This window comes from Stenotrophomonas sp. X, from assembly GCF_055721025.1.
The window spans coordinates 2,228,104-2,678,811 of sequence record NZ_CM146756.1; the positions used below are offsets into that span (position 1 = coordinate 2,228,104).

Here is a 450,708-nt window from a genome sequence, read left to right on the forward strand (position 1 = left end):
TGGGCGGGCCTGGCACGAACAGGCCCAGCTGGAAACCGTCCTGGCCCGGGCTGCGGACCGTCAGCCATCGGTAGCTGCCATTGCGCACGTCGGTATGCACTTCGAAGCCGAGCTTGCCGACGTAGAACGCCAGCGCCTCATCCTGGTCGCGCACATACAGGCCGACCGTGTTCACAGTGTTCGTCATGGGACCTCCCTCAGGTGGGGTCCACGTTAGCAACCGCCGCGCGCCGGCGCTTCTCCAAAACTGCCATGTTCAGGTCCGGTCGCTGCGCGGCACGTGCGTGGCACTCCGGCACGCAGGCCGGCGTCGCCTGGCCGGCCCGCTCACGCTCGCGCACGTTGCCCGGGCTGTCGCCGGTGATGTCACGGAAGATGCGGCCGAAGGTGCCCAGGCTGCTCCAGCCGGTCTGCGCGGCGATCTCGGTGACCGGCAGATCGGTGTCACGCAACATCGCCACGGCCCGTTCAATCCGTCGGCTCAGCAGGTAGCGATGCGGTGGCAGCCCGAAGGCCTGCTTGAACGAACGCGCGAAATGCGCCGCGGATACGGCACTCACTTCGGCCAGGCGGGCCACCGGCCAGTCCTCGTGGCTGGCATGGTCCATCCGGTCCTTGGCACGCAGCAGGCGTCGCAGCAGTTCAGGGCTCTGGTTCATGCCGCCACCGTGCGCCCCAGATGATGTCGCGCCGCATGCCTGGCCTGCGCGGCCTGCTCGCCCAGCCAGTCACCGAATGCAATGACCTTGGCGCTCCGGCTGCGCGCCGTCGGTGCCACGAACCAGAAACCACGCCCGTCGCTGGCCACACCGGGATGTGCCTGCACCAGGCGCCCGCTGTCCAGTTCGGCCTGGAACAGGATTGGCGAAGCAATGGCGATGCCCTGCCCGGCAATGGCCGCGCCGACGTCCAGATGCTCTACCGCAAAGGGGCTGACCAGGCTCTCCTCGGCCGGCGGCGGAACCGCGCCATGTGCGGAAAACCACAGTGCCCACCAGTCGGGCCTGCCGAGCAGCGGAACCTCCAAGGCCCGGCGCCCGAGCCCGTCTGCCGCCGGCAGCAGCGCTGGCGCGCACAACGGGGTGAAAATGCTGGGGAACAGGGGCGTGGCCTGCAGCCCGGGCCACTCGCCATGCCCATTGCGGATGGCAGCATCAAAATGCCCGGCGGCCAGGTCCTGCGGCTCTGCCGACAGGTCCAGTTCCAGCACGATGCTCCGATGGCGGCCGCGGAAACTGCCCAGCCGCGGTGTCAACCAGCTGGTGCCCAGCGTGGGCAATACGGACAGGCGCAGTCGCGCCGCATCCATGTCAGCGGCGCGCATGAAACTGGCACGAAGCGCGTCGAAGGCCCGGGTGGCCTCCTGCGCGACGCTGGCACCCGCTGCCGTCAGTTCCACACGCTGTGCGTGGCGCAGGAACAGGCAGGTGCCGGTCTGGGCCTCCAGCCGGCGCACGTGGTAACTCACCGATGCCGCGCTCGTGTCGAGCTCCTCGGCGGCACGGGCAAAACTGCCCAGCCGCGCCGCCGCTTCGAAGGCGCGGATGGCGACAAGCGATGGAAGCTGGCGTTGGGTCACCATAAGTGTGGCTTAGCCTGAGCCCGGATATCTGCGTGGTCAATCCCCCTCGCACCCGCAACGATGGAGGCACTTCCGGCAAGGGGTCACGCACATGGATCGACGGCAGTTCCTGGCCACCTTGGCCGCAGTGGCAGCCTCAGGCGCCCTACCCTCGGGGCGGCCCCTGTCCAGCCACAGCGAAGACTGGAAATGGTTGCAGGGCAACTGGCGGGTCCGGCACCAACGCCTGAAGGAGCGCCTGGTGGGTGACACCCCGCTGGGAAGCCTTCACCGGCGCCAGCGCGGTCTGGCTCACCCTGGGCGGGCTCGGCACCATCGATGACAACGTCATGACGCTGCCTTCGGGTCCCTACAGGGGCCTGGGCGTGCGTGCTTTTGATCCGGTGTCTTCCACGTGGTCGATCTGGTGGATAGATGGGCGCAACCCTGCCCATATCGAAGCGCCCGTGCGCGGCGCCTTCGAAGGCGATGGCGGCAGCTTCCGTGGTCGTGATCACTTCAAGGGACGCCCCATCGACGTCTGGTTCCGCTGGCATGACATCCATGGCGAGGAGCCGTGGTGGGAGCAGGCGTTCTCCGACGACGCCGGCGCGCACTGGGAAGTGAACTGGCGCAACTGGTTCCGCCGCACTGCGGCGGTCCCCTCTCCGCTTCCGAAGCTGCCGGATGCACCGCGCGATTTTGATTTCCTGGTGGGCCATTGGAACGTGCGCCATCGTCGCCTGCGCGCTCGGCTGGCAGGCAGTGATGCGTGGGACGCGTTCAACGGCACCCTGCACAACTGGGCGGTACTGGGAGGATTCGGCAACGTAGGCGACAACCTGATGGACGTGCCGGGAGCACCGCTGCGCGGCATGGGTATCCGCGCCTGGAACGCCGCTGAGCGGCACTGGCTGAGCTGGTGGCTGGATGGCCGGGAGCCGACCCGGATCGGCGCGCCGCTGCGCGGTGGTTTCGAGGCCGGTGTCGGCCGCTTCTTCGGCGAAGACCAGCACGACGGACGGGCGATCCAGACGCGGGTGATCTGGTCACGCATTACCCCGCGCTCGGCGCGCTGGGAACAGGCGGCTTCGACCGATGGGGGACGCAGTTGGGAAACCAACTGGGTCAGCGACTTCGAGCGGCAGGCATGAAAGCGCGGCTGGCCGTGATGCTGCTGGTTGCTGCGTCGCCCCCCGCGACTCCCTCAAGCGTGCTGCAGATCGTCGGCTCCGCTGAACGCTTTGCGCCGGGCGTTGCATCCACGCAGTACGACGAGATTCGACTGACCCTGAGCCCGGACGGAAACACCGCGCTGTGGTTCAGCCGCAACCGTCCCGGCGGTCCGGGCGGGTATGACATCTGGGTCTCCCGCCACGACGGGCAGCGCTGGCGGCCGGCGACGCCGGTCTCGTTCAACACGCCGGGACGAGACTTCGATCCCGCCTTTTCTGCCGATGGCCGCACGGTGTATTTCTGTTCGGATCGAGCAGGCGGCCAGGGCGGCGACGATCTGTACCGGGTCAGCATTGGACGTGACGGTCGATTCGGCGAACCGGAGAATCTGGGCCCCGCGGTGAACAGCGCGGCCGACGAGTTCGCGCCGATGCTCTCGCCGGACGGTCGTACGTTGTTGTTCTCCAGCGATCGCGCGGGCGGTGCCGGCGGCCATGACCTCTATAGCGCCACGATGATCGGCGGCGTGGCGCAGCCGGCGCGGCCGCTGGTGGGTGGCATCAATACCGCCGCACAGGAGTTCGATGCCACGTTCCTGGGCGACGGCCAAACGGTGGTGTTTGCCCGCGCCTTGGACTTCGCCACTGCACCGGTCCGCCAGTTCATGGCCTACGAGCGTGGAGGCCGTTATGACGCGGGCCATGCATTGCCCTCCCCGGTGAACGAAGCCTCCGGCGACAGCTACGGTGCGATGCTGGATGGCTCGCAACCTGACACTTTGACCTATTCGGCGCGGCGCGCAGACGGTGCGGGGTTGGACCTGTACCGCATCCGCTACCGTTCGGGAGAACCATGATCCGCACTCAACGCTGCGCCGGCAGTTCCAGACGATGCTTGCGGCACAGCCGATACACGGTCACCCGCGAGATCTGCATCTGCCGTGCGCACTCGGAGACGTTGTAGCCGGTCTGGCGCAGGGTCTGCAGCAGCACATCGCGCTCGGCCTGGCCGCGGGCATCCTGCAGCATCGCGCCCGGCGGCGCATGCTCGGCCCCACCCAGTTCAAGGTCGCGCTCGCTGATCAGCTCGCCTTCGGCCATGATCGCCGCCCGCTGCACCCGGTTGAGCAGTTCACGCACGTTGCCGGGCCAACCGAAGCGCCGCATCGCATGCAGCGCAGCGGGCGCAAAGCCACGTGCACGCACGCTGTGGCGCAGGCGGAAGCAGCGCAGGAAGTGCTCGGCCAGCAGCTGCACATCGGCGCCACGCTCGCGCAAGGGCGGCATCAGCAGGCGCAGCACATTGAGGCGATAGTAAAGATCGCTGCGGAACCGCCCCTGCGCCACCGCGTGCTCCAGTTCGACGTGGGTGGCGGCGAGTACCCGCACATCCGCCCGCAGCGGCTGGCTGCTGCCGACACGCTCGAAGGTGCCTTCCTGCAGCACGCGCAGCAGGCTGGTCTGCGCCTCCGCCGGCAGGTCACCCACCTCGTCGAGGAACACGGTGCCGCCGTGTGCGGCTTCGAATACGCCTATCTGGCGCTTGTCGGCGCCGGTGAACGAGCCGCGCTCGTGGCCAAACAGCTCCGACTGCACCAGGTTGGCCGGAATGGCACCGCAGTTGACCGCGATGAACGGCTTGCCCGCACGGCCGGACAACGCATGCAACGCGTGAGCCGCCAGCTCCTTGCCGGTACCGGTTTCGCCGGTGACCAGCACCGGCAGTTCGACCGGCGCGAACTTGTGCAACACGGTGCGCACCGCATGCAACGCAGGACTCTCGCCGATCAGTGCGCGTGGCCCCTGGCCGCCGCATACCTCGCTGGCAGAAGGATCATCCGCGTCGAACTGTTGGCGCATCGCAGCCACCAGGTCCTGCAGGCCGAAAGGCAGCGTGAACCGCGAGATGCAACGCTGCAGCAAGGGCAGCCACGCTGCAGGCGTGGGCCCTGCGCCGGGTGGCAGCACCGCAAGCCAGGGCAGATGCACGTGCTGTTCGATCCATGGCGCCAGCAACTGCAGCGCGGGCGTATCCAGATGGCGAAGATCCAGCACAGCGAGCAGCCGATCACGCCCGCGCAGCCCGATCGCCATCGCAGGGTCGGGATGGATGCGGCGCACGTACCAGCCCGCGGCCGCCAGCGCGCTGCGCTCGTTCGCCAGCGGCTCGCCGAACCAGAGCACGCAACGTGATGTAGAAGCCTCCGGGACCGCCGCCATGCTTCCCCCAGCATCCGGACACCGTCGGCGGACTGTCAGGCAATCACCGGCGTGCCGCCCTCCGCCGGGACCTTCTACGGCCACCGCAGCGGCCTTTGATGGGCGGATCCTAGCGCTGCGCTAAACGGCGGCGCAATGAGCGCCGCGTCAAGAGACCACCGGCTGAAGCGGCATCGTTACAGTCCGCGACGGCACCTGTAACACCCGTGTGACAGTCGGGCGCCCACCTTGCCCTGCGGCGCTTCGTACAGCGCAATCCCAACATTTTTCGGACGCCGCTGTAACGGCGCGGCAGCAGCACCCTGCGCCGCCACCGCCCGGCGCCAGGGCAGCCAAGCCCTGCAGGGTTGGCACGGTTGATGCGTGCTTCCGCCGCACCCACCACGGGAGATCGGCATGGACGGCACCACCCCCATTCGCGGCCTGCTGGCAACGCTGGCCGTGGCCCTGCTGTCGGTTGGCGCGAGCGCCTCTGCCTCCGGTGCACGCCAGGGCGTGAAGGCTCAACCGGGCGAAATCGTCCTGTTGCGTGATGTGTCCGCACGCCCGGCCTATCGCATGGCGCCGCCCGGCATGGCGCTGATCGCCGACCCGAAACCCCAGCGCGAGATCGCGGCGGCCCTCGGTGCGGGTGCCCCGGCAAACGGGATGGACGAGCTGAGCGATGAGGACTACGCAGGCATGGGGGCAGGTCAGGCAGCCACAGCCACCGCACCCGCAGGCACCACGGTCGAACGTGTGACGCAGCAGGCATTGGGCGGTACGCTCGGCCGCAACGGTGACGGCATGGTCGGCAGCAGTCTCGGTGGCGCCATGAGCGGGCCGCTCGGCGCGGTCGGCAACAGTACCCGCGGCATCGGCGAGACCGTGCGCGGCGCGCTCGGCCAGTTCCCGCTGCAGGGCATGGCCCCGGCAGGTGGCAAGTGAGGCGGGCGCACTGGCTGCTGCTGATCCTGCCTGCCATGCCGTTGATCGCGCAGGCCGATGACTACAGCGGCATGCTCGCCTACCTCGACGTTGCCCGCATCGACGGCCATGCACTGGCCGGCGCGAACGGCGCCATCGCGGTCAACCAGGCGGCCGGCGACCTCAATCTGCAGGCCAACCTGCGCGGCATCGCCACGGGCGAACATGCCGACGTCTCGATCGCCAACCGACAACTGCGCGGTGGCAACCGCGTGCTGGGTGCACCGATGCACGCCACTGCCGTCATCGATGGCAAGGCGCTGGCCGGTGCCAGCGGCATCGCATCCATCAACCAGGCCAGCGGCATCGCCAACACGACGCTCAACGTCGTCAGCGCGACGCTGGCCCGACAGGGCATACGCGAAACCGACGATACGGCCTTGGCCGCCGAGGGTTCCGCGTTGGCAGGGGGGCGGGACGACGCCGGTCGCGGCGTCGCGACGGGCACCCGCAGCGCCGGTGTCACCAGCACCGCGCTGCGGGGATTCGACGGGGTCCTGCAACTCAATCAGATCGCGGGCAGCGGCAATGACACGGCCAATGTACTGGGCCTGGTCGTGCAGGACCGCCCGTGACAACCACCCAACCGATGCACCACCTGATGAGAGAGAGGGCACCATGAAAGCGACCGTCAAACGGACCATGCTCGCCATGGCGATTGCCACTGCCTCGACCGCCGCTGCGGCCAATGGCTGGGACAACCAGAACGCCAACGCGAACATCAACCACACCCACACCGTCAGCGAAACCCGCAACGAGACGCACAACCACACCGACAACGACGTGCGCAACCGCACCGTCAACGTCAATGTGCAGAAGCACAGCACCATCCAGGCCGACGAACGCAAGGAGAAGAACAACCACGGCGTCGACGTGAACCTGGAGAAGGACCTGCGACTGAGCACTGACATCAATTTCTCCGGCGACCCGAACATCACCGGCGACATCGACCTCGACTCGGCGGCCATCGCCGTGATCGACAACCGCCAGTCGATCAGCAACAACGCCACCAGCAACAGCCTGGTCACCAACAGTGCCTCCATCGGTGACAGCGTGGGCGCAGGTGCCTCCGGCAACCTCGGCTTCAACGTGGTATCAGGCGACAACAACGCCCAGGACAACGCCGCGTCATTGTCCGCCGCCGACGCGTCCTTCAGCTTCGGCATGGCCGATGCCGAGGTGTTCGTCAACCAGGCCGGCTTCGGCAACGCGACCATGAACTCCGGCGTCACCAATGCCGCAGGTCTCGGTGGCAATGCCTTCGGCGGTGCGTCAGGCAACATCGGCGTCAACATTGCTTCGGGCAACAACAACGAGCAGAAGAACGCGCTGGCGGCGTCGGTCGCGACCACCGCGGTGGCGCAGTCGAGCATCAGCTCCAACCAGGTCTCCACCGGCAACACGGTCAGCAACGCCGGTTTCGTGCAGTCCTACACCGATACCGTGCAGGTCGGCATGCGTGGCGGCGTCAGCGGCCTGACCCTGGCCTATGGCGCCGGCACCTACCGCGGTACCGGCAACGCCTACCAGATGGCCAACTACTATCTGGATACCTGGAGTGGCGAGCTGCCGCACCCGGGTGGCAACAGCACCGGCCATATCGATCTGGACAACCAGATCCAGAACGCCACGATGAACCCCAACCGGCCGGGGGTGGGTGGCCTGGGCTTCGATACGCGTGAGAGTGGCACCAGCCAGTTCGTCGAGCTGGGCGTGGCCGACCTGTATGCCAGCCTCAGCGGCACGGTCAGCACCACGCGCTGGGTGAACGTCAACGCGACCAACACCTCGGCCTTGTCGGGCAGCGCCTTCTCCGGCGCCTCGGGCAACATCGGCGTGAACGTGGCCGCGGGCACCGGCAACCTGCAGGCCAACAGCCTGGCCCTGGCAGTCGCCCAGCCCAGCACCGGCGGCGGTGGTGGCAGCGGCGAGTAAGCGCAACACCCCGGCCGTCCGCCAATGGCCGGCTTCCCGGGAGCTCCTGTTCCTCCTCCCCCTTGGGACAGGGGCTCCCCCTTGCTGCCGGAGAATGCGATGTTCGGCCACCGTCTCTCGATACGCCTACTGGCCTGCCTGCTGTTGCTGGGCGGCGCGTCCGCGCGGGCGGGCGACGTCGGCTTCGCCGGCGTACTGCCCAATGGTGCGCTGCTGCAGCAGAAGGTGGAGAGCATGCAGGAACGGCGCTACCGCAACGTGGTACGCCAGCACACCGATTACAGCTGCGGAGCGGCCGCACTGGCGACCATCCTGCGCCATGCCTACCACCTGGACACCGACGAGGCGACGGTGATCGAAGGGATGATGGGGGTGTCCGACTCGGCGCTGGTAGCCGAGCGTGGCTTTTCGCTGCTCGACATCAAGCGCTACGTGGAATCGCTGGGCATGCGCGGGCGCGGCTATCGCATCGATGAGGCACGCCTGCGCACGCTTCGGGTTCCGGGTCTTGTGCTGATGGACGTGCGCGGCTTCCGCCACTTCGTGGTGCTCAAGCAGGTGCGCGGCGGTGTGGTCGAGGTGGCTGATCCCATCCTTGGCAACCGCAGCCTGGCGCTGCCTGAATTCCTCGCTGCGTGGCCATCGCGTGCCGTATTCGTGGTGATCGGCAGTGATTTCGATCGCAACACAGTCCTGCTGCAACCCAGCGAACGGCCCAGTGCCCGCGCGCTCTACGCGCGACAGGGGCCGATCACCGATGCCGAACTGGTCGATTTCGGCTTCAGCCACGCCGACCTGTTCTGAAGGAGGTTCCGCCATGTTCCGCCACCGTCTGTTGATGCTCCTGCTGCTGGCGAGCTCCGCCCTGCCCCTGCAGGCGGCGGATGCTGCGCCGGGACGCGGCCTGAAGGAAATTCCGGATCCCGAACTGAACCTGATGCGCGGCCGCTACACCGTGGGCGGCAATACCGTCGCGTGGTTCGGGGTGACGATGGTCTCGCAGTGGCAGGCCGGCAACGGAAACGTATTGCAGGGTGCGTTGACCCTGGGCATGGACTTCCGCGGCGGCGGCAGCCCGAAACTGAGCTTCCAGCCCAGCGTGCACGTGACTGCCGCAGATGCGCCGCTGCCGGACACGCAGGGCCGCCATATCGACAGCACCGGCCTGGCCAACGCCAATGGCCTGGTGCAGAGCGTGCAGGTGGCCGGCGATGGCAACGTCGCCCGCAATGCGACCACGCTGGTGGTGCGCAACGGCACGGTGCCGGGCCTTTCCGATGACGGTGCCCATTCGCTCAGTGCGCAGGGTGCAGGCGTCTCGGCCTCCGCAGTGCTGGACGGCAACCACGCACGCCTGCAACTGCAGGTGGAGGGCCAGGGCATGGTCCAGCAATGGATACGCAACGGCAGCGTCGGCCAGGGCATCGCCCTGGCCGGTGACGGGCAGATCGCCAGCAACCAGCTGCAGCTGGAACTGGTGCGGGATACCGCGGGCGGCAACCTGCCGTTGAGCCAGAACGTGGCCCAGGCGATTGCGATGAACCGCGGCATGGGGCCGGGCCGATAGCACCACGGCACGGCGTTGGGGGAAGCGTTCCACAACGCAGGACACGAACATGCACACCTTGATGAGGATCACCCCGTTGGCGCTGGCGGCGCTGGCGGGCACCGCCTTCGCCGCACCGCCAGCGGCGGACGATGGCGCCGACGTACAGGCACTGGCCAACCAGCTGGAGCAGCTCAAATCCAACTACGCGCAGGAAGTGCGGCGGCTGCGCGAGCTGGACATGCAGGTGCAGGCGATGCAGGCGCGATTGAGTGGACGCACCGGGCCCACCGGGCCGGGAACGGCGGCGGCAACGGGCGCCGCAGTCGAGCATGGCTCGACGCTACAGACGTCGCAGGGTAGCGAGGGCTACGCCAGCACGGCGGCCGAGGCACAGCAGGCGAAGCAGGAATCGCGGCGCAGCGTGGATGATGTGAAACAACAGCAGTCGGCCCTCTTCTCGCGCCGCTTCACTGTCGAGAACAGCCTCACCTACGCCCGCTACGACCGCAAGCAGCTCACCCTCAATGGTTTCCTGGCGCTGGACGCGATCTTCCTCGGCAACATCGCCATCGAGAACGTTGAATCCGATTCGCTCACCTACAACCTGGCCGCACGTTGGGGTGTCAGCCCGAACCTGACGCTCAACCTGGACGTGCCTTACCTGGCGCGGCGCACCGTCTACCAGAAGGGCGGCGCCGGCGGCGCGGCGGCCGCGATCGCGCAGGAAGAAACCAATGGCAACGGGCTGGGCGATATCGGTTTGAGTGCGAACTACCGCTTGTTCGGCGAACGCGGCTGGCGCCCGGAAACGGTGCTCACCGCCGGAGTCACCGCCCCTACCGGGCGCGCACCCTACGGCCTGGACTGGAAGGTGATCGAGCGCGACGACGATGACTACATCCGCTTCGCCGTTCCCAGGGAACAGCCCACCGGCAATGGCGTGTGGCAGGCCAACGTGGGCCTGTCGATGGTCAAGACCGCCGATCCGGCAATCCTGTTCGCCAACGTTGGCTATGTGCATTCGTTCCCGCGTGGTTTCAGTGATATCGACAGCAACCCCGACACGGTCAACCCGGGTGACGTGAAGCTCGGCGGCGCGGTCTACTTCGGCGCTGGCGTGGCCTTTGCGTTCAACGAGCGCACCAGCCTCAGCCTGTCCTTCAGCGACCGCATCAGCGCCCGCGCTTCCACCCGTTTCCAAGGCGGGAAGTGGATGAAAGTGATCGGCAGCGACGCCAACGCGGCATCACTGAATCTGGGCGTGACCTACGCGCTCAACCAGCACACCACACTGGTGACCCTGCTCGGCATCGGGCTGACCCCGGATGCACCGGACTTCACTCTCGCCTTCAAGATCCCGTACATGTTGTAGAGACAGCGCCAGGCACGGTCCTGCGCCCCGGCAGGGCCTGGATTCATCTCCCGGCACCACAGCGGTCCCTGCCCGCTGCTATATTCAGCCCAGCTCGGCAGGCATGGTGCCTGCCCTCGAATCACAGGGAGTTGGACATGGGTCTGGTACAGGCGGTGAAGGGTGCGGTCGGTGGTGTGCTGGCCGACCAGTGGAAGGACTTCTACACCGTGCCCACGGGCCTGCCCTCGACGGCGGCCCTGTTCGCGGCGGTGCCGCGCGGCACCAACGCCGGCCGCGGCTCCAACACCAGCGGCTCGTCCAACATCATCACCAACGGCTCGAAGATCATCGTGCCGGAGGGCTACGGCCTGCTGCTGTTCCAGGACGGCGCGATCACCGCGTTCGTTGCCGAACCGGGCGGCTACGAGTGGCGTTCGGACGACCTGAACTCGCAATCGATCTTCGCCGGTGACGGCCTGGTCAGCACCTTCATCAAGCAGAGCTGGGAACGCTTCAAGTTCGGCGGCCAGCCCGGTTCGCAGCAGGCGGCTTATTTCGTCTCGCTGAAGGAGCTGCCGGACAACCGCTTCGGGACCCAGTCGGAAATCTACTGGGACGACGGCTTCCTCAATACCCAGGTGGGCGCGGTCACGCGCGGTTCGTACACGCTGAAGATCGTCGACCCGATCCTGTTCGTGAAGAACTTCGTGCCGGCCAGTTACCTGCAGCCGGGCCAGGTGTTCGACTTCACCGACCTGGACAACGCCGCCGCCAGCCAGCTGTTCAATGAAGTGGTCGGTTCGCTGGCGCCGGCTTTCAGCCTGTACACGAACGATCCGGGCAAGGGCAACCGCATCACCAGGCTGCAGCAGGACTCGCTGGGCTTTGCACAGAGCCTGTCGGCCGCCGTCGAGCAGGGCTACCAGTGGAAGTCCGAACGCGGCCTGGCCATCGTCAAGACCGCCATTGTCTCGATCGAGTACGACGCCAACACCCGCGAACTGCTGAAGACCGTGCAGCGCGCAGATGCACTGTCCGGCTCGCGCGGTAATTCCAACCTGCAGGCGAGCGTCGCCCAGGGCATCCAGTCGGCCGGCGAGAACGGCGGTGCGGCAGGCCTGGTCGGTGTCGGCATGGCCTCGGGCATGTTCGGTGTCGGTGGCATGCAGCAGCCGGTCACACCGGCTGCCGACGATCCGGTGGCCAAGCTGAAGAAGGCCAAGGAAATGCTGGACCTCGGCCTGATCACCCAGGGCGACTATGACGCCCTGAAAGCCAAGGCACTGGGCCTGTAACAGCAGGACGCACAACCCACATGTCCGATCCCAGAAACGGCCCACCGCCGCTGCCCGGATCCGTGCCCGCGACGCCGCCGCCCTTGCCGGCGGCGTCGTTGGATGGGCCCGGTTCGCCGCAGGACGTCCCTCCCCTGCCCGGCAGCTTCCCGCTGGACACCTCGAAACTGCCACAGGCCATCCGCGATGAAGTGGAAGCGCCCGATCCTGTGGCCATCGATACCTCGGCCAGCGAGCTGAAGGACGGCCTCAACCGCTGCCCGAAGTGCGGCGCCACCGACATCCGGCCCAAGGCCGGCACCGATATCCTCGTCTGCCTGTACTGCCGTCACGAATGGCATGGCGCGCGGGTCGAGGAGGAATTCGGGCTGGGCGAGGCCATCGACCAGCTGCGCGGCACGGTCATCGCTTCCGGTGCACGCAACATCGATGCCGACACCTCGGCGTTGATGACGTTCAAGTGCACGGGCTGCGGCGCCGAAGTCACGGTCAACACCGAAAGCACGATGACGGCGCGCTGCCACTGGTGCCGCCACGTCTTCGGCGTCAACGAACAGATCAGCAATGGTGCGGTGCCCGATGCGGTGCTGCCCTTCCACATCAAGAAGGAAGATGCGGTCGCGCGCATCCGCCAGTTCGTCGACAAGCGCCGCATGTTCGCGCTGAAAGCGTTCAAGGAGCAGTTCACCCCGGAAAACGTGGTGGGCGTGTTCCTGCCCTACATGATCGTGGACAGCAACGTCAGCGCGGCCGTGGCCGGCAAGGGCGAGATCCAGACCCGGCAATACACGGTCGGCAGCGAGAAGAACAAGCGCACCCTGTACGACGCCGATGTCTACCAGGTCGAACGCCAGGTGGATTTCACGGTTGATGACCTGCCTCTGGAATCCTCGGCCGAGCGCGGCAATCTGGATACCCGCGCCAACACCAACAACATCATCAACACCATCCTGCCGTTCGACACCAAGAACGCGGTGAAATGGAACGCCTCATACCTGGCTGGCTTCACCTCCGAGAAGCGCAACCTGGATGTGGAGAAGCTGCGGCCGCGGCTGGAAGACCAGCTGCTGTCGATCGCCCGCGCGCAGGTGGAAGGGTCGGTGAGGCGCTACAACCGTGGCGTGCGTTGGGAACAGGAACAGCTGGAGGTGCATGGAACGCGCTGGGTGTCGATGTACCTGCCGGTGTGGTTGTACTCGTATCACCAGCCCGGAAAGAACGGCGGCATGCTGCACTACATCGCGGTGAACGGCCGTACCGGCGAAACCATGGGCAGTGTGCCCGTGCAGCAATGGAAGATGCTGCTGGCGGCCCTGGCCACCGGCACCGTCATTGAAGCCCTCGCAATTGCCTTCCTGGTGGCATCGACATGAGCGACGACAGTGGCCTCTGGCTGTTGGCGGCAGGTCCGGCCGGCGCAACCGCGCTGTACTGGGCGCTGTACCGCTATTACCGCAACACCGACAAATCGCACTCCTTCGAGCACGAGACCGCCATCGAGGCCAAGCCGGTCACCGGCTCGGACCAGCAGGTCGGCCGGGTCACCGGCACCGAGGAAAAGCGCATCCGCGGTGACAATGTGTATGAGTACCGGAAACGGGTGGCAAGGGTGAAGCCGGATCAGTAGCGCCAGGCCATGCCTGGCTGCGGGTCATGCCGGCCGATGGCCGGCATCCCTTCGGTATCTGCACGTCAACCGGCCAACAGCCGGCACGACCTATCAGCCGGCCTGACCCAGCCGCACCTTCAACTGCTGGATCTCCTGCTCGCTGACCCCGATCGACTTCAGGTACCCTTCCGCACCACCGTACTGACTGTGCAGCGCCGCCAGGAACTGCTCCATGTTGTCCGGCGCAGTACCGGCCATGCCCGCCAACTTGCGGCCGATCTCCGGGTTCTGCCTGACCAGCGCCATGATCTGCGCGTTCATCGCGCTATCCTTCGGCTGCCCTTCCAGGTAATGCGCGGAGATCGCGTAGTTGTGCACGATCTCGGCCTTCGGCACGCCGGCCAGGTCCAGCAGCAGGCCGGCGATGATGCCGGTGCGGTCCTTGCCGGCCGTGCAATGGAACAGCACCGCACCGTCCTGCTGCGCGGCAATGCGCTGGAACACCTGCTTGAACTGCGGCTGGCTGTGGCCCAGCCACTGCACATAGGCTTCGCCCAGCGAATCGGGGAAGCTGGTCATCATCTTCTGCAGGTCCATCTTCTCGGTGCCCATCAGGGAGATGCGCTGATAATCGAAACGATCATCGCGGGCCAGCAGGTCCGGCGACTGTGCCTCCTCATCGGCGGTGCGCAGATCGATGTCCAGCTTCACACCGGCGGCGACCAGGGCATCACGGTCGGCTTCGGTCAGGCGGCCGAGATCGGCGGTGCGCACGAATGCATCGGCCGGAATCGGACCGTGGCGGCCCTGGAGGCCGGCGAAGGTACGTACATTCCAGGCACCCTGCAGCGGGATCACGCGCTGCGCGTCGGCAACGACCGGCTTCACATTGGCAGAGGCCACGGCCTTCGTGGCAAGGGCCTGCGGTGCGTCGGCTGCAAGTGCACTTGCAGCCAGCGGCAGGCTCAGTATCAGGGCCAGGGCAAGGTCGGTGTGGCGGGTTTTCATGCGGTTCTCCGTTCGAATCAGAAGTTGACGGCCACTTCAAGGCCAAAAGTGCGAGGGTCGTTGAAGATGCCGCTCTGGCCCAGCGGCGCGCTGTTGATCTTGTAGAACAGGTGCTGCTCGTCCAGCAGGTTGCGTGCCCACAGCGAGAACGACACCGTGGTGCCGGTGCTGTTGACCGGAACGTCCACCAGCGCCACCCGTGCGTTCACCACAAACGAGCTGTCGGTCAGCATCTGGTCGTACTCGCTGGTGTAGTAGCCATCGGACCAGTTGCCGTCCACGTGGAATTTCAGCGCCGAGAAATCGGCGAATGGCACCAGATAGTCGACCGACAGGCTGCCTGCGTTCTTCGGCGCCAGCAGCGGCTGCACGGTCACCTGCACCCCTGCGCCGAACGGGTCTGTCGCGGCCTGCGCATCGATCTTCGTGTAGGCGTAGTTCAGGCCGAAAGTCAGGTTGTCCACCGGCACCACGTTGAACTCCAACTCCGCACCGCGCGACTTTCCATCGCTCGGCGCATTGGTGGTGACCATGGTGGTGCGGGTTTCACCGCTGTTCGGATCGAACGGCAGCGAGAAGTCCATCTGCTTGTGCGCGATGGTTGAATCGAACACCGCCAGGTTCAGGCGCGCACGGTTGTCCCAGAACTGCGATTTGAAGCCCAGCTCGTAGGCCGTCACCTCTTCCGGGCCGAACGCGCTGTAGTTGGTGGAGCGCGAGTTGGCGCCACCCGCCTTGAAGCCGGTGCTGTACTTGGCATAGACCATGGCGTGTTCGCCAAGGTCGTAGGCAATGTTGACCATCGGGTCGAAGCGGCTCCAGCGGTCCTTGAACGCAAGGTTGGTGGCGGCACCGTTGACGATGTACAGGTTGCCCTTCTTGTCATCACGGGTGTAGCGACCGCCGGCGGTCAAGTGCAGGCGCTGCAGTGCTTCCGGTGTCCACGTGGCCTGGCCGAACACGCCCAGGCTGTCGGTCCACGCCTTGCTGGCACGGTCGATACGCACCCGGGAAAGATCCAGCGGATTGGTCGCGGGGTTCACCGTGTAGCTGTTGCCACCCGGCCCCCACACCAGCATGTTCGGGGTCTGTGCATTGTCGCCAGCGGTCTCGTGGTAGTAGAACGCACCGCCAAGGAACTGCACCTGCGAGGTGTTACCGATCAGCTGGAATTCCTGGCTGTACTGGTGCTGGTAGACCTGGGCCAGGCTGTAGCGGCCGAACGGCGTGCCGGCGCCACCATAGGCCGAGATCGCATCGACCAGGCCCATGTCGAACTGGCCCTGGGTCAGCTCGCGGTAGGAACTGATCGACTTCAGCTCAAGGTTGTCATTCAATGCCCACGACAGGTTCAACAGATGGCCGCTGGTGCGGCCGATATTGTCTTCCTGCGGCCCGCCCAGGATGGCGCTGTCGCGGCGGTCCTGGCTGGCACCTGCCTTCTGCAGCGGGCTGAGGTAGGCGCCTGGCACCAGCACCTGGGTGTGATACGGCGTGGTGGCATCGTAGGAGCGGTCGAGGGCGTACAGCAGCGAAAAGTCATCGCTCGGCTGCCACAGCGCGCTCAGGCGTGCGCCGCGCTTGTCGTAGCTGTTGAAGTCGCGCTCGCCGCGCATGGGATTTTCGGTGGTGCCGCCGCGCTTGGCCTGTACGGCGTCGATCTTGAAGCTGACATCGCCCACCTTGGGCAGGTCCAGGTGCAGCGCACTGTTGTACCCACTGAAGTTGGACACCCCGGCGCTGACGCTGCCGCCAAACTCGCCGGTCGGCGCCTTGGTCACGATGCTCACCGCGCCGCCTTCGGTATTGCGGCCGAACAGCGTCCCCTGCGGGCCCTTCAGCACTTCGATGCGCTCCACGTCGTAGAGCATGCTGCCCAGGCCCTGCGCGCGGCCCATGAACACGCCATCGACGTAGATGCCGACGCCGGCATCACGCGCAGGCTGGTTGGCGTCGCCGGAGGCGCCGATGCCACGGATGCCGATGTTGAGCGCCGAACTGCGGGTAGCGAATGGCGTGACCCGCAGCGACGGAATGGAGCCATCGGAAAGGCTGCCCAGCGAAATCGCGCTGCGGTCCTTCAGCGCTTCGGCATCGACTACCGATACCGAGATCGGGGTTTCCTGCAGGTTGGTGGCGCGTTTCTGGGCGGTCACCATTATCTGGTCGAGGGCGACCACGGTGCGAGCCGCATCGGCGGATGCGCCGGCGTCGGCGCCAGGGCTGTCTTCGGCATGGGCCAGCGGCGGCAGAGCGGCGGCGATGGCGAGGGTGAGCAACGGGCAGTGCAGCGTGGCGTGGCGCATCGGACTCATTCGCGGGAGGAGAAGACCGGCGCAGTCTGGGAGGCGGGAATTACAAATGAATGACCGTTCATTCACACCTTCTGTGACGTACTATCCCGCCTCTGGATGCCCCGACTTCACCCAATGACGCCGAAAACCGCCGTAGCAGTAGCCGCTGACGCCCCAGCCGCCGCCCATGCCGAGGCACAGCGACGGCGCATTCTGGACGCCGCCCAGAAGTGCTTCATCACTCGTGGATTTCACGCCGGGTCCATCGGCGATATCGCCGCCGAGGCGGAGATCAGCCAAGGCTTGATGTACCGCTATTTCGCCAACAAGCGCGCCCTGATCCTGGCGCTGATCGAGCGCCAACTGCGTCACGACCAGGCCTCGATCAGCGAGATGCCGGCGGCGTCGGATCTGGTCGATGGCCTGCTCGCGTGCTATCAGCAATGGGCGCGCGGTGAAGTGCTGCCGATCCACGGCAATGCGATTGCAAGCGTTGCGCTGTACGCGGAAATCAATGCCGAAGCCCATCGCGACCCGGTGCTGGCCGGGGTGCTGCGCACCCATGACAAGCAGACCAGTGCCGCGATCCATGCCTGGCTGCGCCAGCGTGATGTCGATCAGGGCCGGAGCGTGGACGAAGAGCAGATTGCCGGACGCACCCTGCTGCTGCGGCTGCTGGTGGAAGGCCTGGCGATGCGTGCGGTACGCGACCCGGACCTGCCGCCGGAACGGGTACGCGCCCTGCTGGCCGATGCCATTGGGCGGGTGATGGCCGATTGAGGGGCGTTGAGGCGCGCCCTCACACCGCCTCCCGCCCTACCGGTTCGATACTCGCGCGATCCAACCTGCCGAGGATGCTGCAATGGCCGCCGTGCTCCCCCGTACCTGCCTGCTCGCGCTGTGCTGCCTGGCGCTGCCCGCCCTCGCCCAGGAGGCCTCGTTCGGCTTCGGCCAGCAGACCGCCCGCGCCGACCAGACCACCCATTCGAGCAGTACCGAGATCCAGAACAGTGGCTCGATGACCATGCAGACCACCAGCAGTGGCAGCTCGCAATCCGAATCGCGCAGCGAAAGCAAAGGCATCGACGTGGACTTCGGCGTCCATGACAACAACGACGACTGGCGCGATGACCGCGATACACGCGACAGCGACCTGGTCGGCAGCTGGACACTGGGCCAGGAGAACGGCAGCACCTGCACCATCGAGCTGAAGAACATCGAGTGGTTCGGCGGCTACAGTGCCTATGTGCCTGCCGGCTGCCCGGATGGCTTCTTCTCGGCCAACCGCTGGGTGCTGTCGGGCAACCAGCTGCTGCTGACTGACACCAGCAACACCGTATTCGGGCGCTTCCGCGCGTCGGGCGGCGGACGCTGGACGGGGTACCGTGAATCGGATGGCGCGCGCTTGTATCTCAATCCCAAGGGCCGCTGATCGCACCGTGCACGCAGTGGGCACGCGCTGATCGGGAAGATCAGGCATCCACCCCGCCCCGCCGCCGAAATGTCCGTTCCCACCGGCTCCCGTCTCGTCATCTATGCGGCCCTTGCAGGCAATCTGGCCATTGCCGTGGCCAAGTTCATCGCAGCCGGCATCTCCGGCAGCTCGGCCATGCTCAGCGAAGGCGTGCATTCGCTGGTCGACACCCTTAATGAACTGCTGTTGCTTTATGGGCTGCGTCGTGCAGGCAAGGCCCCTGACCCGGTACATCCCTTCGGCTATGGCCGCGAGCTGTACTTCTGGAGCTTCATCGTCGCCCTGCTGGTGTTCGCGGCCGGTGCCGGCGTTTCGGCCTACGAGGGCATCCAGCACATCCGCAGGCCGGAGCCGGCCACCAACCATGCGTTGAGCTACAGCGTGCTGGGCATTTCCATCCTGTTCGAGGGTGGCTCCTGGTGGGTGGCGCTGCGCGAGTTCCGGCGTACCAAAGGCAAACTTGGCTACTTCGAAGCCTTCCGCCGCAGCAAGGATCCTTCCACCTTCACCGTACTGCTGGAAGACAGCGCTGCGTTGCTCGGGCTGGGCTTCGCACTGATCGGCCTGGTGGCCGCCCAGGTGCTGGACATGCCGGTGCTTGATGGCGTTGCGTCACTGTGCATCGCCGGCGTGCTGGCCGCCACCGCCTTCCTCCTGGCCCGTGAGACCAAGGGCCTGCTGGTCGGAGAACCTGCCCATCCCGCAGTGGCCGAGCGGATCATGGCGGTGGCCGAAACCGATCCGGACCTGCGTCGCGCCAACGGCGTGACCACCATGCAGATGGGGCCGGAACAGGTGGTGGCCATGCTCAGCGCCGAGTTCGAGGATGACCGCCGGACCCCGCAGATCGAAGCCTGCATCACCCGCATCGAAACGGCGGTGAAGCGCGAGTATCCGGAGCTGGTGGCACTGTTCATCAAGCCGCAGACGCCGGAGGTGTATGCCGCCCGGCGCGCTGCATTGGCCGCACCGCCTGCGCCGGAATGACGCGGCGTCTGCGCCCGTTTCACCTGATCGATGCCACAGTGCCACGGTCTTTCACCCGAGCCTGCCACCACCGTGCCGGATTGGTTGCCCGCCTCCCTGCAGATCCTGCCGCGCCGCTTCTACCGGCGTCCATCGACCGACGTTGCGCCGGAGTTGCTCAACAAGCTGCTGGTGCGCGACGATGGTCGCGCTGGCCGCATCGTCGAGGTTGAAGCCTATGCCGGCAGCGACGATCCCGCCGCGCACTCCTATCGCGGGCCAACGCCGCGCACGGCCAGCATGTTCGGTGAGGCCGGCCACCTCTATGTCTACTTCACGTACGGCATGCACTGGGGCAGCAACGTGGTCTGCGGAGAGGTCGGTGAAGGCGTGGCGGTGCTGCTGCGGGCCGTCGAGCCGCTGGCGGGCCTGGAGCGCATGCACGAGCTGCGTCCCGCCGCGCGCCGCGACCACGATCTGGCCAGCGGCCCCGGCAAGCTCTCGCAGGCCTTCGGGCTGGACCGCAGCTTCGACGGCGCCGATCTGGTAACAGGCAGCCATGGCATCGTGATCGCCAGCGATGGCACCCCGCCTCCGTCCGACCCGGAAGTTGGTCCACGCATCGGCATCACCCGAGCCGTCGATTTCCCCTGGCGATGGCACGTCCGTGACCACCGTCACGTATCGGTGCGGCGACGCCGCATCTCCGCCCCCGCAAGGAAACGTTGATGACACCTCTCGACAAGCCGTTGCGACGCGAACTGGAGATCGATGGCCAGCCCTACACCCTGACTGTGGACCCTGAAGGCCTGAAGCTGGCGGAGAAGGGGCGACGCAAGGGCATTGCGTTGCGCTGGCAGGATCTGGTGTCCGGGGACGCGGCGCTGGCAACCGCATTGCAGGCGTCGCTGCGCGAGCACTGAACCGGCGCACCCAGCTCACGTCGGCATCACCCAGCCATGGCGATACATAACGCCGCACCTACTACGTTAGTCCCAGACAGCCGCCGCAACCGCCCTCGCCACCCAGCCCTGAAAAGCGCCATGGACGAAGCCGAACGACTGCTCGAAATCGAACGACTGCACCTGTTGGATACGCCGCCGGAGCCGGTGTTCGATGCCATCGTCGCCGCCGCCCGCGCCGCAACTGGCATGACCATGGGCCTGATCAGCGTGGTGGCCGAAGACCGCCAGTGGTTCAAGGCCAACATCGGCCTTGAAGGCGTCAGCGAAACGGCCCGCGAAATTTCCTTCTGCACCCATGCCATACGCCAGGACGAGCTGTTCGAGATACCCGATGCGCGCCAGGACCCACGTTTCTCCACCAATCCCCTGGTGACGGGTGGGCCGCGTATCCGCCACTACGCTGGCATCCCTCTGGGCTCGGCGCACGGCGCACGTATCGGCACGCTGTGCCTGCTCGACCCGATGCCCGGTGTGCTGTCCCCCTCCCAGCGCGAACTGATGGTGCATCTGGCGCGGGTCACCACCCAGGTGCTGGAACAGCGCAGCACCCTGATGGCGCAGGTGGGCCAGGCCAAGGCGCTGCATCGCGAGCTGAAACGCAGCGAGGACTTCCTGGAGCGTACCAACCGTGCCGCACGGGTAGGCGGCTGGGAGATGGACCTGCTGACCAACGAGGTGCGCTGGACACGGGAAACCAAGCAGTTGCATGGCGTACGCAGCAACTTCGAGCCTACGTTGGAGACCGCACTCTCGTTCTATCGCGAAGACAGCCGCAACATCATCCGGGCAGCAGTGCAGCGTTGCATCGACGAAGGCACGTCCTGGGAGGTGCAGCTGCCAATGACCACCGCCGACGGGCGCGCGATCTGGACCCGGGTGGTCGGCAGCCGGCAACAGGTCGACGGCCATCCGCGCCTGGTCGGGGCGATCCAGGACATCACGGACGAGCGAGCCGCGCTCGACGCGCTGGAAGCGAGCGAAACCCGCTACCGGCGGTTGTTCCACTATAGCCTGGGCCTGATCTGCACCCACACGCTGGACGGCACATTGACCTCGGTGAATCCCGCGGCGGTGCAGTCGCTGGGCTTCGAGGAAAGCCAGATGATCGGGCGCAGCCTGTGTGACCTGATGCCGCCGGAAAAACGCGAGGGCTTCAAGGCCTACCTCGCTCGGATCCGGGCAAATCACACCGACGCTGGCGTGATCGAGCTGATTGCCGCCGACGGTACGCGCCACTACTGGGCGTACCACAACGTGCTCGACAGCGAGGCCAGCCCGCCCTACGTGCTGGGACATGCACAGGACGTCACCGCGCTGCGGATGCAGGAGCAGCAGCTGCGCGAAATGTCCTTCAAGGATCCGCTCACCCAGTGCTACAACCGGCGCTACCTGCACCGGCTGGATGAACTGATTGACGAGCGCTGGGCCTGCGTGATGTTCGACCTGGACCACTTCAAGCACATCAACGACACCCAAGGCCACCGGCGTGGCGACGCCGTCCTGATCGAGTTCGCCACGTTCCTGCGCTCACCGCTGGGCAAGGATGAGACAGTGGTGCGACTGGGCGGCGACGAATTCATGGTGGTACTGGTCGCGCCTGCGGACGGCCGGTTGAGCGAACTGGAGCATTGGTACCAGGACCACGCCGCGCTCTCGCCCAGCGCGTTCTCGATGGGTGCGGCCATCAACACGCCCGGCGAGCCGGTGGCCGACACCATCCAGAAAGCGGACAGCCGCCTGTATCGCACCCGCGCACGGGTACGCCGCGAGCGACGCGAGGACCCAACCGCGCGTTGATCACGCGCTTACCGTCACCCACGCCGGCGCGTGGTCGCTGGCCTTTGCCTGCAGGCGTACCCAGCGGTCGACGCCAGCGTCCTTCAGTCGCTCCGCCAGTACGGGGTTCAACAGCAGATGATCGATGCGCAACCCACGGTCGCGCTCGGCATGCTGGCGGAAATAATCCCAGAAGGTGTAGATCGTGGCGTTGCCGTGCACCTTCCGCAACGCATCGGTCCAGCCCTGCGCCAGCAGCCGTTCAAAGGCCTCGCGCACCTCGGGCTGGAACAGCGCATCGCGGCGCCATGCCTTGGGGTCGTAGACGTCGGCTTCGGTGGGAATCACGTTGAAATCACCCAGCAGCAGCGCCGGGTGCGGCAGCTCGACCAGGCTGCGCGCATGCCGGATCAGGCGCGCCATCCAGCGCAGCTTGTAGTCGAACCTGGGCCCGGGCTGCGGATTGCCGTTGGGCAGGTAGAGGGCACCCACGATGACCCCGTGCGCCGCCGCCTCCAGGTAGCGGCTCTGGGTGTCCTTGGGCTCGCCCGGCAATCGGCGGCGGCTCTCGACCGGCGTGGTCCCTCGTGCCAGCAGCGCCACGCCGTTCCACCGCGCCTCGCCCTGCCAGAGCGCGCCGTAGCCCGCCTCTTCCAATACTGAAGCCGGAAACGCGGCGTCGGTCGCCTTCAGTTCCTGCAGGGCAACCACATCCGGCGATTCCCTGTGCAACCAGTCCAACAGCTGCGGCAAGCGTGTGCCGATGCCGTTGACGTTGAACGTGGCAATGCGAAGCGTTTTACGTCGGGCCATGCAGGAAGCCTCCTCGGCGCCGGGAATGAGCATTCACTGTGCGCGCCCGCGCATGCAGAGTCCGTGGATGCCATGTCATGACAGGGTGCCATCCGTTTCACGAACCGCTGCCACGGGCGACAGCAGGCTGGTCACCCGTGGCCAGTGACGGAGAAGCCCCATGGCGGTGCGCCCGCTGCGCGCGATCTACCAGGTCGACCCCTACCTGTTCCGCGACAGCAATGGGCGCGGCTGGGGCACCCTGGATGGCATCACCGAAAAGCTGGACTACCTGCAGTGGCTCGGTGTCAGCCACCTGTGGCTGCTGCCGTTCTACTGCAACGCCGGCCGTGACGGTGGCTACGATGTCACCGATCACTACCGCATCGATACACGCCTGGGTGACGAGGCGGCGTTCCAGCGCCTGGTCGATGCTGCCGACGCACGCGGTATCGGCATCATCATCGAGCTGGTGATGCAGCACACTGCCAGCGCCCACCCATGGTTCGTCGCGGCGCAGCGAGGCGACCCGGCATGGCGCCGCTGGTACCTGTGGAGCGACCACGTGCCCGCCGACGGCCTGCAGCCGATGTTCCCGCCGATCGAGGCGTCTGCCTGGACATGGGACGCCGAGGCCGGCGCGTTCAACCGTCACATGTTCTACCGGCACGAGCCAGACCTGGAGCTGGCCCATGCGCCAGTACGCGACGAACTACTGCGGGTGATGACGTTCTGGATGCAGCGCGGCGTGGCCGGCTTCCGCGTGGATGCGGTCCCGTACATGGTCGAGCGCGCCCGCCACGCCGACCCGCGCGACGACGGGTTGTGGTTGCTGGAGGAAATGCGCACCACGGCAGATGCACAGCAGCCAGGGCTTCCGTTGATCGGCGAAGCGGATGTCCGCGCGTCCCGCTACGGTGACTTCCTGTGCCAGGGGCGGCGGCTTTCGCACCTGCTCGACTTCCATCTGAACAATCATTTCTTCCTGGGCCTGGCGCGCGGCGACGCCAGCGAAGTGGCCCGGGTCATGGCCGAATACGGATCGCAGGCGCCGCCGCACACCCGCATCGCCTGGCTGCGCAACAATGATGAGCTTGACCTGGAGCAGCTGCGGCCCGACGAACGCGAAGCGGTGATGGAGTGCTTCGCGCCCGAACCTGGCATGCGCATCTATGGCCGCGGCATCCGCCGCCGGCTGGCGCCGATGCTGGACGGCGACACCGCGTGGCAGGCCATGGCCTGGGCCGCACTGCTGTCGCTGGGTCAGGTGCCGGTGATCCGGTATGGCGAGGAAATCGGCCTGGGCGACTGCCTGGAACTGCCCGAGCGCAACGCCGTGCGGATGCCGATGCACTGGCACGACCGCCCAGGGACGGGGTTTACCGATCAGCCACGGCATGCGTGGCGCGCGCCTCCGGCAGACGGCGCTTACGGTTACCGGACGGTGAATGTCGAGGCGCAACGGGCGACGCCCGGCTCGCTGCTGCGGCGTGTGCGCGAGCTGCTGCAGCAACGCAATGCCCATCCCGTGCTGCAGCAGGGGCCACACACGCTCGATCCACCCTCACCCGCGCTGCTGATGCTCCGCTACGGCGATTCACCCCGCCAGGCGCTTGCACTGATCAACTTCGGCGACAACCCGGTTGAGGTAGAGGTGCCCCTGCACGGCCCGCTGCGTACGCTGGTGGGCCACGGCACCACCATGCAGGATAACCGCTGCTTCCTGCAGGGCCACGGCTACGCGTGGCTGGCCGCCGAGGGCGCCTGAGTGCGCAGTGCGGGCAGCACGTGTTCGGCGAAGTCGTCGATGAAGCGGTCCTGCTCGCGGTTCACGTTGTGCAGGTAGATGCGATCGAAGCCCAGTGAGTGCAGTTCCTGCAGCCAGGCCCGGTGTTGGCCAAGATCCGCCGAGACATGCACGTGCTGGCGCAGCACCTCGGCACTGACCGACCGGGCCTGTGCCTCGAACTGCTCGGGCTGGTCCAGGCCTTCGGCCAGTTCCGGTGGCAGCACATTGGCGCTCCACTGCTCCATCGCGCCTTCCAGTGCCGCCTGTTCGGCACGCGCGTAGGAGAGCTTGGCCTGCAGATACATCGGCTTGCCCCTGCCACCGCCCTGTTCGAACGCCGCCACCACACGCCGCAACTGCGCCAGTGGCTGGCTGATGGTGATCAGGCCATCGGCCCAGCCCCCCATCCAGCGTGCGGTTTCCTCAGTGACGGCCGCCCCCAGTAGCGGCAAGGGCAGCGCCGGGCGACTGTAGAGCCGTGCCTGGCGCACCTGGAAGCCACCGTCGTGGTCGACCCGCTCGCCGCCCCACAGCCGCCGCATCACCTCGGCAGCATCGCGCAGCGCCTTCTGCCGCTCGCGCTTGGCTGGCCACGGCTGGCCGGTGATGCGCTCGTTCAGGGCCTCGCCGGTGCCCAGCGCCAGCTAGATCCGGCCCGGCGCCAGCTGCTCCAGCGTCGCCGCTGCCTGTGCCACCAGGGCCGGGTGCTGGCGCAGCATCGGGCAGGTCACCATGCCCAGGGTCAACGCGCTCTGCATCGCCAGCGCGCCGGCCCACACCCAGCTGTGGCCCGACTGCCCTTGTGCGGTCGTCCAGGGGTGGAAATGGTCGGAGCACATCAGGGCCTCGAATCCCGCCTGTTCGGCGCGCAGCGCCAGGCCCAGCAAGGTGGCGGGCGGGAACTGCTCATGCGATGCGTGGTAGCCGATGGTCATCACGGATTCCGTGCGGGGACTGGACACGATGGCAACACCCCTCCAGCTAAAACGGCGTCATGGAAACGAACACTCCCTGCATCGGGCATCGACGCTGGGCTATCGCCGAGGGCTACATTCCGGCCTGGAGCAACGGCCCGTCACCGGAGATGCAGAGTCACGAAACATGCTGCGTCCTCAATGCCGGCAACGAGGACGCACATGTCACCCTGACCCTCTACTTCGAGGACCGCGATCCGGTGGGCCCCTACCGGATCACGGTGCCGGCGCGACGCACCTGCCATCTGCGCTTCAACGATCTGCAGGATCCGGCACCTGTGCCGCGCGGCACGGGCTTCGCCACCCTCGTCGAATCCAACCAGCCGATCATCGTGCAGCACACGCGGCTGGATTCAAGGCAACCGGCCAACAGCATCATGACCACCATCGCGCATCCAGTGTGAAGCCGCGCGCGCAGGCGTCCACGCTGCAACGACACCGCGCCCTCCAGCCGTTTACCCGCTTGCAGGGAGACTGGCGCCGGTTTCCTTTCGGAGAGTGACGATGGCCCTGCCCGACTACCCACGCCCGCCCTTCCCGGCCCAGCAGCAATCCTTCCCCGGCAAGACTGCGCAGATGCAGCCCCGGCCGGACCACGGCGAGGACAGTTATCGCGGGCATGGCCTGCTGCAGGGCAAGAAGGCACTGATCACCGGCGGTGACAGCGGTATCGGCGCGGCGGTGGCGATCGCTTTCGCGCGCGAAGGCGCCGACGTTGCCATCGCATTCCTCGATGGCGAGCAGGACGACGCCCGCCATGTGCAGCAGCAGATCGAACAGGCCGGGCGCAAGGCCGTGCTGGTGCCCTGTGACATCAGCGACCCGGCGCAGGCGCGATCGCTCGTAGACCGCGTGGCCAGCGAACTGGACGGTCTCGACATCCTGGTCAACAACGCGGCCTACCAGCGCTACTACGAGCACTTCGACGACATCACCCTGGATGACTGGAAGCGGACGTTCGATACCAACGTGCATGCCGTGTTCAATCTGACCCGGCTGTGCGTGCCACACCTGCGCGGTGGTGGTGCGATCATCAACACCGCATCGGTCAATTCCAAACGACCGACGCCGAACATCCTTCCCTATTCTGCAACCAAAGGTGCCGTCGCCAACCTGACGCTGGGGCTGGCCGGCCTGCTCGCCGAGCATCAGATCCGCGTCAATGCCGTGCTGCCCGGCCCGATCTGGACGCCGTTCATTCCCGCAGGCATGGCCGCCGAAGAGGTCGAACAGTTCGGCGCACAGACGCCGTTCGGCCGCCCCGGACAGCCGGCCGAGCTGGCCTCGGCCTATGTGATGCTGGCTTCGGACAGCGCCAGCTACACCTCCGGTGCGCTGCTGACCATCTCCGGCGGCGCGGCAACACTGTGACCCCTCATGGCCGGACTGCCCGCCTGGATCGAGGACTGGCTGACCGTCGTTGTGCCGGTGGCCGAGGTGCTGGCCATCCTCGGCGTCGCATGGGTGATGGTGCATGCCCTGGCGTGGCTGCTGGTGCAGGCGCGGCAGCGCGGCAGGCTGGCACCAGAGCTTCATGTGGGCCTGCGCCGCGGCGGTGCCTTGCTGCTGTATCTGGCGGCCGCGCTGCTGATACTGGAGCGACTGGGCGTGTCGCGCTCGGTGCTGTGGACCGCGCTGACCGGGTTCATGGCGGTCGGTGCGGTGGCGTTCTGCGCCGCATGGAGCGTGTTGTCCAACCTGTTCTGTTCGTTCCTGATCGTCGCCACGCGCCCGTTCCGCATCAATGACGCCATCGAAGTGCTGGAAAGCGTGGACAAGCCGGGCTTGTGCGGTCAGGTGGTTGATATCAACCTGATCTACACCACGCTGAGTGATCGTGGCGACGGCGCGCGCGGTTGCCTGCTGCGCGTGCCGAACTCGCTGTTCTTCCAGCGCATCACCCGGCACTGGGGTGACGGCGGCTATTCCCAGCTGCCAGGAAGCGTGCCAATCAAAGGCAAGGTGCGCTGAGTAGCTGTAGAGCCGAGCCCATGCTCGGCTTGCTGCGCGCAGCGCTCGGTACAGCGCGACCTGAACGGAGTGCAGCCGAGCGCGGGCTCGGCTCTACAGGTGCCATAGCGGGCGGCCCTATTCCGCCGCCAGTGCCTGGATAGGGTCCAGCTGTGCAGCACTGCGTGCCGGGAAGCAGCCGAAGCCCAGCCCGATCACAGACGAACACACCAACGCGGCCAGCACCAGATAGGTACCCATGCGCCGCTTGGCGCTACAGGAACTCCGCCATGCGCTGCAACTCGTCGTCCAGCGCGCCACGAAATGCCTTGTCGCGGGCCAGCGACTTGCCGGCATAACCCACGCTCGACACCAACTCACTGTCGCGCATGCTCAGGTTGGCCCAGCCCACTACCTGGTCGTGCCACAGCACCGGCAGTGCGTAGTAGCCGTACTGGCGTTTCGGCGCAGGCGTGTACGCTTCGAACTTGTAGACCCAATTCCACAACAGCTCGAAACGGCGGCGGTCCCATACCACCGGGTCGAACGGCGCCAGCAGGCGCACCTGCTCGTCTGGCGCGTGCTTGCGCGAGCGTGGATTCTCGTCTGCCGGCCAGTACCATGTGGTGCCCTCCAGCGTGCAGCTGGCCAGCTGCTGCTTGGCCAGCGCCAATGCCTTGCGGGTCTGCTCGGCCAGATGCGGTGCACCATAGCCCAGCAGGCGCACCAGATAGGTCAGGCTGGCCGATGGCAGCGGCGCGTACTTGCGCACCACCAGATCAATCAGGGCAGCGGCGCGTTCGATCTGTGCCTGCTCGCTGGCATCCGGCTCGGCATGCTCGGCTACTGCATAGATGCGGGTGCCACTGTCGCGCCGCTGTACGCGCAGCAGGCCGCGGTAGTGCATGCCGTCCAGCAGGTGCGTGCTGGCATTGCTGGTGCCGCCCCAGTAGTTGGTCACCCGCCCATGCGCAAACGCCTGGTCGACCTCGCGGGGGTGTACGCTGCCGCGCTCGCGCACGAACGCCAGCACCTCGGCCGCGCGGCGATGGGTCTCGGCGTCCCACTCGCGCTTGGACACGCGCGGGTGCATCAGCGCCAGATGCTCGCGCGGCAGGAAGCCGTAGTTCACCAGGCAGTCCTCTTCCACCGGCAAGCGCGCATAACGACGTTCAAGATCACCCGCGCGATAGTCCTTCACCCGGTGCCGCAGGGTCAGATCCTGCGCGCGTGCCGGTGCCCGGATCGGGTCGGCCTGCACGAAGCCCAGCTTCCGGATCGCGGTCAGCAGCGTGGTCGGCTTGAACAGGGTGCGCGCCACCGCATAGCGGCGCAGATCTTCAAGGGTGGGCGTGGCTGGCATGGCCGCATTGTAGATCCACGCCATGCGTGGATGGCATCACGGTGATCCGTCCGCGTCCTCCGCATCCAACAACTGCAACGACCCGATCACCAGCGCCCGCATGCCCTGCTTGAACTCGGTGATCACCTGGCCTTCTTCGTCGTCCGCAATCGCGTAGATGGTGTCGGCACCGGCGATGCAATAGAACGCGATCGTGGCCAGCAGCCAGCGTGCCTTGTCCATCGGCAGGCCGAACACTTCGGCCACATGCGCCTGGTGCGAGGCAATCTTTTCCAGCATCGGCGCGGTCGCCACCGTGCGCCGCAGCAGGTATGGCGGCAACCCGGGATGCGCCTTCACCACCTCGCACAACGATGCCACGAACACCATCAGATAGCCCTGCAGACCGCCCGCCGCATCGGCCGACGCGCGCGGGATCTGCCAGCGCTGGAACACTGCCTCCGCCACCAGCCGCTTCAACGCCTCCAAACTGGCCACGCGCTTGTACAGCGCGGGCTGGGTCACCGCCAGTTCGGCGGCCACGTTGGCCATGGTCAGGTTGGGCAGACCCAGGCGGATGCCGATGTCGGCCAGGCGCTCGGGGGTGATGGTCGGTGGACGGCCGCGAGGCGGCACCGTGGTTTCGCGTTGCGTGTTCATACCCTGCCGAGGGTGCCAGCAAAGGGACCCTCTTGTCCGCTTCGGTCTCTTTAGTTTAATTTACTCAACTAATTCGGAATGCGTCTGGTTCGCAATCATGGCGCCGTCCGGATCGAGCCCGTGGCTCACTTCCCGCCAGGTCCCCACCCAGCCGACAACCCCGCGCTGCGCCCTCCCCCGTGCTTGCCGATGGCCGCGCGCCAGGCGCGCTCGCCCTCGCGATTCACAGGACCCTGGCATGACCGTATCCCCCTTCTACTCTTCACAGAACCATGCTGCCGCCGTGTCCTGCAGCCAGCCACTTCCACACGGGCTGGCCCGGCGCTACCGCGCATCGGCGCTCGCGCTTGGCCTGATGGCATCGTGTGCCGCGCTGGCCGAAACCGCGCCGTCCACCCTGCCCTCGGTGCAGGTACAGGAACAGCGCCGCGTGACCGGCGACTATGCCGGCGGCCAGGTGGCCGCCGGCGGCCGTATCGGCCTGCTCGGCGACAAGGACTTCATGGATACGCCGTTCAGTACGGTCAGCTACACCGAGTCCTTCATCCGCGACCGCCAGGCCAAGGACCTGACCGACGTCATCGCCGCCACCGACCCCACGGTGTTCAGCAACGGCGTCACCGGTTCCTGGAGCGAGAACTACGCAATCCGCGGCTTCGCCTCCAGCACCAGCGACACCACCTTCAACGGGCTGAGTGGCATGGCGCCCTACTACCGCACCTCGCCGGAAATGTTCGAACGCATCGAGGTACTGAAGGGCCCCTCCGCGCTGCTTAACGGCATGCCGCCGGGTGGTTCGGTCGGCGGCAGCGTCAACCTGGTGCCCAAGCGCGCTGGCGAGCAGCCGCTGTTGCGGCTCAGCGCCAACTTCGCCTCCGACGCGCAGTTCGGCACCCATGTGGACATGGGCCGTCGGCTCGGCGCGGACAAGCAGTTCGGCGTCCGCTTCAACGGCGCGTACCGTGATGGCGATGGCGCCGTGGGCAAGCAGCGCAAGAAGGTCCAGCTCGGTTCGCTGGCACTGGACTGGCGCGGCGAACGTGCGCGGCTGTCGGCCGACCTGTACAGCGCCGATGACCGTGTTGACGGCCCCGCACGTGGCGTCGGCCTGGCACCCGGCGTCGCCATTCCGCGGCCGCCGCGTGGCGATACGCTGATCAATCCGGACTGGGCCTACGTGGACAGCCAGGACAAGGGCGCGATGCTGCGCGGCGAACTGGATATCAGCGATACCCTGATGGCCTACCTGGCCTACGGCACCAGCAGGACCGATTACCGCTACAACGGTTCGATCAGCGCGCAGATCCTCAATCCGGCCAGCGACTTCACCACGGTGATCGGCCAGCTCGCCTTCGATATCAGGAAGCAGTCCGCAGATGCCGGCCTGCGCGGTTCGTTCCACACCGGCAGCGTCGGCCACCAGTGGGCTGCCAACGTGACCCACTACCAGCACACCCAGAACGACTACGGCCGCCGCAGCGTGCCGGGCTGGGACTGGACCACCAACCTGTACAACCCGGTTTGGGGCCCGGCCGCGCCGTTCGTGGCGCCACACATCTCGCATACCGAACTGCAGCTGGACAGCCTCGGCGTTGCCGATACCCTGTCCTTCGCCGATGAGCGCGTGCAGTTGACCCTGGGCGTGCGCCGCCAGCAGGTGGTCAGTGAGACCTTCAACGTCGCCACGGGTGCACGCACCTCGCGCTACGACGAGAGCGCCACCACCCCGGCAGCGGCGCTGCTGGTGAAGGCCACCGACACGATCTCCCTCTACACCAACTACATCGAAGGCCTCAGCCAGGGCGCCACCGCGCCGATGACCGCCGCCAATGCCGGCGATGTATTCGCGCCGTTCCGCACCAGGCAGAAAGAGCTGGGCCTGAAGCTGGACCTGGGCCGCTTCGCGCACACCTTCAGCGTGTACGAGATCAAGCGGCCCAGCAGCTACACCGACCCGGTCACGAATATCTTCTCGTTCGGCGGCGAACAGCGGAACCGCGGCGTGGAATGGGGCTTCTTCGGTGCGCCACTGGACGGCGTGCGCCTGCTGGGCGGCGTGGCCTACGTGCAGCCGAAGCTGACCCGCACGGCGGGCGGCGTGAATGAAGGACGCATGGCCACGGCAATTGCGCAGCGGCAGGCCAAACTCGGTGTGGAATGGGATGTGCCCGCGCTGGAAGGCCTGACCCTCACCGGCAACGCCACGGCGATGTCGAAGCAGTACATCAGTGCCGACAACCGCCTGTCGGTACCGGGGCGCACGTTATTCGACGTGGGGGCGCGCTACAGCACCACACTGGCCGGCAGGCCGCTGGCGCTGCGCGCCACGGTGAACAACGTGACCAACAAGGCGTATTGGGGCATGCCGTTGCTTTCCAGCCTGGCGCTGGGGGCACCGAGAACGGCTTTGTTCTCGGCAACCATGGATTTTTGAGAAGTTATCCACGCATGGCGTGGATCTGCTGTGGAGCCGAGCATAGACTCGGCTCTCCAGCAGCAGCCGGGGTCAGATCCCCTTGCCTTGGCAAGGGGATCTGACTCCGATGCAGGCTCACTTACCAGGCCATGCGCAAACCCACTTCGCCGCCCACGTTGCGATAGCCGCGGTCACCGCGCTGCACGCTCAGGCCGCCCCACGCCCCCCAGCGCTGGCCCAGCTTCAGCTCGGCACCGGCCTGCACTTCGTAGCGGTTGCGCGGCACGTCCGCCCCCAGTGTGTCACCGTTGAACTGCAACGTACTGGTGCCGCTGCCACGCAGCCAGTTCACGCCCAGGTACGGCTGCACGGTGTTGCCGGCGGCAGTGCCATGACCGAACACGCGCACGCCCAGGCGCCCGCTCAGGCCACCGGCATCGGCGTGGTCGATCACCGTGCCATTGCTCTCCACGTGGCGATCGGCGCGGAAGTCAACATGACTCAGCTGCAGCTGCGGCTGCACATACAGTGCGCTTGCGGCACCCTGCCACACGTTGAAGGTGTAGCCGGTCTCCAGCGACGCACTGGCCATGCGCGAATCGTAGTGCTCCGGCGCCAGGCCGATGCCCTGCACCCGGTTGTCGAATCGGCCGTATTGCAGGGTCGCATCCACATACGCGCCTCGCGTGCCATCGGCCTCCTGCAACCAGGTGCCGTACACGCCCACCGCGCTGCCACGCACCCGACCCTTGGCACTGTAGCCAGTCAGATCAGACACTGCGCTGCTGTCGGCGCGACCACTGCCCAGCATCACCCCGGCAGCCGCGTTGCCACGCCGCAGCAGGTCAGTACCGATCTGCAGCACCGAGGTGTTGCCGTTGGCCAACAGCTGGCCACCCACCACGGTGAAGTTGGCCTGACCATGCCCGAACCGTGCCCAGGCATTGCGTGCATCACCTCCATCCAGGCTGCCCAGCCGATCACTCAGCCGGTGGCTGAACATGCCCAGCGCAGCGATTTGATTGGCCAGGTAGACACCGGCCTCCGGGCGCAGCACAGACGGCGGAGTGACCGGGTCAACCGGGTCAACCGGCTCGATCGGCTCGATCGGCGCACAGCCCGGCGCCAACGGATCGACCTGGCACGGATCGGGCGTCGTCGGCAATTCGGAACGCAGGTACCAGTTGCCTTCACCGCCGGCCACACCACCCTTGTGCAGGAAATACTCGTTGGTGCCGGCAACGGTACGCCCAGCAAGCGTATAGCTCGCATCCGACCTGCCATCGACCTGGATCACGGTGATGCCTTCAAGCGTCGCTGCACCCACACCGCCGACGTTGGACACGTAGACGCGCGCATCGCCATGGGTGTCACCCACCACATGCAGGCGATCCACGGCCGAGTCATCGCCTTCCAGCGCCCCACGGAAGTAGAGGTGCGCATCCTCCGTATGCAGATCACCCTCAACCGTCAGCGAGTTGAAGCGCGCTCCCTCGGAAAGATGCAGCGCACTGCTGCGGACATCAAGCGATCCGACACGCGAATCTCCACTCAACGCCCAGGTACTACCATTCTCCAGCCACAACGAACGCACGGCGTCCGAACGTCCCGTCCACGTTGACGCACCGGACAGCCGCACGTGCAGATCCGCCGCCGCGCCGACAGGGCTCGACGTAACGCCCGGTGCCGAAACAATATCGCCGCGGATTTCCGAGCCTCCGCTCAGCACGACATCGACGCGTCCGGTAGCTGCTGGATCCCGGGATACCGCTGTGCCATTCCCGCCATACAGGAATGCGCCGTTGGACAGTTCAATACGGGTGTCGCCGCTACCTTCAATGCGCACTGCGCCATGCTTTTCACTGAAAACCACCGTGCCATCCAGCTGCAGCTGGCTGGCATCGCGCAGTACCGCGCCCCACGCGCCTGCCCCCAGAGCCATCACATCAGTGCGTTGCAACTGGACGTGGCTGCCTCCTGTGGCGACGATACCGTGTGCCGCATTTCCCGAGGTCTGCACTGTCGCCTGCGACAACGCGAGCTGCGCGTTGTCCAGGTCGACACCCCTTGCGGCGTCACCGCGGGTTTCAATGGCGATCTGCGTTCCATCGAACCCCGCCGCCACTGCCGCAATACCCGCCGCGCCATGACCCGTGGTCAGAATGCTGCTGGAGCGACCCAGGAACACGGCGCTGCCCGCTCCCTCCACGCGCACGCCGGCAGCTTTCTCACCCTGGGTTGACAAGTGGATACCGTCGTCGCCGAAGATCATGCCGCCATTAAGTGCATGGAAGGCGTGCTGGGCAGGATCAGTGGTGACATAGTCACCCGCTGCAGGCATTTTGAAGTCCTCACCCGCGATGCTGCCATCAGCGACAACATGCTGTGCCATGGCCAGCGGGATGTGAAACAGGATGCCGGCCAATGAGGCGGCAAGGAGATGACGAGGTGGCGCCGAACGCATCGATGCTTCTACTTGTTGTGTATCCGGAGAAAAGGCGGATTTCAGAAGCGGCCACTGTGTCAGTTCACCCAGAGCATCTGAATACAACTTGTTTCAAAGTTGATCACGACAAACTATGGCGATCTACGCCATTCATTGTCAGCTACCGCTGATTCATCGCACCCAGACAGACATCACCAGGCCATGCGCAAACCCACTTGGCCGCCCACGTTGCGATAGCCACGGTCACTGCGCTGCACGCTCAGGCCGCCCCACGGCCCCCCAGCGCTGGCCCAGCTTCAGCTCGGCGCCGGCCTGCACTTCGTAGGCGGTGTGGTCGTATTCGCCTTGGCGATAAGACCTGACGCGTCCGGCGAAATGTTGCCTGCGTACAAACCCGTCGAAGCCTCGCCGGAGGTCCGCAGGTGCGACCGGCCGATCCTTGCGCCGTCCACATGGTTGCTGGCCATCACCACGGCGTCGGACATCATCCCTCTAGTCTCGACCGGGCTGTCGTCCATCACCAGATAGCCATGGTGATGATGTCCATCTCCACGCCAGGCCAGCGATCGCGACTGCCGATCACGGTGGCGTCGTAGACCTCCAGCGACCGATCGAACCAGAGACCGTGTGCGGCAATCTCAACGCCGCACAGGTAGGACACCTCTACAGCCGGATCACCCGGATCTGCCGGGCGCGGAATGCTCGGGCAAGGCACGCCGGGAGGAGCGGCGGCCACCGATGCTGCGGGCAGAACCAGGGCCAGCACCAGTGCTGCCGCCAGAGGCTGTCGGGTGAGGTTGTTCATGGCGTCCAGGAATCGAAAGGTGTTATGCCCGGAAACTTTCGCGCCGTACGCCACCGAATGCCATGCAACTTGCTGCAAATCCATCCGCACTACGAACGCTGCAGCCAGCTAAACAAGACATGCCCCATCGCGATTGTCTTTTCTCGCAGTACGCCCGCACAACGCGGTTGCTGTAGCGCTGAGCCATGCAAGGCTCCGTCTGGTCCGGTGAGCCGAGCGCGGGCACGGCTCGACGGATCGTCAGGCAATTCGCGAACGCCATCCACGCATGGCGTGGATCTACAAAAGTGCACTATCGGATTCGTACGAATCCGATAGTGCCCTTCCCGGCCGTACTCCACCATCGGCGTGACCCTCCCCACGCGGTGGTGCCATGCGCCTTCCAGCCTTTCCCTCGTTCACCACGTCGTTGCGACATGTGCTGCTCGCAACACTCCTGCTCGTACCCCCGCTGGCAACCGCCGCCTCGGTCTGCGTCATGCGCTCGGGTGAGCGCCTGCTGCTGGTGCAGGATGTCACCTCGCGCTGGCAGCTGCCTGGCGGAACGGCAGAACACGGTGAATTGCCGCAACAGACCGCCGCCCGCGAAGCGCTGGAAGAAGCTGGGTTTGCCGTCGCCACCACCGACCTGCTGGACGACAGGGCGGGTGTGCATGTGTTCGCCTGCCGTGCCCTCGAACCCGTCCAGGTGCACGGCAATGCGGTGAATGTGCTGGATGCGCCCCACCTCGGGCGGGAGATCATTCAGGCGCGCTGGGTCAGCCGTGACGAAGCCCGCCAGCTGCCCACGCGCTTCCCGCAGCAGCTGGAGCACGCGTATCAGCGCCTGCACGCAGTAGCCGAGAGTGAAGTACGCCCCGTCGCGCGCTTCGGGGCCGCCTCGGCCTTCCGCCAAGCGGAGCTGGATCGCGTGCACCGCACCCAGCAGTGGCCGGTGCGCGGGCTGGCGATGATCGGCAACGTCCTGGGCGAATTCTGGTTCTATCTGCTGGCAATGCCCGTGTTGTGGGTTGCGTTCGGCGCGCAGGCATCCCGCCTGATGCTGATGGCGTTGATGGTGGTCACGCTGGCCGTGCAGAGCATCAAGGTCTTCGCACCGGTGCCACGCCCCTTCAGCTTCGACGCCACGCTCAGCCCGGCCGGTGCCGCCGGCCCTTCCCTGCCCAGCGGGCACACCACCAGCGCCACCTGCTTCTTCGTGCTGGTCGCGCTGTAGTTGTTGGCACGCCAACACATCACCGGAAGGTTCAAACGCTCGGCAGTGCTGGGTATCGCGCTGCTGGCCGGGGTGATCGCCGGAATGGCCCGGGTCTGGCTGGGGGTTCACTATTGGAGCGATGTTGCTGCAGGGTTGCTGTTGGGTAGTGCGATCGCGGCTGGAATCCATGCGCTGAGGACATCGCTGGCACGCCACGAACACCCGGCGGTGCGCGAGCGGATCTGCTGGGCTGCCATTGCCTGCGTCAGCCTGGCCGTGGGTGTGGCCTGGCAGGCCATGCCGCTGCTATTGCCGTTCTGCGTAGCAGCCGCCTGCACGGTGCTGCCGCGTGCAACCCGGGAGCGAGCGTCGATGCGCTCGGCAGCATGGCTGCTGGCCGGCCTGCTGGTGCTGGGTGGCGTGTGCCTGCCGATGGCACAGCGCGCCGAACCGTTCGTGCTTGCGGCCGGCCTGCAGGCGCTGGTCTACGCGGGGCTGGGCGCGTGGGTGGCGTGGGGTGCCAGTGCGGCTGCCGCGTGGTGGCCGATGAGGCACCCGCGGTAGCGGCCACGCATGGCGCCCAGCCATGCTCGGCTGCGTTTTGTCCGGCTCTACATGAACGGCATCCACGCATGGCGTGGATCTACTCGGGATGCAGGCGGTAGATGGCGTGGCTGGTCAGCGCCAGCGCGGCCAGCTTCAGACCTTCCATCACGCGGTCGCCCACGTAGTGCTCCGGGCCGCCGTTCTGGCGGGCGCGCTCGGCGGCCAGCAGGATCTCGTTGATGATGCGCAGGCCGGCCAGGGCGCCATCGCTGTCGGCCAGCGCCAGGCAACGGCCCGGCAGCTGGTGACGCTCGGGCCAAGGCTGGCCGTCCGCGGCCACGCCGCGGCCGATCTGGTGCAGCAGCGCGATCAGGTTGTTGGGGTCGGGCGTTGCGCGCTGCTCTTCGCTCTCATCGGCGTTGGCCGGGGCATGCTGGGTGCGCAGAGGGGGAATGTCCGAAGGGTTCATGGCAGGTCTCCGTACAAGGCTACGGTGCCACCGCCCTTAACAAAGGCGGCGGACGGTACGTGGCTGGAAATCCGGCGGTCGCGTAAGCACTAACCGGCAGGTGGGCTATCGCCCACCTCCACGCACCGCCCGCCATAAAGCACGGGCGAATTGCCAGCCGGCACCGCACAAAGCGGCGCCGGCTGGCGTGCGCAAACTACACGCGACCAACGGGGTTTCCAGGCCCCGGCCACCCTTTTCTGGCGGCACCCCATCATGTGCACAACGGGGTGGCAGGCGCCAACAACCCACGTGCAAAGACAGCAACGTTCACGCAGTGGCAGCATTGTCGCATATCGACAATCGAGCCGAAGATTCAACAACTTGCACCATGCCGATGGCGGCATGCTTCACCCGCATCGGCACCGCGCATTCCTTGACCGCATCCGGCATTCAAGACAGGCGACGCGCCAGTTGCGACATTACGCAAGCAGATAGGCAATCAACGCCAGCACCGCCAGATGTCCCACGTAGTACCCGTAGAACACCCACCGCCAGCGCGGCAGTGGCCAATTCACCCGCGCGGCCAGCAGCACCACCGGTATCGCCAGCAGCGCCCAGCCGTTGTGGTTCGCCCAGCACACCGCTGCGAGCCCGGCCAGCAACAGCCACCGCGCGCGATGCCGGAACGCGATCCAACCCACCAGCACGCAGCCGACACCCGCCCACTGGTAATCCACGAACATCGGCAGCACGCCGGCAGCCAGCAACAGCAGAACGGGCCGATGGTTCGCCAGCGCATGAACGGCCACGGCCGCCAGCGTGAAGGTAAGCAGGATGTTGAGCGGCAGCCAGGAACCAAACGCGAATGCGTGCACTGGCTGGGCGATCAGCCCCCAAAGCACGAGCCGGCGTATCGATTTGCGCAGGTCGGCCCCGGGCTGGGCCAGGTTGCAGGCCATCACCAGCGCGAACAGCGGGAAGGCAATACGCCCCAGTTCGCTGACCACCGGCACGTAGCCGCCGAAGGCCACCTTGGCCACGTGATCACCCGTCATGGCCAGCAGTGCGACCCACTTCAGCAGCTCGCGCGCGCCGCTGCCAAGGGTGAAGTTGAAGGTTGACGTCCCTGTCGTGGTCGCTTGCATCGCGGAAGCTTATGCGCATCGGCCAGCCCATTTCCAGCGCCGCGCAGGAGCCCGTCGCTGCAGCCCGCAGGTGGCGGCGCTATGCTGGCCGCCCCAGCTTGTGAGACACCCGCCATGCGCACCCTGTACCCCGCCATCGAACCCTACCGCGAGTTCACCCTGAAGGTGAGCGATCTGCACACGCTGCATGTCGAAGAGTGCGGCACACCGGGCGGCATTCCGGTGGTGTACCTGCACGGCGGCCCAGGCGCGGGCATTTCACCCACCCATCGCCGCTTCTTCGATCCGGCACGCTACCGCATCGTGTTGATCGACCAGCGCGGCAGTGGCCGTTCCACGCCGTTCGGCGAGCTGCGCCACAACACCACGCAGGACCTGGTGGCCGACATCGAGAAAGTGCGTGAGCACCTGGGCATCGAGCGTTGGCTGGTCTATGGCGGCTCCTGGGGGTCGACCCTGTCACTGGCCTACGCACAAGCGCATCCCGAGCGCGCCACCGGCCTGATCGTGCGCGGCGTATTCCTCGGACGCGAAATGGAGAATCGCTGGTTCGCCGAGGCCGATGGCGGTGCGCGCTGGATCTTTCCGGAGCGCTGGGACCGCTACGAGGCCTACATCCCGGAAGCCGAGCGCGGCGACATGATTGCGGCCTACTGGAGCCGCATGGACGGCCCGGATGAGGCGACCCGCATCGAGGCCGCGCAGGCCTGGCTGGGCTGGGAAGACAACGCGGCAACCCTGCAGCACGACGTCGACGCCCAATCCACTGATGATCCGCTGGATACCTTGGCCAAGGCCCGCATCGAGGCGCACTACTTCCGCAACGGCATCTTCCTGGAGCCGGACCAACTGCTGCGCGATATCGATCGCATCCGTCACCTGCCGGGCGTGATCGTGCAGGGGCGCTACGACATCATCTGCCCACCGCGCAGTGCGTGGGACCTGGCCCAGGCCTGGCCGGAAGCGCGGCTGGAGATGGTGACCTCCGGCCACAGTGCCAACGAGCCGGCCACGGTGGATGCGCTGGTGCAAGCCACGGACGCCTTTGCAGACCGCTTCTGAAGCAGACGGGAGTGCCTGCCGCTGGCCGGCTTCCTGCCGTTCGAGGGTAGAGTGGACTGTTAGTCGACTGCTCTTGGCAGGAAGCTGAAGGCCCCGCGCTGCGCGCGATAGTCGACCAGCACACGACGCTACCGAGCCATCTCCGTCGAGCCACCTCCCCCAAGGCGTCCGCGCACAGTCGCTGCTGCGCGGCCCGGTGAATGGCGGCCCACCGGCAATGGTCGACGGACCCCATTCTTCGCAGCCCACTTACAGGCCCGCGCAGAAGATCCTGCCGTGACCACCGCACCGGTCGTCCGCCTTTTCTTCAGGAGCACGCCATGATCGCTTGTCGCTACCTTCCCATTGCACTCTCGCTTTGTGCGGCCCTGCTGCTGGGCGCCTGTTCCAGGACCCAGGAGGCGAGCAGGGTCACCGCCGCCGAGGACGTCACCGAAGTGAAGCTGATACCGCCGTATGAATCGTTGGACAAGGACAAGGACGGCATCGTCACCCTGGCGGAAGTCGATGCGGTGGCACCGGACTGGGCCGAGCGCCTGCATGCCTGCGATACCGACCGTGACAAGACGCTGAGCCATGGCGAGTACGACGTGTGCAAGCAGACCAGCGCTCCGCATTGATCCATCACTGAACCCTCGATTGGCGCTGTGCATGCCCGGCTATACCAAGGTATAGCCGGGCTAACCCACCGGCCTCTAGGCCTGCCCCGTTCAGGGGCGGACAATATCGACACTGGCCAGGGCAATCCTGGCCGGCCCCCTCCCCTCATGGAGACGCAGATGGACCCCGACCCTTCCGGGCGCACCGCGACCCGTATGCCTGATTGCTGCCTGTTCCTGGCGCCTGCCCGCCGGTCCCTGCCTGCTTGAGTGACGGGGGGCCGCCAGGCGCCGCCTGCCTGGAGATCGCCCCCATGTCCTACAAGATCCTTTACATCACGCTGCGCCGCCTGATCGGCGAGCGCGATGTCGCCGCCCTGCGCAGCCAGCTGCTGCAACACGGCCCCGTGATGTTCGCCCGTTCGCTGTCGCTCGGTTCGCCACGCGTGGTGGCCGACGCGCTGTCGCTGCTGCCGATCAGCGAACGCATCAACGTGCTGCGGCACCTGCCCTATCCCCTGCGCGACGCGATGAAGCCACTGTGCATCGGTGGCAGCCAGCGCCTGCGCATGCAGCCGTGGTCGCCGGCGGTGCTGGCCATGCGCCACGCCTGATCTGTCTCACCCATTCCGTTCGTGTTCCGGCTGCGGCCGGCTCTGACATTCGAGGAGCGTCCCATGAGCCTGCTCAACGCCTGGTTCAACGCCTTCCTGCGCAGCCGCCGCGCAGGCAACCTGTTCCGCCGCCGTGCGATGCCCGAAGCCGGCTTCGGCCCTGGCAGCGCCGAGGCCGCGCCGTTCGCTCTCACCACCGGCCTGGTCACCCTCGCCCAGCAGGACGAAGCCGAGCTGCTGACCACGCTGGAATCACATGCCGATGGCCTCAGCCCGCATGAGGCCGAGGAGCGACTGGCCACGCTCGGCCCCAACGAGGTGGATCACGAGAAGCCGCTGCCGTGGTGGCGCCACCTGTGGCAGTGCTACCGCAATCCGTTCAACCTGCTGCTGACCGTGCTGGCGGCGGTGTCCTGGCTGACCGAGGACATCAAGGCGACGATCGTCATCGGTGCGATGGTGCTGCTGTCCACGCTGATCCGCTTCGTGCAGGAGGGTCGTTCAAATCGCGCAGCCGAGCGGCTGAAGGCACTGGTCGGCAACACTGCGCGCGTTCTGCGCCGCAATCCCGGCACCGAGGCTGCGGATGTGGCCGACCAGTACTTCGGCGCGCACCTGCACAGCCGCCGCCCGGCACGCCTGCTGGACCTGCCTATCCGTGAACTGGTACCCGGCGACCACATTGTGCTGTCGGCCGGCGACATGATTCCGGCCGACTGCCGCGTGCTGACCGCCAAGGACCTGTTCGTGGCGCAGGCGGCGATGACCGGCGAGTCGCTGCCGGTGGAGAAGTTCGCGCACCCGGGCGATGGTCTGGCCGGCCTGCTCGAACAGCACAACCTGCTGTTCATGGGTACCAACGTGGTGTCCGGTACGGCCACTGCCATCGTGCTGGCCACGGGCAACCGCACCTACTTCGGCACGCTGGCCCAGCGCAGCACCGCCACCGACCGTGCGCCCACCGCGTTCCAGGCCGGCGTCAACAGTGTCAGCTGGCTGCTGATCCGCTTCGCGCTGGTGATGGTGCCATTCGTGCTGCTGATCAACGGCTGGACCAAGGGCGACTGGACCGAGGCGTTCCTGTTCGCGCTGTCGGTGGCGGTGGGCCTGACGCCGGAAATGCTGCCGATGATCGTCACTTCCACCCTGGCCAAGGGCGCGGTGCTGCTGTCGCGGCGCAAGGTGATCGTCAAGCGCCTGGATGCCATCCAGAACTTCGGCGCGATGGAAGTGCTGTGCACCGACAAGACCGGCACCCTCACCCAGGACAGGATCGCGCTGGAGCGCCATACCGATGTGTTCGGCCACGATTCGGAAGACGTACTGAAGTTCGCTTACCTCAACAGTCACTTCCAGACCGGCCTGATCAACCTGCTCGACCGTGCGGTACTGGAACACGTGGAGCTGCAGAGTTCGCTGCGGCTGTCGCAGGACTACCACAAGGTGGATGAGATCCCGTTCGACTTCGAGCGCCGCCGCATGTCGGTGGTGGTCTCCGAGCGCGAGGATCACCACGAGCTGATCTGCAAGGGGGCGGTAGAAGAGATGCTGGCGGTGTGCAGCACCGTGCGCGAGAACGGCCAGGACATGCCGCTGGACGAGCGCCGCCTGGCGCGGGTGCGGCAGACCACCGAGGAACTGAACGAACAGGGCCTGCGTGTGGTGGCGGTGGCGATGAAAGAAACCGCAGCCAGCCAGACCGCCTACTCGCAGGCGGATGAGTGCGGGTTGACCCTGGTCGGCTACGTGGCCTTCCTGGACCCGCCGAAGGAATCGGCTGCGCAGGCGCTGCAGGCGCTGGCCGCACACGGCGTCGAGGTCAAGGTCTTCACTGGCGACAACGAACTGGTGACCGCCCGTGTGTGCGCACAGGTGGGACTGGATGCCGACACCATCCTGACCGGGCCGCAGATCGAGCGCATGGATGACGGCGCGCTGTCGCGGGCGCTGCACCACCATCGCGTGTTCGCCCGGCTGACGCCGCTGCACAAGGAGCGCCTGGTGCGCGAACTGCGCGCACAGGGCAAGGTGGTCGGCTTCCTCGGCGACGGCATCAACGATTCACCGGCGCTGCGCGCGGCCGATATCGGCATCAGCGTGGACAGTGCGGTAGACATCGCCAAGGAGGCCGCCGACATCATCCTGCTGGAGAAGAACCTGATGGTGCTGGAGGAAGGCGTCATCCAGGGCCGGCGCACGTTCAACAACATGCTGAAGTACATCCGCATGACCGCCAGCTCCAACTTCGGCAATGTGTTCTCGGTGCTGGTGGCCTCCGCGTTCCTGCCGTTCCTGCCGATGCTGCCGCTGCAGCTGCTGGTGCAGAACCTGCTGTACGACATCTCGCAGATCGCCATCCCGTTCGACAATGTGGACGAGGAGCTGGTGCGCAGGCCGCTGAAGTGGAACCCGGCGGACATCGGCCGCTTCATGGTGTTCTTCGGGCCGATCAGCTCGATCTTCGACCTGACCTGCTTCGCGCTGATGTGGTACGTGTTCGATGCACGCACGCCGGCCGACCAGGGTCTGTTCCAGTCCGGTTGGTTCGTGGTCGGCCTGCTGACCCAGACCCTGATCGTGCACATGATCCGCACGCCGAAGGTGCCGTTCCTGCAGAGCATCGCCGCGCCGCCACTGCTGCTGATGACCGGCCTGATCATGGCGATTGGCGTGGCCCTGCCGATGAGCCCGCTGGCCGGCTACTTCAAGCTGCAGGCGCTGCCGGCCGGCTACTGGCCTTTCCTGGTGGCCATCCTGTTCGGCTACGCGGTGCTGACCACTGCGCTGAAGCGGTTCTACATCCGTCGTTACGGCTGGCAGTAAGCGCCCGCCGCTTGTCCAGGGAGAAACACAATGGACATCAATCCGAACCTGCCGGCGTTCAACGCCGGCGCCACGCTCAGCTCGCTGATCAGCCTGTCGGTGGCGTTCGTGCTGGGCACGATCATCGGCCTGGAACGGCAGCTGCGGCAACGCACCGCCGGCCTGCGTACCAACACGCTGGTGGCGGTGGGTGCGGCGGTGTTCGTCGATCTGGCGGTGCGCTTCCATGACCTGTACGGCGGCCCACCGTCACCGCTGCATGTGGTGGCCTATGTGATCTCCGGCGTCGGCTTCCTTGGTGCCGGCGCGATCATGAAGGACGGCGCGCAGGTGTCCGGCCTGAACACCGCCGCCACCCTGTGGGGATCGGCGGCGGTGGGAGCATGTGCCGGTATCAAGCTGCTGCCCGAAGCAGTGCTCGCAGCGGTGTTCGTGCTGGCCGCCAACACCCTGCTGCGGCCGGTGGTAAACCGCATCCATCGGCAGCCGCTGCCGGAAGCGTTCAGCGAGGCAACCTATGCGATCAACGTGGTCTGCCAGCGCGAGCAGCAGGCCGAGGTACTGGACCAGCTGTTGCTGCTGCTTGAACAGGCGCAGTACCCGGTGCGCGCGGTCGACCAGCGCCCGTTTGGCGAGCGCGACGTGGAGATCGAAGCGGTGCTGTATGCCACCACCGTCGATGCCGGCGAGCTCGATGCGGTATTGGCCACGCTGGCGACCACGCCCGGCGTCCTGCAGGGGTTCTGGAACGCCAGCCTGGAGGAGTAGTGGCGGCCGCTGGCCGACGACCTGATGATCTCCGGACGCCCCTTGCATCGCCTCGGCATGCCCACCACTGCGGTAGTGCCGGCCGCTGGCCGGCAACCTCATGATCTCCGGAAGCACCCTGCAGATGCCGGCCAGCGGCCGGCACTACCAGGCATCGCTTTGACCGGTGCCGAACAGGGTCGGCATCCACCGATGGCGGCTTTGCTATCCTTTCCGCCCACGCCAGGGAGCTTCCCCGATGCCATCGCTGTCGCCCCGCCGCCCACTGGTGCTGCTGGTCCTGATCGTCGTGATGGCGGCGATCTTCCTGATCGACACCGTCACCGATTACGCGGTTGCCGCTGCCTGCTTCTACGCGGCGGTCATCCTGGCCGCATCGCGCGTGCTGGGCGCACGCGGGTTGATCACGCTTGCCCTGGCCTGCATCGCGCTGACCGGGGTGAGCTTCTTCCTGACCCGCTTCGGCACCTACCGCATCGGCCTGGTCAATTCGGTCATCGGCATGCTGGTGATCGGCATCACAACCTACCTTGCCCTGAACATGGAAGCGGCCAAGGCCGCCGTGCAGGAAGCACAGGGCCGCCTGCTGCGGGTAGCGCGCGCCTCCACCGTGGGCGAGCTCACCACCTCCATCGCGCATGAAGTGAACCAGCCGCTGGCGGCCATCGCCAGCAGCGCCGAAGCCTGCCAGCGTTGGCTCGCGCAGGACCCACCGAACGTGGACAAGGCCCGCCAGACCGTGGCCCGCATCCTCGCCGATGCACACCGCGCAGGCGACGTGATCGCCCGCATCCGTGGCCTGACCCAGGGCGCGGCACCGCAGCGACGCGCCTTCGATCTGAACCAGGCGGTGGAGGAAATGCTGGCGCTGTCGCGCAGCGAGCTGGACCGGCATGGCGTGGCCGTGGCGCTGCTGCTGGACGCCGAGCTGCCACCGGTGCAGGCCGACCGCGTGCAGGTACAGCAGGTGATCGGCAACCTGATCCTCAATGCGGTGGACGCGATGGAGACCGTGCCCACCGCCGACCGCCGCTTGTCCCTGCTGACCCGGCGCGACGGCCAGCGGGTCAGCCTCAGTGTGCGTGACCGCGGCGTCGGCCTGCCCGCCGACCATCCCGAACGCGTCTTCGATGCCTTCTGGACCACCAAGTCGCACGGTCTGGGGCTGGGTCTCAGCCTGAGCCGCTCGATGATCGAAGCCAACGACGGCCAGATCCGTGCCGAACGACCGGCAGGCGGCGGTGCCTGCTTTGTGTTCGACCTGCCCATTGCCACGGACGCCCACCATGCGTAAGCCGACTGCCGCCAACCCCGATCCGGCACCCATCGTCTATGTGGTCGACGACGATCCGTCGGTGCGCGCGGCACTGGAAGACCTGCTGGCCTCGATGGGCCTGCAGGTGCGGGCCTTCGCCTCCACCCAGGCCTTCCTCGAACACGCGCTGGAAGACGCACCGGCATGTCTCGTGCTGGACGTGCGCATGCCCGGCCAGAGCGGTCTTGAATTCCATCGCACGATGGGCAACCACGGCCTGCAGCTTCCGGTGGTGTTCATCACCGGCCACGGCGACATCGCGATGGGCGTCAACGCGATCAAGGACGGCGCCATCGAATTCCTCACCAAGCCCTTCCGTGACCAGGAACTGCTTGATGCCATCCACAAGGGCATCGAGATCGACCGCCAGCGCCGCCGCGAGGACGAGGCGCTCGGCGCGCTACAGCTGCGTTGGCACACCCTCAATGCCGGCGAGCGCGAGGTGGTCGATGGCGTGGTGCGCGGCCGCCTCAACAAGCAGATTGCCGGCGATCTGGGCGTCAGCGAGATCACGGTGAAGGTGCGCCGTGCGCAGGTGATGCGCAAGATGGGCGCACGCACCCTGGTTGACCTGGTGCGCATGTACGACCGCCTGCAGGCGGGTACGCCATGAACGTCCACGTCGCGCTGCTGCGCGCGGTCAACGTCGGCGGCACCGGCAGGCTGCCGATGCGCGAACTGGTGGCAATGTGCGAGGACGCAGGCTTCGCCGATGTCCGCACGTACATCGCCAGCGGCAACGTGGTGTTGCGCAGCTCGCTCGACGAAACAGGCGTGCGCCAGGCCCTCGGCCAGCGGCTCCAGGCCTATGCCGGCAAGCCGGTGGGCGTGCTGGTGCGCTCGGCCAACGAGATTGCCGGTGTGGTGGCACGCAACCCGTTTGCGCAGGCGGCCGGCAACCGTGTGGTCGCCCTGTTCCTCGACGGCAGGCTGCCTGCCGATCCGCTGGACGGCGTGACCGGCCGGCGCGACGAACAGCTTGCACTCGGCACGCGCGAGATCTTCATCCACTACGGTGCCGGCATGGCCGACTCGCGCTTGCGGGTGCCCTATGCCCAGCACGGCACCGCCCGCAATATGAACACAATCGGCAAGCTTGCAGTGATGGCCGCAGCGCTTACCTGGCCTGCCAGCAATCCGCGTGCTGGCCGGAGGCGGTAGCGTCGACCCTCAGGCACTGCGCCGCGCTCGCGCTCCGTGAAGGCTGAAGCAGTGGGCGGACCCAACGGATCACGCCCGCAGCAAGCGGCGCTTCAATCGCGTATCCAGCAGCCCCACGCCCAGCAGCACCAGGCTGGTCAGCCATCCGGCGGCCAGCAGGTGCACGTGCGGTAGCATCAGCCCCAGCACCAGCAGCGCCACCGCGCCCAGCAGATGCGAGCGCGGCGCGTGCCCATAGACCACGCGTTTGTACAGGGCACTGCCCAGCAGATAGATCAGCGGGCCTGCCACCATCACGCTGGCGTAAACCGTGGTGGCGGCCACCCCCGGATGGTCCATGACCAGATCATTGCCCACCGCCGTGGCGATGATGCCGGCGATCAGCAATGCATGCACGTAGTGGAAGTTGGCGCCCATCCTTCCGGGGTCTTCGGCGTGGGTGATGGCCTCAGTGGCATCGTGGCTGGAGATGCCGAAGTACAGCCACCACATGGCAATCGTGCCGGCGAAGGTGGCCAGCACCGCTGAAACCACTTCCAGGCTCCAATGCTCGACGTTGCTGAGCACGCCACCGGTGGCCAGCAGCGTCTCACCCAGCGCGACGATGACGAACAGCTGGCAGCGTTCGGCCAGGTGCCCCCCCTCGATGGTCCAGTCGCGGGTGTGCGAACGACCCATGCCCGGGAAGGCGAAGCCGAACATCGGCGAGATGTATTCGCAGGCAACTGCCACCGCCCACAGTGCCAGCCGCAGATTGCCCTCGGCCGCTGCGCCGGCCAGCCAGAAGCAGGCCGAGACGCTGACCCAGGCCAGCATGCGACGGAAGTTCGGCGCCAACGGATGGTTGCGGCCGACCTCGAACAGCACGAACGCTGTGCGTCCGACCTGCATCGTGACGTACGCTCCGGCGAAGATCCACGCACGCTCGGCAAACGCCTCGGGGATGGACGAGGACATCAACAACGCCAACAGCATTGTGGTGAACAGCAAGCCGCGGATGCGCGGCGCCTGCGGGTCGAACCAGTTGCTGACCCAGCACGCGTACTGCCAGCCGAGCCAGACCGCGAACCACAGCACCAGGGTCTGCAGCACGCCAGCCAGGTCCAGGTGGTGCAACAGGTGGTGACTGAGCTGGGTGACCGCGAATACGTAGACCAGATCGAAGAACAGTTCTTCGTAGGTCACGCGGGCATGGTGGCCGTCGCGGTGGCGCAGCGCGGGCAGGCGCAGTCGGGTACTCATGCAACTCCTTCAGCGCGCCAGGCGCCAGTACAGCAACCCGGCCAGCAGCGCCGGCACGGCGAACACCAGCAACAGGATCGGCAGCTCCTCGCGTACCGTATAACCGGCCTTGCTGACCCCCACCCACATGTTGGCGACGGCCACCAGCAGCCAGGTGGCGATGAAGGCGATCAGCGCCGTGCGCAGCTGCGAGGTGCCCACGCTCCAGAGTTGGCCAAACAGCAGGAACACCCCCAGCAGGAGCACGCCACCGAGCATCACCATGAGCACATGCATGGTCCACCTCCTTGAGCCTGAGAACAGGCTAGCCCCGGCCGATTCTTCGCTCCAGCCCGTGTACATGGATTCACAGTCCAGATCGGCCGAACAATCCGCTGCCGATACCGAGGTCGCCCTTATCGGAGTCATGAGTTATTCGCGAAACTGCGCGCCGCCAGGTGCGTGTTAACTTCATCCTCCTCCCTTTCGACCTTCTTTCCATCATGCGCCTTCGACTCTCGTCGCTCGCCCTGGCCGCCACGCTCATCACCTTCGACGGCGTCGCCGCCGACGCACCGCTACCACAGCTGCAGGCTTACACGGTGGACCCTTCCTGGCTGCAAACGATGGCGCCGTTGCAGATTGCCGATCACACCTGGCAGATCGGCACCCATGACCTGACGGCGCTGCTGGTCCAGACGGCTGATGGCCTCGTCCTGATCGATGGTGGCATGCCGCAAATGGCCTCTTACCTGCTGACCAACATGAAGGCCAGCGGAACCAATACCGGTCCCCTGCGCATGGTCCTGCTCAGCCACGCGCACACCGACCACGCCGGCCCTGTGGCCGAGATCAAGCGCCGCACGGGGGCGCAGGTGATCGTGAATGCCGAAACCGCAGTGCTGCTGGCCCGAGGCGGCAGCGACGACCTTCATTTCGGCGACGAAATCACGTTTCCACCGGTCAATGCAGACCGCATCGTCATGGATCGGGAGGTCGTTAAGCTGGGCGGCATCGCGTTCACCGCCCACTTCATGCCCGGGCACACCCCGGGCAGCACCGCCTGGACCTGGACCGATACGCGCGATGGCAAGCCGGTGCGCATCGCCTATGCCGACAGCCTGAGCGCGCCGGGCTACCAGCTGCAGGGCAATGCCCGCTATCCCCGCCTGGTCGAGGACTACCGACGCAGCTTCGCTACGGTGCGCGGCCTGCCCTGCGACCTGTTGCTGACCCCGCATCCGGGCGCCAGCAACTGGAACTATGCTGCTGGCAGCAACGCCAGCGAGAAGGTACTGAGCTGCAAAGCCTACGCGGATGCGGCCGAGAAGAAGTTCGACGCGCAGCTGGCCAAGGAAACGGCCACGGCACGCTGATTCTGCAGATCCTGTAGAGCCGAGCCCATGCTCGTCTTGCCGGCCGACAACAGCCGAGCGTGGGCTCGGCTCTACACAGGACGCGTCGAAGTGTGCCGGTCAGGACGACCGGCACCCGCCGTCCATCAGCCACCCTGTCCGTGCTGGGCGAACGGCTCGGTGCTGCCGTCGGTGCGCACCAGCTCGACGGTATACGGCTGCACGTAGCCATCCGGCATTTCCATGCCCGGCGAACCGGCCGGCATGCCGGGCAGCACCAGCCCGCGCGCGGCCGGGCGTTCGGCCAGCAGGCGCTTGATGTCCTCGGCCGGGATGTGGCCCCCGACCACATACCCGCCGATCTCGGCGGTATGGCAGGAGGCCTTGCCGACCGGCACGCCCAGGCGAACCTTGATCGGATTCATGTCATCGGTGTCGCGCACCTCGACCTGGAAGCCCGCGGCCTTCAGGTGGTCGACCCAGATGCCGCAGCAACCACAGCTGGCGGTCTTGTGCACGATGGCCACCGGCAAGGCCGGATCGACCTTGGCCGGGCTGGCCTGGATCGGTGCCACCGATGCTGCGCTGGCGATCGGTGCGGCGGCGGATTCTTCGGCGGCACGTGCACAGGCGGTCGTGGCAAACACGGTGCCCAGCAGCAGGCCGAGGGAGAGAGTACGGTGCATAGGGAGTGATTCCTTTGCAGAGTCGGGCAACGCAGCCCGCCGCCCGCGCATCGAAGTCGCAGGCAGAGTCGAGAAAAAGTCGAACAGTCATGGCAGGCGCTTGAGCGCCTGCAGGAAATCACGCAATGGGGGGACGCAACGGGTCAGGCATCGGCGGCGATGCCCGTTGCGGGGAACTGGCGGCTGCCGGCGCCTCGCGCCACGGCGAGGCTGGCGTTCCATTCAACGTGGCCAGCATGCCAAGGCGGGTCGGCGGGAGGAACGCTACAACGAACGGCACGACGCCGGCGGGCGGTCGTTTCGGCTGCGCAGCAAGCCCCACAGTCAAGCACGGCCCACGCCGCTTCGCCAGAGGGCACTGGCTGTTTTCAGCACAACCTGCCAGGGCAACGGTTACAGCCGCGTCTGTACGCGACCACTGCGCTATCCTCGAAACCGCAGGCGGTGGCCCGCCCGCGTTTCCCCCTTGCCCGGACGCGCTGCATGCCTTATTCGATCCCGCCGCACATCCCGCCTGCCGGCACCGCCCAGCGCCCCTTGCAGCGCTGGCGCGGCGGCAGGCAAGAGCAGCAGGTCGACATGGTGGCCGAAGAAGTGCCGGTGGCGCTGCGTTACAACGATGCCCCCTTTGCAGTGATGATGGCCACCCCGTGCGACCTGGAAGACTTCGCGCTCGGGTTCTCGCTCAGCGAGGGCCTGATCGACACGCCCTCGCAGCTGCTGTCGATCGAGATCCGCCCGCAGCTGGAAGGCATCGAATTACAGATGACCGTGGCCGAGGAGGCATCCGGTGCCGACCTGGACCCGGCCAATGGACGCCTGCTGCCCGGCCGTGGTGGCTGTGGCCTGTGCGGCACGCGCCAGCTGGAGGAAGTGCTGCGCCCACTGCCGCAGGTCCGCGAACGACGCAGCTATGCCGCCGCCGCTCTGCAGCGCGCGGTTGCCACGCTGGCGCAGCACCAGCCGATGAATGCGGTGAGCGGCTCCATCCACGCCGCCGCCTGGGCCGATGCCAGTGGGCGCATCGGCTGGGTCCGCGAGGACGTCGGCCGCCACAACGCGCTGGACAAGCTGATCGGCGCGCTGCACCACAACGAACACACCATTGAAGGCGGCCTGCTGGTGATTTCCAGCCGGGCCAGCTACGAAATGGTCAGCAAGGCGGTGCGCGCCGGTGCCAGCGTGCTGGCTGCAGTCTCGGCACCGACCGCATTGGCGATCGACCTGGCCCGCAGCGCCGGCCTGTGCCTGGTCGGGTTCGCGCGGGAGAGCGGGTTCAATGTATATACCCATCCGGAGCGGCTGCAGGCGGACGACGGCCACGCCCGCTGAAGATGGCCGGGAGCACAGCGCCCCCGGCCCGGTAGACCTCAGCGCAGCGCGACCTTCGGGAAGTCCACCGGCACGTCGAACGCGACGTTGACGTAGTTGGTGAACAGGTTGAGCGCCACATGCGCGAGGATCTCCACGATCTGCTCATCATCGAAGCCAGCCGCGCGCAGCGCCTGCACGTCGCCATCGGCGATCTGCGCACGCTGCTCGACCACCTTCAGCGCGAAGTCCAGGGCAGCGGCGGTCGCCGGGTCACTGGACTGGCCGATCTGCGCGGCAGCCATCCGCTCGCTGCTGGCGCCGGCCTTGCGGCCCAGTGCCGTGTGCGCGGCCAGGCAGTACTCGCAGGCATTGCGGTTGGCAATGGCCACGGCGATCTGCTCGCCCAGCAGCGGCGACAGGCGAGCGCCACCGAGTGCGCCGAACGAACCCCACATGCTCTTCAGCGCGGCCGGCGAATTGGCTACGGCGCGGAACATGGCCGGGGTGGCGCCAAAGGCGGCGTTGACCTGGCCCAGCAGGGCCTGGCGTTCGGCGGTGGTGTTGGCGGCATCGATCAGGGGGACACGGGACATGGTGGATCTCCTTGGGAAAGCGCCCGGGATTGGACGACCCGCTCATCCTAGGGAGACTCTCCGGACGCATCAGTCGTAATTCGCCACACATGTTGTCCATACGTCCATGAGCATGCCCGCCCCCCCTGCGCCAGATCGCCTCTCCTCCCTGCTGGAACGCTTCCGGGTGCAGGCGGCGCTGTTCCACAGTGGCCCGCTGTGCGGGCAGCATGTCTTCGAGCCGCAGCCCGGTCGTGCGTTCCTGCACATCCTGCGCCAGGGTGAAATGGAAGTCCGCCATCCCGACGGCGATATCGCGCTGCCCCGGCTGAAGATCGACACACCCAGCCTGCTGCTGTACCCGCAGCCGCTGCACCATGTGTTCTTCAACGCGCCGCTGGATGGCCCGGATTTCACCTGCGCCACGCTGGATTTCGATGGCGGTGCGCGCAATCCGATCGTGCAGTCGCTGCCACCGGTGATGGTGGTGCCGCTGGCGGCCATCGGCGAACTGGATGACACCCTGCAGCTGCTGTTTGCCGAGGCCGATCGCCAGCGCTGCGGTTCACGGCTGCTGACCAACCGCCTGTTCGAGGTCGCGCTGATCCAGATCCTGCGCTGGGTGGTCGATCATCCGGATGCAGCGGGCGTCAGCCATGGGCTGATGCGGGGGCTGTCCGATGCGCGGCTGGCTCGTACGCTGGTGGCGATGCACCAGGCGCCGCAGGACGAATGGACGTTGCCTCGCATGGCCGCGACTGCCGGCATGTCGCGCAGCGCGTTCGCGGCCGTGTTCAAGGACGTGATGCAGGCGACGCCGGCCGCTTATCTGCTGGACTGGCGGCTGAGCCTGGCCTGCGCGCAGCTGCGGGCCGGCGTGGCGGTCAAGCAGGTGGCGATCGAGGTGGGGTTTGCCGATACCGCGTCACTGTCGAAGGCGTTCCGCAAGCGGCTGGGGGCATCGCCCAGGGCGTGGCTGGCCGCGAGCGCCACGCAGGCTCGGTAATTGCGTCAGGGTAGGGTCGGCCGCTGGCCGACCATCGCGCAAAGCGCGGGGTTTTCATGGCTTGGCCGCAGAGCAGCCGACCCGCGGTCGGCTCTACCACGGGCGATGTCTGCGCGCCGGCCGGCCGCTCAACTGGACGTGCCGTCAGACTTTGCCAGCAGCCCGGCGATGCGCTCGGCCACCTGGGCACGTACGCCTTCATCCAGCTGCCCTTCGTACATCGCCTCGTAGATCCACAGGCCGTCGGCGGCCAGGCGTGCCACGAAATTGTCGAGCGTCGTCGGATCCACATTCCCGGCCTCCGGCGCGGACGGTGCCCAGCGCTGAACCGCCGGGCCCCACGGACGCTCGCCCGCCTCCGGGTCGGCCGATTCGAGCATGAACATCAGTTCGGCACGGGTGGCGCTCTGGGCCGACACGCGCACGAAGGTCTGGTAACGCTCCAGCGCCGAGGCTTCGTCCGCACGCTTGCCCAGCAGCGTTTCCATGGACGCCTCCCAGGCCTGCGCCAGGTACTCGTCGATCCCGCGCAGCAGCGCCTCGCGCGAGGGAAAGTGGTACAGCAGGCCGCCGCGGGTCAGCTTGGCCTCGGCCGCCACCGACTCGAAGGTCACCGCACGCACGCCGTCACGATTGATCACGTTGACGGCAGCGTCGAGGATGCGGTCGCGCTTGCTGGTTCTCATGGCGTCATTTTACGCGATCGGCGGCGCCCTCACGGCTGCCGGCCCGGCCACGCAGCAGGTGCGCCAGGATCGTCGCGCCCAGCGCCAGTACCGCCGTGATCACCAGCAGCACGCTCTGGTAGCCACGGTCATATGCCGCCGCAGCCAGTGCGAACCAATCACCCTGCCCGCTCTCGCGCGCGGCATGCAGCGCCTGGGTGAAACCCTCGCGGGCAAGCGCGGGCATATCGGCCGAGACCGGCAGGAACGCGCTGTACATCGCTGCGCTCAGGCTGCCCAGCATCGCCACCGCCAGCAGGCCACCCAACTCGTAGGACACTTCTTCCACGGAAGACGCCATGCCCGCACGGTGCGTCGGCACGTTGTTGAGGATGGCCGTGGACGCCACCGAGATGGCCGCGCCCATACCGAAGCCGGTGATGGCCATACCGGCGACCACCCAGCCAAGGCCGTGCGGGAAGCCGAACGCCACCACGCCGACGCCCAGCGCGCCCGCAGCCAGGCCACCGCAGATCAATGGGCGCAGGCCCACCCGGTGCAGGATGCTGCCGCCCAGCAGCGCACTGGGCAGGCTGCCCAGCGCGGCCACCGACACCAGCAGGCCCGCCTGCAGCGGCGAAAAGCCTGCCACCAGCTGGAAGCGCTGGGTGGTGACCAGCTGCAGGCCGGCCATCGCGAACAGGGTGAACACCGCCGACAGCGTGCCGGCCAGGAACGCCGGATTACGGAAGATCGCGAAGTCCAGCAGCGGGTACGGCAGCTGCTGCTGGCGGCGTGCGAACGCCGCACCACTGATGACGGCCAGCAGCAGCGCGCCTGCGCCCAGCGCATACGACGGCGGCGTCGCGATCAGCGACTTGATCGCCAGCACCAGGCCGGACAGTGCCGCCAATGCCAGCACCGACGAAACCAGGTCCCACGGTCGCGAGGTGTCGCGCTGGCCTTCCGGTGCCAGCAGCAGCGTGGCCACGAACGCGACCACGACCACCGGCACGTTGATCAGGAACACCGAGCCCCACCAGAAATGCTGCAGCAGCCAGCCACCGATGATCGGGCCGAGCGCCGCACCGACGATGGCCACCGAACCCCAAATGGCGATGGCGATGTTGCGTTCGCGCTCTTCGTGGAAGCTCAGGCCGATCAGCGCCAGCGTGGCCGGCATCATCGCGGCCGCGCCGACGGCCAGCAACGCGCGTGCGGCAATCAGCTGCGCTGCGCTGGCTGCGAACGCCGCTGCCAGCGACGCCACGCCGAACACCACCAGGCCGATCAGGAACATGCGGCGGTGGCCGATGCGGTCGCCCAGCGTGCCCGCCCCCAGCAGCAGGCCGGCCATCACCAGTGGATAGGCATTGATGATCCACAGCGCCTGGCCGGCGCTGGCCGAGAGTTCCCCAGTCAGTGTGGGCAGTGCGGTGTAGAGCACCGAGTTATCCAGCGTGACCAGCAGCAGGCCGGCGGCGACGGTGAACAACAGTGCCCAGCGACGGGCACGCGACAGGGCCGGAGCGCCGGCCAAGGGCTGGGACAGAGCCATGGGAGAACCTGATGGGATGAAGTACCACCAGAACTATACAGGATATCCGGTATAGTTATGGAGACAGTACCACCGGTTCAGATTGGGGTCCGGCCAATGTTCATGTTGCCGCGCCGCTCCTGCCGAGTGTGGCCGGTGTCAGGGATCATCACCGGCAGTCTTCCGGCAGCGCGGCGATGGTTGATACCACGGTCGCCTGCATGCCCTGCCCTACGGCCATGTCCAGCTCCCCACCTGTATTCCCATGCTGGCGCCGCAGTTCGTCCTCGCACAGCCCGCGCGCCCGCGCCCGGGCATTGGCGCGCAGGCTGCTGCACCGCCAATCGGTGCCACCCAACGGCAACACCGAATACACCACGCTGTTGCAGGCATTGCCGGTCCGCTGCTGCAACGACACCCCATCAAAATCCCGTGGTTCGCTGCTGCGCTGCGGGTCGAAGTAGCTGTCCGGGAACGTGCGTGCGTACTGTTCGATGTCCACGGCCATGCTGCGCCCACCGGCCAGCGGCATCTGCAGCGGCTGGCCGCACGGCGTCGCATCAGCGCGATGCTGGATGTACTGGTAGATCGGCCGGTCCAGCGATGGGTCCTGCTGGGTCACCGCACTCACCGCCTCCAGCACCGGCAGCGATGCACGATTGGCCATGCGCGCCAGCAGCCCGGCCTGCGCCGGCTGGCAGCGGTCGCGCACTGTTGCCGCGAGCAGGAACAGCACGTCGTTGCGAAACGCGTGGTCATCGCCCAGGCGCTGTTCGATGCGCTGGCGGGCATCGGAAGAAGGCGCCGGAAATGCGACCGACGGCGGCGCGGTGGGGGCGCGCTGCCACCACACCAGCAGCACGAGTGCGCCCAGCAGCATCCCCGCAGCAATGATCCAGCGCCGGCGCATCAGTTGTGGATCGCCGTCAGCGTGGCCGCGGCAGCATCGTAGGAGGCGCTGGCGATGTCCGCGTCGAAGCGCTTCACCTGCAGGCGGCCGACAAGCCGGTAGGGATCCCACAGATCGCCCAGCGTGATCGGCGTCGCCAGGGTCACGTGGATGATCTGGTTCGGCGGCGGTGGCGGCACGTGGATGCAGGCACCGTAGAACGGTACGAACAGCAGTTCATCCACCAGGCCGGCATCGTTGGTGCCGAGCGGTACCACGTAGCCATCCAGGTCCACCGCGCGGCCATCGGCAGCATCGACCACGCGCGAGGAGCCGAACTGCTTGGCGCGATCGGGGCTGGAATGGTCGATCTCCAGCCCCGGTGGCGTGCCGGAGCCGGTGTCGTCGATCAGCCCGCCCACCCCGTCCATGCCATTGCGTGACAGGCCGATCTGCGGTGGCGGGCGCTGGTAGGCCACTTCGTCGGGCCGTAACATGTCCCAACGGTCGATGGGGGCTTCGGCCGTGGCCGAGCGCGCCGGCTTGTCCTGCGGCACGACCGCCACGGCATCGCCGCCCGGCGACGTACAGCCCGCCAGCCACAGGCATCCCAGCATGAGAAAAAGGGGGCTACGGTTCATACGGCCTCAGCTCCGCATCGCGCATGGTGTAGGCCGAGCCGGCCAGATCGTCATCCAGCCGTTCGGCACGCAGGGTGCCGGCCAGGAAGAATGGCGAGTACATGTCCGGCATCTCGATCGGGCGCGGCAGCACCACGTGCACGATCTGGTTCGGCGGCGGCGGCGGCACGTGGATGCAGGCGCCGTAGTACGGCACGAACAGGAATTCGGTCAGCCGCCCGTCCTGCGCATTGGCTAGAGGTACCACGTAGCCTGGCAGGCGCACCGGTCGCTGCAGGACCGTGTCCACCGTGCGGAAGGTGCCGAACTGCGGCATGCGCCGGTTGCCGTTGTGCTCGACCTCCGGGCCCTCGCCCCGCTCCAGCGCGGCCAGTTCGTCCTCGGGCATCATCTGCAACCAGTCCAGCTCCTGCTCTGCCGCAACCGAAGCGTCAGCGCGGTCGACAACCGGCGCAGGTGGCAAGGCCTGCACACCGGTATCCACCGGCCGCTCACAGGCGGCCAGCGCCAGCACCATCGGCACTACCCGCATCCATCGCATGCTCAGCCTCCCGCTGAAAGGCCATCGGCCAAGGTGCGCCGGTAAGCCAGCAATGCCGGCACCAGCCCGGCCACTGTGCTGATCAGCAGCACCCCCGCCACCCATCCCAGCTCGCGGCCATCCGGCCACACATGGCTGATCGACAAACCGAAGGTGGCCAGTACCCAGCCGCGCCCGGCAATGCTGGCGACCACCAGCAGCGACAGGGCCAGCACGCAGGCCACCGCACTGGTCGCCACCGCTTCCACCACGAGCAGGCCAGCGATGTAACCCGGCCGTGCCCCGGTGGCACGCAGGATCGCCATCTCGCGCCGCCGCTCCTGCAGGGTCGAGACCAGCAGCGCCACCAGCGAGACCATGCCCAGTGCCACCACCATCGCGCTGATCAGCCGCAGCGCCCGCTCGGCGGTGCCCAGCGACTGCCATAGCTGCTGCAGCGTGACGCCGGGCAGGATCGCCAGCATCGCCTCGTCCGGATACTCGTTGATCCTGCGCTGTACCGAGAACGTGGCAATGCGCGAATTCAAGCCCAGCATGAAAGCGGTGATGCTGGTCGGGGTCAGGTCCAGATGACGCGCCTGCTCGGCGCTCACACTCTGGCTGCGCAGCTGCACGCCCGAGCGCCAGTCGACATGGATCGCCTCGATGGCCGGCAGCGAGACCAGCAGCGACGAATCCACTGGCGTGCCGGTGCGCTGCAGGATGCCGGCGACACGGAATGGCTTGTCGGCATGCGTGGCCAGGCTGACCGCGCCGGTGCCGTGCGCCAGCACGATCTCATCGCCGAGGACGACCTTCTGTGCCTGCGCCACCTCGGCACCGATCACCACGTCATACAGGTCATCGAACGGCCGTCCGCTCGCGAACGCAAGCAGGTGCCCGGCGCCGTAGCGGTAGTGCTCGAAATAGGCATCGCTGGTACCGACCACGCGGTAGCCACGCCAGGAATCGCCCAGCGAAAGCGGCACCGCCCACTTCACCTGCGGCATTGCGGACAGCGCCTGGTAGGACTGCCAGGACACGTTATTGGTCGGGTCGCCGATATGGAACACCGAGTACAGCAGCAGGTTCACCGGCCCCGAACGCGCACCGACGATCAGGTCGGTACCGGACACGGTGCTGGCGAAGCCTTCGTGTGCTTGCGTGCGCACGCGCTCGACGCCCAGCAACAGCACCACGCTGAAGGTGATGACCAGCACGGTCAGGCCCACGCTCAACGCACGGCTGCGCAGGCTGGCCCAGGCAAGCTCAAGCATGGCCGGCACCTGCCTGGTTGATCTGAGACAGGGCAATCGTGCGGTCGAACAACCGCTCCAGGCTGTCGTCATGGCTGACCACCAGCACCGTGGTGCCGGCCGCCTGGCACTGCGCGGACATCAGCTGCAGGAAGGCGCTCGCCGCTTCGCGGTCGAGCGCCGAGGTGGGCTCATCGGCCAGCAGCAACGCCGGCCGGCCGATCAGGGCGCGCGCTGCCGCCACGCGTTGTTGCTGGCCAACGCTGAGTGTGCCTGCGCGCCGCTGCATCAGCGCCGGGTCCAGCTGCAGGGCCTGCAACAGGCGGGTGATCTCGGCATCCACCGGGCCGCTGATGCGCGCGCTGCGCACGCGCGAGAAGCGCAGGCCCAGTGCGATGTTGTCGCGCACGCTCAGAAACGGCAGCAGGTTGAACTGCTGGAAGATCACGCCCAGGTGGTCGGCACGGAAGCGGTCGCGTGCGGCGCCACGCATCGCCTGCAGTGCGTGGCCGGCGACCTCCACGCTGCCCTTGCCGGGCAGCAACACGCCCGCCAGCAGGCCCAGCAGCGTGCTCTTCCCGCCACCGCTGATCCCGCGCAGCAGCACGCTGCTGCCCTGCTCGATCCACAGCCGCGGCACATCCAGCACCAGGCGCCGGCCATAGCCGAACTGCACGCCATCCAGCGCGATCACCGGTCGCAGGCTCACGGTGCCAGCACCACGCGCAGATTGTCCGCAGTCAACACGCTGCGGTTCTGGCCACGTCCGGTGGCGCTGTTGACGATCACTTCGTGCAGGCCCGGGAACAGTGCGGGCAGGCGCACGACCATGGCCCGCAGCTCGGCCGGCCTGGCGCAGTGGTACTGCAGCGTTGCGCTGAACCCCGCGTGCCGGTGCCTGCCTGACGGCGGCGCGGCAGCCGACGCATCGAAGCCCTCGGCCCTGGCATCGTTGCCGGAAAGACGGCAGCCCGCCGCGGTTGGCAGGGTGACCCAGCTGCCGCTCTGCAGCAGCGCAGTCGCACGCGCCAGCGCGGCCTGCTCGGCTGCGTTGGCCGGCGGCCGCTCGAAATCAAGGATGCCGATGCCGGGGGCCTGCAGGGCGAACTCCAGCGTCTGCTGGTCAAGCGCAACATCGACGGTGGCCTGGCCGTGCACATGCGCACCCAACTGGCGGACGTCATGGGCCTGCGCGGTGCTGGCCGCCAGCAGCAGGAAAAGAGCAGCAGAAGACTTCATGGGGGATGCTCCAATTGTTACTATGTAACATTATGGACCACATCCCCACGACGCCCGCAAGGGCCTTGGCCCAGCCGCCACGTTCGGCACGCTGGCACCCCCGCTTCGATCTTGCCGGGGCCTGGCTGTCCCTGGCCTGCGCCGCCCACTGCATCGCCCTGCCCCTGCTGCTGGCCTTCGTGCCGGCCGCGATGATGGCGCTGCGCTCGTTCCAGCATCCCGGCCATGGCGCAATGACATGGCTGCTGATGATGTCGCGCTGGGAGTGGCTGTTCTCGTTGCTGGCCTCGTCGCTGGCCTTGGTGAGTACCTCGGCCGGGGCGCATCGGCATCGGTACTGGCGCCCCCTGCGGTTGGCGTGCGTCGGCGCCATCCTGCTGTTGTCGGCCTCGCTGTACCTGCCGTTGAAGGAATCGCTGCTCTGGCACGGCGTGGCGACAGCCAGCGGTGGCGTGCTGCTGGCATGCGCGCATATCGGAAACCGGCGCGCGCTGCACAACCGCCGGTAGTGCCGGTCGCTGGCCGGCAGCGGCGGTGATCCGGCAGATGGGGAAGCCGGCCAGCGGCCGGCTCTACCGATCTTTATTCATCGAACGGGCGCTGGCCGAGCGTCTGCGTGACGTGGTCGACGAAGCAGATGATGCGCGCGGCCAGCGCGGTGTTGCGGTAGTACACCGCATTGATCGGCTGCCGCACGTCCTGCGTCTGTTTGCCGAACAGCTGCACCAGTCGGCCCTCGCGCCGGTCCTGGCGGGTCAGGAAGTCGGACAGGCAGGCGATGCCCAACCCGGCCACCGCCATCTGCCGCAGTGTCTCGCCACTGGATGAAGCGATGGCCGGCGCGATCACGAAAGGCCCGCCATCGGCATCCTGCAGCGGCCATTCGTTCAAGGAGCTGGGCTGGGTGAAGCCCAGCAGGTCGTGCTCGCGCAGCTGCTCCACGCGCGTGGGCGTGCCGTGCCGTCGCAGGTATTCGGGGCTGGCCACCACGCGGATGCGACTGTGGCCGATCGGCCGCGCATGCAGGGTCGAATCGCGCAGCACGCCGATGCGGAACGCCACATCGGTGCGCTTTTCGATCAGGTCGGTGATGCCCTCGTTGGAATTCAACTCCAGCTCTACCTGCGGGTAGCGCTCGCGGAAGCCCTCCAGCAGCGGCACGATCACGTGCAGCATGAACGGCGTGGCGGCGTCCACGCGCAGGCGCCCGACCGGCTGCAGCCGCCGCGCCGCCATCTGTTCCTCGGCCTCGTCCACCGTGGCCAGGATCGTGCGCGCGTACTCCAGGAACGCCGCGCCCTCCTCGGTCAGTTCCAGCCGGCGCGTGGTCCGCCGCAGCAGCGTGGTCTGCAGCTTGTCCTCCAACCGCGCCAAGGTGCGGCTGGTGGCCGAGATGGTCAGCTCCAGCGCCTCGGCCGCCGCCGTGATCGAGCCGCCATCGACCACCGCCACGAAGGCCTTCAGCTCATCCAGGGTGGTTTTCATTATTTACCTCGTTGCAAAAGCATTTCCCGTATACACGGCTTAATCAACAAATGTAAAGCGCCCACACTTCGCCCTGTCCCGAGCCCGCCGGCTCTCAACGAAGTCCCTGGAGTCCCTCATGAGCGTTCCTTCCTTTGGCGTCGGCACCTTCCGCCTGACCGGCCAGACCGTCATCGACTCGGTGCGCAACGCCCTCGACGTCGGCTACCGTGCGATCGATACGGCGCAGATCTACGGCAACGAAGCCGAGGTCGGCCAGGCCATCGCCGAATCCGGCATCCCGCGCGACCAGCTGTTCCTGACCACCAAGATCTGGGTCGACAACTACGCCGCCGACAAGCTGATCCCGAGCCTGCGCGACAGCCTGGCCAAGTTGCGCACCGACTACGTCGACCTGCTGCTGATCCACTGGCCGGCGCCGGGCAATGGCGTTGAACTGCGCGAGTACATGACCGCGCTGGCCGAAACCAAGACGCTGGGCCTGACCCGCCAGATCGGTGTGTCCAACTTCAACATCGAACTGACCCGGCAGGCCATCGAGGTGGTCGGCGTTGGCGAGATCGCCACCAACCAGATCGAACTGAGCCCCTACCTGCAGAATCCGGCACTGACTGCTTTCCTGCAGGACCAGGGCATCACCGTCACCTCCTACATGACCCTGGCCTATGGCAAGGTGCTGAAGGACCCGGTACTGGCCGCCGTCGCCGACAAGCACCAGGCCACCGTAGCCCAGGTCGCGCTGGCGTGGGCGCTGCAACTGGGCTACGCGGTCATCCCGTCGTCGACCAAGCGCGAGAACCTGGCCAGCAACCTGCTCGCCCAGGACCTGCGCCTGGATGCCGACGACATGGCCGCGATCGCCGCGCTTGACCGCAACGGCCGCGAAGTCGATCCGCCGGGCCTGGCCCCGGCCTGGGACTGAGGAGCTTCGCCATGGGCAGTGCGTTGGCGCGGCTGCAGGCCGGGGGTTTCAGCATCGGCATCGAAGCACCGCTGGACAATGACTGGACGCCGCTGGGCGAACAGGCGCGACGCGCCGCGCGACGCCTGCCCGGCGAACCGGACCTGCAGCGCCATGCGGAGCTGGCACGGCTGGCCGACCGTCTCGGCTTCCGTGCGCTGTGGGTACGCGACGTGCCGGTGTACGACCCGGCCTTCGGCGATGCGGCGCAGGTGTTCGAGGTGTTCAGTTACCTCGGCTACCTGGCCGGCATCACCGAGCACATCCTGCTGGGTACCGGTGCGGTGGTGCTGCCGATCCGCGAGCCGTTGTTGACCCTGAAGTCGGCGCGCAGCGTGCAGCGGCTCAGCGGCGGCCGCCTGCTGCTGGGCGTGGCCAGCGGCGACCGCCCGGTGGAGTACCCGCTGTTCGGCCGTGACTTCGACAGCCGTGGCAGCCGCTTCCGCGAGCAGATCGCACTGTTGCGCGAAGGCGCCGCCGCGCACCTGCCGCAGGGCCTGGATGTGCTGCCCGCGGATGGCCCGGCCCTGCCGTTGTTCGTGGCCGGCCTTGCCCAGCAGCAACCGGCGTGGATCGGCCAGCACATGGACGGTTGCCTGGCCTACCCGGGCAGGCCACAGGACCATGCGCAACGTGTAGCGGCCTGGCGCGCCGTGGCCGGCAACAAGCCCTATGCGAGCTTCATCCACCTGGACCTGGTGGCCGATGCCAATGCCCCCCTGCAGCGCTGGCGCTTCGGCCTGCGCGGCGGCCGCAACGCCCTGCTGGCCGAACTGCGCGCCATGCAGGCGGCCGGTGTCGACCACATCGGCCTGCAGTTCCGCCGCAACGAACGGCCCCTGGCCGAAACCTTCCACGAAATCGCCGAGTACGTGCTGCCGCACTTCCCGGCCCATGCCGGCGCCGCCGCGGCGGCCTGACAGCTACCGGAGCTTTGCCATGAAGATGAAGACCCTGGCCGCGCTTGCGCTGGCCACCCTGCCGTTGTCCTTCCAGGCCACTGCCGAGGATTGGCATCCCTCTGCCTACGGCGCCAACGACGAGATTGGCGCGGCCAACCTGCTGACCGCGGACGTGGTCAAGCACGCGGTCTCGCTGGTCAGGACCGGCAAGACCTATCCGCTGGCGGTGCCGGTGGACAAGAACCTGCCCGCGTTCCGCCACCGCAGCTTCCGCCTGTACAACGTGCAGGTCGGCCAGCAGGCCGGCACGTCGCTGGGCCCCAACAAGTTCACCTTCAACGATGAACTGGTGAACGCCTGGACCGGCGTTGGCACCCAGCTCAATGGCATCGGCCATATCGGCATCGACAACGTCTACTACAACGGCAACAGGGCCGCCGACTTCGTCACCGTGGACGGCGTGCGCAAGCTCGGCGTCGAGAAGGTGCCGCCGATGGTCACCCGCGGCGTGGTGCTGGACATGACCGCGTACTACGGCAAGGCGATCGTGCCCGGCGGCACCGAGTTCACCGTGGCCGACATCCAGGCCGTGCTGAAGAAGCAGGGACTGAGCCTGCGCAAGGGCGACGTGGTGCTGTTCAACACCGGTTGGCTGGAACTGATCGGCAAGGACAACACGCAATTCCTGGCAGTGGAACCGGGTATCGGCATGGAGGCCGCGAAGTGGCTGGCCGACCAGGGCATCGTCGCCTTCGGTGGCGACACCTGGGCCTCGGAGGTCTACCCGAACCCGAACGGTGCCGAGGAATTTCCGGTCAACCAGTACATGCTGGCCAAGCGCGGCATCTACAACCTGGAGCTGATCGACAGCCGTGAGCTGGTGCGCGACAAGGCCTGGGAGTTCCTGTTCGTGCTCGGCCATCCGCTGTATGTCGGCTCGACCCAGGTCAACATCAACCCGGTGGCGATCCGATGAACACCGCCGCCGACCTGCCCGTGTTCGCTGGCCGCCGTTTCCGCGTCCGCTATGACGGCCTGGCCGCCGACAATGCCTACAGCGCCGATGGTCGCCACGTGCAGTACGCCATCGTCTCCGGCGCCTATGCCGGTGCACGTGGCGAAGCCGCCTGCGAGTGGCAGCAGATCAGCGACGGGATCTATGCCATTTCGTGGCAGGAAGCCGACGGCGCCACGGTGGTGCATGTCGACGACTTCGCGGGTGGGCGTTCGCTGGCCTGGTTCACCGCCCCCGATGGCAGTTTCCATCGCATGCAAGGGCCGTTGGCAGCGCTGTGATGCCGGCCAGCGGCCGGCACTATCCCCTCCGGTCGGACAGCTTCGCGTGCTGCGTCGGTAGTGCCGGCCGCTGGCCGGCAACCCCGGCCTGGTCGAACACCCCAGCCACCCAGTCGATGAACACCCGCAACCGCGGCGACGGCGTGCGGTTGCGCGGGTAGACCAGGCTCAACGGGCTAGGCGTCGGCGGCGCCTCAGGCAACAGCTCGACCAGCTGCCCGCGCGCGATGTACGGGTCCATCCGGTAGCGCGGTGCCTGGATGATGCCCAGGCCTGCCAGCGCGGCACCAAGGAAGGCGTCTGCACCGGACACACGCAACCGCGCCGGCAGCGGCACGTAGTGCACCTGCCCTCGCTGCTGGAACTCCAGCGGAATCAGCTGGCCGCTGGCGCTGGAGCGGTAGCCAACCATTTCATGCCCGTCCAGCAGTGACTCGATGCTGCCTGGGACGCCCCTGGCCTGCACGTAGCCCGGCGAGGCAACCGTGACCTCGCGCAGCATCGTCAACCGGCGCGCCGCCAGATCGCTGTCGGCCAGCGTCCCCACCCGCAACGCCGCATCCACGCCTTCGCGCAGCAGATCGACATAGCGGTCGCCTTCGCTGACGTCCAGTTCGATCTCCGGGTAGCGCTGCAGGAATTCCGGCAGGTGCGGAAACAGCAGGTGCCGGCCCAGCGTGCCGTGCACTTCAATGCGCAACGGGCCGCGTGGCGGCGTGTCACGGAACGCAGCCTCGGCATCGTCCATGTCGGCGATCAGGCGCAGGCAACGGCCGTAGAAGGTTTCGCCTTCCAGCGTCGGCACCACCACCCGCGTGCTCCGGTTCAGCAGGCGCACGCCCAGCCGCTGTTCGAGCGCCTTGATCGCGTCGGTCACCGTGGCCCGCGGCAGGCCGAGGTCCTCGGAGGCCCGGCTGAAGCTGCGGCGCTCGACGATACGGACGAAGGCGCGCATGGCCGTGAAGCGATCCATTGTTCGGCTATCCGGATGATGTTGGCGGATTATGCAGGATTATCCGAACGGGCAATGGCGCGAAGATGGCCCTGCGCCACTCCGGCGTGCCCACTGGAAACCACCATGACCCCCTCCCCCGTCCGCTCTGTCGCCCTGGTTACCGGCGGCTCCCGTGGCATCGGCGCCGCCATTTCCCGCCGGCTCGCCGCCGGCGGCCACGCGGTCGCGATCAACTATGCGGGCCGCCGCGGCGACGCCGAAGCCTTGGTGGCCGAACTCAACGCAGCCGGCGCGCAGGCCATCGCATTGCAGGCCGATGTCGCCGATCCGCAGGCGGTGCGGCAGCTGTTCGACGCCATCGAAGTCCGCTTCGGCGGGATCGACGTGGTGGTCAACAGCGCGGGCGTACTGCAGCTGGCACCATTGGCCGACACCGACGATGCCTTGTTCGAGCGGCTGATCGGCATCAACCTCAAGGGCGCCTTCAATGTGCTGCGCGAAAGTGCGCGCCGGGTGCGCGACGGTGGCCGCATCATCACCCTGTCCACCAGCGTGGTCGGCACCCGGCTGGAGAACTACAGCGTGTACGCCGCCAGCAAGGCAGCGGTGGAGACGATGGGCGCAATCCTCAGCAAGGAGCTGCGCGGGCGCGACATCACCGTGAACGCCGTGGCGCCGGGCCCGACCGCTACCGACCTGTTCCTGGACGGCAAGTCACCGGAACTGATCGAGCGGCTGGCGAAGATGAACCCGCTGGAGCGGCTGGGTACACCAGAGGACATCGCCGGTGCGGTGGCGTTCCTGGCCGGTGCCGATGGCGGATGGATCAACGGCCAGGTGCTGCGCGCCAACGGTGGGATGGTGTAGATCGCGCGGACGGCATCCACGCATGGCGCGGATCGCATCTGCGCGTGGCGCGGGGATTCGGTAGCGCCGAGCCTACGCTCGGCTGCTCTTCGCGCGAAGGCCAGACGCAGCCGAGCGTGGGCTCGGCTCTACAGTTAGGTCAGGCGCTACGGTCCTCGCGGCGCCGGTGTACCCAGTAGTACAGCGTCGGCAGTACCAGCAGGGTCAGAAGCATCGCCAACAGCATGCCGCCGATCACCAGCACCGCCAGCGGCTTCTGGGTTTCGGCACCGATCGCGTGCGAGGTGACCATCGGCAGCAGGCCGAACATCGCCAGCAGTGCGGTCATCAGCACCGTGCGCAGGCGCTGCAGTGAGTCCTGCACCAGCGACGGCAGCAGATCCATGTGCACAGGAGGGCGGCCAACACGGCCACAAGACAAGGGGAGAAATTCATGCGCGTCACGGTAAGGTGACGCACTTGCGCCAATCTTGCCCCAACCTTGCACGAAGCTTGCAATGCGAATCCTGCTGATCGAAGACGACGCCGCCCTGGCCGATGGACTGATCCGTGCCCTGCAGGGCACGGGTCATCTGTGCGACCACCTCTCGCGCGGACTGCATGCACCCGCTGCACTGGCCAGCGCGCCATATGACGTGATGGTGCTCGACCTTTCATTGCCCGACGTCGATGGCCTCGACCTGCTCTCGCGCCTGCGCAACGACGGTGTGACCCTGCCGGTGCTGATCCTCACTGCGCGCGACGGTGTAGAAGACCGTATCCTCGGCCTCGACCGGGGTGGCGACGACTATCTCGCCAAGCCGTTCGCGCTGGGAGAGCTGGAAGCACGCCTGCGTGCGCTGTCACGCCGCCGCAGCGACGCGCCTGCGCAGAAGCGGTTGGGTCGCCTGTGCTTCGACAGCATCCGCAATGAAGTGCAGGTGGACGGCCAGCGCATCGAACTGACCGCCCGCGAGCTGTCGCTGGTCGAGGCCCTGATGCAGCATCCTGGCCGCACCGTCACCAAGCAGCGCCTGTTCGACGCGCTGTACAGCTGGGACCACGAGGCCAGCCTGTCGGTGATCGAAGTGCATGTCAGCCGCCTGCGCCGCAAGCTGGAACAGGCGCGTGCCGGCGTCGGCATCCGCATGCTGCGTGGGCTTGGATACCGCTTGGAGGCCGTGGGTGACTGAGCGCGTGCACAGCCTGCGTGGCCTGCTGCTGAGACGCCTGTGGCTGCCACTGCTGGTGCTGCTGCTGTGCAGCGCGGTGGGTTCGTTCGCGCTGGCCCGCTTCTACGCCGGCCAGGTCTACGACCGCTGGCTGCTGGACTCGGCGATGTCGCTGTCCGAGCTGGTGACAGTGCAGGATGGCCGCGCTTCGATCGAGATCACCCCGGCCGTATCGCGCATGTTCACCTGGGACACCGCCGACGAAGTGCATGGCGAGGTGGTCGACGCTGCAGGCGGGCGCCTGTATGGCGACCTGCCCGAAGCACTGCCGCGCCCGGGGAGCGCTGCCGCCGATGAGGGCGCAGTCTACTACGATGCGCGCCTGCGTGGGCAGCCAGTGCGCATGGTCGAAGTCGTGGTCAGCGCCGGGCCGGGCCATGACATCCGGCTGCGCGTGGCCGAGACGCTGCGCAAGCGCCACCGGCTGGAACGCAAGCTGCTGCTGACCAGCATCCCGTTCCAGGCCGCGATCCTGGCACTGGCGGCGTGGCTGGCGTGGTCGGGCACCGGAGCCGCCGCACGCCACGCCAACCTGGTCGCACGGAAGCTGGCCAGCCCGCGGCCGGATCCATTGGCACCGCTGGACCCGGCGCAGGAAGCTCCACGCGAGCTGTGGCCGGCGGTGCAGGCGTACAACGCACTATTGCAGCGACTGGATGCGATGCAGGCGGCGCAACGGCGCTTCGTCAGCAACGCCGCGCACCAGCTGCGCACGCCGCTTGCTGCGATGCAGGTGGAGCTGGAGAGTTCCTTGCGCCAGCATGATCCGCAGGCGCAGCAGCTGGCGCTGTCGGGCACGCTGGCCGGGTTGGCGCGGCTGCAGCATCTGGTCAACCAGCTGCTGATGCTCAGCCGGTCCGAAGATCCCCATGGCAGCGCGCTGCCGCTGCGGCCGCTGGACCTGGCCGCGCTGGCGCGTGGCGTGGTCGAGCGTTACGCCGATCGTGCGTTGGCTGCAGGCGTGGACCTGGGTTACGACGGACCCGACGACAGCGTGCAGGTACAGGGCGATCCACAGCTGCTGCGCGAGGCGCTGGGCAACCTGCTGGACAACGCGCTGCGCTATGGCGCCGCGCCCGGAGTGATCACCCTCGGCGTTCGGCAGGAGACCGACGGCGTGCAGGTGTGGGTGGACGATGACGGCGCCGGCATCGCCGAAGCCGAGCGCGCGCGCGTCACGGAACGCTTCTACCGGTCCAGCAGCGAGGGCGACGGCTGCGGGCTGGGCCTGGCGATCGTGGCCGAGATCGCGCAACGGCATGGTGCGATGTTGAAGATCGAAACGGCGCCGCTCGGTGGCGCGCGCGTGGGGCTGCGGTTCCGCTGAGCGTTGCTGAATTGCCCTTGTAGAGCCGAGCCCATGCTCGGCTGCTCCTGGCACGATGCCTGAGCCGAGCATGGGCTCGGCTCTACAGGTTCCTGGTCACCCGTGAAGCGTGCCGACCAAGGTTGGCACCTACCGAGTGCGCGTCATCGGCTCATCGAATACGGCGCCTGCGCGCCCTGCCCCGGCCAGTCCTTGTTCGGCTCGGCCTGCATGCTGAAGCGCAGTTCGCCACCGGCCAGGATCTCGTCGTGGCGCAGGAAGGTACGCTGCAGCGGCGTGCCGTTCAACGTCACGCTGCCCACGTACGTGTGCGCGTCATCCAGCCCCTCGGCCACGATGGTGAACGTCTTGCCGTTGGGCAGGCGCATTGCGGTCTTCGGTAGGAACGGACGGCCAAGAATGTACTCGCCCGAACCCGGTGCAACCGGGTAGAAGCCCAGCGCGGTGAACACATACCACGCCGACATCTGGCCGACGTCATCATTGCCGGCCAGGCCATCGGGGCGGTCCGCATACTGGGTATCCATGATCTGCTTCAGGCGCGCCTGCGTGCGCCACGGCTGGCCGGCATACGAATACAGGTAGGCCACGTGGTGGCTGGGCTCGTTGCCATGTGCGTACCAGCCGATCAGGCCGGTGATGTCTTCCATGTGCTCGAAGATCGATGGATCCACCTTGGCGTTGAACACCTCGTCCAGGCGCGCGAGCAGCTTGTCGCTGCCACCGTGCGCGGCCGCCAACCCGGCGACGTCCTGCGGTACGTACCACGAATACTGCCAGGCATTGCCTTCTGTGTAGTCGGTGCCGTAGCCGCTGGCGCTGGGGTCGAAGGGCGTGCGGAAACTGCCATCGCGCTTGCGTGCGCGCATGAAGCCGGTGTCCTTGTCGAAGGCATTGCGCCAGTTGCCTGCGCGCTTGTCGAAGGTCGCTGCGATATCGGCCTTGCCCATGGCCTGCGCCATGCGTGCGATGGTCCAGTCGTCGAAGGCGTATTCCAGCGTCTTGCTGGCTGCTTCGCCCTCCTCGTCGATCGGCACGTAGCCCAGCTCGCGGTACTGCGCGATGCCGTCATAGGGACCGTAATTGGCGGTCTCGACCATTGCCTTCAGCGCCTTGTCGGCGTCGAAGCCACGAATGCCCTTCACGTAGGCATCGGCGATCACCGGCACGGCGTGGTAGCCGATCATGCACCAGTCTTCCAGGCCATGGAACGACCATACCGGCAGCATGCCGTACGGGCTGTGCTCATGGTGGGCAAGCATGGAATTGACGAAGTCGCTGTTGCGCTTCTCCGGCTGCACCAGCGTCAGCAACGGGTGCAGCGCACGGTAGGTGTCCCACAGCGACAACGTGGAATAGTGCGTGAAGCCGTCGGCCTTGTGCACTGCGTTGTCCGAACCGCGGTACTGGCCATCGGCATCCATGAACAGCGTCGGCCCCAGCATCGTGTGATACAGCGCGGTATAGGCACTGCGACGGGCATGCTCCGGCGCGTCGATGTCCAGCACGGACAGTGCCTGCGTCCACTCCTGCTTCGCCTGTGCACGCACGCGATCGAAATCGAAGTCGGCCACTTCCGCGTCGAGGTTGGCGATGGCGCCGGCTTCGCTGACCGGCGAGATCGCCACCTTCACCACCAGCGGTGCATCCAGCTTGCCGAATGCGAACGTGCCGACCAGCTGTCGGCCTTCGATCTGGGCGCGCTGCGCGGGATCCTTCTCACCCGGCGGCGGGAAGCCCTTGTAGACGATGTCCTGCTCGGTGTTGTGCAGCTCGTGCCCGGCCAGCGGGCGCGAGAAACGCATCGCGAAATACAGCTGGCGGCCCGGCGCCCAGCCGCGCGTCTCGCGGAAGCCGGTCACCGTACCGTCGGCGCGCACCCGTACCCGCGACCACAGCACCTTGCCCGGGTAGTCATACATGCTGGTACGCATGTCCAGCAGCACCTTGGCGTCGGTGCCCTTGGGGAAGGCATAGCGGTGCACGCCCACGCGGGTACTGGTGGTCAGTTCGGCGCGTACCTTGTAGTCATCCAGGGTGACCGCGTAGTAGCCCGGCTCGGCCTTTTCATCGTCATGACGGAAGCGCGATGCATAGCCGCTGCGCGGCTTCTCCGGATCGCCGCGCTCCAGGCCCGGATTGCCGGTGAACGGCATCAGCAGGATGTCGCCCAGATCGGAATGGCCAGTGCCGGAGAAGTGCGTATGCGAGAAGCCGACGATGCTGCTGTCGTCGTAGCGGTAGCCTGCGGCCCAGCCGTAGGCCTTTTCGCGCGGCTGGATGCGCGTGTCCGGGCTGAGCTGGACCATGCCGAACGGCACTGTGGCCCCCGGGTAGGTGTGGCCTTCGCCACCGGTGCCGATGAACGGGTCGACCGAGGCATAGGCGCGTTCGGCGGCGGATTTCGACGGGGCCGCCAAGGCGGTACCGGTGACAAGCATGGCGGTGGCAGCGAAGGCGATCAGGAGGCGACGGTCCAGCGTGGGCATCGGCATTTGGATCGATTCAGGTGGTAGTCGGATCCTAGCACCGGGCCTGTCTTGTCGCATGCTGCAGTGCGGCCGCCGGAACCGGCACGATGATTTGCACGTAATTGCATGGCCGGACGACGAGTCGCCTCATAGCCTTGCGGTCTCCCGCCTCCCGATCGGTGCCGATACGCCAATGGATGTCCACACATGCACCTCTGAAAGACCGCGCCTTCGAAACGGGAGAAAGCGAGACGAACCATCAATTGGTATGCAGCGCCTCGATCTGCCCAGGATGGCACCGCAGCGCAAACGCCGCTGCCGGGATTGGAACCCCGTTTTGAGCTTTGGGATCTGCTTGCCGTAACTACGGCGGGCGGTGCGCGGCGGCCGAATGGCCCTCCGGCTTTTCCCAAAGCTCAGCCGAAGTTCCAACCTCGCATCGCCCGCCACCCTTGCGGTGGCCTTCGCTTCCCAAGGAGTTCCCGCATGACCCAACGTCCGCTCAGCCCGGCCATGGAATCGCTGTTCCAGCGCATCGAACACGCCCTCAACAGTGCCGAAGGCATGGCCATCCTCATCGGCGAGCAGTACGGCCCCGAGCCGAAGCCACCCGCACCGATGGGCTACAACGCCAAAGAAATCGCCAACGCGATGGTCCTGCTGAGCCAGCATGGTCGGTCGTTGCTGCAGAAGCTGCGCGCGGAAGCGGAAAGGGTGACCTATCACTAGCCCGCGATGCAGCCGAGCCTGCCCGGCCGTGCGGACCACACGCAATGATTGCTGCTCTCAACCCGGCAATGCGCCCTGCAACGTGGCGAGGTCGGCGCTGTCGACCGGCCTCACCACCCGCGCCACTTCCTGGCCGGCATGCAGCAGCACCACTGTCGGCCACAGTTTTACCTTGAAAGCACGCCCCAGTGGCTTTCCCTTGCCATCTTCGATCTTCCAATGCACCAGATCATGGGCGTCGACAAACGCCTGGAGTGTGGGCTGCGCGGCCTGGCAATGGCCACACCAGGGTGCACCGAACTCGAGCAGCAGCCAGCCCGCCTGAGCTTCCACGTCCGCGCCGGCGGGCTCCGCCGCCGGGTAGTCACGCATGAACGGCATGCTCGTTACCCCGCCAAGGCCTTCTGGATGTCCTCCACCGGTGAATTGGTCAGGTCCTTGGCAATATCGCCCAGCAGGCGCGCCTGGACCTCCTTGTGCAGCAGCGGGCGGATACGGCCCAGCGTGGTCGGGTCTGCCACCAGTACCAGGTGTGCATAGCGATTATTCAAGGCATCTTCGTTGAGCTGCTCAGCCACCTGCTTGGCGAACGTCGCCTCGTTGAGCTGGGAAATGGACATGTCCTTCGGCACCGCACCGGCCGGCCCCTGACCTGAGATACCCTGCTCGCTGATGTCCTGCAGGCGCAGCTCACCTTCCTGCTTCAACGCAAGCTGATGTTCGCTGCCCACGTTGGTGAACACGCGGGCCGAACCACCATCGGCAACGACGATCAGGGTGCCTTCGGGAATGCGACGGGTCATGCGATGCTCCTTATCGATTGCGTTCGGCACTACCGTAGACAGCACTGCGTGAGGGCTGCGGCCAAGGTTCGTTCAACGCGTGTCATCGCATGCATTGCGGATGAACAGGCGCAATGGAACACAGCGTGCAGATCAGCCCGCTTCTCCGCATGCTCACACCGATGCCGTTATCATGAACCGATGATCGACACGACCCACTACGTGACGGGCGCACCTGTTACGTGGGAAGCACTGCCGACCGGCGCTTCGCTTGCCACGATGGCTCCCGCCCTGCCCTTCCATCGCCTCGCGCTGGATCCCGGCGGATGACGCCCGCAGGCGCTCTGCCTGCATTCCCACGCTGACGTGACCGCTGGCCGCTGATTGCGCGGCTGCAGTGGTCCTGTTTCCGAATGTCTACCGTTACGGCGGTGCGTTGTGGTGCGCGTGGCGCCGTGCGTGCGCACTTTCTCCCTCCCCTCGATGCCCCTGCGCCACCTGCGCCTGCATCGCCGTTTCCGTTTCTCGGGACACACCACACCGTCTGTTCCGCACCGTATTTACCCAACAAGGAGTCCCCATGCAGGACACCCCCGATGCACACGCCCACTTTGGCTGGTTCAAGCGCCGCCGCCACCTGAAGGTCGATGAGATCACGGTGGTCGACAAGCCCATGCTCAAGCGCGCCGTTGGCGCGGCCGCACTCGGCAATGCCATGGAGTGGTTCGACTTCGGTGTCTACGGCTATCTGGCGGTCACCATCGGCCAGGTGTTCTTCCCGTCCAGCAATCCCACCGCGCAGGTGATCGCCGCGTTCGCCACTTTCACCGTGGCGTTCCTGGTACGGCCGCTGGGCGGCCTGGTGTTCGGACCGCTGGGTGATCGCTACGGCCGCCAGAAAGTGCTGGCGTTCACCATGGTCCTGATGGCGCTGGGCACCTTTTCGATCGGCCTGATCCCCGCCTACGAGCGCATCGGTATCTGGGCACCGGTGCTGTTGCTGCTCGCACGCGTGGTGCAGGGCTTTTCCACCGGCGGTGAATATGGCGGCGCGGCGACCTTCATCGCCGAGTATTCCACCGACCGCAACCGCGGCCTGATGGGCAGCTGGCTGGAGTTCGGCACGCTGGGCGGCTACATCGCCGGCGCCGGTACCGTGACCGCGCTGCACATGCTGTTGAGCAGCGAGCAGATGCTGGACTGGGGCTGGCGCATTCCGTTCCTGGTGGCCGGCCCGCTGGGCCTGCTCGGCCTGTACATGCGCATGAAGCTGGAGGAAACCCCGGCGTTCCGCGCCTTCGCCGAGGAAGCCGAGAAGCGCGAACACGACCGGCCGGGGCTGCGCGCGCTGTTCCAGGTGCATGGCCGCCAGCTGCTGGTGTGCATGGGCCTGGTGCTGGTGTTCAACGTCACCGATTACATGCTGTTGACCTACATGCCCAGCTACCTCAGCGTCACCATGGGCTACGCCGAGAGCAAGGGCCTGCTGCTGATCATCATCGTGATGCTGGTGATGATGCCGCTGAACATCGTCGGCGGCGTGTTCAGTGACAAGCTGGGCCGCCGCCCGATGATCATCGGTGCCTGCATCGCGCTGCTGGTGCTGGCCATTCCGTGCCTGCTGCTGGTCGGCAGCGGCCATGACGGGCTGATCTTCCTCGGCCTGATGCTGCTGGGCCTGGCGCTGGTGTGCTTCACCAGTTCGATGCCGTCCACGCTGCCGGCGCTGTTCTACACCCCGGTGCGCTACAGCGCGCTGTCGATCGCCTTCAATGTGTCGGTGTCGCTGTTCGGTGGCACCACGCCGCTGGTGACCGCGTGGCTGGTGGAACGCACCGGCGACCCGCTGGTGCCGGCCTATTACCTGATGGGCGCGGCGGTGATCGGGCTGGTGACCATGCTGTTCGTGAAGGAAACCGCTGGCCTGCCGCTGCGCGGCTCACCGCCGGCGGTCGGCTGCGAACGGGAGGCGGCTGCGCTGTTGAAGAGCGATGTGCCGGTGACGGTGGACCCGACCCTGCCGCCGCTGCCGGATGTTGCCGAGCCCGAGCAGGTGAAGCCTGCGTTGTAGAGCAGAGCCCGCGCTCGGCTGCCCTTCGGGGAGTCAGCCGAGCATGGGCTCGGCTCTACAACGCACGCGCCCTCAATCGCGCGGGCTGTTCAATTCCATCGCACGCATCACGATGGGCTTGGCCCAGCCGGGCGTGTGCAGCAGGTCGGCTACCGCAATGGGGTATTGCAGTTCGCCTGCAGCCATGGCCAGTACCGGCAGCGGCACCACGCAGCCCTGTGCGTCGGCCGGTGCGCTGTTGTCGTAGACGTGCAGCTCGGCCAGGTGTGGCAGCAGCTCCAGCAGGTTCGCGCGCGCGGAATCGAAACGCGCGCGGATCCTCTCCACCGGAATATCGTGGCCGCCTGCGGCCACCCGCGCGGCAACACGGGCGATGTGCAGCTCGACATCGGCCAGCCCACAGAACCAGATCGCCACCTGATGCCGTTCGCAGGCCTCGAGCAGCAGGCGCGGAATGGTGTTGCCGCCGAGCGTCGTCTCGAAGGCGAAGTCGGTGCCATCGGCCATGGCCTGGCGCAGGCGGCGGGTGCCTTCCTGCCATGCCTCGGCGTTGGCCTCCGGCAGCGGCCAGCCGGCGTCGACCAGGCGACGGGTGAACGAGTCCGGGTTGAACCAGCTCAGCCCTTCGGCGTCCAGCCAGGTGCCCAGCAGCGAACTCTTGCCGGCGCCATTGACGCCGGCCAGCGCCAGGATGCGTCCCATCGATCAGAGCGGGCGGCCGAGGGTGACCTTGCGGCCGCGCCGGATCGGCTGGCCCAGCACCTTGCCCAGCCCCTCCCCGCGCTGCAGCCCGGCCAGCTTCTGGTCGAATTCGCTGCGCAGGCGCAGCAGCTCTTCGTTGCGCTCACCGGCATCGCCGCCCGCAGCCTTGGCCAGCAGTTCCTGGTAGGTGCGGATGTCCACGATCACCGCTTCCGGGTGATTGTGGTTGGTGATGACCAGCGCCTGCTTTTCGCGCACGGTGCGCATCAGGCTCGGCCAGCCCCGGGTCTTCACCGACGAGGCCGGGGCTTTTTCAAGGCCAGGCAGATCCAGCGGCAGGGTCATGGCACGGCTCCAGACAGGGTGGATGACAGCCACTATACCCAATTTGGCCAAATTGGGGATAAATCCCTTTTCACCCCGGCGCCCCAGCGTCCGGGGCGTCGGTCTGAAGCAGGCTGTCACGCTCGCGCAGCGGGAAGCGGATCCAGGCATCCAGGCCTTGCGGGGCAAAGCGCAGCTCGCCGCTGCCGGCCAGTTCATAGGGCACCCGCTGCTCGATCAGGACCCGACCCAGGCCACGCTGGCGTGGCATCTCCCACCCCTCCACCTCGGCATGGCGCTCGCACCAGTGCAGGCCCAGCCACGGCTGCCCATCCTGCACCTGCAGGTGCCAGCAGACATCGATCCGCCCGTCCTCGTGGGCCAGCGCGCCATACCGCAACGCATTGGTGGCCAGCTCATGGATGGCCAGCGACAGTACTTCGGCCGCCTTCGGTGGCAACAGCACATCCTCACCCTGCAGGTGATAGGCGGCGGCGGCCGGTGTCTGCGCCGCGATCTCCTGCTCGAGCATGCCGCGCAGGCAGACCCCTACATTGGCGCCACGGGTCAACAGGCTCTGCGTGCGCGCCAGTGACATCAGCCGCGCGCACAGGCGCTCGGCATACTCGTCCACGCTGCCGACCGATGCGCGGGTCCGCCAGGCAAGGGCATGGATGGTCGACATGATGTTGCGCACGCGATGCTGCAGTTCGGCCAGCAGCACCGATTGGCGCTCGGTGGCACGCTTGAGGTCGTCGATGTCCACGGCGATCGCGAACACGCCACTCACCCCGCCATCGGCATCACGCAGCGGTGCGGCGGCGACACGCGTCCAGCGCGCGCGCCCATCGTCATGGATGAACTGGAACTCCAGGCCTGGGACCATCGTCTCCCCCCGCAGGGCGCGGGCGATGGCGAAATCGTGGGGTTCGATGCGCGAGCCATCGGGATGCGTACCCTGCCACCGGTAGTGGTTGGGGCGATCCGTGGAGGGCACCTTGCCGGTGGGAAGATAGGTCCGCATCTGGTCGTTGGACAGTTGCAGGTTGCCGTCGGCATCGACAATGCAGACACCCACCGGCAGCACCTTGAAGGCCAGCGCCAACCGGCGGTCGCTCTCACGGCGCTTCTGTTCCTCGCGTTCGCGGGCCGCCTGCGCAACGTGCGCGGCCGTCGTTTCGAACATGGTCACCAGCACGCCGTTGATGCACCCGTCCTCTCCGCGTATGGGGCTGTAGGTGATGGTGAACCAGACATCCTCCAAGCGCCCCCGCCGCGCCAGCGGATAGAGCTTGTCCTCATAGGTGATGGTCTCGCCCTGCCACACACGCTGGTAGATCGGGCCGTTGATGTGCCAGACCTCGGGCCAGCACTCGCGCGTCGGCTGGCCCAGTCCGCCAGGATGCTTGTCAGCCAGGATCTCGGCATAGCCATCGTTGTAGAGCTGCACCAGCTGCTCGCCCCACAGCACGATCATCGGAAAGCCGTGCGCAAGCATCAGGTCGACGGTGGCGCGCAGGTGCGGCGGCCATTGCTCGATCGCACCCAGGGGCGTGCCTGACCAGTCGTGCCGGGCAATACGGGCGGCCATGCCGTCATGGCGCGCATCCGCCTGCAGCGACGGCGGCATGCCCGCCGGGCGCTCAACGGCCCGGAGGCCTTCGGTGTGGCGCGACATGCCGCGCAATCAGGCGATGCCCGCAGGGGCCTGCGGCGTCGCCACCAGTCCCGCCAGCTGCTGGACCAGGGCCTCGATGTGATAGGGCTTGGTGCAGCGGGGCGCATCCGCGAAGCGGCTGGGCAGGTTGTCATCGTAGCCAGAGGTCAGCATGAACGGCGTACCCGCTTCGGCCAACCGGTCGGCCAGCGGGTACACCTGTTCACCGCCCAGGTTGATGTCCAGCAGGGCCACATCGATGGGGTTGTCATCCAGCAGCCGGCCGAGTGCCTGCAGGTCCCCGGCCGGCCCCACCACCTGCGCGCCCTTCAACTCCAGGTAGTCCACCAGGAACATCGCGATGGCGAATTCATCTTCCGCCACCAGTACTCTCAACCCTTTCAGGCCTTCTGGTTTGTTGCCCGCTTCCAGCACGACCGGCGCTCCTCGATACACGCGGCCCACCTCCGCCGCAACGGTCGTAGGATGCGCGAACCGGGCTACAAGGGCGCGTGATGATCGATGAAGATCGCAGCCGCGGCGCATTCACTCCGGCCTTGCAGCGGTGCGTTCAGAACGCACGCTCCCATTTCAGGCTGAGCAGGCCGCGGTCATGGCTGTACAGCCAACCGACGTTGCTGTCGATACGGGCGTAGCGCAGGCTCAGGCTGGGCACCAGCCCGCCCACCGCCAGCCGCTCGCTGCGCACGATGGCGATCAGGTTCTGTTCGTCGTCCTGCCTGCGCGCCTCCAGCAACGGACTCCAGGCGTCATAGTCACGGTGACGCAACGACACGAACACCGTGGCCGTGGTGCCACTCCACTGGCGCGCCGCGCCCAGCCGCAGGCCGCGCTGGCGGTAGCCGTTGACCGGGTCGGCAGCGCTGCTGTCGCTCAGGTCCATGCCCGCGAACAGGGTCCAGCGCGGATTGAGCGCGCGGAACCAGGTGGCATACAGCGCTGCCAGATCGCCATCGTAGTTGTCAGCCAGGCCCGACCGCCGGTAGTGCTGGCGCTTCCAGTCGGCCTCCAGCTTGAGCAGGCTGCGCCCGTCCAGGGCGTACTGCCACTCGCCGTGTACGCCGCTGCCGCCCTGCAGAGCGTGGTTGCCCAGCGCCTGGAAGTCATAGCTCGGCGCCAGCTGCAGGGTGTGCCGTGCACTGCGCCAGCTGTAACCGGCCTGCACGCTGGCGTTGAGCTCGTTGTATGCACTGTACCCGCGCCATGCCTGACCGAAAGCGAGACCGCGCACGTAAAGTCCATGATGGCCGGCCAACGCCCAGCGCCGTTCCAGGTTGGCGTCGTAGTCCAGGCCGGTGGCGCGCTGCGCTTCGGGCAGCGTGCGTTCGATGAGGCAGGTGTCGCCGACGACGAACAGGCAGGTGCGGCTGGCCGAACTGCGGTTGATGTTGTCGCTCCATGCAGGCCCAGCGGCGACCGCCGCCTTCCAGCGCCTGCGTGCCTGCAACGCGTCCAGATAGCTGTCCACGCGAGCGCGGACACCCGCGGTGGCCGGATCGTTGCTGTCGATACCGGCCTTGATTGCACCGAACAATGCCACCGCCTCGCGGTCGCGCTGGTCTTCGGCATAGACGCGTGCCAGTTCAAGGCGGGCGGGCAGGAAGTCCGGCTGCGCTGCCAGCAGCGCTTCGTACTCCTGTGCAGCGCGCGGATGGTCACCGGCCACGCGGGCCAACGCACCCTGCGCGTAGTGGCGCAGCAGCGGATCGTGCCCCGGAAGCTCGATGTATTCGGCCAGGAACGCCGCGGCGGCCGGCCACTGCTGGTGCTGCAACGACAGGTAGAGGGCCTGGCCGAGATCATCGACGGTGCGCTCCACCCGCACGGTCTTGCCATCGATGGTGAGCGTCGGCCGCTGTGATTCGGCTTGCTGCAGGCGCTGCTGGTCCTGCTGCTGGTGGCGCAGTTCGCTGCCCTGTTCGAGCACGCGGCGCAGATCGTCCTGCTGGGCGCACACGTCGGCGGCAACCAGCAGCAGGAACACAAGGAAAATGGGGTGGCGCATGGGCGATCCGTGGCGGTGCATGCAGCGGGCCGAAGCAGGGACTGGCGGATCGCGGCTTGTCCCTGCCCTGCCCCGTCAGGGGCGTGGCAATCAGTTCTTGCTGCCGCCGAAGGCGGTGTCGTACTGGCTGTTGCCGGCGAACGTAGCGATACCGGCCAGGGTGGCGGCGTTGGCGCCGAAGAACTGGCCCTGGCTGTTGCCGGTGACCGAACCGTTGGCCACAGCGGTGCCGGCGAAGGACGCATCAGCGCTGTTGATGTTGGCGTTGATCGCCAGCGTCTGGCCACCACCGGTCAGGCCGCCGGTCAGCTTGCCGGTACCGAAGTTCGCGGCGAAAGTGCCGCTGAGCAGGTTGCTGCCGTTGAATTTGTTCAGGCCGGCCACCGCGTACGTGGCGGTGCCGCTGGGCAACGTGGTGCCCGCACGGTCGCCAGCGAAGTACACCTGGCGGTTGTTGAAGCCACCCGCGGCGCCATCCTTGGACCATTCACCGAACCACACATCGCCACTGCCCACCTTGACGAAGTTGAAGTGGCCCATGCCGGCATGGTTGCCCGGGGTGCCGGTGATCGGCATGGCCAGCGTGCGCACGGTCACGTTGCCCAAGGTGGTGGGGGCCGAGTATGCGGCCAGACCCTGGAAATCGACCGGCTTGGCGTTGGAGACGGTGCCGACACCGATGCCGGCCTTGCCGGCACTGTGCGGGCCGCCGTTGACTTCGGAAGCACCGACCTTGACGTACAGCTGCGAATCGGTGGCCGGGCTGGCCGCACCGACGATGTCGGCAGCCTGGGCAGCACCGGCCAGGGCAAAGGTGGCGGTCACGGCCAGTACGGAACGGGAGATCATCTTCATGGAACTACTCCTTGGGTTGAGGGAACTACGGGTACAGCAACGGAACAGGTCATCAGAAGCGCGCGGTGACACCAAGCTTCAGCGTGCGCCCTGGCGCCGGCAGCGTGGAGCGAGTGGCCGGGTCGACGTAGTAGCGGTTGCCGAGGTTGGTGCCGACCAGCTCGACGCTGGCATGGTCGTTGATGCGCCAGCGCGCGTAGGCATCGACGGTGGTGATGTTTCCCCAGGTGAACGGCACGTTCTGCCAGATCAGGCCACCACTGCCGGCGTACAGGCGGTCACGGTAGGCCTGCAGGTCCGGGTTCTGGTGGCGCTGGTAGTGCACGATGCGGCTGCCCAGCTCCAGGCGCTCATCGAACAGCCGGGTGCCCAGCGACGCGTTCACCGACAAGCGGGGAATGGCCTGGGTCAGCAGGTAGCCACTGACGAAGCCGTCCTGCACGCAGTTGGGCACCTTGCCGGCGAGTGCATCGAGCTGCACCGCCATGCTTTCGTCACAGACCTTGTTTTCCAGCGTGCGGGTGATGCCCAGGTCGGTGAAGAAGCGGCGGTTGTCGAACCGCGCCTGCAGCTCCACGCCGCGGATGCGCTGCTTGTCCAGGTTGTCGAACAGGAGATTGCCGTCGCGCTCGATGACGTTGCGGGTCTTGTGCACGTAGTAGGCCAACTTCACGTCGGCATCCGCGGTGTTGCCGAACAGCGCCGACAGGTTGTGCACGTAGCCCACTTCGTAGTTGTAGGCGTGCTCGGGCTTGAGCGGGTACAGCGGGTTCAGGCTGCTGGAGAACGCGATGGTGCTCTCGAACATGCTGGGGAAGCGCACCGCCTCGCTGTAGCGGACGTAGGCGCGCGCATTGGGCGAGAAATGCGCGGTGGCCGAGAAGGTCGGCAGCCAGGCATGGTCGCGCCTGCGCTCATTGCGCCCGGACACCGTCTGCGGCCGCCCGCTCTGGATGCTGCACAGGATCTGCGCACCCTGCACCGGCAACAGCCCGGGAATGGCCGCCACCTGGCCATTCAGGCAGGGGTTGCTGGCACGGCTGTAGTTGCCGTCCGCATCCGGCAGCCACGGAATGGTGTGGTCCACCGCGACCGGCGTCTCATACCTGCTCAGCAGGCCCTTCAGCAGATCATCAACGATGAAGCCCATGCCGATGCTGTCCCAGAACGCGCGCTGCGACTCGATGGCATCGATCTCGCCCTGCAGGCTGGCCGGGCGTTCGGGCAGTTCGTTGACGCGGTAGCGGGCCTCCTTGGGGAACACCGAGGTGGTCATCAGCTCCGGGTGGTCCTGCAGGAAATCATCAAAGGCCCAATAGCGCGCGTAGCGCACACCGGCACTCAGGGAGAGGAAATCCACCGGCCGCCAGTCCAGCACCAGGTAGCCTTCGCCTTCCTGGCGGCGCCCCGCGCGCGGGTACATGCGCCAGCCATCGCTGACGCCGAAGTACGGGTCCGCCGAGCGCAGTTTCTCGAACTGCCAGTTGCCGCCCACGGTCAGGTCCAGGGTGGAATGCAACGCGAAGCGGTTGCTCAGGGTCAGGCCGGTGCGGTCGTTGCGGGCATTGGCCAGCGCGGTATTGCGCAGGATCGGGCTGCTGCCGGGGTTCCAGTCGGGGTTGCTGGCAAAATTTGGGAAGCCGCCAGCGGTGTACGTATCGCTGGTGGTTTCGGTGCGCCACAGGTTGGCACGCAGGTCCAGCCAGCGGCTGCCGGCGGGCTGCCAGTGGTATTCCAGGTTCCAGGCATCGGCATCGACGCGGCTGAGCGGCCACTGGATGCGACCGTAGTCGGGCGCGGACAGGATGCGCGAGGGCATGATCTCGCCGTAGTGCGAGAGCGTGCGCCGCCAGGTCGCGCGCAGCTGCTGGTCGTCGTTGATCTGCCAGGTCGCTTTCAGCAGCCACGATTCCTGCTCGCTGGAGGTATTGGGCACCTCGTCGCCGGGCTTGAAGTAGCGCGCCAGCGTGGTGATGTAGTCCAGGCCCTTGTACTCGAACTGCTCGCGCGGATCCTGGTCGTAGTACGCCGCGCCCCGGGTGCCGGAAAAGTAGTTGCCGCGCTTGCGCCAGGCATAGGCCGCCATCAGGTCCACGTGTTCGCCACGCAGGCCCAGCGCCAGCCGCCAGGCCTGGTCTTCCCCGGCGAACACATTGGTTTCAGAACCGCGCGACTTCACCGGCACCAGCAGCGTGCTGTCGGCATACGGTGCGGAGGGTGAGCCCTGCGGGAACCCGGGCACCGTGCGGTAGTCCTCGCCGGTATGCAGCCGCGGCAGGCGTGGCGCCACCGTATTGCTGCTGCCTTCGATCTTCAGCTCCCCGCCGAAGCGCTCGCCGGCAGCAACAATGTCGTCAACATCGATGGTCTTGATCACCAGCGCGCCACCGATCCCGCTGTGCACATCGCGCACCAGCCCTGGCCCCTTGATGACCTGGATGCCACCGATCAGGTTGGGATCGATGTAGTTGCGGTTGCTGACGCCGTTGTAGCCGCGCCAGACCGTGAGCGCCTGCTCGCCACCGTCGATGCTGACCGGCACCCGCCCCGGCCCCTGGATGCCGCGGATGTTGATGTCCAGCGCGCCGCTGTTGCGCGCATCACCGCTGAACACACCGACCAGATCCTTGACCACGTCGGCCGGGTTGGAGCCGCGATAGCGCTCCACACGGTCGCGCCCCGAGTACGCCGTGGTCAGATCCAGCGCGAACACATCATCGTAGCCGCGCCGATCACGCGCCTCGCCCCCGTCCGACTGCAGGCGACCGGCCACGTCCAGTGTTTCGGTCACCCGTACCCCTTCCCCGTCCCCTTCCCCCGCCTCCGCTGCGGCGCGCAGGCTCCAGGTGCCATCCATGCCGCGCTGGGCACGCACCCCACTGCCGCGCAGCAGCTGCTGCAGGGCCTGCATCTGGCTGTACTCGCCGCTCACCGCGCTGGATCGACGGCCCTCCACCAGGTCACTGCGGAAGACCACCTGCACATCGGCCTGGCGGCCAAAGCTGCGCACGGCATCGGCCAACGGTTGTTCCGGAATGGCGTAAGTGCGCAGCGGTGCGGCCAGTGTGGCTTGCGCCTGCACCACCGGCACCCAGGCCAGCGGCAGCAATGCGGTGGAGATGGCCAGGGCCAGGACGGTAGCGCGACGATGACAGGCGGATGCCGTGGACGGCATGGACAGGAACTCCTCAAGCGGGGCGGGACCACGGGCACGTCCGGTGCCCGGTGGTGTGTCTGGCTTGAGAAGAAACGCGGTTTCGCTCTGGCTATACCTCTATAGACAGCGGGGTACGACGACTGCCCACGGTTTTTTCATGTTTTTTCATGCAGCCGGTTCATGCGTGCTCGGCGGGCGCTTCACCACACCAGCAACGCACCACCGGGCAAGCGCTGCACCCGCAGTCCCGCCTGCACGGCCACGGCGTCGATGGCCGTGTCCGGCTGCTGCAGATGGAACAGGCCACTGACCCGCACGCGTGCGCCCTGCCCGCCCACCACCCAGACCGGGGCACGCCGGTAGCGGCCGAGATCGGCGATGGCCTGAGCGGCAGGCAGACCGTCGATGACCACCTCACCGCGACGCCACGGCGCCATCGCCTCCGGCGCGGCCTGTTGCAGCGGCTGCAGCCAGCGCCCGTCACGGAACGCACGCACCTGCCCGGCGCGCAGGCGCTGCACGCTGCCATCGCCCGGGCGCACATCGACCACGCCCTCGCTGACTTCGGTGGTGATGGTGGCGCCCTGCATCGACACGCTGAACGCCGTACCGATATCGCGGATCTGGCCACCGCCGGCCTCGACCTGGAACGGTCGCTGCTCATGCGCCACCTGGAACCAGGCCTGCCCGCGCAGCAGCTGCACGCGCCGCTGCTGGCCATCGAACGTGAATGCCAGTGCGGTGCCGGCATCGAGTACCGCCGTGCTGCCGTCGTCCAGCCGCACCACGCGCGGCGCATCACTGCTGCGCACATCGCTGCGCGCCAGCAGCAACGCGTGCGGTGCGGCCGCGACCATCAGCACTGCGGCCGCAGCACTGGCGAGCAGCCAGGGCAGACGGCGGCGCGGTGCGATCGGGCGCAGTCCCTGCTGATCTGCGGTCAGCTCGGGCAGCGCGGCCAGCACCTCGGGCCCGGCAGCGTCCAACCGCTGCCAGAAGGCCTGCTGCTGGCGCCAGGCCCGCGCGTGGCGGGGATCGGCCTGCAGCCAGCGCTGCAGGGCTCGTTGCTGGCGTTCCGGCAGGGGGCCTGCACTGCGCCGTATCACCCAGCGCAACGCCTGCCTGGCCTGACGCGGCGAGGGTTCGGAGGTGGTCATGATTGTGGCCTGCCGCACCACGAACAGGTGCGCTTTCCTGTTGTGACAACGGCGGGCGCGATCTGCCCACGGTAATCGCCGCTCATCGACGCATTCCCTGCTGCTGTTGTTGGATCAGCAGCGCTGCGCGCAGCACATGCTTGCCAACCAGGCTCTTGGAGATTCCCAGGCGCGCGGCGATTTCGCGCTCGCTCAGGCCCAGGTAGCGGTTGAGCACGAAGCACTCGCGCACCTGGGCCGGCAGGGCGAGGATGGTCTGGGTGATCTCGCGCAGCTGCGCCTGGTCCAGCGCCTGCGCCTCGCCATCATGCCCTGCATCGCCCATGTCGACGGCGTACTCGGCCATCGCTCGCCGCTCGCGGGCGTCGGCCTGGCTGCGGTTGAGCGCGTGATGGTAGGCCATCCGGTACAGATAGCCGCGCGGCTCCAGGATGGGCGGATCGCCGGGCACGCTGCTGGCCTTCAGGTACAGGTTCTGCAGGGTGTCCTCAGTACTGGCCGGGTCGAGATAGCGTGCGATGAAGCGGGACAACGCACGGCGCTCGCGGATCAGCAGCTCGACCAGCGCCAGGGCATTGGGAGACATAGGTGCCAAGGCCGGACCGGGGAATGATGGGCGTGATGGCGACGGTCCGGACGTGGATTGTGGGCTGCGCGGCCGCAGGCGGCAAGCCGCGGGCTCGTTCATCCACGCATGGCAGGTGCTCTGCGAACTGCAGCGCGACTGGGCCCGCTCGGCAACGGTCCCGGATTTCATGAACCTCTTCATCGCAACCGGTGGTACCGCGGGCATCCAGTTCTCGTACGATCGTACCGAGTGATGGGGTGGCGGCCCCGGTCCTGGCTGGGGCCGCCCTTTTTGGCGCAGTCGAGCGTGGCTCGACGCCACAGACAGATGGAGAACGTGATGGCCTACGCACGCATTGTTTCGACCGCCGACAACTATCTGCACCACATCAGCAACGGCAGCTTTGATGTGGATGCGGACGAGCCTGCCTCGCTGGGTGGCCAGGGCAAGGGCTTTGCGCCGTTCGACCTGTACCTGGCCTCGCTGGCGGCGTGTACCGCCATCACCCTGCGCATGTATGCGCAGCGCAAGGGCTGGGAGCTGGGCGAGTTCCATGCCGAGCTGCGCTCGGAACGTGACGAGGATGGGCGTTTCCACGTGCACCGCGTGCTGCATGCCAGCGCCGAGCTGAGTGATGCGCAGTGGCAGCGGTTGCTGGAGGTGGTGGAGAAGACCCCGGTGACCCTGGTGATGCGCGAGGGTGCACGCATCACCAGTGAGCGCGGGGGTGCTGCGTAACCCCATCCACGCATGGCGTGGATCTACAGACGACGCTCGCCGGGCCATGCCCGGCGGCCACTCAGCGCCGTGAATGCAGTACGGTGCGCTGGCGCATCGCGTTGAATTCCTGCTCCACCTGCTGGATATCCTCGGCCTGGAACCCGGCCGCGTCCAGCAGCTGGTCGGCGGCGGCGGCGGCCAGCGGATCATCGTCACGCTGGCGCCAGCAGCGCGCTGGCAGGAAGTAACCCACTTCGCTGCGCCCGCGCATGATCACCACCGGCCGGCCTGCATACAGCAGGAACTCCGCCAGGTGCTGGCGCAGCCCCTCCACCGAGACATAGGCCGGGCCGATGCCCAGCGATCGGCTGGACGGTTCGGAACTCTCGAACAGCTTGCGACGGCTCATCCACTCCTCCTTATGTGCAGCGCGTGGTCTCCTTTCCCTAGACGGGCGCATCGCTGCGCCCCCGCCACGCACTACGTGATCCACATCACGCCGTCACTCAGAACCCGGTATTGAACTCCAGCTGGAACACGTCGATCGACAGTGGAGCACCGGACACTTCCTTGGCCGCCATCCACTTGCCGCTGATCCAGCTGCGCGCGTCCAGCCCGTAGGCGCCGCCCACGTAGTAGCCGCGGGCGTTGGTGCCTCCGAGGTGGAAGTTCGGGTCGTTGTAGGCGTCCGGCAGCGCATCGGCCTCGATGCGCTTGTAGCCCAGCAGCGCCTGCCACTGCCCCTTCTCCTTCAGGTCGGTGGCACCGAAGGTGGCCTGCACCATCCAGGCGGTGTCGCCGCTGCGGAACGTATCGGTGCTGGCGGTGCCACCGGCACCGTAGTTGTTGACGATGCCATTGTTGGCGCGGCTGAACATCGCCTGCTTGTCGTAGGCCAGGTTGCGGATGTAGTCGCCATCCAGGCGCAGGCCGATGCCCTGGGCCAGCTGCGTATCCCAGCGCAGGTTCAGCGTGGCCAGGCGGAATGCCGAGGCCAGGCCGACGTACTGCGGGGTGGGCGTGTTGGCTGGATCCAGCGGGTTGCGTGCGATGTCGCGGATCAGCATCAGGGTGTTGCCCTTCTGCATGAAGGCCGGGCGCGACCAGTCGGTGTCGCAGCCGACCGCGCCTGCGTACAGCGCGCACGGCGAGGACAGGCGGCCACTGATGTTCTTGAAATCGTAGTAGCCCAACGCGGCGCGCAGCGCGTTGTCGTCGTTGAAGCGCCAGTTCACGCCCACCTGTGCGCCGGACAGCCACTTGTTCTCGTTCGGGGTCTTGGCCCGGCTCTGACTGGGCGCGCTGTCGGAGGTGTACTCCAGCGGTACCACTGCCAGGTTGGCGAACAGGCCGAGGTCACCGCCGTCGAAATCGTACTGCAGGTTGGCGGCCAGGCCGTCGAAGTTCAGGTCGTTGGAGAACAGCGTATCGCTGGTCCAGAACGGATTGCCGAAGCGGCCGCCGCGCACCGTCACCCAATCGGCCGGACTGTAGGCCAGCCAGGCCTGGTCCAGCCACACGTCCTTCTTGCTCAGGCCACCGCCCAGCTGCTCGGTGGTCGACACCGGGCCATTGCTGCTGCCGCTGGCCAGGCGCACGCCGGCCGTGGTGTGCTGGCCGATGGTCGCCTCGATGCCGAGGCGAGCGCGGATGCGCCAGAGGTTGCGGCGGTCCTGGCGGGTGTTCAGCAGCGGCGGCAGCTGCAGGTTGGTGTTGGTGTTGGTGTCGAAGCCGTTGCCGGAATTGATCGACGACCAGTTGCTGACGATGTCGCTGTTGCGTTCGGAGAAGAAGCGCGACTCGCTGCGCACGCGCATGTCACCGGTAACCTTGATGCGCTTGGTCCACTCAGCCACTTCGTTCGGCGCCGCCCAGCCCTCGGACCTGGCCTGCGCCATCACCTCCTGGCGCACTTCGTCACGAATGCCGTCGCGCACGCTCTGCGGTACGTACGGCACGCGCACGTCACCGGCCTCCAGGGCCACGCCACCACTGGCGGCCGGTGTCCCGGCGGCCGCGGTGTGCTGCAATGCCTCTGCTTCGGCCTGCGCCTGCACCAGCAATGCCTGGCCGTCTTCGGGTTTCAGTGCACCGCTGGCGATCAGCCCCTTGATCAGCTTGACCATGGTGGTTTCGGCGGCCATCGCGCCGGCCGGGGCGGCCAGGCTGAGCAGCACGGCGCAGCACAGCAGCGCCCGTCGGGCCGGCCGCGGGCGGCGGGAATCGGTTCGTGCGCGGACGTGGTCGTTCATCACGGTTCTCATCGAATGAAGGGAAATCATGGAGGTCGGGGAATCAGGCCCCGGGCCGGCGGCCCTGGATCAGGACGCGGGCGGGGAAATCAAGCGACGGCGGCGGTGCCTGGTCGACCTTGCCGATGCGACGCAGTGCATCGAGCACGGCCGCGTCGGCCTCCTCGTTGCCACTGCCACGCACCAGCTCGACCTTTTCCAGGCGACCATCGCTGGCCAGCCACACATTCACCTGCAACTGGAACGCCAGACGCTTGACCTTGTCGTCGCGCGAGATCGCCTGCTGCATCAGGTAGCCGAGGTAGCGCCCATAGGTGGCGTTGCCGGCACCGCCACGACCGACACCGGACGAACCGCCACCACTGCCGGACTGGATGCCGAAGTTGTCGCCACCGGCCTGCGCGTCGGCATTCATCGTCACCGGATCGCTGTTGTCCGGGGTCGGCGTCGGCTCTTCGGCCGGCGTCGGCTGATCCAGCGGCTCCGGTTCGGGCATCGCCTCTTCCGGCGGCGTTTCCGGTTCCGGCGGTTTCTCCGGCGGCGGCGGGGGTGGCGGAGGCGGTGGCGGCAACGCCAGCATCGGCGGCTGCACCACCGGCCGGCGGGTGCTTGCGGTGTCCTTGAACAACAGCCACCACAGCGCGACGCCAAGCACCAGCAACGCGACCAGCACCAGCGCGACGGTCACCAGCAACGGGCGACCACGCATGCCGGGCTCCGGCCGAGGGGGTTGATGGGCGGTCATGCCTCAGCCCTGCGCCTTGCCGGTGACCAGGCCGACCTGGGCCAGCTCCAGGCGCCGCAGCAGGTCCAGCACCTCGACCACACGGGCGTACTGCACCTGCGCATCACCCCGCACGATCACCGGAAAATCCGGCGTGGTCGCGCGCTCGGTGCGCAGCCGGTCTTCCAGCTCGGCCATCGTCACCGGGTAGGCATCCAGGAACACCTGGCCGCTGGGGTCGATGGTGATCGCCTTGGTCTTTGGTTTCTCCAGCGCTACGGCGTTGCTGGCCTTCGGCAGGTTGACCTCGATGCCGGGGATGGAGGCGTTGCTGGTCAGGATGAAGATCACCAGCACCACCAGCAGCACGTCGACGAAGGGCGTCACGTTGATGCCCTTCTCGCGCTTCTTGATGCCGAACTTCGCCTTCTGGCCCATGGCGCGCCCCTCAGCCCTGGACCGCGGCCGGGCCGCGCCCGTCCTGCTCTTCGGCCAGGCGTGCGGCGAACTCGTCGATGAACACTGCCATGTCCGCACCGATCGCTTCGGCACGCGCGCCCAGGTAGTTGTAGCCGAACAGTGCCGGGATCGCGACGCCGAGGCCGGCCGCCGTACACAGCAACGCTGCGGCCATGCCGGGTGCCACCGAGTTGATGTCGACCGCGCCGGCCATCGCCGCCACCACGAACACCAGCATGATGCCGATCACGGTGCCGAACAGGCCCACATACGGGGCTCCCTCGATGGTGGTCGACAACCAGTTCATGCGTCGTGCCATTGCCTCCTGCTCACGCACCATCACCGCATCCATCGACGCGCGGATCGCCGCGATGGTGGCGCCACTGAGGTAGCCACTGTTGCCGTCGCGCTGATGGCGCTGCTGCATTTCATCGATGGCCACCTGGTAGATGCGCCACAACGAACCGTCGTGCATCGCGGTGGGGGCCTTGCCCTGGCGGTCCATGTCGGACAGGGTGCGCAGCGGCACACCGGACAGCTTGCCGAAGCTCTCGGTGAACACTGCATTGGCCTTGCTGGTACGGCCGAAGTGCCGCCCCTTGGCGATCATGATCGCCCACGACAGCAGCATCATCAGGCCGAGGATCGCGACCACCACCCAGGCGTCGAACGGCATCGCCTTGAGGATGAAGGCGAAGTGGCTCTGGCCGGTGGACTGCTCGTCCGCGCCGTAGCTGATCAGCCGCGAATCGGCACCCTGTGCGGTGGCATCGGCCAGCAGCAGCGCGGCCGGCCGTGCCACGCGCGAGATGCGCAGTTCATCCAGCGCACCTTCGAAGTTGGCCAGTGGCTGCACCGCGCCCGGCGCATCGGCACCCACCACCGGAGCCGTGCCCAGCGCCGGCAGCGCACCGCTCAGCTGGGCAACGACGCGCCCGTTGAGGTACAGCTGCAACGCGCCCTTCTCTGCCGTCAGTGCAACGTGTGCCCACTGTCCTTCCGGAACCGGCTGCGCAGGCGTGCTGCGCTGGCCATTGAGCTGCACGAACGGCACGCGGTTCTCGATGCCCAGCACCAGTTCGGACGCGCCATCTCGGCGGGCGTAGATGGCCTGCGCAGCGGTGTTGCTGCCGGGCTTGATCCAGGCCGAGACGGTCAGCGGTGCACCCGCTTCCTGTGCCAGCGAGGCGCTGGCCGGCAGCGGCAGCGGCGCGGTGCCCAGCTGAACGCCGCGACCGATCACCGAGCCTTCCGCCGGCGGTGCCACGGCACCGGCGTTGTTGCCGTAGGCGGTGGTATCACGCGCCGGGGCGTTGGCCTCGGCAAAGTGGTAGACCAGCGTATAGTCCGGATCGAACACCTGCTGGCCGTTGCCGCTGGCCGGGGCCTTTTCATTGCCGTAGTACATCCAGATCGTCTGCGGCGCGGCGGCACTGACCGCCGGCACGTCCACCCAGACCAGGGCCAGGCCCATCTGGGGATCGAACTGTTCGATCTGGTGGGCCAGCACGGTACGGCCATCACCCGAGACGAAGCGCAGGTCGTTGCCCGCCTCCTGGGTGCCGTCGAAGCCGAAGTTGCCGGTATGCAGGCGCAGCAGCAGCGGCGTGCGGCCCGGATCACCGGCCAGGCCCGCGCCCTGCGGTCCGGCGTCGATGGTGATCGGCTTGCGGTACTTCCATTCGGCCTGCCACCAATTGGCATCGGCCGCAGCCGCCGGCAGCGCAACCAGCGCGGCCAGCAGCAACAACACTCGGGAAAGCAAACGGTCCATGCGAAGGGTCTCCGGAGAACGCATGTTCAAGGGAAGGGTCAGTAACTGGTGCTGATGTTGAAATGCAGGCGCGGGTCGTCCTTGCGCGTGACCGGGCCATCGGCGTAGGGCCAGGCGTAGTCCAGGCGCAGTTGCAGGTGTTCACCCAGGCGCAGCTGCGCGCCCAGGCCGACCGAGGCCAGGTTGTACTTGTCGCGCTGTTCGGGCAGCGGCTGGCGCAGGCGCAGGTAGGCCGCGTCGGCAAAGCTGTAGACGCGCAGGTCGGTGCCGCGCCACAGTGACCACGCAGGCGTGCGCCATTCCAGGCTGGCCAGGCCGCCGTAATCGCCGATCGCCTCGGCCGACAGGTAGCCGCGCACGGTGTACATGCCACCTGCGGCGAACTGCTCGGCCGACACCAGTGGCGCATCGGTTACCTGCAGCGAGCCGCGCGCATACCATTGCCAGTCGCTGCCGAAGGTATGCGTGTTGGCCACGTCGGCCTTGAACGCCACGAAACTCGGGTCGGCCCAGTAGCGCTTCTGCCCGAACGCAGTGGCGTCGCTGCCGTAACCGAACAGGCGGCGGGTACCGGCCACCAGCTGGGTGTTGATGCTCAGCTGATCGTGCTCGCCCTGGCGCACGCCGACGAAGGCCAGGGTGATCGGCGCGTACTTCAGCGGCGTCTTCAGGCTGTCCTTGCCCATCTGCGTGTCCTCCTCGGTGTCCTTGAAATCCACGCCGAGGCTGAGCTGGCGCCACCACTGGCTGCTGCCCGGCAGGCGGTAGTTGAGCTTGAGGCCGATCGAATGGCCGTTGCCGATCACATTGGTGCCGGTGCCGGTGCCGACCTGCCCACCTGCATTCAACACGCGGCTGTCGGATCTGTAGCCGGAGGCTTCCAGGCTCCACGGCGTGCCTTCGAACGGTATTGTGTACGAGGCCGAGAACACCTTGGCCTGCTTCGTGTCTTCCGGCGCCAGATACACGCCAAGGTTGGCGCTGTGCCCACGTTTCCAGAGATTGTCGTAGGCCAGCGAAGCACTCAGGCGCAGCTTCTCGGTGTCGGCGCTATGGTCGTTGTTGAGTGACGCACTGGCACGCCACGGCGACTTCTCCTCGACCTGAAGGTCCACATCCATCGTGCCCGGCACCTGGCCTTCGCGCACCAGTGGCATCACCTGCCGACGCCCGCCTTCGTTCAGTGCGGTCAGTTCCATCTGGGCCTGGTCGAAGTCGGGAACCTTGCCTTCCGCCAATGCCGGCACGCGTTCACGAATGCGTTCGGGCGATTCGTGGCGGGTACCGACCACGCGCAGCTGGCCGATCGGCGTCTGCTGCACCTTCAGCAGCACCACGCCACCGCTGACCTGCTGCTCGGGCAACTCGACGTAGACCGACTGGTAGCCGGCCTGCTGGTAGAGCGCATGGACGGCATCGCGCGCCTTCTCCACATCGGCCAGGGTCTTGCCCGGGCCGAGGAACGGTTCCACCGCGCGTTCAATCTCCCGCGGATCGAGCACCGTGTTGCCGCGCACGATGAATTCGTTGATGTTCACGCTGGGCGCGGGTGCTGCCTCCTGCGCAAGCAGCGGCAGCGGCAGCGCTGCCAGCGCCAGCATCAACGGATGCAGGCGCAACGGAAGGCGAACGGCTCGGCACGGAACAGGAGTCATCGAAGGCATCGCGTCGTATCGAAGGGAGGGGCCAGGGAGCGGCGCGTGGATCTACCAACAAGACGTGTACATCGCGTCAAAACCGCCAACAGTTTTGTGACAGCGCTGTCATCTTTTGATAGCGCCGCAACGCACGCAGGCGGACCCAGCCTTGGCTACCCGTCTTCATTGCAGAACATCGATTGCTGCGGGAGATTCGAGATGTGTGTATCGCTGATGCCGCGCCTGCGCGCTGCTCTCACCCTCGCCCTGCTGCTGGCGCTGCCATCGGGTCGCGCCGACGAGGCGAAGAAGCAGCAAGAAGCTGCGCCCTGCATCGAAGTGCAGGTCAACGGCGAGCGGATTCCGGCCTGGGACTGCCTGCAACGCAAGCTGGCGCCTGCGACAAGGCCGGCGAAGTCGCCGGCGCTCCCCGAAGCCGAACGCCTGATGCGGCAGCCCGGCAACCAGCTGATGCAGTACAACCTGGAAGGCACGCGGCAGCGTATGGGCGATGCGTTCGGTCGCTCGGTGGTGCCGCAGCGACCTGCGCGCTGAGCCTGCGCCTCTGTAGCGCCGAGCCCCTGCTCGGCTGTCTTTGTATCCGTCGACGAGGCCAAGCAGAAGCAGCCGAGCGCAGGCTCGGCTCTACAGGGCGGCCGGCACGATGCCATCGCTCGGCACCGGTGGCAGCGTGGGAACCGCCAGGCTGCGCGACTGCCCTGCCTGGTTCAGCTCCACCGTGTTGGCACTGATGCTGGCCAGCACCGTGCAGGGCCCCAACCGCTGGCCCGGCGCGTAGGCCTCGGCAGGACGCCCATCCACCGAGAGCAGCGCAAGCGGTGCGTGGTCGCCGGCCATCACGCCCAGCACCACCACCTCGGTCTGCACTGCGCCGGGAGACAACAGGCGCACCAGCGGCAGGCTTGCCACCGCATCGAACATCGGCCGCACCGCCGCCTCGGTCTTCGCTTCGCTGGCGGCCGCCACGGGCGCTACCGCAGACAGAGTGACGCCCCAGTAGGCCACCACGGCCAGCAGCAACGTTGCCGCCAGCAGGGTCAGTATGCAATTGCGATCCAAGCGCCTGCCATCCATGTTCCGCACCGTCGCCACGTTCGTCCCTGCCCACGCTAGCAGCTGCGGCTGACGCTTTTGTTTCATCATGCGGGCCTAGGCTGGTAGGCATCGGCCAGCACAGGAGGCAACGTCGATGCAGCGCATGCCGCGTGGTTTCACCCTGCTGGAACTGATGGTGGTGCTGGTGATCATCGGTATCTGCACGGCGGGCATCGGGCTGGGCCTGGGCAGCCTGCTCGACCCGGGCCGGCAGCTGCGACAGGAAGCCGAACGGTTGGCCCAGCGACTGCAGGTGGCGCGCGACGAGGCGCGTATCGATGGCCGCCCCCTGCGCTGGCAGGCCGACGCCGCCGGCTACCGCTTCAGCCGCCGCGAAGGCAGCCGCTGGGTGGACGTTCAGCGCGACGACCTGCTGCGTCAGCAGCAATGGCAACCGGCGGGCATCGCGGTGCAGCCGAGCACGCCGATTGAACTGAGCCCCGAATGGATTGGCGTGGCGTGGGAGGTGACGCTGTCGTTGCAGGGCCGCCAGCTGCGTCTTCGTGATGATGGCAGCGGACAGTTGCAGGTCGTGCAGTGAAGCGGAACAGGCACGGGTTCACCCTGATCGAAGTGCTGATCGCATTGGCGATCGTTTCAATCGCACTGGCGGCGGTGATGCGTTCGGTGGCGGTGGCCACCGACGATCAGTCGCGCCTGCGCGATCGTCGGCTGGCACTGATGTGTGCGCAGGACCGCTGGCAGGAGCTGCGCCTGGCCGGGCAGCCGCCGCAGGATGCACGGCAGCGCTGCGTGCAGGGGCGCAGCACGTTCCTGGTGCTGCAACATCTCGGCACGGGAAGTGACGGACAGCCGCAACTGGATCTCAGCGTGGTGGCCGAAGAGGCACCGCGGCAGTCGCTGGCGCGGATGCAGCTGCCGTGGACAGCAGCGCCATGAAGCACGCCGCACGTGGCTTCACCCTGATCGAGGTGATGATCGCGATCACCATCATGGGTGTGCTGGCGCTGATCTGCTGGCGTGCGCTGGACAGCGTGGCCAGCAGCGACCAGCGCCTGCGCCGGGCCGATGCCGAGACCACGACAGCTCTGCGCGTACTGCAGCAGTTCCAGCGTGATATCGAAATGCGCGCGGACGACGCGCTGATGAATGGTGCAGTGCGTCCGGCCGATCAACCGCAGCGGCTGCTGCCTCCGTCCCTGGTAAGCGAACGGCACCCGGATGGCAGCTTTGCGCTGGAGATCACCCGCAGTGTCGGCAGTGATGGACTACGCTGGCAGCGGGTGCGCTGGTGGCGGCAGGGCACTACGCTGTGGCGGGCCAGTGGCGCGGCGACGGATCGATACCCCCTGCCCGCGCCTGAGCCGTCGAAAGGCATTGCGGTGGCCAGGGATGTGCAGCGGTTCGAGGTACGCGCCTGGCAGCCGGGCGCTGGGTGGGCGCTGTTGCCGAGCGAAGGCGAGGTGCTGCCGGCCACCGGGCTGGAACTGCGGTTGGGACTGCGCGATGTGCGTGGGCCGCTGAGCTACCGGCGGGTGCTGGAGCTTTAGGATTCCTCCCAGGCAAAGCATCCACGCATGGCGTGGATCTACTGCCGAGCGGCTTCTACTGCCCGGCCTGCCCTGGTGGGTGCCGACCGTTGGTCGGCACTGATGCTGGCCCAGCCATCCACGCATGGCGTGGATCTACTGCCGAGCCTGCCGCCGGGTGCCTTCCTGCGCCCGGCGGCGCCGCTTCGGTGGTCCTCACCGCCGATGGCCGCTCCCTGCCCTCCGTGCCGTCCTGGCTGGGGCCGCCACCGTTCCCTGGCGGCTGGCCCGATGCTGTCCGTTCCGGCGGTGCAGCTGCATCCACGCATGGCGTGGAACTGCTGGCGACCAAGGTCGGCACCTACCGGGATCGCTCGATGCCTACCGGCGCTGCGTGCCGTCGTCGCGGCTGGCCTGCGGGAACTGGAACGCGCTGTCGGCGTCGTAGCCGCTGTTGGCGGTAGTGCCACGGGCCGGCGGCGCTACGCTGCTCGTGCCGCTGCCGAAGCCCAGAATCTGCACGCTGATCACCGACGGCTGGTTGCGCCGTGCATCGTCCTGGCTCTTGCGCATCACGTCCTGTGCCGCCTGGCTGGCGCTGTTGGCTGCGGCACTGGCCGCGGCCAGCGCATTGACGTTGACCGATGCCAGCACCGGCAGGCCCTTGCTCTCGCCCTGCACCTGGATGTTGGCCGCGTTGAGCACCTGCAGTGCGGCCAGGTTGATGTTGCCGGAGACGCGGATACCGGCCTCGCCCGCATCGATGGTGCCCAGCGGAGCGATCAGGTCGACGTCGCCCGGCGGTACTTCGGCGATGGGGTTCAACGTCGCGATGCCAGCACCGCTGGCCGGGGCCTGCGGCGACAGGATCACATTGCCCCAGCCGTCATAGACGCGGCGCGGTGGCGTGTACAGCAAGGTCGTGCGCGAACCACGACCGGCATTGATGTCACCCTGCTCCGACCACGCCAGGATGTCGCCGCCGAAGGTGGTCATCACCCGCGACAGGCCCAGCAGCACACTGTCCTGGCTGAACAGACGGACGTCGCCTTGCCCTTGGGTCACCAGTCCGGCACTGGCCGGGGGCACCACGCCCTGCACACCGATCACGATCTGCCCACCCGGCGCCATCAGCTCGATGTTGCCACCCGCTTCGGTGCGCACGCCGGAGCCACCGTACATCACGATATCGCCGGTACGGTCGATCGTCGCGCCGGTCGCAGCCTTGTCTGGCTTCAGCGTGGCGATGGCCTCGCGCCCACGCAGGTAGGAGCCGAAGCGGGGCCCTTCTGCATCGGTATATTCCCGTCCACCTTCGCGCAGCTCGGCGTAATAGACCTGGCGCAGGAAGATGTGCTGCTGTTCCTGCGGAAGCGCATCGAAGGCAGCCAGCGCCCCGTCGCCGTCAGCAGCCACGCCGAAGCGCTGCTGCAGCCACTGCTTCAGCTCCTGGTCGTACACCTTGACTGCCTTGCCCGGCTGCGACGCCAGCGATTGCGCCGGATCGGCGAGGTTGGCGGGATCCAGATAGCGTGCACGCAGGGCCGCGAAATCGATCTGCTGGTTGCCGGCCGTCAGCGCGATGCTGGCGCCGGCACGGGTGTCGCCCTGCACGATACCGCCGAGGCTGACGATGCTGCCCGCATCCTCCTGGCGCAGCTGGCGGCCGGCACTGATCTCGGTGTTGCCGGGGCCGGCGATGGTCGCGTTCAGATGCACGATGTCGCGGCCCGCCGCCGCCACCGTGATGTCGGTGGGCGCGGTGTTCAACGCGGTCATCGACACCCCGAGGATGTCCCGGCCTGCCCGCAGTTGCACGGCGCCGGCGGCCTCGAACCAGTTCAGCTGCGTGCGCTGCCCCACGTTGGGATTCAGCGTGCGCTGCCCGCCGCTGGCCAGACCAATGATGTCGCCCTGCACCGCGTAGAAGCGGCTCGGCGCCAGTGCCGCAGACACAGTGGACAGCGGAGTATTGGGACCGAATGCGAACAGCGGAAGCGACGCTTCTGGCGAGGCGGTATTGCCATCGACCGAAAGGTTGTGCCGCGAGCGGGTCACATTGCCGCCGGAATCCCCCTGCTGGGCCAGGAATGCGGGATCGAAGGGTCCCGGCAGCCGCGCGTCCGCACCCGAGCGCGCGATCTGGGTCGCGCCACGCTGGGCGAAGATGCTGCCACCGGCCAGGACGTCCAACCGTCCTGTTGCCGAGGGTGCCAGCAGGATCACATCCTGCGTCCCCGGCGTGGCGCTGATCCGGTCCAGCTTGATGTCGCCCTGCGCAGCAATGGCGCTGAAGCGCGAAGGATAGAGCCAGTAATTCAGCAGATCATCACCACCACGCACAACAAGCTGGACCTGCTCGCGCCACAGATTGCTGCCGGTCACGTTATCCGGCCCGGCGAGGCCTGGCGCGAGGTCACCACCGGCACTGAACAGATCCACGGCCGTGCTGGCGGTCCACAGGGAAAACCACGTGCTGCCTGCAGCGCGCGCGCCATCATCCTGCAGCACCGCGCTGTAGTTGGCCAGCGGCACCCGGCCTGCATCGGCGACCCCGCCGAGCACCACATCGCCCCGTGCCTGCAGCTGCGCGACCGCATCGCCCAGCACCAGCACCGGTCCGCCCATCGCGCGGGCGGCGTCGGGTGCAAACAGGTCTGCGGCGCGCTGCTGACGCAGCGTCGCGTAGTTTTCCAGGGTGACGCCCATTGCACCGATGCGCCCGGCATCGAGCTGCAGGCTGCCACGCAGATTGCTGAAGGTACCGTTGAGGTCGAGATTCTGTCCCGCCCTGGAGGGATTGAGGCTGGAGATCGTCGCCTGCAGATTCGGATTCAGTGCGCCACCGATGCGCAACCGCAGGTCGCCGCCGCCGGTCAGGTGCAGCTGGCCATCGCTGACCCGGCCGGTCGATCCCACCGCCGCGATGATCGCGCCCGAGCGCGGTGCGCTCAGCGAGCCCAGCGCGTCGCCCATCGGATCGCGGACGCCGGCATTGCGCCCAGCCTCAAGCGTCAGGTCGCCGCCGCCCAAGGTGCCGAAGCCGGTGAAGCCGACCATCCGTGGAGAGGCGCCAGCGGCAGCGGAGACGTTGGTGTAGGTGCCAAAGTTCACCCACCAGCTGGTCGGCACCGGCTCCACGCCGGTGGTGCTGCCGGTTCCCTGCCGCCACAGCCAATTGCCGACCGAGGCACTGGAGTACAGCGCCCAGTCGCGCTCGCTGGTGCCCGACTCCGCGCGCGCGGTCCAGGCGTCGCCGACGATATCGCGCCCGGCTTCGACCCGCAGGTTGCCACCATGATCGGGATACCAGGCCTGGTAGCCTGCGATCGCTGCGTCATAGCTGCCCGGCACCAGGTTCGGCCCCAGCAGTGCGGTGTTCCAGGGAGCCGCTGCGCGGGGCGAATTGAAGGCAGCGTCGCGGCCCCCACCCAGCGCGGTGGGAGTGCCGGCGGTGTAGACACCGAAGCCTGACTTCATCACGACGTCACCGGCAGCGAGCAGCTCCATGTCACCCTTGCCGGTGCGCAGTACGCTCCACGCCGGCGTGCCCGCACGCTTGCCGTAAGTGGTCACTTCGGTCTGCGTGCCGCCGCCGGCGCAGTAGCTGGGCGCGGTACTGCAGAACTCGTCTTCGGTCATGCCGAACATCGCGGCGAAGTCCTTCGCAGGGGTGCCCACGTAGGACTCGTCACCCCAGTAATCCAGCGAGCCCTGCGCGGCCACCTGGCGGGGTGCCGGGCCGCAGTAGTCGGCCGACATCGCGCAGAACTCATCTTCGGTGAAGCCGAACATGTCGGCCAGCTCCGCGATCGGACGGCCCGCATAGGACGTGTCGCCGATCCAGTCCAGCGATGCCCGCTCGGTCAACGCACGATCACCCACCCAGATGATCTCGGTCTTGACCGTGCCGATCGAGCCCTGGTGGGTATCGGCCAGCACCACGCTGCCTTCGCTGCCCCAGCGGCGGCTGCGTGGATCGGCCGCCCCGGCATCGGCACCGGCAACCACGGTCAGGTCCCAGGAGCTGGTGCCCTCGGCGAGCATCGGCGCCAGCGCCCAGTTGCGCCCCTGGTTGCCGTTGGCATCGGTCGGCCGCAGATTCACCGGCGCGTCGCCGGGCAGCTCCACCTTGGTCAACGAGGGAATGTACGCGCCCACCTTGAGCGCGACTTCCCGTGCCAGGCGCAGCGCAACCGGCAGCACCGCGCCGGCGGGCCACTCCTGTGCCGCCACCTGTACCGCACTGCGCAGGCGGAAGCCGGCTCCCAGCCGCGCACCTGCCGCCAGCACCAGCGGCTCCTGCAGCACGGTGCCCGCGGCCAGCGTCTGCCCGGAGTCGGTGGTCACCGCCGCACCCAGTACGGTGCCCGCTGGCAGGCGCAGGGTCTGCGAGATGACCATCGGCGCGGGCAGCACGGTACCAACCGGAAGCGTTACCGATTCGACCGGCACGTCGTAGTTCAGGCGGGTGCCGGCCTGGAACTCGGTGCCGGGCTGCAGCTTCACTCCGTCCACCGGCACCACCAGACCGCTGCCGAAGGGGGTGTGCCCCGCGCTGCCATTGCGACCCTCATACAGCTGCCAGCCGCCCTCATCCGGCGTGGACGGTGGCGGTGCGAAGCCATCGTTGATGCTGCCGTAGACGTTGATGTTGCCTTCGGCCCGCAGCACCAGCGAGGCCGATTCGCCGAAGCCACGCCGCGATGGATCGGCGCGGTTGGCTTCGGGCCCGTAGCGGTAGCCGGACAGATCGATGTCGCCGGCAATGGTCAGGTCGCCGTCCGGGTTGGCGTCGCTGCGCCGCGCCACCACCTGCACGCCGGGACGAAGGCGGACATCACCCAGCGCGCGCGTGCGCTGCTGCAGGTCCGGGTTGCCCAGCGCACCATCGATCCACGCCACGCTGTGCGGATCGACCACCTGGTCCAGCCACTGCTGGGTGACCAGCTGCGCGCGGTTGCCGCGCACATCGGCGGTGCCGGCCAGGGGCGCATCGTCGTAACGGCGAACGCCATTGAGCTGGATGTCGGCCGCGCCATCGATGCGCAGGCCATTGGCCGCGGCAATCGCCGCGTCGTTGCTGCCCACCCGCGGCACATCGATCTTCAGCGAGCCGCGCGGCATGCCGTCGTTCTGCCCAGGGCCGTCGCCGACGGCAACGTCGCTGCCGGCACGCAGGTCCAGGTGCGCCGCGCTGCCCAGACCCACGGCGCCTTCGGCGCTGCCCAGGGTGATGGTGGCCCGGTTCGGACTGTGGATGATCTTGCCATGGCTGTCCACGCGCAGGCCGGTACCGTGCGCGTCCAGCGTGCCATCCACCTGCAGCTGGTCGCGGGCGTACAGGCGGATGCTGCCGACCTGCTCGCCGCTGGCATCGATGCGGCCGGCCACGGTCAGGCTGCCCGCGTCGACACTGATGTCGACCCGGCGCGCCTTCACTTCGTCGCCAATCCGCAGATCGCCTTCACCGATCTGGAAGCTGCGGCCGCCGACGACACCGCCGGTGGTCAATCGCTGGTTGAGGCCGGTGAAGTCCTGCACCTGGCGTGCCCGCACCACAAGTTCACCACCGTCGTAGGGCACCAGCGTGCCACCGGCATCGTAGCGGCCACTTGCGGCGCCCTGCAGATCGCCGGCCAGATCGGCTCGGCCAGCCATTGCGGTGACCGTCATGCGCCCGGCGCGGTTGTTGCGGGCGGAAACATCGATGCGGGAGGCCGCATCGGCGCGGATGTCACCCGTGTCGCTGGACAGCAGGACATCGCCGCCCCAGCTGAACTTGTCCACGTCGTACAGCGGGACCTTGCGCCCGGCCAGATCCAGCGCCGCCCGGCTACCAAGCGCGATGCCCTCACGCGCGTTCGCAGACAGCCGTCCTGACGCCAGCGCGATCGTGCTGTCCAGCGCGATCCGGTTGGCGTCGATGCTCAGCTCACTGCCCAGTGCATCGCCACCCGCCTTGCCGGTGCCCCCCCGCAGGCGGAAGTCGCCGCCAGTGCGCACGCGCAGCTGCGCGGCGGGATCGGCGGTCAACAGCGGGGTATCGATGCCGAGGCTGCCTCCGCTGTACTGCCAGCCCTTGTCGGCCAGATAGTCGCCGCGCTGCTGGAACACGTCCAGCGTGCCCTGCGCGGAGAACGACAGCTGCTCCGAAGCACTCAGGTTCAGCGCACCGAATCCGAGCACCTGCCGGTTCGCAGGTACTTCAGAGCTGGGACGGCTGAATGGCGCCCGCCCGAGCTGCAGCTGGCGGGTGACGAGGTCCAGCTGCCCGGCACCGAGCCGGTCCACCATCGGATCGGCCGGCGGCACCGACGCGTCGCTGCCCGGCGCCTGGCTCGCCGCCAATGCGCCGTCCCAGACCAGCGTGTCCACCAGGATGCGCGCACGGTCGGTCGCCGCGCCGTAGCCGCGGATGGCCTGCGCACCCAGCACAAGCGTCTGCAGGCCACTGCGGCCGGTGGCACTGTCGCGCGCGTCCAGGTCGACGCTGCCGAACACGTTGACAGACTCCCGCGCGACCAGGCTCAGCGTGTCCAGCGCCGGCGCGCCGGTGGCATCATTGCCGCGCAGCAGTTGCTGCAGCACGGACTGGTTCATGGTCATGCCACTGGGCAGCGCCCCTGCCGCAGCGGCCTGCGCGATCGCTTCGGCACTGCCGAGGTTCAGCGCCGCCATGCTCAGGCCCAGCTGGCGGGTGCCATAGCTGACCGAGTCGCGCATCTGCAGCGTGCCATCGGTCGCTACCGCGATGCTGCCATCGGAAACCAGCCGGGCCTGGCCGTCGCACGCCGCTTGGCAGCCCCCGATGTCGATCGCCACCGGACCGGCCTCCACGCCCGTGGTGCCGGTGATCAGGTTCAGGCGCTGGTTGGACACTGCAAGCAGACCGCCGGAGACCTGGTAAGGCAGCGTCGCGCTGGCACCCGCGTTGGCGGTTGCGAACGGCAGTGTATCGAGGGTCGCACCGGCCTCGACCAGCACGCCGCTGCCACCGGAGGCCGCTGCCACCAGCACTTCCGGTGCGTTCAAGGTGACGCCGGAACGGATCGCCACACTGCGCGCCTGGCCGGTCACCGCCACCTGCGAGGCCTCCTGGCTGAACTGCCCGCCGATGATCATCCGTGCCGGCAGGAAGGCATTGAGCGCGTCGTCGCTGAAGGTGGCGCCGCGATCACGCGCCTGCGATTGCGCGCTACCGTCAACGATCTCCAGTGAACCGACCGCCGGGCTCGCCAACGTGGCTGCCAGCGTGCCGCCGCGCCCCTTGTCGGTGGCGGCGCCGAACCGCGCGGTGCCGGCGAAGCGGATGGCAGGCGTGTCTGCACGACCTGCACCTTCGCCCAGCGCAAGGGTCAACCCGAGCGCATCGATGGTCTGCCAGCCACGCGACTCGCCGCGGCGGTCGGCCACCGACTGCGCGAAGCTGTTGTAGGAGGTTTCGTTGTAGCCCGAGTGCCGGCGTACCACTGCGGCGGGCGTCAGCAGGATGTCGGTGAGCAACGGCGAGAATGCCGCGCCCAGCGCCGTGCGCTGCTGCCCGGACACACGCCATGTGCCGGTGCCGGTCGCAATCGGTTGCACGATGCCGGAGGTGCCGGTAGCGCCCAGCTCCACCCGGAATGCACCGGGCTGCAGCGCATAGCTTGCCGGCATCAGCGTGTAGGTACCGGCCGCCAGGCCGGGCACGCCAGCCGGCACGGTGATCTGCTGGCCCACCGCCGGAGCTGAGAATCCTTCTTCGCCGCTGGGGGCGAACGCCTCGGCGCGTCCCGGTACGATCGCGTACACCGGGTTGCCCGACGCACTGAACGCGTAGCGCGGATTGGCGTCGGCCAACGCGGTGCGCAGCACGTCGACGGAGCCGCCGCGCCCGGACACGAAGGCGGCACCGGTCAACTCACCACCGCCGGACATGTCCAGCAGTGCCCCCGGCGCCACCTCGATCGCGTTGGCCTTCAGGGTCACCCCCATCGAGGAGATGCCGGCCGGCGTCAGCGAGCTCAGGCTGCGCGTGCCTACCCGCCAGTCGACACCATCGACGGTGCCACCATAGGGCAGCGACAGGCCGGCACCGCTGGTGGAGGTAACGCTGCCTGGCAGCAGTTCCACCCGGCTGCCGATGGTTCCGCTCTGGATCAGGCCGCCCAGCTGCAGCGTGCCCATCGGCGCCTGCACGTTGCCGCCCTGCTGCACCGTGGCAGCCACCAGGCGAAGCGTGCCCAGCGCCGATTCCGGCGCCGGCTGCGTGGCCGCACCTGTGCCGTGGATTCGCAGCACGGCAGCTGGATCGGCCCAGTAATCAGCGGTCTGCACGGTCTGCGCCGAAGCGCCGGCCACCAGCGCGCCGACCGCGCCTGCGGTGGGGTACAGGCGGGCGGCGGTCACGTCCATCGAACCGGCCGTCATCAACGCGCTGGTGTTGCCACTGCTGGCAATGCCGTTGGTCAGGCGCACGTCACTGCGGCTTTCCAGCGCCACGTGGTCGAACCCGGGCAGCCAGGTGACGTCGCGGATGTCGATCAGCGCGGCCTGCACCGCCAGCGCGTGATCGTCCGGCCCGGCCGAAGCGACCGCCACGGTACCCTGCAGGTTCTCGCCCGCCAGCTGGCCCCAGCGCGCCTGCGCCAGGCGGACGTAGGGCGCACTCAGCCGCAACGCCGACGACGGCCCGGCATCCACGGCCATGCCCAGGCTCGAAGTGCCCTGGCCATGGATGCGCAGGCTCTGGGCCAGGCGCAGGTCGACATCGCCGACGGCGCGGATGTCACCGAACACGGACAGGTTGTCGAAGCCGCCCGCCTGCAGCTGCTCGACCGACAACGCGGCGTGGCCATACTCCAGTGCGGCCGGCAGTGGCTGCACCGGTGCGCTGTGCTGGCTGAGGGTGATCGCACGTGCGCGCAGTACCTCCTCGCTGGCGCCACGTGCATGGATGCTGCCGCCGAAGGCCAGCCCAAGCGTGCCGCCGCGTGCGCCGGCACCACCGGCGGCCGCGTCCATCCCGCCCTCCAGATACAGCGCATTGGCCGAGCGCAGCACGATCTGCCCGCCGTCGCTGTCCACGCGTACACGGCCCTGACCGTCGATATCCAGCTCGGCCGACGTACCCCGTGCCTGCAGGCGCGCACCGCGTTCGACCACCACGAAGGCTTCCGGTGGTCGGTTGTCGACGAATGCTGTGGTTTCCCAGTCCAGCGCCCCGCCGATCTCGATGCGTCCACCCGCGCGCACCTGCCCGCGCAGGCGGCCGCTGGGATCGGGCAGCGAGATCGCGTCTGCATCGGCATCCAGCAGCGCGCCTTCGGCGAAACGCCAGGTGCGTTCGGTGCGCTGCCCGGCGTACAGCGCATTCTGCGGACGCACATCGTCGATCACGATGCGGCCGCCCTTCGCACGCAGTGTGCCTTCAACATCGATGTTGCCTGCACCCAGCAGCGAGATCGTCTGCCCTGGATCGACCGCCACCAGTGCATCCTTGCCGACCCGCAGGTCACCGCCCACGCTGTTGCGGTCCGAACGCAGGCTGATGCTCGCACCGGCGCGCTGGCTGACGCGCCCGTTCGACGGATCGGCGCTGTACAGCGGCGCATCCCATGCCGCCAGTGCGGACGCCCGATCGGTTGCCGTCTGCGCGTCCTGGGTCATGCGCAGGCCTGGCAGGGCAGCGACCAGCCGCGCGCCGTCGGCCACCTCCACGCCTTGGTGGCCGTTGATGTCGTACTGTGCGAAGCCACTGCCGAACAGGCCGGGGTCCAGACGCAGCGACGCGCCCGCCAGGTCCGCATCGCCCACCCGAACGTGGCCACCTGTTCCCAGCGAGAAGGCACCACTGCCCTGTCCTCGGCCACTGAACCGGCTACCCTCGCCCAGTTGCACCCGGCCACTGCCGTCGGTCGTAACCGTGCTGCTGTTGGCCTGCAGGCTGACGCTGCCCCCTTTGCCGATGCGGCCTTCACCGCGCAGGTCCAGCGCGGCGCCGGCCTCGACGTCCACCGTTGCCTCGGCGCCCACGATCACGTCATGACTGTTGCTCAGGCTCATGCGGCCGCCATCCGTCCAGGCACCGCTGGCGTCGAGCGGCATCGCCAGTGACGCGTTGCTCCATTCACCGGAGAGATCGATCCGCGTGCCGTCGGCAATGGCGGTGCGGGCGCGGCCATCGTGCAGCAGCGCCGTCGGCCGGCCCTGGACATCCAGCAGGTTGCCCGCCGACAGCTGTCCGCCGGCAATGCCGATGTCGCCTGCCAGTTCCACCTCGCTGCCGGTCAGGTTGAGCTGTCCGCCTGCCTGAAGCCGAAGGCTGCCGTCGACGCGGATGCGATCGGCGGTCGCCAGGTCGATCCGTCCCCACTGCTGGGCACTCAGCGCTGCGATATCCAGCCACACGGTGTCACGCCGCTCCTCGTCGACCGGAGCCAGCAGCGACCACGCCGCCTTCGTCGGAGCCTTGTCATCCAGGCGCACATCCGAGCCGAACACACCGCTGCGGCCCTGGCCGTCGTAGCGCCCCAGGTACAGCTGCGCATTGCGCGCCACCGCCGTCTGCGCCTGCGCATAGCCATCCAGTGCGGCCCCCGGCCTGCGGTTCTGCTGCGCGCCCTGGAAGGTGGCCGTCTCAACCTTCCCATCCAGCACCGCGGTCGGTGCGGAGACGATCAGCCGTCCTGCATCGCGGCCGACCGTGTACCCGTTGTCGACACGCTGCGCCGCGAATACGATCGGATCACGGAAGGTCTCGGTGATGCCCCAGCGTTCCTGCTTCACTTCATGGCCGCTGTACAGGCCATCGAACAGCATCTCCGCCGGCGCCTCATCAAGGCGGTAGACCTGGCCGTCGACGCCGCGCACCCAGCTCTGCCGGACCACGCCGCTCTGCACATCCAGGCTGCCGCCGGCAAGGTTGATGCGTGAGCCACCGTTCGTGATCACTTCCCTGCCGCCCAGCAGGACGGTACCTCCCTGCGCGGCCCATTCGCCGATCGAGTGCCCCTGGTTGTCGAGGTAGCCCCCCACTTCCAGCAGGCCGCCAGCAGCGTACCAGCGCTCCCCCTCGTAGCCCCCGGTACCGGCCGGAACGTGGACCAGCCTGCGGCGGTCGACCCAGACTTCACTGCTGGTCAGCTTGCCGCTGTCGCGGTTGTCCAGGGCGTCGCGCAGTTCGTTGCCCTGCACCTTGACCTGGACATTGTTGCTCTCCATCGACACCTGCACGCCCACTGCGCCGGATACGTCCACGCGCGCGGCGTCGTCCACGTAGCTGCGGGCCGCCGCATCGGCGATGATCTGGCCGCCCGTGGCGACCGTCAGCGAATCCCTGCTGAAATGGATGTTGCCACCCGAGACGATCTCCACCCGCGACTGGTCCCGGCGATCATTGTGCTGGGACAGATTGTCGAAGGTGGCCGAGCGCGCGCCAGCGCGGATCGCGTCCTGCTCTGCCGACTCCTTGATGAGGCTGTCGCGCTGTGTATCCAGCGCCGTGGCCTTGCCGTCGTCCTCGATCAGCACCGCCGTGGTGGCTCCATCGGCGAGCGTGACGCTGCTGCCGGCATCGCTGGCCGAGGCCAGAAGATGCACGGTGCCGCGCTGTGCGAGCGTGGTGCTGGCCACGGCCACACCGGCCTGCTCGACGCTGCGCCCGGCGAGGGTCACGTCACCCTCGAGCGCGCGCAGCAGGCCGGTGTTGCGCACGCCGCCAGCCGTGCTGCCAGCGATGAAGCGCGGCGCGATCTCATTGCCCCGGGTGGTGGAGCTGGTGTTGGTGGCCGTACCCACGCCACGCCGGATCACGAAACTGTCACCCGCAGCGAGCTGCACCTGGCCCTTGCGCGCCTCGATATGGCCAGCATTCTCCACGCTGTGCCCGGCCAGCAGTACGTAGCCACCGCCGCGCGTCGCACTGGTCGGCTCATGGGTCGCGATGCGGGCGCCCTGCTCCACCGTCACCTTGCCGAATGCATCGCTGAGCGCGCTGCTGCTGGCGTCGGGGCTGTACAGGCCATTGTCGCGGAACTGCGCATCGCTGATCCGTGCTGCAGCCGCCAGCAGATTGCGTACATTGACCTGGCTGTTGTTGCCGAACACCACGCCGTTGCGGTTGGCCACGAACACCGTGCCATTGGCCTTCAGCTGGCCCAGGATCTGGCTGGGCCGCGCCTGCGGATCGTTGACGCGGTTCAGTACTGCCCAGTCAGGGCTCTGCAGGAAGTTCAGCGTAGTGTTGCCGCCGATGTTGAAGGTCTCCCAGTTCAGGATCGCCTTGTCCGCGGTCTGCTCGACCGTGACCTGCACCCGCCCGTCGCTGCCCTGCGACTGGATCGCCTCGCGCGCATTGAGCCAGCCGCGGGTCAGCGGGTTCTGGTCGACGCTCAGGCCGTCCTTGCCGAGGCCATCGGCAACAATGAGGCCAGCCTCGCGGCGCGCCTGCCGCGCCTGTTCCTGCAGGCGCTGCTGCAGGGCGATCGCCTGCGCCGCCGTGCCAAGATTGTCGATCGACTGCTGCAGCTTCTGCCGTGCTGCATCCTGCTGCTGGGCCGGCAACTGGAACTGGATCGGCACGCCGTTGGGCATGCGGCCACTCTGTGCCGCGCTGCCCTGGGCCGCGCCCCGTTCGGCGAACCAGCCCGGACTGAACGCCTGCTGCGCCTGGCTGGCCGGGGCCACCATGCTCCCCAGTGCGACTGCGATGGCCCACGCCATCGGATGATTGCGGCGCATCAACGCGGCCGGACGAACAACGGACGGGAGCGGGTGCGACATCGGAACCTCATCAACCTGGTGGGCCGCGGCTGCGGCGACGATCGGGGAGGCACGCGCAACGCATGCCCTGCCACTGATAGACGGTTCACGTGACACGAAGCCGACAGTGAAACACTGCGGCGGCGGCACCATCACGGAAATGGCGACGCCGGCCCAGAGGCCGGCGTCGCGTCAAGCAGGATTCAACCGGTACTGCGGATTACAGCGGACGACCGATGCCGGCGCAGGTGCTGGGGTTGTTCAGGCCGGCGGTGCTGCTGGCCAGCACGAAGCGGTTGCGGATCGCATCGCGCCACGCCTTGGTCAGCGGGATGAAGCCGTGGTCGGTGATCGACTTCTCATACGCGACGGTGTAGGTCGCCGGATAGTGGCGGGCCAGGAAGCCGCGCAGGCTGGTGGCGACGCTCGAATCCTTGTAGCACTGGCCGATCACCAGGTTGGTGTAGCCGGCGATCGGATAGCCAGCCGACGGGTTGCCGAACACCGGCACCCAGTTGGCGGGGTTCTCAGCATCGGTGCCGGTCGGCGGAGCAACGGTGTCCAGGGTGGCCTGCACGCTCACCTGGTCCGGCGAGAAACCCTTGACCTTGGCGACCTTGGTCGCATCGGTCAGGCTCGGGATCACGTCCGGGCCGACGTAGCCGATACGGCCTTCAGCTGCGTAGACCGTGTTGTACAGCGAGGTGCCACCGGTGGCCGGGGCGGCCACCAGGAACGCCGGAAGGTTGCCGTTGGCATCGCGCTTGTACAGGTCGGCGAAGGTCGACTTGATGGCGAACTTGCCGCCCACCAGCTTCGAGGTTTCAGCGTTCTCAGCGGCACAGGCCGCGGTCAGGAAGCGGCTGAACATTTCGCTGGTACCGCTGCTTTCCGGGCGGTACACCACCTGGATCGGGCCACTGCGGTTGGCATCGATGGTCGACCAGTCGCTGATCGCACCCGAGAACACGCCGCAGATCTGCGCCACGCTCAGGTCCACCGCCGAACCGGCCTTGTTGAACGGAATGGTGACCGAGGTGGCCACAGACGGCACCTGGATCAGCGCGCCGTAGCGGTTGGCGTTGGTCGCCTGGTTGAAGTTGGTGGTGTAGTTGCTCAGCTCGGTGCTGCTCAGCACCGAATCGCTGCCGGCGAAATGCACGGTGCCGGTGGTCGAGAACAGCGCCGAGTTGTTTTCCAGGAAGGCCTTCTTGCCGGTGCCCGAACCGGTCACGGCGTAGGTGAAGTTCGCCGGCAGGATGCTGTCGGCCGAACCCTTGTAGAGGTCGGCCGGCAGCGAGGCACCGCCGCCGGTAACGGTCTGCGCCGAGGCGGCGCCCACGGTAGCGAGCAGCGCGGTGGCAACCAGCGCGGCCAGGGTCTTGTACTTGGTCATGATCTTCTCCTGAAGGGTTTACTGCGAAGGGAAACGCCAAGGGAGGAACGGTCACTACACGCCTGCTGCCGCCGAGGGCCTCCCAGCCCACTCTGCGGCGACGGGTCCATGCTGGTCCGCGCCGATGACAGGCCGCTTAAGAAACCTGTGGAAGATCGGGAAAAGGTGTGGAGGATTGTGTGGAGAAATCCAGGCACCCGTAGATCCACGCTGTGCGTGGATGGATCGCGCGACGCGCGTCCTGTCCGGTGCATCCACGCATGGCGTGGATCTACTGCACCAGCTGGTTCATTTCCATGATCGGCATCAGCACCGCCAGCACGATCGTCAGCACCACGCCGCCCATCACCAGGATCATGGTCGGCTCCAGCAACGCAGTCAGCGCCATCGCGCGACGCTCGATCTCGCGCGAGATGGTCTGTGCGGCGCGGTCCAGCAGTGGCGCCAGCGAACCGGTCTTCTCGCCGCTGGCCACCAGGTGCACCAGGATTGGCGGATACACCTTCTGCACCTTCAGCGCAGAACCAAGCGCGGCACCTTCGCGCACACGCGCGGACACGTCATCGGCACAGCGCGCCAGCAACGCATTGCCCAGGGTCTGCCGGGCAGCTTCAAGCGCACGCAGCAGCGGCACACCCGCATCCAGCAGGATCGCCAATGTCGAGGCGAAGCGCGCACTGTTCACACCCAGCACGAAACGCCCGACCATCGGCACCCGCAGCAGCATCGCGTCCCAGCGCAGGCGCAACCCGGGCTTGCGCAGGGCCAACCACCAGGCCACCAGCAGCGCAGCGATGCCGAGCCCCACCCACATGCCCCAGCTGCGCACGAACGCGCTGGCGGCCAGCATCACCTGGGTCAGCATCGGCAGCGTCTGCCGCGCCTGCACGAACGCGGTCACCACCTGCGGCACCACGTAGCTGAGCAGGAAGATCACGATCGCCACCGACACCAGGCTGATCGCCGCCGGGTAGATGAAGGCGGTCAGTACCTTGGCCTGCAGCGCATTGCGTTCCTCGATGTAGTCGGCCAGGCGCTCCATCACCCGCGCCAGATCGCCGGAATCCTCACCTGCACCCACCAGCGCCCGATAGATCGGCGGGAAATCGCGTGGCCGCGCTGCCAGCGCCACGGTCAGGCGCTGGCCGGCACGCACGTCGGCGCGTACTGCGGTGAGCGCCTGGGCAACGTGCGGGCGTTCGGCCTGCTCGATCACCGCACTCAATGCAGCTTCCAACGGCAGGCTGGCCGCCAGCAGGCTGGCCAGCTGGCGCGTGGCCCAGGCCAGCTCGCTGGCCGACAGGCGGCGAGCGCCCCAGCCACTGCCGGCACTGCGCGCCGCGCTGACCTGCACGGGTGTCAGCCCGCGCCCACGCAGTAGCTGGCGCGCACCGCGCGGGCTATCGGCGTCCAATTGACCCTTCTCGATGCGGCCCTGCGCGTTGGCAGCCTGGTAATCGAAGAGCGCCATGCAAGCCTCAGTCGTCGCCAGTAACGCGCAGAATCTCTTCCAGCGTGGTCACCCCACTGTCGACCCAACGCTGGCCATCCTGACGCAAGGTCCGCATGCCGGCCCGCAGCGCCGCCTCGCGCAGTGCAGGTTCACCCTGCCCTTCATGGATCAACGCGCGCGCGCGGTCGTCCACCACGAACAACTCATGGATGCCGGTGCGTCCCCGGTAGCCGCTATTGGCACAGGCCGTGCAACCCACTGCGCGCCATACGGTCCGGCCTTCGCCGTCCACCTCGGCACGCCGGCACTGCGTACACAATCGCCGCACCAGTCGCTGCGCCAGCACACCACGCAACGACGAGGCCAGCAGGAAGGGCTCCACGCCCATGTCGGCCAGGCGGGTCACCGCCGAGATCGCATCGTTGGTGTGCAGCGAAGCCAGCACACCGTGCCCGGTCAGCGACGACTGCACCGCGATCTGTGCGGTCTCCAGGTCACGTATCTCGCCGATCATGATGGTGTCCGGGTCCTGGCGCAGGATCGCGCGCAGCGCGGTGCCGAAGCTCATGCCGATGCGCGCGTTGACCTGGATCTGGCCAATGCCGGCAAAGTCGTACTCCACCGGATCTTCCACGGTGAGGATATTGCTGGTGCTGCTGTCGAGCTGGCCCAGCGCGGCGTACAGCGACGTGGTCTTGCCGCTGCCGGTCGGCCCGGTCACCAGCACGATCCCGTGCGGCTGCCGGATCAATCCGGTGAACGTGGCCAGGGTGTCATCGGCCATGCCCAGGCGCTGCAGCTGCAGGCGGCCGGCATCCTTTTCGAGCAATCGCAGCACGGCGCGCTCGCCATGCCCGGTCGGTACCGTGGAAACACGGATGTCCAGCGGCCGCCCGCCCACGCGGATCGCGATGCGCCCATCCTGTGGCAGGCGCTTCTCGGCAATGTCCAGGTGGGCCATGATCTTGATGCGCGACACCAGCGCTGCGTGCAGTGCGCGCCGAGGCTGCACCATGTCGCGCAGCGTGCCGTCCACCCGGTAGCGCACCACCGAATGGGTCTCGAACGGCTCGATATGCAGATCGCTGGCACCGTCGCGTGCAGCCTGTGCCAGCAGCGCGTTGATCATGCGGATCACCGGCGCATCATCCTGCGCATCCAGCAGGTCGGTGACCTCCGGCATGTCCTGCATCAGCCGGTCCAGATCGACTTCACTTTCGGCGGCACCGACCACGGCCGCGGCATCACCACCGTCACGGTACTGCTCACCCAACCGCTGCTGCCAGGTCGCCGCATCCAGGGCCTGGAACGGAAGCGGGCCATGCCGGCGGCGCAGCTCGGCCACGGCCCACGCCGCCGTGTCGGCCGTGCCGAGCAGCACCGGTTCGCCACCGGCTTCGGACAGCATCACGCCGTGGCTGCGCACCCAAGCGTATGGCAGCGGCACAACGGCGCTCACGGCCCGATCACCAGTTCCGGCGTGTAGCCCAGCCCGCGCAGCTGCTGCAATGCCGGATCCAACTTCGCCGGATCACGCGGCAGCCGCACGCGCAGGCGTTGCCCACCCTCGCCCGGCGTCGCCTCCGCGTAGGCCTGCAGGCCCAGCGCCCGCACCTGCGCCACGCCCTTGCTGGCACGGCTCGGCTCCAGCCCCTGTGCGAACTGCACCAGCTGCGCATCGCCGTCACCGGCCGGATACAACGCTGCCAGGCTGGTGTTCTGCAACGGCTGGCCGTGGCCATCGCGCGCATTGCCCTGGCCGAGTACCGACAGGTCCTGCGGTGGCAGCTGCGGCGCCGACAGCGCGGGCAAGGCCCAGCTCTGTACGGGCTGCGCGCCGGCCTGCGCATTGCGCATGTAGTCGTAGCGGTCGCGGGTCAGGCGCTGTCCGGCGGCCGGGTCGCGTACCACGTGCGGGCGCAGGAACACCATCAGGTTGGTCTTGGCGCGCTTGCGCGTGTCGCTGCGGAACAAGGCGCCCAGCACCGGGATCTTCCCCAGCCCCGGCACCGCATCACGGCCATGGCTGACGCTGTCTTCCAGCAGGCCACCGAGCACCATGATCTGGCCATCGTCCAGCAGCACGCTGGTATCGAGTGCGCGCTTGTTGGTGATGATGCCGGCCGTGCTGTTCGCGCTCTGCGCGTCGATGCTGCTGACTTCCTGGTAGATGTCCAGCTTCACCGTACCGCCCTCGGAAATCTGTGGGCGCACCCGCAGCTTCAGGCCCACGTCTTCGCGCACGATGGTCTGGAACGGGTTGTTGCTGCCGCCGCCACCGTCGGTCACGTAGCGGCCACTGACGAACGGCACGGTCTGGCCGACCATGATGCTGGCTGCCTCGTTGTCCAGCGTCATCAGGTTCGGTGTCGACAGGATGTTGGCGCCGCCCTTGCTCTGCAGCGCAGTGGCCAGCGCCTTCATGTTGAGGATCTGGCCGACACCGGGCAGGTTGATGGTGCCGTCGATCACGCCGATCTTCAGGCCATCCTTGGGCAGCACGTCCAGCGTGGTACGCGCACCGGTATTGAGCCCGCTACCGCCGGTGGCGCCACCGAAGTGGGTGCCGCCAAAGGTACGGCCATTGCCCAGCATCCACTGCACGCCCAGCTCGGCCGCGTCGGTCTGGTTGACCTCCACGATCAGGCTTTCCACCAGCACCTGCGCACGGCGCTGGTCGAGCTGGTCGATCACCCGCCGAAGGTTGCGGTACACCGGCTCCGGCGCCGAAATCAGCAGGGTGTTGGTGGCCACGTCCGCCTGTACCGAAATGCCGTTATGGCTGAAGCCGGTGCTGCCGGCGTCGATCGGGTCGCGGCGGTTCGGGTCCAGCCGCTGCGATTCCAGCGCATTGCCACCGGTCTTGGCCTGCTGCGCCTGCAACGGCTGCGCCGGCGTGGCGCGGTTGGCGTCGCCGGGCAGTGGCGTGATGCCTTCGTTGCTGCCCATTGCCGGTGCATCGCTCTGCCCGGCCACCACGCCGCGCAGCACACCGGCCAGCTGGTTGGCCTGGGCGTTGCGCAGGTAGACCACATGCAGGTTGCCGGACTCGTCCTGCGCGCGGTCCAGCTTCTCCACCAGCTGCCGCGCCAGGCGGGTGCGACCGGGGCTGCCCGAGCGCAGCAGCACGCTGTTGCTGCGCGGGTCGGCCATCACCACCACCTTCTGGCCCGGCTCGGCGCCCTGCGCATCCAGCAGCGGCGCGACCATTGCCGCTACATCAACGGCAATGCCCTGCTGCAGCTTCACCACATCGGTGTCCATGCCGGCCGGCGTGTCGACGCTGGCGATCACCCGCGCGATGCGCTCCAGGTTGTCGGCGTAGTCAGTGATCACCAGGGTGTTGTTGCCTGGATTGGCGGTGATCGGATTGTCCGGGCTGATCATTGGCCGCAGCACAGCCACCAGCGCCGCCGCATTCTCATAGCGCAGCGCAAACGTACGCGTGGCGATCTCGCCCCCTGCACCACCACTACCCACCCGGCCACCGAGCAGCTTGGCATCGGCCTGCGGCACCACCCGGCTGACGCCGCCGTTCTCGACCACGGCGAAGCCTCTCATGCGCAGTGCGCCCAGCAGCAGCTGGTAGGCCTGGGTACGACTGACCGGGCCATCGGAAACCACCGTCATCTTGCCGGTCACGCGTGGGTCGACCAGGAACTGGCGTCCGGTGAAGCGCGCCGCCATGCGCAGCACACCACCGATATCGGTATCCACCAGGTTCAGCTGCACCGGCTCATCGCCTGTGTCCTGCGCCGCCACCGCCGCCGGCACGTGGGCCATGCCCACGATCAGTGCCAATGCGGCACTGCAGGCAAGGCTGCGCATCGCCCTCATGGATGGGCACCCGCAGGAGCCACCATCACGATGTTTCCGGAAATCCTTGCCGCCGGCATGTTCGCATCCCCTGTGCGTGTCAATTGCAACTGCTGCAACTCGATGGCCGGGTCGGCCAGCAGCGGCAGCAGCCAGTTCCATAGCGCATCGGCGGGTACAGCCCGTACCTGCAGGTGCCAGCACCCGTCGCGCGCTTCGATATGCAGGCCGCCAGCCAGACCGGCGGACTTGATCTGGTCACGCAGCCCGGCGAGGGTCGGATGCTGGCCCTGCGCCAGCTGCTGGCGCTCACGGGCGCGCAGCAGCGGTGCCAGTGCGCGATGCTGCGCCTGCAGCCGTGGCAGTTCGGCCTGCCAGTGCGTGCGCTGCTTCAGCAGGGGCTCCAGCCACAGCGACCACAGGCCCGCCACCAGCAGCGCCACCACCATCACCCACAGCATCAGCCGGTCGCGCGGTGGCAGGCGTTGCCAGCGCTGCTGCAGGCCCGCCAGCCCCTCGCCCAGCCGCAGGGTTCGGGTCGTCACTGTCCCGCTCCGCTCACCCGCAGGCGTCCACCGGCGTCGCGCGCCAGCTGCAGCCCCTGCGCCTGCATCGCTTGCTGCCAGTGCTCAAGCCGCTGTGGATCGTCGGCCAATGCCTGGGCATCGGCGTCCAGCTCCAGGTACACCTGCCCGGGTTGGTAGTGCAGGCTGTGCACCTGACCCGCCAGCTCCGGAACCGCATGCAGCGTGCTGGCGACCTGACGCTGCAGCGCCGGCAACGGCGGCGCTGGCGGCGGAACCGCCAGCGCTCGCCTTGCCTGCAACACCGGGTCCACCACGTCGGTGATCTCCGGAAAGCGTGCGCTGAACTGCCGTGCCATGTCCTGCTGCAGCGCCTCACCCTTGACCCGCCAACGCGAGACCTGCCACTGCAGGCCAAGTGCAGCCAGCAGCACCGCCGCCAGTGCCAGGCCGATCGCCAGTCGCGGCGCTTGACGGCCTGCGCCGGGCAGCGGCAATGACCACCCCGGCAAAGGGCCACAGGCCTGCTGCTCATGCGCGACTGCGGTGCCCGGCAGGCTGTCCGGCCACGCCGGCGGTACGCTGTCGATCCATTGCACGGCCCGCACGCCGGCCTGTTGCAGGCGGGTGGCCAACGCCTGCATCACCGCAGACGCGTCACGTCCGCCATACCATTGGACAAGTCCCCGATCGCGCCCGCTGCGCACCAGCAGATGCTCGCCGCTGACCTGCAGCGTGGCGTGGCCGTCCTGCCAAGGCAGCAGCAGTGGCGTCGGATACAACGCCTGCAGCTGCAGCGCACACGAGGCCAGCAGCTGCTGCGCCTGCGCGATGGCCTGCTGGCCGAGCCAGGCCACCGGAACCGTACCGTCTGCCGCCTGCGCACCGTGGGCCAGCGCCACCTCCTGCAGGTCATCCAGCAGCATGGCCTCCACCTCGCCCTGCAACGCCGCCTGCAGGCGGCGCCCGGACAGCGGCGGCAGCTGCAGTTCCAGCAGGATCAGGTCGTTCGGATCAAGGCAGGCATGCACCGTGGCCCGCGGATGCCGCAGACCCAGCGCGGCCAGCGTGTCGCGGCCGTGTGCCACTACCTCGTCCTTGTGAAGCTGCGCCCAGTCCACCGCGCTGTCGGCGCGCAGGTGCGCCAACGGCGGCAGGCGCACCCGAAGCTGCACAGTCATGCGCCGATCCTCGTCCACACCCGTTGTACACGTACCCCGTCGTCGCGGTACTCGCGCCAGAGCAGCGCGCGAAAATCAACCGCGCTGCCGTCAGCCTGCACCCGGCCCACGGCCAGGAACCACTCGCTATGGATACCCAGCGGAAGCACGGCCATCTGTTCGTTGCTCAGTTCGAGTCGGTTGGCGATGTCACCGCGGTTGAGCAGCCAGTGGCCGGCGTCGCGCTCAGCGAGCAGCGCCTGCAGCCTTGCCGGCTCCACCGAAGGCGCCACCGCCTGCAGGACGCTCAGGTCGCAGGTGTTGGCGTTGACCAGGGTCTGCGCCGGCAACACCACGGTGCGCCGCGCCAGCGCCTGCAACGCCACCGGGTCGGCGCCGGCCAGCGCCTGTTCGATCAGTGATTCGCGCGGCAGCGGCGCCTGCGCCGGCATATCGCCGTCGCGCAGGCGGGCCTGGATGTGGTCCACCGCGGATGCGCAGGTGCCCTGGCCCAGCCCCTGCCCGGCACACAACGCGACGAACGCGCCCCGCGCCTCGGGGTCCGGCCTGCCCTGTGCCAGCAGGTTGCGCAGGTTGAACATCGACTGCGCATCGACCAGTTGCAGCTGCACCGGCAACGGCGCCTGCAGTTGCAACGGGCGCGCCCAGCGCCCGCTGCGCACCGTGGTCAGCTGTTCCTGGACATCCTCACGCAGCTGCTGCGCCGCACGCTCCAGCGTGGCATCCACCGCCATGCGTACCTGTGCGCGCAACTGGTCGCCGCGCAGCGCGCGCAGCTGGGCCGACTGCCGGGTCAGCAACGCAGTGGCAATCACGGCCACCAATGCCACCACCAGCAAGGCGACGATCACCGCCACGCCACGCTGGTGGATGCACGAAACCGAACGCGTCGGGGCTGCCATCAGCACGCCTCACAGCTGCCAGGAGCCGATGTCTGCGTTCCCGGCGTCGCCACCGGGCTTGCTGTCCGCACCCAGCGAGAACACATCGATGTCGCCATGAGTGCCTGGAACCTGGTACTGGTACGGATGGCCCCACGGGTCATTCGGCAGGCGATCCAGGTACGGCGTCACCGGCAACGCACCACTGCCCTGCGGCGGCTTCACCAGCGCCTGCAGGCCCTGTTCGGCACTGGGATATCGCCCATTGTCCAGCTTGAACAACTTCAGCGCCTGCATCAGCGCCGCGATGTCCTGGCGCGCCGCCACCACGCGCGCCTGGTCCGGACGGTCCATCAACCGCGGCACGATCAGCGCGGCAAGGATGCCGATGATCACCACCACCACCATGATCTCGATCAGGCTGAAGCCCTGCTGCCGAGCCCTGCGACCACCTGCCTGCCTTGCCATTGTTCCGCCCTCGTCATCCTGGAAGCGACCGCTGCACCATGGTCAGCGGTGCATGTGTCAGTACGATAAACATCCGCCTGCGATTCGCTGCGCGGTTGCCTGTACGGGCGCACGTGCAGCCGGCACGCGTGCCGCCTCGAGCAGGTGCGGCGGCACGCTGGCCAGTGTTTGGTCGATGCACTCGCGCAGCAACGGATGCACGCACGCCTGCAGCAGGCGCACGCACTGTGTCGGCGACCACGCGGTGCCGTGGTCGAGGCCGATGAACATGCGGTAGGCCTGGTGGTAGCGCAGGTCGTCGTACACACGCTGCGCACTGTTGAGGTCACGCACGATCACCAGCAGGGCCGCACGTTGCAGCAGTCGCGCATCGGCTGCGCCAAGCGGCAGCGCGCTCATGGCCGCGTCGGGCCAGGGCGACAGCCGCAGGTCGAGGGCCTTTCGAAGTGCCGCCAGTGGATGCGCACTGCTGTCCAGTGCCGCCCAGCGTGCCGCATCCGCCCAGGCGTCACTGGACAGCACCCAGACCCACGAGCGCCCGTAGCGCTGTACGTTCAGTGGCGTGTGCCGTGCCTGCTCCAGCGACTGGCTCAGGTGGCGGTCCAGCTCCAGCATGCTGATCCTGCGACTGTCTTCCATCTGCGCCGCTCGTGTTCCGCGACGCATGGTGCGTCGTACTCTGGAGAAGACGTCAGCAAGGCAGGTGAAGCGACACCGCGAATGCAGTTCTGTGCACGGGGTGGCGCTTCATCGACAACGTCATCGCAGCGTCATCCGCCTGCAGGCTTCGCGCTGCAGCCGCGGCGCGTCACCCCCACAACGCCGGGCCAGTACCGCCACGTCGCTGCGGGCAGCGAATGCGACCAGTGCATCGGTCATGTCCACGTCATCGCACCATGACGCCAGCGCGACGCGCAGCGCGGGCAGCTGCCACCCGTCCATCACCCCATGGGCGCCCGCCACGAACCAGTGCCAGAGCCGATGATGCAGTACCTGCTCATGCAGCTGCGTGAGATCGTCAATGCCATGGATGTCCGCCAACAGCAGTGCGCGTGCGAGCGCCGCAGGCGGCAGCGCACCGGATTCAACCAAGGGCATCTCCTGCTGCTGCAGCCGCAGCAGCATCGCCAGTGGGTGTGACTGCGGATTGAAGTCCAGCAGCACCGCCTGCTGCTGCCACTGCGCGTCAGACACCACGCACACCCAGGGCGAACCATAACGATGCACCATCAGGGGCCTTCGCTGGGTGGTTTCCAGCAATGCAGACAGATTGCGACGCAGATCGAGCACACCGATGGTCTCGTTGCGCATCCTTGGCCTCTCCTCGCTTGCAACAGCCTGGCTGCGGTGCGCACGGCCAGCGCCTTCATCTATCCAAGGACGGCGATGCCACCCGGAAAGCGACGCAGATCCAGCGACATCGTCAGTCGCAGCTGCTCCAGCGCCGCATCCGGATCATCGATGCGGAAGCGGCCACTGACCGGCGCGCGCGCCAATGCCGATTCACCCAGCAGTACCTTGCCCCGCCGGTAACGGTTGATCTCGTCCACCACCTCGCGCAGCGGTGCACGGCGGAAGACCAGCATGCCTTCGGTCCAGGCACTCACTTCCGAAGCCACGGCCTCGGCCACGACGCCACTGAGGCGCTCGTCGAACCGGGTCTGCTGGCCGGCCTGCAGCTGCAGGCGGCCCTGCGGGTGCTCGATACGGGCGCTACCCTGCAGGCAGGTCACCCGTACCTGGCCGTGGGTGTTGCGCACGTCCAGGCGCACCGCACCTTCATCGGCAATCACGCAACCCGGGCCCGCGAACAGTGCCAGGCGCAGGCCAGCACCGGTTTCGATCGCGGCCTGGCCCTGCACCAGCTCGAAGCCTTCGCCCTGCGCGTGCGCGCGGCGGCGCAGGCTGCTCTGCGTATCCAGTTCGATCTTGAGCTGCGGCGAGGGCGCGATCTGTAGTCGTTCACCGGTGCCGGTGTGGAAATCGGCCGCCATCGCCGTCACCGACGGCCACAATCCCAGCGGCGGGCGGAGCGCCGCCACCACCACCAGACTGGCCGGCGCCGCCACCGCAGCGCCCAGGAAGGCGCGCCGGCTCCAGCGCTGGGCCGGCGTCGGCGCGACCGGTTGGCGCGCGGCGGCGGGCAGTCGCTCGCCGGCCAGCCGCACCTGCTCCCACTGCCGGCGCGCACGGCCAAACGCTTCACGATGACGCGGGTCGGACTCGCACCATGCACGGAACCGGCGCCCATCGGCAGCGGTCGCCTCGCCCGAGGTCAGCCGCACCACCCACGCGTGGGCCTGACGCTCAACGGCATCCAGCGGGCGTTGCGGGCGGTCGTCAGGATCCATGGGAGCTCATGCCGGACCCGCACGCTGCGGGGTTCTGCTCGGCGTCAAAGTGTAGACGGATGCCGTCGCTCAGAACCGCACCTGGCGCCCCTGCCCACTGCGTTCGGCCAGGTAGTCCTGGGCTGCCTTCAGCTCCCGCTGCACCAACCGCAGCGACACACCGAGGTGGTCGGCCACGTCACGCTGCTGCAGGCCATCGACGCGGATCGCCAGCAGGATGCGGCGACGACGCTCGGGCATGCGCTGCAGCAGGCCGACCATGTCTTCCAGCGCGAAGTCGAGCTCAGCCGCCTGTGCCGGCCCCGGCCCCGGGTCGGCCATGTCCATCAGCGTATCCACCTCCTCCAGGCTCAGCAGGCGGTGGTCTGCCCGTTGGCGGTCGATCACGGTGTTCATCGCCATGCGCAGCAGGTAGGCCGCAGGGTTCTGCACCGCGTCCAGGCGGTCACGTCGCGCACTCAGGCGCATCCACGTGTCCTGCAGCGCGTCGCCGGCCAGCTCTTCCGATCCGAGCTTGCGCACCAACCGGCGTTTCAGCTCGTCGTAGGCACCCAGAAGGTGGTCCATCAGATCAACCGCCCCAGCCGTACCGTTGTTCATGTTCGAATCCTTGAAGTCATGGAAGGGGCGCGCGCCGGCCGCAGTCGTGGTCGGTGCCGGAAGGACGGATCTGCAGCGTCACCGGCTGTGGCAGCGCGGCGGCCTCGGCCGCCAGCACCAGGCCGTGCAGCGCCTGCAGCAGGCGTGCGTCGCGGCGATCACTGCCACTGCCGGACAGCAGCTCGGGCTCGCTCACCTGGCCCGCGCCGTCGATGCGGAAGCGCAGCGTTGCGGCATAGCGGCCGGGCGCAATCTCCGGGTCGTCACAGAACGCCGCACGCAGCCGCTGCTGCAACCCGCCGTAGCGACGCCGGCGTTCGGCCTCGGGAAGCCCCGCGCCAACATCGGGTTCCGCGGCCGAGGGCTTGCCCCGGCGCAGCACCACACGCTGCTCGCCGATCACCTCGGCCTCGATCCCGGTGTCCTGCAGCAGCGACTCCAGCGCCACAAGCGGCGCCAGGCTCCCGCGCAGCGCATGGCTGCTGCGGCCCGAAGCAAGGTCGCCGGGGTACATCACCGACCACCCACTGATGACGCTGAAGCGCTCGACCGCCTGTTCCAGCGGCTGCGCAGGGATGTCGTAGGCATGAACCGCGTCCTGTGCGGCAGCGGCAAAGGACAGCAGCAGCCATGCGGCGATGGCCACCTTCCAAGTTCTGACCGCGTGGTGTCCATTCAGCCCCCTGACGTAGAACACATGACCCTCGGCAGCGACAGCAGCTGCAGTGGACGCGCACCACGACCGGAACCCCGGCCCGCGCGCGACCCGCAAGCGGGCTCAAACCGTACCGGGGGCACATGTCATTGCGATGACCGCCGCCCACGGGCGACGTGGAGCCAGGCTCCGTGAACCCAGTCACCCATCAGGAATCAATGAATCGAACAGACCATGCTATCTATGCACGGGGGTCAGAGCCCGTTGCGAAGCAACGGGATCCGACCCCGTACCGACCCAAACGTGTCGACCAAGGTCGACACCCACCAGGAGCAGCTCATGCCGTTGCGGCAGATCATGGAAATCTGTCGAAGGCGGGGTGGGTCCGGTTGCGGGGGCGTGAGCCGCATGGATGCGGCGACCGAGCTTACATGGACGTACTTGCAGCGTCCCCCGCAACCGGACCCACCCCGCCATCCCTCAGCAGGCCCGCTGTTGCTGTTGCTCCTGAGGTTGCCGGCCAGCGGCCGGCACTACCCGCGGGTGCCGGGTGCAACCCGGCCGCAAACCCCATCCCTCAAAGCGGCAACTGGGTCGTCTGCTTGATCCGCTGCATCGGAATCTCGGTCTTCGTGTTCTGCACCCCGGCGATCCGGTTCAGGTGCTGCATCTGGAACTGCCGGTAGGCATCAAGATCAGCCACCGCCACCCGCAACAGGAAATCGCAGTCGCCCGCCATCAGATGGCATTCAAGCACTTCCGGGAAAGACTTGATGCTGTTGATGAAGTGATTGGTGGTGTCCTCATCCTGCCCGCGCAGCCACACCCGCACGAACACCGTGAAGCCCCGCCCCACCTTGGCCTCGTTCAACAAAGCCACGTAGCGGTCGATGTAGCCGCCCTCCTCCAGCAGCCGCACCCGGCGCAGGCACGCCGACGGCGACAGCCCGACCAGACGGGCCAGCTCCAGATTCTGCAGTCGGCCGTCGCGCTGCAGGGCGGCGAGGATGCGGCGATCCAGGTTGTCGAGCTGGTACTGCATGAAATTTCGTCCTGGTCGACTCTGGCCGCATGGAATATCAATCATTCCGAATCCAGTGGCATCAACGCAACCCGATTTCGCGATCGGACCGCTAGCATGGGCCACCCCCATCTCGTTGTGCCGTTCCATGGACGCCCGTACCACCCTCCCCCTGCCCGACGCCTGCGACACGGCCCCGCGTGCCGAATTCCTGCGCGGCCTGCGTGCCGCCGTGCCGGTGATGATCGGCTTCATTCCGTTCGCCCTGGTGCTCGGCGCGCAGGCGGCCCAGAAGGGCCTGAGCGCACTGGAAGTGCCGCTGATGACCGGCCTCAACTTCGCTGGCGGCTCGGAGTTCGCCGCCGTCGAACTGTGGACCTCGCCACCGCACATCGCACTGATTGTGGCCATCACCGCACTGGTCAACAGCCGCCACCTGCTGATGGGCGCCAGCCTGGCCCCACTGCTGCAGCACCTGCCGCGCCGTCGTGTGCTGCCGGCGCTGTTCTTCATGTGCGACGAGAGCTGGGCGCTGGGTGTGGCCGACGCGCGTCGCCGCGCACTCGGCTTCAGCCTGGCCTACTACCTGGGCGTTTCGGCAGGGCTGTACACGGTCTGGGTGGCCTGCACGGCACTGGGCGCGATCGTCGGGCCGATGCTGGGCGACATCCACGCCTATGGCTTCGACATGGCCTTCCCCGCCGTATTCCTGGTGCTGCTGCGCGGCATGTGGCAAGGCATGAAAGCGGCGCGGCCGTGGCTGGTGAGCCTGGTGGTGGCCGCTGCCACCTACCTGCTGATTCCGGGCGCGTGGTACGTGGCCAGCGGCGCCCTGGCCGGCCTGGCGGCTGCCTGGCTGCTGGCGGAGGACGCAGCATGATCTTCAACGGACTGATCCACTGGACCTCGGTGCTGACCATCGTGCTGATGGCCGCCGCCACCTACCTGACCCGCATCGTCGGCTTCCTCGCCCTGCGCAACCGCACGCTGAGCAAGCGCGCAGTGACGGTGATGGAAGCCGCACCAGGCTGCGTGCTGATCTCGGTGATCGCCCCGGACTTCGTCGCCGACAAGCCCGCCGACCTGGCCGCGCTGGCGATCACCCTGCTGGCCGCCACGCGGCTGTCGATGCTGCCGACGGTGCTGATCGGCGTGGTCTCGGCGGGTGTGCTGCGCTATTCGATGGGCTGACGCGCCCGCGACTTCCCCACATGATGTGACTGGAGGCGCAAGTGTCGCCATTGGCGCGACCTGCGCATGTCTCTGGCGCATCGAATGTGGCCCGGAGCCAACTACTGCAAGTGTTTGAAACAATTCCGATTGTCTGATCGAGCCAGAGTCGATACGCATTGACTACCGAGCCAGCGGGTTGAGCTGATCGGTCAATCGACGTCAAACCTGGAGCGTACCAATGAGCAATCTACGAGCAATCGTGGCGGCAATCGGTATCACCTTCATCTCTGCTGGCGTGCTGCTCCCCTGATGCAGCGCCGTCAGCCCAAGCGTACCCAACCGGGCTCCGCCCTCGCGCTCTATGCTGGGCTGACGGCAATCCTTCTGGCCACAAGTGCGTGCCAATCCATCCAACTGCCTCCCCGGGACCTGGTCAGTCCCGATGGAGGGTATGCCACCCTGCTGCGAGGCCCATCCTCACATCTGAAGATCAGCACAGTGTCGGTGCTACCCGGCCCGGAAAGCTCGGAGTATCCCAATCGGTCCATCGAGTGCGGGTGGTCATCCGTCGCAACTCGACTTCTCTGGGCAGATGGAGCGCTTTCGGCCATGCAAGCATCACAGCTCTGCGAGGCCGCTGCACGATCCGCTGGACTGCCGCTCCAAGCCAATGGGCAGGAACGGACGCCTGTGCATTATCAGCTCACGATCGTAAGTGACGGAGGCGGCATCTGGCGACAACTGCCAGGACCAGAGCGGCCGGGCCAGGTGGTCAGCTTCTGGTTTCCCTCCAGCCCGGACGCTGATTCGCTGCGCAGGCGCGTGATCGCCACCACCGCGCATGAGTTCCAGCATATCGCCACCGCATTGTCAGGCCAGCCTCGGCGCGGCCGGCAACGGGAACCAGACGCCTATCTGGCTGGCGCATGTGCGCAGCTATTGATCGAAGGCACCCTTGCGCGCGCGAACCTCCCGGGCGGACACGATCCGCGAGCTGATCCGTTCCTGCCATCTGCTGCCAGACGCTCCGCGCACGCGGGCAGTACGACCGGGGCAGCACTGCTGCGGTTCTTCGGTGACGCAGACACCTTGCACATCAAAGAGGGAGGTCGCCACCTCGTGCAGCATTGCCACGAGACGATCGGCTTTCCCCTGCAGCAGTGAACGCTCCCTGCGACACCCGGTCGCAGCCTGCCGAACCACCCGCTTGACCAATGTCAAACCGCCCGCTGCCACGCGGGCGTATTCCTATGCAGAACCCGAACACGCCGGCACTGCCGGCCTCTACAAGGACCCTGCGATGAGCTACTCCCCCGACAACGCCCAGCTTGTGAATGCGCTGCAGAACGTCATGGTGATCTCCACCACCGACCTGCAGGGCAACATCACCTACGCCAATGACCTGTTCTGCACGCTCACCGGCTTCGCCCGCGAGGAAATGATCGGCCAGCCGCACAGCATCGTGCGCCACCCGGACGTGCCCAAGGCGGTCTACAAGGACATGTGGGACACCATCAAGGCCGGCAAGACCTGGACCGGCATCGTGCCCAACCTCGGCAAGGGCGGCGTGCTCTACGTAGTCGACACCACCGTGCAACCGCTGTTCGACGGCGACGGCAACATCACCTCCTACATCAGCATCCGCCGCGTGGTGAACGACCTGATGCAGAACTACGACCTGGTCGAGTTCAGCAAGGAAAAGTTCGACGACTTCTACGAGGCCGCGTGAACGCCCTCCCGACCAGTACGCCCTTCAGCCGCCTGCTGGTGGGTTTCGCGTCCGAGTCGGGCAATGCCCGCGCCCTGGCCCAGCGCCTGGGCGCGGGCCTGCAGCCGCACGGGCCGCAGGTGCTCCCGTTCAACGACATCGACGTGGCCAGTCTCGGCCACGGCGATGTGCTGCTGGCGATTTCCAGCTCGTTCGGCGATGGCGAACCGCCAGCCAACGGCGAACAGTTCTTCGAAACACTGCGCCAGACCCCGACGCTGGCTGGCCTGCGCTATGCGGTGTTCGGCCTGGGTGACACCGGCTACCCCAACTTCTGTGGCTTCACCAAGGCGCTGGATGCTGCGCTGAGCGAGCGCCAGGCGCAGCCGCTGCTGCATCGGGTGGACGCCGACCTGGGTTACGAGCAGTTCTTCCAGCAATGGCAGCCGGTACTGGGCCAGGTGCTGGAGGGCGACCTAAACGCTGGCCACGACCTGCACCTGCAGGTCACCGCCTATGGCGAAGACAATGCCTTTGCCGCCCGCATTCTCGAACGTCGCCGCTTGAACAGCAGCGACCCCGCTGCCTGGCACCTGCAGCTGGACATTGCCGGCAGTGGCATGGCCTACCGCGCGGGTGACACCCTGCACGTGGTGCCCGAGAACGATCCCGCCCTGCTGCAGGCATTGGCTGCCTGGTATGGCGACACCGCCGCCGTGGCCGCCCTGCACGACCGCGAGCTGCGCCTGCTGAGCAAGGGCGTGCTGCGCGAACTGGCCAGGCTCAGCGGCAGCGAGGGATTGAAGCGCCTGTTGAAGGTCAGCCAGAAGTGCGAGCTGGACGCCTACCTGCATGGCCTGGACCTGCTGGACGTGCTGCAGGACCACGCCACGCCGGACAGCGTGCCGCTCGCCCGGCTGCGCCAGCTGCTGTCACCGCGGCTGCCGCGCGCCTATTCCATCGCCTCGCACCCGTGCGACGACCAGCTGAGCCTGTGCGTGCGCGAAGTGCGCTACACCCTGCGCGGCCGCGAGCGCTTCGGCACTGCCACCGGCAGCCTGCTGCATGGCGGCGACCACGCCCGGGTGTACTGCCGTTCCAACCCTGGCTTCCACCTGCCCGATACCGGCCAGGCACCGCTGCTGCTGGTCGGCACCGGCACCGGCATCGCACCGTTGATGGGCCTGCTGCAGGAACTGCAGGCCAACGGCTGCGCACGCGAGGTGCACCTGGTGTTGGGCGAGAAGCACAGCAAGCACGACTACCTGTACCGCGACCAGCTGCAGGACTGGCATACCCGGGGCGTTCTGGCTGGCCTGCATACCGCGTTCTCGCGCGATGGCGTCGAAAAGGTCTATGTGCAGCATGTGCTGCAGCAGCGTGCCGCCGAAGTGCGCGACGTATTGGCCCGGGGCGGGCATCTGTACCTGTGCGGCAACAAGCGCCACCTGGAAGGCGCGGTGCGCGAGGCCATCGATGCCATCGGTGGCGAAGGGCGCTGGGACGCGTTGCGGGGCGAAGGCCGCACGCACTGCGAGCTGTATTGATCCGTAGATCCTGTAGAGCCGAGCCCACGCTCGGCTGCTTTTCGCAACACCGCCAACAGCAGCCGAGCATGGGCTCGGCTCTACAGGTGCAGGTCAATCGCAGACGATACGCCCGTCCACCACGCGCGCCACCTGCTGGCCGAACATGGCCACGTCCTGCGGGTCGTGGCTGATCAACAACAACGGGATCCCGGTCTTGTCCAGCACTGCCTCCAGCTCCTGGCGCAGGTGCTGGCGAAGGTCATGATCCAGTGCGGAGAACGGTTCATCCAGCAGCAGCGCCTGCGGTTGCGTCACCAGCGCCCGCGCCAGTGCGGTGCGCTGGCGCTGCCCGCCGGAAATCTGCGAGGGCAGCAGATCACCCACGGTGTCGATGCGGAAGGCCTGCAACCACTGCTCCACCGCATCGAAGCGCTGGCCCACGCGCGGATTCAACCACCCCTTCTCCAGCCCGAACGCCACGTTCTGGCGCACGCTCAGGTGCGGGAACAACGCGTAATCCTGGAACACATAGCCCAGCTGGCGGCGCTGCGGCGGCAGATCCACACCGGTGGCCGCATCGAACAGGGTCTGCCCCTGCACGCGCACATGACCCTGGCCCGGCCGCAGCAGCCCGGCCACCGCCTTCAAGGTCAGGCTCTTGCCCGCGCCCGAAGGCCCGAACAGCACCACCTGGCGCTGCGTGCACTGCAGCGATACATCCAGCACGAATGCCTGGCCGGCCGCCTGCAGGCGGCGCTGTACCTGCAGGTCAAGCCACATCGCGCAGCTCCCGGCGACGCCCGCCCACCAGCCGCGCGGCCAGCAACAGGATCACGATGCAGACCACCGAGGTCAGGATCACCAGCGCATTGGCCTTGCCGTCCTGGCCGGCCTGTACCGCCTCGTAGATGGCGATCGACAACGTCTGCGTCCGGCCCGGAATGCTGCCGGCCACCATCAGCGTCGCGCCGAATTCGCCCATCGCGCGCGCAAACGCCAGCAGCAGGCCGGCGAGGATGCCGCGCCACGCCAGTGGCAGCGTGATGCGGAAGAATACAGCCGCTTCGGACACACCCAGCGTGCGTGCGGCCTGCTCCAACTGCCCGTCCACTTCCTCGAACGCCGCGCGTGCCGGCTTGAACACCAGCGGCAACGAGGCCACCGCCGCAGCGATCACCGCGGCCTGCCAGGTGAACACCAGATTGATGCCGAACCATGATTGCAGCCACGCACCGATCGGACCGTTGCGACCGATCAGCACCAGCAGGTAATAACCCAGCACCGTCGGCGGCAGCACCATCGGCAGGGTCAGCAGCGAATCCAGCAGCTCGCGCCCGGGGAAACGACGGCGGGCCAGCAACGCGCCCAGCGCCACACCCAGCACCAGATTGATCGCGGTGGCCCAGCCGGCCACCTTCAGCGACAGCCCCAGCGCGCTCCAGTCCAGATCCATGCGTCAGGGCTTGCCGAATCCGTGCCTGGCCAGGATCGCCTGACCCTGCGGCGAACGCACGAAGGCAGCGAAGCGCCTGGCTTCCGCCGGCTGCGTACTGGCCTTGGTCACCGCCAGCGGATAGGCAATGCGCCCTGCCACCGGCACCGCGAAGGCACGGCGCACGCGGTTGGGCATCGCCTGCGCATCGGTGGCATAGACGAAGCCGGCATCCACTTCACCGCGTGCCACGTAGTCCAACGACTGGCGCACGTTCTGCGTGGTGATGGCCTTGCCCTGCACCGACGGCCACAGGCCCGCCGCTTCCAGCGCGCCCTTGGCATAGCGGCCGACCGGCACGCTGTCCGGGTTGCCCAGTGCGATGCGCTGCACACCGGCACCGGCCAGGTCCTTCAAGGTACGCGGCGCGGCCTTGGCCTGCGGTGGCACCACCACCCACAGCGCATTCACCGCGAACACCTCGCGGGTACCGGCCGCCAGCAGGTCCTGCTGCTGGGCCTGGTCCATCGTGGTTTCGTCGGCCGAGGCGAACACATCCACCGGCGCGCCGCGGCTGATCTGCTGCAGCAGCACGCCGGAGGCGGCGAAGTTGAAATCCACCTTGGTTCCCGGGTGTGCCTTCTCATAGGCGGTGCCCAGTTCGCGGAAGCTCTCGGTCAGGCTCGATGCCGCCGACACCGTCAGCTCAGCCGCCCAGGCCGGCACCGTGGCCAGCAGGCCCAGCAACAACAGTCCAGCTCGCTTCATCGTCGGCTCCCGGCCAGGTTCAGTTCGGATCGGATTCGTCGGCCACCGCCAGCGCGGCCAGGCGCTCGGGCTGCAGCAGCAGGATCTCACGCTGCTTCACCGCGATGATCCCATCATCGCTCAGGCGGCGCAGCACGCGGCTGGCGGTTTCCGGCGCCATCCGCAGGTAGTTGGCGATCTCGGTACGCGCCATCGTCAGGTTGAAGCGCGTGGCAGAAAAACCGCGCCGCGCGTAGCGCTCGGACATGTCCAGCAGGAATGCGGCCATGCGCTCTTCGGTACGGTGGTTGGCGGCCAGCGTGGCGACCTTGCCGATCTCCGCACTGAGCAGGCTGAACAGCTTGGCCTGCAGCCCGGGCATGCGCGTGGCCAGCGAGCTCAGCTTTGGGAACGAGATGCGGCACAGATGCACCGTATCCAGCGCCACCGCATTGCAGGGGAAGCGCGAACCGTGGATCGCATTCAGGCCGATCACTTCGCCCGGCAGGCTGAAGCCCAGCACCTGCTCGTTGCCCTGGCTGTCGTCGACGAAGGTCTTGACCATGCCGGCGCGCACCGCAGCAATCGAATCAAACGACTCGCCAGCGCGGAAGATGTAGTCACCCGCATGGAACGGACCGACGTGGTCGACCAGCACGTGCAGATCGCCCAGTGCGGTCTTGTCGTAGCCCTGCGACATGCATGCGTCGGAGAACGCACAGGTGCTGCAGAAGTGCAGTGCGTCGCCATCATCGGCGGCGGCGGGGTTGGGTGTGGCCCGGCCGAGACGGCCCTGCGAAGGCGGAATTGAAGACATCGGGGCAAGACTCAAGCGATGGCGGCCGCCGGCCGGAAGCATGCGGCCATCATACGCCACAGCAGGCGCCCTTCTTCGGCCAGGCGCAGTACGCGCGCATCCCACTGCGCCCAGCCGCGTGCCAGCAACGGCGACAACGCGGGCAGCTGTTCGGCAAAACACTCCTCGAACGGTTCATCGTTGCGCCACTCGAAGGCAGCCGCATCGAGGGCGTGGTCACAGGCGATGCTCTGCGCCACTTCGGCCACCAACCGCTCGTCCTCGGACAGGATCAACCCGGCAGACACGCCCATGTGCCCGGCCTGCAGCCGCGCACGCCATTCGCCCAGTTCGTCCTCCAGCCGGTAGAACACCTCGCCGATCTGGCTGCAGGCGGACAGCCCAAGCCCGATGAAATCGCTGCGGTCGCGGCGTGGCACGCCGGCCAGGTCACAATGACGCTGGCCATCGCCCGGGCCATGCGGGATCGGCAGGTCGCCGCGCTGGTAGTGGTCACCACCGATCGGTTCGTAGCCGGCTGCGCGCAGCAGGCGCCAACTCTGCAGCCATCGTGCCGCCGAGGGATGCTCTGGCAGCGCGCAAGGCGCCGGCAGCAGGATGCGCTCGGGCGCTTCGGCCAGCACCTCATGCAGTCGTTCGATGAAGCCGGTATCCGCGCTGCCGGGCACCCGCAACTGGTAGTATCGCGCGGTAAAGCCCACCTGTCGCGCATGCGCCAGCAGCGTCGGCCCGGGTGCATCGGCGCGATCAATCACGTTCAGGCGGGTGCAGCCCACCGCACGCAGTTGTGCCGGCGCCAGCGCGCTGCCCGCGTCCAGCCGCACCTCCACCTGTGGCCGCGCCACGGTGCGCAAGTACTGCGGCACGGCATCCAGCAGCTGGCCCAGCTGTGGTGGCGGCAGCGTCTCGGCCAGCCCCAACTGCAGCACCATTGCCACCACCTCGCGATCTTCAGCCAGCGCGCCGGCCTGCAGGCGCAGCGCCAGCAGCAGGGTGTCCAGATACGCCTGCGGTGGCACGTCGCGCCCGCCACGACCCGCCTGGAAGCCGAGCGTCAAACCACGCGGGATCAGGTGCTCGTTGCTGGCGCGCACGGCGGCGCGCCACCCGCTTTCGCCAAAGCCGGTACTGAACTGGTCAGCCGGCGGAAACAGCACGTGCCGTGGCTGCCGCAGCAATGCCGCCTGCAGCGCAGTGTCCTCGCTCTCGTCAACGTGGAAGCTCATGGCAGACATCTTCGGGCGTTCCTCTTCGCGTGGCCCTGATTGAAATCAAGCGTGGCGCATCTGATGGTTCCTGCCGGCCAGCGGCCGATACTACCCTTTCACCCACCACTCGGTCGTGCCGGCCGCTGGTCGGCATCACCCCTTCACCCGCCGCGTATCGTCCTGGTAGTGCCGGCCGCTGGCCGGCAGCACCCTTCACCCGCCGCGCACCCGCTCGGCGGCGGCCGCGTCGATGGCTTCGGGCAGGTCGGTTTCGCGGTCGATCTGCGGGAAGTGGCGACGTTCCATGCGGCGGATCGCGAAATGCATCCACGCCAGTGCAGCCGCCACCAGCACGAACAGCAGCATGAAGCAGCTGCTCCAGATGCCCACCGCATCGTTCAACGCGCCAAACACGATCGGCAGGACGAAGCCACCCAGGCCGCCGATCATGCCGACCACGCCGCCCACCGCGCCCACATGCCTGGGGTAATACACCGGAATGTGCTTGTAGACCGCGGCCTTGCCCAGCGACATGAAGAAGCCCAGCACGAACACCAGCACGGTGAACATCACCACGCCGATGGCCAGATGGAGATGGAGCGGCCCGTGGATACCCTTCACCACATACTCGGTATCCGGGTAGGCCAGCAGGAAGGTGCAGATGGCCGACACGCCGAAGGTCCAGTACATCACCCGGCGCGCGCCCATCCGGTCCGACATCCAGCCACCGACCACGCGGAACAGGCTGGCCGGGATCGAATAGCACGCCGCCAGCATGCCGGCGTGGCCCACGTCCATGCCATAGGCGCCAACCAGGTAGTGCGGCAGCCACAACGCCAGCGCCACGAAGCCGCCGAAGACGAAGAAGTAGTACAGCGAGAACCGCCATACCTGCAGGTTCTTCAGTGGTGCCATCTGCTCGGCGAACGGCACCGGCTTCACGCCTTCGCGGCGGCGCTGTTCCAGAGACGGGTCTTCCTTGCTGAAGAGGAAGAACAGCACCGCAGTGACCGCCAGCGCGACGGCCCAGACCTTGGCAACCATGGTCCAGCCGGCCGCCACCATCACCAGCGGCGCCAGCAGCTTGGTCACCGCCGAACCGATGTTGCCGGCACCGAAGATGCCCAGCGCAGTGCCCTGCTTGCTGGCCGGGAACCACTTCGAGACGTAGGCCACGCCCACCGAGAAGTTGCCGCCGGCGATACCCACGCACAGCGCGGCAACCAGGAACTGGCTGTAGGTCTGTGCGTAGGTCAGCATCCAGGTAGCGACTGCACCACACAGCATCACCAGCACCATCACCTTGCGGCCACCGAACTGGTCGGACCAGATGCCGAGGAAGACGCGGCTGACCGAGCCGGTCAGCACCGGCGTGGCGATCAACAGACCGAACTGGGTGTCATTCAAACCGAGCTGTTGACTGATCTGGATACCAATGATCGAGAAGATCATCCACACCGCAAAGCACACGGTGAAGGCGAACGTGCTCAGCCACAGCGCACGTTGCTGCTGCCCGGCACTGGCGGGGGCAAGGGCCTGGTTCATGAATTTTCCTCGTTCAAAGGGGTTCAGCCGATATCCGCTTCGGCTTCGATCTCATCCAGCCCGCGCACCGGGTAGCGTTCCTGCAACTGCAGCAGGTAGGCCTGCACCTCGCGCTGCCGCACCTGCAACTCCAGGTAGTCACGCAGCTGCGGCAGCACGGCCTCGAACGGCTGCGGCTGGCCTTCCTCGCGGGCATCGACGCAGACCACGTGGTAGCCCCAGCGCGATTCCACCGGGAAACCGGCCAGGCCTTCGCGCAGGCGGAACACCTGTCGGTCGAACTCCGGCGTGGTCTGCCCACGCTGCAGCCAGCCCAGGTCACCGCCTTCGCTGCTGGACGGGCAGCGTGAATGACGCAGGGCGAAATCGGCGAACAGGTGCGGCGACTCCTTCAGCAGTCCGAGCAGCCGCTCGCCCTCGGTGCGTGCAGCGAAGCGCCCGGCCACGTCGTCGGCCGGTGCGGCCAGCAGGATATGGCGCAGGCGCACACGGTCGGGGGAGCGGAAGCGCTCCGGGTTCTGCTCGAAGTAGCGCCGGCAGTCTTCATCGGTCGGCACGCGGTCTTCGATCGCGTCTTCCAGCAGCTGCTGGATCAGCACTTCCTCGTCACTTACCCGGTTACCCTCCGGCGCCTGCAGGCCCAGCCGCTGCGCTTCCAGGCGCAGCAGTTCGCGCACCACCAGTGCGCGTGCCGCTTCGGCACGTGACTGTTGCGGGCGCATCGCCCGGTGGTGCTGCATCTCGCGGGCGATGTCGGCCTCGCTGATCGCGGTCTCGTCCACGAACAGCCGGCACGGTGCCGGCTGCCCGAGCGAACGCGGCCCCTGCGCCGCCGCGTCATGGTGGTGCGAATGCGCCTCGGCGGGAACCGGTGCGGCGGAGTCGATCACGGTAATCGGCAGGAATTTCGGCAGGCTGCGCATGGTTTACTCCCGCGGCCCATAGCGCAGCGTGGCCTGACGGCGGCGCACCACCTGGTAGGGCCGCCACAGGTAACTGATCGGAATGCTCCATACATGCACCAGGCGGGTGAACGGCGCGATCAGGAACAGGGTCAGGCCCAGGAAGATATGCATCTTGTAGACCCAGCTGACGCCCTCGATGTAATCAGCGGCTCCGGCACGGAAGGTCACGATGTGCTGCGCCCACTCGGCCAGCTGCACCATCACCCCACCGTCCAGGTGACCGGACGAGACGCGGATGCTGTACAGGCCCAGGCACAGCTGCGCGAACAGCAGCACCAGCACCAGGGTGTCACCGAAGCTGCCGGTAGCCCGAACACGCGCATTGAACAGGCGGCGTACCAGCAGGATGCTGATGCCGATGAAGCACAGTGCGCCGAACACACCACCGACCACCATCGCCAGCATCTGCTTCTGCGAGGAGGTGATGAAGTGCTCGTACACCGCGTGCGGCGTCAGCAGCCCGACCAGGTGGCCGCCGAGGATGGCCAGGATGCCGATGTGGAAGCAGTTGCTGCCGAGCCGCATGCCCTTGTCCGACAGCATCTGACTGGAGCCGGTGCGCCAGGTGTACATGGCCTTGTCATAGCGGGCCCAGCTGCCGATCAGCAGCACTGCCACGGCGATGTACGGGTAGTACTGGAAGGCGAATTGATGCAGGGAGTAACTCATGGCTGGACCTCACGATGCGAAGGACGGGCCGGCGAACGCACGGGCGGCTTGCAGTCTTCGGCAGGGGCTTCGGCGCCGAAGCGCACCGCCTCCTCCTCCCACAAGCGGTCCATGGCCTCGGCGGTATCGTCGCGGACTTCCTCGCTGGCACGCTGGCGCAGCGCCTGCAGATCGGCCTTGCCGTCACCGGCTTCGACCAGGATCTCGAACAGCACCCGGTGCGGCAGCTCACGCTCGGCGGCACGCGCGGCCAGCATGCCGGCGATATGGCCGATGTGGTGCAGCCACTCGCGGGCCTCGCTACCGGGGCGGTGGGCCAGGAACTCCAGCAGCAACGGCAGGTAATCCGGCAGCTCGCGGGCATCCAGTTCGAAGCCGTTGCGGCGGTAGGTTTCGACCAGATCGACCATGGCCTGGCCGCGGTCGCGCGACTCGCCATGGATGTGTTCGAAAAGCAACAGGCTCATCGAACGGCCGCGGTCGAAACTGGCCAGCCACGCCGCCTGTGCATCCAGCGCATCGGTGGCCAGCAGCTGCTGCACGAAGCTGCGCAGCTGCTGGCGGCGGGCGGGGTTCAGCGCCGGGTCGTCACAGGCGGCGAGCAGCTCCTCGCCGTGCTCCCACAGTTCCTCGCGGGGGTAGTCCAGCAACACCCCGACCAGCTTGAGCACGCTCATCACACCACCTCCTTGCGGCGCTGGTTCGGGCCTTTGTCCACCACGAAGGTGGTGGTCTTGCGCTGCCCGAACAGGTCCGCCGGGCTGTCACCATTGCAGCCGTTTCCGAAGCTGAAGCCGCAGCCGCCGCGCTCACCGAAGGCGTCGTTGGCGTACTCGCGGTGGCCGGTCGGAATCACGAAACGGTCCTCGTAGTTGGCAATGGCCAGATAGCGGTACATCTCTTCCACCTGGGCGATGCTCAGCCCGGTCTGTTCCAGCACGGCGGTGTCTTCCACGCCGTCCACGTTCTTGGCCCGGCGCCAGGCACGCATCGCCATCAGCCGCTCCAGCGCGCGTACCACCGGCGCCTCGTCACCGGCCGTCAGCAGGTTGGCCAAATAGCGCATCGGGATGCGCAGCGACGCCACGTCCGGCAGCTCGCCGCTCATGCCCACGCGGCCACGCTCGGCGGCGGACTGGATCGGCGACAGCGGCGGCACATACCAGACCATCGGCAGCGTGCGGTATTCCGGGTGCAGCGGCAGCGCCAGCTTCCAGTCGATCGCCAGCTTGTACACCGGCGACTGCTTGGCCGCATCCAGCCAGCTGTCCGGGATGCCTTCCTTGCGCGCGGCGGCGATCACAGCCGGATCGTTCGGGTCCAGGAAGATGTCCAGGTGGGCCTGGTACAGGTCCTTCTCGGCGGCTACCGAAGCGGCCTCGGCGATGCGGTCGGCGTCGTACAGCATCACGCCCAGGTAGCGGATGCGGCCCACGCAGGTTTCCGAGCACACGGTTGGCTCACCCATCTCGATGCGCGGGTAGCAGAAGATGCACTTCTCCGACTTGCCGCTCTTCCAGTTGTAGTAGATCTTCTTGTACGGGCACGCCGACACGCACATGCGCCAGCCGCGGCACTTGTCCTGGTCGATCAGCACGATGCCGTCTTCCTCGCGCTTGTAGATCGCGCCCGAGGGGCACGCCGAGACGCACGCCGGGTTCAGGCAGTGCTCGCACAGGCGCGGCAGGTACATCATGAAGGTCTTTTCGAAGGCGCCGTAGATCTCCTTCTGCACCTGGTCGAAGTTGTAGTCGCGTGAGCGCTTGCTGAACTCCGAACCGAGGATCTCCTCCCAGTTCGGGCCCCACTCGATCTTCTGCATGCGCTCGCCACTGATCAGCGAACGCGGGCGTGCGGTGGGCTGGTGCTGGCTGTCCTTGGCGGTGTGCAGGTTCTGGTAGTCGAAATCGAACGGCTCGTAGTAGTCGTCGATCTGCGGCAGGTCCGGGTTGGCGAAGATCTTGGCCAGCATGCGCCAGCGGCCACCTGCGCGTGGCACCAGCTTGCCGGCGCGGCTGCGCACCCAGCCGCCGTTCCACTTGTCCTGGTTCTCCCATTCCTTCGGGTAGCCGATGCCCGGCTTGGTTTCCACGTTGTTGAACCAGGCGTACTCGACGCCCTCGCGCGAGGTCCAGACGTTCTTGCAGGTGATCGAGCAGGTATGGCAGCCGATGCACTTGTCCAGGTTCAGCACCATCGCGATCTGTGCACGGACCTTCATCACACCACCTCCTTTACAGCTGCAGGTACTGCCTCATCGTCCAGCCAATCGATCTTGTCCATCTTTCGCACGATCACGAACTCGTCGCGGTTGGTTCCGCAGGTGCCGTAGTAGTTGAAGCCATAGGCCAGCTGCGCGTAGCCGCCGATCATGTGGGTCGGCTTGAGCACGATGCGGGTCACCGAGTTGTGGATGCCGCCGCGGGTGCCGGAAATCTCCGAGCCCGGCACGTTGATGATGCGTTCCTGCGCGTGGTACATCATCGCCATGCCCGGCATCACGCGCTGGCTGACCACCGCACGCGCGGCGATCGCACCGTTGACGTTGAACAGCTCGATCCAGTCGTTGTCGACGATGCCGGCACTGCGCGCGTCGTCCTCGCTGATCCACACGATCGGACCACCGCGCGACAGCGTCTGCATGATCAGGTTGTCGCTGTAGGTGCTGTGGATGCCCCACTTCTGGTGCGGGGTGATCCAGTTCAGCACGATCTCCTTGTTGCCGTTCGGGCGCTGGTTCAGCAGCGGCTCCACCGTGCGCGTGTTGACGGGCGGGCGATAGCTCATGAAGGCCTCGCCGAAGTCGATCATCCATTCGTGGTCCTGGTAGAACTGCTGGCGACCGGTCACCGTGCGCCACGGAATCAGCTCGTGCACGTTGGTATAGCCGGCGTTGTAGCTGACGTTGTCGTCTTCCAGTCCCGACCAGATCGGCGAAGAGATGATCTTGCGCGGCTGCGCCTGGATGTCACGGAAGCGGATCGCCTCGTGCTCCTTGCCCACCGCCAGATGCGTATGCTCGCGACCGGTGAAGGCGCCCAGCGATTCCCAGGCCTTCACCGCCACGTGGCCGTTGGTTTCCGGCGCCAGGTGCAGGATTACTTCGGCCGCGTCGATCGCGGTCGAGATGGCCGGGCGCCCCTGGCTTATGCCTTCTTCGTGCACGGTGTGGTTCAACTTGCCGAGGAACTCGACCTCGTGCTTCGTGTCCCAGCTCATGCCCTTGCCGCCGTTGCCCTGCTTGTCCAGCAGTGGGCCGAGCGAGGTGAACTTGCGGTACAGGTTCGGGTAGTCACGCTCCACCACCGTCATCGACGGCATGGTCTGGCCCGGAATGGCCTCGCACTCGCCCTTCTTCCAGTCGGCTACGCCGAACGGCATGCCCAGCTCGTTGGGGGTGTCGTGCAGGGTCGGCACCAGCACCAGGTCCTTCTCCACGCCCAGCACGCCCGGCGCCATCTCGCTCACGGTGCGGGCCACCTCCTTGAAGATGTCCCAGTCGCTGCGCGATTCCCACGCAGGGTCCACCGCCTTGGACAGCGGGTGGATGAACGGGTGCATGTCCGAGGTGTTGAGGTCGTCCTTCTCGTACCAGGTTGCCGTCGGCAGCACGATGTCCGAGTACAGCGCGGTGGTGCACATGCGGAAGTCGAGCGTGACCAGCAGGTCCAGCTTGCCTTCCGGCGCCTCGTCGCGCCACTTCACCTCCTGCGGCTTCACTGCGCCCATTTCGCCCAGGTCCTTGCCCTGCAGCCCGTGGCGCGTACCCAGCAGGTGCCGCAGCATGTACTCGTGGCCCTTGCCCGAGGAACCGAGCAGGTTCGAGCGCCAGATGAACATCATGCGCGGGTGGTTCTGACTGGCGTCCGGGTCGGCGAAGGCGAAGTCCAGCGAGCCATCCTTGAACTTGCCCAGCGCGTAGTCCGCCGGGGCCACGCCGGCCGCTTCGGCCTCGCGCACCAACTGCAGCGGGTTGCGGTCCAGCTGCGGGGTGCTCGGCAGCCAGCCCATGCGCACCGCGCGCAGGTTCAGGTCAGCCAGGCTGCCGCTGTACTTGCGGGCATCGGCCAGCGGCGACAGCAGCTCGTCCACCTGCAGCTTCTCGTAACGCCACTGCCCGGTGTTGAAATAGAAGAACGAGGTGCCGTTCATGTGGCGCGGCGGCTTGCTCCAGTCCAGGCCGAACGCGAGCGGCTGCCAGCCGGTCTGCGGGCGCAGCTTCTCCTGGCCCACGTAATGCGCCCAGCCGCCGCCGGTCTGGCCCACGCAACCACACATGATCAGCATGTTGATCAGGCCGCGGTAGTTCATGTCGTTGTGGAACCAGTGGTTCATGCCCGCGCCGACGATGATCATCGAGCGGCCGTGGGTCTTGTCGGCGGTACGCGCGAACTCGCGGGCGATCTCGATCACCTCGGCGCGCGACACGCCGGTGATGCGCTCCTGCCACGCCGGCGTGCCCGGCACCCTGTCATCGAAGCTCGATGCCACGTTGCCGCCGCCAAAGCCACGGTCCACGCCGTACTGGGCCAGCAGCAGATCGTAGACCGTGGCCACCAGCGTCTCGCCGCCGTCGACCGTGGCCAGGCGGCGCACCGGAATGTTGCGGTCCAGTACGTCTTCGGCCGGTGCGGCGGTCCAGCCGTCGCTTTCAAGGCCACCGAAGTACGGGAAGCTCACCGCCTCGATGCCGTCGTTGGCGTCGGACAAGCTCAGGCGCAGGCGCGTGTCGGCGCCATTGCTGGCCTTCTCTTCGATGTTCCAGCGGCCCTTTTCACCCCAGCGGAAACCGATCGAGCCATTGGGCACCACGATCTGGCCGCTGTTCTCGTCGTAGGCCAGGGTCTTCCAGTCCGGGTTGTTGGCTTCACCCAGCCCGCCCAGCTCACTGGCGCGCAGGAAGCGGCCCGCCACCAGGCGGCCATCGTCGCGGCGCTCCAGGCGCACCAGCATCGGCATGTCCGAGTACTGGCGGCAGTAGTCCTGGAAATACTGCGAGGGCGAATCGACATGGAACTCACGCAGGATCACATGGCCGAACGCAAACGCCAGCGCCGCGTCGGTGCCCTGCTTGGGGTGCAGCCAGTGGTCGGTCAGCTTGGCCAGCTCGGAATAGTCCGGGCAGATCGCCACCGTCTTGGTGCCGTTGTAGCGCGCCTCGGTGAAGAAGTGCGCATCGGGCGTACGCGTCTGCGGCACGTTCGAGCCCCAGGCGATGATGTAGCGGCTGTTGTACCAGTCGGCCGATTCGGGCACGTCGGTCTGCTCGCCCCAGATCTGCGGCGAGGCCGGCGGCAGATCGCAGTACCAGTCGTAGAACGACAGGCAGGCGCCGCCCAGCAGCGACAGGTAACGCGCGCCGGCGGCGTAGGACACCATCGACATCGCCGGAATCGGCGAGAAGCCGACCACGCGGTCCGGGCCGTACTGCTTCACCGTGTACAGATTGGAAGCGGCGATGATCTCGTTGGCCTCTTCCCACTGCAGCCGCACGAAGCCGCCCATGCCGCGGCGGGTCTTGTACGAACGCGCCTTCTCCTTGTCTTCAACAATGCTGGCCCAGGCATCGACCGGGGCCTTGCTCCTGCGCGCTTCGCGCCACAGGCGCAGCAGCGTGCCGCGGATCAGCGGGTACTTCAGCCGGTTGGCGCTGTACAGGTACCAGGAGTAGCTGGCGCCACGCGGGCAGCCACGCGGTTCATGGTTGGGCAGGTCCGGACGCGTGCGCGGGTAATCGGTCTGCTGGGTTTCCCAGGTGACCAGGCCGTTCTTGACGTAGATCTTCCAGCTGCAGGAGCCGGTGCAGTTCACCCCATGGGTGGACCGCACGATCTTGTCGTACTGCCAGCGGGCGCGGTAACTGTTTTCCCAGTCGCGGCCCTCGCTCTTGGCAAATCCATGGCCATCGGCAAAGGTCTGGGGGTCACGCTTGAAGAACTGCAAGCGATCGAGGAAATAACTCATCGGGGATCTCCCTTTGCGGACATCGGCATCGTGGCTGTGTGTGTCATCTGGCTGCGGTGCGTTTTCATGTCGTCAGCAGGGTGTCTCGGCACCGCGCCGGTAGTACCACCACCAGGTCACGGCCAGGCAGGTGACATAGAAAACAACGAATCCGTACAGCGCCATGTCGGGGCTGCCGGTCAACGTAATGGACGAGCCGTAGCTCTTGGGAATGAAGAAACCGCCGTAGGCGCCGATCGCACCGGAAAAGCCGACCACCGCAGCCGACTCGATGCTGGCCTGGTGCGCGGCGGTAGCCTTGCCCTCGGCGTTGTCGTTGGCCGACCAGCGCTCATGCAGCGTGCGGAAGATCACCGGGATCATGCGGAAGGTCGTGCCGTTGCCGATGCCACTGAGCACGAACAGCGCCATGAAGCTGAGCAGGAAGCCATGGAAGTTGCCGCCCTGGCCATCGCTGGGCAGGAAGTGCAACACACCGAACACCGCGGCGATCATCAGCGCGAACACCCAGAAGGTCAGGCGTGCGCCACCCCAGCGGTCGGCCATGCTGCCACCCACCGAGCGCATCAGTGCGCCCAGCAGCGGGCCGATGAAGGCGTAGGCCAGCGGGTTCACGTCCGGGAACTGGCTCTTCACCAGCATCGGGAAGCCGGCCGAGAAACCGATGTAGGAACCGAAGGTACCGATGTACAACCAGCACATCAGCCAGTTGTGCTTGCGGCGGAAGATCACCGCCTGCTCGGAGAACGACGAGCGGGCGCTGGTCAGGTCGTTCATGCCGAACCAGGCCGCGATGGCGCACAGCGCGATGGCCGGCACCCAGATGAAGCCGGCGTTCTGCAGGAACAGCGGTGCCCCACCCTCCACCGTGGGCTGCGGTGCACCACCCAGCGCACCGAACACGCCTACAGTGATGACCAGCGGGATCACCGCCTGCGCCACCGACACGCCCACATTGCCCAGGCCAGCGTTCAGGCCCAGCGCCAGGCCCTGCTTCTGCTTGGGATAGAAGAAGGAGATGTTGGACATCGACGATGAGAAGTTCGCGCCACCGAAGCCGCACAGGATCGCGATGGCCACGAACACCCAGTACGGCGTGGCCGGGTCCTGCACCGCAAAGCCGAGCCAGAGCGTCGGCGCCAGCAGCGAGGCGGTCGACAGCGCGGTCCAGCGGCGGCCGCCGAAGATCGGGATCACGAACGAATAGAAGATGCGCAGGGTCGCGCCGGACAGGCTGGGCAGCGCCACCAGCCAGAACAGCTGGTCGGTGCTGAAGTTGAAGCCGATCTTCGGCAGGCTGATCGACACCGCCGAGAACAGCACCCAGACCGAGAAGGCCAGCAGCAGCGAGGGGATCGAGATGACCAGGTTGCGGGTGGCAACCCGCTTGCCGGTGCGCTCCCAATAGCCGGGGTCCTCCGGCGTCCAGTCGCTGATGACGCGACCCGGACGGGCGGTGCTGCGGACAACAGGATCGCTACCGACGGTCATACATGGCTCCAAGGCTGTGGAATGACGTGGGTATTGCTTTCAAGTTGTGACCCGTCGTCGTGCAGCCATTAGGCCGTGCGGCAACTACGACGGGGTTGATCTGGATCAATCAGGGGCCGGTTTTCACCCTGCCCCTGACAAATGTCAAACCGATGAAGCGGTATTGCGGCGCGTGACTCCGCGCTGGCGCACGCTGTCGCGCACGTCCACATCGAACTGCAGCTGAAGCCGGCTGCCATCTTCCAGGGCAATGTCGAATGGCAGGCCATCCCGGCACGGCAGCCGCGCCGCCAAGGCCTCAACCGCCGGGCGCGGCAGCACCAGGCGGCAGAAGGTGCCACCATCGAGCAGCACCGGCCGCTCGCCGCCATGCAGCGACACCGCCATGCCCCAGCCCTCGATACCGCCGAAGCGGGTGATGTTCTCGACCGATTCACCGGCCAGCAGGCGCGCCAGTTCGGCCTCGTCCAGGCGAAGCCGTACCGATTGGTCCTGCAACTGCACTTTCATGACGCAACATCCTCCCATTGTTCGGGGGTATTGCAGTTGACCAGCCCGGCCTCGTCAACCGGCGCCAGGGCCACGGAATTCACGCCAAGACGGCGCTGCAGGGCCTGCAGCGAGCGCGGGCCGTCCGGGTCACCCAGCATCGATTCAAGTGCGTTGCGACAAGCATCGTCTATATCCACCAGCATGGGCAGGGGGTGGCCCGCAAAGATCGTGCATGGACCGCGATGGCCGTCACGCAATTGCTGCAGCAGTCGTGGTGGCAGCAGCGGCGTATCCACCGGCACCACCCAGGCCGGGCCATCGGGCATGCGCATCGCCACGCTGTAGAGCCCGCCCAGCGGCCCACAACGTGCCACGCGGTCCGGCACGCCGCCGAACGCCGGGTAATTTCCGCTGACCCAGACCTCGCGTGCGCCAGCCTGCATCAACAGACCCCGCATGTGTTCCAGCAGCGTGCGGCCCTGCCACGGCAGCAGCGCCTTGTCGCGACCCATCCGGGTGGACAGGCCACCGGCAAGCACGATGCCGTTGATGCTCATCGCAGTAGAGCCACGCCATGCGTGGCTGCGCCGGCCGGATGCGCGGGAAAGGGCTCATCCACGCATGGCGTGGATCTACTGAACCCCGCACCCCCCTGAAGGGCGGGGTCAATGCTGGTGATCGTGCGCATGGTCATGGGCATGAGCGGGTTCGCTGTCCGCATGGCACAGGCTGCAACCCTCGCTCCACTCGCTGTCGCCGTCCTCGTAATGCTCCTGCTTCCAGATCGGGCACTGGTGTTTCACCACCTCGATCAACTGCCGGCAGGCGCGGAACGCTTCGTCGCGGTGCGGGCTGCCGGCGGCCACCACCACCGCCACATCGCCGATGCCCAACCGGCCCTTGGCGTGGGCCACATACAGCTTCAGCTTCGGACCGAACGTCGCCTCGACCTCGGCGGCCAGGCGCTTGAACTCGTTCAGCACCAGCGGCTCGAACAGGTCGTAGGTGATCCCGGTCACCGGCCGGCCGATGTTGACGTCACGCACCTTGCCGATGAACACGTCGATGCCGCCGAAGCCCGGATCGGAGACCGCGGCGATGCCCTCGGCCGGATCGATCGCCGCCTGCGCGCGATCCACCACCTTGGCGATGATCTTCTCGCTCATCGCTCAGCCCCCGCTCACCGGCGGCAGGATCGCCACCCGGCCATCGTCGGGCAGCGCCTCGTGGTCGCGCAGCACGCGTTGCTGGTCGGCGAACGCCGAGTAGTCCAGCAGGCCGGCGCGGAAACCCGGCCAACGCAGCGGCAGCAGTTCGCGCAGCGCCTGGCGCAGATCGGCCACGGTGTCACCGGCCACATCCACGGCAATCTCACGGCTGGCATCCAGGTCGGAAAACGCACCGAACAACTGCAGATTCACTTGTTTCATCATGACTCCTGGCTCACCAGCTGCACCGGTTCGTGGTGACCCCAGCCCTGCACGCGCACGTAGGTGCCAGCGCTGGCCAGGTCTCCCTCGGCCTCCAGCACCACCCAGGCGTTGGCCTGCAGCATGGACATCAAACGGAACGACTCCTGCCCGGACAGCACGCGCGCACTCAGGCGGCCCTGCGCGTCCACTTCCACCCGGGCCCGCGCATGAAAGCGCAGGCCCGGCGGCGTGCGCACGTCGGCCTGCAGCGGCAACATCAGCACCGGCTCCGGTGCCAGCCCCAGCAGGCGGCGCAGCACCGGCTCGACAAAGAAGCGCTGGCCCACGGCAGCCGACACCGGGTTGCCCGGCAGGCCGAAGTACAGCGCGCCATTGGGCAGCACCGCGAACAGCAACGGCTTGCCGGGGCGGATCGCCACCTTGTGGAACACGATGCGCGCACCTCGGCCACGCAGCGCGTCGGGAATGAAATCGTAGCGGCCGGCCGACACTGCGCCGGTGCTGATCAACAGCTGCGCACCCGCGGCCAGCGCTGCATCCAGCACCGCATTGAATGCGGCCACCTCATCGCCCACCGTGCCCTGCCAGACCACCTCGGCACCGGCGGCCTGCAGGCGGCCCACCAGGTACGGCCGGTTGCTGTCACGGATCTGCCCGGATTCCAGCGCCTGCGCCGCCTCGGTCACCAGTTCCTTGCCGGTGGCGATCACCGCTGCCTTTGGCCGCGCCACCACCGCCACCTCGCCCACGCCGATCGCATGCAGCAGAGTGCGCGCGTTGATGTCCAGCACCTGCCCGGCCTGCAGCACGCGCTCGCCGTCGCTAACGTCTTCGCCGCGCAGGCGCACGTTCTGGCCTGGCTTCACCGTGCCCTTCAGGGCAATGCGGGTCGGGCGGCCGTCCTCGCTGGCGAGGATCTCCACGTTCTCGACCGGTACCACCGTATCCAGCCCGGCCGGCATGCGCGCACCGGTCATGATTTCCCAGGCCCCCTCGCCGCCTTCGGCGCCGGCATCGCCGGCTGCCTGCCAGCCCTGCACCGCGAATTCGGTACCGGCTTCGAACGTCGCGCCGTTGGCGCGCAGCGCGAAGCCGTCCATCGCCGAATTGTCGAACGGCGGCAGCGACTGCGCGCTGTGGATGTCACTGGCCAGGGTACGGCCGCCGGCCTCATGCAGCGGCAGATGCTCGGCCGGCAGCGGCTTGGCCGCGTCCAGCAGGTGCTGCAAGGCATCGCTGTAGGCAATCATCAGTGGCCATCCCCCTCGACCATCGCCAGGGCATGGCCCAGTACCGGCGCCAGGATATCCAGGCACTGCGCCGCCGCCTTCGGGCTGCCGGGCAATGCGAACACCAGCATGTTGCCCAGCTGTACCACCTCGGCGCGGCTCAGCCAGGCCATCGGCGTGTGCTGCGCACTCAGGGCCCGCACCATCTGCGCCAGGCCATGCACGGGCCTCGCGTTCAAGGAACGCAGCGCCTCCGGGGTCAGGTCACGCGGGCCCAGCCCGGTACCACCGGTACACAGGCACAGGCGCACGCCCTCGGCAGCCAAGGCCTGCAGGCGGCCCGCCAACGGCTCGATGCCATCGGGCAGCACTTCGGCGGCCACTACGTCGCCACCCAGCTTTCTCAGGCCGGTCACCAGGGTCGGGCCGGACACATCCTCATAAGTGCCTTCGCTGGCGCGATCGCTCAGCGTAATCACCGCGCAGGCCGCACCCTCCAACCCCTTAGGTGCACGTGGGTTGAAACGCACGCGCTCGGCCTCGTCCATGCCATCCGGGTGCAGCCAGACCCCGCGCTTGCCGCCTTCCTTGAACAGCAGGCGGATGCCTTCGATGCGCAGTGCCGGTTCCACTGGCTTGCTCAGGTCGTACAGGGTCAGCAACGCCGCGTTGACACCAGCCAGCGCCTCCATCTCGACGCCGGTGCGTGCCTCGCTGGCGCACTCGCACCACACGCGGATCGCCTGCCGCTCCGGCACCGGTGCGCAGAACACCTGCACCAGTTCCAGCGGCAGCGGATGGCACAGCGGCATCAGCATCGACGCCATCTTGGCGCCCTGCAGGCCGGCAATCTCGGCCATCACCAGCGCATCGCCTTTGGGCAGGCGGCGCTCGACGATCAGCGGATAGGCCACTGGACCGGCATGCAGCTCGCCCACCGCCACCGCACGGCGGCGGCTGATGCGCTTGTTACGGACATCGGCCATATGGAAGGCCGCGTTCAATTCCCCACTCATCGTGTTGCTCATCCTCCGATGGAGGCCAGGTGCGGGGTCAGCCCGGTCTGGCCCTGGTGCAGTCCATGCCCGGCCGCTTTCAGGCCAAGCTGTGTGGTGATGCGTGCCAGCAGCGCGTCATGGTCCTCATCGCGCTGCAGCAGCGGGCGCAGCGGTACGCCGAACTCGCCGAACAGGCACAGCCGCAGGTCGCCCTTGGCGGTCACCCGCAGGCGGTTGCAGCCCTTGCAGAAGTCACGCGAATACGGGGCAATGATGCCGATGCTGCCGCGATGGTCGGGGTGGCCGAACTCGCGCGCCGGGCCGGCGTCGGCGGCGCGCGGACGCTCGTGCCAGCCAGCGGCCAGCAGCTGCTCGATCACCACGTCGGCGCGCAGGTGGTGGCGCTGGAAATAGGCTTCGTTGTCGCCGGTGCGCATCAGTTCGATGAAGCGCACGTTGAAGGGGCGGCCACGCAGGTAGTCCATCCACTGCGGCAACTCGTCATCGTTCAGGCCACGCAGCAGCACCGCGTTGAGCTTGATCGCCGGCAGGCCCAGCGCCTGCGCCAGCGCCAGGCCCTGCTGGATCTCCGGCAGGCGGTCGTGCCCGGTGATGGTCTTGAAGCGTTCGCGCTGCAGGCTGTCCATGCTCACGTTCAGCGCAGTCAGGCCCGCCCGGTGCCAGCCCGGCAGGCGCCGCGGCAGCAGCGTGCCGTTGGTGGTGATGGCCACCTTGCGGATGCCCGGCACCGCCGCAACCGTGGCGATGATCTCGTCCAGGTCCTTGCGCAGGCTGGGCTCACCGCCGGTCAGGCGGATCTTGCTCATGCCCAGCGCGGCAAACGCACGCACCAGGCGCGAGATTTCATCCACCTGCAGGAAGCGCGGGCGGCCATCGGCCTGGTAACCGTCGGGCAGGCAGTAGCTGCAACGGAAGTTGCAGGCTTCGGTCAACGACAGGCGCAGGTACGGAAAGCTGCGTCCGAAACCGTCGGTGAGTTGGCTCATGGCTGGTCCACCTTGTTGCTCCACCGTCTTGCCTGTGCCCGGAACGGCCCGGATACCCTCGCCTGCTGGAACGATTGCCAGAGTACGCGGCCTTCAGTTCCATCGGCATGACTTAAATCAATCGCGTTCGGCCCCGCGCGGCAGGCGTTGTGGCAGCATGCGGCTTTCCGTGCAGCGGGCGTGTGACAACCCTCATGATGATGAACGATTTCCAGCAACTGCTGCACGCCGCCGGCGAGCAGGCTGAACCGCAACGCCTGCTGTTCGTATTCGTGCGCGCCGAGCTGCCCGAATCGCCCACCAGCGACCAGCGCGACCGTCATGACCGCCGCGAGGGCGGCACCCTGTCGCCGGTGCTGTGCGTGGACAAGCTGCCGGCCGAGGTGCCCAGCTTCCAGGCGCTGGCGGCCGAATCGACCACCACCGGCATCGACTGGGACCTGGTGTTCGTAGCGGCGCTGGATGGCCGTGGCGGTTTCGCGCCGAACAGCGACGAAGCCGCGCGCCCGTTGCAGCTGATGGTCAACGCCATCCATGACGGTCAGATCGGCCGCTTCGCCGCCTTCGACCGTGGCGGCGAGCCCGTTCAGTTCTATTGAGCCACCAGCTGCAGGGTCAGGAAGAAGATCACCAGCACGGTGTTCAGCCCCCAGGCCACGGTCAGCCCGCGCGCCGCCACGCCCAGGTTGGGGTTGTGCGCGGTGGGCGCCGCCCGCCAGACCGCCGGGATGATCCAGCCGGTATAGAGCAGCAGCACGGCAAATACCCCCAGCAGCAGCGGGGTGCGCTGGTTGGCCAGCGCCCAGAGGGCCACCGCCCACAGAATGTTGCTGGGAATGACGCCCTGCAGCCAGAACACACTCCACAGGCGGGAACGGCCTTGGGTGTCGGGGGTGGGGTGCAGCGAAGCGGTGGCGGTCATAAGTCTCCTTCTGTTTAGGAAACGTGCTGAACAAGCCTGCGCTTGGTGGCTGGGAACGTCAACCCGAGTCGCACGTCACGCTTTGGCGCCTGTAGACGCGGGCCATGCTCGACACAGGTCGCTCCCCGCAGAGCCTGTCGTCATCGCCCCTCCCCCTTTGTTCCCTAACGCCCCCCAACCTCGACATCTGTCGCAGATTGCACGGTGCGGGCGGACCGCCGCGCCAGCCAGCGCTGGCAGTGCTTAACAGCATGGGAGAATGCCGAAAGCGTCTCCAATCGAGTGATGTTTGCAACTCTTCTGATTGGCATTGCACAGCGCCAGGGGCTCAGATGGCGTGCCACCGGAAAAGGGTGGCCGGGTTTCGAATCCCGAGTTGGTCCTGAGTGATTGCGCTTGCCAGTCGGCGTCCACATTCCGTGGCGCCGGCTGGCAATCCGTCTGCCGGCTATGGCGGGCGGTGCGTGGGGGCGTTCGCGCCCACCGGCTTGGGACCAACCCGGATTCGAACCACGTACCGCCCGCCACTTTTATGGGTGGCGGCTACCGATTGCCCTGCACGGAGCCTTGCCATGAACGAGTCGGACTTCCCGCATCTGCACGCCTACTGCAGCACCGCCGGCGACGACGGTTCGCCACAAGCCGCGCCGCCAGTGGACAGGAACACCTTCATTGCCAACCTCCACCGCATCGGCTCCGGTGCGGCGGCCGACGGGCAACCCTGGCCGGAGCGTCACCAGCTGCCCGGGCGCTGCCTGGCCCTCGCCGATGCCGATTGCGCGCTGAGCGGGTTGCGGGTGGTGCTGGAAATGCTGCTGGCGGCGGAGCGCACCCGGCAGAACGGCGAACCCGGGCAGTACGTGGGCGACCGGGTGATGGAGGGGTTGGTCATGGCTTGCCAGTCGCTGTGCGCCCAGGCGGTGGGGCGGTTGCAGCCCGAAGGGTGAATGTCATGTGCAACGCCCTTCAGCGAGAACCGCCTTCCACCCGACATGCCAGCGGCGTAGCGCCCTTCGCCGAGGGAATCGCGAGTACATTCCAGCGCTCGGCCAAGGTGCGTTCGACGCGGAAAGAAAATGACCGTGCCTCGGCGGGCATCTTCCCTTCAGAGAAGCCGATGGCTATCTCGAAGCGATCCAATCCGAAGTTCCCCGCCTCCAGTCCAGAGCCATCTTCCCGCTTCACTCCGACGTAGACGACAGGGCGCTTCACGTCCACCTTTGCTCTGGCAAGCTGGCGATCCAATTCAGCGCTGCCATCGAAGTACTGCATTCCTTCGTCGTTGGCGATAGAGCTGAGGGTCTGCTTGAACCGATTCACGCCCTCTTGGTCATGCACGCAGAACTGGATCATCTTGAAGGGCCGCTTTCCTACAGCCCATGCGCCGCCAGAGAATCCAAGTCCGACTCCAATCAGAAGTAGTGCTGTCAGGATCCTCACCATCATCAAGGCCCCAGTTTGCAGAGTGTGGCGGACAACGTCGCCGCAGGGCCAAAAATCATGACCCCAAACACATCTCCGCTCGGTCTTCTCAGGCCGCTTCCCTTGGATGAGGGAGACCTTGTCGGGGGTGAGGAATCTTGGCACGGAATGTCCTTCAGGGCACTGCACCCGCCATCGGCAGATGCTCGATCCGCCATGTCCTGGCGTAGATGAGAATGACGCTTCCGGTCGAGGTGGTCTCGATACGGAAACACTTCAGGCCGGACAACGGATAGCCGACCGCCTTCCAACGATCAAGAAGATGAGCAAGCCCCGGCTCGTCGTCCTCGACCCTGGCGAACTCTATTCCCTCCTCCCCCAGTACGCCGAAGTTCATGAGCGCCGAGCACCCGTAGGCTTCCGAGAAGCAGACGGTTGCCTGCCGGCCGTCCGGCCAGCGCACGTGGACCTTTACCTCGTCGCATACGCCAGGTTTGCTCCTATCAATGTTGATGGCCAGCAACGTGGCGTCACACCATTCGAGAGAGTTGAAATCTTGGTTCATCTACTGGAATCCACCAGATGCATACCACGGTGGTGCGACCTCGTCCGCCCCTTCCTCTCTCTCACCACTCCTGAAGCTCCCCAAGGTTGAGATCCCGAGCATAGGAGCGCCGACTACTGATCAGCACCGGCTTGGATGCGAACCTCCGGCCGTCCGAGCATTCAACGGCGAATTGGTAGCTCTGGGGTTCCGGCCCTGCAACGACCATAATGGGCACCGCGAATGTGCTTCCAACCGGTTTCGACGAAACTACACCTTCGCCCTCCCCGAGCATGCTCAGCTCACAATCGAGAGCGCGAACGTCACCCTGACCAGGCGGCACGCTTCCCGAGACGCGCACGATCATATCGCCACCCAATGTTGCACAGCCGGCCAGAACCAGACCGGCCATGACAGCTGCGGCACACCTCACCTTTGGCATCCTCGGATCCTCAGTACGCACTGCGACGTCTCACGCATACAACCATTCAGGTACGCATCAACCTCATCAATAGATACCCGCCATGATACGAATGTAGTCGTCGAGCGAATCCACCCGCCGATTGACTGCAATACCCCGTTCTTTCGCGAGCGATTGAAGCTCGAATATTAAAACTCCATACCCCGAGTCCCAGCCATCAGCTTCACCAGGCGACAGTTCCTTCGAAAATCGATCTCCAGGACGGAGCTTCCCGGAGGGCAAACGAAGCTCGTCTGCAACATGCTCCAGCAGCTCCACTACGGTTTCCTGATCCAGGCCACTGTCCGCATAGTATTGGTCATAGAAGCCAGTTGGCGACAGCGCCTCTCTTTCTCTCATTTTTTCTTTCATTTCCATTCGCCTCCATCCACCGCCTGCGCTGCAGCCGCAATAGAGCATGGAGCCGACATCCCAGAACCCCTCCCATACAGTCGTCACCACGGCCACGCGCCCCAAAAGTCTTCCTGCCGAACTCCACGACGCTTGGACTGGACCGAATCAGCGTCCGTTTGCCGCCTGCTGCATCGCCTGCCCGGCCTGGGAACCCGCAGCATGCTGCCACGTCGTGGCATGGGGAGCGGCGCTGATGCCCGAGCCAGTGCTTCCAACTGCAGAATTGGCAGCAGCATTTGCCACCCGTGCGCCGGATGCGACTTCACCAGTTGTCGACGTACTTTCCGGCCCGCTAGCGCCAAGCCTGACCCAGTCCCACCGCCTCTCCGAAACGCAGTCGGCGAAGGTTGCCTGAAGCCTATGCGGATCATCTAGGGAAATCGGCATCGATCCAACATAGGCATAGGTGTTTACTCCACCTTCCAGCCCGATTGGATCACTCTGCGAGTACCGGCCCACCGCCGGGTCGTACTCGCGCTGGTAGTTGTAGAACAACCCACTCGCATCCGTGGCCTGCTGGCCCGGGAAGCGCAGCGCGAAGTCGACTACCACACCATCCCCGTCCGGGTCGGCACTCGGAATCTGGTTGCCGAACACTTCGCTCTTTCTGCTCCAAGCCGGGACATCGGGCGACCGAGCGATTGCCACGCGCGGCCAACCCGGATGACATCGAGTGAGCGCAACTTCGGCTTAGCTGACCTATTGCGCAGACGCGCTGGCCCGATGCGTGAGCATCGGAGGCAGCGCCGACATCAAGGGAGGTCCGTACTGACGGAAACAGAGCCGTCTTCCCTCAGCCAGACGTTCACGTAGGCATCTGGGGGAGGTATCCGATCGATCGACGCTCCTGCAGGAAGGATCTCCCAGCTGGTGATCGAGCCGCAAACTGTTTTATGGATCAACCTGCGACTGTCCAACCCCCGTCTGGCCAGTTCGGTAACAACCACTTCGGGAGGCTGGCGATCAAAGCCTTTGTAGGCAGTGCAACTCTTTCCCGTCTGACCCATGGGGTACGTTGAACTCTCAACCTCATCCCGGCACCCCACCTGGCCCAGAACGAGCCAGAGGATGGCTAGTATCCGAATGCATCGCATTGCCTGTTGCTCCTTTCCTTTACTGCCCTGCTGTAGGCCTTGTCTACTGCGGCGCCTCCGAGTCCTCCATCGCGCAGCCGAGTTGCACAGATCATCTGCTCTTGATATGCACGACACTCAAGCTCATTGGCGAGCTGCCGATGCTCGATCCCATCATATTCCCAGTCCTTTGGGAATGGGCTTGCACCTTTAGGCCTACCCACGCAGGCATTAGGAACCCTCTTATCCAATAACGCCTTATGGTTTCGCTCATGCATAACGGTGCATATCTTGTCGCAACCTGAATTGCAGACACTGACCAGGAATCCTCCATTGCCATCACAAGTAACCATTCCCAGCTGTCCGCCGCACGTACTTGTATCGAACACGGGCTCAAGCCCAAGTGGGTCAGCCGCGAGAAGCGGAGAGGCATTCGAATACCCGTACGCGGAAATGCCACCGGACAAGCCTATGGGATCCGCTTGCGTATAGCGTCCTGTCGCAGCGTCTTATTCGCGCTGGTAGTTGTAGAACAACCCACTCGCCTCCGTCGCCTGCTGGCCCGGGAAGCGCAACGCCAGCTCGAACACCACACCATCGCCATCCGGATCGGCACTCGGAATCTGGCTGCCGAACACCTCGCTCTTGTTGCTCCACTCCCAGATCGCGACATCACGCGCTGGATCGATCACGACACGCGGCGTGCCCAGATGATCCGGCTGCACGTAGGCCAGCTCCGGCACGCCGGTAGCCGGCACATTGATCAACGCCACCGGGTAGTTGTCCAGCCAGATGGCCAGCTGCTCCGCCTGGCCGGTGGCCGAGTAGTTGCCCAGCCACTGCCCTGCTTCGTCGTACAGGGTGATCTGCGCTACGCCACTACCCGAGGTAGGCAGCACGCGCACGCCGCGATGGTTGTAACCGTAGCTCTCAATTGTGGCGTCACCCAACTTCACCGAGCTCATGCGGTTGGCATCGTTGCAGGTGAAAGAGAAGCCCCGCGTGAGCGGGGCTTCGGATATGCAGCTCACTTAAATTCCTCCTGCACCAAGAAACAGGAGCATCAGCAGAGTAAATAATTGCAGCGCCGCAACGATGATGGCTAACCATTTCGGAATCCTGCTCGCGAACAAAAACATGATCACGTTAAGCCCTACAAACATAGCCGGCATTACAACGTAAAATGTCGCGTCTCCAAGATACGGATATGGGAAGCCACTCACAGCGCCCGGGTAGCCAGGAGCATCTCGTCCTGCGACAGCAATGAATCCCAAAATAGATTTTACGAACCATAGGAGCAGAAACAGAGCGAACACCAATCGGCGCCTTGAGCCCTTATTTAGCACATTATTCATGACCCCAAAGACCTCGCGGCGCGGGAACCGAGATACTCAAAATTCATCGGCCCCATAAGCTGATTCATGATCGGATTCGGCCCGATAACAGTTCCAACGATATGCGCACCCGCCACACCGCTCCTCTGTTGAATTGAAACAGTGACCGATCCGCCAAATTGGCGACCTGGCAAAGCCACATTCTTGATGGTTCTCTCGCAAGGATCAACGATCTGATTGATCGGATTTCCTTTTATCAGACCTGGCAGCACAAGGTAGCGGCTTCCGTCTTGCTGGCCCGGGAAGCGCAACGCCAGTTCGAACGCCACACCATCACCATCCGGATCGGCACTCGGAATCTGGTTGCCGAATACCTCGCTCTTGTTGCTCCACTCCCAGATCGCCACATCGCGCACCGGATCGATCACCACGTGCGGTGTGCCCAGATGATCCGGCTGGACGTAGGCCAGCAACGGCACGCCGGTACCCGGCATGTTGATCAACGCCACAGGTGCGCCTGACCCGTGGCCGAGTAGTTGCCCAGCCACTGCCCTGCTTCGTCATACAGCGTGATCTGGGCAGTTCCACCGGCAGGGGTACGCAGCACGCGCTCGCCGCGATGGTTGTAGGCGTTGCTTTCCTGCACGGCATTACCCTGCTTCACCGCGTTCATGCGGTTGGTATCGCTGCAGGTAAACGATCTGCTGTCAGAGCGTGGTATTCCCTGCTGCATTGGGGCTGCGTGCAGCGCGACGATTCGCTACCGTCCGCTGCCCCAGGAGCTGCCGCCCACTAATCGATCCGTCTGAACAGACCACGCATCCAAAAGATGCTGCGCGCCCGATTCACCGCCATTCTTCAGCACAGAAAGAATCGCATCTAATCTACTTTTAATAGCATTGGACATTGGCAACTTCAAAAGCGTCTTCAGCGTCGCGTCCGCCGCCACGAAATCGCCCAGCCGGATGGCGGATATGTACTTTACCCATTCTGAATAGTCGCTTGTGAAGTCAAGACTGTCGACATAGAGCAACAAGTCTGCCGCCGTTCTCACTGCCTCAAGCTTTTTGATATGCGCCTCATGCATTCCACGAAAAAAAACTTTATCCACTTCCGCGCTTGCAATCCTCTGACCTAGAGACATGTGCAGGTAGGGCAAATCATCATATGTCGGAATTACGAAGGTCCATATGTAGGTAGAGGATGGCGCAGGATCCAATGTGAAGCCTGAGATAACATCGCGCGTATGTAACGCGATCAAAAAATTGCCAACGACTCGCAGACCGCTCCTCTTGGCCTCGCGCTTCATTCTCCAAAGTGCAATGGATCTCATGCTAGGGCACCGACCTTTCCAGAACACCGCAAAGTATAGTTCCCTTGGGCAGGTGTGTGTAGTAATTGCGAATTTCTGCCGCGGTCAGACCAGCCGCTCCCGACTTCAACTCGACCACATACTTTGGGTACGCCCTGGATCCATATACACCGTCGGCGCGAACTGATCCTGGAGTTCCATAATCTACAACGATGCCGTTCAAGTAAGAAACTTCGGAATCGTACGGGCCACCAAGGGCCTTTACATTAAATGCAAACTGTACATGAATTCGCGTTCCACGCAGCACACTGAAAGGCCATATTTTGTCGAGGGGAGAGGACGGATTCGCCAAGTAAGCAGCTCGCGCAGCCTCGCTAAATCCTGACATGCCAGGTAGCGCTCGACAAACCGATGTCTGCTCGCAAAGGCCTAGTGAATCCAAGCCAATAAGAGGGTTGCCTCCCACATAGGAATAGGTGCCAATTCCTCCCAGCAACCCAATCGGATCACTCTGAGAGTAGCGCCCCACGGATGGGTCGTACTCGCGCTGGTAGTTGTAGAACAACCCGCTTGCATCCATCGCCTGCTGGCCCGGGAAGCGCAGCGCCAGCTCGAACACCACACCATCGCCATCCGGGTCAGCACTCGGAATCTGGTTGCCGAATACCTCGCTCTTGTTGCTCCACTCCCAGATCGCGACATCGCGCGCCGGGTCGATCACCACGCGCGGGGTGCCCAGGTGATCTGGTTGGACGTAGGCCAGTTCCGGCACGCCGGTACTCGGCACGTTGATCAGCGCCACCGGATAATTGTCCAGCCAGATGGCCTGCTGCTGCGCCTGGCCCGTGGCCGAGTAGTTGCCCAGCCATTGCCCCGTCTCGTCATACAGGGTGATCTGAGCAGCGCCACCAGCCGGAGTACGCAGCACGCGCTCGCCACGATGGTTGTACGCGTAGCTCTCCAGTGTGGCGTTACCCTGCTTCACCGCGTTCATGCGGTTGGCATCGTTGTAGGTGAAGGTCTTGCTGCCGATTCGGGTGGTGTTGCCCACAGCGTCATGGTTGCGCGCTTCGCCATCCACTGCGGTCAGCCGGTGGCTGGTTGCGGGATAGGTGTAGCTGGCGGTGCCTGCCGAGGTGGTCAGCGCGGTGCGATTGCCGGTGGCGTCATAGGCATAGGTTTCGATCGGGGTGCCGGTCGTGCCGTCCTGGGTCTGGGTCAGGCGACCCAGCGCGTCATAGGCATACTTGGCCAGCACCGTTGAGCCTCTGCCGTTCTTCAGCTCGGTGATCGAACCGACGGGATCGTAGCCATAGCCCAGCGACAGGCCGCCCGCGGCCGGGTCATGCACCGCCTGCGGGCGGTAATCCAGATCCAGCGGACGCTGCAGCTGGCGGCCGTTGCCGTAGGTCCAGCCGGTCGCCGGGCCGAAGGCCGCATAGGTCACGTTGTTCACCACGATCTGGCGCGCCTGGCCGGGGCGGGTCAGACCGATCTGGCTGATGCGCCCTTGGGTATCGCGCACGTAGTCGGCCACGCTGCCGTCGGGGTAGGTCAACGCGGTCAGGCGGCCCGACTTGCTATAGGCGTAGCGCAGCGTGCTGGCAACGCCGTTGACGGTCTGTACCTTGCGGGTGACCTGGCCGAAACGGTCATAGCAGTACTGGGTACTGCCATTGGCGTGCAGCACCTGCCCCAGGCGCCCCTTGGCGAAGCGCTCGTCGGCGGCACAGGCGGCCGGCGCCACGTCATAGCTGTAGCCCACGTCGAGATTGGGGTCCGGATAGGCGATGCCGATCAGGCGGTTGAGTGCGTCGTACTGATAGGTGGCGGTGACGCCACGCGCATCGGTAGCCGTCTTGCGATTGCCGGCCGCGTCCACGGTGAAGCTGCTGGCGCCACTGTCCGGGCTGACTTGCCCGGTCAGATCACCGAAACCGTTATAGGCATAAGTGGTGTGCAGGCCTTTCGGGTCGGTGACCTGGGTGACCTGGTCCAGCGCGTTGTACTGGCTGCGGATCTCCGCCGCGACGCCGCCCACATCCTGCAGGGTCTGCGCCAGGCGGTTCAACGGGTCGTACTGCTGGCTGGTCACGCGCTGCAGAGCGTCGGTCACGGTCTGCCGGTTACCGTTGGCATCGTAGGCAAAGCCGGTGGCGTGATTGCCTGCGTCCTTCAGTGCGGTCAGCTGGCCGAGTGTGTTGAACGTCCGCGCCAGGGTACGGCGCAGGGTACCGCCTGCATCGAGCGTGTCTTCCTTGAGGCGATTGCCGGCATTGTCCAGCGTGTAGTGAATCGTGTTGCCCGCGTTGTCCTCGATATCGGTCAAGCGCAGCGCCGCATCGTAGACATAGGAAACGCTGCTGCCGTCGGGCTCGGTGATCTGTTGCACCTGGCCGGTCGGCCAGTAGCTGATCTGGGTGACCCGATTCTCGGCAGTGGTCGCGCCACGCGCGGTGACCGAGGTTGGCCAACCGCGAGCATGGTAGGTGTAGTCGGTGACCACGCCGTTGGCATCCTTGACCGACAACGGCCGCCCGAACGCGTCGTAGGCCAGAGTCTCGACCGTCTGGCCCAGCGCATTGGTCACGCTGCGCAGGTCGCCCTTGCGATAGGTGCAGGCACCTCCGATCGCGCACCCTGCATCATCCGCCGAGTAATAGGCATAGGTAACGACATCGGCCACATCCGTGCGCGGGCCATCCACACTCTTCAGCAGCCCCTCCACCGGGCAGCTGCCTGCCGCTGCCACATCAGCGGCTTCGCAGTACGTGTAGCTGGTGATGCGCGTCTGACCGGAAGCGGTGTCGGTCACCGTGTTGGCCGTCGGCTGGCGTCGGGAATTGAAGGCCGTGCGGGTTTCGCGGCTACCGATCCGGGTGGTCAGTACCGCATTGGTTTCGACGTCGCGCGCGGTGGTCACAACACGCTGCTCGGGCAAGCCGACCGCTTCGGTCAAGGTATGGATGCTGACGGCACGACCGCTTACCGGATCGGTGCCCTGCGCATAGGTGTGCTTGGTCTGGATGCCGCGGCGATCGGTGTAGGTATCCAGGCGCCGGCGGAAGTCGACACTCTGGTCGTAGTAGGTTCGGCTGACGGTTCCCTGCGAATCCGTCAGGCCGGTCACCTTGCGCGACGGCGCGGTGTCGCCGCCGGGTGTCAGGGTGTAGTCGGTCTGCCGCCCCAGCGCGTCGGTCACCACCGCACCACCATTGGGGCTGTAGGCCAGTGTCACGCCATCGGCACCGCCGGCATGCTGACTGGAGATCACACGACCGATGGAATCGTAGGTAAAGGTGCTGTAGCGGCGACCGTCCTCGGCGGTGATGCCGGTCAGGTGCTGGGGGAAGTCCTGGTTCTCGTAGTGATATGTCCGCACACCACCACCCGCATAGGTCACCGTGGCGACCTGGTTCTGCGGCGTGTAGGTATAGGTGGCGAGCGCAATGCCTTCGACCAGCACCGAACTGATCAGCGCCTCATAGTCGTTGGACTGGTAAACGAACTCCAGTGTGCGGCCACTGCTGTGCGTGACCGCCGCAAGGCGGTCGCTGTCGTCGTAGATGTAGGTCAGCGACGTGCCATCCGGGAAGCGCTTGGCGGCAAGACGCCCGTCCGCGCCGAAGGTCGAGATGGAGCCCGCCGAGTACAGTGTCCAGTTGCCGTTCTGGACCAGACGGTCACCACTGTCGTCGTCCGCCTCATAGGCTTGGCCGATCTTCTTGAATGCACGCTGGAAACCGGTGCTTTCAATGATGCCCACACTGTCAACGCCGTCCAGTGCCAGGTGGGCGCCCAGCGAGTGGGTCCAGCCATAGCCGAAGCCACCGGATGAGGTGGAGATGCCGGAGTGATAGAAGCGCGTCAGCGCGATCCAGCCCAGATCGAAGTCCGGCGCGATCTCGTACTTCTCGCCCGTTTTGACATCACATGGGTTGCCGACATTGCCGTCGCAGGTACCGCCGTTGGAGGCCGGGTCCTTGTCGGGAATCGGACTCATGTTCGCCGCTGTATCGTTGCGGGACATGGGGCAGCTGCCGTTGCCGCCGTCCTTGTCGCACTTCTGCGACTTCGAGGTGATGGTCGCAACGAAGTCCTCGTTGACGCAGGCGTTGTGCTTGTTGGACCACTGCGTAAGCGGAACAGGGCAATCAAGGCGGCGCTTGCGGCCGAAGGCCGCCTGACTCACGTGGGGTGTGCAGGGCGATTCGGCTGTGTTCTGCCCAATCATACGCGTGATCTGATAGTACCTGGACTCGACCACGCCCTCCATTTCGGGCACACCCGAGAACCAGTCTCCATTTGGAGTTACAGCAGCACCCGGACAGACAGGATTGGCGGCCTGGACGCCCGCGAGATAGCTCGCGACCATGGCCTCTTCACTGGTAAATTCCGCTGTGCTCAGATAGGTCCAGTCTGGATCCGAGGGTTGCGCTTTTCCCATCCAGTAGGTGATCGACGTATTGCCGTTCAAGTCCACGACTTTCGACTTGATCTTGTCGACAGATTGCCAGCCGAACTGGAACTCGGGCGGGAACGGGCTGGGTGCGGGCAGGCTCTTGATCGCCTGCACTGCCGCCTGCTGGGTCTTGTACTGCGTCGAATTGCCGCCGGGCTGCGAAATACGCCACGTGATCTTGCTTTCCTGCGCCTGGGCCACTGCAGGGCCGAAGCAGCCAACGGCGATGATCGCCAGCACGGCACACGAAATGGTTTTCAGTCGTTCCAACATCCCTGTTCTCCTTCCTGGACGAACACAGCGCCGGCGGGAACGAGAACGCGGAGCTGTGCCCCGCGTCATGCTTCGGATCGTCCCTGGTCCGGAATGCGGCAGTGCCACATGCCGCCTTTATCGTCGAGGACGCTTGCACATTCAAGTGTGGAGTCGCGTAACCGGTCACAGATTCAAGCATCCGTGGCCATTCAGCGGCCTACGCCGGGCTCCCATGACTTCCTCTACAGGGAGTCCGTGTTCATAGCTCACAAAACTACCAGCACAATCTCCCACACACGCCCTGCTCTTCCCGGGCTTCACGCGCGGCTCGCACCGCTACCTGGCAACCGGCCACACCCTCCAGCGCGAGGAACCCGCTGCGGTGGTGGCCGCGATTCAATCGGTCTCCGACACCTCGAAGTAGCCGTTCCAGGCAACGGCTTCGCCCGTTGTTCCCCGCTACCGCCCACGCAAGCGCACCGCGAAGTACCGCGCCGGGGAAAGGCCAAGCGCCTTCTTGAACATCGTAATGAAGGCCGTCACCGACTCATAGCCCAGCGTCTCGGAAACGCGTTGTACGGGTGCACCCGCGGCAAGTTCACGAATGGCGATGAGCAGGTGCAGCTGCTGCCGCCAGCGCCCGAAGGTCAATCCCGTTTCCCGTTCGATGAGCCGGGTCAACGTCCGCTCGCCCAGGGCCAGGCGCACGGCCCACTGGCCGATGGTGCTGCGATCTGCCGGATCCGCCGACAGCGCCGCCGCCAACGCCCGCACCTTCGGGTGAGGGCTGACCGGCAACGACAGGTGCTCGGCCGGCATCTGTACCAGCTCGTCCAGCAACACCCGCGCCAGCCGATCGGTGTGGCTGCCATGCGGATAGTCCAGCGGCGCGTCGGCCAGGTGCAGGATCATCTCGCGCAGCATCGGGGAGATCGCCAGCGTCACGCACTGCGCCGGCAGGTCGACGACGCCGGGCTCGACGAACAGGTAGCACAGGCGCGCGTTGGCGGTGGCGCGATTGCTGTGCGGCATGCCGCCCGGGATCCAGACGCCACACTGGGGCGGCACGATCCACAACGCATTGGCCACTTCGCAGGTCACCGCGCCATGCAGAGCAAGAATGAGCTGGCCCTTGCGGTGCTCATGCACGGGAATTTCCGCGTCGTGCTCAGCCACCTGCAGGCGGCTGGCGACCGCCGGGCGATCGGTCTCGTCCGGGTCCAGGTCAAAGCCGGGGAGCGAAATGCGAGCCATTCTCACATTGACAGGTTTTAGCGATTGGTTGTCATTGTAGCGAAATTCGCCAGTGCGGCCGATCACTAGCATGAGCCGCATGCACTCTCCCACCCCTGCCCGTCCCCGCGTGTTCCAGGCATTCGCCAGGTTGAAAAGCCCTACCCTCAGGACCGATCAGGAGGCGGTGCTGTTCTCGCTCAAATGCCTGCTCGCAGCGTCGCTCGGGCTGTATGTCTCTCTAAGGATCGGTCTGAATCGCCCGTTCTGGGTGATCGGCACGGTCTATCTGGTATCGCAGCCCCTGTCCGGGGCGACCCTCAGCCGCGGCCTGTTCCGCCTGCTGGGTACCGTGGGCGGGGCCGTCGCCACCGTCGTGCTGGTGCCACGTTTCGTCAATGCGCCCCTGGTGCTGAGCGCCGCGCTCGCCACGTGGATGGCGCTGTGCCTGTATCTGGCGATGCTCGACCGCACGCCACGTGCCTATGCGTTCCTGCTGGCCGGCTATACCACCAGCCTGATCGGGTTTCCGGCGGTGATGGTGCCGGCAGACGTGTTCACCATCGCCATCACGCGGGTGCAGGAAATCGCCATCGGCATCCTGGCGGCTACGCTGGTACATGGGCTGGTGCTGCCGCGCCGGGTTTCGTCGCGCGTGCACGCACGGGTTGCTGCCGTGCTGGATGACGCGGAACGATGGACACGGGACATGCGCGCCGGTGCATCGGACACGGTACTGGCGACGGACCGCTCGAAAGTGGCCGCCGACCTGCTCGAGCTGCATGTGCTGTCGATCCACCTGCCCTTCGACAGCGCCCACGGCGTGGCCCAGGTGCAGATCCTGCGTGCCGTGCATGACCGGATGCTGGACGTCCTGCTGCTGTCCAGCGCGGTGGAAGATTCCATCGCACGGCTGCGCTCATCACAGGCCAGCGCCATGGATTCGCCTGGCTGGCGCGATCTGCTGCAGGCCGGCCTCGCCGCGCAACAGACCGAGCTCGACCTCGCCCACGCCGACTGCCGCGTGCTGCAGGCGCAACTGCACACTGCCCGTTCCGACTCGCGTCGGCATGTGCCTGCCCGCCTTGCGCGACATGTGCAGGGTGCGGTACTTCACCGGGAACATCGGCTTGCCCTGCGCAGCGCGCTGGGCGCGTTCGCCGGCATCCTGCTGAGCTGCGTTCTGTGGATCGTCACCGGCTGGTCGGAGGGCGCCACGGCGGTATCCATCATCGGCACGGCGTGCGTGCTGTTCGGCACGATCGAAGCGCCGGCACCGCATGTCATGCGCTACCTGGTGGGATCGTGCATCGGCGTGGCCGTCGGCCTGCTCTACGGTCTGCTGATCTTCCCCGCGTTGTCCGATATCACCGGCCTGATTGCCGCGCTCGCGCCGGTGCTGCTGCTGTGCGGATCGTTCCTGGCCCGGCCGCCATTCACCATGGCTGCCCTGGGCGTGGTGCTGACGTTTCCGCTCATCGCCGGCCTGGGCGCGACCAATACGGTCAACATCGTCGGCGCACTCAACAACAGCGTTGCGTTGTTCATCGGTACGACGGTGGCACTGTGCAGCATGCAGCTGTTCCAGACCGCCGACGCGGGCCGCAACCGCGCTCGGTTGGAGCGTTCGATCCGTCGGGACATCGCACGACACGCCGCCGGACAAGGTGATGTGACCCGGGCCTGGCTCAGCCGCATGCTGGATCGAATCGGGCTGCTCGCTCCCAGGCTGCAGGGCCGTTCCAGCGCGGCACACGACCTGCGGGCATTGTTTGCGGAGGTTCGTGCGGCACGTGCATCCAGCCAACTCCGCGCACTGGGCAGGCGCATGGACGATCCGCGCACCCAGTCGCTTCACGCCGCGCTGGTCGAGCGCATCGCCGCACATTTCAGGATGCGCACTCGCGCGCCAAGCAGTGGCGACACCCATCTTCTGGAACTGCTGGACCGAATGCGCGACGCAGTGGTGACCAGCAGCGGGGCTGATCGGGAGCAGCTGTCGCACCTGCTCTGCGGGTTGCGCCGCGACCTTCTCGTATCTCCGCTCACTCATCGGCGCTGAGCTCATGCTTCCTGACCTTTCGATAGATGGCGTGGTGATTCCTGGCCTGCTTGCGGTGGCCGTCGCCGCGCTGGCGCTGTCGGTACTGACCTCACGTTTCCTCGCCAGCCTCGGTCTGTACCGGTTATTCGCCGCGCGGCCACTGGTGGGCCTGTCCCTGTTCGTGATCCTGGCGGAGCTGATGATCCGGCTCGCGCCCCTGTTCGAGAAATGAGATGAAACACACGCTTGCTGTCATTGGGCGCTGGAGCGCAACCCTGGTGGTGTTCGCAATTGCCGTCGTCGCTGCACTGGCCATCTGGCATCGCTACGAAACACGCCCGTGGACGCGCGATGGACGGGTGCGTGCCGACGTGGTGCGCGTTGCATCAGACATGGGGGGGCTGGTCACCCAGGTGCTGGTGCACGATAACCAGCGGGTGAGCGCCGGACAGCTGCTGCTGGTGCTGGACCAGCCGCGCTTCGCTGCCGCACTTGAGAAGGCCGACGCAGCGGCAAGCAGCGCACGCGCCACGCTGGCGCTGGCCCGCCGCGAATCGACGCGGGACAACGCACTGGGCAACCTGGTCGCTTCGGAAACCCGCGAACGCAATGCCGCCAAGGTCGATACCGAGCTGGCCGCCCTGGCGCAGGCGCGGGCCGAACAGCGCGTTGCCCGGCTCAATGTGCAACGCACCGAGGTGCGCGCGACCACCGATGGCATCGTCACCAACCTGGACCTGCACGCGGGCGACTACCTGCAGCCGGGGGCACAGGCGCTGGCGCTGATCGACACCCGCAGCCTGCGCATCGAGGGCTATTTCGAGGAAACCAAGCTGGGCTGCATCACCGAGGGCGATGCCGCCGTGGCCCGGCTGATGGGCGACGACCACGACGTGCGCGGGCACGTGGATACCATCGCCGCCGGCATTGCCGACGATCAGCGCTCAAGCACGCACAACCTGCTCCCCGCTGTGGCGCCGACGTACACCTGGGTGAGGCTGGCACAGCGGATCCCGGTACGCATCCGCATTGACGATGCGCCGCCGGATACCCGCCTGATCGTCGGTCGCACTGCGAGTGTGACCATCACGCCATCGGCACAGGGAACCTGCAAGTGAGCCTGCGAACACTACGCGGTGGGCTGCTTGCCCTGCTGCTGCCGATGACGGCCTGCGTCTCCGGCCCCGACTATCACCTGCCTGCGAATGCCGTCGCTGCCTCCACACGCGCGGCGCAGGCGTTCGTCTCGGGCAAAGAGGCATCGTTCAGCCACGACGCGCCACCGGGTCGGTGGTGGGAACTGTATGGCGACCCCCAGCTTGACGGCTACGTGCGCGAAGCACTGGCGGCCAACGCCGACCTGCGCGCCGCTGATGCCAATCTTCGGCGCGCCAGCGCTACCGTGCTGGAGTACCGCGCGCGCGGTGCCGTGCAGGCCGAGGTGGATGCATCGGGCACGCTCACCCATGCCGGTGGTTACACCCGGGCGTCGGCCGCGCCGCAGTCCTATGCGCTGGGCCTTCACCTCTCCTATCCACTGGATCTTGCAGGCGGCATCCGCCGCGGCATCGAAGCCGCCAACGCCGACGCGGAGGCCGTCGCTGCGGCACGCGACCAGGTCCGCGTGGTCGTCGCTGCTGCTGTCACCCGTGCCTATCTCCAGATCTGCACAAGCAATCACACGCTCGCTGCGACCCGGCAGGTGCTGGCGATACAGCGCGCCACGCTGGAGGCAACCCGTCGCCTGGCCGCGGGCGGGCGCGGAACGGACTTCGATGTCAGCCGTGCCGGCGCAGCGGTCAACCGCAGCGCGGCCGGGATACCGCACCTGCTGGCGAAGCGCCAGGCCGCACTGTTCGAACTGGCCGCACTGATGGGCAGGGTCCCGGCAGACTATCCCAGGGAGGCCGAAGCCTGCCCCCAGCCCCCTGAGCTGGAGCAGGCGCTGCCGGTCGGTGACGGCTGGCAGCTGCTCCAGCGGCGCCCCGACATACGTGCCGCCGAGCGGAGCCTTGCCGCGGCCACGGCGATGATCGGCGTAGAGACCGCGGAACTCTATCCGCAGGTTACCCTGGGCGCGTCCCTGGGCACAGCGGGCATGCGAGGGCAGCTGCTTTCCGCCGACAGTTTCGGGGCGAGCGTCGGGCCGCTGCTGTCATGGCACTGGCCCAACCGCCGCGCCACCAAGGCCCGCATCGCAGCGGCCGGTGCCAATGCAGATACCGCTCTTGCTTCCTTTGACGGCGCGGTGCTGCAGGCACTGCGCCAGACCGAGACTGCGCTTTCTGCCTGCACGCAGGAGCTTGAACGCGAGCGCAGCCTGGCACAGGCGCGTGGGGACGCAGCGCGGGCCGCGGGGCAGGCGCAGCAGCTCTACCGTTTCGGCAGGATCGATTTTCTCGATGTGCTTTCGGCCCAGGCCGCACTGGCAGATGCGGAGTCCGCATTGGCCGCATCGCGCGCGGACCGGGTCGATCGCCAGATGGATCTGTTCCTGTCACTGGGCGGTGGTTGGGGCGCAACGGATCCGGCCCGGGACGGGACCCGTTGATCCGTTCCGGGGCGGCGACTGCACGTCACGCCGTGTGTTCAGGAAAGTGCCGGGCACACCCGTATTCATTCACGCTGCCTGCCCTATATTCCCGCCACAGCGCCGCATGCCGCGGCCATGACGAAGGCATCTCCATGAAGACCACACGTTTGCTTGCCATCGCCTTGACCACCGCCACCGCGTTGGCTGCGGCCCCCGCCTTCGCCGATCCGCCGCACCACGCCCGCGGCAACGGTCCGCCGCCGCATGCAGGCGGCCCGCACAACCGCGATGCGCCGCCGCCGGGCTGGCAGAAGAAGGCCTGGCGTCGTGGCGACCGCCTGCCCTGGGCCGAAGTGGACCGCCGCTACTGGGTAGACGACTACGCGCGCTATGACCTGCGCAATCCGGGTCGCGGCCAGCGCTGGGTGCGCCAGTCCGACACCGAGTACCTGTTGGTGGAGATCGCGACCGGCTTGATCATCGACGCGCTGCATCGCTGAATGTGGAGGGCGGCGGGGTCCTGCTGTGGGCCCCTCCGCGCTCCCTCCATGCCGCGGCCGACGTGAATGATGCGAACCACTGGGTTCCAGAGTGCGCTGCTCGCTGCTTGGCTCATCGCAGGCCTCTTTTCGGTAATCCATTCGATACGCGATTCACGCAGCCCCGCTAATTGAACGGAATCGGGTGCGGACCAGTCGCACCCACGATTCATTCAGCCAAGGCATTGGCATCCGGCCATCGATCGGGCAGAGTTCGGCCACGCGCAAGGACGCATGCCATGACCCGCCTGCTGATCATCGAAGACAACCCCGAGCTGGTTGCCAACCTGTATTCCTTCTTTGAACCGCTGGGCTACGTCCTGGACGACGCCCGCGACGGTGCCAGCGGACTGCGCCGGGCCACGCAACACGACTACGACGCCATCCTGCTGGACCTGATGCTGCCGCGCCTGGACGGGATGGCGCTGTGCCGGAAGCTGCGCCAGGAGTTCCAGAATCCGGTGCCGATCCTGATGCTGACCGCGCGCGATCCAGTCGAAGACCGCGTGCAGGGCCTGGCACTGGGCGCGGATGACTATCTGGTCAAACCGTTCTCGCTGACGGAACTGGATGCACGGATCAAGGCCCTGATACGAAGGGCACAGGGGCGCCAGGTCCAGAGCGTGCTGGCGTGGAAGGACCTGCAGGTGGACACGCGCTCGCCACAGGCCTGGCGGCAAGGCCGCTGCATCGCGCTGACGCCCACGTCGCACAAGCTGCTGATGTGCCTGGTGCGTGCGGCTCCCGCGGTGGTGCGAAAGCAGGAAATGGAATACCTGGTCTGGGGCGACGAGCCACCGGACAGCGGCGCGCTGCGAACCCACATCCATGAGCTGCGCCTGCAGGTGGACCGCAGCTTCGACACCGCACTGATCACCACGGTGCACAGCGTCGGCTGGCGCATGCAGGCGTGAGCCCTGCCTCCCTCTACCGCCGCCTGAGCCTGCGCACCCGCATCACGATCTCGTTCGTGCTGTTGATGGCCGGTGCCATGGGCTTCATCGTACTGGCCGAACAGGTCGACTACGACCAGGTCCGGGCTGCTGTCGTCGCACGGACCCAGCACGGCGAAGTGCAAAGGCTGCAGGCCGCGCTGGATCGTGGCCAACACCCCGCCCTGCCACCAGGGACCCAGCTGTTCGATGCCCAGGACGTGCCTGTCGTGCTGCGCCAATACGGCCCGGGCTACCACGGCGAAGAGGCGCCCAACGAGTGGCACCTGCGTGTGTTCGACAGTCGTGGCCAACGTTACTACCTGCTGCAGGACGCTGCACCCTATGGTTATCTGGAACACCTGATCAATGCCTTTGCGGCACTGGTCATTTCGGTCTGCGTACTCGGCGCCTTCCTGATCGGCCGCAAGGTCGCTACCCACGTCATCGCGCCCATCACACGATTGGCCGATGCGGTGCAGGACGGCCACAAGCCCTTTCCCTACCAGGACGCACGCGACGAGATCGGCGTTCTGGCCCGCGCCTTTGCCCGGCATAGTGATGAACTGGAGCGTTTCCTGCACCGCGAGCAATGCTTCAGCGGCGATGCCAGCCATGAGCTGCGTACGCCGCTGGCCATCATCGGCGGTGCTGCGGAAACCCTTGCCTGCCAGCTTCCTCCTGACAGCCACCTGGTTCCCAGCGCGGAGCGCATCCTGCGTACCACCCAGGAGATGCAGCGCCAGTTGTCCTGCCTGCTGTTGCTCTCACGTTCCCCCGGCTCAGTCCCGCGTAGCGAGGTGGCTTTGCGTCCGTTGATCGAGTCCTGCGTGGAGCGCTGCCAGCCCTGGCTGGCCGGCAAGCCGGTCGGAATCACCGTCGATCCCGGTCGAGAGGTGACGATGCACGCCAATCCGGACCTGGTACACAGCGTGATCTGGAACCTGACGCGCAACGCCTGCCAATACACCGAACAGGGAAAGGTCCGGATCACCCTGGACACCACCACACTGATCATCGTAGACACCGGCCCCGGCCTGCCCTCCAGCATCGACCCGCAGCAGTTCCAACGATTCGTGCCCGGGGCACCGCTCAGCGGTGAAGGATTGGGACTGTCCATCGTGCAGCGCATCGTCGAACACCTTGGCTGGACGATGACAGTACAGTCCTCGAAGCACGGCTGCCGGTTCGCCCTGCACTGGCCTGCGGCCCGCATCTGACGTATTCCTGACAGCGGCGTGCACATGCTCGGGGTTGCCCCCGACTTTGAAAGCGCCATGCAGCATCCCAAACACAGCGGCAAGTATCCGCACGGCAAGACCGGCCTGAGCCGCATCTTCCACACCCTGATCCATTCGCGCGATGGCTTCATCGCGACCTTCCGCGGCGAGGCCGCCTTTCGCCAGCTCCTGCTCCTGCACGCGCTGTTGATCACTGCAGCTTTCCTGCTGGACATCAGCACGACCGAGCGCGCACTGGTGCTGGCGGTCTGCTTCATCAGCCTGCTGGTGGAACTGCTCAACTCGGCAATCGAGGCCGTGGTTGATCGCATCTCGCTGGAGCAGCATCCGCTGTCCAAGAACGCCAAGGACATGGGCAGCGCCGCGCAGACCACCGCATTGTTGATGGTCGGCGCGGTGTGGGGCGTGATCCTGCTGGGCTAGCCCGGCCAGGCTGACAACTTCCTGATAAAGCCGTTTCGATACTGCGCGCACTCCTGTTCCGCGGAACCTGCTCGTGCGCCAATGCCTCCGTTTTCCACGGTCCCATCCAATCGTTCTGGTCTGGGCCGCCGCACTGTTCTTCGCCACGATTGGAAACATCGCCCTCTGGAAGACGCTGTGGGGGCTGATTGATCTCAACGGTGTGCGCAGCATCCTGTTCCTGGCCACCCTGCCGCTGCTGCTGTTCTGCCTGTTCAATCTGATGCTGACGCCACTGCTGGCGCTACCCTTCGTTCGCAAGCCGCTGCTGGTGCTGCTGGTTGTCGTCAGCGCCGGCTGCAGCTACTTCATGCTGCACTACAACGTGCTGATCGACCGCAGCATGGTGCAGAACGTGTTCGAGACCAACCAGGCCGAACTGAACGCCTATCTGTCGCTGCCGCTGCTGCTCACGCTGCTGGCGCTGGGCGTGCTGCCCGCTGCCGGGCTCGCCCTGGTGCGCACCACCAGCGGGGCCGGTTCGATACGTTCCCTGCTGGTGTGGCCGGCCAACGTCCTGGCGTCGCTGGTGATGCTGCTGGTGATCGGCTTTGCGTTCTACAAGGACTACTCCTCACTGCTGCGCAATAACCGCTACATCCGCGACCAGGTGCTGCCGTTGAACGTGATGCGCCATACCCACGGTTACCTGAAAAGCCTCTACAGCACCCGCCAGCAACCGTTGCGCCCGATCGGCACGGACGCGCGGCGCATTCCGGGCCCGCGCCCGAAGCTGGTGGTCATGGTCGTCGGCGAGACCGCGCGGTCACAGAACTTCCAGCTCAACGGCTACCCACGCGCGACCAATCCCCGGCTCTCGCGCAAGGAAGGCGTCATCAGCTTCAGTGATGTTTCCTCATGCGGAACCGCAACAGCGATCTCGGTGCCGTGCATGTTCTCGCAGATGACCCGCCAGCAATACGACGACGTCCGCGCGGCGACCGAGGAGAACGTGCTCGATATCCTGCAGCGTAGCGGCGTCAGCGTGCTCTGGCGCAACAACAACAATGGCGGCTGCAAGGGCGTGTGCGAGCGCGTGCCTACCGAGGACATGCCCGCACTCAAGGTGGCCGGCCAGTGCGTCAACACCGACGGCACCTGCTACGACGACGTGCTGCTGCATCAGCTCGGCGAACGCATCGACGCCATCCACGGCGATGCCCTGGTCGTGCTGCATCAACTCGGCAGCCATGGGCCGACCTACTTTGAACGGTATCCCGCAGCGTCGCGGGCCTTCAGCCCGACCTGCGACAGCAATCAGATCCAGCACTGCAGCAACGAGGCGCTGGTCAACACCTATGACAACACCCTGGTGCATACCGACCGGGTGCTGGCGGAGACCATCGACCTGCTGCAGGGTTATTCGGACCAGCGCGATGTCGCGCTGATCTATGTGTCCGACCATGGCGAGTCGCTCGGCGAACGCGGCATGTACCTTCACGGTACGCCTTACTTCATCGCGCCGCGCGAGCAGACCCAGGTGCCGATGGTGATGTGGTTCTCACCGGACTTCGGCCGCAACGCGGGCCTGGACACGGCCTGCCTGCGTGGGAATGCCCTGCACCGGGCGCACAGCCACGACAACGTCTTCCACTCGCTGCTGGGCCTGTTTGGCGTCAGCAGCGTCGTGTACGAACGCGATCTGGATGTGTTTGCCGGATGCCGCGCGTCGGGTTCGCCGGCTGTGGCCGCCGCGCCGCTGAAGAAGCGGCACCGGCTGATGCCGGTCACCGCCCGCAACGTGGCGCGTTACTGCGCCGACAGGGCGAAATCCAGACCCGCGCAGACCGCCGCCACCTGGGCGTCGTTGCATTCCTGCGGGTTGGTGCGCGGGCTGTCCGGGTAGACCTCGGTGGTGGTGGCAAAGCGTGCGTCGGTGAAGCCGGCGCAGGCGCCGATCGAACGCGACTCGCCCCAGACCACGCCCGGCGACTGCAGCGGCAGGCCGACCAGGTTGCCGTCGGCATCGGCCGGGGCGATGTGGGTGATGGGCGCCACTGCGGCGATCAGGGCCTTCTGGAACTCGGCCTGCGGGTCTTCGCTGTTGCCGATCACATAGAAGCCATCGGGAATGGTGTCGCGCTCGAACGGCTTGCCGTCGCGGGCGCAACGCGCCGGATCGAACTCGTGCAGGTCGCTGTCGGTGGTTTCGTGCAGGTCCAGGTGCACCAGCAGGTTCGGCTTGCGCTCGGCCACCCAGCGCATCAGGGCCGCCGCTTCCTCGATCTGGCCGCCTTCACGGAAGCTGCGGTTCGGATCGATCGCATCCGGGTTCCAGCGCTGGATGCGCTCGTAGCCCCACGGGCTGACGCACGGCGCCACGATCAGGTTCAGCCGACCCAGGTAACGCTCGGCCTGCTGTTCCAGGAACTGCAGGGCGCCGTGCACGCCGCTGGTCTCGTAGCCATGTACGCCGCCGGTGATCAGCGCGGTCGGCAGCGCCGGGTTCCAGTCGTGGTTGACCACCGCGAACAGCGGGTAATGGTCCGGTGCATAGTCCAGCTGGCCGTACTGGATCACGTCGAAAACGCTGTCGTCCAGACGTTCGAGGGCGGCCACCACGTCATCGTGGTAGCTGCGCTGGCGCTGCTGGCGGGCCCGCCACTGTGCGCGTTCCACGTCGCCCCAGGGCTGTCCGGGGGTGCCGATCGGGTAGAACTGCGCAACAGTCATGGGGGTACTCCAGGGGTCGAACGGGTGGATGCAGCCGGACATTCTAAGCCTTGTCGCGCCTGCGGGTACCGCCACCCAGGCCCCGCCTTCATCCAGTCGGGGTCATCTGGCTGTAAAATCAGCGGTTTTTGGCCCCTCACCCCTTGATGGCGAACGCAGCGCAGCCGGTCCTGGGTGGACCGGAGTTCCTCCGCCTGCTCGCCCGTCTCAGCGACGGCGCGATGCCGGCCAGCAGTCCCGTCCTGACCGATCGCCTCGGCCAGTGGGTGGACTGGAGCCGCGCCGTGGCCCTGTCCGGCGCGTTGGGCGGACGCCTGCCCGAGCCTGGCGAAGCTACCGAGCGGGCCGAGGATGTACTGGCCGACTGCGCCCAGGCCCATGCCAGCCTGCTGGCCTCAATCCGCGAGGACGCCGAGGCCGAGCGCCTGCTGGACCTGGCCGAGGCGACTGCCGCACCCGACTTCGCTTCACTGCGCCAGCGCTACCGGGTGCTGCAGCAGGCCATCCAGACCGCCACCGGGCGCCTGCGCGGCCGCCTGCGCGACCAGCTGGTACAAGTCTCGCCGGAGCTGGCGCGCCTGGCCGAGGTTGATGCGGTGATGGAACAGACCCTCACCCCGCGCGAGCACAGCCTGCTGGCCACCGCGCCGGCGGTGCTCGGCGCCCGTTTTGAGCGCGTGCATGGCCAGCCCGGCTGGCGCGCGGCCTTCCGCCATGACATGCGCACGCTGCTGCTCGCCGAGCTGCAGCTGCGCTTCCACCCGATCGAAGGGCTGCAAGACGCCCTGCGCTCCCACTGACCGGAACACCATGTCCAGAACTGCTCTCCATGTCGTTGTTTTCCTTGTCGGCCTGCTGGCCGTGTGCTGGATCGGCATTGGCTACGTTTCGGTGCATCCGCTGGGTGCAGCGGTGGCGGCAATCATCGCGGCCTGCTACATCGCCGGCGGCGTGGAGCTGTACCGCTACCGCCAGGCCAGCAACGGCCTGCGCGCCGCACTGAACGACCTGTCCAGCGCGAAGGAAAGCCTCGCCCCCTGGCTGGAACGCGTGCCGATGGGCCTGCGCAACGCCGTGCGCCTGCGCGTGGAAGGCGAGCGCACTGCCCTGCCCGCGCCGGTGCTGACCCCGTACCTGGTCGGCCTGCTGGTGCTGCTCGGCATGCTCGGCACCCTGCTGGGCATGATGGATACCCTCCGCGGTACTGGGCTGGCCCTGCAGAGCGCGACCGACATGACCGCGATCCGCGGCTCGCTGGCCTCGCCGGTGCAGGGCTTGGCGGTGGCCTTCGGTACCTCGATCGCCGGCGTGGCCAGCTCGGCGATGCTCGGCCTGTTGGCCGCGCTGCTGCGCCGCGACCGCCTGCAGGCCGTGCAGCAGCTGGACCGCGCCATTGCCGGCGACCTGCACCCGTATTCGCAGGCCTGGCAGCGCGCCGAATCGCTGCGCCTGCTGCAGGCACAGTCCGCCGCGCTGCCGGCGCTGGTCGACCGCCTGCAGGCGATGACCAGCACCTTTGAACAGCACAGTGCGACCGCCAATGAGCGCCTGCTGGCAGGCCAGGCCGAGTTCCTGACGCAGAGCCAGGCGCTGCAGGAACGCCTGGCCCTGTCGCTGCAGCAGTCGCTGCGCGAAGGTGCCGAAGCCAGTGCCGCGGCCATCGGTGGCGCGCTGCAGCCGATGGCCGAGACCACCCTGGCCGGTCTGGCTCACCATGGCGAAGCGTTGCATGCCCGTGTCGAGCGGGCCGTGCAACAGCAGCTGGCGGGCCTGAGCGACGGTTTCGAACGCAGCCGGGTCGCCACCGAAGCCAGCTGGGCCAAGGTGGTGAGTGAACAGTCCCAGGCGCAGCAGGCGCTGGTGAGTGATCTGCGCCAGCACCTGCAGGCCTTCAGCGATGGCCAGGGCACGCACGCCGAAGCACTCGTCGCGCGTATCGGCGAGCGCCTGCAGGCCGATGCCAACGGCAACGCCGAGGCCTGGCGCGCCGCCATCGAGCAGCAGCAGGCACTGAACAGCGCGCTGATCGAGCGCCAGCAGCAGGCGCTGCTGGCGGCCAGCCAGCAGCTGGACGAGCACGCGCAGGCACTGCTGCAGGCACTGGAACAGCGCCACAGCGCCAGCCAGTCGCTGCTGCAGGACCACGAACAGCAGCGCTCGCAGCAGTGGCAAGCCGCCCAGGCCGCCGCCGCGACTGCGCATGCCCAACTGCAGGCCAGCCTGGACAGCCGCGAGCAGCAGCGCCAGGCACGCTGGGACGCGGTCAGCGCCGAGTTGCAGCAGGCCCACGCCGCCCTGCAGGCGCAACTGCAGGCCGGTGACGAACAGCGCCTGCAGCGCTGGAGCGATGCCCTGCAGCACGTTTCCACCGAGCTGGCCGAGCGCCTGCAGGCCAATGGCGAACGCCTGGCTGCACAGCAGCAACAGGTCTGCGACGCGCTGGCGGCCACCGCACAGCAGATCGGCGAGAACGGTCGCGCGCAGGCCAGTGCCACGCTGGCCGAAGTGTCCACCCTGCTGCAGACCGCCGCGGCCGCGCCGAAGGCTGCGGCCGACGTCATCAACGAGCTGCGCAGTACGCTGTCCGAAAGCCTGGTGCGCGACAACGCGATGCTGGAAGAGCGCGGCCGCCTGCTGGCCACCGTGCAGACTCTGCTCGATGCGATCAACCACGCATCGCACGAACAGCGCGCCGCGGTGGACGCACTGGTTGGCGGTTCGGCCGAGCTGCTGGAGCGTGTCGGCAACCGCTTTACCGATCATATCGCCGCCGAGACCGGCAAGCTGGATGGCATTGCGGCAGCACTCACCGGCAGCGCGGGTGACGTCGGCCAGCTGGCCGGCGCCTTCGGTGAAGCGGTCGCGCAGTTCGGCAGTGCCGCCACCGAGCTTTCCGGCCGCCTGGAACAGATCGGTGGCGCCCTGGATGCCTCGCTGGCCCGTAGCGATGAGCAGCTGGCTTACTACGTGGCGCAGGCGCGCGAGGTGGTCGACCTCAGCCTGCTGTCGCAGAAACAGGTGATGGAAGAGCTGCAGCAGCTGGCCGCCCGCCGCGGCAAGGCCGGTAGCGCATGAGCGACGAGCTGGAGGTCGATGGCGGCTCGCACGCACCGATCTGGGCCGCCTTCGGCGACCTGATGTCGGTGCTGCTGGGTGCGTTCGTGCTGATCCTGGTGGGTGTGGTCGCGGTGCAGCTGGAGCTGTCGCAGCGACTGGAGCAGGAAGTGAAGCAGCGCCAGGCCGAGGCCAAGCGCCTGCAGACCCTCGAACAGGCGCTGGCTGGCCCGCTGGCTGCCGGTCGCGTGACGCTGGTCGATGGCCGCATCGGCATCAGCGGCAGCGTGCTGTTCGCGCTCAACTCCGACCAGCTGCAGCCGGAAGGCCAGGAGCTGCTGCGCAGTCTGGCCGCACCGCTGGCCGCCTATCTGGGCAGCCGCGAAGAGATCCTGATGGTCAGCGGCTTCACCGATGATGCGCCGGTGCGCGAAGGCAACCGCCGCTTCGCCGACAACTGGGAGCTGTCCGCGCAGCGCTCGCTGACCGTGACCCGCACCCTGATTGCCGACGGCGTACCCGCAGATGCCGTGTTCGCCGCCGCGTTCGGCAGCGAGCAGCCGGTCAGTTCCAATGCCAATGAGGAAGGCCGCGCGCGCAACCGTCGCGTGGAGATCGCGCCGATTCCCAAGCCCAAGGCCCCGGATGCCAAGTAAGCCGCCCGCGCTGGAAGGCCTGCGCGCATTGGTGCGTGACCTCAATGCGGGGTCGCGCTCGCTGCCGTATTACCCGCAAGTGCCGATGCTGCAGCAGGTGCAGCGCGAATGGTCGGAGCTGCGCAGCGAACTGCAGGTGCGCCGCTCGCTGCGCGCCGAAGCCCCGGCCGATGGCGGCCCGCTGAACTCGGCGGTGCTGGTGCAACGCATGCTCGACACGATGCAGGCCACCAGCCCCGGCTACCTGCGCCACTTCATCGACTATGTGGACACGTTGTCCTGGCTGCAGGCGCTGCAGGACAGCGCCGCCAGCGGCGGTGATACCACAAAGCCAAAGCGTACGCGCAAGCCGCGCTGAACACTGAATGGTAGTGCCGGTCGCCGGCCGGCAGCTACGCATCTCTGCGCGGGTCATGCGGTTGCCGGCCAGCGGCCGGCACTACCATCGAGGGTGCTCTGTGCGCCGGAACGCGATCTGCGCTGCGCGTCGGTTCTGCTGTGGTAGTGCCGGCCGCTGGCCGGCATCACCCCCACGCCGACCACGCATAGGGATACTCGCCAATCTGCCCAACGAGACCGGCGCGTACCGGATTCCCCAGGATGTACAACGCCTGCCGCGCCAGCGACTCTTCGGTCCTCGATGCATGATCGAAGTAGCCGGGCTGCCACACCGTGCTTCGACGGCCCGCCAGGCGATTCAGGGCAAGCGCGCTCGACGACTTCATCCGGCGCGCGATGTCGGGAAGGTCAGCTGCACGTAGCTCGAACATCCAGTGGACGTGATCCGGCATGACGACCCATGCGTGTGACCGTACGAGCCCGCGCTGTTCGATGTAATCGAACTGATCGATTACACATGCTGCCGAAGCATTGCTTTCAAAGAGCCTGCGGCGCTGATGCGTGGTGGTGGTCAGAATATAGGCCTGGCCAATGATCGAGCGACGGCCCAGGCGGAGGCGATGGCTGCTCATGCGCCATGGTGGGTCGATCATTGGGCGCTGGCTGTCGGGCCAAGCCTCGATGGGGGCTGGGAGATGTCTGAAGCTGAATGAGGTTGCCGGCCAGCGGCCGGCACTACCGGGGGCTATGGACTACCGGCCAGCGGCCGGCACTACCGTTGCCGGGCAGCGGCGGTCGGGGCTCAGGCGCGCAGAGTGGCGCCGCCGTCGACGTACAGGTCGCTCATTGCCACATGCCCGGCCTGCTCGGAGAGCAGGAACATCACCGAGTGCGCGATGTCTTCCGGCGTGGCGAGTTTGCGCAGCGGAATGCCGGCCTTGTAGGTCTCCAGGTTGCCGGCGATCACCCGCTCGGCGCCGTGCTCGTCCTGCCACATGCCGGTCTGCATCGGGGTCAGCGTCGAGCCCGGGGCGACGATGTTGCAGCGGATGCCCAACGGCGCCAGCTCCAGCCCGAGGCAGCGTGTGAACATCGTGGCGGCGGCCTTGGACGCGGCATACGCCGCCATGCCGTGCCGCGGCACGCCAGCCGCATTCGAGCTGACGGTAACGATTGCGCCCTGCCGGCGCGGCGACATCACCCGCGCCAGCGCGCGACCGACATGGAACACGCCATCGGCATTGACCGCGAACACCCGGCGCCAGTCGTCATCGCCGGTCTCGGTCACGCCGCCCACATGCAGCACACCGGCCACGCTGGCGCCCAGCATGATCGGCCCGATGCTGGACTCGACCTGATCCACCAAGCCGTCCACGGCGGCACTGTCGGTCACGTCGAGTGCGAAGGTATGCACACGCACATCTGCCGTAACAGGCGCCTCGCGATCGGTCGCCACCACGGTGCAACCGGCCTCGGCCAGTAACCGTACCAGTGCCTCGCCGATGCCGCCGGCAGCGCCGGTGACCAGCGCCACGCGGCCTTCAAAGCCGGTCAACTGCATGTTGCGATCTCCTGTTGCTCGTCCCATTGGCGCAACCGCGCCGACAACCACGGCGCCAGCTGCGCCACCGCATCGCGGCCGGTCAGTTCTGCATGCAGGAACGGCAGTTCCAACGACTGCACCCTACGCGCGTGTGTCCGCCACAACGCCGACTGCAACTGTGGCCGCGCCTGGTGATCCCGGCCGGCACGCACATGCACCAGCGTGCCATCGAACGGCCGGTGGATATGTTCACGGATCAGTCGATTGGTGCCGGTCACGGCGCGCACCACGCCATCCAGCACGACATCCGGCAGGCTACCCAGCGCACTGCCACCACGACGCAGGAACGCGAGAATGCGCTCCCGGCTGTCCAGTTCCGGATGCGCATCCGGGTCATGCCCGGCAATCGCCAGCAGTGCCCGCAATGCGGCGATGGCATCGGGTTCCGGCTCGGCCCGCCAGCACTCGCTGGGATAGGCATCCAGCAGTACCAGTTCGCCGACCTCGCGGCCGATCTCATGCAGGCGCACCGCCATCGCCTGGGCGAGGATGCCCCCCACCGACCAGCCCAGCAGGTGCACCGGCCCCTTTGGCTGCAATGCAACCACGCGCTGTACGTAGTCGCTGGCCATCGCCTCGATGCTGCTCGGCAGCGGCTGCCGCGCGTCCAGTGCCGGCGACTGCAGGCCATACACCGGGCGTGCCGGCCGCAGTGCGCGGGCCAGGGTGCGGTAGTTCCAGGCGATGCCGCCGGCCGGGTGCAGCACGAACAGCGGCGTAGGCCCGGCAGCGTCGGTCGCGGCCAGCGCGATCACCGGCCCCAGTGCGTGATCGGCCAGCGCGGGTGGCTCGGCAATGCGAACCGCCAGCGCGGCCACGGTGGGCTGGGCAAACAAGGCCCCCAGACCGAGATCGCAGCGCCAGCGCTGTTCGATCGCCAGCAGCAGGTGCACCGCCGACAGCGAGTCACCGCCGAGACTGAAAAAGTCCGCATCCACCGCCACCGGCGCTTCTCGCCCGAGTGCCTGGGCAAACAGCGACGCCAGCTCCTGTTCCAACGGCGTGCGCGGCGCCAATCCGGCGACCTCATGTTGTGGTGGTTTCGGCAACGCGTTGCGGTCGAGCTTGCCGTTGGCGGTCACCGGCCAGTGGTCCACGCCGACAAACGCCGAGGGCACCATGTAGTCCGGCACGCGCGTGGCCAGATGGCTGCGCAGCATCACGGCGTCGGCAAGCGCAGTCGGCACATACGCCACCAGACGCGCGTCGCCGGGCGCATCCTGGCGCAGCAGCACTTCCACCCGCTCCATGCCCGGCAGTTCGCGCAAAGCCGCCTCGATCTCACCCAACTCGATGCGCAGGCCGCGCAGTTTCACCTGATGGTCGCTGCGGCCCAGGTACTCCACCGCGCCATCGCTGCGCCAGCGCGCTATGTCGCCGGTGCGGTAGATGCGCTCGCCCGCCAGGAAAGGATCGGCAAGGAAGCGTTCGGCAGTCAGGTCCTCGCGACCGAGATAGCCGCGCGCCAGTTGCACACCGCCCAGATAAAGGTCACCGGCCACGCCGACCGGCACCGGCTGCATCCGCGCGTCCAGCACGTAAAGTCGGGTATTCCAGACCGGGAAGCCGATCGGTACCGGCCGCGATCGATCCTGCGCCGACGCCGGCCAGTAGCTGACGTCCACCGCGGCTTCGGTCGGGCCATACAGGTTGTGCAGCTCGGCGTGCATGCGCGCGTGGAAGCGGTCGCGCAACGCGGCGTCCAGCGCCTCGCCACTGGTGAATACCCGTCGCAGCTGCAGGCCTTCGGAGGCCGGTGCAGCGAGGAAGGCATCGAGCATCGACGGCACGAAATGCGCCGTGGTGATGCCATGGCCACGGATCAAGCGGGCCAGTTCAGTGGGGTCGCGATGCGCATCGGGCCCGGCAATCACCAGCGTTGCCCCGCACAGCAACGGCAGGAAGAACTCCCAGACCGACACGTCGAAGGTGGCCGGGGTTTTCTGCAGCACGCGGTCATCGGCGCGGATGCCGTAGTGCTCGCGCATCCACAGCAGGCGGTTGACGATGGCACGGTGTTCGACGACCACGCCCTTCGGTTCCCCGGTCGAACCGGAGGTATAGATCACATAGGCCGCATCGCTGGGCGCCGGATCGGCCCAGGGCGCAGCGAAGCTCAGCGCGGCCCACTGCGACGGCGCGAGCACCGGTACGCCGGCCGTGCGCGCCGAAATCTCCGCCGCAGCCAGAACGCACACCGGCTGCGCCGAGGCGAAGATGCGCGCCAGCCGCTCGTCGGGATGGGCAAGGTCCAACGGAAGATAGGCCGCGCCTGCACGCAGCACCGCGAGCAGCGCGATCACCAGCTCCAGCGAGCGCGGCAATGCCACCGCCACCACGCTGCCCGGGCCGACATCCATTGCCCGCAGCTGTGCCGCCAGCGCGAAACTGCGCGCTTCCAGCGTCGCGTAATCCAGCGTCGCATCGCCGAACACCAGCGCAGGCGTGTGCGGGTCCCGATCCATGCCCTGCTGCAGCAATTCAACCAAGGTGGTCTCAGGAAGCGCGTGCGCGGTGGCGTTGAAACCCTGCAGCAGCTGCTGCGCCTCCGCGGGCGTCGCCAGGGGCACGGCGGCGATATCGTCAGCCTGCAGCGCCGCCGACACGAAATGCAGCAATCGCGCCGCGTGCGCCTGGATATCCTCGCGACTGTACAGCGCGGGATTGGCCTCGATCTCCAGATCCAGCAGGTGCTGGCCATCGCCACGGAAACCCAGCGCCAGGTCATCCACCGGTCCGGTGCACAGCACCTCCAGCGCCGCCTGCACGCCAGTCAGCGCCAGCGGCCTGTAGAACGGCTGCACATTCACCAGCGGGCCGTGCAGGCGCTGCTGCGTGCCGACCAGGCCCAGGTCCCGGCGCAGCTGCTCGCCCCGGTAGCGGCCGTGCCTGCGGCCTTGACTGAGCTGGCGACCCAGGCCCCGGGCAAAGGCCTCGACGCTGCCCTCGCCGGCCGCCACGCGCAGCGGCAACACATTCATCACCATCGCCGGCACCCGCGCCGACGCGTTGCCCAACCGCCCCATGTAGGGCACGCCCAGCACCACTTCATCGGCGCCACTCATCCGCCGCAGGTACTCGGCCGCCAGCGCGACCAGCACATCCGGCCAAGGCTGCAGCCAACGCACCGAAGCCTGCAGCAACAGCTCACGGAAGGCCGCATCGAGCGGCTGCACCCAGCGCAGCGCGTCGTCACTGGCCGCGAGCGTGCCGGCCAGGCCTGCGCCTGCCGGTGCGCCCTGCATGTGCTCACGCCACCACTGCCCGGCCTGCACGCGGCGCGGATCGGCACGGTAGGCGGCATCATCGGCCAGCACGCCCGCCAGCCCCGGCAGTGACTCACCGGTACGACCGGCATACAACGCGCACACCCGATCAGTGAACAGCGCCATGCCGTAGCCATCGGCCGCCAGATGATGCACGCGCAGGTACCAGACCCAGCGCAGGCCACCCAGATCGAACAGTACCTGCTGGCTGATCCGGTCCCTGGTGGGATCGACCGGGCTCAGCCGGTCGGCGTGCATCAGGTTGCGTGCCGCAGCGGCGGGATCCGCCTCGGTAGAAACATCGCGCACCGAAAGCAACGGCACGTGTGCCGTGTCATGCCACTGCAGCGGCTGGCCATCGGCCCCTTCGGCAAAGCGCAATGCGACAGCCTCAGCCTCGCGCGCAGCCTGGTCTGCGGCTGCGACGAACGCGGCCACGTCCAGCGGGCCGTCGATCCATACCGCGTGCGCGGTATTGAATGACGGATTGTCCGGTGCCAGCCGCTGTGCGAACCACAGCCCCGCCTGGGCCTCGGTCAACGCCACCGGCGTGGCCAGCGCTGCGGCGTTCATGCGTTCTGCGCGGCCTGCAGTTGTTGCACCACACCCCACCACTGGCGCAGCGTGGTGTGCTCGGCCAACTGCGAGAACTCCAGCGGAAGGCCAGTGTTGCCCCAGGCCAGGACCAGGCCGAGCATGCGCATCGAGTCCAGGTCCAGGTCGATCAGGTTGTCGTCGTCCCCGATCTCGGCTGGCGTGCACTCCAGCACGCGCGCCACGTCGGCACGCATCCGCTCCAGAGCCAGCGCCTCACCCATGGCAGCCATCACAGCACCTCCAGCAGCTGATCGGTGGTCATCGGCACACCACAGGTGCGCGCGATCCAGTGCAGCGCCTGATCGTGATCGGCGCGCGAGAAGTCCGCCACCGCATCTGCGGCGATGAAGGCCTCGATGTCACGCTGGAAGGCCTCGACGACGGTTACGGTACAGCCGATATGGGCGTACACGCCGGTCACCAGCAGCTGATCACGCCCACGTACCCGCATCAGCGTCTCCAGGTTGCTGCGCTGGAAGGCGCTATAGCGATGCTTGACCAGCACATGCTCGCCCGGCTGCGGTGCCAGCGCCTCGATGATCGGCTCATGATCGGCGCTGCGACGCATGCCCGGTCCCCACAGGTCGGCCTGCAGGCCACGATCACGCCGGTCCTGGTCGCCATGCTGGGCGGTGTAGAACACCGGAATGCCCTGCGCGCGGCAGTGCGCCAGCAGGCGTGCGATGTTGTCCACGGCCGGCCGCAGCGGTGCATTGCCGGCGTCGAATGCGGCCAGGAAATAACGCTGCATGTCGTGCACCAGCAGCGCGACACGATCGCGCTGCGGGCGCCACGGGCCACGCGCCTGCGGTAGTTCGGCGGCGCTCGGCAAGGGGTAATCAGTGATACGGGGCAGCGCCATCAGCGCGTTCCTCCTGTCTGTTGCAGATGACGCGCACGCAGTTGCGCGCGCAGTTCGCGGCGGCTGATCTTGCCGACCGCGGTGGTATCGAAACTGTCGACGAACACGACCTGATCGGGCACCTTGAACGCCGCCAGGCCACGACCGCGCATCCAGGACTTCAGCGCCGGCGCCTTGAACGGTTCGCCCTGCGGAATCACGAAGGCGCAGCTGCGCTCGCCCAGGTACTCATCGGGAATGGAGACCACGGCCGCATCGAACACACCCGGATGTGCCAGCAAGTGGTCTTCGATCTCCTCGGCGGAGATCTTTTCGCCGGCACGGTTGATGTGGTCACCGGCGCGGCCCTGCACCACCAGGTAGCCTCCGGGCAGCTGCTGCACGCGGTCGCCGGTGCGATAGAAGCCATCGTCGGTGAACGAACGCGCATTGGCCACCGCATCGTTGTGGTAGCCGCGGATGGTGTACGGGCCACGGGTGAGCAGATGCCCCACCTCACCTTCGGCCACCGGCTGGTCATGGTCATCGACCACGCGCACTTCGTCGTCCGGACTGATCGGCCGGCCCTGGCAAGCCACGATCAGGTCCTCCGGATCGTCCAGGCGGGTGTAGTTGACCAGGCCTTCGGCCATGCCGAATACCTGCTGCAAGGTACAGCCGAGGCCGTCGATCACCCGCCGCGCGGCTTCCGGGACCAGTTTGGCGCCGCCCACCTGCAGTACCCGCAGGCTCGACAGGTCATGCTTGCTGGTGGCGGCCGCCTGCGCCCACAGCAGCGCCAGCGGCGGCACCAGGCCGCAGCAGGTCACCTTTTCGCGGGCGATCAGCGGGAAGGCCGCATCCGGACCGGGGCCGGGACTGAGCACCACGCGGGCGCCGGCGTACAACGCGCCGAAGAAGCCGGGCGAGCTCATCGGGAAATTGTGCGCGGCCGGCAGCGCGACCAGGTAGACGCTGTCGCGGTCGATGCCGCAGATTTCATTGCTGGCACGGAACGAATAGATGTAGTCGTCGTGGGTACGCGGAATCAGCTTGGACAGCCCGGTGCTCCCACCGGAAATCTGCAGGAACGCCACCGACTGCGGGTCCGGATCGGGCGGCAGCTGGCTGCGGTCACCCTGCAGCGCCTCCAGCGCGATGAACTCCGCCGCATCGCCGTCGATCACCACATGGCGCACTGCCGGGGCCTCGGCCTGTAGTGCCCGCGCCAGCCCGCGATGATCGAAGCCATCGTGCAGTGCCGTGGTGATGTAGGCACTGGCTTCGGCCTTGTTGGCGAAGTGCGCCAGCTCGGTGATGCGGTGCGCCGGCAGCGCGTACACCGGCACCAGGCCGGCCCGGAACAGGCCGCAGACCGTGGTGATGAAGCCTGCGGTGTTGCCCAGCTGCACCAGCACCCGTTCGCCAGGCTGCAGGCCCAGCGCCAGCAGGCCGGCGCCGACGCGTCCGGCCTCGTGCCACAGCTGCGCATAGCTCAGGCGCACGTCGCCGGCGACCACCGCGATGTCATCGGCATAGCGTTCTGCACGTTCGCGCAGGAACGCCGGAAAGGTCTCGCCACGCCAATGACCGGCCTCGCGATAGCGCGCGATCAGGTCATCCGGCCACACCTGCTGCAGTGGCAGGCGGGAAAAGTCAGTGGAGGTACTCATGCGGCAGGCTCGATGGCGGGCGCGGATTCATGGACACCCAGCGCGTTCAACAGGGCAGCGAACTTCGCTGCGGTTTCGGCCACCTCGGCCTTGGGTTCCGACTCGGCGACGATGCCGGCACCGGCATACAGGCGCAGCTGCGTGCCCTGCAGGCGCGCGCAGCGGATCGCCACGTACCAGTCGCCATCACCCTGCGCGTCCAACCAGCCCACGGCGCCGGCATAGAAGCCGCGCGGCACCGGCTCCAGTTCGCGGATGCGCTGCAGCGCCGCCAACCGCGGCGTACCACAGACCGCCGGCGTGGGGTGCAGCTGCGCCAGCAGTTCGGCGGCAGACGTCTGCGGATCCTTCAGCGTGGCGTGGATGCGGGTGCCCAGATGCCACATGCTGGCGGTGGCATGCAGCACCGGCCGCGGCTGCGCATCGATGTGGCTGCAGTACGGTGCCAGCCCCCCGACGATGGCTTCGACCACGTGGCGGTGCTCGTCGTGGTCCTTGGTCGAGGCCAGCAGCGCCTGCGCCGCACGCTCGTCCTCGGCGGCATCGGCGCTGCGCCGCGCGGAGCCCGCCAGCGGGTGCGACAACAGCTCGGCGCCACGCTTGCGCAGCAGCAGTTCCGGCGTCGCGCCCACCAGCCAGGCGGGCGCCTGCCCCGGCGCCACCGGCAACGGCACCGCGTAGGTCGCCACCGAAGGATCCGCGCCCAGGCGGGCCAGCAGAACCTCCGGGGAAAGTGACTGCCGCGTGCGTGCCAGCAGGCTGCGCGCCAGCACCACCTTCTGCAGGTCCAGTCCGGGCGCGCGCAGTACCTGCACCGCAGCCGCCACCGACGCCGCGTATGCCTCGGGCGCGGGCTCGGCCTGCAGGGCACCCTCCAGCGCCGGCGCGGCCTGCGGCGGCAACGGCAGGGCTGGCAGCAGGCGCTCGGGCTGGTACAACGCGTCGTCCGCACGCGGTTCGAACGGCACCGCCCCCACCAGCAGGCCCGGGCCGCCACGCTGCTGGGCAAAGAACGCCGCAACGCGCTCTGCCAAGGTCGCCAGTGCACCGGCCGGCAGCGTGGCGCGGCAACCGCGTGCGTGCACGTGCTGGCCGGCGTGCTGCAGCAGGAACAGCGACGCGTCGTCGGTGCCTTCCTGCGGCGCTGGCGCAGCCTCCGGCCACGCGCTCTGCTTCAGGGAATCGTTCATGGGGCCTCCTTCATCCGATGCGCTGCAGCCAGCGCGCACAGCAACAGCAGCAACGCGCCGACCAACAGGTATGGCAGGCTGGGCCCGCCGCGATACAACAGCGTGCCGAGCATCGGCCCGGCCACCATGCCCAGGCCCTGCGCTGCCGCGACGGTGCCTGCTGCGGCACCCTGCTCGTGCGCTTCCACCGCGTCGGCGGCCAGCGCCTGGAACGAGGGGAATACAAAGCCCATGCCGAACGCTGCCAGCGCATACGCCGCCGGCAACTGCCAGCCCTGCTGCACGCCCGCCACCGAAGCAAAGCCAATGCCAGAAATCAGCGCGCCGAGGACGATCCAGCGGCGTGGATGGACCTCCAGCTTCATCACCAGTGCCTGCGCCAGGATCAGGCCGACGCCAACGGCGGTGAGTGCAATGCCGGCCATGCGTGCGCCCGCAGCCGCATCCAGGCCCAGGCGATCAATCGCGAAGAAGCCGACCGTGACCTGCGCGATGGTCACCGAGACCATCGCGATGAACGCCGCCAGCTGCGGCAGGCGCAGGCGCGTGTCGAGGCGACTCACCGGCGTGCGGCGTTGTGAGGACGCACCCACCACGGGCGGCGTGGCCGGCAGCCGCCAGGCCAGCAATGCCAGTGCCAGCAACGGCAGCAACGCGGCCACGTACAGCGCCAGCGAAAGGTTGGTATAGGCAAGCCAGCCGGCAGCGGCGGGGCCGAGCACCATGCCCAGCGCATTGGCGCTGCCCAGGCGGGCGAGGAATTTCGCACGTTGGCCGGTCGGTGCCTTGTCGGCGATCAGTGCCGCTGCGGTAGGCGGCACCGCCGCGTAGAACAGGCCGATCAGGCCGCGCGCACCGACCAGCACCAGCACTGACACCAGTACCGGCGGCACTGCCTGCAGGGCCACGTCGATGAACACCGCCAGCGCGATGTAGACCACGGTGTAGGCACTCATCGCCAGCATCAGCACACGCTTGCGGCCGATGCGGTCGCTGAGCTGGCCCCAGGGGCGCGCGGCCAGCATCCACAACACGCCCGCGGCGGTGACCGACAGTCCGGCATGCCACTCGGACAAGCCGAGCATGCGGACCACCGGACCGATCACCGCGACGAAGGACATCATCGCCATGGTGCCGATCAGGGCAGCCAACACCAGCGCCGGCAAGCCGGGAACGACGGGACGTGCGTGCATGAAACACCAGCCGTAACAGGGAAGGATTGGCCGGACGCGCCTGCGCGCCCCGCCCGGCATCCGCCCCGCTCAGGACCGGACGCCATCCTCAAATGATAACGGCTCGTATTTGCGTTTGATACCCATTCTCTTGAATGGGCATGCAACAGTCGGTTCAGCGCATCGGACGCAGGCCCAGCAGGCCACGGCGCTTGAACCACCATTCCAGCGGCAACGTCACCAGCGGTGGGATCGCCGCCAACAGGGCCAGTGCACTGGCCCACCACGGCCAGCGCAGGCGCACAGCCGCAAACAGGGTGACTGCCACATAGGCCAGGAAGGCCACGCCGTGCAGCGGCCCGAACAGCTTCACCAGCGCCACGCTGGCCATCGGGCCGTACTTCATCCACATGCCGATGAGCAGGCCGGCCCAGGTCACGGCCTCGATGAAGGCCACCGCGGCGAACAGGCGTCCGGTCGGGTGCATGGGGGAAGGTTGGGTCACGTGGGGCTCCGGCATCGGGGTATCAAATGCGAATGATACGCAGATGCGAATCCCATGTAGAGTCGAGCCGTGCTCGACTGCTGGAGCGTGTCCACCAAGGTAGACACCTACCCGAGCATATGCGGCAGAACCTGCTCCCCGATCTCACGCAGCACCGCGTCCATCGGCCGCCCATTGTCGACCAGATTGAACATCACATGCGCCACGCCCTGCCCATGCACGCGCAGCAGATAGTCACGCAGGCCATCGCGGCCGACCTTCAGGCCCAGCGGCAGCGACTCGGCTGGCGCCTGCGGATCGGCCTGCAGGTCCAGCAGCATCGACTGCACGAACGGCTTGCCTGGCCCACCGCGCTGCATCAGCGCCTGTTGCCACAGACCGATGCGCCCTTCCTGCGCGGCTTCCTCGCGATGATAGGTGGCCCAGCCCTCGGCCTCACGCGCGATCCACTGCAGGCTCTGCCGCGCGGTACCCACCACCAGCATCGGAATGCGCGCCGCCGGCGCCGGCAGCACGTCGAAGCCACCCGTGGCCTGCAGTACGGCGCTCCGCTCATCGGCCGCCGGTGACAGCGCCGCGCGCAGCAGCGACCAGCGCTCACGGAAGGTCGCCGCCCTGCCCTCCAGATCCTCGCCGAACGCAGCGAATTCTTCCGGGCGATCACCCGAACCCAGCCCCAGCACGAAGCGTCCGTCGCTGATCCGGTCCAGGCTCAGGGCCGACTTCGCCACCTGCAGCGGCTGGCGCAATGGCAGCACGATGGCCGCGCTGCCGATCACGATGCGCTCGGTCGCAGCGGCCAGCATGCCCAGCCACAGGAACGGGTCATCCAGCGCGCTCGCTACCGCGTCCGGACCCTGCGGCACCATCAATGGCACATCACGCGTCCACAACGCGGCAAAGCCCAGGTCATCGGCCAGCCGTGCGATGCGCCTGGCGTCATGCGGATCGGCCAGCCCATGCGCGGCGACAGGCGTCATCAGGCCCAGGCTCAGCCCCTGTTGCGGAAACAACGCAGCGTAAGCGGGATTGAAATCACTCATGCCGGCAGCTTAGCGTGTAGTCATGCGGCGACGATGACGCGCCGCCCACTACCGGAAGAACACTGCATGCCGATGATCCGCCCTGCCCATGTCGATGACCTGCCCGCGATCAGCGCGGTGTGCCTGGCCGCGTTCACTGCGGCGGTGGCGCCCTCGCTCAGCGCAGCCGGCATCGCCACGTTCGGCAATGTCGCCGCCGCCGATGCGTTCGGTGAACGCCTCGGCGGCGACAACCACATCCTGGTGGCCGAGCAGGACGGCCGCGTCGTCGGCGTGGTCGAGCTGAAGGAAGGCCGGCACTTGGCGATGCTGTTCGTCGATCCCGGCTGCCAGGGCCAGGGTATCGGTCATGCCCTCTTCGAGGCGGTGCTGCCACAGGTGCGCGAGCCGGTCCTGACCGTGCGCGCATCGCTCAATGCTGTGCCGACCTATCTGCGCTATGGCTTCGTGGTTGACGGTGAGGCCGGCGAGTTCAACGGACTGGTCTACCAGCAGATGGTGCGGGCGGCCGCCTGAAGGCAGCGGGTGTCATGCCCAGCTGCCCAGCCGATATAAGCAAACTGAATCAGCACACTCCCCGGCCATTCCTACAATGGACTGTCCCCCTTCGAGATGCCGCCGATGCGCGTCGCGCTTTCCGTGTTGCTGCTGGCTTCGGCGCTGAGCGCCTGCACCCCGGCCCCGGTTTCCACCGCCAACTCCGCCGAGGCACCTGCGCCGGCCAAGGGAATCGCGTGGCGCCAGGGCGACGTCGATGATGCCTTCGCCGAAGCCGCAGAGAGCGGCAAGCCGGTGCTGCTGTACTGGGGCGCGGTCTGGTGCCCGCCGTGCAACCAGCTCAAGGCCGGCCTGTTCAAGGACCCGGCCTTCATCGCGTTGACCGGCAAATTCGTTCCTGTCTATCTGGATGGCGACGAGGAAGGTGCGCAGGCCTGGGGCGAACGCTTCGGGGTGCGCGGCTACCCGACCCTGATCGTACTGGACCCACAGCGCAATGAAATCACCCGCGTGGCCGGTGGCAACGACGCCGCCGAACTGACCCGGGCGTTGACCGTCGCCGCCGGGCGCCGCAGTGCAATCGCTGCCACCCTGGCTATTGCCCTGGCCACGCCGGAGAAGTTGGCTGCCGAAGACTGGCAGGTGCTGGGCGACTACGGCTGGGAAGTCGACGCCAACCGCCTGGCCGGCGAGCGCAGGAGCCAGGATGTACTGCGGCAGCTGTCCAAGGCGGCACCGGATGCCGCCCTGCAGCGCCGCTTCGCCCTGCTTGCCCTGGCCACCGCCGACACGCCCGCCAGCTCGCCTACCGAAGTACGCGAGCTGCTGCAGGCCGTGCTGGCGCAGCCGGCCGAAGTCCGCCGCAACCGTGAGTTGCTGGGCTATGCAGGCGCACAGCTGGTCACGCAGGCCAGTACTGGGCCGGCCACCCGCAACACGCTGGGCCAGCAGCTGCTGGTCGCGCTGGAACGCGCAGATGCCGAGCGCGGCGACCGCGCCGACGACGCATTGTCGCGGGCGCTGATCGAAGTATCGCTTGCCCGCCAGCAGCAGCCGAAGGGCGCACTGCCCCCGGCCCTGGTTGAGCGGGTCAAGCAGCGCGTGGCCGCTGCCGATGCCGCCGCCACCGATGCGCACGCGCGCCAGGCAACGATCAGCAGCGCGGCGTACGCATTGCGCCAGGTCGGTGACGACGCCGGTGCCGAGGCGTTGTTGCTGGCGGAGCTGAAGCGCAGCGAGCAGCCCTACTACTACATGCCCGAGCTGGCCGAACTGGCCGAGCAGCGCGGCGACACCGCCGGGGCGCTGGAGTGGTTGAAGCGTGCCTACGACGGTGCGCAGGGCCCGGCCACCCGCGTGCAATGGGGCGTGCTGTACGTGGAAGGGTTGCTGAAGCTGGCGCCGAACGACACGCCGCGCATCGAGCAGGCCACCGCCTCGCTGATCGCCGAACTGGAGGCGCAGCCGTCGGGCTACCATCAGCGCACCCGCCAGCGCTTCGAACGCCTTGCCGGGCAGTTGAAAGCGTGGAGCGGCAAGCACCAGGGTGCGGAGACGCTGGCGCGACTGCAGCAGCGGATGCAGCAGGCGTGCGGTGAACAGGTGGATGGCGCGTGCAAGCAGTGGTTGAGTTGAGTTGATGAAAACGCGGGCGGCTGGTTCGCCTGCCGGCGCTTTTGTTGATACGTGTGGGAGGGGGCGGGGGCCGCTGGCCAGGACACGCAAAAGCCCCTCCATGGTGCTCGATGGCGCCATCCTTGGCGCCAACGGTCCTGTCCAGCGGCCCCCGCCCCCTCCTGACAGTTTCTGCGAGCGCGGGCAGCACATCAGCGCGCCGGTGAGGTTCGAAAAGCGGGGTCTGGTAGTGCCGGCCGCGGGCCGGCAACCCGACCTTCGCTGATTGCCGGCCCGCGGCCGGCACTACCATGCCGCTCTTGCTCCCTTTCACGCATTTCACCCCCCCGCCCCTTGACCTCAACCAATGTTGAGGTGCGATAACGATCTCCCCCACGGCCAGCCCTCTGGCCTTCCCCACGGAGATTGCTTCGATGTCGTACTCGCTTCCCCCGCTCCCCTACGCCTATGACGCCCTCGAGCCGCACTTCGATGCGCGCACGATGGAGATCCACCACAGCAAGCACCACCAGAACTACGTCAACAACCTCAATGCCGCCATCGAGCAGGCCGGCATCGCCGAGCAACCGGTCGAGGCGCTGATCGCCAACCTCGATGCCGTGCCCGAGGCGCAGCGTGGCGCGGTGCGCAACAACGGCGGTGGCCACGCCAACCACAGCCTGTTCTGGACCGTGCTCAGCCCCAACGGTGGTGCACCCGATGATGAACTGGCCGCCGCCATCGACCGTGACCTTGGCGGCTTCGATGCCTTCAAGGATGCGTTCAGCAAGGCCGCGCAGACCCGCTTCGGCAGTGGCTGGGCCTGGCTGACCATCGATCGCGATGGTCGTCTGCAGGTGGAAAGCAGCGCCAACCAGGACAGCCCGCTGATGGGCGCAACGGTCGGCTTGTCCGGCAATACCCCGATCCTGGCGCTTGACGTCTGGGAACACGCCTACTACCTGCACTACCAGAACCGCCGCCCGGACTACATCGGCGCCTTCTTCAACATCATCAACTGGGCCGAGGTCGGCCGGCGCTACCGCCAGGCCCGGGCCTCATGAGCGGCGGGACACTGCCGTACGCCGGGCCGTGGGCAGGGGTGTTCCCCGCCCCGGCCCCGGTGCCATCGGTCGAGATGCCGCCGCGTGCCCTGCGGCGGCTGCTCGGCCATTTCCCGACCGGCGTGGCCATCGTCTGCGCGCGCGATGCTCAGGGCAAGCCGGTCGGCCTGACCATCAACTCGTTCGTACCGGTCTCACTGCAGCCCCCCTTGGTGCTGTGGAACCTGGCGCTGCACGCACAGAGCCTGTCCACCTTCCAGCGCGCCACACGCTTTGCGCTCAGCGTGCTGGCGGCCGACCAGGAAGCACTGGCCCGGCGCTTCGCCGATCCGCAGGTGCGCAACCGCTTCGACGGCCTGGCATTGCTGGATGACGACGAGGACGCCCCGCCGCGCATCGCCGGTGCGGTCGCCCATCTCACCTGTACCCGCCACGCGCAGTGGCCGGTAGGCGATCACCTGCTGCTGGCCGGCCGCATCATCGAAGTGCACGAGAACGGCGGCGCGCCGCTGCTGTTCCATCGCGGCCGCTTCCAGCCCGGCCCGGCCGAACTGCTGGTGGAGGTGCGCGGATGAACATCGAAGCTCTGGAATGCATGCTTGCCGCAGGCAAGGACGGCGCGCTGCTGCGCTTCGGCCTGGGCAAGGGCTGGCTGGATGCCGGCAACCCGGTACGCGCGGCAACCCACCTGGGCCGCTGCGTGGTGCTTGATCCGCAGTACTCGGCAGCCTGGAAGCTGCTGGGCAAAGCCTGGCTGGCCAGTGGCCAGCCACAGGCGGCGCGTGAGGCATGGCAGCGCGGCTTGAGCGTGGCCGGCAGCAAGGGCGACCAGCAGGCATGCAAGGAAATGCAGGTGTTCCTGCGACGCCTCGACCGCGAGCAGGCCGCCCCGGCGAAGGCGGGCTGAGTCGATCAGCCCGCGTTGGCCGATGCCGGTGCGGACATGATGTCCGGCATCGGCAGGCGGCGCGGCTTGCTCGGGAATGCGTGGCGCAGGATGCGCCAGACCACCTGGCCGAACTGGCGCGGCAGCGAGCCGTTGTTGTAGTGCTGGCCGTAGCGGCGGCAGATGTCCTTCACTTCCGTGGCGATGGCCGCATAGCGGTTGGCCGGCAGATCCGGGTAGAAATGGTGCTCGATCTGGTGGCTGAGGTTGCCCGACAGCACGTTGATCAGGAAGCCACCGCTGATGTTGGACGAACCGCGCAGCTGGCGCAGGTACCAGTGGCCGCGCGACTCATTGCGCAGGCACTCCTTGGGGAAGGTTTCCGATTCGGCGGTGAAGTGCCCGCAGAAGATGATCACGTAGGTCCAGATGTTGCGCAGGCCGTTGGCGACCAGGTTGCCCAGCATCACGGTGAGGAAGAACGGACCCGCCAGCAGCGGGAAGAACACGTAGTCCTTCAGCACCTGGCGCAGCATCTTGCGCGCCACCGGGCGGGTCTGCAGCCACATCGCACGGGCACTCATGCGGCCCTTCAGCCAGCGGCCAAGGCGAAGGTCCTGCGCGGCCACACCCCACTGGAACAGCAGTGCGAAGATCGGCGCGATGATCGGCTGCAGCAGGTAGAACGGCTTCCAGCGCTGTTCCGGGAAGATGCGCAGCAGGCCGTAGCCGATGTCATCGTCCATGCCACGCACATTGGTGTAGGTGTGGTGGCGGAAATTGTGGGTCTTGCGCCAGTTGTCGGCGGTGGCAACGATGTCCCACTCGTAGGTGTTGCCATTGAGCTTGGGATCACCGGTCCAGTCGAACTGGCCGTGCATCACGTTGTGGCCCAGCTCCATGTTCTCCAGGATCTTCGACAGCGCCAGCAGCAGCGTGCCGGTGATCGCGGCCGGCCACAGCAGCGGCATCCAGAACAGCGGCGAAAACGCCGCCAGGAACAGCAGGCCACGGCCACCCACGCCGAACCAGCGCACGGCGGCGGCCACGCGGCGGATGTAGCGGGTATCGGAGGCGCCGAGGCTGCCGATCACACGGTCGCGGATCGCGTCGAGTTCCTCGCCGAAGGCATGCATCTCGGCAGTACTCAGGGCACGGTCGGTGGCGCGGGTCATGGCAGGCGTCCTCAGAGATCCAGGGTCAGGTCGGTGGTCGGTGCGCTCACGCAGATCCGTACCGGCTGTGCCGACTCGGACTGCAGGTCGCCGGTGCGCAGGTGGCGGGTGGCGCCACTGACGCGGTCACAGCTGCAGGTGTTGCAGATGCCCATGCGGCAGCCATGCTTGGGCTTGATGCCATGGGCTTCGAGGCTTTCCAGCAACGAGCGGCCGCGCGGCACGCTCAGCTGGCGGCCACTGCGGGCAAGGGTCAGCGACACTTCGCCTTCGCTGCTGGCATCACGCAACGGCGCCGGCGGAGTGAATGCTTCCGCCTGGAAACCCGCGACCTGGTGCGCCAGGCGTTCGCGCGCAGCGGCAACGAATCCATCCGGGCCACAGGCCAGAACGTGGCGCTGCGCCAACGGGGTGTCATCGCCGGCCACCTGCAGATCGTGGGAATCGATGCGTGCGGCAGGTACATCACCTTCGCGGGTGGTCAGCAGGTGCACACGCAGGTTCGGCTGGCGCGCGGCCAGTGCCTGCAGCTCATCACGGAACTGCAGCTGGGCGGCACTGCGCTCCCAGTAGAACAGGTCCACCGGCGCGGCCAGCGGGCGCTGGCAGGCTTCGCGCAGCAGGCTGCGCATCGGCGTGATGCCACTACCGGCCGCCAGCAGCAATACCGGAGCCGCGGCCGGCAGCTGGAATTCTCCGAACGCAGCCTCCAGGCGGAACAGCTCGCCCGGCTGCGCATGGTTGACCAGATGCTGGCTGACTCGGCCGCCCTCGACCGCCTTGACGGTGATCGCCAGTTCGCGCGGTCCCAGCGCAGTGGGGCTGTAGCTGCGCTGCCACAGGCGTCCTTCAATCTCCACGCCCAGGGTGACGTGCTGGCCCGCGCGCATGCCGGCCCAGTGCCGGTTGGTGCGCAGGACCAGGGTCGCCGCGCCCTCGCCGGCCGGCTCGCGCCGGACGAGGCGGGCCACCGTTTCACGCAGGGTCCACAGGGGATTGAGCTGGCCCGCCCAGAAATCGAACAGCGACGGCGAGACCCAGCGGTACGGAGAGAACAGGGATGGACGGACGACAGCGCTCATAGGCGCACTATACGGGCGCACATACACCTGTGTATACATGTGTATATTGAACCGGATTGGGTATGATTCAGCCTCGCCCCACCGGAACCGCCATGGCCGCCGCCACCGTCTTGTCGACGCCTGAAGATGCCAACAGCCCGGCCCGCCGTACGGTGAGCCGCGAGGATCTGCTGGCCGCCGCCCTGAAACTGATCGGGCCGCACCGCAGCCTGTCCACGCTCAGCCTGCGCGAAGTGGCACGCGAGGCCGGCATCGCGCCGAACAGCTTCTACCGGCAGTTCCGCGACATGGACGAACTGGCCGTAGCGCTGATCGACGCGGCCGGCCGCTCGCTGCGCACCATCATCGGCGAGGCCCGCCAACGCGCCACCTCCACCGCCACCAGCGTGGTGCGGGTCTCGGTGGAGACCTTCATGGAGCAGCTGCGCGCCGACGACAAGCTGCTGCACGTACTGCTGCGCGAAGGCGCGGTCGGCTCGGACGACTTCAAGCACTCGGTCGAACGCGAGCTGCATTATTTCGAGGAAGAGCTGCAGCACGACCTGGTGCGCCTGGCCGCACTGGATGGCGCCGTACTGCATGCCCCCGAACTGGTGGCCAAGGCCATCACCCGGCTGGTGTTCGCGATGGGTGCCACCGCCATGGACCTGCCGCCGGAGAAGGATCCGGAACTGGTCGATCAGATCTCCACGATGATCCGCATGATCATCGTCGGCGCACGTACCCCTGCCGCCTTCCGCCGCGGCTGACGATCCGCTCCCGGGGCGGATCCCTTTCCAAAGGAAAGGGCTCTGGCCCCGTCCCCACTGCCCCCACGACTATTCCATCCTCCGCCTATGACCACCGGCAGGGTGGTCGTTACCAGATGTGATGTTATAACGATTGTATGATCTGACTCGGCCGGCGCTCCGCCCGAAATTGCTGCGGCTTCGTTATATAGCACTTGCTATATTCATAAGTCATTGCTTTCATATGCGTCAGCCAGGTCGCCCTCGCCGCCTTTCTTCCTACAAGGACGACGCCCTCATGCACTCTATCCCCCACCGCTTCCGACGGTTGCCGCTGGCCGCCGCCATTGTCCTGACCCTGCCGCTGCCTGCAGTGGCCGACACTCCGAAACCGACCGAACTGGACCGTGTGCAGGTCAAGGTCAGCACCGCCACGCGCAGCGAACGCCTGCTGTCGGACGTGCCGATCCGCACCGAAGTGCTGCGCAAGGAAGACATCGCGCTGCGCGCGGCCACCGACTTCTCGCGCGCCGCCGAGCTGATCAACGGCCTGCGCGTGGAAAGCAACTGCCAGAACTGCAACACCAGCGAAGTGCAGCTGCTGGGCCTGCCCGGTGCCTACAACCAGCTGTTGTTCGATGGCATCCCGCTGTTGTCCACGCTGGGCAGCGTGTACGGCCTGGAACAGATCCCGGCCGGGTTCGTCGACCGCATCGAAGTGGTCAAGGGCGGCGGCTCGGCGCTGTACGGCCCGGGTGCGGTGGCCGGTGTGATCAACCTGATTCCGCCGCTGCCGGCGCGCAGCGGTGGCCATGTGCAGGCCGGCGTGGATGTCCTGAAGGGCACACCGCAGAAGAATGCCGACGTGCGCCTGGACCTGGTGGCGAAAGATGCCGACGCCGGGCTTTCAGTGATCGCCCAGCGCAACTGGAACAGCGGCATCGACTACAACGGTGACGGCTACACCGAGATCACCCGCAAGAACCTCAAGGTCGGCGGGCTGCAGGCCTGGTACGCGCCCACGCCGGGCACGCGGCTGCGCCTGGACCTGCAGGTGACCGATGAAACCCGGCGTGGCGGCAATCGACTGGATCAGCCCGAATACCTGGCCAACATCGCCGAATCGCTGGATACGAAATACCGGCGCGGCAGCGTGTCGTGGGATCAGGAAATCAATGCCGACGCCGATTTCCGCCTGGCCTACGCCTTCGCCGACATCGACCGCGACAGTTTCTATGGCGGCCTGGGCGATGTGGTCACCGATCCCTCGGCGCCCGGCTATGACCCGTTGCAGCTGGACCGCAACGTGGCCGGCAGCGCGGCCTCGCGTTCGTGGCGCCAGTACGGCCGCACCCACAACCCGCTGCACTACATCGACAGCCAGTTGAACTGGCGCCGCGGCGCGCATGCGCTGGCCTTCGGTGTGCAGTACAAGCACGAGGCGCTGCGCGACGACAACCGCACCGGTGACGGGCAACGTCTCGCGCTGCTGGAGGATGCGACCTTCCACAACCTGGGCGCCTTCATCCAGGACGAGTGGAGCCTGCGCGACAACGTCGACCTGGTGCTGGGCGCACGCGTGGACAAGAGCTCGGAGCTGGACAACGCGGTGTTCTCGCCGCGCATCGCGCTGGCCTGGCAGGCTACTCCGAACCTGAAATGGCGCGCCGGCATCGCCACCGGCTTCCGTGCGCCGGAGATCTTCGTCGAGGATGTGCACGTCGATACGCTGGGCGGCGAACAGGTGCGCGTGCGCAACACGGACGGTCTGAAAGAAGAGCGCGCGTTGACCACCCTGTTCGGTTTTGACTGGCGCTCGGACCCGGCCACTCCGGTGTGGAGTTGGGATGCCACCGCCTCCTATGCACGCATCCGCGACACCTTCGCGCTGGGCGAGATCCAGCGCGGCGATGACGGACAACTGAGCCAGCTGCGCTACAACGCCTCCGGCTCCAACGTATTGGGTGCGGAAACCAACCTCGGCTGGCAACCGTCGCCGCAATGGCGCCTGACCGCCGGTGCCTCGTGGTACCGCTCGCGCTTCCGCGAACCGCAGCGCATCTTCGACGACACTGGCGACGGTGGCGATACCATCATCGAAAGCCGCGACTACCTGAAGACACCGCGCTGGACCGGCTTGGCGCAGCTCAGCTGGATGCCTGCCGAACCGTGGGAAACCTTCGTCGCGCTGCGCCATACCGGGCCGATGTCGGTGCTGAACAACCGGCTGGGCGAGCTGCACCGCACACGTTCTTTCCTGGTCACCGATCTTGGTGCGCGCTGGCACCGCCATCTGGGCACGCAGGCGCAGCAGGAAGTGTCGGTAGCCGCTGGCGTCAAGAACGTGTTCGATCAGCGCCAGAAGGATCTGGAAGTGGGCGCGCTGCGTGACAGCGACTATGTCTACGGGCCGCGCTTTGCACGTTCGTGGTACGTCAACCTGCGCTATCCGTTCTGAAGCTCTGCGAGCGTTGTTGCTGGCCTGTGCCATGCTGCTGGCCGCACCGGCGATGGCTGGGGACCTGCACGCGCAGGTTTCGGCCTCGCTGATGCGGCCGGAGCAGCGATCGCTACGGCCGATGCAGTGGTCGTCGCCGCCGAAACTGGTGGCGCTGTACTTCGGCGCCGACTGGTGTGCACCGTGCCATGCCTTCGTACCCACGCTGCGCAGCGTGCGTGATGCCCTGCGCCAAGCCGGCGCCGATACCGAAGTGGTGTACGTCAGCCAGGATGAGAGCGAGAGCGCGCTTCGCCGCTACATGCACGCGCAGGACATGCCGTGGCCGGTACTGGACCCGCGCCGCGCCGCGCGCATGCCGGCCCTGCAGACATTGGCCGGGCTGGCACCGCCGAATCTGGTACTGATCGATGCCGACGGCACGGTGCTGGCCAATGGCTGGCAAGGCCGGCGTTACCAAGGCCTGCAGCCGGTGTTGAAGGAATGGACGAAACGGGCGTGCGCGCAGGAACAGGCCCGCTGCCCGCCTGACCTGTAGCGTCGAGCCATGCTCGACGCATTCCATCACCGTGCAAACGGCAGCCGAGCATGGCTCGGCTCTACAAAAACCGGGATCGCGCGAACGGCCGCCGGGCATGGCCCGGCGCTACCGTTACGGCGCCTCGCCCTCGGCCTTGCGCACGAACGCCTCGAACAGCGCCAGCGTCTGCTCGCTCACATGGTGCTCGATACCCTCCGCATCACGCCGTGCCGTATCAGGGTCCACGCCCAGCGCCAGCAGGAAACGCTCCACGGTCTGGTGCCGCTGGCGGCTGGCATGGGCCAGCGCCTCGCCTTCCGGGGTCAGGAACACGCCGCGGTACGGCCGCTGCACCACCCAGCCATCGCGGGCCAGGCGCCGCAGCATCTTCGCCACGGTGGGCTGGGCCACGCCCAGGCGGGTGGCGATGTCGACCTGGCGGGCCTCGCCGCCGTCGGCCAGCAGGTCCGAGATCAGCTCGACATAGTCCTCCACCAGCTCCATCCGGTGCGCTTCGCGCACTTGCCGGAAGCTCTCGACCTGGCGCTCAGCCTCGATCAAGGGGGTGCTTTTCAGCGATGTCGAATCGTCGGTCTTGCCCACGCCTGCGCCTGTCCTTCCGGTCTACTCCGGGTTTGAAACTGAATTCTGGACCAGTAACGCGATAAAGACGATTGTTTCACATTGCTAATGACTATAGCAGGAGCTATATTCGGACCCATGAACACCCTGGCGCCCCACGACCCTTCGGCCTCCACCCCGGCCAGCCTGGGCGCGCTCAACGCCTCGGTCGCCGTTCCCGACACGGGCCATTGGTGGTTCCGCCTGCTGGCCTTCCTCGGCCCGGGCTACATGATCTCGGTCGGCTACATGGACCCAGGCAACTGGGCCACCGACCTCGCCGGCGGTTCGCGCTTCGGCTACCTGCTGCTGTCGGTCATCCTCATCTCCAACCTGATGGCGGTGATCCTGCAGGCGCTGTCGGCACGGCTGGGCATCGCCACCGGCATGGACCTGGCGCAAGCCTGCCGCGCGCGGTACCCGAAGCCGGTGAACCTGGCGCTGTGGGCGCTGTGCGAGGCAGCGATCATCGCCTGCGACCTGGCCGAGGTGATCGGCACCGCGATCGCATTGAAGCTGCTGTTCGACCTGCCGCTGCTGTGGGGTGCGGTGATCACTGCGCTGGACACGCTGCTGGTCCTGCTGCTGATGAACCGCGGCTTCCGGGCGCTGGAAGCGTTCGTGATCGCGCTGCTGATGGTGATCTTCGGCTGCTTCATGGTGCAGATCGCGCTGGCCGCACCGCCGGTGATGGACGTGCTGGGCGGATTCATTCCGCGCGCGCAGGTAGTGACTGATCCGCACGCGCTGTACATCGCCATCGGCATCATTGGTGCCACGGTTATGCCGCATAACCTGTACCTGCATTCTTCCATCGTGCAGACCCGCGCCTATCCGCGCACCGACGAGGGCCGTCGCAGCGCGCTGCGCTGGGCGGTGACCGACAGCACCCTCGCGCTGACGCTGGCACTGTTCATCAACGCCAGCATCCTGATCCTGGCGGCGGCGGTGTTCCATGCCAATGGCCGTTTCGATGTGGAAGACATCGAGCAGGCGCACCAGCTGCTGGCGCCGATGCTGGGCGTGGGCGCGGCGGCGACACTGTTTGCGATTGCCCTGCTGGCCTCGGGCCTGAATTCGACAGTGACCGCCACGCTGGCCGGCCAGATCGTGATGGAAGGCTTCCTGCACCTGCGCCTGCCGCCGTGGCTGCGTCGGCTGATCACGCGCGCACTGGCGATCATTCCGGTGGTGGTGGTGATCATGCTGTTCGGCGACCAGGGCGCGGTGAAGCTGCTGGTGCTGAGCCAGGTGGTGCTGTCGATGCAGCTGCCGTTTGCGATCATTCCCCTGGTGCGGATCGTGACCGACAAAGTGACGATGGGCGCGCTGGTGGCACCACGCTGGCTGGGCGCGATTGCCTGGGTGATCGCGCTGGTGATCGTGGTGTTGAACGTGAAGCTGCTGGTGGATACCTTCAGCGGAGCCTGACGCCGAACCACGGACCCTGCCCCGGTAGATCCACGCCATGCGTGGATGCCCTTGTAGAGTCGGGCCATGCTCGACTCATCGCTCACCGCGCGAACGGCAGCCGAGCATGGGCTCGGCTCTACAGATGCAACGCGATCGCGGCCTCGATCTGCTCCGGTGACTGGAACCCTGCCAGGCGCGTGCGCTCATCACCGTCACGGAACAGGGACAACGTCGGGGTCTGCCGCAGTCCCAGCTCCCTGAAGAACGCCTCACCCAGCACCTCCAGCTGCACGCGCAGCAAGGTCGTGCCCTGCCCCGCCACGCTGTTGGCCACCCGGTGCAACGACATCTCCAGCATCCGGCAGCCCGGGCACTGGTCCTTGTGGAAATCCACCAGCACCCGCGGGTGCTCGGCCAGCAGCTGCTGGAACTGCTCAGGCGTGGTGGCGTCGATGATCTGCATCGCTGTTTCTCCAGTAGTGGGCCAGGACCGCATCGGTCCAGGCGTCGATGGCTTCGGCATGACGCTCGCCATGCGGCATCTGTTCGATCTCCAGCGGCGGGTAGTCGCTGCGGAAATAGCGGATCAGCCGGTGCACGGCGCCGCAGTAGTACGCCTGCCCCCACTGCGTTTCACCGGTGCCGAACACCGCCAGCTGCCGTGGCCGCTCGCCGCGCTCGGCGATGCCGGCCACCCATGCCTTCATCTCCGCCGGCGTGCGGCCGGCGTTGTCGGTCCAGCAGCCCAGCAGGACCAGATCGGCCTCGCCGGCAGCCAGCGGCGGCGCCTGCCGCAGGTCGTCGGCCTCGTACCAGTGCACGGCATGCCCCACGGCACGGTAGCGCTCGGCGATCTGCCGGCCGAGTTCGCGGGTGTTGCCGCTCAAGGAGGCGACCACCATCAGGATGCTCAGCGCGGCGCCAGGCTCAGAGATCGTCGAAGCCGTTGTCGACGTTGGTCTTCTTGTAACTTGCATTGCGCATCTCGAAGAAGTCGGTCTTGGTCTCGGTGAAGTTGTCGGCGTAGGCCTTGATCCACGGCATCACGTTGTCGGTGGTGTCGCTGTACAGGCGCTCGATGCCGAGCATGCCGGCCATCTTGTTGGCGCGGTACTTCACGTAGCGCACCATCTCGTCCACGTCGATGCCATCGATGCCATCCAGCACCTCCGACGACCACTGCGTCTCAAGCTCGATGGCATGTTCGAATGACTGGTGCACGTAGGCGGTCAACTCATTGGTCTGCAGCTCGGGGTTTTCACCGATGATGGCGCGGATCAGCTCGCTGATGAACTTGGTATGGGCCAGCTCGTCGCGATTGATGAAGCTGATGATCTTGCCGGTGCCGTTCATGCGGTTCTGCCGCACCATGTTGTAGAAGTAGGCGAAACCGGAATAGAAGTTGATGCCTTCCAGGATCGAGGACTGGATCAGCGACTTGAGCAGGGTCTCGGCGGTCTTCTCGCGCATGAAGTCGTCATACGCGCCCATGATCGGGGCATTGCGCTTGATGATGGTCGGGTGGGTGCGGGCGATCTCGAAGATGCGGTTCTGGTTCGGCAGGTCGGTGATCGAGGCCAGTACGTAGCTGTAGCTCTCGTTATGGATCACTTCCTGCTGGCCGATGATCGCCGCATTGGCATGCGCGGCCGGGTCAGTGATGTACTCGGCGACGTTGTAGATGAAACGGGTCTGCGGTGAGTCGAGCGTGGCCAGCAGGCCGATGATCGAATCGTAGGCGTTCTTTTCGCGTGCGTTGAGCTCGCCGTACTGGCGGGCATCGAGCTTCATGTCGACCTCGTCGGGAATCCAGAAGTTGGTCGACAGCTCCTTGTAGGCCCGATAGAACGACGGGTAAGGGATGTCGTTCCAGTTGAGGATGCCGCTGGTGCGGCCGTTGATGATGCCGGTGCTGCGGTTGGGATGGCGCGGTTCGAGGATCTTGATGCGATCGAGGGGGGTTGCCATGGTCGTCTGCCTTCGTGTTACGTGCGTTGCGGATGTAGAGCCGAGCCCGCGCTCGGCTGCTCTTCGCGTCTGAGCCGAGCGCGGGCTCGGCTCTACAGCGGTCGCAGCGGTCAGCTTGAACACCACTCGCATTCGCTGATGTCGATGTCGTTGGAGCGCACGTAGTAGGTGGTCTTCAGGCCTTCGCGCCAGGCGCTCAGGTGCAGCTCCAGCAGGGTGCTCGCGCGGATCGTGCTCGGCACATACAGGTTGAAGCTGATCGACTGGTCGACATGGCGCTGGCGGCGGGCGTTCTGGCGCACGCTGGCGAACTGGTCGACCTTGTAGGCACCCTTCTCATAGTACGGCCAGGTTTCCAGCGACAGGCCCGGCGCCGCCACCGGCCGCCGGAAGTCCTTCTTTTCCTCGTAGTAGAACGCGCTGTAGATCGGGTCGATCGACGCGGTGGAACCGGCAATCTGCGCGGTGCTCATGTTCGGCGCGACGGCCAGCAGCCAGCCGTTACGCAGGCCGTGCGTGGCGACCTCGCGGGCCAGGCTGTCCCACGCGGCGCCGCTGTAGTCGCGGTCACGGAAGTAACGCCCGTTGTGCCAGTCGCTGCCCGCGAACATCGGGTAGCTGCCCTTCTCCTTCGCCAGCTGCGCGCTGGCCTGGATGGTCAGGAAGTTGATGCGCTCGTAGAGACGGTCGGCCAGATCCTCGGCATCCGGTGATTCCCACTGGATCGCCTGTTGCGCCAGCAGGTGGTGCCAACCGAACGTGCCCAGGCCGATGGCGCGGTACTTGCGGTTGGTGATGGTGGCCTGCGGCACCGGCAGCGCGTTGAGGTCAATCACGTTGTCGAGCATGCGCACCTGGATCGGGATCAGGCGCTCCAGCACGTCGGTGGCCAGCAGGTCATCCGGCGCCCTGATTGCCCGGCCGAGGTTGATCGAGGACAGGTTGCAGACCACGAAGTCACCGGCGCGGCGCGTGGTGACGATCTGGTCGCCGCTGACGATCTCCTGGATCATCCGCGTCGGGCTCATGTTCTGCAGGATCTCGGTGCACAGGTTGCTGGAATAGATCATGCCCGCGTGCTTGTTCGGGTTCCGGCGGTTGACCTCGTCGCGGTAGAACAGGAACGGATTGCCGGTCTCCAACTGGCTGAGCATGATCCGCTTGAACAGATCGATCGCCTTCACCGTGCGGCGGCTGATGCGCTCGTCGGCCACCAGTTCGGCATAGCGGTCGCGGAAGCTGCCCGCACCGCGCGTCTCATCGTAGAAGTCCTGCAGGTACCAGCCCTTGGCCTGCTTCACCTCGTGCGGGTCGAACAGGTACCAGTCGGCGCGGCGCTCGACCGCTTCCATGAACAGGTCGGGCACGCACACCGAAGTGAACACATCGTGCGCGCGCAGGCGCTGGTCGCCGTTGTTGAGGCGCAGGTCCATGAACGCTTCGATGTCGCGGTGCCAGATGTCCAGGTACACCGCCACCGCGCCCTTGCGCTGGCCAAGCTGGTCGACCGACACCGCGGTGTTGTTGAGCTGCTTGATCCACGGCACCACGCCACCGGAGGAATTGGCCACGCCCCGGATCGGCGCGCCGCTGCTGCGCACATAGCCCAGGTAGGCGCCGACGCCGCCACCGTGCTTGGACACGCGGGCGATATCGGTGTTGGAGTCATAGATGCCCTGCAGGCTGTCGTCCACCGTGTCGATGAAGCAGCTGGACAGCTGCCCACCCACCTTGCCGGCATTGGCCAGGGTCGGTGTGGCGACGGTCATGTACAGGTTGGACAGCGCCCAGTACGCCTCGCCGACCAGCTGCATGCGCCGCTCGCGCGGCTTTTCCTCCTGCATCAGGTACAGCGCGATGGTCAGCCAGCGCTCCTGCGGCAGTTCGTAGACCTCGCGGCTGCGGTCGCTGGCCAGATAGCGCGTGGCCAGCAGGTACAGGCCATTGTAGGCGAACAGGCGGTCGCGCTCCGGGTCGATCATCTCGCCGGCCTGCTGCAGCTCTTCCTTCGAATAGCAGCGCAGGATGTCGTTGCTGTAGATGCCGCGGTCAGCCAGGCTTTCCTGCAGGCCCACATACGAACCGTACTTCAGGCCGACGTCGTAGAAGCGGTTGCGGCTGGCGCGCTTGTACAGGCGGCGCAGGTAGATGCGCGCGGCAAACTGTTCCCACTCGGGTGCAACCAGGTCCACCCGCGATTCGGCCTCACGGATCAGCAGATCGACCAGGTCGTCGGCGCTGATGCTCGGTTTGCGCTCGACCATCGCCTGCACCACGCGGCGATAGTCGCTCACGTCCAGCTGCGGGAACTCGGCATGCACGGCGTCGATGCTGCGCTGCAGGCGCTCGGCCTCGAACGGCAGGCGGCGGTTGCCGGCCTCCTTGGTGATCCAGGTCGGCACGCGCTCGCCACCGGCGCGCAAGGCGTCGCCAGCGCCGGCCAGATCGGCCACGCGGAAGGTACTGTCGGTCATGGTGGTGAAACTCCAGGCTCGCACGCGCTTTGGCGGTCGATGCCATGGCGGCCCTGAACGCGATACCGGCGCACGGGGCGAACGGGTGGATTGCCAGGGCACGGGAACGTAGGTCGTCGGCATCTGCCTGCGCCTGCGGCCGGTATCCGGGCCGTGGGGGCGACCTGCGTCCGCACGATGGCGGCCGCGTCGACACGGCAAGCCTTCAGGGGCGGGCCGCGGGACGTTTGCTGCATGTCCGGCGGCGGCGGCTGACCGGGAGTGACGGCCACAACATAGTGGGGATATCCCGAACCGTCAACACAAGATGCGGTAATCAGCACATGTCGCGACGATCAGTCGCAGGATGCCGTGTTGCAGCTGCGGCGCCTTGTCGACAACGCCTGCGTCCCCAGTTCGGTACAACATCCACTTTCCCCGGAACACCGCCCATGCGCGCTGCCCAGTACCCCTCCTTCGGCAACCCGGCCGACGTCCTTGCCATTGCCGATGCGCCGCTGCCCGAGCCCGGCCCCGGCGAGGTGCGCATCCGCACCGTGCTGGCCTCGATCCACAACCACGACCTGCTGACCGTGCGTGGCCTCTACGGGTACAAGCCGACACTGCCTGCGATCGGTGGCAGTGAAGCACTGGGCGTGGTCGACGCACTGGGCGACGGCGTCGACGGCCTGCAGATCGGCCAGCGGGTTGCCGCCGCCTCGGTGCACGGTACCTGGGCCGAAGCGTTCATTGCACCGGCACGCATGGTGATTCCGATGCCGGAGGCGATCCCGGACGAGATGGCCGCACAGCTGATCGCCATGCCGCTGAGCGCGCTGATGCTGCTGGAGTTCCTGCACGTCGAAGCAGGCCAGTGGATCGTGCAGAACACCGCCAACGGCGCGGTCGGCAAGTCGCTGGCGATGTTGGCAAAGGCGCGTGGCGTGCATGTGGCCAACCTGGTGCGCAACGCCGCTGCCGTGGCGCAGTTGCAGGCGCTGGGCATTGATCATGTGTTCGACACCTCGTTGGACGGCTGGAAGGATCGCGTGCGTGAAGCGACCGGCGAAGCACAGGCCGCGGCCGCGGTGGATTCCATCGGCGGCGACGCCAGTGGCGATCTGGTCGACCTGCTCGGCCACCACGGCACGCTGGTGTCGTTCGGTGTGATGAGTGGCGAACCGATGCACATTCCTGCCGGCGGCCTGATCTACAAGGAGGCCACGGTGAAGGGTTTCTGGGGCAGCAAGGTCAGCCAGGCGATGGCGGTGGAGGACAAGCGTCGGCTGGTGGGCGAACTGCTGAAGCGTGCTGCTGGCGGCGAGCTGACGCTGCCGGTGGAGCGGATCTTCGCGCTGGACGACATCGCCCAGGCAGCGAAGGTCGCAGGAGGCTCGGGCCGCAACGGCAAAGTGCTGCTGCGGCCGTGATGGGCTGGCATTGCCTTCTGTAGAGCCGAGCCATGCTCGGCTGCTTTCCGGTCAGTGTGCGCAGCCGAGCGTAGGCTCGGCTCTACAGGAGCGTGCGGACCAAATGCTCCGCACTCCTCGCTCCGTTCATTAAGAACCTGTGCTGTATAACTGAATGCGCTTTCGTCATTGGAAGGCGCATGTACCTGCGTGCGGTACTGACGGCTCCTCCCCCGTTTGGCGTTGTCGCTTCCATGTACCGCACCACCCTGAACCTGCTAGCCGGCGCCATTGCGCTGAGCCTCACCGCCGGCGCTGCCGGCGCCGCTGAATCGGCCGATACCGGCAAGGACAGCACCACTCTCGGCACCGTGCTGGTGACCGGCTCCAACATCAAGCGCAGTGATACCGCCGGGCCGAACCCGGTGCAGATCGTCAGCCGCGAACAGATCGAGCAGACCGGCCGCTCCACCCTTACCGACGTGCTGCGCAACCTGTCGGCCAATGCCGGCAACAGTTTCGATGAGCAGTACACCGGCAGCTTCGCCGCCGGCTCTGCATCGATCGGCCTGCGTGGCCTGTCGCCGAAGAACACGCTGGTGCTGGTCAACGGCTACCGCGTGTCCAACTTCGGCTTCGCGCTCAATACCCAGGACACCTTCGTCGACCTCAACGCGCTGCCGATCAGCGCAGTCGAGCGCATCGAAGTGCTCAAGGATGGTGCTTCGGCGGTGTATGGCTCCGATGCCATCGCAGGTGTCATCAACATCATCCTGCGCAAGAACTTCCAGGGCGTGGAAGTGGGTGGCGGCTTCGGTACCGCCACCCAGGGCGGCCTGAACGAACGCAAGGCCAACCTGCTGGCCGGCTTCGGCGACCTCGAACAGCAGGGCTGGAACGTGCTGTTCGGGCTGGACCTGCTCAAGCGCGACCGCCTGGATGCCGACCAGCGCGCCTACACCCGCAGCGGCGATTTCCGCGACAAGCCTGGTGGCCGCCTGACCGGCTGGTCCACCGCCGGTGGCAACTGGCTGTCCAATCCACGCGCGCCGCAGCCGTTCGCCAACTGCCCGGAGGGCAGTCAGCTACGTCCCTACAGCGATTTCGGCAGCACCCTGCCCGGCCAGGCCTGCGCCTTCAATGCGCAGCCGTTCAAGACCCTGCAGCCCGGCGCCGAGCGCCTGCAGGCCTCGTTGAGTGCAACCTACCGCTTCAATGACAGCGTCGAAGCGTTCGCCGATGTGCTGTACAGCCACAACAAGGCCGACCAGATCTTCAGCGCGCCGCTGACCGTCGGCCCCGGCCTGCGTGCGTACAACCCGGCCACCGGCACGCTGATCGACGTGCCGGCGGTGCTGCCGGTCGGCCACCCGAACAACCCGGGCAGCACGCCGCTGCCGTTCGAGTACACCTTCTTCGATCTCGGCCCGCGCCTGAAGGACAACACGCAGGTGTTCTACCGTGCATTGGCCGGCGTGCGCGGTAGTGGGGAGCGCTGGGACTGGGAAGTGGCGGCGCTGACCTCGCAAAGCGCTCAGCGCGAATACGTCGACAACTTCGTCAACCGCTACGCGTTCGAGCAGATCCTGCGCGACGGCAGCTACAACTTCCTCGATCCGTCCAGCACGCCGGGCGCGCTGGATGCCCTGCGCCTGCAGACCAAGCGTCCGGGCTGGTACAAGCTGCATTCGTTGAACCTGAAGGCCTCGACCTCGCTGTGGGAGCTGCCGGCCGGTGCGGTCGGCTTCGCCTGGGGTGCAGAGTTCCGCAAGGAATCACTGGACGCGCGCACCAGCGCGCAGGTGCTGTCGGGCACCGAACTGCGCCCGGCCATCAACGTGGTGAACGGCGAGCGCCAGGTCAGTGCCGCCTACGCCGAACTGAGCGTGCCGCTGCATCGCACGTTGGAACTGCAGGTTGCGGGCCGCGGCGACCACTACGATGACTTCGGCAAGGCGTTCTCGCCGAAGGTGGCGTTGCGCTGGCAGCCGCTGGACAGCCTGCTGCTGCGTGGTTCGTTCTCGCGTGGCTTCCGCGCCCCCTCGCTGCCGGAGATCGCGCCGGGCCAGACCGTCAGCTACGGCTCGGTGATCGATCCGCTGGATCCGCTGCAGCCCGGCGGCAGCCGTGGCATCACCAACATCCGCACCGGCAACCCGGACCTGAAGGCCGAACGCTCGCGCAACTTCAACGTGGGTGCGGTGTGGTCGCCGGATGGCGATACCAGCATCGGCCTGGACTGGTACCGCATCGAGCAGGACAACCTGGTCAAGCCGGACAGCGCGCAGTTCATCGTCGACAACCCGACCCTGTTCCCGGGCCGCGTGCAACGTGATGCGCAGGGACGCATCCAGTTCATCACCAACCAGTACGCCAACCAGGGCGAGTTGACCACCTCGGGGCTGGACCTGGACGCCAGCCGTACCTTCCGTACCGACGGCTGGGGCACCTTCACCGTGGCCGGCAGCTGGACCCACCTGCTCAGCTTCAAGCAACCGCTGGTGGCCGGCCAGGCACCGTATGACGGCGCCGGCAACAACCGCCACGGCGCGCTGCCTCGCACCCGCGGCACCACCTCATTGAACTGGGCGGTGGGCGACTGGAGCAGCACGCTGAGCCTGCAGTACGTGAGCGGTTACGACCAGCGCGTGGCGACGGCGACCAGCAACCCGGGGCTGCGTGACCGCGTCAAGCCCTATCACCAGCTGGACCTGTATGTGGCGTACGAAGGGATTCCCAACACCACGCTGTCGCTGTCGGTGCTGAACCTGACCGACAAGGACCCGCCGTTCGACCCGGCTGGCGGTTCCAACGGTTTCGACATCAGCCAGTACAACCTGCGCGGGCAGTTCGTCTCGCTGGGCGCGCGCTACCGGTTCTGACAGGCCACCTGTAGAGCCGAGCCCATGCTCGGCTGCTCGTCGGCAACAGGAAGCCGAGCATGGGCTCGGCTCTACAGGGGTGTGCGGACCAACGGTCCGCACCCACCGCATCACCGGCTCAGGTGCAGGAACTGCAGGTGCCGTTCGTACTGGCTGATGATGTCGTTGATGATCTGCTTGCGGCTGTAGCCCACCAGATCGTAATCCTGGCTGCCTTCGAACAGATGCACCTCGGCGCGGTAGTAGCGTTGGTTGCGCAGCTGCTGGGCGGCGAACGACGGGGTCAGGTAGCCACTCAGGATCACCCGGTACAGGAAGTCCTGCTGCTCGCCGTGGTTCACCGTCAACTCCATGTCGCCGGCCTCAAAGCGCGTGGCCACGTCCCAGCCCTGCCCGCGCAGCTGCTCGGCCACCGCCTCCATCGCCGGCTTCACCGTGTCATCCATGAAACGGTAGACCTGGTCGCGCACCGGGAAGTGCATGGCCTGGCTCAGGCGCTGGCGCCAGCCCTGGTGGTGGCGATCGTCTCCGATCAACGGCGACGGCCGGTATTGCAGCGCGCGCTTGCGGTGCGACTCGTCACTGAAGGCGCGGGTCAGCCCCCACATCATCAGCAACAGGATCGCCGAGAACGGCAGCGATGCCAGCACCACCGCCGATTTCAATGCATCGATGCTGCCGGCCAGCAACAACCCCGCAGTCAGCACCGCGATCACCGTGCCCCAGAACACGCGCAGCCAGCGCGGACCATCGTCTTCGGGTGATCCACCATGCGACGACAGCGTGGACAACACCACCGCCCCCGAATCAGCGGAGGTCACGAAGAAGATGAAGCTCACCAGCACCGTCACCGCGATCACCGTGCGGCTCCACGGGTAGCCATCCAGCAGTGCATACAACACGGTCGGTGGGTCATCTACCGCCAGCTGCGCCAGTTGCTGCTGGCCGTGGTGCAGCACCTGGTCCAGCGCGCTGTTGCCGAAGATCGACAGCCAGGCCAGGGTGAAGCCGAGCGGGATCAGCAGCACCCCGAATACGAATTCGCGGATGGTGCGGCCACGTGAGATGCGCGCGATGAACAGGCCGACGAACGGTGCCCAGCCGATCCACCAGGCCCAGTAGAACACCGTCCAGCCGCCCAGCCATTCCGGTCGGCCGCCATAGGCGTACACATCGAAACTCTTGCCGACCACGCTGCCCAGGTAGTCGCCGAGGTTCTGCATCAAGGTACTGAACAGGTACTGCGTCGGGCCGGCAAACAGCATGAACAGCACCAGCGCGATCGCCAGCAGCATGTTGATGTTGGCCATCCAGCGCACGCCCTTCTCGACGCCGGACACGGCCACGGCCACCGCCGCGCCCATCATGCTGACCACCAGGATGATCTGCACCAGGTTGGAGTGCGGAATGTCGAACAGGTGCGACAGGCCGGCATTGAGGTGCAGCACGCCGAAGCCCATGTCGGCGCCGATGCCGAATACGGTGGCGACGATGCCCAGCGCATCCACGGTGTAGCCGATCGGGCCGTTGATGCGCTTGCCGATCAGCGGGTACAGCGCCGAGCGCAGGGCCAGTGGCAGGTTGTGGCGATAGGCGAAGTAGGCCATCGCCATCGCCGCCAGCGCGAACACGCCCCAGCCGTGCAGGCCCCAGTGCAGGAACAGCAGCTGCATGGCCTGGCGCGCGCCAGCCTCGCCTGCGGCCGGATCACCCTGCGGCGGCTGCAGGTAGTGGGTCAGCGGTTCGGACACGCAGAAGAAGAACAGGGTGATGCTGATGCCGGCGGCGAACAGCATGCCGGCCCAGGAGAGGTAGCTGAACTCCGGCTCGTCATGGTCGGCACCCAGCTTGATACCACCGTACTTGGACAGCGCCACGCCCACCACGAACACCAGGTACAGGGTCATGGCCAGCAGGTAGTACCAGCCGACGTTGAGGGCGGCCCAGTCCTGTGCCTTGAGCAGAAGGCGACCCGCGCCGAGCGGGTACAGGCTGACGAACAGCGCGAACGCCACGACAACGATCGCCGCGAAGGCGAACACAGGCCGAAGGGTGCGCACCGGGGATTGTTGCGGCTCCAGTACTTCCATGGGGCGGCGTTCTCCGGTAGATCAAGGGGTTAGCCGACCGATTCTGGCTGAACCGCAGTGGACAGAGCATGAAGTCGCGGCCTGCGGTCGCAGGCCCGTCCGCTCATTCCGTGGTATCACGCGCGCGCTGCGACGCACCCTTGCTTGCACGGGCCGCGCGCACCGCCTGCGGCGCGGCCACGCGCATCCTGTCCGATCACGACATTACATGCACCGCACACAGCTTGTTGCCATCCGGGTCACGCAGATAGGCCAGGAACACCTGCCGACCGGACATGTTGCGGACGCCGGGCGGATCTTCGATGGCGGTACCACCGTGAGCCACTCCAGCTTCCTGCCAGGCACGCACGGCCTCTGCACTGCCCAGACTGAAACCGATGGTGCCACCGTTGGCATGGCACGCTGGCTGCCCATCGATCGGCGCGGTTACACCGAACATCCGTCCATCCTTGAAGTACAGCAGCCGTCCCTTCTCGTCGAATACGCCCGCACGCGCGGCCATCGCAGCGAACAGGGCGTCGTAGAAGCGACGCGCGGCATCCATGTCGTTCGTTCCTACGGTGATGTGGCTGAACATGCGGGCACTCCATGTGGAAAACCGCAGTGTCGATGAGCGCGGGCGACTTCGCAAATCGCTGCATCATCGCCGCCCCACTCGCGACCGGGCGTGCTGCTACTTGGCGGTGCTGAGCAGCAGTACCGCCGCCGTGACCAGGGCGATGCCAACCCAGCCGATCGGCCGCAGGCGGTTACCGAACAACAGGCGGCCGCAGGTGGCGGTGCCGATCACGCCGATCGCCCCCCACATCGCATAGGCCGTGGCCAGATCCAGGTAGCGTACGGCCTGGCCCAGCAGGGCGAAGGCGATCCAGACCAGGACGATCGCACCGACGCCCCAGCGCCAACGACGGAAACCTTCCGACTTTGCCACCATCATGTTGGCGGCGACGTCGATCAGCGCCGAGCAGATCACGAAAAACAGGGCCAGGGTATTCATCAGTGCGCCTCCCCGAGGGTGACGCAGACGATGCCGACCACCGCCAGCGCGAGGCCGGCCAGCTGCTGCAGCGACAGGCTCTCGCCAAACACGGTGAGGCCGACCACGGTCAGCAGGGTCAGGCCAAGGCCTTCCCACACCGCGTAGGCCACGCCCACGGCGATGCGGCGCACCGACTGCGCCAGGAAGAAGTAGGACAGCGCCAGTGCGCCGGCCATGATCAGGTAGCCGCTCCAGCCGCCGTCGCGGGCGGCATGGGCCATGAACGAGGTGCCGACCACCTCGGCGATGATCGCCACGGTCAGGCAGACCCAGGCGGCCAGCGCGCCACGGGCGGGAACAGTACGGGACATGTGAAGCTCCTTGCAGGGCGGGGACCGCGCCGCCTCTTCAATGGGTCCACGGCATGCGTGGAGGGTCCGGAACGCCCCGCAGACAGGGGCGACGGCGGCCAGTATCATCGCCTTTTACTGTGGTATCAAAATGGATTCCATCGACAGGAGCGATGGTTCAATGCCCTATTCCCCCGAATCCCTGCAGGCCTTCGTCGAAGCCGCCGCGCTGGGCTCGTTCTCGGCGGCGGCGCGCCGCCTGCGCAAGACGCAGTCAACGGTCAGTACCGCCATTGCCCATCTGGAGGCCGACCTGGGCGTGAGCCTGTTCGACCGCAGCGGGCGCTACCCCCGGTTGACCGAGGCCGGGCACCAGGTGCTTGGCCATGCCCAGGAAATCCTCGCCGCCGATGCCCGACTGCAGCAGTTGAGTGTGCGCCTGGCCGCGCCGGTCGAAGCGCGGCTGACCGTGGTGTTCTCCGACGTGTACCAGCTCGATCCGGAGCAGCACGTGCTGCAGCGCTTCGCCGAAGCATTCCCGGAGATCGAACTGGAATGGCTGGATGCCGAAGGCGATGACGTGCTGGAGCTGGTCGGCAGCGGCCGCGCCGCGCTGGGCCTGCTGCCGCGACAGGAAAGCTATCCGGATGGCCTGATGGCCCGGCCGTTGGCCCATCACAGCGAACTGTCGGTATACGTGGCGCGCGAGCACCCACTGGCCAGCGCCGGCCGCCGCAGCGCCGCACAGCTGCGGCGGCACCGGCAGGTGCGATTGAGTGCGGAGGTCGATCAATCCCACATCGTCACCGGCCTGGCCTGGACCGCCACCGACTATCTGATGGTGATGGAGATGGCCGAGGACGGCATCGGCTGGGCCGAACTGCCCCGCGCACTGGTGCAGCGTTACGACCGCGGGCGACTGGTGGAACTGACGCTGCCCGGCTGGCCGCGGCGCATCCACAGCGACCTGCTCTGGCGCCGCGACGCGCCGCCGGGACCGGCCGCACTGTGGTGGGCCGACGCGTTGGGATGACACAAAAAAAGGGGACGGAGGGGATCAAGTCGTTTGTGGCACAAACGACTTGATCCCCTCCGTCCCCTTTTTCAGTTGCCGGCCAGCGGCCGGCACTACCGGTCAACGATGGGCGAGCGCGTAATCCAGCGCCGCGCACACCGCGGCCACCTGCGCGTCGTTGCACTGCTGCGGGGTCGCCCGGGGGCTGTCCGGGTAGACCTCGGTGGTGGTAGTGAACTTCGCACCGGTGATGCCCGCGCACAGTCCGAGCTTCACCAGCGGATACTCGATCACGCCGTGGGCCACCACCGGCGAGCCGATGATCTCGCCCTTGTCGTCGGCCGGGGCGATGTGGGTCACCTTTTCCACCGCAGCGATCACCGCCTGCTGGAAGGCCGGCTGCGGGTTCTCGCTGTCATCCACCAGGTAGAAGCCATCGGGGATCAGGCCCGGCTCGAACGGCTTGCCGTCACGTGCGGCCAGCGCTGGGCGGAACTCGCTCTCGTCGCTGTCGGTGGTCTCGTGCAGGTCGATGTGCAGCACGAACTGGCCCTTGTACGGCGCGATCAGCTCGATCACCGCAGTTGATTCACGCGCCGGGCCATCGGCGCGGAAGTTGCGGTTCGGGTCGATCGCATCGAAGTTCCAGCGGTTGATGCGCTCGAAACCCCACGGGTTCACGCATGGCGCCACCAGCAGGTTGGCCTTGCCGGCGTAGTCGGCGGCGTGCTTCTCAAGGAATTCCAGCGCGCCCATCACGCCGCTGGTTTCGTAGCCGTGCACGCCACCGGTAACCAGGGCAGCCGGCAGCGCCGGGTTCCAGTCGCGGCTGCGCAGGGCGAACAGGGTGTAGGTCTCGCCAGCGTAGTCGAGCTGGCCATAGGCCACCTTGTCGAAGCGCGAGCCCAGCGACTCGATCCGCGGCAGCACCTCCTCGTCATAGCGACGCAGGCGCTGCTGGCGGCCACGCCACAGCTCCCGTTCCGCCGCTCCCCACGGCTGGCCAGGGGTTCCGACGGGGTAGAAGGCGGCTTGGGACATGGCGGATCTCGGCGAGTCAGGAAGCAATCGCCCACTCTATCACCGGGGGCACAGGCATGAACCGGGGGCGCATTCCAATGGCGAATAGAATCAGCAATAATTCTCATTTACGACCTCCCACAACCCGCACCGATGCCCATCCACGCCCTGCAACCGGCCCGCCTGCCCCTGGCCGCTGCCCTCACCCTGTGCCTGCTTCCGGCCACCCGCGCCTTTGCCCAGGACAGCGCCACTACGCTGGACAGCATCCAGGTCTCGGGCAGCTGGCTCGGCACCGGCCTGCATGACAGCGTCAAGCGCTTTGCCGGCGCACGCACGGTGGTCGACCGCCAGCGCATCGAGGCAAGCGGCGCGGCCAGCATCGGCGATGCCATGCGCCGCATCCCCGGCGTACAGGTCACCGAAAACTCCGGCACCGCCGGCAGTTCCGTGTCGCTGAACATCGGCGTTCGTGGCCTGACCGGGCGCTACTCGCCGCGTTCGACGGTACTGCTGGACGGCGTGCCGCTGGCGGTAGCGCCGTATGGGCAGCCGCAGCTGTCGTTCGCGCCGACCAGCCTGTCCAACATCGAATCGATCGACGTGGTGCGCGGCGGCGGTGCAGTGCGCTACGGCCCGCAGAACGTGGGCGGCATCATCAACTTCAGCACTCGTGCCATTCCCACCAGCGCCGGCCTGCACGGCGAAGCCGGCGTGCGCTACACCGCCTACGACCATGGCGGTGGCGACAGCACCCAGTACAACGCCTTCCTCGGTGGCACCGGCAACAATGGCCTGGGCGCAGCCCTGCTGTACTCCGGCCAGGACGGGCGTGGCTGGCGCCAGGGCAGCGATGACCGCTTCAACGACCTGGCGCTGAAGTTCGCCTATGCCATCGACGAACAACAGGAACTGCGCGCCAAGCTGTCCTACTACGATGTGCGCTCGCTGACCCCGGGCGGCCTGACTCGCGCCCAGTACGAGGCCGACCCGTTCCAGAACACCCGCCCCACCGATTTCTGGAAGGGCCATCGCACCGGCATCGACCTGGGCTACACCAACACGCTCTCGGCCAACAGCGAGTTCGAGGTGCTGGCCTATTACAACGAGAGCACCCGTGCCAGCTCGCTGATCAACGCCGCCAACACCCAGTTGACCGTGCAGCCGCGCGACTACCGCGTGCTCGGCATCGAGCCGCGCTACACCCAACGCCTGCACTGGGGCAGCACGGTGCATGACATCACCGCCGGCTACCGCTTCCTGCGCGAGCGTGGCAACGACCGCAGCTACACCGTCACCCGCCGCACCGGCGTGGCCAGCGCCACCAACCGCTTCGACAACGCCACAGACGCCCACGCGTTCTACATCGACGACCGCATCGCGATCGGCCAGTGGCGGATCACCCCGGGCGTGCGCATGGAGTGGATCGACATGGACCGCCGCCAGGCCGGTGGCGCAGCGACCTTCAGCAGCCGCAACGACAAGGCCCTGCCCTCGCTCAACATCGCTTATCTGCTGACTCCGCAGCTGACCGTGTTCGGCAACTACACCACCTCGTTCGGGCCGGTGCAGAACATCCAGCTCAATTCGCAGACCGCCAGCAATCCGCTGAACCCGGAGGTGGCAAAGACCGCCGAACTGGGCGCGCGCTGGCAGGACGGTGCACTGCGCGCGGAAATGACCGTGTTCAAGATGCGCTTCGACAACCAGATCCTGCAGGTGCCGGGGATCACCCCGCCGACCTTCCAGAACATCGGCGCCACCGACCACAAGGGCGTGGAGAGCGCGGTGGAGTACCACTTCGCCGAGGACAGTGCGCTGGCCGGGTTGGAGCTGTACGCCAACTACACCTGGACCAAGGCGATCCAGCAGTCCGGTGACAACCGTGGCCTGGACGTGCCGTTCTACTCGCGCGACACCGACAGCGTCGGCGCCCGCTACGCGCTGGCCGGCTGGACCTTCAATGTCTCCAGCACCCACCAGAGCGGCCAGTTCTCCGACGCCGCCAACACCTGGGCCGAGAGCGCTGACGCGCGCGTGGGCCGCGTGCCGGGCGTGCGCCTGTGGAACGCGCAGGTGGCCTGGCAGGTGCCGGGCCTGGGTGACAGCGAGATCGCGCTGGGCGTGAACAACCTGGCCGACACGCGCTGGTACACCCGCAACGTCGATGGCAACGCCGGCCGCATGGTGGCCGCACCGCGCACCTTCTACGTGCAGGGCCGCTACCGCTTCTGAAGCGGTAGCCGCCCGATGCAGTGACGGTGGCGATCACGGTGGCGGCGTATCATGCCGCCACCATGTCACTGCCTGTTTCGCCATCGCGCCTGCATTCGGCCTTCCAGGGTCTGCGCCTGCGGCTGCGCGGCAGCGACCTGTGGTTCATCGCACTTGCCCTGCTGGTCGGCCTGCTTGCCGGCTACCTGACCCTGCTGCAGTCCGGCATCGCACGCTGGCTGCAGGGCACGCTGTACGGGCTGGATGAAGGGATGCGCCTGAGCTCCCTGCCCTCGATGACCTGGACCGCGCTGCTGGTGCTGCCGCTGGGTGGCCTGCTGGTGGGCCTGGTCAGTTTGGCGGCAACGCGACTCAAGCGGCCCCTGCTCGATGCGGTGGAAGCCAATGCCCTGCACGGCGGCCGCATGTCGATGCGCGACAACCTGATCGTGCTGACCCAGACCCTGCTGTCCAATGGTTGCGGTGCCTCGGTCGGGCTGGAAGCTTCGTATACGCAGATGGGGGCCGGCACTGGTTCGCAGCTGGGCCGGGTGATGCGGCTGCGCCGCAACGACGTGCGCATCCTGGTCGGCGCCGGTGCCGCCGGTGCCATCGCCGCCGCCTTCGGTGCGCCGCTGGCGGGCGCGTTCTATGCGTTCGAGATCGTCATCGGCGCCTACACCCCCGCTGCGCTGGCACCGGTGGCGGTCGCCGCGCTGGCCGGCGCCTTCGTGGCCGACCAGGCCGGCATCGAGGCCTACCTGCTGCCTGCCGCTTCGACCATCGACGTGCGCGCCGCCGACTACGCCATCTACGGCCTGCTCGGCTGCTGCTGCGCGATGGTCGGCATTGTCATCATGCGGCTGATCGCCTCGATCGAGGGCACGGTCAAGCGCAGCCCGCTGCCTGCCTGGGGTCGGCCGGTGGTGGGCGGCCTGCTGCTGATTCCGCTGGCCCTGGCCAGCCCGCAGGTACTGTCGTCCGGCCATGGCGCCCTGCACCTGGACCTGACCACGCATCTGCCGCTGATCTGGATCGGCGGCCTGCTGACCCTGAAGTGCCTGGCCTCGGGCATCTCGCTGGGATTCGGCTTCCGCGGCGGCCTGTTCTTCGCCTCTCTGTTCATGGGCACGCTGGTGGGCGCGCTGTTCGCCGGCCTGCTGGCCATGGCCACCGGCGTGCCGGTAGTCGACGCCACCTCGGCCGCGCTGGCCGGCATGGCCGCGCTGGCCGCCGCCGTGGTTGGCGCGCCGATGACCATGGCCATGCTGGTGCTGGAAGGCACCCACGACTTCCTGCTGACCAGCGTGGTGATGAGTGCGGTGCTGGTCTCCAGCACGCTGGTACGGCAGTGGTTCGGCTACTCGTTCTCGACCTGGCGCATGCACCTGCGCGGGGAGACCATCAAGAGTGCCCGCGACGTGGGCTGGGTACAGAACCTCAACGCCGGCCGGCTGATGCGCAAGGGCGTGGCCACCGCCCCGGGTGATATCGATGCCGCCGCGTTCCGCCAGCGCTTCCCACTGGGCTCGGGCAGCCGGGTGATCCTGATCGACAGCGAGGGTCACTACGCCGGGATCGTGCAGATCCCGCGCGTCTACGGCGACGGCGTGAAGCCGGAGACCGTGATCGGCGAGCTGGCCGAGAACCGGGACGTATCGCTGTCGCCGTCTGCGGACGTGGTCAGCGTGATGCAGCGCTTCGACCAGACCCAGGCCGATGAACTGGCCGTGGTCGGCGCCGACGGCCAGGTGCTGGGCGTGGTGTCCGAAGCCTTCGTACGCAAGCGCTATGCCGAGGAACTGGACAAGCGCCAGCGCGAACTGATGGGCGAGCGCGTCGACGACACCGACTGACCCGGCAAAAAGGGGACGGAGGGGATTAAGTCGTTTCTGGCACTTCCGGGTATCCACGCATGGCGTGGATCTACTGTCACTTCGACCGGGTAGACTCCGGCCATGCGCTTCATTGAGACCTTCCAGGCCGGTCCTTTCGCCGACACCGTGGTCAGCCTGCTGGCCGCCTTCGTGCTGGGTACGTTGATCGGTGCCGAGCGCCAGTACCGGCAACGCACCGCCGGCCTGCGCACCAACGTGCTGGTGGCAGTCGGCGCCGCCGCCTTCGTCGACCTGGGCATGCGCATCGCCGGCAGCGCCGAGGCGGTGCGGGTGATCTCCTACGTGGTCTCCGGCGTCGGCTTCCTCGGCGCCGGCGTGATCATGAAGGAAGGCATGAACGTGCGTGGCCTGAACACCGCCGCCACCCTGTGGTGCTCTGCAGCGGTCGGCAGCTGCACCGGCGCGGACATGCTGGCCGAGGGCGTGCTGCTGACCGTGCTGATCATCGCCGGCAACACCCTGCTGCGGCCGTTGGTGAATGCCATCAACCGCATTCCGATCAACGAGGCAGCGACCGAAGCCACCTACGAGGTGCGCCTGAGCGTGGATGCCGACGCCGTGCCGCGGGTGCGCGAGCGCCTGGTCGATGCGCTGGAAGCGGCGCAGTATCCGGTGGGCGATGTGCAGGTGGTCGAGCATGCCGACGCGCCTACCGATGTGATCGCGGTGCTGGTCAGTACGGCGGTGAGTGCCGATGAACTGGACGTGGTGCTGGCACGGATGGAGCAGGTGCCGGGCGTGCTGCATGCCACCTGGGAAGTCAGCACCCGCGATTGATGATCCACGCGGGGCGTGGAGGCTCTTCTCTCATGCCCTCATCCGCTGCTGCGCGCGCAACAGTTTCCGGAACGAACTGCACGACCGGGCATCCTCCGCCAGCGGGCATGCCGCCGCGCGTTGCAGCTGACGGCGCACCCGCTGCAACCGGGTGATCTGCCGCTGCAGCACGTCGGCCTGCGCCAGCAGTGCCTCGCGGTCCAGTGAGATGCGTCCATGCTGCGACGGCAGTGATGCACCAATCTGCTGCAGCGAAAGGCCGGCCGCCTGGCCAAGGCCGATCAAGGCCAGCCGTTCCAGCACCTGCTCGTCGTACTGCCGGCGCAGGCCGCGGCGCCCCAGCGCATGCAACAACCCCAGCTGTTCGTAGTAGCGCAGGGTCGAGGCCGGCACGCCACTGCGCTTGACCACCTCGCCGATATCCAGTTCACGCACAGGCTTGACCTCAAGTGACCTTCAAGCACCAAGCTATGGGCAACTACCCCGCGAGGCAAGGCCATGGCCAGCACATCTTCCATTGATCAGAACGCCCTGTGGAACGGCCCTGGCGGCCAGGCGTGGGTTGCGCAACAGGCTGTTCTTGACGGCCTGTTCCAGCCGATGGCTGACCTGCTGGTCACCGAACTTCCTGAGACCGTTACCGAACTGCTCGACATCGGCTGCGGCACCGGCGCCAGCCTGCTGGCCGCGGCCGCAGCGCGCCCTGCGACACATTGCACCGGCCTGGACATCTCCGCGCCGATGCTGGCGCTGGCCCGCCAGCGCGCCGAGGCTGCGGGACTGGACGCGGACTTCATCGTGGCAGACGCGCAGCGCCATCCGCTGCCGCCCGCGCACTTCGACTGGATCCAGTCGCGGCTGGGCGTCATGTTCTTCGAGGACAGCCAGGCCGCGTTCGCCAACCTGCATCGTGCCACGACACCCGGCGCTGGGCTGCGCTTCATCGCCTGGCGCAGTGCCGACGAAAATCCATTCATGACCACGGCCGAGCGCGCGATCGGCGATGTACTGGATCTCCCGCCCCGCGTACCCGGCGCACCGGGACAGTTCGCTTTTGCCGATGGCGAGCGCGTGCAGCGCCTGTTGCAGGCCGCCGGCTGGAATGACGTGGAAGTGGTTGCGGTGGACCTGCCCTGTTCGCTCGCCCGCGAAGACCTGCCGATCTATGTCGGCCACCTGGGACCGTTGGGACTGGCCCTGCGATCGATGCCGGAAGCCCGCGCCACAATGCTTCGCGAAAAAGCATTGGCCGCATTCGCGCCGTTCATCGAAGGTGACCGCGTTCGTGTGGATGCCGCCTGTTGGTTGATCCGCGCCCGCGCTTGAAAAAAGGGGACGGAGGGGATCAAGTCGCATATGCCTCGGCTGTGCCGGAAACGACTTAATCCCCTCCGTCCCTTTTTTTGCTAGAGGGCCTCGCCGGCGTCGGCCAGGCGCGATTCGATCAGGGCGTACCACTGCTGCAGCACGTCGATCAGCATGTCCAGCTCGGCGTCGGCGCGCTGTGCGCGACCGCTGCGCAGGCAGGCCTGGGCTTCCTGCAACTGGGCCAGGAATCCGGCCACGGTGTCGGCCTGCAGGATCAGGCCCGGCAGGCGCCGCCCGGGGATGCGCACCACGGCATGATTGCCGAGCTGGCCGTACACGCTGAGCGTAGCTTCCGTCTTCATGGAGAGTGGCAGGAATTGGGCATTCATCGCGTGCACCGTTTGAAAACCTGAGCCGCAGGCAGGCGTGGACGACGGGGGAGACGTTGCCACGCCTGCCGGCGGTCAGGGGGGACTCGGAATGCCGGGGCACCGCCCCGGCGCAGGAAGGTCAATGTGGCTGTGCCATCCCGGCGATCTGCACGCGCCGGTTCGGTGCCAGGCAGGCAATCAGCTCGCGCCGGTTGCGCTGCTCGCACTGCACGATCGGCTCGGCCGCGCCGCGTCCCTCGGCACTGATGCTGGCTGCAGGCACGCCCCCCTGCACCAGCGCGTTGCGCACGGCGTCGGCGCGGCGCTGCGACAGCGCCTGGTTGTAGCTGGCGCTGCCAATGCGGTCGGTGTAGCCGGTTACCTTGATCGACTGCACCTGCGCGGCCTCGCGTACCTGCACCAGGATGCCCTGCACCGCCTGCTGGCCTTCGGCGCTGAGTACCGCGCTGTCGAATCCGAACAGCGCGTCGGCCGACAGCCGCAGGGGCTGCTCCGGCAGCGGTGCCGGTGCCAGCGGCGCCGGTGGCCGCGGTGGTTCGAGCACGGCCGCGCACGACTCCGGCTTCCAATACCCGCCCTGCGCGATGCCCTTGCTGTCGAAGCGCACCTGGAACTGGCAGGTGAAGTATTCCGCGCCCTGCGCGGTGCGGAAATTGAACAGGTAGTTCCACTTGCGCACGCCCCACATACCCTCATTGAAGTGCGGCGTGCCCAGCAGCGTGTACAGCTGCCGCTTGCTCATGCCCGGCGCGAAGCGGCGCAGGTCGGCGACGTCGGGATAGATGCCTTCCTTCAGCGAGGCCTTGGAGGCCTCCGGGAAGTGCACGGCGGTGGCGTCGGCAGGACCGTCGGCGGCCGGCGCATGGCTGCGGCAGGCGGCCAGCAGGCCCATCCCCAGGATCAGGCCCAGCGTGGCGGCACATTGGCCGGCGCGGGCGATGCGATGCTGTTTCATGTCGTTCCCCCTGTAGACGTTTCCGCGATGCCGGGCCGCGGGTGCGGCCCGGCGGCGGGGATTACCACTGGATGCCGGCACCGACGGCCACACCGGCCTCGCCACGGCTGTTGGTCGAACCGCTGAACTTGTAGATCCAGCGGCCGCCTTCGGAGACACCGGAGATACCGACCGCCACGCCCGATTCGCCGTTGTAGCTGCCAGCCGCGATCGAGGCCATGCTGCGGCCCGCCTCGCTCGGCTGCGGCAGCGCTGCGGTGGCCATCGCCGACGCGATACCGGCCGAAGCACGATTGTCGGTCTTGCGCAGGTCGCGCTCGAAGCCGCCCATGCGCTCGTCGGTGTAGGCCTTGGACCAGTCCAGGGTCTGCGCCATGCCCGACTTCAGCTGGTCGACGTTGACGGCATCGGTGCCAGCAGTACCGGCGGCGACGTTGCGCACCGTAGTCGGGCCGCTGCTGGTGCTGCCCAGGGTGACACTGTTGTAGTTGGTCGCGCCGTTCACCGTGGTGTCGTAGCGGATCGTGCCCTGCTGCGAAGCCTGCAGCTGGCGCACGTTGACCGCATCGGTGGCCTGCGAGCCGTCTGCCACGTTGACCACCTGGCGTTCGGCACCGGCGGCACCGACAGAGACCGTGTTGGCCCGGTTCGCCACCGAACCCGCACCCAATGCCACCGAGTTGTCGGCCTGCGCCTGCGAACCATTGCCCAGCGCGGTCGAGTTGGCACCGGCGGCAGTGGAGCCTGCACCACCGGCGGCCGAGTTGGCGCCGCTGGCGGACGGATCGGCCAGGTTGTTGGTGTTGTTGGCGCGGAAGCTGCCCGCCACGTTGGTGATGTTCTGGATCTTCTGGTCGGTGTACTTCTTCGACTCGTCGATGGCGTAGTTCACGCCGTTCTTCAGTTGGCCGACATTGGTCGCGTCGTAGGTGTCCGAGCCGTCGGCAACGTGGGTGATCTTGCGCTCGCTGCCGGTGCTGCCGACCGAGACCTCACCGGCCGAGTTGCTGGCACCGGTCTGCCCGTAGGCGCCGGTGTAGCCGCTCTGTGCACCGACGCTGGCGACCGAACCGGCGCCCAGCGCCACGCTGTTGCCGGCACTGCTGCTGGCACCGTTGCCGACCGCCACGCTGTTGGCACCGGCTGCACTGGCCTGCGGACCGACCGCCACGGCTTCCGCACCGGCTGCAGTGGCTGCGGCCGCCGTTGAGTTGACCGCCAGGTATGCGCTGCCACCACCGCCATTGGTGATGCGTTGGTTGAGGACCTTCAGCGAGCCGTCGACAGCGGTGAAGGCAGCGGTGACGTTGTTGTAATCGCCGCTGGTGAAGGTGCCATCGGTGGCGATGCTGGAGATGCTGAACGTCGGCGCGGTCCACACGTTGGTGGTGCCGTTGTAGGCGGTGGTGCCACCGAAGTAGGTGGCGATGGTGCTGTTCGTGCTGAACAGCTGGTCGCCGGTGATGGCATCACTGCTGCCGGCCAGGATGCTGCCGGCGGCGACGTTGGTGATCTTCACCGCGCCGGTGCCGGTACCCGTCAGCGTCACGCTGTTGAGCACGTTGCCACTGCCATCGACGTCGTACTTCACGGCCAGCTTGTCGATCTCGCCGGTCTGGTCGGCAACGTTGGCCAGCGAGTTGCTGACCGCATCGAACGCGGTGCCGACATCGTTGTAGCTGCCCTTGGTCACGGTGCCGTTGGCGGCGACGTTGTTGATCGAGTAGGTCGGTGCGGTCAGTACGCCGTTGGCATCGACCGCGGCACCACCGCCCAGATGGGTGGCCACCGCCTGGTTGGCGGCAAACAGCTGGGCACCATTGATGGCCTCACTGCTGGTGGCACTGACCTGGCCCGGGCCAAGGTTGCGCAGCGTGGTTGCCGTGCCGGTCTGGCCCAGCGTGGCGCTGGCGTAATTGACACTGCCATCGGCGTTGAGGTCGTAGCGCAGGGCGCCCTGCTCCGAGGCCTGCAGCTGGCCCACGTTGACCGCATCGGTCGCTGCGGTACCGGCCGCCACGTGGGTGACCTGGCGCTCGGCACCGGCAGCGCCGATCGACACCGAGTTGGCACGATCGGCCAGGCTGCCGGCACCCACCGCGATGCTGTTGTCCGCCGTCGCCCGCGCATTGGTGCCCACCGCGATCGAATCGGTGCCACTGGCCACCGCCTCAGTGCCGGTCGAGTTCACCCGCAGGTACTTGGTGCCACCGTTGCGGATGTCGGTGATCTGCGTGTTGAGGTTGACCAGCGAGCCATCGACCGCGGCGAAGGCATCGGTGGCATTCTCATACAGGCCCTTGGCGATGGCACCACCAGTGGAGATCGTGCTGATCTCGAACAACGGTGCAGTAAAGATGCCGCTGGCCGGATCGAAAGCCGCACGGCCACCGAAGAAGCTGGCGATGGCACTGTTGGTCGCCGCCAGCTGGCCACCGTTGACCGCCTCCAGGCTGCCGGCGGTGACCGCGCCAGCGGCAAGATTGCCGATGGTGGTGGTGCCGGTGCCTGCGCCGAGCGTGACCCGGCGATAGTCCGGGTTGCCCGAGCCGTCCAGGTCATAGGTGACCGCTGCGGAGGCCACATCGTCGATCAGACTGATGGCGCCCTTCAGCTGGGCCACGTTGACAGCATCGGTATTGGCGCTGCCCGCGGCAAGATTGGTGATCTGGCGCTCGCCACCACCGGCCGTGCCCACCGACACTTCGCCGGCCGAAACCTGCGGTGCGGTGAGGCCGTAGGCGCTGTAGCTGGCCTGAGCGCCGCGCAGTGCAGCGGAGCGGTAACCCAGCGCGACCGAGTTGGCCTGGTTTGAAGTGGCTTCGGCACCCAGCAGGGTCTGTCCGTTGGCGGTGCCCACGGCACTGTCACCGACGACAACCGAGTGGCCCATGCGGGCGGCATAGTCGGCCGTCGGCACGCCGGTCGGATTGCTGGGATCGTTCACGCCATCGCCGGGGAAGGCGACATTGGCATCGACCTTCGGCAGTTCATGGCGTGCATTGGCACCGATCACCACTTCCTTCGAACCGTTGGCGAAGGCGCCATCGCCCATCAACACCTGGTAGTCCTGCGCGGCGTTGACCGCCCAGCAGGAAATATCGGCCAGCGCGATGTCCAGGCACTTGGCCGCCCACGCCGGCGAATCCTTCGGCAGCAGCAGGCCGAGCAGGCCACCCGGGTTGCCGTTGTTGATGTTGTAGATGTAACTGTCGGAGGTGACGCCACCGATCAGCGTCAGGTGCGAGCTGCCGCCGGTGACCGCACCGCCCAGGCCATTGAGCGTGCTGCCGACCGGCGACAGGTTCACCACCGGCAGACCCAGCACGTTGACCGTCGAATAGGTCTGCATCACGTTGGCGTTGCTGAGCTTGAGATTGCCGTTGCTCAGGTAGCCGTTGCCGCCGAACAGGCTGGTGGTGGTCGGCCCGATCAGCTGGCCGACGTTGCCGACCAGACCGCCGGTGCCGATGATCAGGCCCGCATGCGGATCCGCCGGAGCCGGCGCCTTCGGGCTGGTCGGTGGAATCGCCGAGGGTTGGGTCAGGCCGAGGCTGCCCAGCGTGCCTCCCACCAGGCCCCCCACGGCGCTGCCCAGGTTGCCGACGGTGCCATTGAGATTGCCGTTGAGCAGGTTGCCCACCGCGCTTCCGACACTGCCCAGCGTGCTGCCCAGCACGCCGCCCAGGTCGCCGGTGGGGCTGCCGGTAGTGCCGTTGAGAATGCCGCCCACGGCGCCGCCAACCGTGCCGACCGTGTTGTTGAGCGTGCCGCCCACTGCGCTGCCGATCTGGCCGACGGTGCCGTTCAGTGCGCCGCCCACTGCACTTCCAACGGTACCGACAGTGCCGTTCAGAACACCGCCAACTGCGCCACCGACTGCGCCCACCGTGTTGTTGAGCGTGCCGCCCACTGCGCTGCCGACCTGGCCGACGGTGCCGTTCAGTGCGCCGCCCACTGCACTTCCAACGGTACCGACAGTGCCGTTCAGCGCGCCACCGACTGCGCCTACCGTGTTATTGAGCGTGCCGCCCACTGCGCTGCCGACCTGGCCGACGGTGCCGTTCAGTGCGCCGCCCACTGCACTTCCAACGGTACCGACAGTGCCGTTCAGTGCACCGCCCACTGCGCCACCGACTGCGCCTACCGTGTTGTTGAGCGTGCCGCCCACTGCGCTGCCGACCTGGCCGACGGTGCCGTTCAGTGCGCCGCCCACTGCACTTCCAACGGTACCGACAGTGCCGTTCAGAGCACCGCCAACTGCGCCACCGACTGCGCCTACCGTGTTGTTGAGCGTACCGCCCACTGCGCTGCCGACCTGGCCGACTGTGCCGTTCAGTGCGCCGCCCACTGCACTTCCAACGGTACCGACAGTGCCGTTCAGTGCGCCACCCACTGCACTTCCAACGGTACCGACAGTGCCGTTCAGCGCGCCACCGACTGCGCCGCCAACCGTGCCGACTGTGCCGTTCAGTGCACCGCCAACTGCGCCGCCAACTGCGCCCACCGTGTTGTTGAGTGTGCCACCCACTGCGCTGCCGACCTGGCCGACAGTGCCGTTCAGAGCACCACCCACCGCGCTACCAACTGCGCCCGCGGCACCGTGAAGCGTCCCGCCGACAGCACCCACCGCACCACCGACCAGGTTGCCGACGCCCAGCGCGCTGTGCTGTGCGGCCACCGTCGCCTGTCCGGCCAGCTTCAGATTGCGATCGGCCACGACTTCCTGGCCGTCTGGCGCCTGCACGCGCACCTTGCCGGCGACGCCGGCATCGAACGCGGCACTGATGACACGATCATGGGTTTCACCCGGCAGTTCTTCCTTGGCCGGCAGCGTGACTGCCGCCGTCGCCCGGGCCTGGCCCTGCCCCTCGATGTGATGGCCAGCGACCGCCAGATGCGTGTCGGCCTTGCCGTCGACGGTGGCTTTCAGCCCAGGCAGTGATCCGGCGGCTGCACCGCTGAGGCCGGCGGCCGCCTGGGCACCCGTATCGATCGCAGCGACCTGGCGGCCAGCGATGCCGACCTTGGCCCTGGCGCGCGCATCGGCAGCAACGCCCAGCGGCGCCTGCGCGCCGGGCGCAACGTGCGCAGCCAGCGATGCATCCACCTGTGCCGCCCTGGCCGCAGTGTTGCCCACGCCAACATTGGCGCGGACATCAGCCTCCAGTGCCGGCACGGCCACCTGTTTCGGCACGGTGTTCGCTGCCAGCTTCACCTGCACGGTGGCCGGCAACACGTCACGTACCACCGGCAGCGACGTGGTGTTCAACTGCAGGCCCAGACGAGCATCCGCGCTGATTGCGGGGCTATTCTGCGCCTGCCGCGCGGCGGCAGCCAGGGCCACTTCCGCGTCAACCTTGACCGGCATCGGCTGCGCATACTTTGCCGCGAGTGCTTGCAGGTCACGCAGCGATTGATTGGTTTCCGAGGCCCCTGCGTGACCGCTGGCCAGCGCACACAGCAGTGCCAGGGCCAGGGCCGTGGGCATCAGCAGGAAGGCGCGCGGATCGCGTGCGGCGCTGCCGCCGCTGTCGCCGGTGGCCAGTTCCGAGGCCACAACCAGAGCATTGAGCTGGCGGTTCCATACACGCCGGTAGATGCGGTTCATGAGCATTTCCCCCGTAGGCGAACAACTGGAATGTCAGTGGACTTGCCGCTAGGCAGGTGACTGACATTTCAGCGGTTGCAACGAGGGCGGTGCACTTCAATCCGGCACGGCAATCGCGCATTCCGGCAAATCCACGGCCGGAATCGGCAGCCGGCTATGCATAAGCGGCAACACGATCGGCAAGCGGATACGCAATTCCGGCATAAACACCGCAAAAACCCTTGCCGGGCCTGGATCAGGCCGGTTGGCCGATCTGCGCGGGTGCGCGCATCAGGGTGTCGCGCGGCAGTTCGCCGAATACCTTGCGGTAATTGTCGGCGAAGCGCGACAGGTCCCACAGCCCGCAGCTCAGGGCGATCGCCTTCACCGAGCGACGGCTGGAGTCTGCCATCGACAGGCTGCGGCAGGCCGCGCACAGGCGCAGCATGGAGAGGTAGCGGTTCGGCGAGGTTCCAAACAGGTCCTCGAACGCATAGCGCAGGCCGCGCTCGCTGACGCCGGCGGCATCGCAGATCTCGTTCATGTAGATATTGCGACGCAGGTTGAGCCGCATGAAGTTCTCTGCACGCTGCGCGATCAGATAATGCGTGCGCCGCGCACGGGTGCAGCCCGGGCGATCCGCCGCACCGGCGCCCAGCAGGGCCTGCACATGCTCGTGCAGCAGGTTCTCGGTTTCATCCGGCTGCAGCCCTGCCCCCTGTCCCAGCTGCAGGTGCAGCTGCTGGTAATGGCGCGCCAGCGGCGCGGCGTCGCTGGCCAGGTTGAACAGCGAAAGTGCCTGACCAGCAGGTGGCGTGCTGCGCAGGCTCAGTTCGGTCAGCTTGCGCTGGACGCGGGCCACCGGCACCAGCATCAGGGTCATGTGCGTGCCCGGGCTCAGGGTGAACTCACTGATGCCCTCCGGCATGATCGTCAGCGCCATGCCCGGCGAGAGCGGCACGCCGTGGCACCAGCTCATCGTTTCATCGGTTGCGTGCAGGTACCCCAGCATCGCCCAGTCCGGCGGCAGCATGAAACGGCCACGGCAATGGAAGCCGCAGCTGATGCTGCAGAACAGGGCTTCCTCGTGCACGCGCGAAGCGAACGCCGCCCGTGGCCCGTTGCCATCCAGCAGCAGCAGTTCGACATCGCAGACGCGAAGCACGCCGCTCAGCGTGGCCAGGTCTATCGACCGAAGGCCGCTGTCGTCGCTGTCCTCTACCCCACCATCGACCATGACAGTGTTGTCCCCCCGTTGATCCGCCATCCGCTGCGGCCCCCACTGCCTGACAGGGCGCGCAACGATCCAGAATCCATTTCCGTTGCCACGCCGGCAGCGCCGGCGTCGATGCGATCGTACAAATCAATGCAAGAGCTTGAATACGAGTATGCCCAATAATCGGCAAAGGTAAACCCGCGGCGCTGAATGATGAAACGGGATACACAAGTGAAGAAAATGTCTGAGCAGGTGGCACGGTTTTCGCATGGAACCACAAGGCGAATCACATTATCTACACGACAATGAATCGTTTTGCCTGCGAACGGATTTTCGTCACAAAAACCATCCGGAATTTTCAGGCTTCCGGGGTTTCTGCCGAATTTGCATATAGGTTCCGGTTGCAGCCAACCGCCGTTCAGGCAAAGTCGACATTACGGTGATCGAGCCATCTGATCTGGCCGCACCCAGGGGGACAGCATGACCACGCACGCATCATTGGATGCCTCGACCACCGGCCCCGGGCCGTCCGGTCGCGACCGTGCGGCCAATGTCCCGCCTGGAAACGATCACCCTGCTTGAGCACAGCGGGCCTGTCCCGCCGTGCCTCCTCCGCCAGGACGCGCGGAGGCCCACGGACGATCCCGGCGGAGCCGGGCCACCGCCCAACGCAGGTGTACTGCATCCGCAGACAGGTAGAGGGAGACATTGGTCATGAACGCATCGATCCGCAAATTCCTGAAGGAAGAAGACGGCGTCACCGCGCTCGAGTACGGGCTGCTGGCTGCCGTGATAGCTGGCGTCCTGATTGCGGTCGGCAACGACCAGATCAAGGGGTTCTTCGAAACGCTGTTCAAGAACCTCTCCGCACTGGCCACCAAGGCTTCGGGCTCGACGACCTGAACGGCGACCGCGCGCGGCCGGCAGGGCCGCGACGGCGGCGCGCATGGAACCAGGCGAAGACCGTCCAGTGACGGACGATGGAGTGTGCGATGACAGTGCTGGGATTGTTGGCCATCGGCGTGTGCCTGCGGATCGCGATCAGTGATCTGTATGCCCGTCGGGTGCCCAACACCTGGCTGGTCGCCGCGTGCGTGATCGCCACTGCGGTGATCGTCGTCGGCCAGTTCAGTGCGCCGCGCCAGCCGTGGCTGCCCCACCTTGCCGGCGCGGCGGTCGGCCTGTTGGCGCTGTTGCCGTTCCATGCCCTGCGCTGGATGGGCGCCGGGGACGTGAAGTTCTTTGCCGTGCTGGGCCTGATGCTGGGCTGGCAGGCGCTGCTGCCGGTCTGGCTGGTGGCAAGCCTCGCGGCTGGGTTGCATGCCGTACTGGTGCTGGCCGGTCGCCGCCTGGGCGTGCTGCTGCCCGGTCACCTGCAGATGCAGGTCAATCGCACCAGCACGCAGTGGCAAGCGCATCCGGTGCTGCGTGACATGCAGGCCGCCCGCCAGGGACGACGTGGCATTCCCTATGCAGCCTACCTGGCACTGGCCGCCATCGGCTGGGTGCTGGCCAGCATCTACGGAGGTGCACCATGAACATCCGCAGCCCACGCCTGCAACGCGGTGTCGCCAGCATCGAGTTCGCCCTGATGCTGATGCTCGGCCTGTTGCCGCTGCTGCTGTTCACCTTCTCCGGGGTGATGATCATGGCTGCGCAACAGACCCTGGCCACCGCATCGGCCGAAGGCGCGCGTGCCTCGCTGCGCTACGGCACCGCCAGCGAACGACGCACAGCCGCCTGCGTCGCCGCACGCACCTCGATGCAATGGTTGCTGCAGTTTTCCAAGCAGAACGTGGACTGCAGCGCGGGGGGCAGCAACGCCATCGTGGTGTCGGCACAGGCACCCTGCGCCGGTCTGGCCACGGCCCAGTGCATGACCGTGACGGTCAGCTACGACTACGCCAGCCATCCCTTCCTGCCCGGCACCGCCACGCTCTACAAGTGGGTGATGCAGGCCCCCATCCGCAGCGTCGCGGTCGCGCAGCTCGATCTCGGCAGCGGCAATTGATGATCGGTACTTTGGAGATGGTTCCATGCTCAAGTTGACCCGCATCGCTGCCGTCGCCCTGATCGGCCTGGCCGTGCTGCTGGCGCTGATCGCCTTCATGATCGGGCGCAAACCCGCCGCACCTGCAACGGTCGCGCCGGTCGCTCGCAACGAGACCCAAGCGATCACCGTGGTCGAAGCCGTGGCACGCCTGCCTGCGGGCGAGCCGATCAGCGCCAACGGCCTGCGCCTGGCCCAGCGCACCGCACCCGTCCCCGGCGCCGCTACCAGCATTGCCGCCGTGACCGGCAAGGTGCCGGTGCAGGACATTGCCGAAGGCAGTGTGATCAACGGCAGCGCATTGGCTCAGGGCTTCTCGCTGCAGCTGCGGCCGGGCGAGCGTGCCCTGGCCGTGCCCGTGGACGAACTGGTCGGTGCCGGCAACCGCATCCTTCCCGGTGATTTCGTCGACGTCTTCCTCAACCTGCGCAACGCCCAGCCCAACATCAACAGCCCTGGCGAAGCGGCGCAGACGCGCCTGCTGCTGTCGCGCCTGCGCGTCCTGAGCTACGGCCAGCAGGACATCGTGCCGCTGGCCACAGACACTACTTCCGACAGCGAGGCCGACACCCGCAACGACCCGCGCGCTGCCGACATCACCGGAAGTGGCAGCACGCAGAGCAGCAGCAATGAAGCGCCGCAACCCGCACGCAGCGCGGTGCTTGCGGTACCGGTGGCCGACGCCAACCGGCTGCTGCTGGGTGCGCAGCAGGGCAAACTTTTCCTGGCCCTGCGCAATCCCGCCGATACCGGCCTGCCCGACCTGGCGTTGTTCCCGCAATCGCGCGGAGTGATCGACCCGCTGCGTGGGCTCGACGCCGAACAGCAGCTCGCCCTGCAGCGGCCGGAGAACCACGCCTTTGCCGGTATCGACAGCGACGCGCTGGCCGGACGTGGCAGTGCACCGCCACGCAGCACCCCGGATGCACCGGCGCGCGCGCCGGCGTCACGTCGCAGTGCACCGCGCGCGTCGGGGATCGAGATCATCCGCGGCGACAGTTCCGCATCCCGTGCCTCCCTTTGACCTGCATCGAGTGCATCCATGACCGAACGTCGCCGCCGTCCACGCCTCTCCCTCCGCCAGCGCTGGCTGGCCCTGCTGCTGGTGCTGCTGGCGCCGGCAACGAGCGTGGCCGCCGATGACCTGGTGCTGCAGGCGCGCGAACAGCGTCCCTGGAACCTGCCGGCCGACCTGGAGCGGGTGGCCATTGCCGACCCGGGTGTAGCCGACATCGTGATGCTGCGCGGGCAGCGCCAAGCGCTGCTGGTCGGCAAGACGCCTGGCACCACCACCCTGCTGCTGTGGCACCGCAGACAGGCCGAGCCACAGCGGTTGACGGTACGGGTGCAGAGCGCCGTACAGGGCGCCGCCAGCACCGGCGGTACCGGGCTGGTGTTCACCCAGCAGGACCAGCAGGGCCTCCTGCAGGGAAGCACCGACAGCATGCTCACGCACATGCAGGAACAGCGCACTGCGGCCATGGCGCTGGGCAAGGACGGGATGCTTGCCGATGCGTCCACCATCAACAGTGGGGGCGTGGTCCAGGTCGAGGTCAAGGTGGTCGAGTTCAACAAGACCGCGATGAAGCAGATCGGCATCAACTTCCAGAACCGCAACGGCGGCTTCGCCTATGGCTTCGCGCGGCCCGGCACTGGCCTGCCCGGCAATACCGGCCTGCTGCCCGGCATGAAGGAAGGCAACAGCAGCAACGAGGCCGTGTCGCCGATTTCCTCGGCGTTCCGGCTGGTGTTCGGCTCGACCAAGGGACTGTGGAACGCCGATGTCGAACTGCTGCAGAGCAATGGCATGGCGCGCGTGCTGGCCGAGCCGACGCTGGTGGCACTGTCCGGCCAGAGCGCCAGCTTCCTGGCCGGCGGCGAGCTGCCGATCCTGGAGCCGCAGGGGCTTGGCACCACCACCATCACCTACAAGCCCTTCGGCATCGGCCTGACCGTGACCCCAACGGTACTGGCGCCGAACCGGATCGCGCTGAAGGTGGCGCCGGAGGCAAGCGACCTCGACTACAGCAACGCGATCGTGCTCAACAACGTGCAGATTCCCTCGATCACCACCCGTCGCGCCGATACCACGGTCGAGCTGGGTGATGGCGAGAGCTTCGTCATCGGTGGCCTGGTCAGCTCCAACATCGTCTCCAACGTCAACAAGATTCCACTGTTGGGCGACCTGCCGATCATTGGATCGTTCTTCCGCAACTTCGACTACAAGCGCCAGGACAAGGAGCTGGTGATCATCGTCACCCCGCGTCTGGTGCAGCCGCTGGCACGCAACACCGAACTGCCGCTGCCTGGCGAGCGCGAAGCCAAGCCGCATCTTCCCGAATGGGGGTCGTGGTTGCTGGGGCCGGTCAGCCAGGACCCGGTGCCCGGCTTCTCGCGCTGACTTCCATGACGCCTGCGGAGCCACGCCCATGCCCTACGCCACCGCCCAGCCGCTGCATCCGCAAGGACCGCCGATGAACCTGGTCCTGTACGGCATTGACCGCGAACTGCTGCCCCGGCTGGCTGCCAAGCTGCCGCCGACCACCACCCTGCACTGGCAGGACAGCAGTGCGCCGACGTCTGCGCAGGACCTGCAACGCGCCCCGCAGAGCCTGGTGCTGCTTGACTTCCGGCCCGAGCACGCGGCTGCCTCGAGCGTGCTGGCACAGCAGCTGCAGCAGACCCAACCGGACCTGGCGCTGGTCGCGGTCGGCGCCACCAGCGCCGGCCAGGTCGAAGGCGTGGTGATCGCGCTGCGCGCCGGCCTGCGCGATGTGCTGGACCTGGACAGTGACAACGCTGGCATCGAGGCGGCCCTGCGGCGTGCGCTGTCACCGCGCCCGGCCGCGGTGGCGCAGCACGCGCACAAGGCGCGCCTGATCGTGCTGCTGGGCGTGCGCGCAGGCGTCGGCACCAGTACCCTGGCCGCACATCTTTCGGTGCTGGCGCAACAGACGCGGGCCCTTGCCCAGGGCGATGCAGTGCAGCAGGACGGCCTGCTGATGGAACTGGCACAGCCGTCCGGTGACCTTGCGCTGTACCTCAATCTCGACAGCCGCTTCCACTACGAGGATGCGCTGCGCAACGCCAGCCGCATCGACGCCACCCTCGCACGCACCGCGATGGCGCGCCATGACTCCGGGCTGGTGCTGCTGGACCGTGCCGGCGGCAGTGATGCCGTGCCCCCGTCCGACCCTGGCGCGCTGCTGCAGCGCCTGCGCGGGGTGTTCGCCAGCGTGCTGTGTGATGCCGGCGGCTGCCCGCTGCGGCAGCTGCCGCCGTTGTTGCTGGACCAGGCAGACGAAATCTGGCTGGTCACCGATGCGTCGATCGCCACGCTGGTCTCGCTGGACCAGGCGCTGAAGCATCTTGCAGGCCAGCGCGAGCGCGAGAAACGCCTGCAACTGGTGATCAACCGTCACGACGACAGCAGCGGCATGAGCCCGGAACAGATCGCACGCCGCTTCGAAGTGCCGTTGCTGGCGACATTGCCTGAACGACCGCGCGTGCGCCTTGCCGCCAGCCAGGGCCGCCTGCTGCTGCAGGATGCTCCGCGCGATCCCTACCTGCGTGCCCTCGCCCCGCTCGTGTCACGGCTGGACCCGGCTGCCTGCCCGGTCCAGCCGCATGGCCTGCGGGAAAGACTCTCCCTTGCCCTGGGTGGATCGCAATGGAAGACAAGGTAACCCCGTTCCCGCATGCCGTTGCCCGCCCGCTGCTGCACGAAAGCCCGGGCCACCTGCCGTTCGCACAGACCGAGCAGTACCAGAAGGTGCTGTCGGCCGCGCATGAGCACCTGCTCAACAGCATCGAGGACGAGCGCATCGACATCGATTCCTGGGCCCCGGATACCATCGCCCGCTGGGTGCAGGTACAGACCGTGGGCTTCATCCAGGAATGGCGCATCCCGATCAACGAAGAAGAGATGCAGGTGGTTGCCGAGGGCCTGGTCAAGGAGCTGACCGGTTTCGGCCCGCTGGACGACCTGCTCCACGACCCCTCCATCGAAGACATCCTGATCAACGGTTTCAAGGACGTGCACGTTTCGCAGGGTGGCCAGCTCCGGCGTGCCACCCAGCGCTTCACCGATGACACCCACCTGCTGCGCATCCTGCGCCGCATCCTCGCGCCGCTTGGCCGCCGGCTGGATGATTCCAATCCGATGGTCGATGCGCGCCTGCCCAACGGCGGCCGCCTCAACGCGATCATCTCGCCACTGGCGGTGGACGGGCCGATGGTGTCCATCCGCAAGTTCCGCAAGGACCCGTTCACCCCCGACGAGCTGCTTGCCAAGGGCACCTTCGACGCACCGATGCAGGCCCTGCTGAAGGCAATGGTGCTGGGTCGATGCAACATCCTGGTCTCCGGCGGCACCAGCTCCGGCAAGACCTCGCTGCTGAATGCACTGGCCAGCTACGTGCCACCCAGCGAGCGCGTCATCACCGTGGAGGACACCGCCGAGCTTTCGCTGAACCATCCGCACGTGGTGCGCCTGGAAAGCCGCATCGGTGGCGCCGAGGGCCAGGGCGCGGTCAGCATCCGCGACCTGGTGCGCAACAGTCTGCGCATGCGCCCGGACCGCATCGTGGTCGGCGAGGTGCGTGGCGCGGAAGTGCTGGAAATGCTGCAGGCGATGAACACCGGCCATGACGGATCGATGGCCACCATCCACGCCAACACGCCGCGCGACTGCCTGTACCGCATCGAGATGCTGGCAGGCTTTGCCGGCTTCCAGGGCAGCGAGGACAGCCTGCGCCGGCAGATTGCCAGCGCCATCGACTTCATCGTGCAGATCTCGCGGCTGGGCAGCGGGCGCCGGGTGCTGGTCTCGATCACCGAGATCACCGGGGTCAGTGACAACCTGATCACCACCCAGGAAATGTTCCGCCACGAGGTGCAGATCGACGCCGCCGGCCGCGAGACCGACCGCTGGATCGGCCTGGGCTTCCATCCGCACTCGCACAAGCTGGAGCCGTTCCGCCAGCAACTGCGTGAATCGCTCTACGGGGACTTCTGAGCATGGGCACCGGCCTGCTGCTGGGCGTGTTGAGCATCATCTCGGTGCTGCTGGCGCTGGCCGTCTGGCTATGGGGCACCGCCGCCAGCCGTGAGCAGCGCCAGGCCTCGCTGCAGCATGCCGAGCAACAACTGGCGCGCGGCAGCGCGGCCGGCGCAGTACCGGCCGGGCCTGCCGTTGCGGCGGCCAACGATTCGACCCGCCCGGCCAGCACTGGGACCCGCGTACTGCCGTGGGACGGTGTCCTGCAGCGCGCCGGCCTTCAGCCGGGCTGGAAGCTGCCACTGATGCTGCTGGTGCCGGGACTGGTGCTTGCGGTTGTGGCGGCGATGCGGCTGGGCACGGCCTGGATGTTTCCGCTGACCCTGCTGCTGTACCTGCTGGGCTGCTGGCTGTGGGTGATGCGCCGGATCACGAAGCTGCGCGCGCAGCTGCTGCACCAGATGCCGGACTTTCTCGACAACCTGGTCCGCCTCACCGCGCTGGGCAACAGCCTGCAGGCCGCGTTCCAGGTGTCTTCGATGCAGACCAGCGCGCCACTGCGCGGCCTGCTCGACACCACGGTGCGCTATGCACGCAGCGGCATGGACCTGGATCGTGCATTGAGCCTGGCCGCGCAGCCGTACCGGATGGACGTACTGAAGGTGCTGGCAGTGGTGATCGGAGTGAGCGTGCGCATTGGTGGGCGCGCCGACCAGATCCTGCAACGCATGGGCGATTTCATGCGCGACCTGGAACAGGCCCAGCAGGAACTGGCGGCCACCACCTCGGAAACACGGATGTCGGCCTGGGTGCTGGGGCTGCTGCCACCCGCCAGTGCGGTGCTGATGGCGATCTCCAGCCCGGTGTTCTTCCAGCCGGTGCTGCACGACCCGCTCGGTCACAGGATCCTGCTGATCGCACTGGGCCTGGAACTGCTCGGGGCGTTCCTGCTGTACCGCCTGGCCAAATCGCTATGACCGCCCGCAGCCGCCCCGGAGGTGCCCGATGAGCGCCAGCGCCTGGTTCGCCCTTTCGCTGCTGGTGCTGGCAGCCGGCGTCGCCCTGCTCGGTATCGCCGGCTGGGTGCGCAGCCATCGCGAGCACCGCACCTCAGCCACACTGAAAACCGCCCTTCAGCCGCGTGAAGAAGGCCGCGACGCCGAGGCCACGCGCCGCGACTCGCTGGGCTGGATCGAGCGCTTCGGGCGCTCTCTCAGTGGCGGCCGCCTGGAGGCCGCGCTGCTTGCCAACGAAGACAAGCTGCTGTTGGACCTGGCTGGCTGGAACACGCGCCGCGGTACCGCGATCTATCTCGGCCTGCGCCTGCTGCTTGCCCTGTTGGTGCTGGCGCTGGCGCTGGCGTTCAGCAGCGCGCACGGGCTTGCCAAGGTGATGGTGGTGATCGGTGCGCTGGCGGCCGGGCTGCTGCTGCCGAAGTTCGTGCTGTCGTCGTGGGTCAAGCGCCGCCGCCGTGCGGTCGAGAACGAGCTGCCCCTGCTGATCGACCTGCTGCGCCTGCTGCAGGGCGTGGGCTTCAGCATGGACCAGAGCCTGCAGACGCTGGGCGACAAGCTGCGCGATGCATTGCCGGTACTCGGCGGCGAACTGCAGGAAGCCAATGTGGCCTATACCCATGGCCGCACGCGCGCGCAGTCATTGCGGCGGCTGAGCGAGGTCTACGCCGATGATGACCTGGCCAGCCTGATGCAGTTGATCCTGCAGGTGCATGCGCACGGCGGCGCAGTGCAGGAGCCGTTGCGCCAGTTCAGCCTCCGCCTGCGCGAACAGCGCCGCAACGCGTTGAAGGAAAAGGTCGGCAAGCTCTCGGTGAAGATGACCGTGGTGATGATGCTGACCCTGTTGCCGGCACTGATGCTGGTGCTTGCCGGCCCGGCGCTGGTCGCGCTGGCCACCACCCTGTCCAAGATGGGATCTCCCTGATGCCTGCCCTGCACACCTCCTGCCTGCTGCTTGCCGTCACCCTCGCCGCCCTGGCCAGTGGATGCGCCTCGACCACGCCGAAGTATGTGCGGGCGCCCAGCCTTGCGCCGCCGGAACCCGATCCGCAGGACAGTCGCAACGCCTATCTGGAGCTGATCGAACGCATGCAGCAGCAGGGCGCCTGGTATGCCTCGCTGGCCCATGTGGAGGCCTTCCGCCAGCGCTATGGTGATCGTCCTGCCCTGCGCCTGCTGCAGGCCGACGCACTGCGTGAAACCGGCCAGACCGACGCGGCGGTCGCGCTGTATCGCGCGCTGTCCAGCGGGCCGCAGGCCGCGGCGGCCGCCCATGGCCTGGGCCTGATCGCCGCACGTCGCGACGACGATGCCGGCAGCGAACAGGCGCTGGCGCGCGCTACGCAGCTGCAGCCCTTGAACACCGACTACCTGGGCGACCTGGGCTACGCACGGCTGCGTGCCGGCCGGTTCGATCAGGCCCGCGAGCCGCTGGCCAAGGCCCTGGAGCTTTCACCGGGCAACGCCAAGGCAACGGCCAACCTTGCACTCTGGGCGGTACTGCGCGGCGACAAGGCCACGGCGGAGCGGCTATCGGCGCAGGCCAGCCTCAACGAGGAAACGCGCCGAAGCATCCAGCAGCAGGCCCAGCAGATCCGGACGCGCCTGCAGCAACGACAGGCCGCTGCTGCCGCCAACGCAGCCGCACCTGCACACACGGCCAGCGTCGAGAGTGGCGCTCGTGCATCGGGCGGCGCACGGCTGGCGGGCGAACCCCACCGCGACCCGCGCGACCAACGCGATCCGCAACGCCTGCCACCCTCGATGCTGGAACGCTTCAGCGCCACCGACAACCCGACCGGAAGCACACCATGACCACGATGCGCCAGATCCGACGCCTGTTGCCCGTGCTGTGCTGCCTGCTTGTTGGCGGTGCCGTGCAGGCGCAGCAACAGCCATTGACCGGACAGATGCTCGGTGGCCCCTCGCCGTCGCCAGCGGGCACGGCGCCGATGCGGGCCGAACCGCTCCCCACCGTGGAGTTGGCCGCACCGGCCGCATCCGCCGAGGTGACTGGGGCGCAAGCGTCGACCATCGCAACCGACGTCGCACCTCTTTCAGCACCGCCCGCCGCACCGCGTGCACGCCTGCAGAGCGGCGAGGCGACCCGCAATCTGTTCCGCCTGCAGGCCTCCGGGCAGCAGGCCGGCCAGCGGCTGCCGATCCTGGGTGACCAGGCCACGCTGAGCTATGCGCGTTACCTGAAGAGCTTTGAACACGAGATCCCGGACTTCTTTGAGACCGATGTCTCCTGGTCCAAGGACGCCTCCTCCTCCGGACGCTGAGGTCGGCCATGAAACGCCCACGCCAGTTCAGTTTCAGCCGCGCACGCGGCGGCATGTCGGTCACGATGATGCTGGTCATGCTGGCGCTGTTGGCCATGCTGGGCCTGATCGAGATCGGCTATCTGTTCTGGGCCAAGCGTGATGCGCAGAAGGTGGCCGACCTTGCCGCACTGGCCGGCGCACAGCGACTGGAGCTGTGCAGCCCGGACAACAGCGACAACAGCGCTGCCCGGCAGAATGCGGTGGCCCAGAACGGGTTCGCAGGCACCCTGCAGATCCGCTGCGGCAACTGGAGCGCCAGCCGTGGCACCGGCACCCGCTTCGTCACCAGCGTCGATGCCAGCAATCCCCGCAATGCGGTTCAGGTGATCGCCGAGCGCAGCGTGCTGCCCTTCTTCGGGCAGACTTCCAGCCTGCCCACCGTGAGCGTGCAGGCCGTGGCGCGCCGTGCCGAACCCACCGCGGTGTTTGCAGTCGGCTCGCAGCTGCTAAGGACCAATGGCGATTCTGTGCTGCTGTCCACCCTGCGCCTGGTTGGCCTGGACGTCACCAATGCCACGGTGCTGTCCTATGACGGCCTGGCGCAGGCCAACGTGACTCCGTCCGGCCTGCTGAAAGCGCTCAACATACCGGTAAGCGCCAACCTCAGCGTGGCCGACTTCAATCGCCTGCTGTCGGTCAACAAGATTTCGCTGGCACAGCTGGTCGATGCTACCGCCACCGTGGTCGGCCGTGACTCCGCAGTGGGGGTGCAGCTGCGCGCCCTGTCCGATCTGGTTGCCACCCAGCTGGACATCAACAAGCTCAACATCGTGCTTGGCAGCCAGTCCGGCGGCGGTGGCCTGTTTGCCGAAGTTGTCTCGCCCGACGGCACCGTCGGCAGCGCACTGGAGTCACAGATCAACGTGCTCAACCTGATCAGCACCGCGATCTCCATCGCCAACGATGGCAACGGCGTGGCGGTCAAGGGACTGGACCTGCTGGGCATCAGCATCCAGGCAGGCGTGGTCGAGCCGCCATCGATCGCCATCGGCGGTGTCGGCAGCCGTGCCTACAACGCGCAGGTGCGGCTGATGGCGGACGTGGACAGCAACAACCTGTTCGCGCTGGGGCCGCTGCTGAACCTGCTTGGCACGCGCCTGCACCTGCCGCTGCACGTCGATGTGGCCAACGGCATGGGCACGCTGACCGGTATCCAGTGCGGCGGCAATCCACCCAAGGCCACGATCCAGGTGGACTCGTCGGTGCTGCGCGCCTGCGTCGGCAATGTCGACCCTGCACAGCGCTTCTCCAAGGCCAATGTCTGCGACGCCACGCTGCAGGACGAACAGCTGCTGAAGCTGCTGGGCCAGCCGTTGATCAACGACAGGATTACCCTGCCGGCCCTGACCAGCTCGCAGACCCTGACCCTGGCTGCGGGCGAGACCGGCTCGACCCGGTTCAATCCGCTCGCGATCGGTGACGCAGTGTCGAGCCTGGTGAACGAACTGCTACGGGTGCTGTCGGGCATGCTCAATTCGCCCAAGCAGGGAATGAACGCCAACGACACCGCCAAGGCGCTGGCCGATCGCTACCTGCAGGCGGCCTTTCCGACTGGCGGACGCTACAACGTCGACCAGGTCATCCCGCTGCTGCGCGATGGCGATCCGGCACGCAATCTCGCCCCGCTGGGCAACTGGACGGTGAAGAATGGCGTCCCCAAGCCTTGCCTGCTGGGCCTGACCACCTGCTGGGAAGACGGTTCGGTGTGGACCGGTTACAGGACAACCGTCACCGGCCAGGGCCTGGGCCTGCTCGATGGCCTGCTTGGCTCGCTGGTCGGCGGCCTGCTGATCAACCGCTGCGACAGCCTGCTCGGCAACCTGATCGATTACAACGGCTGCGTGCGCAACAATCTGGCGTCGTACATCCAGACCGCACCGGCCGGCTTTCTCGATGGTGCCGGGGGAACGGGTGTCACCAACCCCGATGGCAGCGTCAGCTGCAGCGGCCTGCTGTGCACCGTGCTGAAGCCGATCCTGGCCGCACTGCGGCCGGTGCTCAACAGTGTCGGCACCCTGCTGACCAACCTGCTGGCCAGCGTGCTGGGCCTTGAACTGGGCCGGACCGACGTCAACGTGCAGTCGATCCAGTGCAGCGCCGCACAGCTGGTCTACTGACCCGTGACGGGCGCCCTTGGCGGCGCCCACACCCATGCTAGACTCCCGGCGGGGAACCACCTTCATATCAACCCACACTCATCCGTGGATGGTCTAGACATGCGAGAAACTTCAGGGGGCGCGGTCTTTGCCCGGCACGCGCGCAGCGCGGCAGTGCTGGCCGTGGTCATGATGCTGGTGGCACCGGCAGCGATGGCCGCACGTGGCGACCGTGAGGCGGCAGCCGAACCGGCGCGCAGCGCGCCGGTGGTGCGCAATACCGTGGACGAACTCAAGCAGTTGATGGACTCGCGCCAGCTGACCGAGCTGCGCACCACCTACAACGGCAACTACGGCGCCAGCCTGCTGTTCAATGCCAACACCCTGACCTACTACGTCGCCCTGTTCCAGGAGAAGAACTTCTGGCGGGTGATCAAGACCGATGCGGTGGACAACGCCGAGCGCGTCTACCGCACCTTCGCGCAGCAGTCCGAACAGCTGGCCCAGGTCTACATCGACACCACCCGCCTTGAAGCCGGCAAGCGCTACACCGAGCGCCTGGTGGCCTACAACGAGGAACGCCTGCGTACCCTGCAGCAGGAAATGGAACAGCAGCAGGCGCAGTCGGCCCAGGTCAGCGCCGCCCTGCAGCAGGCCCAGCAGCAGGCCGTGAGCCTCAGCACCGACGTGCAGAGCACCAACAGCCAGCTGGACGCCCTGCAGCGCCGCATCCAGATCCTGCAGGCCGAACAGGGCAACCCGGAGTTGAGCCTGCCCAAGCCGGACAGCGTGCCCGCACCGGCCGCCGCCAGCGACGGTCGCTGAGAGCTGCACTCACGGTACTCCACGCGACGGCGCCCTATGGCGCCGTTGTCGTTTTCGGCACTTCAGCGCCCCCGCGTCACTGGCAGGCGCCGTAGACCGCGTCATCCAGCTGCCGGCGCTGCACGAAGTCCAGGCGCCGACGCTTGAGCAACGCCTGCTCGCGATCACGCCGGGCACGCTCGCAGGCCGCCGCATCCGTGCTGATCGTGATCAGCGCACCGTGCGCCCGCGCCGCACGCCGTGGCCGGGGCGATGGCTTCGGTGTCGAGGCCGCTGGCGCCACAGCGCCGCGGGACAATGACTGCTCCGCGGGCACGTCCCAGCGCCATGCGGCACGCCCCTGGCAGGGTGTCTGCTGGTAGACCGGGTGCGGTCCATCCACGCACTTGTAGACATGGGTCTGTGCCGGCGCTGCCATGGGCAGCAGCAGGCACAGCATCAGCGACCATCGCATGGCGGGCATCCGTGCGTTCCTGTGGCGGGCTGCGCTCATCCTCGGCACACGGCTCCCGTCCTGCCAGAGCGATACGCGTCACATCCGATGCAATCCAGCACAGCCGTGCAAGTCGGTCGCCTGCGCCTGCGCTGTACTGCCGAAGGCACCGGCATCCTGCCGAAGCCTTCCCTCCCTTCCGCCAAGGAACCTGCAATGAGCAACTTCGTCACCGTCGCCGATGGCGCCCGCATCTTCTACAAGGATTGGGGCACCGGCCAGCCGATCGTGTTCGCCCACGGTTGGCCGCTGTCTTCCGATGCCTGGGATCCGCAGATGCTGTTCATGGGCCAGAACGGCTTCCGCGTGGTCGCCCACGATCGCCGCAGCCACGGACGCTCCAGCCAGACCTGGGATGGCAACAACATGGACACCTATGCCGATGACCTGGCCGCGGTGATCGAAGCGCTGGACCTGAATGACGCGATCCTGGTCGGCCATTCCACCGGCGGCGGCGAAGTGGCCCATTACATCGGCCGCCACGGCAGCGCGCGCGTGGCCAAGGTGGTGCTGGTCGGTGCCGTGCCGCCGCTGATGCTGAAGACCGCTGGCAACCCCGCCGGCACCCCGCTGGAGGTCTTCGACGGTATCCGCAAGGGTACCGGCGGCGACCGTTCGCAGTTCTTCAAGGACCTGACCACCCCGTTCTTCGGCGCCAACCGGGATGGCAACAACGTCACCCAGGGCATGCGCGATGCGTTCTGGCTGCAGGGCATGCTCGGTGGCGTCAAGGGCCAGTACGACTGCGTGCACGAATTCTCGGAAGTGGACTACACCGAGGACCTGAAGAAGATCGACGTGCCGGCGCTGGTCGTGCACGGTGATGACGACCAGATCGTGCCGTTCGATGCCTCGGCCAAGCTGTCCTCGCAGATCATCAAGGATGCAGAACTGAACGTGTACCCCGGTGCGCCGCATGGCCTGACCATCACCCACGCCGACCAGTTCAACGCCGATCTGCTGGCATTCGCACGCAAGTGAGGTATCGCGGCGGCGCCGCAACGGTGCCGCCGCCCCTTCGGTAGTGCCGGCCGCTGGCCGGCACCCCGATCAATCCATCGCGATCCTGCGCAGCCGGCCAGCGGCCGGCTCTACCCGCGACGGCTCAGATGTCGGCATGGTGATGTGGCACGGAGGCGGGCAGCGGATCATGGCCACCCACGAAGTGGCGCACCACCGGCGCGCGCTCTCCCCGATGCAATCCGCTTAGTTCTTCCTGGATCGCCTTGTCGTCGGCGGTGATGCGCTCGTGCTGGCGAAGGTGCTCCAGCCATGACGGGGTCACGAAATACTCAAGGTGGATTCCCGGTGTTGCCACGTCTTCGACTACGCCCCAGACCACCGCACCGTCGCGACGACGGATGGATCCCATCGCGCGCATCTGCGCCTGGAACGCGGCACGATCAGCATCATCGATGCGGTACTCGATGGTGACCAGCACCGGGCCTCGATCGTTCGACACCGGCACCGACAGCTCGGGTGCCGGCCAGTGCCCGGCCGGGCGCAGGTTCAGGTCTTCGGTGCCGGCGATGCGCACGCGCCACACCAGCAATCCACCGATCACCGCACCGGCCGCTGCCACCAGCAACGCCAGTTCGGGCGAGGTGCGCTGAGCGAGCGCGCCCCAGCTCAGGCCGCCGGCGGCCATGCCGGCAGAGAACACCATGATGTACAGCGCCAGCGCACGCGCACGTACCCATGCCGGAACCGCAGTCTGCGCAGCGATCTGCAGCGACGACAGCACGGTGATCCACGCAAATCCATTCACCAGCATCACCGCCGGAAGCACGTACCAGCTGCGGGTCAGCGCCAGCCCGACCAGGCTCAGGGCCAGCGACAACGTCGCCAGCAGTACCAGCAGGTCGCGATCCAGCTGTGCGCGCAGGTTCGGCAGCAGCAAGGCACCGCCCACTGCACCGATGCCGATGCAGCCCAGCAGCATGCCGTACTGCCCCGCCCCACCCTGCATCTGCCCACGCACCACCACCGGCAACAGCGCGTTCATTGCCGCGGCGAAGAAGAAGAAGCCGACCGACTTGATCAGCACAGCCTGCAGCCTTCCGGCACGGCTGGCATAGCGCAGGCCCGCTTTCAATCCGGCACCGAAGCCTTCCGGTGGCAAGCTCGACTGCTTTGGGTCACGCTTCCAACCCCACACCACGAACAGCATCGCGGCGAAGGTGATGGCATTGAAGCCGAACGCCCAGACCGCACCCAGCTGGGCGACGATCACGCCGCCGATGGCCGGGCCGATCGAACGGGCGATATTGATGCCGATCGAGTTCAGCGCCACCGCCGAGGCCAGCATCGGCTGCGGCACCAGTTCGGAGACGATGGCGGCCTGCGCGGGCATTGCCATCGCCGCACCGCAGCCCATGCAGAAGGTCAGCAGCACCAGCAACTGCGGGGTCAGCAGGTCCATCGCGGTCAACGCAGCCATCGCTGCGGCCACCAGCAGCATCCAGCCCTGGGTCGCCAACAGGTACTTCCGACGATCGACAATGTCGGCCAGGGTGCCGGCAGCGAGCGCCAGCAGCACGATCGGCACTGTGGTGGCCGACTGCACCAGGGCCACCATCAACGGCGAACCGGTGCGCTCGGCCATCACCCAGGCGGCGGCCACATCATTGACCCAGGTGCCGATGTTGCTGGCCAGGATCGCCAGCCAGATCGAACGGAACATCTGGATCTTCAGCGGGGACCAGGCCCCTGCGGCCTGTACGGGGGGTTGCGACGCGGTTGCGTTCACCATTGCCATGCTCCAACGATCGAGGCGAACAGCGTGTCCTGGCCTCCAGCCTGCTTCAGTGCAGGACCGGCGTCGACCCAGGCCAGCTGCAGCTGCCATTGCCAGTGTTCGCTGGCCTGCCAGCGGGTTTCGGATTTGTACTGGGTGCCGATGCGGCGCGCGCCACCGGCGCTGCCCGGCAACGCCACCAGCGGCGCCGGCGTGGTGTAGACCGCATCGGCACGACGATGCTTCCAGGCCATCTGTACGCCCAGTTCCGTCGTCACCGCGTCGTGCAGGCGCAGGGCCAGGGTCGGCTGCAGGTCCATCAGATTGGCCGGGGCCAGCAGGCTGGCCTCGCTGAAGTAGGCCGATTTCGGGAACAGTGCATTGAAGGTGCCCAGTCGCCGGTCGTGCAGGTTGCCATCGCCACTGGCGATGTCGGCCTTCAGCCCCAGCCGCGGTTGCAGCGGCCGCTCCGTCCAGCGCCAGCCGGTGTCGGTCGCCAGCGTCCAGGCACGGATGTTGAGTGGGCCGGTGGCGGCACGCAGTTCACCGCCCTGCGCCACCAGCTCACTGTTCCAGTCCAGCAGACCTGACTGGCCGAACCAGCGCGCACCGAGTGTCTGCCGGCGCTCGGTTCCCGAGCCTGCCGCAAAGCGCGCACCGTCGCGACGATAGTCCAGCAGGTACAGATCCCACTGTCCCACGCCCTGCCCGCGTGCCGCGGTGGCATAGGCACCCCACAGGTGCGCACCGTGTTCGCTGCGATCATCAAAGGCACCCGGCCGGTTCTCGACCGGCCGCAGCGCTATCAGGTCAAGCGTGCCGAGCCGCCCCTTCCAGCCCAGGCGCGCACCGTCGAAGGCCAGGCGGATGTTCGGCCCATCGCGCACCGACAACAGCCGCGAGCTGCCATAGCCGGCTTCCTGCCGGCCGAGCTGCACATGGAAGCCACCGCGCTGCCAGCGCCAGTACGCCTGCTGCACGTCCAAGGCACCACGGTCGGTGCGGCCCGGGCCGCCTGCCTTGCCGTTCTCGGCATGCACGCCCAGCTGCAGTTTTGCCTGCCAGGTGTCCTCCACATAGGTGGCCGAAGCCAGTGCACGCAGCAGGCCATAGCCATCTTCACTGCCACCGATGCCGAACCGGGTAGGGTCGTAGTACAGGCCACGCAGGCGCAGCGAGGCGTCCCACCGCAATTGGCCGTCACCGGCGTCAGTGCAATGGCCACCCTCGCAGGCCAGCGCCAGCGATGGCACGGCCAGCAGCGCCAGGCTCAGAACGCGAAGCACGAGCATCCCATCGCGCCCCAGAAGGCGGCCAGGTCATCGGTCGGCGCCGCATGCTGCGCGGCATGACCGTGAGCACCATGCGTACTGCAGGCCACGCCGTGATGGTGGCGATGGGCGGCGGCCAACCCGGTGGCAGCACCGCCGACATGGTAGCCACCGAACCTGTTGACCGGCGACCAGCTGGGCATCGCCGGCGGCAGCTGCGGCGCCAGGCCAGCATAATCGCCGTCGGCATGCACGATGCGCCCGCCGACCACGGTCAGCAGGCTGGTGATGTCGGCGATCTGCGCGTCGTCGACGCGGAAGAAATCGGCCGAGAGCAGGATGAAGTCGGCCAGCTGACCAACCTTCAATGTCCCCTTTACTGCTTCGTCGCCGGAGAACCAGGCGCTGCCCTGGGTCCACAGGCGCAGCGCCTGCTCGCGTTCAAGCAGGTTTTCCTCGCCATACAGGGCCAACCCGCCCACGGTGCGCCCGGTCACCAGCCAGGACAATGCCACCCACGGGTTGTAGCTGGCCACGCGGGTGGCGTCGGTGCCTGCGCCCACCGGCACGCCCTCGGCCAACATGCGCCTGACCGGCGGCGTGTGCCGTGCCGCCTGCACACCGTAGCGCTCGACGAAGGCTTCGCCCTGGTAAGCCATGCGGTGCTGCACGGCGATACCCCCACCCAGCGCGCGGATGCGCTCGATATTGCGCGGAGTGATGGTCTCGGCGTGGTCAATGAACCAGTGCAGGCCATCGAACGGCACCTCGCGGTTGACCTGTTCGTACACATCGAGGATGCGGGTGATGCTCTCATCGTAGGTGGCGTGGATGCGGAACGGCCAGCGCTTCTCGACCAGCAGCTTCACCACGTCGTGCAGTTCGGGCTCCAGCTCCGGCGGCAGTTCCGGGCGCGGTTCGTTGAACAGTTCGAAGTCGGCGGCAGAGAACACCAGCATCTCGCCCGCGCCGTTGTGGCGCAGCAGGTCATCGCCCTGGCGCGGCTGCAGGATCTCGCTCCAGCCACGGAAGTCATCCACTTCCCTGCCCTTGTTCTGGGTGAACAGGTTGTAGGCGATGCGCACCGTCAGCTGATCATCGCGATGCAGCTGCTCGATGACCTGGTAGTCCTCGGGGTAGTTCTGGAAGCCACCGCCGGCGTCGATCACCGAAGTGATGCCAAGCCGGTTCAGTTCGCGCATGAAATGGCGCGTCGAGTTGGCCTGGTATTCGATCGGCAGGCGCGGGCCCTTGGCCAGCGTGGCGTACAGGATCAGCGCATTGGGCTTGGCCAGCAGCAGCCCGGTCGGGTTGCCCAGCGAATCGCGCACGATCTGGCCACCCGGCGGATCCGGCGTGTCCTTGCTGTAGCCGCAGGCGCGCAGCGCGGCGCGGTTGAGCAGTGCGCGGTCATACAGGTGCAGCAGGAACACCGGCGTATCCGGCGCGATGTCGTTGAGCTCCTGCAGCGTCGGCAGGCGCTTCTCGTTGAACTGCGCGGCGGTGAAGCCACCGACCACGCGGACCCACTGCGGCGCGGGAGTACGGTCTACCTGGGCCTTCAGCATGTCCAAGGCGTCGCCCAGCGAACGCAGGCCGTCCCAGCGCAGCTCCAGGTTGTAGTTCAGGCCACCACGGATCAGGTGGGTGTGGCTGTCGTTGAGGCCGGGCAGCAGGCGCCGGCCCTGGGCGTCGATCAAGGTCGCTTCATTGCCCCAGCCGCGCATGATCTCCTCGTCGCTGCCGACGGCGACGATGCGGCCTTCCTGTACAGCCAGCGCCTGCGCATGCGGCTGCTGCGGGTCGAGGGTGGTAATGCGGGCATTGCGGATGACCAGCGTGCTCATGCGACGCTCCTTGGAAGTGGAATCGAGTGCGGCACCGGCACGACCTGCCAGGCCGAGCGCAACAGCGGCGCCGCTGGCCAGCACCACGTTGCGGCGGCCGTGATCGAGGGGATCGTGACTCATGCGAATTCTCCCGGAAAGCGTTGGCCGTCCAGCGCCCAGGCGCCGGGGCCGGCCAGCGCGAGGGCCAGCAGCACCGTGGTCCACATCAACGGGTACTCACTGCCGCCGCGCATCCAGAACCAGCCCTTGGGCAGGGCCAACAGCACGGTGAAGCCGATGAAGGCAGCCGCCGCAAGCGCGGCGATGCGGGTCTGCCACCCCAGCAGCACGGCCAGCCCGGACAACACCTGCAGCAAGGCCAACAGCAATGGCAACGGTGCCACCGCCGGCAGCCCGAAACCGCGCAGCTCGGTGGCGAAGCCGGAAAGCCCCGGCCCCCCGAACCACCCGAACAGCTTGCCCAGCGCGTGCGGCAGCAGGAAGCCTCCTGCCGCCACGCGCAGCATCAGCAGGGCCAGGTCGAGGCCTTGGCCGGCAACCATGCTCAGTGCCCGCCTTCCTGCGCACCGAACATCCGCTTGGCGTACTGGATGCCGATGCCGTAGCCGCCGGCGTGGTCGCGCGCAATGCCGGTGGTCAGGTCGTAGGTTTCACCCCGTGCCCAGTCGCGCTGCAGTTCGAGCAGGTACTGCACGCTGGTCATCGGCACCGCGCCGGCCTGCACCATGCGGGTGATCGCACGCTCGTGCGCTTCCTCGCTGACATCGCCGCAGGCATCGGTAATCACATACACCTCGAAGCCCTGCGCCAGCGCCGACAGCGCCGGGCCGACGATGCAGACGCTGGTCCACAGGCCGGCGATGACCAGACGGCGCTTGCCGATGCGGTTGATCTCATCGATCACAGGCTGGTCTTCCCAGGTGTTCATCGAGGTGCGATCGAACACCGTCTGGCCAGGGAAGATCTGCGGCAGTTCCGGGAACATCGGCCCGGAGAACGATGCTTCGGCGACTGTGGTCAGCACGACCGGTACATTGAAGCCCTTGGCGCCCTTGCCGATCAGCGACACGTTGTTGCGCAGCGCGGAGATGTCGATGGTGTGGGTGGCGAACGCCATCTGCGACTGGAAGTCGATCAGCACCAGGGCGTGGTCGGTCGGCGACAGCAGCGCCGGGGCGGGAGTGGCGGTGGCAAGGCTCATGGGTGGACTCCGTTGGAAACACGATCAAGGGGATGCAACAGGGCGGCATCACCGGCGACGTACTGGCCGGGGCTGCAGCCGGTCTCCGCGCGGAAGCTGCGGACGAAATGGCTCTGGTCGAAGAAGCCCAGCTGCTGGGCCAGGCAGGCCATCGGCAGCTGCGCGCCCGGCAGCAGCTGGCGCGCACGCTCGATGCGACGGCGGCGGACATAGCGCAACGGGCTGGCGCCGGTACCGGCGCGGAACAGGCGTACCAGATGGAAGCGGCTGACGCAGGCGGCCGCCGCCAGCTCGGTCACCCGCAGCGGCTGCGACAGATGCTCATCGACATAGCGCAGGGCGCGCTGCAACGCGGCGGCCTGCTGCGGTGCCAGTGAAGCGGCGGGCGGATCAGGCGGGAAGAGGGTGGCCATGCGGGACGCCGCGAAGGGGTGCCCCATGGTGCGTGACCCCTGCGTGATGCCCTACCCCCGTCGGTCGAGGCCAGCACCTACCCGAATGGGGGAGGCCGACGGCCGAGCAGGCGGCGCCCGAACAACCGCGCATCCAGTGAATAGGCGCCAGGCCCCACCAGCAACAGCGCCAATGGCAGCAGCGCCAGTGGCCACGGCGCCTGCTGCGCGAACATGCCCACGGCCGCCATCAGCGCCGCCAACGGCGTCAACGCACCCAGCACGAGCACCGGCACTGCCAGCAGGCACAACGCGGACCACCCGCCCCCCTGCATGCCGGGCGAGAAAAGTGCAGCGGACAGGCACAACCGCAACCACAGCAGGCCGATGCCCGGACCGCGGTCGGGGAACATCACGAACAGGCGCTGCATGGCGGGGCTCCGGAGGGCATGCCGGCGTGATAGCCGACGCCGGCGCACGCCGCCTACCCCGTTCGGGTCACCCCGGACTGCCCCACACCTGCCAGAATGCGCGCCATGCGTGGCCGCCCCTTCCCGTCCGTGCGTCGCCTGCCGACGCTGCTGACGTGCCTGCTGCTGTTGACCTCCCTGCCCGCCTTTGCCGTGCAGCGCCCGCCGGTGAGCGGCGGGCTGCCCGATCACGAGCACACCGCCTGGCGTGTCGGCCAGGGCGCGCCAGGCGATATCTGGGACATTGCCCAGGACCGCGAGGGCCTGTTGTGGCTGGCTACCGGCTCGGGCCTGTACCGCTTCGATGGCCGTCGCTTCGAACGGCAGGCAGCGCCCGTCGGCAGCCAGTTCCCATCCACCAACATGGTCACGCTGGCGCATGCCACCGGCGGTGCCCTGTGGATCGGCTACTTCCAGGCCGGCATCAGCCAGTTCGCCCATGGGCAGCTGCGCAGCTACGGCCGCGAGCAGGGGGTGCCGGTCGGCGTGGTCCCACGCTTCAGCCAGGATCGCCAGGGGCAGCTCTGGGCGGCGATCAATGGCGGGCTGCGCCGCTTTGACGGACACCGCTGGCAGCCACTGCCGGCCGCTGCCGGCCTGCCCGAGCGCCGAGTGCAGTGGGTGCTGCACGACAGCCGGGGCAGGTTCTGGGTGCTGGCCGACCTGAAGATCTGGATGCGTGCGGCGGGCCAGACCGCGTTCGAGGACACCGGCATCGCGGTCTCGCAGATGGCGACGCTGGCCGAAAGCCCGCAGGGTGAAGTGTGGCTGGCCGACCGGGTGCGCGGCACCTCGCCGCTGGCCAACGCGCAGGGTCTGCTGGCGGCCGGCGAACGTGAGGCGCGGCGGTTGCCGGAACTGGTTGCTGCGCGCCTGCAGTTCACTGCCGATGGCGCGCTGTGGGCCACGATGAGCCCGCACGGCGGCGTCGCCCGCATCACCTTCGACGGCACCCGGGCCGTGCGCATGGAACGCTTCGATTCGCCGCAAGGACTGACCGCCACATCGGCAGTGCCGATCATCGTCGATCGCGAAGGCAATCTCTGGGTCGGCACCAATCTCGGCCTCAACCGCTTCCGCGCACGCAGCGTGCACGCCCTGGTGGTCGGCCCGAGCGATCCCTACCGCTCGCTGGTACGGGCCAGCGATGGGCGCGTGTATGGCTATGGCGAAGACCTCAAGCCCTACGACCTGCGGCGCCCCCTGCTGAATGGCAGCGCCACGCAGCTGCAGGCCGCCGCGCGGCAGGCACCCACGTCGATCTGGCAGTTCGACTGGGTCAACCTCGCGCGCACGGTCGCCGGCCAAACCACATTGATCCCGCTGCCGGCGCCGTTCACCGGGCAGCCGCTGCATGCCCTGTTGTTCCCCGATGACGGACAGGCCTGGGTCTGCGCCGGCGAACGCGGGGTGCTGCACTACCAGCATGACCAGTGGCAACGTGAAATCCGCCTGCCAGAGCAGGCCTGCTCATCGCTGGCGCTGGATGCCGATGGCCAGCTGCTGCTCGGCTATGCCGATGGCCGCCTGCGCCGCCTGGGTGCAAATGGCACCGAGAGCTTCGGCGCCGGGGACGGCCTGTCGGTAGGACCGATCACTGCGATGCTGCACCACCGGGACCTTCTGCTGGTCGCCGGCGAAGCAGGGCTGGCGGCACGGCTGGGCAACGGCCAGTTCGTTCCGGTGCGCACCGACATGGCCGGCGTACTGGAAGGCATCACCGGCATGGTCGCCGATGCCAATGGACACCTGTGGCTCAACGGCAGCCGTGGCCTGGTACGGATGGAAAGCGGGTTGCTGCGCCGTGCCCTGCGCTCCGGCCTGCCAGTGACGCCACGCCTGTTCGATGCCATCGACGGCATGCCCGGCATCGCCCTGCAGAGCGGACCGATCTCCACCGCCGCCCTGGCCGACGACGGCCTGCTGTGGCTGGCCACCAACCAGGGCCTGGCCTGGCTGGACACCACCCGCTCGCACGTCAATACGATGGCTCCCAGCGTGCGTATCGGCGAGGTGCTGTATGGCAGCGAGCACGCGCCGCTACGCGATGGCCTGCGCCTCCCGGCAGGCACCAGCCAGCTGCAGATCGATTACGTGGCGCTGTCGTTGGCACGTCCGGAGCGCAACCGATACCGCTACCGCCTGTCGGGCGTGGATGATGGTTGGCAGGACGCTGGCAGCAGCACACGTGCGTATTACACCAACCTCGCGCCCGGCAGCTACCGGTTCGAGGTGGAAGCCGCCAACGAGGACGGCATCTGGAGCACCGCACCGGCCAGCCGCAGCTTCCGCATCGCTCCCACCTTCATGCAGACCGTGTGGTTCAAGCTGCTGTGCACCGCCGCCGTGCTTGCACTGCTGGTGCTGGCGGTACGCATCCGCAGCGGGCAGCTGGCCGCACTGTTCCGCGCGCGCCTGCAGGAACGCAACGGCGAGCGCGAACGCATCGCGCGCGACCTGCACGACACCCTGCTGCAGGGTAGCCAGGGCCTGATCCTGCGCCTGCACGCGATCAGCCAGTCAGCGCAGACACCAGAGCCGGTGCGCAGCCAGCTTGAGTCAGCGATGCAGCTGGCCGAGCGCAACCTGGCCGAGGGTCGCGAGCGGGTCAATGCGCTGCGCGAGGCGCCGTTCGCGGGCCGCGACCTCGCTTCGGCGCTGGCCGACGTGCACGCCGAATACGCCGGGCATGGCATCAATCCCCTGCGCCTGACCGTGGAAGGCGCGGCGCCACCGCTGCAGGCCGACGCGGCCGAAGAGGTGTTCCTGATCGGGCGCGAGGCCATCCGCAATGCGTTGCGCCATGCCAATGCCAGTGCCATTGAAGTGGAACTGTCCTACGGCACGCGTTGTTTCCTGCTGCACGTGCGCGACGACGGCGCCGGCATTGCCGACGAGAACGCCGGCCATGGCCATTGGGGCCTGCAGGGCATGCGTGAGCGCGCCCAGCGCCTCGGCGCGGAACTGCAGCTGTGGACCCGCCCCGGGCTGGGTACCGAAGTCGCGCTGGCAGTCCCGGCCCGGCGGCTGTATCACCGCCGCCGATCGCGTTGGCATTGGCCCTGGAGTAGAGAAAACCATGACTGAGTCCCCTGCCCCGATCGGCGTGCTGGTGGTCGACGACCACCCGCTGCTGCGTGATGGCCTGGCGGCACTGCTGGGCGCTCATGCCGACCTGCGCCTGCTCGGCGAGGCCGCCGATGGCGAGGAAGCCATCGCACGCTACCAGCAGCTGCAGCCCGACGTCGTGCTGATGGACCTGCAGATGCCCCGCCTGGATGGTGTGGAAGCCATCGTGCGGATCCGCGCGCTGGACCCACGCGCGCGCATCATCGTGCTGACCACTTACCGCGGTGACGTACGTGCGGTGCGGGCGCTGCAGGCCGGCGCCAGCGCGTACCTGCTGAAGGACATGCTGCGCCATGAACTGGTCGACACCATCCGCATGGTCGCCGGCGGCCGGCGCGCACCGATTCCCCCGGCGGTGGCAGCCAGCATCGCCGCGCACGTGGTGGAAGATCGCTTGTCGCCCCGCGAGACCGAGGTACTGCGGCACGTGGCCGGAGGGCTGTCGAACAAGCGCATCGGCGAGCGCATGCAGATTTCCGAGCAGACGGTGAAGGCGCACATGAAAAGCCTGATGGACAAGCTCGGCGTGGGTGATCGCACGCATGCGGTAACCCAGGCGCTGCGGCGCGGCATCATCAGCCTGGACGACAGCGGTCACGATTAGGGGGTTGTCGGCAGGGCTTGCAGCCCTGCACCTGCTGGAAGCCGGAGCAACAGCAACAGCTGAAGCAAAAGCGGACTCCTGTGGGCAGGCGGGGTGGGTCCGGTTGCGGGGGTCGCTGCAAGTCCCCCTCCGGGGCCCGGCCCAGCCGCTGGCGGCTGTGCGTTCGGGCGCTTGCGAAGCAATGCTTCGCAAGCAAAGCGCCCTCACCCATGTAAGCTCGGTCGCCGCATCCATGCGGCTCACGCCCCCCGCAACCGGACCCACCCCGCCTTCGACAGATCTCTGCGGGCTGTCGGTACGGCATATTGCCCTGGTGGGTGTCGACCTTGGTCGACACAGTAGATCCGCGCCATGCGTGGATGACTCATTCGATATCTGACAGATGTGTCGACCAAGGTCGACACCCACCAACAGCCGCGAGAATCTGTCAGAGGTGGGGCGGTGTCGGAGTGCGGGGTGTCAGCCGCATGGGCCCGAGGCATGCCTCGGGCGGGTTGGGCAGGACGCCCAACCCCGGTCTTGCCGTGTGCGCAGGACAGCGCACACGAGCAAGCGGCTGCCAAGCCTACACGGACGTACTTGCGGCGTCCCCGCACTCCGACACCGCCCCGCCAACCCACGGAATGCACGCTGTTGATGTTGATGTTGCTGTGGCTCCGGCTCCCAGCAGGTGCAGGGCTGCAAGCTCTGCCGAACGCCCCCCCTTACTTCAAACGCAGCAGCAGGCTGCCGCCCGCACACACCACCGCCAGCCAGGCCACGCCGTGCCACCCCCACTGCGCCAGCGCCAGGCTGCCCAGCGCACCGCCGACGGCCATGCCGATGAACATGCCGGTGAACAACAGCGCATTGAGCCGGCTGCGGGCGGGCGGCACCAGGCCGTACACCAGCGTCTGGTGGGCCACCAGCGCCGACTGGAAGCCGAAGTCGAACAGCAGCGCACTCACCACCAGCAACGGCAGCAGCGCGGCAGCCGGCAACCAGGCTTCGGCCAGCAGCAGGCCGAAGCCCAGCAGCGCCACCGCAATCGCCAGCCGTGCCACCGCATGGCACCCCAGTCGATCAGCGAAACGGCCGGCAAACGGCGCGGCCAATGCACCGGCCGCACCCGCAATACCAAACGCACCCGCCGCCGCACTGCCGAGGCCCAGACGTGCATGCAGCATCAGCGCCAGGGTCGACCAGAACGCACTGAAGCCGACCGCCAGCAGCGACTGGCTGGCCACTGCACGGCGCAGCTGCGGCTGCTCACGCCACAACGCCAGCAATGAACCCAGCAACGCCGGATAGCGCAGCGTGCTGGTCGGCGCGAAACGCGGCAGTGCACGCGCCATCACCGCGCCCATCGCCGCCACCGATACCGCCGCCAGCACGAACTGCGTGCGCCAACCCCACGCTTCAGCCACCACGCCACTGACCACCCGCGACAACAGGATGCCGAGCAGCAGGCCGGTCATCACCCGGCCGACGATCTGGCCGCGCTGCGCATCCGGTGCCAGCACCGCAGCGGCGGGAACGATGTCCTGTGCCAGCGTTGCCATCAGCCCGACCAGCAGGCTGGCCATCAGCAGGCCCGGCAGGTGCCCGGCCATCGCGGCGGCGCCCAGTGCCAGCGCCAGCAGCGCGGACTTCAACAGGATCAGATGGCGGCGGTCGAAGCGATCGCCCAGCGGTGCCAGCAGCAGGATGCCCAGTGCGTAGCCGAGCTGGGTCAGGGTTGGCACCAGGCCGGCGGCGCGCTCACCGGCGCCAAGGTCCTGGGCGATCAGGCCGAGCATGGGCTGGGTGTAATACAACGACGCGACCGAGAAGCCGGCACCGGCCGCCATTGCCAGCACCAATGGGGCGGAAGGTACGGTCGCCGGTGCGGCCGCAACAGACAGCGAGGGGGTAGACATGGGGGAACCCGGTAGAGGAAGTGGGCGTATCCTGCCTGTATTCGTCAAACGTCTGTAGTAGGCTCTGGTACATATCTTTCATACTCCACACGCATGAATGACCTCGCCACCGGCGCTGATCGCCTGGATCTGCTGCGCACCTTCCTGCGCATTGTCGATGCCGGCAGCCTGTCTGCTGCGGCCCTGCAGCTGGGCACCACCCAGCCGACGGTCAGCCGACGCCTGCAGGCACTGGAGCGGCAGCTCGGCCTGCGCCTGCTGCAGCGCTCCACCCATGGCCTGCAACTGACCGAGGACGGCCTGCGCTGCCAGCGTCATGCGCAGCGCGTGGTCGACGAATGGGAGTCGCTGCAGGCCGAGCTGAACGGCGAACCGGAAACGCTGCGCGGACGCCTGCGGGTGATGGTGCCGCACGCCTTTGGCCAGGCGCAGCTGCTGCCGACCATGCTCGCATTCCTCGCCCAGCACCCGCAGCTGAGCCTGGAGTGGATCCTGGAAGATCGGCGCCCCGATTTCATCGCCGAAGGCATCGACTGCGCGGTCCGGGTGGGCCCGGTCGACGAACCGCGCATGGTTGCACTGCCGCTCGCGGAAGTGCCGCGCATCGTCGTGGCAGCGCCCTCGCTGGTGGACGCCACGTCGGTCAGTACGCCGGAACAGGCACAGTCACTGCCGTGGATCTCGCTGGTCACCTACTACCGCGAACGCCTGCTGCTGCATGATGCGCAGGGGCGCGCACATACCCTTTCGATCAGCCCACGCCTGCTCAGCGACAACCTGTTCGTGGTGCAGCAGGCTGCACGCGCCGGGCTGGGCGCAGCGGTGGTCTCGGCCTGGCTGGTGGCCGACGACCTCGCACAAGGGCGGCTGGTGCAGCTGCTGCCGGACTGGCAGGCGCCGGCACTGCCGGTGCATGTCGTGTTTCCTGCCGCGCGCCAGCAGCCGCCGCGGCTGCGCGCCTTCATCGATGCGATGAAGGCTGCGTTGCCGCAGCTGCACGGCATGCGGCCGGCACCGCGCTAGGTCACCGGCCGCATCATCCACGCATGGCGTGGATTTCGTTCAAGACCACAGGGTCAGAACCCTTCCCGTCGGGAAGGGATGCGACCCTGCCAATCATTGCGCCTTCGCAGCCTCGGCGTTCCACGCTGCGACCTTGGCCTTGGTGTCGGCCAGCATCTTGTCCAGCGCGGCGCGGTCATACACGTTGCCGCGCAGGATCACGCTGTCGATCTTCTCGGTGGCGGCGATGTCCTGCAGCGGGTTGGCGGTCAGCAGCACCAGGTCGGCGGCCTTGCCCTGCGCGACACCACCGTAGCGGTCCATCTGGCCGAACCAGGCCGGGCCGGAACGGGTTGCGGCCGACAGCGCCTGCGGCGCGCTCAGACCCTCCTTCACGAACAGCTGCAGTTCCTGGTGCAGGGCGATGCCCGGGAAGTTGAACGAGTTGAGGAAGCCCGCATCGGTGCCGGCAATGATCGTCACGCCCGCCTCCTGCAGCAACGGCAGCACGGCCGCCACCTGGTGGTACTGCGCATGGCGCGCCTCGATCTGTGCCGGCGTCGCCTTCGCGGCGCGGTCCACGCGCCACTGATAGGTCGCGCGCAGGCCCGGGCCGATGTAGGCCAGGTACGGATCGTTGGCGTGGTCATCCTGGTCCAGAAAATCGAGGATACGGCCACCGTTGAGGGTCGGGGTCACGAATACGCCGCGCTTGGCGAAATCACGGTAGGCGTGCATCGCGGTGTCACGGTCGAAGCTGGCGTCGAGGCGGCGGTTGGCTTCCGCGCGGTCGATGCGGCCGGCGCCGAAGTCGGCGGCGATCTGCGCTTCGTCCCTGCTGCCGGCCTTGAATGCGTAGTCCAGGTGCTCGATCGAGGCCAGGCCGGCATCGACCGCCTGCTCCACCGTCAGCGCCATCGGAATGTGGCCCGAGGCCTTGAAGCCGGCCTTGCGCGCGGCGCTGGCCGAATACAGGAACAGTTCCGGCTTCAGCGTGCTGTCGGTGATCTTCACGAAATCGACCTTATCGTGCTGCAGTCGGGTGATCGCCTTGTCGACGTCGGCCTCGCTACCCACTTCGATCGTGCCCTTCCACACTGGCTTGATGCCTTCGATCTTCGCGCCGGAACTGAGCAGGCGCGGGCCGAACAGCGCGCCCCTGGCGATCTCGCCACGCCACTGCAGCACCTGCTCGGGCAGATCGCCGGAGCAGTCACGCACGGTGGTGATGCCGTGCGCGATGTACAGCGGCAGCAGTGCCTTGTTCTCTTCGATCAGCGCCGGGCCACCCCCGAAGTGCATGTGCATGTCCCACAGCCCCGGGATCAGGTATTTGCCCTTGGCATCGATCTGGCGGGCCGCGCTCCACTGGCTGCGCAGCTGCGCGTCCGGGCCCACCGCGACGATGTCCTCGCCGCGGATTACCACGCTCTGCCCGGCCAGCGTGCTGGCGTGCTCGACGTCGACCACGGTGGCATTGCGGATCAGCAGGTCGGCGCGCTCGGCAGCAGATACCGACAGCGGCGCCACCGCAAGAAGGATGGCAAGGGGCAACAGGCGGGAACGGAACATGATGGACAGCATCCTGGTAGGCACGGCCAGCGTGCGGGTGGAAGGAGTAGCGGTTCAGCGCGCCGCGCCGTGCTGGCGCAGCAGGGTTTCAATGCCGGCATAGCCACGCTGGCGCGCGTGCGCCAGTGGCGTTACGCCATCGCCATCGGCCAGCTCCGGGTCGGCACCGGCCTCCAGCAGCAGCTGCACGATCTGCACATGGCGTTCACCACCGTCGCCAAGCAGGATCGCTTCCAGCAGCGCGGTCCAGTGCAGGCGGTTGACGTGGTCCACCGCCACACCTGCAAGCAGCAGCATGCGCACGGTGCTGACGTGGCCGCGCTCGGCGGCCGGAATCAACGCAGTGCCGCCATAGCGGTTGGTGCTGCGCAGATCGGCGCCGTGCGCCAGGGTCATCGCCAGGATCTCATCCAGGCCGCGCGCGCCGGCATACAGGTAGGCACTGTCCTGCAGCGCATCCTTGGCATTGACGTCCGCCCCGGCCTCGATCAGTTCGCGCGCGGCATCCACATTGTTGCCCTGCGTGGCCAGCAGCAGCGCCGTGCGGCCCTGGCCATCCTGCGCCTCCAGATCAGCACCTTCGGCCAGCGCGCCGCGCACCGCCTCGGCATCGCCGCGGCTGGCGGCATCACGCAGGCGCGCGTCTGCGTCGGCTCTGGAGGCGGCAGTGCAGGCAGGGGTGACCATGGCCAGCAGACACAACAACAGCACGCGCGTGAACGGTGCAGGCCAGCCAGCAGGGCAATGGAAGCGCATCACGGTGTCTCCTTTCCTCCATCGCCGCAGGGCGATGGTCGCAGGGGCCGCGCATTGCCGGCCCCTGCCCCGCATGGTAGAAGTCGGCCCGGGTATCCAGAAGTGAAATGTTCAAATGCAAGACAGTGCCAAATCGAATAGAACCCTGTTCGAACTGGACCTGCTGCGGGCGCTGGTGATGGTGGCCGACTGCGGCAGCTTCACCACGGCGGCCACGCGCCTGCATTCGACGCAGTCCACGGTCAGCCAGAAGGTGCGGCGGCTGGAGGAACTGGCCAGGCATCGCCTGCTCGAGCGCGGCCACCGCGATGTGCATCCCACCGACGCCGGCCACACCCTGCTCGGCTACGCGCGGCGCATGCTCGACCTGAACGAGGAAATGGCCCAGGCGCTGGCCGGCGCGACGGTGGAAACCGCGGTCCGCATCGGCGTACCCGAAGACTTCGTCAACGCGCAGACCACCCGCATGCTGGCCGCCTTCAGCCGTCGCCACCCACAGGTGAAGCTGGAGATCAGCAGCGGCCTCAGCCGCGCCCTGGCACAGGGCTTCGACCACGGCGAGCTGGACCTGGTGCTGGTCAAGCAGCGCCGCAACAGCCGCCAGGCGGTGCACTGCCGCCGCGAGCCGATGCACTGGATCGACAGCCTGCGCAGCAGCTGCCTGCAGCAGGACCCGCTGCCGCTGGTCACCTTCCCGCCGCGAGGGCTGTACCGCGACGAGATGATCCACGCCGTGGAAGCGCTGGGCCTGCGCTGGCGAATTGCCTTCACCAGTTCGTCGCTGAGTGGCATCCAGGGCGCGGTGGCTGATGGCATCGGGATCAGCCTGCTGCCGCGCCGCGCGGTCACGCGCGAGCACCGCATCATCGATGGCGAGCGTGGGCTGCCGGTGATCGACAACTACGAAATCGGCCTGCTGCATCGTGCCGATGCCGATGATGCGGTGCGGGCACTGGCCAGCGAGCTGTGGCGGCAGGTACAGCGCGAACCGGATTGACCACAGTAAATCCACGCCATGCGTGGATGCCTTACGCGCATTGATCATCGATATCTGATCAATCTTGCCGCACGGCAGGCGTCATGGCCTCGTACAGTGCCCCTTGATTCCGTGCTCCACGGCGCCTCGCCATGTCCGACGAAACCCCAACCCGCTTCGATCCCCTGCCTGCAGCCCTGCAGACGCACCTGCAGCACCAGCGTGCACTGATCGCCGCGCGCGTGGCCGCCAGCTTCCCGACGTTGCCGGTGCAATGGCCGCTGGCCGCCAGCACATTGCAGCGCGTGGTCGATGCCGAACTGATCGATCGTGACGACTGCGGCGGCTGGGAAGCCCTGGGCGTGGCGTTCGGTGACACTCTGGCGCAACGCGTGCCTGGCCTGGCCTGGATGCAGGTCACCGATGCCTGGGGCATCGACGCGGTGCTGCGCCATGCCGACAGCAGCCTGCAGATCGGCGTCGGCACCCTGCTGCTCAAGCGCGTGGAGCAGGGCGAGGTCATCGACATCGCCCATCTGCTGGCGTGGCTGGAAGAATTCGTCACTACCCGCGCCGACGATTACGCCTGAAAGCCGCCGGGCATGGCTCGGCGCTACAGAGGTTGGCGCGGCCTGGATCTACAGCCAGCGGCCGTCCACCACCACGCGTCGCTCCACCGGTACTGCGGCCACGGCCGCCGGACCGTGATCGGCCCGCACGGCCACGAAAGTGGCCGGATGCCCTTCCACAAGACCGTATTGCGGCAGCCCGATCACCTGCGCCGCATGGGTCGTGACCATGTCCAGCGCCAGCATCAGGTCGGCATCGGTGTAGAAGCCCGAGCGGTAGCCCAGCAGCATCGCCCGCTGCAGCAGATCGCCGTTGCCGTACGGCCACCAGCAGTCGCGGATGTTGTCGTTGCCGGCGAACACGCGCACGCCCGCATCATGCAGTGCGCGCAAAGGCGGAAATGGATGATCACCTGGCGCGTTGCTCATGATCGCTACGCCCGCCGTCGCCAGCGCCTCGCCCACCTGCAGCGCGCGCGCCAGCGGCACGTCGCCCAGCGAGTAGGCATGGCTGACCGCCACCCGCCCCTGCAGGCCAGCGGCCCGGGTCCGCGCGGCAATGCGCAGCAACTGGGCCAGTCCGGTTTCGCCGGGCTCGTGCAGGTGGATGTCCAGGCGCACGCCATAGCGCTCGGCCAGGCCGAACAGCAGTGCCAGCTGGCCTTCAGCATCGCCATCCAGCGTGGTCGGGTCGATGCCGCCGAGCACCTCCACGCCCGCCGCAAGGGCCTGCTCAAGCACGGCGGCGGTACCCGGACAGGACATCACCCCGGCCTGCGGGAACGCTACCAACTGGATGCGCATGAGGTCGGCACAGCGCAGCGCCGCCTCGCGCACCGCTTCGAGATGGCCGAGACCCGTGCTGCCGTCGATGTCGACGTGGCAGCGCATGGCCACCGTGCCGAAGCGGCTGCACTGGCGGATCAATGCCTCGGCACGGTCCACCATCGGCGCGGCACTCGCTACCGCGGCCTTCTCCACCGCCAGCCGCTCACGCAGGCTGTTCACCGGCTGATGCGGGTGCCAGCGGTCGCCGACAAAACTCTTGTCCAGATGGATGTGGCCGTCGACCAGCCCGGGCAGGACCGCGAAGCCCTGCAGGTCGACGCATTCCGCCCCGTCGGCCGGCGAGGCCTCGCCATTGAGGCCACTGATGCGGCCGTCACGGACATGGAAATGCAGTGGCGCGCCGTAGCGGTCTACACCGCCATGGACGAACTGAAGCGTCATCGGAAACTCCGGGAAAGCCAAGCCATGGCGCCATCCTGAGCGCCGGCGCTGCCATCGGCCAACGAAATATCTGGATGGCACGCATTCACCAGAACGATGATTACCCTGCGACAACCGGTCGCAGCCACGCCGTGCACACGCCTGAACGGGTAACATGGGCGCCTGTTTCCGCTGTGATGCCGCATGGGCCCGTCCGACCGCCACGATCGCCTCCGCCGCTGGCAGGCCGCGTCCCTGCTCGCTGCTGCCCCGATGGCCAGCCTGTCCGCCGCCGATACGGCCGCCACCGCGCCGCTGCAGGCGCCGCCGGGCCAACAGCGCATCGCATCGGCTGCCCTCGTCGAGCGGTTGCACCAGCGTGTGCTGTCCGGGCAGAGCGCCACCGCCACCCTGGAACACTGGTGCGCCGAACACGGCCTGGCCGAACAGGCGCGGGTGCGCGCCGTGCGTGTGCATGGCCAGGACAAGCCTGCCCCCGCCGATGTGCTGCAGGCGCTGGGTGCGACGCAGCCTGGCACCGCGCTGCGCTACCGCCGGGTACAGCTGGTCTGTGGCAGCCGCGTCCTCTCCGAGGCCGACAACTGGTACCTGCCGGACCATCTCAGCCCCGCCATGAACCAGGTGCTGGACAGCACCGACGAACCCTTTGGCCGCGTGGTCGGCCCGCTCGGCTTCCAGCGCCAGACCCTGGCCGACCAGACGTTCTGGCCACCGCGTGGCGAAGGCGACGACGGTGTGGTCCTGGAAGTGCGCGCGCTGCTGCGCGATCGCCAGCAGCAGCCCTTCAGCTACGTCATCGAGTCGTACCTGCAACAGGCGCTGCCCTAGTCGACCGGCGCGCGCCATCACTGCGGATAGGGGCACAGCAGAAGGCCCGGCATTGCCGGGCCTTCTGTCTGCCCGCCCGATCAGCGGAACCGGTAGTCCAGCTGCAGCCAGTACTGGCGGCCATACGGGTCGTAGTTGCCGACCGGGTAGAACGGCCAGCCGCCCCCGTTCCTGTCCGCCGGCGGGCGGCTGTCACGCAGGTTGTTGACGATCACGCCCACCGACAGGTTCTCGCCGAACTGGCGGAACACGCTGGCGTTGTACGTCATGTACGGCGCGATGCGGCCACTGCCATCGGTCTTCGGCAGTGAACCGAAACGATTGCCGTACAGCGTGGTGGTCCAGTCGCCCTGGTTCCAGGTGATGCTGCCATTGGCCTTGCTGCGCCACTGGTAGTCATCCAGTGAATTGCGGATGTCACGCTCCGGATCATCGGAGAACTGCCGGTATTTATGCTCCAGCACCACGGTGTAGGCCAGGCGCGTGGTGAAGCGGCCATAGCGGCCGGCGTCGAAGCGCCAGTTGCCTTTCAGGTCCAGGCCGCGCACCGACTCGGAGGCCGCGTTGATCGGATTGATCAGCACGCGGGTTACCTGGTCCGGCTGCACCGTGGCATTGGACGGGTTGCGGATCACCCGCGACAGCGCGTCCTGGCACAGCGGTGAACCGATATCGCGCGCTTCGCCACCCAACGTGCGTCCCAGGCGGCAATCGGCTTCATCACGAAGAATACGGCTGGTGTCGAGGCTGGTGACCTCATTGTCGATGCGGATGTCGTAGTAGTCGGCACTGAAGTCCAGCCCGGACAGCGGCGACCAGACCACGCCGAACCCATAGGATTTGGCGGTTTCCGGCTGCAGCTGTGCGTTGGCACGGTTGCTGTAGTCGATCGACAGGCCGTTGTAGTCGCAGTTGTCGTACGACTGGCCTGCAGTACGGCAGCGCCAGTAATCGGTCATGCCCGGGTTGTAGCCGCGGGTCTCGGTGGCGAACACGTAGTTCATGTCCGGCGCACGGAAGCTGGTCGCGGCAGAGCCGCGGATCAACAGGCTCTCGATCGGGCGGAACTCGACGCCGAAGCTCCAGGTCGCCTTGCCGATGTGCTCGCCGCCTGCGCGGTACTGGTCGTAGCGGCCGGCCAGCGTGGTGGTCAGCGATTGCAGCAGCGGCAACTGCAGTTCAACGCCGGCCGCATAGCGGTCACGATCACCGCCGGCACCGATACCGGCGCTGGTGTTCCAGAACTCGCCGGTGCCCAGGCGCGGGTCCGGGCGGTTGCGGTAGCCCTGGCTGCCGGCCTCGACCACCGCCGCCAGCGCAGCATCTCCGCCCGGCAGTGCGAACAGGCGGCCATTGATGCTGGCGCTGAAGGTCTGCAGCCACGCCGCGTTGCGACTTTCCTGATAGTCGGACAGGCCCTCGTACTCGTTCGGAGTCAAAGGCTTGAACAGGCGCACCGGGTCCGGCGCATAGACCTCCACGCCATTGCGCACGCCCAGCTTCGGGCCCAGCAGGTACTCGTTGATGCCGGCCAGCAGCACCGGGCGACGGGTGCGGTTCTCGTAGCGCGAACGGCTGTAGACCGCCTCGTAGTCCCAGCCGCTGTCGCCGATCTGGCCGCGTGCGCCGACGTTGAACGACCACGAGTTTTCCAAGAAGCGGTTGGCATTGCGCGGCAGGCCACCGATTTCTTCCGGCGCGAAGCGGCGGTACCAGCTCTCCAGGTTCCCGCTGTTCTGGTTGTAGAAGTAGTTGCGTGACGACGTCCAGGTCGGCGCGCGCGTGTTGTTGTAGATGCGCGCGCTGCCCACGGCGACATCGGCGAACAGGTCGGTGGTCTCGTTGAGGTGGAAGGTGAACAGGCCATAGCCATTGAGGTTGCGCTTCTGGGTCTGCACGGTCCAGTAGCTGGCGGCAGCCTCGTTGCTGCCGCAGTACCAGCCTTGGCGCGAGTTGTTGGCACGGAACACGCTGCCGCCATAGATGCCCGACGCTGCGTCGCAGCCGCTCACGCCCGGATCGATGTTGCGGGCGGTGGCAGCATTGCGGCGATAGGCGATCGCGGTCGCCTGCGGCGCCTTGCCGGCCGGATCATCGTCCAGTGAATCCATGAAGTCGCGTTGGCGCGCGTGGATCGCCTTGCGCACGTCGAACTCGAAGCCGAACAGCGCATCCCAACGCTCGCCGGAACTGCCACCGACCACCTGCGCGCGCTGGTTGTCACCCCCGCCCTGCTGGGTGCCGCCGGCGCGCACGTTCACGTCCACGCCTTCAAAACGGTCCTTGAGGATGATGTTGACCACGCCGGCGATGGCATCGGAGCCATACACCGCCGACGCACCCGCAGCGAGCACCTCGATGCGCTCGATCAGCGCACTGGGGATGTTGGCCAGGTTGACCACGTTCACCGAGCCCTCGTAGGCCAGCGGATAGTCGGCCTGGCGGCGGCCGTTGACCAGCACCAGCGTGCGGTTCGGGCCCAGCCCGCGCAGGTTGATGGTGTTGGCGGCCGGGGTGAAGGTATTGCCGAAGTCCTCGCCCTGCACGTTGCCGGTGTTCTCGGTCAGCGCGCTCAGCGCGTCGAAGGCGTTGCGGTAGCCCTGCGCATCGATCTGCTCGCGGCTGATCACCGTCACCGGCGAGGGCCCCTCGACACTGGCACGGGGAATGCGCGAGCCGGTGACCTTCACTTCCTGCAATGTGGTGGGTGCGCTTTCCTGCGCGAAGGCCGGCAGCGAGACCAGCATCAGGGACGACAGCGCGAGCACCAGCGGACGCGGGCGCAACGCCTTGTGGGAGGCGGACATGGGCTTCCTGAGGGAGTGGGCGGGTGGTACGGGGGAGCCGTGGCCTGTGCGGCACATAACGATCCCGTAACGAAAGTGTCCTGAATGGGTGGTTTCAACGGAAATGACCAGCCTTGATGGGCTTATGCCTGAACCGAATCAGACGGACCCACGGCACCGCCACACTTTTGCAATGAATTGCATGGTCTGGCGCTTTTCCGATACGCATCGTGCATGGATGACCAACCGCGCCACCTACACTCACCTTGCCCCGCTGCGCCCCGTCCTGCGCCGCCACCTGCTGCACCTCCAGGCAACGCCCATCACCCTGCGTTCGTTCCAGCGCACCGATCTGCCGCGCTGGCGCACCTTCGACGACCGTCGCCAGCGCGGCCAACGGCCGTCCTACGGCATTGATGAAGAGGCCCGCTTCCTCGCCAGCGTCCATCGTTCACGCCTACAGGAAGACAACGATCTGCTGGTACTGGGCGTGTTCGACGACGCGCAGGGCATCCTGCACGACCAGCTGCATGTCCGCCTGCAGTCGCTGCATTCGCGCTGCGCAGAACTGCAGTCACTGCAGCACCACAACGCCCATCCACAGGCCACACTGCGCGCGCTGTGCCCGTTCCTGTTCGACAATGTCGGCCTGCATCGCATCTTCGTCCTACTGCCACCGGGTTGCACCACCCCTTTCGCCCAGGCACTGCAGGCCCACGGCTTCATGCGCGAAGGCATCCTGCGCGACTACCACCTGGACGCCGAGGGATGGCATGACCGCCAGCTGCTGGCGCTTACCGCGCCGGCGTGGCGCAGCAATCTGCAGCGGATCGGCTAGCGCACCCGCTCCAGTGCCGCACCCGCGCCGGTCAGCACCGTGCAGGCGTGGTCCTGCAGTTCTTCGCCGCTGGCATCGTTGCCGCTGGCGGCATCCACGCGGGTGGCCAGCAGGATGAAGCCGGGGCCGCCCTGCACGTCATCGCGTCCGGCCACCACCAGGCTCCACTGGCCCACATCGCCCACGCCGCTCAGGCCATAGGCCAGCAGGTTGAGCGGATTGGCGGTCATTTCTGCACCGGGCAACAGATAGGCCTGGTACTGATGCCCGCGCAGAAGCACCGGCAACGGTGACCAGCGTGGCCCCAGGGTGCCGGCGTGTGCATCCAGGGCCTGCAACACGTCCGTGCGCAGGCAATCGACATGGATATGCAACTGGTGCTGCGACCGTCCGTGCGGTGAGTTCAGCGCCAGGCTGGCCACGTTGCGCGGCAATGGCTGGCCCAGGGCCTGTTCGGTGTGCGCGCGCGCCTGCCAGGCGGCCACGAAATAGTTGGGCGCCCCACGCTGGTAAAGACCGCGGCTCTCGATGCCACTTACCTTGTCCAGCGGCATCAGCAGGAACTGGTAGTCACCGTGTGCATCCTTGACCAGCACGTCACGGCGGCCGGCCGCCGTCTCCACCCGCAGGCAGCTGCCGCGCGGGCCGTCAGCTGCCTGGCAGTCACGCTCGATCAGGCGCCACAGCGCATCGGAATGGGCGGGCGGCGGAGGCGCGCTCGCACAGGCGGACAACAGCAGCAGGGGCGACAGCAGCAACGGGCGAAGGGACACGGCGGCGACTCACGGAACAGGCACGGCAGGCGGCGCCGCGCTGCATTCTAGCCAGCGCGGTGCTGCAATCAGTAGGTGCCGAACGGCACTTCAACCACGATCGGGGCCACGCCCTCGCCCGCCTGCAAGGTGTAGCGGTCCAGCGCGCCATCATCTTCGGCGTGCGGCTGGCGCTGGAAATGCAGGGAATAGCGGTCATCCCCCAGGCGCACGGCACTGCCATCGGCCTCCAGCGCGGCACCTTCGGGAATCAGCAGCCCACCCAGGTCGCTGTAGGCCCCCGGCACATCGGTGAAACCATAGTCGGCCAGTTCATCCACGCGCTGCATCGCATAGACATGCGGCAGGTAGGGGCGTGCCGGGCTGCGGCCATTGCTGAGGTCGGTCACCCAGGCCTGTGGCAGGTGGTATTGCTCGCGCAGTGCGGCCACGCCCAGCGACGGGCTGGCCACCTGCAGGCAGCACACCGCGCGCTTGCCCTCACGATCGACAATGGCGAATCGATCGCCGCGGGTGGCGGCCTGCGGCAGCATCGCGAACGCCAGGTTGCGCTGAGCGGGTGCGTAGCCTGCCTCGGTCTGCAGGTTGCGCCAGGCACCGAACACCGGCGCTTCCGCAACGGCGTCCGGCGCCGGCTCGATGGCAGAGGCGGCAAACGCCACGCCCAGCGCCGACACTGCCAGTACCCTTCTTGCCCTGCGCTTGTCGCGCAAACTGCCTGCCGTCATAGCGTATCCAACACCTGCACCGGAATGGCCCGGCCTGCCCGCTGGCGTGCTGCCAGCCATCCCTGCCACTATGCAATGACCACGCTGTGCCGGCAATGACCGGAGTGCTGACGCCTTTCGCGCGACGGGTGCTATCGTTCCGCCCATCTTCCCTGCGCAGGAGCGCTCGCATGTCCGCCTTCCGTCTGTCCCTGCTACTGCCTGCGTCGGCCCTGCTGCTGTCGGCCTGCGTCAGCACCCCTGGCCCGCAGGTCAAGGGTACCGGCCACTGCGATGCCAGCCAGCTGGGCTGGGCGATCGGCCAGCCGGCCAATGAGCCCAACATCCGCCGCCTGTCCAGCGAGAGCGGCGCCGGGCTGGTCAACCCGATCGGCCCCAGCACCATCACCACCAAGGACATCCGCCAGGATCGCCTGCGCGTGTACGTGGACAAGGACAACATCATCACCGCCACCCGCTGCGAGTAGGCGCTGTAGAGCCGAGCCCACGCTCGGCTGCGCTTCCGTGACAGCCGAGCGCAGGCTCGGCTCTACAGAAAACCCCAGTCGAGCATGGCTCGACGCTACATGTCAGGGTTCGGTATACCCCGCGCAGTCCGGCAGCGCCTGGTCGGGGTGGAACACCCCATCACTGAAGCGGAACAGCCGCGTGTAGCTGCACGCCGGGTCCTGTTCGGTGCGCAGGTCCTTCTTCTTCAGCGGGCCCTTGGCCAGCGAATCCTCGAAGCGCGAAACACCGGCCGGGAACCGGGTCGCCACGGTCTGGTAGCGCAGCACCGGCATGCCCTCGGCCACCGGATCCAGCCCGAGCTTGGCCGAGAACCCGTATTCGTCGTGGCAGGCGCCTGCGCGCTGCTTCATGTCCTGCTCGCTGAAACAGGCGCGGATCATCGCATTGCCCAGCCATGGCACGGTCAGCACGTCGTCGTCCACCTGGATGTCGTCCTGCAGGTGGCGCACGCGTGCCAACTGCAGCGTGGACGCGTCGGCCCCTCCACCGGAGTACATGGTGCTGAACTTGACGATGCCGCCTACCAGCACATTCTGGCGGGCGCGCTGCTGCGGGTCGGTCACTGTTTCGTCGCTGCCCACGCCCGGCGCCAGGCGCACGATCCACGGCCACAGTGACAGGTCGGCTTCCTGCGGCACGTCGATGCTGACGTGGTAGGTGTGTGGCTTGCCCTGGCCCGGCCCCTTCTCAAGCACTTCCAGCACGGTCGGCCGGTCTCCCTCCTCGGCCACCGGCTGCACGCGTACGCACCAGTTGCCGTCCCGCGTGCAGTCATAAAGCCCCGACGGTCCAGTCTCACTCGCGATCAGTACCTGTCCCAGCGGCTCCATCATGTTGCCGGCGGCATCGCGCTGCTGCGGCAGGATCGCGCTCTGGGCCAGCGCCAGCAGCGGGATCGCCAGCAATGCAGTGCACAGGGTGGCGCGGGCGGCAGCGGTGGGCATGGACGGCTCCTGCGGTTGGGCTTCCGATGGTAACCGTTGCCCGCCATCATTTTTGTAGAGTCGAGCCATGCTCGACTGCTGTTTATCAGGAAGAGCAGCCGAGCATAGGCTCGGCTCTACATCATCCGCAGTCGCAGCCACCCCACCCCTTGGCCTTCGAGGTCTGGCCGATACCGGGATTGAACGTATTGCTCGGGTCCAGCTGCCTGTAGAAGCCCGCCAGCGCCGGCTTGGCCGGATACAGGTGGCCGACATTGTGCTCGGCCGGATACTCGGCGCCACGCAGGTCCAGCAGCGCCCACATCGCATGCTCGATCGCCATCGGGTCTTCACCTTTGCGGGCGATGTAGTCCTGGTGGAACACGTGGCAGAGGAAGTGCCCGTAATACAGCTTGTGCAGCAGGCGGCCGTCGATATCGGCCGGCAACTGCTCGAACCAATCCGTATCGTCGCGGCGCAGCGCGATGTCCAGCGCGACGATGTCCTGCACCTGGTCACGATGCACTTCACGGTAGCGCACTGCGGCACCGGCCACGGCAAAGCGATGCAGGAACGCCTTGCGTCCCTCCTCGGCCGTGCAGTGGAAATAGCCGCCTTCGTGCCCGGCGAAGAACCCGCGCAACCAGGCCTCGGTTTCCGCAGCGTCCTGGGCAGAGACCTTCAGCAACAGGTGATGCTCATAGCGTTGCCGGAACTCGCCCATGCGCTTTGGCAGGTGCGAGGGCAGCAGGCCGGTCAGCACCTGCATCACCCGGTCGGTCACCCCGCGCAGGCCCAGCCGTTCGAACCAGCCATCGACGCGGCTCTTCAATGCAAACGCCGCGGGCACACGGGAGGTACCGAGGCGATCAATCAGCAGGAAGCTGTCCTTGCCGTAGCGCTCGCCGATGTCATAGGCATCGCGGTGAATGTACTCGCCCGCGATCGGCAGGCGCTCGAAGCCGGTCAGCAGCTGGCGACGGATCGCGGTGAGGCTGTCGGTGCGGTTGCTGCCGATGTAGAAGACTTCGGCGGCCTCCTTTTCGAAGGTGTCCAGGCGCACCGCGAACACCGCCAGCTTGCCCGCGGACCCGGCCGCCTCGAAGTGGCGGCTGGGATCGGCGTTGAAACGTGCGGGGGTATCGGCATCGACCTTGCGTACTTCCTCGGCATAGCGTGGATCGGAAGCCGCACGGCCGTCGCCATCGCCCACGTCGGCGGCCGTGTAGTCACCGGCCTGCAGGCGCTGCAGGATCTGCTCGGGCGTATCACCCAGCGCGATGCCGAGATGGTTGACCAGCTGCAACTGGCCCTGCGCATCGACCTGCGCATACAGCGCCAGCTCGGTGTAGGCCGGGCCGCGACGCACCAGCGCGCCACCGGAGTTGTTGCAGATGCCGCCCAGCACCGAGGCGCCGATGCAGGACGAGCCGATCACCGAATGCGGTTCGCGGCCCAGTGGCGCCAGCGTCTGCTCCAGCCGGTCCAGCGTGGCACCGGGCAGGCACAGCACCTGGCGGCCTTCGTTCAACAGCTGGATGCCGGTCAGGCGCAGCGTGCTGACCAGCACGATGGGCCGGCCGTAGTCATCGCCGTCCGGGGTCGAGCCACCGGTCAGCCCGGTGTTGGCCGCCTGCAGGATGATCGCGGCGCCGCCCTGCACCGCTGCCTGCAGCACGCGCCACAGTTCCAGCAGCGTCCCCGGTCGCACCACCGCCAGCACTGGGCCATCGCCGAAGCGGTAGCCGCGACGGAAGCGCCGCGTGGCCTTGTCGCCGGTCAGTACATGGCGATTGCCGACCGCATCGCGCAACTGTGCCAGCACGGCGTCGTGGCCGCTCATGGCAGGCTGACCAGCGAATCGCGGCCGATGTCGGCGATGCGGCGCGCACCGGTCAGGGTCATCGCCACGCGCATTTCCTTGGCGATCAGGTCCAGCAGGTTGGCCACGCCGGCCTCGCCCTGCGCGGCCAGCGCATAAACGAAGGCACGCCCCAGCAGCACGGCATCGGCCCCCAGCGCCAGCATGCGCACCACGTCCAGGCCGGTACGGATGCCCGAATCGGCGAGAATCTTCAGATCGCCCTGTACCGCGTCGGCAATCGCCGGCAGTGCACGTGCGGTGGACAGCACGCCGTCCAGCTGGCGGCCACCGTGATTGGAGACCACGATGCCATCGGCACCGAACTTCACCGCATCACGCGCGTCATCCGGGTCGAGGATGCCCTTGATCACCATCGGGCCCTTCCAGAATTCGCGGATCCACTCCAGGTCCTTCCACGAAATGGAGGGATCGAAGTTGCTGCCCAGCCAACCGATGTAATCCTCCAGCCCGGTCGGGTTGCCGCGGTAGGTGGAGATGTTGCCGAGGTCATGCGGGCGGCCGAACAGGCCCACGTCCCACGCCCAGTGCGGATGGGTGATGGCCTGGCCGATACGGCGCAGCGAGGCATTCGGGCCGCTCATGCCCGAGTGTGCATCGCGGTAGCGCGCGCCCGGCACCGGCATGTCCACGGTGAATACCAGCGTGGTCACGCCGGCAGCCTGTGCACGCTCCAGCGCATTGCGCATGAAGCCACGGTCGCGCAGCACGTACAGCTGGAACCACATCGGCCGCTGGATGGCCGGTACCACTTCCTCGATCGCGCACACCGACACCGTGGACAGGGTGAACGGGATGCCGCGGCTGTCGGCCGCGCGCGCCGCCTGTACCTCGCCGCGCCGCGCATACATGCCGGTCAGGCCGACCGGCGCCAGCGCCACCGGCATCGCCAGTTTCTCGCCGAACAGCTCGGTTTCCAGGCTCAGGTCGGACATGTTGCGCAGGATGCGCTGGCGCAGCGCGATGTCGGACAGGTCGGAAACGTTGCGCTTCAGCGTGTGCTCGGCATACGCGCCGCCATCGATGTAGTGGAACAGGAACGGCGGCAGCCGGCGTTCGGCAGCAGCACGGTAATCGGTGGAGGCGGAGATGATCATGGGGTCAACCGTGGGGGGAAGGCAGGCGCGAGGCCCGCGCACGCCGGGCTTCGTTGTCATCGAGGGTGCGCAGCGTGGTGTGCACGAACTCGAGGTGGGCATGCGCGGCGGCGCGCGCGCGTTCGGGGTCGCCGGCCAGCACCGCATCCATCATCTCGCGGTGCTGGTCGGACAGCGGCGAGAAGGTCCTCGCCGAGGTGTAGAGCTTTTCGCGGCTCTGCGAGATGTTGGTCTGCAGCAGTTCGAACAGGCCGCGCATCACCTGCAGAAGGACCAGGTTGTGCGAGGCCTCGGCGATGGACAGGTGGAAGGCCGCGTCGGCCTCGGCTTCGCCGGTGGGGTCGTCCTTACCGTGCGCGTCCATCATGGTCTGGAAGGCCTGTGCGATGCGCGCGCGGTCCTCGTCGGTGGCACGCAGCGCCGCATGCCAGGCGGTGGCACCTTCCAGCGCGTGGCGGATCTCCAGCACGTCGAAGCGGTATTCCGGGTCGCCCTGGAACAGCGGCAGGTACGGCGCCAGCGGTTCATCCAGCGCCTGCCGCGCGCGTGCCGCAGGCTCGGCCACGTAGGTGCCGCCACCGACGCGTGCGGTCAGCAGGCCCTGGCTGGCCAGCTGCGCGATGGCCTCGCGCAAGGCCGTGCGCGAGACCCCCAGCTGCACCGCCAGGGTGCGCTCTGCGGGCAGCCGGTCACCCGGCTGCAGCCGTTGTTCCTGCACCAGGCCGCGCAGCTGCGCGGCCACCTTGTCGGAAATACGTTGCGTGCTCATGGCGCCATTGTGGCCCGAAGCGCGCAGCGGGTGGTCGGCCAGCCGCGCATGGCTCAGGGAATCATCCAGGTCAGCCAGTAAGCCTGGGCCAGGGTGATCAGGCCGACCATCGTGGTGAAGATCAGGCTGTGCTTGACCGTGAAGCGGAACAGATCCGACTCCTTGCCGGCCAGGCCGACCGCCGCGCAGGCAATGGCGATCGACTGCGGCGAGATCATCTTGCCGGTGACACCACCGGTGGTGTTGGCCGCCACCAGCAGCACGTCGGACACGCCGATCTGCTGTGCGGTGGTGGCCTGCAGTGCCGAGAACAAGGCATTGGACGAGGTGTCCGAACCGGTCAGGAACACGCCGAGCCAGCCCAGGAACGGTGAGAAGAACGGGAACGCGTCGCCGGTATGCGCCAGCGCCAGGGCCAGCGTGGCAGACAGTCCCGAGTAGTTGGCGATGAAGGCGAACGCCAGCACCATGCCAATCGAGTAGATCGGCATGCGCAGCTCACGCACGGTCTCGCCGAAGGTCTGCAGCGCCGAACGGGCCGGCATGCGCAGCGCGATGATGGCGATCAACGCGGCCAGGATGATCGAGGTACCGGTGGCCGAGAACCAGTCGAATTTATAGACCGCCTCATAGCTCAGCGGCGCATCCACGATCGGTGGCATCTTCTGCACCAGCTGATCCAGGCCCGGCACCGGGATCTTCAGCACCCAGCCTTCCAGCGGGCCGCCCGCCGCGAACAGCGACTTGAACGGCTTGATGCTCCACAGCGTGACCATCGCGGTGAGGATCAGGAACGGCGACCATGCCCTGGCGATCTGGCCGACGCTGTGGCGCGGTGCCTCCAGCGCCTGTGCGGCCGCCTCGGCGCTGGTTTCGGTGTCGAAACGGAAGATCCGTACCGGCTTCCAGCGGCGCAGGAACAGGGTCAGGCAGACCAGCGACGCCAGCGAGGCGGTGATGTCCGGCAGCTCCGGGCCGATGAAGTTCGAGGTCAGGTACTGCGCGATGGCGAACGAGCCACCGGCAACGAGCACCGCCGGCCAGGTCTCCTTGATACCCCGCCAACCATCCATGATCGCCATGATCCAGAACAGCACGATGATGGTCAGGAACGGCAGCTGGCGACCGGCCATCTGGCCGATCTCGAATGCATCCAGGCCGGTGACCTGCCCGGCCACGATGATCGGAATGCCCATCGCGCCGAACGCTACCGGCGCAGTGTTGACGATCAGGCACAGGCCGGCGGCATACAGCGGCTTGAAGCCCAGCCCGACCAGCAGCGCCGCGGTGATCGCCACTGGCGCACCGAAACCGGCCGCGCCTTCCAGGAAGGCGCCAAAGGCGAAGCCGACCATCAGCATCTGCAGGCGCTGGTCTTCGGTCACCGACAGGATCGAAGCGCGGATGATGTCGAACTGCCCGGTCTTGACCGAAACTTTGTAGAGGAACACCGCACCGATGATGATCCACGCGATGGGCCACAGGCCGTAGACGAAGCCGAAGCCAGCCGCGCCCAGCGCCTGGGGCAACGGCATGCGGTAGAACAACAGGGCCACGCCGAGTGCGATGGCCACGGTGATCGTGCCGGCCAGCCAGCCCTTCATGCGCAGCACGGCCAGGGCAACGAAGAAGAACGCGATCGGCAGCAGCGCGATCAGGCTCGACAACCACAGGTTGCCGGCGGGGTCGTACAGGTGTTGCCAGGGCTGCATGAAGACTCTCGACTGGAAACGGAAGGAGCCCACCGCAGGCGGTGGGTCGCCGTGGCCGTCGATCATTGGTATTACCATTAATGATTGCGATCAGACCACTTGCAGCGGATTTAACCGCTACTCCGACGAATGGCCTATTAGACCATAGGGCTAGCCTTCATATTGGTCCGACCATTAGAGCCATTATGGCGGTGCCGGCCGTTGGCAGACAATTCGACCTTCCCTACGAGATCCGTTTCTCCAACCGCCGCATCACCGCCAGCACCAGCACGCACAGCACGCTCACGCCGATGGCGATCACGTACTTGCTGATCCCCACCGCAATCCCGATCGCCGCCGCCATGATCAGCGAACTGGCGGTGGTCAAGCCGCTGACCTGGTCCTCGCGTGAGCCGCGCAGAATGGTGCCAGCGGCCACGAAGCCGACGCAGGCCACCACCGCTTCGATCAGGCGCACCGGATCAACCTGCAGCAGGTCGCGGTAGCGCTCCTGCTGGAAATGCTCGGCCACCGAGTCGCCAAGGCCGACGATCAACGCGGCGGCCCCTGCGATCAGCATGTGCGTACGCAGGCCAGCGGCGTGCTTGCCCATCTCGCGCTCGACGCCGAGCACGCCGCCGAACAGCATCGCTGCGGCAACGCGCAGCAGGATCGAGACATCCTGGGTAAGTTCCATGGGAAAGCTCCGGAATTTTCCCGGAGCGTCGCGCGGCGATTGTGGGACGGTGGTGAAGGCCATGGCACGCCTTCTTCACCGCCCGCTTTCATCCACGCATGGCGTGGATCTGCGGGCCGCATTCGCTCACTGCGCGAGGTAGCCACCATCGATGGCGTAGTACGTGCCGGTCGCGAACGAGGCATCGTCGCTGGCCAGCCAGGCTACCAATGCGGCCACTTCCTCCGGCGTACCCAGCCGCTTCAACGCGTGCCGCCCTTCCAGCGTGGCGCGCACCTTCGGGTCCATCTTCTCCAGCAGCGGTGTGCTGATGAAGCCCGGGCCGACCGCGTTGACACGAATGCCGTCGGCCGCATGCTCCCAGGCGGCGGTCTGGGTCAGCCCGACCACGCCGTGCTTGGCCGCCACGTACGCAGTGGAACCGGCATAGCCCACCTGGCCCAGGATCGAGGCCATGTTGATGATGCTGCCGCCCGTGCCGGCCGCGCGCATGGCCTGGATCTGCGCACGCTGGCACAGGAACACGCTGGTGAGGTTGACATCGATCACGCGCTGCCAGCCATCGATAGGATAGTCACCGCTGGCGGCGGCCGGCCCGCTGATGCCGGCGTTGTTGACCGCCACGTGCAGGCCGTCGAGTTCCTTGATCGTGCGCTGCACCGCTGCCTCCACCGCCGCGTCGTCGGTGACGTCCAGCGCGATGCCGATGGCCTGTGTGCCGGTGCTGCGCAACTGCGCCACGGTGGCATCCACTGCATCCTGCTTGAGGTCCCAGACCGAGATACGGGCACCGGATGCGGCCAGCGTCTGGGCCACGGCCAGGCCGATGCCCGACACGCCGCCGGTCACGATCGCGGTCTTGCCGGTGAGCTGGTAGTCAATCATCTGCGTTCTCCATATACGGGGGTATCGAAGTGGCCTGCAACAGCCAACCCACCCACCTTACGCGCGCGCCCGTGATGGCCGGGCTGACACCGCGTCTCCAGATCGTTCCAGCCATGAAACCTCAACTGCAGTTTATGTATGGAATTACGTACGTACATGCGTGCAAAACGCCGGCGTATGCTCGTCGACATTTTCACTTTGGCCGTAATCGCCAATCGGTTTGACCTTATTGAAGTCAAAACCATGCGAATCGCGGCGACAATGGGAAACGCTTCCAGATTCTTCGACACCTTCAATTCAACCTGTGTTTGCGCAGAGCGATGTCCCGATATTTCACTTTTGCTGATTACCGCCAGTTCGGCGAACGCCATGGCTACGACTACCGGATCGAAGGGAGTGAACTGCGCGACGACCAATGGGCAGGGCGTGGCGACGTCCACGAACAGTCACTGCGCGGTGGCCTGGGCCTGATCGCCTCGGACGTGCACAACCGCTTTACCTATACGGCCACCGCTGTGCACGATGCCGGCCTGACCATCCGCCTGATGCTGCAGGGCGAAGTGGATGTCCAGTTTCCTCGTCGCAAAGGCTTCACCCTGCGCGCCGGCACAGGCATGACCACCAGTCACCATGAACCTGTTTCCATGGCCGGTCTGCATCCTGGTGGCAGCCACCTGCGCGGGGTCAGCTTGAGCGTACCGGCCGATCTGGACGTGGACATGCTGCGCCTGCCGGCACTGCAACGGATCCTTCAGTCCCCTCTGCAGTGCCGCCACTGGGCCATTCCGCACGCGATGCTGCCGACGCTCGCCCAACTGTTCGACAGCCCCTGGCAGGACGACATCGATGCGCTGTGGCGCGAAGGCGTGGCCCTGCAGGTGTTGGCCGTCGGCCTGCAGGCCCAGGATATGCAGACCGAGCATGTACGCACGCTGCGCGCCGGCCAGCGCGAGCGGCTGGAGCGCGTGCGCAGCTACCTGCATGACGACCCCAGCCATGCCCACAGCCTGATCGAACTGGCCCAGCTGGCCTGTATGAGTCCGAGTTCCTTGCGCCGCCATTTTGCCCAGCAATATGGAAGTTCGGTGTTCGACTACCTGCATGAGCAGCGCATGCGCCATGCCGAACAGGGCCTGCGCGAGAACGGATGGACCGTCGAGCAGGCTGCCGCCGCCAGCGGCTACCGCCACCCCAGCAACTTCGCCGCCGCGTTCCGCAAGCGCTTCGGCCTGGTCCCCAGCCGCTGGCGCACGGGCCCGTCGAAGGTGGGCTGAAGGCCCGGGCCCTGGCAGGTGTCGACCTTGGTCGACACGCTCCTGCGCCATTGCGGATGCCGGCCAGCGGCCGGCACTACCACGTGCTGCCGGGCTATGCCCGGCGTCATCCTCTCCGCCTCAATACACCGGCAGATCGATGTAGCTGGCCTGCGCAGCGCTGTGCCACACGCGCTGCGTGGCCTTCTGGTAATCGCCTGGCTTGGCCAGGTAGATGTTCGGCACGTAGGTCTGCGGATTGCGGTCGTACAGCGGGAACAGGCTGGACTGCACCTGCACCATCACCCGGTGGCCCTTCTGGAACGTATGGTTGGCGTTGGGCAGATCGAAGCGATACGGCAGCACCTGGTTGGCGGCCAGCGGCTTCGGATCGCTGAAGCTCTCGCGGTAGCGGCCACGGAAGATCGCCAGCGACACCGGCAGCTCGTAGCCACCCATCTCCGGCGTGGACGCTTCCTGGTCCGGATACACGTCGATCAGCTTCACCACCCAGTCGCTGTCGGTGCCACTGGTCGAGGCCTGCAGGTGAACCACCGGCGTGCCGCCGATGCGCAGCGGCGCGGCCAGCGGTTCGGTGATGAAGGTCAGCACGTCCGGGCGACCATCGACGAAGCGCTGGTCCTTGACCAGCCAGGTGGTCCACATGTCGCGGTCACCGAAACGTACCGGGCGCGGCACGAACGGCACCGGCTTGGCCGGGTCGGACACGTACTCCTCGAAGTCGCCCTCGCCCGCCGCCGGTGCCTGGAACGCCAGCTTGCCCCCGGCGCGCAGGTACAGCGGCTTGCTGCTGGCAGCACAGCCCTTGTCGCAGCTGCGCGGCCAGCCCTTCAAGCGGTCCCAGTGGTTTTCGCCGGTGTTGTAGATCAGCACCGGTGGCGTATCGGCCTTCGGCGCGCCATCCACCAGGTACTGGTCGAAGAAGGGCTTGAGCACGTCGCGGCGGAACTGCAGCGCGGTATCGCCGTCGAACTTCAGCGCACCCAGTTCGCTGCCGCTGTAGTTCACCTGGCTGTGTCGCCACGGGCCCATCACCAGGTAATTGCGGTTGTTGCCGCTATCGCGTCCTTCCATCGCCTGGTAGGCGTGGTTGGCCCCCCACATGTCCTCCTGGTCCCACAGGCCCTGCAGCCACATGGTCGGCACCTTCAGCGGTGTCTTTGCCATCACCGCGTCCAGCGCCTGGCCCTGCCAGAAGCCGTCATAGGCCGGATGCTCGACCAGCTTCTTCCACCAGGTCAACTGGTCCACGCCGGTGAAACGCGCGTAGTCGCCTGCCGAGCCGATGCGCAGGAAGGTGCTGTAGTCGTCGTAGCCGAGGCTGGGCAGCGGCGTACCCTTGCCACGCTTCTCGGTCTGCATGGCGAAATAGTTGAAGTTGACCTGGCGGAACGCGCCGTAGTTGAGCCAGTCGTCGCCCATCCAGCCATCAACCATCGGGCTCTGCGGTGCGGCCACCTTCAGTGCCGGGTGCGGGTCGGTCAGCGCCATCACCACGGTGAAACCCTCGTACGACGAACCGAGCATGCCGACCTTGCCATTGCTCTCCGGTACGTTCTTCACCAGCCAGTCGATGGTGTCCCAGGCATCGGTGGAGTGGTCCACCTTGGTGTTGTTCAACGGCCCGCGCAGCGGCCGGGTCATCACGTAATCGCCTTCGGAGCCGTACTTGCCGCGGATGTCCTGGAACACGCGGATGTAACCGCCGTCGACGAACACCTCGTCGCCCTGCGGCAGCAGGTCGCGCATGCGTGGCGAATCACTGCGGCTGGCGCGGCCAGCGGCATCGTAAGGTGTGCGGGTCAGCAGGATCGGCGCGTTGCGGGCACCCTTGGGCACCACGATCACGGTATACAGCTTGGTGCCATCACGCATCGGCACCATCACCACGCGCTTGTCGTAGTCGCGACCGACATCCGGGGCAACGAACGGCTTGCCGCTGATATCCGGGGTCATCGGCGGGGTATCGGCGGCCAGCACGGTGCTGGACAGGCAAAGGGCAATGGCTACAGCGACGGCACGCACACGCATGGACAACCCCTCCCGGCAGGAAAGCCTCAAGCCTACTCCTGCCTGGCGCCGTGAAGTGTGTGCAGGCTTTGCATTCTTCGGTGGATGCAGGCAGGACTGATGGCACATGTGCGGCTCGACGGGCACGCATCCATCTGGCCGTTGTAGAGCCGAGCCCACGCTCGGCTGGGGCCACCGCAACCTCCGAAGAGCAGCCGAGCGTGGGCTCGGCTCTACAGCATCAGGCTGCCGTCACCTCATGCAGCGCCAGCCAGCACCAGCGCCCCTGCTCGTGCCTCAGTACCGCCAGCGACTCCCGCCATGCGGGTGCGCCGCCGTCGACCGAATGCCCTTCGCGATAGCGCAGCACCGCCAGCGGTGATGGCGCTTCCACCGCCTGCACGGCGTCGATGGAAATCTGCAGTCCTGGACGCGCGCCATGACCGCCCGCGAACAGTGCCTGCACGGCCTTCCGGTCCAGCCTGCGACCCGCGATGCCGACCATGCTGAAGTCTGCACAGAAGTGCGCCATCAGATCCTCCAGCGCATCGGCGCCGACATCGGCACGGAACCAGGCCTGCAGCTTGTCGTGCAGGAGGTGGATTTCATGTTCTGCACTGATGTCCATCAAGCATTCTCGGGTTGGAAAAGGGAAACTGCGTCCGACCGGCGCAACAGCGCCATCGGCAACAGCGTGATTGCGGCGGCAAGACCCAGCGCCACGCTGGTGGCGCGTGCTGGCAGCCATTGCAGGGCCAGCGCCAGCAGCAGTGCGATGGCGGCGGTGCCGAGGCAGAAGCTGAGCTGGCGGTTGAGGTTCCAGAGTGCACTGGCATCGCCCAACGCCTCACCTTCCACGCCATGGAAGGCCAGCGTCTGCGCCGTGCTGCTGCACAGGCTGCCGCCCGCCCCCATCAGTGCGAACAACAGCGCGGCCAAGGCGAAGGCCGGCTGCGGCAACAGCGCCATCAACAGCAGGCCGCTGGCCTGCAACAGCATGCCGGCACGCAGTACCGTGGCCGGGCCGAAGCGAGCCAGCAGGCGCTTGCTGGCGGTGATCGCAATGGCCGAGGCCAGCGCCCAGGGCAGCATCAACGCGCCGATGCGTGCCGCGCTGTAGCCGGCCTGGTGCAGCTGCAGGGTACTGACCAGCTGGCTGCCGATGAATACACCGGGTACGGCCAGATAGATCAGCATCGCCAGCCGCAGCCCGCGATGGGACAACAGCGACCAGCGCAGCAGTGGCTGCGCCTGCTGCCGTGCATGTCGCAGGTGGGCCGCCGCCAACAGCATTGCGATCAACAGCAGTACGGCACCGGCGGCCCGATGGCCGGGTTCACCCAGCCAGGTCAACGCCAGCAGCAGCGCGCCCAGCGCCATCATCGCCGTGGAGAGCGCATAGGCCTGCAGGCGCGGCGCACTGCGCGCGCCATCGGCCGGCATCCAGGCCAGCACCAGCCCGATCGCCACCACCGCCAAGGGCAGGCTGGCCCAGAGCACACCGCGCCAGGACAACCACTGCACCAGCAGCCCGCCCAACGCGGGCGCCAGTGCCGGCACCAGCAGCGCCACCAGCAGGATGCGCCGGGTCAACGCGCCACGCTGCTCGGGCGTGCACTGGCGGTACGCCGCGGCTTGCGCCACGGGAATCAGCAGGCCACCGGCCAGGCCCTGCAGCAGGCGCCAGCCGAGCAGCCAGCCGATTCCTGGCGCTGCGCCAGCCAGCACAGCGGCGACCGCGAACAAGAGCAACGCCACCAGCAGCAAGCGACGCTCGCCACAGCGCGCGGCCAGCCAGGGCGCCAGCGGAATCACAACGCTCAGCCCCAGCATGTAGGCCGTGCCGACCCAGGCCAGGGTGCTGACGTCGGCGTGCAGCTCCGCTGCCAATGCCGGATAGGCCACCGTGGCGATGAACATGTTGACCAGATCCAGGGCAAATACCAGCAGGAAAATCGCCTCATGGCGCAGGCGGGGGGACGGCATCGGCGGCGCTCCAGCGGAGAAGCCATCAGCATGCCGCCCGGGGGTTGTTGGAGAAACACGACAGCACCTGCAACACTGTCAAAACTGTTTTGACAATGAATCGCCATGGTCAGCCTCGATCGCTTCGATATTTTCCGTGCCGTGGTCGAAGCCGGCAGCCTGACCGCTGCGGCCGATCGCCTCGGCCTCAGCCGCGCGGTGGTCAGCTTCAACCTGAAGCGGCTGGAGCAGGAGCTGGGCGTGACCCTGCTGCTGCGCAGTACCCGCCACCTGGCGCTGACCGAGGCCGGTGAACAGTTCCTGCAGCACTGCGTGCAGGCACTGGATGCCGCACAGGCAGCCATCGATGCCGCGCGCCGCGATCAGCATCAGCTGCAGGGCGTACTGCGCCTGACCACTACTCCGGAATACGCGCAGCTGCGCCTGATCGCAGCGCTGGAGGCCTTCCGTGCGCGGCACCCGGCGCTGCAGCTGCACCTGTCGACCTCACCGGCACCGGCCGACCTGATTCCCGAACGTTTCGACCTGGCCATCCGCCTGGGCCGCCTGCCGGATTCAGGCCTGCATGCCAGCGAACTGGAACGGCATCCGCTGTGCGCGGTGGCCGCGCCCTCGTTGCTGGCCCGGCTGCCCTCCGCGGATGCAGCCGATGACCCGGTGCAGCTGGGCGCCCTTCCCCGCCTCGGCTACCCGCGCCTGGCCGATGTACCGGTGGTGGCGCCGGATGGCAGCGACGCATTGTTCGCCACCAATCCGGGCAATGCCGTGGTGCGCGTAGATGGTGCCAGCAGCCTGCGTGCCTTCGCCGTGGCCGGCGCCGGGGTCACCGTGCTGCCACGCTGGCTGATCGAGGACGACCTGGCCCAGGACCGGCTGCGCCCGGTGCTGCGCCAGCACCGTTTCCCGCAGCAGAGCGTGTACGCGGTCTATCCGCACAGTTCGCAGCCTTCACCGAAGGTGCGGCAGCTGATCGATTTCCTGCGCAGGTGGTTTGGCAGCGCGCCCGGGTGATGACGGCGTCCGCCGGGCGCGGCGTTCTGTAGAGCCGAGCCCACGCTCGGCTCCGTTCTACAACAGCCGAGCATGGGCTCGGCGCTACAGTAGATATCCGGTAGCGCCGGGCCGTGCCCGGCGAGCGCAGCGGCAATCTACAAACGGACACGGCCCCTTACGGGGCCGTGTCTTCAAGCATCAGCGCAGCACCTGCTCCACCAGCTGCACGTCCACGCTCTGCAGCGGTTCGGCAGCATTGCGCGACAGCTGCACCTGGTAGGTGCCGCCGTCGATCTTCCACCGGCGCGCCTGTGCATCGTAGTGGGCCAGGGTCTTCGGCTCGGCTTCGATGCGGATGCGGCGCTGTTCGCCCGGCTGCAGGCTCACCTTGTCGTAGCCGATCAGACGGATCGGCGTGGTGCTGCCGGCCGGCAGCTTCAGGTACAGCTGGGCCACGTCGGCACCGGCGCGCTTGCCGGTGTTGCGAATGTCCACGCTGGCGACCAGGCGCGAACCTTCCACGCTCACCTTGAGGTTTTCATAGGCGAACGAGGTGTAGGACAGGCCATGACCGAACGCGAAGGTGGGCTTCAGGCCTTTGGCCGCCATCCACTTGTAACCGACGTTGGCACCTTCGATATCGAAATCGAACACATCACCGAACGGCTTGGCCGGCTTGAAGCCGAGGCCGTCGATGTGCGGGCGCGGCAGCTGCGATTCGTCCACCACCCAGGTCACCGGCAGGCGGCCGGACGGATTGACCTGGCCGGTCAACAGCGCGGCAATGCCTTCGCCACCGCGGATGCCCGGGTACCAGGCCTGCAGCATCGCCGGCACCTGCGCCAGCCAAGGGGTGCGCACCGGGCCGTTGGTTTCCAGCACCAGCACGGTCTTCGGGTTGGCCGCGGCCACCGCCGAGATCAGTGCGTCCTGGTTGTCCGGCAGCTGCATGTCCGGCAGGTCCACCGATTCGGCGGCCCACTGCGTGGCAAACACAATGGCCACATCGGCCTGCGCGGCGGCCCTGGCCGCAGCGGCGGCATTGGTGCCGTCCACATACTCGATGGTTGCGTCCGGACGCGCCGCACGCAGCGATTCCAGCGGCGAGGACGGGTGGAAGATCACCGGGCCCGGCCAGGTGGTCGGCATCACGCCCGGCACCGCATTGGTGCCCTTGGCGGTGACGCCCACCATCGACGAACCACCGCCGCCGATCACGCCCTTGTCGGCGTGGCCGCCGATGATGACGATGCGCTTCACGCTGTCGGCCAGCGGCAGCAGGTTGCCCTCATTGCGCAGCAGCACGCTGCCCTCTTCCACCGTGCGCTGGGCCACGGCGAAGCCGGCCTCGGCATCCACCTTCTGGTGCTGCGGCGGGTTGTCGAAGTTGCCATGCAGGAACATCGTGCGCAGGATGCGCGCCACCATGTCATTCAGGCGCGCCTGCGGCACCACGCCGCCATGCACGGCCAGACGCAGCGGCTCGTCGAAGAACACCGCCGCGTCGAACACTTCACCGGCCGACTGCTGGTCCAGGCCGGCCAGCGCCGCCTTCGAACCGCTGTGCACGCCGCCCCAGTCGGACATCACGAAACCGGGGAACTTCCATTCCTGCTTCAGCACCTGGTTCATCAGGTAGCCGTTCTCGCAGCCGTAGGTGCCGTTGATCTTGTTGTACGAGCACATCGCCACGCCCGGGCGACCGGCTTCCAGCGCGATCTCGAAGGCCAGCAGGTCCGATTCGTGCATGGCCTGTTCGCCGATGCGCACGTCATGGAAGTTGCGCCGGGTCTCCATGTCGTTCAGCGCGAAGTGCTTCATCGAGGAGATCACGTGCTGGCTCTGCACGCCCTGGATCAGCGCGCCGACCATCGAACCGGCCAGCAGCGGGTCCTCACCGGCATATTCGAAGTTGCGGCCGTTGCGTGGATCGCGCTGCAGGTTGACGCTGCCCGACAGCAGGATGTTGAAGCGCTGCTGCCATGCCTCGCGGCCCATGGTCGCGCCACCGGCGAAGGCCACTTCGCGGTTCCAGCTGGAGGCGGTGGACGGGCCGGACGGCATGGCGGTGGCGAAATCGCCCGGACGGATACCACCAGGATTGGTCACGCCGACGCCGGCATCGGCCGACTGCTGCGACGGAATGCCCAGCCGCGCCACGCCCGGCACGAAACCGGCCGAACCGACCGCACCTTCCGGCAGTGGGCCACCGTCCTTGCCCAGCCCGAAGTAGCTGTGCAGCATCTGGAACTTCTCATCCTCGGTCATCGCCTTCAGCAGCAGCGCAGCGCGCGCATCGGCGTTGAGGGTGGTGTCCATCCACGGCCTGTCGCCATGTTTGTCGGCGGCATAGGCCAGGGTCAGCAGGGTGGCGCGCAGGGTGTTGCCTTCCAGCTTGAACGGCGCACTGCTGGCGGCCTGGAAACCATCGCTGAAATAGCTGGCATCGGCTTCCAGGGCGACACGCGCCGGATCGAAGCCGGCGGCCTTGGCCGATTCACCGGCCACCGCACCGAGCAGCACCGCCGGTGCACCCAGCCGCGAACGGGTGACCAGCGCTGGCAGCTGCGCGGCACCTGCACCGGCATCGGTATAGACCGCCACCGTGTGGCGGCCATCGTCCAGGCGCAGGTAGCTCAGGCCCGGCTGGTCCGGGCCGGATTCAGCGGCGATCGGCAGCCGGGTCAGCACGGCCTGGCCGCGCTGGATCTGGTCATCGTCCCTGCCGGCGGCGATGAAGCGGTACTCGTAGCCCAGGCCATCGGCCAGCACCTGCAGCGGATCGACCTGGTCGATGCCGCGCTGCACCTGGCGCACGCTCACCGCGTCCACCTGCAGGGTCTTCAGCTGGGCGGCCAGGGCCGGCATCGTCTCGGCGGTCGGGGCCTGTTCCAGGGTCAGCACAGTGAACGCGGCGGGGTCGGCCCAGGCCGGGGCGGCCAGTGCGACAGACAGGGCCAGGGACAGCGCAAGCGGCTTTGTAAACGTTTTCATCGGCAGGCGTAATTCCGTTGCCAAGGCAATCGGTCCAGGGAAAGTGCCGCCGAAGGGTGCAGCGTTCATGCCGCGCAGGAATTGCCAGGCAACCTCCCGCAGGCCGAAGGACGGGCCGGTCTGCGCCTGGGACCCTCCTCCCGGCGTGACAACCTGCCTGTCCGGGCCGCGCAGGGCGACCCAATCCTGTGAAGATTGTGCGAGGGCGTTCACACCTGTCAACAGGACCTAAGTCACAGAGGCAACCCGGCCAGCGGTTATCAGGCCATCACCGGCGGTCATCAGCAGACTGCGTGGGGCTGCCGATAATGAGGTGTCACCGGCCCTGGACCCCGCCTATGAACATACACCGCGACTTCGATCATCTCTGGCGTGACCGCTGTGATACCTCAACCCAGCGCAGCCCACGCGTGCTGATCCGGGTATTCGTTGCCCCTGGCGAACTGGAGCGCAGCGTGGCGTTCTACGAGCAGTTGCAGGGTGTGGTGGCCGATGCGGGCTTCCCGTTTCCCGATGCCGGCCTACGCCTGGCGATGGTCGGTGCATTCCTGCTGATCGAAGGTTGCGATGAGGCGCTGGCGCCATTCACTTCGACCACGGGGACGCTGCTGGTCGATGACGTTCGGCCTTATCACGACAAACTGGTCGCGGCCGGTGCCGAGATCATCTTCCCGCTGCAGGTGGTGCCGACCGGGGCGGCGTTCAATGCGGTGCATCCCGATGGCACGGTGGTCGAGTACGTGCATCACCGGCCGGATCCGCACGGGCGGTGAGGGTGCGCACGGCCGGGCTGCGCCCGGCACCCGCAGAGGCGACATCAACGTCAAAAACCAGAGCAACAGCAAAAGCTGGGTTCCTGCAGGTAGGCGGGGTGGGTCCGGCTGCGGGGGGCGCTGCAAGTACGTCCATGTAAGCTCGGTCGCCGCATCCATGCGGCTCACGCCCCCGCAACCGGACCCACCCCGCCTTCGACAATTCCCTGCACGGCCTGCTGTAGAGCCGAGCCCATGCTCGGCTGCTCTTCGTTCAACTGTCGGAATATTCGATTTCGATGGAGATTCATCCACGCATGGCGTGGATCTACAATCCCGTCATGTCTTCCCCCGCCCTGCCCTGGAACGGCACGTTGCTGCTGGATGCGCACGCCGCCGTGCTGCACGGCCATGCTGGTGACAGCGCTTTGCATGCGCACTACGCCCATCAATTGCTGCTGAGCGACGGTACGCCCTGGCACGTCGAGATCGATGGCGTACAGCAGCAGGGCCAGCGGCTATGGCTGCCTTCGTTCCAGCCGCACGCGATCCTGTCGGCACCGGAAGCAGGCTGCACGGTGTTCCTTGAGCCGGCCCACGCCGATCCCACCCAGATCCAGCAGCATCTGCACGCGCTGCCGGGCAACGCGCTGGAGCTGCGCGATTGGTTGCCACGGCTGAGCCGCCCGCAACCGCTGGACCGCCGCGTGCAGACGGCGTTGGCCCGTATCGCCCAGTACCTGCCCGGCCCGGTGCCGGCTGCCGACATCGCCGAAGCCGCGCACCTGTCGACCAGCCAGCTGCACCGGCGTTTCCAGTCCGACCTGGCGGTGACCCTGCGCGGCTGGGTGCTGTGGCAACGGCTACGCACTGCGCTCACGCATCATCTGCGCGGGCACAACCTGACCGACAGTGCGCATGCCGCCGGCTTCGCCGACCTGGCCCATCTCTCGCGCAGCCTGCGCCGCATGTTCGGCATCGGTGCCGCACAGCTGCAGGGCCTGCAGTTGCACGCGACCTGACACGGCCGATCACCCACGCCTGCGCAGGCCTTCGGGCAACTCCGGCACCTCGCCATGCGGTAGTTCGCGGAACGGCGCCAGCAGCTGCCCCGCGTAATCGCGTGGATAGTCCGGTTGGCTGCCAATGCCGAGATCGCATTGCTGCAGCCGATAACCGGGCGCATCGAAGGCGGTCCCCAGCAGGTGATCCCAGACGGTCAGGAACAGGCCGAAGTTGACGTCGCCGGCGGTGCCGTAACGCATGTGGTGGAAGCGATGCAGCGGCGCCCACGCCATCACCCGGCCCAGCACACCCAGGCGCATGTCCACGTTGGAGTGCTGCAGCAGCAGCTGGATGGCGATGGCAAACGCCAGCACCGCCGCCACCGGCATCGGCAGGCCCAACAGCAGCAACGGCAGCACACCGCCCACCGCTTCGGCCGCCTGGTGCAGTGGGTGTTTCATCAGGCCGTTGAAGCCATACATGCGGGTCACGCTGTGATGCACCGCATGCAGGCGCCACAACCAGCCGATGCGATGGCTTGCGTAGTGCACCAGGGTAATGCCGAGATCGGCAGCGATGATCGCCACCAGTACCTGCAGTGCGAACGGCCACTGCAGCGGCCAGACCTGCCACGGAATGATCGCCGCCAGCAGCGGCACCGCGGCGATCGACAGCACGTTCAGGCTCTCGTTGACCAGCGCGTGCAGGGCATCACGTACACGGTCGCCCTGGTCGTGGTTGAACGCAGGGTCATACGGCCAGGCGCGCTCGGCGGCGAACGAGAGCGCAATGGCGGCCGCCAGCAGGGCCAGCAACCACAGCGGGTCACGGTGGCAGTGGCCGACCCAGACGACGGCAGTGGCAACGAACCCCAGCAGGAACAACGGGGCATACAGGCGGAGGATCCAGTGTTTCATGGGCAACCCGGGAAATGAGGGCCTGCATGCTGGCGTGGCGTGCGGGTTGCTGGCTTGAACAAACGGCGCAAGCCTGCCGCACCACGCTTCCCACATCCACGCATGGCGTGGATCTACAATGGCGCCCTCATCGCGCCCGGGGCCGGCATGGATTCCTTCAACCTGATGCGTGCCTTCCGCCGCATCGTCGAACGCGGCGGGCTGGCCCGCGCCGCCGAAGACCTGGGCATGTCGCCCGCCGGGCTCAGCAAACAGCTGCGCACGCTGGAAGCGCATCTGGGCGTGGTACTGCTGCAGCGGACCACGCGGCGCATGAGCCTGACCGAAACCGGCCACGCCTATTACCGTGAATGCTGCCGCCTGCTCGACGAGCTGGACGCATTGGAACGTGGCATCGCCGAGCAGCGTGGCGAGGTGACCGGGCGCCTGCGCGTCAATGTGCCGCAGTCGTTCGCGCTGAGCACGCTGTCGCCGCTGCTGCCCCGCTTCCTGCAGCAGCATCCGCAGCTGTCGCTGGACCTGGTGATGGAAGACCGCCTGCTCGATGCGGTCGGCGAGGGTTTCGATGTGTCGCTGCGGCTGCGTGCCGAGCTGGATGATTCACGCCTGGTGGCACGCCGGCTGGCCTCGCTGCAGCAGGTGCTGTGCGCGGCGCCGTCCTACCTGCAGCAGCATCCGGCGCCCCAGGCAGTAGGCGATCTGCAGGCCCATAGCGTGCTGGCCTACAGCCTGTCCGACTCACCGGGCAGTTGGCCGCTGCTCGGCCCGGATGGCCAGGTGACGATCACCCTGCCGGCGCGCGTGACCGTCAACAACAGCCTGCTGCTGCGTGACCTGCTGGTGGCCGGCATGGGCATCGGCGCCCTGCCCTCGTTCCTGGCGGCACCAGCGCTGGCCCGTGGCGAACTGCAGCAGGTGCTGCCCGACCACCGCTATCCGCCGCGCTTCGTGCATGCGGTCTACCCCACCTCGCGCCACCTGCAGCCCAAGGTGCGTGCCTTCATCGACTTCCTGCACGCCGAGCTGCCCGGCTGCGCCGGCCTGGATTCGTAACCGCCAGCGAAAACTGAGCTGCCCGCGGCGTGCTGTTTCGGCCACGCCGCGCTGCCTACTCTGCCGCCTCCCCTCTCACCGATGGCAGGCAGATGTCTTCCGTTCCTTCCCCCGCCACCGCAGCGCCGGTGGTCGATTTCTTCCACGACGTGGTCTGCGGCTGGTGCTTCGTGCTGGCCCCGCGCCTGCAGCAGGTCTCGGCCGAACTCGGCATCCAGGTGCGCCACCGCAGCTTCGTGCTGCAGGACTCGCGCGCGCAGATGGTCGAGGTGTTCGGCTCGATGGCGCGCGCCAAGGCGATCATCCTGCGCCACTGGACCGACTGCGCCGCGCATGAGGACACCGCGCGCATCGATATCGAAGGCATGCGCGCACAGGACTTCGAGTATCCCTCCGGCTGGCTCGGCGCACTGGCCTGCCAGGCCGCAGGGCTGATCGGTGGCAATGATGCCCATGGCGCGATGTTCGACGCGGTGCAATGGGCGCACCTGCACCAGCACCGCAACATCGGCGACGCGGAAGTACTGCTGGATATTGCCGAATCGCTGGGCCATCCACGTGGCGCCTTCGCTGACCACATGCGCAGCGACGCGGTGCGCCAGCGCGTGCAGGCCGATCGCGCCGAAGCTGCCGCGCTCGGCATCCGTTCCATCCCCACCGTGATCGGCGGCAACGGCCTGCGCCTGCAGACCCTGCCGCTGCCACACCTGCGCCAGGCCCTGGCGCCCCTGGTCGCGGCCTGAGCCGCACCCTCCCCCACCCTGCAAGGAGATTTCCCCATGACCCCACGTACCCTGTCCACCGCGCTGGCCCTGCTGCTGGCCGCCACCGCCGCTTCCACCACCGTATCCGCGCACGAACGCGTTCCCTCCGGCCAGCAGGTCGGCACCAGCCCCTGGGGGCCGGAGGACGAGATCGGCCGCCTCAACCTGATCACCGAAGCCTCGCGCGCCGCGATCCTGTCACGGGTCAGCGGCGGCAAGGCCTATGACCTGGCCACCGAATACTACGTCGGCATGCCCAGCTGGCAGGATGCCGGCGACCCGCACTACCAGTTCTGGATGACCCACACCCCGCGCGGCACAGTGATGGACGATCCGATGGGCGTGGGCGAGGCCATGAACCTCACCCGCAGCTACACCGGCACCGCGTTCTCGATGTACAGCCACACCGGCACCCACATCGATGCGCTGAACCACTTCGGCATCCACGGGAAGATCTGGAACGGCTTCGAGGCCGACAAGCACCTCGGCGACCGCGGCTGGAATGTCACCGGCATCGAGAAATTCCCGCCGCTGATCGCGCGTGGCGTGCTGATCGACGTGGCCGGCGCCAAGGGCGTGGACATGCTGCCGGACAGCTACCGCGTCACCCGCCAGGACCTGAAGGATGCGCTGGCACGCCAGAAGGTGAAACTGCAGCAGGGCGACGTGGTGCTGATCCGCACCGGCCGCATGCGCCTGTTCGAGCAGCCCAGGGCCTACATGGCCAACCCGCCGGGCATGGGCCTGGACGCGGCACGCTTCCTGGTCGAGGACGGCGGCGCGATGATCGTCGGCGCCGACAACCTCAGCTTCGAGACCTTCCCTTCGGAGGTGTCCGACGACTACGTGCCGCTGCACACCTACCTGCTGGCACAGCAGGGTGCGCCGATCATCGAGCTGGTGGCGCTGGACGAACTGGCCCGCGACAAGGTCTACGAATTCGCCTTCATCGGCGGCCCGCTGAAGATCCGCGGTGGCGATGCCGCGCCGCTGCGCCCGGTGGCGCTGCCGCTGCGCCCGTAACCAGGGGCATCCCCGGGTAGCAACGGGCCATGCCGGGTGGGTGCCGACCTTGGTCGGCACCGCGCTTTACCGCTATCCACGCATGGCGTGGATCTACCAGGCTGCGGCATGGATTTGCCGTGGCTCTCTCCAGTAGATCCACGCCATGCGTGGATGCTTTCCCCCTTCAGCAACCTGAAACCGGACCCTCCGATTTCATTAGTAATTCTACTTACAACGCGAGTAGCATGTCTGGTCTCAGCCCCTGATACCGGCCCGTCGATACTCGCGCCATGCCCGCCGTTTCCGCCCGTTCCTGCCGTTTCCAGCCCGCCCGGCGCCTCCCCTGGAGGGCTGACTGATGGGTGCCGTCGTCGCCCTCGACCGACTGCTGGACGGGCGCCAGCTGTGGCGTGGCCCGGCCCGCCAGGGCCCCGCCAGCGACCATCTGGCCAGCGGCCATCCGGCACTGGATGCACGCCTGCCCGGCGGCGGCTGGCCGGCCAGCGGACTGTGCGAGGTACTGCAGGCGGTGCCCGGCGTTGGCGAACTGGCGCTGGTCTGGCCGGCGCTTGCCAAGCTGAGCCTGCGCGATCGCCCGATCGTGCTGGTCGCCCCGCCCTATCGCCCGCACGCCCCGGCCTGGGCCGCCGCCGGGCTGGACCTGGGCCAGTTGCAGATCATCCACGCCGCGCCGAAGCAGGCACTGTGGGCCGCCGAACAGTGCCTGCGCTCTGCGGCCTGCGCGGCGGTACTGTGCTGGCCGCATCAAGCCGACGACCGCGCCCTGCGCCGCCTGCAGGTGGCCGCCGACAGCGGCCAGTGCCTGGGCTTCGTGTTCCGCGAGGCGCAGGCCGCGCGCAATCCCTCCCCGGCCAGCCTGCGCCTGCAGCTCGACCACGGCCAGGTGCGGGTGCTGAAGTGCCGTGGCGGCCTGCCGCCGGCACAACCGTTGCCGCTGGCCATCGCCCACTGAGGACGCGCCATGCACTGGGCCTGCCTGTTGTTGCCGCAGCTGGCGCTGGACAGCGTGCTGCGCCTGCAGCCCGACCCACACCGGCCCTTGGTGCTGCTGCAGGGGCCGGCACAGCGACGCGTAGTGCGTGCAGTCAGCCCGTCGGCACGCGCCGCGGGGTTGCGCCCGGGCATGCTGCTGTCGGCTGCACAGGTACTGGTGCAGGACATGCACCTGCACGACTACGACCCCAATGCCGAACAGCACACCCGGCAGCTGCTGGCCAGCTGGGCCTATGCCTACAGCTCGCAGGTCAGCCTCGATTTTCCGCATGCACTGGTGCTGGAAATCGGTGCCAGCCGCGCCCTGTTCGGTGACTGGCTGACGATCCAGCAGCGCCTGCGCAACGAACTGCACGAACTCGGTTTCCGCCACCGCCTGGTGGCCGCGCCTACCCCACATGCCGCGCGCGTGCTGGCCAACGTCCACGATGGCCTCGGCATCGATGCGCAGCAACTGCCGGCGGTGCTGGCGCAGCTGCCCCTGGCGCGCTGCGGCCTGCCCAGCGAGGCGGTGACGGTGCTCGGCCGCTCCGGCCTGCGCACGTTGGGCGCGGTGCTCAAGCTGCCGCGCGACAGCCTGGCCCGGCGCTTCGCCCCCGAGGTCCTGCAGCAGCTGGATGCATTGCGCGGGCTGCCCACCGCGCCATTGCGCTACTACCAGCCACCAGACCGTTTCGATGCGCGCATCGAATTCGAGTACGAGATCGAATCCAGCCAGGCCCTGCTGTTCCCGCTGCGCCGCCTGCTGCTCGACCTGGCCGCCTTCCTGTGCTCGCGCGATGGCGGCGTGCAGCGCTTCGACCTGCATTTCGAGCATGACCTGTTGCCGGCCAGCGTGCTGACCATCGGCCTGTTGGCGCCCGAACGCGATCCCGCGTTGCTGTTCGAGATCGCGCGCAACCGCATGGAAGCGTTCGCCCTGCCGGCCGGCAGCCGCGCACTGCGCCTGCAGGCCGAACAGCTGCCGCCGTTCGTACCCGCCGCGCGTGACCTGTTCGATACCCGTCCGGCGCAGGCGATGCCGTGGAACCAGCTGCGTGAGCGCCTGCGCGCGCGGCTCGGCGATGACGCCGTGCAGCCGCTGGCAGTGCAGGCCGACCATCGCCCCGAACGCGCCAGCGGCACCCAGCCAGCGGCCAGGCCACCGGCATACTGGCCACTGCGCCCCGGTTGGCTGCTGGACGCTCCACAGCCGCTGCGTGACCCGCGCCTGCGCATCATCGCCGGGCCGGAGCGGATCGAATCGGGCTGGTGGGACCAGGCTGACGCGCGCCGCGACTACTACGTGGTGGAAACCGCGCATGGCCAGCGCGGCTGGGCCTTCCGCGTGCGCAACGATCCGCATGCGCCGTGGATGCTGCACGGCTGGTTCGGCTGAGCCGCCATGCACAGCGAACTGCCCGGCTACGCCGAACTGCACTGCCTGTCGGCCTTCAGTTTCCAGCGCGGTGCTTCGATCGCCGAAGAGTTGTTCGCGCGCGCCGCTGGCCAGGGCTACCGCGCGTTGGCGATCACCGACGAATGCTCGCTGGCCGGCATCGTGCGCGCCTGGCAGGCAGCGAAGACACATGGCGTGGCGCTGATCGTCGGCGCCGAATTCCAGGTCGAGGACGGGCCGAAGCTGGCCCTGCTGTGCACCGACCAGGCCGCCTATGCCGGGCTGTGCCAGTTGATCACGACCTGTCGGCGGCGGGCTGCCAAGGGCGAATACCGCTGCCTGCGCGACGATCTGCTCGGCCTGCCCGACGGTTTGTTGTGCCTGTGGCTGGACCGGCAGCCATCCGCCACCGATCTTGAATTGCTACGTACCGGCTTCGATGATCGGCTATGGCTGGCGGTGGAACTGCACCGCGAACACGATGACGCACGCCGCCTGCAGCAGCTGCAGGCCTTCGGCGAACGCCACCGCCTGCCCCTGGTCGCCAGTGGCGATGTGCACATGCACGTGCGCCGCCGCCGTGCCCTGCAGGACACACTGACCGCGATCCGCCACCGCTGCAGCGTGGCCGAGGCCGGCTGGCGCCTGTTTCCCAATGGCGAGCGCCACCTGCGCCCGCGTACCGCGCTGGCCCAGCTGTATCCGCCCGAACTGCTGGCTGAAACCCTGCGCATCGCCGAGCGCTGCCACTTCACCCTGGAACAGCTGCAGTACACCTATCCGCGCGAGCTGGTGCCCGAAGGACACGATCCGGACAGCTGGCTGCGCGTGCTGGTCGAGCGCGGCATCCGGTGGCGCTGGAAAGGCGGCATCGAAGCGAAGCAACGCACGCAGATCGAGCACGAACTGGCGCTGATCAAGCAGAAGAACTACGCCTCGTATTTCCTCACCGTGCAGGACATCGTGCGCTTTGCGCGCAGCCAGGACATCCTCTGCCAGGGCCGTGGCTCAGCGGCCAACTCGGCGGTGTGCTTCGTGCTGGGCGTGACCGAGATCGACCCGGCACGCAGCAACCTGCTGTTCGAGCGCTTCATCTCCGCCGAGCGCGACGAACCACCGGATATCGACATCGACTTCGAGCACGAGCGTCGCGAGGAGGTGCTGCAGTACGTGTTCAAGCGCTACGGCCGCGAGCGCGCCGCACTGACCGCGGTGGCGATCAGCTACCGTGGCCGCAGCGCGATCCGCGACGTGGCCCGCGCACTGGGCCTGCCGATGGACCAGGTCAACGAACTGGGCACGGCGATGGACCACTGGGGCGGCAACATCCCGCTGCCGGAAACCCTGCGCGAGCGCGGCTTCGATCCGGACACGCCGTTGATGCGGCGCCTGCTGGCACTCACCGCAGAGCTGATCGATTTCCCGCGCCACCTGTCGCAGCACCCGGGCGGTTTCGTGATTTCCGAGCATCCGCTGTCGACCCTGGTACCGGTGGAGAACGCGGCGATGGCCGACCGCACCGTCATCCAGTGGGACAAGGACGACCTGGATGCCACCGGCCTGATGAAGGTCGACTGCCTGGCATTGGGCATGCTCACGGCCATCCGCAAGTGCCTGGCGATGCTGAAACAGCATGGCCTGCACGAAGGGCGCATGGATGCCATCCCGCCCAAGGATGCGAAGACCTTCGACATGATCTGCGCCGCCGATACCATCGGCGTGTTCCAGATCGAATCGCGCGCACAGATGGCGATGCTACCGCGCATGCAGCCACGCACGTTCTATGACCTGGTGATCGAAGTGGCGATCGTGCGCCCCGGACCGATCCAGGGCGACATGGTGCACCCCTATCTGGAGCGGCGGCGGATCCTGCGCGAACAGGGACCGGACGCGTTGAACGACCCGGACAACCCGCTCTACCCACCGCAGCTGGAACGCGTGTTCGCGCGTACGCTGGGCGTGCCATTGTTCCAGGAACAGGTGATGCAGCTGGCGGTCGAAGCAGCCGGCTACACGCCTGGCCAGGCCGATGCCCTGCGCCGTTCGATGGCCGCCTGGAAACGTCGTGGCGGGCTGGAACCGCATCGCGAGAAGCTGTTGGCCGGCATGCTGGAGAACGGCTTCAGTCGCGAATACGGCGAGCACCTGTTCGAGCAGATCAAGGGCTTCGGCGATTACGGCTTCCCGGAAAGCCACGCCGCCAGCTTCGCCCTGCTGACCTATAACAGCTGCTGGCTGAAATGCCACCACCCGGCCGCATTCACTGCCAGCCTGATCAACAGCCAGCCGCTGGGTTTCTACAGCCCCGACCAGCTGCTGCAGGACGCGCGGCGGCATGGCATAACCGTTCTTCCCGTGGACGTACGCCACAGCGACTGGGACTGCACGCTGGACTTCAGCAGGGGGCCGGCGGCGATCCGTCTGGGCCTGCGCCTGATCGACGGCTGCAACGAAGATGCCGTGCAGGCCATCATGCGCGAGCGCGCGCGGCGCCCGTTCGACGACGTCGGCGACCTGTGCCAGCGCACCGCGCTGGACCGCCGCCAGCAGGGCCTGCTGGCGGATGCCGGGGCACTGCGCGGGCTCAGCGGCCATCGCCATCGTGCACGCTGGGATATCTCGGGCGTAGAGAACCGGCTGCCGCTGTTCGACCAGGCCCGTGCCACTGCCGAAGCCCGTGTGCCTCTGCCACTGCCCAGCGCTTGGGAGGACATGCAGGCCGACTACCGCAGCACGGGCACCACCCTCGGCCGCCACCCGATCTCGTTCCTGCGCGCGCAGCTGCGCAGTCGTGGCTGCCTGGATGCCGCACAGCTGGCCGGGCACGGCCACGGCCGCCGTGTGCGCATCGCCGGACTGGTGCGCATGCGCCAGCGCCCGCAGACCGCCAGTGGCGTTACCTTCCTCACCCTTGAAGACGAGACCGGCATGGTCAACGCCGTGGTCTGGCGCCACCTGGCCGACCGCCAGCACCGGGTGCTGGTCGACACCCAGCTGATGCAGATCGATGGCCGCCTGGAGCGCGTTGATGGCGTGCAGCATGTCATCGTGCAGCGCATGCACTGCCTGGATGAGCTGCTGCAGGGACTGCGCAGCCACAGCCGCGATTTCCACTGACGATACAGATCGTCACACAACGAACTGGCCTTTGCCCGCCGGCATCCGCTATCGTCGGCCTATCCAAGGAAGGACGACCCGATGCCCCGTGTGCTGCTGCTGACCACCCTGGTGGTCTCGACCCTTGCCCTGCTCGTTTCCGGCTGGACCGCCTGGAGCCTGCATCGCAGCCAATCGCCTGAGCGGATCATCGAAGCGCGCGGCCTGGTCATCCACGATGACACTGGCCAACCACGGCTGATCCTCGGCGCGCCGGTGCCGGACCCCCTCAGCAGGGGCCGCACCCAAGGACCGCGTGCAACCGCGCTGTCCGGCCTGATCCTGCTTGGCCCCGACGGTTCCGAGCGCGGCGGTTATGGCACCAGCGACCGCGGCGGCGAAGCCCTGCTCACTCTGGACGATGCCACCGGCACCACCGAAGTCTTCAAGGTCGTCGCCAACCCGGACCGTGGCGCCAGCCTGATGGTCAAGCACCAGAACAATACCGGCGCCATGCTCACGTCCTGGCAGGGCAAGCCGGAGCTGATGTTCGTCGATGACAGTGGCCAGTCCTACTACGTGCGCCCCGGCGCCAACGCCGCGCCCTGATCTGCTTCTGTAGCGCAAAGGCGAAACAACGTCGAGCATGGCTCGACGCTACAGACCACACACCGCCGCCAGGTCATCGGCCAGCTGCCGCAGCTGCGCCGCCCCCAGCGCCGCGCAGGTGATGCGCAGGCCATGCCCTGGTGCAGCCACCGAAAACACTTCGCCAGCACGCACATGCCATCCGCGCGCAGCCAGCGCCAGTACCTGTGGATGGCTGTCGGCCGGCAACGGCAGCCACAGGTTCAATCCCTCCATCGGCAACGGCGTCGGCACGCCACGCGCGCGCAGCAGTTCCTGTAGCGACTGCAGGCGCTGCTGGTACCGCTCGCCTGCCGAGGCGATCTTCGCCCGCTGCGGCGCCGAGGCCAGCACCGAAGTGGCGGCATCCTGCAGCAGATGACTGACCCAGCCGATGCCGGACGCCAACCGCAACCGCAACCGCATCGCGGTCTCGTCATCACAGGCCAGCCAGGCCAGGCGCAGGTCGGGGCCGAGCGGCTTGGACAGCGAACGCAGCAGCGCCCAGCGCCGGCCATCCAGCGGCAGTACCGAGTGGTAGGCCTGCTGCGAGAGCAGTGCGTAGTGGTCATCGATCAGCACCGCCACCTGCGGGTAGGCCGCCAGCAGCTGGCGCAACGCCCGTGCCCGCTTCGCATCCAGGCTGGCCCCGGTCGGGTTGTGCGCACGCGGGGTCAGCAGCACCGCGCGTGCCCCGGCCTCCAGCGCCTGTCGCAGCGATTCAACCTGCATGCCATGCGCATCCACCGTCACCGGCAACGGCGCATGGCCCACGGCATTGAGCACATTGAGGCTGCCGAGGAAGCATGGATCCTCCACCGCGATGCGATCCCCCGGCAGCAGCCATGCCGCCAACAGGCGCTCGATGCCATCGACCGCGCCATGGGTCAGCTCCAGCGCGTACCCCTCGGGGCAATCCGCATCCAGCGAGGCGCGTGCCAACGCCTGCAACCTCGGGTCGACCGTGCCCACGCCATACAGCCGTGGCGCCGCCGGGGCCAGGCGCAGGCTGGGCAGCAGGCGAGGATCCGGGTTGCCACCGGCCAGGTCCTGCAGCGCCAACCCCGGCGTACTGCCCTCGCGCGCCAGCGTCGGCGGCAGGCCACGCACCACCGTGCCGCGTCGGCCCGCGGTACTGGCCAGGCCGGCCGCATCCAGTCGCTTGTAGGCAGCAGCCACGGTGTTGCGATTGACCCCCAGCTGATCGGCCAGTTCGCGCACCGGCGGCAGCACGCTGCCCGCCGGCAGGCGGCCCTTGCCGATGCCATCACGGATGCTGTCGAAGATCGACTCGGCGCTATGCCCGGTGATTTTCATTTTGTCCTATGCCAAAATAATTCTTGTCCTGTGCCAGTGTATCCCACCCTGGCCATCCTGCATTGGAGGTGCCCGCATGCCCCTTGCCGCCGCCGACTGGCCCATCGCCCAGTCCGTTGAACAGATCGCCGCCAACCTGGTCACGGTGCGCCAACGCATCGCCGCTGCCTGCGCCCGCGTCGGCCGGGACCCGGCCAGCGTGCGCCTGCTGCCGGTCAGCAAGACCGTCGATGACGCCCGCATCCGCATGGCGGTGGCCGCCGGTTGCCGCGAGCTGGGCGAGAACAAGGTGCAGGAGGCGCAGCGCAAGGCCGAGACGATGGCCGATCTGGGCGTGCACTGGTCGGTGATCGGGCATCTGCAGACCAACAAGGCGCGCTACGTGGCGCGCTTCGCCAGCGAGTTCCAGGCGCTTGACAGCCTGCGCGTGGCCGAAGCACTGCAGCAGCGCCTGCAGCTGGAAGACCGCACGCTCGATGTGTTCGTACAGGTCAACACCTCCGCCGAACCCAGCAAGTACGGTCTGGAACCCGCTGCCGTCGAGGCCTTTGTGCAGCAGCTTCCAGCGTTCGACCGCCTGCACGTACGCGGCCTGATGACGCTGGCCATCTTCACCCCCAAGGTCGAGCGCGTGCGTGCCTGCTTCGTGCGCCTGCGCGAACTGCGCGACCAGCTGCAGCGCACTGCACCTCCCGGCATCGACCTGTCGCAGCTGTCGATGGGCATGTCCGGTGACTTCGAAGTGGCCATCGAGGAAGGTGCCACCGTGGTCCGCGTCGGGCAGGCCATCTTCGGCGCACGCGCCACCCCGGACAGTTTCTACTGGCCCAGCAATGGAGCCCTGGCATGAAGCACGCGGTCGTCCTGCTACACGTCGCCTTTGAAGACCTCGGCACCCTGCAGCCTCTGCTGATGGCACAGGGCTGGCAGCTGCAGGTGCTGCAAGCCGGTGTCGACGCCCTCGATCCGGCCGAAGCCGCCGACCTGCTGGTGGTGCTGGGCGGTCCGGTCAGCGTCAACGACGTTGATCTCTATCCCTTCCTCAATGACAGCATCGCGCTGCTGCAATGTCGGCTGCAGCAGCAGCGGCCCACGCTGGGCATCTGCCTGGGCGCGCAGCTGATGGCGCGTGCACTCGGTGCCGACGTCGCCGCCAGTGGTGGCAAGGAGATCGGCTTTGCGCCACTGCTGCTCACCGATGACGGCCAGCGCTCGCCACTGCAGGCCCTGCAGGGCATTCCGGTACTGCATTGGCATGGCGAGGCGTTCGAACTCCCGGCGGGTGCACGCCGCCTGGCCAGCACGCCGGCCTGCCGCCACCAGGCCTTTGCCATCGGTAACCATGCGTTGGCACTGCAATGCCATCCGGAGCTGGACGCGCGCCAGTTCGAGCGCTGGCTGATCGGTCACACCCTGGAACTGGCGCAGGCCGGCATCGATCCGAACGACCTGCGCACGCAGGCGCGTCGCTATGGCGCGCCACTGGCCGCGGCCGCCACCGCGATGTTCGACCATTGGCTGCAGGACCTGCCGGAGCTACCGCGATGAACTACCGATTGCAGATTCACCGCGATGGCGCCTACTGGGGCCACTTCGACTGCAGCGGGCCTGATGCCCTGCAGCGCATGGACAGCATCGCCGCGCAGCTGCCTGCAGCCCAGGGCTTCCAGCTGAAACGGCAGAAAGGCATCAGCGAAGAGCGCATCCTGTCCAGCAATGCCGATGGCCTGCGCGTACTGGCTTCGCAGATCCAGTACCGCGACCTCTGACGATCGTCACGGTAGTGCCGGCCGCTGGCCGGCACCCGACGGGGAACAGATTTGCCGGCACTACCCCCGGCTGTTCGCCCGCATGCGAGGCTTGACCCATGCTGACCCTGCAACGCGGCCGCCACCACGGACTGCTCATCGCACCGCGCTGGCCCTCCACCCGCATCCAGCTGGAAGAAGAGGCACTGCAACGTTTGCTCGACGTGCAGGCATTGCTGCCTGCCGGGCTGCGCCTGCTCGTCACGCGCGGCTTCGAACCCAGCCACAGCCGGCTCGGCAGCTTCCGTCGTGGCGTGCGTTGGCTCGGCATCGTGGTGTTCCGCGCCTGCTATCCGCAGCGCCATGATGAAGTCGATGCCATCTTCGGCGCCAACGGCCACGACATCGATGGCCGTCATATCGATGTCTCAGTGGTATTGCACGGCAAGCGGCTGCGGCTGCTGCCACTGGGCGTGTTCACCCCGCCGCGCTGGCAGCATCGTCGCACCGCCCGCCATGCCGAAGCGATCGCCCGGGTGAAGCGCAGCCTCCAGCACTGCGGTTTCGAGCTGCATCGCAACCCCACCGAAGCCCTGCAAATCCACTGCGATTATCGTCCGCGCTGACCTCGCAGTCGGCCATGCATGCCGCGCCTTGCGCTCATTGATGCAAATGATTCTCTTTTGCTGTAAGGTGCAGCCGCTGCCCTTGCCGCCGCGGGCTGTTCCCTTTCCCAGTTGTCGCCCGCCCCGTGTCCACGCCTGTCGAACCGACGGATGTCGCGCAGCTGTGCGCGGCCCACTACCGGCCGCTGCACGCCCATGTCCGCCGTAAACTCCCGCAACACAGCGACGCCGATGACGTCGTCCAGGAAACCTGGCTGCGCGTCGTCAGAATCGCCGCCAGTGGCCTGCTGAGCAATGGCCGCGCCTACCTGTACCGCGTCGCCCACAACCTGATCGCCGATCATTACCGGCAACGCCAACGCCGGCGCGAAGACGCTCTGGATGACGCGCAGCTGCTCGCCATCGCTGATCCTTCGCCCCTTCCGGAGCAGCGCCTGCTCGATGCCGAACAGCTGCGCCACCTCGACGCGGTCATTGCCGCCTTGCCGCCCCGGTCGCGCCAGGTGTTCCTGCTGGCACGGGTGGAGCAGATGGCACTGGCAGAGATCGGCCGACAGCTGGGAATCAGCCGGCAGACCGCGCACGGTCATCTGCTGCGTGCGCTGGTCGCGCTGCAGCAGGTACCCGGCGCATGAGCCAGGAGGCGATCGCACGCGAGGCCGCACGCTGGTGGCTGGACGGCCGCGACGGCGGCCGTGACGAGCGTGCGTTCAGCCAGTGGTACCACGCCGATGCGCGCCACGCCGCGCAGTACCAGCACCTGCAGGCGCTCTGGCTGGCCGGTGATGCAACACCCAGCCTGCAGCGGCACCAGCTCCGGCGGCAGCGCCGGCGCCTGCGCGACGCCGGTACGGCCGTGCTGCTGCTCTGTGCGTTCGGCCTGTATACCCACCAAGCCGCGCCACCGGCCGCGCAGATGATGCGGACGGCGGCAGGCGAGATCCGCGAAGAAGTACTGCCGGATGGCTCGCGCGTACTGCTCTCGCCCGGCAGCGAAGTCCATGTCCGCATCGATGCACAGCGCCGACAGCTGCAGCTGGAGCGCGGCCAGGCCTGGTTCCAGGTCAGCGCCGACGCTGCGCGACCGTTCCAGGTGCATACTCCGCACGGTACCGTCACCGCGTTGGGCACCGCGTTCGATCTGGCGGTACTGCGCGGCGACAGCGTGGTCACGGTCACCGAGCACCGCGTCAACGTGGTGTCCGGCAGCAGCACCCGCCAAGCATCCGAAGGGCAGCAGATGCGATTCGACGCGAAGGCATCCGCCACGCTGCTTCCAGCGGAGGGGGCTGCCCTGGCCTGGCGCGAGCGGCGCCTGCACTGGGTCTCCGCACCCTTGACCGAGGTCACCCAGGGCCTGGATCGCTGGCACGGTGGCCACACCTGGATCATCGGCGCACAGCTGCGCCAGCAGCCGGCCACCCTGCTCGGCAGCGCCGACGGCGCGGCGCGCAGCCGCGACCAGCTGGCCACACAGCTGCGTGTGCGCGTGCTCCGCCTGGGCGCGGGCGTGCAGGTGTGGCTGCCGCCACGCAGGGGACATCGCGATGCACCCTGACATCGGCCCTGCCGCTGCGTCTACCCGGGATGACGACGCGCTGCGTCAGCCCCTGGAGCTCCCGATGCCGTTTCACCGCCCCCTTGTCCTCGCCCTGTCACTGGCCTGCGCCATTCCGCTTCCACTGTTGTCGGCCAGCGCGCACGCGCAGACCGTCACGCGCCACTTCGATCTTCCTGCACAACCGCTGGCCAGCGCGCTGGATGCGTACAGCCGGCTGACCGGTGTCGATCTGGTGATCGGGGCGGCATTGCCGAGTGGCCAGACGGCACCGGCGCTGCGCGGACAGTTCGATGATGCGCAGGCGCTGTCGCGCCTGCTGGTCGGCAGCGGCCTGCGCCCCCGCTTCATCGACACACGCCGTGCAACGCTGGCACGCGCTGGATGAACCACCCGGGCGTGGTGCGCATGCGCGGTATCGAGCTGGAAGCGCACTACGCCAGCGCGCACTACCACGCGACGCTGAGCTGGACCCGCTCGCACACCAGCGCGCCCGCCATCGAATTCGTCAACCTGGAAGACATCACCGCCCTGCCCGACCGCTACTGGACGCTGGACGTGGGCGGCCGCTGGTGGCAGCAGCGCGTGCAGGCCGGACTGCGTGCCGAGTACTCCGGGCCCACCGAGGAAGGCTACGACTTCTTCCAGACCCGCAAGACCGGTGGCACCGGTGTACTCCTCGACTTCTACGCCAGCTTCAAGCCCCAGCCCAACACCACCCTGTGGCTGAACATCGAAAACCTGCAGAACAAAGCCTATGACAACAATGCCTCGATCGACAGCATCTTCAGCCCGATCCTGGACCGCGGCAACGGCCGTGGCCGCACCGTCTCGATGGGCGTCAATGTGGCGTTCTAGCCGTCGCTGGCTGCCGCTCTGCCTGCTTGCGCTGGCCGCAATGGTCAGCGCGCAGCCGATGCCCGGCACGGTGATCGACCTGGCCAGTGGCCAGCCCCTGGACGAAGCCGCATTCGTGAAGCGCGCAGCGAATGCCCCGCGAGTGCTGCTGGGCGAACGCCACGATCTGGCCGGTGACCACACCGCCCAGCGCTGGCTGCTGCACGCGCTGCAGCAGCAGCGTCCACAAGGCGCGCTGGTACTGGAGATGATTGCCAGCGAACGCCAGCCGCGCCTGCAGCGGGTGCAGCGCTGGCTGGCCAACGGCAACCATGCCGACGGTGCGCGCCTGGAGGAGCTGCTGGGCTGGGATACACGCTGGCCGTGGGTGGCCTTTGGCGGGCTGGTACAGGACGCCACCGCTACCGGCATTCCCCTGCTCGGCGGCAACCTGTCGCGTGCCGAGGTCAATGCGTTGCTCGCTTCCGACAGGTCGGTACGGTTCCCGATGCCCACCGCCCGGCACCGCCTGTCGGCCGTGGTGCTGGCCCAGCATGCGGACGCAGCACCGATGCTGGAAGGGATGCTGGCCGTGCAACAGGCCCGCGACACGCGCATGGCACAGGTAATGACCGAGGCACCGGCACCCACGCTGCTCTTGGCCGGTCGCTGGCATGTACTGCGCGGTACCGGCGTGCCGGGCTACCTGCCAGCGGACACACCGGCGCTGGTGATCGCACTGGCCTCGCCCGGTGAATCCGTCGAGGCGGCCGACGCCGACCTGCTATGGGTGCTGGACGATGAGTGAGCGCGGCCAACACTGGCAGGCGATCGCCATCAGCATCGGGCTTCACCTGTTGCCCCTGCTGCTGTTGGTGCACTGGGTGGCCGCGCCGCCATTGCCGCCGCCGCCGGAGAAGGACGTGCGTATCAGCCTGCGCCTGCTGGCACCGGCAACGCCGCCGCAGCCACTGGAAGAACGCCAGGCCGACACCCCCAGCCAGGCGCAGCAGGCCCGCGCATCCCAACCCACGAAGTCGCCCCCTCCACCGAAACCCACCGCCGCACGCGAGGGCGAGGTAGCCGCCAGCGAACGCGGTGGCGCTGGCCGGCAAGCCCTGCCGGTCGCCCCGCCTGCGGCCGCGACCGATGCAAGTCCCGCACCGGCATCGGTCACGGCCGCGCCGCCCGCTCCCGACGCCCCACCGGCGGACTTCCAGGCCGGCGCCGCCAGCGACCAGTGGGAAGCCCGCCTGATGGCGCGGCTGGAGCGCTATCGCTACTACCCTGCTGCGGCCCGCGCACGGCGCCAGCAGGGCACTGCCTGGGTCAGGGCCAGCATCAATCGCGAGGGACGCCTGCTGACCCTGCGCTTGGAGCAGTCCAGTGGCCAACCGATGCTTGACGGCGCCGCACTGCAGACCTTCCGCCGCGCGCAGCCACTACCGCCCATTCCCGATGAACTGAAGGCACCACAGGAACTGGTGGTGCCGGTGGAGTACTACCTGCGCTAGGCGTTGTGGAACTGTGCTGCAGTCTGAAACCTCAACCCAGGTTCAGGTCAAACACATCCGGCGCAACAGAGCAGTCCGCCGTGTGCAACGATCGCGGCGTGCTGTATCGCCGGGCCCATGCCCGGCTGCTCCATGCGAACGGCAGCCGAGCATGGGCTCGGCCCTACAGGGGAACAGAACCTGGCCGGGCGAGGCCCCGGCGCGAAGGAGGCAGGGCTACGTCCACGCCGGATCCGCAGTGAAATCGATGGTCAACCAGAACGTGCTGCCCCGCGCATCCAGCCGCACGGCGATCTCATCGCGCATCGCATCGACCTCGCCCACCGAGCCCAATGGCGTACCGGGGTCTGCCAGCACATGGATCTCGATGAAGCGCATCCGCCCCATCTTCGCCACGTGGCTGGTGAAACCGGCATAGCCACGCTCGGACACGAACGCCTGCATCACCTGCTGCACGCGCCGGTCCAGGTCATCCGGCGCCACCTGCAGCACTTCACGCATGGCCTTCCATGCACTGCGCGCCGGCACTGGCAGTACCGCCAGGCTGATCAACGCCAGCACGATCGAATCCAGGTACGGGACCCAGTGGTGCCACTTGCCGCCATGCAGGACCAGGGCCAGCACGAAGGCCAGCACCACCGCCAGGCTCATCAACCCACCCAGCAACCAGCCTCTTACATCCAGCCACAACAGCGCCGAGCGCAGGCGCCGCGCACGCTGCGCGACGAACGTCGCCATTGCCAGGTTGCTGGCACTCAGCAGCGCCGCCCACCACAGCGCGGGCCCGAATTTCACCTCGTGCCCGCCCGTGGTCAAGCCAATGACCGCGTTGGCCAGCGCATACACGCAGGCCAGCGACAGGATCACGCCGCCGAGTGCCTCGACCATCGGCTCCAGGTGCCAATAGCCGTACTGGAAGCGCGGGCTCTGCTCCCGCGCCACCAGCCGCAGTACCGACAACGACACCAGGGTCAAGGCAACGTCGACCAGGCTGTACACGCCGTCGAACAGGATCGCCTGCGATCCCACAAGCAGGCCACCGATGAAGCCGACCGCGCTCACCGCGATGGTCACCCCGATGGAGAACTTCAGGATGCGTTGCTCGCGCGCGGTATCCATCGCTCGCCGAAGGGCCGACCGTCGCCGGTCAGGCCTTCAGCACCTCCACCTTGTACGAGGTCACATCGCCATCGTGCTCGATGATGAGCCCGTGCACATCCGACTCGAAGCCCGGGAAGCGCGCATTCTGTTCACGGGCAATACGCAGAGACTGGATGATCGGTTCGTCGCTGTCGCCGAATCGCTCGCCCGGCATGATGGTCGGAATGCCCGGCGGATACGGCACCAGCATGGTCGCCGCGACGCGACCACTGAGCTGCTCGATGTCGACCCGCTCGATCTCGCCCTTCACCAGGTGGTTGTAGGCATCGGCCGGGGTCATCACCGGCGTCGGCAGATCCACGTACATCTCGCGCATCACCTTGGCGACCTCGAATTCCTGGTTGAACGCGTGCAATGCATCGCACAGGTCACGCAGTCCCCAGCCGGCGTAGGCAATCGGATAGTCCGCCGCCAGCGTCGGCAATGCCTGGCTCAGCGGCGCGTTGCAGTCGTACAGCTCCTTGAAGGCCATCAGCTCGGTGACCAGCGTGCTCCACTTGCCCTTGGTAATGCCCATCGAGAACAGGAACAGTACCGAATACAGGTTGGTCTTCTCCACAGTGATGCCGCGGCCCCACAGGAACTTGCTCAGCACCGCCGCCGGAATGCCCAGCGCGCCCATGCTGCCGTCCATCGTCAGGCCCGGGGTCAGCAGGGTCACTTTGATCGGGTCGATCAGCACGTAGTCATCGACCAGATTCTCGAAGCCGTGCCAGTGCGCGTCCGGCTGCAGGTACCACTCCTCGCGCTTGGCCACCAGCGGCGCCGGCGTATCGCCCTTGTCCAGGCTGCGCTCGACCTTGGTCGGCTGCCACACACTGAACCACCAGTCGTCGCGCCCGAGGTCGTCACGCACGTGCAGCATCGCGCGGCGGAAGGCGATCGCCTCGTCATGCATTTCCTGCACCAGCGAACGGCCGGCCTCGCCCTCCATCATCTTCGAGGCCACGTCACAGGCCGCGATCACCCCATAATGCGGGCTGGTCGAGGTGTGCATCATGAACGACTCGTTGAAGCGCTCGGCATCCAGGTCGCGCTGCGCCGAGTTGCGTACGTGGATCATCGACGCCTGCGAGAACGCGGCCAGCAGCTTGTGGGTGGAATGCGTGGTGAAGATGATCGCATCCTGCTCGCGCGGCTTGCCCTTGGCCATGCCGTAGTGGTTCTCATAGAACGGATGGAACGCGGCGTAGGCGTACCAGGCTTCGTCGAAGTGCAGGAAGTCGACCGCGCTGCCGATTTCGTCGGCGATCTTCTCGGCGTTGTAGCACAGGCCGTCGTAGGTCGAGTTGGTGACCACCGCAATGCGCGGCTTGGAACCGGCCTTGTAGGCCTGGCTGGCCAGCGGGTTGGCGGCGATGCGCTGCTGCAGCGACTCCGGCGTGAACTGATCCAGGCTGATCGGGCCGATGATGCCGTGTGCGTTGCGGCTTGGGGTGAAGTACACCGGCACCGCGCCGGTCATGATCAGCGCGTGCAGCAGCGACTTGTGGCAGTTGCGGTCGACGAACACCACGTCGCCGCGGGCCACCGTGCCATGCCAGACGATCTTGTTGGCGGTGGAGGTGCCATTGGTGACGAAGAAGGTATGGTCGGCACCGAAGTTGCGCGCCGCCTCTTCCTCGGCATCCTTGATCGGACCGGTGTGATCCAGCAGTGAGCCCAGCTCCGGCACCGAGATCGACAGATCGCTGCGCAGGGTGTTCTCACCGTAGAACTGGTGGAACGCACGGCCGACCGGCGACTTGGTGAATGCCACGCCGCCTGCATGGCCCGGCGTATGCCAGGAGTAGTTCGACTCTGCCGCATGATGGATCAGCGCCTTGAAGAACGGCGGCAAGAGATTCTTCATGTAGTCTTCGGCCGCGCGCATCACCTGCCGCGAGATGAAGCTCTTGGTGTCTTCAAACAGGAAGATGAAGCCGTGGATGTACTTGAGCAGCTTGCTCGGCACCTTTTCGATGGTGCGGCGCTCGCCGTACAGGAACACCGGCAGGTTGGCGCGGCGCGCACTCTGCTCGCGCAGGAAGGCGGTGAGGCGCTGGAACTCGCCATCCACCTCTTCGCTGCCATCGATCGAGATCAGCACCGCCGAGGCCGCCACGTAGGTACGGGCGCCGGCGCGCGCATCATCCAGGTTGAGCCCGCACAGCACCCGCTGGTCGTTGCTGCGCAGCTCTTCCACCAGGGCGCGGATCAGGATGCCGCCGATGCGCGGCGACTCGTAGTCGTTGTCGATGACAATGACCGGGTAGTCCAGGGACTTGAAGTACACGTTGATTCTCCTTGTCGAACTCAGGAACGCTGGGCGCGGGCGCTGATGGCCGATGCCTCGCGGGCGCGCTGCCGCTGCTGGCGGCGCTCCTCGCTGAAGAAGGGATAGAACACGGTGATGAACAGCACGAACAGGAAGGCGTACTGCACGATGGTTCCCGACGAGCCGTAGATTGCCCACAGGCAGTACACGACGGTCAGGCTGGTGAGGGTCCAGAACGCACCGGTATGGACCAGGGTGTGCGAACGCTCGACCACGAAGTAGCAGGCCACGCACGAATAGATGTAGGGCAGCAGGGTCAGCACCACGGCCGCCGACGTGATCACGTCGAACTGGGCCGACGCGGTTTCCGAGGTAGAGGTCACCAGCACTGCCAGGGTCATCAGCACCGCCACGATCAGCACGCCCTTGACCGGCACGTCGTCCTTGTTGGTCTTGCTGAAGATGCTTGGGAACAGGCCATCATCCGAGGCCGCCTTGGCACTCTGCGCGGTCAGCAGGATCCAGCCACCCAGCGAGCCGGCGGCGCCGATGAAGGCGCACAGGCTGACCAGCGCGCCGCCCCAGCCGCCGACCGCCTTGGCCGCCGCCAGCGCGAACGGTGCGTCGGACACCTGTAGTTCCGAGTTCGGCACCATGCCCATGATCACAGAGGAGCTGGCGATGTAGGCGATGGCCGCCAGGAACACGCCGGCCAGGGTGGCGCGGGCCACGTTCTTCTCCGGGTTCTCGACCACGCCAGCCGTGACCGAAGCCGATTCGACACCGATGAAGGCCCACAGGGTCAGTGCCGCGGCACTGGAGATCGCGCCGAAGTTGGACTCACCGGACACGTTGTAGGCGCCCTTGAAGATGTCGGCATCGAAGAAGAACCAGCCGAAGATGGCGATGCCCAGGATCGGCACCAGCGCGAAACTGGTGGTGACCGTCTGCACACGGCTGACGAAGGCCGGGCCGATCACGTTGGCAAAGCTCAGCGCCCACACCAGGATCAGCACCGCGATGCAGCGCACCAGCGGCTCGGACAGGATCGGGAAGAAGTAGCTGAAATAGCCCACCGCGGCGATCGGGATGGCAACGTTGCCGATCCAGTTGGCGAACCAGTAGATGGTATTGGTCTGGAAGCCCATGTAGGGCCCGAACCAGTCACGCGCATAGGCATACGGACCGCCCGCCTTCGGCGCCAGCTTGCCCAGCTTGGCGAATACGAAGGCCAGCAACAGCGCACCGGCCGTGGTGATCAGCCAGCCCCAGATCGATGCGGTACCGATCTTGGCCAGGCTGGACGGCAACAGGAACACGCCTGAGCCCATCATGTTGCCGGCGACGAGGAAGGTGGCTCCGACCACCCCGATTTTCTTTGCTTCTGCCATGACAATCTCCTGTACTGGCATGAGCCCGGTGCGGCCGGGCGTGGGGACGGTTGCGCTGGCGTAACGCCGCTGGCGCTTACTTGATGAAGTTGTATTGCAGGCTGCCCTGCACCCGGACGGTGTCGCCGCGCGCGCCGCCCTGCTGTTCCAGGCGGCCGTACAGCAGCTCCATGCCCATCGTCCACGACGGCGCCGGGCTCCAGATCAGGTTGAACACGCCGTATCGGCTCTGCCGGAAGGCATCGGCGGCGAGTGCGGCATTCCGCTCCAGGGTCAACTGGCCGAAGATCAGGTTCGAACGCCAAAACCCGGACCAGTAATGGGTGTAGCCGACGAAGCCGCCGTGCAGGTCCAGCGCGTCGAGACGGCCATCGGCACCGACCACCGCGTCCAGCCCGGAGCCGGTCAGGTCCGCGGTGTAGCGGCTGAGGCCGCGCCCGCCGAGCGCGCCGAACAGCAACAGATCGCGCTCGCCTACCGATGCCGAGCCACTGAATTGCAGGCCGCCGGCCATGCGCCGGTCACGCTCGCCGTCACCGTCATAGGCCAGGCTGCGCGCCACCGCGCCCAGCTGGAGATGGCCCCAGTCGCGCTCCATGCGTGCGGTCACGGTCACATCCGGCAGCCGGTTCACTGCGGCCCGTTCATCACTGGCACCGGCCAGTTCGGTCCTGGGGTCTTCGGCGGCCAGCGTCAGGGTGTTGCCCTTGCCCATCGCGAAGCTGTGGTGGATGCCGGCCACCAGCAGATAGCCGGCGCCGCCGGGACCGGCGAAGTCGAGCGTGTCGGGCAGGCTGTCCGGGTCCATGAAACTGGAGTAACCGTAGCCGGCATAGGTATTGCCAAGCTGGCCATACGCATGGCGCAGGCGGAACGCGTAGCCATCGCTGCTGCCGAAGAAATCATTCTCCAGGTAGAAGCGCAGGTTGCCGTGCGTGGTCGGGCGCCGTGCCTCGAAGCTGAAGCGGGTCTGCTTGGCGTGGATGTTGAAATTGGAAACATCGCGATGGCTGCCGCCCACCGGCATCGATGAGGGGATGAACTGATCCTCGTCACCGGCCGCACGCGAATCGGCAATCGCATCGAGCTTGGCATAGCCACCAATGCGGATCACCGTGTCAGTACCTGGAATGGCAAAGAAGCCCTTCAGATCCGGGTCGGTCGGCCCAGCAGCGCTGTCGGGACGCGAGGCCGCCGTCGAGGGATCGGCCACCGATTCGCGCTGCGGCAGCACCGGTTGCGCCACACCCGGCACCTGCGTGGGATGCAGCAGGTTGGCACTGCTGCCAGGTGGTGTCACCGGCGCCGTTACCTGCGCAGCGGCCGCGACAGCGCCCTCGCGTTGTTCGAGCTGATCCAGGCGCTTCTGCATGCCCTCCAGTGCCTGTCGCATGGCAGCGATTTCCTGGCGCAATGCGTGCGCATCCTCCTGGTCATTCTGCTGCGCATAGGCTGGCGTGACCGCCAGCGCGGTCAGGCAGGCCAGACTCAGTACCGCAAAGCGCATTGCATCCTCCCTGGACGAACATTCGCAGCGCACTGACGGCGCGCGCGCAGGCGCAGCTCCGACATTGCGTTGCCGTTGCTGGAATTGCGGGTACTGCGTCGACGACACCGGCCAGCCTGCGCATGGCAGGCAACAGGACGATGACACTGCCCCGCCCGTACCGATACCGACGCCATCAGGGCCGCACTGCCGGAGAGGTGGCGACCGCAGCGGTCTGGGTAACAACCAGGGAGTGAGAACGTCGTGAATGGCTGTGCCGACTGCCCCGGTTCAGGGCGTGTCAGGCGCGGCATCCCTGGCGCGTTGACGCTGTATTCCATGCGTCACAGGCTAATCCGCCTGTCGTTTTTGGCCTTGATTGGAATCAAGGCGCGATGCTTGATGACAGTCACGATTCAGACGTGACGACGAACAGGAGGTGCGCAGCCCGCATCACTCGCACAGGTGACAAAAAGCACAGGCCCGCATGCTGCCATGCGGGCCTGTGGTGTCGCATCACGGCGTGGGTGCCGATCAGCGTGGGCCCAGCACCGTCTGCAGGTCAGCGCCCTGTGGCAGGCCGGCGCGACGCTGCACCTGGCCCTGCGCATCCTGGAACAGGATGCCCGGCGTGCCCTGGAAGCCCATTTCAATCATCAGCACCTGGTTGGCATCGAGCTTGCCGGCGATCTCGCGGCTGATGCTCGGCAGGGCCTTGATGCCACCACGGTCGAACTGGTGTTCGTTTTCCAGCAAGGCCGCACTCGGGTCACGCGCAGACAGGATGGCCGCAGCCTTGGCCGGGCTGTCCTCGCGAATCACGCCGACCATGATGTGGCGCAACTGCACCTTGCCGGCATCGACCCACGGACGCGCTGCTTCCCAGAACTTGTGGCAGTACGGGCAGTTGGCATCACTGAAGGTATAGACCACGCGCGGCGCATCGGCCTTGCCGTCACGCACCCAGGCACTGGCCTCCAGCTTGGTCCACATCCTGGCCGACATCGGTGCTGAAACCAGCTTCTCCACCGCCTCGGCGGCCACGTCGTTGCCCTCGGCATCGAACAGGCTGCCTACCAGCACATGCTTGCCGTCGGCGGTGACATAGGCTGCGGCCGGTTGCTGCCCACCCACCACGCCAGCGAATCCACGCAGGCCACCCGGTGCATCGAACTCGGCAACGACTTCAAAACCGTGCTTCTCGATGCCTTTCAGCACTGCGGGGCGCTCGCCCTTGGCCGCTGGGGCCTGAGCGCTCGCTGCCGGCGCTGCCGTTGCCTTGCCTGGCGGGGTCTGGGCCTGGCTGCAGGCGGCCAATGCCAGCATGACCGGCAGCAACAGCACCGCCGGAGCGATGCGCAGGGAAGTCGACAACATGGGAACTCCGTAGTGAGATGCCCGCGCAGGCTACCGCAGCCGGCGCAGTTTGTGTTCAAGACCCGCCGCCGTCAGTTCGCCAAGGTGCAGTTCACGCAGGCGGCCTTCGGCGTCGAAGAACAGCGTCGACGGATAGGCCTGTACACCCAGCACGGTTGACGCCGAGGCGGTATCGTCCAGCAATACATTGCCCAGCCGGAGCTGTTCGGATGCGATGAAACCCTTCACTTCGTCCAGGGTTTCTCCCTGGTTGAGGAACACGAACTGCACGTCAGTGTGGATCTGCTGTGCGGATGCCAGTACCGGCATCTCGCGACGGCAGGGACCACACCAGCTGGCCCAGAGATTCAGCACCACCGGTTTGCCACGGAATTGCTGCAGGTCGATCCTGCGCCCCTGCAGATCGGCCACCTGGACCGCCGGCAGCGGCATCCGCCGCTCCTGCCATGCTGCGAGCAGGTGGCTGCCCGCCGCCCACAGCACCACACCCACCAGCGCCCCCGCCAGCACCGGCGCACGCAACGCGCGCCACAGCCGCAGCCGCCAGGTGCCCCACGCCAGGCCCGCAACCAGCACGACGGCAAGGTGATACCCACCGTCGGCGATCTGCAGGATGCTCCAGGGGGCCTCACGGTAGAGCGCGAAGTTCAAGGCCACGAAGCTGATGCGTCCACACAGCAGGCCGATCAGCAACATGTCCAGGACCAGGCTGGCCGCGGAAGGCACTGCCATCCCGTCCTTCGGCCGCGGCCACAGGTGGGCCACCGCCATGGCCATCAGCACGCACATCAGGATCAGCACCACCGGCATCGGCACCGGTCCAACACTCGACATCAACCCACCTGTCACATCATCTCGTTGCCTGCATGGTCAAAGCGTCGCGCCCAGGTTGCAAGTGCGACGCCCACCGCAGGCTTCAGGCCGCGCTGCGCGGCATCTGCATGCCAGGCGCCGGTTGCAGCCCGCGCAGGCTGCCCGCCACCGACGACAACAGCGGTCGTTCGCGCCGATTGTTGTTGACCTGCCGGCGATAGTTGGCCGGCGTCATTCCGACAATGCGCAGGAACAGGCGGCGGAATGCGCTCTGGTCTGCATAGCCCACGCCCCAGGCCACTTCATCGATACCCGCCCCCTGCTGCAGCAATGTCTGCGCCTTGGCAATACGCAACCGCTGGCAATACTCGATCGGACGCAGGCCGGTGGCCTTCAGGAAGCGCCGCTGCAGAGTCCGCGGTTCCAGTCCGGAAACCTCGCAGATCGCTCCGAGCGTGGCCCCACGCGCAGCGGTGGTATGCAGCCAGCGTTGCGCCTTCAGTACGTCGCGATCGCCGTGGGCGAAGTTGGCACTGAAACGCTCCAGATCCTGCTGGATCGCCGCTGGCACCGTGATCCCCAGCTGCTGCGCCACGGAGCTCGCCACGCCCTGACCGTGCAGCCGGTACAGCAGGCGCAGGGCGAGGAAGCGCCAGGCCTGGGAACCGGCCACCGTCAGCAGGTCACCGTCGTCGACCAGCGCACGCTCACTGGGCACCCAGCTGGCCGACGGTCCTTGCAGGCCCGGATGACGCCCGAGGTCCGGCCCACTGACGGTGCGGCCGGCAAGCAGACCCGCGCGTGCCAGCATGCTGACACCATCGCTGGCAGCTGCCAGCAGACTGCCGCCATCGTAATGCGCGCGCAGCCAATCCAGCAGGACCTCATCGGCGCGCAGGCAGACGCCTTGACTGATCTGGCCAGGCACGGCGATCACGGCGGGAATGTCCGCCTCGAGCATCTCCGCGCCGGCAATGCGATGCACGCCGGTCTGGCTGGCTGGCACGACCCAGCGGGTCACCAGGACACGCTTGAACGGGCGACGCTGCTGCTGGGCAAGCCGGTTGGCGACGTGTGCCATTTCGGTCAGCACCGAGGCCGCCGACGGGTCCCCTCCCGGGTACTCGACCACCGCGACCTCTACGAATCCCTCGTTCCTGAATCCTTCCACAGAGCATCTCCTCGGTTCGTTGCAGGCCATCCAGCGGCCGGTTCAGGCGCAGGGTAGGAACTGCCACGACGGCGGGGCTATGAAGAAAGTTGCAAAGTGCGCTGAATGCGCCGTCCGCGACCGGAGCTTGACCCTGGACCTGACTCCAGGCTTCAGAATGACCGGCAGCATCCGCAGGAATCCGCCATGAACATTGGTCAACTGGCGCGCCAGGCCGGCGTACCGATCGATACCGTGCGCTACTACGAGCGCCAGCAGTTGCTGCCCACCGCGGCACGCTCGGCCGGGGGCTATCGCATCTTCGGTGAGCAGGACCTGCGCCGGCTGCGCTTCATCCGCCGCGCCAAGACGCTGGGCTTCAGCCTGGAACAAATCGCCGAACTGCTGGCACTCAGTGATGGCCATCCGCAGGACATGGGCAGCGTGCGCGACGCGGCGCAAGCCCGACTGCAGGACATCGCGCAGCGCATGGCTGAACTGCAACGCATGCACAGCGCGCTCTCGCAGCTGGTCGACGCCTGCCCCGGCCACGGCACCCTGGATCAGTGCCCAATCCTGGCGGCGCTGACCGACGGCGCCGACTGAGTACGTGCGATCGTCGTTCCCTTCGCAACGCGCGTGAAGAAAAGTGCAACAAATGCTTGCCAACCCTCTGGGGCAAGGCTATTATTTCGCTCCTCAGCGACGTGGGGCCATAGCTCAGCTGGGAGAGCGCCTGCATGGCATGCAGGAGGTCAGCGGTTCGATCCCGCTTGGCTCCACCAATCTTTCGGCATTAGGCCGTCGAAAGGTCGCTAAAGAACATTGATGAGAATTGCGTCCCCATCGTCTAGAGGCCTAGGACATCACCCTTTCACGGTGGCGACCGGGGTTCGAATCCCCGTGGGGACGCCACTCATCACGAACAACGAGGACCCGGCCGATAACCGGGTCTTTTTTGTTCACCGCCTACCGGCATTCAGGTTGTGGCGTTGCGGTTCCCCTGCCCTTGGTGGCAACGGTTGAACCGGGACGAAAAAGTTCAAAAAAAACTTCCACAAACGTGAACACGCAGGTATGATAGGCGGCTCGGTAACACGGGGCCATAGCTCAGCTGGGAGAGCGCCTGCATGGCATGCAGGAGGTCAGCGGTTCGATCCCGCTTGGCTCCACCACTTTCGACATTAGGCCGTCGAAAGTTCTACAACTTGAAGTTTTTCGTGCGTCCCCATCGTCTAGAGGCCTAGGACATCACCCTTTCACGGTGGCGACCGGGGTTCGAATCCCCGTGGGGACGCCAGTTTCAAAACGGACTCTGCTCCCGGCAGATATCCGGAGTTTCATGGGGCCATAGCTCAGCTGGGAGAGCGCCTGCATGGCATGCAGGAGGTCAGCGGTTCGATCCCGCTTGGCTCCACCACTTCGACATTAGGCCGTCGAAGGATCTACAACTTGAAGTTTTCGTGCGTCCCCATCGTCTAGAGGCCTAGGACATCACCCTTTCACGGTGGCGACCGGGGTTCGAATCCCCGTGGGGACGCCAATTCTTGAAAACCCCGGCTTCGGCCGGGGTTTTTCTTTGCCCGCGATCTGCGATCAAACCGCCCTGCCCGTGGATGGCTTCACCCCGCCCACGGCTCAGAACCGCCGATACATCCCGATCGATGCCGGAGCAGTCGGTGCGAAACCAAACTGCGCATACAACCGATGCGCCTCGCCATCGGCCAGCAGGCTGACGTACGCCGACGGCGGCAGGTTGGCCTGCATCCAGCCGTCCAGCCGCCGCATCACCTCCTTGCCCAGGCCCTGCCCCTGCAATCGCGGCAGCACCGCGATATCACAGACCTGCAGGTGGCAGCCGCCATCGCCGACGATACGGCCCATCGCCACCAGCTCAGCGCCCTGGTAGGCACATACGCCGAACAGCGTATTGGGCAGCGCGCGGGCGGCTGCTTCGCGGGACTTGGCGCTGAGGCCTGCGAGCACGCGCAACTGGCAGTAGTCCTCGACCGTGGGTACGGCTTCGCGGAACTGGCAGGTGATGGAATCATTCATGCGGCATCTCCGGATGGGTCGGGCTATCCTGCCGCATCCACGTCGCAGCCGCTGCGACCCAGGCTCACAGAGTCCCATGTGCTATTCCGCCCTGATCCGCGCTGACTACGCCAAACTGGTACGCGAATTCGGCGCCATCCTGTCGCTGGAGGACTTCGCCGAACTGTACGCACACGATCCGGGCAAAAAACGGCCGAAGACCCCGAAGGCGATGGATGACGGATTCGCCGGTGCGCGTACCGAACAGGGGCGGGACATCGTGGCGAAGATCCAGCAATGGCATGCGCAGGAGCAACAGGCCCTGGAGGCCGAACTGGCCCGGCAACGCGAACGACGCGATATTGCCCATGCCACGCTGGCCACCCGGCCCACGCAGAAAGCGCGCAACGACCTGCGCGTGGCCGGCAACCGCATCGAGCGCGCACAGGCCCGACTGGAAGACCTGCATCGGGTGCAGCTGCTGCCGCGCGACAACCGCATTTTCCCCGGCACCTACGCACCGGTGATGGTCAGCGAGAACGGCCAGCGCGTGATCAAGCCGATGCGCTACCAGTGCCGGCTGCCGGACAAGCCAGCGCGCAACGACGTGCTTTACCCCGGCACCTACAATGCGCGGCGCGACAGCCTGGAAGGTTACTGGCGGGGTGCGTTCGGACTGCGCCACGGCGTAGTGGTGGTGCAGGCGTTCTACGAGCACGTGCCCCGCCACGCCATCGCCGGCCGCACCCTCGGTGCCGACGAAAAGGAACAGGACGTGGTACTCGAATTCCGTCCCGATCCCCCCCGCGACCTGCTGCTGGCCTGCCTCTGGGCGGAATGGGAAGGACCGGAAGGCCGCCTGCTGTCGTTTGCCACGATCACCGACGCACCTCCCAGCGACGTCGCCGCTGCCGGGCATGACCGCGGGGTAGTGCCGATCCGCAAGGAACACCTCGACGCCTGGCTCAACCCCGAACCGGATGACCTGGCGCGCCAGTACCGCATCCTCGATGACCGCGAGGAGATCCGTTACGTGTACGAGGAAGCGGGCTGAGCGCCGGACGCAATTGAAGAACCCCGCCTGGGCGGGGTTCCTGGATCAGGGGTTGCCGCCGAACATCGCAGACGCGAGCATTCAGCCGTCGGCAGTATCCCCCTGCCGGTCCGTGGCGGACGGCTCAGGCCTTGACGCTGGAGCGGCCCACCGCACGCGCCAGCGCGCGTGACAGATCAGCCGACAGGTAGGGCTTGACCAGCAGCAGGCCGGCCAACATCGGCGCCGGCAGCTGCTCGGCCAGCATCCCGGTGGCCAGCACGAACGGAATGCCACGCGCCGAAAGCGCTGCAGCCACCGGCTCACTGGTCTCGTTGCGGGCCAGGCGGTAATCCAGCAGGGCCACGTCAGGAGTGCTTTGCTCCAGCAGCCGCAGGGCCTCGGACACACTCGCTGCGAGGCCAACCACGACCGCACCGGCATGCACCAGCTGCATCTGCAGCAGGGCCGCGCTCATTTCGTCGTTCTCGACCACCAGCACCCTCAGGTCCTGCAACACTGTCATCGGCTACCGCTCCTGGAGGCAATTGCACGCTGGGAGTATAGCTATCAAGGGGCCAATGCCGACAGGAACCGCCCTCATAGGCCCTCCCACTATGCATCGCCTGCCGACCTCGGTTACACTCGTACGCTGCCTGCCGGTGTGGCGGAATGGTATACGCAGCTGACTCAAAATCAGCCGGGGGTGACCCCATGAAGGTTCGAGTCCTTTCACCGGCACCACAGCATCAAAGGCCAGGTCCATGATCTGGCCTTTTGCTTTTCCCGGGCCAGAGCGCCGACACTGGCGAAGATGCCCCAGCATGCCCCGCCCGCGCGATTGCCCCTCCTGCGGGCGTCCGACGCCGTCGCCCGGTCCCACTACTTCTCGCTGCCGGGCGTGATCGAGCACACCAGCTGGGGCCACGTTTCCGAACGGGCGATGGCGCTGCAGATCGCCCGCCATCTGCCTGACGCATCCGATCAGCGCCGGGCGCTGGGACGCCAACAACCTGCAGGCGGTCGCCGCGATCCTCGACGGCTGCCCGCAACGCGGTGATGACCTGCTGGCCCGCGACGGCGGCGAGGAATTCATCGCCGCCCTGCCCGCCGCTGAGGCCCATGTGACCATCAGCATCGGCGTAGCCTGGCAGGCCGCGCATAAGCAGCCCGACCCACAAGGCCGGGGAACAGCACTCCGACCGCCGGGCCTAGACCGCGCGCAGCACCGCCGCGCCATGCAGGTGCCCCGCCCCACCCTGCACGCGGAAGCTGGCCACGGTCTGCAGAAGCTGCGCTGACTGCTCCTCCATGCTGCGCGCTGCGGCCGAGGCTTCCTCGACCAGCGCAGCGTTCTGCTGGGTGCCCTGGTCGATCAGATCGACAGCGTGGTTCATCTGCTGGATGTCGTCGCTCTGCTGCTGTGCGGCCGTGCTGATCTCGGACATCAGGTCACTGACCCGGCGCACGTTGAGCACGATCTCGTCCATGGTGCGGCCGGCGCTCTCGACCTGCGCGGTGCCGGCGCCGACATTGGCCACCGACGCATCGATCAGCTGCTTGATCTCCTTGGCGGCACTGGCCGAGCGCTGCGACAGTTCGCGGATCTCGGTGGCGACCACGGCGAAGCCACGCCCGTGTTCGCCCGCACGCGCCGCCTCCACCGCCGCGTTCAGCGCAAGGATGTTGGTCTGGAAAGCGATGCCGTCGATCACGCCGATGATGTCGACGATACGCCGCGAGGATGCGTTGATCACCGCCATGGTCTCGACCACTTCGTGCACCACGTTGCCGCCACGCGCAGCGACATCGGCGGCGCCACCGGCCAGCTGACTGGCCTGCCGTGCGTTGCTCGCAGTGCGCTGCACGGTCTCGGCCAGGCCCTTCATCGACACGGCGGTCTCCTCCAGCGACGCTGCCTGCTGCTCGGTGCGCTGCGACAGATCGCTGTTGCCCTGCGCGATCTCGGTGGCACCGACGGCGATGGTGTCGGCGGCGAACTTGATCTGGCCGATGATCGCAGCCATCGCCTCGACCAGCGAATTCACGCCTTCGCACAGCTCGGCGATCGGCCCGTGCTTGTCGGCGGTGGCCACGCGCCGGGTCAGGTCGCCCTCCTTGGCGGCCGCCACCACTTCACGGGTCTGCGCCACGGCGCGCTGCATGGCCTGGTTCTCATGCACCTGCGCGGTGATGTCGGTGGCGTACTTGACGACCTTGAACGGCTTTCCATTGAGATCCAGGATCGGGTTGTAGGACGCCTGGATCCAGACCTCGCGCCCGCCCTTGCCGAGGCGCCGGTACTGGCCGGCATCGTATTCGCCACGGCCCAGCTTCTCCCAGAACTGCCGATACTCGGCACTGCCACGATACTCGGGCTCGACGAACAGCGAGTGGTGCTGGCCACGCACGTCGTCCAGGCTGTAGCCGGTGGCGGCCAGGAAGTTGTCGTTGGCCGAAAGGATGCGGCCGTCCATGCCGAACTCGATCACCGCCTGCGACTTGTCGATCGCCGCCAGCTGCCCGGCCGAGTCGGCCGCCTGCAGCTTCTGCGCGGTGATGTCGGTGGCGAACTTGACCACCTTGTAAGGCCGCCCCTGCCGGTCCAGCACCGGGTTGTACGAGGCCTGGATCCAGATCTCGCGCTGGCCCTTGCCGAAGCGCCGGTACTGGCCAGCGTCATATTCGCCACGCCCCAGCCGCGTCCAGAAGTCGCGGTACTCGGCGCTGCGCGCCTGCTCGGGATCGACGAACAGGGAATGATGCTTTCCCTGGATCTCCTCCAGCCGGTAGCCCATCGCCTGCAGGAAGTTGTCATTGGCCTGCAGGATGGTGCCATCGAGGGCGAACTCGATGACCGCCTGGACCCGGTGCAGCGCCGCGACCTGGGCTTCCAGCTCGGCACGGCCGTCGGACACGGCCTCGGCGCCGGTGCGGTGCTGGGGAGCCAGCGCGCCCAGCAGGGCACGCCACGGCGACCAACGCGTATACAGCTCGGCCGGCGCCTGCGCGCCCGCCGTGAAGCCTGGAATGAGCATTGTCTGATCCTCGGTGTCCGGTAAGCGGTTGCGACCCGACGGGCGGGATGCCCGGCGGCAACTTCAGGTGCCAGGGACTACAGGTGCCAACCGGCACCTCTCGAGCGACTGCCACGAACGTCTGCTGCGGGTGCGATCGGCATCTGGGAGCGGCGGAACACACAGCGCGGGCCGCCCATCGGGGACGGCCTGGGGTCCTGCGGCGGGTGACTGGAGCGGGATCCAGAGGGAGTATCGGCGAGGCGATCAGTGGCTTTAGCCGGATTACGCGACGTCCGTCGCAACTTCAGATGCGGCTGCAGGGACGCGGTAGACAATCGCGATGTACTTCACATTCTGCTCACGCTCGGTGGGGACACCGGGTGTCGTCACGGAACATGTCGCGCGTTGCCGCCGTCACTGGGCATAGCCTTGCCCGGCACGCCGATGCAGTTCAAGTCCCAAAAGGTTTGCATGACCAACGGGCGATTCCATGGCAGGTGAAAATGGCCAGCATGCAGCGAACCGCAGGACGCGCACTGACACGGAGATCGCATGTTCCCACGCTTGGCCAGCTTCCTGATCCTGGGCCTGTGCAGTACCGGCGCCCTCGCTGCAGATGCCACCTATCGGCCCGCCTTTCAGCCGGACCAGCTGAAGGGGCCGCCTGTCGGGCGACCGAACGAGGTGCTGGTACTGGGCACCGCCCACCTGTCCGGCCTGCCCAAGTCGTTCCAGCCCGCCTTGCTTGAACCGTTGCTGCAGCGACTGGTTGCCTGGAAGCCCGAGCTGATCGCCACCGAAGACCTGTCCGGCCTCCAGTGCGATTCCATGCGTCGCTACCCGGCACGCTATGCGGAGAGCGTGGCCACCTACTGCTTCGACACCACCGCTGCGCAGGCTGCCACCGGCCTGGACGTGCCCGCAGCGAACGCCCAGGCCGAGCGCCTGCTTGCGACCTGGCCGGACGAGCCGACGCCCGCCCAGCGTCGTCGGCTTGCAGCATTGTTCCTGGCAGCGGGCGAACGCGGCTCGGCGCAGGTGCAATGGCTGCGCCTGCCTGCGTCCGAGCGCAAAGCCGGCGATGGGCTGACGCCGGCCCTGGTCGAGATCCTCGGCAAAGGCCTGGTCCGCCGCAATGAAACCAGCCTGATCGCCGCCGTAGTTGCCGCCCGCCTCAGGCATGAACGGCTGTGGGCCGTGGACGACCACACGGCCGATTCTCCCACACCGGCCGAGGATGAGGCGGCGGCCAGTGCAGCCATCACCGGTGCCTGGAACAATACGCACTTGCGGGCGCGACGGGAGGCCGATGAACGCCTCGTGGCCAATCTGGACAAGCCCGGCGGCGTCATGGCGCTGTATCGGGATTACAACAGCCCCGCGGCAGCGATGGCAGCGTACCAGAGCGACTTCGGCGCGACGCTCGTCGAGCCGTCCTCCAAGGCGTTCGGCCGGATGTATGTCGGTTACTGGGAAACCCGCAACCTGCGCATGGTCGCCAACGTCCGCGACGTGCTGGGCCTGCACCCTGGCAGCCGAATGCTGGCCATCGTCGGTGCCTCGCACAAGGGCTACTACGAGGCCTACCTCAATCAGATGCACGACGTGCAGCTGGTCAGTACGGACGCAGTATTGCGTTGACCAGGATAGGTGCCGGCCATGCGCTGGCACTATCCTGCAAGGCCCGTCTGCAGGTGCCGACATGCTGAAAGTGATCGCCGAGGATTTCATCCATCCCGATGCGGTGGACACCGTGCTTCCCCTGTACCGCGAGCTGGTCGCATGCACGCGGCGAGAACCGCTCTGCCTCGGCTATGAACTGTTCGTCGACCAGAAGGACCCCGGGCATTTCGTCTTCATCGAGCAATGGCCGGACCGCGACGCTCTGGATATCCATTGCGCCAGCGAGCACTTCCAGCGTCTGGTGCCTCAGATCAACGCGTTCCAGCGCGCACCGTGCCGGGTCCTGCTGATGGACGCGGCACGGGTGTAGTGCCGGAAGCGAGACGCCCGCCGTCGCCGCGGCCATGCCGCCACAGCAACACGCAGGCCGCAACCGTGCAGGCCAGGCTCAGGACCAGCAGCGCGACCGCGCCTTGCTGCAGCACGGGCAACAACGCCTGCGCGTGCGGGTCGCCGCGCAGCTGTTCGGCGCGCAGGCAGGTGGCCAGCGCCAGGCACCAGCCGATCAGGGCCGGAATGAACATACGTACCGCAACCGGGTTCCAGGCATTCATGGGTTCACCTGCTTGAGTGGAGATGCGCGCAGTATTCGCGCGCGTCCTCTCACAGGCTGAGATCAGTCCTGGGCGGCATCGGCATCGTCGCCTGGAAGCTCCGACAGCTCGCCCTGCACCTGCACGTTGTTGCGCCCCAGCGCCTTGGCCCGGTAGCACTGTGCATCGGCAGCGGCCACTGCCTGGTCCACGCTCATGCCCGCCGCCAGGGGCGCGATGCCGATGCTGGCACCGACCCGTAGCCGATGCTGATCCCACGGAATGGACAGCGCTGACAGGGTCTGCAGGAGTTCACCACCGATCCGTGCGGCACGACGCGGCGTACACCCGGACAGGATCACCGCAAACTCGTCGCCGCCCAGCCGCGCCACCACGTCCGAATCACGCACACCATGTCGCAGCACACTGGCCACCGCCCACAGCACGGCATCGCCGGCCAGGTGGCCCCAGGTGTCGTTGACCGGCTTGAAGCGGTCCAGATCGATGTACATCAGCGAGGCGGCCTGCCCGGTGCGCTCGACGCGGGTGATCGCCTGCTGCAAGTGCACCTCGAAACCGCGGCGGTTGCTCAGTTCGGTGAGTGGATCGATCTCGGCCAGGTGGCGGGCTTCGCGCTGCCGCGCCCGCTGCTGGGTGTCGTCGCGCAACACCCACACCGCGCCGCGCACATGGCCCTCGTCATCGCGCAGCCAGGCCCGCGTCAGGTCCACCGGCACCGTTGCCGTGCCCAGGCGCAGCAGCAGGTCGGCGTGCAGGTCCACCGCGTTGCTCTCCGGGTCCAGCAGTACCGACACATCCAGTACCGAGCCGGGCGCGTACTCGGTGGTCAGCGCCAGCACGTCCTGCACCCTGTGCCCGGCCAGCGACAGCGCGCCATCACCGGCCAGGGTGCGTACCGCGGCCGCGTTGGCATAGTCGATGCGGCCGTCAAGGTTGACGCTGAGCACCAGGTCGGCCACCGCATCCAGGGTGATGCGGCTGCGCTGTTCGCTCTCGAACAGGCGTTGCTCACTGCTGCGCTGGGCGGTGATGTCCTGGATCTGCGACACGAAGTGCAGCGGCTGGCCATGCTCGCTGCGCACCAGCGACACCGACAGCCGCGCCCAGATGATGCGACCGTCGCGGTCGAGATAGCGCTTTTCAAGGTGGTAATGGCTGCGCCGTCCGGCCAGCAGGTCCTGCACCAGGGCCAGGTCGGTCTGCAGGTCATCGGGATGGGTCAGGCGCTGGAAATCGACCTGCAGCAGCTCTTCGCGCGGGTAACCCAGGATCCGGCACAGCGCATCATTGACGTCCAGCCAACGCCCTTCCAGCGACACCAGCGCCATGCCCAGCGCCGCCGACGTGAATGCACCGGCGAACTTCTCCGCCGACAGCCGCGCCTCGGCCCGTGCCTGCAGGATTTCGGTGATGTCGATGGCCATGCCGACGTAGCCGATGCGTGCGCCATCGGCACCTTCCATGCGGCTGATCGACAGGCGCACCTGGCGTGGCAGGCCCTCCTTGCGCAGCAACGTCCACTGCCGCGAGTAGGTCTGCCCGTCAGCGCGAGCACTGAGCGCTTCGAACACGTCGGGAAGGTTGCCCTCGGCATCGGCCAGCGGCTCCAGCCAGGCTTTCAGTTCCTCCGGATCGTGGAACGCATCGAGCCGGCGCTGGCCGACCACCTCCGCTGCGCTGTAGCCCAGCAGGCGCTCCGCACCCGTGTTGAACAGGGTGATGGTGCCATCGGTACCGGTGGCGATCACCGCTACCTCATCGGACGCATCGACCACGGCCTGCAGACGTTGGCGGGTTTCGGCCGCGTCCTGCCTCGCCTGCTGCAGCTCGGTGACGTCGGCATGGGCACCGGCCATCCACAGCGGCTTGCCCTGCCCGTCCCATTCAAAGACGCGGCCACGGTCCTGGATCCAGATCCACTGGCCGTTCCTGTGGCGCATGCGCAGCAGGCAGGCGTAGTTGTCGCTGCGCCCTTGGAAATGGTCGTCCAGCGCGGCATCGGACAACGCAATGTCATCGGGATGGACCAGCCTCAGGAACGTCTTCTGGCAGATGGGTTCCAGCTCTTCCAGGCGGTAACCGACGATCTCGGCCCAGCGCGCATTGACCCGCATCTCGCCGGTCTGCACGTTCCATTCCCAGGTTCCCGCGGCGGTACCGTCGATGATCATCGCCAGGCGGCGACGCTCTTCCGCCAGCTCCTGCAGGCGGCGCTCCAGCAGTCCATTGCCGTGGGTGCCCTGGCCCGGCATCAATCCGGTCTCCTGCCGGCACGGGCAGGCGCCGACCGCAGCGCAACGCTGCGGCCGCCGGTACGAGCGACGGGTGGTGCTGGCGTCATGGCCCTCCCCAGCAACAGCGGGGTGGCCGGACGCCTCCCCTCAAGCGCAAGTGTGCGCAATCACGGGGAAAATCGACAAGTCCCCCGCCACGAATCAAGCGTGACGGGGAACACGGTCCTCAACTGCGCTTGGCGCGGGCGAAGGCCTCGGCCAGGGCGTTGTTGGCCGGGGGCGCGGACGCGGCGGGACGGCCGCCATTGCCTTGGCCCCGGTTCGGCCCGCGGTTCTGGCCGCCTGCATCGCGGCGCGGACCCTGCCCATGGCCGCGCTCATCACGCTGTCCCGGGCGGCTGGTGGCTTGCCCGGGGGTATCGTCCAGGCGCCGGGTCAGGGCGATGCGCTTGCGCGCCACGTCCACCTCCAGCACCTTCACCTTGACGATATCGCCGGCCTTGACCACGTCGCGCGGGTCCTTCACGAACGTATCGGAAAGCGCCGAGATGTGGATCAGGCCATCCTGGTGCACACCGATATCGACGAAGGCACCGAAGGCCGCCACGTTGCTGACCACACCCTCGAGCACCATGCCCTCGCGCAGGTCCTTGATGTCCTCGACGCCCTCGGCGAAGCGTGCCGCCTTGAACTCGGGGCGTGGGTCTCGGCCCGGCTTCTCCAGTTCCTTGAGGATGTCACGCACGGTCGGCACGCCGAAGGTGGCATCGGTGAACTGCTCGGCCTTCAGGCCGCGCAGGAAGCTGCCATCACCGATCAGCGCCTTGATCGGGCGCGCGGTGCTGGCCACAATGCGCTCGACCACCGGGTAGGCTTCCGGGTGTACCGCCGAAGCATCCAGCGGTTCATCACCGTCGGCAATGCGCAGGAAGCCCGCGCACTGTTCAAAGGTCTTCTCGCCCAGGCGCGCGACCTTCAGCAGGTCCTTGCGGCGCTTGAACGGGCCGTTCGCATCACGGTGGCGCACGATGTTCTCGGCCACCGTGGCCGACAGGCCGGACACCCGCGACAACAGTGCAGCCGAAGCGGTGTTCACGTACACGCCCACCGCGTTCACGCAGTCCTCCACGCGGGCATCCAGCGCGCGCGCCAGGCGGTACTGGTCCACATCGTGCTGGTACTGGCCGACACCGATCGCCTTGGGTTCGATCTTCACCAGTTCGGCCAGCGGGTCCTGCAGGCGGCGGGCGATCGACACCGCCCCACGTAGCGACACGTCCAGCTCCGGGAACTCCCTGGCCGCGAACTCGGACGCCGAGTACACCGACGCCCCGGCCTCGCTGACCACTACCTTCTGCAGCTTCGGGTTGGCAGCGGCCTTGATCGCTTCACCAGCCAGCTTGTCGGTTTCGCGGCTGGCAGTGCCGTTGCCGATCGCGATCAGTTCCACGTTGTGCTTGGCGCACAGCTGCTTGATCGTCTGCAGCGACTGCTCCCACTGGCGACGCGGCTCGTGCGGGTAGATGGTGTCGGTGGCGACCAGTTTGCCGGTGGCATCGACCACGGCGATCTTGCAGCCGGTGCGGATGCCCGGGTCCAGTCCGAGCACGGTCTTCGGGCCGGCGGGTGCCGCCAGCAACAGGTCCTTCAGGTTGTCGCCGAACACCGCGATGGCTTCGGCTTCGGCCTTTTCGCGGGCTTGGTTGAACAGGTCCAGCAGCAGATGGGTGTGCAGCTTGGCACGCCAGGTCAGCCGGCAGGCATCCAGCAGCCAGCGGTCGGCGGCACGGCCCTGGTCGGCGATGCCGGCCTTGCGCGCCACGCGTCCTTCGGCGTACTGATGGCCAGCCTCGGCATCGCTGCCCGGGTCCAGTTCCAGGAACAGGATCTCCTCGCGGCGCGCACGGAACAGTGCCAGCAAGCGATGCGACGGAATCTTCGCCAGCGCCTCGGCATGCTCGAAGTAGTCGCGGTACTTGGCGCCCTCGGTTTCCTTGCCCTCGACGACGCGGGCACGGATCACCCCGGTCTCGCCCAGCCAGGTGCGCAGTTCACCGACCAGCGCGGCGTCTTCGCCCCAGCGCTCCATCAGGATCGCGCGCGCGCCTTCCAACGCGGCCTTGGTGTCGGCTACGCCGTTGTCGGCGTCGACGAAGGTGGCCGCGAACGTCTGCGGGTCCTGCGTCGGGTCGGCCAGCAGGCCATCGGCCAACGGCTCCAGGCCGGCCTCGCGGGCGATCTGGGCACGGGTGCGGCGCTTGGGCTTGTACGGCAGGTACAGGTCTTCCAGCCGGCTCTTGGTATCGGCGGCCAGGATGTCATTGCGCAGCTCGTCACTGAGCTTGCCCTGCTCGCCGATGCTGGCCAGCACCGCCGCGCGACGGTCCTCCAGCTCGCGCAGGTAGGTCAGCCGGGTTTCCAGGTTGCGCAGCTGGGTGTCGTCCAGGCCACCGGTCACTTCCTTGCGGTAGCGCGCGATGAAGGGAACGCTGGCGCCTTCGTCGAGCAGGCCGACGGCGGCGCGTACCTGGGCGGACTGGGCACCGATTTCGTCGGCGATGGTCTGGGCGATCTGCTGGGCGAGCGCGCTCTGGGCGTTCTTGGCGTCGTGCATTGCTTCAGGTCTGTGCCGCGTTTCGGGAAGCCCCCATTCTGGCAATCCGCGACGGAGCCGGACAAGGCATTGACAGGGGGCGAGGTTCAGCGGCGAAGCCGGATTGGACGCCGGCATCCTGGCAAAGAGCGGGCTCGGACTGGCCCGGGGCTGGGATGCCGGCGCGGGCGCGCGATGGTGGGCGCGCCCTGCCGCGTGTTGCGACGGTCAGCGGTAGTGGCGGGCGGCGCGCTGCATGACGATGTCGTCACGCATGCCTTCCAGGGCCATCAGGCGGACCTTGCCGACACCCTGCAGTTCCATGAACCGCTCCGTGTAGAACTCCGGCCCCAGCGCGGTGTCGGCGCGGGATTTGCTGAAGCCGTAGGGCACCACGCCCTTCTCGCCATCCTTGCTACCACCGACATAAAGAACGATTGCCATGTGATGTATTCCTCCAAATTGCTACTGCGTACTGCGCTCGATGAGCGATGCTGCGAGCTCATCAAGGAAGAGCTTACCGCGTCGAACCTGACTGGAACGTCACGAAGGCTAATGACGATCGGTTGCATGCAGATGACTGCGGGATCGCAGCAGAATGCTTACGGATCTTTAACTTCCGGCTAACGAATCGGCGGGGGATTTCCACCAACGGCGCAGCCCCTCGTGGGTGGTTTGGTTGGTCGCGGAAAGCCGGTTTCCTGTGGGCTGGCCAGGAGGGTGGGTAGCGCGGGGACGCCGTGAACCCAACCCGACCGACCAGCGCGAGGGTTTTGCATTTGACAACCAGGCATCACCACCCACGAGGGGCTGCGCCGTTGGCTGGAAACTACGGCCACCAGCCGTGCCCGAACCGGGCAAAATGATCGGCCGCCCGCTCCAACGGGTTGCGCGCACTCACCCCGCCGCACAGCAGGTACACCGGCAGGTACAGCGGCCCCAGCACCATGTACTGGTAAACGTGCGCGCGCTCGTGGTCGTCCAGCCGGATCAGCGGCTCCACGCCCCACCCCGCCTGATGCGCATAGGTCCGGCAGCAGATGCCGAGGTCATGGCCGGTATGCAGGATCACGTTGCCCAGGGTGATCGCACCGCCCGGCCCCCACGGCCAGTGATCGAACACCACGGCGCAGTCCCGCGCGCTCCAGCGCAGCGTCGCGCCGCCGAGCATGCCGGCCAGGCCGCCGATCAGGCCGATCAGTGTGTTGGGCAGCGTCCATGCGGCGCCCAGCATCTGCAGCGCGCGCAGCCAGGGCGGCCAGGATCGAGCGGCGGTGTTCAATCCGCCTCGTTCGGAATCAGCAGCCACAGGATCAGGTAGATCAGAATGCCGGGGAAGGCGGCCGAGCCGATCGATACCAGCACGAACACGATCCGCACCAGGGTGGGGTTCCAGCCGAAGCGATGGGCAATGCCGCCCATCACGCCGGCAATCATGCGGTCGTTCAATGAACGCGACAGCGTCTTGGGCGTGGTGTTCACGGCGGTGTCTCCTCGGCTTGCGGGCAGAATCAGTCGAGCACGCCGCGACTCTACACCGCCTCCATGTCTACGGCGTGCGGAGACGCAGCGCCTGCAGGCGCGCACCGAACCAGGCGGCCGCGGTCTGCTCAGGCTGCCCCGGGCACTGGATGCGGTAAGGCTTGCCGCTCATGCTGCTCTGGCTGGCGGCGCGCTCGATGAACTGCTCGGCGCTGTCCACCATGTCCTTCTTCAGCAGGTAGTCATACTTGCGCTGCAGATGGGCGCGCGCATCGCTGCCGTCGTACCAGCTGCCATTGCGCTGGAACCGGCACTGCGAGCCGTCCAGGCTGGAGATCAGCTGGGCTATCTCCCGGCGTGCATCGGCACTGGGTGCGGCGTGGGCAAGTGGTGCTGCCAGTAGTGCCGCAAGAATCAACAAAGTCCGGTACCTCATCAACCCCCCAAGTCAATCGAGCATGGCTTGAATCTACAGGTCGCGTGCCTTCAACCAGCCATCAATCGTGGCCGGCACTTCGCGCTGGGCGCGGCCGGACACGTAGATACCAATATGGCCACCGCGGAAACTGGACTCGGTGTAGTCGTCCGTGCCCAGGCGCCCACGCATCGCGCGCGAGGCGTCCGGCGGTACCAGATGGTCCTGCTCGGCATAGATGTTCAGCACCGGCAAGGTCACCTGCAACAGATCCACCGCTTCCTCGCCGATCCGCACCGTGCCGTTCACCAGCCCGTTGCCCTGGTAGAACTGCTTGATGAAATCGCGGAACGCCTCGCCCGCCAGGTCCGGTGAATCGAAGATCCACTTCTCCATGCGCAGGAAGTCCTCAAGCGCCGCCTTGTCATCGAGGATGTCGAGCAGGCCGACGTACTTCTGCACGTTCAGGCGGAATGGCTTGAGCATCAGGTAACTGGCGTTCATCAGGTCGGCCGGGATGTTGCCCAGCGTGTCGACCAGCAGGTCCACGTCCACCTGCCGCGCCCAATGCGAGAGCATGTTGTCGGCCGTCTGGAAGTCGACCGGGGTGACCATGGTGATCAGCTTGCCCAGCTTCTGCCGGCGCAGCGCGGCGTAGCAGAGTGCGAACACGCCGCCCTGGCAGATACCCAGCAGGTCCACCGGGCCACCACTGCGCACGCGCAGGGCATCCACTGCACCATCGATATAGCGCAGCAGGTAGTCCTCCAGCGTCTGGAAGCGCTCCGAGCGATCCGGGTAGCCCCAGTCCAGCACGTACACATCCTGCCCGAGCGCCAACAGCTTCTGCACCAGAGAGCGGTCGGCCTGCAGGTCGACCATGTACGGCCGGTTGACCAGCGCGTAGACGATCAGCAGCGGCGTGCGCCGGGTCGGCGCCTGTTCGCCGACGAAGCGGTAGAGCACCACCTTGCCGTCGCGCCACACTTCCTCGCGGGCGGTCACGCCGTAGTCAACGTCTTCCACCTGCGGCAGCAGCTTCAGCCCTTCCATCAGCTTGCGCTGCATCGCCAGGGTTTCCTGCATCAGGTCATCGGCGTTGAAGCCCAGCGGTCCCTTCATCGGTCACGTGCCCGTGCGGAAGTGCGAGGTGCGGCCTTCTTTGCAGGCGCCTTTTTCGCAGTCGCCTTCTTTGCCGGCGCAGCCTTCTTTGCGGCATTGCGGGCGGCTGGCTTCACCTTCGCCGGCGTCGGCTGCGCCACCGGATCGACCGCAGCGGTTCCAGCCAGCACCGCCACTTGTGCCTGCAGCCGGCGCAGGCTGCGCTCCAGCTCGGCGATGCGGCGGTGTGCGGCATCCATCTCGCTGCGGGTCGGCAGTCCGATACGTTCACTCATCTGTTCCACCTCGCGCTGCAGGCCGGCGCGCAGACGCATCTGCGCGTTGCCCAGCGAGGCGTACACCTGCTGGAACGGTTCGGACATGGCGACCTTGGCGTAGGCCTCCTCGGCCACTTCGATCCACAGGTCGAACATCGCGCGGGCGCTGGTCAGCTGGCTGCCCGGCTGTTCGTGCTCGGCCAGGCGCTGCTCGAACAGCGCAAATGCCTCGTCCAATGCCCGCTTGATCTGGTCGACATAGGCGCGCGAATGCTGCTGGTACTCTTCCTGCGCACGCAGCAGGGCCTGCCAGCGCGCCTGGTGCTCGCGGCCGGGGCCGAATGCCGGGCTCTGCAGCCACGGGCCCGCCTGCAGCTGGAACTGCTGCAGCCATGCGGCGAATTCAGGTACTGCGGCACCGGCGTGGGTGCTGCCGCGGGCGCCCTGCAGCATCCATTGCAGCATGCCGTCGCCCTGCCCCTGCACCGCCTCGCGCCAGGCCTGGGCCACGTCGGCACTGCTGGCGTCGCGGCCGGCAAACCGAGCGGCGACCTCCTGCATGGTGCCGTACCAGCTGCCCGCCTGTTCGCGGAACCGGCGCACGGCATCTTCCGGCGCGCCGGGCGCCTGTTCGGGCAGCAGCTGGCCCCACCAGTCGAACAGCCGCTGCCAGCTGCCCGGGTCGTCGCCCGCCGGTGCGCCGGGCGTGCCCGCGTGACGCAGGGCATCGCCCCAGGCGCCGAAGTACTGCCGGGCCAGGGTCTCGAAATCGCTGCTGCCGGCGTCGTGGGCCGAGCTGGTCATCGCAGGCCTCCGCAGGGCTGGCTCATGGCTTGGGGATACGCAGGGTCTTGCTGATCATCAGCGACCCGGACAGGGCGAACAACAGCACCATCGGGTGCAGCTGCCACGGTCCGATCTGCCACTGGCCGAACCAGATGTTCTGGCCGATGGCATCGGTGCCGGCGGCGATCGCCAGCACGATCACCAGCACCAGGCTGGTCGGGATCGGGGTGCCCTCGAAATACGTGACCTTGCCCTCGTCGCCGGTCATTGCCTCGGCAGTGACGTTGTAGCGTGCCAGGCGGCTGACGCCGCAGCAGACGAAGTAGCTCAGCACCAGCCAGTCCCAGCCACCCTGCATGCCGCAGGCATAGGCCAGCGCCGCTGGGGCCACCCCGAAGGAGATCACGTCGGACAGCGAGTCCAGCTCGCGGCCCAGGGTGGAGCTGGACTTGCGCCAGCGCGCGATACGCCCATCAAGGGCGTCGAAGATGAAGGCCAACGGGATCAGCGCCATGCCGAACAGCAGGTAGCCGCGCTCGCCATCCTGCAGGAAGCGCATCGCGGCGAAGACCGCACCGGTGCCGCAGAAAGCATTGGCCAGGGTGAACCAGTCGGCCAGCTGGAATTCGCGCAGCATCGAGAAGTGACGTTTCATGGGGACTCACGGAGCATCAAGACCCACAGGTTACCGCGAGCGCCGTCGCTGGTGACAGCGCTGACGGGGCCCACCCTTCACCGCCCCCTCACCCGCCCTCACCGGCGGTGAATTTTTCGCCACCCATCTTGACAGCCTAGGGGGGTGGCGCCTGTCGCGGCTTATCCACAAAGTTGCCCACGCGTAATCCACACCCCCTGTGGACAACCAGATCTCACCGACTGCGACGGTGGACATTTCCTCATCACCCTGACGCGGGGTTTCCCTACTTCCCAAGCCGCGAGGTCGGCGCTATGGTCACCGGCGGGCCCGCCGCCGCCACGTCCGATTCCTGGTGACGGGCGATGATGATGCCGGATGCTTCCACCCTGGCCGCGCAGCTGCGAAGGCCCCGCCGCAGCGCTGCACTGGCGGTCAACACCCTGTGCTTGTACTTCCGCCTGCTGCTGGCGCAGCGGCGCTGAAGTGGTAGAGCCGGCCGCTGGCCGGCTGCACCCGCCATTCCGGAGTGCCGGCCAGCGGCCGGCAACTACCCAGCCTGCACCCGCCGCCAACGCGCGAAACACAACACCTGCATCACCAGCATCGCCAGCAACCCCAGCGGCCACGCCCACCACACGCCGGCCAGCCCGTGCTGCGCCTGCATCCACATCGCCAGCGGCAGCTCCACCAACACTACCGCTGCCATGCCCAGCAACGCTGGCAACCCTACCGTGCCGCTGCCGCGCATCACCCCGACGAGCACCGCACTGACTCCCATCGCCAGCACGCCCCACACCACAGTCCGCAGCTGCAACGCAGCCAGCTCGCGCACGTCGGCCGCCGCCAGGATCAGCCCGGTCAGCCCGGGCGCCAGCGCCACAACCAGCACCACCACCACGCTCAGCGTCGCCAGCCCCACCAGCACACCCGTCCGGGCGATGGCCGGCAGCCGTGCCGTACGCCCGGCGCCCGTCGCATGCGCCGCGAGGATGGTGGCGGTGATCCCCAACGACATTGCCGGCAACTGCACCCAGCTCATCAACTGGTTGACCGCACCGTAGGCGGCCGTGGCCGTGTAGCCATAGCGGTTGATCCAGCCCAGCAACACGATTTCGGCGACGGCCAGGCTGAGCATCTGCAGCGAGGAGGGTATGCCGATGCGCAGCATCGATCGGATGATCGCGCCATCGAAACGAATGGCATGCAACAACTCAGGTCGCGGTGCCAGGGGATGTCCTGTCCGATGCCAACGCAACAGCAGCCAGCCCAGGGCCAACAGCGAGGCAAACGCCGCCGACACCGCCGCACTGGCCGATCCCAGCCGCGGCAGGCCGGCCCAGCCCAGAATCAGCAGCGGCGTACACAGCAGGCCCACCGCCGTGGCCAGCAGCAGCGCATGCAGCGGCGTCTTCGCATCGCCTACTGCACGGCTCACGGCAGTGGCCAGCCACAGGAGGAAGAACGCCGGCGCCGCCAGCAGCAGCACGCGCGCGTAGACGATGGACTCACCGAGGATCGGTGCCGGTGTACCCAGTGACATCAGAAGCTGTGGTGCGAAACCGCTCCCCAGAGCCATCACCAGCACCGACAGCACAAGGATCAGCGCCACCGCACTGCCAACCACCGCGCGCACCTGCTGCGGCCGACCCGCGCCCCAGGCCTGCCCGATCAGCACCATCGCGCCGGTCGCCAGACCCATCACCAGGGCCAGCAGCAGGAAGAAGACCGGGAAGAACGCAGCGGCCACGGCCACCGCCTGGGTCCCGAGCAGATGGCCAAGGTAGATGTTGTCCAGCGTGCCTGCGGCCAGCTGCAGCGCATTGGTCAGCAGCATCGGCAGCAGCAGGGTCAGGTAGGTGCGCCACAGAGGCGGCGCGACCAGGGGCGTGGGATGTACAGGGGAGTTCATGGGGTTCTCTGGGCAAGGCGCTGCCCTGCCCGGCGTTTCCACCAGCAAAGCAAGCACAGGGGACCGGGCCGTGGCCCGCGATCAGGTGGCGCCGCCGTTCAACGACGGCGCGATGGTTCAGCCGTCGGCGCTGTCGAACGCCAGGCGCAGGGCGTGGTCGCGCACATCCCTGGGCCAGGAATGCAGCACCGCTTCCAGGCCCGTACGGTCGTGCGCGAACAGCACGCGGATGGCCTCCTCGAAGCCCGGCAGGTCACCGGCGATGGTCTGCATGAAGTGATAGGCGCGCTCGGCATCGCGACACCGGCGGTCCTTGTCCGCACCGGCGCGGCTGGCCGCCTCCACCAGTTTTCGCAGTGCCACCGAGGCCCCGCCCGGCTGCTCTGCCAGCCATGCCCAGTGGCGCGGCAGCAACGTCACTTCACGGGCGACCACGCCCAGCTTGGGGCGGCCACGGCCACGCGGGATCGCCGCAGCGTCTTCGGCAGTGACCTCGGCATCCGTCTCCACGACAGGAAACGCTGCGCTTACCCGCGCCAGCAGTTCCTCGTCACTGCCGCGCGTATCGAAATCGCGGGTGCGGCCCGTGGCGTTGTCGAACACCAGCAACGGCCCGGCCGCGTTGCTGGCGCGCAGTTGCTTGAGGGCAAGCGCAGCCACTTCCGGGGTGCCGGAAGCGACCAGGCGATGGCCGTCGAAACAACTGAAAGGAGGAAGACGGGACGCAGGCATGGCAAGGGCATCAGAGGCGATGCACAAATATTGCCCGGGTAATTTGTTGACGTCAATATTGCCTGGGTATTAATTATTCGCAAAAAGCGTGCCAGCCTCGGGTGGGCACCTCCCCGATTCGCCGGGTCACAGCCGGCTATAGGACCAACTGACCATGCGCCCGTCCTTGTACGGCATCACGCCGTGGAACGGGCGCGGGTCGGCGTCGAACACCAGCGGCAGGAAGTTGCGGTCGCCTTCCCACATCGGCAGCGTGTCCAGCTTGTCCAGATCCACCCACTCCAGCGTGCCTTCGTGGTTGCCGCCGTGCGGGGTGCCTTCGAAGCTGTCGATGACGAACACGAAGCCCAGCCAGTCTTCGCCGTGCTTGCCGAAACCGGGCCAGCTGAGAGTGCCGCGCAGGCGCATGCCGGTGCAGTCGATGCCGGCTTCCTCGGCAATCTCGCGGCGCATGCTGGCCGCCACGTCCTCGTCCGCTTCGATCTTGCCACCCAGGCCGTTGTACTTGCCGAGGTGATGGTCACCGGGGCGCGTATTGCGATGGATCATCAGCACCTGGCGACGATCGGGCGACAGCACATAGCCCAGGGTGGCGACGATCGGGGTGTACGGCATGGGGCGGCATCCAGCGGCAGGTCAGCCCTGGATTATGGCCGATCAGCGCACCAGCGACAGGCGGCGCTCGGCAGGCGCACCGACGCCATCGGGGTCACGGCGCAGCGTGGCGACGCCGTGGCCGCGCTCGGCCAGGTATTCCAGCCACTTGCCGAGGAAGGTATTCATCCGCATCCGGTGGCTGATCAATTCCGCCGGTGGCGGGTACAGGCCCATGGTGTCCTGCCAGCGGCGGCCGACGTAGCAATGGGTGGTCTCGGCCTGGCGCGCGTCACGGTACAGGCGAACATAGGCCGAAGGATCCGGCTCGCCGGTGACCGGGTCGGCGATGTCGTAGGTGAGCCGCAGTTCCACCGTATAGCGGTGGCACTCGATCACGTCCAGGCGGACATCCAGGCCGTCGCCGATCGAGGAAATGTAGCTGCCCGCCGCCAGTCCCGCCGGTTCGAACAGGCGCACCAGATGGCGGTAGTTTTCCGCGTACAGGCCCATGAGCCAGCTCAGCCGGCTCAGGCGGGGAATGCGTTCGGTACGGGGCAAGGCTCGGGCCATGGGTCGATCCTACACGTTGGTGCTTCAACGTGGGGGCGCCTCGAGCCACAGCCAACCCGACGACGACGATCCCCTGCAGGGCCGAGCCCACGCTCGGCTGCGCTTCGGCCAGAATCCGGTGGCCCAGCCGAGCGTGGGCTCGGCTCCACGGGCGCAGCCAGGTGCGCCGGAAAGGATCAATACAGCTCGCGCTGCAGCCCCAATGTGGCCAGCACCTTGCTGGAAATCTCCTCGATCGAGGTGTGGGTGGTGCTCAGGGTCGGGATCCGCTCCATGCGGAACATGGTCTCGGCCGCGGCCACCTCGCGCTTGCAGGTGTCCAGGTTGGCGTAGCGCGAGTTCGGGCGGCGCTCCTGGCGGATCTGCTGCAGGCGGTCCGGATCGATGGTCAACCCGAACAGCTTGCGCCGGTAGTTGCGCAGGCGCGGCGGCAGGCGATCACTTTCCAGGTCCTCGTCGGTCAACGGGTAGTTGGCCGCGCGCACCCCGTAATGCAGGGCCAGGTAGATGCAGGTGGGCGTCTTGCCAGCGCGCGACACCGCTACCAGGATCACGTCGGCATCGTCGTAGTTCACCGCGATACCGTCATCGTGGGTCAGGGCGAAGTTCATCGCGTTGATGCGCCGGTGGTAGGTGTCGAAATCGACCATGCCGTGGGCCTGGCCGACCCGGGCCAGGCGCGGGCTGGCCAGTTCGCGCTCCAGCGGCTCGATGAACGGCGCGAACACATCCAGCATCAGGGCACCGCTGTCGGCCAGGATCAGGCTCAGGCTCTGGTCCACGCAGGAGTTCACCACGATCGGCCGGACCTGGTACCGCTCCCCCGCCGCCTGGATCCGGGCGCAGGCTTCACGCGCTTTTTCAGGGTCGTCGACAAACGACATCCGATCGGTAATGAAGCTGAACCCGGAGAACTGGGTCAGCAGGCTATGCCCAATGGTTTCAGCGGTGATACCGGTTCCATCGGAAACGTAGAACACCGGACGGATGGTCGACATGCGCGCTTTTACCCCCTACGAAGCCTAAAAAGGCCGCCAGCACAAGCTTGTGCCGACGGTGCTCTGCCCGGCATCATATCGGCTTCTTCCTACGGACGCGGCCACTCAGCCCGCCTCGGGCGATGGCCAAACGGAGCATCGCGCTTGAACGAGAACATCCTGTGGTTGCACGAACTGCGTCTGGCCGATCTGGCCCGCGTAGGCGGCAAGAATTCGTCCCTGGGCGAGATGATCGGCAACCTGGCCGGTCTGGGCGTTTCGGTGCCGGGCGGTTATGCCACCACCGCTGAAGCCTTCAAGGACTTCATCGCGCACAACGATCTGTCCAAGCGCATCTTCGACAGGCTGGCCACGCTGGACGTCGAGGACGTCAACGCGCTGACCGCCGCCGGCAAGGAAATCCGCGGCTGGGTAATCGACGCCCCGCTGCAGCCGCAGCTGGACCAGGACATCCGCACCGCCTACTCCAAGCTGAGCGCCGAGAATGGCGGCGGTGACGTGGCCGTGGCCGTGCGTTCGTCGGCCACCGCCGAGGATCTGCCGGATGCCTCCTTCGCCGGCCAGCAGGAAACCTTCCTCAACGTGACCGGTGCCGACGACGTCGTGCACAAGGTCAAGGAAGTGTTCGCCTCGCTGTACAACGACCGCGCCATCGCCTACCGCGTGCACCACGGCTTCAAGCATGAGGACGTGTTCCTGTCCGCCGGCGTGCAGCTGATGGTGCGTTCGGGCGTCGGCTCCTCCGGCGTGCTGTTCACCCTGGACACCGAGTCCGGCTTCCGCGACGTGGTGTTCGTGACCTCCTCGTTCGGCCTGGGCGAGATGGTCGTGCAGGGCGCGGTCAATCCGGACGAATACTACGTCTACAAGCCCACCCTGCAGGCCGGCAAGCCGGCGATCCTGCGCCGCTCGCTCGGCAGCAAGGCGATCCGCATGGTGTATTCGGATGTCCCCGGTGAGCGCGTCCGTATCGAAGACACGCCGGCCGAACTGCGCAGCACCTTCTCGATCAGCGACGAGGACGTGCAGGAACTGGCCAAGCAGGCGCTGGTCATCGAAAAGCACTACGGCCGCCCGATGGACATCGAGTGGGCCAAGGACGGTGTCAGCGGCAAGCTGTTCATCGTGCAGGCGCGCCCGGAAACGGTGAAGTCGCGCAGCCACGCCACCCAGATCGAGCGCTTCGCGCTGACCGAGAAGGGCGGCAAGGTGCTGGCCGAGGGCCGTGCCGTCGGCGCCAAGATCGGTTCGGGCGTGGCCCGCGTGGTGAAGACGCTGGACGACATGAACCGCGTGCAGCCGGGCGACGTGCTGATCGCCGACATGACCGATCCGGATTGGGAACCGGTGATGAAGCGCGCCTCGGCCATCGTCACCAACCGCGGTGGCCGCACCTGCCACGCCGCGATCATCGCGCGCGAGCTGGGCGTGCCGGCCGTGGTCGGTTCGGGCAACGCGACCCAGGTCATCGAAGATGGCCAGCTGGTCACCGTCAGCTGCGCCGAAGGCGATACCGGCTTCATCTACGAAGGCAAGCTCGGCTTTGAACGCACCACCACCGATCTGGGCAACATGCCGCCGGCGCCGCTGAAGATCATGATGAACGTGGCCAACCCGGAACGTGCCTTCGACTTCGGCCAGCTGCCGAACGCCGGCATCGGCCTGGCCCGCCTGGAAATGATCATCGCCAGCCACATCGGCATCCATCCGAATGCGCTGCTGGAATACGACCGCCAGGACGCCGCGACCAAAAAGAAGATCGACGAGAAGATCGCCGGCTATGGTGATCCGGTCAGCTTCTACGTCGACCGCCTGGCCGAAGGCATCGCCACCCTCACCGCCTCGGTTGCACCGAGCCCGGTGATCGTGCGCCTGTCGGACTTCAAGTCCAACGAGTACGCCAACCTGATCGGCGGCAGCAACTACGAGCCGCACGAAGAGAACCCGATGATCGGCTTCCGCGGCGCCAGCCGTTATGTCGACCCGAGCTTCTCGGCCGCCTTCGCGCTGGAGTGCAAGGCCGTGCTGCGCGTGCGCAACGAAATGGGCCTGGACAACCTGTGGGTCATGATTCCGTTCGTGCGCACCCTGGAAGAAGGCCGCAAGGTCATCGAGGTGCTGGAACAGAACGGCCTGAAGCAGGGCGAGAACGGCCTGAAGATCATCATGATGTGCGAAGTGCCGTCCAACGCACTGCTCGCCGATGAATTCCTGGAGATCTTCGACGGCTTCTCGATCGGCTCCAACGACCTGACCCAGCTCAGCCTGGGCCTGGACCGCGACTCGTCGATCGTCGCGCACCTGTTCGACGAACGTAACCCGGCGGTGAAGAAGCTGCTGTCGATGGCGATCAAGTCGGCACGTGCCAAGGGCAAGTACGTCGGCATCTGCGGCCAGGGCCCGTCCGATCACCCGGATCTGGCCGAATGGCTGATGCAGGAAGGCATCGAGTCGGTGTCGCTGAACCCGGATACCGTGGTTGATACCTGGCTGCGCCTGGCCAAGCTGAAGGCCAACGGCTGATGCCGTGATGGGCTGACGTTGCTTTCATCGACGTCCGCCCATACTGCTGCTGCACGCAAGCCCCGCCTCTGCGGGGCTTGCTGTTTCTGGCGTCCACGCACGCCCTGCCCCACGCAGACATCGCTACGCAGCAAAGGACTTCCGCATGATCGCCGCCGCACCTCCCGCCCCCGCCGCAACGCCCTGGTTCCACTCGCTCAACTGGGAGCGCCTGCTGGAAACCTACGGTGTGCCGTTACTGGCCGCCATCGTGGTGCTGCTGGTGGGCCTGTGGGTGGCGCGTCGCCTGTCCAACGCGATGCCGCGCGCCACAGCGCGCATGGGCGTGGACCCGATGCTGGGCAGTTTCCTGCGCAACGTGGTGTACGCCGCGTCGCTGGTGATCGTGGTGGTGCTGGCCATCGGCACGTTGGGCGTGCAGATCACGCCGCTGCTGGCCGTGCTCGGCACCGCCGGCCTGGCCGTTGGCCTTGCCCTGAAGGATTCGCTGTCCAACATCGCCTCGGGCGTGATGCTGGTGACACTGCGGCCGTTCCGCGTCGGCGACGTGGTCACCGTTGCCGGACAGACAGGCACGGTGCGCGAAGTGCGCATTTTCCAGACCGTCATCACCGGTGCCGACAACCAGCACACCACCATTCCGAACACACTGATCACCGCCGCACCGATCATCAACCTGACCGCCGAGCCGACCCGCCGCGTCGAACTGGTGATCGGCATCGGCTACGAGGACAGCATCCAGCTGGCACGCGACACCGCGCTGGCGCTGATGAAGGCGGACCCGCGCGTGCTGCAGACGCCGGCACCGGACGTGGTGGTGTACGAGTTGGGTGCGCACGCGATCAACCTCGGCATCCGCTGCTACGTGAAGTCGGCCGACTGGTTCGGCACCAAGGTCACGCTGCTGGAGCAGCTCAAGCTGGGCTTCGACAAGGCCGGCATCAACATCCCGTACCCGCAGCAGGACATGCACCTGTACCTGCATGGAAAGGATGGCGGTGTGGTCGAGGCGGACGCGCTGGTGCGCGACAAGCCCTGATCCATGCCGGTAGTGCCGACCAACGGTCGGCACCCACCCATCGGCGATACGACATTGAAATGCCGGCCAGCGGCCGGCACTACCCTGCCCCGCGCATCCCGGTAGTGCCGGCCGCTGGCCGGCAGCCTTCAGGATCAGGCCGCGACGCTCTCTTCCAGCGCCGGGTAATCGGTGAAGCCAACCGCCCCACCGCCAAAGAATGTCGCACGATCCGGCGGATTCAGTTCCGCCCCCAGGCGCAGGCGCTCAGGCAGATCCGGGTTGGCGATGAACGGGCGACCGAAGCCGATCAGGTCGGCCCAGCCTTCGGCCAGTGCCTGCTCGGCACGCTCGGCGGTGTACTTGCCGGCATAGATCAGCGTACCCCGGTAGACCATGCGCAGCGCCTGCTTGAACGCCACCGGCATCAGCGGTGCGTCGTCCCAGTCTGCCTCGGCGATGTGCAGGTAACCGACGCCGAGCTCGCCCAGCAGATGCGCGGCGGCCAGATAGGTCGCCTGCGGCGTATCGTCGACCGCGCCCTGCAAGGTGGTCAGTGGCGCCAGGCGCACGCCGACGCGGTCACCACCGACCACCGCAACCACCGCCTGCACCACCTCGCGCAGGAACCGCAGGCGGTTCTGCAACGCGCCGCCATAGCCGTCGGTGCGCTGGTTGGCCTGCGAGTCGATGAACTGGTTGATCAGGTAGCCATTGGCACCGTGCAACTCCACGCCATCGAAGCCTGCGTCCAGCGCGTTGCGTGCCGCCTCGGCGTAGTCGGCGACGATGCCCGGAATCTCGTCTTCGCGCAGCGCGCGCGGCATCGAATGCTGGATCATTTCGCCCACCCCGGTTTCGGGACCTGCCCCGGTCGGGTCGACGAACACCTTCACGCCTTCCGCCAACAACGCCGACGACGACACCGGCGCGGCGCCGCCCGGCTGCAGCGCCACGTGCGAGACCCGGCCGACATGCCACAGCTGGGCGTAGATGCGACCGCCGGCAGCGTGCACGGCATCGGTCACCCGGCGCCAGCCCTTCACCTGGTCCGGGCTATGGATGCCCGGGGTCCAGGCATAGCCCTGGCCCTGAGGGCTGATCTGGGTGCCTTCGCTGACGATCAGGCCGGCGCTGGCACGCTGCGCGTAATACGTGGCCATTTCGGCAGTGGGCACGTTGCCGGCCGACGAGCGCGAGCGGGTCATCGGCGGCATCACGATGCGGTTGGGCAGCGTCAGTGCGCCCAGATGATGAGGAGTGAACAACATGGCGGCGATCTCTTGCGGGAGGAGTGCCGCCAAGAATGGGCATGGCCCCCGCCAGGCAACAGGCACGCACTGGCAAAACAGTTGTTCCCCCACGGCAAGGATCACCCGGTACGAGGGCTCATCCACGCATGGCGTGGATCTACTCCACCCTTGGCTCGATCTTTACAGCACCGTGTGCCACGCGGTCATAGCAGGTGCGCACCACATCTTCCCCGTACTTCAACTCCAGCCGGCGCACGATGAAGTGACCACGCGCCATGTCCTGGTAGTAGTCGGTGAACATGGTGTTCAGCGTTGCACCCGCGGCGGCACCAACGATCGGCACCGCCTGCGCGGCGAACTTCTCGGTAACGACCACGCCAAAGCGCGCCGCCACCTTCTCCACCATCTTCGCCAGCAGCTTGCCGGCTTCCTTCGGCGCCACGCCCAGAGTCAGGTCGCGGCCGGTCACCACCCGCCCGGCCAGCTCGGCCGACAGGTGGCGCACCACATCGGTGGTGAAGCCGCGGGCCAGGTAATAGCCCGTCTCGCTGGCGTCATCACGCGGCGAGTTGCCGCCCAGCGCGAACACCTCCAGGCACGCCTGGCGGGTGCTGAACTCGGACAGGTCAAACCCCTCGCTGCGGGCGACGTCGGCCACCGCACGCATCATGATCGTGGTCGACACCGGCAACTCGATGAGCAAGGCGGCAAAGCCGAAGGCGCCGCCGACCGCACCGGAGGTGGCTGCCGCCAATTTGTGCCAGCGGGTCGACGCTCCCTTGCCGGGCGAGTTGTCCATGCTCCACAGGGCTGCCTGCGCCGACTTGGACAGCGCCGCCTGCACCGCACCGTGGATGCGGTTGGAGACCGAGCTGGGCAGCGCCTTCACCGCGAACTCCAGCGGCGTACCGACCAGGTTGGCCATGCGCGCGGTCAGGGTCGGCGCTTCGAGCAGAGCGACGGCCCGCTGCAGGTCGGACCAGTCGCGGGCGTCATGGGCGATGTCGCGGGGGAGCAGGATGGGCTCGTTCATGGCGCCGATCTTAGCGCCCGGAAGTTGAACGGTTCGTCGCGGGTCACGCCAGAAGGGGCGGATCCGGCGCCTTGCTGGCCAGCGGCCGGCACTACCCGTGGGCGTGTCACCCGGCGGCGTCGTTCAGGCAGCCGGCAACCCCGACAGCGCGCCCATGAACTGGCGGTAGTGACGCAGCTCGGCGATTGAATCGTGTACATCGCTCAGCGCGGTATGGTTGCTGTTCTTGCCGACGCCGGCGGCCACGCTCGGCGCCCAGCGCTTGGCCAGCTCCTTCACCGTGGACACGTCCAGGTTGCGGTAGTGGAAGTACTTCTCCAGGCGCGGCATCTGGCGGTGCAGGAAGCGGCGGTCCTGGCAGATCGAGTTGCCGCACATCGGCGAAAGGCCGGCCGGGATCCACTGCGCCAGGAAGTTCACCGTCTGCGCTTCGGCCTGGCCCAGGGTGATGGTGCTGTCCACCACGCGCTGCCACAGGCCCGAACGACGGTGCTGGTTGCGGTTCCACTCATCCATCGCTTCCAGCGTTTCCAGCGGATGGTGGATGGCGAATTCCGGCCCTTCGGCCAGCACGTTCAGCTGGGCATCAGTGACCACGGTGGCGATCTCGATGATCGAATCGTTGTCGGTATCCAACCCGGTCATTTCCAGGTCGATCCAGATCAGCCGCTCGTTGGCCGCGCCGTTGTCCGCCATGTGTCGCCTCGTTGCTGGGCAGGCGCGCGGCCCACCGGTGAAGGAAAGGGGCGCCCATCATACCCTTTCGCCCCTCAGCCCTCGCCGGCGTGGTCTTCCAGCAGCAGCGGCGGTTTGCCGCGCTTGGCGCGGAAATAATTGGTCAGGCGCATGCTGGCCTCCTTGGCCAGCACTCCACCGTGGATCTCCACCCGGTGGTTGTGGCGGGCATCGCCCAGCAGGTCGAACACGCTGCCGCAGGCACCGGTCTTGGGGTCGCTGGCGCCGTAGACCAAGCGGGCGACGCGTGCATGCACGATGGCCATCGCGCACATCGCGCAGGGTTCGAGGGTCACGTACAGGGTGCTTCCGAGCAGCCGATGATTGGCCAGCCGCGTGCCGCCGGCGCGCATGGCCACGATCTCGGCATGCGCGCTGGGATCGTGCGAGGCGATGTTGAGGTTCCAGCCCTCACCCAGCAGCTGGCCATCGGCGCCCACCAGTACCGCACCGACCGGAATCTCGTCGAACTCGCGCTGCGCACGCTCGGCCAGCGCCAGCGCATGGCGCATCCAGTGTTCATCGGCGTCGTGCACCGGTACACCCAAGGCATCGGTCATGGCGGTTCTCGCGTGTGTGCAGGGCCAGGATGGCCGCCGGGGCCGCATTGTACGCCCGCGGCCGTGCAGGCGCCGCTAGCGTGCGTCGAAGCGCTCGCGGGCGGCGTCCAGTGCCGGGAAGTTGTGCTCGGCCCAACGGTCCAGAGCGGACAGCGTGTCAACCAGGCCACGCGCGACTTCGGTCAGCCGGTACTCCACATGCAGTGGCTTTTTGCCCAGCTCACACCGCTCGACCAGGCCATTGCGCTCCAGCTGCCGCAGGGTCTGGGTCAACACCTTCTGCGAGATGCCTTCGATCTTCCGCAGCAGCGCGCCATTGCGCAGCGGCCCCTGCGCCAGTGCCGGCAACAGCAGCATCACCCACTTGCCGGAGATCAGCGCCAGCGCATCACGTGCCGAACAATCGGCGGCATAGACATCGCCCGGACAGGCCATGGTTACCTCAAGGTGCGTAATTGCCGGGGCACTCCGGCATCGCGAGGATGGTCGCACACTCCACCAACACCTCGCCCCATGCGCGCCCTGATCCTGCTTGCCCATCCCGAACCCCGCTCGTTCAACGCCTACCTGGCCGCGCAGGCCACCGAACAGCTGCGCCATGACGCCCTGCAGGTGGACGTGGTCGACCTGTATGCGGAAGGCTTCGATCCACTGGAAGCGGCCCATCATCATTCAAGGCGCCTGCAGCCCGAGCGCTTCGATGCCCAGCGCGAACAACGCCACAGCGCCGAACTGGAGCAGTTACCCGCCGATGTGCGACGTCACCTGCACCTGCTGCGGGTCGCAGACCTGGTGATCCTGCAGTTCCCGCTGTGGTGGTTCGCGGCGCCAGCCATCCTCAAGGGCTGGCTGGACCGCGTGCTGGTATATGGGCCGATGTACAACAGCCGTCAGCGCCACGAACATGGCGTGATGCAGGGCAAGCGTGCATTGCTGAGCGTCACCACCGGTTCATCGGCACGGGCATGCGCGGTGGACGGCCGCGAAGGCGACACCCGATTGCTGCTGTGGCCGTTGATGTACAGCCTGCGCTACGTCGGCTTCGAGGTGATGGAGCCATGCGTGGTGCATGGCGTGCGTTCCGGGCTTGCAGCGGAACGCGTGCAGGCCCACGACGAAGCACTGGTTGCAGCCACCCTCTCCTACCGCGAGCGACTGACGCACTGGCGGCAGTGGCCAATCGTGCCCTTCAACGACAGCGATGACTTCGAGGATGGGGTGGTGCTGCGCGCGGACGCGATCGCGCACAGCCCCTTCATCCGCCACCGCGACGCGGGATGAATCTTCGCCTGCATGCGCTACCGGAAAGCCTCATACTTCGCACTCTTCCGAAGCACCTTGGTGAACCCATGACCACCCTGCGCCCCTCTCGCGCCGACGACGGCGCCGCCCTTGTCGACCTCTGGCGTCGCGCCGTCGACGCCACCCACGACTTCCTCAGTGCCGAAGACCGCCAGGCCATCGATGCCGAAGTGGCCGGTTTCCTGCCGCAGGCGCCGATGACCGTTGCTGTCGATGCACAGGATCGGCCGCTGGGCTTCATGCTGATCGACGGCACGCACATGGAAGCGCTGTTCATCGATCCCGAGGTACGTGGCACCGGGATCGGCCGGCAACTGCTGCAACATGCACTTGCCCAGCATCCGCAGCTGAGCACTGACGTCAACGAACAGAACGCACAGGCCGTCGGCTTCTACCTGCGCATGGGCTTCGTCGAAACCGGACGTTCACCGCTGGATTCGCAGGGCCGCCCGTATCCGCTGATCCATCTCCGGTACAACGGCTGACATTCGACGGATGTTCGAGGCCCGCCCCCGATCATCCGACCGTCGCTTCGAATGCCGGTGAGTACTGGACCTCTCCCTGCGCCATCGGCGGCCTCAGGCACAGCGCCTGGAAGTACTCTGGCGGCACACCCGGCAGCACCAGGCCGGGCTCGGCGCGGAATCCGAATCGACCGTAGTACGCGGGTTCTCCCAGCAATACGCAGCCCTGCGCCCCCTGCTCACGCAGTGCATCAAGCGCCGCATGCATCAGCGCCGCGCCGACACCCTGCCCCTGCCATCCGGGCAGCACCGAAATTGGCCCCAGGCCAAACCAGCCGGTGCTGCCATCGCTGATCGTCACCGGCGACAAGGCAACATGCCCGACGACCTGCCCGTCCTTCTCGGCGACCAGCGAGAGACTCAGCTCTCCACGCGAACGCAGTGCATCCACAATGAACTGCTCGGTATGGCTGCTGTGCGGGGCTTCGCGGAAGGCTGCCTCGGTGAGTGCGTGGATGACAGCACGGTCTTCGCGGTTTTCAGGGCGGATCATGCAGTCCAAGGAAAGCGCCTTCTATAAAGTGATGGACATGTGAATGATTGATTTCAGTCACGGATTCAGCCGCAGAGATGCCCCCGGCAGCAATGCCACCGTGACGATCGCGAGCCTTGTGCGGCAAGCGATCCGCCCGGGCAATGCCTCCCCGGCGCGTCAAAAATCCGTCTCCAAGGGTGGCACAGCGCTCCCGGCACGTTCCATAATCGAGAAACCTGCCACCCAGGAAGGATAGATGGACATGGACGCACGATGCAGGCTCGCGCCATGGGTGTAGCTCGCCCCGAACCCAGGGGGCGGCCGCTGCTGGCATTGCTCGCCCTCGTCCCGCTGGCGGCATGTTCGCCCTACGCCGACGCCGAGCGTGACGTCGCCGCGGGTGGACGCGGCCTGGCCAAACTCAACCCGGCACCGAAGCAGGCCTACGAACTGGTGCTGACAGTAAAGGACGCGCCGGGCCCGTTCGCGATCGTGGAGGGCGTGGCCCAGTATGACGTCAGCAACTACGAAGACTGCGGGCGGGTCATCTGGTCCACCGGCACGGCCAGCCGCATCACCAGCCAGGAACCGGTGGAACTGCGCAGGACGGGCGAGAACGAATACCGCGGTATGTTCTACCTCGACCGCATGCAGGATCAGGATTATTACGATCGCGGTACGTGCCACTGGACGCTGACCGGTGTTGGCGCGATGTTGCGTGCGACGAACGGCGAAGCCGATACGCGATTCCTGACCTACGTCAATAAAGAGCGCATGGACGCAGGATCGCCGCTGACTCTCTACTACCCGAAGACTGCCTATCCCCGCGCCGAGCTTGCTGCCAACTTCCCTGCCAGCGGTAAAGAAGATCCGTCGGCCTACAAAGAGGAACTACGCAACGCGTTGTTCTCATCCACCACCACTGTGCAGAAGCTGGTGCCATGAGCCGCCAGTGCCACATTCAGCCTTACACACTAGGAGGCCGACATTGCGCCACAAGATGATTCCGTGCCTTGCTCTGCTTCTGTTGACCGCCTGCCATCCGGAGACCGCCATGAACCAGGAACGTGCCGCTGCTGAAGCCGATGTCGCCCAGGGTGGGCGCGGCCTCGCCAAGCTCAACCCCAGCCCGCGCAAGGCCTATGAACTGGTGCTGCGCCTGAAGGACGCCCCCGGCGATTTCGCGCTGGTCAAGGGCGTGGCCCAGTACGACGTCACCAATGAAGACCAGTGCGGCTATATCGAGCCGGCCACCGGCACGGCTGCACGGATTACCAGCCAGGAGCCGGTGGAACTGCGCAAGGTCGCTGATGGCGAGTACCGGGGCACGCTGTATGTGGACCGCATGCTGGATGAAGACTACTACGGCCGCGGCGTGTGCAGGTGGGAGTTCACCGGCGCCGGGGCAATGCTCAAGGCAACGGGTGCTGAAGAAGAAACCCGCTTCCTCACCTTCGTCGACGCCAAGCCGCTGACCGAAGGTGGCGCACATACGCTCTACTATCCGGATCTGGTCTATCCGAAGGCAGATCGCGTTCCCAATTTCCCCGCCAGTGGCGAGCCCAATCGCAGCAATTACGCCCCTGACCTTCAGGACAAGCTGTTTACGATCACCCTCTCCGCAAGCGAGGTGGCGCCGTGACCATCACCTCCCAGGATTACGCCGCGCTATCTGATGACGCCTATAAGGATCGGGCCGTCGGCCGACGTGAACCCGGCCTAGAGGAGAAAGTCACGTTAAACGGCCATGAGTACAAGATACTTGAGCACGTCAATAATCGCCTCAACGGCTATCAAGGCACCGTCTATCAGCGAGTAGACACCAAAGAGATCGTCATTGCGCATCGCGGCACCGAGCAGATAGCTCGCGATGCGATTCTGACCGATGGCGGCATGGTGGTGGCACGCACGAACGTGCAGGCTCCTGACGCGATTGCCCTGACACAGAGAACGCTTGAAGGCGTCGCGCTTCAGTCTCGCTTGAACGGTGTACCTGCTCCCCAGGTCACCGTCACCGGTCACTCCCTCGGTGGCGCTCTGGCCCAGATCACCTCGCACCATTTCAACGTCAAGGGCGAAACCTTCAACGCCTATGGCGCGGTCAGCCTCAGCTACCGCATCCCGGAAGGCGGCAACACCATGATCAACCATGTCATGGCCTCCGATCCGGTCAGCGCGGCGTCGCCGCACTTCGGCCAGGTGCGGATCTACGCCAGGCCGAATGAAATCAGCACGCTCGCCGCGAACGGTTTCAGCAATCACTCGTTGCGCGCCCTTATCCCCGACCGGCCGATCATCGCCGCAGGCAGCTCGTTCGGCGCGCACAAGCTGGGCAACTTCCTCGGTGACGGCTCGGTGCTGCAGCACCCGGAAACGCAGAAGCTGGCAAAAGACAACGCCAGGATGATCGAGGAGTACCGCGACGACGTTGAATCACTGCGCCGTGGTGTCACCCGCGCGGCGCGGGGCATTCCAGGTGGCGCCGTCGACCTGTACGACCACATCCGCGGCCCGCTGCAGCCCGGTGAGCCGGCACGCCGCGAAGCGGAGAAGAACGGCCATCACACCAGCATGCTGCGAATGGACGATGCCAACCATGTGGGCAACCCACTGTTCAACGACGCGATCCGCGGCGTGCACGCACAGGACGTGCGCGTTGGCCGCGTGCCGGACGTGATGAGTACGCAGCTGGCGGGCAGCCTGGCGGCGGAGATGCACGCTGCAGGCGGCAAGCGCATCGACGAAGTGGTCATGAATGCCGATGCCTCGCGCAGCTTCGCCGTGCAGGGCCAGGGCGGTGACCCGGCCCACCTTCGCGTGTCGGTGGATACGGCAGTGGCGATGAACACCCCGCTGGAACAGAGCAGCCAGCGCATCGACCAGCAGGCCGCCGACCAGCGCGTTGCGCTGGAGCGCGACCAGCAGCTGGAACAGCAGCGGAACCAGACCCGCAGCCTGCAGGCCTGATGCAGCGCGGGAGCCGGTCAGCCCGGCTCCCGCATCACTTCGAAACTCAGGCTCAGGGGCTGGATGCTGCCAGTGGCACGGATGCTCCGGCCGTCACGAACAGATCGGGCCCGGAATCCGGGAATCCGCCACAGGCGCGATCGCCGGGTGCTACCGGATCACAGGGCCACTGCGCGCGCGCGACCTTCTCGCGCAGCTCGAAGCGATCACCGGTCCAGACCACAAACGCGATGTGCTCACGGTTCCAGTCACTGTAGGCGCGCGGACCACCCTTCTGCGCCGACTCCGGGTATTGCACGAACCAGCGCATGGCCGGGCCGTACTGCAGCTTGCTGTGGTCCAGGCTGATCCGGCCCTCACGCGACAGCTGGCGCGCACGATCGGCCTCCGTGACCGGGGGCATCGTCGGCATGGCATCGGCGGTCACATCCCGCGGCGCCGCATCGCCGCGGACCTGGTACAGACGCTGGGCCACATAAGCCTCGCGGCAATCACCTGCGGGTACGCGGACCGGCTCCGCGCCGTACTCATCCCGGTTGGCAACCTGGTCGCTGCAGGTGAACGGCGCCGACACCAGATAGAACGTGCTGTCGGCGTCGCGCCCTTCCAGCGAACGCACCCAGATGTCGCCCATCCGCACGATGAAGTCCGGGCGCTGGCCGTAGCCCGGCACAGCCTTGAACCAGGCCTTCTGCCGCACCTCACGCTCGCGCCAGCTGCGCGGCAGGTGGATGTCCTGCACGGGCAGCGCGACCAGCAACGCGGCCAGATGCGCCGGCATCGTGCCCTGGCAGGCGCCAATCAGCAGGTCGCCCTGGGTCGCCAGTCGCCCGGCCAGATCCACCGGGCAGCGAGCACCGAGCGCCCGCTCGGTCGCCTGCTCGGGCGGCAACGGCACGATGGCCAATGCGGGCGGAGCGGGGGCTACCGCGGGAACGGTTGGCTCGACGGCGGCAGGCGGTGCAGCCACAGGCGCCGCCGCTGCGGGCGCAACGGGCGCCGGCGCCGGATCCGCAGTCGGCGCCGGCTGCGCGTCCACCACAGGGGTCGCAGGGGGTGTCACGGCAGCCGACACCTCGGGCGTCGGCGCCACGACAACGGCGTCGGCCGCCGCGGGCGCGGCAACGGGCGCCGCCTCCGCAGGCGCCTCAACGGTAGCCTCGGCAGCGGGGGGCGTCTCCACCACAGGTGCCGCTGCCTCCTGAGCCTGTGCCGCCCCCGCGACAAGTCCAAGTGACAACAGCCAGACCGGCGGCAGGCAGCGCACGGATGCAGTGCAGCGGGCAGCGGCGTGCCGGGTATTCGAGGGAACGATTCGCATGTGGTGTCCTTACGAGTGGGTTTCCATGTCGGCGCCACAGGGCGCCACGCGTCGTACGTAAAGCGCCTGCGGGCACTCTGCCCGCCGGCATCAGGTGCTACAGGGATCGAGAGCGCTGCTCCTGCTCGCGGGCGAGCGCGGCCGCGGGGTCCTGCTGGGCGACGTTGGCGGCCAACTGCTGGCTGCTCTGTGCCAGCGGCTGCTGTGCCGCCTGTTCGCGCTCGACCGAAGCCCGCAGCATGGCCGGGTCACCCAGCGCGCCCTGCACGGCAAACAACGTGCGGCCGTCGTTGCCAGCCAGGAGATGATCGATGCGCGACATCCCCGCCCTCTGCGCGCTCAGCGCCAGTGCGCCGGCGGCATTGTCCAGTTCCTGCACGCTGCGCAGACCGCTTTGCGGTCCCATCTGCTGCAGATGGTGGCGGGCGCCCTGGAACAGGGCATGCCCCGGCGCGCCAGGCTGCGACATGTCGCGCACGGTGGCCTGCTGGGCCGGCGCCCCGACTTCGCCCCGCTCCAGCCGTGCCATCACATCAGGCGTCAGCTTCTGCTGCCACGCCTCGAATCGCTGCTGGCGGGCCTCGATGCCGTTCAGGCCACCATTGATCGCGCGCGTCGCTTCGCGCACGTCCTCGCGCGCCGCTTCCGGCACCCGCGTCTGCCACTGCCACACGGCAATGCGGCCTGCGTGCTCGGGCTGCGCGGCCAGTTCCGGGTGATTCACCAGGTCCAGATCCAGCGCCTTGCCGGCGCGCTCGTAATTTTCCTTGCCGACCAGAGGCAGATAGCCACGGCCGTGATACTTCAGCGCATCGCCAGGCGCGTCATTGCCCATGCGCCCGCCATACATCAGCTCAGCCAGGTTTTCCGGGCGGCCACGCAGCGCCTCCTGGCGCGCGCTCTCAAGCGCACCATTGCCATTGCGCCACGCCGCTTCCACCGGGATCTGCGAGATACCCCGGGTGAAGTTGAAACTCTCATTGAGCCGGCTCAGGCCACGGGACTCGTGCCCGGCCTGCGCCATGAAGTTGGCCAGTTCCCGGGACGAGGTCATGCCGGCCTCCGTGGCCTGCCGCAACAGCTGCGACTCTCTATCCTGCGACACGGTGAAACTCCTGCTCGATCATCGTTGGGTACTCCCGCCTCCTCACCGGCATGGCACTCAGGGCAAGCTGACGTCGGCGACGACGGACGGATCGAAATCCTCGAACCGCACCCGGCCAAGTTCGGCGGCCGAGAAGTCACGCGTATGGGTGGCTTCGGTCTCGGTGTCGACCACCCTGCGCTGCACGCCATGCACCCAGCACGCCTGCTCGGCAGGTGCATACCGGAACGTGTAGACGCTGCTCCAGCGTTCGCGACTGCCGCCGTTGGTGATCACACTGAACGCACCATCCTCGATGGTCACGTAGGCGAAGGGATCGCCGGCAATGCCTCCCCGGGTGGAACACGGCACCAGCTTGTCGTTGCGCGCCGCCAACTGCCATCGGCCCGTGGCGTCGCCCAGCAGCAACAACAGCACCCGGTTGGGCCCGTGCTCGCCGGGCAGCAAGCCCTCCGGAGGAGGTTGGTCGATCACCAGGAGCTGGTCCTGGAAACCATTGCCAGTCAGATCACCGCGCACGGCTTCCAGCAGGTTCGCGCCGGACGGAACGAACGCCAAGGCATTGTCCATGTGTACGCCACTCCCCTTCTCCATCCCCTGCAACTCCTTCAATCCCGTCTTGCCAGTTCCCGAGCGGAGGCCGGAAACGGGGCGGTGCCCCGCACGTGCCCGGCGGCCGCCATGGCGGATGATAGCCCCGAGCCCACGGCAACCGCGATGGTGGCAAGCGTCACCCGCACCGCGGGGGGACACAGTCCTCATGGACGGAAAAGCTCCTGCGTTCGATGGCACCGGCGCGTCGGGATTTTGACGCGCACGCAGCTTACTTCGAGGAGGCAGCGCTCGTCGAAGGGGGCTTGGGATGAAAAGCGCACTTGATCACAGAAAAAGCGCGGCTAACGTGAATGAATGCCCACTCAGCAAAACGGGTCCACGTAGGTGTCCTGCAGAGATTGCAGATCGGAGAATGCTCTCGTGCCGTATAGCAAAAGTATGCTCTGAAGTTCAGCCGCCGCGAGATATGTCCTGCGGTCTCTAGCGATAAAAGATCATCGGACTCAAGCGCGCCCTGCTAGACAAGACGAAATGACCTCTGACTGCTACGTAGCATCAATAGGCACGAAATTCCGGCAAGCTGCAGGCTGAGTACACAACTTCGCAAGCTTGATTGCGATCCCCGCGACATTCACGCAGCGCATTACGTTTGGCCAAATCTACTGTTTCTGCACGCCACGAAACAGTGATCGCTCCAGGATTCAGCGCCCCGACCGGATCAGCGATCGCGACGCATTGGTTGTAGTACGAGATAGTAATTCGACAACTGCCACCTCCAGCTTTCCTGCACGCGTCCAACGCGACAGACTGAGCCAGACTCTCGGTTCTCTGGGAAACCGCTGTGCCCGTTGGCTTGCTCCCTCCCTGTGAGGAAACCGCGCCCTCGGCTATAGCTCCCCATCGCTTCTCCCACTCACCTTTAGGAGCCTGCCTTGGGGCTTGTGAGGGAGGGACTGACGCCGCAGCCCCAGGAATCGGTGCACAACCTTGAACACCCTGTCCTCCAATCGGGTAGAAGCCAGGCGGGCAGTTCCCCTCAGCGAATGCTGCTGCGGGGAAGACAATTAGCCCCAGAAGGAGTGTCCAATTACGCATGCAGAGCCTCAAAATAAAAGTGTGCCTAGTCTCGTCGGAATCATTTCGAAGGCGCGTTCCCGTATCCGCGTCAATGCAATCATCCCGAGCACGGCCATTTCAGTACTTCCTGAACAAGGGCTCGGTACAATTTGCATACACGGGAGCACAGGCTCCCGGCTGGTCATTCTTGCAGACTCCCTGAGCAGCCCGCTCGGCATCACCCGGAGTCGGACCGGTGCCAATTCCTGACAGGCCATTTCCGGTCCTTCCGCTCGGGATGACCCAGGAAACGCACTGATTGAAACAGGTCATGCTGACCCTGCAATCGCTTGCTCCGCTGGCAGCACATTCTGAGACGGCTTTGCGTTCCGCCTCCTTATTTGACCGGTGCCCCGTAGAAACCGTCACGCGCGCCACCATTTCCGTGTCAATGCCGGTCATCGCAGCCAACACCGCCATTGAGAACACGGTGCCGATGCCATAGAACAACCAACGCTGGAAGATGGACGTTGTCTGCTCAAACAGCAGGCAGAGGATGAACAGCGGACCTAAACCAACGAGCAATGACATTGCGATCTGGTACAGCAACAGCATGCGCCTGCTGTATCGGCCGGTCCACCGTTACCAAGCCGATGATCTGTCCGCGACACGCGCTGACCTGGTCTGAGTACATCTACAATAACTTCCGCTGGCTCACCGAAGTGATTGCGAACTCAATATAGTAGAGGCTCAGCCATCAAATCATCCGCACACAAACCTGTCTCCTCCCCGAAGCGCGAGATCTGACGCTTCATATGTAAAGTCCCGAGGTCCTCAGAACAGATTCAATTCTACTGTTTCAGTAAGTCCTGAATATGGGCTTTGTGCAGTCAGTGTAAAAGACCTTGCAGGCCCCAGCTTCGTCATTTGTGCAGCCCTTCTGCGCCTCCTGCTCCGCCAGCTCAAGTGTTGGCCCTCTTCCTATGCCAGAACCTCCCCGCCCCGTCTGTCCACTTGGCACCACCCACGCGGCACATTGGTTGAAGTAGGCAAGCACCACTTGACAATCCTTTGCACCCGCCGAGGAACATTTGCCAAGCGCCTCTTTTTCCGCGCCACTTTTCTTTCGCTGACCAGTGGATACACCAGCATCGGAAGTGCGCTTGGAGGTGGCAATCGCTCCCCAAGTGGTGATCCACTCACCGGAAGGTTGAGGCGGTGAAACAGGGGCGGTTGTACCACCGCCACTTGCCCCGGGAATCGGCGCACAACCCTGCACCCCTTGGCCACCTATGGGATAGAAGCCAGGCGGACAATTCCCCTCCGCCAAGGCGGAATCAATGCTCCAAGCAGTTCCAACCATCAGGACCATCAATGCAGGCAACACGGATTTCATCAGGACGGGATTCCATTGACGACAATTTTGATCAATCAAGTGTTGCCGGAGGGAGCATTGCCCCGCAAACCTGGGCCTGAAGTAGATTGCACTTCGCCCTGACCTTGGAGCCTAGGTGTCGCACTCTGGTTGGCCAACACACCGGTACTTGAGTTCGAAGCTGGCGCCGGAGGCGTAAACATACTACCCGACCCACTAGAACCCGGCGGCTGCCCATTCGGACCCGGCGAGGTCGGCACGGCGCTACCACCTATCTGCGAATATGCCATGAAGGTACCCAGGGTGCCCTGGAAGAACATCGCAGCCATTGGGGGCGCAGTCAGTGCGCACGATGATTCGTTCCTGCAGCTCCCTTGCGCGGCCCCCGTAGCCTCTGCGTCAGACTGGATCCATGCCAGACAGGAAGTACGTGCTTCCCCCGCTCAGGGTGATCCACAAAGCGTACCAATTGAAGAAAGTCATGCCGCCCCTGTGATCACGCGCCCAAAAGCGGCGCATTCTTACACAGCTTCCCGTTCTGCGCCCTTCTTTTAGCGGCATCTCATGGAAACACTGGCATTCGAGGTACTGACAAGAGCGCAACCCCACTCACGCTAATCTGACGATCAATTCCCAATTTTTCTGCTGACCTATCTGAAGCCTTATCAATACTTCCGGAAGACGGGCAAGGAGCATTCGGAATAGACGACGGCGCACTTTCCGCCTCCGGTATCCCGACAATGACCAATCGCATTTCTAGCGACGGTCTCTGCGTCCACCGCCGTATCCAGGGAGCCCTGCCCCTTTCCTGAGGACGGCACAGCGAATGCAACGCATTGGTTGTAATAGGTAACCGAAGACTTGCAGTCCTTTGCACCCTCTGCGGCACACTTCTTGATCGCCGCAGCCACCGCACGCCGCTCGCTGGACTCATTGGCTGCGGTACCGACGAGATTTGACGTAGGCGACTCAGCCACGGCTCCCCATCTCGTCAACCACTCCCCCAATGGCTGAGCAGGAGCGGGAGCAGAGGCAGAAGCCGTTCCACCAACTGCACCAGGAATTGGCGCACAACCCTGGACACCCTGCCCGCCAATCGGATACGACCCCGGGGGGCAGCCACCCTCTGCTGATGCGGAGTGTACGCACAACAACAATACAACGAGAACTATGTAGGTCAAAGTCGTTCGCATCATGGCCTCCAATTCCCGAAGAGTTACGAATTCATTGTTCCAGCATTGCCGCGCTGCCCACTCTGAATCGGAGATTCAGTGGTCGCGCCTCCAAATCTAGGGGTTGCATCTTGAACCGGAACCTGACTTGAGGCCCTCGAATTGGTGGGAACCGGAGGCATATACCCCCCCCGCTCGACCCACTAGAACCCGGCGGCTGCCCATTTGGACCCGGCGAGGTCGGCACGGCGCTACCGCCTATCTGCGAATATGCCATGAAGGTACCCAGGGTGCCCTGGAAGAACATCGCAGCCATTGGGGGCGCAGTCAGAATCAGCGTCGTCAGGATCAGGCCCATACCGCCCTGCTGCAGCGCCATGCTGCTCATGCCCTGGGTCAGGTTCGACCCCAGCAGTGCACCCAGCGCAGACGCGCCCCAGAACGAAGCCGCCACGCGCGCCACCATTTCCATGGCAATGCCGGTCATCGCAGCCAACACCGCCATCGAGAACATGGTGCCGATGCCATAGAACAACCATCGTTGGAACAGGGACTTTGTCTGCTCAAACAGCAGGCAGAGGATGAACAGCGGACCAAAACCAATGAACAATGACATGGCGATCTGGTACAGCAATAGCATGGCGCCCGCCGTAACGGCCGGTCCGCCGGTGCCCAGCCCAATGAACCACATCGCACGGGTCTTTGCGCTATCCAGCGTTACGTCGCCGGCAACATCCAGCACACTCACCGACGTGAGCGCCAGTTGCATATAGCCCAGGTTCTTGTCAATCAGTTCCTCGGCGGTCGACTTCTTTCCGGTCACGATATAGGTGGGACGTGCCCCCGGTTTCCAGGGCCAGCCTAACTTAAGTAGAGTCCGTCCCCATACCGAGGACGGACATGAAGAAGCGTTTCACCGACGAGCAGATTATTGGCTTCCTGAAGCAGGCGGCCGCTGGCACCCCGATCAAGGAGCTGTGCCGCTAAGACGGGCCAAAGCACAGCTACAAAATGCGGGCTCGATCTCAGTTCTTTCTCGCACCGCCGCTCATAAGGTTAACTACTAGCGTCAGCCAAGGCTCAGCGAAACGACAGTCTCACTGTTGCCCTGCGACCCGGGCGATTCGGCGAAGCCGCAAGTACCCTGAATTGACTCAGCTAGAAGGACTCAAAAACAGGTTCCGAGCAGTACCCTTACTGCCAGGGGAAGGATCAGCATATGCCACACACTGATTTCTGCAGGTCGTATCGATCTTGCAGCCTTTCGCGCCATATTTCCCACAGCGTTCCAGCGCCTCCGATATCGCTTCACTCTTTGTTCCCTGGCCTACCGAGGCACCCACATCACCGGTGCTTGCTGCCCCGGCTATCGCGCCCCAGGTCCTGATCCAGCGCCCAGTCGCGATCGGACCGCTCTGTGCCGCTTGGCCAGCTTGGCTGCTGTCTCCGGGTATCGGAGCACACCCCTAAACCCTGTCCTCCAACCGGGTACTGTCCCGGCAGGCACCGCCCCTCGGCACGAGCATCGCATGCAAGAAGCACCAGAAAGAATGAAGCCATTTGGGACAACGGTACAACGCGTCTCATACCAGTACTCCAGTACCGCGCGAGGCTATGGCTGCCCAAGGTCCACAGCTCCAAAGCCTGTATCCGCAGCTCTCGCGAAATCCGATTGCGTCAATGCAACTCGTGCCGCAGCCACAACCAGGTTGGCATGCCCCAAAGAAAATTCGCAGCGACAGGAGTGCTTCTAGAACCTCTCAAAGATGGGATCGCTGCACTCGGAGTACATAACTTCACACCCGAAATCTCCTTGCTTCTTGCAACCCGAAAGCGCCACAGCACCGGCCTTGGCAATGCTGCCATCTCGGGCGATATGGGCGCCGGTCTGGGAAGCAGTGGGAGATGCAATCGCCACACATTGGTTCTCATACGAGATCTTGACCACGCAGTTTCGCGCACCCGACGTCGCACATTGACTTAGCGCTTCCTGCTCAGCCTCCTCGCGGGAGTACTTCTGCTTTGCAACTCCCGTATCCCCCTTTTCACCCATGGCAACGGCGCCCCAGGTCTTATGCCAACGCCCTGTCGGCTGCGGCGGGGGCGATGGCAACTGTTGCTGGGAAGAGACGCTGCTCGCACCAGGGATCGGAGCGCACCCGCTGACACCCTGCCCGCCAATTGGGTAGAAACCAGACGGGCAGTTGCCCTCAGCCGCTACCGGCGAGGACCAGAACGAAGCCAGCACTGCCAGCATTCCAACAAAGTACCGCATCAGTCATCCAGGACGACATTGAAGAACGGAGGCAGCGGCCATGTACCTCTGACTGCCGAGCAACTCGCGTGAAGGTAGCGACGGCGGCGTACCAGCCTGCACCAACATACGCTCCCCTAAAGCCACCAGGCATTCGAGCGCCGCCTGGACACACTTTCAATACTTGCGGAAGACCGGCGCGGAACATTCCGAGTAAATAATCCTGCAATGCGCCCCGCCTGCTGCCTGACAGTCACGCATGGCCTGCTCCCCGGCGCTCTCCACCGTCCCCGAACTGGCGTACTGCGTACCGGTGGATGCCAGTTCCGAGGTGACAGCGGCCACACATTGATTCTGGTAGGTGAACTCGATTCTGCAACGTCCACCGTTCTTCTCGCAATTCGAAATCGCGGCCCTCTTCGCAGCACGCTCACTGGGTTCACCTACAGATGCGCCCCCCTCCGAACCGCTGGATGAGCCAGCGAGTGCGCCCCAGGTCTTAACCCACTCACCCAATGGTCTGGGCGGAGGAGTAGGAATCGTAGCGCTGCCCCCAGAACTGGCTCCTGGAATTGGCGCGCAGCCCTGTACTCCCTGCCCTCCAATCGGATACATACCGGGAGGGCAGTTCCCTTCTGCACTTGCGGATGAGAATGCTAGAGAGAACATTGCTGCGATGACCGCTTGCATCAACCGACCAGTCATGATCATACAGCCACGCCCGAACTCAATTTCCAGCCATCTGCGAACATGCATGAAGTCTCCCAGACGCCTCGGAACAACATCACAGCCATAGCAGATGCGGCCACAAGTAACGCCACCTTCCGGTGCAGCATGAATAACTGCTGACAGCCCTCACGCAGAACTGGCGATCAGCGATACGCCCTGAACTCCGACATGCTGCAGGCCGAGTAGGCCACTTCACACGCTCCTCCATCATTCACAGAGGCGCATTCCTTCAACGCGAGCGATTGAGCTTCGTCAAGTGTTTCAGCGCTGGCAACGATTGAATTTCCGGCAGCCCTTCCGCCCGAGCGGGGCGACGGATCGGCGATTGCGGCGCATTGATCGTGATAGCTCAAACGAATCTCACACTTGGTCCCTCCTCGTCGGACACATCCGTCGATCGCCGCCGCTTCCGCAGCTCGCTTCGATTTCTGGGATACGGAAACACCGGTTGCCATCAAGCCACCAGTTGCTGGTTTTTTGTCCTCAGCGATGGCTCCCCAGCGCGTCTCCCATTTCCCGGCCGGAACCGGCGCAGAAGATCCAGTGGAGGGAGAGCTGCTTCCGCCAGGAATAGGCGCACACCCGCCGACGCCCTGCCCTCCAACAGGGTACTGCCCAGGGGGACATCTCCCCTCCGCCAGAGCGGAAAAAGGGGCTATCAGCAGCGCGGCCGCAAGAAAGAACTTGATCATAGTGTTTACTCCAATCCTTGAATCATGCGCTGAGCAAGCCTCAACTAACTTCCAGCAGCCTTGCCATGCGTACCAGGCCCAAGACTTCCGCTAGACCCGCCTTCACCTATAGACCTTCCACTGGTTGCATAGGTTACTGGTGGTGAAACATGCTTCTCCGCATTAGAAGTCTGAGGCGGCATGTAACTACCCGGCGGCTGGCCGTTTGAGCTGGGCGCCTGCGCTACCGGGCTACCACCTATCTGCGAATATGCCATGAAGGTACCCAGGGTGCCCTGGAAGAACATCGCGGCCATTGGGGGCGCAGTCAGGATCAGCGTCGTCAGGATCAGGCCCATGCCGCCCTGCTGCAGCGCCATGCTGCTCATGCCCTCGGTCAGGTTCGACCCCAGCAGTGCACCCAGCGCAGACGCGCCCCAGAACGAAGCCGCCACGCGCGCCACCATTTCCATGGCAATGCCGGTCATCGCAGCCAGCACCGCCATCGAGAACATGGTGCCGATGCCATAGAACAACCATCGTTGGAACAGGGACTTTGTCTGCTCAAACAGCAGACAGAGAATGAACAGCGGACCAAAACCAATGAACAATGACATGGCGATCTGGTACAGCAATAGCATGGCGCCCGCCGTAACGGCCGGTCCGCCGGTGCCCAGCCCAATGAACCACATCGCACGGGTCTTTGCGCTATCCAGCGTTACGTCGCCGGCAACATCCAGCACACTCACCGACGTGAGCGCCAGTTGCATATAGCCCAGGTTCTTGTCAATCAGTTCCTCGGCGGTCGACTTCTTTCCGGTCACGATATAGGTGATCTGGTCCTGCACATCGCCAGTCAGGAAGTTCTGCAGCTTGGTCCCAAACATGGCCATCGACGTAGCGACCGTAACGATCAGTGCCGCCCGTGCCATGTTCGTCATCAACGCAGCCATCGAGTCACGGCTTCGCCCAGTCACGATGCGGAAGCCCTGGATGAGCACCCACAGCGTCATCAGCACCAGGGCCATCGTGCCGACCCAGGTCATCATCCGGCTCAGGATACCGTTGCCGAAATTGGTGATCTCTTCGCGCAGATATTCCAGGATCAGCCGGAAGAAGAAGAAGTCGCCCACCGAGGCGAACAACGTGCCGTGCAACAGATCATTGAACACCATACCGTGCATCATTCCCTGACTCATCACATCACCCACCCCGCGTCGGGGCCCTGCTGGAGTGCGTTGCGCACGTGATTCACTTGGTGGAGAGCGCGGCCTTCAGCGCGCCGGCCTTGATGACACTTCCAATCGGGTTGCGCTCGCCCCGCAACGCACGCTCGGCCAGATTCTTCTGCCGCCCCTGCAAGGCAGCGATCTGCTGGTCGTAGACCTTGATGGTGGTCTCCCACTTCTTGAAGGCCTTCTCAAGCTCAACCGAGGTTGCCGTATTGTTGGAAATATCCTCCTGCAGTGCGCCTTCATTCTTGAACGCGTTGCGGATCCGACGCAGCTGCTGAAGCATCTGCTCCATCGCCGGCATGGACATCTGCACGACCTCGACAGTCTCGTTGTACTTCTTGTTCTCAAGCACCTGGATGTAAGAGCAGATCGCACGCTGCTGCGCGCCGATGTCACCGCCCGGGCTCATGTTCAGCACTGCCATCAGACCATTCATGCTGATCATGGAATCGCCACCGCACTTCTCGGCCACGTTCCAGTTCTCGGGAATCTTCGTCAACGCGGGAGTCGGCGGCATCAGCGGCGAAGCAATGATCTGGGTCCAGTTCTGGAGCTTGGACATCCAGTTGTCGATGGTCTTGGAGTACTGCTGAGCCGTTTCACTCCAACGCTGCGCAGTCTGAAGATATTCCTGACCGGCCTTCATCTCCTGCATGAAATTCATGATCCAGTTGAACGGGTCATAGACCGTCATCGCCTGCGCGGGACTGGTGCCTGTACTGATGGTCATGCCCAAGGTCAACACTGCGGCCATCATCGGCGCGAAGCGCCTGCGTCGCACCGGAGTGCGGCGGAATTCAGTTGTCATGGCGGTTTCCTTGTTCGTCTGAGCGAGCGTCTTCATGCCGTCTCCTCCTGCTCGGCCCGCTTCCCGGACCCTTTTCGATGTTTGTAGAAATCTTCCAGCCATTGTTCCGGCGTAAGCTCATCCACGGTGATCCGGTTGCAGACCGCAGCGGTCTGCAACACCCGATGCATGATGTCGATGTTGTCGGTCGACGCCGAGATCACCGACAGAATGTCGTCCATGCCGCGCAGGTTCAGCTGGCAGACGCTCGATGCATGGCCCTGCTTGACCAGGAAACAGCGCGAGCGCTCGTCGAGCGCGGTAACCACCTTGAACTCGGCCTCGGTCAGCTTCAGGCCGTCCATGTAATCGCTCTTGCTGGCATTCGGGTTCGGCAGAAGGATCAGCGTGGCGGTCTGCTCGATCAGCGCGGCAGAGATATCGCTCTTCAGCGCGTCCTCCGGGCTCTGCGTCGCGAAGATGCCCAGACCGTTCTGCTTACGGATGGTCTTCTGCTTGTTCTTCGCGAATTCCTTCAGGCCACCCTCGCCGTCCAGGATCTTCCAGAATTCGTCCATCACGTAGATCAGCGGACGACCATCGATCAGCGACTCCAGGCGGTGCAGCAGGTAATTGATGACCGGCACGCGTACTTCGGGGTTGTCAATGATGTCGGTGTAGTCGAAGCCGATGATGTTGGCCTTGCTCAGATCAACGGTGTCGACCGGATTGTCGAACACCCAGCCCAGCGAATTGCCCGAGGTCCAGCGGCGCATGCGCGCGTAGAGCCCATCGTCGCCCATGTTGGGCAGGCTCTTCTGGAAGTTGGTCATGCTGCGCAGGTGCATCGGCGTATCGAGCATGCTTTCCACTGCGCGGTAGATGTCCTCTTCCTCGCGGGCGCTGTACTCACGCTTGCCGGCCAGCACCTTGATCAGGTCGGCCAGGAACTGCACGTTGGCTTCATTGTTCTCGCACTGGAACGGGTTGAAGCCGGTCGGCGCGCCGTTCTCCAGGGCCAGATAGTTGCCACCGCAGGCACGGACGAAGATCTCCGCACCACGATCCTTGTCGAAGAAGAAGATGGTCGGCGACGGCTCGTACTTCTGCACCTGGCTGAGCAGGAAGTTGATCAGCGCGGTCTTACCGGTACCGGACTTGCCGATCACCATGGTGTTGGCGATCGCCTTCTCGCCCAGCGAGTTCTCCGACGGATGGGTCGCGTGGAAATTGAAGTAGTACGGCTGGCCGTTGGTGGTCTGCAGCGTGGTGACGCAGTCGCCCCACGGGTTGTTGTGCTGCTTGCCGGTCGCGAAGTTGTGCAGCGGCGACAGCCCCAGGAAGTTCAGCGAGCTGACATTGGCCAGGCGGGTGCGATAGCGCCAGTTGGCCGGTAGCTGCGAATAGAAGGACGAGGTGACCGCCAGGTCTTCCTTGGTCGACACGAAACCCGCATTGGACAACTCGGCGCGCGTCGTGGCCACGTTCTGCGACAGCTTGGCCTGGCTGTCGCCGTAGACCGCCATGATGAAGTGGTACTCGCCCAGTACGAAATTTCCCGACGACAGCTGGTCCATCGCCTGGTCCAGCTCGACGATCTGGCTGACTGCCTTGTCGCCTGAGGAGATCATCATGCCCTTTGTGCGGTCGAGCACCTTGAGCGCGTCCTGACGCCCCATCGGGCTGAACGAATGGGTGATGACGTACTCGTAGTCCAGGTACTTCAGGCCGTTGAGAATGCCCGGGTAAGTCCCCTCGGCATACTCCTTGATGTTCAGGATGGCGCCGAAGTGGTTGGCACCATTGGGGGTATTGATGACGAAGTCACCGGTCTTGGCCGAGAACATATGCCGGCTGACCGGCAGGTAATCCTTGATTGGCGCCGACAGCACCGGCACCGGTTCGTCGATGCGATTGATCAGGTAACCGAACAGCTCCAGCGTTTCCGAGAACACCACGCCGTTCTTGGCCTCGTACATGCCCAGGCGGTACGGCGCATAGTCGCGGATCACGGCCTCGACGTTGCCGGCAAGTTCCATCAGCTTCTCGATGGCCTGCTCCTGCTCGGCCTGCAGGCGCTCGACATTCGCCGACTTTTCCACGAAGCGCTTCCCGGCTACGACCGGGCGGTAGATCATGGTGAGGTACAGCTCGTTCTGCATGATGCGCTGCGAGGACAGCATGCCCATGTACTGGTCGGACACGTCCTGGTTGAAGCGCTGCTTGTAGTGGCTCTTGCCTTTCAACGTACGGCGACGGCGAATGTCGTGCACCCAGAAGGCGACATTGACGAAATCCGGCGCCCTCAGCGTCTGCAGCAGGCGGTTGAACGTATTGTGCCGGTGCTCCAGCTCCCATTCCTCGCGACCAACGAACGGCAGTCCTTCCAGGTACCAGGTCAACAGGTAGTCGCCACCCGTGGTCTTTACCACGTTCGGGGCGACATGCGTCGACAGGGGAATGAACTCACTGATGGAGGTGTCAGGGCTGAACATACGACTGCTTCCAAAGAGGTACTGCCAAGAAGTTTCAACAGACCCGACGGACGCTTGCGCCCGCGGGCCGGATCCGGACCTCAGTCCATTCGGGCCGGTTTGTCGCGGTAATGGTTGGGGTTGAACACCCACATGCCATCGTGTTCCTGCACGTTGCGGACTTTCAGCTTGAACAGCAGGCGCAGGCCCAACAGGCGGAAGATCATTTCGTCACGCTTGGCCATCTGCCGCATGATGAAGACCGCCACCGGAATGGTGAGCAGGAACCAGAAGTTCGTATACATGCTGAGCAGCAGCAACCCACCTGCCACCATGAAGAATGGCAGGTAGGGAACGCCCAGGAACATTGCCGGACGTGTGCAGCCGCGGAAGACGACGTTCTTATGCACTGTAATACTGGACAGCCTGCTGGATCAGCATGGCGGTCTTGCCTTCGCAGGTGCCATAGTCGTCACCCAGCAGCATACGTGCGATCTGGCCAGCGGCACCGATCAGCACGCCACCGATCAGAATCGGGGCCACATCACCAATGCGCTTGTGCGCGAAGGCGATCTGGTAGCCGGCGAAGATGACGGCAATGGTCACCACGGCGATCGAGGCCATGTTCAGCAGACCATTGATGCTGTCGAAGAAGCCACATACCTTCTTCTCGGTGCCACCATAATTGACGCCGCCCTGATTGGCGAAGACCTCCGGAGCGAACAGCGCACCAACAAAGAGGGTGGCCATCAGCAGGGTCTTCAGCGTGCGCTGGGCCTGGACGAGGTCGAGATTGGATCGCTTCATGGATTGATTTCCTTGTTGATGGACTAACACAACTGAATCGGCCAGCCGGGGGACTGGCCGCACCACGACTTCGTCAGAACACGAAGGCCGCATCCCCTGCGGGAATCTGCTGCACCGGCGCAGCCTGCACCGGCGCGTTGAATGAATTGTCGGCACCTGCCACAGGCTGGTTACGCTCGCTCCAGGGCCGCAGCATCACGGGCCCCTCATTGCTGGCACCGGCGGCGCCCGGCAACTGCTGCGGCATGGCCATCGCCTGTGCGGGACCCTGCTGCGGCAGCTGCTGCGGCATGCCAGCGGCCTGCTGCTGCGGATAGGCGGCCCCTTGGCTGGGTTGCGCCTGAGGCTGCATCATCCTGTCCACCGAACCCAGCACCACCTTGGACAGCGCCTGGTCGGCGAGATTCAGCAAACTACCCCGCGCCATCGCCCCGGTGGACGGGTACACGACATAGGCGCGTGCGGGATCTTCCGACGGCACGTACACCGGGCCATTGGATTGAGCAACGATGCGCGCCTGCGCCGGCGAAGCGAGCTGCGGGTGATGCTCGACCTTCACCGCGCGGCGCTCACCCCGACTGACCACGTCGATCGGCGCAACACCATTGCTGGCAACCTGCTGGCCGCGGCGGATCGAGTCGTAGATCTTCTGCACGTAGCCGTGACGGAAGCCGGTCTCGAAGTTGCCCGAGTAGTAACAGCTGAACGACTTGCCCCAGTCACCACCGGAGCGTTTGTAGCACTCGGCGAGAATGCGCGAACCGGCCTGCAGGTTCGGGCACTGCTGGAAGGCCTTCTCGTAGGAATCCAGCCCGTATTTGCCCAGGTTGTAGCGATTGACCTGGGCCAGCCCGATCGAGAAGTTGTAGCCCTTCTCTTCCAGCATGCGCACCGTCGCCAGCGCTTCATCCAACGCCTTGGGCTGGCGCACCAGTGCACCGCCGACCACGCCGATGGCGTAGGGATTGCGCGACGATTCGACGTTGATGACGTGCTGCATCACATCCATCGACACGGCCATCTCCGGGCACGCCATCATTTCCAGTCCTGGCAGCATCCTTCAGCCCTCCTGCCCCTGGGCACGCCCAGGATTGAAGTCGATGCCGGTGATGTAGCGCGAGCCGGCATGCGCCTTGATATGCACGACGATATCGATGGTCATCATCAACAGTCGCTTGATCACGTTGAATTCCAGGCCCGAACCTTCGGTCGAGGCCTTCACCATCAATGCCAGCTGGTCCCAGGTCTGCTCCGGGCTGCCCGCGTGGCAGCTGGTGATCGACCCCGGGTGGCCGGACGCGCAGTTGCGAATGAAGTAGAACGCCTCGTCACCGCGCAGCTCGGCCAGGATGATGCGTTCGGGCTTCATGCGCAGGCAGGCCTCCATGCAGCTCTTGGCCGTCACATTGCTGGTGCTCTGTCCGCCTTTGGAGTACAACAGGTGCACGACGTTGGGCTGGGTCAGGAACAACTCGCGCGCGTCCTCGATGGTGACCAGGCGCTCATTGTCCGGGATATGGTTGACCAAGGCCTTCATGAAGGTGGTCTTGCCGCTACCGGTCGCACCGGATACCACGATGTTCTTGCGGTACATCACCGCACGCCGGAAGAACTCGGCGTACTCGCGCGAATGGCGCAGCTCCAGCAGCTCGCGATCCTGCTCGCTGATGCTGCCATCACTCTCCAGGATCTGGTTGAAGAAGCCGTCTTCGTGATACTGCGTGAGCGACTTGGTGTGCTTGGACGGCAGACGGATGGTGATCGACACCTTGCCAGCGTCACACGCGGGCGGAATGACGAACTGTGCACGCTGGCCGGTGGGGAACGTGAGCGACACGACCGGATCGGCATCGGTGATGCGCTGGCCGGTGTTGCTCTCGTTCACCACCGCCGTGCAGAACTGCCGGGCCCGCTCGAACGTCAGGCTCGGCACCTCCACCCGCTGCCACCCCGCCCGGGTTTCCAGGTACAGCTCACCGGGACGGTTGATGCAGATTTCCGTCACTTCCGGAGAGGTCATGTACTCGGCGATGCCCAGCACTTCGTACTGATAGCGCAGGAAATCGCTGGAGACGAGGGCGAGGGGTGACACTTCGGCGTCCATGATCGTTCGTTGGGTTACCGGCGGGGATTCAGCACGTTGGTGAAATCAACGTCCTTGGCGACGTAGACATTCACCACGGTGCCCTGGTTGATGGTCACGGTCGGCGGGCGGCGCTCGCTGAGCGCCTCATTGGCAAGTCGCTCCATGGTGCGAGCGGTTGCACTCTCGTAGGGAGAGCGCACGGCAAAGCCGTTGCTGGCGACCGTTGTCGACTCTGGACCGTGCTCGGCTGCGGCGTACTTGAAGGCGTCTGCGATCAGGCTGATCATCAGCGCCGAGGCGATACGGCTGCCCCAGTGCGCACTGTACTGTCCAGGATGGCCTGCCCCGCCCAGGCCATCCGTGCCAGGGCTGGACATGGCCACGTCGATGCCGTTCGGGGTGGTGATGCGATCCCAGATCACTTCCACGCGCTTGCCGATCGGACCACCGCCGTAGGCGCCATAGATCTTGGAGCCCTTCGGCAGCAGCAGGTTACGGCCGTTGATCGAGTACACCGGCTCGGTCAGCAGGCACGAGGTGTAGCCGGCCACGTCGGTGATGATCCGCGTTTCCAGCACGCATCTCAGGTACGTGCCACGAACCAGCAGCGCGTCAGGGCTACGGATATAGGCGGCATTGGAGACATTTTCCACGTCGGGGCCACGGCGGACCTTCTGCGGCTGGGGCTGAGGATTTGCTGCTGCCTGCATGGCAGCGATCATCGCCTGGTTGTAGTCAGAGTTCTGGCTGCCGGACGACGCGCCCGCGTCACCACCCCCTACCCCGGAACCGCTGCCCATGCGCCGGTCCATCAACGTCGGCCCGCGATCTTCGTCTCGCTTGCTCGCCGACGGAAAACCGGGCATAGGCACTTCCTGCTGGGGCGCAGGCGGCAGCATCGGAATCGGATCGGCAACAGCCACCGGCGGCGCCGGATCAGCTGCGGTACCTACGCTCGGCAGCTGTGGTGTCGTCGCACGCGCCTCTTCCCGCGGCTTGTTCTGCTCGGTCGCATCATCCTGCCCCTTGCGGAACAGCAGGAAGCCCATTGCCATCAGCAACAGCACGATGCCACCGAGGAACAGCAGCGCCTTTCGGTTCAGCCGCTGCTCTTCGGCCGAGCGCAACTGCGGCGCGGCCGCATCCAGATCCGGCGCGGGCTCGGCCTGGGTCGTGCCGAAGTAGGGATTCGAAGGCGCGTCCGCGGCACCCTGTGCGCCGTACGGGCTCTGGCTCTCGTCGCGTCCGTTGTTCGGGTCGTTTCCGGGAGTGTTCTGCTGGCTCATTTCTTCACGTTCCTTCGCAGGCCGACGACGAAGTCGCCGTGGCGGATGACCAGGTACGGGTAGGTCCCGTGCACGATCAGCGTATTGCCTTCAACCGTGGTGTTGACCACGAAGTCTTCACCGTATTCCGTTTCACGACCGAACACCGCCGGGAAGATGCCGGTCTTGTACTCCGGCGAATTCGGCAGTTTCAGGTAAGTGAAACGACCATCGTCGTAGGCATTGACCGGGATCAGCCACCCCATCTTCTTCGCCTTGCTGGTGGAATAGGAGTAGTTGAAGTTGTACTGCCGGTCCTTGGCCAGTTCCGAGCTCAACAACGGCTTGGCCTCTTCCTCGACCGCTTCCTGGGCGACGCCGAACACGGTGTCGTTCGGATAGACGAAGGCGATCTTGTACTGCACGCCCGCGCGACGAGCCTGCTCCAGCTGGCGCCAGTCGGTGGCCACCACCTTCAGTTCGAAGATGTAGGAATGGGTCTCGGTGCGCACCATCATGTTGGTGTCGACGTCGACGTTCTTCGGCTTGAGGTAGAACACGTTCTCGCGGCGGGTCAGTTCCCAGCCGCTGCTGAAGCCGGTGCTGTAGTCGAGGATCTTCTCGTTCGGGCTCAACTCGATCTGGGTGGTCAGGCCCAGGCCGGTGCGAACCGGATAGATGCGGTCCTTCTCGTACTCGTAGTGGTCAACCGCCTGCGCCATCGCCGCTGCTGAGAACAGCAACGACAACATCGACAGCAGCGCCAGCGCGCTTCCCCTGATATTTCGACTACTCATCGGTTGCTTGCTCCATCAGCAGTTCCGGTGGAATTGTTCTGCGCCGGCCTCATGGCCGGCTGTCCGGGCATGGCCTGCCCCGGCATTGCTTGCCCCTGCACCGGCTGACCCGGCATCGGTTGGCCCTGTACAGGCTGTCCCGGCATTGCCTGGCCCGGTACCTGGCCGTTGGCTGGCACCGCGACCGGCTGGCCGGTGGCCGGGTCGATCATGGTGGCCGCGGCCGGATTGTTGGGATCGTAGACACCCTGCGCCTGCTGCGCGGCCTGCGCGGCCTGCTGCGCCTGTGCCTGCATGGCGCCGTCATCCGGCACCGGCACGCCACGCGAGTAATCGTTGTCGACGCGGTACTCGGTGACCTGGAACGCCAGCGGATTGAGGATGCGATCCTGTTCGGACAGCGCCAGGTTCTGGTTGTACTCGAAGCGCATCGTCACCAGTTGGTTGTCAAGGTAGCTGGATGCTCCGGTCCGCTTGTCCAACAGGCTGCGCTGGATGCGCACCGACGCACCGCGGAAGCTGCCGTTCGGCTCAGCCCCCAACGGCGTGATGCTGAGGATCTTTACGCGAATGGCTTTTTCGCGGCCATACATCACAAACGGATTCTGGGGGTTACTTCCCGCGTAGCGCATACGCATGCTCTGAGCAACCGGGCTGCTCGACATCACGAACACCAGTTCCCAGTCACGCAGCCCCATCACCGCCGAGTCGTACGATTCGCGCGCGAGCACGTACTGGGCGACGTTGCTGCGATTGATCGCTTCGTTGGTGGTGATCGTTTCGCCCTGGAAGGTGCCACTCAACCGCGCGACGGTCGCCGTACCGGTGTAGGCATCGGCCATCACCAGGAACGGCACCTTCTCCTTCAGCGGCAGCATGTAGTAGTAGCCACCCGCCAGTGCGAGCGACATCAACAACGAGCCCGTGGCGACCCACCACGCGCGCCGCTCGCTGCGGCGTGCCATGTCGGCCACGGTGATCTCGTAGCTGACCGCCTTGGCGACCGACTGCTCGACCTTGGGACTATTGCCGGGATCCTTCTTGCGGAACATGGATTCTTCCGTACTGCTGAAACATCAATGGGCGTGGCACCCCTGCGACAGGCGCGGGGAGCGGCACGTTCGATGATTTCGAGGTGGACTCAGGTGCCGCTGTTGGAATCAGCGCCCTGCGCCGACGCGGTCGGCGTCGAGCCAGCGCTCTGCACAACGATCTGGTTGCCAACGATGGAGACGGAGATGCCCTGCGCTGCATAGGCTGCGGTCAGATCGATCACGGCCTGCTGTGCGTTGGTGGTGTCGATGTTCGAGACCGCGCCATACAGGGTGAAATCCGAGCTGAGGCGATAGTCCAGCGTGCGCCCGGAATCCTTGGCCCAACGCTCGAGCATGGCTTTGAGCGTGCCATCCATCGGCGAGGCCTGGTAGACGTAGCTGGAGTACAGCGGAATTTCGGTCGTCGTCGCAGCAAAGCGGTTGACCGGCTTCCAGCGGCCTCCGAAATCCGGAGCGGACTTGGTGGCGCAACCGGCCACCATCAGCGCCGCCACTGCGGCGATGGACATTTTCGCGATAAACGCCTGATTCATACGGGCTTCACTTTGACGTACGAAAAAGCAGTCCCGAGCATTGGTCCCCTGGTCGTCCGGCGCTGCATCGCGCACGCCGGAATCGGAGGGACACGCTGTGTGCAGCGCAACCACTCCGGCTCCCCTGCAGCCCAAAGGCTGCCAACCAAGTCGCGGGGCCATCGGCGCAGCCGACAACACATCCGCATACCTCACCAACGTCGAAACCATCCTTGTTTCCATGGCACAAACTCCTGGCCACCCTGCTGCTACATCTTCGACATCCAGCACACACTTCTGGACGACAGGCACAGGGTCGCACAACCACGCGTCAATTCCATGTCAGACAAGTCTGAAAATCCATGAACAAATGCCAAATTCTTGACCGAAATCACGAATTCACATTCTTAACTTCGAATCAAATTCACAAATTAAGCGTCGTGAATTAGACGTTCAGCATCGGAACATCCACCTTCGGCAGCAGCCTCGAGGTGAAGTAGCGGTCCTTGTAGTAGCGGATCTTGTCGCACTTCACCGGATGCGGTATGCCCTCATACAGGAACACCTCCATGTCCGGCCCCATCGCCTTCAGCTCCTGCGGCAGCATCAGCGCGCGCCGTTCCTCGGTGAAGTTGTGGGTCTTCTCGCGGGCATGGGTGACGTTCTTCTTGCGCACCGTGGTGTAGCCAAGCATGTCCGAATAGTCATTGGCATCCTGCTGCTCACGCGGCGCGTACAGGATCTGCAGGGCATGGTTGGTGATGATGGTGCGTGACACTTCCCGGCCGTAGGTGGCGTCGAGCTGGGACATGCTCTGGATGATCGGCAGCAGTCGGATGTTGTAGCCAGCCATGTAGGACACCGCCGAGGCGATGATCTCCACTTTGCCGATCGAGGTGAATTCGTCCATCAGCAGCAGGCACTGGTACTTCAGGTCCGGGTTGGACTTGGGCAGTTCCTTGGTGTTCAGGTTGATCAGCTGGCTGAAGAACAGGTTGATGATCAGCCGGCTTTCGGCCAGCTTGTTCGGCTGGATGCCGATATAGATGGTCATCTTCTTCTTGCGGACATCGGTCAGCAGGAAGTCGTTGCAGCTGGTGGCCTTGTCCAGCACCGGATTGATCCAGGGATTGAGCGGTTCCTTGAAGGTGCCCAGGATCGAGGCGAAGGTCTCATCGGCCTGCGACAGCATGTTGGCGAACGCCGAACGGGCGTTGGCGCTGAGGAACGGCCGCTCCGACAGGGTCTTGAGGTACTTCTTCAGGTCGGTGCCGTCGCCGGAGGACAGACGGTACACCGCACCGAGCGTGGGGGTGCCGGCGCCGCCCGGGAAACCGCTGCTGCGCTCGTCGTCCCAGTTCTCGAACAGGTACAGGGTGAAGGCCATGAACGCGTTGCGCGCCTGGCTGACCCAGAATTTCTGGTCCTCGGCCCCGTCCGGATACAGCATCGCGGCGATGCTCATCAGGTCCGAGACGCGGAAGGCCGGATCATCGGAGACGTAGCTGAGCGGGTTCCAGCGGTGCGTGCGCCGGTCCTCGGCGAAGGGATTGAACAGGTAGATTTCCTGGCCCTGGCTGGCGCGCCAGCCACTGGTCAGGTCGAAGTTCTCCTGCTTGATGTCCAGCACCACCAGTGATTCGCCGTACTCCAGCAGGTTCGGGATGACCACGCCCACGCCCTTGCCCGAGCGGGTCGGCGCGGCCAGGATCACGAACTGCTGGCCATCCAGGCGCACCAGCTTGCCGCCATGGCTGCCGACCACGATGCTCTGGCCGGTCTTCTTGAACATGCCGTGCTTGGCCAGGTCGGCGCCGGTGGCAAAGCGCGCATCGCCGTGCAGCGAGCGCTTGTCCTTCTTCAGCAGCAGCACCAGGCCGGCCACCAGCAGCACCAGCAGGGGCAGGCCGAAGCCCACGTAGCCAGCCCATTTGATCTTGCCCACGAAGGGCGCGACCTGCGGTTGGCCGATGGCGTGGACGTACTGGTAGTAGGTGTTCCAGGTGAACAGCTGGGTGTCCAGCCCCAGGAACAGCAGGGTCAGATAGCCGGAAAACACGAAACCGAGCAGCAGGGTCGCCAGCGTGATGATGGCGATGAGCAGATACTTCTTACTGGGCAACACCCGAATCCTCCATGATGCGCACGCGGCGCGACGGCCTAGCGGTGGCGCCAGCGCGACGCCTTCTTCCGCAGGTGGTTCTCGTTTTCCAGCCTGGGCTCCTCGCCCTCTTCACGCACCAGTTGCAGCAAGCGTTGGCGCGCTTCGGCCAGTGATATCAGGTCGGTCAGACGATCCCCATCGTCGGCGACGACCGCATGGCCGACCACATCGCCGGGAGCGTACACCGGCTCGTAGGACACCGCTACCAGCTGATAGCGGCCACGGGTTTCCAGCACATGCCTGAATTCCTGCATCGCACTCCTCCTTGTCGGGGCAACACTGCGTCCCCTGCCTCGCCATCATGCCCGTGGCAGCGTCATGGGCGCATCCACAACCGCTGCGGCTTTTGCGCGAAACTGTGCGCGGATATCCAAGGAGACTGCAATGGACTGGGTAGCACTTGCCCGTACGCTGGCCACCGAGGCCCACGCGGGGCAGATCGACAAGGCCGGCCAGCCTTATATCGGCCATGTGGCGCGGGTGGCAGCCGCCGTGCGCGGAGACGATGACGCCGAAGTGGTGGCCTGGCTGCATGACGTGGCCGAGGACTGCCCGGCGTTTGCCGCACGGATCGAGGTATTTCCGGCGCCGCTGCGCGAGGCGGTGCAACTGCTCAACCGCGATGCAGCTCCTGACGCGGACAGCTACTACGCGCGCATTGCCGCCCACCCGCTGGCACTGAAAGTGAAGCGCGCCGATCTGGATGACAACGCCGATCCACAGCGGCTGGCGATGCTGGACGGGACCACGGCAGGGCGCCTTCGCGACAAATACGCTCATGCCCGGGCGGCGCTGGGCATCTGAGCCGGCCGCGAGGCGACGCGGAGTTTTGGCGTGTCACCGATCAAACGCTGATTTGCCCTGAGTACTGCTGCTCCTGTTGCAGTGCAGCAGTACAATGGACGGCTCCCCCGCCCCATCGCGCCCCCGCATGAGCCCCAACTCTTCCCTGGCTGCGCGGCTGACGCCCCGCCAGCGCACCCTGATCATCCTCGCCCTGTCGCTGGGTGGATTCGCCATCGGCACCAGCGAATTTGCCAGCATGGGGCTGATGCTGGAGATCAGCCGCGGCCTGTCGATTTCCGAAACCCAGGTCGGGCACCTGATCAGCGCTTACGCCATCGGCGTGGTGGTCGGCGCCCCGATCCTCGCCTTCGTGGGTGCCAGCTTCCCGCGCCGCAAGCTGCTGCTGGCGCTGATGGGCTTCTACGCGGTCGGCAACCTGGCCAGCGCGCTGGCACCGAATTACGGCACGATGCTGGTGGCACGCTTCGTCGCCGGCCTGCCGCATGGCGCCTACTTCGGCGTTGCGATGCTGGTGGCCGCTGCGATCAGTCCTGCCGGCCAGCGCGGCCAGGCGATGTCACGGGTGCTGCTGGGCCTGTCGATCGCGATCCTGGTCGGCAACCCGTTGACCACCTGGCTGGGCCAGCAGCTGAGCTGGCGCACCGCCTTCGCCCTCGTCAGCGTGCTGGCCATTGCCACCGTGGCGATGATCGCGCGCTTCCTGCTGGCGGACCCGGACGAAGTGCGTACCTCGCCGATGCGCGAACTGCGCGCCTTCAACACCTCCCAGGTGTGGCTGGCGCTGGCGATCGGTGCGGTCGGCTTCGCAGGCATGTTCTGCGTGTTCACCTACCTCGCCCCCACCCTCGTGCAGGTCACCGGCGTGGCCGAATCGTGGATGCCGCTGGCAGTGGGCGTGTTCGGCATCGGCGCGATCATCGGCAACATCGCCGGTGGCTGGCTGGTGGACAAGTTCCATTTCAAGGCCGCCGCCGTGGTGCTGCTGTGGTCGATCATGATGCTGCTGCTGTATCCGCTGGCCGCACAGTCGGTCTGGACCATCGGCCCGATGATCATCACGGTCGGCACCATGGGTGCGCTGGCGGCGGTGCTGCAGACGCGACTGATGGATGTGGCCGGCGAAGCGCAGACGCTGGCGGCCGCCTCCAATCACGCCGCCTTCAATACCGCCAACGCACTCGGCCCGTGGCTGGGCGGCATGGCGATCAGCGCCGGCTTCAGCCCGGCCAGCACCGGCTATGTCGGTGCAGCCACCGCGATCGGCGGCCTGCTGCTGTGGTGCGTGGCGGTGATGCTGGACAGGAAGCGCAAGACCGTCGCCGCCGGCAACCACTGAAGAACGGACGACCGCATCCACAGGTCCATCGGTCGACTGCGCGGTCTTTGTCGCGCTCCTGACGCGCGATGAACACATTTCGTGGATGTGCATTTGGGCACAGTGCAGCCGACGCCGCATTCTCGGCCTGCACCGGACCCGCAATGCACCACCACCGCGCCCCTGCCCGCCACGATGCCATCGCCTTGCAGGCCGGCATGCTGGGCAGCGTGCTGGGGGTGGCGTTGTCCAAGGCCATTGCCTTGTCCGCGTTGGCAGCCGGTTCGATGATGGGGATCGGGCTGTGGGTGGTGGCCTGTGCACTGCTGGCTGCGTGGGCGCTCGCAGCCTATCTGGCCTGCCTGGCGCTGAGCCGTCGTGTGTTCGTGCTGATGGTGGCGCTGTGCATGGTGCTGATGATCTGCATCGCCTGACCCAGCAGGGGCCGGACTATCGCGCATTTGTTACAGAATAACAAGTGCAACGGGTCCGATTGTGCATGCCCGGCGTCACGGATTTGAATTCCATGGCCATCCTGGCATTACCCGAGGCCACCCCATGAACCTGCAGCCTTCATTCCGCGCCACCCTCACTGCCATCGCTCTGGCGTCGCTCAGCGCCTGCGCCACCTACGACGACAGCGCCATGCATCCGGCCTGCCAGGAGTCACCCCATCTGAAGGATCTGCCGCGCGAGGTCGCTGCCCGCGAGAGCCGTTGCAACAAGGGTGTGGAAGTGTGGTCGAGCGAACGCGGCGGCAGTGACAAGCCGCTGGACCTGAGCGGAAAGAAAAAGGATCTCTGAAATGGAGCGCTGCCGGTTGCCGCGGCTGTCTTGATCATGTCCATGCACCTGGCTGACTGGCCCATCACAACCGGCGCGCGACGATGAGGTCTCCCCACCCTGTCGAGATTCAGATGCCGGACACTGCCCACCCTGTCATTCGCGCGTTCGAGGCCGTGTTCGATCTGTCAGGGGGCGTGCAGCGCATCACCGCGCTCACGGTCACCTGCCGGCATTGCACGTCGACCAGTTCGGCCAGTGAGGACAATCTGGTGCACTTGCCAGGTGGAGCATTGTTCCGCTGCGACGGGTGCGGCTGCCATCAACCGGTCAGCCATGCCCGTCTGTCGGACTGGCAACCGGCGTCGTTGCTGGGTATCTGAGGACCGCGACGTGGTAATGACTGTGGAACAGCGGAAAATACTCCAGGTCATCGCCGCTGCAGAACCGGTGCGCGGTGATGCCGCAACGTGGGCGGTGACCGCCGGATGGGGTGTACAGGCAGAGGACGGGGATATCGATCTCACCGAGGCTGGCCGGGATGCGCTCACCGCGCAGGCAGGTCGTGAGGGCTAGACCCGCCGCTCAGGCCAGCGTCGCCTCCCTTCGCGCTGCGTCGCGATAGCGGCAACCTGCGGAACAAAGGGTACATCGCTGCCACGTCGGCGGCGAAGTTGCGAGGCCTTTCATGTCGGCGGTGTGCAGAGCGTCATGACATGCGCTCGGCTATGCTGCGCCACCTTCCTGCGCCAATGGCGGCCATGCATCCTTTTCCCCTGCCAGTCTCTGCACCTGATCAGCTCGCCTACCGACTGCTGCAGGACAGTGACTGGGCCCGCTCGGCCACTGCCGCAAGCGCACCCGCCGAACTTCGCACGTTACTGGCGATGATCCTGGATTCGCCAGAACCCCTGTGGCTTGCCTGGGGCAAGGAAGACAAGGCGTTCTTCTTCAATGATGCGTACCTGCCCATGCTGGGGGAAAAACTGCACCGCGCGATGGGCAATCGCCTGGAGGATGTCTGGGAGGACGTATGGCCGGACGTGGTGCAGGCCGTCAACGATGCCTTCGCCGGCACCAGCCGCAGCTTCAAGAACCTCCCGTTGATGATGGATCGCGACGGCACGCTGCGTGAAACATTCTGGACGTTCTCCTATTCGCCGCTGCGCGTCGGCTGCGGCAGCGTGGCCGGCATCCTGTGCGTGGTCAGCGAACAGACCGAACGGGTGATCGAGCGCGACCTGCACAGCCGCCAGGTCGCGGCGATCACCGAGCAGGCGCGGGAGGCCCATCTGGAACTGGTGCGGGCCCGCGAGCAGCTGCGCCAGTCGCAGAAGCTGGAGGCGATCGGCCAGCTCACCGGCGGGGTGGCCCACGACTTCAACAACCTGCTGCAGGTCATCACCGGTTCGGTAGACATGCTCCTGCACACGTGGCCGGCAGACGACACCCGGCGCCGCTACATCCAGGCCATTGCAACAGCGTCGGACCGCGCCACCAAGCTGACCGCGCAACTGCTTGCATTCTCGCGTCGCCAGAGCCTGTCGCCGGAGGTCTTCGACCTCTGCGAAAGCGTGCACGCGCTCTCGGATATCATCACCACCGTACTTGGCGCGCGCATCCAGGTGTCGTTGACATTGCCCGATACACCGATGCCGGTACTGCTGGACCGGACCCAGCTGGACACTGCGTTGATCAACATCGCGGTCAATGCCCGCGATGCGATCGAGGGACACGGCCGGGTGACCATCGAGGTGGAGCAGGTAACCGCTGTGCCTTCGGTGCGCTTCGCCGCGCCGATGAAGGGCGACTTCGCCGCGATCAGCGTGACCGACACCGGAGCAGGCATCGACCCCGCCGTCGTCGACCGCATCTTCGAGCCCTTCTTCACCACCAAGAGCGTGGGTGCCGGGACCGGGCTCGGCCTCAGCCAGGTATTCGGCTTCGTCAAGCAGTCAGAAGGCGAGGTGGACGTGCAGAGCCAGGCGGGCGCCGGTACCCGCTTTACGCTGTACCTGCCGCTGGCGCAGGCAGGAGAAACGACGGAACGGCCGGCGGCGCAATCGGGGCTGCAGCATGGGCATGGCGTCTGCGTGCTGGTGGTGGAAGACAACGTCGACGTGGCCGAATTTGCGGTGGGCGCCCTGCGCGAACTCGACTACAGCGTGGTCCTTGCACGCAATGCGGACGAGGCCCTGGCCGAGCTGGAACGGGATGCCTCGCGCTTCCATGTGGTGTTCAGCGACGTGGTAATGCCGGGCATGAACGGCCTGGATCTGGCCCGTGCCATCCGCGCCCGCTTCCCGGAGCTTCCGGTGATCCTCACCAGCGGCTACAGCGAATTGCTGGCGCGGGATCCTGGCCATGGCTTCACCCTGCTGCGCAAGCCGTACTCATTGAAGCAGCTGGCCTCGGTGATGACCGAGACCGGGCACCGCGCCCAGGCCATGGTGGCATCACCCTAGCGCGCCGTTCACCACGGCAAACCGAACCAGCGTTCCAGCGAAGACTCCAGCCCCGACGTGTCGCCGCCGACATTGCAGGCCCAGGCGACGATACCGTCAGGGCGGACCAGCAACGCACCCAGTCCCATCGCATCGCGCGCCGTGGATATCACGCAGGTAACCGAGCGTTGCCAGCGCGCAAAGATCGGGCCGAGTGAAACGCCGGTATCGAGCCCCAGCAGCACACCCTTCCCTGCGCGCAGCAGCTCCCCCATGCGATCGCCATTGGCCAGCTGGACGTCAGGCACGCTTTGGCCAACCCACGGATGCTCGCCGTTGAACACCGGTGGTTGTGCCACGCCCCACAACCGCTCAGCGAGATAGGTGGCGCCGTCGCGGGTCGCGGCCAGGTCGGCGAAGACCGCCGCCAGCGCGCGCTGCCCTGGGCCTGGTCGCATCAGCGCCACCTGCGCACGCGACCAGTCGAGCACCCGGGCGCCGATCGGATGGCGCTCAGCCTGATAGCTGTCCAGCAGCGTCTCGGCGGCGTCGCCTCGCGCCACGGCGGCCAGCTTCCACCCCAGGTTCATCGCATCGCCGATGCCGAGATTCAGGCCCTGCCCGCCCAGCGGCGAATGCATGTGCGCCGCATCACCAGCCAACAGCACGCGGCCGCTGCGATAGGCCGTGGCCTGGCGCGCGGCATCGGTCCATGTGGTGGCTAGATGCAACTCGGTGATCGTTGTCTGGCGCCCGGACACCCGCCGCAGCAACGCCTGGGCGGCGTGCAGGTCCAGTGGCCCGCGGTGGCCTGCGCCACCGTCGAAATCGGCCAGCGCCAGCACGCCCGGCGGGTTGAAATTGCACATGCCGTATTCGGTGAACTGACGCCCCGGGGTGAGCACCGACGGATCGGCCAGTTCAACCTGCAGCGTGTACCCGGTGAACTCGGGCGCCGTCCCTGCGAACTCGAAGCCGGAGTGCTTGCGTACCGTGCTGCGGGCGCCATCGCAACCGACCAGCCATCGCCCCCGCATCAGCCCGCGAGCGGTCTGCACCTCCATCTGTGACTCGTGTGCGTGCACTGCCTGCACCGTACAGCCCCGCTCGATCTGCACACCCAGTGACACTGCGCGCTCGGCCAGCACCGCCTCCAGCGACTGCAGCTCCACCGCCATCTGCATGGGTACCGGGATCGGCAGGCGATCACGCCAGCGCCCGCTGTCCACGTCATCCAGGGCGAAAGGAATGCCGGCGAAGTGGCCTCCCAGCGGCCGCGGTTGCGCCAGCCAATGGGCGGTGCAGGGCGGCGGTGCGCCCTTGTCCGGCTTCAGCACCTGGCGGGCCGCGACCGCGTCCAGCAGGCCGCGCCGATCCAGCGCTTCCAGCGTGGGCGCGTTCAAGCCGCGCAGGCCAAAGGGCAGGCGCTTCAGGGTTGAATTGGGCGACTCAGCCTGCTCCAGCAGCAGGACCGAACAGCCGGCCTGGGCCAGCTCGCAGGACAGGAACAGGCCGACCGGGCCGGCCCCGGCGATGACGACGTCGTACAACATGGCAATTCCCTGTGAGCGCCGGGGCGGCGCTCTGGTGTCGCCAATGTTACACTCGGTGTACTTTTCCACAAGTGAGCCGCCCATGACCCCGCCTCCGGGCCGCCGCGAGCAGCGCAAGACCGAGACCCGACAGACCATTTCGGACGTCGCCACCGAACTGATCATCCGCCGCGGCTTCGAAGCCGTGTCCATGTCCGAGATCGCCGAGGCCGCGGGAGTCTCGCGCAAGACAGTCTTCAACTATTTCGCCAGCAAGGAGGACCTGGTATTCGACCGCGATGAGGAGGCCCGGACCCTGCTTCGCGAAGGCATGGCGGCGCGCCGTGGCATGGCCCCGCTCGCCGCCTTCCAGTCGCTGGTGCGGGAGCTGCTGGACAGCGGCCATCCGCTGTTGCGGATCAACTCCGGTGCAGCGACCTTCTGGGCCACGGTGGCCGACAGCCCGGCATTGGTGGCACACGCACGACGGCTGCAGGCACAGCTGGCCGACGACCTCACGCTGTTGATGGCAAGCGCTGTCGGGCGGCCAGCGGATGATGCCGAGGCACGCCTGGGTGCGGCGATGCTGCTGGCGTCGATGGTGGCGGCCTATCAGAACGGACTGGCCAGCCAGCAGGAGGGCGAGGATCCGCGCCAGGCGATGCTGCAGCTGATCGTGCGCGGCGGCACCGGCGTGCTGGTGGCCCTGGCCGGCACTCCGTATACCGACCCGGGTCCGCGTCCATAGTGCATCCGGGGGATAGGTTTCGAAGTGCTGCAAATGCTAATCTTTCTCATTTGCAGCCCAGCCTCGTCCCTCATGCCCCTTCCAACCCCGCTCAAGCACGCCCTCTGCCTGGTGCTGCCTCTTTCCCTGGCTACACCTGCACTGGCCTCCGATGCCCCCGCAGACGCCCCGAAGGACCTGGACAAAGTGGAAGTCCGCGGCCGCGCGCAGACCCTGTACCGCGCCAACGATGCAGCCGTCGGCACCCGCACCGATACTCCGCTGGAGCGGGTACCGCAGTCGATCCAGGTCGTGCCACGCGAGCTGATCGACGACCAGGCTGCGCGCCAGGTCACCGATCTTTACCGCAGCATCAGCGGCGTCAGCTTCTTCAGCTATGCCGGCGTCACCCTGCGCGGGTTCCGCCAGGAGAACGTGCTCTACGACGGCCTGCGCGGTGATCCCTATGCCGGCTTCTCGGTGCCGCAACTGTTCAACATCGAACGCGTGGAGGTACTGAAAGGTCCGGCCGGTGCGCTGTACGGCGGTGGTGATGCGGGCGGTGTCATCAACTATGTAACGCGCAAGCCCAAGGCGCGCGCCGAACGCCGCATCGAGCTGCAGGCAGGCGACAAGGACTTCCGCGCCGGATCGATCGAAGGCACCGGCCCCTTGAATGCCAGCGGCAGCATTCGCTATCGCGCCGGCCTCTATGCCGACAGCGAGCAGGGCGTGCGCTGGAATGCCGACAGCGAAAGCGTGATCGGCGACGCCTCGCTGGCCTTCGACGTTGGCCAGACCGGCGAGCTGGTGCTGCAGTTCACCGACATCACCCAGAACCTGGGCGGCAACCGCCTGCGCGGCGTGCCGGTGAACGATGCCGGCAGCTTCCTGACCGACCGGCGCTGGAACCACAACGAGGCCAGCGACTTCCTCGACATGCGCGCCAGGGTCGCACTGGCGCAGTACCGCTTCGCACCGCTCGATACGCTGGACGTGGACATTGCTGCGCGCTGGTTCAGCAACAACGAGCACCAGATGTACCACGAGCCGATGGGGCTGATTGATCGTGACCGCGACGGCGTAGCCGAATGGATGACGCGCCAGCTGCGCAACCAGATCCGCGACAACGAGGCCTTCACCGCCAGCGGCAATGCCGTATGGCGGATCAACACCGGCCGTATCGAACACAAGGTGCTGTTCGGCGCCGACGTGTACCAGCTCGACGCCGACTTCACCGCGCAGACCGCCAACAGCGCCGACCTGGCACGCGGCGCCGGCCCGGTGCGCGGCATCGACCTGTTCAAACCGGTCTATAGCGCGAGCACCTGGCATGACTACAACCTGGCCGCCCTGCCGTGGCGCAGCACCGCCACCCGCAGCAAGCGCTACGGCGGCTATCTGCAGGATGAGCTGGCGCTGGGCACGCGCTGGCACGTGCTGACCGGACTGCGCTGGGATGGCTTCAAGGATGAGGACCGCATGGGCGGCAACAGCGTGGATGGCAACGCGCTCAGCTGGCGCCTGGGCAGCACCTTTACCGTCCGGGACGGCGTGAACCTGTATGCCAACATCGCCAGCGGCTTCGTGCCGCAGAGCGCGGCCAACCAGAACCCGGCAGCGGGTGGCCCGTTCGACGCCGAGCGCAGCAGGCAGTGGGAAGTCGGCATGAAGTCCCTGCTGGCCGACCGCGTGACCCTGAACATGGCGGCCTACCGCATCGACCGCAGCAACATCGTGCAGGCCACCGGCGAAGTGCGGGACGGCGTGAACCAGCTGGCCGCGCTGGGCCTGGTACGCAGCACGGGTATGGAACTGGACCTGCTGGCCGACGTGACCGAGCGCTGGGTGGTGAACCTGACCTACGCCTACAACGACGCACGGGTAAAGGACGCCGGACCGAACGGCATCACCAATGCGTCCGGCGACCGCTTCGCAAATGCGCCACGCAACAAGCTCGGCCTGTGGACGCGCTACGACCTGCCGTCGATCAACTCGGCCATCGGCTTCGGCGCCGACCACGTGGGCGAGCGTGTCAGCCTGGATGGGCAGGCGGTCAAGGCTTACACCGTATTCGACATGAGCTGGAAGACCACGTGGAAGCAGTGGCAGTTCCAGGCCAACGTCAAGAACCTGTTCGACAAGGTGTACGCAGCCAGTGGCTTCATCGAACGCAACGGGCATTTCCCGGGCGAGCCGCGGCGGGTGTATGTGCAGGCGGCTTACAGCTTCTGACGAGCCTCTCGGGTAGCGCCGTGCCCATACTCGGCTCGGCGCCAGCCCTGGTCACCCCATACGTATCGCGTGACTCTCGCGCGCCTGCAGATCGATATCCTGCTGGCGCTGCATGGCCGCCTGCTGGCGCTCAAGGCTGGCAGCCTCGATCTGCTGCAGGGATTGTGCAACCGGCGTCTGCACCGCAACATCCGTAGGCATGGAGGCACGCAGATGCGCGGGATCGCTCATCTCGCCCTGCACCACGAACACGTTGCGGCCGGCCGGATGCTCGGCGGTCTGCGCGCTCAGCAGCACATGGTCCGCCCGTTCAAGCTGGTTGCGACGGGCCAATGCCATCACGCTCGCCACCAAGCGCTCGCTGTTCTCATCGTGGGTACGTCCCGCGCTGGCATCGATCGCGGCCACGCCTTCGCGCACCTGCTGCATCAGTGCGTAGTCGCGGTGGCCCGGACCAATGTCGGCCAGGCGGGTCGGTGCCTGCGAGGGATCCGGCACGTAGTCCACGGCTGCGGTCAGCGGGCTGCGGGTGATGGTCCGGTACGGGTCGTCCGGGTGGAACTGGGTGCGTTTTTCCTGGCGCTCCAGACGGACCTCGCGCGTGTCATTGAGTTCGGCGATGCGTGCGGGGTCGGTGATCTCCCGCATCGAGATGTGGCCGCCGCCCGCGCTGACACTGGCCCACTTCCTGTCCGCTTCGAAGTACATCGCGTAGTAGCTGTTGCCACCGATGACGTTCGGATCGACTGCTGAGCGGCCCTCCAGCGCCTGGGTGGCTTCCAGCACGCTCAACCGGGTGAGGTACTGGCCGCCCTTCACCCATCCCATCTGGCTGACGGCATCGACACTGGTGTTGCCTACGCGCGGGCCTCCGGCGTAGTCATTGTTGAGCATGTTGGTCCAGATCTGTTCCAGCTTCTCGGGGCCGCTCTTCTGCTCAGCCGCTTGCAGCAACACGCGCGGCGTCCAGCAGTTGGGATCAAGTTCATGCCGTTCAAATGCCCGGTCGTGAGCCAGCATCACGTCCTTGCCGGGAAGATTCAGTGCCAGGTCTGGACGGCGCTCGTTCATCCACTGCTGCCGCAACTCAAGATCTCTTTCGAGCAGGGTCTGCCCAAAGGATTCCCATTGCCGCTCCGTCAACTGTGCATTTGAAAACCGGGATCCCTCGTCCTGCTGGGTCTTTGCGTAGCTTTGTGCATACGCGTTCGCGACGCGTCCAGGCAGGCTGTCATTGCGTACAACACCCAGTGCCAGTGTCCCGTATCCATCGGCTCCCGTCAGTTGCGACAGGTAGTTCCAGTAAAGCTCGCGGTTGCCGTCTCTGGCATAGCTGCCAAGGACGCTCAGATCGCGTTCGGTCAATCCACTCATACCCTGCCCCTTCTCTTCCTTGAATCACCGATCACTTGGACCGGGTGCGCGCGATGACGTCCCTGACGGCCTCTTCCATGCGCTTCCAGTCTTTCAGAAACGCTCTCTTGTAGTCCAGGCTGACGGACAGCTTGTTGTCGATGTCCACGAAGTAATGAACGCAGCCCGCGGCCACTTCCCCTGGCTCACTGATCACCTCTCGCCCCTCCAGCCGCACGCCATCGCCTCGGAATTCCTCGCCGTCACATTTGATGAATGAGCTGATCCGGCCGTCGCTCTGACGTGCGATGTACCAGTCTCTTTCGTAGGCGGGATTGCGCACAGGCGGCTTCCCGTACCGCGCCTCATACTTCTTCGCGTACACCACCATCTTCGCTTCATCGATTGCATAGGGCGTCAGGCCCAAGGTTTCCGGCTGTGCAACGCGTTGATCGAGACGGTCCCTGGGATCCTCCCTTTCCACAGAGCCCTCCTCCGTGATGGCTTCATTTGACGACAGCCTTGAAAGCAGTGTTTCAACGGGAACGCGATCAACATAGTTGATCCGGATGGGAATCTCCTTCCGGAAATCATTCGTACGCGGATTGGCCCGGGCACCCGGCGGCGTCGGCGTCATGTCCGGCCACTCGATGACCAGCGTCACGCCCTCGCCCGGCCACGGTGCGATCTGGCTGTCCAGGTAGTTGGCCGGGATGCGGAAGGTGTTCGGCCCGAGCTTCACGTCCACTGGGGCATCGGTATAGGTGTGACCGTTGATCGTGCGGCCGGTCTGCGTTGCGCCGGGCATGGCGGGATTCCTTTCGTGTTCGGTGGACGGCGGCCGCGCACACGCGCCGGCACTCACCGCGACGGCAAGTGCAAGCGTCAGGCAACGGCTCGGGGACATCACGTGCATGGGCATTCCATTGCAGGGTTCCAGCGCCACTATAAGGAGCCGGGCGTCAACGGAACAGGAACCGCATCGCAGCCCTTCATGGAACCAGGCAGCGCTCCACCTGCAGTGACAGCGCCTGGCAGGCGTTGAACAGGCCCTCGACCACGGCGGCGGAGGGACAGCAGGCGGGATCGTCGCTCTCCCGCGCCACATGCGCAGCGTGCAGCACCGCAGTCAACGCCGTGATGCCCGAAATGCTTCGGGTCGCCAGGGCCATGTCGAACGCGCGGCCGGGGCTCAGGCACATTTCATTCCAGGCCTCGCCATCAGCGCGCAGGTTCCTGCCGTGGCCTGCCAGGTGCGCAAAGAATGCCGATGGCGTGACGAATTCGGCGGATTCGCGGAGCGCGTCCTCCAGCGTTTCGGCCAAGGCAGGGGGAAGATCGCGCGCGGCGGCGCCCAGCAGCGCGTGCAGGCGGGGATGGTCGGGAAGACGTTCAGGCATGACGGCAACCTCACGATGTGGCCACCTGCAGATGCGAGGTGGCGGACGGTGCGGGTTGGCGTGCCGGATACGAGATACCAAAGCCGGCGGATCGCTAGATCCCCACGCACCGTCCACCATGAACTGGCAGGCGGTGCATTGTCGGAGTTGCAGGTTGGCCTGCAAGCCCGACGCCGCGTATCTCGTAAGTTCAGGACGCCAATCCCGGCCAGGGCGAGTGCCTTGGCGCGGCGATAATGGGCACACTCCGTCGTGGATGGAAAGTAGGAAAAGTCCGCGCTGACGCGTTCCTACGCTGGTTGCGTCACGGGATGGCGAACCGCCCACCGACTGACGCGCTTCGTTGGTACATCGCGCCCGCCTGCGCGTGCGACCTAACGATCACTTCGAGCCGAACACGACACACTGGCTATGGCGATCGCGCAGAAAGTCGCAATACGCACAGCATTCCCTTCCAGCTCGAACACCATCGGCCCGCGCTGGATACACACCGGGAACAGTTGCATGGAAGCGCCCAGAGCTATATTCGAGCGCGAGATCTGATCACAACGGAATGTGCGCGCCGCGCCATTTTCATACGAGATCCGCGAGCTGATGACTATAGTCGCCGACCTCAATGGATCAGGAGCTCATCATGGAATTCACTTCCTGGCGCAACATCCTTGTTGCCGCTGGTATAGCTGTCGCACTTTCCGTGGCCGCCTACAACGATCATCATCGTCATGCGCTTACTGATGGCGCTGAAGGGCGCGATGCGGTTGGCCTCGTCACCGAGGTGCATTGGGATGAGAAGAGGGGCAGAAAGAGCAACTTCGTCCTGAATGTCGAGTTCGAAACTGAAGACGGCCAATCACGGGTCGAGAAGATCGCGGTCTCCAACGACCTTGGCAACCGGATGCGTGCCACCGACGAGGCGGAGGAGATTGATATCCGCTACAACGCCAAAGACCCGTCCGTGGCGATGGCCGTTGGCGAAACGGACAACTCCCTGCTGTTGTTGTGGCTGGCAATCGCCTCCGGGCTGGTCACCCTGGCACTGCTGGCCACCCGGGTGGTGCAGGGCCGGAAAGCGCAGCCGGCCTGACCCATCCAGGCGCGAGCGCATCCACCAATGCGCTCGCGCAGAGCCAAAAGTCTCTTCAACTCTGGCAATCGCCTTCCGTGCTTCCATGGCCGCGGTAGGTCTCGCCCCACTCGCGCATGGCCAGCAGCACCGGCACCAGCGTGCGGCCGAACTCGGACAGCTCGTATTCCACCTTGGGCGGCACTTCCGGGTACACGTGGCGGATCACCACGCCATCGGCTTCCAGTTCACGCAGCTGGCTGGTGAGCATGGACTGGGTGGCATTGGGAACCCGCCGCGTCAGTTCCATGAAACGTCGCTTGCCGGTCATCAGGTGAAACAGAATGATCGGCTTCCACACGCCACCGATAACGGACAGCGTGACTTCCACCGCACACCCGCTCTTGCCATCCCAACGCTTGCTACGCATGCGTACTCCGGAAAACCATAGTACCTACGGAAAATCATCGTTCTTGTTGCAATAGTGGCACGAGCCTAGCATGGCCCCATTCCATGAATGTGAGGCCATCCATGACGTTCAAAGCACTGCTGACACGCAAGACGAACAACCAGCTTTCGACCGAGCTGGTCGATTTCGACGAGGCGGACCTGATGGACGGCGATGTCCTGGTGCAGGTCGAGTACTCCACGCTCAACTACAAGGATGCGCTTGCGCTCACCGGCAAGAGTCCGATCATCCGGACATTCCCGCTCATTCCCGGCATCGATCTGCCAGGCGTGGTACTGGAATCCAGCAGGACCGACTTCACGCCAGGCGACCGCGTCGTGCTCAATGGCTGGGACCTGAGCATGGGCCACCACGGTGGCCTGGCCCAGCGCGCCCGGGTGCGGGGCGAATGGCTCAACCGGATTCCCGGCAACCTGAGCACCCGCGACGCCATGGCCATCGGCACCGCGGGCTACACCGCCATGCTGTGCGTGCTGGCCCTGGAACATGCCGGCGTGACGCCCGAGAAGGGCGATGTGCTGGTAACCGGCGCCAACGGTGGCGTCGGCTCGATTGCGGTGGCGATCCTCTCGAAGCTGGGCTATCGCGTGGTGGCCGCCACCGGACGCCCGGAGCATGCTGAGTATCTGCACAACCTGGGTGCGGCCGAGATCATCGATCGTGCGCAGCTTTCGGAGCCGCGCGAGCGGCCGGTGAGTGCCGAGCGCTGGGCAGGCGTGGTCGATGTGGCCGGCGGCCCCACCCTTGTCAACGCCATCGCCGAGACCAAGTACCGCGGCGCCGTGGCCGCGTGCGGCCTGGCGCAGAGCGACGCTCTGCACGGCTCGGTATTGCCCTTCATCCTGCGCAACGTGACCCTGGCCGGCGTGGATTCGGTGAATGCTCCACAAGAGGTTCGCCAGCGCGCCTGGGATCGGCTTGCGACCGACCTGGACCCGCAGAAGCTGGAAAGCACCGTGCAGCAGATCGGGCTCGCCGAGGTGCTGGATGTCTATGAGCAGATCATCCCCGGCAAGGTGCGCGGCCGCATCGTCGTGGATGTGAACGCCTGACGCCTGTCGCGCCGGCGAGGGTGCAATGCCATCGCTGGCTCACGCGCGCGACTGACCGGAAAAACGCAACGTGCCACGCCAAGCCGCCTTATCATGGGGCGGCAAGGGCGCTTTACGCCCGGTGACGTACGCAAGGCAGTATCTGGATGTCTATGGAATGGCGCCCCTCGGGCTGGGGCCAGCGTGTGACCCGCTCGCCGGACTGGCAGTTGCGGCTGGATGGCGAACAGGTCGCACTGTTGATCGACGGCAGGCAGTACCGCCAGCATGTAGCGAACGAACACAGCGTGCGGGTCGTTCGCGGCGTACTCTGGTCCAGGGTCGAACTGACGACCGAGCGCGGCGAAGCACTGTCTGTGGATGGGCTGCCGAACAGCCAGGGCTCCGGGCTTGCCGCTGCCGTGCAGCACATGCTTTTCGCGCGCTCCAGGCGGGGGCGCAAGGCACTGTTTGAGCACGTTCTGGCGCAGATCCAGGCGTGGCTGGCCGAGGCAGATGCGCTTACCGACCGAGGCACCACCGGCCGCCGCTGGATCACGTACGAACAGCAGCAGGCGTTGCTGGCCGACCGCCCGTCCCTGCCCTTGCCGCCCGCCGAGCTGGAGCAGCTGTTCCTCGACGAGGAGGTGCATGACGACCTGCACTCGGACCGCCACCGCATGGCACTGGACGCACTGCATGACTGGCAGCTGGATTGGCCCGCCCTGTGGGCGGACGCCAATGAGGCAATGGCGACCCGCGAACTGGGTCTGGCCAAGCCCTTCCTGGACCGGGTCGAGAGCAGGCCGCTGACCGAGGAGCAGGCCCGCGCCGTCATCTGCTTCGACAACCGCGTGCAGGTCGTGGCCGCGGCCGGCTCTGGCAAAACCTCTACGATGGTCGCCAAGGCCGCCTATGCCATCGATCGCGGCTTCATGGAGCCCGAACGGATCGTGATGCTCGCCTTCAACAAGGACGCCGCTCAGGAGCTGGAAGAGCGCGCGCAGCGATGCTTCGACCGGCTCGGCATGGGCGATACCGTGGTTGAGGCCCGGACTTTCCACGCCCTGGGCCTGTCCATCATCGCCAAGGCCACAGGGCGCAAGCCCGATATCCCGGAATGGGCGGTCGACGCGACGCTGGGCTTCAACAAGCTGGCCGAACTGGTGGACGACCTGAAGGACCGTTCGACCCACTTCCGCACCCAGTGGGACATGTTCCGCCTGGTGTTCGGACGCGATCTGCCGCCGTTGGGTGCCGACATGATGGCCGATGGTTACGACCGCGATGGCACGCCCTACATGCGTACCCTGCAGGGCGAGCGGGTGAAGAGCCTCGAAGAGTGCGTCATCGCCGACTGGCTGTTCTACAACGGCGTGGCGTACGACTACGAGCGGCGCTACGAATTCGATACCGCGACGGACACCCATCGCCAGTATCGCCCGGACTTCTACTACCCGGACGCCCGGCTGTATCACGAGCACTTTGCACTGGATGCAGATGGCCAGCCGCCGAAGCACTTTGCCAACTACAGCGAAGGCATGCACTGGAAGCGGCAGCAGCATGCGGCGCGCGGCACTGCACTGGTCGAAACGACGTCGTTCGGCCTGCGCAGTGGACAGGCCCTGCAGGATCTAGCCGAGCGGCTGGGTGCGTCTGGTGTCGAACTCGACCCGAACCCGGACCGCGAGCTGCCTGACCCGGGCGCCAAGCCGATGCCGGATGCAGACCTGATTGGCCTGATGCGCACCTTCATTGCGCATGCCAAGAGCAACTGCCTGACGCTGGACGATATGGCCGCACGCCTGCGGCAGATGTCTGAGGATCAGTTCAAGGAACGCTACCGGCGCTTCCTGGAGATCGCCGGGCCGGTTTTCCAGGCCTGGGACGATGCACTGGCTGACGAGCGCAGCATCGACTTCGAGGACATGCTCAACATGGCCGCCGGGCTGCTGGAACAGGGCCACTATGAATCACCCTACGAGCTGGTGATGGCCGACGAGTTCCAGGATGCCTCGCGCGCCCGTGCGCGCCTCTGCCGTGCGCTGGTCAGCCAACCGGGCCGCTATCTGTTTGCGGTGGGCGATGACTGGCAGTCGATCAATCGCTTCGCTGGCGCCGACGTTTCGGTGATGACCGGATTCCACCAGTGGATGGGGCATGGCCAGGTGCTGAAACTGGAGCAGACGTTCCGCTGCCCGCAAGCACTGTGTGATGTTTCCAGCCGCTTCATCAGCCGCAACCCCACGCAGATGGCCAAGAAGGTCCGCTCTGCTGCGCCGTCAATGGGCCCGGTGCTGCAGGCGTTCCAGATGAACCGGCGTGAAGAGGTAGAGGATGGTGTTCGCCAATACCTTGCGACGCTGCACCAGCAACTGCTGTCAGGTGCAGTGCCGCAGGGCCGCAACGGGCGCGTGACTGTGTTCATTCTGGGGCGGTATCGCGCGGACCGCAGCGCGATGCCTTTGGATTGGAAGATGGCCTTTGGCAGCACGATGGAGGTCGAGTTCCTGACCGCCCATCGATCGAAGGGGCGCGAGGCGGACTACGTGATCCTGCCGGGCATGATCAACCGCAGCTTCCCGAGCCTGCGCGCGGATGATCCGGTGCTTTCGCTGGCGATGCCGGATGGGGATGCCTATCCGCTGAGCGAAGAACGGCGGCTGTTCTATGTCGCGCTGACGCGTGCGCGACGGTCGGTTGCGATGTTCACCCTGCAGGGCAAGCACTCGCCATTCCTGGATGAGCTGGTGAAGGACGGCGCCGTGGAAGTGACCGCGATTTCAGGCGCGGCCATCCACGAAGAGCGCTGCCCGGTGTGCAAGGTGGGCGTGTTCGTGGACCGGAATGGGCCGCATGGGGCTTTCCGGTCGTGCTCGAGTTATCCGTTGTGCCATAACAAGCCGAAGGGTGGGCGTCGTGGGTGAGCGTATTCTCTGCGCTTTCCTGGCGATGTGCGCACTGCTCTCACCGTCACCGTGAGCTTCGCCCAGGCGGAGATCGACTACTCACTCCGGCTGCTAGACTTTGCCGACATTCAAATGGACGACCCCATGGAACGGTGGTATCTGGCAACACTGCTGGCGTTGGTCCTGCACCAGATTGATGCAGCGTTCTGGCAAGAGTGGGCCCTGTTCGGCGTTCCCGGCGGCATCCAGGGGTTTCTGGCTTTCAACCTGATCGCTGTGGGCGCCCTGCTGCATGGCTATCGCCAGGTTGTGCTGGCCAAGCCCTCCGCGCGGGCGTATGCCAGCCTGTGCGGGACAGTTGGCGCCGGCACCGCCATGATTCATGTGGGCCTCGCCGCGGCCGGTCGTAACGAGTTCCTGCTTCCGCTCTCCATCGCAACGCTGGCGGCCTGCCTCGTGGCCGGCGTCGGGCTCCTCATGCAAGGCCGCCGTGCTACCCCGGCTCGCGTGCAGATCGATGGCGTGGACTGACGAGACGAAAAAGCCCCTGAATCCAGGGGCTCTTTGAATCAACTGGCGGAGAGAGTGGGATTCGAACCCACGGAAGGTTTGACCCTTCGCCGGTTTTCAAGACCGGTGCCTTAAACCGCTCGGCCATCTCTCCAATCGGGTCCCGGTCGCCCGGGCAGCGGCGTATTCTCGCACGTGAAGGGCGTTTGCCCAAGACCACCTTGCCCCTGCCCTCCGCATCCGGCACGGTGGGGACCTTCACCGCACTTGGAGCCGCCATGGCCCATCTCGATCTGGCCAACCTGCGCACCTGCCTGCTGGACGACACCCAGCTGGCTGCGGTGGCCCTGCACCGCACCTTCGCCGGACACCTGCCGGTCAGCAGCGGGCAGCTGGTGGTCTGCGATCCGCTGGTCCAGGCCGAGGCGCCGGCGCTGGCCGACTACACCGCCCCGCTGGGCCGGCACCCGGTCGAAATCATCATGCACAGCGGCCGCCCGGCCTTGGCCGTGGTCTGGTTCAAACCCCGCGAAGCTCTCACCGCGACCGCCCTGCACTGGCAGATGGCGCGCTGGACCACGCAGGACCTGACCGGCCTCGATGAGGACAGCTTCATCGGCTACCCGGTCGATGCCGGCATCGGTTGCTTCATGGACACCGACACCCAGCAGGCGCTGCTGGCCCTGATCGAACAGGCCGATGGCGACGAAGACGGTGAATGGTCGGATGCACTGATCGACCACGATGGCCTGGATGAAGGCGCCGAGTACCGCCCTTGGGGCGAGGACTCGCCGCACGGCCTGGTCGTATTCACCAGCGGCTGGGGCGACGGTGTCTATCCCAGCTACTGGGCGCTGGATACGTCCGGCATTCCGGTCGCGCTGGTCACCGACTTCCTCTGCATCCAGGGCGGTGATGGGCGCGACGAGCGCGAGATTGCCGACCAGGCCTATCGCGACAACCTGCCAGCTGCAGAAGCCGAGGCGCTGGCGCGTCTGGTGGCTGCCGTCGAACGAGACGACACGGAGGCATTGCAGGACCTGCTGAAGGGTGCGCCGCAGCGCGCCAACCAGATCGAACCGGGCTGCGGCGGCACCGCGCTGTACGAGGCGATCCGCCTGGACCGCCCGCAGGCACTGCGGGTGCTGCTACAGGGTGGCGCATTACCGGCGATGCCCGAGCGCCTGCACATGAGCAAGGTGACCGGCTATCTGGACTACGCGCGGTTCCTGAAGAAGCCGCGCAGCGCGGAGTTGATGGCGGTGCTGGAAGCGCCGGTCGTTGCCGAGCCCACATTGGCCGCACTGCCGCGACGCAGCTTCTGGGACCGGCTGTTCGGGCGAAACTAATCGGCGCCAGAAAGCAGCAACGCCGGGCATGGCCCGGCGCTACCGTTTCACAGATTAGCGGTGCAGTTGCGGGTAGGTGCCTCAGCCCGCATCCACCGCCAGCGCGCCCAGTGCACTGGCCTTGATCCGCTCCTTGGCCTTTTCACAGGCGCCACCGCAATCCAGGCGCGAGGCCTCCAGCTGCGGCGGCAGGTGCTCGGCCAGGAAGTCGATGAACACGCGCACCGCCGGCAACAGGCCGCGGCGCGAGGCGAACACGGCGTGGCACACGCCCTGCGGCAGTGACCAGTCCGGCAGCACCACTTCCAGCTCGCCATTGCGCACGGCATCGGCGCACACGGTTTCCGGCAGCATGGTGATGCCGAAACCGTCCTTCACCATGCTCTGCAGCAGCGGGAAGTCGAAGCCGGCCACGCGCGGCTGCAGGTCGACCCGGCGCACTTCGCCTTCCGGGCCATGCAGTTCCCAGCGCTGGCGGGCTTCGTCTTCGCTGATGCTGAGGGTGACATGCTGGGTGAGCTCTTCCGGGTCCTTGGGGCGGCCGGCGCGGTCCAGGTATTTGGGGCTGGCCACCAGCAGTTCCTGCACCTGGCCGAAGCTGCGCATCACCAGGCTGCCGTCGTCGTCCAGGCGCGAACGCACGCGCAGGGCGACGTCGTAGCCTTCATTGATGATATCCACGCGGCGGTTGCTGATGTTCAGCTGCAGCCGCACCTTCGGGTACTGCTCAAGGAACTTGGGCAGCAGCTTGGGAAGCTGCATCTGCGCCAGTGACACCGGCACGCTGGCGCGCACCACGCCGCGCGGCTCCGCGCTGAGGCGGTCCACCACTTCGCGGGCGGCCTGGGCCTCGGCCAGCATCGTCTGCGCATGGCGATGCACGCTGGTGCCGACATCGGTGACCGCGAAACGGCGCGTGGAGCGCTGCAGCAGGCGTACCCCCAGGTCGGTTTCCAGCTGGCTGATGCGGCGGCTCAGGCGCGACTTGGGAATACCCAGTGCGCGCTCGGCGGCGGCGAATCCGCCGTGGTCGACCACCATCGCGAAGTAGTACAGGTCATTCAGGTCATGCATACCCGAGTTCCATATCTAGAACAATACGTGGCATTCAATCACCTTTATTCCGCCTTTGCAACAACCTATTGTTCTCTCCGTCGGCGGGGCCACCCCGCCCCTTCCTCCCAGAACACAGGTGACTGCCATGAAGCTTCTGCATCTCGACGCCAGCGTGCTTGGCGACAACTCCGTCTCGCGCCAGCTGTCGGCCGCCGTGGTCGCCCGCTTCGCCAGCCAGATTGATGGCCTGCAGGTCGATTATCGCGATCTTGACGCCAATCCGGTACCGCATCTGCGCAGCAGCTCGCTGGCCAGGACCGACGCGGCCGAGGCGACCGATGCTGAACAGGTGATGCAGCAGTTCCTGGACGCCGACATCGTGGTGATCGGCGCGCCGATGTACAACTTCAGCATCCCGTCCACCCTGAAGGCCTGGATCGACCGCGTGGCCGTGGCCGGCCGCACCTTCAAGTACACCGAGAACGGCCCGGTGGGCCTGGCCGGTGGCAAGCGGGTGATCATCGCCAGCAGCCGCGGCGGCATCTACACCGACTCGCCGGCCGACTTCCAGGAGCCGTTCCTGCGCCAGGTGTTCGCCTTCATGGGCATCAACGAGGTCGAATTCGTGCGCGCCGAGGGCATCGCCTACTCGCCGCAGCACCGTGAAGACGCCATCGCCGGTGCGCTGGCAGCACTGCCGTCGCACGAAGCGGCCGAACCCGTCGCCGCATAACGCGTTCCAACGTTCGGCGCCCCTCTCTCCTCGTCTGGGCGCTGAACGCGGGCCGGGATCCCCTCCCCCATCCCGGCCCACCCTGGCGGCCCCGCTGTGCGGGGCCGTTTTCTTTTGCGACGCGCTAGGCTGGGGGCATGAACTACATCGTGACGGCTGCGCACCGCAGCGAATTTCCGCACCCGATCACCCTGCGCCGTGGCCAGGCGCTGGTGGTGGGCGAACGTTATGAAGGCCCGGAGGGCTGGGAAGACTGGTTCCTGTGCCAAGCCGAAGGGCAGCAGCCCGGTTTCGTGCCGGCGCCGGTGATCGGTCGCGATGCGCAGGATGACGCCTATGCCACGGAGGATTACTGCGCGCGGGAGCTGGATGTGGATCCCGGGCAGATCTTGCGCGGGCTGCGCATCCTCAATGGCTGGGCGTGGTGCGTGCCGGAGAACGGCGAACCGGGATGGGTGCCGCTGGAGAAGCTGCGGGTTTCAGAAGCCCCGTAGCGCCCGAGCCCATGCTCGGGCGGCGGCGCGCGGAGCGCCGATAGAAACAATGCGGCCCGCGATGGGCAGGAGCAGCCGAGCATAGGCTCGGCTCTACAGGACACTGAGCGCCCGCTGTCAGGCGATGGTTTCCAGGCCGCCCATGTACGGGCGCAGGGCCTCCGGCACGGTGATGCTGCCGTCGGCGTTCTGGTAGTTCTCCATCACCGCGATCATCGCACGGCCAACCGCCACGCCCGAGCCGTTCAGGGTATGCACCAGCTCAGGCTTGCCGGTGGCTGGGTTGCGCCAGCGCGCCTGCATGCGGCGGGCCTGGAAGTCACCACAGTTCGAGCACGAGGAGATCTCGCGGTAAGTCTCCTGCGACGGCAGCCAGACTTCCAGATCGTAGGTCTTCACCGCCGAGAAGCCCATGTCGCCGGTGCACAGCAGCACCTTGCGGTACGGCAGGCCCAGCTTTTCCAGCACCACTTCGGCACAGCGGGTCATGCGCTGGTGCTCGGCGTCGCTGTCTTCCGGGCGGCTGATCGAGACCAGCTCGACCTTCTCGAACTGGTGCTGGCGGATCATGCCGCGCACGTCGCGGCCGCCGCTGCCGGCCTCGGCACGGAAGCACATCGAGTGAGCGGTCATGCGCAGCGGCAGACGCTCGGCGTCGACGATCTCGTCACGCACGATGTTGGTCAGCGGCACTTCCGACGTCGGGATCAGGTAACGCGTGGAGTCGCCCACGGCGGTCTTGAACAGGTCGTCCTCGAACTTCGGCAGCTGGCTGGTGCCGCGCAGCGAGTCAGCATTGACCAGCAGCGGTACGTTGGTTTCCTCGTAACCGTGCTCGCCGGTGTGCAGGTCGACCATGAACTGAGCCAGGGCGCGGTGCAGGCGCGCGATCGGGCCGCGCAGGACGGTGAAGCGCGAACCGGACAGTTTGGCCGCGGTCTCGCCGTCCAGCCAGCCATTGCGGGCGCCCAGTTCAACGTGGTCGAGCACCTTGAAATCGAACTGGCGCGGGGTTCCCCAGCGCGCCTGCTCGACGTTGTCGTTCTCGTCAGCACCGGCTGGCACGTCATCGGCCGGCAGGTTCGGGATCCCCATCGAGATCGCTTCGATCTTCTCGCGCAGCTCGTCCAGCGCCACTTCCGAGGCCTTCAGCTCGTCGGCGAAGGCGGCAACTTCAGCCATGATGGCCGACACGTCCTCGCCCTTGGCCTTGGCCTGGCCGATGGCCTTGGAACGGCTGTTGCGCAGGCTCTGCAGCTCCTGGGTCCGCACCTGGATGCGCTTGCGATCGGCCTCCAGGGACTCCAAGGCAGACACGTCGAGCTCGAAGCCGCGGCTGGCGCGCAGGCGTTCGGCGAGGTCGGCGGGCTGGTGGCGGAGCAGGGCTGGATCAAGCATGGCAGGTGTCGTGGTGGGTATCAGGGATGGGATTATCGCTTGTTATACGGATTTCTGCCGCCCGGTTCATTCCCGCCGTGGCAGAATCGGGGCATTCCGTACTGGTCCGGTCCATGTCTGCACCCCGCTCGTCGTCCGCCAAGTCGTTTACCGTGCATATCCCGCGCAACGCCCTGAAGATCGCGGGCATCGCCTTCGGCGTGGGCGTGCTGCTGTTCGTGCTGGTCTGGTTCACCGGTCGCGACAAGGAATTCTTCCGCGCCGACCCGGCCGCACAGACCCCGCAGGAGACGGCGCAGGTGGAACCGCTGCCCGAACCGCTGGCGGCGGCCGCCGGTTCCAGCGACATGCCCGATGCCAAGCCGGCACCGGTGGAGGAAGAAGCGCCGAAGCTGGTGGAAACGGCCCCGCCACCGCCGGCGCCCGTCGCCGAAGCGGCCCCGGCCGCACCGGTTCCCGCGCCGGCTGCCACGGGCAACAGCCAACCTATGCCGATTGCCGGCCAGTCGCCACCGCCGGCCTACCCGGCCGCCGCGCTGCGCGCCGGCGAGACCGGCAGTGTGGTCGTACGCGTGGACGTGGATGCCACCGGCTATCCGAACAATGTCACGGTAATCCAGCGCAGCGGCTCACGCGAGCTCGACCGTGCCGCGACCGATGCGGTGCGCCGCTGGCGCTTCACCCCGGCACAGAGTAACGGCCAGGCCGTACCGGGCAGCATTGAAGTGCCGTTCGACTTCAAGACCCAGTAACTGAACGTTTCCCGGCAGGCAAACTGAACCCTGCCGGTTGCGTTGACGCAACGCTGACACTTCACGCCACTGGCCCGCGCAACACTCTCTCCCGTCGTCCAATTGACGGAAGGAGTTCGCGATGACCGCCACCACCCACGAAGACCTTCATTCGCCGCAGCTGCAGCCGGACGCCAGCGAACAGCACAAGCCCACGTCGCCCTGGATGTGGATCGCGCTGATCGTGGCGATGTTTGCCGCCGCGCTGCTCTGGCTGCGTCACTCGAACCAGGAAGACGTGGCGCCGGCACCGGTCGGCGAGCGCATGCTGCCCGCCCCCGAGCAGGCGCCGGTCGCCGACGTACAGCAGCCTGCGGCACGCCAGGCCGCAGCGGCCGGCAACCAGCGCAAGGCCACCCCTGCCGTACGCAATCGCGAGGCGCGCCCGCTGGCAGGCAACAGCAAGCCGACCTACCCTGCTGCCGCGCTGCGCAATGGCGTGCAGGGCAGCGTGATCGCCAGCCTGAATGTCGATGCCCGCGGCCAGGTGACCAATGCTGCGATTGTTTCGCGCAGCGGCGAGCGCAGCCGTGACCTGGATCGTGCGGTGCTGAGCGCCGTGCAGAACTGGAAGTTCCAGCCGGCGATGCATGAAGGCCGTGCAGTGGCCAGTGTGGTGCGGGTCCCGGTGGATTTCCGTACCGGACAGCGTTGATCGCGGACGAGGGGTTCGTGATGTTTAGACGGAGGCTTCGGCCTCCGTCCTTTTATGCGGAGAAGCGTGCCAACCGAGGTTGGCACCTACCGGAAAACCTGATTGGCCGATCAGGCCAGGTTGAAGCCGGCGCTGCGCGCCAGGCCGTCGAAGTCCGGGAAGGAGGTCGCGACGTTGGCGATGTCATTGATACGCACTTCGCCGTCGCTGATCTGGCCGGCAATGGCAAACGCCATGGCAATACGGTGGTCGCCGTGGCTTTCGATGGTGCCACTTCCCAGCCGAACGCCGCCGTGCAGGGTGGCGCCATCCTCGGTTTCGTCCACCTGCATGCCCAGCGCACGCAGGCCGGTGGCCATCGCCGCAAGGCGGTCGGATTCCTTCACTCGCAGTTCGGCCGCACCGCTCACCACGGTCTGGCCCTCGGCGGCCGCGGCGGCCACGAACAGCGCTGGGAACTCGTCGATCATGTCCGGCACCAGCGTTTCCGGAATGCGTGCACCCTTCAACTGGGCGTAGCGCACCACCAGGTCGGCCACCGGCTCACCGCCCTGCTCGGCCGGGTTCTCTTCGGTGATGTCCGCACCCATCAGGCGCAGCGCGTGCAGCAGGCCAGTGCGACGCGGATTCAGGCCGACCTGCTTCAGGCGCAGCTCGGAACCGGGAATGATGCTGGCGGCGACCAGGTAGAACGCGGCCGAAGAGAAATCGGCGGGCACCACGATATCCGTGGCGCGCAGGCGCTGGCCACCGCGCAGGCGGGCCTTGCCCGGCGAAAACGCGATGTCCACGCCGAATGCGGACAACATGCGCTCGGTGTAGTCGCGGGTCGGGTGCGGTTCGGTCACGCTGGTTTCGCCCTGCGCATACAGCCCGGCCAACAGCACCGCCGACTTGACCTGCGCGCTGGCCACCGGCGAGGCGAAATCGATGCCGTGCAGCATCTGGCCACCATGCACGCGCAACGGTGGCGTGCCATCGTCCTGGGTGTCGATCCTTGCGCCCATCTGCGACAGCGGGCCGGTCACGCGGCGCATCGGGCGACCGGACAGCGACTCATCGCCGATCAGCGTGCAGTCGAACGACTGGCCCGCCAACAGGCCGGCCAGCAGGCGCATGCCGGTACCGGCATTGCCGCAATCCAGCGGTGCATCCGGCGCCTTCAGGCCATCGATGCCGACGCCGTGCACGACGCGCTGCGACGGGCTGGGCGTTTCGATGCGCACCCCCAGCTGGCTGAAGATGCGCGCCGTGGCACGGGTGTCCTCGCCTTCCAGGAAGCCTTCGATGTGCGAGGTGCCATCGGCCAGCGCGGCAAACATCACCGAGCGGTGCGAGACCGACTTGTCGCCGGGAATGGTCAGGCTGCCCTGCAGCGGCTGGCCCTTGCGGGCAATCCAGTGTTGCGCGTTGCTCATCGTTCGATCATTCCGTAAACACCGGCAGCACCGGCGATGCATCAGGGAGCGGCGGCTGTTGCCGCCGCAGCAGCACTCAGGGCACGGCCACCGGATAGGAGCCCAGCACCTTGATCTGCGCCGAGTGCGCTTCCAGTTCGGCCAGCGCAGCCTGCATCGGCGCGTCGTCGATGTGGCCGGCCAGGTCGATGAAGAAACCGTACTCCCACTTGCCGTGGTGTGACGGCCGCGACTCGATGCGGTTCATGCTGATGCCGTGGCGGGCGAACGGGCTGAGCACGTCGAACAGCGCACCGGGCTTGTCATGGATGAACACCAGCACCGAGGTGCGGTCGTGCCCGGAGGTCGGGAAAATGTTGCGACCCACCACCAGGAAGCGGGTGGTGTTGTCGGCATCGTTCTGGATCGGCTTGGTGACCACCTTCTTCAGGCCGTACACGTGGCCGGCACTCTCGCCGCCGATGGCCGCCGCGTCGTCGGCGTTGCGCGCACGGCGCGCGCCCTCGGCGTTGCTCGACACCGGAATCTTCTCGGCCTTCGGCAGGTTGGCGCGCAGCCACGCCGAGGTCTGCATGAACGACTGCGGATGCGCGTAGATGCGTTCGATGTCCTCGATGCGGCCGCTGCGCGACATCAGGTACTGCTGCACGCGCAGTTCCACTTCGCCGCAGATCTTCAGGTTGGAGGTCAGGAACATGTCCAGGGTGATCTGGATGGTGCCCTGCCCCGAATTCTCCACCGGCACCACGCCGAAATCGGCGTTGCCCGCTTCCACTTCCTGGAATACCTCTTCGATGCTGGCCATCGGCAGGCCCAGCGCCGAACGGCCGAAATGCTTGAGCACCGCCTGCTGGCTGAAAGTACCTTCCGGGCCGAGGTAGCCGATCTTCAGCGGCTCCTGTTGGGCCAGGCAGGCCGACATGATCTCGCGGTAGACGTGCACCAGCAGTTCATCGCTGAGCGGGCCTTCGTTGCGGTCCACCACCATGCGCAGCACCTGCGCTTCGCGCTCGGGGCGGTAGTAGTCGACGGCGGCGGCGAGCTTGCCCTTGGCCTTGCCGACCTGGTGGGCGAAGCGCGCGCGCTCGGCGATCAGGCTCTGGATGTCGCGGTCGATCTGGTCGATCTTCGAGCGCACATCGGCCAGCGCCAGCGGCGCCAGGGTGGGTGCCGGGTTCGAGGTGGCCTTGGCCTTGCCCTTCGCCTTGGTGGGCACGCTGTCCTTGGCCGGTTCGGCCTTCTTCGGCGCCTTCTTGCTGGATTTGCTGCTTGCCATCGGAATTCCTTGTTGCGGGGCACGAACCCGACGGTGCGCGCCGTTCATTGCTCAGCCGTGACGCTGCTGGAAATCGGCCATGAAGGCGACCAGCGCCTCGGCCCCGGCCAGCGGCATGGCGTTGTAGAGCGAGGCACGGATGCCACCGACGACCTTGTGCCCCTTCAGCGCCAGCAGGCCTGCGGCCTTGGCCTCGGCCACGAAGCGGGCATCGAGATCGGCGTTGGGCAGGAAGAACGGGATGTTCATCCGCGAACGGGCCGCGTGTGCAACCTCATTGCGGTAGAAGCCGCCGGAGCCGTCGATGGCGCCGTACACCAGCGCGGCCTTGGCGGCATTGCGCCTGGCGAACTCGGTCACGCCGCCCTCGGCCAGCATCCACTTGAACACCAGGCCGGCCAGGTACCAGTTCCAGGTCGGCGGGGTGTTGAGCATCGAATCGCGGGCGACATGCGAGCGGTAATCGAAGATGTCCGCGCGCGGCTGGCCACTGCGCTCGAGCAGGTCGCGGCGGATGATCATCACCGCGATGCCGACCGGACCCAGGTTCTTCTGCGCACCGGCATAGATCACGCCGTAGCGGCGCACGTCCAGCGGTTCGCTGGCAATGGACGAACTGAAGTCGGCCACCAGCGGCACATTGCCGGTATCGGGCACATCACGGAACTCGACGCCGTGGATGGTCTCGTTCGCGGTGATGTGCACATAGGCGGCATCCGGCGAGAGCTGCCAATCGGCGCGCGGCGGCAGCGTGCGATAGCCATCGGCCTCGCTGCTGGCGGCGATGTTGACGTCCACGTAGACACCGGCCTGCTTGACCGCGGTCTTGCCCCAGTGGCCACTGACCACGTAGTCGGCACGCTGGCCGGGGGCGGCGAAGTTGAGCGGGATCAGCGCCTGCTGGGTGGTGGCACCACCGGACAGGAACAACACCGCATAGTCCTCCGGGATATCGAGCAGGCGACGCAGGTCGGCCTCGGCCTCGGCGGCCACGGACATGAATTCCGCGCCGCGATGGCTCATTTCCACGATCGAAGCGCCGGACCCGTGCCAGTCCAGCATTTCCGCCTGCGCCTGGCGCAGGACCGATTCCGGCAAGGTCGCAGGGCCGGCACTGAAGTTGAACGCGCGCGTCATGTCACACCTGTGGGGCAAGACCCCTAGTATGCCGCAGTGCACCAGCCTTGCGGCCTTGTGCGGCAAGGGAAATTTGGTTTCATTGGAATCCATCGGCAACGCGACCGGGTAGTGCCAGCCGCTGGCCGGCACTACCGTCAGCGCGCGCCGAACCAGAGCAGCAGGCTGAGCAGCGCGGCCAGCAGCAGCGCACTGACCAGCAGCCACGGCCAGCGCCGCACCCTGCGCGGCGCAACCGGCAGCACCGGCGCCTGTTCCACGTCCTCGCCCGACTCGTCCTCGACCGGCAACGACCGCCGGCGCGGATCATGCGGCACTTCCAGCACGAAACGGTGCTGGCCATCGAACACCACCTGGTCGCCGGCCTGCAGCCAGCAATGGCGCACGGCCACGCCATTGACGCGGGTGCCGTCGGCACTGCCGAGGTCGCGCAGCAGCACGCGTTCGCCGTGCACTTCCACGCGGGCATGCTGCTCGGCAAAAGCCGGGTCATCGATGGCGATGTCGGCCTCGTTGCCACGTCCGATCAGGCGGGCCCGCGACAGGGTGAAGCTGCGGCCATGATGGAGGCCGCCGACACCGCGCAGCAGCCGCTGCTGCTCGTCGCTGCCATCTTCGGTTCTCGGCGCAGGCGCCTGCAGCAGGCTTTCGACCTCGCCCTGAAGGACCATCTCCACGCCATCCACATACACCGCATCGCCTGCACGCAGCAGGGCCATCCGGCGTACCGGGCGACCGTTGACGTGGACGCCGCGGATGCCGTTGCCGACCTGCAGCCAGAGGCCGCGATCATCCATGCAGAACTGGGCCAGCAGCAGTGCGCCGTGGCCGGGATCTCCGAGCCGCACGCTGCCGTTGGCCTGGCGCACGATGCGCTGCACCCCGGGCCGCAAGGGCTGGTCGGGCTGTTGTTGTTGACTGAAGTGAACAAGCAGGTTCTGCACGCGGCGCAGCCTAGCAGGTTGGTCGCCAACGAAGAAGAACCCACGATGAGTGCTTGGCGCGGCGGCCCTTGATGCGCACAATGCTTGCCCTCGTCGACCTACCCCGCCCTGCGCCAGGAGCCTGCATGTCCACCATCGATGTCCGCCACGCCCACGCCCTGCCCGATGCACAGGCGCGCGCCGCGATCGAACAGGTCGCTGCCAAGCTGTCCGAGCGCTTTGGCCTGAAGTCGTCCTGGACCGCCGACGTACTGAACTTCTCCGGCAGCGGCGTGGACGGTGCGATCGAACTGCAGCCGGGTGCCGTGCGCGTAACCGCCAAGCTGGGCTTCCTGCTGTCGGCGATGAAGGGCATGGTCGAAGGCGAGATCCAGCGTGTGCTGAAGGAAAAGCTGGGCTGAACCCCGGCGGCGGCCGTCACGGCCGTGCAACGCCGGTGCGCGCTACTCTCGGGGGCAGGCCCAACTCCCACGGGAAGTGCGATGAACCACTACGAGAACGACGACCGCCGCAACGACGATGCCTCTTTCAGTGACCAGGCCGAGCGCTTCTCGCGCAAGCTGAGCGATTCGGCCCAGCAGGTCTGGCTGGCCGGGTTGGGTGCGCTGGGTCGCGCCCAGGCCGAGGGCAGCCGCTTCTTCGATGGCCTGGTGAAGGAAGGCGAAGCCTGGGAAGCCCGCCGCCGTGAACGCAACGGCGATCAGGGCCCGGGCTGGCGTGACAATGTCGAGACCTCGCTGGACGAGGCCCGCGAGAAGGCCTCCGGCACCTGGAACAAGGTGGAGAAGGCCTTCGATGACCAGGTGCAGGGCGTACTCAAGCGCCTGCATGTACCCACCGCCGACGAAGTGACCGCGCTGGAGGCCCGCATTGATGCCCTGCACGCGCGCCTGGCCAAGCTGGAAAACCGCGCCGCGTCCGGCACCGATGCCCCTGCTCCGGGCAGCCATCAGTCGCCGGACAGCGTGCCCTGACCACGATTGTTGCAATGCAATAAAATTTGATTGACAATCGCGAGCAACCCGCCAATCGCTTCGGCTGCCGTTTGTTCCCTCCCCTCACGGCTTCAGGATTGGCGGGTTTTTCGTGCCCGCTGTACGCCGATCTGCGCGCTCCATCACGCTTTCTGTCAGGAACATCCTGACCCGGCCAGGCACCGCGACCTTTACACTGTCGTCCTCCGCTTTCGCCCCTTCCGCCCTACTCCTGCATGCTCCCCTGGATCCTGGCCCTGCTGTCGGCCCTGCTTAGCTGTTCCCTGGCCGTTGTCTATCTGTGGTGGGTCAAGCGGCGGCAGAAGGAGATGCAACTCGGCCTGCAGGCCCTGGCGGGCATGCATTGGCGCGAATTCTCGGTTCTGGTCAAGCGCATGCTGCGCGAACAGCGCGGCCTGCGTGAGCTGATCGATCCGGCGGAAGAAGCCCGCGAGCCAAGCAGCGATTTCATGCTCAGCGATGGCCCCAACCACTGGCTGGTGTCGTGCAAGCATGGCCTGGCCTACCGCATCGGCACCGCCGCGGTGAACGAGCTGGGTGCGGCCGCGCGCCTGGCCGGGGCCAAGGGCGGCGTGCTGCTGACCGAAGGCCGCATCGAGCGCGACGGCCGCAGCGCCGCCGAGAAGCAGGCGGTTGAAGTGCTGGACGGCCCGCGCCTGTGGCCGTTGCTGCAGCCTTACCTGCCCGGCGACATCGAAGCGCGCGTGCGCGCCAGCGCCCGCCACGAAGCGCTGCGCCGCATCGCCATCGCCGCACTGGGTTCGGCAACGCTGGGGCTGCTGGTTGGCCTGGGCCTGCAGGGCCTGCGTGTGGAAGAGGCCGCGCCGGTTGCTGCGGCACCGGTGGTGGCGACGCCTTCAACCGCGCCTGCGGCGGAACCTGCTGGCACCGCGGCAGTGCTCCCGGCCGCCCCTGCACCCGCGGCTGCCGTCGCCCCGGCGGCCGACGCGCGCAGCAATCCCAATCCGGATGCGGCCACGCTGGAGCGCTTCCAGGCCGATCTGGCCCGGGCCCTGGCCGGCAAGCCCGGCATCGCCAGCGGTGTCTGGCTGACCCGGCAGACGCTGGCGATCAACCGCACCGGCGAACTGGAAAAGGTCTGGCCGCTGGTCTGCGAGGAAGTGCTGCACTACCCCGCCCTGCGCAACGTGCGCATCCAGCTCAACGCCCGCCCCGGCGTGGATGAGCCGGTACGCTGGCGGCAGTGCGCTACGTATTGATGGGGCAGCATCTTGATGGGGCAGCATCCACGCATGGCGTGGATCTACCAGGGATTCACACGCGTCGGATAATCCCAACCGGGATTCAGTAGATCCACGCCATGCGTGGATACGCCTCTAGCGCGCCCCAGGCGCAAAGCGCGCGACCAGGTCCCACGCGTCGCCGAGGAATACCTGGCGCACGCGGGTGATCGGCTGATCGCCACGCCAGGTCAGGCGCTCGATCACCAGGCAGGCGGTACCCGGTTTCACGTCCAGCAGCCTGGCCGTGGCGGTGTCCGCACCCCAGGCACTGATGCGATGCTGCGCGCGCGTCCAGGACACGTTCTGCAGCAGCCAGCTGCCCGGCGCGGTGGTACTGAAATCGACTTCCAGTACCTCGGGCACGCCTACCGGACTGATCAGGCGATGCTCCAGCGCCAGCGGACGGCCATCGGCCAGGTGCAGGCAGCGCATCGCCAACAGCTTCTCGCTGCCGGCCAGCTCCACTTCACCGGCATTGCCGGTGTCGGCCAGGCGCAGCTCGCGCTGCAGCAGGCGGTACGCGTACTGATGGCCGCGCGAACCGACCTCCATCGCGATATCGGGAATCTCCAGCGCCACCTGCTCCAGGTGCGGCGGCTGCCGCGCCACGAATGAACCGGCGCGACGGCGGCGCTCGATCATGCCGCTCTCGGCCAATGCAGTCAGCACCTTGTTCACCGTCATCCGCGAGCAGCCGTATTGCTCCATCAACTCGTGCTCGTACGGAATACGGAAGCCCGGCGCCCACTCTCCGCTGAGGATGCGGCTTTCCAGATCGCTGCGGATACGCTGGTTGAGCGTGGCGGACTTGCTGGCCTTCACGTAATGAGGTCCCGGTGGCGGAGGCGATCAGCCCAGTACGCCCTTCAGGGCGGCGGCGAAGGCGGTGGTGATCGCCTCGCGCTGCAGGTGGCGGCCCTCGGCCACGCACTGGCGGCCATGGCGCCAGACCGATCGCAGCGCGCCATTACGTGCGGCGAACACCCAGCTGTCAAGCCATGCGTCATCCTGTCGCGCCTGCAGCGCCGGGTGCCCGGCATCCAGCTCGACCAGGTCGGCACTGGCCCCCACCTGCAGGCCAGCGGCCACGCCCAGCGCCTGTGCGCCACCGTGCAATGCACCTTCAAACAGGAAGCGACCGGTGCTGCGGGTGGCATCCGGCGCCAGCACGTTGCGACCGCGCAGGGTCAGCCGCTGGCCGTATTCAAGCAGGCGCAGTTCTTCGGCCGCGTCGATCAGCACATTGGAATCGGAGCCGACGCCGAAGCGTCCGCCCTCGCGCGCAAAGGCCTGCATCGGGAACAGGCCGTCGCCCAGATTGGCCTCGGTGATCGGGCACAGGCCGGCCACGGCCTGGCTGGCCACAATGGCCGCGCGCTCGTCATCGGTGATGTGGGTGGCATGCACCAGGCACCAGCGCGCATCCACCGGCGCATGGTTGTACAGCCACTGCACCGGGCGCTGGCCGCTCCAGGCCAGGCAGGCCTCCACTTCGCGCACCTGCTCGGCGATATGGATGTGCACCGGGCCGTCGGTGAGCGGCAGCAACGCACTCAGTTCCTCGCCGGTGACCGCACGCAGGCTGTGCGGTGCGATGCCGAGCACCGCGTCGGGCAGCGCGGCCAATGCCGGCTTGGCGGCCTCCAGCAGCTGCGCGAAACCCTCCACGTCGTGGATCAGCCGCCGCTGCGCTGGATTCGGCGCCGCCCCGCCGAAATCGGCATGCGCATAGAACACCGGCAGCAGGGTCAGCCCGATACCGGTCTGGTCGGCGGCGGCGGCAATCCGTGCACTCATCTCGGCTCGATTGGCATAGGCGCGGCCGTCGGCATCGTGGTGCAGGTAATGGAACTCGCCGACGCGGGTGAAGCCGCTTTCCAGCATTTCCATATAGGCCTGGGCGGCGATGGCCTGCACCGCGTCCGGGCGCAGATGCGCGAGGAAGCGGTACATCAGCTCGCGCCAGCTCCAGAAGCTGTCACCGTCACCGCCGCCGATCTCGGTCAGGCCGGCCATGCCACGCTGAAACGCGTGGCTGTGCAGGTTGGGCAGGCCCGGCACCAAGATGCCGACCCGGATGTCGCAGTGCTGGGCGCCCTGCCCCGCGCTGATCGCCGTGATGCGACCGTCCTGCACCTGCAGGCGGACATCGCGGGCCCAACCCTCGGCCAGCAGGGCGTGGGCGGCATGGAAACTGTGCGGGGAACGCGAATCGGACATGGCTGGACAACCCGAAATGGACGCCTATATTGTATAGACATATAAGCACAGCCGCGTTGTGGATGCCATGCACGTCGATACCCTCTGGTCCAACGTCCACCTGATTACCCTCGATGGCGAGGGGCTGGGTGTCATCCGCGATGGCGTACTGGCCTGCGCCGACGGCCGCATCATCCACGTCGGCCCGGCCGGCAGCGACGCCCACCTGCAGCCGACCACCCGCATCGACGGCGAAAGCCGCTGGATCTCGCCGGGCCTGATCGACTGCCACACCCACCTGGTCTACGCCGGCAACCGCGCCAACGAATTCGAGCAGCGCCTGCAGGGCGTGAGCTATGCCGAGATCGCCCGTGCCGGCGGCGGCATCGTCTCCACCGTGCGCGCCACCCGCGCCGCCACGCCAGAGCAGCTGGCCCGCGAAAGCCGGCCACGGTTGCTGGCGATGCGCGCCGAGGGCGTGACAACCCTCGAGATCAAGTCCGGCTACGGCCTGACCCTGGCCGACGAACGCAAGCAACTGCAGGTTGCGCGTGCGCTGGGTGAGGAATGCCGGGTCAACGTGGTGACCACCTTCCTCGGTGCACACGCGATTCCGCCGGGCCGCCAAGCACAGGAGTACACCGATGAGGTGTGCGAGGTGATGATTCCGGCCATCGCCACCGAAGGCCTGGCCGAAGCGGTGGATGTGTTCTGCGAGAACATCGCCTTCTCGCCGGCGCAGGCGCGGCAGGTCTTCGAAGCGGCACGCGCCAACGGGCTGGCGGTGAAGATCCACGCCGAGCAGCTGAGCAACCAGCATGGCGCCGAACTGGCGGCCAGCTTCGGTGCACTGTCGGCCGACCATATTGAACATCTGGATGACGCCGGCATCGCCGCGATGGCCGCTGCCGGTACCGTCGCCGTGCTGCTGCCCGGTGCTTTCTATTTCACCCGCGATACCACCCTGCCGCCGATCGCCGCGCTGCGTGCGGCCGGCGTGCCGCTGGCGCTGGCCACCGACAGCAACCCGGGCACCTCGCCGCTGACCAGCCCACTGCTGGCGATGAACATGGGCGCCACCCTGTTCCGCCTGACCGTGGATGAGTGCATCGCCGGCTTCACCCGTGAAGCGGCGCGCGCACTGGGCCACGGCGAGCGCATCGGCCGCCTGGCGGTGGGCATGGACTGCGACCTGGCGATCTGGGACATCGATGCGCCCGCCGACCTGGTCTATCGCATTGGATTCAACCCGCTGCACGCGCGCGTGGTGCGCGGGCAGCCCGACCTGCCTGCCTCCTGGAGCAACACATGAGCAACACCCTGGTTCTTCGCCCCGGCCATGTCACTCTCGCCCAGTGGCGGCAGGTCTATCGCGGTGCGCCGCTTGCACTGGACCCGGCCGCGCTGCCGGTGGTGCGCGCCAGCGCTGCGGCGGTGGCCGCCATCGTCGCCAAGGGCGCGCCGGTGTATGGCATCAACACCGGCTTCGGCAAGCTGGCCAGCGTGCGCATCGAGCGCGAAGACCTGGCCACCCTGCAGCGGAATATCGTGCTCTCGCATGCCGCCGGCGTGGGCGAGCCGATGCCGGCCAGCGTGGTGCGGTTGATGATGGCGCTGAAGCTGGTCAGCCTGGCGCAGGGTGCTTCGGGCATCCGCGAGGAAACCCTGCTGCTGCTCGAAGCGATGCTGGTCAAGGGCGTGCTGCCGGTGGTGCCCGCACAGGGCTCGGTGGGTGCCTCGGGTGACCTGGCGCCGCTCTCGCACCTGGCCAGCGTGATGCTGGGCGTCGGCGAAGCCTTCATGGGTGACGAGCGCCTGCCGGCGGTCGATGCACTGGCACGTGCCGGCCTGCAGCCGATCGAACTGGGAGCGAAGGAAGGCCTGGCGCTGCTCAATGGCACCCAGTTCTCCACCGCGTATGCGTTGGCCGGCCTGTTCGAGATCGAGACCGTGTTCCAGGCGGCGCTGATCACCGGCGCGCTGTCGGTGGAAGCAGCCAAGGGCTCCGACACGCCGTTCGACCCGCGCATCCACGCCATCCGCGGCCAGCGCGGGCAGATCGCCACCGCGGCCACCCTGCGTACGCTGATGCAGGGCTCGGACATCCGCGAGTCGCATCGCGACAACGACGTGCGCGTGCAGGATCCGTACTGCCTGCGCTGCCAGCCGCAGGTGATGGGCGCGGCGCTGGACATCCTGCGCCAGGCCGCGACCACGCTGGAAATCGAAGCCAACGGCGTGTCCGACAATCCGCTGGTGTTCACCGATACCGGCGAAGCACTGTCTGGCGGCAACTTCCACGCCGAGCCGGTGGCCTTCGCCGCCGACATGCTGGCGATGGCGGTGTGCGAGATCGGCTCGATCAGCGAGCGCCGCCTGGCGATGCTGGTGGACCCGGCGCTGTCGGGCCTGCCGGCGTTCCTGACCCCACGCCCGGGCCTGAATTCCGGCTTCATGATTCCGCAGGTGACTGCCGCTGCGCTGGTCTCGGAAAACAAGCAGCGCGCCTACCCGGCCAGTGTTGATTCGATCCCGACCTCGGCCAACCAGGAAGACCACGTGTCGATGGCCGCACACGGTGCGCGGCGCCTGATGCAGATGGCCGAGAACGCGGCCAACGTGATCGGCATCGAACTGCTGGCCGCGGCGCAGGGCTGCGACTTCCATGCGCCGCTGCGCTCCAGTGCCGCGCTGGAAACCGTGCGCGCCACCCTGCGTGCGCAGGTGCCGACGCTGGAAGAAGACCGCTACTTCCATCCGGACATGGTAATCGCCACGAGTCTGGTGCGCAGTGGTGCGCTGGCGCAGGGCCTGACCGACCTGCTGCCAACCGTGGAACCACAGGCATGAATACCCATCCCGAATGGCTGACGGTGCACGAGGGCGACGCACCCCTCATCGTCAGCTTCCCGCATACCGGCAGCGAGCTGCCGCACGACCTGATCGGCGACTACCACTCGCCGTGGCTGGCCCGTCGCGATGCCGACTGGTGGGTGCACGAGCTGTACGACTTCGTGCGCGGCATGGGCGCGACCACGGTGCGCTCGGCGATCTCACGTTCGGTGATCGACCTCAACCGCGATCCCAGCGGTGTGTCGCTGTACCCGGGCCAGAACACCACCGGCCTGTGCCCGCTGACCACCTTCGACAACCAGCCGCTGTACCACGCGGGCCGCGAGCCGGATGACGCCGAGATCGCGCGGCGCCGCGACACGTATTTCCTGCCCTACCACGATGCGCTGGCCGCACAGATCACCCGCCTGCGCGCGCAGCACGGTACGGTGGTAGTGTACGACGCGCATTCGATCCGCTCGCATATTCCGCACCTGTTCGATGGCGAGCTGCCGCAGTTCAACCTCGGTACCGCCGGGCCGTCCGGCGCACCCGACACGTCCTGCGACAACGCCTTGAGCGATGTGGTGGAAAACCTGCTGAAGATCAGTGGCATGAGCCAGGTGCGCAACGGCCGCTTCAAGGGCGGCTGGATCACCCGCCACTACAGCAACATCGCCGGCGGCGTGCACAGCCTGCAGATGGAGCTGGCCTGCCGTGGCTACATGCACGAACCCCTGCCGGACCAGGTGGACGAACACAGCTGGCCCACCCCGCTCGACCCCGACCACGCCGCACCACTGCGCCACACCCTGGCGCAGGTGCTCAATGCCTGCCTTGAATTCGCGACGAACCGGAGCGCCGCATGACCCGCAACGACCCGTCCCGCACCATCGCCGCGCCGACCGGCACCACGCTCAACGCCAAGAGCTGGCTGACCGAAGCGCCGTTGCGCATGCTGATGAACAACCTGCACCCGGACGTGGCCGAGCGGCCGCAGGAGCTGGTGGTGTACGGCGGCATCGGCCGCGCCGCGCGTGACTGGGAGAGCTTCGATGCCATCGTCGAAACGCTCAAGCGCCTGGACGACGACCAGACCCTGCTGGTGCAGTCGGGCAAGCCGGTGGGTGTGTTCCGCACCCATGCCGATGCACCGCGCGTGCTGATCGCCAATTCCAACCTGGTACCGCGCTGGGCCAACTGGGACCACTTCAACGAGCTGGATAGGAAGGGCCTGGCCATGTATGGCCAGATGACCGCCGGCAGCTGGATCTACATCGGCGCGCAGGGCATCGTGCAGGGCACCTACGAAACCTTCGTGGAAATGGGCCGCCAGCATTTCGGTGGTGACCTGACCGGCAAGTGGCTGTTCACCGGTGGCCTCGGCGGCATGGGCGGCGCACAGCCGCTGGCCGCGGCGATGGCCGGCGCCTCCTGCCTGGCCGTCGAGTGCCGCAAGAGCAGCATCGACATGCGCCTGCGCACCGGCTACCTGGATACCTGGACCGACAACCTGGACGAAGCGCTGCGCCTGATCGACGAGTCGTGCAAGGCCGGTACGCCGAAGTCGGTGGGCCTGCTCGGCAACGTCGCCGATGTACTGGCTGAACTGCTCAAGCGCGGCGTGAAGCCGGACCTGCTGACCGACCAGACCTCCGCGCACGACCCGGTGAACGGCTACCTGCCGCAGGGCTGGACCGTCGAGCAGTGGGACGAAAAGCGCGTGTCCGCGCCGAAGGAAGTGGAGAAGGCAGCGCGCGCGTCGATGGCCAACCATATCCGCGCCATGCTCGGCTTCCACGCACTCGGCGTGCCGACCGTGGACTACGGCAACAACCTGCGGCAGATGGCGCTGGAAGAAGGCGTGGAGAACGCGTTCGACTTCCCCGGGTTCGTGCCGGCCTACATCCGCCCGCTGTTCTGCCGTGGCATCGGCCCGTTCCGCTGGGCGGCACTGAGTGGTGACCCGGAAGACATCGCCAAGACCGATGCCAAGGTGAAGGAACTGATTCCGGACAATCCCCACCTGCACCGCTGGCTGGACATGGCCGCCGAGAAGATCAAATTCCAGGGCCTGCCGGCGCGCATCTGCTGGGTCGGCCTGGGTGATCGTGATCGACTCGGCCTGGCCTTCAACGAGATGGTCGCCAACGGCGAACTGAAGGCGCCGGTGGTGATCGGTCGCGACCATCTGGACAGCGGCAGCGTCGCTTCGCCGAACCGCGAAACCGAAGCGATGGCCGACGGCTCCGATGCGGTCTCCGACTGGCCGCTGCTGAACGCCCTGCTCAACACCGCCAGCGGCGCGACCTGGGTCTCGCTGCACCACGGCGGCGGCGTCGGCATGGGCTTCTCGCAGCACGCCGGCATGGTGATCGTCTGCGACGGCACCGAGGCAGCGGCGAAGCGGATTGGCCGCGTGCTGTGGAACGACCCGGCCACCGGCGTGATGCGCCATGCCGATGCGGGGTATGACATCGCGATCGACTGCGCGAAGGAAAAGGGACTGGATCTGCCGGGGATCCTGGGCTGATCGCAGGGGTGCCGGGCAGCGGCCGGCACTACCCGAAAACACCTGTAGAGCCGAGCCATGCTCGGCTCATTTTTCCGGGTGCATCATGCCTGGCCCGAAGGCAGCCGAGCATGGGCTCGGCTCTACATACCAAGATGCGCCATCACAGCTGATGGATCACCGCGATGTACCGCACCTTTGCTGCTGCATTGCTCTGCGTCCTGTTCGCTGCTGCGCCCGCATCAGCGAATGACCTCTCCGCCGGCCTCTCTACCCAGCTCGACGCCCAACTGCAGGCCAACCGCGAACGCTACGGCATTGCCGGCCAGGCGGTACTGGTCGCCCACAACGGCCAGGTGCTGTACCAGGGCGCCAGCGGCGAACGTGATCGCGCTACGCACACACCTGCCACCGTCGATTCCATCTTCGCCGCACAGTCGATGGCCAAGCTGCTGACCAGCACGCTGGTGATGCAACTGGTCGATCAGAGCAAGGTGGATCTGGATGTACCGGCCAGCCGCTATGTGCCGGACCTGCCTGCAGCATGGCAGGCGATCCACGTGCGTGATTTCCTCAACCACAGCTCGGGTATCGGCGAGTACTACAACAGGGTGGATAACCGCTGGGTGAGCACGGGCTACCCCGGTGTAGCGCCTGACCTTGGCACTGCGCTGAAGGTGGCCGGCGCTGCACCGATGCAGTTCGCCACCGGCAGCCGCGTGCAGTACACCCAGGCCAACTACCTGGTGCTGACGGCGTTGCTGGAAGCGCACTACCGCAAGCCCTACCCGGCCATCGCGCGCGAACGCATCCTGCAGCCATTGAAGATGGCCAGCACCTCGTGGGGCGTTGCCAGCGTGCCGGCCCGGCGCGCGGCGGTGCCGTACATCGGCAAGGATGGCCAACTGCAGCCTGCCAATGAAGATCCCTGGCCGGACTACGGCTGGGGCCATGCCGATCTGCAGACCACCGTGGGCGACATGAACCGCTTCCTGCAGGCGCTGGCGACCCACGCTGGTGCGCACGGCGACCCTGGAAAAGTTCTGGCAGCCGCAGAAACTGAGCGGTGGCGGCAGCAATTTCTTCTCCACTGGCTGGGACACCACCCGCAGCGACGGCTACACCCAGGTCGGCCATGATGGCGGCACCCGTGTACGTGCGCGGCTGGCGTACAAGGGCACGCTGGCCGACGGCTACTGGGTGTTCGTGTACCTGACCAACGGCAGCGCCCGCAATGTCTGGTCCAGCACGCTGGTGGAGAGCACGATGGCGGTCGCGGCGCCGCAGGCGTTTCCGCACGCGGTGCTGTCCGAGCGGCTGGTCGCGTATGCGCTGGATGATGATGCAGGCGCTGCCCAGGCGATACGCAGTTGGTTGCGCGATAACAACCGGGTGACGGGCAGCGAGCTGGAACGCGCGATCAACGCCAGCGGCTATGCCATCCGCCAGAGCCTGGGTGCACGCAGGGCGTTGAAGGTATTCGCCCTCAATACCGAGCTGTATCCGGATTCGGCCAATGTGTGGGACAGCCTGGCCGAGTGTCATGCGGCATTGGGCGAAAGGGAAGCGGCTGATCGGCTGTATGCAAAGGCCAAAGCGCTGGCCAAGCCCTCGCCGTAACCTGCTGTAGAGCCGAGCCCATGCTCGGCTGCTCTTCGTTTCGAGCGAAGGAAACCCGCGCTGCGCGCGATAGCCGAGCATGGGCTCGGCTCTACATGGATGTTGCGGGCGGCCATACGCCGCCGGTGGGTGACGTGGCGCCACCGACCTGTTAACTTGCGCGCCACTTTACTGGTTTACAGCATTTCCGCATGTCGCTCTCGTCGTACCGCCCCATCCCCTCGCTGCTGTCTCTGGCCGTTTCCCTTGGCCTCGCCTCCACTGCCGCTGCAGTCCCGCAGGCCACCACGTTGGATGCCGTACAGGTCACTGCAGCCGATGCCAGCGCGCAGGCGCGCGAGGCGTTGAAGCGGGTGCCCGGCGCCAGCAACGTCATCGACGTGGCCAAGGCCCACAGCCGGCTGTCCAGCAATGCCGATGTGCTGGCCTACCAACCGGGCATCAGCGCGCAGTCGCCGGGCAACGAGGGCACCAAGATCTCGATCCGTGGGTCGGGCATCAACCGGGGGCCGGGCGCGCATGCCTCGGGCATTGCGGTGTCGATCGACGGCCTGCCGCTGACCGGCCCAGGTGGCACGCCCTACGAGCTGCTGGAACCGCTGTGGCTGTCGCGCGTGGAAGTCCTGCGCGGCGCCAACGGTTTCGAGCGCGGCGCGTTGGCGCTGGGCGGTGCCATCGACTACGTCAGCCGCAGCGGCCGTGATTCGGCGGGCGTGCAGCTGCACTACGAAGCCGGCAGCCGTGGCTACCAGAAGCGTGGCCTCAGCTGGGGCGGCGTCAACGGCGATGTCGACTACTTCCTGGCCTACACCGATACCGAGTTCGACGGTTACCAGCGCCATGCGCGCGGCGACGGCAAGGGCGCGATGGCCAACATCGGCTGGCAGATCACGCCCGACCTGCAGACGCGCTTCTTCGTGCGCTACCGCGAAACCAATCACGAAACACCCGGTCGCTTGACCCGCGACCAGATCCGCAACGATCCACACGCCGCGAATGCGGCCAACCTGGCCATCGATGCGCGCCGCCCGCAGCCGGGCAGCACCTGGGTGGGCAATGTCACCACGCTGCAGATCGATGAGGACTCGTCGCTGCAGGCCGGGCTGGTCTACCACACCTACCCGATGGACTTGAACGAGAGCCTGTATCGCCAGCAGCTGGACTACGCCAACCTCAACGCCACACTGGACTACCGCCGCCGCCACCGGCTGTTCGGCCTGGACAGCGAGACCACGGTCGGCCTGCGCGTCACCCATGACCTGGATGCCGATGTGCGCGAGTCGCTGCGCTTTGCCAGCAATGGCTATGCCGCCGGCACGCGCACGCGCGACTTCCGCCACCACGGCACCGACAGCACGCTGCACGTCAGCAACACCCTCGCCTTCAATGACCGCCTGCGCATGCAGGCTGGGCTGGCACTGATCAACACCCGCCGCGATGTGCAGGTGACCTGGCCGAGCAGCGGCGGCCGCCTGCGCGAGCACGACTGGGACTATGCGCCGCGACTGGGCTTCACCTGGCAGCACAGCGCGCAGACCCAGTGGTTCGGCAACCTCAGCCGTTCGGTGGAGGCACCGCACCCGTGGTCGATGATCTGGGGCTCGAACCAGTACTTCGGGCCGGGCAATGGCCCGTCTACCGGCCGCCAGCGCGCGCCGGTGCCGATGCAGCACCAGACCGCCACCACGCTGGAACTGGGCGCGCGCGGTGACGCGGCGCTGGGCCGCTGGGAACTGACCGGCTACTACGCCCACGTGAACCACGAACTGCTGAGCGTCGAACTGCAACCGGTGCCGAACCTGTTCATCGCCGAGAACAATGCCAGCCCCACCATGCACCGCGGTATCGAAGCCGGATTGGACAGCACGCTGTGGCAGGCTGCACCGGGCCGCCTGTCGCTGCGTCAGGCGTATACGTTCAGCGATTTCCGCTACCGCCACGATGCACGTTTCGGCAGCAACCGCCTGCCCGGCCTGCCGCGCCACGCCTACCAGGCCGAGCTGCGTTTCGATCATGCATCCGGCCTGTACGCGGCGCTCAATACCGAATACGCCTCGCGCATCGCGGTGGACTACGCCAACAGCTACTGGGCCGACAGCCATGTGATCTTCGGCAGCCGCATCGGCTACGACGCACCCGGTGGCCGCTGGCAGGCCTGGGCGGAGATGCGCAACCTAGGCAATCGCCGCTACGCCGCCACCGTCACGCCGGGCTATGACGACGCCGGCAAGGATGTCGCGCGTTCGACGCCGGGCGAAGGCCGCGGCGTCTACGCGGGCGTGCGCTGGCGCTTTGAGTGATTGCCGCAGGCGGCGCCGGGTGTGATCCGGCGCCGTCGTTCCAGGGTCAGCCGATACGCCAGGACGGCAGGCGCTCGCTGCGCTTCCAGATGGAAGGCGCGAAGCCGACCAGCACCAGTGCCGCCAGCCACTTCGGCGACGTACTCAGCAGCGTCGAACCGAGCGAGCCGCCGCCGGGTGCGAGCGGCTCCTGCCACGGGTTGTAGCCCAGGTAGACGACGCTGCCAGCCCACCACAACAACGCCAGGCCGATGCCCACCAGCAGCAGGGCCAGGGTACGGCAGGTCCAGCGCTGCGAGGTGGTTCCCCACTCGCGGGACACCGCTACCAGCAGACCCACCACCAACAGCGACACCAGTGCCACCAGGCCGATATCGATCTTCGGTCCAATGCGCTCATAGGCGCAGGCACGGCATTGCGTCTCTTCCGCGGCAGTGGCGGCTTCAGCGCCATCGCCCTGCCCGGCTGCCGGCTGCGCCAGTGCTGCAAACGGCAACAACACCGCCAGCAGCGTCACCATGATCCAACGAAACAACGTCCTGTTCCTGCGTGCAGCGACATCCATGCGCTTGTCCTTGTCAGGGTTGGTTGAAGCCGGGCCACGTTCCGAGGCCCCCGGCGGAGCATAGCGCAGACTCGGGCAGGATCGAAAACTGCGCGTGCCTCTACGGCTTGGGGAGTACCAGGGCCGGACGGGCGCTGGCCGATCACCAGCCCGGTATGGGCCATGCCGCACTACGGCATGCGATTGGGAGCTTCAGCAGGCTGGCGCCGGAATGCCCGGCTGCTTCACGCCGGCCGCGCCTTGGTCACCGCCTCGATGCGATGGCCCTCGGGGTCGACCACGAACGCGGCGTAGTAGAAGTCACCGTAATCGGCGCGCAGTCCGGGGGCACCGTTGTCAGCGCCCCCGTTGGCCATGGCTGCTGCGTGGAAGGCATCCACCGCCGCTGCGGACACTGCAGCGAACGCCAGGTGGAAGCCGGGGCCCGGCGCTGCGGCGTCATCACGCAGCTTCAGGCACAGCGCGTCTTCATCATCGACCACCCCATAGCCGATCGCGGTCTCGTCCTCGAACACCGGGCGGTACCCGAGTGCGGCGAGTGCGGCGTCATAAAAGCGGCCTGCGATATCAAGGTCACGAACGCCGAGGGAAAGGTGGTGCAACATGCGGACATCCTTGCCGGGCACGCAGTAGCGCGTTCGGGTGCATTCTAGCGCGCAGGTGGCGCGGCGGCCTTCAGCAATTGCGCTGCGACTTGGTCGAACGGGGCGATGTCCTGCAGTGCGCGGCACATCGCAACCGCACCCTCCACACTCGCGATCACCAGGCTGGCCAGCTCGCCCGCCGCTGCGGGGGCATGCCCTTCAGCGACGAACGCCGAGGCGAGGTGGCCGTGCCAGCGCGCGAACACCTCGGCGGCCGCCGCGCGGGGTTGGCTGGGCGTGGCCTCCACCGGCTCCTCCACGGCAGCGGCCAGCACCGGGCAGCCGGCGCGGAAATCGGAGCGCAGCAGACGCTCGCGCCACATCGCCAGGAACTGCTGCAGGCCCTGTACCGCCCCATCCTTCAACAGCTCCAACAGCAGCGCCTCCACCTTGTCGCCGGACATCTGGGTGGCGCGCGCCAGCAGCTCCTGCTTGCCGCCGGGAAAGTGATGGTAGGTGGAACCCAACGGCGCCTTGGCCAGCTTGGTCACCTCCCGGATGCTGGTGGCATTGAGGCCCACCCGCACCAGCATCTGCGCCGCAGCATCGATCACGCGTTGTGGCGCATCAGAGGATCGCGGGCTCACGGCGGTCTCCTTGCTAAGACAGTCGTCATAGATTAGCGTACCGGCCGTTCTATAACAGTCGTCATAGCCATGAATCTCTGGTTCCGTCTGCTCCACCTGCTGCTGTGCAGCCTGTTCCGGCCGAAGCTGGAGGCCCCGTTCGGGGTCTCGCGGCTGCAGTTCCGGGTGCTGCCCAACGACCTGGACAGCAACCTGCACATGACCAACGGCCGCTACTGGAACATCTTCGACCTGGGCCGGCTGGACCTGATCCTGCGCATGGGCCTGGGCCGGGTGGCGCTGCGCGAGAAGTGGGCACCGATCGTCGGTGCCGGCACCATCCAGTTCCGTCGCGAGTTGAAGCCGTTCCAGCGCTTCACCCTGGAAACACGCTTGGTGGGCTGGGTCGGCTCGCGCGGCATCATGGAGCAGCGCGTGCTGATCGGCGCCGAGCAGAAGATCGCCACGCGCGCGCTGCTGGTCACCGGCATCTACGACCGCCGCGCGCGCCAGTTCCTGGGCATGCCGAAGATGATGGAAGCGATCGGTGTGGTTTCCCCGCCGTCGCCGCCGCTCAGTGCAGCCGCCGAGGCGCTGCTGGCCGCCGATGCGGCGTTGAAGCAGGACGATGCCTGAGCTTCAGGGCGCGGCCAGCGGCGCCGCGTGCAGTTCGCGCGATACGACCTGGGTGCGCCCTCCCACGTGCAGCACGTACTCGAAGGACTGCCGCATGCGGCTGTACGCTCCACCCTCCGGCACGCCGTAGTTGGCACCCACGCTGAGGGTATGCCGGCCCGGCGACAACGGCTTGAGCATCACCCAGTAGCCGTCGGCGGCGGCCAGCCGTGAGTCTGCGTCATCGGCATCCATGCGGAAGCAGCCTTCACTGCGCACCCGATGCATGCGCATGTCGCCCAGTGGCTGGCCGTCCAGCAGCACCACCGCGCTGATCAGGTAATCGTTGTTGACCGCCGCCCCGGCCTGCAGCTCCTTGCAGGACACAGTCTCATCCACCTGGTAGTGCGCCATGTTGATGATCGGCAGCAACAGGTACTTGCCCGCCGGCACCACGCATTCGCGATGTGGCCGGAAACGGCCATTGGTGCCAGCCAGGTTCCAGACCGGGCCTTCCTGGCCCAGATCACATACACGGCCATCCGGGTCGAGATAGGGCGCGCCGCCCTGGGCGTCGGCCCACCGCCACCAGCGGGCGGTCCATTCGGCCAACGAAACGCCGCCCACCGGTTCACTCGTCAGCGGCGAAGGCGCCGCCGTGTCTGCACTGAACGCCGGCACGGCCGCCAGCAGCAGTGCCATCGTTGCGCCGCTGCGGCGCAGCCATCCCTGGATTCCCTTCCGCATCACCCACCCCATCGTCCCTGGCGGCCACGCTGCGTGGCCGGCTCCGGGGCCACTTTACCTCGACGGGCTGGATGCTGTGCATTGCGGGTGCTGTGCCTAGTCCAGCGCCATTGCGCGACTGATTGCGGCCTCCGCCAGCGGCGCCATCACCGCATAGCCCTTCGCCGTGGGATGCACGCCGTCCTCGGCCAGCTGCGGGTCCAGCCCTCCGGCGGCATTGGCCATCGGCGTGTAATAGTCCAGATAGACCAGCTGCTTCGCATCGGCATAGCGCTTCAATGCCGCGTTCAATGCGCGCACCTTGGGCGCAGGTGCCGTGCCCGGCAACCACGGGTAATCGCTGACCGGCAGCACCGATGCCAGTACCACGGCGATGCCATGTGCGCGTGCCAGGTCCACCATCGCGTGCAGGTTGTCTTCAATCATCGCCTGCGTGGTCGGGCCGGTGTTGCCGGCGATGTCGTTGGTGCCGGCCAGGATCACCACCACCTGCGGCTTCAGTGCCAGCACGTCCTGCGGGAACCGCACCAGCATCTGCGCCGTGGTCTGGCCACTGATGCCGCGGTTGAGCCATCCCTTGCCGGGAAAGAACGATGCGCTGCCTTCCCTGCCCCAGCCTTCGGTGATGGAATCACCGAAGAACACCACGCGCGGCTGGCTTGGTACCGTCGCAGGCAGCCGCGCGTTGGCTTCACGATAGTGCTGCAGCTGCGGCCAATCGGCCAGGCGCTGCTGCATGAAACGCACTTCGTCCGCGCGCAGGCTTTCGACAGGCTCCAGCAGTAACGGGTTGATTGCGGGCATCTCGGCCGCCCCCCCGTGGGCGCTCAGCGCGATACCGAGGGCAACTGCGGCCAGGCCGCCGGACAAGGAACGCATGGGGTCTCTCCCTTGAATGTCCGGGCCAGTCTAGCGCGCGGCCTCGCGCTTACCGCGCCGCAGACCGCGCGGCCACGCCGGTCACCTTGGCCGGCATCCACATGCCGGGCGTCCAGCCACTGGCGGCCAGGATCGCCTTCGGGTTGTCCTGCTGGATCAGCGCGCGCACCGCGTCACGCTTGTCCTTGGCCTGCAGGTAGTAGGCCTTGGCGATGCGGTAGCCCACCCAGTACCCGAGGTCATAGGGCTCCTGCGAACCGGGCTTGTAGTTGTACAGCCACGGCGACAGATCGGTACTGTCCACATCCAGCGCAAAGGCGCTTTCAATGTGGACCTCGCGGCCGCGCGTCCACGCCGCATGGCGACTGTTGCCGACGTTGCCGGAAATCAATTCGGCGATGAATTCGGCGATACCTTCGCCCAGCGAAACACGCAGCACCGTCGCATGCGGGTCGCCGGGCTCGAAATCGTTCAGGCCGGTCTGCTGGATGTGCACGTACTCGTGCGCGATCACGTGCACGAAGCGGTCCTGCACGTTGGGATTCATGAAATCGGCTGCACACAGCGCTTCCAGGGCGATGATCACCCCACTCTTCGAGGTCAACCCGACCGGCCGACCACGGCCAACCGCGAGGGTCACCGGAGGAAACGCGGCCTGCGGATAGATCGCCTGCAGGTTGCCGAACACCTGCACCAGGCGCTGCTTCACCGCCGGCAGCTCCGCCAGGCAGCTGCGGCCCTGCGCATACACCCCGGGCTGGCTGGCAATGGCTTCGGCCATGCGTTCGGGCGTGACCCGGCGCGCCTTCGCCAGTTCACCCAGGCCCGGACTGCCTTCGGCCAGGTAACCGGCCAGCTGGGCGACGCTGGGCTTGCCGCCGGTGCTGTCGTAGAGCGCGTAGAAGCGGCTGGCATCGGTGGTGAGGATCTGCGGCCCCGGCGGAGTACCCGCCTGTGCCACGCCGACCGCCCCGGCACAGGCCATGGCAAACAGGCAACGCGGGAAACTGGACATCGCTCCGTCCTTGGTGGAGTGCATGCGAAGCGCGCAATCTATCACTCCGCCCCGGCCACCGCAGCGGGCACATGCAGGCCCTTCGGGGCTGTGCCAGACTCACTCAGGCACCTGCCATGGATGATGGAGCACCGCACGATGATGATCGTTCCCGCGTACTGGGCCGAAGCCCGCCTGCAGGCCCGTTTCCGTGGCCGGCCGGTGGTCGTGCGCCGCTTCGGCTGGTCCGATGAGGGACCTGCCCAGGCCCAGGCCCACGCTGACCGCCGCGCCAACGAAGCCCTCAATGCCATCCTCGCCGGGCAGGCGCTGCCGCGTCGCGAAGTGCGCAGCAACTATGGCGTGGAGGGTGTGCCAATCCGCGAGCAGATCGTGCAGCGCGACGGCGATGTCATCATCACCCGCAACAGCTATGGCGCGTTGTGCCTCAACAGCCCCGACGTGCTGTTTGCCGACATCGACCATGCGCAGCCACCGGCCGGCTGCGTGATACCGGCCATCGTCGCTGCGATCCTGCTGCTTGCCGGCGCCATCATCGGCACCCTGCTCTGGCACTGGCTGGTGGGCCTGGTACTGGGCGTGGCGGCAGTGCTGCTTGTCAACGCGGCATTGCTGATGCGGCGGAAGCAGCGCCTGGCCGCCGCCGGCGGTGCTGAGGGGCTTGCGCTGAAACGCGTGGACGCGTTCAGCGAACAGCATCCCGATTGGCACCTGCGTGCCTACCGCACACCCGCCGGGCTGCGCGTGCTGGCGATGCATGCCACGTTCTCACCGGAGGACGAGCAGCTCCAGGCGTTCTTCAAGGCACTGGGCACCGACACCCTGTACGCGCGCATGTGCCGGCTGCAGCATTGTTTCCGTGCGCGACTGACACCGAAGCCGTGGCGCGTCGGCCTGAAGTACCGCATCCGGCCGCCGGTGGCCGCGTGGTCAGCCGAACAGGCCAACAATCCGGATCGACTGGCCTGGATTGCCGAGTACGAAAAGAAGAGTGCCGGCTTTGCCGCGTGCACCTACCTGCGCAGCTTCGGCGACACCTCCCGGGTGCATGCCAAGGCCGAGCATGTGCGCGAGCTGCACGATCGGCTGTCGCACGCGCAGGACCGGCTACCGCTGGCCTGAACGCAATGAGCGCTCAGTCCACGCCCTGCACGAACGGCTGCCCTGCCAGGGTAGTGCCCAGCCGCACCGCGATCTGCTGACCTTCCTTTTCGAAGGTCGTGGCGCACTGCTTGGCGCCCTTCTGGCATCCGACTTCCGGAAAGCCCTCGAGTGACTCAGGCGCGCGCTGGACCGGACTCGCCTGCCACCCTGCCGCATCCATGAGGCGCTTGGCCTTGGCATAAGGCATGCCGGCGACAATGCCCAGCTGCGCCAGTTCGGAGGGGAGTGATTGGCCATGCAGGCTCGGCGTCATCACCAGCGCCAACACTGCGACAACACGTTTGGACTTCATAGGTGAAACCCATGGCAGACAGCAACAGGCCTGCAGCGTATCGCAGCTTCCGCACGCCATGGCACCCGCATCACATATGGTTACGCAATCGCAACGGCCAATGACACGAGGTCACCCTCCGGATCCATCAGGTACTGTTGAGAACCGCCACGGGGGCCTCGCGCGCCGCCCGCCGCGCCGGTACCCAGGCAGCCAGCTGCCCCAGGGCGAACACCAGCCCGACGCCCAGCACCAGGTACCCGGGATCGATGCGAGGTACCTCGTAGTAGCGCGAAACCCAGACATTCAACGCCAATGCCAGCACACTGCCAGCGAGCGCGCCGACGAAGGTCAGCATCAGATTCTCGATCATGAAGTAGCTGATCACATCGCGCCTGCGGGCACCCAACGCACGTCGTATGCCGATCTGCGGATAGCGCTTGCGGACCCAGAAGCTGGCCAGCCCATACACGCCCGTGCCGGTCACGATCAACAGCGAGATGCCGGCGCACAGGAAGATGATCGCCATAGTCTGGTCACGCCGGAAGTATTCCGCACGCAGTTCGCTGAAGCGCTGGACCCGGGGCAGCATCCGGTTCGCTTCGCGCGCGGCCAGCGCATTGCGGGCCGAGTCGAGGACCGCGGAAAGCGCGTCCGGCTCGCTGCGCACCGCGTACATCACTCGCGTGCCATCGGGAATCAGCGGCAGCAGCAGGCTCATGTCGTTGTCTCCATCGGTCCGCAGCACCGGCCTGGACAGGGTGTCGACGACCCCGACGATGCGCAATGGATGGGTGCCGTCCGTATACAGGTCGCGGCCCACCGCGTTGGCCGAACCAAACAGATGACGTGCCAGCGCTGCGGAGACGATGGCTTCACTGGCCTTGTAGAGACCGGCGTAATCCTGCGCTGCCTCGGTCTGCACGAATGATGCGGCGGAGAAATCACGGCCTGCGACAAGATGCATGCCCAGTGCCCGCACTGCGCCGGCAGACATCCCATAGACGGCGGGCTCGGCTTCGACGATGCCTGCCATGTCCTGGCCCTGCACCGGCACGTTGGTGAAACCGACGGTCCAGTTGTGCTGGCTCAACGGCAGCGACTCCGCAGCCACCACGGCCTGGACCCCGGCCACGTTACGCAGCACCAGCATGTCTGCCTTGACCGCGGTGGCGGCATTGGCAGCGGCGCTGCCGACGAACTCGGTTTCGATGATGCCAAGCCCCTGCTCCCGCAGCCCGGTGTCGTAGGCGAGTGTTTCCACGCGCTGCGCAAGCAGGAAGGCGATATTGGTGACGCAGGCGGTGGCGATGATCACCTGCAGCAACAGGATGCCGGCCACCAGCCGGTTCTTCTTCATCGCACGGGCAATCAGCGGAATCTGTGAAACGCTCATTCAGCGGCCTTGATCTGCATGGCGACACGGGTGGATGCCGCACGCAGTGCGGGCAGGACGGCGGCGAACAGGCTGGCGATGCAGGCCAATACGGGCGTGGCGATCACCATGGTCGGGTCGATGACTGCGAGGCTGGCATAGTCTTCCGGCTGCATCCGTACCAGGAACAGGCCAGCCTGTGAGACCAGCAGGCCCACGCCTCCTCCCAGCAACCCGATCATCAACGCTTCGGTGCACAGCTGCAGGATGATGTCCCTGCGGCGGGCCCCCAACGCACGGCGGACTGCGATCTCGTGCGTCCGGCGGACGAAACGGGCGAAGATCAGTGCGCCCATGTTGACCAGGCAGACGGCCAGGAAAGCCAGGCACAGCGCCAGCTGCAACCGCACCTCATCCGGAATGATCCGGCGCTGGACCAGATAACCGCGCAGGCCGTCCAGGTGCGGGGGCGTCTGCCGATCGAAGCGCCCGCGCGCGTGCTGGTCCTGCACGTAGCTTTGTAGGAAGTGCAGGTATGCCTGCTGGCCGGCCGGGTCCGGGATCTCGGCCCAGAGTTGGACCCACGCCGTGCTTGCGTCGAGCATGCGGTTTGTCGGCGTGTTGCCTGACCAGCCGTACATGCTGTTGGCAACCCGAAGCTGGAGTTCTACCGCGGTCTGCAGCGGAATGAAGACATCGTCGCGCCCCTTGAAGGGTTCCTGCTGCAGGTCGGTGTGGAAGCGCGGCCGGGGCACCCAGTCAGCGATCACGCCAACCACCCTGAAGGGCTGCCCATCCAACTGCAGGGTCCGTCCAACCAGGGAGCTTCCATGACCGAGCCGCTGCGCCAGCGTGCGGCTGACCACCACGACCCGGGAGCGCTGCAGATCATCGTCCGCGGACCACCAGCGTCCCTGCAGCACCTCCATGTCGAACATCGCCGCTGCGTCCGCGTTGGTGTACTGGCCATCAACGAAGAATGCCGTCGGTGCGCCCGGTTGCGGATCCACCAGCAGCCGGCCCGCGGCCAGTACCGTCTGCCGCTGCGCAGGTGCATTGCGCAGCAGTTCGCTGGCATCGGGCCAGGTCATGGCCACCCGCGGATCCAGCTCTCCCTTGATCTGGTACCCGGCCGGCAGCGGGTCCAGGAAGGGATGGAACAGTTGCCCGCTGCGCCCTGGCAGCGGGTCCCAGGACATGGCTCGAACAACGGTGAGCATGGTCACGCTGGCGCCGATGCCCAGCCCCAACGCCAGCACCAGTGCCAGCGTCATGCCTTTGGTTTCCAGCAAGCGGGTTCGTGCGAGCCCGAGGTAGTACGTCAGCATCATCATCCTCGACAGCTCAATGGAAGAACTCGGCGACGGTGGGAACGACATCCACCGGTTCGATGCTCAACCACGCCGTACTGTTCTGCGCGCGTGCCCGGCCCTCGATGAGGTGCATCAGGCGGAACCGCGAGCGCTGCACCCGATCGATCGCAGCGCTTGCCTCCTGCGGCGCCCAGCAGCGCGCAAGACCCACCGGAATCTTGTTGCAGTTCAGGTCGTCGACGATCCGCTCCAGCGTCAGGTAGCTCAGGCGCTGGGTCGAAGCGCTGTCGATGAACACCGACGCAGTGGACGACAGGCGGGGCAGGAAATGTCCCAGAAGGGCCTGGATGCTGTCTGGAGAATGGTTGAAGTCCGAGAACAGCATGTCGATGCCGCCGTGCAGAGCCGGGGCGGTGGCGATGGCGGCGAAGTCGATGTCCTCGACATGCACCTGCGCGAAGTCCGCGACACCCGCCCAGGCCAACAGCGCACGCATGAACGAAGGATAGTCCTGTCCTGGTTCGATGAGCGCGCGCAAGGGCCCTTCCAGTTCGGCCAGGAAGCGCCGCGCGGGATCGCTGGCATAGTGCGATCCATTGTCATAGCTGTGCAGGACACCGGTCTCGTTTTCCTTCAGTGCGGCGGCGATCCAGGCCGTAGACACGCCGAAACCCGTACCGAGTTCCACCACATTTTGTGGCCGGGCACGCTTGACCAGGCTGTACAGCAGCACGCAGAGATCCTCGCTACCGTACAGCCACCCCATGCGCTCGCGGATCTCGAAAAGGCGCTCAATGCACGCGTGCATGTCGGGCATCATCGCTCCTCGCACTGGAATCATCCGCCGCCAGCCACCTGCCCAGCATCTCCACCATGGCCGGCTCATCCGCCACGGAAAGAAGATAGGGCGAGAATGCATGGAACCTCAGCTGTCCGCCCTCTGCGAAGAGCAGCAACTCCCCCGTCTCGGAACGGAAGGCACGACGCGCGGCCTGGTTGATGGCATGCACGCGCTGGAGATCGATCGGCACCGCGTCGCCCTTGGGGAAGAAGATGCCATGCGCCGACTCACCGCAGAAGTAGGACACCAGTGGGACGCCCTGCGGCCGCGAAACGAAGAACTGGTGACGCCGCTTCTCTTCCGGCAGCAGGTTGCGCTCCTGCTTCCAATCGAACAGTGACCACACCGATTTCTGCAGAGGATCGACCAGGCCACGCAGATCCGGCGCCTCATACCCGATCGAATAGACGAAGTCGGGCGTCTGGATATCGGCAAGTACCCGCTTGAGCTCGAACCACTGTACGTTCAGCGGCATCAGTGTGCGCGAGACACCACGCACGCCGGTGTCGTGGCAGACGCTGGCCGCCGATTCGAGCAATGACTGCAGGCGGATGTGCAGCCAACGCGCATCGATTCCACTGCCCCTCAGGAATTCATCCATGCGGGTATTGGCCAATGAGAACACACGGTTGACCACCCGTGCGCCGATGAACTGCTCGCGCATTTCCACGCTGGGCTCGAAATCCAGGACCGCTGGCCAGCTTCCGGCGCGAACCATCGGCAGCAGGTCGTCAAGGTGCAGCAGCTCTGCCCCCGCCTGCGCCGCGCGGCACGCGACCGGATCGGCATGATCGGTATACAACACGATGGTCCGGGCCTTCATTGCTGACTCCCATAGCCATATTCACGCTTCATGTCCGCCTGCATGTCATCCATCATTCTTCCGATGTCGGCATTGAGCGGCTGGGTACTCATCAGCCGGCTGCTGAGATCCTGCTCGATGAGGAATCCAGCAGCGCATACCGCGAGGCGACGGTGGACATGCGCGCGGGCAGCAGCGTCGATGTTGTCAGCCACCGCAAGGTGGCTCTTCAGCAACCGATGGCAGACGTAATAGACGAAAACGGCGTGGATGTAGGACGAGTTGGGAATCGGATTGCCCGACCACGGCGACACGACCCGGTGCTGATAGTCGTTGGCAACGAAGAAGCCATTGGCCAGCTCCCACGCGGCAAGGAAGTTGTGGGTGCTCTCGTGCATGATGCTTTCCATGCAGGCTTCCACGCTCAGTTCGGGGTGATGGATATTGAGCAGGCGCAGCGAACCGGGCTGGCGCGGCACATGTTCCGACCCGAAACGGCGCGCAACATCGGGCGTTGATTCCTCGGACTTACGAACCACGATACGGCGCACGAAGTTGCGGATCACCAGGCCATACAGCGGTTCCGCACGATCAATTCCTGCCAGCGCGCGCGACAGCTTGTCGAGCACGACCGCCTGCTCCGCCTCATCCAGCGCAAGGCAGGGTTGGCTGAGCACGCCGGAACGGGGTTCATGGTGCCTGGCGACCTTGCTGTGCAGGTCGACGGCAACGCAATCACCCAGCATCGGCCGTGTTTCCAGCGTCCAGCGCCCCTGCACATCCTTGCGGGCGAGCTGATCGCCCACCGGGCTGTCGACCACCCAATCGCGGCTCTCAAGCAGATAGCGCGGAGTGGAGCCAGAGGCCAGGTCCAGCAGTGCCTTTTCTCGCTGCACGAGATCATGGATGGCACACAGATTGCGTGCGCTCTCAGCATCCCATGCCATTGCATCGGCACCGGCCTCCGGCCGCTGCTTGCGAGCGGCGTCAAGCGCCATGTAGCTCTCGCAGAACTCGGAACTGAGCAGTACGCGCGCCTGGCGGTCGGCCGGCAGCGCTTCATAGATGGCATGGATGGAGCGAGCGATGACGCCATGCTCCGCATTCCCCAGGGCTTCCTGCAGGCGTGTCCGCATGCGTCGCAGGCGGGCCCACATGATGCCTTCCATCACGGCATCCATCCGGGCACCTGTGCGGGTGATCTCCATCAGGCACGCCGGGCGTGCCACATCGGCTTCCAGCGGTTTCAGCTGCGCATTCATCGTTGCTCTCCCTGCATCACGCATCAAAGAGCTGCGGGGGACACTGTCCCCCGCAGGCCGACAGGTCAGACGTTGAAGCGCGTGGCTTCCACGTTCAACTCCGGCTCCTTGACGATATCGTGATGATGGTGCGAACCAATCGAATCGTCGTGGTGGCCGGTGGCCAGCGCTTCCAGGTTGTTGGCGCGCGCGTTGGCCTGGAACTCGGCCATGGCCAGGTCGTCCAGGCTCACGATTGCGGTGGCCTGGTCCAGTGCGCTGGAAGCCACCGGAGCCTCACTTGCCATCACGGCACCGGCCGAAGCGCTTCCGATCACCAGCAGCGTCAGCGCCGACAGCGCCTTGGGCACGTTGCGGTTGTCCTTCATGATGTTGCTCCCTTTGACTGGCTCAGACGTCGAAACGCGCGTTGGACAGGCCCTGGGCCTGCTCCTCGGGCACGGCGTCATGATGATGATGGGAACCGATGGAATCGGAATGGTGCCCGCCGGCGAGCGCAATGCCCTGCAGTTCTGCGAACTCGGACATGCGCAGCGCATCCAGATCGGCGTTGATCGCGGTGGCCGACTGCAGGCCCTGCTCGGCCGGTGCCGGAAGTGCTGCTGCGCCTGCGGTACCCGCAGCGCCGGCAATGATCAGGGTGAGCGAGGAAAGCGCGGTGGTTTTGATGCGATTGCTCATAACTAACCTTTCTCCAGAGTGATGGACTTTCAGGCAACTACGAGTCGCGCTCCGTCCGTCGTGCACGAACGTCGGACCGCGATCGATTAATGCCAGTGTCGGAGAAGGGGAGCAAACGCGCTGCTGTGCGCTGCACAGCAGCGGCGAAGGTACGGGCCTGTCGCACCGCGCGACCGCCTGGCAGCGCGACGCTGCCGGTGCTGGATCAGAGATAGGTTTCGGCGTTTTCCATCAGCGCGACAACGCTCGCAAGGAACGATACTGGCAGGTGCTTGGAGAGCTCGATCATCTTCTCTTCCAGTCTTGCCCTGGACCCGCGCACCGCGGGTTCGGCAGGAGGAGTTTCCCCCTGGGCCAGCCAGGCAAAGGCCACGCCAAGCACCCCGCTCATCCTGTGCAGGTGCTCGATCGTGGGCGTGAATCCTTCCTCACGCTCCCAATGCGCGACGGTGGCGCGGTTCACGCCGAGGCGGCGTGCCATTTCGGTCTGTGACAAACCGCAGTTGGCGCGGGCCAATCTGATTCGTGAAGGGATCGTGCTGACATCCATGGGGCGGCGGAACTCCCTGATCTACCCATGAAGTCCAAGGACGGGCAGGAACCCCGAGTGTCAAACATGATCCAGGGCGAGTCAACGCATATGCATTGCCTTCTGTGAAGCCTGCATCCGTCCGTCGCCTGTTCAGCGACCGCGCTTGCGCTCGATTTCCGCGTGCAGCCCCTGCAGCTGCACCAGGTACTGCTGGAAAACGCCCAGATCTTGCTCGACCAGGCGTGACCAGTCAGGCTTCGCATTCAGCAACTGCTCGACCTGCTGCTGCGGTGGGCGATCAAACCCCTCGCCCAGGACGGCCAGGTAGCGCTCCCTGAATCCCTCCGGATCCTGCTGGTCATGGGCGAAGAGCTGCACCGCAATCAGTCCGGCATACAGGTAATTGGCCAGGTAAAGCGGATCCTCATACATCAGCCGCTTGGATACCCAGGTGCTGCGCAGCTCGGGATACTGCTCCGATGCGCCCCCATACCGGCCCAGTACCTTCATCGTCAGCGCATCAAGCGCGTCTGCATTGCCAACCCCATCGGCGGCCACTTCCTGATAGATGGACTGTTCCAGATCGGCCTCTTCAGACGAGACGAACAGCTGCAGGATGATGTCATCGAGCAACGACTTCAGGTAATACGCCTTGGCACGTGGATCACTGGCCTGCCGATAGAGCTGATCGCGGAACTTCAGTTCGTTGTAGATGGCGAAGGCCTCGGTCAACCACTTGTTGCCGTTGCGCTGGAATGATGATGCGCCGCCGCGCTGCATCCACTGGCCATGCATGGCATGGCCGGCTTCGTGAGCGATCTGGACATCCCCCTCCAGATCGCCCTGGCGATGGCCAACGAACAGCAACGAAGGCACACCGGGGGCGCTGATCGAAAACGCATCCATCGCGCGCCGCCCTGCCGATCCGCCCAGATCCATGCGTCCGCCCGCAGGATCGAGCAGCCCGCGCAGCCCTGTCACGTAATCCGGCCCCAGCACCTGCATTGATGCCGCCGCCGCATCACGCAACTGCGCCAGGTCAAGCGGCGGAGGAATATAGCCCGCATCAGGCAGGTCCATGTCCCAGATCTGTGGAGACGCCTGGCCCATGCGCTCAAGATGGGTCAACTGCATCTGCTGGTAGTTCCGCCGCAGCAGCGCGTGGCGCGCTACCGCCGCCAGTGTCGCGTCGACGGCGGCCTGATCCAGGCCCATGTGCCGGTAGCTGCGGTCAGGCGCAGTTCCATCGCCCTGCAGTTCCGACGCATGCTCGTTGAGGCGGACCAGGCCCAGCAGCACCGTTGCCATTTCGCTGCGCCGCGACGCCATTCCCTGCCAGTAGGCACGCCATGCCGCTTCGCGCAGTGAACGGTCCGGCAGGCGGGAAAGGGCTCGCGCGTCGGTGCGGCTGTCGAGCGTGCGGCCTTCATGTTCGAAACGCGCAAAGGGGGCCGACTGCAGCAGCTGCCGGTGCAGGCGCCCGAAGCTGTCCAGCGCCGGGTCAGCCAACGTGTCGACCGCATCCACCAGCGCTGCATTGGCCGGCTGCACATCCTCCCGCAACGCCCGTTCACGCAGGTCGGCATGCGGCGCGATCCAGGCAGCGTGCGCGGGCGCATCACGCAATGCCTGCTTGGCAATCGCCGCGATGCGTCCACATGTGCTGGCGACTTCGCCCTGGGTGTTGGCCCACCGGGCATCATCGGCATTGCGCGCTGCCTGAAGATGCAGGTAGCCATGGTGCCGGAGGCACTCGCCATACAGCTGTTCGGCCTGCTGGAACCTCACGTCTGGCGGCGCATGAAGTGCCTTGAGGGCATGGGTCCTCCGCTCGAGGTTCTGCCACGCCTCACGTTCCTGGGAGGCGCTGCCAAAGTAGCTGCGGTCATCTGCCCGCAGAGCCTGCGCTTCCACTCCGTGTGTCATCCCGGCCAACAGCGTCGCGATGACAAAAGTGATGGCGCGCATCCCATTGCGATGCATCGATGTCTCCTGGTCTGTTTCCACTCCCAGCTTAGCAGCCCGGGTGGACCCGGATGCCGCATGGCAGGTGGCTTCCCGATTCCCGATTGCGCATCCGGATCCAGGCCGTCTACCCACTCACATCCCGATACAGCAAGGCCGCCCTGGGGCGGCCTTCCCGTCTCCTTACTTGGCGTTCTTCACGTAGGTGTCGAACCAGTTCAGCATTTCCGCCACCAGCTGCTCGTTCGATTCCAGCGCGGTGTACCAGTGCGGTTCGTTCGGCAGCATCACCAGCCGCGTGATGCCGCCGTTGCCTCGAATCGCCTGGTAGAGCTTGCGCGACTGAAACGGCTCAGTGCCCGGGTTGGCGTCGTCCTCGCCGTGGACCAGCAGCAGCGGCAGCTTGATCTTGTCGGCATAGAAGAACGGAGAGGCCTTCAGGTACACGTCCTGCGCCTGCCACACCGAGCGACGCTCGTTCTGGAAGCCGAACGGGGTAAAGGTCTTGTTGTACGAACCGCTGGTCGCCACGCCAGCCTTGAACAGATTGGTATGGGCGATCAGGTTGGCGGTCATCAGGCCGCCATGGCTGTGGCCGGTCACGCCGATGCGGTTGCGATCGACCACGCCCATGTCCACCGCCTTGTCCACCGCTGCCTTGGCGTCGGCTTCCAGCTGTTCCAGGTAGGTGTCGTAGGCGTTCTTCGGGTCACCCACGATCGGGAACGAGGCGTTGTCGATGATCGCGTAGCCGGCCAGCAGCATCAGGCGGTACGGCTGCAGGCGGGTGAAGGTCTGCTGCGAACCGGACACCTGCCCCGCCTGCGCGGCGTTGGCGAAGTCGGCCGGGTAGGCGTACAGGATCGCCGGCACGCGCTGGCCTTCCTTGTAGCCCGGCGGCGTGTACAGGGTGAACGACAGGTCCACGCCATCGGCACGCTTGTAGGTCACCAGCTGCTTCTTGATCTGGCGCACTTCCGGAGTCGGGTCGACCAGCTTGGTCAGAGCGGTCGCCGTGGACGCGAACTGCGCCTCGCCGGTCTTCGCATCGGCCACCGCCTCACCCTGCTGACGGATGAAGGCGTTCGGCGGATCGATCACCGACTGATGCCAGGTCAGGTAGCGCCCAGGCGTATTGCTGAAACCAAGGAACTGCTCGTAGGCATCGGCGCTGCTGCGGAACAGGCGCTCGCTCTTCAGCGTGCCGAGGTCGAGGCGGTCGAGGAACGGACGGTCGCCCTGCGGCGAGGCACCACGGCCGCTGAGGAAAACATGGTTGCCCTCACGGCGCACGACCTGCGCACCATTCGGCAGGCGGGTGAAGACCAGGTTGCCGGGGTTGCCGTACAGCTCATCGCTGGACATGTCCCACAGCAGGCGGCCTTCCTTCTTCGGCTGGTCCACATCGACGATGCGGGTCTGCATCCAGTGGCGGTTCTCGTCGTTCTCGAACTGGAACGCCACGGCCGGATCGGCAGTCCATGCGAAGCCTTCGAAGCGCTGTGCGGTGCGGGTGATCTCGACCGGCTTGCCGTTGAACGGCGCCTTCAGCATCAGTACGCGATCGCGATGCGGCACGCTGACCTTCCAGTCGCCCTTGTCCAGCGCTTCGGCATAGACCAGGGTGGCCGGATCGGTGGCACGCCAGTCGAAACCGCGCGGGCCTTCCGGTACACCGTGCACCGGCACGCGGTCGGCCAGCGGCAGGCTGGCGATCGGCGTGGACTTGCCGCTGGCGATATCCAGCACGGCCACGTCGTTGGCGAAGCGCTGGTAGGTCACCGCATGCGAGTACGGCGCCTTGATCGATTCGGTCAGGACGTGCACGCCATCGGGCGCGGCGCTGACTTCGTTGAACAGCGCCGGCTGCCCGACCGGGCGCACGCTGTTGGCGGCAGTATCGACCACGGCCAGCTGCGAGGCACCGTAGTACGCGAACAGCTTTTCGTCATGCACGCTGGTCAGCGTATCGCGGGCTTCGTAGGTGCTGCTCTCGCCGCTGCTGCCCAGCGACTCCTGCGCATCCGGGCCGGTCGGTACGCCACCGTTGGACGGTGCTGGACCCTGGTTGGCCGGCACCAGCTTCACCAGCAGGTTCTGGCTGCCGCCCAGCCACTGCACGGTATAGCCGAAAATCGGGTTCAGCTGGACGTTCGGCACCTGCTTCACCTGGCCGGTAGCGGCATCGCCCACCCACAGCTGCACGCTGGTATCGACCGCGTTCTGGAACGCAAAGTGGCTGCCATCGGCCGACCACAGCGCGCCTGTGGCACAGCCCTGCGGCAGGTTGACCTTGGTCTGCTGGCCACTGCCGATGTCGACCAGGGTGAAGTCGGCCACGCAGGCCGGGATGCCATAGCCACCGGGGGTGTCATGGCGGCTGCGGTTCTTCGGTTCCAGGCGCACGCCAGCCAGCTTCAGGTACGGCTGGGCGACACGGCTGATCGACGGGTAGGTCTGCGCAGTGGTCAGCAGCAGGCGCTGGCCACCCGGGGCCACGTTTGGCGCCGGCGGCGGCGGTGCCTTCAACACCTTGAGCAGGTGCTCCGGCGGCTTCGCGTAGTCGGCAAGCGCCGGGCCAGCGGCCAGCAGGCCGAAGGTAGCAACGGCAACGGCCGCCGCCAGAGAGGTTCGACGGATCAGCATCCTTATCCCCTGGGTGTGAATGGGTACCCGGAATCGGGCAAGGTCCCGAATCTAGCACCGCAGGGGTTGTCGTGAATGGGCCGGAAGGGCTAGTGGCCGGATGGGGCAAAGTGGGACACGCCCGGAGAGGCCGGCGATGGACCGGCATCTGCCAGGCGTGGTCTGTCGTCACTGCTGGGCGTGCAGGTCCCAGGCAGTCAGGTAATCGGGGTCGACGACGATCATGCCACTGTTCCGCATGCGGTACTCGCCGGGCTCGGCGGGCAGGTACTGGTCGAGCATCGGCGGCAGATAGCGCTCATGGCCGTCATTCTCGTCCGCCAGCACCACGCCTTCGTCGGCGCTGATGCGCAGCACCGTACCGGCGTATTGTTCCAGCCCCTGCACCTGGCCGTCACCGCCATAGCGGGTGACGCCCACCAGCACCACCTTGCCGATCATTTCCTCGACCTTGGCATCGTCCAAGGGCGGCAGCATGGGAGTGAATTCATCGCTCATCGGTGCACCTCCGTAGCCTGCTGGACATCGTGGATGAGGTTTCCGCTTCGCAGTGCGCGTCGCTGGCAGCCGAGCAGGTGCCCAGCCCGAAGCCTCGGCATCGAGAGTGCCAGTGCGCCCATGAACCCAAGGGTTCCTGGAGCAAGATGCTGCCATCGCAGGCGGAAGGGACAGGTGAAGGCCGAACTCGGTCCTCGGCGATCAGGGGGGGGGCACCTGCACCACGCTAGAATGCGCCCATGCGCACCGTACATGCCCTCCGCTACATCACCCCGCTACGGGAAGGCGGCTCCCTGCCCGCCGTGGTCGAGACCGACGACGACGGCATGGCCGTGCTGAAATTCCGCGGCGCCGGCCAAGGACCGAAAGCACTGATTGCCGAACTGATCGCCGGCGAAATGGCACGCACGCTGGGCCTGCCGATTCCGGAAATCCTGTTCGTCGAGCTGGATCGCGAGTTCGCCCGCACCGAGCCCGACCCGGAGATCCAGGAGCTGATCCGCGCCAGCGAGGGCCTGAACCTGGGCCTGGACTACCTGCCGGGTGCGATCAATTACGATCCGGCGGCGATGCCGGTGGATGCAGACCTGGCCTCGCGCATCGTCTGGTTCGATGCGTTCACCAGCAATGTCGATCGCACCACCCGCAACCCCAACCTGATGGTATGGCACCGCAAGCTGTACCTGATCGACCACGGTGCGGCGATGTACTTCCACCACGACTGGGCCAACGCCGGCGATGCCTGCGAGAAACCGTTCGTGCTGATCCGCGACCACGTGCTGCTGTCGTTCGCCAGCCGCATTGCCGAGGTGGACGCAGAACTGGCTGCGTGCCTGACCGATGCCGAAATCGAGCGCATCGTTGGCCTGGTGCCGGACAGCTGGCTGGTGGACGAACCGGCGTTCGACAGCCCACAGGCCTATCGCCAGGGCTATATCAACTATCTCAAGCACCGCTTGAAAGTGCGTGCAGTGTTCGTGCAGGAGGCCGTCCGTGCCCACGCTGCACACGTATGACTATGCGGTCATCCGCGTGGTACCGCGGGTGGAACGCGAGGAGTTCATCAACGTCGGAGTGATCGTCTCCTGCCCCGGCGCGCGCCATCTGGAAGCGGCCATCGAGATCGATCCTGCACGCCTGCACGCGTTCGCTCCAGCGCTTGATCAGGATGCGTTGCAACCGTGGCTGGATGCGATCGTGGCCATCTGCCGTGGCGACGCCAGCGCCGGACCCATCGCACAGCTGCCCGCGCGCGCCCGCTTTCATTTCCTCACCGCCAAGCGCAGCTCGGTTGTGCAGATGTCGAGCACGCATGTCGGCCGCACTGCGGACCCGGCGGGTGTGGTGGAACACTTGATGACGAAGATGGTGCGGGTACCGGCACCAACCGAGCAACATTGATTGGGTAGAGTCGACTGTTAGTCGACTAACGCGCGCAGCGTGGGCTCTTTGGCTGTGGTTGAGAAAGGCAGTCGACTCTACCCAGTCGACTCTACCCGGTAGACGCCACCCGGTAGACGCCACCCGGCCGGTGCCATCACCATTCGCGCTCGCCTGCCGGCTCAAGCTCGCTCAACGGCCAGCGGCACCATCCATACGGATGGTCACCGATCTGCGCGGCAAGACCGGCTCGAACGGGATTTGCCAGAATGTAGCAAGCGTGCCTGTGCAGCGATGCATCACTGCGGATTGCATGATCGTAGTAGCCTGCCTGCCAGATTGCACCCCGGCTCCCTCGCCGTCGGTTTATTAAAAAGCTGCTGCGTGCCTTGAAACGCTGCACGCAGTAGCCCAGCGAATGACTACGAAGTTGAGCCAGCCAGTGAATGTGATCCGGCATGATGATCCAGGCAAGTGATGCAGTCAGGCCTTCCCGATCCATCGATCCGAGGAGCTGCATGGCAAGGTGGGCATTGGCAGGGCAATCGAATACGCGATAGCGATTCCGGCACACCATGGTGATGGTGTAGACATTGCCGGCGATGGATCGCCGCCCGGAAAGCAGTTGGGGACTTGGCATGAGTTCGAGAATGCCCGCCCGCATGGATTTCCGGCATCGGTTCACTACCAATGCCAGAATCAGGAATCATCCCGATACAGCGTCCGGGGATGTGGAGTGGACTGGGTAGAGTCGACTGTTAATCGACTGCTCTTCTCTCCCACGCTGGAAAGCCCGCGCTTCGCGCGATAGTCGACTAACAGTCGACTCTACCCAGCCGGTTGTACCCTGTCGGCCCTATCTGGGCAGGGCGAAGGCCATCACGTAATCGCCGTTCGGGGTTTCCATGAAATGGTGGCCGCCGGCCATGATCACCACGAACTGGCGTCCGTCCTGTTCATACACCATCGGCGTAGCCTGCCCGCCCGCGGGCAGCTTGGCATGCCAAAGCTCCTTGCCGGTCTTCAGGTCGATGGCGCGCAGCAGGTCATCGGTGGCGGCCGCGATGAAGATCAGCCCGCTGGCGGTCACCACCGAACCGCCGTTGTTCGGCGTGCCGATCTCGATCGGCAGGCCGGAACGGATGCCGAACGGCCCATTGCCGCGCGCACTGCCAAACGGACGATCCCACAACAGCTTGCCGGTGCGCAGGTCGATGGCGCGGATGCCGCCGTAGGGAGGCTGCTTGCACAGCAGACCCGTGAACGGCAGCCGCCAGCCAGCGTTGACCTGGATACCATACGGCGTTCCCACCTGCGGATCGCCGGCGCCCTCGCCACCGCCCCTGTCGGCACGGATCTTCTCGCGCGGCAGCCAGCCCAGCCGGTCGGCTTCGGCACGTGGCACCAGCCGGTTGTAGTTGGGCATGTCGTTGTAATTGGCCACGATCACGCCGCGGCGCGTGTCGATGGACACACTGCCCCAATCCGAACCGCCGTTGTAGCCGGGGTATTCGATGGAATGGCGATCACTGCTCGGCGGCGTGTAGAAGCCTTCGTAATAGGCCTTGCGGAACTGGATGCGGCAGATCAGCTGGTCGATCGGTGTGATGCCCCACATGTCGCGCTCGGTCAGGTCATGCTGGCGGCGCAGCGTGTGGTACAGCGAGAACAGCTGCGTGGGTGAACGCTGTTCCGGTTCGACACCGCCGACCGGCACCTTGCGCTCTTCGGCAGCGGTCAGCAGCTGGCCGTTGCGGCGGTCGAGAATGTAGATGTCACCCTGCTTGGTCGGCAGCAGGATCGCCGGCACCTTGCCTGCCGCCGTCGGGTAGTCGATCAGGCTGGCCTGCGAACCGAGGTCGTAGTCCCACACATCCTTGCGCACGGCCTGGAAATGCCAGGCCGGCTTGCCAGTGGCCACATCGATCGCCACCAGCGACGTCGCATAGCGGTTCTGGTTTTCCGTACGCGAGCCACTCCAGTAGTCGCCCGCAGAATTGCCCAGCGGCAGATAGACCAGCCCCAGCGCCTCATCACCGGTCGCGGTGGTCCACATGTTCGGCGTGCCGCGCGTGTAGGTCTGCCCATGCGGCGGCAGGCCGCTGCGCTCGGGCTGGTCCATGTCCCACGCCCAGCGCAGCTTGCCGGTGATCGCGTCGTAGGCTTGGATCACGCCCGATGGCGCGTCGCGGCGCTGACCATCCAGCACCTGGTGGCCGGTGACGATCACGCCGCGCACGATGGCCGGGGGCGAGGTGATCGACACGTAGCCGGATGGCACCTCACCCATACCCAGGGTGATGTCGACCTGGCCGTTGTTGCCGAAGTTCGCACAGGGACGACCGCTATCTGCATCCACTGCAATGATGCGCCCGTCCAGCGTGCCTTCGATGATGCGCGCCCAGCACGCCGGACGACTGCCCGGTGCAGCGCTGCGGCTCACGCTGGGTGGCGGTTCGGGCAACGCCAGATCAGCCGCGGCATCGGCCAGGGTGGCATCGGCCAGGATCGGCGTTGCCGGTTGCTCGTAGTAGCTCACACCACGGCAGGCGGCGGTGTACGGGATCGAGGCGTCCTTCACCTTCGGATCGAAGCGCCACACTTCCTTGCCGCTGGCGGCGTCGAGCGCGATCAGGCGGTTACGGGCAGTGCACAGGTACAGGCGGTCGCCGATCTTCAGCGGTGTGGTTTCCGCACCCCAGCGCTTCTTCGGCAGGTCACCGGTGCGGAACTGCCAGGCCAGCTGCAACGTGGCCACGTTGGCCGGGGTGATCTGCTGCAGCGGCGAATAACGGGTGGCGGCATTGCTGCGGCCCCACGCCGGCCAGTCTCCCTCGGCAGGCTGGTCAGCCGGCTGCATGCCCGTGGTATCGCGCGTAGGTTCCAGTCCGGCGCTGGCCGCGCCTTCCGGGAACGGCTGGTGCCCGTACACTTCACCATGCGGTGCGAACGCCAATCCGAAGGCAGCGACGAACACCAGCATCAGGACGCCCGCCACGCTGCGCGAAAGGCGCTTTGAAACCGGTTCGCGAAGGGTCGGCGCGAGCAGCGCCAGCACGATGCCGAGCGCGGTCACCAGGCCCAGCCGCGGCACCCAGCGCCAGTAGTCGCTGCCCGATTCCCACCAGGTCCACAGCAGCGTGCCGACGAACACCAGCGCATACAGCAGCGCGCCGCTGCGGCGATTGCCGAACAACAACAGGCCACTGGCCAGAAGGCCGGCCCCGGCGATGGCGTAGTACGCCGACCCGCCCAGGCTGAGCAGCCACGCGCCGAGTCCGCCGATGACCAGGCCGAGTACGACCAGCAGCAGCGACAGCACGGTAACGAGAGGGTGCCGTGAGGCGCGAACGGTAGCAGGAGCGGACTGCGGCGTGGCGGACATCGTCGATCTCCGGGGGCAGCATGCGCCGTTATCCCACCGCCTGTGTGAAGCGCGCGCGTATGCGTGGCATCCGGATACGACGACGCCGGCACAGGGCCGGCGTCGTCGGGTACCCCAGGCTCGCGGCAGGATCACTCCTGCGCGGCGTCCTCGCTGCTGGCAGCAGCCGGTGCGCCGTCGGTCGTGGCCGGGGCGGCGGCAGCCACCTCGTCCTCGTCCTCGTCGATCGAGGCGTCCATGCGCTCCACCGCCTGCAGCTTCTCGTCCTTGGACAGGCGGATCAGGGTCACGCCCTGGGTGTTGCGGCCGACGCGGCTGATTTCCGAGCCACGCGTACGCACCAGCGTACCGCCGTCGGAGATCAGCAGGACTTCGTCGCGGGAGCCCATCAGCACTGCGGCGACCAGCTTGCCGTTGCGCTCGGTGGTCTGGATGCCGATCACGCCCTGCGTGCCACGGCCCTTGCGCGGGTAGTCCGGCAGCGGGGTGCGCTTGCCATAGCCGTTCTCGGTGGCGGTGAGGATGTACTGCATGCTGCTGTCATCGGCACCGTCAATCACCGCATCGCCCGTGGTGGCGGCCTCCTCGACACCGTTGTCGTCCTCGTTCTCGTCCTCGATGCCACCGGCACTTTCGGCCACGATCAGGCTGACCACTTCCTCGCCGGCCGGCATCCTGATGCCACGCACGCCAGTTGCGGTACGGCCCATCGAGCGGACTTTGTCCTCGCCGAAGCGCACGGTCTTGCCGTTGGAGGCGAACAGCAGGATGTCGCGCTGGCCATCGGTCAGGCCGACGCCGACCAGGGCATCGCCCTCATCGAGGTTGATCGCGATCTTGCCGCGGGCCAGGCGGAAGGCGAACTCGCCCAGGGGGGTCTTCTTGACCGTACCGTTCTTCGTCGCGAAGAACACGAACTGGCCATCGGCGTACTCGCGCACCGGCAGCACAGCCTGCACGCGTTCGCCGGGTTCCAGCGGGATCCAGTTGATGATCGGACGGCCGCGGGCGTTGGAACCCGCTTCCGGCAGCTGGTAGACCGGCAGCCAGAACACCTTGCCCGAACTGGTGAACGTCAGCAGCGTATCGTGCGTGTTGACCAGCCACAGCTGTTCGATGAAATCCTCTTCCTTGGTCGCCGCCGCACTGCGACCACGGCCGCCGCGGCGCTGCGCGCGGTACACGCTGACCGGCTGGCGCTTCACGTAGCCGGCGTGGGACACGGTGACCACCACGTCTTCCGGTGCGATCAGGTCGAGGATGTCCAGGTCTTCTTCGCTGTGGCGGATTTCGGTGCGACGTTCGTCACCGAACTCGGCCTTGACGTTGACCAGCTCCTCGCGGATCACCTGCAGCAGGCGGTCGGGATCTTCCAGGATGTGGATCAGCCCGGCGATCACTTCCAGCAGCTGCTTGTACTCGTCAGTCAGGCGGTCCTGCTCCAGCCCGGTCAGGCGGTGCAGGCGCATTTCCAGGATCTGGGTGGCCTGGATCTCGGTCAGCTGGTAGCCGCCCTCGATCAGGCCCACGCCCTTGGGCAGGTCTTCCGGGCGCGAGGCTTCGGCACCGGCGGCACCCAGCATCGCACCGACCAGGCCCGGCTCCCACACGCGCGCCAGCATGCGCTCGCGCGCTTCGTTCGGGTTCGGCGAGGTCTTGATCAGTTCGATCATCTCGTCGATGTTGGCCAGCGCGACGGTCAGGCCTTCCAGCACGTGGGCACGGGCGCGCGCCTTGCGCAGCTCGAACACGGTGCGGCGGGTGACCACTTCGCGGCGGTGGCGGACGAACGCCTCCAGCATCTGCTTGAGGTTCATCAACTGCGGGCGGCCATCGACCAGCGCTACCATGTTGATGCCGAACACCGATTCCATCTGCGTCTGCTGGTACAGGTTGTTCAGCACAACCTCGGCAGATTCACCGCGCTTGATCTCGATGTAGATGCGCATGCCGTCCTTGTCGGACTCATCGCGCAGCTCGCTGATGCCTTCGATCTTCTTTTCCTTGACCAGCTCGGCGATCTTCTCGATCAGACGTGCCTTGTTCACCTGGTAAGGAATTTCAGTGACGATGATCGACTCGCGGCCGTTGTCGGCCACTTCGATGTCGGCCTTGGCACGGATACGCACGCGGCCACGGCCGGTGCGGTAGCCGGCGACGATGCCGGCGGTGCCGTTGATGATGCCGGCTGTCGGGAAATCAGGGCCCGGGATGTACTCCATCAGGCCGTCGACGTCGATCTCCGGGTTGTCGATCAGCGCAATGCAGGCGTTGATCGATTCGCTCAGGTTGTGCGGCGGGATGTTGGTCGCCATGCCCACCGCGATACCGGCGGAGCCGTTGACCAGCAGGTTCGGGAACCGGGTCGGCATGACCGTCGGCTCCAGTTCCTTTTCGTCGTAGTTGGGCTGGAAATCGACGGTTTCCTTGTCGATATCGGCCATCAGCTCATGCGCCAGGCGCGACATGCGCGCCTCGGTGTATCGCATCGCCGCGGCGGAGTCGCCGTCGATCGAACCAAAGTTACCCTGGCCGTCGACCAGCATGTAGCGCAGCGAGAACGGCTGTGCCAGGCGCACCAGCGTGTCGTACACCGACTGATCGCCATGCGGGTGGTACTTACCGATGACGTCACCGACGATACGCGCCGACTTGAAGTAGGGCTTGTTGCTGTGCGCGTTGAGTTCATTCATCGCGTACAGCACGCGACGATGCACCGGCTTGAGGCCGTCGCGCGCATCCGGCAGCGCGCGGCCCACGATCACGCTCATGGCGTAATCGAGGTAGCTCTTGCGCATCTCGTCTTCCAGGTTGACCTGGATGATTTCCTTGGCGGTTTCTGCCATTCGGGTTCCGTTGTCTGGTAGCGGTCCAGTCCGGCGCAGCCCTCTGCGGGAGGGGGTCGCGCCGGAACCTCGATTCAACCTGTGGATACTACCACAACGGGCTGTTTTCCGCCTGCCTTTACGGGGATTTTACCGGCACAAATCAGGAACTTAGGGGCCCTACCGATGCTGTAGGGCCGAGCCCATGCCCGGCTCGGCCGGCAATCCGCCGCAGCCGAGCATGGGCTCGGCTCTACAGACGTCCGCGGTCCTGCCCGCCTCAGCCGCCGAAGGCGGCGCGCATGTTCTCGGCGGTCGGGTTCAGGATCACCCCGCGCTCGGTCACGATGGCGTCGATCAGCTCGCCCGGGGTGACGTCGAACACCGGGTTCCAGGCGGCAATGCCCTCGGCGACGGTGCGGGTGCCGCCCACGCCGTACAGCTCGCCCGGATCACGCTGCTCGATCTCGATCTGACTGCCGTCCACGGTCTCCATGTCCACGGTCGAGGACGGCGCCACCACCATGAACTTCACGCCATGGTGGCGCGCGGCAATGGCCAGTTGGTAGGTGCCGATCTTGTTGGCGGTATCACCATTGGCGCAGATGCGGTCTGCGCCCACGATCACCCACTGCACGGCACCGGTCTTCATCAGGTGCGAGGCCGCCGAGTCGGCGATCAGGGTGGCATCGATACCGTCCTGCTGCAGCTCCCACACGGTCAGGCGCGCGCCCTGCAGCCACGGCCGGGTCTCGCCGGCGAACACGCGGGCAATGCGGTGCTGGGCCATGCCGGCGCGAATGACGCCCAGTGCGGTACCGAAGCCGGCGGTGGCCAGCGAGCCGGTATTGCAGTGGGTCAGCACACCGCTGCCGGCCTCGATCAAGCCAGCGCCCAGTGCGCCCATGTGGCGGTTGGCGGCCAGGTCTTCCTCGGCGATGGCCTGCGCTTCGGCCTCCAGCAGTGCCTTCCAGTCGGCGCCGGCGGCGTGCAGGCAACGGCGCATGCGCGCCAGCGCCCAGGCCAGATTGACCGCAGTGGGGCGCGATGCGTTCAGGCGCTGCAGTGCCGGTTCCAGCTGCTGCAGGGCGTGCGCACCGTCGGCGGCCTGCACCTCGCGCGCGGCCAGCACCACGCCCCAGGCGGCGGCGATGCCGATCGCCGGCGCGCCGCGCACGGTCAACGCATGGATGGCGCTGGCAACCTCGTCGCTGTCGTGGCAGACCACATGCTCGACCACGAACGGCAGCTTGCGCTGGTCCAGCAGTTGCAAGGCATCGCCGGTCCACAGGATCGGGCGGATGTGGTCATAACGGGCGTAGTCGATGTCGGGAGCAGTGTTCATGGGCCCATTGTAGGGCCACGCCCGGCAGCGTTGGAGCCCGCCCGGGCTCAATTCACCGAGAATTCGGCGCGGCAGCCGCCGTCCACCCAGATGCCGTTGCGGCTCCAGCCCCAGGTACTGCCCTCCTCGCAGGGCGTGCTCGACAGCTGCTCGGAAACGACCGCGCCAACGGAGATGCTGGCGCCGCAGAAACGCCGCTTCTTCGACTTCGATTCGCAGGTCAGGCGGCGCGGCACATCGACGAAGCGGCCATCCTCGTCGGCCACCTCGAAATCGCCCTGGCAGCCACGGCTGGTCCAGACTTCATTGCGCTTGTAGCCCCATCCCTGGCCTTCCCGGCACGGCAACACCGACAACTGGCGCAGCAGGCGCACCGGCGCGCCATCCAGGCGTACCGGGCAACTCTGCGGACGGCCATTGGATTCGCAGCGCACCACGCGTCGCACCAGGCGCTTGCCTTCCGTTGCCGCAGGCGCCGCACCCTGCGCACGGCGCGCACGGAATTCGGCGCGGCAGCCAAGGGTGACCCACACGCCACTGCGGTCGGTGCCCCACTCGCTGCCGCGGATGCAGCTGTTGCTCGACAGCTGGCGCACCAGATCGACGCCGTTGGCCACATCGATGTCGCAGTGCACCCAGCCCATGTCGCGGGACTCGCAGGTCACCACTTCATCGTCGTAGCCCACCTGCTGGGCCGACGCCGGCGACGGCAGCCAGGCACCCCAGAGCGCGATGGAGTACATCGGTGCAGCGACAACCGCAAACCACTTGACCAAAGCCTTCCCCAGCAGGAATGGATGAACTGCATGCCAGTGTCCGGCATTGGCCGTGATAAAAGCATCATCCCGCTTACCGACGCAAGCGCGCAGAACCCGCGTTTCGTTCAGCCTGGGATGTTCAGCAACGCGTGATGGTCACGCGTGGGCGAAGTCGTAGGCCAACACATCTGCAATGCGGGGTGTGCGGTTCATCGCCATCAGCAGGCGGTCGATCCCCAGCGCAACGCCGGCACAGGCCGGCAACGCCGGCAACGCCGCCAGCAGCGCCTCATCCAGTGGCGGCTGCACCTGCCCACGTTCGTGGCGGCGCTGCTGGTCGCGCTGGAAGCGGGCGCGCTGCTCGTCGGCGTCGTTCAGTTCGTGATAGCCGTTGGCCAGCTCCACTGCACCCAGGTACAGCTCGAAACGCTCGGCCAGCGGCGGCGTGCCGGCGCGGATGCGTGCCAGCGCGGCCTGGCTGGCTGGCCAGTCATGCACCACGGTCATGACCGCGTCATCGAAATGCGGCTGGATACGATGGGTCATCAGCAGGTCGAGCCAGTCATCACGGGTCAATCCGACCGGGTCAATGTGCACCTCGCCCAACGCAGCACGCAGCGTGGACTCATCCGCCTCGAACGGATCCACGCCAAGGTGCTGCTGGAACAGCTCGCGGTAACTCAGCACGCGCAGGGTCGCACGGCGTCCCACCAGGGCCAGCGCCTGGCCGACCAGCTCGGCGGTCTCCTGTACCAACCGATGGTGGTCCCAGCCGACCCGATACCACTCCAACATGGTGAATTCCGGGTTGTGGCGGCCGCCGGCCTCACCGTTGCGGAATACCCGACCCAGTTCGTAGCAGTCGCCCACACCGGCCGCCAGCAGGCGCTTGAGCGGATACTCCGGCGAGGTGCGCAGCCAGCGGCGGCGTCCGCCGGCATCGACATGCCCGGTGAAGTCGGTATGGAAGCTGTCGATGTTCGGCTCGGTGTTGCCCGCGACCGACAGGATCGGCGTCTCCACCTCGAGCACATCGCGCTCTGCAAAGAAGCGGCGCACCAGCGCGTTGAGCGCAGCGCGCTGCTGCAGCGCGCGCAGCAGGGCCTCGCTCACAGGATGCCCTCCGGGCGCGGATGGTCGAGCGGCAGGGTCAGCAGATCGCGCGTATCGTCGATGTAGCCGCTGGCCAGGTACAGGCGTCGGGCCAGTTCGTTGTGGTGGTTCACTTCCAGGCGAAGGCGGCTGACGCCACGACCACGAGCGCGCTGCTCGCAGATGGCCAGCGCCTGCTTGCCGCGGCCACGACCGCGCGCGCGATGGCTCAGGTACAGCTCGTCCAGCAGCATGAAGTGGCCGCCCTGCTCCAGGCTGAAGCCCATCGCGATCACCGCGTAGCCGACCACCTCGCCCGCCTCGTCCAGCCACAACAGCACTTCGCCATTGCGCGGATCGGCCAGCAGCGCGTCCACGCCGCGACGCACGCGCCCGTCATCGAAGTCGATCCTGTCTTCGGCGTAGAACTCGCGCATCAGCGCGATCAACAGCTCCTCGTCGGCACGGGTGGCCAGGCGGAAATCCAGCGGGGCGGTCTGCATCGGTGTTCCTTTGTGTTTCATGCCGGGCGCCATGCACCCGGCGGGGTCATCATTCGTGTTCGGCCAGATAAGCCAGCAGGCGGTCTTCGTCCCATACCGGCACGCCCAGCGATTGCGCCTTGTCCAACTTGGAGCCGGCCTCGGTACCGGCGACCACGAAGCTGGTCTTCTTCGAGACGCTGCCGGAGACCTTTGCACCGAGGGCCTCCAGGCGCTCCTTGGCGGCATCGCGGGTGAGCTGGGCCAGGGTGCCGGTCAGCACCACGGTCTGCCCATTCAGTGGGCCGGCCACGATCTCCGCCAGCGCCGGTGCCTTGGCCAGGATCTGCTGCATCGCCTTCTCGGCCGCCAGCAGCATCGCGCCGTGGCCCTCGCTGTCCAGCCACTGGGCCAGGCCACGCGCGGTGTCGTCGGGCAACCCGGCGTTGACGAACTGCCCATGCTCGGCGTCGAGCACCGCCTGGGCACCGGGCAACGCGGCCACCAGTTTTTCCGCGCGCAGGCGGGTGATGCCGGGAATCTCTGATTCGACCAACAGCTGCGCCAGGTCCAGCCCCTCGCGCAGCCTGGCGCTGGGCGCGTGCACATCGCTGATGCGGACCTGGCCGACCTGCAGCAGGTCATCGATGGCCTGCTGGTTGCCCTGCTGTTCGAAGAAGTGGCCGAGCGAGCGCGCCACTTCGCCACCGATGTCCGGCACGCGCTTGAACAATGGCCACGGCAGGTGGCGGATCAGTTCCAGGTCACCGAACCACTGCGCCAGCGCCTTGGCCGTGCTCTCGCCCACGTGCTCGATGCCCAGCGCGAACAGCAGCCGTTCCAGCGTGGCGGCACGACTGGCGTCGATGGCCGCGATCAGGTTGTCGGCCCACTTGGTCGCGATCTTCTTCGTGTTCCATTCGAAGCGGGCCGGCTGCGCCAGCGCCTGCGCGCGCCAGCCCGGATCGTTGCCGTCCAGCCTGAGCACTGCATTGAGCACCGCGCCACTGCCTTCGGCCGGCAGGTGCAGCTTCAGTGCGGCGGCCAGCGCCGAGGGATCTTCAGCGTCCAGCACCAGCTTCAGGTGCAGCAGCTGGTCACGAGTGAGCCGGTACAGGTCGGCCACGCTCTTGACGATGCCAGCGTCGACCAGGGTTTCAATGTATTTGTCGCCCAGGCCGTCGATGTCCATCGCGCGGCGAGAGGCGAAATGGGCGATGGCTTCCTTGCGCTGCGCCGGGCAGGACAGCTCGCCCGAGCAGCGCCATGCGGCCGCCCCTTCCTCGCGCACGATCTCCGAGCCGCACACCGGGCAGCGCGTCGGCATCTGCCAGGGCGTGGTGCCCTGCGGGCGGCGATCGAGGATGACGCTGACCACTTCCGGGATCACGTCGCCGGCGCGGCGCACGATCACGCTGTCGCCGACGCGCACGTCGAGGCGTGCGATCTGGTCGGCGTTGTGCAGGGTGGCGTTGGACACGATCACGCCGGCCACGGCCACCGGTGCCAGGCGCGCGACCGGCGTGGCCGCACCGGTGCGGCCGATCTGGATCTCGATCGCCTCCACCGTGGTGCTCTGTTCCTGTGCAGGGAACTTGTGCGCGATGGCCCAGCGCGGCGCACGCGAGACAAAGCCCATGGCCTGCTGGCCGGCGCGATCATCGAGCTTGTAGACCACGCCATCGATATCGAACGGCAGGCTGTCGCGGCGCTCGCCGATATCGCGGTAGTAGCCGAGCAGGCCGTCGGTGCCTTCCACCACCTTGCACAGCGCGCTGACCGGGAAACCCCAGGCGCCGAGCTGCGCCAGCGTGCCCGAATGGGTATCGGGCAGCTCGCCGCCCTGCACTTCACCGGTACCGTAGGCGAAGAAGCTCAACCTGCGCTGCGCACTGATCTTCGGGTCGAGCTGGCGCAGCGATCCAGCCGCCGCGTTGCGCGGGTTGGCCAGCACCTTGCCGCCGTGCAGGCGCGCACGTTCGTTGTAGGCCTCGAAATCGGCACGCGCCATGTAGACCTCGCCGCGCACCTCCAGCACGTCCGGCCAGTCCTTGCCGTGCAGCCGCTTGGGAACATCGCCGATCTCGCGCAGGTTGGCGGTCACGTCCTCGCCGGTGCTGCCATCGCCGCGGGTCGCGCCGAGCACGAAATGACCATCCTCGTAGCGCAGGCTGATCGCCAGGCCGTCCATCTTCGGCTCGGCCGAGAACTGCAGGCTGCGGCGGCCCAGGCGTTCGTCAATGCGGCGTACGAAATCCGCCACTTCCTCATCGCTGAAGGCGTTGGACAGCGACAACATCGGCACCGCATGGCGGACTTCGGGGAAACGGCCGGAGGGACGCGCGCCGACCTGCTGGGTCGGGCTGTCGGCCCGGGCCAGTTCCGGATGTTCGCGCTCCAGTGCTTCCAGCTCGCGCACCATCCGGTCGTAGTCGATGTCGGGGATCTCCGGGGCGTCCAGCTCATGGTAGGCGCGGTTGGCCTGGGCGATCTGCCGGCGGAGATCTTCGGCGCGTTCGGCGGGGCTGGAGCTCATCGGAATCCGGTGGTTCTGGGATGGCCGGGGATTCTACCGCGCCCGGCCGTCAGGCCCTGTAATGCCCCCCTTCGCAGCGCCGAGCCATGCTCGACGGGCGCTCCCTGCCCTGGTGGCCAACCTTCTCCCCTCCCGGCAGGTGCCAACCTTCTCCCCGCCCCGGCAGATGCCAACCTTGGTTGGCACGGCTGCAGCCGAGCATGGCTCGGCACTACAAAAAGCGGGCTTGCCGCCCACCGCAACCAGCGCTAGCGTGCGACGGTCTGCCCTTCGGAATCGTGCCCGTGACCCTGCCTGCTTCCCGTCGACGCTTCCTGCAACTGGCCGGTGCTGGCCTCGCCGTCGCTGGCAGCGGGCTGCCGCAGCTTGGCCATACCCAACCCGCGACGGCCGCCGCTCCTGCCCCCGCCGAAGGTGCGGTGCTGCTGAATTTCAACGAATGCCCCTACGGCCCCTCGCCCGCAGCCCAGCAGGCGGCACGCGACAGCATCGCCGGTTGCGGCCGCTACCGCTTCGCCCTGGCCGGACAGGTGCGCGATGCCTTCATCGAACAGGCACGCATTCCGGCTGATCACGTGCGGTTGTATCCGGGTTCCAGCGAACCGCTGAACCGCGCCGCCGTGCTGTGGACCAGCCCGCAGGCGGGACTGGTGGTGGCCGACCCAACGTTCGAGACGCTGGGCGAGGTCGCCGCCGCACACGGTGCATACGTGCAGAAGGTGCCGCTGCGCGACGACGGCGCGCATGACCTGCGTGCAATGGTCGCCGCCGCACACGCACGCCCGACCGGGCTGCTGTACGTGTGCAATCCGAACAACCCGACCGGTTCGATCAGCCCACCGGATGAGCTCGCCTGGCTGCTGGCCCACAAGCCCGCCTCCACCCGCGTGCTGGTCGACGAGGCCTACCTGCAGTACAGCGAGCAGCCGAGCCTGATCACCCAGGTGACGCAGCGCGATGACCTGATCGTGCTGCGCACGTTTTCCAAGCTGTACGGCATGGCCGGCCTTCGCCTGGGCATGGCGGCCGCGCACCCTGACCGCCTACGCGAACTGGCCAGCCTGGGCGACAACCCGCTGCCCGTGCCAGCACTGGCAGCGGCACTGGCCAGCCTGCAGGATCCCCAGTTGATCGCGCAGCGGCGCCTGCAGAATTCCAAGGTGCGGCAGGCCACCATCGCGTGGCTGGGCAAGCGTGGCTTCAGCTGCGTGCCGTCGGAAGCGAACTGCTTCGTGGTGGATGTGCAGCGCGACGGTGCCGCCTTTGCCAAGGCGATGGCAGACAACGGCGTGATCATTGGCCGCAGCTGGCCGATCTGGCCACAGCGCGTGCGCGTGACCGTAGGCACCGAAGACGAGATGGCCGCATTCCGCCGTGCGTTCGCCAAGGTGGCCGGCGTACCGGCCTGACCCTGTTGATGGGGGCGAACCTTGGTTCGCCCCATCCACGCATGGCGTGGATCTACCGGGGTGGGTGCCGACCGTTGGCCGGCACAACAGGCTTTACCAGCGCGGGGTCTTGGTCAGCGGCGGTGCCTGGTGCTGGCGGTCGTAGGCACGCAGCTCGTCGCGGATGTGCGCGATGCGCTGGCGGCCCAAGGCATTGCGGCTGTCATCCAGCACCACGCCATCGAGCAGCTCGGCCATGCGCTGGACGGTCGGCAGCATCTTCTCCCAGGCATCAAGCGCGGTCAGCGGCGCCGGCAGGGTCAGGAAGAAGGCGATGGCCGGGGTTTCCATGGCACGGATGTTGGCCATGTCGAAGCTGCCCGGCTTCATGATGCTGGCCATCGAGAAGATCGGGCCGCGCTCGGGGTGGCCTTCCACCAGGCGGTGGAACACGTTCATGTGGCCGAATACCAGGCCGGTCTTCTCGGCCGCCACCACGATGTCTTCGCCGCGCAGCTGCTCGCCGGCACGGGCGGCCACGAACAGCGAGACGATCTTGTCGAAATCCTGGGTAGTGCGCTTGCCGAGGTCGTTGGCCGCGCCCGGGTCAGTGTCGGCCAGGCCAAGTTCGGCCTGCTCGCCTTCCCCGCGCATGCCCGGTTCGACGCGGCCCTCAGCCACCACGACGCCGTCCTCGCCCAGGACCGGTTCGCGGCGCTCGCCACTGGCCGGTTCCGCGTTCTCCACGCGACGGCCCTGGGGCTTCTTCTTCGGACGGCCAAACAGGAAGATCGCGGCGATCAACAGCAGGCCGGCGGCCAGGATGCCGATGCGCAACAGTGCCGTGTCGGACATTCGATAGGTTCTCCGGCTAATTCATTCAGGTAACTAGGATGGCACGTCAGGCCGCGCCCGCCAATCGCGCCGCTTCTTCCAGGTCCACGCTGACCAGGCGGCTGACGCCCGGCTCACGCATGGTCACGCCCGACAGCTGGTGCGCGGCCTCCATCGTCGCCTTGTTATGGCTGACGAACAGGAACTGCACCTTCTCGCTCATTTCCTTGACCATGTTGGCCAGGCGGCCGACGTTGGCTTCGTCCAGCGGCGCGTCCACCTCGTCCAGCAGGCAGAACGGGGCGGGATTCAACTGGAAGATGGCGAACACCAGCGCCACTGCGGTCATCGCCTTCTCGCCGCCGGACAGCAGCGAGATGCTGGACACGCGCTTGCCCGGCGGGCGCGCCATGATGGTCACACCCGTGTCGAGCAGGTCTTCTCCGGTCAGTTCCAGGTAGGCGTGGCCACCACCGAACAGGCGCGGATACAGCGCCTGGACGCCGGCGTTGACGCGGTCGAAGGTGTCCTTGAAGCGCCCGCGGGTCTCTCGATCGATCTTGCGGATGGCATCCTCAAGTGTTTCCAGCGCCGTGGTCAGGTCGGCGTGCTGCGAATCCAGGTAGTCCGAACGCTGCGAAGCCTCGCCGTACTCGTGGATGGCGGCCAGGTTGACCGGCTCCAGCCGGCGCATGCGTGCGTCGATCTGGTGCACGGCCTGCTCCCAGTCGCCCAGGCGGGCGTCCTCGGGTAGTGCATTGAGCACGTCCTGCAGCACGAAGCCGGCCTTTTCCACCGCCGCCTGCAGGGTGTCGGCGCTGAGCACCAAGGCCTGCTGGTCGAGCTTGCGCTGCGAAATGCGCTCGCGCTGGGCCAACGCCTGTTCG

At 66.7% G+C, this 450,708-nt stretch carries 410 protein-coding genes, 8 tRNA genes and 15 pseudogenes (2 of these 433 cut by a window edge); 183 read left to right on the forward strand and 250 right to left on the reverse strand.

Features of this window, described 5'->3' with window-relative positions; translation table 11 throughout:
* The 3 genes in view from ACZ75I_RS10290 to ACZ75I_RS10300 are tightly spaced (at most 10 nt apart) and all read right to left on the reverse strand, a layout consistent with a single transcriptional unit that may run on beyond the window.
* Positions 1–187 carry the 5' end (the start) of a VOC family protein gene (locus tag ACZ75I_RS10290; protein WP_346476065.1) on the reverse strand. It extends 239 nt beyond the left edge of the window, so the window shows 187 of its 426 coding nt (coding positions 1–187); its start codon is at positions 185–187; the stop codon falls past the left edge of the window.
* A gap of 10 nt (positions 188–197) precedes the next feature.
* Complete coding sequence (locus tag ACZ75I_RS10295; RefSeq protein WP_065177773.1) at positions 198–659, reverse strand: helix-turn-helix domain-containing protein; 462 nt, start codon at positions 657–659, stop codon at positions 198–200.
* Positions 656–1,582 carry a LysR substrate-binding domain-containing protein gene (locus ACZ75I_RS10300; protein ID WP_346476063.1) on the reverse strand — a complete coding sequence of 309 codons (927 nt, stop codon included), beginning with the start codon at positions 1,580–1,582 and terminating at the stop codon, positions 656–658. The genes ACZ75I_RS10295 and ACZ75I_RS10300 overlap by 4 nt, the downstream gene beginning before the upstream one ends.
* A gap of 91 nt (positions 1,583–1,673) precedes the next feature.
* On the opposite strand from ACZ75I_RS10300, the pseudogene ACZ75I_RS10305 reads away from it, so the two are divergent.
* Positions 1,674–2,715: pseudogene (locus tag ACZ75I_RS10305) on the forward strand (hypothetical protein).
* Entirely contained in the window at positions 2,712–3,593 is an 882-nt protein-coding gene (locus ACZ75I_RS10310) for a TolB family protein (RefSeq protein WP_472957805.1), read from the forward strand. Before ACZ75I_RS10305 ends, ACZ75I_RS10310 begins: the two are co-directional and overlap by 4 nt.
* A gap of 7 nt (positions 3,594–3,600) precedes the next feature.
* Here ACZ75I_RS10310 and ACZ75I_RS10315 read toward each other — a convergent pair whose 3' ends face one another.
* Positions 3,601–4,956: a sigma-54 interaction domain-containing protein gene (locus tag ACZ75I_RS10315; RefSeq protein WP_346476060.1), complete on the reverse strand. Its 1,356-nt coding sequence runs from the start codon at positions 4,954–4,956 to the stop codon at positions 3,601–3,603.
* A gap of 396 nt (positions 4,957–5,352) precedes the next feature.
* Here ACZ75I_RS10315 and ACZ75I_RS10320 point away from each other — a divergent pair, with 396 nt between their 5' ends.
* From ACZ75I_RS10320 to ACZ75I_RS10360, 9 genes are all read left to right on the forward strand, one after another.
* Positions 5,353–5,883, forward strand: coding sequence for a hypothetical protein (locus tag ACZ75I_RS10320; RefSeq protein ID WP_154350885.1), 531 nt, complete (start codon positions 5,353–5,355; stop codon positions 5,881–5,883).
* Between the two features lie 35 nt (positions 5,884–5,918).
* Positions 5,919–6,497, forward strand: a complete 579-nt coding sequence (locus ACZ75I_RS10325; RefSeq protein WP_428986720.1) for a hypothetical protein — start codon at positions 5,919–5,921, stop codon at positions 6,495–6,497.
* 43 nt (positions 6,498–6,540) lie between these two features.
* On the forward strand, positions 6,541–7,857 hold the full coding sequence (locus ACZ75I_RS10330; RefSeq protein WP_061478319.1) for a hypothetical protein: 1,317 nt from the start codon (positions 6,541–6,543) through the stop codon (positions 7,855–7,857).
* A gap of 99 nt (positions 7,858–7,956) precedes the next feature.
* The gene (locus ACZ75I_RS10335) at positions 7,957–8,661 is read left to right on the forward strand and encodes a C39 family peptidase (RefSeq protein WP_472957806.1); all 705 of its coding nucleotides are present in this window, start codon (positions 7,957–7,959) and stop codon (positions 8,659–8,661) included.
* Between the two features lie 13 nt (positions 8,662–8,674).
* Positions 8,675–9,424 carry a hypothetical protein gene (locus ACZ75I_RS10340; RefSeq protein WP_472957807.1) on the forward strand — a complete coding sequence of 250 codons (750 nt, stop codon included), beginning with the start codon at positions 8,675–8,677 and terminating at the stop codon, positions 9,422–9,424.
* A gap of 49 nt (positions 9,425–9,473) precedes the next feature.
* Complete coding sequence (locus ACZ75I_RS10345) at positions 9,474–10,778, forward strand: transporter (RefSeq protein WP_346476058.1); 1,305 nt, start codon at positions 9,474–9,476, stop codon at positions 10,776–10,778.
* 137 nt (positions 10,779–10,915) lie between these two features.
* The gene (locus ACZ75I_RS10350) at positions 10,916–12,055 is read left to right on the forward strand and encodes an SPFH domain-containing protein (protein WP_346476057.1); all 1,140 of its coding nucleotides are present in this window, start codon (positions 10,916–10,918) and stop codon (positions 12,053–12,055) included.
* A 20-nt stretch (positions 12,056–12,075) separates the two neighbouring features.
* Complete coding sequence (locus ACZ75I_RS10355; protein ID WP_472957808.1) at positions 12,076–13,428, forward strand: TFIIB-type zinc ribbon-containing protein; 1,353 nt, start codon at positions 12,076–12,078, stop codon at positions 13,426–13,428.
* Complete coding sequence (locus ACZ75I_RS10360) at positions 13,425–13,682, forward strand: hypothetical protein (RefSeq protein WP_472957809.1); 258 nt, start codon at positions 13,425–13,427, stop codon at positions 13,680–13,682. Before ACZ75I_RS10355 ends, ACZ75I_RS10360 begins: the two co-directional genes overlap by 4 nt.
* Before the next feature lie 93 nt (positions 13,683–13,775).
* Here ACZ75I_RS10360 and ACZ75I_RS10365 read toward each other — a convergent pair whose 3' ends face one another.
* Both ACZ75I_RS10365 and ACZ75I_RS10370 read right to left on the reverse strand, forming a co-directional pair.
* Complete coding sequence (locus ACZ75I_RS10365) at positions 13,776–14,672, reverse strand: tyrosine-protein phosphatase (protein WP_472957810.1); 897 nt, start codon at positions 14,670–14,672, stop codon at positions 13,776–13,778.
* 17 nt (positions 14,673–14,689) lie between these two features.
* Positions 14,690–16,978: a TonB-dependent receptor gene (locus tag ACZ75I_RS10370; protein ID WP_472957811.1), complete on the reverse strand. Its 2,289-nt coding sequence runs from the start codon at positions 16,976–16,978 to the stop codon at positions 14,690–14,692.
* 123 nt (positions 16,979–17,101) lie between these two features.
* Here ACZ75I_RS10370 and ACZ75I_RS10375 point away from each other — a divergent pair, with 123 nt between their 5' ends.
* The 6 genes from ACZ75I_RS10375 to ACZ75I_RS10400 all read left to right on the forward strand — a co-directional run bounded on the left by ACZ75I_RS10375 (position 17,102) and on the right by ACZ75I_RS10400 (position 22,168).
* Positions 17,102–17,746 carry a TetR/AcrR family transcriptional regulator gene (locus ACZ75I_RS10375; RefSeq protein ID WP_472957812.1) on the forward strand — a complete coding sequence of 215 codons (645 nt, stop codon included), beginning with the start codon at positions 17,102–17,104 and terminating at the stop codon, positions 17,744–17,746.
* A gap of 82 nt (positions 17,747–17,828) precedes the next feature.
* Complete coding sequence (locus ACZ75I_RS10380; protein ID WP_346476052.1) at positions 17,829–18,398, forward strand: AprI/Inh family metalloprotease inhibitor; 570 nt, start codon at positions 17,829–17,831, stop codon at positions 18,396–18,398.
* 69 nt (positions 18,399–18,467) lie between these two features.
* Positions 18,468–19,427: a cation diffusion facilitator family transporter gene (locus tag ACZ75I_RS10385; RefSeq protein ID WP_472957813.1), complete on the forward strand. Its 960-nt coding sequence runs from the start codon at positions 18,468–18,470 to the stop codon at positions 19,425–19,427.
* A 72-nt stretch (positions 19,428–19,499) separates the two neighbouring features.
* Positions 19,500–20,135 (forward strand): DNA-3-methyladenine glycosylase, encoded by a 636-nt coding sequence (locus ACZ75I_RS10390; RefSeq protein WP_180867121.1) that lies wholly within the window; start codon positions 19,500–19,502, stop codon positions 20,133–20,135.
* Complete coding sequence (locus ACZ75I_RS10395) at positions 20,135–20,329, forward strand: hypothetical protein (RefSeq protein ID WP_061480303.1); 195 nt, start codon at positions 20,135–20,137, stop codon at positions 20,327–20,329. The genes ACZ75I_RS10390 and ACZ75I_RS10395 overlap by 1 nt, the downstream gene beginning before the upstream one ends.
* 120 nt (positions 20,330–20,449) lie before the next feature.
* Positions 20,450–22,168, forward strand: a complete 1,719-nt coding sequence (locus tag ACZ75I_RS10400; RefSeq protein ID WP_346476051.1) for a sensor domain-containing diguanylate cyclase — start codon at positions 20,450–20,452, stop codon at positions 22,166–22,168.
* On the opposite strand, the gene ACZ75I_RS10405 is transcribed toward ACZ75I_RS10400, so the two are convergent.
* Positions 22,169–22,960, reverse strand: coding sequence for an exodeoxyribonuclease III (locus ACZ75I_RS10405; protein ID WP_180867116.1), 792 nt, complete (start codon positions 22,958–22,960; stop codon positions 22,169–22,171).
* A 160-nt stretch (positions 22,961–23,120) separates the two neighbouring features.
* Here ACZ75I_RS10405 and ACZ75I_RS10410 point away from each other — a divergent pair, with 160 nt between their 5' ends.
* Entirely contained in the window at positions 23,121–24,707 is a 1,587-nt protein-coding gene (locus ACZ75I_RS10410) for an alpha-amylase family glycosyl hydrolase (RefSeq protein WP_472957814.1), read from the forward strand.
* Here the strand turns inward: ACZ75I_RS10410 and ACZ75I_RS10415 are convergent.
* A pseudogene (locus ACZ75I_RS10415) lies at positions 24,677–25,663 on the reverse strand (TIGR03885 family FMN-dependent LLM class oxidoreductase). The gene ACZ75I_RS10410 and the pseudogene ACZ75I_RS10415 overlap by 31 nt on opposite strands.
* A gap of 59 nt (positions 25,664–25,722) precedes the next feature.
* Here ACZ75I_RS10415 and ACZ75I_RS10420 point away from each other — a divergent pair.
* The 3 genes from ACZ75I_RS10420 to ACZ75I_RS10430 all read left to right on the forward strand — a co-directional run bounded on the left by ACZ75I_RS10420 (position 25,723) and on the right by ACZ75I_RS10430 (position 27,673).
* Positions 25,723–26,106 (forward strand): sensory rhodopsin transducer, encoded by a 384-nt coding sequence (locus ACZ75I_RS10420; protein ID WP_180867110.1) that lies wholly within the window; start codon positions 25,723–25,725, stop codon positions 26,104–26,106.
* Between the two features lie 100 nt (positions 26,107–26,206).
* The gene (locus ACZ75I_RS10425; RefSeq protein WP_019659796.1) at positions 26,207–27,073 is read left to right on the forward strand and encodes a glucose 1-dehydrogenase; all 867 of its coding nucleotides are present in this window, start codon (positions 26,207–26,209) and stop codon (positions 27,071–27,073) included.
* 6 nt (positions 27,074–27,079) lie between these two features.
* A complete protein-coding gene (locus tag ACZ75I_RS10430; protein ID WP_346476046.1) occupies positions 27,080–27,673 on the forward strand; it encodes a mechanosensitive ion channel family protein in 594 nt (197 codons plus the stop codon).
* A 117-nt stretch (positions 27,674–27,790) separates the two neighbouring features.
* Here the strand turns inward: ACZ75I_RS10430 and ACZ75I_RS10435 are convergent, their stop codons facing one another.
* The 3 genes from ACZ75I_RS10435 to ACZ75I_RS10445 are packed head-to-tail and all read right to left on the reverse strand — an operon-like array spanning position 27,791 to position 29,654.
* Positions 27,791–27,913: a hypothetical protein gene (locus tag ACZ75I_RS10435; RefSeq protein ID WP_260619799.1), complete on the reverse strand. Its 123-nt coding sequence runs from the start codon at positions 27,911–27,913 to the stop codon at positions 27,791–27,793.
* A gap of 13 nt (positions 27,914–27,926) precedes the next feature.
* Entirely contained in the window at positions 27,927–29,039 is a 1,113-nt protein-coding gene (locus ACZ75I_RS10440) for a DNA glycosylase AlkZ-like family protein (RefSeq protein ID WP_346476045.1), read from the reverse strand.
* A 12-nt stretch (positions 29,040–29,051) separates the two neighbouring features.
* The gene (locus ACZ75I_RS10445; RefSeq protein WP_180867103.1) at positions 29,052–29,654 is read right to left on the reverse strand and encodes a TetR/AcrR family transcriptional regulator; all 603 of its coding nucleotides are present in this window, start codon (positions 29,652–29,654) and stop codon (positions 29,052–29,054) included.
* A gap of 238 nt (positions 29,655–29,892) precedes the next feature.
* Between ACZ75I_RS10445 and ACZ75I_RS10450 the strand changes: the two genes are divergently transcribed.
* Entirely contained in the window at positions 29,893–32,088 is a 2,196-nt protein-coding gene (locus ACZ75I_RS10450) for a TonB-dependent receptor (protein ID WP_346476043.1), read from the forward strand.
* 121 nt (positions 32,089–32,209) lie between these two features.
* Here the strand turns inward: ACZ75I_RS10450 and ACZ75I_RS10455 are convergent, their stop codons facing one another.
* Positions 32,210–34,315 carry an autotransporter family protein gene (locus tag ACZ75I_RS10455; protein WP_472957815.1) on the reverse strand — a complete coding sequence of 702 codons (2,106 nt, stop codon included), beginning with the start codon at positions 34,313–34,315 and terminating at the stop codon, positions 32,210–32,212.
* Here ACZ75I_RS10455 and ACZ75I_RS10460 point away from each other — a divergent pair, their 5' ends adjacent.
* Positions 34,316–34,498 (forward strand): hypothetical protein, encoded by a 183-nt coding sequence (locus ACZ75I_RS10460; protein ID WP_346476041.1) that lies wholly within the window; start codon positions 34,316–34,318, stop codon positions 34,496–34,498.
* A gap of 209 nt (positions 34,499–34,707) precedes the next feature.
* Here ACZ75I_RS10460 and ACZ75I_RS10465 read toward each other — a convergent pair.
* Positions 34,708–34,840 (reverse strand): annotated as a pseudogene (locus ACZ75I_RS10465) (autotransporter outer membrane beta-barrel domain-containing protein); the annotation flags it as partial.
* A gap of 193 nt (positions 34,841–35,033) precedes the next feature.
* Positions 35,034–35,321 (reverse strand): hypothetical protein, encoded by a 288-nt coding sequence (locus ACZ75I_RS10470; protein ID WP_134967820.1) that lies wholly within the window; start codon positions 35,319–35,321, stop codon positions 35,034–35,036.
* Positions 35,322–35,694: 373 nt separating this feature from the next.
* Here ACZ75I_RS10470 and ACZ75I_RS10475 point away from each other — a divergent pair, with 373 nt between their 5' ends.
* Both ACZ75I_RS10475 and ACZ75I_RS10480 read left to right on the forward strand, forming a co-directional pair.
* Positions 35,695–36,537 carry an NUDIX domain-containing protein gene (locus ACZ75I_RS10475; RefSeq protein WP_472957816.1) on the forward strand — a complete coding sequence of 281 codons (843 nt, stop codon included), beginning with the start codon at positions 35,695–35,697 and terminating at the stop codon, positions 36,535–36,537.
* Positions 36,538–36,540: 3 nt separating this feature from the next.
* Positions 36,541–37,083: a phosphatase PAP2 family protein gene (locus tag ACZ75I_RS10480; protein ID WP_472957817.1), complete on the forward strand. Its 543-nt coding sequence runs from the start codon at positions 36,541–36,543 to the stop codon at positions 37,081–37,083.
* 79 nt (positions 37,084–37,162) lie between these two features.
* Here ACZ75I_RS10480 and ACZ75I_RS10485 read toward each other — a convergent pair whose 3' ends face one another.
* Positions 37,163–37,534 (reverse strand): hypothetical protein, encoded by a 372-nt coding sequence (locus tag ACZ75I_RS10485; RefSeq protein WP_346476039.1) that lies wholly within the window; start codon positions 37,532–37,534, stop codon positions 37,163–37,165.
* Positions 37,535–37,995: 461 nt separating this feature from the next.
* Entirely contained in the window at positions 37,996–38,661 is a 666-nt protein-coding gene (locus tag ACZ75I_RS10490; protein WP_134967822.1) for a TraX family protein, read from the reverse strand.
* A gap of 114 nt (positions 38,662–38,775) precedes the next feature.
* On the opposite strand from ACZ75I_RS10490, the gene pip reads away from it, so the two are divergent.
* The 8 genes from pip (at position 38,776) to ACZ75I_RS10530 (ending at position 47,003) form a co-directional block, all read left to right on the forward strand.
* Positions 38,776–39,723, forward strand: coding sequence for a prolyl aminopeptidase (pip, locus tag ACZ75I_RS10495; RefSeq protein ID WP_154350907.1), 948 nt, complete (start codon positions 38,776–38,778; stop codon positions 39,721–39,723).
* A 320-nt stretch (positions 39,724–40,043) separates the two neighbouring features.
* Entirely contained in the window at positions 40,044–40,343 is a 300-nt protein-coding gene (locus ACZ75I_RS10500) for an EF-hand domain-containing protein (RefSeq protein ID WP_346476038.1), read from the forward strand.
* Positions 40,344–40,636: 293 nt separating this feature from the next.
* Entirely contained in the window at positions 40,637–40,936 is a 300-nt protein-coding gene (locus ACZ75I_RS10505) for a hypothetical protein (RefSeq protein WP_049410891.1), read from the forward strand.
* A gap of 63 nt (positions 40,937–40,999) precedes the next feature.
* Positions 41,000–43,759, forward strand: a complete 2,760-nt coding sequence (gene mgtA / locus ACZ75I_RS10510) for a magnesium-translocating P-type ATPase (protein ID WP_346476036.1) — start codon at positions 41,000–41,002, stop codon at positions 43,757–43,759.
* 30 nt (positions 43,760–43,789) lie between these two features.
* A complete protein-coding gene (locus ACZ75I_RS10515; RefSeq protein ID WP_061480322.1) occupies positions 43,790–44,527 on the forward strand; it encodes an MgtC/SapB family protein in 738 nt (245 codons plus the stop codon).
* 238 nt (positions 44,528–44,765) lie between these two features.
* On the forward strand, positions 44,766–45,821 hold the full coding sequence (locus ACZ75I_RS10520) for a sensor histidine kinase (RefSeq protein ID WP_134967826.1): 1,056 nt from the start codon (positions 44,766–44,768) through the stop codon (positions 45,819–45,821).
* Complete coding sequence (locus ACZ75I_RS10525; protein ID WP_061480324.1) at positions 45,814–46,455, forward strand: response regulator transcription factor; 642 nt, start codon at positions 45,814–45,816, stop codon at positions 46,453–46,455. The genes ACZ75I_RS10520 and ACZ75I_RS10525 overlap by 8 nt, the downstream gene beginning before the upstream one ends.
* Complete coding sequence (locus ACZ75I_RS10530) at positions 46,452–47,003, forward strand: DUF1697 domain-containing protein (protein ID WP_346476035.1); 552 nt, start codon at positions 46,452–46,454, stop codon at positions 47,001–47,003. The genes ACZ75I_RS10525 and ACZ75I_RS10530 overlap by 4 nt, the downstream gene beginning before the upstream one ends.
* Positions 47,004–47,072: 69 nt before the next feature.
* Here ACZ75I_RS10530 and ACZ75I_RS10535 read toward each other — a convergent pair whose 3' ends face one another.
* Together ACZ75I_RS10535 and ACZ75I_RS10540 are read right to left on the reverse strand one after the other, a co-directional pair.
* A complete protein-coding gene (locus ACZ75I_RS10535) occupies positions 47,073–48,245 on the reverse strand; it encodes a low temperature requirement protein A (protein WP_346476034.1) in 1,173 nt (390 codons plus the stop codon).
* 9 nt (positions 48,246–48,254) lie between these two features.
* Complete coding sequence (locus ACZ75I_RS10540) at positions 48,255–48,521, reverse strand: hypothetical protein (RefSeq protein WP_061480327.1); 267 nt, start codon at positions 48,519–48,521, stop codon at positions 48,255–48,257.
* 206 nt (positions 48,522–48,727) lie between these two features.
* On the opposite strand from ACZ75I_RS10540, the gene blaL1 reads away from it, so the two are divergent.
* Positions 48,728–49,600: a L1 family subclass B3 metallo-beta-lactamase gene (gene blaL1, locus ACZ75I_RS10545; protein ID WP_346476033.1), complete on the forward strand. Its 873-nt coding sequence runs from the start codon at positions 48,728–48,730 to the stop codon at positions 49,598–49,600.
* 125 nt (positions 49,601–49,725) lie between these two features.
* On the opposite strand, the gene ACZ75I_RS10550 is transcribed toward blaL1, so the two are convergent.
* A complete protein-coding gene (locus ACZ75I_RS10550; protein WP_472957819.1) occupies positions 49,726–50,265 on the reverse strand; it encodes a DUF411 domain-containing protein in 540 nt (179 codons plus the stop codon).
* A gap of 483 nt (positions 50,266–50,748) precedes the next feature.
* Here ACZ75I_RS10550 and fdhD point away from each other — a divergent pair, with 483 nt between their 5' ends.
* Positions 50,749–51,597, forward strand: coding sequence for a formate dehydrogenase accessory sulfurtransferase FdhD (fdhD, locus tag ACZ75I_RS10555; RefSeq protein WP_346476031.1), 849 nt, complete (start codon positions 50,749–50,751; stop codon positions 51,595–51,597).
* A gap of 38 nt (positions 51,598–51,635) precedes the next feature.
* On the opposite strand, the gene ACZ75I_RS10560 is transcribed toward fdhD, so the two are convergent.
* On the reverse strand, positions 51,636–52,172 hold the full coding sequence (locus ACZ75I_RS10560; protein WP_346476030.1) for a carboxymuconolactone decarboxylase family protein: 537 nt from the start codon (positions 52,170–52,172) through the stop codon (positions 51,636–51,638).
* A 106-nt stretch (positions 52,173–52,278) separates the two neighbouring features.
* On the opposite strand from ACZ75I_RS10560, the gene ACZ75I_RS10565 reads away from it, so the two are divergent.
* Positions 52,279–53,157, forward strand: a complete 879-nt coding sequence (locus ACZ75I_RS10565; protein WP_346476029.1) for an AraC family transcriptional regulator — start codon at positions 52,279–52,281, stop codon at positions 53,155–53,157.
* 128 nt (positions 53,158–53,285) lie between these two features.
* On the opposite strand, the gene ACZ75I_RS10570 is transcribed toward ACZ75I_RS10565, so the two are convergent.
* The 8 genes from ACZ75I_RS10570 to ACZ75I_RS10605 all read right to left on the reverse strand — a co-directional run bounded on the left by ACZ75I_RS10570 (position 53,286) and on the right by ACZ75I_RS10605 (position 59,904).
* Positions 53,286–53,843 (reverse strand): TetR/AcrR family transcriptional regulator, encoded by a 558-nt coding sequence (locus ACZ75I_RS10570; protein ID WP_061479404.1) that lies wholly within the window; start codon positions 53,841–53,843, stop codon positions 53,286–53,288.
* A gap of 4 nt (positions 53,844–53,847) precedes the next feature.
* The gene (locus tag ACZ75I_RS10575) at positions 53,848–55,380 is read right to left on the reverse strand and encodes an MFS transporter (protein ID WP_346476028.1); all 1,533 of its coding nucleotides are present in this window, start codon (positions 55,378–55,380) and stop codon (positions 53,848–53,850) included.
* Between the two features lie 148 nt (positions 55,381–55,528).
* Complete coding sequence (locus ACZ75I_RS10580; protein WP_346476027.1) at positions 55,529–56,269, reverse strand: hypothetical protein; 741 nt, start codon at positions 56,267–56,269, stop codon at positions 55,529–55,531.
* On the reverse strand, positions 56,269–56,889 hold the full coding sequence (locus ACZ75I_RS10585; RefSeq protein WP_472957820.1) for a DUF3299 domain-containing protein: 621 nt from the start codon (positions 56,887–56,889) through the stop codon (positions 56,269–56,271). The genes ACZ75I_RS10580 and ACZ75I_RS10585 overlap by 1 nt, the downstream gene beginning before the upstream one ends.
* Entirely contained in the window at positions 56,879–57,430 is a 552-nt protein-coding gene (locus ACZ75I_RS10590) for a DUF3299 domain-containing protein (protein WP_242890834.1), read from the reverse strand. The genes ACZ75I_RS10585 and ACZ75I_RS10590 overlap by 11 nt, the downstream gene beginning before the upstream one ends.
* A 2-nt stretch (positions 57,431–57,432) precedes the next feature.
* On the reverse strand, positions 57,433–58,686 hold the full coding sequence (locus ACZ75I_RS10595) for an ABC transporter permease (protein WP_346476025.1): 1,254 nt from the start codon (positions 58,684–58,686) through the stop codon (positions 57,433–57,435).
* Positions 58,679–59,374: an ATP-binding cassette domain-containing protein gene (locus tag ACZ75I_RS10600; RefSeq protein WP_346592795.1), complete on the reverse strand. Its 696-nt coding sequence runs from the start codon at positions 59,372–59,374 to the stop codon at positions 58,679–58,681. The genes ACZ75I_RS10595 and ACZ75I_RS10600 overlap by 8 nt, the downstream gene beginning before the upstream one ends.
* Positions 59,371–59,904, reverse strand: coding sequence for a ZrgA family zinc uptake protein (locus ACZ75I_RS10605; RefSeq protein WP_346476023.1), 534 nt, complete (start codon positions 59,902–59,904; stop codon positions 59,371–59,373). The genes ACZ75I_RS10600 and ACZ75I_RS10605 overlap by 4 nt, the downstream gene beginning before the upstream one ends.
* Positions 59,905–59,936: 32 nt before the next feature.
* Between ACZ75I_RS10605 and ACZ75I_RS10610 the strand changes: the two genes are divergently transcribed.
* Positions 59,937–60,413: a MerC domain-containing protein gene (locus tag ACZ75I_RS10610; RefSeq protein ID WP_346476022.1), complete on the forward strand. Its 477-nt coding sequence runs from the start codon at positions 59,937–59,939 to the stop codon at positions 60,411–60,413.
* A gap of 73 nt (positions 60,414–60,486) precedes the next feature.
* Here ACZ75I_RS10610 and ACZ75I_RS10615 read toward each other — a convergent pair whose 3' ends face one another.
* Positions 60,487–61,389: a LysR substrate-binding domain-containing protein gene (locus tag ACZ75I_RS10615; protein WP_346476021.1), complete on the reverse strand. Its 903-nt coding sequence runs from the start codon at positions 61,387–61,389 to the stop codon at positions 60,487–60,489.
* A gap of 118 nt (positions 61,390–61,507) precedes the next feature.
* On the opposite strand from ACZ75I_RS10615, the gene dkgB reads away from it, so the two are divergent.
* The 4 genes from dkgB to ACZ75I_RS10635 are packed head-to-tail and all read left to right on the forward strand — an operon-like array spanning position 61,508 to position 64,548.
* The gene (gene dkgB / locus ACZ75I_RS10620; RefSeq protein WP_472957821.1) at positions 61,508–62,311 is read left to right on the forward strand and encodes a 2,5-didehydrogluconate reductase DkgB; all 804 of its coding nucleotides are present in this window, start codon (positions 61,508–61,510) and stop codon (positions 62,309–62,311) included.
* Between the two features lie 11 nt (positions 62,312–62,322).
* Positions 62,323–63,270 (forward strand): TIGR03571 family LLM class oxidoreductase, encoded by a 948-nt coding sequence (locus tag ACZ75I_RS10625; protein ID WP_472957822.1) that lies wholly within the window; start codon positions 62,323–62,325, stop codon positions 63,268–63,270.
* 19 nt (positions 63,271–63,289) lie between these two features.
* A complete protein-coding gene (locus tag ACZ75I_RS10630; protein ID WP_472957823.1) occupies positions 63,290–64,228 on the forward strand; it encodes a cyclase family protein in 939 nt (312 codons plus the stop codon).
* Complete coding sequence (locus ACZ75I_RS10635) at positions 64,225–64,548, forward strand: MoaF-related domain-containing protein (protein ID WP_472957824.1); 324 nt, start codon at positions 64,225–64,227, stop codon at positions 64,546–64,548. Before ACZ75I_RS10630 ends, ACZ75I_RS10635 begins: the two co-directional genes overlap by 4 nt.
* 19 nt (positions 64,549–64,567) lie before the next feature.
* Here ACZ75I_RS10635 and ACZ75I_RS10640 read toward each other — a convergent pair whose 3' ends face one another.
* The gene (locus tag ACZ75I_RS10640; RefSeq protein WP_472957825.1) at positions 64,568–65,521 is read right to left on the reverse strand and encodes a LysR family transcriptional regulator; all 954 of its coding nucleotides are present in this window, start codon (positions 65,519–65,521) and stop codon (positions 64,568–64,570) included.
* A gap of 105 nt (positions 65,522–65,626) precedes the next feature.
* On the opposite strand from ACZ75I_RS10640, the gene ACZ75I_RS10645 reads away from it, so the two are divergent.
* The gene (locus ACZ75I_RS10645) at positions 65,627–66,370 is read left to right on the forward strand and encodes an SDR family oxidoreductase (protein ID WP_472957826.1); all 744 of its coding nucleotides are present in this window, start codon (positions 65,627–65,629) and stop codon (positions 66,368–66,370) included.
* 139 nt (positions 66,371–66,509) lie between these two features.
* Here the strand turns inward: ACZ75I_RS10645 and ACZ75I_RS10650 are convergent.
* Positions 66,510–66,755 (reverse strand): annotated as a pseudogene (locus tag ACZ75I_RS10650) (efflux RND transporter permease subunit); the annotation flags it as partial.
* A 112-nt stretch (positions 66,756–66,867) separates the two neighbouring features.
* Between ACZ75I_RS10650 and ACZ75I_RS10655 the strand changes: the two are divergent.
* Together ACZ75I_RS10655 and ACZ75I_RS10660 are read left to right on the forward strand one after the other, a co-directional pair.
* Positions 66,868–67,542 (forward strand): response regulator, encoded by a 675-nt coding sequence (locus ACZ75I_RS10655; RefSeq protein WP_049411549.1) that lies wholly within the window; start codon positions 66,868–66,870, stop codon positions 67,540–67,542.
* Positions 67,535–68,908, forward strand: coding sequence for a sensor histidine kinase (locus tag ACZ75I_RS10660; RefSeq protein WP_472957828.1), 1,374 nt, complete (start codon positions 67,535–67,537; stop codon positions 68,906–68,908). The genes ACZ75I_RS10655 and ACZ75I_RS10660 overlap by 8 nt, the downstream gene beginning before the upstream one ends.
* 143 nt (positions 68,909–69,051) lie before the next feature.
* Here ACZ75I_RS10660 and ACZ75I_RS10665 read toward each other — a convergent pair whose 3' ends face one another.
* Entirely contained in the window at positions 69,052–71,403 is a 2,352-nt protein-coding gene (locus ACZ75I_RS10665; protein WP_472957829.1) for a GH92 family glycosyl hydrolase, read from the reverse strand.
* Between the two features lie 462 nt (positions 71,404–71,865).
* On the opposite strand from ACZ75I_RS10665, the gene ACZ75I_RS10670 reads away from it, so the two are divergent.
* Complete coding sequence (locus ACZ75I_RS10670; protein WP_472957830.1) at positions 71,866–72,108, forward strand: hypothetical protein; 243 nt, start codon at positions 71,866–71,868, stop codon at positions 72,106–72,108.
* 57 nt (positions 72,109–72,165) lie between these two features.
* Here ACZ75I_RS10670 and ACZ75I_RS10675 read toward each other — a convergent pair whose 3' ends face one another.
* Both ACZ75I_RS10675 and ACZ75I_RS10680 read right to left on the reverse strand, forming a co-directional pair.
* Positions 72,166–72,489 (reverse strand): thioredoxin family protein, encoded by a 324-nt coding sequence (locus ACZ75I_RS10675; protein WP_472957831.1) that lies wholly within the window; start codon positions 72,487–72,489, stop codon positions 72,166–72,168.
* Between the two features lie 5 nt (positions 72,490–72,494).
* Entirely contained in the window at positions 72,495–72,911 is a 417-nt protein-coding gene (locus tag ACZ75I_RS10680; RefSeq protein ID WP_134968715.1) for a host attachment family protein, read from the reverse strand.
* Positions 72,912–73,470: 559 nt separating this feature from the next.
* On the opposite strand from ACZ75I_RS10680, the gene proP reads away from it, so the two are divergent.
* Complete coding sequence (gene proP / locus ACZ75I_RS10685) at positions 73,471–74,961, forward strand: glycine betaine/L-proline transporter ProP (protein ID WP_346476499.1); 1,491 nt, start codon at positions 73,471–73,473, stop codon at positions 74,959–74,961.
* A gap of 72 nt (positions 74,962–75,033) precedes the next feature.
* On the opposite strand, the gene ACZ75I_RS10690 is transcribed toward proP, so the two are convergent.
* The 9 genes from ACZ75I_RS10690 to ACZ75I_RS10730 form a co-directional block, all read right to left on the reverse strand.
* Complete coding sequence (locus tag ACZ75I_RS10690; RefSeq protein WP_180866960.1) at positions 75,034–75,663, reverse strand: AAA family ATPase; 630 nt, start codon at positions 75,661–75,663, stop codon at positions 75,034–75,036.
* A gap of 3 nt (positions 75,664–75,666) precedes the next feature.
* Positions 75,667–76,008 (reverse strand): type II toxin-antitoxin system prevent-host-death family antitoxin, encoded by a 342-nt coding sequence (locus ACZ75I_RS10695; protein ID WP_049411569.1) that lies wholly within the window; start codon positions 76,006–76,008, stop codon positions 75,667–75,669.
* A 70-nt stretch (positions 76,009–76,078) separates the two neighbouring features.
* Entirely contained in the window at positions 76,079–77,665 is a 1,587-nt protein-coding gene (locus ACZ75I_RS10700; RefSeq protein WP_472957832.1) for a sensor histidine kinase, read from the reverse strand.
* A gap of 9 nt (positions 77,666–77,674) precedes the next feature.
* Positions 77,675–78,079, reverse strand: coding sequence for a response regulator (locus ACZ75I_RS10705; RefSeq protein WP_005416747.1), 405 nt, complete (start codon positions 78,077–78,079; stop codon positions 77,675–77,677).
* Positions 78,080–78,215: 136 nt separating this feature from the next.
* On the reverse strand, positions 78,216–79,670 hold the full coding sequence (locus ACZ75I_RS10710) for a surface lipoprotein assembly modifier (protein ID WP_472957834.1): 1,455 nt from the start codon (positions 79,668–79,670) through the stop codon (positions 78,216–78,218).
* 90 nt (positions 79,671–79,760) lie between these two features.
* Positions 79,761–80,525 carry a Slam-dependent surface lipoprotein gene (locus ACZ75I_RS10715; RefSeq protein ID WP_472957836.1) on the reverse strand — a complete coding sequence of 255 codons (765 nt, stop codon included), beginning with the start codon at positions 80,523–80,525 and terminating at the stop codon, positions 79,761–79,763.
* A gap of 52 nt (positions 80,526–80,577) precedes the next feature.
* A complete protein-coding gene (locus ACZ75I_RS10720) occupies positions 80,578–83,700 on the reverse strand; it encodes a TonB-dependent receptor (protein ID WP_472957837.1) in 3,123 nt (1,040 codons plus the stop codon).
* A gap of 182 nt (positions 83,701–83,882) precedes the next feature.
* Complete coding sequence (locus ACZ75I_RS10725; protein WP_111200934.1) at positions 83,883–84,839, reverse strand: FecR family protein; 957 nt, start codon at positions 84,837–84,839, stop codon at positions 83,883–83,885.
* A gap of 82 nt (positions 84,840–84,921) precedes the next feature.
* Positions 84,922–85,425, reverse strand: coding sequence for an RNA polymerase sigma factor (locus ACZ75I_RS10730; protein ID WP_065177682.1), 504 nt, complete (start codon positions 85,423–85,425; stop codon positions 84,922–84,924).
* Positions 85,426–85,746: 321 nt separating this feature from the next.
* On the opposite strand from ACZ75I_RS10730, the gene ACZ75I_RS10735 reads away from it, so the two are divergent.
* A complete protein-coding gene (locus tag ACZ75I_RS10735; protein ID WP_094000713.1) occupies positions 85,747–86,145 on the forward strand; it encodes an OsmC family protein in 399 nt (132 codons plus the stop codon).
* Positions 86,146–86,206: 61 nt separating this feature from the next.
* On the opposite strand, the gene ACZ75I_RS10740 is transcribed toward ACZ75I_RS10735, so the two are convergent.
* The 6 genes from ACZ75I_RS10740 to ACZ75I_RS10765 form a co-directional block, all read right to left on the reverse strand.
* On the reverse strand, positions 86,207–86,536 hold the full coding sequence (locus ACZ75I_RS10740; protein ID WP_005416760.1) for a hypothetical protein: 330 nt from the start codon (positions 86,534–86,536) through the stop codon (positions 86,207–86,209).
* 97 nt (positions 86,537–86,633) lie between these two features.
* Positions 86,634–88,379, reverse strand: a complete 1,746-nt coding sequence (locus ACZ75I_RS10745; protein ID WP_346476495.1) for a putative porin — start codon at positions 88,377–88,379, stop codon at positions 86,634–86,636.
* A gap of 43 nt (positions 88,380–88,422) precedes the next feature.
* Positions 88,423–89,088: a cell envelope integrity protein TolA gene (gene tolA / locus ACZ75I_RS10750; protein WP_005416762.1), complete on the reverse strand. Its 666-nt coding sequence runs from the start codon at positions 89,086–89,088 to the stop codon at positions 88,423–88,425.
* Between the two features lie 39 nt (positions 89,089–89,127).
* The gene (locus ACZ75I_RS10755) at positions 89,128–89,541 is read right to left on the reverse strand and encodes an ExbD/TolR family protein (RefSeq protein ID WP_049413909.1); all 414 of its coding nucleotides are present in this window, start codon (positions 89,539–89,541) and stop codon (positions 89,128–89,130) included.
* A gap of 10 nt (positions 89,542–89,551) precedes the next feature.
* Positions 89,552–91,336, reverse strand: a complete 1,785-nt coding sequence (locus ACZ75I_RS10760; RefSeq protein ID WP_061479439.1) for a DUF2341 domain-containing protein — start codon at positions 91,334–91,336, stop codon at positions 89,552–89,554.
* A 38-nt stretch (positions 91,337–91,374) separates the two neighbouring features.
* Positions 91,375–92,991, reverse strand: a complete 1,617-nt coding sequence (locus ACZ75I_RS10765) for a ShlB/FhaC/HecB family hemolysin secretion/activation protein (RefSeq protein WP_472957840.1) — start codon at positions 92,989–92,991, stop codon at positions 91,375–91,377.
* 201 nt (positions 92,992–93,192) lie between these two features.
* Between ACZ75I_RS10765 and ACZ75I_RS10770 the strand changes: the two genes are divergently transcribed.
* Complete coding sequence (locus ACZ75I_RS10770; RefSeq protein WP_346476494.1) at positions 93,193–93,528, forward strand: hypothetical protein; 336 nt, start codon at positions 93,193–93,195, stop codon at positions 93,526–93,528.
* Positions 93,529–93,618: 90 nt separating this feature from the next.
* Here ACZ75I_RS10770 and ACZ75I_RS10775 read toward each other — a convergent pair whose 3' ends face one another.
* Positions 93,619–94,068, reverse strand: a complete 450-nt coding sequence (locus tag ACZ75I_RS10775) for a hypothetical protein (protein ID WP_346476493.1) — start codon at positions 94,066–94,068, stop codon at positions 93,619–93,621.
* Between the two features lie 115 nt (positions 94,069–94,183).
* Between ACZ75I_RS10775 and gspH the strand changes: the two genes are divergently transcribed.
* The 3 genes from gspH to ACZ75I_RS10790 are packed head-to-tail and all read left to right on the forward strand — an operon-like array spanning position 94,184 to position 95,600.
* Positions 94,184–94,630, forward strand: coding sequence for a type II secretion system minor pseudopilin GspH (gene gspH, locus ACZ75I_RS10780; protein ID WP_061479443.1), 447 nt, complete (start codon positions 94,184–94,186; stop codon positions 94,628–94,630).
* The gene (gene gspI / locus ACZ75I_RS10785; protein ID WP_346476492.1) at positions 94,627–94,989 is read left to right on the forward strand and encodes a type II secretion system minor pseudopilin GspI; all 363 of its coding nucleotides are present in this window, start codon (positions 94,627–94,629) and stop codon (positions 94,987–94,989) included. The genes gspH and gspI overlap by 4 nt, the downstream gene beginning before the upstream one ends.
* The gene (locus ACZ75I_RS10790) at positions 94,986–95,600 is read left to right on the forward strand and encodes a prepilin-type N-terminal cleavage/methylation domain-containing protein (RefSeq protein WP_346476491.1); all 615 of its coding nucleotides are present in this window, start codon (positions 94,986–94,988) and stop codon (positions 95,598–95,600) included. Before gspI ends, ACZ75I_RS10790 begins: the two co-directional genes overlap by 4 nt.
* A gap of 360 nt (positions 95,601–95,960) precedes the next feature.
* Here the strand turns inward: ACZ75I_RS10790 and ACZ75I_RS10795 are convergent, their stop codons facing one another.
* The 15 genes from ACZ75I_RS10795 to ACZ75I_RS10865 all read right to left on the reverse strand — a co-directional run bounded on the left by ACZ75I_RS10795 (position 95,961) and on the right by ACZ75I_RS10865 (position 122,690).
* A complete protein-coding gene (locus tag ACZ75I_RS10795; RefSeq protein WP_472957842.1) occupies positions 95,961–108,344 on the reverse strand; it encodes a filamentous haemagglutinin family protein in 12,384 nt (4,127 codons plus the stop codon).
* A 199-nt stretch (positions 108,345–108,543) separates the two neighbouring features.
* A complete protein-coding gene (locus tag ACZ75I_RS10800; protein WP_072168837.1) occupies positions 108,544–109,719 on the reverse strand; it encodes a substrate-binding domain-containing protein in 1,176 nt (391 codons plus the stop codon).
* A gap of 271 nt (positions 109,720–109,990) precedes the next feature.
* A complete protein-coding gene (gspF, locus tag ACZ75I_RS10805; protein WP_472957843.1) occupies positions 109,991–111,190 on the reverse strand; it encodes a type II secretion system inner membrane protein GspF in 1,200 nt (399 codons plus the stop codon).
* 7 nt (positions 111,191–111,197) lie between these two features.
* Positions 111,198–112,631, reverse strand: coding sequence for a type II secretion system ATPase GspE (gspE, locus tag ACZ75I_RS10810; RefSeq protein ID WP_472957844.1), 1,434 nt, complete (start codon positions 112,629–112,631; stop codon positions 111,198–111,200).
* The gene (gene gspD / locus ACZ75I_RS10815) at positions 112,628–115,009 is read right to left on the reverse strand and encodes a type II secretion system secretin GspD (RefSeq protein ID WP_472957845.1); all 2,382 of its coding nucleotides are present in this window, start codon (positions 115,007–115,009) and stop codon (positions 112,628–112,630) included. Before gspD ends, gspE begins: the two co-directional genes overlap by 4 nt.
* Positions 115,006–115,533: a type II secretion system protein GspM gene (gspM, locus tag ACZ75I_RS10820; protein ID WP_180866924.1), complete on the reverse strand. Its 528-nt coding sequence runs from the start codon at positions 115,531–115,533 to the stop codon at positions 115,006–115,008. The genes gspD and gspM overlap by 4 nt, the downstream gene beginning before the upstream one ends.
* Positions 115,530–116,693, reverse strand: a complete 1,164-nt coding sequence (gspL, locus tag ACZ75I_RS10825; protein ID WP_472957846.1) for a type II secretion system protein GspL — start codon at positions 116,691–116,693, stop codon at positions 115,530–115,532. The genes gspM and gspL overlap by 4 nt, the downstream gene beginning before the upstream one ends.
* Entirely contained in the window at positions 116,690–117,595 is a 906-nt protein-coding gene (gene gspK / locus ACZ75I_RS10830; protein ID WP_472957847.1) for a type II secretion system minor pseudopilin GspK, read from the reverse strand. The genes gspL and gspK overlap by 4 nt, the downstream gene beginning before the upstream one ends.
* 9 nt (positions 117,596–117,604) lie before the next feature.
* Complete coding sequence (gspG, locus tag ACZ75I_RS10835; protein WP_005416799.1) at positions 117,605–118,042, reverse strand: type II secretion system major pseudopilin GspG; 438 nt, start codon at positions 118,040–118,042, stop codon at positions 117,605–117,607.
* Between the two features lie 57 nt (positions 118,043–118,099).
* Positions 118,100–118,681, reverse strand: coding sequence for a hypothetical protein (locus tag ACZ75I_RS10840; protein ID WP_180866912.1), 582 nt, complete (start codon positions 118,679–118,681; stop codon positions 118,100–118,102).
* A 120-nt stretch (positions 118,682–118,801) separates the two neighbouring features.
* Positions 118,802–119,353: a hypothetical protein gene (locus ACZ75I_RS10845; protein WP_005416804.1), complete on the reverse strand. Its 552-nt coding sequence runs from the start codon at positions 119,351–119,353 to the stop codon at positions 118,802–118,804.
* Positions 119,354–119,412: 59 nt separating this feature from the next.
* On the reverse strand, positions 119,413–120,393 hold the full coding sequence (locus ACZ75I_RS10850) for a FecR family protein (protein WP_180866910.1): 981 nt from the start codon (positions 120,391–120,393) through the stop codon (positions 119,413–119,415).
* A 69-nt stretch (positions 120,394–120,462) separates the two neighbouring features.
* Positions 120,463–120,993, reverse strand: a complete 531-nt coding sequence (locus ACZ75I_RS10855) for an RNA polymerase sigma factor (protein WP_061479455.1) — start codon at positions 120,991–120,993, stop codon at positions 120,463–120,465.
* A 16-nt stretch (positions 120,994–121,009) separates the two neighbouring features.
* Complete coding sequence (locus ACZ75I_RS10860) at positions 121,010–121,690, reverse strand: STN domain-containing protein (RefSeq protein WP_065196405.1); 681 nt, start codon at positions 121,688–121,690, stop codon at positions 121,010–121,012.
* A gap of 535 nt (positions 121,691–122,225) precedes the next feature.
* The gene (locus ACZ75I_RS10865) at positions 122,226–122,690 is read right to left on the reverse strand and encodes an Lrp/AsnC family transcriptional regulator (RefSeq protein WP_472959056.1); all 465 of its coding nucleotides are present in this window, start codon (positions 122,688–122,690) and stop codon (positions 122,226–122,228) included.
* Between the two features lie 127 nt (positions 122,691–122,817).
* Here ACZ75I_RS10865 and ACZ75I_RS10870 point away from each other — a divergent pair, with 127 nt between their 5' ends.
* The 5 genes from ACZ75I_RS10870 to ACZ75I_RS10890 all read left to right on the forward strand — a co-directional run bounded on the left by ACZ75I_RS10870 (position 122,818) and on the right by ACZ75I_RS10890 (position 127,097).
* Positions 122,818–123,549 (forward strand): AzlC family ABC transporter permease, encoded by a 732-nt coding sequence (locus ACZ75I_RS10870; RefSeq protein WP_472957849.1) that lies wholly within the window; start codon positions 122,818–122,820, stop codon positions 123,547–123,549.
* On the forward strand, positions 123,546–123,860 hold the full coding sequence (locus ACZ75I_RS10875; protein WP_134968986.1) for an AzlD family protein: 315 nt from the start codon (positions 123,546–123,548) through the stop codon (positions 123,858–123,860). The genes ACZ75I_RS10870 and ACZ75I_RS10875 overlap by 4 nt, the downstream gene beginning before the upstream one ends.
* A 591-nt stretch (positions 123,861–124,451) precedes the next feature.
* Positions 124,452–125,006 carry a ubiquitin family protein gene (locus ACZ75I_RS10880; protein ID WP_472957850.1) on the forward strand — a complete coding sequence of 185 codons (555 nt, stop codon included), beginning with the start codon at positions 124,452–124,454 and terminating at the stop codon, positions 125,004–125,006.
* Between the two features lie 136 nt (positions 125,007–125,142).
* Complete coding sequence (locus ACZ75I_RS10885; protein ID WP_472957851.1) at positions 125,143–125,571, forward strand: PAS domain-containing protein; 429 nt, start codon at positions 125,143–125,145, stop codon at positions 125,569–125,571.
* Positions 125,568–127,097: a diflavin oxidoreductase gene (locus ACZ75I_RS10890; protein WP_472957852.1), complete on the forward strand. Its 1,530-nt coding sequence runs from the start codon at positions 125,568–125,570 to the stop codon at positions 127,095–127,097. The genes ACZ75I_RS10885 and ACZ75I_RS10890 overlap by 4 nt, the downstream gene beginning before the upstream one ends.
* Before the next feature lie 93 nt (positions 127,098–127,190).
* On the opposite strand, the gene ACZ75I_RS10895 is transcribed toward ACZ75I_RS10890, so the two are convergent.
* The 19 genes from ACZ75I_RS10895 to moaA form a co-directional block, all read right to left on the reverse strand.
* On the reverse strand, positions 127,191–127,859 hold the full coding sequence (locus tag ACZ75I_RS10895) for a sulfate/molybdate ABC transporter ATP-binding protein (protein WP_180866893.1): 669 nt from the start codon (positions 127,857–127,859) through the stop codon (positions 127,191–127,193).
* The gene (gene modB, locus ACZ75I_RS10900) at positions 127,849–128,532 is read right to left on the reverse strand and encodes a molybdate ABC transporter permease subunit (RefSeq protein WP_006371078.1); all 684 of its coding nucleotides are present in this window, start codon (positions 128,530–128,532) and stop codon (positions 127,849–127,851) included. The genes ACZ75I_RS10895 and modB overlap by 11 nt, the downstream gene beginning before the upstream one ends.
* 3 nt (positions 128,533–128,535) lie before the next feature.
* Positions 128,536–129,279 carry a molybdate ABC transporter substrate-binding protein gene (gene modA, locus ACZ75I_RS10905; protein WP_346476486.1) on the reverse strand — a complete coding sequence of 248 codons (744 nt, stop codon included), beginning with the start codon at positions 129,277–129,279 and terminating at the stop codon, positions 128,536–128,538.
* A 19-nt stretch (positions 129,280–129,298) separates the two neighbouring features.
* The gene (locus ACZ75I_RS10910; RefSeq protein ID WP_143993736.1) at positions 129,299–130,075 is read right to left on the reverse strand and encodes a helix-turn-helix domain-containing protein; all 777 of its coding nucleotides are present in this window, start codon (positions 130,073–130,075) and stop codon (positions 129,299–129,301) included.
* Between the two features lie 11 nt (positions 130,076–130,086).
* A complete protein-coding gene (locus tag ACZ75I_RS10915) occupies positions 130,087–131,301 on the reverse strand; it encodes an oxygen-independent coproporphyrinogen III oxidase (RefSeq protein WP_346476485.1) in 1,215 nt (404 codons plus the stop codon).
* 195 nt (positions 131,302–131,496) lie between these two features.
* On the reverse strand, positions 131,497–132,828 hold the full coding sequence (locus ACZ75I_RS10920) for an MFS transporter (RefSeq protein ID WP_472957853.1): 1,332 nt from the start codon (positions 132,826–132,828) through the stop codon (positions 131,497–131,499).
* A 23-nt stretch (positions 132,829–132,851) separates the two neighbouring features.
* Positions 132,852–133,751 carry a peptidylprolyl isomerase gene (locus tag ACZ75I_RS10925; protein WP_065185686.1) on the reverse strand — a complete coding sequence of 300 codons (900 nt, stop codon included), beginning with the start codon at positions 133,749–133,751 and terminating at the stop codon, positions 132,852–132,854.
* A gap of 3 nt (positions 133,752–133,754) precedes the next feature.
* Positions 133,755–134,462 (reverse strand): respiratory nitrate reductase subunit gamma, encoded by a 708-nt coding sequence (gene narI / locus ACZ75I_RS10930; protein WP_005416840.1) that lies wholly within the window; start codon positions 134,460–134,462, stop codon positions 133,755–133,757.
* A complete protein-coding gene (narJ, locus tag ACZ75I_RS10935) occupies positions 134,459–135,139 on the reverse strand; it encodes a nitrate reductase molybdenum cofactor assembly chaperone (protein WP_005416842.1) in 681 nt (226 codons plus the stop codon). Before narJ ends, narI begins: the two co-directional genes overlap by 4 nt.
* Complete coding sequence (narH, locus tag ACZ75I_RS10940) at positions 135,139–136,683, reverse strand: nitrate reductase subunit beta (RefSeq protein ID WP_065177652.1); 1,545 nt, start codon at positions 136,681–136,683, stop codon at positions 135,139–135,141. The genes narJ and narH overlap by 1 nt, the downstream gene beginning before the upstream one ends.
* Positions 136,683–140,426 carry a nitrate reductase subunit alpha gene (locus ACZ75I_RS10945; RefSeq protein WP_262219953.1) on the reverse strand — a complete coding sequence of 1,248 codons (3,744 nt, stop codon included), beginning with the start codon at positions 140,424–140,426 and terminating at the stop codon, positions 136,683–136,685. The genes narH and ACZ75I_RS10945 overlap by 1 nt, the downstream gene beginning before the upstream one ends.
* Before the next feature lie 72 nt (positions 140,427–140,498).
* Positions 140,499–141,917, reverse strand: a complete 1,419-nt coding sequence (locus tag ACZ75I_RS10950; protein ID WP_053499738.1) for a NarK family nitrate/nitrite MFS transporter — start codon at positions 141,915–141,917, stop codon at positions 140,499–140,501.
* A gap of 144 nt (positions 141,918–142,061) precedes the next feature.
* Positions 142,062–142,427 (reverse strand): hypothetical protein, encoded by a 366-nt coding sequence (locus ACZ75I_RS10955; protein WP_346476483.1) that lies wholly within the window; start codon positions 142,425–142,427, stop codon positions 142,062–142,064.
* Entirely contained in the window at positions 142,424–142,966 is a 543-nt protein-coding gene (gene mobA / locus ACZ75I_RS10960) for a molybdenum cofactor guanylyltransferase (RefSeq protein ID WP_180866869.1), read from the reverse strand. Before mobA ends, ACZ75I_RS10955 begins: the two co-directional genes overlap by 4 nt.
* Positions 142,967–143,074: 108 nt before the next feature.
* Positions 143,075–143,575 (reverse strand): molybdenum cofactor biosynthesis protein MoaE, encoded by a 501-nt coding sequence (locus ACZ75I_RS10965; protein ID WP_049444673.1) that lies wholly within the window; start codon positions 143,573–143,575, stop codon positions 143,075–143,077.
* 3 nt (positions 143,576–143,578) lie between these two features.
* Positions 143,579–143,839 carry a MoaD/ThiS family protein gene (locus tag ACZ75I_RS10970; protein WP_099553422.1) on the reverse strand — a complete coding sequence of 87 codons (261 nt, stop codon included), beginning with the start codon at positions 143,837–143,839 and terminating at the stop codon, positions 143,579–143,581.
* Positions 143,839–145,092, reverse strand: a complete 1,254-nt coding sequence (locus ACZ75I_RS10975; protein ID WP_180866867.1) for a molybdopterin molybdotransferase MoeA — start codon at positions 145,090–145,092, stop codon at positions 143,839–143,841. The genes ACZ75I_RS10970 and ACZ75I_RS10975 overlap by 1 nt, the downstream gene beginning before the upstream one ends.
* Positions 145,092–146,087, reverse strand: coding sequence for a bifunctional molybdenum cofactor biosynthesis protein MoaC/MoaB (gene moaCB, locus ACZ75I_RS10980; RefSeq protein ID WP_043033279.1), 996 nt, complete (start codon positions 146,085–146,087; stop codon positions 145,092–145,094). Before moaCB ends, ACZ75I_RS10975 begins: the two co-directional genes overlap by 1 nt.
* A gap of 8 nt (positions 146,088–146,095) precedes the next feature.
* The gene (gene moaA / locus ACZ75I_RS10985; protein WP_472957855.1) at positions 146,096–147,076 is read right to left on the reverse strand and encodes a GTP 3',8-cyclase MoaA; all 981 of its coding nucleotides are present in this window, start codon (positions 147,074–147,076) and stop codon (positions 146,096–146,098) included.
* 194 nt (positions 147,077–147,270) lie between these two features.
* Here moaA and ACZ75I_RS10990 point away from each other — a divergent pair, with 194 nt between their 5' ends.
* Positions 147,271–147,675: a ribonucleotide reductase subunit alpha gene (locus tag ACZ75I_RS10990; protein WP_065185691.1), complete on the forward strand. Its 405-nt coding sequence runs from the start codon at positions 147,271–147,273 to the stop codon at positions 147,673–147,675.
* Here the strand turns inward: ACZ75I_RS10990 and ACZ75I_RS10995 are convergent.
* Positions 147,669–147,998, reverse strand: coding sequence for a hypothetical protein (locus tag ACZ75I_RS10995; protein WP_019659894.1), 330 nt, complete (start codon positions 147,996–147,998; stop codon positions 147,669–147,671). The genes ACZ75I_RS10990 and ACZ75I_RS10995 overlap by 7 nt on opposite strands.
* A gap of 572 nt (positions 147,999–148,570) precedes the next feature.
* Between ACZ75I_RS10995 and ACZ75I_RS11000 the strand changes: the two genes are divergently transcribed.
* Positions 148,571–148,945, forward strand: coding sequence for a hypothetical protein (locus ACZ75I_RS11000; RefSeq protein WP_164282633.1), 375 nt, complete (start codon positions 148,571–148,573; stop codon positions 148,943–148,945).
* A 19-nt stretch (positions 148,946–148,964) separates the two neighbouring features.
* Here the strand turns inward: ACZ75I_RS11000 and ACZ75I_RS11005 are convergent, their stop codons facing one another.
* From ACZ75I_RS11005 to ACZ75I_RS11045, 9 genes and pseudogenes are all read right to left on the reverse strand, one after another.
* Positions 148,965–149,351, reverse strand: a complete 387-nt coding sequence (locus tag ACZ75I_RS11005; protein ID WP_111129160.1) for a hypothetical protein — start codon at positions 149,349–149,351, stop codon at positions 148,965–148,967.
* Positions 149,352–149,595: 244 nt separating this feature from the next.
* The gene (locus ACZ75I_RS11010; protein ID WP_070489794.1) at positions 149,596–149,985 is read right to left on the reverse strand and encodes a hypothetical protein; all 390 of its coding nucleotides are present in this window, start codon (positions 149,983–149,985) and stop codon (positions 149,596–149,598) included.
* A gap of 487 nt (positions 149,986–150,472) precedes the next feature.
* On the reverse strand, positions 150,473–150,802 hold the full coding sequence (locus ACZ75I_RS11015) for a hypothetical protein (RefSeq protein ID WP_005416874.1): 330 nt from the start codon (positions 150,800–150,802) through the stop codon (positions 150,473–150,475).
* A gap of 384 nt (positions 150,803–151,186) precedes the next feature.
* Positions 151,187–151,504, reverse strand: a pseudogene (locus tag ACZ75I_RS11020) (RHS repeat-associated core domain-containing protein); the annotation flags it as partial.
* Between the two features lie 406 nt (positions 151,505–151,910).
* Positions 151,911–152,909, reverse strand: a pseudogene (locus ACZ75I_RS11025) (RHS repeat domain-containing protein); the annotation flags it as partial.
* Positions 152,910–152,942: 33 nt separating this feature from the next.
* Positions 152,943–153,227 (reverse strand): hypothetical protein, encoded by a 285-nt coding sequence (locus ACZ75I_RS11030; RefSeq protein ID WP_141653569.1) that lies wholly within the window; start codon positions 153,225–153,227, stop codon positions 152,943–152,945.
* A gap of 308 nt (positions 153,228–153,535) precedes the next feature.
* Positions 153,536–153,991, reverse strand: a pseudogene (locus ACZ75I_RS11035) (RHS repeat domain-containing protein); the annotation flags it as partial.
* Between the two features lie 14 nt (positions 153,992–154,005).
* Complete coding sequence (locus ACZ75I_RS11040; protein WP_164282627.1) at positions 154,006–154,578, reverse strand: hypothetical protein; 573 nt, start codon at positions 154,576–154,578, stop codon at positions 154,006–154,008.
* A 1-nt stretch (position 154,579) separates the two neighbouring features.
* Positions 154,580–159,292, reverse strand: coding sequence for an RHS repeat-associated core domain-containing protein (locus tag ACZ75I_RS11045; RefSeq protein WP_472957856.1), 4,713 nt, complete (start codon positions 159,290–159,292; stop codon positions 154,580–154,582).
* A gap of 277 nt (positions 159,293–159,569) precedes the next feature.
* Here ACZ75I_RS11045 and ACZ75I_RS11050 point away from each other — a divergent pair.
* Positions 159,570–159,698 (forward strand): annotated as a pseudogene (locus ACZ75I_RS11050) (alpha/beta fold hydrolase); the annotation flags it as partial.
* 35 nt (positions 159,699–159,733) lie between these two features.
* Here ACZ75I_RS11050 and ACZ75I_RS11055 read toward each other — a convergent pair.
* A complete protein-coding gene (locus tag ACZ75I_RS11055; RefSeq protein ID WP_472959057.1) occupies positions 159,734–160,528 on the reverse strand; it encodes an AraC family transcriptional regulator in 795 nt (264 codons plus the stop codon).
* A 70-nt stretch (positions 160,529–160,598) separates the two neighbouring features.
* Between ACZ75I_RS11055 and ACZ75I_RS11060 the strand changes: the two genes are divergently transcribed.
* The 9 genes from ACZ75I_RS11060 (at position 160,599) to ACZ75I_RS11100 (ending at position 170,104) form a co-directional block, all read left to right on the forward strand.
* Complete coding sequence (locus ACZ75I_RS11060; protein WP_472957858.1) at positions 160,599–162,569, forward strand: FUSC family protein; 1,971 nt, start codon at positions 160,599–160,601, stop codon at positions 162,567–162,569.
* A 4-nt stretch (positions 162,570–162,573) separates the two neighbouring features.
* Positions 162,574–162,783, forward strand: coding sequence for a DUF1656 domain-containing protein (locus tag ACZ75I_RS11065; protein ID WP_346477149.1), 210 nt, complete (start codon positions 162,574–162,576; stop codon positions 162,781–162,783).
* 1 nt (position 162,784) lies between these two features.
* Positions 162,785–163,669, forward strand: coding sequence for an HlyD family secretion protein (locus tag ACZ75I_RS11070; protein ID WP_242893611.1), 885 nt, complete (start codon positions 162,785–162,787; stop codon positions 163,667–163,669).
* Positions 163,666–165,102, forward strand: a complete 1,437-nt coding sequence (locus ACZ75I_RS11075) for an efflux transporter outer membrane subunit (RefSeq protein WP_472957859.1) — start codon at positions 163,666–163,668, stop codon at positions 165,100–165,102. Before ACZ75I_RS11070 ends, ACZ75I_RS11075 begins: the two co-directional genes overlap by 4 nt.
* A 134-nt stretch (positions 165,103–165,236) precedes the next feature.
* Positions 165,237–165,584: an RcnB family protein gene (locus ACZ75I_RS11080; RefSeq protein WP_021204235.1), complete on the forward strand. Its 348-nt coding sequence runs from the start codon at positions 165,237–165,239 to the stop codon at positions 165,582–165,584.
* 278 nt (positions 165,585–165,862) lie between these two features.
* Positions 165,863–166,537 (forward strand): response regulator transcription factor, encoded by a 675-nt coding sequence (locus ACZ75I_RS11085; RefSeq protein ID WP_472957860.1) that lies wholly within the window; start codon positions 165,863–165,865, stop codon positions 166,535–166,537.
* Positions 166,534–167,775 (forward strand): sensor histidine kinase, encoded by a 1,242-nt coding sequence (locus ACZ75I_RS11090; protein ID WP_346477147.1) that lies wholly within the window; start codon positions 166,534–166,536, stop codon positions 167,773–167,775. The genes ACZ75I_RS11085 and ACZ75I_RS11090 overlap by 4 nt, the downstream gene beginning before the upstream one ends.
* A 57-nt stretch (positions 167,776–167,832) precedes the next feature.
* Positions 167,833–168,219, forward strand: a complete 387-nt coding sequence (locus tag ACZ75I_RS11095; protein ID WP_346477146.1) for a diacylglycerol kinase — start codon at positions 167,833–167,835, stop codon at positions 168,217–168,219.
* Between the two features lie 73 nt (positions 168,220–168,292).
* Positions 168,293–170,104, forward strand: a complete 1,812-nt coding sequence (locus tag ACZ75I_RS11100; protein ID WP_472957861.1) for a phosphoethanolamine transferase — start codon at positions 168,293–168,295, stop codon at positions 170,102–170,104.
* Here ACZ75I_RS11100 and ACZ75I_RS11105 read toward each other — a convergent pair.
* Positions 170,008–170,931, reverse strand: a complete 924-nt coding sequence (locus tag ACZ75I_RS11105; RefSeq protein ID WP_346477144.1) for a M14 family metallopeptidase — start codon at positions 170,929–170,931, stop codon at positions 170,008–170,010. The two genes, ACZ75I_RS11100 and ACZ75I_RS11105, sit on opposite strands and share 97 nt — an antisense overlap.
* A 146-nt stretch (positions 170,932–171,077) precedes the next feature.
* On the opposite strand from ACZ75I_RS11105, the gene ACZ75I_RS11110 reads away from it, so the two are divergent.
* Genes ACZ75I_RS11110 through ACZ75I_RS11125 form a run of 4 tightly spaced genes read left to right on the forward strand, consistent with a single transcriptional unit; the run spans position 171,078 to position 174,999 of the window.
* On the forward strand, positions 171,078–171,731 hold the full coding sequence (locus ACZ75I_RS11110; RefSeq protein ID WP_235648337.1) for a DUF3348 family protein: 654 nt from the start codon (positions 171,078–171,080) through the stop codon (positions 171,729–171,731).
* 10 nt (positions 171,732–171,741) lie between these two features.
* Positions 171,742–174,006, forward strand: coding sequence for a DUF802 domain-containing protein (locus tag ACZ75I_RS11115; RefSeq protein WP_346477143.1), 2,265 nt, complete (start codon positions 171,742–171,744; stop codon positions 174,004–174,006).
* The gene (locus ACZ75I_RS11120; protein ID WP_061479995.1) at positions 174,003–174,641 is read left to right on the forward strand and encodes an OmpA family protein; all 639 of its coding nucleotides are present in this window, start codon (positions 174,003–174,005) and stop codon (positions 174,639–174,641) included. Before ACZ75I_RS11115 ends, ACZ75I_RS11120 begins: the two co-directional genes overlap by 4 nt.
* Complete coding sequence (locus ACZ75I_RS11125) at positions 174,631–174,999, forward strand: DUF2894 domain-containing protein (protein ID WP_346477142.1); 369 nt, start codon at positions 174,631–174,633, stop codon at positions 174,997–174,999. The genes ACZ75I_RS11120 and ACZ75I_RS11125 overlap by 11 nt, the downstream gene beginning before the upstream one ends.
* Before the next feature lie 166 nt (positions 175,000–175,165).
* On the opposite strand, the gene ACZ75I_RS11130 is transcribed toward ACZ75I_RS11125, so the two are convergent.
* The 10 genes from ACZ75I_RS11130 to ACZ75I_RS11175 all read right to left on the reverse strand — a co-directional run bounded on the left by ACZ75I_RS11130 (position 175,166) and on the right by ACZ75I_RS11175 (position 186,870).
* On the reverse strand, positions 175,166–175,612 hold the full coding sequence (locus ACZ75I_RS11130) for an REP-associated tyrosine transposase (RefSeq protein ID WP_346477141.1): 447 nt from the start codon (positions 175,610–175,612) through the stop codon (positions 175,166–175,168).
* Positions 175,613–175,782: 170 nt separating this feature from the next.
* Entirely contained in the window at positions 175,783–176,541 is a 759-nt protein-coding gene (locus tag ACZ75I_RS11135) for a 2,3-dihydro-2,3-dihydroxybenzoate dehydrogenase (RefSeq protein WP_472957862.1), read from the reverse strand.
* Positions 176,532–180,422, reverse strand: a complete 3,891-nt coding sequence (locus tag ACZ75I_RS11140; RefSeq protein WP_472957863.1) for an amino acid adenylation domain-containing protein — start codon at positions 180,420–180,422, stop codon at positions 176,532–176,534. The genes ACZ75I_RS11135 and ACZ75I_RS11140 overlap by 10 nt, the downstream gene beginning before the upstream one ends.
* Positions 180,419–180,676, reverse strand: coding sequence for a phosphopantetheine-binding protein (locus tag ACZ75I_RS11145; RefSeq protein ID WP_472957864.1), 258 nt, complete (start codon positions 180,674–180,676; stop codon positions 180,419–180,421). Before ACZ75I_RS11145 ends, ACZ75I_RS11140 begins: the two co-directional genes overlap by 4 nt.
* Positions 180,676–181,308 carry an isochorismatase family protein gene (locus ACZ75I_RS11150; protein ID WP_472957866.1) on the reverse strand — a complete coding sequence of 211 codons (633 nt, stop codon included), beginning with the start codon at positions 181,306–181,308 and terminating at the stop codon, positions 180,676–180,678. Before ACZ75I_RS11150 ends, ACZ75I_RS11145 begins: the two co-directional genes overlap by 1 nt.
* The gene (locus ACZ75I_RS11155; protein WP_111200596.1) at positions 181,308–182,960 is read right to left on the reverse strand and encodes a (2,3-dihydroxybenzoyl)adenylate synthase; all 1,653 of its coding nucleotides are present in this window, start codon (positions 182,958–182,960) and stop codon (positions 181,308–181,310) included. Before ACZ75I_RS11155 ends, ACZ75I_RS11150 begins: the two co-directional genes overlap by 1 nt.
* Entirely contained in the window at positions 182,957–184,150 is a 1,194-nt protein-coding gene (locus tag ACZ75I_RS11160) for an isochorismate synthase (protein WP_111200597.1), read from the reverse strand. The genes ACZ75I_RS11155 and ACZ75I_RS11160 overlap by 4 nt, the downstream gene beginning before the upstream one ends.
* A complete protein-coding gene (locus ACZ75I_RS11165) occupies positions 184,147–185,343 on the reverse strand; it encodes an MFS transporter (RefSeq protein WP_134968369.1) in 1,197 nt (398 codons plus the stop codon). The genes ACZ75I_RS11160 and ACZ75I_RS11165 overlap by 4 nt, the downstream gene beginning before the upstream one ends.
* Before the next feature lie 154 nt (positions 185,344–185,497).
* Entirely contained in the window at positions 185,498–185,809 is a 312-nt protein-coding gene (locus ACZ75I_RS11170; RefSeq protein WP_134968382.1) for a DUF3817 domain-containing protein, read from the reverse strand.
* A gap of 125 nt (positions 185,810–185,934) precedes the next feature.
* Complete coding sequence (locus tag ACZ75I_RS11175) at positions 185,935–186,870, reverse strand: TIGR03571 family LLM class oxidoreductase (protein WP_180866850.1); 936 nt, start codon at positions 186,868–186,870, stop codon at positions 185,935–185,937.
* A gap of 66 nt (positions 186,871–186,936) precedes the next feature.
* On the opposite strand from ACZ75I_RS11175, the gene ACZ75I_RS11180 reads away from it, so the two are divergent.
* From ACZ75I_RS11180 to ACZ75I_RS11200, 5 genes are all read left to right on the forward strand, one after another.
* Positions 186,937–187,386, forward strand: a complete 450-nt coding sequence (locus ACZ75I_RS11180; protein WP_180866849.1) for a GNAT family N-acetyltransferase — start codon at positions 186,937–186,939, stop codon at positions 187,384–187,386.
* Between the two features lie 96 nt (positions 187,387–187,482).
* The gene (locus tag ACZ75I_RS11185) at positions 187,483–189,003 is read left to right on the forward strand and encodes a thioredoxin family protein (protein WP_472957869.1); all 1,521 of its coding nucleotides are present in this window, start codon (positions 187,483–187,485) and stop codon (positions 189,001–189,003) included.
* A 413-nt stretch (positions 189,004–189,416) separates the two neighbouring features.
* Positions 189,417–190,046 carry a superoxide dismutase gene (locus ACZ75I_RS11190; RefSeq protein WP_472957870.1) on the forward strand — a complete coding sequence of 210 codons (630 nt, stop codon included), beginning with the start codon at positions 189,417–189,419 and terminating at the stop codon, positions 190,044–190,046.
* Entirely contained in the window at positions 190,043–190,621 is a 579-nt protein-coding gene (locus tag ACZ75I_RS11195; protein WP_472957872.1) for a flavin reductase family protein, read from the forward strand. The genes ACZ75I_RS11190 and ACZ75I_RS11195 overlap by 4 nt, the downstream gene beginning before the upstream one ends.
* A complete protein-coding gene (locus ACZ75I_RS11200; RefSeq protein ID WP_061479860.1) occupies positions 190,618–190,953 on the forward strand; it encodes a tetratricopeptide repeat protein in 336 nt (111 codons plus the stop codon). Before ACZ75I_RS11195 ends, ACZ75I_RS11200 begins: the two co-directional genes overlap by 4 nt.
* A 5-nt stretch (positions 190,954–190,958) precedes the next feature.
* On the opposite strand, the gene ACZ75I_RS11205 is transcribed toward ACZ75I_RS11200, so the two are convergent.
* Positions 190,959–192,107: a fatty acid desaturase family protein gene (locus ACZ75I_RS11205; protein WP_061479859.1), complete on the reverse strand. Its 1,149-nt coding sequence runs from the start codon at positions 192,105–192,107 to the stop codon at positions 190,959–190,961.
* Between the two features lie 11 nt (positions 192,108–192,118).
* Positions 192,119–193,189 carry a ferredoxin reductase gene (locus tag ACZ75I_RS11210; protein WP_472957874.1) on the reverse strand — a complete coding sequence of 357 codons (1,071 nt, stop codon included), beginning with the start codon at positions 193,187–193,189 and terminating at the stop codon, positions 192,119–192,121.
* 92 nt (positions 193,190–193,281) lie between these two features.
* On the opposite strand from ACZ75I_RS11210, the gene fabR reads away from it, so the two are divergent.
* The 3 genes from fabR to ACZ75I_RS11225 all read left to right on the forward strand — a co-directional run bounded on the left by fabR (position 193,282) and on the right by ACZ75I_RS11225 (position 196,913).
* Positions 193,282–193,938 carry an HTH-type transcriptional repressor FabR gene (fabR, locus tag ACZ75I_RS11215; RefSeq protein ID WP_472957875.1) on the forward strand — a complete coding sequence of 219 codons (657 nt, stop codon included), beginning with the start codon at positions 193,282–193,284 and terminating at the stop codon, positions 193,936–193,938.
* A gap of 277 nt (positions 193,939–194,215) precedes the next feature.
* Positions 194,216–196,375, forward strand: a complete 2,160-nt coding sequence (locus tag ACZ75I_RS11220) for a TonB-dependent receptor plug domain-containing protein (protein WP_472957876.1) — start codon at positions 194,216–194,218, stop codon at positions 196,373–196,375.
* Positions 196,365–196,913: a thioredoxin-like domain-containing protein gene (locus ACZ75I_RS11225; RefSeq protein ID WP_472959058.1), complete on the forward strand. Its 549-nt coding sequence runs from the start codon at positions 196,365–196,367 to the stop codon at positions 196,911–196,913. Before ACZ75I_RS11220 ends, ACZ75I_RS11225 begins: the two co-directional genes overlap by 11 nt.
* Positions 196,914–197,027: 114 nt before the next feature.
* Here ACZ75I_RS11225 and mntR read toward each other — a convergent pair whose 3' ends face one another.
* Positions 197,028–197,498: a manganese-binding transcriptional regulator MntR gene (gene mntR, locus ACZ75I_RS11230; protein WP_006372477.1), complete on the reverse strand. Its 471-nt coding sequence runs from the start codon at positions 197,496–197,498 to the stop codon at positions 197,028–197,030.
* A gap of 117 nt (positions 197,499–197,615) precedes the next feature.
* Here mntR and ACZ75I_RS11235 point away from each other — a divergent pair, with 117 nt between their 5' ends.
* A complete protein-coding gene (locus ACZ75I_RS11235) occupies positions 197,616–198,947 on the forward strand; it encodes an Nramp family divalent metal transporter (RefSeq protein ID WP_171954429.1) in 1,332 nt (443 codons plus the stop codon).
* 118 nt (positions 198,948–199,065) lie between these two features.
* Here the strand turns inward: ACZ75I_RS11235 and ACZ75I_RS11240 are convergent, their stop codons facing one another.
* From ACZ75I_RS11240 to ACZ75I_RS11255, 4 genes are all read right to left on the reverse strand, one after another.
* Complete coding sequence (locus tag ACZ75I_RS11240; RefSeq protein WP_472957877.1) at positions 199,066–199,392, reverse strand: thioredoxin family protein; 327 nt, start codon at positions 199,390–199,392, stop codon at positions 199,066–199,068.
* Complete coding sequence (locus ACZ75I_RS11245) at positions 199,364–199,831, reverse strand: flavodoxin (protein ID WP_472957878.1); 468 nt, start codon at positions 199,829–199,831, stop codon at positions 199,364–199,366. The genes ACZ75I_RS11240 and ACZ75I_RS11245 overlap by 29 nt, the downstream gene beginning before the upstream one ends.
* 25 nt (positions 199,832–199,856) lie before the next feature.
* The gene (locus tag ACZ75I_RS11250; protein WP_024957408.1) at positions 199,857–200,897 is read right to left on the reverse strand and encodes a ribonucleotide-diphosphate reductase subunit beta; all 1,041 of its coding nucleotides are present in this window, start codon (positions 200,895–200,897) and stop codon (positions 199,857–199,859) included.
* A 110-nt stretch (positions 200,898–201,007) separates the two neighbouring features.
* On the reverse strand, positions 201,008–203,371 hold the full coding sequence (locus ACZ75I_RS11255) for a ribonucleoside-diphosphate reductase subunit alpha (RefSeq protein ID WP_235650595.1): 2,364 nt from the start codon (positions 203,369–203,371) through the stop codon (positions 201,008–201,010).
* 431 nt (positions 203,372–203,802) lie between these two features.
* On the opposite strand from ACZ75I_RS11255, the gene ACZ75I_RS11260 reads away from it, so the two are divergent.
* Together ACZ75I_RS11260 and ACZ75I_RS11265 are read left to right on the forward strand one after the other, a co-directional pair.
* Positions 203,803–204,780: a zinc-binding dehydrogenase gene (locus ACZ75I_RS11260; protein ID WP_472957881.1), complete on the forward strand. Its 978-nt coding sequence runs from the start codon at positions 203,803–203,805 to the stop codon at positions 204,778–204,780.
* 233 nt (positions 204,781–205,013) lie between these two features.
* Positions 205,014–207,641: a TonB-dependent receptor gene (locus tag ACZ75I_RS11265; protein WP_472957882.1), complete on the forward strand. Its 2,628-nt coding sequence runs from the start codon at positions 205,014–205,016 to the stop codon at positions 207,639–207,641.
* Between the two features lie 110 nt (positions 207,642–207,751).
* Here the strand turns inward: ACZ75I_RS11265 and betT are convergent, their stop codons facing one another.
* From betT to ACZ75I_RS11285, 4 genes are all read right to left on the reverse strand, one after another.
* Positions 207,752–209,731, reverse strand: coding sequence for a choline BCCT transporter BetT (gene betT, locus ACZ75I_RS11270; protein WP_472957883.1), 1,980 nt, complete (start codon positions 209,729–209,731; stop codon positions 207,752–207,754).
* Positions 209,732–209,927: 196 nt separating this feature from the next.
* Positions 209,928–210,308 carry a VOC family protein gene (locus ACZ75I_RS11275; protein WP_021204273.1) on the reverse strand — a complete coding sequence of 127 codons (381 nt, stop codon included), beginning with the start codon at positions 210,306–210,308 and terminating at the stop codon, positions 209,928–209,930.
* Positions 210,309–210,404: 96 nt separating this feature from the next.
* Positions 210,405–210,728 carry a DMT family transporter gene (locus ACZ75I_RS11280; protein ID WP_472957884.1) on the reverse strand — a complete coding sequence of 108 codons (324 nt, stop codon included), beginning with the start codon at positions 210,726–210,728 and terminating at the stop codon, positions 210,405–210,407.
* Positions 210,728–211,081, reverse strand: a complete 354-nt coding sequence (locus tag ACZ75I_RS11285) for an SMR family transporter (protein ID WP_472957885.1) — start codon at positions 211,079–211,081, stop codon at positions 210,728–210,730. The genes ACZ75I_RS11280 and ACZ75I_RS11285 overlap by 1 nt, the downstream gene beginning before the upstream one ends.
* 160 nt (positions 211,082–211,241) lie before the next feature.
* Here ACZ75I_RS11285 and ACZ75I_RS11290 point away from each other — a divergent pair, with 160 nt between their 5' ends.
* Positions 211,242–212,093 (forward strand): LysR family transcriptional regulator, encoded by an 852-nt coding sequence (locus tag ACZ75I_RS11290; protein WP_180869676.1) that lies wholly within the window; start codon positions 211,242–211,244, stop codon positions 212,091–212,093.
* A gap of 102 nt (positions 212,094–212,195) precedes the next feature.
* Here the strand turns inward: ACZ75I_RS11290 and ACZ75I_RS11295 are convergent, their stop codons facing one another.
* Complete coding sequence (locus ACZ75I_RS11295; RefSeq protein ID WP_134969224.1) at positions 212,196–213,116, reverse strand: M14 family metallopeptidase; 921 nt, start codon at positions 213,114–213,116, stop codon at positions 212,196–212,198.
* 132 nt (positions 213,117–213,248) lie between these two features.
* Here ACZ75I_RS11295 and ACZ75I_RS11300 point away from each other — a divergent pair, with 132 nt between their 5' ends.
* The 3 genes from ACZ75I_RS11300 (at position 213,249) to ACZ75I_RS11310 (ending at position 217,984) form a co-directional block, all read left to right on the forward strand.
* On the forward strand, positions 213,249–215,330 hold the full coding sequence (locus tag ACZ75I_RS11300) for a TonB-dependent receptor family protein (protein WP_346476995.1): 2,082 nt from the start codon (positions 213,249–213,251) through the stop codon (positions 215,328–215,330).
* Positions 215,331–215,392: 62 nt separating this feature from the next.
* A complete protein-coding gene (locus tag ACZ75I_RS11305) occupies positions 215,393–217,165 on the forward strand; it encodes a chloride channel protein (RefSeq protein WP_219626967.1) in 1,773 nt (590 codons plus the stop codon).
* Between the two features lie 102 nt (positions 217,166–217,267).
* Positions 217,268–217,984 carry an MgtC/SapB family protein gene (locus tag ACZ75I_RS11310; RefSeq protein ID WP_005416969.1) on the forward strand — a complete coding sequence of 239 codons (717 nt, stop codon included), beginning with the start codon at positions 217,268–217,270 and terminating at the stop codon, positions 217,982–217,984.
* Between the two features lie 30 nt (positions 217,985–218,014).
* Here the strand turns inward: ACZ75I_RS11310 and ACZ75I_RS11315 are convergent, their stop codons facing one another.
* Positions 218,015–218,419: a MerR family transcriptional regulator gene (locus ACZ75I_RS11315; protein ID WP_180869666.1), complete on the reverse strand. Its 405-nt coding sequence runs from the start codon at positions 218,417–218,419 to the stop codon at positions 218,015–218,017.
* Positions 218,420–218,482: 63 nt separating this feature from the next.
* Here ACZ75I_RS11315 and ACZ75I_RS11320 point away from each other — a divergent pair, with 63 nt between their 5' ends.
* Positions 218,483–219,310 (forward strand): class I SAM-dependent methyltransferase, encoded by an 828-nt coding sequence (locus tag ACZ75I_RS11320; protein ID WP_472957886.1) that lies wholly within the window; start codon positions 218,483–218,485, stop codon positions 219,308–219,310.
* Between the two features lie 80 nt (positions 219,311–219,390).
* Here ACZ75I_RS11320 and ACZ75I_RS11325 read toward each other — a convergent pair whose 3' ends face one another.
* The 4 genes from ACZ75I_RS11325 to ACZ75I_RS11340 form a co-directional block, all read right to left on the reverse strand.
* Positions 219,391–219,654, reverse strand: a complete 264-nt coding sequence (locus ACZ75I_RS11325; RefSeq protein WP_231352155.1) for a DUF6959 family protein — start codon at positions 219,652–219,654, stop codon at positions 219,391–219,393.
* A 148-nt stretch (positions 219,655–219,802) separates the two neighbouring features.
* Positions 219,803–220,639: an outer membrane protein assembly factor BamE gene (locus ACZ75I_RS11330; protein ID WP_472957887.1), complete on the reverse strand. Its 837-nt coding sequence runs from the start codon at positions 220,637–220,639 to the stop codon at positions 219,803–219,805.
* A gap of 61 nt (positions 220,640–220,700) precedes the next feature.
* A complete protein-coding gene (locus ACZ75I_RS11335) occupies positions 220,701–226,250 on the reverse strand; it encodes an ESPR-type extended signal peptide-containing protein (protein ID WP_472957888.1) in 5,550 nt (1,849 codons plus the stop codon).
* A gap of 235 nt (positions 226,251–226,485) precedes the next feature.
* Positions 226,486–227,466, reverse strand: a complete 981-nt coding sequence (locus ACZ75I_RS11340) for an AraC family transcriptional regulator (protein WP_061479836.1) — start codon at positions 227,464–227,466, stop codon at positions 226,486–226,488.
* A gap of 693 nt (positions 227,467–228,159) precedes the next feature.
* Between ACZ75I_RS11340 and ACZ75I_RS11345 the strand changes: the two genes are divergently transcribed.
* From ACZ75I_RS11345 to ACZ75I_RS11405, 13 genes are all read left to right on the forward strand, one after another.
* Positions 228,160–228,348: a Flp family type IVb pilin gene (locus tag ACZ75I_RS11345; protein ID WP_005416979.1), complete on the forward strand. Its 189-nt coding sequence runs from the start codon at positions 228,160–228,162 to the stop codon at positions 228,346–228,348.
* Positions 228,349–228,437: 89 nt separating this feature from the next.
* On the forward strand, positions 228,438–228,983 hold the full coding sequence (locus ACZ75I_RS11350; RefSeq protein ID WP_134969148.1) for an A24 family peptidase: 546 nt from the start codon (positions 228,438–228,440) through the stop codon (positions 228,981–228,983).
* On the forward strand, positions 228,980–229,456 hold the full coding sequence (locus tag ACZ75I_RS11355; protein WP_061479834.1) for a TadE/TadG family type IV pilus assembly protein: 477 nt from the start codon (positions 228,980–228,982) through the stop codon (positions 229,454–229,456). The genes ACZ75I_RS11350 and ACZ75I_RS11355 overlap by 4 nt, the downstream gene beginning before the upstream one ends.
* Positions 229,457–229,481: 25 nt before the next feature.
* Positions 229,482–230,519 carry a Flp pilus assembly protein CpaB gene (cpaB, locus tag ACZ75I_RS11360; protein WP_472957891.1) on the forward strand — a complete coding sequence of 346 codons (1,038 nt, stop codon included), beginning with the start codon at positions 229,482–229,484 and terminating at the stop codon, positions 230,517–230,519.
* An 18-nt stretch (positions 230,520–230,537) separates the two neighbouring features.
* Positions 230,538–231,896 carry a type II and III secretion system protein family protein gene (locus tag ACZ75I_RS11365; RefSeq protein WP_111200617.1) on the forward strand — a complete coding sequence of 453 codons (1,359 nt, stop codon included), beginning with the start codon at positions 230,538–230,540 and terminating at the stop codon, positions 231,894–231,896.
* Between the two features lie 28 nt (positions 231,897–231,924).
* The gene (locus ACZ75I_RS11370; protein ID WP_472957893.1) at positions 231,925–233,181 is read left to right on the forward strand and encodes an AAA family ATPase; all 1,257 of its coding nucleotides are present in this window, start codon (positions 231,925–231,927) and stop codon (positions 233,179–233,181) included.
* The gene (locus tag ACZ75I_RS11375) at positions 233,166–234,512 is read left to right on the forward strand and encodes a CpaF family protein (protein ID WP_061479830.1); all 1,347 of its coding nucleotides are present in this window, start codon (positions 233,166–233,168) and stop codon (positions 234,510–234,512) included. The genes ACZ75I_RS11370 and ACZ75I_RS11375 overlap by 16 nt, the downstream gene beginning before the upstream one ends.
* Before the next feature lie 2 nt (positions 234,513–234,514).
* Positions 234,515–235,471, forward strand: a complete 957-nt coding sequence (locus ACZ75I_RS11380) for a type II secretion system F family protein (protein ID WP_472957895.1) — start codon at positions 234,515–234,517, stop codon at positions 235,469–235,471.
* Positions 235,472–235,499: 28 nt separating this feature from the next.
* Positions 235,500–236,435 (forward strand): type II secretion system F family protein, encoded by a 936-nt coding sequence (locus ACZ75I_RS11385; RefSeq protein ID WP_472957896.1) that lies wholly within the window; start codon positions 235,500–235,502, stop codon positions 236,433–236,435.
* Positions 236,435–237,325, forward strand: coding sequence for a tetratricopeptide repeat protein (locus tag ACZ75I_RS11390; protein ID WP_180869654.1), 891 nt, complete (start codon positions 236,435–236,437; stop codon positions 237,323–237,325). Before ACZ75I_RS11385 ends, ACZ75I_RS11390 begins: the two co-directional genes overlap by 1 nt.
* Complete coding sequence (locus ACZ75I_RS11395) at positions 237,322–237,795, forward strand: DUF3613 domain-containing protein (RefSeq protein WP_472957897.1); 474 nt, start codon at positions 237,322–237,324, stop codon at positions 237,793–237,795. Before ACZ75I_RS11390 ends, ACZ75I_RS11395 begins: the two co-directional genes overlap by 4 nt.
* Before the next feature lie 8 nt (positions 237,796–237,803).
* On the forward strand, positions 237,804–239,954 hold the full coding sequence (locus tag ACZ75I_RS11400; protein WP_180869650.1) for a TadG family pilus assembly protein: 2,151 nt from the start codon (positions 237,804–237,806) through the stop codon (positions 239,952–239,954).
* A gap of 99 nt (positions 239,955–240,053) precedes the next feature.
* A complete protein-coding gene (locus ACZ75I_RS11405) occupies positions 240,054–240,758 on the forward strand; it encodes a DUF2968 domain-containing protein (RefSeq protein WP_032954256.1) in 705 nt (234 codons plus the stop codon).
* 76 nt (positions 240,759–240,834) lie between these two features.
* Here ACZ75I_RS11405 and ACZ75I_RS11410 read toward each other — a convergent pair whose 3' ends face one another.
* Positions 240,835–241,221 carry a hypothetical protein gene (locus ACZ75I_RS11410; RefSeq protein ID WP_065196127.1) on the reverse strand — a complete coding sequence of 129 codons (387 nt, stop codon included), beginning with the start codon at positions 241,219–241,221 and terminating at the stop codon, positions 240,835–240,837.
* 186 nt (positions 241,222–241,407) lie between these two features.
* Here ACZ75I_RS11410 and ACZ75I_RS11415 point away from each other — a divergent pair, with 186 nt between their 5' ends.
* Entirely contained in the window at positions 241,408–242,232 is an 825-nt protein-coding gene (locus ACZ75I_RS11415) for an alpha/beta fold hydrolase (RefSeq protein WP_472957898.1), read from the forward strand.
* A 124-nt stretch (positions 242,233–242,356) separates the two neighbouring features.
* Here the strand turns inward: ACZ75I_RS11415 and ACZ75I_RS11420 are convergent, their stop codons facing one another.
* The 7 genes from ACZ75I_RS11420 to ACZ75I_RS11450 all read right to left on the reverse strand — a co-directional run bounded on the left by ACZ75I_RS11420 (position 242,357) and on the right by ACZ75I_RS11450 (position 249,133).
* Positions 242,357–244,003 (reverse strand): MFS transporter, encoded by a 1,647-nt coding sequence (locus tag ACZ75I_RS11420; protein ID WP_472957899.1) that lies wholly within the window; start codon positions 244,001–244,003, stop codon positions 242,357–242,359.
* Positions 243,997–245,280, reverse strand: a complete 1,284-nt coding sequence (locus ACZ75I_RS11425; protein ID WP_346476990.1) for an alginate export family protein — start codon at positions 245,278–245,280, stop codon at positions 243,997–243,999. The genes ACZ75I_RS11420 and ACZ75I_RS11425 overlap by 7 nt, the downstream gene beginning before the upstream one ends.
* On the reverse strand, positions 245,259–247,106 hold the full coding sequence (locus ACZ75I_RS11430; RefSeq protein ID WP_346476997.1) for an amidohydrolase: 1,848 nt from the start codon (positions 247,104–247,106) through the stop codon (positions 245,259–245,261). Before ACZ75I_RS11430 ends, ACZ75I_RS11425 begins: the two co-directional genes overlap by 22 nt.
* Positions 247,107–247,225: 119 nt before the next feature.
* Complete coding sequence (locus ACZ75I_RS11435) at positions 247,226–247,651, reverse strand: DoxX family protein (protein WP_134968826.1); 426 nt, start codon at positions 247,649–247,651, stop codon at positions 247,226–247,228.
* 2 nt (positions 247,652–247,653) lie between these two features.
* A complete protein-coding gene (locus tag ACZ75I_RS11440) occupies positions 247,654–248,310 on the reverse strand; it encodes a hydrolase (RefSeq protein ID WP_005417006.1) in 657 nt (218 codons plus the stop codon).
* On the reverse strand, positions 248,307–248,750 hold the full coding sequence (locus tag ACZ75I_RS11445; RefSeq protein ID WP_050562701.1) for a helix-turn-helix transcriptional regulator: 444 nt from the start codon (positions 248,748–248,750) through the stop codon (positions 248,307–248,309). The genes ACZ75I_RS11440 and ACZ75I_RS11445 overlap by 4 nt, the downstream gene beginning before the upstream one ends.
* Before the next feature lie 50 nt (positions 248,751–248,800).
* Positions 248,801–249,133 carry a hypothetical protein gene (locus ACZ75I_RS11450; RefSeq protein WP_346476987.1) on the reverse strand — a complete coding sequence of 111 codons (333 nt, stop codon included), beginning with the start codon at positions 249,131–249,133 and terminating at the stop codon, positions 248,801–248,803.
* A 96-nt stretch (positions 249,134–249,229) separates the two neighbouring features.
* Here ACZ75I_RS11450 and ACZ75I_RS11455 point away from each other — a divergent pair, with 96 nt between their 5' ends.
* Complete coding sequence (locus tag ACZ75I_RS11455; protein ID WP_472957900.1) at positions 249,230–252,259, forward strand: sensor histidine kinase; 3,030 nt, start codon at positions 249,230–249,232, stop codon at positions 252,257–252,259.
* Positions 252,252–252,905, forward strand: a complete 654-nt coding sequence (locus ACZ75I_RS11460; protein WP_069138296.1) for a response regulator — start codon at positions 252,252–252,254, stop codon at positions 252,903–252,905. Before ACZ75I_RS11455 ends, ACZ75I_RS11460 begins: the two co-directional genes overlap by 8 nt.
* Before the next feature lie 704 nt (positions 252,906–253,609).
* On the opposite strand, the gene ACZ75I_RS11465 is transcribed toward ACZ75I_RS11460, so the two are convergent.
* Positions 253,610–254,803 (reverse strand): MFS transporter, encoded by a 1,194-nt coding sequence (locus tag ACZ75I_RS11465; RefSeq protein WP_472957902.1) that lies wholly within the window; start codon positions 254,801–254,803, stop codon positions 253,610–253,612.
* A 93-nt stretch (positions 254,804–254,896) separates the two neighbouring features.
* Between ACZ75I_RS11465 and ACZ75I_RS11470 the strand changes: the two genes are divergently transcribed.
* A complete protein-coding gene (locus ACZ75I_RS11470) occupies positions 254,897–255,826 on the forward strand; it encodes a LysR family transcriptional regulator (protein ID WP_472957903.1) in 930 nt (309 codons plus the stop codon).
* 93 nt (positions 255,827–255,919) lie between these two features.
* Here the strand turns inward: ACZ75I_RS11470 and ACZ75I_RS11475 are convergent, their stop codons facing one another.
* The gene (locus tag ACZ75I_RS11475) at positions 255,920–257,377 is read right to left on the reverse strand and encodes an amidohydrolase family protein (protein ID WP_472957905.1); all 1,458 of its coding nucleotides are present in this window, start codon (positions 257,375–257,377) and stop codon (positions 255,920–255,922) included.
* A 54-nt stretch (positions 257,378–257,431) separates the two neighbouring features.
* Positions 257,432–258,133, reverse strand: coding sequence for an ankyrin repeat domain-containing protein (locus ACZ75I_RS11480; RefSeq protein ID WP_472957906.1), 702 nt, complete (start codon positions 258,131–258,133; stop codon positions 257,432–257,434).
* A 115-nt stretch (positions 258,134–258,248) separates the two neighbouring features.
* On the opposite strand from ACZ75I_RS11480, the gene ACZ75I_RS11485 reads away from it, so the two are divergent.
* Together ACZ75I_RS11485 and ACZ75I_RS11490 are read left to right on the forward strand one after the other, a co-directional pair.
* Positions 258,249–259,130 carry a LysR substrate-binding domain-containing protein gene (locus tag ACZ75I_RS11485; RefSeq protein ID WP_472957908.1) on the forward strand — a complete coding sequence of 294 codons (882 nt, stop codon included), beginning with the start codon at positions 258,249–258,251 and terminating at the stop codon, positions 259,128–259,130.
* A gap of 131 nt (positions 259,131–259,261) precedes the next feature.
* On the forward strand, positions 259,262–259,699 hold the full coding sequence (locus ACZ75I_RS11490; protein ID WP_472957910.1) for a DUF3806 domain-containing protein: 438 nt from the start codon (positions 259,262–259,264) through the stop codon (positions 259,697–259,699).
* Positions 259,700–259,747: 48 nt separating this feature from the next.
* On the opposite strand, the gene ACZ75I_RS11495 is transcribed toward ACZ75I_RS11490, so the two are convergent.
* A complete protein-coding gene (locus tag ACZ75I_RS11495) occupies positions 259,748–260,908 on the reverse strand; it encodes an amidohydrolase family protein (RefSeq protein ID WP_472957911.1) in 1,161 nt (386 codons plus the stop codon).
* A 183-nt stretch (positions 260,909–261,091) separates the two neighbouring features.
* On the opposite strand from ACZ75I_RS11495, the gene ACZ75I_RS11500 reads away from it, so the two are divergent.
* Complete coding sequence (locus ACZ75I_RS11500; RefSeq protein ID WP_072167478.1) at positions 261,092–261,736, forward strand: hypothetical protein; 645 nt, start codon at positions 261,092–261,094, stop codon at positions 261,734–261,736.
* Between the two features lie 80 nt (positions 261,737–261,816).
* On the opposite strand, the gene ACZ75I_RS11505 is transcribed toward ACZ75I_RS11500, so the two are convergent.
* Entirely contained in the window at positions 261,817–264,543 is a 2,727-nt protein-coding gene (locus tag ACZ75I_RS11505; RefSeq protein WP_472957912.1) for a TonB-dependent receptor plug domain-containing protein, read from the reverse strand.
* 181 nt (positions 264,544–264,724) lie between these two features.
* Here ACZ75I_RS11505 and ACZ75I_RS11510 point away from each other — a divergent pair, with 181 nt between their 5' ends.
* Positions 264,725–265,360 (forward strand): GNAT family N-acetyltransferase, encoded by a 636-nt coding sequence (locus tag ACZ75I_RS11510; RefSeq protein ID WP_154351003.1) that lies wholly within the window; start codon positions 264,725–264,727, stop codon positions 265,358–265,360.
* On the opposite strand, the gene ACZ75I_RS11515 is transcribed toward ACZ75I_RS11510, so the two are convergent.
* Both ACZ75I_RS11515 and ACZ75I_RS11520 read right to left on the reverse strand, forming a co-directional pair.
* Entirely contained in the window at positions 265,357–266,133 is a 777-nt protein-coding gene (locus tag ACZ75I_RS11515) for a CDP-diacylglycerol diphosphatase (protein WP_346477165.1), read from the reverse strand. The genes ACZ75I_RS11510 and ACZ75I_RS11515 overlap by 4 nt on opposite strands.
* Positions 266,134–266,201: 68 nt before the next feature.
* Positions 266,202–266,861, reverse strand: coding sequence for a decarboxylase (locus ACZ75I_RS11520; protein WP_154351005.1), 660 nt, complete (start codon positions 266,859–266,861; stop codon positions 266,202–266,204).
* A 170-nt stretch (positions 266,862–267,031) separates the two neighbouring features.
* Here ACZ75I_RS11520 and ACZ75I_RS11525 point away from each other — a divergent pair, with 170 nt between their 5' ends.
* Positions 267,032–267,328, forward strand: a complete 297-nt coding sequence (locus ACZ75I_RS11525) for a hypothetical protein (protein WP_005417035.1) — start codon at positions 267,032–267,034, stop codon at positions 267,326–267,328.
* A 102-nt stretch (positions 267,329–267,430) separates the two neighbouring features.
* On the opposite strand, the gene ACZ75I_RS11530 is transcribed toward ACZ75I_RS11525, so the two are convergent.
* From ACZ75I_RS11530 to ACZ75I_RS11560, 7 genes are all read right to left on the reverse strand, one after another.
* Positions 267,431–268,315, reverse strand: a complete 885-nt coding sequence (locus tag ACZ75I_RS11530) for a hypothetical protein (RefSeq protein WP_061479105.1) — start codon at positions 268,313–268,315, stop codon at positions 267,431–267,433.
* Positions 268,316–268,436: 121 nt separating this feature from the next.
* Positions 268,437–270,137, reverse strand: coding sequence for a D-lactate dehydrogenase (gene dld / locus ACZ75I_RS11535; protein ID WP_180869614.1), 1,701 nt, complete (start codon positions 270,135–270,137; stop codon positions 268,437–268,439).
* A complete protein-coding gene (gene lldD / locus ACZ75I_RS11540) occupies positions 270,134–271,273 on the reverse strand; it encodes an FMN-dependent L-lactate dehydrogenase LldD (RefSeq protein ID WP_180869611.1) in 1,140 nt (379 codons plus the stop codon). Before lldD ends, dld begins: the two co-directional genes overlap by 4 nt.
* 4 nt (positions 271,274–271,277) lie before the next feature.
* Positions 271,278–272,042, reverse strand: coding sequence for a transcriptional regulator LldR (gene lldR, locus ACZ75I_RS11545; protein ID WP_012511377.1), 765 nt, complete (start codon positions 272,040–272,042; stop codon positions 271,278–271,280).
* A 53-nt stretch (positions 272,043–272,095) separates the two neighbouring features.
* Positions 272,096–273,754, reverse strand: a complete 1,659-nt coding sequence (gene lldP / locus ACZ75I_RS11550) for an L-lactate permease (RefSeq protein ID WP_061479124.1) — start codon at positions 273,752–273,754, stop codon at positions 272,096–272,098.
* Positions 273,755–273,977: 223 nt separating this feature from the next.
* A complete protein-coding gene (locus tag ACZ75I_RS11555) occupies positions 273,978–274,430 on the reverse strand; it encodes an MgtC/SapB family protein (protein WP_005413774.1) in 453 nt (150 codons plus the stop codon).
* A gap of 126 nt (positions 274,431–274,556) precedes the next feature.
* Complete coding sequence (locus tag ACZ75I_RS11560) at positions 274,557–275,315, reverse strand: SDR family NAD(P)-dependent oxidoreductase (protein ID WP_072167469.1); 759 nt, start codon at positions 275,313–275,315, stop codon at positions 274,557–274,559.
* A gap of 320 nt (positions 275,316–275,635) precedes the next feature.
* Here ACZ75I_RS11560 and ACZ75I_RS11565 point away from each other — a divergent pair, with 320 nt between their 5' ends.
* On the forward strand, positions 275,636–276,589 hold the full coding sequence (locus ACZ75I_RS11565; RefSeq protein ID WP_049414561.1) for a helix-turn-helix transcriptional regulator: 954 nt from the start codon (positions 275,636–275,638) through the stop codon (positions 276,587–276,589).
* A 120-nt stretch (positions 276,590–276,709) separates the two neighbouring features.
* On the opposite strand, the gene ACZ75I_RS11570 is transcribed toward ACZ75I_RS11565, so the two are convergent.
* The 3 genes from ACZ75I_RS11570 to ACZ75I_RS11580 form a co-directional block, all read right to left on the reverse strand.
* Positions 276,710–278,620, reverse strand: a complete 1,911-nt coding sequence (locus ACZ75I_RS11570) for a CocE/NonD family hydrolase (protein WP_472957914.1) — start codon at positions 278,618–278,620, stop codon at positions 276,710–276,712.
* Positions 278,621–278,840: 220 nt separating this feature from the next.
* The gene (locus ACZ75I_RS11575) at positions 278,841–279,227 is read right to left on the reverse strand and encodes a DUF4440 domain-containing protein (protein ID WP_346477172.1); all 387 of its coding nucleotides are present in this window, start codon (positions 279,225–279,227) and stop codon (positions 278,841–278,843) included.
* Complete coding sequence (locus ACZ75I_RS11580; RefSeq protein ID WP_346477173.1) at positions 279,227–280,585, reverse strand: MFS transporter; 1,359 nt, start codon at positions 280,583–280,585, stop codon at positions 279,227–279,229. Before ACZ75I_RS11580 ends, ACZ75I_RS11575 begins: the two co-directional genes overlap by 1 nt.
* A gap of 105 nt (positions 280,586–280,690) precedes the next feature.
* Here ACZ75I_RS11580 and ACZ75I_RS11585 point away from each other — a divergent pair, with 105 nt between their 5' ends.
* On the forward strand, positions 280,691–281,596 hold the full coding sequence (locus ACZ75I_RS11585; protein WP_134969106.1) for a LysR family transcriptional regulator: 906 nt from the start codon (positions 280,691–280,693) through the stop codon (positions 281,594–281,596).
* 180 nt (positions 281,597–281,776) lie between these two features.
* On the opposite strand, the gene ACZ75I_RS11590 is transcribed toward ACZ75I_RS11585, so the two are convergent.
* A complete protein-coding gene (locus ACZ75I_RS11590) occupies positions 281,777–284,572 on the reverse strand; it encodes a beta-glucosidase (protein ID WP_472957915.1) in 2,796 nt (931 codons plus the stop codon).
* A 338-nt stretch (positions 284,573–284,910) separates the two neighbouring features.
* Between ACZ75I_RS11590 and ACZ75I_RS11595 the strand changes: the two genes are divergently transcribed.
* A complete protein-coding gene (locus ACZ75I_RS11595; protein WP_010485036.1) occupies positions 284,911–285,345 on the forward strand; it encodes a VOC family protein in 435 nt (144 codons plus the stop codon).
* 296 nt (positions 285,346–285,641) lie between these two features.
* Complete coding sequence (locus ACZ75I_RS11600; protein ID WP_346477271.1) at positions 285,642–286,346, forward strand: AraC family transcriptional regulator; 705 nt, start codon at positions 285,642–285,644, stop codon at positions 286,344–286,346.
* A gap of 9 nt (positions 286,347–286,355) precedes the next feature.
* On the opposite strand, the gene ACZ75I_RS11605 is transcribed toward ACZ75I_RS11600, so the two are convergent.
* Complete coding sequence (locus ACZ75I_RS11605; protein ID WP_472957916.1) at positions 286,356–287,246, reverse strand: sterol desaturase family protein; 891 nt, start codon at positions 287,244–287,246, stop codon at positions 286,356–286,358.
* A 102-nt stretch (positions 287,247–287,348) separates the two neighbouring features.
* On the opposite strand from ACZ75I_RS11605, the gene ACZ75I_RS11610 reads away from it, so the two are divergent.
* From ACZ75I_RS11610 to ACZ75I_RS11640, 7 genes are all read left to right on the forward strand, one after another.
* Positions 287,349–288,299, forward strand: coding sequence for a LysR family transcriptional regulator (locus ACZ75I_RS11610; RefSeq protein ID WP_185807371.1), 951 nt, complete (start codon positions 287,349–287,351; stop codon positions 288,297–288,299).
* Positions 288,300–288,391: 92 nt separating this feature from the next.
* Complete coding sequence (locus tag ACZ75I_RS11615) at positions 288,392–289,042, forward strand: DsbA family oxidoreductase (protein WP_180869587.1); 651 nt, start codon at positions 288,392–288,394, stop codon at positions 289,040–289,042.
* A gap of 36 nt (positions 289,043–289,078) precedes the next feature.
* On the forward strand, positions 289,079–290,086 hold the full coding sequence (locus tag ACZ75I_RS11620) for a cyclase family protein (RefSeq protein WP_346477274.1): 1,008 nt from the start codon (positions 289,079–289,081) through the stop codon (positions 290,084–290,086).
* 340 nt (positions 290,087–290,426) lie between these two features.
* On the forward strand, positions 290,427–291,041 hold the full coding sequence (gene imuA / locus ACZ75I_RS11625; protein ID WP_180869584.1) for a translesion DNA synthesis-associated protein ImuA: 615 nt from the start codon (positions 290,427–290,429) through the stop codon (positions 291,039–291,041).
* 9 nt (positions 291,042–291,050) lie between these two features.
* Complete coding sequence (locus ACZ75I_RS11630) at positions 291,051–292,460, forward strand: Y-family DNA polymerase (RefSeq protein ID WP_472957917.1); 1,410 nt, start codon at positions 291,051–291,053, stop codon at positions 292,458–292,460.
* 6 nt (positions 292,461–292,466) lie between these two features.
* On the forward strand, positions 292,467–295,577 hold the full coding sequence (locus ACZ75I_RS11635) for an error-prone DNA polymerase (protein ID WP_180869580.1): 3,111 nt from the start codon (positions 292,467–292,469) through the stop codon (positions 295,575–295,577).
* An 81-nt stretch (positions 295,578–295,658) separates the two neighbouring features.
* Positions 295,659–296,165, forward strand: a complete 507-nt coding sequence (locus ACZ75I_RS11640; protein ID WP_061479089.1) for a hypothetical protein — start codon at positions 295,659–295,661, stop codon at positions 296,163–296,165.
* A 48-nt stretch (positions 296,166–296,213) separates the two neighbouring features.
* Here ACZ75I_RS11640 and ptsJ read toward each other — a convergent pair whose 3' ends face one another.
* On the reverse strand, positions 296,214–297,500 hold the full coding sequence (ptsJ, locus tag ACZ75I_RS11645; RefSeq protein WP_472957918.1) for a MocR-like B6 salvage transcription factor PtsJ: 1,287 nt from the start codon (positions 297,498–297,500) through the stop codon (positions 296,214–296,216).
* 76 nt (positions 297,501–297,576) lie between these two features.
* Between ptsJ and ACZ75I_RS11650 the strand changes: the two genes are divergently transcribed.
* From ACZ75I_RS11650 to ACZ75I_RS11695, 10 genes and pseudogenes are all read left to right on the forward strand, one after another.
* Complete coding sequence (locus tag ACZ75I_RS11650) at positions 297,577–298,350, forward strand: YggS family pyridoxal phosphate-dependent enzyme (protein ID WP_472957919.1); 774 nt, start codon at positions 297,577–297,579, stop codon at positions 298,348–298,350.
* Positions 298,347–299,048 carry a glutamine amidotransferase gene (locus ACZ75I_RS11655; RefSeq protein ID WP_472957920.1) on the forward strand — a complete coding sequence of 234 codons (702 nt, stop codon included), beginning with the start codon at positions 298,347–298,349 and terminating at the stop codon, positions 299,046–299,048. The genes ACZ75I_RS11650 and ACZ75I_RS11655 overlap by 4 nt, the downstream gene beginning before the upstream one ends.
* Positions 299,045–299,269 (forward strand): hypothetical protein, encoded by a 225-nt coding sequence (locus ACZ75I_RS11660; protein WP_072167453.1) that lies wholly within the window; start codon positions 299,045–299,047, stop codon positions 299,267–299,269. The genes ACZ75I_RS11655 and ACZ75I_RS11660 overlap by 4 nt, the downstream gene beginning before the upstream one ends.
* A 98-nt stretch (positions 299,270–299,367) precedes the next feature.
* The gene (locus tag ACZ75I_RS11665) at positions 299,368–299,874 is read left to right on the forward strand and encodes a hypothetical protein (protein ID WP_180869572.1); all 507 of its coding nucleotides are present in this window, start codon (positions 299,368–299,370) and stop codon (positions 299,872–299,874) included.
* A 125-nt stretch (positions 299,875–299,999) separates the two neighbouring features.
* Complete coding sequence (locus tag ACZ75I_RS11670; protein WP_180869570.1) at positions 300,000–300,509, forward strand: sigma-70 family RNA polymerase sigma factor; 510 nt, start codon at positions 300,000–300,002, stop codon at positions 300,507–300,509.
* Positions 300,506–301,432: a FecR family protein gene (locus ACZ75I_RS11675; RefSeq protein WP_180869567.1), complete on the forward strand. Its 927-nt coding sequence runs from the start codon at positions 300,506–300,508 to the stop codon at positions 301,430–301,432. The genes ACZ75I_RS11670 and ACZ75I_RS11675 overlap by 4 nt, the downstream gene beginning before the upstream one ends.
* Positions 301,433–301,496: 64 nt before the next feature.
* Positions 301,497–301,820, forward strand: coding sequence for an STN domain-containing protein (locus ACZ75I_RS11680; RefSeq protein WP_472957922.1), 324 nt, complete (start codon positions 301,497–301,499; stop codon positions 301,818–301,820).
* Positions 301,799–302,290, forward strand: a pseudogene (locus ACZ75I_RS11685) (TonB-dependent receptor domain-containing protein); the annotation flags it as partial. The gene ACZ75I_RS11680 and the pseudogene ACZ75I_RS11685, both read left to right, overlap by 22 nt.
* Positions 302,277–303,077 carry a ChaN family lipoprotein gene (locus tag ACZ75I_RS11690; protein ID WP_472957923.1) on the forward strand — a complete coding sequence of 267 codons (801 nt, stop codon included), beginning with the start codon at positions 302,277–302,279 and terminating at the stop codon, positions 303,075–303,077. The pseudogene ACZ75I_RS11685 and the gene ACZ75I_RS11690, both read left to right, overlap by 14 nt.
* Positions 303,070–303,783 carry an energy transducer TonB family protein gene (locus ACZ75I_RS11695; protein WP_346476712.1) on the forward strand — a complete coding sequence of 238 codons (714 nt, stop codon included), beginning with the start codon at positions 303,070–303,072 and terminating at the stop codon, positions 303,781–303,783. Before ACZ75I_RS11690 ends, ACZ75I_RS11695 begins: the two co-directional genes overlap by 8 nt.
* A 216-nt stretch (positions 303,784–303,999) precedes the next feature.
* On the opposite strand, the gene ACZ75I_RS11700 is transcribed toward ACZ75I_RS11695, so the two are convergent.
* The 7 genes from ACZ75I_RS11700 to ACZ75I_RS11730 form a co-directional block, all read right to left on the reverse strand.
* Positions 304,000–304,902: a cation diffusion facilitator family transporter gene (locus ACZ75I_RS11700; protein ID WP_065178510.1), complete on the reverse strand. Its 903-nt coding sequence runs from the start codon at positions 304,900–304,902 to the stop codon at positions 304,000–304,002.
* Positions 304,903–304,930: 28 nt separating this feature from the next.
* The gene (locus tag ACZ75I_RS11705; protein WP_472957925.1) at positions 304,931–307,219 is read right to left on the reverse strand and encodes an Orn/Lys/Arg family decarboxylase; all 2,289 of its coding nucleotides are present in this window, start codon (positions 307,217–307,219) and stop codon (positions 304,931–304,933) included.
* A gap of 20 nt (positions 307,220–307,239) precedes the next feature.
* Complete coding sequence (gene adiC / locus ACZ75I_RS11710; RefSeq protein WP_061479076.1) at positions 307,240–308,592, reverse strand: arginine/agmatine antiporter; 1,353 nt, start codon at positions 308,590–308,592, stop codon at positions 307,240–307,242.
* Positions 308,593–308,668: 76 nt separating this feature from the next.
* Positions 308,669–310,099, reverse strand: a complete 1,431-nt coding sequence (locus ACZ75I_RS11715) for a DcaP family trimeric outer membrane transporter (protein ID WP_346476713.1) — start codon at positions 310,097–310,099, stop codon at positions 308,669–308,671.
* Positions 310,100–310,612: 513 nt separating this feature from the next.
* The gene (gene dsbG, locus ACZ75I_RS11720; RefSeq protein ID WP_134968444.1) at positions 310,613–311,455 is read right to left on the reverse strand and encodes a thiol:disulfide interchange protein DsbG; all 843 of its coding nucleotides are present in this window, start codon (positions 311,453–311,455) and stop codon (positions 310,613–310,615) included.
* 30 nt (positions 311,456–311,485) lie between these two features.
* Entirely contained in the window at positions 311,486–312,289 is an 804-nt protein-coding gene (locus tag ACZ75I_RS11725) for a TlpA disulfide reductase family protein (RefSeq protein WP_346476714.1), read from the reverse strand.
* Between the two features lie 82 nt (positions 312,290–312,371).
* A complete protein-coding gene (locus ACZ75I_RS11730; RefSeq protein WP_061479072.1) occupies positions 312,372–313,439 on the reverse strand; it encodes a GlxA family transcriptional regulator in 1,068 nt (355 codons plus the stop codon).
* A gap of 186 nt (positions 313,440–313,625) precedes the next feature.
* Here ACZ75I_RS11730 and ACZ75I_RS11735 point away from each other — a divergent pair, with 186 nt between their 5' ends.
* From ACZ75I_RS11735 to ACZ75I_RS11765, 7 genes are all read left to right on the forward strand, one after another.
* Positions 313,626–314,024, forward strand: a complete 399-nt coding sequence (locus ACZ75I_RS11735; protein WP_005417119.1) for a heavy metal-responsive transcriptional regulator — start codon at positions 313,626–313,628, stop codon at positions 314,022–314,024.
* A gap of 103 nt (positions 314,025–314,127) precedes the next feature.
* A tRNA-Ala gene (locus tag ACZ75I_RS11740) sits at positions 314,128–314,203 on the forward strand.
* Between the two features lie 54 nt (positions 314,204–314,257).
* Positions 314,258–314,333 (forward strand) — tRNA-Glu (locus ACZ75I_RS11745).
* A gap of 184 nt (positions 314,334–314,517) precedes the next feature.
* Positions 314,518–314,593: transfer RNA gene (locus ACZ75I_RS11750), tRNA-Ala, on the forward strand.
* A gap of 49 nt (positions 314,594–314,642) precedes the next feature.
* Positions 314,643–314,718, forward strand: a tRNA-Glu gene (locus tag ACZ75I_RS11755).
* Positions 314,719–314,762: 44 nt separating this feature from the next.
* Positions 314,763–314,838, forward strand: a tRNA-Ala gene (locus ACZ75I_RS11760).
* Positions 314,839–314,885: 47 nt separating this feature from the next.
* Positions 314,886–314,961: transfer RNA gene (locus ACZ75I_RS11765), tRNA-Glu, on the forward strand.
* 95 nt (positions 314,962–315,056) lie between these two features.
* Here ACZ75I_RS11765 and ACZ75I_RS11770 read toward each other — a convergent pair.
* Positions 315,057–315,473 carry a GNAT family N-acetyltransferase gene (locus tag ACZ75I_RS11770; protein ID WP_049412306.1) on the reverse strand — a complete coding sequence of 139 codons (417 nt, stop codon included), beginning with the start codon at positions 315,471–315,473 and terminating at the stop codon, positions 315,057–315,059.
* Between the two features lie 76 nt (positions 315,474–315,549).
* Between ACZ75I_RS11770 and ACZ75I_RS11775 the strand changes: the two genes are divergently transcribed.
* Positions 315,550–316,506, forward strand: a complete 957-nt coding sequence (locus tag ACZ75I_RS11775; RefSeq protein ID WP_329847473.1) for an SOS response-associated peptidase family protein — start codon at positions 315,550–315,552, stop codon at positions 316,504–316,506.
* Between the two features lie 124 nt (positions 316,507–316,630).
* Here ACZ75I_RS11775 and ACZ75I_RS11780 read toward each other — a convergent pair whose 3' ends face one another.
* Positions 316,631–317,011: a response regulator gene (locus tag ACZ75I_RS11780; RefSeq protein WP_061479069.1), complete on the reverse strand. Its 381-nt coding sequence runs from the start codon at positions 317,009–317,011 to the stop codon at positions 316,631–316,633.
* A 132-nt stretch (positions 317,012–317,143) separates the two neighbouring features.
* Between ACZ75I_RS11780 and ACZ75I_RS11785 the strand changes: the two genes are divergently transcribed.
* Positions 317,144–317,229, forward strand: a tRNA-Leu gene (locus ACZ75I_RS11785).
* A 269-nt stretch (positions 317,230–317,498) separates the two neighbouring features.
* Positions 317,499–317,786 (forward strand): annotated as a pseudogene (locus tag ACZ75I_RS11790) (hypothetical protein); the annotation flags it as partial.
* On the opposite strand, the gene ACZ75I_RS11795 reads toward ACZ75I_RS11790, so the two are convergent.
* Entirely contained in the window at positions 317,697–319,523 is a 1,827-nt protein-coding gene (locus ACZ75I_RS11795) for a methyl-accepting chemotaxis protein (protein WP_472957928.1), read from the reverse strand. The pseudogene ACZ75I_RS11790 and the gene ACZ75I_RS11795 sit on opposite strands and share 90 nt — an antisense overlap.
* A 534-nt stretch (positions 319,524–320,057) precedes the next feature.
* Here ACZ75I_RS11795 and ACZ75I_RS11800 point away from each other — a divergent pair.
* Positions 320,058–321,146 (forward strand): DUF5694 domain-containing protein, encoded by a 1,089-nt coding sequence (locus ACZ75I_RS11800; RefSeq protein WP_472957930.1) that lies wholly within the window; start codon positions 320,058–320,060, stop codon positions 321,144–321,146.
* Between the two features lie 61 nt (positions 321,147–321,207).
* Positions 321,208–321,498 carry a putative quinol monooxygenase gene (locus ACZ75I_RS11805; RefSeq protein ID WP_061479066.1) on the forward strand — a complete coding sequence of 97 codons (291 nt, stop codon included), beginning with the start codon at positions 321,208–321,210 and terminating at the stop codon, positions 321,496–321,498.
* Here ACZ75I_RS11805 and ACZ75I_RS11810 read toward each other — a convergent pair.
* From ACZ75I_RS11810 to ppsR, 15 genes are all read right to left on the reverse strand, one after another.
* A complete protein-coding gene (locus ACZ75I_RS11810) occupies positions 321,440–321,742 on the reverse strand; it encodes a hypothetical protein (protein WP_472957932.1) in 303 nt (100 codons plus the stop codon). The two genes, ACZ75I_RS11805 and ACZ75I_RS11810, sit on opposite strands and share 59 nt — an antisense overlap.
* Before the next feature lie 62 nt (positions 321,743–321,804).
* Positions 321,805–323,994, reverse strand: a complete 2,190-nt coding sequence (locus ACZ75I_RS11815) for a PAS domain S-box protein (RefSeq protein WP_472957933.1) — start codon at positions 323,992–323,994, stop codon at positions 321,805–321,807.
* A 208-nt stretch (positions 323,995–324,202) separates the two neighbouring features.
* On the reverse strand, positions 324,203–326,590 hold the full coding sequence (locus ACZ75I_RS11820) for a Tex family protein (protein ID WP_472957934.1): 2,388 nt from the start codon (positions 326,588–326,590) through the stop codon (positions 324,203–324,205).
* A gap of 207 nt (positions 326,591–326,797) precedes the next feature.
* Positions 326,798–327,013, reverse strand: a complete 216-nt coding sequence (locus tag ACZ75I_RS11825; protein ID WP_005417149.1) for a hypothetical protein — start codon at positions 327,011–327,013, stop codon at positions 326,798–326,800.
* 385 nt (positions 327,014–327,398) lie between these two features.
* Positions 327,399–327,803, reverse strand: coding sequence for a hypothetical protein (locus ACZ75I_RS11830; protein WP_472959059.1), 405 nt, complete (start codon positions 327,801–327,803; stop codon positions 327,399–327,401).
* Positions 327,804–327,847: 44 nt separating this feature from the next.
* Complete coding sequence (locus ACZ75I_RS11835; RefSeq protein ID WP_194430536.1) at positions 327,848–328,006, reverse strand: PspC domain-containing protein; 159 nt, start codon at positions 328,004–328,006, stop codon at positions 327,848–327,850.
* Between the two features lie 112 nt (positions 328,007–328,118).
* Positions 328,119–328,487: a YfeK family protein gene (locus ACZ75I_RS11840; protein ID WP_180871188.1), complete on the reverse strand. Its 369-nt coding sequence runs from the start codon at positions 328,485–328,487 to the stop codon at positions 328,119–328,121.
* A gap of 33 nt (positions 328,488–328,520) precedes the next feature.
* Positions 328,521–329,588 (reverse strand): class III poly(R)-hydroxyalkanoic acid synthase subunit PhaC, encoded by a 1,068-nt coding sequence (gene phaC / locus ACZ75I_RS11845; RefSeq protein WP_154351030.1) that lies wholly within the window; start codon positions 329,586–329,588, stop codon positions 328,521–328,523.
* Complete coding sequence (gene phaE, locus ACZ75I_RS11850) at positions 329,585–330,649, reverse strand: class III poly(R)-hydroxyalkanoic acid synthase subunit PhaE (RefSeq protein ID WP_180871186.1); 1,065 nt, start codon at positions 330,647–330,649, stop codon at positions 329,585–329,587. The genes phaC and phaE overlap by 4 nt, the downstream gene beginning before the upstream one ends.
* A gap of 22 nt (positions 330,650–330,671) precedes the next feature.
* A complete protein-coding gene (locus tag ACZ75I_RS11855; RefSeq protein ID WP_019660264.1) occupies positions 330,672–331,286 on the reverse strand; it encodes a CDP-alcohol phosphatidyltransferase family protein in 615 nt (204 codons plus the stop codon).
* A 529-nt stretch (positions 331,287–331,815) separates the two neighbouring features.
* Entirely contained in the window at positions 331,816–333,177 is a 1,362-nt protein-coding gene (locus ACZ75I_RS11860; RefSeq protein ID WP_472957935.1) for an MATE family efflux transporter, read from the reverse strand.
* A 117-nt stretch (positions 333,178–333,294) separates the two neighbouring features.
* A complete protein-coding gene (locus tag ACZ75I_RS11865; protein ID WP_472957936.1) occupies positions 333,295–333,909 on the reverse strand; it encodes a DUF2239 family protein in 615 nt (204 codons plus the stop codon).
* Between the two features lie 126 nt (positions 333,910–334,035).
* A complete protein-coding gene (locus ACZ75I_RS11870) occupies positions 334,036–334,524 on the reverse strand; it encodes an NUDIX hydrolase (protein ID WP_005417168.1) in 489 nt (162 codons plus the stop codon).
* A gap of 42 nt (positions 334,525–334,566) precedes the next feature.
* A complete protein-coding gene (locus tag ACZ75I_RS11875; RefSeq protein ID WP_180871179.1) occupies positions 334,567–335,076 on the reverse strand; it encodes a DUF1249 domain-containing protein in 510 nt (169 codons plus the stop codon).
* A gap of 176 nt (positions 335,077–335,252) precedes the next feature.
* The gene (ppsR, locus tag ACZ75I_RS11880) at positions 335,253–336,074 is read right to left on the reverse strand and encodes a posphoenolpyruvate synthetase regulatory kinase/phosphorylase PpsR (RefSeq protein WP_005417170.1); all 822 of its coding nucleotides are present in this window, start codon (positions 336,072–336,074) and stop codon (positions 335,253–335,255) included.
* 144 nt (positions 336,075–336,218) lie between these two features.
* On the opposite strand from ppsR, the gene ppsA reads away from it, so the two are divergent.
* Positions 336,219–338,597, forward strand: a complete 2,379-nt coding sequence (ppsA, locus tag ACZ75I_RS11885) for a phosphoenolpyruvate synthase (protein WP_180871177.1) — start codon at positions 336,219–336,221, stop codon at positions 338,595–338,597.
* 145 nt (positions 338,598–338,742) lie between these two features.
* Entirely contained in the window at positions 338,743–339,636 is an 894-nt protein-coding gene (locus ACZ75I_RS11890; protein ID WP_180871175.1) for a mechanosensitive ion channel family protein, read from the forward strand.
* Between the two features lie 134 nt (positions 339,637–339,770).
* On the opposite strand, the gene ACZ75I_RS11895 is transcribed toward ACZ75I_RS11890, so the two are convergent.
* From ACZ75I_RS11895 to ACZ75I_RS11915, 5 genes are all read right to left on the reverse strand, one after another.
* Positions 339,771–340,886, reverse strand: coding sequence for an alkene reductase (locus ACZ75I_RS11895; protein WP_180870713.1), 1,116 nt, complete (start codon positions 340,884–340,886; stop codon positions 339,771–339,773).
* A gap of 139 nt (positions 340,887–341,025) precedes the next feature.
* Positions 341,026–341,901, reverse strand: a complete 876-nt coding sequence (locus ACZ75I_RS11900; protein ID WP_472957939.1) for an EcsC family protein — start codon at positions 341,899–341,901, stop codon at positions 341,026–341,028.
* A 123-nt stretch (positions 341,902–342,024) separates the two neighbouring features.
* Positions 342,025–342,597 carry an oligoribonuclease gene (gene orn, locus ACZ75I_RS11905; protein ID WP_242892420.1) on the reverse strand — a complete coding sequence of 191 codons (573 nt, stop codon included), beginning with the start codon at positions 342,595–342,597 and terminating at the stop codon, positions 342,025–342,027.
* 74 nt (positions 342,598–342,671) lie between these two features.
* Complete coding sequence (gene tadA / locus ACZ75I_RS11910) at positions 342,672–343,196, reverse strand: tRNA adenosine(34) deaminase TadA (protein ID WP_005417177.1); 525 nt, start codon at positions 343,194–343,196, stop codon at positions 342,672–342,674.
* A 75-nt stretch (positions 343,197–343,271) separates the two neighbouring features.
* Entirely contained in the window at positions 343,272–343,631 is a 360-nt protein-coding gene (locus tag ACZ75I_RS11915; RefSeq protein ID WP_061479054.1) for a winged helix-turn-helix transcriptional regulator, read from the reverse strand.
* A 78-nt stretch (positions 343,632–343,709) separates the two neighbouring features.
* Between ACZ75I_RS11915 and ACZ75I_RS11920 the strand changes: the two genes are divergently transcribed.
* Both ACZ75I_RS11920 and ACZ75I_RS11925 read left to right on the forward strand, forming a co-directional pair.
* Positions 343,710–344,477 (forward strand): NAD(P)H-dependent oxidoreductase, encoded by a 768-nt coding sequence (locus tag ACZ75I_RS11920; protein WP_346476728.1) that lies wholly within the window; start codon positions 343,710–343,712, stop codon positions 344,475–344,477.
* Between the two features lie 68 nt (positions 344,478–344,545).
* Positions 344,546–344,983 (forward strand): acetyltransferase, encoded by a 438-nt coding sequence (locus ACZ75I_RS11925; RefSeq protein WP_346476729.1) that lies wholly within the window; start codon positions 344,546–344,548, stop codon positions 344,981–344,983.
* A 31-nt stretch (positions 344,984–345,014) separates the two neighbouring features.
* Here the strand turns inward: ACZ75I_RS11925 and ACZ75I_RS11930 are convergent, their stop codons facing one another.
* Complete coding sequence (locus ACZ75I_RS11930) at positions 345,015–345,515, reverse strand: GNAT family N-acetyltransferase (protein WP_429000371.1); 501 nt, start codon at positions 345,513–345,515, stop codon at positions 345,015–345,017.
* 255 nt (positions 345,516–345,770) lie between these two features.
* Here ACZ75I_RS11930 and ACZ75I_RS11935 point away from each other — a divergent pair, with 255 nt between their 5' ends.
* Genes ACZ75I_RS11935 through ACZ75I_RS11945 form a run of 3 tightly spaced genes read left to right on the forward strand, consistent with a single transcriptional unit; the run spans position 345,771 to position 348,464 of the window.
* Positions 345,771–346,442 (forward strand): hypothetical protein, encoded by a 672-nt coding sequence (locus tag ACZ75I_RS11935; protein WP_180870700.1) that lies wholly within the window; start codon positions 345,771–345,773, stop codon positions 346,440–346,442.
* A 43-nt stretch (positions 346,443–346,485) separates the two neighbouring features.
* A complete protein-coding gene (locus ACZ75I_RS11940) occupies positions 346,486–347,139 on the forward strand; it encodes a hypothetical protein (protein WP_021202801.1) in 654 nt (217 codons plus the stop codon).
* The gene (locus ACZ75I_RS11945; protein WP_180870697.1) at positions 347,136–348,464 is read left to right on the forward strand and encodes an XVIPCD domain-containing protein; all 1,329 of its coding nucleotides are present in this window, start codon (positions 347,136–347,138) and stop codon (positions 348,462–348,464) included. The genes ACZ75I_RS11940 and ACZ75I_RS11945 overlap by 4 nt, the downstream gene beginning before the upstream one ends.
* A 52-nt stretch (positions 348,465–348,516) precedes the next feature.
* On the opposite strand, the gene ACZ75I_RS11950 is transcribed toward ACZ75I_RS11945, so the two are convergent.
* The 9 genes and pseudogenes from ACZ75I_RS11950 to ACZ75I_RS11990 form a co-directional block, all read right to left on the reverse strand.
* Positions 348,517–349,785, reverse strand: coding sequence for a hypothetical protein (locus ACZ75I_RS11950; RefSeq protein WP_472957941.1), 1,269 nt, complete (start codon positions 349,783–349,785; stop codon positions 348,517–348,519).
* 97 nt (positions 349,786–349,882) lie between these two features.
* A complete protein-coding gene (locus ACZ75I_RS11955) occupies positions 349,883–350,890 on the reverse strand; it encodes an XVIPCD domain-containing protein (protein WP_049438157.1) in 1,008 nt (335 codons plus the stop codon).
* Positions 350,891–350,947: 57 nt separating this feature from the next.
* Positions 350,948–351,484, reverse strand: coding sequence for a hypothetical protein (locus ACZ75I_RS11960; RefSeq protein WP_032954278.1), 537 nt, complete (start codon positions 351,482–351,484; stop codon positions 350,948–350,950).
* A gap of 516 nt (positions 351,485–352,000) precedes the next feature.
* On the reverse strand, positions 352,001–352,540 hold the full coding sequence (locus ACZ75I_RS11965; RefSeq protein WP_180870695.1) for a DUF4189 domain-containing protein: 540 nt from the start codon (positions 352,538–352,540) through the stop codon (positions 352,001–352,003).
* Between the two features lie 99 nt (positions 352,541–352,639).
* Entirely contained in the window at positions 352,640–352,942 is a 303-nt protein-coding gene (locus tag ACZ75I_RS11970; protein ID WP_472959060.1) for a DUF4189 domain-containing protein, read from the reverse strand.
* Positions 352,919–353,151, reverse strand: a pseudogene (locus tag ACZ75I_RS11975) (type IV secretion system protein); the annotation flags it as partial. The gene ACZ75I_RS11970 and the pseudogene ACZ75I_RS11975, both read right to left, overlap by 24 nt.
* A gap of 209 nt (positions 353,152–353,360) precedes the next feature.
* A complete protein-coding gene (locus ACZ75I_RS11980; RefSeq protein ID WP_312548106.1) occupies positions 353,361–353,897 on the reverse strand; it encodes a DUF4189 domain-containing protein in 537 nt (178 codons plus the stop codon).
* Positions 353,898–354,541: 644 nt separating this feature from the next.
* Positions 354,542–355,072, reverse strand: a complete 531-nt coding sequence (locus ACZ75I_RS11985) for a DUF4189 domain-containing protein (protein WP_472957944.1) — start codon at positions 355,070–355,072, stop codon at positions 354,542–354,544.
* Positions 355,073–355,092: 20 nt separating this feature from the next.
* Positions 355,093–355,880, reverse strand: a pseudogene (locus ACZ75I_RS11990) (type IV secretion system protein); the annotation flags it as partial.
* Positions 355,881–355,948: 68 nt separating this feature from the next.
* Between ACZ75I_RS11990 and ACZ75I_RS11995 the strand changes: the two are divergent.
* Positions 355,949–356,032 (forward strand): annotated as a pseudogene (locus ACZ75I_RS11995) (transposase); the annotation flags it as partial.
* 170 nt (positions 356,033–356,202) lie between these two features.
* On the opposite strand, the gene ACZ75I_RS12000 reads toward ACZ75I_RS11995, so the two are convergent.
* From ACZ75I_RS12000 to ACZ75I_RS12080, 17 genes and pseudogenes are all read right to left on the reverse strand, one after another.
* Complete coding sequence (locus tag ACZ75I_RS12000) at positions 356,203–356,391, reverse strand: DUF4189 domain-containing protein (protein WP_233282216.1); 189 nt, start codon at positions 356,389–356,391, stop codon at positions 356,203–356,205.
* Positions 356,392–356,798: 407 nt separating this feature from the next.
* Positions 356,799–357,323 (reverse strand): DUF4189 domain-containing protein, encoded by a 525-nt coding sequence (locus ACZ75I_RS12005; protein WP_005417214.1) that lies wholly within the window; start codon positions 357,321–357,323, stop codon positions 356,799–356,801.
* A gap of 156 nt (positions 357,324–357,479) precedes the next feature.
* Complete coding sequence (locus ACZ75I_RS12010; RefSeq protein ID WP_428702163.1) at positions 357,480–358,058, reverse strand: DUF4189 domain-containing protein; 579 nt, start codon at positions 358,056–358,058, stop codon at positions 357,480–357,482.
* 116 nt (positions 358,059–358,174) lie between these two features.
* Complete coding sequence (locus ACZ75I_RS12015) at positions 358,175–358,723, reverse strand: DUF4189 domain-containing protein (RefSeq protein WP_095377172.1); 549 nt, start codon at positions 358,721–358,723, stop codon at positions 358,175–358,177.
* Positions 358,724–358,767: 44 nt separating this feature from the next.
* Complete coding sequence (locus ACZ75I_RS12020) at positions 358,768–359,877, reverse strand: TrbL/VirB6 family protein (RefSeq protein WP_258009486.1); 1,110 nt, start codon at positions 359,875–359,877, stop codon at positions 358,768–358,770.
* 76 nt (positions 359,878–359,953) lie between these two features.
* Positions 359,954–360,781, reverse strand: coding sequence for a hypothetical protein (locus tag ACZ75I_RS12025; RefSeq protein ID WP_061480703.1), 828 nt, complete (start codon positions 360,779–360,781; stop codon positions 359,954–359,956).
* The gene (locus ACZ75I_RS12030) at positions 360,778–363,219 is read right to left on the reverse strand and encodes a VirB4 family type IV secretion/conjugal transfer ATPase (RefSeq protein WP_472957945.1); all 2,442 of its coding nucleotides are present in this window, start codon (positions 363,217–363,219) and stop codon (positions 360,778–360,780) included. The genes ACZ75I_RS12025 and ACZ75I_RS12030 overlap by 4 nt, the downstream gene beginning before the upstream one ends.
* An 80-nt stretch (positions 363,220–363,299) precedes the next feature.
* On the reverse strand, positions 363,300–363,608 hold the full coding sequence (locus ACZ75I_RS12035) for a VirB3 family type IV secretion system protein (RefSeq protein WP_005417227.1): 309 nt from the start codon (positions 363,606–363,608) through the stop codon (positions 363,300–363,302).
* On the reverse strand, positions 363,601–364,005 hold the full coding sequence (locus tag ACZ75I_RS12040; protein ID WP_005417229.1) for a TrbC/VirB2 family protein: 405 nt from the start codon (positions 364,003–364,005) through the stop codon (positions 363,601–363,603). Before ACZ75I_RS12040 ends, ACZ75I_RS12035 begins: the two co-directional genes overlap by 8 nt.
* A gap of 579 nt (positions 364,006–364,584) precedes the next feature.
* A pseudogene (locus tag ACZ75I_RS12045) lies at positions 364,585–365,062 on the reverse strand (lytic transglycosylase domain-containing protein); the annotation flags it as partial.
* 3 nt (positions 365,063–365,065) lie between these two features.
* On the reverse strand, positions 365,066–366,109 hold the full coding sequence (gene virB11, locus ACZ75I_RS12050) for a P-type DNA transfer ATPase VirB11 (protein ID WP_005417233.1): 1,044 nt from the start codon (positions 366,107–366,109) through the stop codon (positions 365,066–365,068).
* A gap of 14 nt (positions 366,110–366,123) precedes the next feature.
* Positions 366,124–367,377 (reverse strand): TrbI/VirB10 family protein, encoded by a 1,254-nt coding sequence (locus ACZ75I_RS12055; protein WP_164092761.1) that lies wholly within the window; start codon positions 367,375–367,377, stop codon positions 366,124–366,126.
* Positions 367,374–368,153, reverse strand: a complete 780-nt coding sequence (locus ACZ75I_RS12060; RefSeq protein WP_032954280.1) for a TrbG/VirB9 family P-type conjugative transfer protein — start codon at positions 368,151–368,153, stop codon at positions 367,374–367,376. The genes ACZ75I_RS12055 and ACZ75I_RS12060 overlap by 4 nt, the downstream gene beginning before the upstream one ends.
* Positions 368,150–369,205 (reverse strand): VirB8 family type IV secretion system protein, encoded by a 1,056-nt coding sequence (locus ACZ75I_RS12065; protein WP_164092760.1) that lies wholly within the window; start codon positions 369,203–369,205, stop codon positions 368,150–368,152. Before ACZ75I_RS12065 ends, ACZ75I_RS12060 begins: the two co-directional genes overlap by 4 nt.
* Before the next feature lie 89 nt (positions 369,206–369,294).
* A complete protein-coding gene (locus tag ACZ75I_RS12070) occupies positions 369,295–369,741 on the reverse strand; it encodes a hypothetical protein (RefSeq protein WP_032954281.1) in 447 nt (148 codons plus the stop codon).
* Positions 369,742–370,165: 424 nt separating this feature from the next.
* Positions 370,166–371,845, reverse strand: coding sequence for a type IV secretory system conjugative DNA transfer family protein (locus ACZ75I_RS12075; protein ID WP_061480696.1), 1,680 nt, complete (start codon positions 371,843–371,845; stop codon positions 370,166–370,168).
* Positions 371,846–371,880: 35 nt separating this feature from the next.
* Positions 371,881–372,138, reverse strand: coding sequence for a hypothetical protein (locus ACZ75I_RS12080; protein ID WP_472957946.1), 258 nt, complete (start codon positions 372,136–372,138; stop codon positions 371,881–371,883).
* 130 nt (positions 372,139–372,268) lie between these two features.
* Between ACZ75I_RS12080 and ACZ75I_RS12085 the strand changes: the two genes are divergently transcribed.
* The 7 genes from ACZ75I_RS12085 (at position 372,269) to ACZ75I_RS12115 (ending at position 377,254) form a co-directional block, all read left to right on the forward strand.
* Positions 372,269–372,688 (forward strand): HD domain-containing protein, encoded by a 420-nt coding sequence (locus ACZ75I_RS12085; protein WP_049415052.1) that lies wholly within the window; start codon positions 372,269–372,271, stop codon positions 372,686–372,688.
* A gap of 127 nt (positions 372,689–372,815) precedes the next feature.
* Positions 372,816–374,027 (forward strand): MFS transporter, encoded by a 1,212-nt coding sequence (locus ACZ75I_RS12090; RefSeq protein ID WP_472957947.1) that lies wholly within the window; start codon positions 372,816–372,818, stop codon positions 374,025–374,027.
* Between the two features lie 143 nt (positions 374,028–374,170).
* Positions 374,171–374,440, forward strand: a complete 270-nt coding sequence (locus ACZ75I_RS12095; protein ID WP_111175854.1) for a hypothetical protein — start codon at positions 374,171–374,173, stop codon at positions 374,438–374,440.
* A 124-nt stretch (positions 374,441–374,564) separates the two neighbouring features.
* Positions 374,565–374,810 carry a hypothetical protein gene (locus ACZ75I_RS12100; protein ID WP_072168099.1) on the forward strand — a complete coding sequence of 82 codons (246 nt, stop codon included), beginning with the start codon at positions 374,565–374,567 and terminating at the stop codon, positions 374,808–374,810.
* A 113-nt stretch (positions 374,811–374,923) separates the two neighbouring features.
* On the forward strand, positions 374,924–375,172 hold the full coding sequence (locus tag ACZ75I_RS12105) for a hypothetical protein (protein ID WP_005417258.1): 249 nt from the start codon (positions 374,924–374,926) through the stop codon (positions 375,170–375,172).
* Between the two features lie 16 nt (positions 375,173–375,188).
* Positions 375,189–375,365 (forward strand): hypothetical protein, encoded by a 177-nt coding sequence (locus ACZ75I_RS12110; RefSeq protein ID WP_472957949.1) that lies wholly within the window; start codon positions 375,189–375,191, stop codon positions 375,363–375,365.
* Positions 375,366–375,550: 185 nt separating this feature from the next.
* A complete protein-coding gene (locus ACZ75I_RS12115) occupies positions 375,551–377,254 on the forward strand; it encodes a hybrid sensor histidine kinase/response regulator (RefSeq protein ID WP_180870673.1) in 1,704 nt (567 codons plus the stop codon).
* Between the two features lie 8 nt (positions 377,255–377,262).
* Here ACZ75I_RS12115 and ACZ75I_RS12120 read toward each other — a convergent pair whose 3' ends face one another.
* Positions 377,263–378,786, reverse strand: coding sequence for an FAD-dependent monooxygenase (locus ACZ75I_RS12120; protein WP_472957951.1), 1,524 nt, complete (start codon positions 378,784–378,786; stop codon positions 377,263–377,265).
* A gap of 82 nt (positions 378,787–378,868) precedes the next feature.
* Here ACZ75I_RS12120 and ACZ75I_RS12125 point away from each other — a divergent pair, with 82 nt between their 5' ends.
* Positions 378,869–379,513, forward strand: a complete 645-nt coding sequence (locus tag ACZ75I_RS12125; protein ID WP_099486536.1) for a TetR/AcrR family transcriptional regulator — start codon at positions 378,869–378,871, stop codon at positions 379,511–379,513.
* Between the two features lie 72 nt (positions 379,514–379,585).
* Positions 379,586–381,727, forward strand: a complete 2,142-nt coding sequence (locus ACZ75I_RS12130) for a TonB-dependent siderophore receptor (RefSeq protein WP_472957954.1) — start codon at positions 379,586–379,588, stop codon at positions 381,725–381,727.
* 51 nt (positions 381,728–381,778) lie between these two features.
* Here the strand turns inward: ACZ75I_RS12130 and ACZ75I_RS12135 are convergent, their stop codons facing one another.
* The 3 genes from ACZ75I_RS12135 to ACZ75I_RS12145 all read right to left on the reverse strand — a co-directional run bounded on the left by ACZ75I_RS12135 (position 381,779) and on the right by ACZ75I_RS12145 (position 384,480).
* Complete coding sequence (locus ACZ75I_RS12135; RefSeq protein ID WP_472957956.1) at positions 381,779–383,101, reverse strand: Smlt3024 family type IV secretion system effector; 1,323 nt, start codon at positions 383,099–383,101, stop codon at positions 381,779–381,781.
* Between the two features lie 31 nt (positions 383,102–383,132).
* Positions 383,133–383,996, reverse strand: coding sequence for a Smlt3025 familytype IV secretion system inhibitor (locus ACZ75I_RS12140; RefSeq protein ID WP_180870662.1), 864 nt, complete (start codon positions 383,994–383,996; stop codon positions 383,133–383,135).
* Positions 383,997–384,072: 76 nt separating this feature from the next.
* On the reverse strand, positions 384,073–384,480 hold the full coding sequence (locus tag ACZ75I_RS12145; RefSeq protein ID WP_180870660.1) for a hypothetical protein: 408 nt from the start codon (positions 384,478–384,480) through the stop codon (positions 384,073–384,075).
* Positions 384,481–385,114: 634 nt separating this feature from the next.
* On the opposite strand from ACZ75I_RS12145, the gene ACZ75I_RS12150 reads away from it, so the two are divergent.
* Positions 385,115–385,564 (forward strand): DUF3592 domain-containing protein, encoded by a 450-nt coding sequence (locus ACZ75I_RS12150; protein WP_180870658.1) that lies wholly within the window; start codon positions 385,115–385,117, stop codon positions 385,562–385,564.
* 55 nt (positions 385,565–385,619) lie between these two features.
* Here the strand turns inward: ACZ75I_RS12150 and ACZ75I_RS12155 are convergent, their stop codons facing one another.
* Complete coding sequence (locus ACZ75I_RS12155) at positions 385,620–385,973, reverse strand: winged helix-turn-helix transcriptional regulator (RefSeq protein WP_049415019.1); 354 nt, start codon at positions 385,971–385,973, stop codon at positions 385,620–385,622.
* A 101-nt stretch (positions 385,974–386,074) separates the two neighbouring features.
* On the opposite strand from ACZ75I_RS12155, the gene acuI reads away from it, so the two are divergent.
* The 3 genes from acuI (at position 386,075) to ACZ75I_RS12170 (ending at position 390,483) form a co-directional block, all read left to right on the forward strand.
* Complete coding sequence (acuI, locus tag ACZ75I_RS12160) at positions 386,075–387,064, forward strand: acrylyl-CoA reductase (NADPH) (RefSeq protein WP_472957959.1); 990 nt, start codon at positions 386,075–386,077, stop codon at positions 387,062–387,064.
* 152 nt (positions 387,065–387,216) lie between these two features.
* A complete protein-coding gene (locus tag ACZ75I_RS12165; RefSeq protein ID WP_472957961.1) occupies positions 387,217–389,970 on the forward strand; it encodes a UvrD-helicase domain-containing protein in 2,754 nt (917 codons plus the stop codon).
* 51 nt (positions 389,971–390,021) lie between these two features.
* Positions 390,022–390,483 carry a DUF6713 family protein gene (locus tag ACZ75I_RS12170; RefSeq protein ID WP_472957962.1) on the forward strand — a complete coding sequence of 154 codons (462 nt, stop codon included), beginning with the start codon at positions 390,022–390,024 and terminating at the stop codon, positions 390,481–390,483.
* A 43-nt stretch (positions 390,484–390,526) separates the two neighbouring features.
* Here ACZ75I_RS12170 and ACZ75I_RS12175 read toward each other — a convergent pair.
* Positions 390,527–390,616, reverse strand: a tRNA-Ser gene (locus ACZ75I_RS12175).
* 124 nt (positions 390,617–390,740) lie between these two features.
* Between ACZ75I_RS12175 and ACZ75I_RS12180 the strand changes: the two genes are divergently transcribed.
* On the forward strand, positions 390,741–391,811 hold the full coding sequence (locus ACZ75I_RS12180) for a DUF4241 domain-containing protein (RefSeq protein WP_472957963.1): 1,071 nt from the start codon (positions 390,741–390,743) through the stop codon (positions 391,809–391,811).
* A gap of 81 nt (positions 391,812–391,892) precedes the next feature.
* Here ACZ75I_RS12180 and ACZ75I_RS12185 read toward each other — a convergent pair whose 3' ends face one another.
* Entirely contained in the window at positions 391,893–392,885 is a 993-nt protein-coding gene (locus tag ACZ75I_RS12185) for a LysR family transcriptional regulator (RefSeq protein WP_005410175.1), read from the reverse strand.
* A gap of 127 nt (positions 392,886–393,012) precedes the next feature.
* On the opposite strand from ACZ75I_RS12185, the gene ACZ75I_RS12190 reads away from it, so the two are divergent.
* Both ACZ75I_RS12190 and ACZ75I_RS12195 read left to right on the forward strand, forming a co-directional pair.
* Entirely contained in the window at positions 393,013–393,600 is a 588-nt protein-coding gene (locus tag ACZ75I_RS12190) for an FMN-dependent NADH-azoreductase (RefSeq protein WP_061478956.1), read from the forward strand.
* 137 nt (positions 393,601–393,737) lie between these two features.
* Complete coding sequence (locus ACZ75I_RS12195) at positions 393,738–394,094, forward strand: SH3 domain-containing protein (RefSeq protein WP_346476739.1); 357 nt, start codon at positions 393,738–393,740, stop codon at positions 394,092–394,094.
* A 117-nt stretch (positions 394,095–394,211) separates the two neighbouring features.
* On the opposite strand, the gene serS is transcribed toward ACZ75I_RS12195, so the two are convergent.
* Entirely contained in the window at positions 394,212–395,492 is a 1,281-nt protein-coding gene (gene serS / locus ACZ75I_RS12200) for a serine--tRNA ligase (protein ID WP_088497905.1), read from the reverse strand.
* A 113-nt stretch (positions 395,493–395,605) separates the two neighbouring features.
* On the opposite strand from serS, the gene ACZ75I_RS12205 reads away from it, so the two are divergent.
* Positions 395,606–396,244, forward strand: a complete 639-nt coding sequence (locus tag ACZ75I_RS12205; protein WP_154351053.1) for an energy transducer TonB — start codon at positions 395,606–395,608, stop codon at positions 396,242–396,244.
* Positions 396,245–396,365: 121 nt separating this feature from the next.
* Positions 396,366–396,938 (forward strand): energy transducer TonB, encoded by a 573-nt coding sequence (locus ACZ75I_RS12210; protein ID WP_180870628.1) that lies wholly within the window; start codon positions 396,366–396,368, stop codon positions 396,936–396,938.
* A 110-nt stretch (positions 396,939–397,048) separates the two neighbouring features.
* On the opposite strand, the gene aroA is transcribed toward ACZ75I_RS12210, so the two are convergent.
* The 4 genes from aroA to ACZ75I_RS12230 all read right to left on the reverse strand — a co-directional run bounded on the left by aroA (position 397,049) and on the right by ACZ75I_RS12230 (position 401,713).
* Positions 397,049–398,356 carry a 3-phosphoshikimate 1-carboxyvinyltransferase gene (gene aroA, locus ACZ75I_RS12215; RefSeq protein ID WP_472957968.1) on the reverse strand — a complete coding sequence of 436 codons (1,308 nt, stop codon included), beginning with the start codon at positions 398,354–398,356 and terminating at the stop codon, positions 397,049–397,051.
* A 76-nt stretch (positions 398,357–398,432) separates the two neighbouring features.
* Complete coding sequence (pheA, locus tag ACZ75I_RS12220) at positions 398,433–399,632, reverse strand: prephenate dehydratase (RefSeq protein WP_005417297.1); 1,200 nt, start codon at positions 399,630–399,632, stop codon at positions 398,433–398,435.
* Positions 399,633–399,683: 51 nt separating this feature from the next.
* Positions 399,684–400,769, reverse strand: coding sequence for a 3-phosphoserine/phosphohydroxythreonine transaminase (gene serC, locus ACZ75I_RS12225; protein WP_472957969.1), 1,086 nt, complete (start codon positions 400,767–400,769; stop codon positions 399,684–399,686).
* Between the two features lie 137 nt (positions 400,770–400,906).
* Positions 400,907–401,713: an FHA domain-containing protein gene (locus tag ACZ75I_RS12230; RefSeq protein ID WP_472957970.1), complete on the reverse strand. Its 807-nt coding sequence runs from the start codon at positions 401,711–401,713 to the stop codon at positions 400,907–400,909.
* 125 nt (positions 401,714–401,838) lie between these two features.
* On the opposite strand from ACZ75I_RS12230, the gene ACZ75I_RS12235 reads away from it, so the two are divergent.
* The 3 genes from ACZ75I_RS12235 (at position 401,839) to ACZ75I_RS12245 (ending at position 403,928) form a co-directional block, all read left to right on the forward strand.
* Entirely contained in the window at positions 401,839–402,114 is a 276-nt protein-coding gene (locus ACZ75I_RS12235) for a polyhydroxyalkanoic acid system family protein (RefSeq protein WP_005417302.1), read from the forward strand.
* 81 nt (positions 402,115–402,195) lie between these two features.
* A complete protein-coding gene (locus tag ACZ75I_RS12240; protein WP_005417304.1) occupies positions 402,196–402,687 on the forward strand; it encodes a phasin family protein in 492 nt (163 codons plus the stop codon).
* Between the two features lie 236 nt (positions 402,688–402,923).
* Positions 402,924–403,928 (forward strand): restriction endonuclease, encoded by a 1,005-nt coding sequence (locus ACZ75I_RS12245; protein ID WP_346476810.1) that lies wholly within the window; start codon positions 402,924–402,926, stop codon positions 403,926–403,928.
* A gap of 117 nt (positions 403,929–404,045) precedes the next feature.
* Here the strand turns inward: ACZ75I_RS12245 and hutC are convergent, their stop codons facing one another.
* Both hutC and ACZ75I_RS12255 read right to left on the reverse strand, forming a co-directional pair.
* Positions 404,046–404,774 (reverse strand): histidine utilization repressor, encoded by a 729-nt coding sequence (gene hutC / locus ACZ75I_RS12250; RefSeq protein WP_134968801.1) that lies wholly within the window; start codon positions 404,772–404,774, stop codon positions 404,046–404,048.
* 27 nt (positions 404,775–404,801) lie between these two features.
* A complete protein-coding gene (locus tag ACZ75I_RS12255) occupies positions 404,802–406,172 on the reverse strand; it encodes a formimidoylglutamate deiminase (RefSeq protein WP_346476811.1) in 1,371 nt (456 codons plus the stop codon).
* Positions 406,173–406,239: 67 nt separating this feature from the next.
* Between ACZ75I_RS12255 and hutI the strand changes: the two genes are divergently transcribed.
* From hutI to ACZ75I_RS12285, 6 genes and pseudogenes are all read left to right on the forward strand, one after another.
* Positions 406,240–407,463, forward strand: a complete 1,224-nt coding sequence (gene hutI, locus ACZ75I_RS12260) for an imidazolonepropionase (protein WP_180869911.1) — start codon at positions 406,240–406,242, stop codon at positions 407,461–407,463.
* The gene (gene hutH, locus ACZ75I_RS12265) at positions 407,460–409,001 is read left to right on the forward strand and encodes a histidine ammonia-lyase (protein WP_472957975.1); all 1,542 of its coding nucleotides are present in this window, start codon (positions 407,460–407,462) and stop codon (positions 408,999–409,001) included. Before hutI ends, hutH begins: the two co-directional genes overlap by 4 nt.
* Positions 408,998–409,852 (forward strand): N-formylglutamate deformylase, encoded by an 855-nt coding sequence (gene hutG / locus ACZ75I_RS12270; protein WP_049455446.1) that lies wholly within the window; start codon positions 408,998–409,000, stop codon positions 409,850–409,852. The genes hutH and hutG overlap by 4 nt, the downstream gene beginning before the upstream one ends.
* Positions 409,849–411,516: a urocanate hydratase gene (hutU, locus tag ACZ75I_RS12275; protein ID WP_472957976.1), complete on the forward strand. Its 1,668-nt coding sequence runs from the start codon at positions 409,849–409,851 to the stop codon at positions 411,514–411,516. Before hutG ends, hutU begins: the two co-directional genes overlap by 4 nt.
* Before the next feature lie 164 nt (positions 411,517–411,680).
* Positions 411,681–413,115, forward strand: a pseudogene (locus tag ACZ75I_RS12280) (serine hydrolase domain-containing protein).
* Positions 413,116–413,306: 191 nt separating this feature from the next.
* The gene (locus tag ACZ75I_RS12285) at positions 413,307–415,415 is read left to right on the forward strand and encodes a TonB-dependent receptor family protein (protein ID WP_472957977.1); all 2,109 of its coding nucleotides are present in this window, start codon (positions 413,307–413,309) and stop codon (positions 415,413–415,415) included.
* Between the two features lie 46 nt (positions 415,416–415,461).
* Here ACZ75I_RS12285 and ACZ75I_RS12290 read toward each other — a convergent pair whose 3' ends face one another.
* The 3 genes from ACZ75I_RS12290 to ACZ75I_RS12300 form a co-directional block, all read right to left on the reverse strand.
* Complete coding sequence (locus ACZ75I_RS12290) at positions 415,462–415,980, reverse strand: hypothetical protein (RefSeq protein WP_472957978.1); 519 nt, start codon at positions 415,978–415,980, stop codon at positions 415,462–415,464.
* Positions 415,981–416,204: 224 nt separating this feature from the next.
* Positions 416,205–416,585: a VOC family protein gene (locus ACZ75I_RS12295; RefSeq protein ID WP_472957979.1), complete on the reverse strand. Its 381-nt coding sequence runs from the start codon at positions 416,583–416,585 to the stop codon at positions 416,205–416,207.
* A 44-nt stretch (positions 416,586–416,629) separates the two neighbouring features.
* The gene (locus ACZ75I_RS12300) at positions 416,630–417,211 is read right to left on the reverse strand and encodes a TetR/AcrR family transcriptional regulator (protein ID WP_472957980.1); all 582 of its coding nucleotides are present in this window, start codon (positions 417,209–417,211) and stop codon (positions 416,630–416,632) included.
* Between the two features lie 69 nt (positions 417,212–417,280).
* Between ACZ75I_RS12300 and ACZ75I_RS12305 the strand changes: the two genes are divergently transcribed.
* Entirely contained in the window at positions 417,281–417,826 is a 546-nt protein-coding gene (locus tag ACZ75I_RS12305) for a thioesterase family protein (RefSeq protein WP_182068157.1), read from the forward strand.
* Positions 417,827–417,829: 3 nt separating this feature from the next.
* On the opposite strand, the gene ACZ75I_RS12310 is transcribed toward ACZ75I_RS12305, so the two are convergent.
* The 3 genes from ACZ75I_RS12310 to ACZ75I_RS12320 form a co-directional block, all read right to left on the reverse strand.
* A complete protein-coding gene (locus tag ACZ75I_RS12310; protein WP_472957983.1) occupies positions 417,830–418,507 on the reverse strand; it encodes a hypothetical protein in 678 nt (225 codons plus the stop codon).
* Between the two features lie 141 nt (positions 418,508–418,648).
* Positions 418,649–419,431: an SGNH/GDSL hydrolase family protein gene (locus tag ACZ75I_RS12315; RefSeq protein WP_472957984.1), complete on the reverse strand. Its 783-nt coding sequence runs from the start codon at positions 419,429–419,431 to the stop codon at positions 418,649–418,651.
* A gap of 49 nt (positions 419,432–419,480) precedes the next feature.
* Entirely contained in the window at positions 419,481–420,446 is a 966-nt protein-coding gene (locus tag ACZ75I_RS12320; protein ID WP_472957986.1) for a DUF2268 domain-containing putative Zn-dependent protease, read from the reverse strand.
* Between the two features lie 138 nt (positions 420,447–420,584).
* Between ACZ75I_RS12320 and ACZ75I_RS12325 the strand changes: the two genes are divergently transcribed.
* Positions 420,585–421,568, forward strand: coding sequence for a hypothetical protein (locus tag ACZ75I_RS12325; protein ID WP_346476819.1), 984 nt, complete (start codon positions 420,585–420,587; stop codon positions 421,566–421,568).
* A 13-nt stretch (positions 421,569–421,581) separates the two neighbouring features.
* Here the strand turns inward: ACZ75I_RS12325 and ACZ75I_RS12330 are convergent, their stop codons facing one another.
* From ACZ75I_RS12330 to ACZ75I_RS12385, 12 genes are all read right to left on the reverse strand, one after another.
* Entirely contained in the window at positions 421,582–421,902 is a 321-nt protein-coding gene (locus ACZ75I_RS12330) for a hypothetical protein (RefSeq protein ID WP_472957987.1), read from the reverse strand.
* Between the two features lie 127 nt (positions 421,903–422,029).
* The gene (locus ACZ75I_RS12335; RefSeq protein WP_472957988.1) at positions 422,030–423,277 is read right to left on the reverse strand and encodes an ABC transporter permease; all 1,248 of its coding nucleotides are present in this window, start codon (positions 423,275–423,277) and stop codon (positions 422,030–422,032) included.
* On the reverse strand, positions 423,274–424,530 hold the full coding sequence (locus ACZ75I_RS12340) for an ABC transporter permease (RefSeq protein WP_472957989.1): 1,257 nt from the start codon (positions 424,528–424,530) through the stop codon (positions 423,274–423,276). Before ACZ75I_RS12340 ends, ACZ75I_RS12335 begins: the two co-directional genes overlap by 4 nt.
* A gap of 70 nt (positions 424,531–424,600) precedes the next feature.
* Positions 424,601–425,377 carry a class I SAM-dependent methyltransferase gene (locus tag ACZ75I_RS12345; RefSeq protein ID WP_472957990.1) on the reverse strand — a complete coding sequence of 259 codons (777 nt, stop codon included), beginning with the start codon at positions 425,375–425,377 and terminating at the stop codon, positions 424,601–424,603.
* Positions 425,361–426,233: a hypothetical protein gene (locus ACZ75I_RS12350; protein ID WP_164261469.1), complete on the reverse strand. Its 873-nt coding sequence runs from the start codon at positions 426,231–426,233 to the stop codon at positions 425,361–425,363. Before ACZ75I_RS12350 ends, ACZ75I_RS12345 begins: the two co-directional genes overlap by 17 nt.
* The gene (locus ACZ75I_RS12355; RefSeq protein ID WP_180869879.1) at positions 426,230–427,420 is read right to left on the reverse strand and encodes a hypothetical protein; all 1,191 of its coding nucleotides are present in this window, start codon (positions 427,418–427,420) and stop codon (positions 426,230–426,232) included. Before ACZ75I_RS12355 ends, ACZ75I_RS12350 begins: the two co-directional genes overlap by 4 nt.
* A 119-nt stretch (positions 427,421–427,539) precedes the next feature.
* A complete protein-coding gene (locus ACZ75I_RS12360) occupies positions 427,540–427,842 on the reverse strand; it encodes a hypothetical protein (protein WP_061480053.1) in 303 nt (100 codons plus the stop codon).
* Positions 427,843–427,864: 22 nt separating this feature from the next.
* Positions 427,865–428,155 (reverse strand): hypothetical protein, encoded by a 291-nt coding sequence (locus ACZ75I_RS12365; protein ID WP_061480052.1) that lies wholly within the window; start codon positions 428,153–428,155, stop codon positions 427,865–427,867.
* 205 nt (positions 428,156–428,360) lie between these two features.
* Positions 428,361–428,705, reverse strand: a complete 345-nt coding sequence (locus ACZ75I_RS12370) for a helix-turn-helix domain-containing protein (RefSeq protein ID WP_061480051.1) — start codon at positions 428,703–428,705, stop codon at positions 428,361–428,363.
* Between the two features lie 132 nt (positions 428,706–428,837).
* Positions 428,838–430,670 carry a M3 family metallopeptidase gene (locus ACZ75I_RS12375; RefSeq protein WP_428986735.1) on the reverse strand — a complete coding sequence of 611 codons (1,833 nt, stop codon included), beginning with the start codon at positions 430,668–430,670 and terminating at the stop codon, positions 428,838–428,840.
* Between the two features lie 165 nt (positions 430,671–430,835).
* Positions 430,836–433,298, reverse strand: a complete 2,463-nt coding sequence (locus ACZ75I_RS12380) for a S9 family peptidase (protein WP_472957991.1) — start codon at positions 433,296–433,298, stop codon at positions 430,836–430,838.
* Between the two features lie 168 nt (positions 433,299–433,466).
* The gene (locus ACZ75I_RS12385; protein WP_061480047.1) at positions 433,467–433,796 is read right to left on the reverse strand and encodes a hypothetical protein; all 330 of its coding nucleotides are present in this window, start codon (positions 433,794–433,796) and stop codon (positions 433,467–433,469) included.
* Positions 433,797–434,035: 239 nt separating this feature from the next.
* Between ACZ75I_RS12385 and ACZ75I_RS12390 the strand changes: the two genes are divergently transcribed.
* Positions 434,036–434,812, forward strand: coding sequence for a HipA family kinase (locus tag ACZ75I_RS12390; RefSeq protein ID WP_134968703.1), 777 nt, complete (start codon positions 434,036–434,038; stop codon positions 434,810–434,812).
* Positions 434,790–435,197 carry a DUF3037 domain-containing protein gene (locus ACZ75I_RS12395; protein WP_061480045.1) on the forward strand — a complete coding sequence of 136 codons (408 nt, stop codon included), beginning with the start codon at positions 434,790–434,792 and terminating at the stop codon, positions 435,195–435,197. The genes ACZ75I_RS12390 and ACZ75I_RS12395 overlap by 23 nt, the downstream gene beginning before the upstream one ends.
* Positions 435,198–435,333: 136 nt before the next feature.
* On the opposite strand, the gene ACZ75I_RS12400 is transcribed toward ACZ75I_RS12395, so the two are convergent.
* The 8 genes from ACZ75I_RS12400 to ligA all read right to left on the reverse strand — a co-directional run bounded on the left by ACZ75I_RS12400 (position 435,334) and on the right by ligA (position 447,605).
* Entirely contained in the window at positions 435,334–435,816 is a 483-nt protein-coding gene (locus ACZ75I_RS12400; RefSeq protein WP_180869922.1) for an REP-associated tyrosine transposase, read from the reverse strand.
* A 216-nt stretch (positions 435,817–436,032) separates the two neighbouring features.
* Positions 436,033–438,561, reverse strand: a complete 2,529-nt coding sequence (locus ACZ75I_RS12405) for a membrane-bound PQQ-dependent dehydrogenase, glucose/quinate/shikimate family (protein ID WP_472957994.1) — start codon at positions 438,559–438,561, stop codon at positions 436,033–436,035.
* A gap of 131 nt (positions 438,562–438,692) precedes the next feature.
* Positions 438,693–441,407 (reverse strand): DNA gyrase subunit A, encoded by a 2,715-nt coding sequence (gene gyrA, locus ACZ75I_RS12410; RefSeq protein WP_180869867.1) that lies wholly within the window; start codon positions 441,405–441,407, stop codon positions 438,693–438,695.
* A gap of 259 nt (positions 441,408–441,666) precedes the next feature.
* Complete coding sequence (gene mtnA, locus ACZ75I_RS12415) at positions 441,667–442,731, reverse strand: S-methyl-5-thioribose-1-phosphate isomerase (protein ID WP_061480041.1); 1,065 nt, start codon at positions 442,729–442,731, stop codon at positions 441,667–441,669.
* A 47-nt stretch (positions 442,732–442,778) separates the two neighbouring features.
* Positions 442,779–443,507, reverse strand: coding sequence for a DUF3011 domain-containing protein (locus ACZ75I_RS12420; RefSeq protein ID WP_134971222.1), 729 nt, complete (start codon positions 443,505–443,507; stop codon positions 442,779–442,781).
* Between the two features lie 138 nt (positions 443,508–443,645).
* Entirely contained in the window at positions 443,646–444,602 is a 957-nt protein-coding gene (gene epmA / locus ACZ75I_RS12425; RefSeq protein WP_180869864.1) for an EF-P lysine aminoacylase EpmA, read from the reverse strand.
* A complete protein-coding gene (locus tag ACZ75I_RS12430) occupies positions 444,599–445,084 on the reverse strand; it encodes a GNAT family N-acetyltransferase (RefSeq protein WP_061480038.1) in 486 nt (161 codons plus the stop codon). Before ACZ75I_RS12430 ends, epmA begins: the two co-directional genes overlap by 4 nt.
* Positions 445,085–445,133: 49 nt before the next feature.
* Positions 445,134–447,605 (reverse strand): NAD-dependent DNA ligase LigA, encoded by a 2,472-nt coding sequence (ligA, locus tag ACZ75I_RS12435; RefSeq protein WP_472959061.1) that lies wholly within the window; start codon positions 447,603–447,605, stop codon positions 445,134–445,136.
* A 278-nt stretch (positions 447,606–447,883) separates the two neighbouring features.
* Here ligA and ACZ75I_RS12440 point away from each other — a divergent pair, with 278 nt between their 5' ends.
* The gene (locus ACZ75I_RS12440; protein WP_472957997.1) at positions 447,884–449,008 is read left to right on the forward strand and encodes a pyridoxal phosphate-dependent aminotransferase; all 1,125 of its coding nucleotides are present in this window, start codon (positions 447,884–447,886) and stop codon (positions 449,006–449,008) included.
* 93 nt (positions 449,009–449,101) lie between these two features.
* On the opposite strand, the gene zipA is transcribed toward ACZ75I_RS12440, so the two are convergent.
* Both zipA and smc read right to left on the reverse strand, forming a co-directional pair.
* Complete coding sequence (gene zipA / locus ACZ75I_RS12445) at positions 449,102–449,842, reverse strand: cell division protein ZipA (RefSeq protein ID WP_005417392.1); 741 nt, start codon at positions 449,840–449,842, stop codon at positions 449,102–449,104.
* 46 nt (positions 449,843–449,888) lie between these two features.
* A protein-coding gene (gene smc, locus ACZ75I_RS12450) for a chromosome segregation protein SMC (RefSeq protein WP_472957998.1) crosses the window boundary here: on the reverse strand, positions 449,889–450,708 show its 3' end. It continues 2,684 nt past the right edge of the window; only the last 820 of its 3,504 coding nucleotides appear in the window; the start codon falls outside the window, past its right edge — the gene reads right to left on this strand; its stop codon occupies positions 449,889–449,891.

Excerpts from the sequence above, each read along its gene's own strand:
- ACZ75I_RS10955 (WP_346476483.1), bottom strand. The coding sequence starts at position 142,427 with ATGAAAGTGCAGTTGCAGGACCAATCGGTACGGCTTCGCCTGGACGAG.
- ACZ75I_RS10395 (WP_061480303.1), top strand. The coding sequence starts at position 20,135 with ATGACACCTCTCGACAAGCCGTTGCGACGCGAACTGGAGATCGATGGC.
- ACZ75I_RS11460 (WP_069138296.1), top strand. The coding sequence starts at position 252,252 with ATGACTGAGTCCCCTGCCCCGATCGGCGTGCTGGTGGTCGACGACCAC.
- ACZ75I_RS12325 (WP_346476819.1), top strand. The coding sequence starts at position 420,585 with ATGATGATCGTTCCCGCGTACTGGGCCGAAGCCCGCCTGCAGGCCCGT.
- ACZ75I_RS10610 (WP_346476022.1), top strand. The coding sequence starts at position 59,937 with ATGGACCACATCCCCACGACGCCCGCAAGGGCCTTGGCCCAGCCGCCA.
- ACZ75I_RS11715 (WP_346476713.1), bottom strand. The coding sequence starts at position 310,099 with ATGCGCTTTGCGGTACTGAGTCTGGCCTGCCTGACCGCGCTGGCGGTC.
- ACZ75I_RS12405 (WP_472957994.1), bottom strand. The coding sequence starts at position 438,561 with ATGTCCGCCACGCCGCAGTCCGCTCCTGCTACCGTTCGCGCCTCACGG.
- ACZ75I_RS11630 (WP_472957917.1), top strand. The coding sequence starts at position 291,051 with ATGCACTGGGCCTGCCTGTTGTTGCCGCAGCTGGCGCTGGACAGCGTG.
- betT (WP_472957883.1), bottom strand. The coding sequence starts at position 209,731 with ATGGAAGTACTGGAGCCGCAACAATCCCCGGTGCGCACCCTTCGGCCT.
- ACZ75I_RS11095 (WP_346477146.1), top strand. The coding sequence starts at position 167,833 with ATGCAGCATCCCAAACACAGCGGCAAGTATCCGCACGGCAAGACCGGC.
- ACZ75I_RS11665 (WP_180869572.1), top strand. The coding sequence starts at position 299,368 with ATGCTGACCCTGCAACGCGGCCGCCACCACGGACTGCTCATCGCACCG.
- ACZ75I_RS10865 (WP_472959056.1), bottom strand. The coding sequence starts at position 122,690 with ATGCAGTACCAGCTCGACAACCTGGATCGCCGCATCCTCGCCGCCCTG.
- ACZ75I_RS12390 (WP_134968703.1), top strand. The coding sequence starts at position 434,036 with ATGCGCACCGTACATGCCCTCCGCTACATCACCCCGCTACGGGAAGGC.
- gspK (WP_472957847.1), bottom strand. The coding sequence starts at position 117,595 with ATGGCAGCCCCGACGCGTTCGGTTTCGTGCATCCACCAGCGTGGCGTG.
- ACZ75I_RS11810 (WP_472957932.1), bottom strand. The coding sequence starts at position 321,742 with ATGAATGCCTGGAACCCGGTTGCGGTACGTATGTTCATTCCGGCCCTG.
- ACZ75I_RS11140 (WP_472957863.1), bottom strand. The coding sequence starts at position 180,422 with ATGAACGCCGCAGCGCTGGCCACGCCGGTGGCGTTGACCGAGGCCCAG.
- ACZ75I_RS10405 (WP_180867116.1), bottom strand. The coding sequence starts at position 22,960 with ATGGCCCGACGTAAAACGCTTCGCATTGCCACGTTCAACGTCAACGGC.
- ACZ75I_RS12245 (WP_346476810.1), top strand. The coding sequence starts at position 402,924 with ATGCTCCCCTGGATCCTGGCCCTGCTGTCGGCCCTGCTTAGCTGTTCC.
- ACZ75I_RS12335 (WP_472957988.1), bottom strand. The coding sequence starts at position 423,277 with ATGAGCGTTTCACAGATTCCGCTGATTGCCCGTGCGATGAAGAAGAAC.
- ACZ75I_RS10715 (WP_472957836.1), bottom strand. The coding sequence starts at position 80,525 with ATGAAGATGATCTCCCGTTCCGTACTGGCCGTGACCGCCACCTTTGCC.
- ACZ75I_RS12090 (WP_472957947.1), top strand. The coding sequence starts at position 372,816 with ATGAGCCCCAACTCTTCCCTGGCTGCGCGGCTGACGCCCCGCCAGCGC.
- ACZ75I_RS11045 (WP_472957856.1), bottom strand. The coding sequence starts at position 159,292 with ATGTTGGAACGACTGAAAACCATTTCGTGTGCCGTGCTGGCGATCATC.
- ACZ75I_RS10995 (WP_019659894.1), bottom strand. The coding sequence starts at position 147,998 with ATGACCGCCACCGCTTCGCTGCACCCCACCCCCGACACCCAAGGCCGT.
- pheA (WP_005417297.1), bottom strand. The coding sequence starts at position 399,632 with ATGGCAAGCAGCAAATCCAGCAAGAAGGCGCCGAAGAAGGCCGAACCG.
- ACZ75I_RS10330 (WP_061478319.1), top strand. The coding sequence starts at position 6,541 with ATGAAAGCGACCGTCAAACGGACCATGCTCGCCATGGCGATTGCCACT.
- ACZ75I_RS11435 (WP_134968826.1), bottom strand. The coding sequence starts at position 247,651 with ATGGTTGCCGGCCAAGGCCTCGACCTGGCCCTGCTGATGCTGCGCGTG.
- ACZ75I_RS11805 (WP_061479066.1), top strand. The coding sequence starts at position 321,208 with ATGCTGAAAGTGATCGCCGAGGATTTCATCCATCCCGATGCGGTGGAC.
- ACZ75I_RS11410 (WP_065196127.1), bottom strand. The coding sequence starts at position 241,221 with ATGCCCGCCATGCGATGGTCGCTGATGCTGTGCCTGCTGCTGCCCATG.
- ACZ75I_RS12065 (WP_164092760.1), bottom strand. The coding sequence starts at position 369,205 with ATGTTCCGCAAGAAGGATCCCGGCAATAGTCCCAAGGTCGAGCAGTCG.
- ACZ75I_RS10875 (WP_134968986.1), top strand. The coding sequence starts at position 123,546 with ATGATCTTCAACGGACTGATCCACTGGACCTCGGTGCTGACCATCGTG.
- ACZ75I_RS10565 (WP_346476029.1), top strand. The coding sequence starts at position 52,279 with ATGAGCATGCCCGCCCCCCCTGCGCCAGATCGCCTCTCCTCCCTGCTG.
- ACZ75I_RS12365 (WP_061480052.1), bottom strand. The coding sequence starts at position 428,155 with ATGAGCAATCGCATCAAAACCACCGCGCTTTCCTCGCTCACCCTGATC.
- ACZ75I_RS11875 (WP_180871179.1), bottom strand. The coding sequence starts at position 335,076 with ATGGCCCGAGCCTTGCCCCGTACCGAACGCATTCCCCGCCTGAGCCGG.
- proP (WP_346476499.1), top strand. The coding sequence starts at position 73,471 with ATGCAGGACACCCCCGATGCACACGCCCACTTTGGCTGGTTCAAGCGC.
- ACZ75I_RS10970 (WP_099553422.1), bottom strand. The coding sequence starts at position 143,839 with ATGAAACAAGTGAATCTGCAGTTGTTCGGTGCGTTTTCCGACCTGGAT.
- zipA (WP_005417392.1), bottom strand. The coding sequence starts at position 449,842 with ATGTCCGACACGGCACTGTTGCGCATCGGCATCCTGGCCGCCGGCCTG.
- ACZ75I_RS11680 (WP_472957922.1), top strand. The coding sequence starts at position 301,497 with ATGCCGTTTCACCGCCCCCTTGTCCTCGCCCTGTCACTGGCCTGCGCC.
- gyrA (WP_180869867.1), bottom strand. The coding sequence starts at position 441,407 with ATGGCAGAAACCGCCAAGGAAATCATCCAGGTCAACCTGGAAGACGAG.
- ACZ75I_RS10595 (WP_346476025.1), bottom strand. The coding sequence starts at position 58,686 with ATGCTTGAGCTTGCCTGGGCCAGCCTGCGCAGCCGTGCGTTGAGCGTG.
- ACZ75I_RS11490 (WP_472957910.1), top strand. The coding sequence starts at position 259,262 with ATGTCCGACGAAACCCCAACCCGCTTCGATCCCCTGCCTGCAGCCCTG.
- ACZ75I_RS11510 (WP_154351003.1), top strand. The coding sequence starts at position 264,725 with ATGGTCTGGCGCTTTTCCGATACGCATCGTGCATGGATGACCAACCGC.
- ACZ75I_RS12155 (WP_049415019.1), bottom strand. The coding sequence starts at position 385,973 with ATGCGTAGCAAGCGTTGGGATGGCAAGAGCGGGTGTGCGGTGGAAGTC.
- ACZ75I_RS11190 (WP_472957870.1), top strand. The coding sequence starts at position 189,417 with ATGTCGTACTCGCTTCCCCCGCTCCCCTACGCCTATGACGCCCTCGAG.
- ACZ75I_RS11405 (WP_032954256.1), top strand. The coding sequence starts at position 240,054 with ATGCGAGAAACTTCAGGGGGCGCGGTCTTTGCCCGGCACGCGCGCAGC.
- ACZ75I_RS10765 (WP_472957840.1), bottom strand. The coding sequence starts at position 92,991 with ATGACTCCTGTTCCGTGCCGAGCCGTTCGCCTTCCGTTGCGCCTGCAT.
- ACZ75I_RS12185 (WP_005410175.1), bottom strand. The coding sequence starts at position 392,885 with ATGCATGACCTGAATGACCTGTACTACTTCGCGATGGTGGTCGACCAC.
- ACZ75I_RS10580 (WP_346476027.1), bottom strand. The coding sequence starts at position 56,269 with ATGCGCCGGCGCTGGATCATTGCTGCGGGGATGCTGCTGGGCGCACTC.
- lldR (WP_012511377.1), bottom strand. The coding sequence starts at position 272,042 with ATGAGCACGCAACGTATTTCCGACAAGGTGGCCGCGCAGCTGCGCGGC.
- ACZ75I_RS11575 (WP_346477172.1), bottom strand. The coding sequence starts at position 279,227 with ATGGACATCAGTGCAGAACATGAAATCCACCTCCTGCACGACAAGCTG.
- ACZ75I_RS10920 (WP_472957853.1), bottom strand. The coding sequence starts at position 132,828 with ATGAACCAGGCCCTTGCCCCCGCCAGTGCCGGGCAGCAGCAACGTGCG.
- ACZ75I_RS11960 (WP_032954278.1), bottom strand. The coding sequence starts at position 351,484 with ATGGAGAAGGGGAGTGGCGTACACATGGACAATGCCTTGGCGTTCGTT.
- ACZ75I_RS11530 (WP_061479105.1), bottom strand. The coding sequence starts at position 268,315 with ATGCCCACCGCTGCCGCCCGCGCCACCCTGTGCACTGCATTGCTGGCG.
- ACZ75I_RS12285 (WP_472957977.1), top strand. The coding sequence starts at position 413,307 with ATGTCGCTCTCGTCGTACCGCCCCATCCCCTCGCTGCTGTCTCTGGCC.
- ptsJ (WP_472957918.1), bottom strand. The coding sequence starts at position 297,500 with ATGAAAATCACCGGGCATAGCGCCGAGTCGATCTTCGACAGCATCCGT.
- ACZ75I_RS11950 (WP_472957941.1), bottom strand. The coding sequence starts at position 349,785 with ATGCGAATCGTTCCCTCGAATACCCGGCACGCCGCTGCCCGCTGCACT.
- ACZ75I_RS12190 (WP_061478956.1), top strand. The coding sequence starts at position 393,013 with ATGAAGCTTCTGCATCTCGACGCCAGCGTGCTTGGCGACAACTCCGTC.
- ACZ75I_RS10445 (WP_180867103.1), bottom strand. The coding sequence starts at position 29,654 with ATGAACACGCAACGCGAAACCACGGTGCCGCCTCGCGGCCGTCCACCG.
- ACZ75I_RS11965 (WP_180870695.1), bottom strand. The coding sequence starts at position 352,540 with ATGCGTAATTGGACACTCCTTCTGGGGCTAATTGTCTTCCCCGCAGCA.
- narI (WP_005416840.1), bottom strand. The coding sequence starts at position 134,462 with ATGAGTTACTCCCTGCATCAATTCGCCTTCCAGTACTACCCGTACATC.
- lldD (WP_180869611.1), bottom strand. The coding sequence starts at position 271,273 with ATGATCATCTCCGCCTCCACCGATTACCGTGCTGCTGCCGAACGCCGG.
- ACZ75I_RS10915 (WP_346476485.1), bottom strand. The coding sequence starts at position 131,301 with ATGAGCTTCCACGTTGACGAGAGCGAGGACACTGCGCTGCAGGCGGCA.
- ACZ75I_RS10570 (WP_061479404.1), bottom strand. The coding sequence starts at position 53,843 with ATGAGAACCAGCAAGCGCGACCGCATCCTCGACGCTGCCGTCAACGTG.
- ACZ75I_RS10530 (WP_346476035.1), top strand. The coding sequence starts at position 46,452 with ATGAACGTCCACGTCGCGCTGCTGCGCGCGGTCAACGTCGGCGGCACC.
- ACZ75I_RS12135 (WP_472957956.1), bottom strand. The coding sequence starts at position 383,101 with ATGAGTGGATTGACCGAACGCGATCTGAGCGTCCTTGGCAGCTATGCC.
- ACZ75I_RS11520 (WP_154351005.1), bottom strand. The coding sequence starts at position 266,861 with ATGACGGCAGGCAGTTTGCGCGACAAGCGCAGGGCAAGAAGGGTACTG.
- ACZ75I_RS12150 (WP_180870658.1), top strand. The coding sequence starts at position 385,115 with ATGGAATTCACTTCCTGGCGCAACATCCTTGTTGCCGCTGGTATAGCT.
- ACZ75I_RS12305 (WP_182068157.1), top strand. The coding sequence starts at position 417,281 with ATGAATCTCTGGTTCCGTCTGCTCCACCTGCTGCTGTGCAGCCTGTTC.
- ACZ75I_RS10420 (WP_180867110.1), top strand. The coding sequence starts at position 25,723 with ATGGAAACGAACACTCCCTGCATCGGGCATCGACGCTGGGCTATCGCC.
- ACZ75I_RS11815 (WP_472957933.1), bottom strand. The coding sequence starts at position 323,994 with ATGCCGGGCCAGGGCACCCACGGCAATGGACTGCTGGAGCGCCGCCTG.
- phaE (WP_180871186.1), bottom strand. The coding sequence starts at position 330,649 with ATGACCAGCTCGGCCCACGACGCCGGCAGCAGCGATTTCGAGACCCTG.
- ACZ75I_RS11485 (WP_472957908.1), top strand. The coding sequence starts at position 258,249 with ATGCAAGACAGTGCCAAATCGAATAGAACCCTGTTCGAACTGGACCTG.
- modA (WP_346476486.1), bottom strand. The coding sequence starts at position 129,279 with ATGAAGCGAGCTGGACTGTTGTTGCTGGGCCTGCTGGCCACGGTGCCG.
- ACZ75I_RS11525 (WP_005417035.1), top strand. The coding sequence starts at position 267,032 with ATGTCCGCCTTCCGTCTGTCCCTGCTACTGCCTGCGTCGGCCCTGCTG.
- ACZ75I_RS10640 (WP_472957825.1), bottom strand. The coding sequence starts at position 65,521 with ATGGATCGCTTCACGGCCATGCGCGCCTTCGTCCGTATCGTCGAGCGC.
- ACZ75I_RS11425 (WP_346476990.1), bottom strand. The coding sequence starts at position 245,280 with ATGCTCGTGCTTCGCGTTCTGAGCCTGGCGCTGCTGGCCGTGCCATCG.
- ACZ75I_RS10635 (WP_472957824.1), top strand. The coding sequence starts at position 64,225 with ATGAACACCGCCGCCGACCTGCCCGTGTTCGCTGGCCGCCGTTTCCGC.
- ACZ75I_RS12310 (WP_472957983.1), bottom strand. The coding sequence starts at position 418,507 with ATGGCACTGCTGCTGGCGGCCGTGCCGGCGTTCAGTGCAGACACGGCG.
- ACZ75I_RS11820 (WP_472957934.1), bottom strand. The coding sequence starts at position 326,590 with ATGCACGACGCCAAGAACGCCCAGAGCGCGCTCGCCCAGCAGATCGCC.
- ACZ75I_RS12100 (WP_072168099.1), top strand. The coding sequence starts at position 374,565 with ATGAACCTGCAGCCTTCATTCCGCGCCACCCTCACTGCCATCGCTCTG.
- blaL1 (WP_346476033.1), top strand. The coding sequence starts at position 48,728 with ATGCGCCTTCGACTCTCGTCGCTCGCCCTGGCCGCCACGCTCATCACC.
- ACZ75I_RS10695 (WP_049411569.1), bottom strand. The coding sequence starts at position 76,008 with ATGACCCTGCCGCTGGATCTGCCTGGCCTTGAAAAAGCCCCGGCCTCG.
- ACZ75I_RS10325 (WP_428986720.1), top strand. The coding sequence starts at position 5,919 with ATGCCGTTGATCGCGCAGGCCGATGACTACAGCGGCATGCTCGCCTAC.
- ACZ75I_RS11475 (WP_472957905.1), bottom strand. The coding sequence starts at position 257,377 with ATGTTCCGTTCCCGCCTGTTGCCCCTTGCCATCCTTCTTGCGGTGGCG.
- ACZ75I_RS12370 (WP_061480051.1), bottom strand. The coding sequence starts at position 428,705 with ATGGATGTCAGCACGATCCCTTCACGAATCAGATTGGCCCGCGCCAAC.
- ACZ75I_RS11245 (WP_472957878.1), bottom strand. The coding sequence starts at position 199,831 with ATGGTGGTCGCCTCCTTGAGCGGCAACACCCGCGAACTCGGCCGGCAG.
- ACZ75I_RS10350 (WP_346476057.1), top strand. The coding sequence starts at position 10,916 with ATGGGTCTGGTACAGGCGGTGAAGGGTGCGGTCGGTGGTGTGCTGGCC.
- hutG (WP_049455446.1), top strand. The coding sequence starts at position 408,998 with ATGAATACCCATCCCGAATGGCTGACGGTGCACGAGGGCGACGCACCC.
- ACZ75I_RS11725 (WP_346476714.1), bottom strand. The coding sequence starts at position 312,289 with ATGTCGAGTGTTGGACCGGTGCCGATGCCGGTGGTGCTGATCCTGATG.
- gspH (WP_061479443.1), top strand. The coding sequence starts at position 94,184 with ATGCAGCGCATGCCGCGTGGTTTCACCCTGCTGGAACTGATGGTGGTG.
- ACZ75I_RS12005 (WP_005417214.1), bottom strand. The coding sequence starts at position 357,323 with ATGCGGTACTTTGTTGGAATGCTGGCAGTGCTGGCTTCGTTCTGGTCC.
- ACZ75I_RS11070 (WP_242893611.1), top strand. The coding sequence starts at position 162,785 with ATGAAACACACGCTTGCTGTCATTGGGCGCTGGAGCGCAACCCTGGTG.
- ACZ75I_RS11650 (WP_472957919.1), top strand. The coding sequence starts at position 297,577 with ATGCCCCTTGCCGCCGCCGACTGGCCCATCGCCCAGTCCGTTGAACAG.
- ACZ75I_RS11145 (WP_472957864.1), bottom strand. The coding sequence starts at position 180,676 with ATGGCTGCCATGGGTGAGGCGCTGGCTCTGGAGCGGATGCGTGCCGAC.
- ACZ75I_RS12340 (WP_472957989.1), bottom strand. The coding sequence starts at position 424,530 with ATGACGCTGGCACTGGTGCTGGCGTTGGGGCTGGGCATCGGCGCCAGC.
- ACZ75I_RS11570 (WP_472957914.1), bottom strand. The coding sequence starts at position 278,620 with ATGCGTGTGCGTGCCGTCGCTGTAGCCATTGCCCTTTGCCTGTCCAGC.
- ACZ75I_RS12385 (WP_061480047.1), bottom strand. The coding sequence starts at position 433,796 with ATGAGCGATGAATTCACTCCCATGCTGCCGCCCTTGGACGATGCCAAG.
- gspD (WP_472957845.1), bottom strand. The coding sequence starts at position 115,009 with ATGAGGGCGATGCGCAGCCTTGCCTGCAGTGCCGCATTGGCACTGATC.
- ACZ75I_RS11170 (WP_134968382.1), bottom strand. The coding sequence starts at position 185,809 with ATGCACCCGACCGGACGCCTGTTCGCCGCGGTGGCCTTCATCGAGGCC.
- ACZ75I_RS10680 (WP_134968715.1), bottom strand. The coding sequence starts at position 72,911 with ATGACCCGTCGCATTCCCGAAGGCACCCTGATCGTCGTTGCCGATGGT.
- gspF (WP_472957843.1), bottom strand. The coding sequence starts at position 111,190 with ATGGCGCTCTTCGATTACCAGGCTGCCAACGCGCAGGGCCGCATCGAG.
- ACZ75I_RS12210 (WP_180870628.1), top strand. The coding sequence starts at position 396,366 with ATGACCGCCACCACCCACGAAGACCTTCATTCGCCGCAGCTGCAGCCG.
- imuA (WP_180869584.1), top strand. The coding sequence starts at position 290,427 with ATGGGTGCCGTCGTCGCCCTCGACCGACTGCTGGACGGGCGCCAGCTG.
- ACZ75I_RS11085 (WP_472957860.1), top strand. The coding sequence starts at position 165,863 with ATGACCCGCCTGCTGATCATCGAAGACAACCCCGAGCTGGTTGCCAAC.
- ACZ75I_RS12430 (WP_061480038.1), bottom strand. The coding sequence starts at position 445,084 with ATGCAGACCGCCCCGCTGGATTTCCGCCTGGCCACCCGTGCCGACGAG.
- serS (WP_088497905.1), bottom strand. The coding sequence starts at position 395,492 with ATGCTTGATCCAGCCCTGCTCCGCCACCAGCCCGCCGACCTCGCCGAA.
- fdhD (WP_346476031.1), top strand. The coding sequence starts at position 50,749 with ATGCCTTATTCGATCCCGCCGCACATCCCGCCTGCCGGCACCGCCCAG.
- ACZ75I_RS11165 (WP_134968369.1), bottom strand. The coding sequence starts at position 185,343 with ATGCACGCACGTCCCGTCGTTCCCGGCTTGCCGGCGCTGGTGTTGGCT.
- orn (WP_242892420.1), bottom strand. The coding sequence starts at position 342,597 with ATGGCGGACAACGGCGCGGCCAACGAGCGGCTGATCTGGATCGACCTG.
- ACZ75I_RS11465 (WP_472957902.1), bottom strand. The coding sequence starts at position 254,803 with ATGTCTACCCCCTCGCTGTCTGTTGCGGCCGCACCGGCGACCGTACCT.
- ACZ75I_RS11775 (WP_329847473.1), top strand. The coding sequence starts at position 315,550 with ATGTGCTATTCCGCCCTGATCCGCGCTGACTACGCCAAACTGGTACGC.
- ACZ75I_RS11325 (WP_231352155.1), bottom strand. The coding sequence starts at position 219,654 with ATGAAGACGGAAGCTACGCTCAGCGTGTACGGCCAGCTCGGCAATCAT.
- ACZ75I_RS10885 (WP_472957851.1), top strand. The coding sequence starts at position 125,143 with ATGAGCTACTCCCCCGACAACGCCCAGCTTGTGAATGCGCTGCAGAAC.
- ACZ75I_RS10485 (WP_346476039.1), bottom strand. The coding sequence starts at position 37,534 with ATGAACCCTTCGGACATTCCCCCTCTGCGCACCCAGCATGCCCCGGCC.
- pip (WP_154350907.1), top strand. The coding sequence starts at position 38,776 with ATGCGCACCCTGTACCCCGCCATCGAACCCTACCGCGAGTTCACCCTG.
- ACZ75I_RS12110 (WP_472957949.1), top strand. The coding sequence starts at position 375,189 with ATGACTGTGGAACAGCGGAAAATACTCCAGGTCATCGCCGCTGCAGAA.
- ACZ75I_RS11200 (WP_061479860.1), top strand. The coding sequence starts at position 190,618 with ATGAACATCGAAGCTCTGGAATGCATGCTTGCCGCAGGCAAGGACGGC.
- serC (WP_472957969.1), bottom strand. The coding sequence starts at position 400,769 with ATGACGCGCGCGTTCAACTTCAGTGCCGGCCCTGCGACCTTGCCGGAA.
- ACZ75I_RS12060 (WP_032954280.1), bottom strand. The coding sequence starts at position 368,153 with ATGAGTAGTCGAAATATCAGGGGAAGCGCGCTGGCGCTGCTGTCGATG.
- phaC (WP_154351030.1), bottom strand. The coding sequence starts at position 329,588 with ATGAAGGGACCGCTGGGCTTCAACGCCGATGACCTGATGCAGGAAACC.
- ACZ75I_RS11690 (WP_472957923.1), top strand. The coding sequence starts at position 302,277 with ATGTGGCGTTCTAGCCGTCGCTGGCTGCCGCTCTGCCTGCTTGCGCTG.
- ACZ75I_RS11610 (WP_185807371.1), top strand. The coding sequence starts at position 287,349 with ATGGCGTGGATCTACAATGGCGCCCTCATCGCGCCCGGGGCCGGCATG.
- ACZ75I_RS11235 (WP_171954429.1), top strand. The coding sequence starts at position 197,616 with ATGAACACCCTGGCGCCCCACGACCCTTCGGCCTCCACCCCGGCCAGC.
- ACZ75I_RS11365 (WP_111200617.1), top strand. The coding sequence starts at position 230,538 with ATGACCGAACGTCGCCGCCGTCCACGCCTCTCCCTCCGCCAGCGCTGG.
- ACZ75I_RS10385 (WP_472957813.1), top strand. The coding sequence starts at position 18,468 with ATGTCCGTTCCCACCGGCTCCCGTCTCGTCATCTATGCGGCCCTTGCA.
- ACZ75I_RS10655 (WP_049411549.1), top strand. The coding sequence starts at position 66,868 with ATGCGAATCCTGCTGATCGAAGACGACGCCGCCCTGGCCGATGGACTG.
- ACZ75I_RS11620 (WP_346477274.1), top strand. The coding sequence starts at position 289,079 with ATGACCCCACGTACCCTGTCCACCGCGCTGGCCCTGCTGCTGGCCGCC.
- ACZ75I_RS10315 (WP_346476060.1), bottom strand. The coding sequence starts at position 4,956 with ATGGCGGCGGTCCCGGAGGCTTCTACATCACGTTGCGTGCTCTGGTTC.
- adiC (WP_061479076.1), bottom strand. The coding sequence starts at position 308,592 with ATGGCAGAAGCAAAGAAAATCGGGGTGGTCGGAGCCACCTTCCTCGTC.
- ACZ75I_RS11400 (WP_180869650.1), top strand. The coding sequence starts at position 237,804 with ATGAAACGCCCACGCCAGTTCAGTTTCAGCCGCGCACGCGGCGGCATG.
- ACZ75I_RS10735 (WP_094000713.1), top strand. The coding sequence starts at position 85,747 with ATGGCCTACGCACGCATTGTTTCGACCGCCGACAACTATCTGCACCAC.
- ACZ75I_RS12240 (WP_005417304.1), top strand. The coding sequence starts at position 402,196 with ATGAACCACTACGAGAACGACGACCGCCGCAACGACGATGCCTCTTTC.
- ACZ75I_RS11970 (WP_472959060.1), bottom strand. The coding sequence starts at position 352,942 with ATGGTGGCGCGCGTGACGGTTTCTACGGGGCACCGGTCAAATAAGGAG.
- ACZ75I_RS12375 (WP_428986735.1), bottom strand. The coding sequence starts at position 430,670 with ATGCATCGCAATGGGATGCGCGCCATCACTTTTGTCATCGCGACGCTG.
- ACZ75I_RS11120 (WP_061479995.1), top strand. The coding sequence starts at position 174,003 with ATGAGCGACGAGCTGGAGGTCGATGGCGGCTCGCACGCACCGATCTGG.
- ACZ75I_RS11655 (WP_472957920.1), top strand. The coding sequence starts at position 298,347 with ATGAAGCACGCGGTCGTCCTGCTACACGTCGCCTTTGAAGACCTCGGC.
- ACZ75I_RS10845 (WP_005416804.1), bottom strand. The coding sequence starts at position 119,353 with ATGCGCAACGAGACCATCGGTGTGCTCGATCTGCGTCGCAATCTGTCT.
- ACZ75I_RS10560 (WP_346476030.1), bottom strand. The coding sequence starts at position 52,172 with ATGTCCCGTGTCCCCCTGATCGATGCCGCCAACACCACCGCCGAACGC.
- gspG (WP_005416799.1), bottom strand. The coding sequence starts at position 118,042 with ATGGCAAGGCAGGCAGGTGGTCGCAGGGCTCGGCAGCAGGGCTTCAGC.
- ACZ75I_RS10615 (WP_346476021.1), bottom strand. The coding sequence starts at position 61,389 with ATGAAAACCACCCTGGATGAGCTGAAGGCCTTCGTGGCGGTGGTCGAT.
- ACZ75I_RS11055 (WP_472959057.1), bottom strand. The coding sequence starts at position 160,528 with ATGGCTCGCATTTCGCTCCCCGGCTTTGACCTGGACCCGGACGAGACC.
- ACZ75I_RS10730 (WP_065177682.1), bottom strand. The coding sequence starts at position 85,425 with ATGTCTCCCAATGCCCTGGCGCTGGTCGAGCTGCTGATCCGCGAGCGC.
- ACZ75I_RS11860 (WP_472957935.1), bottom strand. The coding sequence starts at position 333,177 with ATGAACTCCCCTGTACATCCCACGCCCCTGGTCGCGCCGCCTCTGTGG.
- mtnA (WP_061480041.1), bottom strand. The coding sequence starts at position 442,731 with ATGAACACTGCTCCCGACATCGACTACGCCCGTTATGACCACATCCGC.
- tadA (WP_005417177.1), bottom strand. The coding sequence starts at position 343,196 with ATGACCGATGCCTTGGGTGTACCGGTGCACGACGCCGATGAACACTGG.
- ACZ75I_RS10630 (WP_472957823.1), top strand. The coding sequence starts at position 63,290 with ATGAAGATGAAGACCCTGGCCGCGCTTGCGCTGGCCACCCTGCCGTTG.
- ACZ75I_RS11635 (WP_180869580.1), top strand. The coding sequence starts at position 292,467 with ATGCACAGCGAACTGCCCGGCTACGCCGAACTGCACTGCCTGTCGGCC.
- ACZ75I_RS11185 (WP_472957869.1), top strand. The coding sequence starts at position 187,483 with ATGCCGCCGATGCGCGTCGCGCTTTCCGTGTTGCTGCTGGCTTCGGCG.
- ACZ75I_RS11470 (WP_472957903.1), top strand. The coding sequence starts at position 254,897 with ATGAATGACCTCGCCACCGGCGCTGATCGCCTGGATCTGCTGCGCACC.
- ACZ75I_RS11615 (WP_180869587.1), top strand. The coding sequence starts at position 288,392 with ATGTCTTCCGTTCCTTCCCCCGCCACCGCAGCGCCGGTGGTCGATTTC.
- ACZ75I_RS11390 (WP_180869654.1), top strand. The coding sequence starts at position 236,435 with ATGCCTGCCCTGCACACCTCCTGCCTGCTGCTTGCCGTCACCCTCGCC.
- ACZ75I_RS11600 (WP_346477271.1), top strand. The coding sequence starts at position 285,642 with ATGGCGTGGATCTACAATCCCGTCATGTCTTCCCCCGCCCTGCCCTGG.
- ACZ75I_RS10335 (WP_472957806.1), top strand. The coding sequence starts at position 7,957 with ATGTTCGGCCACCGTCTCTCGATACGCCTACTGGCCTGCCTGCTGTTG.
- ACZ75I_RS12165 (WP_472957961.1), top strand. The coding sequence starts at position 387,217 with ATGGAATGGCGCCCCTCGGGCTGGGGCCAGCGTGTGACCCGCTCGCCG.
- ACZ75I_RS10435 (WP_260619799.1), bottom strand. The coding sequence starts at position 27,913 with ATGGGTACCTATCTGGTGCTGGCCGCGTTGGTGTGTTCGTCTGTGATC.
- ACZ75I_RS10470 (WP_134967820.1), bottom strand. The coding sequence starts at position 35,321 with ATGAACAACCTCACCCGACAGCCTCTGGCGGCAGCACTGGTGCTGGCC.
- ACZ75I_RS11920 (WP_346476728.1), top strand. The coding sequence starts at position 343,710 with ATGCGCGCCCTGATCCTGCTTGCCCATCCCGAACCCCGCTCGTTCAAC.
- ACZ75I_RS11065 (WP_346477149.1), top strand. The coding sequence starts at position 162,574 with ATGCTTCCTGACCTTTCGATAGATGGCGTGGTGATTCCTGGCCTGCTT.
- ACZ75I_RS11560 (WP_072167469.1), bottom strand. The coding sequence starts at position 275,315 with ATGATTGACTACCAGCTCACCGGCAAGACCGCGATCGTGACCGGCGGC.
- ACZ75I_RS10740 (WP_005416760.1), bottom strand. The coding sequence starts at position 86,536 with ATGAGCCGTCGCAAGCTGTTCGAGAGTTCCGAACCGTCCAGCCGATCG.
- ACZ75I_RS11870 (WP_005417168.1), bottom strand. The coding sequence starts at position 334,524 with ATGCCGTACACCCCGATCGTCGCCACCCTGGGCTATGTGCTGTCGCCC.
- ACZ75I_RS10870 (WP_472957849.1), top strand. The coding sequence starts at position 122,818 with ATGGACGCCCGTACCACCCTCCCCCTGCCCGACGCCTGCGACACGGCC.
- ACZ75I_RS10340 (WP_472957807.1), top strand. The coding sequence starts at position 8,675 with ATGTTCCGCCACCGTCTGTTGATGCTCCTGCTGCTGGCGAGCTCCGCC.
- ACZ75I_RS10505 (WP_049410891.1), top strand. The coding sequence starts at position 40,637 with ATGTCCTACAAGATCCTTTACATCACGCTGCGCCGCCTGATCGGCGAG.
- ACZ75I_RS11865 (WP_472957936.1), bottom strand. The coding sequence starts at position 333,909 with ATGCCTGCGTCCCGTCTTCCTCCTTTCAGTTGTTTCGACGGCCATCGC.
- ACZ75I_RS12055 (WP_164092761.1), bottom strand. The coding sequence starts at position 367,377 with ATGAGCCAGCAGAACACTCCCGGAAACGACCCGAACAACGGACGCGAC.
- ACZ75I_RS10760 (WP_061479439.1), bottom strand. The coding sequence starts at position 91,336 with ATGGACCGTTTGCTTTCCCGAGTGTTGTTGCTGCTGGCCGCGCTGGTT.
- ACZ75I_RS11320 (WP_472957886.1), top strand. The coding sequence starts at position 218,483 with ATGGCCAGCACATCTTCCATTGATCAGAACGCCCTGTGGAACGGCCCT.
- ACZ75I_RS11430 (WP_346476997.1), bottom strand. The coding sequence starts at position 247,106 with ATGAGCACGCTGGTCATCCGCAATGCCCGCATTACCACCCTCGACCCG.
- dkgB (WP_472957821.1), top strand. The coding sequence starts at position 61,508 with ATGAGCGTTCCTTCCTTTGGCGTCGGCACCTTCCGCCTGACCGGCCAG.
- ACZ75I_RS12140 (WP_180870662.1), bottom strand. The coding sequence starts at position 383,996 with ATGCACGTGATGTCCCCGAGCCGTTGCCTGACGCTTGCACTTGCCGTC.
- ACZ75I_RS10710 (WP_472957834.1), bottom strand. The coding sequence starts at position 79,670 with ATGCGCCACCCCATTTTCCTTGTGTTCCTGCTGCTGGTTGCCGCCGAC.
- ACZ75I_RS10490 (WP_134967822.1), bottom strand. The coding sequence starts at position 38,661 with ATGCAAGCGACCACGACAGGGACGTCAACCTTCAACTTCACCCTTGGC.
- ACZ75I_RS10625 (WP_472957822.1), top strand. The coding sequence starts at position 62,323 with ATGGGCAGTGCGTTGGCGCGGCTGCAGGCCGGGGGTTTCAGCATCGGC.
- ACZ75I_RS11010 (WP_070489794.1), bottom strand. The coding sequence starts at position 149,985 with ATGAACCAAGATTTCAACTCTCTCGAATGGTGTGACGCCACGTTGCTG.
- mgtA (WP_346476036.1), top strand. The coding sequence starts at position 41,000 with ATGAGCCTGCTCAACGCCTGGTTCAACGCCTTCCTGCGCAGCCGCCGC.
- ACZ75I_RS11000 (WP_164282633.1), top strand. The coding sequence starts at position 148,571 with ATGAACGAGTCGGACTTCCCGCATCTGCACGCCTACTGCAGCACCGCC.
- ACZ75I_RS11935 (WP_180870700.1), top strand. The coding sequence starts at position 345,771 with ATGCAGGCTCGCGCCATGGGTGTAGCTCGCCCCGAACCCAGGGGGCGG.
- ACZ75I_RS10910 (WP_143993736.1), bottom strand. The coding sequence starts at position 130,075 with ATGTCTTCAATTCCGCCTTCGCAGGGCCGTCTCGGCCGGGCCACACCC.
- ACZ75I_RS10975 (WP_180866867.1), bottom strand. The coding sequence starts at position 145,092 with ATGATTGCCTACAGCGATGCCTTGCAGCACCTGCTGGACGCGGCCAAG.
- ACZ75I_RS10375 (WP_472957812.1), top strand. The coding sequence starts at position 17,102 with ATGACGCCGAAAACCGCCGTAGCAGTAGCCGCTGACGCCCCAGCCGCC.
- ACZ75I_RS12080 (WP_472957946.1), bottom strand. The coding sequence starts at position 372,138 with ATGCAGGAATTCAGGCATGTGCTGGAAACCCGTGGCCGCTATCAGCTG.
- ACZ75I_RS11440 (WP_005417006.1), bottom strand. The coding sequence starts at position 248,310 with ATGAGCCTTGCCACCGCCACTCCCGCCCCGGCGCTGCTGTCGCCGACC.
- hutH (WP_472957975.1), top strand. The coding sequence starts at position 407,460 with ATGAGCAACACCCTGGTTCTTCGCCCCGGCCATGTCACTCTCGCCCAG.
- ACZ75I_RS11500 (WP_072167478.1), top strand. The coding sequence starts at position 261,092 with ATGGGCCCGTCCGACCGCCACGATCGCCTCCGCCGCTGGCAGGCCGCG.
- ACZ75I_RS11060 (WP_472957858.1), top strand. The coding sequence starts at position 160,599 with ATGAGCCGCATGCACTCTCCCACCCCTGCCCGTCCCCGCGTGTTCCAG.
- ACZ75I_RS10520 (WP_134967826.1), top strand. The coding sequence starts at position 44,766 with ATGCCATCGCTGTCGCCCCGCCGCCCACTGGTGCTGCTGGTCCTGATC.
- ACZ75I_RS11305 (WP_219626967.1), top strand. The coding sequence starts at position 215,393 with ATGTCACTGCCTGTTTCGCCATCGCGCCTGCATTCGGCCTTCCAGGGT.
- ACZ75I_RS11275 (WP_021204273.1), bottom strand. The coding sequence starts at position 210,308 with ATGTTCAGCCACATCACCGTAGGAACGAACGACATGGATGCCGCGCGT.
- ACZ75I_RS10605 (WP_346476023.1), bottom strand. The coding sequence starts at position 59,904 with ATGAAGTCTTCTGCTGCTCTTTTCCTGCTGCTGGCGGCCAGCACCGCG.
- ACZ75I_RS12345 (WP_472957990.1), bottom strand. The coding sequence starts at position 425,377 with ATGCACGCGTGCATTGAGCGCCTTTTCGAGATCCGCGAGCGCATGGGG.
- ACZ75I_RS10400 (WP_346476051.1), top strand. The coding sequence starts at position 20,450 with ATGGACGAAGCCGAACGACTGCTCGAAATCGAACGACTGCACCTGTTG.
- ACZ75I_RS10745 (WP_346476495.1), bottom strand. The coding sequence starts at position 88,379 with ATGAACGACCACGTCCGCGCACGAACCGATTCCCGCCGCCCGCGGCCG.
- ACZ75I_RS11295 (WP_134969224.1), bottom strand. The coding sequence starts at position 213,116 with ATGTCCCAAGCCGCCTTCTACCCCGTCGGAACCCCTGGCCAGCCGTGG.
- dld (WP_180869614.1), bottom strand. The coding sequence starts at position 270,137 with ATGAGCGGCCACGACGCCGTGCTGGCACAGTTGCGCGATGCGGTCGGC.
- ACZ75I_RS10725 (WP_111200934.1), bottom strand. The coding sequence starts at position 84,839 with ATGACCACCTCCGAACCCTCGCCGCGTCAGGCCAGGCAGGCGTTGCGC.
- ACZ75I_RS10360 (WP_472957809.1), top strand. The coding sequence starts at position 13,425 with ATGAGCGACGACAGTGGCCTCTGGCTGTTGGCGGCAGGTCCGGCCGGC.
- ACZ75I_RS11395 (WP_472957897.1), top strand. The coding sequence starts at position 237,322 with ATGACCACGATGCGCCAGATCCGACGCCTGTTGCCCGTGCTGTGCTGC.
- ACZ75I_RS11900 (WP_472957939.1), bottom strand. The coding sequence starts at position 341,901 with ATGAACGAGCCCATCCTGCTCCCCCGCGACATCGCCCATGACGCCCGC.
- ACZ75I_RS10525 (WP_061480324.1), top strand. The coding sequence starts at position 45,814 with ATGCGTAAGCCGACTGCCGCCAACCCCGATCCGGCACCCATCGTCTAT.
- ACZ75I_RS11800 (WP_472957930.1), top strand. The coding sequence starts at position 320,058 with ATGTTCCCACGCTTGGCCAGCTTCCTGATCCTGGGCCTGTGCAGTACC.
- ACZ75I_RS10720 (WP_472957837.1), bottom strand. The coding sequence starts at position 83,700 with ATGCCGTCCACGGCATCCGCCTGTCATCGTCGCGCTACCGTCCTGGCC.
- narJ (WP_005416842.1), bottom strand. The coding sequence starts at position 135,139 with ATGAGCGTGCTCAAGCTGGTCGGGGTGTTGCTGGACTACCCCCGCGAG.
- ACZ75I_RS11150 (WP_472957866.1), bottom strand. The coding sequence starts at position 181,308 with ATGGCGCTGCCCCGTATCACTGATTACCCCTTGCCGAGCGCCGCCGAA.
- ACZ75I_RS10515 (WP_061480322.1), top strand. The coding sequence starts at position 43,790 with ATGGACATCAATCCGAACCTGCCGGCGTTCAACGCCGGCGCCACGCTC.
- ACZ75I_RS10880 (WP_472957850.1), top strand. The coding sequence starts at position 124,452 with ATGCAAGCATCACAGCTCTGCGAGGCCGCTGCACGATCCGCTGGACTG.
- ACZ75I_RS11455 (WP_472957900.1), top strand. The coding sequence starts at position 249,230 with ATGCGCGCCATGCGTGGCCGCCCCTTCCCGTCCGTGCGTCGCCTGCCG.
- ACZ75I_RS12360 (WP_061480053.1), bottom strand. The coding sequence starts at position 427,842 with ATGAAGGACAACCGCAACGTGCCCAAGGCGCTGTCGGCGCTGACGCTG.
- ACZ75I_RS11110 (WP_235648337.1), top strand. The coding sequence starts at position 171,078 with ATGGCGAACGCAGCGCAGCCGGTCCTGGGTGGACCGGAGTTCCTCCGC.
- ACZ75I_RS11445 (WP_050562701.1), bottom strand. The coding sequence starts at position 248,750 with ATGGGGCACCCCTTCGCGGCGTCCCGCATGGCCACCCTCTTCCCGCCT.
- ACZ75I_RS11290 (WP_180869676.1), top strand. The coding sequence starts at position 211,242 with ATGCCCTATTCCCCCGAATCCCTGCAGGCCTTCGTCGAAGCCGCCGCG.
- ACZ75I_RS11415 (WP_472957898.1), top strand. The coding sequence starts at position 241,408 with ATGAGCAACTTCGTCACCGTCGCCGATGGCGCCCGCATCTTCTACAAG.
- ACZ75I_RS11240 (WP_472957877.1), bottom strand. The coding sequence starts at position 199,392 with ATGCAGATCATCGACGCCACCACGCCTGAGCAGTTCCAGCAGCTGCTG.
- ACZ75I_RS11925 (WP_346476729.1), top strand. The coding sequence starts at position 344,546 with ATGACCACCCTGCGCCCCTCTCGCGCCGACGACGGCGCCGCCCTTGTC.
- ACZ75I_RS11375 (WP_061479830.1), top strand. The coding sequence starts at position 233,166 with ATGGAAGACAAGGTAACCCCGTTCCCGCATGCCGTTGCCCGCCCGCTG.
- ACZ75I_RS10550 (WP_472957819.1), bottom strand. The coding sequence starts at position 50,265 with ATGCACCGTACTCTCTCCCTCGGCCTGCTGCTGGGCACCGTGTTTGCC.
- ACZ75I_RS10410 (WP_472957814.1), top strand. The coding sequence starts at position 23,121 with ATGGCGGTGCGCCCGCTGCGCGCGATCTACCAGGTCGACCCCTACCTG.
- ACZ75I_RS12145 (WP_180870660.1), bottom strand. The coding sequence starts at position 384,480 with ATGCCTGAACGTCTTCCCGACCATCCCCGCCTGCACGCGCTGCTGGGC.
- ACZ75I_RS12380 (WP_472957991.1), bottom strand. The coding sequence starts at position 433,298 with ATGCTGATCCGTCGAACCTCTCTGGCGGCGGCCGTTGCCGTTGCTACC.
- ACZ75I_RS10690 (WP_180866960.1), bottom strand. The coding sequence starts at position 75,663 with ATGGGACGCATCCTGGCGCTGGCCGGCGTCAATGGCGCCGGCAAGAGT.
- ACZ75I_RS10990 (WP_065185691.1), top strand. The coding sequence starts at position 147,271 with ATGATGATGAACGATTTCCAGCAACTGCTGCACGCCGCCGGCGAGCAG.
- ACZ75I_RS10575 (WP_346476028.1), bottom strand. The coding sequence starts at position 55,380 with ATGGCTCTGTCCCAGCCCTTGGCCGGCGCTCCGGCCCTGTCGCGTGCC.
- ACZ75I_RS11985 (WP_472957944.1), bottom strand. The coding sequence starts at position 355,072 with ATGATGCGAACGACTTTGACCTACATAGTTCTCGTTGTATTGTTGTTG.
- ACZ75I_RS10895 (WP_180866893.1), bottom strand. The coding sequence starts at position 127,859 with ATGTGGCTTGACCTGCAGGTACAGCGCCGCCTGCAGGCGGCCGGCCAG.
- ACZ75I_RS10500 (WP_346476038.1), top strand. The coding sequence starts at position 40,044 with ATGATCGCTTGTCGCTACCTTCCCATTGCACTCTCGCTTTGTGCGGCC.
- ACZ75I_RS11265 (WP_472957882.1), top strand. The coding sequence starts at position 205,014 with ATGTACCGCACCACCCTGAACCTGCTAGCCGGCGCCATTGCGCTGAGC.
- ACZ75I_RS11280 (WP_472957884.1), bottom strand. The coding sequence starts at position 210,728 with ATGAATACCCTGGCCCTGTTTTTCGTGATCTGCTCGGCGCTGATCGAC.
- dsbG (WP_134968444.1), bottom strand. The coding sequence starts at position 311,455 with ATGTTGTCGACTTCCCTGCGCATCGCTCCGGCGGTGCTGTTGCTGCCG.
- ACZ75I_RS10840 (WP_180866912.1), bottom strand. The coding sequence starts at position 118,681 with ATGGAAGACAGTCGCAGGATCAGCATGCTGGAGCTGGACCGCCACCTG.
- ACZ75I_RS11660 (WP_072167453.1), top strand. The coding sequence starts at position 299,045 with ATGAACTACCGATTGCAGATTCACCGCGATGGCGCCTACTGGGGCCAC.
- hutI (WP_180869911.1), top strand. The coding sequence starts at position 406,240 with ATGCACGTCGATACCCTCTGGTCCAACGTCCACCTGATTACCCTCGAT.
- ACZ75I_RS10790 (WP_346476491.1), top strand. The coding sequence starts at position 94,986 with ATGAAGCACGCCGCACGTGGCTTCACCCTGATCGAGGTGATGATCGCG.
- ACZ75I_RS10370 (WP_472957811.1), bottom strand. The coding sequence starts at position 16,978 with ATGCGCCACGCCACGCTGCACTGCCCGTTGCTCACCCTCGCCATCGCC.
- ACZ75I_RS11450 (WP_346476987.1), bottom strand. The coding sequence starts at position 249,133 with ATGCAGCGCCTGTTCGTGATGTTCCCCGACCGCGGTCCGGGCATCGGC.
- ACZ75I_RS11830 (WP_472959059.1), bottom strand. The coding sequence starts at position 327,803 with ATGCTGGGCGCCGCATGGACGCTGCCCAACACACTGATCGGCCTGATC.
- ACZ75I_RS11735 (WP_005417119.1), top strand. The coding sequence starts at position 313,626 with ATGAACATTGGTCAACTGGCGCGCCAGGCCGGCGTACCGATCGATACC.
- ACZ75I_RS12130 (WP_472957954.1), top strand. The coding sequence starts at position 379,586 with ATGCCCCTTCCAACCCCGCTCAAGCACGCCCTCTGCCTGGTGCTGCCT.
- ACZ75I_RS12400 (WP_180869922.1), bottom strand. The coding sequence starts at position 435,816 with ATGCCAAGTCCCCAACTGCTTTCCGGGCGGCGATCCATCGCCGGCAAT.
- ACZ75I_RS11255 (WP_235650595.1), bottom strand. The coding sequence starts at position 203,371 with ATGACCGACAGTACCTTCCGCGTGGCCGATCTGGCCGGCGCTGGCGAC.
- ACZ75I_RS10700 (WP_472957832.1), bottom strand. The coding sequence starts at position 77,665 with ATGTCGCGCCACACCGAAGGCCTCCGGGCCGTTGAGCGCCCGGCGGGC.
- ACZ75I_RS11640 (WP_061479089.1), top strand. The coding sequence starts at position 295,659 with ATGCCCCGTGTGCTGCTGCTGACCACCCTGGTGGTCTCGACCCTTGCC.
- ACZ75I_RS12125 (WP_099486536.1), top strand. The coding sequence starts at position 378,869 with ATGACCCCGCCTCCGGGCCGCCGCGAGCAGCGCAAGACCGAGACCCGA.
- aroA (WP_472957968.1), bottom strand. The coding sequence starts at position 398,356 with ATGAGCAACGCGCAACACTGGATTGCCCGCAAGGGCCAGCCGCTGCAG.
- ACZ75I_RS12015 (WP_095377172.1), bottom strand. The coding sequence starts at position 358,723 with ATGATCAAGTTCTTTCTTGCGGCCGCGCTGCTGATAGCCCCTTTTTCC.
- ACZ75I_RS11895 (WP_180870713.1), bottom strand. The coding sequence starts at position 340,886 with ATGTTGTTCACTCCTCATCATCTGGGCGCACTGACGCTGCCCAACCGC.
- ACZ75I_RS11380 (WP_472957895.1), top strand. The coding sequence starts at position 234,515 with ATGGGCACCGGCCTGCTGCTGGGCGTGTTGAGCATCATCTCGGTGCTG.
- ACZ75I_RS12120 (WP_472957951.1), bottom strand. The coding sequence starts at position 378,786 with ATGTTGTACGACGTCGTCATCGCCGGGGCCGGCCCGGTCGGCCTGTTC.
- ACZ75I_RS10850 (WP_180866910.1), bottom strand. The coding sequence starts at position 120,393 with ATGGATCCTGACGACCGCCCGCAACGCCCGCTGGATGCCGTTGAGCGT.
- ACZ75I_RS11015 (WP_005416874.1), bottom strand. The coding sequence starts at position 150,802 with ATGGAAATGAAAGAAAAAATGAGAGAAAGAGAGGCGCTGTCGCCAACT.
- ACZ75I_RS11595 (WP_010485036.1), top strand. The coding sequence starts at position 284,911 with ATGAACATACACCGCGACTTCGATCATCTCTGGCGTGACCGCTGTGAT.
- ACZ75I_RS12180 (WP_472957963.1), top strand. The coding sequence starts at position 390,741 with ATGGCCCATCTCGATCTGGCCAACCTGCGCACCTGCCTGCTGGACGAC.
- ACZ75I_RS12330 (WP_472957987.1), bottom strand. The coding sequence starts at position 421,902 with ATGAAGTCCAAACGTGTTGTCGCAGTGTTGGCGCTGGTGATGACGCCG.
- ACZ75I_RS11220 (WP_472957876.1), top strand. The coding sequence starts at position 194,216 with ATGCACTCTATCCCCCACCGCTTCCGACGGTTGCCGCTGGCCGCCGCC.
- ACZ75I_RS10675 (WP_472957831.1), bottom strand. The coding sequence starts at position 72,489 with ATGCCGTTCATGCGTGACTACCCGGCGGCGGAGCCCGCCGGCGCGGAC.
- ACZ75I_RS11915 (WP_061479054.1), bottom strand. The coding sequence starts at position 343,631 with ATGGCCTGTCCGGGCGATGTCTATGCCGCCGATTGTTCGGCACGTGAT.
- ACZ75I_RS10450 (WP_346476043.1), top strand. The coding sequence starts at position 29,893 with ATGACCGTATCCCCCTTCTACTCTTCACAGAACCATGCTGCCGCCGTG.
- ACZ75I_RS10320 (WP_154350885.1), top strand. The coding sequence starts at position 5,353 with ATGGACGGCACCACCCCCATTCGCGGCCTGCTGGCAACGCTGGCCGTG.
- ACZ75I_RS11175 (WP_180866850.1), bottom strand. The coding sequence starts at position 186,870 with ATGAGTGATTTCAATCCCGCTTACGCTGCGTTGTTTCCGCAACAGGGG.
- ACZ75I_RS10925 (WP_065185686.1), bottom strand. The coding sequence starts at position 133,751 with ATGCGCAGCCTGCCGAAATTCCTGCCGATTACCGTGATCGACTCCGCC.
- ACZ75I_RS11310 (WP_005416969.1), top strand. The coding sequence starts at position 217,268 with ATGCGCTTCATTGAGACCTTCCAGGCCGGTCCTTTCGCCGACACCGTG.
- ACZ75I_RS11355 (WP_061479834.1), top strand. The coding sequence starts at position 228,980 with ATGAACATCCGCAGCCCACGCCTGCAACGCGGTGTCGCCAGCATCGAG.
- ACZ75I_RS11585 (WP_134969106.1), top strand. The coding sequence starts at position 280,691 with ATGGTCAGCCTCGATCGCTTCGATATTTTCCGTGCCGTGGTCGAAGCC.
- ACZ75I_RS10295 (WP_065177773.1), bottom strand. The coding sequence starts at position 659 with ATGAACCAGAGCCCTGAACTGCTGCGACGCCTGCTGCGTGCCAAGGAC.
- ACZ75I_RS11135 (WP_472957862.1), bottom strand. The coding sequence starts at position 176,541 with ATGCAGTTGACCGGCTTTGAAGGCCGCGTGGCGCTGGTCACCGGCGCT.
- ACZ75I_RS10300 (WP_346476063.1), bottom strand. The coding sequence starts at position 1,582 with ATGGTGACCCAACGCCAGCTTCCATCGCTTGTCGCCATCCGCGCCTTC.
- ACZ75I_RS12320 (WP_472957986.1), bottom strand. The coding sequence starts at position 420,446 with ATGTCCAGTTTCCCGCGTTGCCTGTTTGCCATGGCCTGTGCCGGGGCG.
- ACZ75I_RS11675 (WP_180869567.1), top strand. The coding sequence starts at position 300,506 with ATGAGCCAGGAGGCGATCGCACGCGAGGCCGCACGCTGGTGGCTGGAC.
- ACZ75I_RS11125 (WP_346477142.1), top strand. The coding sequence starts at position 174,631 with ATGCCAAGTAAGCCGCCCGCGCTGGAAGGCCTGCGCGCATTGGTGCGT.
- ACZ75I_RS10855 (WP_061479455.1), bottom strand. The coding sequence starts at position 120,993 with ATGAACAACGGTACGGCTGGGGCGGTTGATCTGATGGACCACCTTCTG.
- ACZ75I_RS10440 (WP_346476045.1), bottom strand. The coding sequence starts at position 29,039 with ATGGCGTGGATCTACAATGCGGCCATGCCAGCCACGCCCACCCTTGAA.
- ACZ75I_RS11370 (WP_472957893.1), top strand. The coding sequence starts at position 231,925 with ATGCCCTACGCCACCGCCCAGCCGCTGCATCCGCAAGGACCGCCGATG.
- ACZ75I_RS11105 (WP_346477144.1), bottom strand. The coding sequence starts at position 170,931 with ATGACTGTTGCGCAGTTCTACCCGATCGGCACCCCCGGACAGCCCTGG.
- ACZ75I_RS10585 (WP_472957820.1), bottom strand. The coding sequence starts at position 56,889 with ATGAACCGTAGCCCCCTTTTTCTCATGCTGGGATGCCTGTGGCTGGCG.
- ACZ75I_RS11505 (WP_472957912.1), bottom strand. The coding sequence starts at position 264,543 with ATGTCCGCCTCCCACAAGGCGTTGCGCCCGCGTCCGCTGGTGCTCGCG.
- ACZ75I_RS11155 (WP_111200596.1), bottom strand. The coding sequence starts at position 182,960 with ATGAGTACCTCCACTGACTTTTCCCGCCTGCCACTGCAGCAGGTGTGG.
- ACZ75I_RS11210 (WP_472957874.1), bottom strand. The coding sequence starts at position 193,189 with ATGAGCGCTGTCGTCCGTCCATCCCTGTTCTCTCCGTACCGCTGGGTC.
- ACZ75I_RS11795 (WP_472957928.1), bottom strand. The coding sequence starts at position 319,523 with ATGCTCATTCCAGGCTTCACGGCGGGCGCGCAGGCGCCGGCCGAGCTG.
- ACZ75I_RS12010 (WP_428702163.1), bottom strand. The coding sequence starts at position 358,058 with ATGCATGTTCGCAGATGGCTGGAAATTGAGTTCGGGCGTGGCTGTATG.
- ACZ75I_RS10540 (WP_061480327.1), bottom strand. The coding sequence starts at position 48,521 with ATGCATGTGCTCATGGTGATGCTCGGTGGCGTGCTCCTGCTGGGGGTG.
- ACZ75I_RS11770 (WP_049412306.1), bottom strand. The coding sequence starts at position 315,473 with ATGAATGATTCCATCACCTGCCAGTTCCGCGAAGCCGTACCCACGGTC.
- ACZ75I_RS12195 (WP_346476739.1), top strand. The coding sequence starts at position 393,738 with ATGAACTACATCGTGACGGCTGCGCACCGCAGCGAATTTCCGCACCCG.
- ACZ75I_RS12350 (WP_164261469.1), bottom strand. The coding sequence starts at position 426,233 with ATGAAGGCCCGGACCATCGTGTTGTATACCGATCATGCCGATCCGGTC.
- ACZ75I_RS11580 (WP_346477173.1), bottom strand. The coding sequence starts at position 280,585 with ATGCCGTCCCCCCGCCTGCGCCATGAGGCGATTTTCCTGCTGGTATTT.
- ACZ75I_RS10425 (WP_019659796.1), top strand. The coding sequence starts at position 26,207 with ATGGCCCTGCCCGACTACCCACGCCCGCCCTTCCCGGCCCAGCAGCAA.
- ppsR (WP_005417170.1), bottom strand. The coding sequence starts at position 336,074 with ATGTCGACCATCCGTCCGGTGTTCTACGTTTCCGATGGAACCGGTATC.
- ACZ75I_RS10795 (WP_472957842.1), bottom strand. The coding sequence starts at position 108,344 with ATGTCGCACCCGCTCCCGTCCGTTGTTCGTCCGGCCGCGTTGATGCGC.
- ACZ75I_RS12295 (WP_472957979.1), bottom strand. The coding sequence starts at position 416,585 with ATGTTGCACCACCTTTCCCTCGGCGTTCGTGACCTTGATATCGCAGGC.
- ACZ75I_RS11180 (WP_180866849.1), top strand. The coding sequence starts at position 186,937 with ATGCCGATGATCCGCCCTGCCCATGTCGATGACCTGCCCGCGATCAGC.
- fabR (WP_472957875.1), top strand. The coding sequence starts at position 193,282 with ATGGCCGCCGCCACCGTCTTGTCGACGCCTGAAGATGCCAACAGCCCG.
- hutU (WP_472957976.1), top strand. The coding sequence starts at position 409,849 with ATGACCCGCAACGACCCGTCCCGCACCATCGCCGCGCCGACCGGCACC.
- ACZ75I_RS10950 (WP_053499738.1), bottom strand. The coding sequence starts at position 141,917 with ATGACCGTCGGTAGCGATCCTGTTGTCCGCAGCACCGCCCGTCCGGGT.
- ACZ75I_RS10345 (WP_346476058.1), top strand. The coding sequence starts at position 9,474 with ATGCACACCTTGATGAGGATCACCCCGTTGGCGCTGGCGGCGCTGGCG.
- ACZ75I_RS11855 (WP_019660264.1), bottom strand. The coding sequence starts at position 331,286 with ATGAAACGTCACTTCTCGATGCTGCGCGAATTCCAGCTGGCCGACTGG.
- ACZ75I_RS10590 (WP_242890834.1), bottom strand. The coding sequence starts at position 57,430 with ATGCGATGGATGCGGGTAGTGCCGATGGTGCTGGCGCTGGCCGCCTGT.
- virB11 (WP_005417233.1), bottom strand. The coding sequence starts at position 366,109 with ATGGACGCCGAAGTGTCACCCCTCGCCCTCGTCTCCAGCGATTTCCTG.
- ACZ75I_RS11260 (WP_472957881.1), top strand. The coding sequence starts at position 203,803 with ATGCGCGCTGCCCAGTACCCCTCCTTCGGCAACCCGGCCGACGTCCTT.
- ACZ75I_RS11835 (WP_194430536.1), bottom strand. The coding sequence starts at position 328,006 with ATGATTGCCGGCGTGATGGGCGGCATTGCCCATCGCTTCGGCTGGAAC.
- ACZ75I_RS11980 (WP_312548106.1), bottom strand. The coding sequence starts at position 353,897 with ATGAAATCCGTGTTGCCTGCATTGATGGTCCTGATGGTTGGAACTGCT.
- ACZ75I_RS12105 (WP_005417258.1), top strand. The coding sequence starts at position 374,924 with ATGCCGGACACTGCCCACCCTGTCATTCGCGCGTTCGAGGCCGTGTTC.
- ACZ75I_RS11480 (WP_472957906.1), bottom strand. The coding sequence starts at position 258,133 with ATGCGCTTCCATTGCCCTGCTGGCTGGCCTGCACCGTTCACGCGCGTG.
- ACZ75I_RS10770 (WP_346476494.1), top strand. The coding sequence starts at position 93,193 with ATGTGTGTATCGCTGATGCCGCGCCTGCGCGCTGCTCTCACCCTCGCC.
- ACZ75I_RS11420 (WP_472957899.1), bottom strand. The coding sequence starts at position 244,003 with ATGGTGAACGCAACCGCGTCGCAACCCCCCGTACAGGCCGCAGGGGCC.
- ACZ75I_RS11080 (WP_021204235.1), top strand. The coding sequence starts at position 165,237 with ATGAAGACCACACGTTTGCTTGCCATCGCCTTGACCACCGCCACCGCG.
- ACZ75I_RS11825 (WP_005417149.1), bottom strand. The coding sequence starts at position 327,013 with ATGGCAATCGTTCTTTATGTCGGTGGTAGCAAGGATGGCGAGAAGGGC.
- ACZ75I_RS12355 (WP_180869879.1), bottom strand. The coding sequence starts at position 427,420 with ATGGAGATCACCCGCACAGGTGCCCGGATGGATGCCGTGATGGAAGGC.
- ACZ75I_RS11195 (WP_472957872.1), top strand. The coding sequence starts at position 190,043 with ATGAGCGGCGGGACACTGCCGTACGCCGGGCCGTGGGCAGGGGTGTTC.
- ACZ75I_RS10475 (WP_472957816.1), top strand. The coding sequence starts at position 35,695 with ATGCGCCTTCCAGCCTTTCCCTCGTTCACCACGTCGTTGCGACATGTG.
- ACZ75I_RS11840 (WP_180871188.1), bottom strand. The coding sequence starts at position 328,487 with ATGAGGTACCGGACTTTGTTGATTCTTGCGGCACTACTGGCAGCACCA.
- acuI (WP_472957959.1), top strand. The coding sequence starts at position 386,075 with ATGACGTTCAAAGCACTGCTGACACGCAAGACGAACAACCAGCTTTCG.
- modB (WP_006371078.1), bottom strand. The coding sequence starts at position 128,532 with ATGGATCTGGACTGGAGCGCGCTGGGGCTGTCGCTGAAGGTGGCCGGC.
- ACZ75I_RS10670 (WP_472957830.1), top strand. The coding sequence starts at position 71,866 with ATGACCCAACGTCCGCTCAGCCCGGCCATGGAATCGCTGTTCCAGCGC.
- ACZ75I_RS11005 (WP_111129160.1), bottom strand. The coding sequence starts at position 149,351 with ATGATCCAGTTCTGCGTGCATGACCAAGAGGGCGTGAATCGGTTCAAG.
- ACZ75I_RS12040 (WP_005417229.1), bottom strand. The coding sequence starts at position 364,005 with ATGAAGCGATCCAATCTCGACCTCGTCCAGGCCCAGCGCACGCTGAAG.
- ACZ75I_RS12030 (WP_472957945.1), bottom strand. The coding sequence starts at position 363,219 with ATGTTCAGCCCTGACACCTCCATCAGTGAGTTCATTCCCCTGTCGACG.
- ACZ75I_RS12070 (WP_032954281.1), bottom strand. The coding sequence starts at position 369,741 with ATGAATCAGGCGTTTATCGCGAAAATGTCCATCGCCGCAGTGGCGGCG.
- ACZ75I_RS11130 (WP_346477141.1), bottom strand. The coding sequence starts at position 175,612 with ATGAGCAGCCATCGCCTCCGCCTGGGCCGTCGCTCGATCATTGGCCAG.
- moaCB (WP_043033279.1), bottom strand. The coding sequence starts at position 146,087 with ATGAGTGGGGAATTGAACGCGGCCTTCCATATGGCCGATGTCCGTAAC.
- ACZ75I_RS12205 (WP_154351053.1), top strand. The coding sequence starts at position 395,606 with ATGTCTGCACCCCGCTCGTCGTCCGCCAAGTCGTTTACCGTGCATATC.
- ACZ75I_RS11160 (WP_111200597.1), bottom strand. The coding sequence starts at position 184,150 with ATGAACGATTCCCTGAAGCAGAGCGCGTGGCCGGAGGCTGCGCCAGCG.
- narH (WP_065177652.1), bottom strand. The coding sequence starts at position 136,683 with ATGAAGGTCCGTGCACAGATCGCGATGGTGCTGAACCTGGACAAGTGC.
- ACZ75I_RS11115 (WP_346477143.1), top strand. The coding sequence starts at position 171,742 with ATGTCCAGAACTGCTCTCCATGTCGTTGTTTTCCTTGTCGGCCTGCTG.
- ACZ75I_RS11930 (WP_429000371.1), bottom strand. The coding sequence starts at position 345,515 with ATGATCCGCCCTGAAAACCGCGAAGACCGTGCTGTCATCCACGCACTC.
- ACZ75I_RS12255 (WP_346476811.1), bottom strand. The coding sequence starts at position 406,172 with ATGTCCGATTCGCGTTCCCCGCACAGTTTCCATGCCGCCCACGCCCTG.
- ACZ75I_RS11205 (WP_061479859.1), bottom strand. The coding sequence starts at position 192,107 with ATGACCCGCGCCACCGACCGTGCCCTGAGTACTGCCGAGATGCATGCC.
- ACZ75I_RS12025 (WP_061480703.1), bottom strand. The coding sequence starts at position 360,781 with ATGAAGACGCTCGCTCAGACGAACAAGGAAACCGCCATGACAACTGAA.
- ACZ75I_RS11555 (WP_005413774.1), bottom strand. The coding sequence starts at position 274,430 with ATGGAACTTACCCAGGATGTCTCGATCCTGCTGCGCGTTGCCGCAGCG.
- ACZ75I_RS11340 (WP_061479836.1), bottom strand. The coding sequence starts at position 227,466 with ATGGTCGATGGTGGGGTAGAGGACAGCGACGACAGCGGCCTTCGGTCG.
- ACZ75I_RS12235 (WP_005417302.1), top strand. The coding sequence starts at position 401,839 with ATGTCCACCATCGATGTCCGCCACGCCCACGCCCTGCCCGATGCACAG.
- mobA (WP_180866869.1), bottom strand. The coding sequence starts at position 142,966 with ATGAGCATCAACGGCATCGTGCTTGCCGGTGGCCTGTCCACCCGGATG.
- ACZ75I_RS11695 (WP_346476712.1), top strand. The coding sequence starts at position 303,070 with ATGAGTGAGCGCGGCCAACACTGGCAGGCGATCGCCATCAGCATCGGG.
- ACZ75I_RS11335 (WP_472957888.1), bottom strand. The coding sequence starts at position 226,250 with ATGAACCGCATCTACCGGCGTGTATGGAACCGCCAGCTCAATGCTCTG.
- moaA (WP_472957855.1), bottom strand. The coding sequence starts at position 147,076 with ATGAGCCAACTCACCGACGGTTTCGGACGCAGCTTTCCGTACCTGCGC.
- ACZ75I_RS12085 (WP_049415052.1), top strand. The coding sequence starts at position 372,269 with ATGGACTGGGTAGCACTTGCCCGTACGCTGGCCACCGAGGCCCACGCG.
- ACZ75I_RS11890 (WP_180871175.1), top strand. The coding sequence starts at position 338,743 with ATGATCGCCGCCGCACCTCCCGCCCCCGCCGCAACGCCCTGGTTCCAC.
- ACZ75I_RS10755 (WP_049413909.1), bottom strand. The coding sequence starts at position 89,541 with ATGGGCCAGAAGGCGAAGTTCGGCATCAAGAAGCGCGAGAAGGGCATC.
- ACZ75I_RS10310 (WP_472957805.1), top strand. The coding sequence starts at position 2,712 with ATGAAAGCGCGGCTGGCCGTGATGCTGCTGGTTGCTGCGTCGCCCCCC.
- ACZ75I_RS12020 (WP_258009486.1), bottom strand. The coding sequence starts at position 359,877 with ATGGTGTTCAATGATCTGTTGCACGGCACGTTGTTCGCCTCGGTGGGC.
- ACZ75I_RS11330 (WP_472957887.1), bottom strand. The coding sequence starts at position 220,639 with ATGAAACAGCATCGCATCGCCCGCGCCGGCCAATGTGCCGCCACGCTG.
- ACZ75I_RS10355 (WP_472957808.1), top strand. The coding sequence starts at position 12,076 with ATGTCCGATCCCAGAAACGGCCCACCGCCGCTGCCCGGATCCGTGCCC.
- ACZ75I_RS11565 (WP_049414561.1), top strand. The coding sequence starts at position 275,636 with ATGTCCCGATATTTCACTTTTGCTGATTACCGCCAGTTCGGCGAACGC.
- ACZ75I_RS12115 (WP_180870673.1), top strand. The coding sequence starts at position 375,551 with ATGCATCCTTTTCCCCTGCCAGTCTCTGCACCTGATCAGCTCGCCTAC.
- ACZ75I_RS10945 (WP_262219953.1), bottom strand. The coding sequence starts at position 140,426 with ATGAGTTATTTCCTCGATCGCTTGCAGTTCTTCAAGCGTGACCCCCAG.
- ACZ75I_RS10665 (WP_472957829.1), bottom strand. The coding sequence starts at position 71,403 with ATGCCGATGCCCACGCTGGACCGTCGCCTCCTGATCGCCTTCGCTGCC.
- ACZ75I_RS11780 (WP_061479069.1), bottom strand. The coding sequence starts at position 317,011 with ATGACAGTGTTGCAGGACCTGAGGGTGCTGGTGGTCGAGAACGACGAA.
- ACZ75I_RS10965 (WP_049444673.1), bottom strand. The coding sequence starts at position 143,575 with ATGAGCGAGAAGATCATCGCCAAGGTGGTGGATCGCGCGCAGGCGGCG.
- ACZ75I_RS11495 (WP_472957911.1), bottom strand. The coding sequence starts at position 260,908 with ATGACGCTTCAGTTCGTCCATGGCGGTGTAGACCGCTACGGCGCGCCA.
- ACZ75I_RS11040 (WP_164282627.1), bottom strand. The coding sequence starts at position 154,578 with ATGAGATCCATTGCACTTTGGAGAATGAAGCGCGAGGCCAAGAGGAGC.
- ACZ75I_RS11285 (WP_472957885.1), bottom strand. The coding sequence starts at position 211,081 with ATGTCCCGTACTGTTCCCGCCCGTGGCGCGCTGGCCGCCTGGGTCTGC.
- ACZ75I_RS10430 (WP_346476046.1), top strand. The coding sequence starts at position 27,080 with ATGGCCGGACTGCCCGCCTGGATCGAGGACTGGCTGACCGTCGTTGTG.
- cpaB (WP_472957891.1), top strand. The coding sequence starts at position 229,482 with ATGCTCAAGTTGACCCGCATCGCTGCCGTCGCCCTGATCGGCCTGGCC.
- ACZ75I_RS10775 (WP_346476493.1), bottom strand. The coding sequence starts at position 94,068 with ATGGATGGCAGGCGCTTGGATCGCAATTGCATACTGACCCTGCTGGCG.
- ACZ75I_RS11250 (WP_024957408.1), bottom strand. The coding sequence starts at position 200,897 with ATGGCAACCCCCCTCGATCGCATCAAGATCCTCGAACCGCGCCATCCC.
- ACZ75I_RS11385 (WP_472957896.1), top strand. The coding sequence starts at position 235,500 with ATGAGCGCCAGCGCCTGGTTCGCCCTTTCGCTGCTGGTGCTGGCAGCC.
- ACZ75I_RS11350 (WP_134969148.1), top strand. The coding sequence starts at position 228,438 with ATGACAGTGCTGGGATTGTTGGCCATCGGCGTGTGCCTGCGGATCGCG.
- ACZ75I_RS11605 (WP_472957916.1), bottom strand. The coding sequence starts at position 287,246 with ATGAAACACTGGATCCTCCGCCTGTATGCCCCGTTGTTCCTGCTGGGG.
- ACZ75I_RS10365 (WP_472957810.1), bottom strand. The coding sequence starts at position 14,672 with ATGAAAACCCGCCACACCGACCTTGCCCTGGCCCTGATACTGAGCCTG.
- ACZ75I_RS11345 (WP_005416979.1), top strand. The coding sequence starts at position 228,160 with ATGAACGCATCGATCCGCAAATTCCTGAAGGAAGAAGACGGCGTCACC.
- gspL (WP_472957846.1), bottom strand. The coding sequence starts at position 116,693 with ATGACTGTGCAGCTTCGGGTGCGCCTGCCGCCGTTGGCGCACCTGCGC.
- ACZ75I_RS11300 (WP_346476995.1), top strand. The coding sequence starts at position 213,249 with ATGCCCATCCACGCCCTGCAACCGGCCCGCCTGCCCCTGGCCGCTGCC.
- ACZ75I_RS10800 (WP_072168837.1), bottom strand. The coding sequence starts at position 109,719 with ATGACCAAGTACAAGACCCTGGCCGCGCTGGTTGCCACCGCGCTGCTC.
- ACZ75I_RS10380 (WP_346476052.1), top strand. The coding sequence starts at position 17,829 with ATGGCCGCCGTGCTCCCCCGTACCTGCCTGCTCGCGCTGTGCTGCCTG.
- lldP (WP_061479124.1), bottom strand. The coding sequence starts at position 273,754 with ATGCAGCCCTGGCAACACCTGTACGACCCCGCCGGCAACCTGTGGTTG.
- ACZ75I_RS11590 (WP_472957915.1), bottom strand. The coding sequence starts at position 284,572 with ATGAAAACGTTTACAAAGCCGCTTGCGCTGTCCCTGGCCCTGTCTGTC.
- ACZ75I_RS11700 (WP_065178510.1), bottom strand. The coding sequence starts at position 304,902 with ATGGATACCGCGCGCGAGCAACGCATCCTGAAGTTCTCCATCGGGGTG.
- ACZ75I_RS12095 (WP_111175854.1), top strand. The coding sequence starts at position 374,171 with ATGCACCACCACCGCGCCCCTGCCCGCCACGATGCCATCGCCTTGCAG.
- tolA (WP_005416762.1), bottom strand. The coding sequence starts at position 89,088 with ATGCGTGGTCGCCCGTTGCTGGTGACCGTCGCGCTGGTGCTGGTCGCG.
- ACZ75I_RS10645 (WP_472957826.1), top strand. The coding sequence starts at position 65,627 with ATGACCCCCTCCCCCGTCCGCTCTGTCGCCCTGGTTACCGGCGGCTCC.
- ACZ75I_RS12290 (WP_472957978.1), bottom strand. The coding sequence starts at position 415,980 with ATGGATGTCGCTGCACGCAGGAACAGGACGTTGTTTCGTTGGATCATG.
- ACZ75I_RS12315 (WP_472957984.1), bottom strand. The coding sequence starts at position 419,431 with ATGCGTTCCTTGTCCGGCGGCCTGGCCGCAGTTGCCCTCGGTATCGCG.
- ACZ75I_RS10535 (WP_346476034.1), bottom strand. The coding sequence starts at position 48,245 with ATGAGTACCCGACTGCGCCTGCCCGCGCTGCGCCACCGCGACGGCCAC.